The 415,547-nt window shown below is 63.4% G+C and carries 383 protein-coding genes, 1 tRNA gene, 1 other RNA gene, 2 pseudogenes and 1 riboswitch (1 of these 388 only partly in view); of the genes and pseudogenes, 179 read left to right on the top strand and 208 right to left on the bottom strand.

Annotated elements, in window-relative coordinates; all coding sequences use genetic code 11:
* Nucleotides 1-366: 366 nt before the first annotated feature.
* The gene (tyrS, locus tag BM382_RS20005) at nucleotides 367-1,566 is read right to left on the bottom strand and encodes a tyrosine--tRNA ligase (protein WP_053154182.1); all 1,200 of its coding nucleotides are present in this window, start codon (nucleotides 1,564-1,566) and stop codon (nucleotides 367-369) included.
* Nucleotides 1,567-1,775: 209 nt separating this feature from the next.
* Between tyrS and BM382_RS20000 the strand changes: the two genes are divergently transcribed.
* A complete protein-coding gene (locus BM382_RS20000; protein WP_011063787.1) occupies nucleotides 1,776-3,197 on the top strand; it encodes a peptidoglycan DD-metalloendopeptidase family protein in 1,422 nt (473 codons plus the stop codon).
* A 3-nt stretch (nucleotides 3,198-3,200) separates the two neighbouring features.
* A complete protein-coding gene (locus BM382_RS19995) occupies nucleotides 3,201-4,292 on the top strand; it encodes an anhydro-N-acetylmuramic acid kinase (protein ID WP_072443690.1) in 1,092 nt (363 codons plus the stop codon).
* A 70-nt stretch (nucleotides 4,293-4,362) separates the two neighbouring features.
* Here the strand turns inward: BM382_RS19995 and erpA are convergent, their stop codons facing one another.
* Both erpA and argC read right to left on the bottom strand, forming a co-directional pair.
* The gene (erpA, locus tag BM382_RS19990) at nucleotides 4,363-4,713 is read right to left on the bottom strand and encodes an iron-sulfur cluster insertion protein ErpA (protein ID WP_011063789.1); all 351 of its coding nucleotides are present in this window, start codon (nucleotides 4,711-4,713) and stop codon (nucleotides 4,363-4,365) included.
* A 168-nt stretch (nucleotides 4,714-4,881) separates the two neighbouring features.
* Nucleotides 4,882-5,916, bottom strand: coding sequence for an N-acetyl-gamma-glutamyl-phosphate reductase (gene argC / locus BM382_RS19985; protein ID WP_072443688.1), 1,035 nt, complete (start codon nucleotides 5,914-5,916; stop codon nucleotides 4,882-4,884).
* 135 nt (nucleotides 5,917-6,051) lie between these two features.
* Here argC and hemJ point away from each other — a divergent pair, with 135 nt between their 5' ends.
* The 6 genes from hemJ to coq7 all read left to right on the top strand — a co-directional run bounded on the left by hemJ (nucleotide 6,052) and on the right by coq7 (nucleotide 10,536).
* Entirely contained in the window at nucleotides 6,052-6,483 is a 432-nt protein-coding gene (hemJ, locus tag BM382_RS19980; protein WP_011063791.1) for a protoporphyrinogen oxidase HemJ, read from the top strand.
* Nucleotides 6,484-6,515: 32 nt separating this feature from the next.
* Entirely contained in the window at nucleotides 6,516-7,484 is a 969-nt protein-coding gene (locus tag BM382_RS19975) for an NAD(P)H-dependent flavin oxidoreductase (protein ID WP_019092762.1), read from the top strand.
* Between the two features lie 96 nt (nucleotides 7,485-7,580).
* Nucleotides 7,581-8,501 (top strand): DUF805 domain-containing protein, encoded by a 921-nt coding sequence (locus BM382_RS19970; RefSeq protein ID WP_019092761.1) that lies wholly within the window; start codon nucleotides 7,581-7,583, stop codon nucleotides 8,499-8,501.
* Between the two features lie 62 nt (nucleotides 8,502-8,563).
* Nucleotides 8,564-9,352 carry an SDR family NAD(P)-dependent oxidoreductase gene (locus BM382_RS19965; RefSeq protein WP_019092760.1) on the top strand — a complete coding sequence of 263 codons (789 nt, stop codon included), beginning with the start codon at nucleotides 8,564-8,566 and terminating at the stop codon, nucleotides 9,350-9,352.
* A gap of 70 nt (nucleotides 9,353-9,422) precedes the next feature.
* Nucleotides 9,423-9,761, top strand: a complete 339-nt coding sequence (locus BM382_RS19960; RefSeq protein WP_011063795.1) for a histidine triad nucleotide-binding protein — start codon at nucleotides 9,423-9,425, stop codon at nucleotides 9,759-9,761.
* A gap of 127 nt (nucleotides 9,762-9,888) precedes the next feature.
* Nucleotides 9,889-10,536: a 2-polyprenyl-3-methyl-6-methoxy-1,4-benzoquinone monooxygenase gene (gene coq7, locus BM382_RS19955; protein ID WP_011063796.1), complete on the top strand. Its 648-nt coding sequence runs from the start codon at nucleotides 9,889-9,891 to the stop codon at nucleotides 10,534-10,536.
* Between the two features lie 72 nt (nucleotides 10,537-10,608).
* Here the strand turns inward: coq7 and BM382_RS19950 are convergent, their stop codons facing one another.
* Entirely contained in the window at nucleotides 10,609-11,031 is a 423-nt protein-coding gene (locus tag BM382_RS19950; protein ID WP_009045862.1) for an OsmC family protein, read from the bottom strand.
* Between the two features lie 236 nt (nucleotides 11,032-11,267).
* Here BM382_RS19950 and crp point away from each other — a divergent pair, with 236 nt between their 5' ends.
* Complete coding sequence (gene crp / locus BM382_RS19945; RefSeq protein ID WP_011063797.1) at nucleotides 11,268-11,912, top strand: cAMP-activated global transcriptional regulator CRP; 645 nt, start codon at nucleotides 11,268-11,270, stop codon at nucleotides 11,910-11,912.
* Here crp and BM382_RS19940 read toward each other — a convergent pair.
* The 8 genes from BM382_RS19940 to BM382_RS19905 all read right to left on the bottom strand — a co-directional run bounded on the left by BM382_RS19940 (nucleotide 11,909) and on the right by BM382_RS19905 (nucleotide 21,125).
* Entirely contained in the window at nucleotides 11,909-12,610 is a 702-nt protein-coding gene (locus BM382_RS19940; RefSeq protein WP_015637240.1) for a lipoate--protein ligase family protein, read from the bottom strand. The genes crp and BM382_RS19940 overlap by 4 nt on opposite strands.
* A 67-nt stretch (nucleotides 12,611-12,677) precedes the next feature.
* Nucleotides 12,678-13,514 (bottom strand): indole-3-glycerol phosphate synthase TrpC, encoded by an 837-nt coding sequence (trpC, locus tag BM382_RS19935; protein WP_011063799.1) that lies wholly within the window; start codon nucleotides 13,512-13,514, stop codon nucleotides 12,678-12,680.
* Complete coding sequence (gene trpD, locus BM382_RS19930) at nucleotides 13,511-14,560, bottom strand: anthranilate phosphoribosyltransferase (protein ID WP_011063800.1); 1,050 nt, start codon at nucleotides 14,558-14,560, stop codon at nucleotides 13,511-13,513. Before trpD ends, trpC begins: the two co-directional genes overlap by 4 nt.
* Nucleotides 14,561-14,569: 9 nt before the next feature.
* Complete coding sequence (locus tag BM382_RS19925) at nucleotides 14,570-15,163, bottom strand: aminodeoxychorismate/anthranilate synthase component II (RefSeq protein WP_011063801.1); 594 nt, start codon at nucleotides 15,161-15,163, stop codon at nucleotides 14,570-14,572.
* Nucleotides 15,164-16,046: 883 nt separating this feature from the next.
* Nucleotides 16,047-17,678 (bottom strand): ABC transporter ATP-binding protein, encoded by a 1,632-nt coding sequence (locus BM382_RS19920; protein WP_072443684.1) that lies wholly within the window; start codon nucleotides 17,676-17,678, stop codon nucleotides 16,047-16,049.
* 2 nt (nucleotides 17,679-17,680) lie between these two features.
* Nucleotides 17,681-18,508, bottom strand: a complete 828-nt coding sequence (locus tag BM382_RS19915; protein WP_072443682.1) for an ABC transporter permease — start codon at nucleotides 18,506-18,508, stop codon at nucleotides 17,681-17,683.
* A gap of 3 nt (nucleotides 18,509-18,511) precedes the next feature.
* On the bottom strand, nucleotides 18,512-19,471 hold the full coding sequence (locus BM382_RS19910) for an ABC transporter permease (RefSeq protein WP_072443680.1): 960 nt from the start codon (nucleotides 19,469-19,471) through the stop codon (nucleotides 18,512-18,514).
* Nucleotides 19,472-19,523: 52 nt separating this feature from the next.
* Nucleotides 19,524-21,125, bottom strand: a complete 1,602-nt coding sequence (locus tag BM382_RS19905; RefSeq protein WP_011063805.1) for an ABC transporter substrate-binding protein — start codon at nucleotides 21,123-21,125, stop codon at nucleotides 19,524-19,526.
* A gap of 238 nt (nucleotides 21,126-21,363) precedes the next feature.
* On the opposite strand from BM382_RS19905, the gene BM382_RS19900 reads away from it, so the two are divergent.
* Complete coding sequence (locus tag BM382_RS19900; protein ID WP_015637243.1) at nucleotides 21,364-21,804, top strand: Rrf2 family transcriptional regulator; 441 nt, start codon at nucleotides 21,364-21,366, stop codon at nucleotides 21,802-21,804.
* Between the two features lie 152 nt (nucleotides 21,805-21,956).
* Here BM382_RS19900 and trpE read toward each other — a convergent pair whose 3' ends face one another.
* The 13 genes from trpE to BM382_RS19835 all read right to left on the bottom strand — a co-directional run bounded on the left by trpE (nucleotide 21,957) and on the right by BM382_RS19835 (nucleotide 38,443).
* Complete coding sequence (gene trpE, locus BM382_RS19895) at nucleotides 21,957-23,444, bottom strand: anthranilate synthase component I (RefSeq protein ID WP_072443678.1); 1,488 nt, start codon at nucleotides 23,442-23,444, stop codon at nucleotides 21,957-21,959.
* Nucleotides 23,445-23,515: 71 nt separating this feature from the next.
* On the bottom strand, nucleotides 23,516-24,334 hold the full coding sequence (locus BM382_RS19890; RefSeq protein WP_011063808.1) for a phosphoglycolate phosphatase: 819 nt from the start codon (nucleotides 24,332-24,334) through the stop codon (nucleotides 23,516-23,518).
* A complete protein-coding gene (rpe, locus tag BM382_RS19885) occupies nucleotides 24,331-25,005 on the bottom strand; it encodes a ribulose-phosphate 3-epimerase (protein WP_011063809.1) in 675 nt (224 codons plus the stop codon). The genes BM382_RS19890 and rpe overlap by 4 nt, the downstream gene beginning before the upstream one ends.
* An 80-nt stretch (nucleotides 25,006-25,085) precedes the next feature.
* Nucleotides 25,086-26,234 carry an iron-containing alcohol dehydrogenase gene (locus tag BM382_RS19880; RefSeq protein WP_011063810.1) on the bottom strand — a complete coding sequence of 383 codons (1,149 nt, stop codon included), beginning with the start codon at nucleotides 26,232-26,234 and terminating at the stop codon, nucleotides 25,086-25,088.
* Between the two features lie 117 nt (nucleotides 26,235-26,351).
* A complete protein-coding gene (locus BM382_RS19875) occupies nucleotides 26,352-27,797 on the bottom strand; it encodes a membrane protein (protein WP_011063811.1) in 1,446 nt (481 codons plus the stop codon).
* A gap of 73 nt (nucleotides 27,798-27,870) precedes the next feature.
* Nucleotides 27,871-29,019 carry an iron-containing alcohol dehydrogenase gene (locus BM382_RS19870; protein ID WP_011063812.1) on the bottom strand — a complete coding sequence of 383 codons (1,149 nt, stop codon included), beginning with the start codon at nucleotides 29,017-29,019 and terminating at the stop codon, nucleotides 27,871-27,873.
* 197 nt (nucleotides 29,020-29,216) lie between these two features.
* Nucleotides 29,217-30,590, bottom strand: coding sequence for a sigma-54 interaction domain-containing protein (locus BM382_RS19865; RefSeq protein ID WP_011063813.1), 1,374 nt, complete (start codon nucleotides 30,588-30,590; stop codon nucleotides 29,217-29,219).
* A gap of 102 nt (nucleotides 30,591-30,692) precedes the next feature.
* Nucleotides 30,693-31,517 carry an ABC transporter permease gene (locus tag BM382_RS19860; RefSeq protein WP_011063814.1) on the bottom strand — a complete coding sequence of 275 codons (825 nt, stop codon included), beginning with the start codon at nucleotides 31,515-31,517 and terminating at the stop codon, nucleotides 30,693-30,695.
* Nucleotides 31,518-31,530: 13 nt separating this feature from the next.
* Complete coding sequence (locus BM382_RS19855; RefSeq protein WP_011063815.1) at nucleotides 31,531-32,778, bottom strand: ABC transporter permease; 1,248 nt, start codon at nucleotides 32,776-32,778, stop codon at nucleotides 31,531-31,533.
* A gap of 148 nt (nucleotides 32,779-32,926) precedes the next feature.
* Nucleotides 32,927-33,970: an ABC transporter substrate-binding protein gene (locus tag BM382_RS19850; RefSeq protein ID WP_072443675.1), complete on the bottom strand. Its 1,044-nt coding sequence runs from the start codon at nucleotides 33,968-33,970 to the stop codon at nucleotides 32,927-32,929.
* A 43-nt stretch (nucleotides 33,971-34,013) separates the two neighbouring features.
* Nucleotides 34,014-35,138, bottom strand: a complete 1,125-nt coding sequence (locus tag BM382_RS19845) for an ABC transporter ATP-binding protein (RefSeq protein ID WP_011063817.1) — start codon at nucleotides 35,136-35,138, stop codon at nucleotides 34,014-34,016.
* 262 nt (nucleotides 35,139-35,400) lie between these two features.
* Nucleotides 35,401-36,030 (bottom strand): response regulator, encoded by a 630-nt coding sequence (locus BM382_RS19840; protein WP_011063818.1) that lies wholly within the window; start codon nucleotides 36,028-36,030, stop codon nucleotides 35,401-35,403.
* Between the two features lie 13 nt (nucleotides 36,031-36,043).
* Nucleotides 36,044-38,443 (bottom strand): PAS domain-containing sensor histidine kinase, encoded by a 2,400-nt coding sequence (locus BM382_RS19835; RefSeq protein WP_072443673.1) that lies wholly within the window; start codon nucleotides 38,441-38,443, stop codon nucleotides 36,044-36,046.
* Between the two features lie 74 nt (nucleotides 38,444-38,517).
* Between BM382_RS19835 and BM382_RS19830 the strand changes: the two genes are divergently transcribed.
* Nucleotides 38,518-39,507, top strand: coding sequence for an alpha/beta hydrolase family protein (locus BM382_RS19830; RefSeq protein ID WP_072443670.1), 990 nt, complete (start codon nucleotides 38,518-38,520; stop codon nucleotides 39,505-39,507).
* A 45-nt stretch (nucleotides 39,508-39,552) separates the two neighbouring features.
* Here the strand turns inward: BM382_RS19830 and BM382_RS19825 are convergent, their stop codons facing one another.
* From BM382_RS19825 to BM382_RS19815, 3 genes are read right to left on the bottom strand one after another with little or no spacing between them, the layout of a single operon-like run.
* Nucleotides 39,553-40,320 carry a TerB family tellurite resistance protein gene (locus BM382_RS19825; protein WP_011063821.1) on the bottom strand — a complete coding sequence of 256 codons (768 nt, stop codon included), beginning with the start codon at nucleotides 40,318-40,320 and terminating at the stop codon, nucleotides 39,553-39,555.
* 1 nt (nucleotide 40,321) lies between these two features.
* A complete protein-coding gene (gene murU / locus BM382_RS19820) occupies nucleotides 40,322-40,996 on the bottom strand; it encodes an N-acetylmuramate alpha-1-phosphate uridylyltransferase MurU (RefSeq protein WP_072443668.1) in 675 nt (224 codons plus the stop codon).
* Complete coding sequence (locus BM382_RS19815; protein ID WP_011063823.1) at nucleotides 40,993-42,018, bottom strand: aminoglycoside phosphotransferase family protein; 1,026 nt, start codon at nucleotides 42,016-42,018, stop codon at nucleotides 40,993-40,995. Before BM382_RS19815 ends, murU begins: the two co-directional genes overlap by 4 nt.
* 130 nt (nucleotides 42,019-42,148) lie before the next feature.
* Between BM382_RS19815 and BM382_RS19810 the strand changes: the two genes are divergently transcribed.
* The 11 genes from BM382_RS19810 (at nucleotide 42,149) to BM382_RS19760 (ending at nucleotide 56,285) form a co-directional block, all read left to right on the top strand.
* Entirely contained in the window at nucleotides 42,149-44,986 is a 2,838-nt protein-coding gene (locus tag BM382_RS19810) for an LPS-assembly protein LptD (RefSeq protein WP_072443666.1), read from the top strand.
* Complete coding sequence (gene surA / locus BM382_RS19805) at nucleotides 44,967-46,283, top strand: peptidylprolyl isomerase SurA (protein WP_036997049.1); 1,317 nt, start codon at nucleotides 44,967-44,969, stop codon at nucleotides 46,281-46,283. The genes BM382_RS19810 and surA overlap by 20 nt, the downstream gene beginning before the upstream one ends.
* On the top strand, nucleotides 46,280-47,269 hold the full coding sequence (gene pdxA, locus BM382_RS19800; RefSeq protein WP_072443664.1) for a 4-hydroxythreonine-4-phosphate dehydrogenase PdxA: 990 nt from the start codon (nucleotides 46,280-46,282) through the stop codon (nucleotides 47,267-47,269). The genes surA and pdxA overlap by 4 nt, the downstream gene beginning before the upstream one ends.
* Nucleotides 47,266-48,078, top strand: coding sequence for a 16S rRNA (adenine(1518)-N(6)/adenine(1519)-N(6))-dimethyltransferase RsmA (rsmA, locus tag BM382_RS19795; protein ID WP_019094977.1), 813 nt, complete (start codon nucleotides 47,266-47,268; stop codon nucleotides 48,076-48,078). Before pdxA ends, rsmA begins: the two co-directional genes overlap by 4 nt.
* Before the next feature lie 124 nt (nucleotides 48,079-48,202).
* The gene (gene apaG / locus BM382_RS19790; RefSeq protein ID WP_011063828.1) at nucleotides 48,203-48,583 is read left to right on the top strand and encodes a Co2+/Mg2+ efflux protein ApaG; all 381 of its coding nucleotides are present in this window, start codon (nucleotides 48,203-48,205) and stop codon (nucleotides 48,581-48,583) included.
* Entirely contained in the window at nucleotides 48,583-49,452 is an 870-nt protein-coding gene (locus BM382_RS19785) for a symmetrical bis(5'-nucleosyl)-tetraphosphatase (RefSeq protein WP_072443663.1), read from the top strand. The genes apaG and BM382_RS19785 overlap by 1 nt, the downstream gene beginning before the upstream one ends.
* Nucleotides 49,453-49,485: 33 nt before the next feature.
* The gene (gene glpE / locus BM382_RS19780) at nucleotides 49,486-49,815 is read left to right on the top strand and encodes a thiosulfate sulfurtransferase GlpE (RefSeq protein ID WP_011063830.1); all 330 of its coding nucleotides are present in this window, start codon (nucleotides 49,486-49,488) and stop codon (nucleotides 49,813-49,815) included.
* A 299-nt stretch (nucleotides 49,816-50,114) separates the two neighbouring features.
* On the top strand, nucleotides 50,115-52,037 hold the full coding sequence (locus tag BM382_RS19775) for a PrkA family serine protein kinase (protein WP_011063831.1): 1,923 nt from the start codon (nucleotides 50,115-50,117) through the stop codon (nucleotides 52,035-52,037).
* 118 nt (nucleotides 52,038-52,155) lie between these two features.
* Nucleotides 52,156-53,430, top strand: a complete 1,275-nt coding sequence (locus BM382_RS19770; protein ID WP_011063832.1) for a YeaH/YhbH family protein — start codon at nucleotides 52,156-52,158, stop codon at nucleotides 53,428-53,430.
* The gene (locus BM382_RS19765; protein WP_011063833.1) at nucleotides 53,427-54,989 is read left to right on the top strand and encodes a SpoVR family protein; all 1,563 of its coding nucleotides are present in this window, start codon (nucleotides 53,427-53,429) and stop codon (nucleotides 54,987-54,989) included. Before BM382_RS19770 ends, BM382_RS19765 begins: the two co-directional genes overlap by 4 nt.
* Before the next feature lie 66 nt (nucleotides 54,990-55,055).
* Nucleotides 55,056-56,285, top strand: a complete 1,230-nt coding sequence (locus BM382_RS19760) for a multifunctional CCA addition/repair protein (RefSeq protein WP_065365134.1) — start codon at nucleotides 55,056-55,058, stop codon at nucleotides 56,283-56,285.
* A gap of 46 nt (nucleotides 56,286-56,331) precedes the next feature.
* Here the strand turns inward: BM382_RS19760 and folK are convergent, their stop codons facing one another.
* Together folK and folB are read right to left on the bottom strand one after the other, a co-directional pair.
* Nucleotides 56,332-56,847: a 2-amino-4-hydroxy-6-hydroxymethyldihydropteridine diphosphokinase gene (folK, locus tag BM382_RS19755; protein ID WP_072443661.1), complete on the bottom strand. Its 516-nt coding sequence runs from the start codon at nucleotides 56,845-56,847 to the stop codon at nucleotides 56,332-56,334.
* Complete coding sequence (gene folB / locus BM382_RS19750) at nucleotides 56,838-57,191, bottom strand: dihydroneopterin aldolase (RefSeq protein ID WP_011063836.1); 354 nt, start codon at nucleotides 57,189-57,191, stop codon at nucleotides 56,838-56,840. The genes folK and folB overlap by 10 nt, the downstream gene beginning before the upstream one ends.
* Before the next feature lie 74 nt (nucleotides 57,192-57,265).
* Between folB and plsY the strand changes: the two genes are divergently transcribed.
* Nucleotides 57,266-57,835, top strand: a complete 570-nt coding sequence (gene plsY / locus BM382_RS19745; RefSeq protein ID WP_019094979.1) for a glycerol-3-phosphate 1-O-acyltransferase PlsY — start codon at nucleotides 57,266-57,268, stop codon at nucleotides 57,833-57,835.
* A 45-nt stretch (nucleotides 57,836-57,880) separates the two neighbouring features.
* Here the strand turns inward: plsY and tsaD are convergent, their stop codons facing one another.
* Nucleotides 57,881-58,906 carry a tRNA (adenosine(37)-N6)-threonylcarbamoyltransferase complex transferase subunit TsaD gene (gene tsaD / locus BM382_RS19740; protein WP_011063838.1) on the bottom strand — a complete coding sequence of 342 codons (1,026 nt, stop codon included), beginning with the start codon at nucleotides 58,904-58,906 and terminating at the stop codon, nucleotides 57,881-57,883.
* A gap of 200 nt (nucleotides 58,907-59,106) precedes the next feature.
* On the opposite strand from tsaD, the gene rpsU reads away from it, so the two are divergent.
* The 6 genes and pseudogenes from rpsU to BM382_RS32100 all read left to right on the top strand — a co-directional run.
* Complete coding sequence (gene rpsU / locus BM382_RS19735) at nucleotides 59,107-59,322, top strand: 30S ribosomal protein S21 (RefSeq protein ID WP_002551877.1); 216 nt, start codon at nucleotides 59,107-59,109, stop codon at nucleotides 59,320-59,322.
* 483 nt (nucleotides 59,323-59,805) lie between these two features.
* A complete protein-coding gene (gene dnaG / locus BM382_RS19730; protein ID WP_019094980.1) occupies nucleotides 59,806-61,779 on the top strand; it encodes a DNA primase in 1,974 nt (657 codons plus the stop codon).
* Between the two features lie 67 nt (nucleotides 61,780-61,846).
* Nucleotides 61,847-63,694 carry an RNA polymerase sigma factor RpoD gene (rpoD, locus tag BM382_RS19725; protein WP_011063840.1) on the top strand — a complete coding sequence of 616 codons (1,848 nt, stop codon included), beginning with the start codon at nucleotides 61,847-61,849 and terminating at the stop codon, nucleotides 63,692-63,694.
* A gap of 116 nt (nucleotides 63,695-63,810) precedes the next feature.
* The gene (locus BM382_RS19720; protein WP_011063841.1) at nucleotides 63,811-67,554 is read left to right on the top strand and encodes an EAL domain-containing protein; all 3,744 of its coding nucleotides are present in this window, start codon (nucleotides 63,811-63,813) and stop codon (nucleotides 67,552-67,554) included.
* Between the two features lie 15 nt (nucleotides 67,555-67,569).
* Nucleotides 67,570-67,646: transfer RNA gene (locus BM382_RS19715), tRNA-Ile, on the top strand.
* A 320-nt stretch (nucleotides 67,647-67,966) separates the two neighbouring features.
* A pseudogene (locus tag BM382_RS32100) lies at nucleotides 67,967-68,392 on the top strand (hypothetical protein); the annotation flags it as partial.
* A 229-nt stretch (nucleotides 68,393-68,621) separates the two neighbouring features.
* Here BM382_RS32100 and BM382_RS31900 read toward each other — a convergent pair.
* From BM382_RS31900 to BM382_RS19700, 3 genes are all read right to left on the bottom strand, one after another.
* On the bottom strand, nucleotides 68,622-69,659 hold the full coding sequence (locus BM382_RS31900) for a fimbrial protein (RefSeq protein WP_170866335.1): 1,038 nt from the start codon (nucleotides 69,657-69,659) through the stop codon (nucleotides 68,622-68,624).
* Nucleotides 69,660-70,180: 521 nt separating this feature from the next.
* Nucleotides 70,181-70,486 carry a hypothetical protein gene (locus BM382_RS19705; protein WP_170866334.1) on the bottom strand — a complete coding sequence of 102 codons (306 nt, stop codon included), beginning with the start codon at nucleotides 70,484-70,486 and terminating at the stop codon, nucleotides 70,181-70,183.
* Nucleotides 70,487-70,706: 220 nt separating this feature from the next.
* Entirely contained in the window at nucleotides 70,707-73,082 is a 2,376-nt protein-coding gene (locus BM382_RS19700) for a glucose/quinate/shikimate family membrane-bound PQQ-dependent dehydrogenase (RefSeq protein WP_019094517.1), read from the bottom strand.
* A gap of 208 nt (nucleotides 73,083-73,290) precedes the next feature.
* Here BM382_RS19700 and BM382_RS19695 point away from each other — a divergent pair, with 208 nt between their 5' ends.
* From BM382_RS19695 to BM382_RS19650, 10 genes are all read left to right on the top strand, one after another.
* The gene (locus BM382_RS19695; protein WP_011063845.1) at nucleotides 73,291-73,752 is read left to right on the top strand and encodes an Lrp/AsnC family transcriptional regulator; all 462 of its coding nucleotides are present in this window, start codon (nucleotides 73,291-73,293) and stop codon (nucleotides 73,750-73,752) included.
* Between the two features lie 168 nt (nucleotides 73,753-73,920).
* Nucleotides 73,921-75,603, top strand: a complete 1,683-nt coding sequence (locus BM382_RS19690) for a flavin monoamine oxidase family protein (RefSeq protein WP_019094518.1) — start codon at nucleotides 73,921-73,923, stop codon at nucleotides 75,601-75,603.
* A gap of 111 nt (nucleotides 75,604-75,714) precedes the next feature.
* Nucleotides 75,715-76,509 carry a carbon-nitrogen hydrolase family protein gene (locus BM382_RS19685; protein WP_019094519.1) on the top strand — a complete coding sequence of 265 codons (795 nt, stop codon included), beginning with the start codon at nucleotides 75,715-75,717 and terminating at the stop codon, nucleotides 76,507-76,509.
* A gap of 48 nt (nucleotides 76,510-76,557) precedes the next feature.
* Entirely contained in the window at nucleotides 76,558-79,020 is a 2,463-nt protein-coding gene (gene pqqF, locus BM382_RS19680) for a pyrroloquinoline quinone biosynthesis protein PqqF (RefSeq protein WP_072443659.1), read from the top strand.
* 156 nt (nucleotides 79,021-79,176) lie between these two features.
* Complete coding sequence (gene pqqA / locus BM382_RS19675) at nucleotides 79,177-79,251, top strand: pyrroloquinoline quinone precursor peptide PqqA (protein ID WP_003194766.1); 75 nt, start codon at nucleotides 79,177-79,179, stop codon at nucleotides 79,249-79,251.
* Nucleotides 79,252-79,355: 104 nt separating this feature from the next.
* Nucleotides 79,356-80,267 carry a pyrroloquinoline quinone biosynthesis protein PqqB gene (pqqB, locus tag BM382_RS19670; protein WP_011063849.1) on the top strand — a complete coding sequence of 304 codons (912 nt, stop codon included), beginning with the start codon at nucleotides 79,356-79,358 and terminating at the stop codon, nucleotides 80,265-80,267.
* Nucleotides 80,268-80,359: 92 nt separating this feature from the next.
* Nucleotides 80,360-81,112, top strand: coding sequence for a pyrroloquinoline-quinone synthase PqqC (gene pqqC / locus BM382_RS19665; RefSeq protein WP_011063850.1), 753 nt, complete (start codon nucleotides 80,360-80,362; stop codon nucleotides 81,110-81,112).
* A complete protein-coding gene (pqqD, locus tag BM382_RS19660) occupies nucleotides 81,109-81,384 on the top strand; it encodes a pyrroloquinoline quinone biosynthesis peptide chaperone PqqD (protein ID WP_011063851.1) in 276 nt (91 codons plus the stop codon). The genes pqqC and pqqD overlap by 4 nt, the downstream gene beginning before the upstream one ends.
* Entirely contained in the window at nucleotides 81,356-82,525 is a 1,170-nt protein-coding gene (gene pqqE / locus BM382_RS19655; RefSeq protein WP_019094523.1) for a pyrroloquinoline quinone biosynthesis protein PqqE, read from the top strand. Before pqqD ends, pqqE begins: the two co-directional genes overlap by 29 nt.
* Nucleotides 82,491-84,323, top strand: coding sequence for a S9 family peptidase (locus BM382_RS19650; protein ID WP_072443657.1), 1,833 nt, complete (start codon nucleotides 82,491-82,493; stop codon nucleotides 84,321-84,323). Before pqqE ends, BM382_RS19650 begins: the two co-directional genes overlap by 35 nt.
* A 36-nt stretch (nucleotides 84,324-84,359) precedes the next feature.
* Here the strand turns inward: BM382_RS19650 and BM382_RS19645 are convergent, their stop codons facing one another.
* The 4 genes from BM382_RS19645 to BM382_RS19630 form a co-directional block, all read right to left on the bottom strand.
* The gene (locus tag BM382_RS19645) at nucleotides 84,360-84,518 is read right to left on the bottom strand and encodes a YqaE/Pmp3 family membrane protein (protein ID WP_011063854.1); all 159 of its coding nucleotides are present in this window, start codon (nucleotides 84,516-84,518) and stop codon (nucleotides 84,360-84,362) included.
* A 297-nt stretch (nucleotides 84,519-84,815) separates the two neighbouring features.
* Nucleotides 84,816-85,541 (bottom strand): type 1 glutamine amidotransferase, encoded by a 726-nt coding sequence (locus BM382_RS19640; protein WP_011063855.1) that lies wholly within the window; start codon nucleotides 85,539-85,541, stop codon nucleotides 84,816-84,818.
* A complete protein-coding gene (locus BM382_RS19635; protein ID WP_072443655.1) occupies nucleotides 85,541-86,824 on the bottom strand; it encodes an aspartate aminotransferase family protein in 1,284 nt (427 codons plus the stop codon). Before BM382_RS19635 ends, BM382_RS19640 begins: the two co-directional genes overlap by 1 nt.
* Nucleotides 86,821-87,519, bottom strand: a complete 699-nt coding sequence (locus tag BM382_RS19630; RefSeq protein WP_072443653.1) for an MOSC domain-containing protein — start codon at nucleotides 87,517-87,519, stop codon at nucleotides 86,821-86,823. The genes BM382_RS19635 and BM382_RS19630 overlap by 4 nt, the downstream gene beginning before the upstream one ends.
* Before the next feature lie 102 nt (nucleotides 87,520-87,621).
* Here BM382_RS19630 and BM382_RS19625 point away from each other — a divergent pair, with 102 nt between their 5' ends.
* Entirely contained in the window at nucleotides 87,622-88,551 is a 930-nt protein-coding gene (locus BM382_RS19625) for a LysR family transcriptional regulator (RefSeq protein ID WP_011063858.1), read from the top strand.
* A 237-nt stretch (nucleotides 88,552-88,788) separates the two neighbouring features.
* Here BM382_RS19625 and BM382_RS19620 read toward each other — a convergent pair whose 3' ends face one another.
* From BM382_RS19620 to bioB, 10 genes are all read right to left on the bottom strand, one after another.
* A complete protein-coding gene (locus BM382_RS19620; RefSeq protein WP_019094528.1) occupies nucleotides 88,789-90,567 on the bottom strand; it encodes an acyl-CoA dehydrogenase C-terminal domain-containing protein in 1,779 nt (592 codons plus the stop codon).
* Between the two features lie 183 nt (nucleotides 90,568-90,750).
* Entirely contained in the window at nucleotides 90,751-92,547 is a 1,797-nt protein-coding gene (locus tag BM382_RS19615) for an acyl-CoA dehydrogenase C-terminal domain-containing protein (protein ID WP_011063860.1), read from the bottom strand.
* 91 nt (nucleotides 92,548-92,638) lie between these two features.
* The gene (locus BM382_RS19610; protein ID WP_011063861.1) at nucleotides 92,639-93,931 is read right to left on the bottom strand and encodes a GGDEF domain-containing protein; all 1,293 of its coding nucleotides are present in this window, start codon (nucleotides 93,929-93,931) and stop codon (nucleotides 92,639-92,641) included.
* Between the two features lie 220 nt (nucleotides 93,932-94,151).
* Complete coding sequence (locus tag BM382_RS19605; RefSeq protein ID WP_015637270.1) at nucleotides 94,152-95,957, bottom strand: phenylacyl-CoA dehydrogenase; 1,806 nt, start codon at nucleotides 95,955-95,957, stop codon at nucleotides 94,152-94,154.
* Between the two features lie 296 nt (nucleotides 95,958-96,253).
* Nucleotides 96,254-96,550, bottom strand: a complete 297-nt coding sequence (locus BM382_RS19600) for a hypothetical protein (RefSeq protein ID WP_011063863.1) — start codon at nucleotides 96,548-96,550, stop codon at nucleotides 96,254-96,256.
* Nucleotides 96,551-96,657: 107 nt separating this feature from the next.
* A complete protein-coding gene (gene bioD, locus BM382_RS19595) occupies nucleotides 96,658-97,338 on the bottom strand; it encodes a dethiobiotin synthase (RefSeq protein WP_011063864.1) in 681 nt (226 codons plus the stop codon).
* A complete protein-coding gene (gene bioC / locus BM382_RS19590; protein ID WP_053154238.1) occupies nucleotides 97,335-98,147 on the bottom strand; it encodes a malonyl-ACP O-methyltransferase BioC in 813 nt (270 codons plus the stop codon). Before bioC ends, bioD begins: the two co-directional genes overlap by 4 nt.
* On the bottom strand, nucleotides 98,140-98,871 hold the full coding sequence (locus tag BM382_RS19585) for an alpha/beta fold hydrolase (RefSeq protein WP_072443651.1): 732 nt from the start codon (nucleotides 98,869-98,871) through the stop codon (nucleotides 98,140-98,142). The genes bioC and BM382_RS19585 overlap by 8 nt, the downstream gene beginning before the upstream one ends.
* Nucleotides 98,864-100,042, bottom strand: coding sequence for an 8-amino-7-oxononanoate synthase (gene bioF / locus BM382_RS19580; RefSeq protein WP_072443649.1), 1,179 nt, complete (start codon nucleotides 100,040-100,042; stop codon nucleotides 98,864-98,866). Before bioF ends, BM382_RS19585 begins: the two co-directional genes overlap by 8 nt.
* Before the next feature lie 123 nt (nucleotides 100,043-100,165).
* A complete protein-coding gene (gene bioB / locus BM382_RS19575) occupies nucleotides 100,166-101,221 on the bottom strand; it encodes a biotin synthase BioB (protein ID WP_011063868.1) in 1,056 nt (351 codons plus the stop codon).
* Between the two features lie 90 nt (nucleotides 101,222-101,311).
* Here bioB and BM382_RS19570 point away from each other — a divergent pair, with 90 nt between their 5' ends.
* The 5 genes from BM382_RS19570 to rarD all read left to right on the top strand — a co-directional run bounded on the left by BM382_RS19570 (nucleotide 101,312) and on the right by rarD (nucleotide 107,131).
* Entirely contained in the window at nucleotides 101,312-102,052 is a 741-nt protein-coding gene (locus tag BM382_RS19570) for a ComF family protein (RefSeq protein WP_015637275.1), read from the top strand.
* A gap of 65 nt (nucleotides 102,053-102,117) precedes the next feature.
* Nucleotides 102,118-102,882 (top strand): TOBE domain-containing protein, encoded by a 765-nt coding sequence (locus BM382_RS19565; protein WP_072443646.1) that lies wholly within the window; start codon nucleotides 102,118-102,120, stop codon nucleotides 102,880-102,882.
* 84 nt (nucleotides 102,883-102,966) lie between these two features.
* Entirely contained in the window at nucleotides 102,967-104,871 is a 1,905-nt protein-coding gene (locus BM382_RS19560; protein WP_053154247.1) for a PhoX family protein, read from the top strand.
* Nucleotides 104,872-105,029: 158 nt separating this feature from the next.
* Nucleotides 105,030-106,004: a serine/threonine protein kinase gene (locus tag BM382_RS19555; protein WP_011063872.1), complete on the top strand. Its 975-nt coding sequence runs from the start codon at nucleotides 105,030-105,032 to the stop codon at nucleotides 106,002-106,004.
* Nucleotides 106,005-106,243: 239 nt separating this feature from the next.
* Nucleotides 106,244-107,131 (top strand): EamA family transporter RarD, encoded by an 888-nt coding sequence (gene rarD, locus BM382_RS19550; RefSeq protein WP_011063873.1) that lies wholly within the window; start codon nucleotides 106,244-106,246, stop codon nucleotides 107,129-107,131.
* A gap of 223 nt (nucleotides 107,132-107,354) precedes the next feature.
* Here rarD and BM382_RS19545 read toward each other — a convergent pair whose 3' ends face one another.
* Entirely contained in the window at nucleotides 107,355-107,873 is a 519-nt protein-coding gene (locus tag BM382_RS19545; protein WP_011063874.1) for a glycine cleavage system transcriptional repressor, read from the bottom strand.
* Between the two features lie 552 nt (nucleotides 107,874-108,425).
* Between BM382_RS19545 and BM382_RS19540 the strand changes: the two genes are divergently transcribed.
* Complete coding sequence (locus tag BM382_RS19540) at nucleotides 108,426-110,603, top strand: malate synthase G (RefSeq protein WP_011063875.1); 2,178 nt, start codon at nucleotides 108,426-108,428, stop codon at nucleotides 110,601-110,603.
* A gap of 78 nt (nucleotides 110,604-110,681) precedes the next feature.
* On the opposite strand, the gene BM382_RS19535 is transcribed toward BM382_RS19540, so the two are convergent.
* Entirely contained in the window at nucleotides 110,682-111,128 is a 447-nt protein-coding gene (locus tag BM382_RS19535) for a response regulator (RefSeq protein WP_015637278.1), read from the bottom strand.
* A gap of 258 nt (nucleotides 111,129-111,386) precedes the next feature.
* Here BM382_RS19535 and BM382_RS19530 point away from each other — a divergent pair, with 258 nt between their 5' ends.
* The 7 genes from BM382_RS19530 to BM382_RS19500 all read left to right on the top strand — a co-directional run bounded on the left by BM382_RS19530 (nucleotide 111,387) and on the right by BM382_RS19500 (nucleotide 119,767).
* Complete coding sequence (locus BM382_RS19530) at nucleotides 111,387-113,321, top strand: putative nucleotidyltransferase substrate binding domain-containing protein (RefSeq protein ID WP_072443644.1); 1,935 nt, start codon at nucleotides 111,387-111,389, stop codon at nucleotides 113,319-113,321.
* Nucleotides 113,318-114,025, top strand: a complete 708-nt coding sequence (locus BM382_RS19525; protein ID WP_065365120.1) for a 3'-5' exonuclease — start codon at nucleotides 113,318-113,320, stop codon at nucleotides 114,023-114,025. Before BM382_RS19530 ends, BM382_RS19525 begins: the two co-directional genes overlap by 4 nt.
* Nucleotides 114,026-114,293: 268 nt before the next feature.
* Nucleotides 114,294-114,812, top strand: a complete 519-nt coding sequence (locus BM382_RS19520) for an RNA polymerase sigma factor (RefSeq protein ID WP_011063879.1) — start codon at nucleotides 114,294-114,296, stop codon at nucleotides 114,810-114,812.
* The gene (locus tag BM382_RS19515) at nucleotides 114,809-115,786 is read left to right on the top strand and encodes a FecR domain-containing protein (RefSeq protein ID WP_065365119.1); all 978 of its coding nucleotides are present in this window, start codon (nucleotides 114,809-114,811) and stop codon (nucleotides 115,784-115,786) included. The genes BM382_RS19520 and BM382_RS19515 overlap by 4 nt, the downstream gene beginning before the upstream one ends.
* 181 nt (nucleotides 115,787-115,967) lie before the next feature.
* Entirely contained in the window at nucleotides 115,968-118,397 is a 2,430-nt protein-coding gene (locus BM382_RS19510; RefSeq protein ID WP_072443642.1) for a TonB-dependent siderophore receptor, read from the top strand.
* Nucleotides 118,398-118,460: 63 nt separating this feature from the next.
* Nucleotides 118,461-119,582 (top strand): PepSY-associated TM helix domain-containing protein, encoded by a 1,122-nt coding sequence (locus tag BM382_RS19505; RefSeq protein WP_053154262.1) that lies wholly within the window; start codon nucleotides 118,461-118,463, stop codon nucleotides 119,580-119,582.
* A complete protein-coding gene (locus BM382_RS19500; protein WP_011063883.1) occupies nucleotides 119,579-119,767 on the top strand; it encodes a hypothetical protein in 189 nt (62 codons plus the stop codon). The genes BM382_RS19505 and BM382_RS19500 overlap by 4 nt, the downstream gene beginning before the upstream one ends.
* Here BM382_RS19500 and BM382_RS19495 read toward each other — a convergent pair.
* Entirely contained in the window at nucleotides 119,714-120,166 is a 453-nt protein-coding gene (locus BM382_RS19495) for a hypothetical protein (RefSeq protein ID WP_011063884.1), read from the bottom strand. The two genes, BM382_RS19500 and BM382_RS19495, sit on opposite strands and share 54 nt — an antisense overlap.
* Before the next feature lie 100 nt (nucleotides 120,167-120,266).
* On the opposite strand from BM382_RS19495, the gene BM382_RS19490 reads away from it, so the two are divergent.
* Nucleotides 120,267-120,896: a glutathione S-transferase gene (locus BM382_RS19490; protein WP_011063885.1), complete on the top strand. Its 630-nt coding sequence runs from the start codon at nucleotides 120,267-120,269 to the stop codon at nucleotides 120,894-120,896.
* Here BM382_RS19490 and BM382_RS31895 read toward each other — a convergent pair.
* The 5 genes from BM382_RS31895 to BM382_RS19470 form a co-directional block, all read right to left on the bottom strand.
* The gene (locus tag BM382_RS31895; RefSeq protein WP_155246651.1) at nucleotides 120,893-121,063 is read right to left on the bottom strand and encodes a hypothetical protein; all 171 of its coding nucleotides are present in this window, start codon (nucleotides 121,061-121,063) and stop codon (nucleotides 120,893-120,895) included. The genes BM382_RS19490 and BM382_RS31895 overlap by 4 nt on opposite strands.
* Complete coding sequence (gene creD, locus BM382_RS19485) at nucleotides 121,056-122,432, bottom strand: cell envelope integrity protein CreD (protein WP_072443640.1); 1,377 nt, start codon at nucleotides 122,430-122,432, stop codon at nucleotides 121,056-121,058. The genes BM382_RS31895 and creD overlap by 8 nt, the downstream gene beginning before the upstream one ends.
* A gap of 91 nt (nucleotides 122,433-122,523) precedes the next feature.
* Entirely contained in the window at nucleotides 122,524-123,942 is a 1,419-nt protein-coding gene (gene creC / locus BM382_RS19480) for a two-component system sensor histidine kinase CreC (protein WP_072443639.1), read from the bottom strand.
* Nucleotides 123,942-124,622 (bottom strand): two-component system response regulator CreB, encoded by a 681-nt coding sequence (gene creB, locus BM382_RS19475; RefSeq protein WP_026020081.1) that lies wholly within the window; start codon nucleotides 124,620-124,622, stop codon nucleotides 123,942-123,944. The genes creC and creB overlap by 1 nt, the downstream gene beginning before the upstream one ends.
* A 59-nt stretch (nucleotides 124,623-124,681) precedes the next feature.
* Nucleotides 124,682-125,182 carry a retropepsin-like aspartic peptidase RloA2 gene (locus BM382_RS19470; protein WP_011063889.1) on the bottom strand — a complete coding sequence of 167 codons (501 nt, stop codon included), beginning with the start codon at nucleotides 125,180-125,182 and terminating at the stop codon, nucleotides 124,682-124,684.
* 237 nt (nucleotides 125,183-125,419) lie between these two features.
* On the opposite strand from BM382_RS19470, the gene BM382_RS19465 reads away from it, so the two are divergent.
* Nucleotides 125,420-126,307, top strand: a complete 888-nt coding sequence (locus tag BM382_RS19465; RefSeq protein WP_011063890.1) for an acyltransferase — start codon at nucleotides 125,420-125,422, stop codon at nucleotides 126,305-126,307.
* Here the strand turns inward: BM382_RS19465 and BM382_RS19460 are convergent, their stop codons facing one another.
* From BM382_RS19460 to BM382_RS19445, 4 genes are all read right to left on the bottom strand, one after another.
* Nucleotides 126,308-127,465, bottom strand: a complete 1,158-nt coding sequence (locus BM382_RS19460; protein ID WP_015637287.1) for a glutathionylspermidine synthase family protein — start codon at nucleotides 127,463-127,465, stop codon at nucleotides 126,308-126,310. It lies immediately after the preceding gene.
* Entirely contained in the window at nucleotides 127,462-128,163 is a 702-nt protein-coding gene (locus BM382_RS19455) for a DUF1190 domain-containing protein (RefSeq protein WP_072443638.1), read from the bottom strand. Before BM382_RS19455 ends, BM382_RS19460 begins: the two co-directional genes overlap by 4 nt.
* A gap of 10 nt (nucleotides 128,164-128,173) precedes the next feature.
* The gene (locus BM382_RS19450) at nucleotides 128,174-128,602 is read right to left on the bottom strand and encodes a DUF350 domain-containing protein (protein ID WP_011063893.1); all 429 of its coding nucleotides are present in this window, start codon (nucleotides 128,600-128,602) and stop codon (nucleotides 128,174-128,176) included.
* A gap of 138 nt (nucleotides 128,603-128,740) precedes the next feature.
* Nucleotides 128,741-129,307 (bottom strand): DUF2780 domain-containing protein, encoded by a 567-nt coding sequence (locus BM382_RS19445; RefSeq protein ID WP_011063894.1) that lies wholly within the window; start codon nucleotides 129,305-129,307, stop codon nucleotides 128,741-128,743.
* Between the two features lie 265 nt (nucleotides 129,308-129,572).
* Between BM382_RS19445 and BM382_RS19440 the strand changes: the two genes are divergently transcribed.
* From BM382_RS19440 to BM382_RS19430, 3 genes are all read left to right on the top strand, one after another.
* Nucleotides 129,573-130,175 carry a sigma-70 family RNA polymerase sigma factor gene (locus BM382_RS19440; RefSeq protein ID WP_230493611.1) on the top strand — a complete coding sequence of 201 codons (603 nt, stop codon included), beginning with the start codon at nucleotides 129,573-129,575 and terminating at the stop codon, nucleotides 130,173-130,175.
* A complete protein-coding gene (locus BM382_RS19435; RefSeq protein ID WP_072443636.1) occupies nucleotides 130,172-130,846 on the top strand; it encodes an anti-sigma factor in 675 nt (224 codons plus the stop codon). Before BM382_RS19440 ends, BM382_RS19435 begins: the two co-directional genes overlap by 4 nt.
* 157 nt (nucleotides 130,847-131,003) lie before the next feature.
* Nucleotides 131,004-131,588: a hypothetical protein gene (locus BM382_RS19430; RefSeq protein WP_072443634.1), complete on the top strand. Its 585-nt coding sequence runs from the start codon at nucleotides 131,004-131,006 to the stop codon at nucleotides 131,586-131,588.
* 198 nt (nucleotides 131,589-131,786) lie between these two features.
* Here BM382_RS19430 and fdhA read toward each other — a convergent pair whose 3' ends face one another.
* The 8 genes from fdhA to BM382_RS19390 all read right to left on the bottom strand — a co-directional run bounded on the left by fdhA (nucleotide 131,787) and on the right by BM382_RS19390 (nucleotide 141,767).
* Nucleotides 131,787-132,986, bottom strand: coding sequence for a formaldehyde dehydrogenase, glutathione-independent (gene fdhA, locus BM382_RS19425; RefSeq protein WP_011063898.1), 1,200 nt, complete (start codon nucleotides 132,984-132,986; stop codon nucleotides 131,787-131,789).
* A gap of 170 nt (nucleotides 132,987-133,156) precedes the next feature.
* The gene (purU, locus tag BM382_RS19420; RefSeq protein WP_041752650.1) at nucleotides 133,157-134,014 is read right to left on the bottom strand and encodes a formyltetrahydrofolate deformylase; all 858 of its coding nucleotides are present in this window, start codon (nucleotides 134,012-134,014) and stop codon (nucleotides 133,157-133,159) included.
* A gap of 156 nt (nucleotides 134,015-134,170) precedes the next feature.
* Nucleotides 134,171-134,803 (bottom strand): sarcosine oxidase subunit gamma, encoded by a 633-nt coding sequence (gene soxG / locus BM382_RS19415; RefSeq protein WP_011063900.1) that lies wholly within the window; start codon nucleotides 134,801-134,803, stop codon nucleotides 134,171-134,173.
* Nucleotides 134,804-134,856: 53 nt separating this feature from the next.
* Entirely contained in the window at nucleotides 134,857-137,874 is a 3,018-nt protein-coding gene (locus tag BM382_RS19410) for a sarcosine oxidase subunit alpha (protein ID WP_015637299.1), read from the bottom strand.
* On the bottom strand, nucleotides 137,871-138,173 hold the full coding sequence (locus BM382_RS19405) for a sarcosine oxidase subunit delta (RefSeq protein WP_011063902.1): 303 nt from the start codon (nucleotides 138,171-138,173) through the stop codon (nucleotides 137,871-137,873). The genes BM382_RS19410 and BM382_RS19405 overlap by 4 nt, the downstream gene beginning before the upstream one ends.
* A 14-nt stretch (nucleotides 138,174-138,187) precedes the next feature.
* Nucleotides 138,188-139,438, bottom strand: a complete 1,251-nt coding sequence (locus BM382_RS19400; protein ID WP_016964291.1) for a sarcosine oxidase subunit beta family protein — start codon at nucleotides 139,436-139,438, stop codon at nucleotides 138,188-138,190.
* Nucleotides 139,439-139,461: 23 nt separating this feature from the next.
* A complete protein-coding gene (locus BM382_RS19395) occupies nucleotides 139,462-140,715 on the bottom strand; it encodes a serine hydroxymethyltransferase (RefSeq protein WP_072443632.1) in 1,254 nt (417 codons plus the stop codon).
* Nucleotides 140,716-141,026: 311 nt separating this feature from the next.
* On the bottom strand, nucleotides 141,027-141,767 hold the full coding sequence (locus tag BM382_RS19390) for a TraX family protein (protein WP_072443630.1): 741 nt from the start codon (nucleotides 141,765-141,767) through the stop codon (nucleotides 141,027-141,029).
* A 100-nt stretch (nucleotides 141,768-141,867) separates the two neighbouring features.
* Here BM382_RS19390 and BM382_RS19385 point away from each other — a divergent pair, with 100 nt between their 5' ends.
* From BM382_RS19385 to BM382_RS19375, 3 genes are all read left to right on the top strand, one after another.
* Complete coding sequence (locus BM382_RS19385) at nucleotides 141,868-142,908, top strand: threonine aldolase family protein (RefSeq protein WP_011063906.1); 1,041 nt, start codon at nucleotides 141,868-141,870, stop codon at nucleotides 142,906-142,908.
* A gap of 379 nt (nucleotides 142,909-143,287) precedes the next feature.
* The gene (locus tag BM382_RS19380; RefSeq protein ID WP_011063907.1) at nucleotides 143,288-144,733 is read left to right on the top strand and encodes a purine-cytosine permease family protein; all 1,446 of its coding nucleotides are present in this window, start codon (nucleotides 143,288-143,290) and stop codon (nucleotides 144,731-144,733) included.
* Nucleotides 144,730-145,557: a nitrilase-related carbon-nitrogen hydrolase gene (locus BM382_RS19375; RefSeq protein ID WP_011063908.1), complete on the top strand. Its 828-nt coding sequence runs from the start codon at nucleotides 144,730-144,732 to the stop codon at nucleotides 145,555-145,557. Before BM382_RS19380 ends, BM382_RS19375 begins: the two co-directional genes overlap by 4 nt.
* Nucleotides 145,558-145,635: 78 nt before the next feature.
* On the opposite strand, the gene gbcB is transcribed toward BM382_RS19375, so the two are convergent.
* Nucleotides 145,636-146,736, bottom strand: coding sequence for a glycine-betaine demethylase subunit GbcB (gene gbcB / locus BM382_RS19370; protein WP_011063909.1), 1,101 nt, complete (start codon nucleotides 146,734-146,736; stop codon nucleotides 145,636-145,638).
* A 291-nt stretch (nucleotides 146,737-147,027) separates the two neighbouring features.
* On the opposite strand from gbcB, the gene gbcA reads away from it, so the two are divergent.
* Nucleotides 147,028-148,323 carry a glycine-betaine demethylase subunit GbcA gene (gene gbcA, locus BM382_RS19365; RefSeq protein WP_011063910.1) on the top strand — a complete coding sequence of 432 codons (1,296 nt, stop codon included), beginning with the start codon at nucleotides 147,028-147,030 and terminating at the stop codon, nucleotides 148,321-148,323.
* Between the two features lie 188 nt (nucleotides 148,324-148,511).
* Here the strand turns inward: gbcA and BM382_RS19360 are convergent, their stop codons facing one another.
* The 8 genes and pseudogenes from BM382_RS19360 to BM382_RS19325 all read right to left on the bottom strand — a co-directional run bounded on the left by BM382_RS19360 (nucleotide 148,512) and on the right by BM382_RS19325 (nucleotide 157,919).
* Nucleotides 148,512-148,730 carry a hypothetical protein gene (locus tag BM382_RS19360; RefSeq protein ID WP_072443628.1) on the bottom strand — a complete coding sequence of 73 codons (219 nt, stop codon included), beginning with the start codon at nucleotides 148,728-148,730 and terminating at the stop codon, nucleotides 148,512-148,514.
* Nucleotides 148,720-149,040 (bottom strand): annotated as a pseudogene (locus BM382_RS19355) (GMC family oxidoreductase N-terminal domain-containing protein); the annotation flags it as partial. The gene BM382_RS19360 and the pseudogene BM382_RS19355, both read right to left, overlap by 11 nt.
* Nucleotides 149,041-150,109: 1,069 nt before the next feature.
* Complete coding sequence (locus BM382_RS19350; protein ID WP_011063912.1) at nucleotides 150,110-150,880, bottom strand: electron transfer flavoprotein subunit beta; 771 nt, start codon at nucleotides 150,878-150,880, stop codon at nucleotides 150,110-150,112.
* A 9-nt stretch (nucleotides 150,881-150,889) separates the two neighbouring features.
* Nucleotides 150,890-152,110, bottom strand: coding sequence for an electron transfer flavoprotein subunit alpha (locus tag BM382_RS19345; RefSeq protein ID WP_015637306.1), 1,221 nt, complete (start codon nucleotides 152,108-152,110; stop codon nucleotides 150,890-150,892).
* Nucleotides 152,110-154,059, bottom strand: a complete 1,950-nt coding sequence (gene dgcB, locus BM382_RS19340) for a dimethylglycine demethylation protein DgcB (protein ID WP_072443626.1) — start codon at nucleotides 154,057-154,059, stop codon at nucleotides 152,110-152,112. The genes BM382_RS19345 and dgcB overlap by 1 nt, the downstream gene beginning before the upstream one ends.
* A gap of 114 nt (nucleotides 154,060-154,173) precedes the next feature.
* Entirely contained in the window at nucleotides 154,174-156,234 is a 2,061-nt protein-coding gene (dgcA, locus tag BM382_RS19335) for a dimethylglycine demethylation protein DgcA (protein WP_065365108.1), read from the bottom strand.
* A 15-nt stretch (nucleotides 156,235-156,249) separates the two neighbouring features.
* Nucleotides 156,250-156,780 carry a 4-vinyl reductase gene (locus BM382_RS19330; RefSeq protein ID WP_011063916.1) on the bottom strand — a complete coding sequence of 177 codons (531 nt, stop codon included), beginning with the start codon at nucleotides 156,778-156,780 and terminating at the stop codon, nucleotides 156,250-156,252.
* A gap of 161 nt (nucleotides 156,781-156,941) precedes the next feature.
* Nucleotides 156,942-157,919 (bottom strand): dipeptidase, encoded by a 978-nt coding sequence (locus BM382_RS19325; protein ID WP_011063917.1) that lies wholly within the window; start codon nucleotides 157,917-157,919, stop codon nucleotides 156,942-156,944.
* Between the two features lie 236 nt (nucleotides 157,920-158,155).
* Here BM382_RS19325 and BM382_RS19315 point away from each other — a divergent pair, with 236 nt between their 5' ends.
* Nucleotides 158,156-158,557, top strand: coding sequence for a lysozyme inhibitor LprI family protein (locus BM382_RS19315; RefSeq protein WP_011063918.1), 402 nt, complete (start codon nucleotides 158,156-158,158; stop codon nucleotides 158,555-158,557).
* Between the two features lie 108 nt (nucleotides 158,558-158,665).
* On the opposite strand, the gene BM382_RS19310 is transcribed toward BM382_RS19315, so the two are convergent.
* Genes BM382_RS19310 through BM382_RS19300 form a run of 3 tightly spaced genes read right to left on the bottom strand, consistent with a single transcriptional unit; the run spans nucleotide 158,666 to nucleotide 160,915 of the window.
* Nucleotides 158,666-159,016, bottom strand: a complete 351-nt coding sequence (locus BM382_RS19310; protein WP_019095254.1) for a hydroxyisourate hydrolase — start codon at nucleotides 159,014-159,016, stop codon at nucleotides 158,666-158,668.
* Nucleotides 159,013-159,522: a nucleoside deaminase gene (locus BM382_RS19305; RefSeq protein WP_011063920.1), complete on the bottom strand. Its 510-nt coding sequence runs from the start codon at nucleotides 159,520-159,522 to the stop codon at nucleotides 159,013-159,015. Before BM382_RS19305 ends, BM382_RS19310 begins: the two co-directional genes overlap by 4 nt.
* 55 nt (nucleotides 159,523-159,577) lie before the next feature.
* Nucleotides 159,578-160,915: a nucleobase:cation symporter-2 family protein gene (locus BM382_RS19300; RefSeq protein ID WP_011063921.1), complete on the bottom strand. Its 1,338-nt coding sequence runs from the start codon at nucleotides 160,913-160,915 to the stop codon at nucleotides 159,578-159,580.
* Between the two features lie 181 nt (nucleotides 160,916-161,096).
* Between BM382_RS19300 and BM382_RS19295 the strand changes: the two genes are divergently transcribed.
* The 4 genes from BM382_RS19295 to BM382_RS19280 all read left to right on the top strand — a co-directional run bounded on the left by BM382_RS19295 (nucleotide 161,097) and on the right by BM382_RS19280 (nucleotide 163,123).
* Nucleotides 161,097-162,011, top strand: coding sequence for a LysR family transcriptional regulator (locus BM382_RS19295; RefSeq protein WP_011063922.1), 915 nt, complete (start codon nucleotides 161,097-161,099; stop codon nucleotides 162,009-162,011).
* A 99-nt stretch (nucleotides 162,012-162,110) separates the two neighbouring features.
* On the top strand, nucleotides 162,111-162,365 hold the full coding sequence (locus tag BM382_RS19290) for a type II toxin-antitoxin system RelE family toxin (protein WP_011063923.1): 255 nt from the start codon (nucleotides 162,111-162,113) through the stop codon (nucleotides 162,363-162,365).
* Nucleotides 162,349-162,672, top strand: a complete 324-nt coding sequence (locus BM382_RS19285) for a helix-turn-helix domain-containing protein (protein ID WP_015637312.1) — start codon at nucleotides 162,349-162,351, stop codon at nucleotides 162,670-162,672. The genes BM382_RS19290 and BM382_RS19285 overlap by 17 nt, the downstream gene beginning before the upstream one ends.
* Before the next feature lie 34 nt (nucleotides 162,673-162,706).
* Nucleotides 162,707-163,123: a DUF3010 family protein gene (locus tag BM382_RS19280; RefSeq protein ID WP_011063925.1), complete on the top strand. Its 417-nt coding sequence runs from the start codon at nucleotides 162,707-162,709 to the stop codon at nucleotides 163,121-163,123.
* Between the two features lie 37 nt (nucleotides 163,124-163,160).
* Here the strand turns inward: BM382_RS19280 and BM382_RS19275 are convergent, their stop codons facing one another.
* On the bottom strand, nucleotides 163,161-164,120 hold the full coding sequence (locus tag BM382_RS19275) for a GlxA family transcriptional regulator (protein ID WP_015637314.1): 960 nt from the start codon (nucleotides 164,118-164,120) through the stop codon (nucleotides 163,161-163,163).
* Nucleotides 164,121-164,314: 194 nt separating this feature from the next.
* On the opposite strand from BM382_RS19275, the gene BM382_RS19270 reads away from it, so the two are divergent.
* The 5 genes from BM382_RS19270 to BM382_RS19250 all read left to right on the top strand — a co-directional run bounded on the left by BM382_RS19270 (nucleotide 164,315) and on the right by BM382_RS19250 (nucleotide 169,130).
* Nucleotides 164,315-165,259, top strand: coding sequence for a choline ABC transporter substrate-binding protein (locus BM382_RS19270; protein ID WP_011063927.1), 945 nt, complete (start codon nucleotides 164,315-164,317; stop codon nucleotides 165,257-165,259).
* A gap of 88 nt (nucleotides 165,260-165,347) precedes the next feature.
* A complete protein-coding gene (locus BM382_RS19265) occupies nucleotides 165,348-166,235 on the top strand; it encodes a 3-dehydrocarnitine:acetyl-CoA trimethylamine transferase CdhC (RefSeq protein ID WP_019095257.1) in 888 nt (295 codons plus the stop codon).
* Nucleotides 166,236-166,394: 159 nt separating this feature from the next.
* Nucleotides 166,395-167,360, top strand: a complete 966-nt coding sequence (locus BM382_RS19260) for an L-carnitine dehydrogenase (RefSeq protein WP_072443621.1) — start codon at nucleotides 166,395-166,397, stop codon at nucleotides 167,358-167,360.
* Nucleotides 167,361-167,468: 108 nt separating this feature from the next.
* Nucleotides 167,469-167,945, top strand: a complete 477-nt coding sequence (locus BM382_RS19255; protein ID WP_072443619.1) for a thioesterase family protein — start codon at nucleotides 167,469-167,471, stop codon at nucleotides 167,943-167,945.
* A gap of 24 nt (nucleotides 167,946-167,969) precedes the next feature.
* The gene (locus BM382_RS19250; protein WP_072443617.1) at nucleotides 167,970-169,130 is read left to right on the top strand and encodes a gamma-butyrobetaine dioxygenase; all 1,161 of its coding nucleotides are present in this window, start codon (nucleotides 167,970-167,972) and stop codon (nucleotides 169,128-169,130) included.
* 253 nt (nucleotides 169,131-169,383) lie between these two features.
* Here the strand turns inward: BM382_RS19250 and BM382_RS19245 are convergent, their stop codons facing one another.
* Complete coding sequence (locus BM382_RS19245; protein ID WP_072443696.1) at nucleotides 169,384-169,812, bottom strand: DUF4952 domain-containing protein; 429 nt, start codon at nucleotides 169,810-169,812, stop codon at nucleotides 169,384-169,386.
* 312 nt (nucleotides 169,813-170,124) lie between these two features.
* Here BM382_RS19245 and BM382_RS19240 point away from each other — a divergent pair, with 312 nt between their 5' ends.
* Nucleotides 170,125-170,388 carry a hypothetical protein gene (locus BM382_RS19240; RefSeq protein ID WP_015637320.1) on the top strand — a complete coding sequence of 88 codons (264 nt, stop codon included), beginning with the start codon at nucleotides 170,125-170,127 and terminating at the stop codon, nucleotides 170,386-170,388.
* A 62-nt stretch (nucleotides 170,389-170,450) separates the two neighbouring features.
* Nucleotides 170,451-170,897, top strand: coding sequence for an aminoglycoside 6'-N-acetyltransferase (gene aac(6') / locus BM382_RS19235; RefSeq protein WP_011063934.1), 447 nt, complete (start codon nucleotides 170,451-170,453; stop codon nucleotides 170,895-170,897).
* On the opposite strand, the gene BM382_RS19230 is transcribed toward aac(6'), so the two are convergent.
* Together BM382_RS19230 and BM382_RS19225 are read right to left on the bottom strand one after the other, a co-directional pair.
* On the bottom strand, nucleotides 170,898-172,001 hold the full coding sequence (locus BM382_RS19230) for a choline metabolism transcriptional regulator GbdR (RefSeq protein ID WP_011063935.1): 1,104 nt from the start codon (nucleotides 171,999-172,001) through the stop codon (nucleotides 170,898-170,900).
* Nucleotides 172,002-172,413: 412 nt separating this feature from the next.
* Nucleotides 172,414-173,790 (bottom strand): L-serine ammonia-lyase, encoded by a 1,377-nt coding sequence (locus BM382_RS19225; protein WP_011063936.1) that lies wholly within the window; start codon nucleotides 173,788-173,790, stop codon nucleotides 172,414-172,416.
* A gap of 427 nt (nucleotides 173,791-174,217) precedes the next feature.
* Between BM382_RS19225 and BM382_RS19220 the strand changes: the two genes are divergently transcribed.
* The 3 genes from BM382_RS19220 (at nucleotide 174,218) to choV (ending at nucleotide 177,265) form a co-directional block, all read left to right on the top strand.
* The gene (locus tag BM382_RS19220; protein WP_011063937.1) at nucleotides 174,218-175,174 is read left to right on the top strand and encodes a choline ABC transporter substrate-binding protein; all 957 of its coding nucleotides are present in this window, start codon (nucleotides 174,218-174,220) and stop codon (nucleotides 175,172-175,174) included.
* A gap of 70 nt (nucleotides 175,175-175,244) precedes the next feature.
* Nucleotides 175,245-176,090: a choline ABC transporter permease subunit gene (choW, locus tag BM382_RS19215; RefSeq protein WP_019095263.1), complete on the top strand. Its 846-nt coding sequence runs from the start codon at nucleotides 175,245-175,247 to the stop codon at nucleotides 176,088-176,090.
* Nucleotides 176,087-177,265 carry a choline ABC transporter ATP-binding protein gene (gene choV, locus BM382_RS19210; RefSeq protein ID WP_011063939.1) on the top strand — a complete coding sequence of 393 codons (1,179 nt, stop codon included), beginning with the start codon at nucleotides 176,087-176,089 and terminating at the stop codon, nucleotides 177,263-177,265. Before choW ends, choV begins: the two co-directional genes overlap by 4 nt.
* Before the next feature lie 166 nt (nucleotides 177,266-177,431).
* Here choV and BM382_RS19205 read toward each other — a convergent pair whose 3' ends face one another.
* Nucleotides 177,432-179,384: a BCCT family transporter gene (locus BM382_RS19205; RefSeq protein ID WP_225368821.1), complete on the bottom strand. Its 1,953-nt coding sequence runs from the start codon at nucleotides 179,382-179,384 to the stop codon at nucleotides 177,432-177,434.
* A 486-nt stretch (nucleotides 179,385-179,870) separates the two neighbouring features.
* Between BM382_RS19205 and betI the strand changes: the two genes are divergently transcribed.
* The 9 genes from betI (at nucleotide 179,871) to yccS (ending at nucleotide 193,499) form a co-directional block, all read left to right on the top strand.
* Nucleotides 179,871-180,464 (top strand): transcriptional regulator BetI, encoded by a 594-nt coding sequence (betI, locus tag BM382_RS19200; protein ID WP_011063941.1) that lies wholly within the window; start codon nucleotides 179,871-179,873, stop codon nucleotides 180,462-180,464.
* A 108-nt stretch (nucleotides 180,465-180,572) separates the two neighbouring features.
* Nucleotides 180,573-182,045, top strand: coding sequence for a betaine-aldehyde dehydrogenase (betB, locus tag BM382_RS19195; RefSeq protein WP_011063942.1), 1,473 nt, complete (start codon nucleotides 180,573-180,575; stop codon nucleotides 182,043-182,045).
* Between the two features lie 135 nt (nucleotides 182,046-182,180).
* Nucleotides 182,181-183,884, top strand: coding sequence for a choline dehydrogenase (betA, locus tag BM382_RS19190; RefSeq protein WP_072443615.1), 1,704 nt, complete (start codon nucleotides 182,181-182,183; stop codon nucleotides 183,882-183,884).
* 229 nt (nucleotides 183,885-184,113) lie between these two features.
* Complete coding sequence (locus tag BM382_RS19185; RefSeq protein ID WP_019095264.1) at nucleotides 184,114-185,556, top strand: TldD/PmbA family protein; 1,443 nt, start codon at nucleotides 184,114-184,116, stop codon at nucleotides 185,554-185,556.
* Nucleotides 185,556-186,893 carry a TldD/PmbA family protein gene (locus BM382_RS19180; RefSeq protein ID WP_072443613.1) on the top strand — a complete coding sequence of 446 codons (1,338 nt, stop codon included), beginning with the start codon at nucleotides 185,556-185,558 and terminating at the stop codon, nucleotides 186,891-186,893. The genes BM382_RS19185 and BM382_RS19180 overlap by 1 nt, the downstream gene beginning before the upstream one ends.
* A gap of 36 nt (nucleotides 186,894-186,929) precedes the next feature.
* Nucleotides 186,930-188,360 (top strand): multidrug transporter subunit MdtD, encoded by a 1,431-nt coding sequence (gene mdtD, locus BM382_RS19175; protein ID WP_011063946.1) that lies wholly within the window; start codon nucleotides 186,930-186,932, stop codon nucleotides 188,358-188,360.
* A gap of 244 nt (nucleotides 188,361-188,604) precedes the next feature.
* Complete coding sequence (gene dbpA, locus BM382_RS19170) at nucleotides 188,605-189,942, top strand: ATP-dependent RNA helicase DbpA (RefSeq protein ID WP_230493580.1); 1,338 nt, start codon at nucleotides 188,605-188,607, stop codon at nucleotides 189,940-189,942.
* Nucleotides 189,943-190,003: 61 nt separating this feature from the next.
* On the top strand, nucleotides 190,004-191,182 hold the full coding sequence (locus BM382_RS19165; RefSeq protein ID WP_011063948.1) for a BaiN/RdsA family NAD(P)/FAD-dependent oxidoreductase: 1,179 nt from the start codon (nucleotides 190,004-190,006) through the stop codon (nucleotides 191,180-191,182).
* A 124-nt stretch (nucleotides 191,183-191,306) separates the two neighbouring features.
* Nucleotides 191,307-193,499, top strand: coding sequence for a YccS family putative transporter (gene yccS, locus BM382_RS19160; RefSeq protein WP_019095267.1), 2,193 nt, complete (start codon nucleotides 191,307-191,309; stop codon nucleotides 193,497-193,499).
* Nucleotides 193,500-193,585: 86 nt separating this feature from the next.
* Here the strand turns inward: yccS and BM382_RS19155 are convergent, their stop codons facing one another.
* Nucleotides 193,586-194,323, bottom strand: a complete 738-nt coding sequence (locus BM382_RS19155; protein ID WP_011063950.1) for a substrate-binding periplasmic protein — start codon at nucleotides 194,321-194,323, stop codon at nucleotides 193,586-193,588.
* Nucleotides 194,324-194,600: 277 nt separating this feature from the next.
* On the opposite strand from BM382_RS19155, the gene BM382_RS19150 reads away from it, so the two are divergent.
* Nucleotides 194,601-195,053: a GNAT family N-acetyltransferase gene (locus tag BM382_RS19150; protein WP_011063951.1), complete on the top strand. Its 453-nt coding sequence runs from the start codon at nucleotides 194,601-194,603 to the stop codon at nucleotides 195,051-195,053.
* Between the two features lie 3 nt (nucleotides 195,054-195,056).
* Here BM382_RS19150 and BM382_RS19145 read toward each other — a convergent pair whose 3' ends face one another.
* The 4 genes from BM382_RS19145 to BM382_RS19130 all read right to left on the bottom strand — a co-directional run bounded on the left by BM382_RS19145 (nucleotide 195,057) and on the right by BM382_RS19130 (nucleotide 198,373).
* Nucleotides 195,057-195,353, bottom strand: coding sequence for a winged helix-turn-helix domain-containing protein (locus tag BM382_RS19145; protein ID WP_011063952.1), 297 nt, complete (start codon nucleotides 195,351-195,353; stop codon nucleotides 195,057-195,059).
* 23 nt (nucleotides 195,354-195,376) lie between these two features.
* Complete coding sequence (locus BM382_RS19140; protein WP_011063953.1) at nucleotides 195,377-195,889, bottom strand: M48 metallopeptidase family protein; 513 nt, start codon at nucleotides 195,887-195,889, stop codon at nucleotides 195,377-195,379.
* A gap of 42 nt (nucleotides 195,890-195,931) precedes the next feature.
* Nucleotides 195,932-198,055, bottom strand: coding sequence for a putative bifunctional diguanylate cyclase/phosphodiesterase (locus tag BM382_RS19135; protein ID WP_072443611.1), 2,124 nt, complete (start codon nucleotides 198,053-198,055; stop codon nucleotides 195,932-195,934).
* A 135-nt stretch (nucleotides 198,056-198,190) separates the two neighbouring features.
* Nucleotides 198,191-198,373 (bottom strand): hypothetical protein, encoded by a 183-nt coding sequence (locus tag BM382_RS19130; RefSeq protein ID WP_065365099.1) that lies wholly within the window; start codon nucleotides 198,371-198,373, stop codon nucleotides 198,191-198,193.
* On the opposite strand from BM382_RS19130, the gene BM382_RS19125 reads away from it, so the two are divergent.
* On the top strand, nucleotides 198,372-199,043 hold the full coding sequence (locus tag BM382_RS19125; RefSeq protein ID WP_011063955.1) for a polysaccharide lyase family 7 protein: 672 nt from the start codon (nucleotides 198,372-198,374) through the stop codon (nucleotides 199,041-199,043). The genes BM382_RS19130 and BM382_RS19125 overlap by 2 nt on opposite strands.
* Before the next feature lie 161 nt (nucleotides 199,044-199,204).
* Here the strand turns inward: BM382_RS19125 and fba are convergent, their stop codons facing one another.
* The 6 genes from fba to tkt form a co-directional block, all read right to left on the bottom strand.
* Nucleotides 199,205-200,269 (bottom strand): class II fructose-bisphosphate aldolase, encoded by a 1,065-nt coding sequence (fba, locus tag BM382_RS19120; protein ID WP_003229012.1) that lies wholly within the window; start codon nucleotides 200,267-200,269, stop codon nucleotides 199,205-199,207.
* A gap of 210 nt (nucleotides 200,270-200,479) precedes the next feature.
* Nucleotides 200,480-200,809 carry an MliC family protein gene (locus BM382_RS19115; protein WP_011063956.1) on the bottom strand — a complete coding sequence of 110 codons (330 nt, stop codon included), beginning with the start codon at nucleotides 200,807-200,809 and terminating at the stop codon, nucleotides 200,480-200,482.
* A gap of 60 nt (nucleotides 200,810-200,869) precedes the next feature.
* A complete protein-coding gene (locus BM382_RS19110; protein ID WP_011063957.1) occupies nucleotides 200,870-201,091 on the bottom strand; it encodes a hypothetical protein in 222 nt (73 codons plus the stop codon).
* 32 nt (nucleotides 201,092-201,123) lie between these two features.
* On the bottom strand, nucleotides 201,124-202,287 hold the full coding sequence (locus BM382_RS19105) for a phosphoglycerate kinase (protein ID WP_011063958.1): 1,164 nt from the start codon (nucleotides 202,285-202,287) through the stop codon (nucleotides 201,124-201,126).
* A gap of 17 nt (nucleotides 202,288-202,304) precedes the next feature.
* Entirely contained in the window at nucleotides 202,305-203,384 is a 1,080-nt protein-coding gene (epd, locus tag BM382_RS19100) for an erythrose-4-phosphate dehydrogenase (RefSeq protein ID WP_011063959.1), read from the bottom strand.
* Nucleotides 203,385-203,537: 153 nt separating this feature from the next.
* Nucleotides 203,538-205,535, bottom strand: coding sequence for a transketolase (gene tkt, locus BM382_RS19095; RefSeq protein ID WP_011063960.1), 1,998 nt, complete (start codon nucleotides 205,533-205,535; stop codon nucleotides 203,538-203,540).
* Nucleotides 205,536-205,793: 258 nt separating this feature from the next.
* Between tkt and BM382_RS19090 the strand changes: the two genes are divergently transcribed.
* From BM382_RS19090 to BM382_RS19075, 4 genes are all read left to right on the top strand, one after another.
* A complete protein-coding gene (locus BM382_RS19090) occupies nucleotides 205,794-206,789 on the top strand; it encodes an ArsR/SmtB family transcription factor (RefSeq protein ID WP_011063961.1) in 996 nt (331 codons plus the stop codon).
* A gap of 19 nt (nucleotides 206,790-206,808) precedes the next feature.
* Nucleotides 206,809-207,999: a methionine adenosyltransferase gene (gene metK / locus BM382_RS19085; RefSeq protein WP_072443609.1), complete on the top strand. Its 1,191-nt coding sequence runs from the start codon at nucleotides 206,809-206,811 to the stop codon at nucleotides 207,997-207,999.
* 224 nt (nucleotides 208,000-208,223) lie between these two features.
* Nucleotides 208,224-209,894, top strand: coding sequence for an NAD-dependent DNA ligase LigB (gene ligB, locus BM382_RS19080; protein ID WP_072443607.1), 1,671 nt, complete (start codon nucleotides 208,224-208,226; stop codon nucleotides 209,892-209,894).
* A gap of 113 nt (nucleotides 209,895-210,007) precedes the next feature.
* Complete coding sequence (locus tag BM382_RS19075) at nucleotides 210,008-210,403, top strand: DUF1090 domain-containing protein (RefSeq protein ID WP_011063964.1); 396 nt, start codon at nucleotides 210,008-210,010, stop codon at nucleotides 210,401-210,403.
* 39 nt (nucleotides 210,404-210,442) lie between these two features.
* Here the strand turns inward: BM382_RS19075 and BM382_RS19070 are convergent, their stop codons facing one another.
* Entirely contained in the window at nucleotides 210,443-210,892 is a 450-nt protein-coding gene (locus tag BM382_RS19070) for a c-type cytochrome (RefSeq protein WP_053160293.1), read from the bottom strand.
* Nucleotides 210,893-211,024: 132 nt separating this feature from the next.
* On the opposite strand from BM382_RS19070, the gene BM382_RS19065 reads away from it, so the two are divergent.
* The gene (locus tag BM382_RS19065) at nucleotides 211,025-212,200 is read left to right on the top strand and encodes a murein transglycosylase A (protein ID WP_072443605.1); all 1,176 of its coding nucleotides are present in this window, start codon (nucleotides 211,025-211,027) and stop codon (nucleotides 212,198-212,200) included.
* Between the two features lie 43 nt (nucleotides 212,201-212,243).
* Here BM382_RS19065 and BM382_RS19060 read toward each other — a convergent pair whose 3' ends face one another.
* Together BM382_RS19060 and BM382_RS19055 are read right to left on the bottom strand one after the other, a co-directional pair.
* On the bottom strand, nucleotides 212,244-212,627 hold the full coding sequence (locus BM382_RS19060; protein ID WP_011063967.1) for an MAPEG family protein: 384 nt from the start codon (nucleotides 212,625-212,627) through the stop codon (nucleotides 212,244-212,246).
* Nucleotides 212,628-212,662: 35 nt separating this feature from the next.
* Nucleotides 212,663-213,496: an EamA family transporter gene (locus BM382_RS19055; protein ID WP_011063968.1), complete on the bottom strand. Its 834-nt coding sequence runs from the start codon at nucleotides 213,494-213,496 to the stop codon at nucleotides 212,663-212,665.
* A 67-nt stretch (nucleotides 213,497-213,563) separates the two neighbouring features.
* Here BM382_RS19055 and BM382_RS19050 point away from each other — a divergent pair, with 67 nt between their 5' ends.
* Nucleotides 213,564-213,758 carry a hypothetical protein gene (locus BM382_RS19050; protein WP_072443603.1) on the top strand — a complete coding sequence of 65 codons (195 nt, stop codon included), beginning with the start codon at nucleotides 213,564-213,566 and terminating at the stop codon, nucleotides 213,756-213,758.
* A gap of 49 nt (nucleotides 213,759-213,807) precedes the next feature.
* Nucleotides 213,808-215,067 (top strand): cation:proton antiporter, encoded by a 1,260-nt coding sequence (locus tag BM382_RS19045; RefSeq protein WP_011063969.1) that lies wholly within the window; start codon nucleotides 213,808-213,810, stop codon nucleotides 215,065-215,067.
* Here the strand turns inward: BM382_RS19045 and BM382_RS19040 are convergent, their stop codons facing one another.
* Both BM382_RS19040 and BM382_RS19035 read right to left on the bottom strand, forming a co-directional pair.
* Nucleotides 215,068-215,955: a formate/nitrite transporter family protein gene (locus BM382_RS19040; protein ID WP_011063970.1), complete on the bottom strand. Its 888-nt coding sequence runs from the start codon at nucleotides 215,953-215,955 to the stop codon at nucleotides 215,068-215,070.
* A 73-nt stretch (nucleotides 215,956-216,028) separates the two neighbouring features.
* Nucleotides 216,029-216,433, bottom strand: coding sequence for an acyl-CoA thioesterase (locus tag BM382_RS19035; RefSeq protein WP_011063971.1), 405 nt, complete (start codon nucleotides 216,431-216,433; stop codon nucleotides 216,029-216,031).
* A 199-nt stretch (nucleotides 216,434-216,632) separates the two neighbouring features.
* A riboswitch (S-adenosyl-L-homocysteine riboswitch) is annotated at nucleotides 216,633-216,739 on the top strand.
* 21 nt (nucleotides 216,740-216,760) lie between these two features.
* On the opposite strand from BM382_RS19035, the gene ahcY reads away from it, so the two are divergent.
* The 4 genes from ahcY (at nucleotide 216,761) to BM382_RS19015 (ending at nucleotide 222,237) form a co-directional block, all read left to right on the top strand.
* Nucleotides 216,761-218,170, top strand: coding sequence for an adenosylhomocysteinase (ahcY, locus tag BM382_RS19030; RefSeq protein ID WP_011063972.1), 1,410 nt, complete (start codon nucleotides 216,761-216,763; stop codon nucleotides 218,168-218,170).
* 189 nt (nucleotides 218,171-218,359) lie between these two features.
* Nucleotides 218,360-219,205, top strand: a complete 846-nt coding sequence (gene metF, locus BM382_RS19025; protein ID WP_072443601.1) for a methylenetetrahydrofolate reductase [NAD(P)H] — start codon at nucleotides 218,360-218,362, stop codon at nucleotides 219,203-219,205.
* A 124-nt stretch (nucleotides 219,206-219,329) separates the two neighbouring features.
* On the top strand, nucleotides 219,330-220,145 hold the full coding sequence (locus tag BM382_RS19020) for a substrate-binding periplasmic protein (RefSeq protein WP_011063974.1): 816 nt from the start codon (nucleotides 219,330-219,332) through the stop codon (nucleotides 220,143-220,145).
* A gap of 223 nt (nucleotides 220,146-220,368) precedes the next feature.
* A complete protein-coding gene (locus BM382_RS19015) occupies nucleotides 220,369-222,237 on the top strand; it encodes an RNA helicase RhlE2 (RefSeq protein WP_011063975.1) in 1,869 nt (622 codons plus the stop codon).
* 298 nt (nucleotides 222,238-222,535) lie between these two features.
* On the opposite strand, the gene BM382_RS19010 is transcribed toward BM382_RS19015, so the two are convergent.
* Nucleotides 222,536-223,132, bottom strand: coding sequence for a YceI family protein (locus BM382_RS19010; protein ID WP_011063976.1), 597 nt, complete (start codon nucleotides 223,130-223,132; stop codon nucleotides 222,536-222,538).
* A 32-nt stretch (nucleotides 223,133-223,164) separates the two neighbouring features.
* Nucleotides 223,165-223,716 (bottom strand): cytochrome b, encoded by a 552-nt coding sequence (locus tag BM382_RS19005; protein WP_072443599.1) that lies wholly within the window; start codon nucleotides 223,714-223,716, stop codon nucleotides 223,165-223,167.
* A gap of 317 nt (nucleotides 223,717-224,033) precedes the next feature.
* Here BM382_RS19005 and BM382_RS19000 point away from each other — a divergent pair, with 317 nt between their 5' ends.
* Together BM382_RS19000 and BM382_RS18995 are read left to right on the top strand one after the other, a co-directional pair.
* Entirely contained in the window at nucleotides 224,034-225,440 is a 1,407-nt protein-coding gene (locus BM382_RS19000) for an adenosylmethionine--8-amino-7-oxononanoate transaminase (RefSeq protein WP_019095273.1), read from the top strand.
* Nucleotides 225,441-225,523: 83 nt separating this feature from the next.
* Nucleotides 225,524-226,243, top strand: a complete 720-nt coding sequence (locus BM382_RS18995) for a 16S rRNA (uracil(1498)-N(3))-methyltransferase (RefSeq protein ID WP_072443597.1) — start codon at nucleotides 225,524-225,526, stop codon at nucleotides 226,241-226,243.
* 16 nt (nucleotides 226,244-226,259) lie between these two features.
* Here the strand turns inward: BM382_RS18995 and BM382_RS18990 are convergent, their stop codons facing one another.
* From BM382_RS18990 to BM382_RS18980, 3 genes are all read right to left on the bottom strand, one after another.
* A complete protein-coding gene (locus BM382_RS18990) occupies nucleotides 226,260-227,111 on the bottom strand; it encodes a transporter substrate-binding domain-containing protein (RefSeq protein WP_225368822.1) in 852 nt (283 codons plus the stop codon).
* 79 nt (nucleotides 227,112-227,190) lie between these two features.
* Entirely contained in the window at nucleotides 227,191-227,541 is a 351-nt protein-coding gene (locus BM382_RS18985) for a RidA family protein (RefSeq protein WP_011063981.1), read from the bottom strand.
* Between the two features lie 20 nt (nucleotides 227,542-227,561).
* Nucleotides 227,562-228,803: a D-amino acid dehydrogenase gene (locus tag BM382_RS18980; RefSeq protein WP_072443595.1), complete on the bottom strand. Its 1,242-nt coding sequence runs from the start codon at nucleotides 228,801-228,803 to the stop codon at nucleotides 227,562-227,564.
* Nucleotides 228,804-228,910: 107 nt separating this feature from the next.
* Here BM382_RS18980 and BM382_RS18975 point away from each other — a divergent pair, with 107 nt between their 5' ends.
* Nucleotides 228,911-229,816 (top strand): LysR family transcriptional regulator, encoded by a 906-nt coding sequence (locus tag BM382_RS18975; protein ID WP_047338046.1) that lies wholly within the window; start codon nucleotides 228,911-228,913, stop codon nucleotides 229,814-229,816.
* A 75-nt stretch (nucleotides 229,817-229,891) separates the two neighbouring features.
* On the opposite strand, the gene BM382_RS18970 is transcribed toward BM382_RS18975, so the two are convergent.
* Nucleotides 229,892-230,509, bottom strand: a complete 618-nt coding sequence (locus tag BM382_RS18970) for a PAQR family membrane homeostasis protein TrhA (protein WP_011063984.1) — start codon at nucleotides 230,507-230,509, stop codon at nucleotides 229,892-229,894.
* Between the two features lie 155 nt (nucleotides 230,510-230,664).
* Between BM382_RS18970 and BM382_RS18965 the strand changes: the two genes are divergently transcribed.
* Nucleotides 230,665-231,582, top strand: a complete 918-nt coding sequence (locus tag BM382_RS18965) for a LysR family transcriptional regulator (RefSeq protein WP_015637350.1) — start codon at nucleotides 230,665-230,667, stop codon at nucleotides 231,580-231,582.
* A gap of 109 nt (nucleotides 231,583-231,691) precedes the next feature.
* On the opposite strand, the gene madM is transcribed toward BM382_RS18965, so the two are convergent.
* From madM to mdcA, 9 genes are all read right to left on the bottom strand, one after another.
* Nucleotides 231,692-232,456 (bottom strand): malonate transporter subunit MadM, encoded by a 765-nt coding sequence (gene madM / locus BM382_RS18960; protein WP_011063986.1) that lies wholly within the window; start codon nucleotides 232,454-232,456, stop codon nucleotides 231,692-231,694.
* Between the two features lies 1 nt (nucleotide 232,457).
* Complete coding sequence (gene madL, locus BM382_RS18955; RefSeq protein ID WP_015637351.1) at nucleotides 232,458-232,874, bottom strand: malonate transporter subunit MadL; 417 nt, start codon at nucleotides 232,872-232,874, stop codon at nucleotides 232,458-232,460.
* Nucleotides 232,875-232,941: 67 nt separating this feature from the next.
* On the bottom strand, nucleotides 232,942-233,877 hold the full coding sequence (mdcH, locus tag BM382_RS18950) for a malonate decarboxylase subunit epsilon (RefSeq protein ID WP_072443593.1): 936 nt from the start codon (nucleotides 233,875-233,877) through the stop codon (nucleotides 232,942-232,944).
* Entirely contained in the window at nucleotides 233,874-234,500 is a 627-nt protein-coding gene (locus BM382_RS18945; RefSeq protein ID WP_072443591.1) for a malonate decarboxylase holo-ACP synthase, read from the bottom strand. The genes mdcH and BM382_RS18945 overlap by 4 nt, the downstream gene beginning before the upstream one ends.
* Nucleotides 234,497-235,300, bottom strand: coding sequence for a biotin-independent malonate decarboxylase subunit gamma (mdcE, locus tag BM382_RS18940; protein WP_072443589.1), 804 nt, complete (start codon nucleotides 235,298-235,300; stop codon nucleotides 234,497-234,499). The genes BM382_RS18945 and mdcE overlap by 4 nt, the downstream gene beginning before the upstream one ends.
* Nucleotides 235,297-236,148 carry a biotin-independent malonate decarboxylase subunit beta gene (locus BM382_RS18935; protein WP_011063991.1) on the bottom strand — a complete coding sequence of 284 codons (852 nt, stop codon included), beginning with the start codon at nucleotides 236,146-236,148 and terminating at the stop codon, nucleotides 235,297-235,299. Before BM382_RS18935 ends, mdcE begins: the two co-directional genes overlap by 4 nt.
* Nucleotides 236,141-236,440, bottom strand: coding sequence for a malonate decarboxylase subunit delta (locus BM382_RS18930; protein ID WP_015637356.1), 300 nt, complete (start codon nucleotides 236,438-236,440; stop codon nucleotides 236,141-236,143). The genes BM382_RS18935 and BM382_RS18930 overlap by 8 nt, the downstream gene beginning before the upstream one ends.
* A complete protein-coding gene (locus BM382_RS18925) occupies nucleotides 236,440-237,315 on the bottom strand; it encodes a triphosphoribosyl-dephospho-CoA synthase (RefSeq protein WP_015637357.1) in 876 nt (291 codons plus the stop codon). The genes BM382_RS18930 and BM382_RS18925 overlap by 1 nt, the downstream gene beginning before the upstream one ends.
* A complete protein-coding gene (mdcA, locus tag BM382_RS18920; protein ID WP_041120237.1) occupies nucleotides 237,315-238,991 on the bottom strand; it encodes a malonate decarboxylase subunit alpha in 1,677 nt (558 codons plus the stop codon). The genes BM382_RS18925 and mdcA overlap by 1 nt, the downstream gene beginning before the upstream one ends.
* Before the next feature lie 192 nt (nucleotides 238,992-239,183).
* Here mdcA and BM382_RS18915 point away from each other — a divergent pair, with 192 nt between their 5' ends.
* Nucleotides 239,184-239,744 carry an NADAR family protein gene (locus BM382_RS18915; protein ID WP_019095283.1) on the top strand — a complete coding sequence of 187 codons (561 nt, stop codon included), beginning with the start codon at nucleotides 239,184-239,186 and terminating at the stop codon, nucleotides 239,742-239,744.
* 72 nt (nucleotides 239,745-239,816) lie between these two features.
* Here BM382_RS18915 and BM382_RS18910 read toward each other — a convergent pair whose 3' ends face one another.
* From BM382_RS18910 to pilG, 6 genes are all read right to left on the bottom strand, one after another.
* Nucleotides 239,817-240,266, bottom strand: coding sequence for a chemotaxis protein CheW (locus tag BM382_RS18910; RefSeq protein WP_019095284.1), 450 nt, complete (start codon nucleotides 240,264-240,266; stop codon nucleotides 239,817-239,819).
* Nucleotides 240,259-246,168 (bottom strand): Hpt domain-containing protein, encoded by a 5,910-nt coding sequence (locus BM382_RS18905; RefSeq protein ID WP_072443587.1) that lies wholly within the window; start codon nucleotides 246,166-246,168, stop codon nucleotides 240,259-240,261. Before BM382_RS18905 ends, BM382_RS18910 begins: the two co-directional genes overlap by 8 nt.
* Before the next feature lie 24 nt (nucleotides 246,169-246,192).
* On the bottom strand, nucleotides 246,193-248,256 hold the full coding sequence (locus BM382_RS18900; protein WP_011063998.1) for a methyl-accepting chemotaxis protein: 2,064 nt from the start codon (nucleotides 248,254-248,256) through the stop codon (nucleotides 246,193-246,195).
* 140 nt (nucleotides 248,257-248,396) lie between these two features.
* Complete coding sequence (locus BM382_RS18895) at nucleotides 248,397-248,936, bottom strand: chemotaxis protein CheW (protein WP_011063999.1); 540 nt, start codon at nucleotides 248,934-248,936, stop codon at nucleotides 248,397-248,399.
* 10 nt (nucleotides 248,937-248,946) lie between these two features.
* Complete coding sequence (gene pilH, locus BM382_RS18890; protein WP_011064000.1) at nucleotides 248,947-249,312, bottom strand: twitching motility response regulator PilH; 366 nt, start codon at nucleotides 249,310-249,312, stop codon at nucleotides 248,947-248,949.
* Nucleotides 249,313-249,369: 57 nt separating this feature from the next.
* Nucleotides 249,370-249,774, bottom strand: coding sequence for a twitching motility response regulator PilG (gene pilG, locus BM382_RS18885; RefSeq protein WP_072443585.1), 405 nt, complete (start codon nucleotides 249,772-249,774; stop codon nucleotides 249,370-249,372).
* Nucleotides 249,775-250,010: 236 nt separating this feature from the next.
* On the opposite strand from pilG, the gene gshB reads away from it, so the two are divergent.
* The 7 genes from gshB to BM382_RS18850 all read left to right on the top strand — a co-directional run bounded on the left by gshB (nucleotide 250,011) and on the right by BM382_RS18850 (nucleotide 255,975).
* Nucleotides 250,011-250,964, top strand: coding sequence for a glutathione synthase (gene gshB, locus BM382_RS18880; protein ID WP_015637364.1), 954 nt, complete (start codon nucleotides 250,011-250,013; stop codon nucleotides 250,962-250,964).
* Nucleotides 250,965-251,063: 99 nt separating this feature from the next.
* Nucleotides 251,064-251,963, top strand: coding sequence for an energy transducer TonB (locus BM382_RS18875; protein WP_011064003.1), 900 nt, complete (start codon nucleotides 251,064-251,066; stop codon nucleotides 251,961-251,963).
* 85 nt (nucleotides 251,964-252,048) lie between these two features.
* Nucleotides 252,049-252,618 carry a YqgE/AlgH family protein gene (locus BM382_RS18870; protein WP_011064004.1) on the top strand — a complete coding sequence of 190 codons (570 nt, stop codon included), beginning with the start codon at nucleotides 252,049-252,051 and terminating at the stop codon, nucleotides 252,616-252,618.
* A complete protein-coding gene (ruvX, locus tag BM382_RS18865; RefSeq protein ID WP_011064005.1) occupies nucleotides 252,618-253,055 on the top strand; it encodes a Holliday junction resolvase RuvX in 438 nt (145 codons plus the stop codon). Before BM382_RS18870 ends, ruvX begins: the two co-directional genes overlap by 1 nt.
* A 115-nt stretch (nucleotides 253,056-253,170) precedes the next feature.
* On the top strand, nucleotides 253,171-253,677 hold the full coding sequence (pyrR, locus tag BM382_RS18860; RefSeq protein WP_072443583.1) for a bifunctional pyr operon transcriptional regulator/uracil phosphoribosyltransferase PyrR: 507 nt from the start codon (nucleotides 253,171-253,173) through the stop codon (nucleotides 253,675-253,677).
* A gap of 25 nt (nucleotides 253,678-253,702) precedes the next feature.
* Nucleotides 253,703-254,707: an aspartate carbamoyltransferase catalytic subunit gene (locus tag BM382_RS18855; RefSeq protein WP_011064007.1), complete on the top strand. Its 1,005-nt coding sequence runs from the start codon at nucleotides 253,703-253,705 to the stop codon at nucleotides 254,705-254,707.
* Nucleotides 254,704-255,975 carry a dihydroorotase gene (locus BM382_RS18850; protein WP_011064008.1) on the top strand — a complete coding sequence of 424 codons (1,272 nt, stop codon included), beginning with the start codon at nucleotides 254,704-254,706 and terminating at the stop codon, nucleotides 255,973-255,975. The genes BM382_RS18855 and BM382_RS18850 overlap by 4 nt, the downstream gene beginning before the upstream one ends.
* Nucleotides 255,976-256,102: 127 nt before the next feature.
* Here the strand turns inward: BM382_RS18850 and BM382_RS18845 are convergent, their stop codons facing one another.
* Nucleotides 256,103-256,522, bottom strand: coding sequence for an NINE protein (locus BM382_RS18845; RefSeq protein ID WP_011064009.1), 420 nt, complete (start codon nucleotides 256,520-256,522; stop codon nucleotides 256,103-256,105).
* A 250-nt stretch (nucleotides 256,523-256,772) separates the two neighbouring features.
* On the opposite strand from BM382_RS18845, the gene BM382_RS18840 reads away from it, so the two are divergent.
* Nucleotides 256,773-257,396, top strand: coding sequence for a C40 family peptidase (locus BM382_RS18840; protein ID WP_011064010.1), 624 nt, complete (start codon nucleotides 256,773-256,775; stop codon nucleotides 257,394-257,396).
* A 78-nt stretch (nucleotides 257,397-257,474) separates the two neighbouring features.
* On the opposite strand, the gene BM382_RS18835 is transcribed toward BM382_RS18840, so the two are convergent.
* Nucleotides 257,475-258,509: a type IV pilus twitching motility protein PilT gene (locus BM382_RS18835; protein WP_072443582.1), complete on the bottom strand. Its 1,035-nt coding sequence runs from the start codon at nucleotides 258,507-258,509 to the stop codon at nucleotides 257,475-257,477.
* 190 nt (nucleotides 258,510-258,699) lie between these two features.
* Here BM382_RS18835 and BM382_RS18830 point away from each other — a divergent pair, with 190 nt between their 5' ends.
* From BM382_RS18830 to BM382_RS18780, 11 genes are all read left to right on the top strand, one after another.
* Nucleotides 258,700-259,398, top strand: a complete 699-nt coding sequence (locus BM382_RS18830) for a YggS family pyridoxal phosphate-dependent enzyme (protein ID WP_072443580.1) — start codon at nucleotides 258,700-258,702, stop codon at nucleotides 259,396-259,398.
* A 34-nt stretch (nucleotides 259,399-259,432) separates the two neighbouring features.
* Complete coding sequence (proC, locus tag BM382_RS18825; protein WP_072443578.1) at nucleotides 259,433-260,251, top strand: pyrroline-5-carboxylate reductase; 819 nt, start codon at nucleotides 259,433-259,435, stop codon at nucleotides 260,249-260,251.
* Nucleotides 260,252-260,261: 10 nt separating this feature from the next.
* Nucleotides 260,262-260,852, top strand: a complete 591-nt coding sequence (locus BM382_RS18820; RefSeq protein WP_011064014.1) for a YggT family protein — start codon at nucleotides 260,262-260,264, stop codon at nucleotides 260,850-260,852.
* 14 nt (nucleotides 260,853-260,866) lie between these two features.
* Nucleotides 260,867-261,160 carry a DUF167 domain-containing protein gene (locus BM382_RS18815; RefSeq protein WP_011064015.1) on the top strand — a complete coding sequence of 98 codons (294 nt, stop codon included), beginning with the start codon at nucleotides 260,867-260,869 and terminating at the stop codon, nucleotides 261,158-261,160.
* A 163-nt stretch (nucleotides 261,161-261,323) separates the two neighbouring features.
* Nucleotides 261,324-262,463, top strand: coding sequence for a homoserine O-succinyltransferase MetX (locus BM382_RS18810; RefSeq protein WP_072443576.1), 1,140 nt, complete (start codon nucleotides 261,324-261,326; stop codon nucleotides 262,461-262,463).
* 7 nt (nucleotides 262,464-262,470) lie between these two features.
* Nucleotides 262,471-263,091, top strand: coding sequence for a methionine biosynthesis protein MetW (gene metW, locus BM382_RS18805; protein WP_011064017.1), 621 nt, complete (start codon nucleotides 262,471-262,473; stop codon nucleotides 263,089-263,091).
* 26 nt (nucleotides 263,092-263,117) lie between these two features.
* Complete coding sequence (locus BM382_RS18800) at nucleotides 263,118-263,552, top strand: DUF4426 domain-containing protein (protein WP_072443574.1); 435 nt, start codon at nucleotides 263,118-263,120, stop codon at nucleotides 263,550-263,552.
* A complete protein-coding gene (gene rdgB, locus BM382_RS18795) occupies nucleotides 263,549-264,145 on the top strand; it encodes an RdgB/HAM1 family non-canonical purine NTP pyrophosphatase (RefSeq protein WP_026020234.1) in 597 nt (198 codons plus the stop codon). The genes BM382_RS18800 and rdgB overlap by 4 nt, the downstream gene beginning before the upstream one ends.
* Nucleotides 264,142-265,344 carry a radical SAM family heme chaperone HemW gene (hemW, locus tag BM382_RS18790; RefSeq protein ID WP_072443572.1) on the top strand — a complete coding sequence of 401 codons (1,203 nt, stop codon included), beginning with the start codon at nucleotides 264,142-264,144 and terminating at the stop codon, nucleotides 265,342-265,344. Before rdgB ends, hemW begins: the two co-directional genes overlap by 4 nt.
* A gap of 9 nt (nucleotides 265,345-265,353) precedes the next feature.
* Nucleotides 265,354-265,677 (top strand): DUF3392 domain-containing protein, encoded by a 324-nt coding sequence (locus BM382_RS18785; protein WP_011064021.1) that lies wholly within the window; start codon nucleotides 265,354-265,356, stop codon nucleotides 265,675-265,677.
* An 87-nt stretch (nucleotides 265,678-265,764) separates the two neighbouring features.
* Nucleotides 265,765-266,313, top strand: coding sequence for an RNA 2'-phosphotransferase (locus BM382_RS18780; RefSeq protein WP_072443570.1), 549 nt, complete (start codon nucleotides 265,765-265,767; stop codon nucleotides 266,311-266,313).
* Between the two features lie 93 nt (nucleotides 266,314-266,406).
* On the opposite strand, the gene trmB is transcribed toward BM382_RS18780, so the two are convergent.
* From trmB to BM382_RS18760, 4 genes are all read right to left on the bottom strand, one after another.
* On the bottom strand, nucleotides 266,407-267,132 hold the full coding sequence (trmB, locus tag BM382_RS18775; RefSeq protein ID WP_011064023.1) for a tRNA (guanosine(46)-N7)-methyltransferase TrmB: 726 nt from the start codon (nucleotides 267,130-267,132) through the stop codon (nucleotides 266,407-266,409).
* A gap of 9 nt (nucleotides 267,133-267,141) precedes the next feature.
* On the bottom strand, nucleotides 267,142-267,936 hold the full coding sequence (locus BM382_RS18770; protein ID WP_011064024.1) for a thiazole synthase: 795 nt from the start codon (nucleotides 267,934-267,936) through the stop codon (nucleotides 267,142-267,144).
* Between the two features lie 163 nt (nucleotides 267,937-268,099).
* Nucleotides 268,100-268,300 carry a sulfur carrier protein ThiS gene (gene thiS, locus BM382_RS18765; RefSeq protein WP_011064025.1) on the bottom strand — a complete coding sequence of 67 codons (201 nt, stop codon included), beginning with the start codon at nucleotides 268,298-268,300 and terminating at the stop codon, nucleotides 268,100-268,102.
* A 70-nt stretch (nucleotides 268,301-268,370) separates the two neighbouring features.
* On the bottom strand, nucleotides 268,371-268,751 hold the full coding sequence (locus BM382_RS18760; RefSeq protein ID WP_011064026.1) for a DUF423 domain-containing protein: 381 nt from the start codon (nucleotides 268,749-268,751) through the stop codon (nucleotides 268,371-268,373).
* A 74-nt stretch (nucleotides 268,752-268,825) separates the two neighbouring features.
* Here BM382_RS18760 and mtgA point away from each other — a divergent pair, with 74 nt between their 5' ends.
* On the top strand, nucleotides 268,826-269,548 hold the full coding sequence (gene mtgA / locus BM382_RS18755; protein ID WP_011064027.1) for a monofunctional biosynthetic peptidoglycan transglycosylase: 723 nt from the start codon (nucleotides 268,826-268,828) through the stop codon (nucleotides 269,546-269,548).
* Nucleotides 269,549-269,694: 146 nt separating this feature from the next.
* Here mtgA and rpoH read toward each other — a convergent pair whose 3' ends face one another.
* From rpoH to ftsY, 4 genes are all read right to left on the bottom strand, one after another.
* A complete protein-coding gene (gene rpoH, locus BM382_RS18750; RefSeq protein WP_011064028.1) occupies nucleotides 269,695-270,549 on the bottom strand; it encodes an RNA polymerase sigma factor RpoH in 855 nt (284 codons plus the stop codon).
* 113 nt (nucleotides 270,550-270,662) lie between these two features.
* Entirely contained in the window at nucleotides 270,663-271,685 is a 1,023-nt protein-coding gene (gene ftsX / locus BM382_RS18745) for a permease-like cell division protein FtsX (protein ID WP_015637373.1), read from the bottom strand.
* The gene (gene ftsE / locus BM382_RS18740; RefSeq protein WP_011064030.1) at nucleotides 271,682-272,353 is read right to left on the bottom strand and encodes a cell division ATP-binding protein FtsE; all 672 of its coding nucleotides are present in this window, start codon (nucleotides 272,351-272,353) and stop codon (nucleotides 271,682-271,684) included. Before ftsE ends, ftsX begins: the two co-directional genes overlap by 4 nt.
* The gene (ftsY, locus tag BM382_RS18735) at nucleotides 272,350-273,867 is read right to left on the bottom strand and encodes a signal recognition particle-docking protein FtsY (RefSeq protein ID WP_072443568.1); all 1,518 of its coding nucleotides are present in this window, start codon (nucleotides 273,865-273,867) and stop codon (nucleotides 272,350-272,352) included. The genes ftsE and ftsY overlap by 4 nt, the downstream gene beginning before the upstream one ends.
* A 355-nt stretch (nucleotides 273,868-274,222) precedes the next feature.
* On the opposite strand from ftsY, the gene BM382_RS18730 reads away from it, so the two are divergent.
* The 5 genes from BM382_RS18730 to BM382_RS18710 all read left to right on the top strand — a co-directional run bounded on the left by BM382_RS18730 (nucleotide 274,223) and on the right by BM382_RS18710 (nucleotide 279,637).
* Nucleotides 274,223-275,578, top strand: coding sequence for a M16 family metallopeptidase (locus tag BM382_RS18730; RefSeq protein WP_072443566.1), 1,356 nt, complete (start codon nucleotides 274,223-274,225; stop codon nucleotides 275,576-275,578).
* Nucleotides 275,571-277,061, top strand: coding sequence for a M16 family metallopeptidase (locus tag BM382_RS18725; RefSeq protein WP_072443564.1), 1,491 nt, complete (start codon nucleotides 275,571-275,573; stop codon nucleotides 277,059-277,061). The genes BM382_RS18730 and BM382_RS18725 overlap by 8 nt, the downstream gene beginning before the upstream one ends.
* Complete coding sequence (rsmD, locus tag BM382_RS18720) at nucleotides 277,061-277,681, top strand: 16S rRNA (guanine(966)-N(2))-methyltransferase RsmD (protein ID WP_011064034.1); 621 nt, start codon at nucleotides 277,061-277,063, stop codon at nucleotides 277,679-277,681. The genes BM382_RS18725 and rsmD overlap by 1 nt, the downstream gene beginning before the upstream one ends.
* A 131-nt stretch (nucleotides 277,682-277,812) precedes the next feature.
* Nucleotides 277,813-278,814, top strand: a complete 1,002-nt coding sequence (locus tag BM382_RS18715; RefSeq protein ID WP_072443562.1) for a hydrolase — start codon at nucleotides 277,813-277,815, stop codon at nucleotides 278,812-278,814.
* A complete protein-coding gene (locus BM382_RS18710) occupies nucleotides 278,807-279,637 on the top strand; it encodes an AraC family transcriptional regulator (protein WP_072443560.1) in 831 nt (276 codons plus the stop codon). The genes BM382_RS18715 and BM382_RS18710 overlap by 8 nt, the downstream gene beginning before the upstream one ends.
* Nucleotides 279,638-279,738: 101 nt before the next feature.
* Here BM382_RS18710 and BM382_RS18705 read toward each other — a convergent pair whose 3' ends face one another.
* Together BM382_RS18705 and BM382_RS18700 are read right to left on the bottom strand one after the other, a co-directional pair.
* Nucleotides 279,739-280,593, bottom strand: coding sequence for a sulfurtransferase (locus BM382_RS18705; RefSeq protein ID WP_053160329.1), 855 nt, complete (start codon nucleotides 280,591-280,593; stop codon nucleotides 279,739-279,741).
* 33 nt (nucleotides 280,594-280,626) lie between these two features.
* Nucleotides 280,627-281,298: a TetR/AcrR family transcriptional regulator gene (locus BM382_RS18700; RefSeq protein ID WP_011064038.1), complete on the bottom strand. Its 672-nt coding sequence runs from the start codon at nucleotides 281,296-281,298 to the stop codon at nucleotides 280,627-280,629.
* 99 nt (nucleotides 281,299-281,397) lie between these two features.
* Here BM382_RS18700 and BM382_RS18695 point away from each other — a divergent pair, with 99 nt between their 5' ends.
* The 5 genes from BM382_RS18695 to BM382_RS18675 all read left to right on the top strand — a co-directional run bounded on the left by BM382_RS18695 (nucleotide 281,398) and on the right by BM382_RS18675 (nucleotide 286,197).
* Nucleotides 281,398-282,873: a coniferyl aldehyde dehydrogenase gene (locus BM382_RS18695; RefSeq protein ID WP_258028609.1), complete on the top strand. Its 1,476-nt coding sequence runs from the start codon at nucleotides 281,398-281,400 to the stop codon at nucleotides 282,871-282,873.
* Between the two features lie 27 nt (nucleotides 282,874-282,900).
* Nucleotides 282,901-283,446, top strand: a complete 546-nt coding sequence (locus BM382_RS18690; protein ID WP_072443558.1) for a twin-arginine translocation pathway signal protein — start codon at nucleotides 282,901-282,903, stop codon at nucleotides 283,444-283,446.
* Nucleotides 283,447-283,620: 174 nt separating this feature from the next.
* A complete protein-coding gene (locus BM382_RS18685; RefSeq protein WP_011064041.1) occupies nucleotides 283,621-285,216 on the top strand; it encodes a GMC family oxidoreductase in 1,596 nt (531 codons plus the stop codon).
* A 115-nt stretch (nucleotides 285,217-285,331) separates the two neighbouring features.
* Entirely contained in the window at nucleotides 285,332-285,811 is a 480-nt protein-coding gene (gene coaD / locus BM382_RS18680; RefSeq protein ID WP_022641651.1) for a pantetheine-phosphate adenylyltransferase, read from the top strand.
* Nucleotides 285,812-285,945: 134 nt separating this feature from the next.
* Nucleotides 285,946-286,197, top strand: coding sequence for a YfhL family 4Fe-4S dicluster ferredoxin (locus BM382_RS18675; protein WP_011064042.1), 252 nt, complete (start codon nucleotides 285,946-285,948; stop codon nucleotides 286,195-286,197).
* A gap of 63 nt (nucleotides 286,198-286,260) precedes the next feature.
* Here the strand turns inward: BM382_RS18675 and mutM are convergent, their stop codons facing one another.
* Together mutM and BM382_RS18665 are read right to left on the bottom strand one after the other, a co-directional pair.
* Entirely contained in the window at nucleotides 286,261-287,073 is an 813-nt protein-coding gene (gene mutM, locus BM382_RS18670) for a bifunctional DNA-formamidopyrimidine glycosylase/DNA-(apurinic or apyrimidinic site) lyase (protein ID WP_011064043.1), read from the bottom strand.
* 33 nt (nucleotides 287,074-287,106) lie between these two features.
* Entirely contained in the window at nucleotides 287,107-287,919 is an 813-nt protein-coding gene (locus tag BM382_RS18665) for an HDOD domain-containing protein (RefSeq protein ID WP_162865006.1), read from the bottom strand.
* 227 nt (nucleotides 287,920-288,146) lie between these two features.
* Here BM382_RS18665 and BM382_RS18660 point away from each other — a divergent pair, with 227 nt between their 5' ends.
* From BM382_RS18660 to BM382_RS18645, 4 genes are all read left to right on the top strand, one after another.
* A complete protein-coding gene (locus BM382_RS18660; protein WP_072443555.1) occupies nucleotides 288,147-289,343 on the top strand; it encodes a class I SAM-dependent rRNA methyltransferase in 1,197 nt (398 codons plus the stop codon).
* Nucleotides 289,344-289,760: 417 nt separating this feature from the next.
* Nucleotides 289,761-290,840, top strand: coding sequence for a SagB family peptide dehydrogenase (locus tag BM382_RS18655; RefSeq protein ID WP_072443553.1), 1,080 nt, complete (start codon nucleotides 289,761-289,763; stop codon nucleotides 290,838-290,840).
* Nucleotides 290,840-291,817 carry a diiron oxygenase gene (locus tag BM382_RS18650; protein ID WP_072443551.1) on the top strand — a complete coding sequence of 326 codons (978 nt, stop codon included), beginning with the start codon at nucleotides 290,840-290,842 and terminating at the stop codon, nucleotides 291,815-291,817. The genes BM382_RS18655 and BM382_RS18650 overlap by 1 nt, the downstream gene beginning before the upstream one ends.
* The gene (locus BM382_RS18645) at nucleotides 291,810-293,021 is read left to right on the top strand and encodes a multidrug effflux MFS transporter (RefSeq protein ID WP_065365082.1); all 1,212 of its coding nucleotides are present in this window, start codon (nucleotides 291,810-291,812) and stop codon (nucleotides 293,019-293,021) included. The genes BM382_RS18650 and BM382_RS18645 overlap by 8 nt, the downstream gene beginning before the upstream one ends.
* A 28-nt stretch (nucleotides 293,022-293,049) precedes the next feature.
* Here the strand turns inward: BM382_RS18645 and BM382_RS18640 are convergent, their stop codons facing one another.
* Entirely contained in the window at nucleotides 293,050-293,619 is a 570-nt protein-coding gene (locus BM382_RS18640) for a hypothetical protein (RefSeq protein ID WP_065365081.1), read from the bottom strand.
* 301 nt (nucleotides 293,620-293,920) lie between these two features.
* Here BM382_RS18640 and ilvD point away from each other — a divergent pair, with 301 nt between their 5' ends.
* Nucleotides 293,921-295,762 carry a dihydroxy-acid dehydratase gene (ilvD, locus tag BM382_RS18635; protein WP_072443548.1) on the top strand — a complete coding sequence of 614 codons (1,842 nt, stop codon included), beginning with the start codon at nucleotides 293,921-293,923 and terminating at the stop codon, nucleotides 295,760-295,762.
* Between the two features lie 213 nt (nucleotides 295,763-295,975).
* On the opposite strand, the gene BM382_RS18630 is transcribed toward ilvD, so the two are convergent.
* The 4 genes from BM382_RS18630 to BM382_RS18615 all read right to left on the bottom strand — a co-directional run bounded on the left by BM382_RS18630 (nucleotide 295,976) and on the right by BM382_RS18615 (nucleotide 301,062).
* Nucleotides 295,976-297,199 (bottom strand): SGNH/GDSL hydrolase family protein, encoded by a 1,224-nt coding sequence (locus BM382_RS18630; protein WP_011064051.1) that lies wholly within the window; start codon nucleotides 297,197-297,199, stop codon nucleotides 295,976-295,978.
* A 2-nt stretch (nucleotides 297,200-297,201) separates the two neighbouring features.
* Nucleotides 297,202-298,347, bottom strand: coding sequence for an SGNH/GDSL hydrolase family protein (locus BM382_RS18625; protein ID WP_053154373.1), 1,146 nt, complete (start codon nucleotides 298,345-298,347; stop codon nucleotides 297,202-297,204).
* Nucleotides 298,334-299,734: an MBOAT family O-acyltransferase gene (locus tag BM382_RS18620; protein WP_026020235.1), complete on the bottom strand. Its 1,401-nt coding sequence runs from the start codon at nucleotides 299,732-299,734 to the stop codon at nucleotides 298,334-298,336. Before BM382_RS18620 ends, BM382_RS18625 begins: the two co-directional genes overlap by 14 nt.
* A gap of 272 nt (nucleotides 299,735-300,006) precedes the next feature.
* Nucleotides 300,007-301,062, bottom strand: coding sequence for an HAD family hydrolase (locus BM382_RS18615; protein WP_072443545.1), 1,056 nt, complete (start codon nucleotides 301,060-301,062; stop codon nucleotides 300,007-300,009).
* A gap of 242 nt (nucleotides 301,063-301,304) precedes the next feature.
* On the opposite strand from BM382_RS18615, the gene BM382_RS18610 reads away from it, so the two are divergent.
* Nucleotides 301,305-302,696, top strand: coding sequence for an L-cystine transporter (locus BM382_RS18610; protein ID WP_011064055.1), 1,392 nt, complete (start codon nucleotides 301,305-301,307; stop codon nucleotides 302,694-302,696).
* Between the two features lie 57 nt (nucleotides 302,697-302,753).
* Here the strand turns inward: BM382_RS18610 and BM382_RS18605 are convergent, their stop codons facing one another.
* A complete protein-coding gene (locus tag BM382_RS18605) occupies nucleotides 302,754-303,266 on the bottom strand; it encodes a dihydrofolate reductase (RefSeq protein ID WP_053160339.1) in 513 nt (170 codons plus the stop codon).
* Between the two features lie 96 nt (nucleotides 303,267-303,362).
* On the opposite strand from BM382_RS18605, the gene BM382_RS18600 reads away from it, so the two are divergent.
* Both BM382_RS18600 and BM382_RS18595 read left to right on the top strand, forming a co-directional pair.
* Nucleotides 303,363-304,742: a DUF2868 domain-containing protein gene (locus BM382_RS18600; protein ID WP_072443543.1), complete on the top strand. Its 1,380-nt coding sequence runs from the start codon at nucleotides 303,363-303,365 to the stop codon at nucleotides 304,740-304,742.
* Nucleotides 304,735-306,114: a GTPase/DUF3482 domain-containing protein gene (locus BM382_RS18595; RefSeq protein WP_019093440.1), complete on the top strand. Its 1,380-nt coding sequence runs from the start codon at nucleotides 304,735-304,737 to the stop codon at nucleotides 306,112-306,114. Before BM382_RS18600 ends, BM382_RS18595 begins: the two co-directional genes overlap by 8 nt.
* Nucleotides 306,115-306,237: 123 nt before the next feature.
* Here the strand turns inward: BM382_RS18595 and BM382_RS18590 are convergent, their stop codons facing one another.
* From BM382_RS18590 to BM382_RS18560, 7 genes are all read right to left on the bottom strand, one after another.
* On the bottom strand, nucleotides 306,238-306,789 hold the full coding sequence (locus BM382_RS18590) for a phosphonate degradation HD-domain oxygenase (protein WP_019095932.1): 552 nt from the start codon (nucleotides 306,787-306,789) through the stop codon (nucleotides 306,238-306,240).
* On the bottom strand, nucleotides 306,789-307,922 hold the full coding sequence (locus BM382_RS18585; protein WP_072443540.1) for a TIGR03364 family FAD-dependent oxidoreductase: 1,134 nt from the start codon (nucleotides 307,920-307,922) through the stop codon (nucleotides 306,789-306,791). The genes BM382_RS18590 and BM382_RS18585 overlap by 1 nt, the downstream gene beginning before the upstream one ends.
* Before the next feature lie 59 nt (nucleotides 307,923-307,981).
* Complete coding sequence (locus tag BM382_RS18580) at nucleotides 307,982-309,007, bottom strand: putative 2-aminoethylphosphonate ABC transporter substrate-binding protein (RefSeq protein ID WP_011064061.1); 1,026 nt, start codon at nucleotides 309,005-309,007, stop codon at nucleotides 307,982-307,984.
* Between the two features lie 50 nt (nucleotides 309,008-309,057).
* Nucleotides 309,058-310,782, bottom strand: a complete 1,725-nt coding sequence (locus BM382_RS18575; protein ID WP_072443538.1) for a putative 2-aminoethylphosphonate ABC transporter permease subunit — start codon at nucleotides 310,780-310,782, stop codon at nucleotides 309,058-309,060.
* A gap of 1 nt (nucleotide 310,783) precedes the next feature.
* Complete coding sequence (locus tag BM382_RS18570) at nucleotides 310,784-311,860, bottom strand: putative 2-aminoethylphosphonate ABC transporter ATP-binding protein (RefSeq protein WP_047289791.1); 1,077 nt, start codon at nucleotides 311,858-311,860, stop codon at nucleotides 310,784-310,786.
* A gap of 157 nt (nucleotides 311,861-312,017) precedes the next feature.
* Nucleotides 312,018-312,881, bottom strand: coding sequence for a LysR family transcriptional regulator (locus tag BM382_RS18565; protein ID WP_047338070.1), 864 nt, complete (start codon nucleotides 312,879-312,881; stop codon nucleotides 312,018-312,020).
* 16 nt (nucleotides 312,882-312,897) lie between these two features.
* On the bottom strand, nucleotides 312,898-315,231 hold the full coding sequence (locus tag BM382_RS18560) for a heavy metal translocating P-type ATPase (RefSeq protein ID WP_072443536.1): 2,334 nt from the start codon (nucleotides 315,229-315,231) through the stop codon (nucleotides 312,898-312,900).
* A gap of 88 nt (nucleotides 315,232-315,319) precedes the next feature.
* Between BM382_RS18560 and cadR the strand changes: the two genes are divergently transcribed.
* Nucleotides 315,320-315,769 carry a Cd(II)/Pb(II)-responsive transcriptional regulator gene (gene cadR, locus BM382_RS18555; protein ID WP_011064066.1) on the top strand — a complete coding sequence of 150 codons (450 nt, stop codon included), beginning with the start codon at nucleotides 315,320-315,322 and terminating at the stop codon, nucleotides 315,767-315,769.
* A 15-nt stretch (nucleotides 315,770-315,784) separates the two neighbouring features.
* On the opposite strand, the gene BM382_RS18550 is transcribed toward cadR, so the two are convergent.
* The 4 genes from BM382_RS18550 to BM382_RS18535 all read right to left on the bottom strand — a co-directional run bounded on the left by BM382_RS18550 (nucleotide 315,785) and on the right by BM382_RS18535 (nucleotide 319,240).
* The gene (locus tag BM382_RS18550; RefSeq protein ID WP_072443534.1) at nucleotides 315,785-316,372 is read right to left on the bottom strand and encodes an undecaprenyl-diphosphatase; all 588 of its coding nucleotides are present in this window, start codon (nucleotides 316,370-316,372) and stop codon (nucleotides 315,785-315,787) included.
* Nucleotides 316,373-316,548: 176 nt separating this feature from the next.
* A complete protein-coding gene (locus BM382_RS18545; RefSeq protein ID WP_015637397.1) occupies nucleotides 316,549-317,520 on the bottom strand; it encodes a thymidylate synthase in 972 nt (323 codons plus the stop codon).
* Nucleotides 317,521-317,566: 46 nt separating this feature from the next.
* Nucleotides 317,567-318,376 (bottom strand): prolipoprotein diacylglyceryl transferase, encoded by an 810-nt coding sequence (lgt, locus tag BM382_RS18540; RefSeq protein WP_011064069.1) that lies wholly within the window; start codon nucleotides 318,374-318,376, stop codon nucleotides 317,567-317,569.
* 81 nt (nucleotides 318,377-318,457) lie between these two features.
* A complete protein-coding gene (locus BM382_RS18535) occupies nucleotides 318,458-319,240 on the bottom strand; it encodes a sulfite exporter TauE/SafE family protein (protein WP_026020005.1) in 783 nt (260 codons plus the stop codon).
* A gap of 123 nt (nucleotides 319,241-319,363) precedes the next feature.
* Between BM382_RS18535 and BM382_RS18530 the strand changes: the two genes are divergently transcribed.
* Nucleotides 319,364-320,110 carry an NRDE family protein gene (locus BM382_RS18530; RefSeq protein WP_072443532.1) on the top strand — a complete coding sequence of 249 codons (747 nt, stop codon included), beginning with the start codon at nucleotides 319,364-319,366 and terminating at the stop codon, nucleotides 320,108-320,110.
* Between the two features lie 73 nt (nucleotides 320,111-320,183).
* Here the strand turns inward: BM382_RS18530 and ptsP are convergent, their stop codons facing one another.
* Nucleotides 320,184-322,463: a phosphoenolpyruvate--protein phosphotransferase gene (ptsP, locus tag BM382_RS18525; protein ID WP_011064072.1), complete on the bottom strand. Its 2,280-nt coding sequence runs from the start codon at nucleotides 322,461-322,463 to the stop codon at nucleotides 320,184-320,186.
* Between the two features lie 22 nt (nucleotides 322,464-322,485).
* Nucleotides 322,486-322,965 (bottom strand): RNA pyrophosphohydrolase, encoded by a 480-nt coding sequence (locus BM382_RS18520; RefSeq protein WP_011064073.1) that lies wholly within the window; start codon nucleotides 322,963-322,965, stop codon nucleotides 322,486-322,488.
* Nucleotides 322,966-323,109: 144 nt separating this feature from the next.
* On the opposite strand from BM382_RS18520, the gene BM382_RS18515 reads away from it, so the two are divergent.
* Nucleotides 323,110-323,766 (top strand): histidinol-phosphatase, encoded by a 657-nt coding sequence (locus BM382_RS18515; RefSeq protein ID WP_019093432.1) that lies wholly within the window; start codon nucleotides 323,110-323,112, stop codon nucleotides 323,764-323,766.
* A gap of 51 nt (nucleotides 323,767-323,817) precedes the next feature.
* Here BM382_RS18515 and BM382_RS18510 read toward each other — a convergent pair whose 3' ends face one another.
* From BM382_RS18510 to ilvA, 4 genes are read right to left on the bottom strand one after another with little or no spacing between them, the layout of a single operon-like run.
* Nucleotides 323,818-324,285, bottom strand: a complete 468-nt coding sequence (locus tag BM382_RS18510) for a DUF2269 family protein (RefSeq protein WP_011064075.1) — start codon at nucleotides 324,283-324,285, stop codon at nucleotides 323,818-323,820.
* Nucleotides 324,282-325,538 (bottom strand): SDR family oxidoreductase, encoded by a 1,257-nt coding sequence (locus BM382_RS18505; protein WP_072443530.1) that lies wholly within the window; start codon nucleotides 325,536-325,538, stop codon nucleotides 324,282-324,284. The genes BM382_RS18510 and BM382_RS18505 overlap by 4 nt, the downstream gene beginning before the upstream one ends.
* 15 nt (nucleotides 325,539-325,553) lie before the next feature.
* Nucleotides 325,554-325,982, bottom strand: a complete 429-nt coding sequence (locus BM382_RS18500) for a DUF2269 family protein (RefSeq protein WP_011064077.1) — start codon at nucleotides 325,980-325,982, stop codon at nucleotides 325,554-325,556.
* Nucleotides 325,983-326,022: 40 nt separating this feature from the next.
* Nucleotides 326,023-327,537: a threonine ammonia-lyase, biosynthetic gene (gene ilvA / locus BM382_RS18495; RefSeq protein WP_072443528.1), complete on the bottom strand. Its 1,515-nt coding sequence runs from the start codon at nucleotides 327,535-327,537 to the stop codon at nucleotides 326,023-326,025.
* Nucleotides 327,538-327,739: 202 nt separating this feature from the next.
* On the opposite strand from ilvA, the gene rpiA reads away from it, so the two are divergent.
* Nucleotides 327,740-328,411, top strand: coding sequence for a ribose-5-phosphate isomerase RpiA (rpiA, locus tag BM382_RS18490; protein WP_016963479.1), 672 nt, complete (start codon nucleotides 327,740-327,742; stop codon nucleotides 328,409-328,411).
* Nucleotides 328,412-328,484: 73 nt separating this feature from the next.
* On the opposite strand, the gene BM382_RS18485 is transcribed toward rpiA, so the two are convergent.
* The 4 genes from BM382_RS18485 to BM382_RS18470 all read right to left on the bottom strand — a co-directional run bounded on the left by BM382_RS18485 (nucleotide 328,485) and on the right by BM382_RS18470 (nucleotide 332,687).
* Entirely contained in the window at nucleotides 328,485-329,390 is a 906-nt protein-coding gene (locus BM382_RS18485) for an SdiA-regulated domain-containing protein (RefSeq protein WP_072443526.1), read from the bottom strand.
* Between the two features lie 101 nt (nucleotides 329,391-329,491).
* Nucleotides 329,492-330,418, bottom strand: a complete 927-nt coding sequence (locus BM382_RS18480; RefSeq protein ID WP_026020004.1) for an SdiA-regulated domain-containing protein — start codon at nucleotides 330,416-330,418, stop codon at nucleotides 329,492-329,494.
* A 165-nt stretch (nucleotides 330,419-330,583) separates the two neighbouring features.
* Nucleotides 330,584-331,249, bottom strand: coding sequence for a fumarylacetoacetate hydrolase family protein (locus BM382_RS18475; protein ID WP_011064082.1), 666 nt, complete (start codon nucleotides 331,247-331,249; stop codon nucleotides 330,584-330,586).
* A 43-nt stretch (nucleotides 331,250-331,292) separates the two neighbouring features.
* Nucleotides 331,293-332,687 carry an FAD-binding oxidoreductase gene (locus BM382_RS18470; protein ID WP_019093428.1) on the bottom strand — a complete coding sequence of 465 codons (1,395 nt, stop codon included), beginning with the start codon at nucleotides 332,685-332,687 and terminating at the stop codon, nucleotides 331,293-331,295.
* A gap of 204 nt (nucleotides 332,688-332,891) precedes the next feature.
* Between BM382_RS18470 and serA the strand changes: the two genes are divergently transcribed.
* Nucleotides 332,892-334,121 (top strand): phosphoglycerate dehydrogenase, encoded by a 1,230-nt coding sequence (gene serA / locus BM382_RS18465; RefSeq protein WP_011064084.1) that lies wholly within the window; start codon nucleotides 332,892-332,894, stop codon nucleotides 334,119-334,121.
* A gap of 60 nt (nucleotides 334,122-334,181) precedes the next feature.
* On the opposite strand, the gene BM382_RS18460 is transcribed toward serA, so the two are convergent.
* On the bottom strand, nucleotides 334,182-334,619 hold the full coding sequence (locus BM382_RS18460; RefSeq protein ID WP_072443525.1) for a DUF4399 domain-containing protein: 438 nt from the start codon (nucleotides 334,617-334,619) through the stop codon (nucleotides 334,182-334,184).
* Between the two features lie 132 nt (nucleotides 334,620-334,751).
* On the opposite strand from BM382_RS18460, the gene BM382_RS18455 reads away from it, so the two are divergent.
* Entirely contained in the window at nucleotides 334,752-335,537 is a 786-nt protein-coding gene (locus BM382_RS18455) for a transporter substrate-binding domain-containing protein (protein WP_011064086.1), read from the top strand.
* A gap of 149 nt (nucleotides 335,538-335,686) precedes the next feature.
* On the opposite strand, the gene BM382_RS18450 is transcribed toward BM382_RS18455, so the two are convergent.
* Nucleotides 335,687-336,175: a 2-thiouracil desulfurase family protein gene (locus tag BM382_RS18450; protein WP_011064087.1), complete on the bottom strand. Its 489-nt coding sequence runs from the start codon at nucleotides 336,173-336,175 to the stop codon at nucleotides 335,687-335,689.
* A 2-nt stretch (nucleotides 336,176-336,177) separates the two neighbouring features.
* Nucleotides 336,178-336,810, bottom strand: a complete 633-nt coding sequence (locus tag BM382_RS18445) for a 2OG-Fe(II) oxygenase (RefSeq protein WP_011064088.1) — start codon at nucleotides 336,808-336,810, stop codon at nucleotides 336,178-336,180.
* Nucleotides 336,811-336,971: 161 nt separating this feature from the next.
* Between BM382_RS18445 and BM382_RS18440 the strand changes: the two genes are divergently transcribed.
* Nucleotides 336,972-337,724 (top strand): DUF2059 domain-containing protein, encoded by a 753-nt coding sequence (locus tag BM382_RS18440; protein WP_011064089.1) that lies wholly within the window; start codon nucleotides 336,972-336,974, stop codon nucleotides 337,722-337,724.
* 133 nt (nucleotides 337,725-337,857) lie between these two features.
* Here the strand turns inward: BM382_RS18440 and BM382_RS18435 are convergent, their stop codons facing one another.
* Nucleotides 337,858-338,796 carry a phospholipase BipL gene (locus tag BM382_RS18435; RefSeq protein WP_072443523.1) on the bottom strand — a complete coding sequence of 313 codons (939 nt, stop codon included), beginning with the start codon at nucleotides 338,794-338,796 and terminating at the stop codon, nucleotides 337,858-337,860.
* Nucleotides 338,797-338,906: 110 nt separating this feature from the next.
* On the opposite strand from BM382_RS18435, the gene BM382_RS18430 reads away from it, so the two are divergent.
* Together BM382_RS18430 and BM382_RS18425 are read left to right on the top strand one after the other, a co-directional pair.
* Nucleotides 338,907-339,494 carry a DUF6436 domain-containing protein gene (locus tag BM382_RS18430; RefSeq protein ID WP_019093425.1) on the top strand — a complete coding sequence of 196 codons (588 nt, stop codon included), beginning with the start codon at nucleotides 338,907-338,909 and terminating at the stop codon, nucleotides 339,492-339,494.
* A gap of 95 nt (nucleotides 339,495-339,589) precedes the next feature.
* A complete protein-coding gene (locus BM382_RS18425) occupies nucleotides 339,590-342,010 on the top strand; it encodes a penicillin acylase family protein (protein ID WP_072443521.1) in 2,421 nt (806 codons plus the stop codon).
* A gap of 90 nt (nucleotides 342,011-342,100) precedes the next feature.
* On the opposite strand, the gene BM382_RS18420 is transcribed toward BM382_RS18425, so the two are convergent.
* Nucleotides 342,101-343,069, bottom strand: a complete 969-nt coding sequence (locus BM382_RS18420) for a GlxA family transcriptional regulator (protein WP_011064093.1) — start codon at nucleotides 343,067-343,069, stop codon at nucleotides 342,101-342,103.
* A 205-nt stretch (nucleotides 343,070-343,274) separates the two neighbouring features.
* On the opposite strand from BM382_RS18420, the gene BM382_RS18415 reads away from it, so the two are divergent.
* The gene (locus BM382_RS18415) at nucleotides 343,275-343,916 is read left to right on the top strand and encodes an HD domain-containing protein (RefSeq protein WP_072443520.1); all 642 of its coding nucleotides are present in this window, start codon (nucleotides 343,275-343,277) and stop codon (nucleotides 343,914-343,916) included.
* 148 nt (nucleotides 343,917-344,064) lie between these two features.
* Here the strand turns inward: BM382_RS18415 and BM382_RS18410 are convergent, their stop codons facing one another.
* From BM382_RS18410 to BM382_RS18375, 8 genes are all read right to left on the bottom strand, one after another.
* Nucleotides 344,065-344,955 carry an ABC transporter permease subunit gene (locus BM382_RS18410; protein WP_011064095.1) on the bottom strand — a complete coding sequence of 297 codons (891 nt, stop codon included), beginning with the start codon at nucleotides 344,953-344,955 and terminating at the stop codon, nucleotides 344,065-344,067.
* The gene (locus BM382_RS18405) at nucleotides 344,952-345,833 is read right to left on the bottom strand and encodes an ABC transporter permease subunit (RefSeq protein ID WP_169892555.1); all 882 of its coding nucleotides are present in this window, start codon (nucleotides 345,831-345,833) and stop codon (nucleotides 344,952-344,954) included. The genes BM382_RS18410 and BM382_RS18405 overlap by 4 nt, the downstream gene beginning before the upstream one ends.
* 35 nt (nucleotides 345,834-345,868) lie before the next feature.
* The gene (gene potA, locus BM382_RS18400) at nucleotides 345,869-347,011 is read right to left on the bottom strand and encodes an ABC transporter ATP-binding protein (RefSeq protein ID WP_041120308.1); all 1,143 of its coding nucleotides are present in this window, start codon (nucleotides 347,009-347,011) and stop codon (nucleotides 345,869-345,871) included.
* A gap of 71 nt (nucleotides 347,012-347,082) precedes the next feature.
* Nucleotides 347,083-348,177: a polyamine ABC transporter substrate-binding protein gene (locus BM382_RS18395; protein WP_072443517.1), complete on the bottom strand. Its 1,095-nt coding sequence runs from the start codon at nucleotides 348,175-348,177 to the stop codon at nucleotides 347,083-347,085.
* Between the two features lie 189 nt (nucleotides 348,178-348,366).
* Nucleotides 348,367-349,464 (bottom strand): polyamine ABC transporter substrate-binding protein, encoded by a 1,098-nt coding sequence (locus tag BM382_RS18390; protein ID WP_026020018.1) that lies wholly within the window; start codon nucleotides 349,462-349,464, stop codon nucleotides 348,367-348,369.
* A 184-nt stretch (nucleotides 349,465-349,648) separates the two neighbouring features.
* Nucleotides 349,649-351,013 (bottom strand): aspartate aminotransferase family protein, encoded by a 1,365-nt coding sequence (locus tag BM382_RS18385; protein ID WP_011064100.1) that lies wholly within the window; start codon nucleotides 351,011-351,013, stop codon nucleotides 349,649-349,651.
* 56 nt (nucleotides 351,014-351,069) lie between these two features.
* Nucleotides 351,070-352,428: a glutamine synthetase family protein gene (locus BM382_RS18380; RefSeq protein ID WP_011064101.1), complete on the bottom strand. Its 1,359-nt coding sequence runs from the start codon at nucleotides 352,426-352,428 to the stop codon at nucleotides 351,070-351,072.
* Nucleotides 352,429-352,466: 38 nt separating this feature from the next.
* Nucleotides 352,467-353,249, bottom strand: coding sequence for a gamma-glutamyl-gamma-aminobutyrate hydrolase family protein (locus BM382_RS18375; RefSeq protein WP_011064102.1), 783 nt, complete (start codon nucleotides 353,247-353,249; stop codon nucleotides 352,467-352,469).
* Nucleotides 353,250-353,527: 278 nt separating this feature from the next.
* Between BM382_RS18375 and BM382_RS18370 the strand changes: the two genes are divergently transcribed.
* The gene (locus BM382_RS18370; RefSeq protein ID WP_011064103.1) at nucleotides 353,528-354,904 is read left to right on the top strand and encodes a glutamine synthetase family protein; all 1,377 of its coding nucleotides are present in this window, start codon (nucleotides 353,528-353,530) and stop codon (nucleotides 354,902-354,904) included.
* Nucleotides 354,905-355,045: 141 nt separating this feature from the next.
* On the top strand, nucleotides 355,046-355,684 hold the full coding sequence (locus BM382_RS18365; RefSeq protein ID WP_011064104.1) for a TetR/AcrR family transcriptional regulator: 639 nt from the start codon (nucleotides 355,046-355,048) through the stop codon (nucleotides 355,682-355,684).
* A gap of 8 nt (nucleotides 355,685-355,692) precedes the next feature.
* Here the strand turns inward: BM382_RS18365 and coaA are convergent, their stop codons facing one another.
* From coaA to argE, 11 genes are all read right to left on the bottom strand, one after another.
* Complete coding sequence (coaA, locus tag BM382_RS18360; RefSeq protein WP_011064105.1) at nucleotides 355,693-356,610, bottom strand: type I pantothenate kinase; 918 nt, start codon at nucleotides 356,608-356,610, stop codon at nucleotides 355,693-355,695.
* Between the two features lie 117 nt (nucleotides 356,611-356,727).
* Entirely contained in the window at nucleotides 356,728-356,943 is a 216-nt protein-coding gene (locus BM382_RS18355; RefSeq protein ID WP_011064106.1) for a TOBE domain-containing protein, read from the bottom strand.
* Between the two features lie 34 nt (nucleotides 356,944-356,977).
* Entirely contained in the window at nucleotides 356,978-357,784 is an 807-nt protein-coding gene (gene ssuB, locus BM382_RS18350; protein ID WP_011064107.1) for an aliphatic sulfonates ABC transporter ATP-binding protein, read from the bottom strand.
* A complete protein-coding gene (gene ssuC / locus BM382_RS18345; protein ID WP_011064108.1) occupies nucleotides 357,781-358,569 on the bottom strand; it encodes an aliphatic sulfonate ABC transporter permease SsuC in 789 nt (262 codons plus the stop codon). Before ssuC ends, ssuB begins: the two co-directional genes overlap by 4 nt.
* 9 nt (nucleotides 358,570-358,578) lie before the next feature.
* Entirely contained in the window at nucleotides 358,579-359,727 is a 1,149-nt protein-coding gene (gene ssuD / locus BM382_RS18340; protein ID WP_015637415.1) for an FMNH2-dependent alkanesulfonate monooxygenase, read from the bottom strand.
* Nucleotides 359,728-359,751: 24 nt separating this feature from the next.
* The gene (locus tag BM382_RS18335) at nucleotides 359,752-360,717 is read right to left on the bottom strand and encodes a sulfonate ABC transporter substrate-binding protein (RefSeq protein WP_011064110.1); all 966 of its coding nucleotides are present in this window, start codon (nucleotides 360,715-360,717) and stop codon (nucleotides 359,752-359,754) included.
* Nucleotides 360,718-360,806: 89 nt separating this feature from the next.
* Nucleotides 360,807-361,400 carry an NADPH-dependent FMN reductase gene (ssuE, locus tag BM382_RS18330; RefSeq protein ID WP_011064111.1) on the bottom strand — a complete coding sequence of 198 codons (594 nt, stop codon included), beginning with the start codon at nucleotides 361,398-361,400 and terminating at the stop codon, nucleotides 360,807-360,809.
* Nucleotides 361,401-361,711: 311 nt separating this feature from the next.
* On the bottom strand, nucleotides 361,712-362,350 hold the full coding sequence (locus tag BM382_RS18325) for a peroxiredoxin (RefSeq protein WP_072443515.1): 639 nt from the start codon (nucleotides 362,348-362,350) through the stop codon (nucleotides 361,712-361,714).
* Between the two features lie 273 nt (nucleotides 362,351-362,623).
* Nucleotides 362,624-363,949: an OprD family porin gene (locus tag BM382_RS18320; protein WP_011064113.1), complete on the bottom strand. Its 1,326-nt coding sequence runs from the start codon at nucleotides 363,947-363,949 to the stop codon at nucleotides 362,624-362,626.
* A 502-nt stretch (nucleotides 363,950-364,451) separates the two neighbouring features.
* Nucleotides 364,452-365,750: an amino-acid N-acetyltransferase gene (argA, locus tag BM382_RS18315; RefSeq protein WP_011064114.1), complete on the bottom strand. Its 1,299-nt coding sequence runs from the start codon at nucleotides 365,748-365,750 to the stop codon at nucleotides 364,452-364,454.
* A gap of 136 nt (nucleotides 365,751-365,886) precedes the next feature.
* Nucleotides 365,887-367,044, bottom strand: coding sequence for an acetylornithine deacetylase (gene argE, locus BM382_RS18310; RefSeq protein ID WP_072443512.1), 1,158 nt, complete (start codon nucleotides 367,042-367,044; stop codon nucleotides 365,887-365,889).
* Nucleotides 367,045-367,202: 158 nt separating this feature from the next.
* Between argE and BM382_RS18305 the strand changes: the two genes are divergently transcribed.
* A complete protein-coding gene (locus BM382_RS18305; protein WP_019093576.1) occupies nucleotides 367,203-368,570 on the top strand; it encodes a CYTH domain-containing protein in 1,368 nt (455 codons plus the stop codon).
* 9 nt (nucleotides 368,571-368,579) lie between these two features.
* On the opposite strand, the gene BM382_RS18300 is transcribed toward BM382_RS18305, so the two are convergent.
* Nucleotides 368,580-369,050, bottom strand: a complete 471-nt coding sequence (locus BM382_RS18300) for an Lrp/AsnC family transcriptional regulator (RefSeq protein ID WP_011064117.1) — start codon at nucleotides 369,048-369,050, stop codon at nucleotides 368,580-368,582.
* 124 nt (nucleotides 369,051-369,174) lie between these two features.
* Here BM382_RS18300 and BM382_RS18295 point away from each other — a divergent pair, with 124 nt between their 5' ends.
* From BM382_RS18295 to BM382_RS18270, 6 genes are all read left to right on the top strand, one after another.
* Nucleotides 369,175-369,492, top strand: coding sequence for a hypothetical protein (locus BM382_RS18295; protein ID WP_011064118.1), 318 nt, complete (start codon nucleotides 369,175-369,177; stop codon nucleotides 369,490-369,492).
* Between the two features lie 113 nt (nucleotides 369,493-369,605).
* The gene (locus BM382_RS18290) at nucleotides 369,606-371,384 is read left to right on the top strand and encodes a type IV pilus assembly ATPase TfpB (RefSeq protein WP_072443510.1); all 1,779 of its coding nucleotides are present in this window, start codon (nucleotides 369,606-369,608) and stop codon (nucleotides 371,382-371,384) included.
* A gap of 70 nt (nucleotides 371,385-371,454) precedes the next feature.
* Nucleotides 371,455-373,062, top strand: coding sequence for a methyl-accepting chemotaxis protein (locus BM382_RS18285; RefSeq protein ID WP_011064120.1), 1,608 nt, complete (start codon nucleotides 371,455-371,457; stop codon nucleotides 373,060-373,062).
* Nucleotides 373,063-373,187: 125 nt separating this feature from the next.
* Nucleotides 373,188-374,108: an SPFH domain-containing protein gene (locus tag BM382_RS18280; protein WP_011064121.1), complete on the top strand. Its 921-nt coding sequence runs from the start codon at nucleotides 373,188-373,190 to the stop codon at nucleotides 374,106-374,108.
* Between the two features lie 10 nt (nucleotides 374,109-374,118).
* Nucleotides 374,119-374,568 carry an NfeD family protein gene (locus BM382_RS18275; RefSeq protein ID WP_065365057.1) on the top strand — a complete coding sequence of 150 codons (450 nt, stop codon included), beginning with the start codon at nucleotides 374,119-374,121 and terminating at the stop codon, nucleotides 374,566-374,568.
* Between the two features lie 70 nt (nucleotides 374,569-374,638).
* Nucleotides 374,639-374,956, top strand: coding sequence for a DUF2388 domain-containing protein (locus BM382_RS18270; protein ID WP_011064123.1), 318 nt, complete (start codon nucleotides 374,639-374,641; stop codon nucleotides 374,954-374,956).
* Between the two features lie 72 nt (nucleotides 374,957-375,028).
* On the opposite strand, the gene BM382_RS18265 is transcribed toward BM382_RS18270, so the two are convergent.
* The gene (locus BM382_RS18265) at nucleotides 375,029-375,700 is read right to left on the bottom strand and encodes a TetR/AcrR family transcriptional regulator (RefSeq protein WP_011064124.1); all 672 of its coding nucleotides are present in this window, start codon (nucleotides 375,698-375,700) and stop codon (nucleotides 375,029-375,031) included.
* Between the two features lie 141 nt (nucleotides 375,701-375,841).
* On the opposite strand from BM382_RS18265, the gene BM382_RS18260 reads away from it, so the two are divergent.
* A complete protein-coding gene (locus BM382_RS18260; protein ID WP_019093573.1) occupies nucleotides 375,842-376,726 on the top strand; it encodes a 2,4-diacetylphloroglucinol hydrolase in 885 nt (294 codons plus the stop codon).
* A gap of 51 nt (nucleotides 376,727-376,777) precedes the next feature.
* On the opposite strand, the gene BM382_RS18255 is transcribed toward BM382_RS18260, so the two are convergent.
* The gene (locus BM382_RS18255; protein WP_011064126.1) at nucleotides 376,778-377,380 is read right to left on the bottom strand and encodes a TetR/AcrR family transcriptional regulator; all 603 of its coding nucleotides are present in this window, start codon (nucleotides 377,378-377,380) and stop codon (nucleotides 376,778-376,780) included.
* A gap of 461 nt (nucleotides 377,381-377,841) precedes the next feature.
* On the opposite strand from BM382_RS18255, the gene BM382_RS18250 reads away from it, so the two are divergent.
* The 6 genes from BM382_RS18250 (at nucleotide 377,842) to BM382_RS18225 (ending at nucleotide 384,181) form a co-directional block, all read left to right on the top strand.
* Nucleotides 377,842-378,930, top strand: coding sequence for a hydroxymethylglutaryl-CoA synthase (locus BM382_RS18250; RefSeq protein ID WP_072443508.1), 1,089 nt, complete (start codon nucleotides 377,842-377,844; stop codon nucleotides 378,928-378,930).
* Nucleotides 378,931-378,959: 29 nt separating this feature from the next.
* Complete coding sequence (locus BM382_RS18245; protein WP_072443506.1) at nucleotides 378,960-380,156, top strand: thiolase family protein; 1,197 nt, start codon at nucleotides 378,960-378,962, stop codon at nucleotides 380,154-380,156.
* Between the two features lie 12 nt (nucleotides 380,157-380,168).
* A complete protein-coding gene (locus BM382_RS18240; protein ID WP_011064129.1) occupies nucleotides 380,169-380,609 on the top strand; it encodes a Zn-ribbon domain-containing OB-fold protein in 441 nt (146 codons plus the stop codon).
* A gap of 208 nt (nucleotides 380,610-380,817) precedes the next feature.
* A complete protein-coding gene (locus BM382_RS18235) occupies nucleotides 380,818-381,867 on the top strand; it encodes a type III polyketide synthase (RefSeq protein ID WP_011064130.1) in 1,050 nt (349 codons plus the stop codon).
* Nucleotides 381,868-381,976: 109 nt separating this feature from the next.
* Nucleotides 381,977-383,242, top strand: a complete 1,266-nt coding sequence (locus tag BM382_RS18230) for an MFS transporter (protein WP_011064131.1) — start codon at nucleotides 381,977-381,979, stop codon at nucleotides 383,240-383,242.
* Between the two features lie 6 nt (nucleotides 383,243-383,248).
* Nucleotides 383,249-384,181, top strand: coding sequence for a PhlI (locus BM382_RS18225; RefSeq protein WP_015637424.1), 933 nt, complete (start codon nucleotides 383,249-383,251; stop codon nucleotides 384,179-384,181).
* Between the two features lie 7 nt (nucleotides 384,182-384,188).
* Here BM382_RS18225 and gcvP read toward each other — a convergent pair whose 3' ends face one another.
* Nucleotides 384,189-387,062, bottom strand: a complete 2,874-nt coding sequence (gcvP, locus tag BM382_RS18220) for an aminomethyl-transferring glycine dehydrogenase (RefSeq protein WP_053154443.1) — start codon at nucleotides 387,060-387,062, stop codon at nucleotides 384,189-384,191.
* Between the two features lie 191 nt (nucleotides 387,063-387,253).
* Between gcvP and BM382_RS18215 the strand changes: the two genes are divergently transcribed.
* Entirely contained in the window at nucleotides 387,254-388,393 is a 1,140-nt protein-coding gene (locus BM382_RS18215) for a DegT/DnrJ/EryC1/StrS family aminotransferase (protein WP_072443694.1), read from the top strand.
* Between the two features lie 59 nt (nucleotides 388,394-388,452).
* Here BM382_RS18215 and gcvH read toward each other — a convergent pair whose 3' ends face one another.
* The 9 genes from gcvH to BM382_RS18170 form a co-directional block, all read right to left on the bottom strand.
* On the bottom strand, nucleotides 388,453-388,836 hold the full coding sequence (gene gcvH / locus BM382_RS18210; RefSeq protein ID WP_011064135.1) for a glycine cleavage system protein GcvH: 384 nt from the start codon (nucleotides 388,834-388,836) through the stop codon (nucleotides 388,453-388,455).
* Nucleotides 388,837-388,888: 52 nt separating this feature from the next.
* Nucleotides 388,889-389,971: a glycine cleavage system aminomethyltransferase GcvT gene (gene gcvT / locus BM382_RS18205; protein WP_011064136.1), complete on the bottom strand. Its 1,083-nt coding sequence runs from the start codon at nucleotides 389,969-389,971 to the stop codon at nucleotides 388,889-388,891.
* A 154-nt stretch (nucleotides 389,972-390,125) separates the two neighbouring features.
* Nucleotides 390,126-391,742, bottom strand: coding sequence for an ABC transporter permease (locus BM382_RS18200; RefSeq protein ID WP_011064137.1), 1,617 nt, complete (start codon nucleotides 391,740-391,742; stop codon nucleotides 390,126-390,128).
* A gap of 240 nt (nucleotides 391,743-391,982) precedes the next feature.
* A complete protein-coding gene (locus BM382_RS18195) occupies nucleotides 391,983-392,984 on the bottom strand; it encodes an extracellular solute-binding protein (RefSeq protein ID WP_011064138.1) in 1,002 nt (333 codons plus the stop codon).
* Nucleotides 392,985-393,120: 136 nt separating this feature from the next.
* Nucleotides 393,121-394,338, bottom strand: a complete 1,218-nt coding sequence (locus BM382_RS18190) for a 2-octaprenyl-3-methyl-6-methoxy-1,4-benzoquinol hydroxylase (RefSeq protein WP_019095409.1) — start codon at nucleotides 394,336-394,338, stop codon at nucleotides 393,121-393,123.
* Nucleotides 394,339-394,347: 9 nt separating this feature from the next.
* Nucleotides 394,348-394,833: a DUF4442 domain-containing protein gene (locus tag BM382_RS18185; RefSeq protein ID WP_011064140.1), complete on the bottom strand. Its 486-nt coding sequence runs from the start codon at nucleotides 394,831-394,833 to the stop codon at nucleotides 394,348-394,350.
* Nucleotides 394,826-396,013 carry a 2-octaprenyl-6-methoxyphenyl hydroxylase gene (gene ubiH / locus BM382_RS18180; protein WP_011064141.1) on the bottom strand — a complete coding sequence of 396 codons (1,188 nt, stop codon included), beginning with the start codon at nucleotides 396,011-396,013 and terminating at the stop codon, nucleotides 394,826-394,828. Before ubiH ends, BM382_RS18185 begins: the two co-directional genes overlap by 8 nt.
* Nucleotides 396,010-397,344 (bottom strand): Xaa-Pro aminopeptidase, encoded by a 1,335-nt coding sequence (gene pepP, locus BM382_RS18175; RefSeq protein ID WP_015637430.1) that lies wholly within the window; start codon nucleotides 397,342-397,344, stop codon nucleotides 396,010-396,012. Before pepP ends, ubiH begins: the two co-directional genes overlap by 4 nt.
* A 23-nt stretch (nucleotides 397,345-397,367) precedes the next feature.
* Complete coding sequence (locus BM382_RS18170; RefSeq protein WP_011064143.1) at nucleotides 397,368-397,925, bottom strand: YecA/YgfB family protein; 558 nt, start codon at nucleotides 397,923-397,925, stop codon at nucleotides 397,368-397,370.
* 235 nt (nucleotides 397,926-398,160) lie between these two features.
* Between BM382_RS18170 and BM382_RS18165 the strand changes: the two genes are divergently transcribed.
* From BM382_RS18165 to BM382_RS18150, 4 genes are all read left to right on the top strand, one after another.
* Nucleotides 398,161-398,370: a TIGR02449 family protein gene (locus BM382_RS18165; protein ID WP_011064144.1), complete on the top strand. Its 210-nt coding sequence runs from the start codon at nucleotides 398,161-398,163 to the stop codon at nucleotides 398,368-398,370.
* Nucleotides 398,367-398,690, top strand: a complete 324-nt coding sequence (locus BM382_RS18160; RefSeq protein WP_011064145.1) for a cell division protein ZapA — start codon at nucleotides 398,367-398,369, stop codon at nucleotides 398,688-398,690. The genes BM382_RS18165 and BM382_RS18160 overlap by 4 nt, the downstream gene beginning before the upstream one ends.
* 23 nt (nucleotides 398,691-398,713) lie before the next feature.
* Nucleotides 398,714-398,892, top strand: a non-coding RNA gene (gene ssrS, locus BM382_RS18155) — 6S RNA.
* Between the two features lie 90 nt (nucleotides 398,893-398,982).
* Nucleotides 398,983-399,588, top strand: a complete 606-nt coding sequence (locus tag BM382_RS18150; RefSeq protein ID WP_011064146.1) for a 5-formyltetrahydrofolate cyclo-ligase — start codon at nucleotides 398,983-398,985, stop codon at nucleotides 399,586-399,588.
* A gap of 33 nt (nucleotides 399,589-399,621) precedes the next feature.
* On the opposite strand, the gene BM382_RS31890 is transcribed toward BM382_RS18150, so the two are convergent.
* The gene (locus BM382_RS31890; protein ID WP_015637431.1) at nucleotides 399,622-399,771 is read right to left on the bottom strand and encodes a hypothetical protein; all 150 of its coding nucleotides are present in this window, start codon (nucleotides 399,769-399,771) and stop codon (nucleotides 399,622-399,624) included.
* 196 nt (nucleotides 399,772-399,967) lie between these two features.
* On the opposite strand from BM382_RS31890, the gene BM382_RS18140 reads away from it, so the two are divergent.
* From BM382_RS18140 to BM382_RS18125, 4 genes are all read left to right on the top strand, one after another.
* Complete coding sequence (locus BM382_RS18140) at nucleotides 399,968-400,417, top strand: EVE domain-containing protein (RefSeq protein WP_072443504.1); 450 nt, start codon at nucleotides 399,968-399,970, stop codon at nucleotides 400,415-400,417.
* A 188-nt stretch (nucleotides 400,418-400,605) separates the two neighbouring features.
* Entirely contained in the window at nucleotides 400,606-401,571 is a 966-nt protein-coding gene (locus BM382_RS18135; protein ID WP_011064148.1) for an HlyD family secretion protein, read from the top strand.
* Nucleotides 401,568-404,294: a ribosome-associated ATPase/putative transporter RbbA gene (gene rbbA / locus BM382_RS18130; protein WP_072443502.1), complete on the top strand. Its 2,727-nt coding sequence runs from the start codon at nucleotides 401,568-401,570 to the stop codon at nucleotides 404,292-404,294. The genes BM382_RS18135 and rbbA overlap by 4 nt, the downstream gene beginning before the upstream one ends.
* On the top strand, nucleotides 404,294-405,412 hold the full coding sequence (locus tag BM382_RS18125; protein ID WP_072443500.1) for an ABC transporter permease: 1,119 nt from the start codon (nucleotides 404,294-404,296) through the stop codon (nucleotides 405,410-405,412). The genes rbbA and BM382_RS18125 overlap by 1 nt, the downstream gene beginning before the upstream one ends.
* 91 nt (nucleotides 405,413-405,503) lie before the next feature.
* Here the strand turns inward: BM382_RS18125 and BM382_RS18120 are convergent, their stop codons facing one another.
* A complete protein-coding gene (locus tag BM382_RS18120) occupies nucleotides 405,504-405,911 on the bottom strand; it encodes a flagellar basal body-associated protein FliL (protein WP_072443499.1) in 408 nt (135 codons plus the stop codon).
* A gap of 158 nt (nucleotides 405,912-406,069) precedes the next feature.
* On the opposite strand from BM382_RS18120, the gene BM382_RS18115 reads away from it, so the two are divergent.
* Nucleotides 406,070-407,047, top strand: coding sequence for an NADPH:quinone oxidoreductase family protein (locus BM382_RS18115; RefSeq protein WP_053154452.1), 978 nt, complete (start codon nucleotides 406,070-406,072; stop codon nucleotides 407,045-407,047).
* Between the two features lie 16 nt (nucleotides 407,048-407,063).
* On the opposite strand, the gene BM382_RS18110 is transcribed toward BM382_RS18115, so the two are convergent.
* The 5 genes from BM382_RS18110 to trxA all read right to left on the bottom strand — a co-directional run bounded on the left by BM382_RS18110 (nucleotide 407,064) and on the right by trxA (nucleotide 412,325).
* Nucleotides 407,064-407,714, bottom strand: a complete 651-nt coding sequence (locus BM382_RS18110) for a gamma-glutamylcyclotransferase (RefSeq protein ID WP_011064153.1) — start codon at nucleotides 407,712-407,714, stop codon at nucleotides 407,064-407,066.
* 214 nt (nucleotides 407,715-407,928) lie between these two features.
* The gene (locus tag BM382_RS18105) at nucleotides 407,929-408,897 is read right to left on the bottom strand and encodes a CDP-6-deoxy-delta-3,4-glucoseen reductase (protein WP_011064154.1); all 969 of its coding nucleotides are present in this window, start codon (nucleotides 408,895-408,897) and stop codon (nucleotides 407,929-407,931) included.
* Complete coding sequence (ubiD, locus tag BM382_RS18100) at nucleotides 408,897-410,363, bottom strand: 4-hydroxy-3-polyprenylbenzoate decarboxylase (protein WP_011064155.1); 1,467 nt, start codon at nucleotides 410,361-410,363, stop codon at nucleotides 408,897-408,899. The genes BM382_RS18105 and ubiD overlap by 1 nt, the downstream gene beginning before the upstream one ends.
* A 125-nt stretch (nucleotides 410,364-410,488) precedes the next feature.
* Nucleotides 410,489-411,748 (bottom strand): transcription termination factor Rho, encoded by a 1,260-nt coding sequence (rho, locus tag BM382_RS18095; protein ID WP_011064156.1) that lies wholly within the window; start codon nucleotides 411,746-411,748, stop codon nucleotides 410,489-410,491.
* 247 nt (nucleotides 411,749-411,995) lie between these two features.
* The gene (trxA, locus tag BM382_RS18090; RefSeq protein WP_003206727.1) at nucleotides 411,996-412,325 is read right to left on the bottom strand and encodes a thioredoxin TrxA; all 330 of its coding nucleotides are present in this window, start codon (nucleotides 412,323-412,325) and stop codon (nucleotides 411,996-411,998) included.
* Between the two features lie 374 nt (nucleotides 412,326-412,699).
* Between trxA and ppx the strand changes: the two genes are divergently transcribed.
* On the top strand, nucleotides 412,700-414,202 hold the full coding sequence (gene ppx / locus BM382_RS18085) for an exopolyphosphatase (RefSeq protein WP_011064157.1): 1,503 nt from the start codon (nucleotides 412,700-412,702) through the stop codon (nucleotides 414,200-414,202).
* Between the two features lie 174 nt (nucleotides 414,203-414,376).
* On the opposite strand, the gene ppk1 is transcribed toward ppx, so the two are convergent.
* Nucleotides 414,377-415,547: the 3' portion of a polyphosphate kinase 1 gene (ppk1, locus tag BM382_RS18080; RefSeq protein ID WP_072443497.1), read on the bottom strand. The gene runs 1,049 nt beyond the window's last position; 1,171 of the gene's 2,220 nt are visible here — the last part of the coding sequence; the start codon falls outside the window, past its right edge; it ends in the stop codon at nucleotides 414,377-414,379.

The raw sequence follows: 415,547 nt of genomic DNA, 5'->3' as shown, positions 1-415,547 counted from the left end.
CCGAGGCGCGCATTCTACAGCAGCCTCATTTGCTGTCAAGTGATTTTTTTAAGAAGTTTTCAAAGTTTCCTTTTTAACTTCAACCACTTGCGCTTCCGATCTCTCGTTAGCGGGAGGCGAATTCTACAGCGTTACACGCTGCTGTCAACACCTCTTTTCAACCGCTTTCGACCGAGAGGATCGAATCGTTAATAAGGCGAAAACTGACTGCCTTACCAACTGCTTCTGGCTTCGATGAACTGAAGCGTAACCGCTGTCGAAAACTGCGTAACTCATTGAATCTCAAGGAGTTTTCCGTTTCGACTGCGCCGGAAGTGGGGCGAATTATAGAGAGATATAATTCGCCGTCAACACCTATTTTCAGTTTTATTCGGATTTAAGCGTAATACGTGCAAATGCCTTCTTGCCGGCTTGGCACACATGGGTTGAACCTACTGCATATATATAGGTGCGATCGACAACCTCACCATCCACCCGCACACCACCCGAACCTAGAAGATCCCGAGCCACTGCGGCGTTCTTCACCAGCCCTGCCTTATTAAGGACAGCCGCAATCGGCATATCCTCGGCAGCAACCAGCTCGATTTCCGGCAGATCATCAGGCAACTCGCCATCTTTCATGCGGTTACCTGCGGCACGGTGAGCATTTGCAGCAGCCTCTTCACCATGGAAACGCGCAACAATCTCTTCGGCCAGCTTGATTTTGATATCACGCGGGTTAGCGCCAGCATCTACATCCGCCTTGAATGCATTGATCTCATCCATAGAGCGGAAGCTGAGCAACTCGAAGTAACGCCACATCAACGCATCAGGAATGGACACCAGCTTGCCGTACATCACGCCAGGCGCCTCCTGGATACCGACATAGTTACCCAGAGACTTGGACATCTTCTTGACGCCATCCAACCCTTCGAGCAATGGCATGGTCAGAATGCACTGAGCCTCCTGACCGTAACCGCGCTGCAGCTCACGCCCCATCAGCAGGTTGAACTTCTGGTCGGTACCGCCCAGCTCGACATCGGCGCGCAATGCCACCGAGTCATAGCCTTGCACCAACGGATACAGGAACTCATGAATGGCAATCGGCTGATTGGTCGAATAGCGCTTGTCGAAGTCGTCGCGCTCGAGCATCCGTGCAACGGTGTACTGGGAAGTTAGACGAATGAAGTCCGCCGGTCCCATCTTGTCCATCCAGGTGGAGTTGAAAGCCACCTCAGTCTTGGCAGGATCAAGAATCTTGAAGACCTGGCTTTTATAGGTCTCTGCGTTTTCCAGGACCTGCTCGCGAGTCAAGGGTGGGCGCGTGGCACTTTTGCCACTGGGGTCACCGATCATGCCGGTGAAGTCGCCAATCAGGAAGATTACCTGGTGACCCAAGTCCTGGAACTGACGCAGCTTATTAATAAGTACGGTATGCCCGAGATGCAGATCCGGCGCCGTCGGATCAAAGCCAGCCTTAATGCGCAGCGGTTCGCCGCGCTTGAGCTTCTCGATCAACTCGGACTCGACCAACAACTCTTCCGCACCACGTTTGATCAGCGCTAGCTGCTCTTCAACCGACTTCATAACAGACCCGCAAGGCTCAGATTCAAAAGGGAACCAACCATACAAGATCATGGACTAATTACAAGTTTTGCCCGGCGTACGGGAGCATTCCGAAAGCAGAGTGCCCGCGCCCTTGCGTCACAGATGATTTGGTTATATTTTATACAGTTATTTCATCTTCATCATGTCATTCATCTTTTCCATTTCATCTTTTCAAAGTCAAATTACCTATGACCACCGAACCGTCTAAAGCGCCACCGCTTTATCCGAAGAGCCACCTGCTCGCCGCAAGTGGCATCGCGGCCCTTCTCAGCTTGGCCCTTCTGGTATTTCCATCCAGTGATGTAGAAGCAAAAAAAACGACATTGAGCCTTGATCTGGAAAGCCCGATCGAGCAACTGACACAAGATCAAGACGCCGCATCCACCGAACAAGCCACAAGCGAGGCCGTTGCCTCACCTTTCGCACAGATCGAAAACACCGCCGAAGACACCACGCAAACCGCAGAAACCGCACCTGTGCCTGCTGCCGTGGAGGAGCCAAAAGCCCCCGGCCACAGGGAAGTTCTGGTCACCAAGGGCGACACCCTCTCCACACTCTTTGAAAAGGTTGGCCTGCCAGCCACTTCTGTCCATGAAGTACTGGCCAGCGACAAGCAGGCCAAGCAATTCTCCCAGCTCAAGCATGGCCAGAAGCTGGAGTTCGAGCTGACGCCTGATGGCCAACTGAACAACCTGCACAGCAAGGTCAGCGACCTGGAAACCATCACCCTGACCAAAGGCCCCAAGGGCTTTACGTTCAGCCGCGTGATCACCAAGCCAGTGGTTCGTTCTGCCTATGTCCACGGCGTCATCAACAGCTCGCTTTCGCAGTCTGCCGCACGCGCCGGGCTGTCCCACAGCCTGACCATGGATATGGCCAACGTTTTCGGCTACGACATCGACTTCGCTCAGGATATTCGCCAGGGTGACGAATTCGACGTGATCTATGAGCAAAAAGTCGCCAACGGCAAGGTAGTCGGTACAGGCAATATCCTCTCCGCGCGCTTCACTAACCGTGGCAAGACCTACACCGCAGTGCGCTACACCAACAAACAGGGTTCCAGCAGCTACTACACCGCTGATGGCAACAGCATGCGCAAGGCCTTCATCCGTACACCGGTGGACTTCGCGCGCATCAGCTCGCGCTTTTCCATGGGCCGCAAGCACCCGATCCTGAACAAGATCCGTGCCCACAAGGGCGTGGACTATGCCGCGCCACGGGGCACGCCAATCAAGGCTGCCGGTGATGGCAAGGTGCTGCTAGCTGGCCGTCGTGGCGGTTATGGCAATACCGTGATCATCCAGCACGGCAACACCTACCGCACCCTGTACGGCCATATGCAGGGCTTTGCCAAGGGTGTGAAGACTGGCGGCTCGGTGAAACAGGGCCAGGTCATCGGCTATATCGGTACCACCGGGCTGTCCACCGGACCGCACCTGCACTATGAGTTCCAGGTCAACGGTGTCCACGTGGATCCGCTGGGCCAGAAGCTGCCCATGGCCGACCCGATCGCCAAGGCCGAACGAGCACGCTTCCTGCAGCAGAGCCAGCCTCTGATGGCCCGGATGGATCAGGAAAAGGCCACGATGCTGGCCTCGAGCAAGCGCTAAGCCATGGCGCTCTATATAGGTGTGATGTCCGGTACCAGCCTTGATGGCCTGGACATCGCCCTGATCGAGCAAAGCCCGGCGCTCAGATTGGTCGCCACTCGCTACATCCCCATGCCCGACACCCTGCGCGCCGAACTCCTGGGTTTGTGCGCCAGTGGCCCCGACGAGATCGCCCGTTCCGCCATCGCCCAACAGCACTGGGTCGAACTGGCCGCCCAGGCCATCAACCAGCTTCTGCAACAACAGCAACTGCACCCTCAAGACATTCGCGCTATCGGCAGCCACGGACAAACCGTGCGCCATGAGCCAAGCCGCGGGTTCACGGTGCAGATCGGCAACCCGGCCCTGCTCACTGAGCTGACCGGGATCACTGTTGTCAGCGACTTCCGCAGCCGCGACGTGGCGGCGGGCGGACAAGGCGCGCCGCTGGTTCCGGCCTTTCACGAAGCCCTGTTCGACCAGCGCCCGGGAAACCGCGCCGTGCTGAACGTCGGCGGGTTCAGCAACCTGAGCCTGATCGAAACCGCCAAGCCGGTGGCCGGATTCGACTGTGGCCCGGGCAACGTCCTGCTCGATGCCTGGATCCAGGCCCAACGCGCAGAGAACTTCGACCGCAATGGCCAGTGGGCTGCCAGCGGCCAGGTTGATCCGCCCCTACTGCAAGCCCTGCTCAGCGACCCGTTCTTCGCCACCCAAGGCCCGAAGAGCACCGGGCGCGAGGTATTCAATCTTGATTGGCTACAGCGGCATCTGAGGGCACGGGGCGCTATTGCCGCCGAAAACGTGCAGGCTACCCTTCTGGAGCTGACAGCTCTAACCATCGTCGAGTCGCTGCAGAGCGCTCAAAGTGACACCCAGGAGTTGCTGGTGTGCGGCGGCGGCGCGCATAACGCAGCGCTCATGGGCCGCCTGGCAGCCCTCCTCCCGCAAACACGGGTCAGCAGCACTGCGGCGTATGGCGTAGATCCCGACTGGGTAGAGGCTATGGCGTTTGCCTGGCTGGCCCACTGCTGCCTGGAAGGCATCGCTGCCAACCGGCCCAGCGTCACCGGCGCCCGTGGCCTGCGTGTACTAGGCGCCATCTACCCGGCTTGAACAGCAGACAGCAAAACGCCGCAGGATCCCAGGCCCCTGCGGCGTTCGGCGAATGGCTACTGCCGGCTGGTCAGATCGAGAACGACGACCCGCAACCACAGGTAGTGGTGGCATTGGGGTTCTTGATCACGAACCGCGAACCTTCCAGGCCTTCCTGGTAGTCCACTTCAGCACCGGCCAGGTACTGGAAGCTCATCGGATCGACCACCAGGCTCACGCCCTCGCGCTCGACGATGGTGTCATCCTCGGCCACTTCCTCATCGAAAGTGAAACCGTACTGAAACCCCGAACAACCGCCGCCCGTAACGAATACGCGCAGCTTCAAGCGATCATTACCCTCTTCATCGACCAGGGTCTTCACCTTGTGCGCTGCACCTTGAGTGAATTGCAAAGCCGTGGGGGTGAAGGATTCAACGCTCATGCTGACTATCTCCCGGCGTTAAGCCGCCATACTGCGTAATGACGCGCATTATCCGCTTCTCCCAGAAAAGCGGTCAACTATTGTTACGGTATATCAATAGTCGTACAGCCACCCGTATAAAGCAGAAAGGCCCGTCAGACGGGCCTTTTTGTTCACGCAAAAACGACGTTAAGGCAGCATGCCCGCGTGGGACAGCCCCAAACGCTCATCCAGGCCGAACAGGATATTGAGGTTCTGCACCGCCTGGCCCGAAGCGCCCTTGACCAGGTTGTCGATGACCGACAGTACCACTACCAGATCACCATCCTGCGGCCGGTGCACGGCAATCCGGCACACGTTGGCACCCCGCACACTGCGGGTCTCCGGATGGCTGCCGGCCGGCATTACATCGACAAACGGCTCATTGGCATAACGCTTCTCGAACAACGCCTGCAGATCCACCGACTTATCCACCACCGTGGAGTAGAGCGTGGAGTGGATACCGCGAATCATCGGCGTCAGGTGCGGTACGAACGTCAGGCCAACTTCCTTGCCTGCTGCCCGGCGCAGGCCCTGACGGATTTCCGGCAAATGACGGTGCCCCTTGACCGCATAGGCCTTCATGCTCTCGGAAGTTTCCGAGTACAGCGACCCGACGCTGGCGCCACGGCCAGCACCGCTGACACCGGATTTGCAGTCGGCGATCAGCCGGGAAGTGTCGGCAAGACCGGCTTCCAGCAGCGGCAGGAAACCGAGCTGGGTTGCGGTTGGATAGCAGCCAGGAACCGCAATCAAACGGGCTTTCTTGATCTGTTCGCGATTGACTTCCGGCAGGCCGTAGACCGCTTCCTCCAGCAATTGAGGGGCACCGTGAGGCTGACCGTACCACTTGGCCCACTCATCGGCATCCTGCAGGCGGAAGTCCGCAGATAGATCGATGACCTTGGTCCCCGCAGCCAGCAGTTCGCCAGCCAGTGCATGCGCCACGCCATGGGGGGTGGCAAAGAACACCACGTCACAGGCACCAAGGGTCTTGATATCCGGCACGCTGAACGCCAGGCCGTCGTAATGGCCACGCAGGTTCGGGTACATGTCGGCAACGGCCAGGCCAGCCTCGGATCGCGAAGTGATGACTTCCACTCGCGCTTGCGGATGCTGTGCCAACAGACGCAGCAGTTCGACACCGGTGTAACCCGTGCCGCCGACGATACCGACCTTGACCATAAACCTGCCCTCAACGAACCCACTGGAAAGCTGCCGATAATAGGGGCGGCGCGCCCCTGCGACAACCGTCAAGGTGACGTGCGGACGCTCTACCCTCTACTATCTTCGCCACCGTGAACCTGGGAATAACTAAAAATGCTCTATCTATGGCTCAAAGCCTTTCATATCGTCAGCGTGGTCTGCTGGTTTGCCGGCCTTTTCTACCTGCCACGCCTGTTCGTTTACCACGCCCAAAGCGAGGACAGCATCAGCCGCGAGCGCTTCTGCCTGATGGAACGCAAGCTGTACCGCTTCATCATGGGGCCTGCGATGATCGCGGCACTGATCTTTGGCATCTGGCTGATCAGCCTCAACCCCAGCGCGTATTTCGGCCAGGGCGGCTGGATGCACGCCAAACTGACCTTGGTGGTCATCCTCATCGGCTATCACCACATGTGCGGCGCGCAAGTGAAGCGCTTCGCCCGTGGCGAAAACACCCGCAGCCATGTCTTTTATCGCTGGTTCAATGAAGTACCGGTTCTGATATTGCTGGCTATTGTAATTTTGGTCGTTGTACGGCCGTTCTAACTCTAACTAGTCGCTTCCCTGGGGGTACTCCAATGTCACTGCCCGCTTTGCTCGAACAACGTCTGCGCCTGCCCCTGGTGGCCGCGCCGATGTTTCTGATCTCCAACCCGGAACTGGTCCTGGCCTGCTGTCGCAATGGTGTGGTGGGTAGCTTTCCCGCCCTCAATCAGCGCGAAAGCAGCGGTTTCAAGGCCTGGCTGGAGGAGATCGAAGCGGGCCTGGCCAAGCTGGAGAACCCTGCTCCCTACGCCGTGAACCTGATCGTGCACAACAGCAACCCACGGCTGCAGGCCGACTTGCAGATCTGCATCGAGCACAAGGTACCGATCGTCATCACCAGCCTCGGCGCGGTCAAGGAAGTAGTGGACGCCGTGCACAGCTACGGCGGCCTGGTATTTCATGACGTGACCACCCGCCGGCACGCAGAGAAAGCCGCCGAGGCGGGTGTCGATGGGCTGATCGCCGTCGCTGCCGGAGCGGGTGGCCATGCAGGCACCTGGAGCCCCTTCTCTCTGGTCGCCGAGATCCGCCAGTTCTTCGACAAGACCCTGCTACTGGCCGGCTGCCTGAACCGGGGCCACGAGATTCTTGCCGCACAGCTGCTTGGCGCCGACCTCGCCTACTTGGGCACCCGCTTTATCGGTACCACCGAAAGCCACGCACCGGATGCCTATAAAGAGATGCTACTCAGCTCTCGAGCCGCCGACATCGTGCATACCGCCGCGGTTTCCGGAGTACCTGCCAGCTTCATGCGCCAAAGCCTGGAGAACGCAGGTTTCGACCTGGCCGCCCTGCAAGGCAAAGGTGAGATCAACTTCGGCTCCAAGCTCAAACCCATCAGTGATGAGGCAAAAGCCTGGAAAACCGTCTGGTCCGCAGGCCAGGGGGTCTGTGAAATCGACGACCTGCCCAGCGTCGACCAATTGATCGCGCGCCTGGACAGCGAATATCAGGCGGCCCAGCAACGCGCCAGCCAACTGAGCAAACGCTGGCCACGTTAACCCGTTCTCATTAGTTTTTTGGCCAGCCGAGGGGCGCTGGCCTTAAACTGTCGGTCTTTTATGTAAACCTTCTTTTCAAGTGACAGGGATGCCCCCATGAGCGAAACCCGCTACAAGATCGTTTTCGACGGCACATTGCTGCCCGGCGTGGAAAAAGCCACTGCCCAACTGAACCTCGCCGAACTGTTCAAAAGCGATGCCGCCGCCGTAGAACGCCTGTTCAGCGGCCAGCAGGTGGAGCTCAAGCGCGACCTGACGCAGGCCGACGCCCAGCGCTATCTGGAAGCATTGAAGAACGCCGGGATCGATGCCCGCATCGAATCCGAGCAGGCCCTGAAGCTGGATCTAGACGCAGTAACCCCCACACCCAGGGCCAGCAGCCTCAGCGAGTCGCCCTATGCGCCCCCGCAAGCCGCAGTAGGCGATGCAATCCCACAATACGCCGCACTCAACGTATTCAGCTTCGAAGGCCGTATCGGTCGCCTGCGCTACCTGGCCTGGACTCTGGTCCTGACGGTGGCCATGCTGGCCGTGGTCGGGGTAGGCGCCTTCTTCGGTATCCTGTCCGCGGCGGTGTTCAATTCCACCCTGCTCACCGGCCTGGGAATTGTCGGCGGCATCGTGGTCTTCATCGGTTTCCTCGTGGTCAGCATTCAGATCAGCGTGCAGCGCCTGCACGATCTCGGCTGGTCGGGCTGGCTGTGGCTGCTGAACTTCGTGCCCATCGTCGGCAGCATCTTCCCTCTGGTGCTGATGGTCAGCCCGGGCAGCAACGTGGCCAACCGCTACGGCGCCCCACCACCGCCCAACACCACCGCCGTCAAGGTGCTGTCCTGGATGTGGGTCGTCCTGATCGTCGCACTGATCGTGGGCATGGTGGCCGGCGGCCTGAGCTCCCTGGAAGATCGCTACAGCGAAACCAGCTACAGCGAAAGCATCGACTCCAGCAACGCCGATGAAGATGCCGAACCCGCCGATATCGCCGCCCCTGTAGAATCCGAGTCCGAGCAAGAATAAACGCGCCCGGGCCTGCGACCCTCCCCCGTCGCAGGCCGCCGGCCGTTGCGATGGAGAAATGCATGACCCGTTACGCTCTGATCACTGGTGCTTCCAGCGGCATAGGCCTGGCCCTGGCCGAAGCACTGGCCCGGCGCGGCCGTAACTTGATTCTCGTGGCCCGTCAGCGTGATCAGCTGGAATGCATCGCCCTGGAATTGACCCAGCGCTTCGGCGTCGAAGTGCTGTTCCGCGCCTGCGACCTGGGCGAACCACTGCGCCTGTCCGGTTTCCTGCTGGAGCTGGAGGAGGGTGACCGGCAGATCGACCTGCTGGTCAATTGCGCCGGCATCGGCACCAGCGGCCCGTTCCTGGCCCAGGACTGGATGACCGAGCAGGACCTGATCGAGGTCAACATCCTCGCCCTCACCCGCCTGTGTCATGCCTTGGGCAACAGCATGGCGCTGCTGGGCGGCGGGCAGATCCTCAATGTCGCCTCGGTGGCAGCCTTCTATCCCGGCCCCTGGATGAGCAGCTACTACGCCAGCAAGGCCTATGTCCTGCATTTCTCCGAAGGGTTGCGCGAAGAATTGAAGAAGTGCGCGGTGAAGGTCTCGGTACTCTGCCCGGGGCCGACCCGCACCGCATTTTTCCGCACCGCACAAATGGACACCACCAAACTCAAGGACAGCAAGCTGCTCATGAGCCCCGAGGAGGTCGCGCTGTATGCAGTGCGCGCCCTGGAAAAGAACCGCGCCATCATCATTCCCGGCCGCCTGAACCGCTGGATGGCCTTCAGCGCCCGCCTGAGTTCACGCTGGCTGACCCGCAAGATCGTCGGTTACGTCAATCGGGCCTACTGCCCACGTTAAGAGTCGGGGCTGGGCGCACCTTGTGCACCTGAGTACACTCGGCCCGGACCAACCCAATGGAGAAACAGCTGTGGATACTCTGTTCACCAAGATCATCAACAGAGAAATACCCGCGAAGATCATCTACGAGGACGACCAGGTTCTGGCCTTCCACGATATTGCCCCGCAAGCGCCGGTGCATTTCCTGGTGATCCCGAAGAAACCCATCCGTACCCTCAACGACCTCACCGAGGACGACAAGACCCTGGCCGGACACATTCTGTTCACCGCCCAGCGCCTGGCCAAGGAGCAAGGCTGCGAAGACGGCTTCCGGGTGGTCATGAACTGCAACGAGCTGGGTGGGCAGACCGTGTATCACATTCACATGCACGTGCTGGGTCAGCGCCAGATGAACTGGCCGCCGGGCTGATTGCCCCCACCCACCCCTTGCGCAGCGCCCTCTCGGACCATCGAGGACGAGGGTGCGCTGATCCAGCGCAGTTTTCGCTCCTTTGATTGGAGTAAACTGGCCGCCGAGATTTCTCCCGGAGATAAGCATGACTACCCAACGTCACTACTCGCCGATCGACCGCCTGCTGTTGCAAGCCGATATGGCGATGCGCACGCTGCTGCCTTTCAGCGGCCAACCTTATCGCCCGTCGCCGGCCATCGTGCAGCCGGAAGCGCAGATGAGTGACGAGGACACCCGGCACGTGGCCGGCCTGATGCGCATCAACCACACCGGGGAAGTCTGCGCCCAGGCGCTGTACCAGGGCCAGGCCCTGACCGCCAAGCTGCCTCAGGTACGCCAGGCCATGGAACATGCCGCCGAAGAAGAAATCGACCACCTGGCCTGGTGCGAACAGCGCATCCGCCAGTTGGGTAGCCACCCGAGCGTGCTCAACCCGCTGTTCTACGGTTTGTCCTTCGGCATCGGCGCCGCGGCAGGCCTGATCAGCGACAAGGTCAGCCTGGGGTTCGTTGCCGCCACTGAAGACCAGGTGTGCAAGCACCTGAACGAGCATCTGGAGCAACTGCCGGCCGAAGACGAAAAGTCCCGAGCGATTCTCGAACAGATGCGCATCGACGAAGAACATCACGCTGAAACCGCGCTCGAAGCCGGCGGGTTCCGCTTCCCGGCGCCGGTGAAATTCGGCATGAGCCTGCTGGCCAAGGTCATGACCAAGAGCACCTACCGGATCTGATTCCAAACCACAGGCATCAAAAAGGGCGCTATCGAAGCGCCCTTTTCTTTTACCGCCAGAATCCGCGCGGGTTCAGCCCAGCTCGACGATTTCGTAATCGTGAGTGATGGCCACACCGGCCGCGCCGAGCATGATCGACGCCGAGCAGTATTTCTCGGCAGACAGCTCGATGGCCCGCTTGACCTGGGCCTCTTTGAGGCCCCGGCCCTTGACCACGAAATGCATGTGGATCTTGGTGAAGACCTTGGGGTCTTCGGTGGCACGCTCGGCATCCAGGAACGCCTCGCAGCTTTCAACCGCCTGGCGCGACTTCTTGAGAATGCTGACCACATCGAAGTTGCTGCAACCGCCCACGCCGAGCAGGAGCATTTCCATAGGGCGAACACCCAGGTTGCGGCCACCGGCTTCCGGCGGGCCATCCATCACCACTACGTGGCCACTGCCCGATTCGCCGAGGAACATGGCTTCGCCAGCCCATTGGATGCGTGCCTTCATCGCCAAGACTCCACTGTTAAAAAAGGGTCGCCAGCTTAGCACAGGGTTTTCCAGCCACAGCGCTTTGACCGTTTGTCCCTCAATACCGGTTTTCGATAAGAAAAATCTTAATTGAGCCAAGGACGTGTCTGTTAAGCTGACGCCAAATGACTGGCGCATCGCCAGCGTTCAACACCTTCGTTTTACGCCCCATAAAAAAAACACCTCATACCGTGCAGTCTTTTCGGGATACAACCATGGTTGCTATTGCCCCCACCCCCAAGATCAAAAATCTCGACAAGTTGCTCATGCACTGTCAACGCCGCCGGTATCAGGCCAAGAGCAACATCATCTGCGCCGGTGATGTGTCCGACAGCCTGTACTTCATCATCAAGGGCTCGGTGACCATCCTCATCGAAGACGATGACGGTCGGGAGATGATCATCGCCTACCTCAATGCCGGAGACTTCTTCGGCGAACTGGGGCTCTTCGAAGAGGCCGGCCATGAGCAGCAGCGCAGCGCCTGGGTGCGCGCCAAGGTAGAGTGCGAGGTTGCCGAGATCAGCTACGCCAAGTTCCGCGAACTGTCGCAGAACGACCCGGACATCCTCTATGTGCTCAGCGGGCAGATCGCCCAGCGCCTGCGCAACACCACGCGCAAGGTCGGCGACCTGGCGTTCTTCGACGTGACCGGGCGGGTGGCCCGCTGCCTGCTGGAGCTGTGCAAGCAACCGGACGCCATGACCCACCCGGATGGCATGCAGATCAAGATCACACGCCAGGAAATCGGCCGGATCGTCGGTTGTTCACGGGAAATGGTCGGTCGCGTCCTCAAGGATCTGGAAGAACGCAACCTGGTTCACGTCAAGGGCAAGACCATGGTGGTATTCGGCACCCGCTAATCCCCCAGGAAGCCCTTGAGCATCTGTCGGTACAGGCTCTCCAACCGCACTAGCGCATCGGGCGCCGCAAAGGCCTCGTGCAGGGCGATATGACTTTCGGCCCGGCAGCGCTGTTCCAGGCCACAGGCCTGATTGAAAGTATTGACCGCGTTCACCATCGAATCGCGTTCGTTATCCAGCAGCAAGGCACCATGCACCAGGCCCACTGGCCGCTGGCCACCCTTGCTCTGACGCCAGCGCTGGGCGGTGCCAACCATCTTGCGCCCGTCCAGGTTGACGTTGAAGCGACCATCGCAGAACGCCCCTTCCACTTCGCCCAATGACGGGTTGCCCCCCAGCTCGCTGAGCAGGTCGCAGATCGGCTGACACAGGCGCCGGTACGCGGTTTCGATCCGGCCCTGATCCCCTTCGCTGCGCGGCGGGGCGTAGACCAGTGCGATGTTCACCGTGGCCGCCGACTGCGGCACCGGCTCGCCGCCGGTTTCGCGCAACAGCACCGGCCAGCCGTTGGCGGCCGACTCCTCGCAGGCCCGTTCAAATCCAGGCAGGCGGCTCAAGCGCCGAGGCATCACCAGCGCCCGGTCACTGGGCTGCCAGAACAGCAGGCCGAACTCTTGTTCACCGGTACACACCAGGGCCAGCAGATCTTGCTCGGCCTGCAGGCCGGCTTCGACAGTCAAGGCAAGGGGTTGAGTCATGGCAGTAGAAATCCTTGGCGATAGGCATGAAAAAGCCGGCATCGCCGGCTTGTTCATTGTCACGGGTTCAGTCCAGGGTCGAGCCGCTGACCGGCACGCCGCGCTCAGGGAAGAACAGACGCTGCAATTCGCTGCCCGGGCTTTCGGCACGCATGAACGCCTCACCCACCAGGAACGAATAGACATCGCTGATTTCCATCAGCTCGACATCGGCACGGTTGAGGATGCCGCTCTCGGTAATCACCAGGCGCTCGCGGGGAATGCGTGGCAGCAGGTCGAGGGTGGTCTCCAGATTGACTTCGAAGGTGTGCAGGTTGCGGTTGTTGACCCCAACCAGCGGAGTGTCGAGGGTCTTCAACGCCCGCTCCAGCTCATCACCGTCATGCACTTCCACCAGCACATCCAGGCCAACGCCCTTGGCCACCGCCGCCAGCTCCGCCATCCGCGCGTCATCCAGCGCAGCGACAATCAGCAATACGCAGTCGGCGCCCAGGGCACGGGCTTCGACGATCTGGTACGGGTCGATCATGAAATCCTTGCGGATCACCGGCAGCTTGCAGGCGGCGCGGGCCTGCTGCAGGTACGCATCGGCACCCTGGAAGTAATCGACATCGGTCAGCACCGACAGACAAGTGGCACCGCCTTTCTCGTAGCTCTTGGCAATGTCCGCCGGAACGAAGTTCTCACGGATCACGCCTTTGCTCGGCGAAGCCTTCTTGATCTCGGCTATCACTGCCGGCTGCTTGAGCTTGACCTGATCCTGCAAGGCCCGGGCGAAACCCCGTGGTGCATCGGCAGCACGCGCCAGGGTTTCCAGCTCGGCCAGGCTGACGCGGGCGCTGCGCTCGGCAACCTCCTCGGCTTTACGGGCGAGGATTTTTTCCAGAACTGTCGGCACACTCATCCTTCATTCTCCTGCTTGAACACCGCGGTAAAGGCACCCAGCTCTTCGAGCTTCTCCCGGGCCAGGCCGGTGTGCAAGGCGTCGTGAGCCAGGGCCACGCCCTCTTTCAGGCTACTGGCATGATCGGCGGCATACAGCGCCGCACCCGCATTGAGCACAATCATTTCGGCGGCCTTCTGGCCATGCTCTGTCTTGCGGCGCCCCAGGGCATCGCGGATCAGCTCCAGGGACGCCGCCGGGCTTTCCACCACCAGGCCGAACAGACTCTGGCTCTTCATGCCCAGATCCTCGGGCTGTACCCAGTACTCGGTGATCTGGTCATTCTTCAGTTCGGCCACATAGGTGGGCGCAGCCAGGCTGAACTCGTCCAGACCATCCTGGGAATGCACCACCAGAACGTGCTTGCTGCCCAGGCGTTGCAAGACTTCGGCCAAGGGCCGGCACAACGCCTGAGTGAACACGCCTACCACCTGATGCTTCACTCCAGCCGGATTCGTAAGCGGGCCGAGCATGTTGAACAGGGTGCGCAGGCCAAGGTCGCGACGCGGGCCGGCGGCATATTTCATCGCCCCGTGATGGGACTGGGCAAACATGAAGCCGATGCCGACGTTATCGATGCAGCGCGCCACCTGGACCGGGGTCAGGTTCAAATAGATCCCGGCCGCTTCCAGCAGGTCGGCGCTGCCGCTCTTGCCGGACACCGCGCGGTTGCCGTGCTTGGCCACAGTGCAACCGGCCGCTGCGACCACAAAGGAGGAAGCCGTGGACACGTTGAAGATGTTCGCCCCGTCGCCGCCGGTGCCCACTACATCCACCACGCCATCCAGGGTTTTCAGCTCGACCCGGTCCGCCAGCTCGCGCATTGCCGATACCGCACCGACGATCTCGTCGATGCTTTCGCTTTTCATGCGCATGGCCATCATGAAGGCGCCAATCTGCGCATCGGTGCATTGGCCGGTCATGATTTCACGCATTACCGAACGCATTTCTTCGGTGCTCAGGTCCAGGTGGCCGACGATACGGCTCAAGGCAGTCTTGATATCCATGAAAAGTCCTTAGCGCGTGCCGCCGCTCTGTTTGAGAAAGTTGGCGAACAGCTCGTGGCCCTGCTCGGTGAGAATAGACTCGGGGTGAAATTGCACCCCCTCGATATTCAGCGTCTTATGGCGCAACCCCATGATCTCATCGACGGAGCCGTCTTCCAGCTGGGTCCAGGCCGTGACTTCGAGGCACTCGGGCAAGCTCTCGTGCTTGACCACCAGCGAGTGGTAACGGGTTACGGTCAGCGGCATGTTCAGGCCGTTGAACACCCCCAGGTCACGGTGGAACACCGGGCTGGTCTTGCCGTGCATCACTTGCCGGGCACGCACCACCTGGCCGCCAAAGGCCTGGCCGATGGACTGATGCCCCAGGCATACGCCGAGAATCGGCAGCTTGCCGGCGAAATGCTTGATCGCCTCGATGGAAATACCGGCTTCGGTCGGCGTGCAAGGCCCGGGCGAGACCACGATGCGCTCGGGCTTGAGCGCCTCGATCTGAGCCACGGTCAGTTCGTCATTGCGCACTACCTTCACCTCAGCTCCCAACTCGCCCAGGTACTGGACGACGTTGTAGGTGAAGGAGTCGTAGTTATCAATCATCAGCAGCATACATGCTCCAACTTATTGATTTTAAAGTAGGTGTGCATGCAACTCAGGGTGTCGATATGCACATTGATATACACAAGCGCAGTGGAGCGTGCCGGGCGAGCTTGCGCACCCGAATGCTGCAAGCTGTCGGCAGGGCAGACAAGGTGATGGAATTGAACCGCCTTATCTATGCAATGTCGCTCAGCTCGCCACGCCATCGTCGGCCATCGCCAGCGCAAGCCGGCAGAACGTTGGGCATGACGATGCACCCGATGGCATTGCCGCCGGGCGAAGGTGTACTGCGTGGGGAGACTGATTGGCATGCAGCGTTCTCCTGGGGTTTGGAGCCGCCGTGCCGGAGAGCTATTAGATCCTTGATCCCTGCTTGCCGATTACGGCGGCAGGGTTCGGTTAAAAAACCGCAACGACGTGCCGCTTCCTATTGGAAGCGCCACCACTGACTAAAACGAATCGTTGCAATGCAAAGCATAGGACCTAACCGTAATTGAGCACTCGACGGCGTTCCGCAGCCGAGCTTCGAGGCGCGATTGTACCGTTCATCAAGGGGCTGCGTCGATTGCAATTTGCCGCTGGGTCTTGGGCACTCACTCCGCTGGTTGATACCTGCCCCACTCCGTTGGAGCGCAATGCATGGCCGGTCCCGTGCACGCCGCGCACTGCAAAGGCGGGGGCACGACATGCGCACCGCGTTACGCAGCCCGCCTCGGCAGATGGCTTGGAGGCCCTTTAAACGCCACAAGTCCATCACCGAAACGGCGCTCTTTAAGGTGGTGGCAGCCTGTTTGCGCCTTCTTAGCCGTGCGGCTCAAGGGGCGTTCCGCCTCTTCTGGCCCCAGAAGCACGGCCACTTGATCAAAGGGGCGCTTTTCTTGCCATGGCCAAGTCAGGAAACCAGCGCCCTTTTCTCCAGCAAATGATCGAGCCAGTCCGGATCCATTTCTGGCTCACTGGAGAACAACAAGCCGGTGTAGTCGCGGTACGGCGGGGTAAAGATCTCCTCCCGGCAGCCGTGATCGACCACCTTCCCACGCTGCATCACCAGTACCTCGTCGGCAATGGCGCGCACGGTGGCGACGTCGTGGGTGATGAACAAGTAGGCCACGCCCAGTTGCTGCTGGATGCGGTTGAGCAACTTCAGAACGCCTTCGGCCACCAGTTGGTCGAGGGCCGAGGTGACTTCGTCGCAGATGATCAGTTGCGGCTCGGCCGCCAAAGCCCGGGCGATACAGATCCGCTGCTTCTGCCCGCCAGACAGTTCGCGGGGCTGGCGATCCATGTACAACGCCGGGTCCAGCTCGATCATCTCCAATAGCTCGGCGACCCGCCGGCGCAGCGCCTGGCCCTTGAGGCCGAGGTAGAAACTCAGCGGCCGGCCGATGATGTCGACGATGCGCTGGCGCGGGTTGAGCGCGGTGTCGGGGATCTGGTAAATCATCTGCAATCGGCGCAATTGCTCCTTGCTGCGCTGGCGATAATCAGCTGGCAGCGCTTTTCCGTCATACAACACCTGGCCGCTGGTCGGCGGCAACAACCCGGTGATCAAGCGTGCCGTAGAGCTCTTGCCGCTGCCCGACTCGCCGATCACCGCCAGGGTCTGGCCACGATAGAGCTTGAGCGAGACATCATGCAGCACCGGCTGATGGCCGTAGCTGGCGCTGGCCTTGCGTACCTCCAGCAGCGGTGTTGCCTGCGGTGGGCACGGCTTGGGTTCGGTGCGCAAGCTACGTACTGCCCACAGCGATCTGGTGTAATCCTGCTGTGGGGCGTCGAGCATGGTCCGGGTGTCGGCCTCCTCCACCAGCTTGCCGTGACGCAGAACCATGATGCGGTCGGCCATTTGCGCCACCACTGCCAGGTCGTGGCTGATATACAAGGCGGCGCTCCCGTAGGTTTTCACCGCATCGCGAATCGCCACCAGCACTTCGATCTGGGTGGTGACATCCAGCGCCGTGGTCGGTTCGTCGAAGATGATCAGGTCCGGGTGGCAGGCCATGGCCATGGCGGTCATCACCCGTTGCAACTGACCGCCGGAGACCTGGTGCGGGTAGCGCTGGCCGATCTGCTCGGGGTTGGGCAGACGCAGTATGCGGTAGAGCTCCACTGCTTCGGCTTGTGCCTTGGCACGGTCAATACCAGCGTTCCTTACCGCGGTTTCGACATGCTGGTCGATCAGCCGGTGCGCGGGGTTGAACGAGGCCGCCGCGCTTTGCGCGACATAGGCGATACGCAGGCCGCGCAGCTTGCGCAGGGCTTCGGGCTTGGCGCCCACCAGTTCCTGGCCATCGAAGCGCACCGAGCCACCCGTGATACGGCAACCGTCGCGCACATAACCCATGGAGGCCAGGCCCAGAGTCGACTTGCCCGCCCCCGATTCACCAATCAGGCCCAGTACTTCGCCCCGCTGCAAGCTCAAGTCGATGCCTTTGATCAGCGGGTGCCAAGCGTCCTGATAATGACCTTCAATACGCAGGTCGTGGATTTCCAGTAGCGGTTTTTCACTTGGATAAACGGTCATGCTCAGCACTCCTTCAGGCCGCTGGAAAGATGCAGCACCCAGTCCACGACAAAGTTGACGCTGACGGTGATCAGCGCCACTGCCAGGGCCGGCAGCAGCGGGCTGATATCGCCGAAGGTGATCAGCACGGCATTGTCGCGGACCATGCTGCCCCAGTCGGCGGTCGGCGGCTGGATGCCCAGGCCCAGGAACGACAACGCACTGATGAACAGAAACACAAAGCAAAAACGCAGGCCGAACTCGGCAACCAGCGGCGCGGCGGCATTGGGCAGCACCTCGCGGCGGACCAGCCACCACAGCCCTTCCCCACGCAGCCGGGCGGCCTCGACGAAGTCCTGGACCACCACGGTCATCGCCACCGCCCGTGACAGGCGAAACACCCGGGTGGCATCGAGCAGCGCGATCACCAGCACCAGCGAGGTAGCGTTGGTGCCGACCACGCTGAGGATCAGCAAGGCAAAGATCAGCTGCGGGATGGCCATGAGGATATCCACCAGCCGCGACAGGCCCTGGTCGATCCAGCCGCCCCTGATCGCCGCTACCAGCCCGCAGAAACCGCCGACGGCAAAGGCCAGTAGCGTGATCAGGAAGGCAATCCCCAGAGTGTTACGCGCGCCATACACCAGGCGGCTGAACATGTCGCGGCCCAGGTTATCGGTACCCAGCAGGAACTGCCCCCCCCAAGGCGCAAAACCTTCGCCGACCACTTCAGTCTCGCCATACGGCGCCAGCACCGGCGCGAACAGCGCCACCAGGATGTAGGCAACAATCACCAGCAGGCCGAACTGGGCGCTCATGGGCGCCCGCAACAACGCTTTGATCAGGCTCATGGCTTACCCCTTCGGATTCATCAGGCGTGGGTTGCTGGCAATCGACAGCACGTCGGCCGTGGTATTGAGCAGGATGTAGGTGGCGGCGAAGATCAGGCTGCAGGCCTGCACCACCGGGATATCGCGCTTGGACACCGAGTCGACCAGTAACTGGCCGAGCCCCGGATAGACGAACACCACCTCGACCACCACCACGCCGACCACCAGGTAGGCCAGGTTCAGTGCCACCACATTGATGATCGGTGCCAGGGCATTGGGCAAGGCGTGGTGGAAGATGATCCGCGCCTGACTGACGCCCTTGAGCCGGGCCATCTCGATATAGGGGCTGGCCAGCACGTTGATCAAGGCCGCGCGGGTCATGCGCATCATTTGCGCGACCACCACCAGGCTCAGGGTCAGCACCGGCAGTAGCGAGCGCTCCAGCACCTCGGCGAACGATGCCCCCGGAGCCAGGTTGGAGATACTCGGCAACCAGTTGAGCTTGACCGCGAACACCAGGATCAGGATATAGGCGACGAAAAACTCCGGGAACGACACCGCGCTCAGGGCGCTGGTGTTGAGCAGGCGGTCGAACCAACTGTTGCGGTACAGCGCCGCGAGCATGCCCAGCAGCAAGGCTACCGGCACCGACACCAGCGCCGCCAGCAAGGCCAGGGTAAAGGTGTTGCCCAGGCGCGTGCCGATCAGCTCGGCAATCGGCCGCTGGTTGGCCAGCGACAGGCCCAGGTCACCGTGCAGCAGTTGCCAGGCCCAGTGGCCGAAGCGGGTCAGCGGCGGCAGGTCCAGGCCCAGTTGGGCACGGAAGGCAGCGACGGTCTCGGGAGTTGCCGCCTGGCCGAGCATGGCCTGGGCGACATCGCCCGGGAGCATGCCGACGGCCAGGAAGATGATCACCGACACCGCCAACAGCGACAACAGGCCCAGGGCCAGGCGCTGGAGCAACAGTTTGCAAAGGCTATTCACCGTACAGCTCCTCGAACAGGATCAACGAAGAAAGGTGCAAAAAGTGTCGGGCTTACGCCTGCCACCAGCGCTCGATCAAGCGCAGGCCATCGAGCTCGCCGTAGGGCGCGGTCAGCCCGCCGTGGGCCACGCGCTTGGAGCGTGCGGCCACGGAGCTTGCGAACAGCGGCACGATCGCCCCGCCCTCGTCACGGCACAGGGCCTGCATTTCGTTGTACATCTCCTGGCGCAGCGGCGCGTTCATCTCGCCGCGAGCGGCGTTGAGCAGCTGGTTGAAACGGGCGTTGTCCCAGTGCGTCTCGTTCCATGCCGCGCCCTTGGCGTAGCCGATGCTGAACATGCGGTCGGCGGTCAGGCTGCTGTACCAGAACGAGGTGGTGAAGGGCTGCTTCATCCACACATTGGAAAAAAAGCCGTCGGCAGGTTCGCGCACCACGTCGATGTCGATACCGGCCTGGCGTGCCTGCTCCTTGAACAGTACCGAGGCATCCACCGCTCCGGTGTAAGCGGCATCGGAGGCCTGCAGGCGCACCTTGAGCGAATCGACCCCGGCCTGGCGCAGGTAGAAACGCGCCTTGTCCGGGTCATAGCCACGCTGCTCCAGGGCGCTGTTGATGAAGCGACTACCGGGCTGGATCGGGTGGTCGTTGCCAATCTGGCCATAGCCATAAAGCACCGAGGCCAGCAGGGTTTCGCGGTTGATCGCGTGCTTGAGCGCCAGACGGATGTTGTTGTCCTGGAACTGCTGGCTGTCGGTCAGCATCGGGAAGGTGTAGTGCTGGGCGCCCTTGGTCTCTTCGATGACCAGATTGGGGTTGCGCTTGAGCAAGGCGACAGTCTTGAGATCGACCTTGTTGATCACATCGACCTGGCCGGTGACCAGGGCGTTGACCCGCGCGGCGCCATCGGCGATGGCCAGCAACTCGGCGCTGGCGAAATGCGCGCGGCCGGCTTTCCAGTAATCCGGGCTGCGCTCAAGGTCCATGCGCACGCCGGGTTCGAAGCCCTTGAGGCGATAACCGCCGGTGCCGATCCCTGCCTGCCAGTCGGCGGCGCCGTCCTTGGCGGGCATGATCACCAGGTGATAATCGGCCACCACGTAGGCGAAGTCGGCATTGCCCGAATGCAGTTCGAACACCACGGTGTCATTGCCCTGGGCGCTGACCTTGGCAACATCGCCGAGCACGGTCTTGGCCGCCGAGGTGGACTTGTCGCCCAGGTGATGCCCGATTGAGGCGACCACATCGCCGGCATCCAGAGTCTTGCCGTTATGGAAGGTCACCCCCTGGCGCAAGGTGAAGGTCCAGATGCGTGCATCGGGGCTGGATTCCCAGCGCTCGGCAAGCTCGGGGATCGCCGTGCCATCGACGCCGATTTCGCTCAGGGTGTTGTACACCGCCGAGAAACCGACAAAGGTAAAGGTGTCGCTCCATGAACCTGGATCACGAGAATCGGTAGTACTGCCACCGGCCAGGCCCATGCGTAGCACGCCGCCCGCTTTCGGGGTGGCCTCCCCGGCCCAGCCGCGTTGCGGCAAGCCCATTGAAAACGCCCCGGCCACGGCAACCGCCGCTGCGCTGTATTTGAGAAAATCCCGACGCGGCAGGCCGCTGTCGTGCATCGCTTGAGTTATTTTGTTGTTGTTATCGCTCATGGCATTGCCTCTGTTGAACCGCAGAGAAAAGGATTCAGCCGACCTCGCACGCACTGATGCAAAATATTTGTAATTGTCATCGTGACAAATACATTAAGCTCAAAAACAGGTCGCTGCCAATCCCCTTTTCTTTACGAGCGAGGCTCTTGCTAGGCGGGGTTTTGTCAGTACTATCGGTTCGAAGGGGCAGATCGGAATGTCGCTACTGCCCTACCACTGAAGAGAGAATTCAAACTAGATGAGTCAGTCGACCCGCCTGATCACCGCCTCATACATCCTCTCGTTCGTAGCGGCCAACGCGCCGCAGAGGTTGCGTACCGAGACCATTGCCAAGTGGGTCAAGACTCATCCCACCCGGGTACGCAGTCTCGTGTCGTTGATGGTCAAAGCCAATATTCTGAAGTCATGGCGCGGCGCCCACGGCGGCCTGACCCTCGCACGCCCAGCCAGCGATATCACCTTGCGTGAGGTCTATGACGCCGTACAGGAAAGCTCGCTGATCGCCGAGAAGATCGACAACCCGTTCTCAGGCATGGAAGAACATTGCAAGGTATTCGATGTATTCACCCGCCTGTTCGCCATGCTTGAAGCCAACATGCGCCTGGACCTTGGCACTATCACCGCAGACCAACTGTTCGTTGCCTTCGAAAAACCGCAGGAAAATATCAGGCAGGCCTAAGACCTTAGGGCGCCATGCTCGGGGCCTTCATCAGCGCAGCAGCTGGGCGCTTATCGCTCCCGCGCTCGATTGATATACACCACAGCACTGGATTTCATGAGGTCCTGATAGACATCAGGATCCTCATAAAACCAATCAACGACAGCAACTCCTCAAGCCTTGGATGCAGGGGTCTGTTCCGCCAGTGCCACGGCACGGAACATTGCGCGACGCTTGTTCAGTGTCTCTTCCCACTCCAGGGTCGGCACCGAGTCGGCGACAATCCCGCCGCCGGCCTGTACATGCAGCTCGCCGTTCTTGATCACCGCCGTGCGAATGGCAATGGCGGTGTCCATGTTGCCGTTCCAGGCGAAGTAACCCACGGCGCCGCCATAGATCCCACGCTTGACCGGTTCCAGCTCGTCGATGATTTCCATCGCACGGATTTTCGGTGCGCCGGACAGGGTGCCCGCCGGCAGGATCGCCCGCAGCGCATCCATGGCCGTCAGCCCGGCCTTGAGCTGGCCGGTGACGTTGGAAACGATGTGCATCACGTTGGAATAGCGCTCGATGACCATCTTTTCGGTGAGTTTCACCGAACCGATTTCCGAGACCCGACCGGTGTCGTTGCGTCCCAGGTCGATCAGCATCAGGTGCTCGGCGATCTCCTTGGCGTCCGACAGCAGGTCCTGCTCCAGGGCCAGGTCGGCTTCCTCGGAGGCGCCCCGCGGGCGGGTACCGGCGATCGGCCGCACAGTGATCAGGTTGTCTTCGACCCGCACCAGCACTTCCGGCGAGCTGCCCACTACGTGGAAATCACCGAAGTTGAAGAAGTACATGTAAGGGGTCGGGTTGAAGCAGCGCAGCGCCCGGTACAGGTCGATGGGCGCCGCCGAAAAATCGATGGACATGCGCTGGGACGGCACCACCTGCATGCAGTCACCGGCCAGGATGTATTCCTTGATGGTGTCCACGGCCCGCTCATAGTCAGCCTGGGTAAAGCTGGAGCGGAACAGCGGATCGGCGGCCAGCTGCTTGCTGAAATCCAGGCCCGGACGCGGAGTGATCGGCTGGCGCAGTTGCGCCAGCAATTCCTGCAAACGTGCCTGGCCGGCTTCGAAGGCGTTGTCCTGGCCAGGGTCGGCCAGCACGATGGCGTGCACCTTGCCCGCCAGGTTGTCGAACACCACTACCGCGTCGGAGACCATCAACAGGATATCCGGCACACCGATCGGATCCGGGTTCGGGCACGGGCCCAGGCGCGGCTCGACATAACGCACGCAGTCATAGCCGAAATAGCCCACCAGGCCACCGTTGAAACGCGGCAGGCCGGCGATGGTCGGGACGTTGTAGCGAGCTTTGAATTCCTCGACGAAGGCCAGCGGGTCGGCCACTTCGTGACTTTCGATCTCCACGCCATCATGGGTCACGCTGACCAGGAAGCCGTGCACCCGCAGCACAGTGCGGCACGGCAGGCCGATGATCGAGTAACGCCCCCACTTCTCACCGCCCTGCACCGACTCCAGCAGATAGGAGTTGGGCTGGTCGGCCAGTTTCAGGTAGATCGACAGCGGGGTGTCGAAGTCGGCAAGGGTTTCGCAGGCCAGCGGGATACGGTTGTAACCGGCTGCGGCCAAACGCAGGAATTCTTCGCGAATCATGGGGTGCCTCGTGGCTTGAGGGTCTAACAGTCAGGTATGCAAACGTGCCGGCGGGGCCGGCCAGACAAAAATCAGGCGCGCCAACGCCAGCGGGCCAGGGCCTTGATGACTTTCATCCAGAGTTTGCGAGTGACCACCACGATGGAGTTTCCAGAATGGGATGGAACAGCGTCGGGCAACGTTATCTCAGCGGCAGGTTCTAAGCAACCGGGGATCAGCGCCCGCAGGTTGTCGATCACCAGCGCCGGCGACTCCTCGGCAATCGGCCGGCCGTGGTTGTAGCCGTAGCTCAGGGCGACGCACTTGACCCCCGCCGCCTTGGCTGCCAGCACGTCACTGCGCGAATCGCCGACAAACAGTGATTGCGAGGCCGGCACGCTGGCCATCTTCATCACAAAGAACAGCGCCGCCGGGTCGGGTTTCTTCTGCGGCAGGGTATCGCCGCCGATGATCCAGCGGAAATACCGACCGATTTTCATCTGGTCCAGCAAGGGGGCCACGAAACGCTCGGGCTTGTTGGTAATCAGGGCCATTTCCACGCCCTGCTTGTGCAGCCACTTGAGAGTCTCGCGCGCACCGGGATAGACCACGGTCAACTCGTGGCTGTCCTCGTAGGCGGTATTGAACAGCTCCAGCGCATACTCGGCCTCGACATCGTCGACACCCTGGGCCTCCAGGCTGTTGGCCAGGGCCCGGCGCACCAGCATGGGCGCACCGTTGCCAACCCACTCACGCACCGCCTCGACACCGGCAGGCTTGCGCCCCAGCTTGAGCAGCATCTGATCCACGGCGGCCGCAAGGTCCGGTACCGAATCGACCAGGGTGCCATCCAGGTCGAACATCACCAGCCGTGGCAGGCGCCCCTGGAACAGCTGCTCAAAGGCGCTCATGGTCGCGCCAACGCCAGTTCGGCACGCATTTTCTCGATGACTTCCTGATAGTTCGGCGCATTGAAGATCGCCGAGCCTGCCACAAAGGTATCGGCGCCTGCGGCAGCGATTTCGCGGATGTTGCCCACGTTCACCCCACCGTCGATTTCCAGGCGGATATCCCGCCCGGAGGCATCGATCAAGGCACGAGCCTCACGCAGCTTGTCGAGGGTGCCCGGAATGAACTTCTGCCCGCCAAAGCCCGGGTTGACACTCATCAGCAGCACCATGTCGACCTTGTCCATCACGTACTTGAGCACGTCCAGCGGAGTTGCCGGGTTGAACACCAGGCCGGCCTTGCAACCGCCTTCGCGGATCATCTGCAGGGAACGGTCCACATGCAGCGTGGCTTCCGGGTGGAAGGTGATGTAGGTGGCGCCCGCTTCGATGAAGTCACCGATGATGCGGTCCACCGGAGTGACCATCAGGTGTGCATCGATCGGCGCGGTGATCCCGTACTTGCGCAGCGCAGCGCAGACCATCGGGCCGATGGTCAGGTTCGGCACATAGTGGTTGTCCATGACATCGAAATGCACGATGTCGGCGCCGGCGGCGAGGACATTGTCCACTTCCTCGCCCAGACGGGCGAAGTCGGCGGAGAGAATCGACGGAGCAATAGCGAAGGGCTGCATGACGCACCTTTTTTGAGCAGAATCACGATGGCGCGCATTGTATACCTCATGCTTTGGAGCGCACACCGTAACCGCGATGATCAGTAGGCCGCGCGATAGATCTTCTCGATATCGGCGGGGCTCAGCCGGCGCGGGTTGTTGCGCATCAAGCGCTCGATACCCGCGGCCTCGACGGCCATGGCCGGGATCGCATCCTCGGGCACGCCGAAGCTGCGCAAGCCGCTGGGAATTTCCACCGCCGCACACAACGCTGCCATGGCCTCCACTGCCCGGTCGGCCGCCTCGCTGGCACTCAGGTGCGCGGTCTGTACCCCCATGGCCTCGGCGATATCCTGCATACGCTCGACGCAGGCCATCTTGTTCCAGGTCATGACATAGGGCAGCAGCAAGGCATTGCTGACCCCGTGGGACATATGAAAGCGGCCGCCCAGGGGATAGGCCATCGCATGCACCGCACCGACCCCGGCATTGCCGAAGGCCATGCCGGCCATCAGGCTGGCGGTGGCCATGTCCTCCCGGGCCTGCAGGTGGGCCGGGTTGGCAAAGGCCTTGGGCAAAGCCTTGACGATCAGCTTGATGGCGCCGATGGCCAGGGAGTCGGTGATCGCGGAAGCATTGAGGGACAGGTAAGCCTCAATGGCATGCGCCAGGGCATCGACGCCGCTGGCCGCGGTGACACGCGGTGGACAGGTCAGGGTCATCTGCGGGCTGACCAGGGCCACGTCCGGCAGCAGGTAGTCGCTGATGATGCCTTTCTTCAATTGCGCGACCCGGTCCGAGAGGATCGCCACATTGGTCACTTCCGAACCAGTGCCTGCGGTGGTGGGAATGGCGATCAGCGGCGGCCCCTTGCGCGGCACCTGGTCGATGCCGAACAGGTCCTCCAGGGCGCCGTGATAGCCGGCATAGGCCCCGACACTCTTGGCGATATCGATGGCGCTGCCGCCGCCCAGGCCGATCAGCCCGTCATGCCCGCCCTCGCGGTACACCTGCATGCAGTCCTCGACGATGGCGATTTCCGGATCAGGCTGCACCCGGTCGAAGACTTCGTAACTGCGCTCCCCCAGGTGGGCCAGCGCCAGCTCCACCGTGCCGGACCTGAGCAGGGCAGTATCGGTGACGATCAGCGGGTTATCGACATCCAGGCGGGTCAGCTCGGCAGCCAGTTGCTCGATGGCGGTGCTGCCGGTCAGCAATTTATGGGCGATCTTGAAAGAGGAAATACTCATGTGCGCAGCCTCTTATATAAAGGTGGGAGCCGGCACAAGCGTAGCTGGGGATTGCGCAACCGGGCTGTCGCGATGCCCGATCGGCATCACGACAGTGCTCACGTTACCCGCGAAAGCTCATGCCACCTCGCTTTCCACCGCCCGGGCGGGCTTGGCCTGGGGCCCTGGCTGGGCACCCGGGACGGGAGTTGCGTCCGCGGCGCCCAGGTCCTTGCTGAAAGTCCGGTCGTTCTCGCCCTTGAAGAAGTTCTTGCCGTAGATCAGCAGGCACAGCACCACGCCAATGGCAAAGCCCCAACTGGCGCCCTTGATCGCCAGCACTGCACCGATCACCCCTGCGATGCCCAGGTCACGCTGGCTACGGGCCTCGAGAATGCCCAGGCGCACGCTGACGTAACCCTGGATCAGCAAGGTCAGCGCCAGCGCGACCCCGAGAATCGGCTGCACCAGGGTCACTACCGGCAACAGCAGCAAGCCGGTGTTGGTGCCCCAACGGAACGAGCCCATGCCGCCATAGATCGACTTCATGGCCTTGGGCCCGCCCTTGAAGCGCTCGATCACCACCACCAGCATCGCCGCCCATTTCGGCCCGCACATGGCAATGTCCGGACCGAAGATGCTCATGAACGCGTTGCGCCCGCCGAAGATCAGGTGCGAGCGGTCCGGGTCGTAGTCGACCTTTTCGTCGGTGCGGATCTGCTCGGCCTCGTCCAGCAGCACCTTGGCGCTGAGCACATCGCCAAAGACGATGATGTACACCGCGAGCATGGTCGGCAGCGCGCTGATGAACATCGACAGCGGCGGCATGCCCAGGCCGAACACCGTGTAGTTGTTCCACAGGCCGATGAAGTCCGGCTTGCTCAGGCCCCACTGGATGGTCGGCCACGGCGCTTCACCGAACAGCGGCGCCAGCACTACCGCCAGCAGGATGATCGGCAGGATGCCCAGCTTGGCGAAGTTCCACCAGAAGCGGTTACGCAGCTTGAGCTGGGCAAAATGCTGAGAAAAGATCAGGTAGAAGGCAATGCCGATGGCAATGGAAATGGTCCAGGGAAAGCTGTCGAACTTGCCGCCCACCTGGAACACCGCGGTCACCGCACTGAGCCCGGCGCCGACAATGATTCCCGACTTGATCGCCGAGGGCACGAAGCCCACCACCTTGCGCGCCATGCCGGTGGCCCCCAGGGCGATGGAGAACACCCCGAGCATCAACTGGAAGGCAATCAGCGCGTGGACACGCTCCGGGCCCACGGGAAACTGCGCGCAATAGGCCATCAGCAGCGGCACCGCCGGGGTGATCCAGCCGGGCACCACGGGGTCGCCCAGCAGGTGGTGGGCCAGGTACAACAGGCCGTTGAGCATGACCACGGCCAGGGCCATCTCGAAGGGCATGCCGAGGAACTCGGTCATCAGTGGAATGGCCGCCAGGTCGACGGCGCACATCAGCAAGCCTTGCAGGTAGTCCGGCAGCTCGAATTTGTAGTGGATAAAGGGCAAACGCACCTTGAACGGGCCAAGGGCGATGTACGGCGTTTCGTGCCGAGTGTCGGAAGGCGTTGGCATCAACTGCACCTGTCTTATTGGTATTGGTGGCGGTGTAAAGCGGCCCGCGCCAGTTGGCACGGGCAAGGATCGATCAATAGGCAGCCCGGTAGATCTGCTCGATATCGCCGGGGCTCAGTTGGCGCGGGTTGTTGCGCATCAGCCGCTGGATACCCGCCGCTTCCACGGCCATGGCCGGGATCGCGTCCTCGGGCACACCGAAGCTGCGCATGCCCGTGGGGATGTCCACCGCAGCGCACAGCGCAGCCATGGCCTGGACCGCCTGCTCTGCGGCCTGGCCATCACTGAGCCCGGCGATCGGCAGGTCCATGGCCTGGGCGATATCGCGAAAGCGCTCGACACAGGCCATCTTGTTCCAGGCCATGACGTAGGGCAGTAGCAGCGCGTTGCTCACCCCGTGGGCGATATTGAAGCGCCCGCCCAGGGGATAGGCCAGGGCATGCACTGCACCGACTCCGGCATTGCCGAAGGCCATGCCGGCCATCAGGCTGGCGGTGGCCATGTCTTCCCGGGCCTGCAGGTTGGCCGGGTTGGCGTAGGCCTTGGGCAGCGCCCTGACGATCAGGCGGATCGCGCCCAGGGCCAGGGAGTCGGTGATCGGCGAACCGTTGAGCGACAGGTAGGACTCCACCGCATGCACCAGCGCGTCGACGCCACTGGCGGCGGTGACGCTGCGCGGGCAGGTCAGGGTCATCACCGGGCTCACCAGCGCTACGTCCGGCAGCAGGTAATCGCTGACGATGCCCTTTTTCAACTGGGCCACCTTGTCCGAGAGGATCGCCACGTTGGTCACCTCCGAACCGGTGCCCGCAGTAGTAGGAATGGCAATCAGCGGCGGCCCCTTGCGCTGCACCTGATCCACCCCGAACAGTTCTTCCAGCGCGCCTTCATGGCCGGCGAACGCCGCCACCGCCTTGGCGATATCAATGGCGCTGCCGCCGCCCAGGCCGATCAGGCCATCGTGGCCACCGGCCCGGTAAGCCTGGGTGCAGGCCTGGACTATGGCGATTTCCGGCTCCGGCTGGACCTCGTCGAAGATCCGGTAGGCGCGCCCGCCCAGGTGGGCCAGGGCCAGATCGACGGTGCCGGACTTGACCAGGATCGCATCGGTGACGATCAGCGGGTTGCTGATCTGCAGGCGCGCCAGTTCGGCGTCCAGCTGCTCGATGGCGCCCTGGCCGGTAATCAGTTTGTTGGCAATCTTGAACGCAGAGATACTCATCAGCTCGGCCTTGTTTAATTGTTGTGGCAAGAGCGCCGTCAGGCGGCCACTCTCGAATGGGCTCGCAGGCTGTAGAGCGAAAGCTGTGCCAAGATACGCAAAGCCTTGATCTACAAGGCTCTGGAAGGAAATCCAGGGGAATGACCGGGCCGTCGCGATTGAATTGCTGATCGCTGCAGGCAGCTCTGATCAGAATCCTAATCAGAGTGTTCCCAGCGCTTCATCTTCTGCACCACCGTGGCCTGGCTCACTCCCAGCGCCTTGGCGGCCAGGCGGGTGGTCTTGTGCAGTTGCAGGGCCGCGCGAATCGCCTGGCGCTCGGCGTTCTCCAGCACCTTGCGCAGCGGCAGGCGGCTGTCGTCGGTGTTGCGGGCCTGTTGCTCGATCAGGTCCTCCGGCAGGTCCAGGGCCTCTATCACCTGGCCGGAGCAGGTCACCACCAGGCGCTCCACCACGTTGATCAGCTCGCGGATGTTCCCCGGCCAGGCGTACTCGCCCAGCAGTTCCAGGGCTTCCAGGCTCCACTGCACCTGACGCTGATAGCGCTGGTTGAAGTGCTCCAGGTAGTACTCCAGCAAGGGGCCGATTTCCTCGCTGCGCTCGCGCAGGGCCGGGATCGCGATGGGCACCACATTCAGGCGGTAATACAGGTCGGCGCGGAACTTGCCCTCGGCCACCCGCTGCTTGAGGTCGTGATGGGTGGCGCTGATGATGCGCACATCCACCTCCTTGAGCTCCAGGCCGCCCACCGGAATGAAGCGGTTCTCTTCGATGACCTTGAGCAGCTTGACCTGCACCGCCAGGGGCAGATCGCCGATCTCATCGAGAAACAGCGTACCGTTGTGTGCCAGTTCCAGCAGCCCGCGCTTGCCCTTGCTGCCGGCACCGGTGAAGGCACCCGGGGCATAGCCGAACAGCTCGGCCTCGATCAGGTTCTCCGGCAGCGCCCCGCAGTTGAGGGCCAGGAACGGTTCGCGGGCACGAGCACTGGCGTTGTGGATAAATTGCGCCACCAGGGTTTTACCCACACCCGTCTCCCCTTGCAGCAGCACCTTCACGTCGCAGTCGGCCACTTGCCGGGCCTGGGCAAAGACCCGCCCGGAAACCTCCTGGTCGGCCATCAACGGTGATTGCAACAGGTCGTCACGCTGGCCCGCATGCAGCCGCGCAGTGCTGGTGCGCAGCTGCTTGAGCTGCTGCAACTCGTCGCGCTCGCGCTTGATGCGCAGCAGCTCGGTCATGTCGCGCACGGTGCTGACCACATAGCGAATGCTCTGGTCGGCGGCGAGGATCGGCGTGGCACTGACCAGCAACTTCTTGCCGTGGCTGAGGCTCTGCATCACCGACACCGGCCGACCGTCCTGCAGTACCCGTAGTGAAGCGGACTGGGAAATCACCCCGCTCTTCACCAGCTCCTGCATCGGCCGCCCCAGCAGCTCGGCGCCGTTCAGGCCGGTGAGGCGCTCGTAGGCCTGGTTGACCTTGAGGGTCTGGCCCTGGCCATCGGTGATGTAGACGCCGTCATGCAGCGCATTGAGCAGCTCTTCGAAACTGGCATCGTTGAAGTTCACCCGCGACTCCACAGTAAGCATGGGAAGCGCGCAGTTTACGGGTGAACGACAAGCAGAGGGGACGGGGCGGCCCAGACCTTAGTACAAGGCCGCCCGAGGGGCTCAGGCCTGAGCCGTGCGCAGTTTCTCGCTGCGCCCGCGCAGCCATTCCAGGGTCAGCAGCAGGATCACCGAGAAGGCGATCAGCAACGTGGCCGCAGCGGCGATGGTCGGGCTGAGGTTCTCGCGGATGCCGCTGAACATCTGCCGCGGCAGGGTGGCCTGCTCCGGGCCGGCGAGGAACAGGGTCACTACCACTTCATCGAACGAGGTGGCGAAGGCGAACAGCGCGCCACTGATGACCCCGGGGGCGATCAACGGCAAGGTCACCCGGCGGAATGTGGTCAGCGGCGAGGCACCCAAACTGGCCGCGGCCCGCACCAGGTTGTGGTTGAAGCCCTGCAGGGTTGCCGACACGGTGATGATCACGAAAGGCACGCCGAGCACCGCATGCACGATGATCAGCGAAAAGAAACTGTTGCCCATGCCCAGCGGGGCGAAGAACAGGTAGCTGGCCACACCGATGATCACTACCGGTACCACCATCGGCGAAATCACCAGGGCCATCACCAGCGCCTTGCCGGGGAAATCACCGCGGGTCAGGCCGATGGCCGCCAGGGTGCCGAAGACCATGGCCAGCAAGGTTGCGGCCGGCGCCACGATGACGCTGTTCTTCAGCGCGCGCATCCACTCGGCAGAGGCGAAGAAGTCCTGGTACCAGTGCAGCGAAAAGCCCTGCAGCGGGTACACCAGGAAACTGCCGGAGTTGAACGAGAGCGGGATGATCACCAGCACCGGCAACACCAGGAACAACAGGATCAAGCCGCAGAGAATCCGCAAGCTGTAGAACCAGACCCGTTCGACGGGCGACATGTAGGGGCTCAGCATTTCGATTCTCTCCTTAGCTCAGGCGCAGGCGGCTTGCGCCCACCAGCCAGCTGTAAATCAGATAGAGCACGATGGTCGCCAGCAACAGCAGGCCGCCCAGGGCCGTGGCCATGCCCCAGTTGATGCTGGTGTTGGTATAGAAGGCGACGAAGTAGCTGACCATCTGGTCGTTCGGGCTGCCCAGCAATGCCGGGGTGATGTAGTAACCAATCGCCAGGATGAACACCAGCAGGCAACCAGCGCCGACCCCGGCGTAGGTCTGCGGGAAATACACCCGCCAGAAGCTGGCGAACGGATGGCAGCCCAGGGAGATCGCCGCACGCATGTAGGTCGGCGAGATGCCTTTCATCACGCTGTAGATCGGCAGGATCATGAACGGCAACAGGATGTGCACCATGGAGATGTAGACCCCGGTACGGTTGAACACCAGTTCCAGGGGCTTGTCGATCACCCCCATGGCCAGCAGCGCGCTGTTGATCAGTCCACCCGATTGCAGCAGCACGATCCACGCCGCCACTCGCACCAGGATCGAGGTCCAGAACGGCAGCAGCACCAGGATCATCAGCAGATTGCTTTTACGCGCCGGCAGGTTGGCCAGCAGGTAAGCCAGGGGATAGGCCAGCGCCAGGCAGATAGCGGTGATCACCAGGCCCATCCAGAAGGTGCGGGCGAAGATGTCCAGGTAGATGGACTGGTCCGGGGTGGCCGGCGCCAGTTCGCCCAGGTCGTCGATGCGATGGTCCACCGCCGCCAGCAGGTAGTAAGGGGTCAGGCTGCTGGTGTTGCGGCGGATCGCCTGCCAGTAGGCCGGGTCGCCCCAGCGCTCATCCAGGCTTTCCATGGCTTCTTTATAGGATTCGGGCTCGGCCTTGAACGGCAGGGCGCGGGCGGTCTTGGTCAGCAGGCTGCGGTAGCCGGCCAACTCCATGTTCAGGCGCTTGGACAGGTCGCCCAGGGTCTGATTCTTGCGGGCGTCCGCCAGGTCTTCGCTCAAGGCCTTGTAGGCCCCTTCGGCAGGCAGGCCACGACCGTCCCAGGCACTCACGGCCGCCACAGTACGCGGCATGCCGCCGACCACTTCCGGGTTGCCGACGCTCTTGTACAGCAGCGCCACGATCGGTACCAGGAACACCAGCAGCAGAAACAGCACCAGGGGCGCGATCAGCGCCTGGGCCTTCCAGCGGTTGACCCGCTCGGCACGGGCCAGCCGCTGCTTGAGGGTCGGGCCGGTGACCGCGTTCAGGGGAACGGTGATGGTCATGACAAACTCCGCGAATCGATCTTTCGAATACAAACCACCAGGCGGCAGGAGCGGGCTTGGCCGCGCATCGAAGGCTGTGCTTCACCATCAAGGTTGATGCTGATGACGCCTTCGCGAGCAAGCTCGCTCCTACAACGGCAGGGGGTGGTTACTTGGCTGCCCAGGCGTTGAAGCGCTGTTCCAGTTGCTCACCGTTGTCAGCCCAGAAGCTGACGTCGATCTGCACCTGGTTGGCGATGTTTTCCGGAGTGGTCGGCATGTCCTTGAGGATGTCCTTGGCCAGCAGCGGCACGGCCTGGGTGTTGGCCGGGCCGTAGGCGATATTCTGCGAATAGGTTTTCTGCTGCTGCGGTTGCACCGAGTAGGCGATGAACTTCTTCGCCGCTTCGGCGCGAGCCTTGTCCAGGCCTTTTGGAATGGCCCAGGCGTCGAAGTCGTAGATGCCGCCGTTCCACACCACTTTCAGGTTGCTTTCCTTCTGCACCGCGGCGATCCGGCCGTTGTAGGCCGAGCTCATGACCACGTCGCCGGAAGCCAGGTACTGCGGCGGCTGGGCGCCGGCTTCCCACCACTGAATGTAGGGCTTGAGCTCATCGAGTTTCTTGAAGGCACGGTCCTGCCCATCCTTGCCGGCCAGGACCTTGTACACGTCCTTGGGCGCGACGCCGTCGGCCATCAGGGCGAACTCCAGGGTGTACTTGGCGCCCTTGCGCAGGCCGCGCTTGCCCGGGAACTGCTTGACGTCCCAGAAATCAGCCCAACTGCTCGGAGCGGTTTTCAGCTTGTCGGCGTTGTAGGCCAGTACCGTGGACCAGACGAAAAAGCCCACGCCGCACGGCTGGATCGCGCCCTTGACGTAGTCTTCGCTGTTACCGAACAGCGCCGGGTCCAGTTGCTCGAACATGTCCTCGTCGCAACCGCGGGACAGTTCCGGGGACTCCACTTCTACCAGGTCCCAGGACACGCTCTTGGTGTCGACCATGGCCTTGATCTTGGCCATCTCGCCGTTGTATTCGCCGGCGATGATCTTGCCCTTGCCCGCCGCTTCCCAAGGGGCATAGAAGGCCTTGACCTGGGCCGCCTTGTTCGCCCCGCCAAAGGACACCACGGTCAGGTCCGGGCCCGCCGCCATGGCGTGCGCCGCACCCATCATGCCCAGTGCCAGGGCGGTGAATTTCAGGGATCTCAACATTTATTGTGTTCTCCACGTGCAGGTTGGTGTTGCAGGGGGGCGATCAATTCGCCTCTAGAAGCGGGTCGAGCGCGCGAACGTGCTCGACTTGCCAGCCAAGCGGCACCACGTCACCCACTGCCAGCGCAGGATCGAGCTCGGCAATCGGCTGTTTCACGAAGAAGTCGCTCTTGCCGCAGACTTCCAGGCGCACCCGGACGTGGTCGCCCAGATAGATAAATTCCGCCACCCGGCCGGAGAAGCGGTTGACGCAGCTTTCGCTGGAACCGTTGAGGCTCACCCGCTCCGGGCGGATGGACAAGGTCACCGGGCCGCCGACCTGGCCGACATTCACCGCCAGCGCCTCGACCTTCTCGCCACGCCCCAGCTCCACCACGCAACGCTCGCCGTTGTGGCTGTGCAGGCGGCCGTTGAGGCGGTTGTTCTCGCCGATGAAGTTGGCGACGAAGGTGTTCTTCGGCTCTTCGTAGAGAGTGCGCGGCGGCGCGATCTGTTGGATCTCGCCCTGGTGGAACACCGCCACCCGGTCGGACATGGTCAGGGCTTCGCCCTGGTCGTGGGTCACATAGACCACGGTCACGCCCAGGCGCTGGTGCAGGTGCTTGATCTCCATCTGCATGTGTTCGCGCAGTTGCTTGTCGAGGGCACCAAGGGGTTCGTCCATCAGCACCAGCTGTGGCTCGAACACCAGGGCCCGGGCCAGGGCCACCCGCTGCTGCTGGCCACCGGACAGCTGGGCCGGGTAGCGCTGGGCGAAAGCGTCGAGCTGGACCATGCTCAGCACGCGCTTGACCCGCTCGCTGATGTCGGTCTTGCCGAGGCCGCGTACCGACAGCGGAAAGGCCAGGTTCTCGGCCACGGTCATGTGGGGGAACAGCGCGTAGTTCTGGAACACCATGCCGATGTCGCGCTTGTGCGGCGGCACATTGTTGATCGAGCGCCCGGCCAGCTGGATCTCGCCGGCGGTCGGGGTTTCGAAACCGGCCAGCATCATCAGGCTGGTGGTCTTGCCGGAACCGGACGGCCCCAGCAGGGTGAGGAACTCGCCTTTGCGAATTTCCAGGTTGAGGTCTTTGACGATCAGGTTCTCGCCGTCGTAGCTCTTCTGCACACCACGAAAGCTGACCAGAACATCGTTGGCCCCAGCACTTGAAACGACCTCGCTCATACCCGCACCTTTTGTTTTAGACGGCTGTGGAACAAGCCTAGAGGAGCCTGCAGAGCGCGCAAATCGGGGGCCAGGAGAGATTCGCCTCAGCCCTCTGGAAGGTTGCGTGTAGGGATTGCCCTACAAGAATGGCGCGATTGGATAAGGGCGGAGGCAAACGGCAGGCTGCAAGCGGCAAGAAACGGCGAAAGCCTGAAAGCGCGGAATGTCGCAAATGGATAAGTGCCCTCCCCCAAGGGGAGGGAGAGCACCGCAGAGGGTGTCAGAGCAGCTTGTGTTCCATGGCGTATTTCACCAGTTCGGCCAGGGAGGTGATGTTGAGCTTCTGCATCAGCCGCGCCTTGTGGGTACTGATGGTCTTGCTGCTCAGGGCCAGTTGCTGGGCAATGTCGTTGACATTGGCGCCCTGGGCCAGGCGCTCGAAAACCGAGAATTCACGCTCGGAAAGCAGCGAATGCAAGGGCCGGGTATCGGTCAGGCCGACCTCGAAGACCATACGGTCAGCCAGGTCCGGGTCGATATAGCGGCCGCCGGATGCCACCTTGCGAATGGCCGTCAGCAGCAGCGACGGATCACTGTCCTTGGTGGCGTAGCCGGCAGCGCCGATCTTCAGCGCCCGGGCGGCCATCTGCGCCTCGTCGTGCATCGACAGCACCAGGATCGCCGGCGGATTGCTCAGGGCGCGGATCCGCGGAATGGCCTCCAGGCCGTTCACCCCGGGCATGGAGATATCCAGCAGCACCACTTCGCAGGGCACCTGACGCAGGGTCTCCAGCAACTGCTCGCCGTTGCTCGCCTCGCCCACCACGACCAGGTCCTTGGCCAGGCCAATCAGTTGCTTGATGCCTTCGCGAACGATGGTGTGGTCTTCGGCTACCAGTACACGGATCACGCGTGTCTCCTCATTATTTTTCTTGGTCCAGGGGCACCCGGACACTCAGGGTGGTGCCTTCGCCCCGCTCACTGTGCAGCGACAGGCTCCCGCCCATGATCAGCACCCGCTCGCGCATGCCTACCAGGCCAAAGGACGTCGGGCGCGCCGAAGCGGTGTCGAAGCCCAGGCCGTCATCGCTGATGCTCATGCACAGCTCGTGTGCTTCCAGGGTGAGGGTGAGTTCCACAGTATGCGCCTGGGCATGGCGCATGACATTGGTCAGGGCCTCCTGGAGGATACGGAACAGGCCGACGGCCTTGGCGTCGCTCAAGCGCGGCAGGTTGTCCGGCACCTGGACCAGGCAGGGGATCTGGGTGCGGGCCTCGAACCGGCGGGCCTGCCATTCGATGGCCGAGGCGATGCCCGCATCGAGGATTGGCGGCCGCAGTGCGGTAGCCACATCCCGCACCAGCTGGAACAGCTGGGCGATCAGGCGCTTCATGCTGTTGAGGCGTTCATGCAGGCCCGGGTCGAGCTGGGCATAGGCCAGCTCACACATGGACGTTTCCAGCTTGAGCACAGTCAGCATCTGCCCCAGTTCGTCATGGACTTCCCGGGCAATGCGGGCCTTTTCCTCTTCGCGCACGCTTTCCAGGTGCGCCGACAGCTCCCGCAACTGTTCACGGGAGCTGGCCAGTTCCAGCTCGATGCGCTTGCTTTCGCTGATGTCCCAGACAATGCCGTCCCAGACAAACGCGCCGTCATCCAGGCGCCGGGTGATGGCCTTGATCTCGGCCCAGCGCTGCTGGCCCTGGCGAGTGAGGATGCGGCCCTGCCAGGACCAGTCGCTGTCGGTGTCCAGGGCCTGGTCCTGGGTCTGGTGATAGCTGGCCTTGTCGTCCGGGTGCACCAGGCTGCGTAGGCCCTTGTCCCGGTGGGCCAGCACTGCTGGCGAGTAGCCCACCAGGGTCTCGCTGCCTTCGCTGATATAGGCGAAGTCGATCTGCCCGGTGACCGGCGCCCGCTCCAGGCGGAACACCAGGCCCGGCACGTTGGCTGCAATCCCCTGCAGACGCGCCTCGCTTTCGCGCAGGGCCGCCAGCGCGCGACGGCGCTCGGTCACGTCATTGAGATAGACCACCAGGTATTCGCTGTCGCGAAAGCGCAGGAAGCTCAGGGACACGTCCGCCGGCAGGATGCTGCCATCGGCACGCACACACTGGGTCTCGAAACTTTGCACGCCCTCCTCGCTGGCCCGGGCCCGCTTCCACAGGTTGAGCCAGCGATCCATATGCAGGTTGGGCTCGAAATCGATCAGCGGCCGGTCGATCACCCCGCCCGCCGGGTAACCGAGCATCTCTTCGGCTGCCCGGTTGGCGTAGCGCACATGGCTGTCCCAATTGACCCAGAGAATGCCCACGGTGCTCTGATCGATGGAGAACTGGGTCAGGCGCAGGGCTTCCTCGCTGGCGGCACGCAAGGCGATGTCCTCCCGCGCCGCCAGCAGGCGCTGCTCCAGGCTGCGCTGCTGGCGGCGCTGCCAGAAGACGATCGCCAGACTCGCCAGCAGCAGGATCACCAACAGCAGGCTGAGGTTCTGCCAGACCCCGGGGGACTCGCCAAGCCGCGGGTACTTGGGCTGCAGCCAGCGGCCATGGAGCTGCTCCAGCTCCTTGGCCGGGATCGCATGCAAGGCCGCTTCGACAATGCTCGCCAGTTCCGGCCAATCGCGGCGAGTGGCTACCCGCAGCAATTGCGGCAGGCCGATATCCCCCACCACGGCCAGCCCGGCGAACTCCGCCTCCCCCGAAAGGCGACTGAGCTGAGCCTCGTCCACCACCGCGTAGCGGGCCTGCTGGCTCAGCAGCAACTGCAGGGCCTGGCGCTCCAGCGGCACCCCTTGCAGGTTGAGGTTGGGGTAAGTCAGGCGCAGGTAATCGGCCACCGCACTGGGCATGCGCACGGCGACCCGGGCCTGGCTGTCGAGTTTTTCCAGCTCCACCGCACCTGCGCCCTTGCGCTCCCCGACCACCAGCTGCGGCACGCGCATATAGGGGTCGCTGAACAACCACAGGCGCAGACCGGCCGGGGTCTGGGTCAGGCCCGGGGCCATGTCCACCTCGCCGTCGCGCAGGGCCCGCTCCAGCTGTGCCTGGTCAGGGAAGTTACGCCAGCTGAGCTCGATGTTCAGCGCCTTGGCCAGGGCTTGCATCAACTCGACATTAGCCCCGGACAGCCGCTGCAGGCGCCGGTCGTACTGGGCGAACGGCGCCTGCAACACCAGCCCCACCCGCAACTCGGGGTGCTGCGCCAGCCACTGGCGCTGTTCCAGGCTCAAGGGCGCAGTCGGCACCTGGGGCGCCGGGGCCGCACGGCCTATCAAGGGAAGGCACAGACAGCCGATAAGCAGAAGGCAGCGAAAACGCATCATCTGAAGTCTCACACCCTGACAAATACTGACCAACCCATTAGGCTGCCGGAATTACTTCTGGCCTGGAATATCCGATGCCCCTTGTCCACCGCTCGGCACTGCCCGCATTGTGCCTGTCGCTGATCCTGCCCTGGACCTTTTCTGTGCAAGCTGCCGACCCGGCTCCAGAAACCAAGACTCCCGAGGAACAACCGGCGCAACGCCAACCCCTGCCTGAGCGTAGCCAGGAAGACGCCGCCGCCCTGGAGCGCCAGTTGCCCGCCCTGGAACAGCAGCAGTTACAAGCCGGCGGCGATACCTTCCTGGCCCTGTGGAAGCCGGCCAACACCAGCGACCCCAAGGGCGTGGTGATTATCCTCCCGGGAGCGGGTGAAACCGCTGACTGGCCGCAAGCCATTGCACCTTTGCGCAACAAATTGCCGGACACCGAGTGGGCCAGCCTGAGCCTGACCCTGCCCGACATGCTCAGCGAGGCCGCGCAACCACGGGTGGTCGAAGCCGCACCGCTCCCTACGGACAAGGCCAACACCGCCAAGGATGCCAGCACCGAGGCCAAGCCGATCGAGCAGGTCGCTGGCGGCGAAGCCGACGTGGCCGACCGGGTAGTAGCAGAAAGCACGGAAGAGCAGATCAAGGCGGATGCCGAGCGCATCTTCACCCGCGTCGATGCTGCCCTGGCCTTTGCCGAACAGCAGAACGCCCGCAGTATCGTGCTCCTGGGTCATGGTACGGGTGCCTACTGGGCCGCACGCTACCTCAGCGAGAAACAGCCGGCCCAGGTACAGAAGCTGGTGATGGTAGCAGCCCAGTCCCCGGCCAATGGCAAACCGCAACTGGTGGAGATCACGCCTACGTTGAAGCTGGCCACTGCCGACTTCTTCTATGTCGACAAGCCTCTGGCGCAAAAAGCCGCCCTGGAGCGACTGCAAGCGAGCAAGCGCCTGAAGCACTCGAACTTCAGCCAGATTCCCCTCAAGGCCCTGCCCGGCAACAACACCGCCCAGCAAGAGCAGCTGTTTCGCCGGGTACGCGGTTGGTTGAACCCTCAGAACACCGATAGCTGAGCCCACAGGCCGCGACTGCCGCAGCGGCAATCGCGGCCTGCACCCTCAGCGGAATTCCCGGCGCTGGCGTATCAGGGCATAGGCGCTGTGCAGCTCCCGGGTCTTTTCCGTAGCCTCACGCACCTGTGCCTCGCTGGCGCCGTTGCCGGCGATCTTGTCCGGGTGATGGCGGCTGAGCAGGCGCCGATAGGCCCGCTTGATCTGCGCCGGCTCGCTGGTAGCTGCAACCCCCAACAGGCGCAGCGCCTCTTGATAAGTCAGGGCGCCTTCGGCCAGTGACTTCCTCGCCGGACCGTAGTCCTGCGCCAACGCCTGCACCTGCTCACGGGTCCAGCCCAGCCATTTGCCCCAGAGCTGGATCAGTTCGCGCTCCGCCGGCCCGACCCGGCCGTCGGCCCAGACCATGCGCCAACAGGCCCGCAGCACGCCTTCGGCGGCATGGGGCTGGGCCGCGAGGCGACGCAGATAGCCGCGCAGACGGTCATTGCCCGACTTGCCGCGATTGAACGCGGCAATCGCCCGGCGCTGGGCCGCATCGTTCATCTCCAGCGAGCGCATTTCCTGGCGCGCCTGCTGGATATGCCCGTCCATCACCCGGCCATCACTCTTGGCCAGCCGCCCCAGCAGCACGAACAGCAATTCATCATTGCGCAACGCCGGGCGCCCGCCCAGGCGTTCACGCACCTGCGCCCAGCTGTGCAGTTGCAGGCGCCGGTCCAGCGCCTGCCCCAGCAACGCACCGAGCATGGCCCCCGGAATACTGGCGATTGCAAATCCAGCTCCGGCTCCGATCAGAGTCCCTGGCCACCACATATCAGCGACTCGCTTGCAGCAAGTGTTCAACCTGGGCCAGACGCTCGACGGTGCCGACATCGACCCAGTGCCCCTGCATATGTTCGCCACTGACCTGGCCTTGGGCCATGGCTTCGCGCAATAGCGGCGCCAGCTTGAACGGACCGGCAACACAACCCTGGAATAACCGCGGATGCAGCACCGACATGCCGCTGAACGTGAGCGCCGCTACGCCTGGCTGGCGGTCGTGCAACTGGCCGTTTACCAGGCAAAAGTCGCCACCACTGGGGTGGTGCGGCGGGTTGTCCACCATCACCAGATGAGCCAGCCCGGCCAGGGGCCGGCGCAGGGCGGCAAAATCGTAGTCGGTCCAGATATCGCCATTGACCACCAGGAACGGCGCGTCCCCCAACAAGGGCAATGCCTGGAAAATCCCGCCGCCGGTTTCCAGCGGCTGGCCTTCGGCCGAATACTGGATGTTCAGGCCCCAGCGCTGGCCATCGCCGAGGGCATCCTCGATCTGCTGGCCGAGCCAGGCATGGTTGATGACGATGTCGCGAAAACCTGCCGCCGCCAGGGCCCGCAGGTGGTACTCGATCAGCGGCATGCCCGCTACAGGCAGCAAGGGTTTGGGAGTGGTCAGGGTCAGGGGGCGCATGCGCTCGCCCTTGCCGGCTGCCAGGATCATCGCCTTCATGCATGGGCTCCCGCCGGCTGGCGCAGGCTGAGCAGCAGTTGCGACAGCTCCGCAAGCTCGGGGCGTCGGGACGTCACCGCCTCTATATAAGCAAAGAAGCGCGGCACGTCGGCCAGGTAGCGTGGTTTGCCATCGCGGTGGCAAATCCGCGAGAAGATACCGATCACCTTGAGGTGACGCTGCACGCCCATCAGGTCGCTGGCCCGCAGAAACTCGTCAAAGTCGTCCTGCACCGGGATACCCCGCGCCCGCGCCTGGTGCCAGTACTGGCTCAGCCAGCCCTGTACCCGGGACTCCGGCCAGCTGAGGAAGGCATCCTTGAACAGACAGGTCACGTCATAGGTCACCGGGCCGTAGACCGCATCCTGGAAGTCCAGCACGCCGGGGTTCGGTTCGCTGTGCATCAGGTTGCGTGGCATATAGTCGCGGTGCACCAGCACCTTGGGTTGCGCCAGGGCGCTGTCGATCAGCAGGTCGCTGGCACGCTGCCATTGCTCGCGCTGCTGCGGACTCAGGCTGATGCCCAGCTCACGGCCGATGTACCACTCGGGGAACAGCTCCAGCTCACGGCGCAGCAGGGCCACGTCGTAACTGGGCAGGGGCGCGTCCATCGGCAACTGCTGGAAGGCCAGCAAAGCCTGGAATGCATCCTCGAACAGTGCGTCGGCATTATGTTCGTTGATCACGTCCAGGTAGGTCTGATTGCCCAGGTCATTGAGCAACAGGAAGCCGCGAGGCAAATCTTCTGCATAAATTTTCGGCACGTTGATGCCGCAAGTCGCCAGTAAACGGGCGATATCCACGAAGGGTTTGCAGTTTTCCTGGGGGGGCGGAGCGTCCATCACCACGAAGCTGCGACCCGCGCCCTGCCAACGGAAATAACGACGGAAACTCGCGTCGCTGCTGGCTGCGGTCAATGTTGCCGGGGGCACTTCACCCCAGCCCTGTGCTGCATAAACAATCGCCAACTGCTCATCGAGCCAAACTTTCAGGTGTTGCAAGCGTACATCTTGGTCAGGCATTACAAGGGTCTCCGACGGCGCTAGCCGTCAAGCGGGTCATGCTTTATTATCCAGCATCTTTTTCAGACCATCGAGAGGCGTGCGGCCCACACCGCGGGCAGATGGCACGCAGGAAGCCCGGACTAATAAGATGGCATTGAAATCCCCCGCGTTTCGTAAAAAATTTCCGTTGCTGGTTACCGGCAGTTTGCTGGCCCTGCAACCTCTAGCCACTTCCTTCGTGGTCGCCGCGGAACAGTATGACTGCTCAGTCTCTGCTTCGGGTGGCTGGGCCTGTGCGCCGAAAACCAGCGCCGCCCAACTGCCGCCGCGCCCGGTCCACGACGCCAACTCGGTCAGCTCCAGCGTTGCTACGGCAGCCGATGCTACGGGCGAAGAAGCCAGCGGCGACAAGTCGAAGCTGGTGACCGAGGCCAAGGGCCGTGGCCTGAAGTCCCGCAGTGCGGACTACAGCCACCTCGACTGGGTACCGCGTGAGAAGCTCACCGCCGCTCAATTGGCCGAGACCGGTCCTTACTGCTCTGGTTCCTATATCGAACCGATTCGTCCTGGCATGAATGACAAGACGAATAAAAGTGACGCTCCGACCTTTATCGGCGCCAAGGCTTCCCGCTATCAGCAGGAAGAACAGGTGGCGACCCTGGCCGGTGACGTGGTCATGCGCCAGGGCAGCATGCAGGTCGAGGCCGACGAGGCCAGCCTGTATCAGGCCGAGAACCGCGGCGAACTAAGCGGCAACGTGCGCGTACGCGACAATGGCGCGCTGCTGGTGGGCGACCACGCCGACATCCAGCTGGATACCGGTGAAGCCAAGGTCGACAACGCCGAGTACGTTCTGCACAAATCCCGCGTCCGTGGTAATGCGCTGTACGCCAAGCGTGCGGAAAACGCCATCATCCGCCTCAAGGATGGTACGTACACCACGTGCGAACCGAACAGCAACGCCTGGCAGCTCAAGGGCAACAACATCACCTTGAACCCGGCCACCGGCTTCGGCACCGCGACCAACGTGACCCTTCGGGTCAAAGATATTCCGGTGCTCTACACCCCGTATATCTACTTCCCGATCGACGATCGTCGCCAGTCCGGCTTCCTGCCGCCTAGCTTCAGTACCGGCAGCGATACCGGCTTCATGCTGGTGACCCCGTACTACTTCAACCTGGCGCCCAACTACGACGCCACGTTGTACCCACGCTACATGGCCAAGCGCGGCCTGTTGATGGAAGGCGAGTTCCGCTACCTGACCAAAAGCAGCGAAGGTCAGTTCGGCGCGGCCTACCTCAACGACGACGACACCGATCGCAAGAAGCAGACCGACTACGAAAAAACCCGCTACATGCTCAACTGGCAGCACAAGGGCGGGCTTGATTCGCGTCTGATGACCGAAGTCGACTACACCAAGATCAGCGATCCGTACTACTTCCAGGACCTGCAGACCGACCAGATCGGCGTGAAGGCCACCGATTACGTCAACCAGCAAGGCGTGGTTACCTACCGTGGCGACGACTACACCGCACGCCTGAACGTGCAGGCGTACGAACTGGCCAGCGTGGCCAACATCACTCCGTACAACAAGCTGCCGCAAATCACCTTCAACGGCGCGCTGCCGTACCATCCGCAAGGTCTGGATTTCACTTATGAAACCGAGTTGGTGCGCTTCGATCGGGATCTGCTGACAGGCAATTATACGGACAAGGACGGTGGGCCGATCGATCCGGTTACCGGTGCAGTGGGCACACGACGCCTTGATACCAACGTCGCTGGGCTAGCCCGCGCGAATGGCGATCGTCTGAACCTCAAGCCGGGCGTCAGCCTTCCGCTGAACTGGAGCTACGGCTACCTGACGCCGTCCTTGAAGTACATGTACACCCAATACAACCTTGATCTTGATGGTACTGGCAAAGAAGGCATCGTCGCGGCACGCAACTACGCGACCGCTACAGGCACCCGCTATGTCGGCGGCGACTACAGCCGAAACCAAAACCGCGGCGTCCCGATCGCCAGCCTCGACGGTGGCCTGTACTTCGACCGCAACACCCAATGGTTTGGCAAGAACTATCGTCAAACCCTGGAACCACGCGCGTTCTACCTCTACGTTCCTGAAGAGGATCAGAAAGACATCCCGGTATTCGATACTGGCGAGCCCACGTTCAACTACGCCTCCTTGTTCCGCGACAACCGCTTTTCCGGCTCTGACCGTGTCGGCGACGAGAACAAGCTGTCCTTGGGTGTGACCAGCCGTTGGATCGAAGACAACGGTTTCCAACGCCAGCGCATCAGCGTCGGCCAGGCTCTGTACTTCAAGGACCGTACCGTCCAGCTCCCGGGCATCGATTACCGTACCCGCGCGGACGCCACCTCGAACGTCTCGCCTTACGCACTTGAGTACGAATACCGCTACAACCGCGACTGGCGTGCAACTGCCGACTACAACTGGGACCCGGACAGCCACAGCGCGCGTTCCGGCAGTGCGATGTTCCACTATCAGCCTGAAGACAACCCGAACAAGGTGGTCAACGCCGGCTATCGCTATCGCAACGACCAGATTCGCTACGACCAGAACAGCGGTACCTGGAAAATGGGTGGCGACTACGGCACTCCGGGCACTCCGGGCTACGTGAAGGACTACTACAAGATCCAGCAGCATGACTTCTCGGTGATCTGGCCGATCGTGCCGCAATGGAACGCCATCAGCCGTTGGCAGTACGACTACAACCGTAACCGCACGCTCGAGGCCTTCGGTGGTTTCGAATACGACAACTGCTGCTGGAAACTGCGCCTGATCAGCCGTTACTGGGTCAAGTATGACGAGTTCAGTCAGAACGCTCCTGAGAACGAGAAAGGCGACCGCGGCATCTTCCTCCAAATTGTTCTGAAGGGTCTCGGTGGCGTCATGGGCACCAAAGTAGAGAGCTTCCTCGACAAAGGCATCCAAGGTTATCGTGAACGTGAAGACCAAGCTTTCTGATTGTCTGCGCCCGCTGATGCTGGGCGCGCTGTTCCTGAGTACTGCGGCCAGCGCCGCAGTACAGTCCATCGACAAGGTCGTGGCCATCGTCGACAACGACGTGGTCATGCAGAGCCAGTTGGACCAGCGGGTTCACGAAGTCCAGCAAACCATCGCCAAGCGTGGCGGTGGCGTACCGCCTACCAGCGTCCTGGAGCAACAGGTTCTGGAACGCCTGATCGTTGAAAACCTGCAACTGCAGATTGGCGAACGCTCCGGCATCCGCATCACCGATGAAGAACTGAACCAGGCGATCGGCACCATTGCCCAGCGCAACAGCATGAGCATCGAGCAATTCCGTGCCGCCCTGGCCCACGATGGCCTCTCTTATGAGGACGCCCGTGACCAGGTTCGCCGCGAGATGATCATCAGCCGTGTGCGCCAGCGCCGTGTGGCCGAACGCATCCAGGTATCGGAACAGGAAGTGAAGAACTTCCTGGCCTCGGACCTGGGCAAGATGCAGCTCTCCGAAGAACTGCACCTGGCCAATATCCTGATCCCGACCCCGGAAAGCGCCAACTCCGAAGCCATTCAGAGTGCTGCCCGCCAGGCCATGGAGGTGTACCAGCAGCTCAAGCAGGGTGCGGACTTCGCCCAGCTGGCAATCGCCCGCTCCGGCAGCGACAACGCTCTGGAAGGCGGCGACATGGGCTGGCGCAAAGCGGCTCAACTGCCCCCTCCATTCGATCGCGAACTGAGCGCCATGGCCGTGGGTGACATTACCCAACCGGCCCGTACCCCTGGCGGCTTCATCATCCTCAAGCTGCTGGACAAACGGGGCGGCGGTAATCAGGTGCGTGACGAAGTGCACGTGCGTCATATCCTGATCAAGCCAAGCGAAATTCGCAGCGAAGAAGAGACCAAGCGCCTGGCGCAGAAACTCTACGATCGCATCGAGGCCGGCGAAGACTTCGCCGAACTGGCGAAAAGCTACTCGGAAGACCCAGGCTCCGCCCTCAACGGCGGCGACCTCAACTGGATCGACCCGAACGCCCTGGTGCCGGAATTCCGCGAAGTGATGGCCAAGACCCCACAAGGTCAACTGTCCAAGCCCTTCAAGAGCCCTTACGGCTGGCACGTACTGGAAGTCCTTGGCCGTCGCGCCACCGACAGCACCAGCCAGGCCCGCGAACAGCAAGCCATGACCGTCCTGCGTAACCGCAAGTACGACGAAGAACTGCAGACCTGGTTGCGGCAGATCCGTGACGAGGCCTACGTCGAAATCAAGCTGCCCGGCGCTGAACAGGCCGCACAGTGAAACCCAGACGTTTCGCTCTGACACCCGGCGAGCCGGCGGGTATAGGTCCTGACCTGTGCCTGCTGCTCGCTTCGCAACCCCAGCCTCACCCCCTGATTGCCATTACCAGCCGCGACCTGCTCCTAGAGCGGGCCGCGCAACTGGGCGTGGCCGTCGGTCTGCTGCCGGTAACCCTGGAGCAACTGCCGACTGAACCCGCCCCGGCGAACAGCCTGTATGTCTGGGACACGCCCCTGGCCAAACCTGTGATCAGCGGCCAGCTGGACCAGGCCAATGCGGCTTTTGTCCTGCAAACCCTGACTCGCGCCGGCCAGGGCTGCCTGGACGGGCACTTTGCCGGCATGATCACCGCCCCCGTGCACAAAGGCGTGATCAACGATTCCGGAATCGCCTTTTCCGGCCATACCGAATTCCTCGCCGACCTGACCCACACCGAGCAAGTGGTGATGATGCTGGCCACCCACGGCCTGCGCGTGGCGCTGGTAACCACCCACCTGCCCTTGCGGGAAATCGCCGACGCCATCACTGTCGAGCGCCTGGAGCGGGTCACGCGGATCCTGCATGCCGACCTGCAGCACAAGTTCGGCATCGCCCGGCCACGCATCCTGGTCTGCGGGCTCAACCCCCACGCCGGTGAAGGCGGTCACCTGGGCCGCGAAGAAATCGACATCATCGAACCTACCCTAGAGCGCCTGCGCACTGAAGGCATGGACCTGCGCGGTCCGTTGCCTGCCGACACTCTGTTTACCCCCAAATATCTGGAGCACTGCGACGCAGTGCTGGCGATGTACCACGACCAAGGCTTGCCTGTGCTGAAATACAAAGGCTTCGGCGCGGCCGTCAACGTGACGCTCGGCTTGCCGATCATCCGCACCTCCGTCGACCACGGCACCGCCCTGGACCTGGCCGGCAGCGGCAAGATCGACACCGGCAGCCTGCAGGTCGCCCTGGAAACCGCCTACCAGATGGCCGAGAACCGTATATGACCGAGCAATACCAACACCGGGCGCGCAAGCGCTTCGGCCAGAACTTCCTGCATGACGCTGGCGTCATCGACCGCATCCTGCGGTCCATCCACGCCAAGCCCGAGGACCGCATGCTGGAAATCGGCCCGGGCCAGGGCGCCCTGACCGAGGGCCTGCTGGGCAGCGGCGCCCAGCTGGACGTGGTGGAACTGGACAAGGACCTGATCCCGATCCTCAACCAGCAGTTCGCCGGCAAGAGCAACTTCAACCTGCACCAGGGCGACGCCCTGAAGTTCGACTTCAACACCCTGGGCGCAGCGCCAGGCAGCCTGCGGGTGGTCGGCAACCTGCCCTACAACATCTCTACTCCGCTGATCTTCCACCTGCTGCAGAACGCCGGACTGATCCGCGACATGCACTTCATGCTGCAAAAGGAAGTGGTCGAACGCCTGGCTGCCGGCCCTGGCGGTGGTGATTGGGGCCGTCTTTCGATCATGGTCCAGTATCACTGCCGTGTGGAGCACCTGTTCAACGTCGGCCCGGGCGCCTTCAATCCGCCGCCAAAAGTCGACTCGGCGATCGTGCGCCTGGTGCCCCACGCGGTACTGCCACACCCGGCCAAGGATCATCGCCTGCTGGAGCGCATCGTGCGCGAAGCCTTCAACCAGCGCCGCAAGACCCTGCGCAACACCCTCAAGGCACTGCTCAGCAGCGCCGAGATCGAGGCCGCCGGCGTCGACGGCAGCCTGCGTCCCGAGCAACTGGACCTGGCCGCCTTCGTGCGCCTGGCCGATCAGCTGGCAGGCCAGCCCAAGCCCGCCACCGACTGAAACGCCCTCGGCTGATATCGGGTAGGACGCCAGACAGGATGTCTGGTCTACTACCCGATACTTGACCTAGACTGACCTCCATCAGTCCTGTCCCGCGTCCCGCTTTGCTTTAAAGGCCTCTTGCATGTCCGATCCTCGTTACCAGGTCGACGTCAGCGTCGTCACTCGCTTTCTGGCAGACCAATCGCAACCCGAGCAGAACCGCTTCGCTTTCGCCTACACCATCACCGTGCAGAACAATGGCTCGCTTCCAGCCAAGCTGCTGTCCCGGCACTGGGTGATCACCGATGGCGACGGGCATGTCGAAGAGGTCCGTGGTGCCGGCGTGGTGGGCCAGCAACCGCTGATCGCCGCAGGCAAAAGCCACACCTACAGCAGCGGCACGGTAATGACCACCCGGGTTGGCAACATGCAGGGCAGCTATCAGATGCTCGCCGAGGATGGCAAACAGTTCGACGCCGTCATTGCGCCCTTCCGCCTGGCCGTGCCCGGAGCCTTGCACTGATGGCGACCTACGCCGTCGGCGACCTGCAAGGCTGCCTGGAACCTCTGCAATGCCTGCTTGAACAAGTAGCCTTCGATCCCGCCCGGGATCGCCTGTGGCTGGTGGGCGACCTGGTCAACCGTGGCCCGCAGTCGCTGGAAACCCTGCGCTACCTGTATTCGATCCGCGACTCGCTGGTCTGCGTGCTGGGCAATCACGACCTGCACCTGCTGGCCGTCTGGCGCAACGTCGAGCGCCTGAAGAAATCCGACACTCTGCGCGAGATCCTGGAGGCTCCCGATTGCGAGGAGCTCTTGCAGTGGCTGCGCCAGCAGAAGCTGATGCATTACGACGAAGCCCGCAACATCGCCATGGTCCACGCCGGCATAGCCCCCCAGTGGTCGCTGAAGAAAGCCCAGAAATGTGCCGCCGAAGTCGAAGAAGCGTTGCGCGACGATAACCTCTTCGACCCCTTCCTGGACGGCATGTATGGCAATGATCCAGCGAAATGGGACAGTGATCTCAAAGGCGTGACCCGCCTGCGGGTCATCACCAACTACTTCACCCGCATGCGCTTCTGTACCAGCGACGGCAAGCTGGACCTCAAGAGCAAGGAGGGCCTGGACACCGCACCACCGGGCTACGCCCCCTGGTTCAGCCACAAGGAGCGCAAGACCCGGGACCTGAAGATCATCTTCGGCCACTGGGCAGCCCTGGAAGGCCATTGCAACGAGCCCGGCATCTTCGCCCTGGACAGCGGCTGCGTCTGGGGCGGGGCCATGACCCTGCTGAATGTCGATAGCGGCGTACGCCTGACCTGCGAATGCGATGCCCAGGGCCGCACCGCCGCTCTTTCCCCCGCCCCCCTGCCGGCACCGGCAAAGCGCTAGCCGGCGCTGATTATCAAGCTCCAGGAGCCCGCCATGAGCGAATTCAAACGCATCCCCCCAGAACAGGCCCAGGCACTGCGCGAGCAAGGTGCCGTGGTGGTGGACATCCGCGATCCGCAAACCTACGCACTAAACCACATCAGTGGCTCGCAACACCTGGACAATCACTCCATTTCCGACTTCATCCGCGCTGCTGACCTCGACGCTCCGCTGGTAGTGGTTTGCTATCACGGAAACTCGAGCCAGAGCGCGGCGGCCTACCTGGTCAGCCAGGGCTTTTCCGACGTCTACAGCCTGGATGGCGGCTTCGAACTGTGGCGCAGCACTTATCCAGCGGAAACCGCTCAGGGCAACCCTGAATAATTTTTTTCCGACGCTCTAGCCCGCGTACGACGCGGGCTGACGCAGTACCAGACGAACGGTAGCGGGCAACTAATTCCCCATCTCGCCTTGACCTCCCGGATTCCGAACTATCCTTAGCCTCAGGCCATCCAAATCAGGGGAGAGCCGGTACACCGGCGAGCGGGTCATCGGTACTAGCTTTCAAGGTCGATAGCTTTGAAAGTGTTCTGGGGGGTAAACAGCAGCTGGAAACTCAGCTGCATGCCAGCACTTGACTGACTGATCCGACGCCGGCTCCACGTATCGAGCGAGGTGACGTCATGAGTATTTTTAGCCACTTCCAACAACGCTTCGAATCCACACGCCAGGAAGAGTTTTCGCTGCAGGAATACCTGGAGCTGTGCAAGAAGGATCGAAGCGCCTACGCCTCGGCCGCCGAGCGCCTGCTGCTGGCCATCGGCGAGCCCGAATTGCTGGATACCTCGACCAATTCGAGGCTGTCGCGAATCTTCTCCAACAAAGTGATTCGCCGCTATCCGGCGTTCGAAGACTTCCATGGCATGGAAGAATGCATCGATCAGATCGTCTCCTACTTCCGTCATGCCGCTCAGGGCCTGGAAGAAAAGAAACAGATCCTCTATCTGCTGGGGCCGGTGGGCGGTGGTAAATCCTCCCTCGCCGAGAAACTCAAGCAACTGATCGAGAAAGTGCCCTTCTACGCCATCAAGGGCTCTCCGGTCTTCGAATCACCGCTGGGCCTGTTCAACGCCACGGAAGATGGCGCGATTCTCGAAGAAGACTTCGGCATTCCCCGGCGTTACCTCAACACCATCATGTCGCCCTGGGCCACCAAGCGCCTGTCGGAGTTCGGCGGCGACATCAGCCAGTTCCGGGTGGTGAAACTCTATCCGTCGATCCTCAACCAGATTGCCGTGGCCAAGACCGAGCCTGGGGATGAGAACAACCAGGACATCTCGGCCCTCGTGGGCAAGGTGGATATCCGCAAGCTGGAAGAATTCCCCCAGAACGACGCCGACGCCTACAGCTACTCCGGGGCACTGTGCCGGGCCAACCAGGGCCTGATGGAATTCGTCGAAATGTTCAAGGCACCGATCAAGGTGCTGCACCCACTGCTGACCGCGACGCAGGAAGGCAACTACAACAGCACCGAGGGCCTGGGGGCGATTCCGTTTACCGGCATTCTGCTGGCCCACTCCAACGAGTCGGAATGGCACACCTTCCGCAACAACAAGAACAACGAAGCCTTCATCGACCGGATCTATATCGTCAAGGTGCCGTACTGCCTGCGGGTCACCGATGAGGTGAAGATCTACGACAAGCTGCTGTTCAACAGCTCCCTGGCCAAGGCCCACTGCGCCCCCGACACCCTGAAGATGCTGGCGCAGTTCACCGTGCTTTCGCGCCTCAAGGAGCCGGAGAACTCCAACATCTACTCGAAGATGCGGGTGTATGACGGCGAAAACCTCAAGGACACCGATCCCAAGGCCAAGTCGATCCAGGAATACCGTGACAGCGCCGGCGTCGATGAGGGGATGAACGGGCTGTCGACTCGCTTTGCCTTCAAGATCCTGTCGAAGGTCTTCAACTTCGACCCTCACGAAGTGGCGGCGAACCCGGTGCACCTGCTGTACGTGCTGGAACAGCAGATCGAGCAAGAGCAGTTCCAGGCAGAAACCCGCGAGCGCTACCTGCGCTTCCTCAAGGAATACCTGGCACCGCGCTACATCGAATTCATCGGCAAGGAGATCCAGACCGCCTACCTCGAGTCCTACAGCGAGTACGGCCAGAACATCTTCGACCGCTACGTGCTCTATGCGGACTTCTGGATCCAGGATCAGGAATACCGCGATCCGGAGACCGGCGAAATCCTCAATCGCGTGGCCCTCAACGAGGAACTGGAAAAGATCGAAAAACCGGCCGGGATCAGCAACCCGAAAGATTTCCGCAACGAAATCGTCAATTTCGTCCTGCGCGCCCGGGCCAACAACAACGGCAAGAACCCCACCTGGCTCAGCTACGAGAAGCTGCGGGTGGTCATCGAGAAGAAAATGTTCTCCAACACCGAGGACCTGTTGCCGGTCATCAGCTTCAACGCCAAGGCGAGCAAGGAGGATCAGCAGAAGCACAACGACTTCGTCACACGAATGGTCGAGCGCGGCTACACCGACAAACAGGTACGGCTGCTATCCGAATGGTATCTGCGGGTCAGAAAGTCGCAGTAAAGCAGCTGCAAGCTTCTAGCCCCAAGCTGCGGGCACCTTGCCGTAGAGCCCTTGCGGGCTCTGCTGCAACGCTGCCTACCGCTTGAAGCTTATGTCTTGAAGCTCCCCGGAGGGGCCCATGAGCTATGTGATCGACCGACGTCTCAATGGCAAGAACAAGAGCACGGTAAACCGCCAGCGGTTTCTGCGGCGCTACCGTGACCACATTAAAAAGGCCGTCGAAGAGGCGGTTAGCCGGCGCTCCATCACCGACATGGAGCATGGCGAGCAAATCAGCATTCCCGGGCGGGATATCGACGAGCCGGTGCTGCACCACGGCCGTGGCGGCAAGCAGACCGTGGTTCACCCAGGCAACAAGGAATTCACTGCCGGCGAGCACATTGCCAGGCCTCAAGGCGGCGGTGGGGGCGGTGGCGGCCGGGGCAAGGCCGGCAATTCCGGCGAAGGCATGGACGAGTTCGTGTTCCAGATCACCCAGGAGGAATTCCTCGAATTCATGTTCGAGGACCTGGAACTGCCCAACCTGGTGAAACGCAACCTGACCGGCACCGACACCTTCAAGACCGTACGAGCCGGGATCAGCAACGAAGGCAACCCGGCTCGGATCAATATCATCCGTACCTTGCGGTCGGCCCACGCGCGGCGCATTGCCTTGTCCGGCAGCAGCCGGGCCAAGCTGCGCGAAGCCAAGGAAGAACTGGCGCGCCTGAAGCGGGAAGAACCGGACAACTTCGGTGATATCCAGGAGCTTGAGGCGGAAATCGAGCGCCTGAGTGCCCGGATTCACCGCGTGCCCTTCCTCGACACCTTCGACCTCAAGTACAACCTGCTGGTGAAACAGCCCAACCCCAGTTCCAAGGCGGTGATGTTCTGCCTGATGGACGTTTCCGGCTCCATGACCCAGGCCACCAAGGACATCGCCAAGCGTTTCTTCATCCTTCTGTACCTGTTCCTCAAGCGCAACTACGACAAGATCGACGTCGTGTTCATCCGCCACCACACCAGTGCCCGGGAAGTGGACGAAGAGGAGTTCTTCTATTCACGGGAAACCGGCGGCACCATCGTCTCCAGCGCCCTGAAGCTGATGCAGGAGATCATGGCCGAACGCTACCCGAGCAACGAGTGGAACATCTACGCTGCCCAGGCCTCCGATGGCGACAACTGGAACGACGACTCGCCGATCTGCCGCGACATCCTGATCAACCAGATCATGCCGTTCGTGCAGTACTACACCTACGTGGAAATCACCCCGCGCGAGCACCAGGCCCTGTGGTTCGAGTACGAACGCATCGCCGAGGCCTTTTCCGATACATTCGCCCAGCAACAACTGGTTTCGGCCGGAGACATCTATCCGGTCTTCCGTGAACTCTTCCAGCGCAGGTTAGTGACATGACCGCCAGAGAGCAGAAGCGCCAACCCATCTCCACCGGCTCGGAATGGACCTTCGAGCTGATCCAGGCCTACGACCGTGAAATCAGCCGTATCGCGGCCCGCTATGCCCTGGACACCTATCCCAACCAGATCGAAGTGATCACCGCCGAGCAGATGATGGACGCCTATGCCTCGGTGGGCATGCCCCTGGGCTATCACCACTGGTCCTACGGCAAGCACTTCCTCAGCACCGAAAAATCCTACAGCCGGGGCCAGATGGGCCTGGCCTACGAAATCGTCATCAACTCCGACCCTTGCATTGCCTATCTGATGGAAGAGAACACCATCTGCATGCAGGCGCTGGTGGTGGCTCACGCCTGCTATGGCCATAACAGCTTCTTCAAGGGCAACTACCTGTTCCGCACCTGGACCGATGCCAGCTCGATCATCGACTACCTGGTGTTCGCCAAGCAGTACATCATGCAATGCGAGGAGCGCCATGGCATCGATGCCGTGGAAGATCTGCTGGACTCCTGCCATGCCTTGATGAACTACGGTGTCGACCGCTACAAGCGGCCCTACCCGATTTCCGCCGAAGAAGAACGGCGCCGGCAGAAAGACCGGGAGGAACACCTGCAGAAACAGATCAACGATCTGTGGCGCACCATTCCCAAGGGTGCGGACAAGTACAGCGACAAGGACAATGCGCGCTTCCCCGCCGAACCTCAGGAAAACATCCTCTATTTCATCGAAAAACACGCGCCACTGCTGGAGCCCTGGCAACGCGAGATCGTGCGCATCGTGCGCAAGATCGCCCAGTACTTCTACCCGCAACGCCAGACCCAGGTGATGAACGAAGGCTGGGCTACCTTCTGGCACTACACCTTGATGAATGATCTGTACGACGAAGGCCTGGTCACCGATGGCTTCATGATGGAATTCCTCACCTCCCATACCAGCGTGGTATTCCAGCCAGGCTTCGACAGCCCCTACTACAACGGCATCAACCCCTATGCCCTGGGCTTTGCCATGTACCGCGACATCCGACGCATCTGCGAGGAGCCCACGGAAGAGGACCGGCGCTGGTTCCCGGAACTGGCCGGCACCGACTGGCTGTCGAGCATCAAGTTCGCCATGAGCAGCTTCAAGGACGAGAGCTTCATCCTGCAGTACCTGTCGCCCAAGGTCATCCGCGATCTCAAGCTGTTCAGCATCATGGACGACGATCAGAAGGACGACCTGCTGGTACCGGCAATCCATGATGAAAGCGGCTATCGGATCATCCGTGAAACCCTGGCCGCGCAATACAACCTGGGCAACCGCGAACCCAACGTGCAGATCTGGAGCATCGACCGCCGGGGCGACCGCTCCTTGACCCTGCGTCATCAGCAACACGACCGTAAACCCCTGGGGGATTCCACCGACGAAGTGCTCAAGCACCTGCACCGCCTCTGGGGCTTCGACATTCACCTGGAAACCCTGCAGGGCGACCAGGTGATGAAAACCCACCACGTACCGCCAAAGAGTGATCACAACGAAAACGACTACGGTCGCCTGGACCTGGCGGTTATCCACCTTTAAGCCCGATAACAAGCCTCCGGATGCGCGATACAAGGGTTATCCTGTCGCGCTAACGGAGGTTTTTTTATGCGGATTTACAAAGTCGGCGGCGCCGTGCGCGACCGCCTGCTCGGCAGGCCGGTTACCGATATCGACTGGGTGGTAGTGGGTGCCAGCGCAGAGGAGATGCTCGCCAAGGGCTTTCGCCCCGTGGGCGCGGACTTCCCGGTGTTCCTGCACCCCAAGAGCGGCGAGGAATATGCCCTGGCCCGCACCGAGCGCAAGAGTGGGCGGGGTTATGGCGGTTTCACCTTCCATGCCAGCCCGGAAGTCACTCTGGAAGAGGACCTGATCCGTCGCGACCTGACCATCAACGCCATGGCCGAAGATGAACAGGGCCGCCTCACCGATCCCTACAACGGTCAGAAGGACCTTGAAGAGCGGCTATTGCGCCACGTTTCCCCGGCATTCGCCGAAGATCCCCTGCGAGTACTGCGGGTCGCCCGCTTCGCCGCCCGCTACGCCGGGCTGGGTTTTCGCGTGGCGCCAGAGACACTCGAGCTGATGCGCGAACTCAGTGAATCCGGCGAGCTTCAGGCCCTGACGGCCGAACGCAGCTGGAAAGAGATATCTCGCGCCCTGATGGAGGATCAGCCCCAGGTCTTTATCCAGGTATTGCGCGACTGCGGCGCGCTGGCGGTGCTGATGCCCGAAATCGACGCACTGTTCGGCGTACCTCAGCCCCCGGTCCACCACCCGGAGATAGACACCGGCGCGCACACCCTCAGCGTTCTGCTGCAAGCCGCGTTGCATCAGCAACCCCTCAGCGTGCGCTGGGCCTGCCTGCTCCACGACCTGGGCAAGGGGCTGACACCCGAGGAGGAGTGGCCACGGCACATTGGCCATGAGCGCACAGGCCTGGAACTGATCAAGGCGGTCAATGAACGCTTCAAGGCGCCCCGGGAATGCCAGGAGCTGGCACTGCTGGTGGGCCAGTACCATACCCACGGCCACAAGGCGCTGGAACTCAAGGCCTCGACACTCCTGGAACTATTGCAAAGTTTCGACGTGTTCCGACGCCCACAGCGTTTCGAAGAGTTCATAGCGGCATGCGAAATGGATGCTCGCGGCCGTCTTGGGCTGGAGTCGCGGCCTTATCCACAGGCCGATTATCTGCGAGGAGCCGCCGAGGCGGCGCGCAAGGTTGCGGTTCAACCCTTGCTGGAACAGGGGTTCAAGGGGCCGCAACTGGGCGAGGCACTAAGGCTGGAGCGACTGAAGGCCATCAAGGCCTACAAGGAACAACACGCGCCTTGAGTGAGTCGCGGACCGCCCCGCCGGGTCCGCGATTAGCCGAGGGTAGCTACAGTTCTGGAGGGGTCAGTTGCATGCCCCGCCATTCGAAGGCGACCGGGGCCAGCACCTGATCGATCTGCGCCTCGGCCCAGAGCGCCCCGAGGCTCTTGCCCGCCAGCGGATGCACCCGCTCGGGCGCCATCAGCGACAGCGGCCACAGCACGAAGGCGTTCTTCAGAATCTCTGCCCGGGGCAGGATCAGGCCATCGAAATTGCCGGTCAGTTCACCGTAGAGCAATACATCGATATCCAGCGGCAGGCCTCTACGATCAGGGGCATAACGGCCGTTATCGGCCTCGATGAACTTCAGGCGCCGGTCCAGCTCGATCAGAGGCAAGTCGGTAAAAGCCGTCACCACCAGGTTGAAGAACGGGCCGCTCTTGATTCCCACCGGCTGGCTTTCGAACACCGGCGAGCAACGCATATCCACCAGAAAACCGGCCAGGGCATCGAGCCCGGCCCGCAGATGAACTTCACGCCCGATATTGCTACCGAGCCCCAGATACACCTGAGTCAGCGACATCCGCGCTCGATCTCCACACCCACACCCGAGGCAGCCGGGACGGCGCCAGGCTTGGTCAGTTTCAAGCGCAACCAAGGGATGTGAAATTCATTCATCAGAACCTCGGCAAGGCGCTCGGCAAAGGTTTCCACCAACTGGTACTGGGCATGCTCGGCAAACGCCTGGATCCGGGTGGAGACACTGGCATAGTCCAATGCCAGCGTCAGATCATCTCCAGCAGCTGCCGGGCGATTGTCCCAGGCAAAGCTCAGATCAAGACGCAGGCACTGTCGGATGCCGCGCTCCCAGTCGTAGGCACCAATCACGGTGTCCACTTCCAGCCCTTCGATAAACACTCTGTCCAAGCACTCTTCTCCGCAGCACGACAAGGGCGCAATGCGCCGTTAGAATCAGGGCTTCCTCGCCCGGAATAGTTAGCATGTTTTGGTTACTGGCGATTTTCGCCTACCTGCTCGGCTCTCTGTCCTTCGCCATTTTGCTCAGCCGCCTTACGGGTAATCCCGACCCGCGAATGAGTGGCTCGGGTAATGCCGGCGCCACCAACATGCTGCGCCTGGCCGGCAAGAAACTCGCAGTCCTGACCCTGCTGGGAGACCTGTGCAAAGGCCTGGTGCCTGTGCTGATCGCCCACCTCGCGGGCTTGTCCCTGCAACAACAGGCCTGGGTGGGGCTCTATGCCGTCCTCGGCCATCTGTTTCCACTGTACTTCCGCTTCCGCGGCGGCAAGGGTGTCGCCACCGCCGCCGGCATGCTGCTGGGGCTCTACCCCCCGGCCGCGCTGCTGGCCATCGCCGCCTGGGCGCTGACCTTCTATCTCACTCGTACCAGTTCACTGGCCGCACTGATCGCCACCCCCCTGACCTTGCCACTGCTGGCCTGGCAGGAACCGGAGGCGCTATTGCCGATGAGCGTGCTGACACTGCTGATCGTCTGGCGCCACCGCGGCAATTTACGCGACCTGTTTGCCGGGCGCGAACGGCATTTTTGAATCCCTCAGATGAAAAGACCTCAGCCCGAGCCTCCCCGCATGAAATCAGAGAGCTGACAACTGCTCCATCGGCCAACGCGCCTGTACGCTGATCGCCAGGCTTTCCTGCTGCCCGGCCTGCAAACGCTGGCAACCGGCAAAGGCGATCATCGCTCCGTTGTCGGTGCAGAACTCGGGACGGGCGTAGAACACATTGCCCTTCATTTCAGCCAGCATCTTTTCCAGCGAAGCGCGCAATGCCTTGTTGGCACTTACACCTCCCGCAATAACCAGACGTTTGAGACCGGTCTGCTTCAAGGCACGCTTGCATTTGATGGTCAGAGTCTCCACCACCGCCTGCTGGAACGCGAGGGAGATGTCGCAACGGGTTTGCTCGCCGTCGTCTCCAGCGCTGACGCACTGCTGCCAGGTGTTCAAGGCGAAGGTTTTCAAGCCGCTGAAGCTGAAATCCAGCCCCGGGCGATCGGTCATCGGCCGCGGAAAGACAAAGCGCCCCGCTACGCCCTGAGTCGCCAGGCGCGCAATCTCGGGGCCGCCCGGATAATTCAGGCCGATCATCTTCGCCGTCTTGTCGAATGCCTCGCCTGCGGCGTCATCCAGGGTCTCGCCCAACAACTCGTATTGGCCGATACCATCGACCCGAACCAACTGGGTATGACCACCGGACACCAACAAAGCGACGAACGGGAATTGCGGAGGTTGCTCCTCCAGCATCGGCGCCAGCAGGTGGCCCTCCATATGGTGCACGCCCAGCGCTGGAATGCCCCAGGCAAAGGCCAGCGCCTGGGCGCAGGAAGCCCCCACCAGCAAGGCACCGACAAGGCCGGGGCCAGCGGTGTAGGCAATCGCGTCGATCTCGGTAGGCACGCAGTCGGCCTCGGCCAGCACCTGGCGGATCAAGGGCAGCATGCGCTTGACGTGATCCCGGGAGGCCAGCTCCGGCACCACGCCACCGTAGGCGCGATGCAGGTCGATCTGGCTGAACAGCGCATCGGCCAGCAGGCCCCGCTCACTGTCGTATAACGCGACGCCGGTTTCGTCGCAGGACGTTTCTAATCCCAGTACTAGCATGGGTTTGCGCCTTGTAGAGGCTGAATTCGAAGGCGCGCATAATAGTCGCCACTCCCGCGCCCGACCAGCGGTTTTCGATCAGAGGCTTTGCATTCCGAGCGTTGAGGGGTTAACATCCGCAACCCTTAAAAACCGACGACCTCAGCCGCGATTTTTGCGACGAGAACGTTGACCCCGGTAATGAATGAAGGTAGCTCTGGATGCCAGCCGTCAAAGTTAAAGAGAACGAACCCTTCGACGTAGCTCTGCGTCGTTTCAAGCGCTCCTGCGAAAAAGCCGGTGTTCTGGCTGAAGTTCGTAGCCGCGAATTTTACGAGAAGCCGACTTCTGAGCGTAAGCGTAAAGCAGCTGCTGCTGTTAAGCGTCACGCCAAGAAAGTTCAGCGCGAACAGCGCCGCGCCGTACGTCTGTACTAATACACAGACGTTCGTTGCAAGCTTCTGCCAAGCCCGGCCCTCAGCCGGGCTAATGGCATTTGCGGAATACGCTTGATGCTTCACCGTCGAAGCCGCCCATGCGACCCAGACGATTCTGCTTCACCACGTCAGACCTGGCTTCTTGCCAGCGGTGCACGTCTTTTCTGACGAGCCTTCCAAGGCTACTGACGAGCACACCCTTATCTGATTCCTACAGACGATCAGCCCAAGGCGCCCTTCTCCAGCGCCCGCTTAATGAGCTATCCGAGGCCAGCCCAAAGCCACTGTCGGACTCAGCGCAACACCTTCAAATAGTCGAATACTGATTGAAACTAACGTCAGTGGACGTTCGGCAGATACACTTCCCGACTGCGATCACGCCGAAAACCAGGGTCGAGCCGCGTAACCTCACGCTTGGCCGCCACCTGAGCTTTCGACAGTGTCGCCAGGGCTATCTTTGCGCGCAGTGATGACGAGAACGCCATGGCCGGGCTTATTCCCCAGAGCTTTATTGACGACCTTCTGAACCGCACCGACATCGTCGATGTCGTCAGTTCGCGCCTGCAAATCAAGAAAGCCGGCAAGAACTACACCGCCTGCTGCCCCTTCCACAAGGAAAAGACCCCCTCCTTCAGCGTCAGCCCCGACAAGCAGTTCTACTACTGCTTCGGCTGCGGCGCAGGCGGGAACGCCCTCGGCTTCATCATGGACCACGACAACCTGGACTTTCCCCAGGCCGTCGAGGAACTGGCGAAGGCGGCTGGCATGGAAATCCCCCGCGAAGAGAGCAGCCGCGGCCAGCGCAAGCCTCGGCAACCCACCGACTCACCGCTGTATCCGCTGCTCACCGCCGCCGCCGACTACTACCGCCAGGCCCTGAAAAGCCATCCAGCGCGCAAGGCTGCGGTCGACTATCTGAAGGGGCGCGGCCTTACCGGCGAGATCGCCCGGGACTTCGGCCTGGGCTTCGCTCCGCCTGGCTGGGACAACCTGTTCAAACACCTGAGCAGCGACACCCTGCAGCAGAAAGCCATGATCGATGCCGGCCTGCTGATCGAGAACGCCGAGACCGGCAAGCGCTATGACCGCTTTCGCGACCGGGTGATGTTCCCGATCCGCGACACTCGCGGCCGAATCATCGCCTTCGGTGGCCGGGTTCTGGGGGACGACAAGCCCAAATACCTGAACTCTCCGGAGACCCCGGTCTTTCACAAGGGCCAGGAACTCTACGGCCTGTTTGAAGCCCGCAAGAACAACCGCAACCTCGACGAAATCATCGTTGTCGAGGGCTACATGGACGTCATCGCCCTGGCCCAGCAAGGCCTGCGCAATGCCGTGGCCACCCTGGGTACCGCCACCAGCGAAGAACACCTCAAGCGCCTGTTCCGCATCGTACCCAACGTACTGTTCTGCTTCGACGGTGACCAGGCTGGGCGCAAGGCCGCCTGGCGCGCCCTGGAGGCGACCCTGACCTGCTTGCAGGACGGGCGCCGCGCGCGCTTTCTGTTCCTTCCCGAAGGCGAAGATCCGGATACCCTGGTCCGCTCCGAAGGCACCGATGCCTTCCGCGCTCGAATCAACCAGCATGCACAACCGCTGGCCGATTACTTTTTCCAGCAACTGATCGATGAAGCCGACCCGCGCTCACTGGAAGGCAAGGCCCATCTGGCGACCCTGGCCGCGCCCCTGATCGAGAAAATCCCCGGGGCCAACCTGCGCACCCTGATGCGCCAGCGCCTGAGCGAAATCACCGGCCTGACCAACGAAACGGTCAACCAACTGGCCCACAGCGCACCGCCCGAAGCGCCACCCGCGTACGACGCAGGCATCGATTACGACGCGATGCCGGATTATGCCGACTACCATGAGCCGCACCAGGAGGCGTACGCCCCACAACAAGAGTGGACGCCGAAGAAAAATGCCGGCGGCAAGAAATGGGAAAACAAACCCTGGGACAAGAACGGCAAGGGCAAGCGCCAGGGCGATCGCGACCAGCCACGCGGCCCGCGCATTCCCGCTGCAGTGGAACCGCCGACCCTTTCAGCCTTGCGCACTTTGCTGCATCACCCGCAATTGGCAGAAAAAGTTGAAGATGCCGGGCATTTTGCCGATGACGACAACACCAATACCCAGTTGCTGGTGGCTCTGATCGAAGCCGTGCAGAAAAATCCTAAGCTACGCTCTATTCATCAATTGATGGCGCGCTGGCACGGCACCCAGCAAGGGCATCTGCTCACCGCACTGGCGGAAAAAGAATGGCTGATCGACGGAGATAACCTTGAACAACAGTTTTTCGACACCATTAATAGTTTGTCAGCTCGCCAACGCGAGCGTGTTTTAGAGCAACTTCTCAGGAAATCGCGTCAAAGCGAGCTCAGCAGCGAAGAGAAAAAACAGCTGGTTGAGCTTCTAAAACGCAATGTTCCCGCATCAAACCCGACCTCAACTGGCGCGTGAGGTCATAGCTCGGGTATAATCCTCGGCTTGTTTTTTGCCCGCCAAGACCTTCAGTGGATAGGGTGTTATGTCCGGAAAAGCGCAACAGCAGTCTCGCCTCAAAGAGTTGATCAGCCGTGGACGTGAGCAGGGTTACCTGACTTACGCGGAGGTCAACGACCACCTGCCGGAGGATATTTCAGATCCGGAACAGGTGGAAGACATCATCCGCATGATCAACGACATGGGGATCAACGTATTCGAGAGTGCTCCGGATGCGGATGCCCTTTTGTTGGCCGAAGCCGATACCGACGAAGCAGCAGCTGAAGAAGCCGCCGCAGCGTTGGCGGCTGTGGAAACCGACATTGGTCGCACTACCGACCCAGTGCGCATGTACATGCGCGAAATGGGCACGGTAGAGCTGCTCACACGTGAAGGCGAAATCGAAATCGCCAAGCGTATCGAAGAGGGTATCCGTGAAGTGATGGGCGCAATCGCGCACTTCCCTGGCACGGTTGATCACATCCTCTCCGAGTACACTCGCGTCACCACCGAAGGTGGACGCCTGTCCGACGTTCTCAGCGGGTACATCGACCCGGATGACGGCATTACGCCGCCTGCCGCCGAAGTGCCGCCGCCTGTCGACACCAAGACCGCGAAAGCGGATGACGACAGCGAAGACGAAGAAGCGGAAGCGACCGAAGACGAAGAAGAAGCCGAAAGCGGTCCGGATCCGGTCATCGCCGCACAGCGCTTTGGCGCCGTCGCCGACCAGATGGAAGTCACCCGCAAGGCGCTGAAGAAACACGGCCGCGAGAACAAGCAAGCCATCGCCGAAATGCTGGCCCTGGCTGAACTGTTCATGCCGATCAAACTGGTTCCGAAGCAATTCGAAGGCCTGGTTGAACGTGTACGCAGTGCCCTGGATCGCCTGCGCCAGCAGGAACGCGCCATCATGCAGCTCTGCGTGCGTGATGCCCGCATGCCACGTGCCGACTTCCTGCGCCAGTTCCCGGGCAACGAAGTGGATGAAAGCTGGACCGACGCCCTGGCCAAAGGCAAGAGCAAGTACGCCGAAGCCATCGCCCGCCTGCAGCCGGACATCATCCGTTGCCAGCAGAAGCTGACCGCTCTTGAAGTCGAAACCGGCTTGAAGATCGCCGAGATCAAGGACATCAACCGTCGCATGTCGATCGGTGAGGCCAAGGCCCGCCGCGCGAAGAAAGAGATGGTTGAAGCCAACCTGCGTCTGGTGATCTCCATTGCCAAGAAGTACACCAACCGTGGCCTGCAGTTCCTCGACCTGATCCAGGAAGGCAACATCGGCTTGATGAAGGCGGTGGACAAGTTCGAATACCGTCGCGGCTACAAGTTCTCGACTTATGCCACCTGGTGGATCCGTCAGGCGATCACTCGCTCGATCGCCGACCAGGCCCGCACCATCCGTATTCCGGTGCACATGATCGAGACGATCAACAAGCTCAACCGTATTTCCCGGCAGATGCTGCAGGAAATGGGTCGCGAACCGACTCCGGAAGAGCTGGGCGAACGCATGGAAATGCCTGAGGACAAGATCCGCAAGGTATTGAAGATCGCCAAAGAGCCGATCTCCATGGAAACCCCGATCGGTGATGACGAAGACTCCCATCTGGGCGACTTCATCGAAGACTCGACCATGCAGTCGCCAATCGATGTCGCCACGGTTGAGAGCCTCAAGGAAGCAACTCGCGAAGTACTCTCCGGCCTCACTGCCCGTGAAGCCAAGGTACTGCGCATGCGCTTCGGCATCGACATGAATACCGACCATACCCTCGAGGAAGTCGGTAAGCAGTTCGATGTGACCCGTGAGCGGATCCGCCAGATCGAAGCCAAGGCGCTGCGCAAGCTGCGCCACCCGACGCGAAGCGAGCATCTGCGCTCCTTCCTCGACGAGTAAGCCCAAGACCCCCAGCCCAGCTGGGGGTTTTGCTTTTTGCAGCCCATCCTTCTTTCCTTCCCCGCCCCATAGCCGGTCTACACTCGAAACATTCCCCGTGCCATAACGAGACGGTTATGCCCAGACTGTCGGCCATGCTCCTGCTGGCGCTGCTCACCTGGACCGCAACGGCTGGCGCGCTGACTCTCACCGACGAAGAACGTAGCTGGCTCAAGACTCACCCGGAACTGCGCCTGGGTGTGGACGCTTCATGGCCGCCTTTCGAGTATCGGGATGAAGAAGGCCGCTATCAGGGCCTGGCCGCGGACTACATCCACCTGATCCAGGAACGCCTGTCCGTAAACCTCAAGCCCGTCGAGCCCGCCAGCTGGACCGCGGTGCTAGAGGACGCCAAGCAGGGCAAGCTGGACCTGCTGCCCGGGATCATGTCGACCCCCGAACGCCAGAGCTACATGGCCTTCACCCGGCCTTACCTGGACTTCCCCATCGTCATCCTCGCCCATGAAGGCGGCGCGCAACCCCACAACCTCAAGGAACTGTACGGCCTCAAGATAGCGGTGGTGGAAAACTACGCCCCTCACGAACTGTTGCGCACCCACCACCCGGACCTGAACCTGGTGGCCATGCCCAATGTCAGCTCGGCGCTGCAGGCCCTGGCCACCGACGAAGTGGACGCCGTGGTCGGCGACCTCGCCTCCAGTGTCTGGAGCCTGCGTCAGCTCAAGCTCGACGGTCTCTACGTCAGCGGCGAAACCCCCTATCGCTATCAGTTGGCGATGGGCGTCCCGCGGGAAAACAAGGTTCTGGTAAGCATTCTCGACAAGGTGCTCGCCGACCTCAGCCCCGAGGAAATCAGCACCATCCAGCAACACTGGGTGGGCAGCGTGCTCGACCACAGGACCTTCTGGTCGGATGTCCTGATGTATGGCCTGCCCGGTCTTCTGCTACTGGTGACCGTGCTGGCGGTGGTGATCCGCATCAACCGCCGCTTGAGCTCGGAAATTTCCCGGCGGGTCGCCCTGGAACAGGAACTGCGCAGCAGCGAATACCACTACCGCAGCCTGGTGGAAAGCCTGTCCGCGATTGCCTGGGAAGCGCGCATCAGCGACTTTACCTACAGCTATGTCTCGCCCCATGCCGAAGCCCTGCTGGGCTATCCCCTGGCCCATTGGCTGATTCCCGGTTTCTGGCGCAACATCATCCACCCCGCGGACCTGACCCGGGCCCAGGCCTTCTGCGACCACGAAGTGCAGGCCGGGCGGGATCACAGCCTCGATTACCGGGTGATCGCCGCCGACGGTCGCTGCCTCTGGGTGCGCGACATCGTCAGCCTGATCGAGCATGGCCACGAACCGGTGATGCGCGGGCTGATGATCGACATCAGCGAGACCAAGCACACCGAAGAGGCCCTGCGCCTGTCCGAACAGAAGTTCGCCTCGGTGTTCCAGCAATGTCCGGACATCCTGGTGATTGCCCGGCTGTCCGACGGCTGCCTGCTGGAAGTCAACAAGGCCTTCGAGGAGCAGATCGGCCTGAGCGCGCAAAGCGTGGTTGGCCAGACCGCCACCGAGCTCAATATCTGGGGCATCCCCGGGGTCGGGCCGGGGCTGCTGCAACGCTTGCAGGCCGGCAGCATCCGCAATCTGGAAATGCCCTTTCGCCGGCATAACGGCCAGTTGTTCACCGGCCTGATCTCCGCCGAGCCCTTCGACCTCGACACCACGCCGGCGCTGGTGGTAGTGGTACGCGACATCAGCCAACTCAAGGAGACCCAGCAACAACTGCAGACCTCCGAGGAGAAGTTCGCCAAGGCCTTCCATGCCTCCCCCGATGGCCTGCTGCTGACCCGTCAGCGCGACGGGCTACTGATCGAGGTCAACGAAGGCTTCAGTCGCATCACCGGCTTCAACAGCGCCATGTCGCTGGACCGCTCGACCCTGGACCTGGGCATCTGGGTCAATCTCAATGAGCGCAAGCAGATGCTCGACCTGCTGCAGCGCGATGGTTTTGTCCGCGACTTCAACTGCCATATCCGGCGCAACGATGGCCAGATCCGCCTCTGCGAGCTGTCGAGCCGGCCACTGCCCATCGGCGGTGACGACTGCATGCTGACCATCGCCCGGGACATCACAGACCGACGCCTGATGCAGGAGAAGCTGCAACAGGCGGCGACCGTATTCGAAAGCACGGCCGAAGGCGTGATGATCACCGATACCCAGCAGCGCATCAGCGCAGTCAATCGCGCCTTCAGCGAAATCACCGGCTACAGCGAACGCGAAGCCCTGGGCCACACTCCGCGCCTGCTTGCCTCGGGCCTGCATGACAGCGCCTTCTACGCCGCGATGTGGCATCAGTTGACCCTGGAGGGCCACTGGCAGGGTGAGATCTCCAACAGGCGCAAGAACGGTGAGCTTTATCCCAACTGGCTGACCATCAATGCGGTGCGCAACCGGGAAAACCAGATCACCCATTTCGTCGCGGTGTTCGCCGATATTTCCAGCCTCAAGCACGCCCAGGCGCGGCTCGACTACCAGGCTCACCACGACCCCCTGACCGGCCTGCCGAATCGCACCCTGTTCGAAAGCCGGCTGCTCAGTGCCCTCAATAGCCAACAGGACAACGGCAGCCAGGGCGCGGTGCTGTTCCTCGACCTGGACCGCTTCAAGCACATCAACGACAGCCTCGGCCACCCGGTGGGCGACCTGCTGCTCAAGGGCATCGCCGTGCGCCTGAAGGAACAGCTGAGGGATATCGACACCGTGGCCCGCCTGGGTGGCGACGAATTCATCATCCTGCTGCCGGGCCTGCACCAGGCCAGCGATGCCGATCACATCGCCACCAAGCTGCTGAACTGCTTTACCGCCCCCTTCCAGGCCGGCGAACACGAGTTTTTCATCAGCGCCAGCATCGGCACCAGCCTGTACCCCAAGGACGGCTGCGATGTCGCCACCCTGATCAAGAACGCCGACGCCGCCATGTATCGCTCCAAGGCCAAGGGCCGCAACCGCGTGGAGCGCTACACCCGCGACCTGACCGCCCAGGCCAGCGAACGGGTAGCCCTGGAGCACGAGCTGCGGCGAGCCATAGAGCGCAACGAACTGTCACTGTATTTCCAACCCAAGATCAGCCTCAGCAACCACGAGCTGGTGGGCGCCGAAGCCCTGATCCGCTGGCATCACCCCACTTTCGGCGATGTGCCCCCAGAGCACTTCATTCCCCTGGCCGAAGAAAATGGCATGATCCTGCTGATCGGCGACTGGGTACTGGAACAGGCCTGCCTGCAACTCAACAACTGGAACCGGCGCTTTGAGGATTTCGGCCCGCTGTCGGTGAACCTCGCCGGCGCCCAGTTGCGCCAGCCCAACCTGCTGGGGCGCATCGAGCAACTGCTGCGCGACTATGACCTGCAGCCCGGAATGCTACAGCTGGAGATCACCGAGAATTTCATCATGAGCCAGGCCGAAGAAGCCCTGGAAGTGCTGCATCAGCTCAAGCGCCTGGGCGTGCAACTGGCCATCGACGACTTCGGCACCGGCTACTCGTCCCTCAGCTACCTCAAGCGCCTGCCCCTGGACTTTCTCAAGATCGACCAGTCCTTTGTCCGCGGGCTGCCGGACGACCCCCACGACGTGGCGATTGTCCGCGCCATCATCGCCCTGGGGCGCAGCATGCAGTTCACGGTGATTGCCGAAGGCGTGGAAAACCAGGAGCAGCAGACCTTCCTAACCCTGGAAGGCTGCGAACAGATCCAGGGTTATATCGTCAGCCTGCCCCTTGAAGCCGAGGAGTTCTGTACGACCTTCCTGCGGATCCGAGTTTCCGATTTTTCGGATAGCACAGCCGAGAAACCATCGCTATAATCCGGCGCCTACTGAGGGCCTATAGCTCAGTTGGTTAGAGCAGAGGACTCATAATCCTTTGGTCCACGGTTCAAGTCCGTGTGGGCCCACCAAACAAGAAAGCCGCGCAATGCGCGGCTTTCGCTTTTCTGAATCGTTCAAGAAATAGCCCCTCCTTTCCTGTTCCGCCCATACAAGCTCAGTTAACGCTGGACAGGGCCGGGATGGCCCCTAGAAGCCTCTTCTGCCCTCATCGCCGACCACCGATACAGACAGTCAACTTCTACTGCCATAGCGCAACTTCATCAGTTGAGCGGAGAGTTAAACCTCCGCTAGAGGCGTGCGGCGGATACTGGTCTGACGCGAATTGGCGGCGATCCTGACCGGCCCGCCGCTCCTGAACCTGAAGCACGTCGTTCTGTGGAACGTCCAGATCCTGCCGCATGGTCAGAGCCTGCCCCCCCCCCCGAGCGAAAAAGTGATCAGGTGTGGCAGCACAGCAAGGCTTGCCAGCAACGCTTAGATGCCGACGGCAACTGGCTACGTCAGACCGTTGGGACGATCCAGAGCAAAGCAACTGAGCACACAGTGGAGGACTAGGCCATGGGCGCGCTCAATATGCTCTCAAGCGGGCCGGCCAGCCTGAATGCCATGAGCCACCTACACCAGACCACAGGCCTGCGATCTGAACCTGCTGACGGGGCAAAAGCAAAACACCATGGTCGGTGGCGACATAGAGCAGCGCCTGCAAGCGCCGAACAGTTGGATCCGATCTAAGGACGTAAATCTATTCAAGATTGTTTGCAATACGCTCACCCGACTGGCAGGCATGAACACTCAACTCGCCGCGCATATTCATTAGCAGGCCCCGCCGCCGGGCAATGCTAATGCACTCAAATATACTCCTGCGAATCCAAGCTTTAAAAAATCAACTGGTAACGAAACAATCAACATCACTCTATCGATTACCTACAAGATAGAACCTCAATAGATGTATCAATCAGCTAGAACCTTACAATCGAACAGTCAAATATCAACGCGAAAACTCCATCATGTACATCCATACAGCGACTACATCACCTTCATAATTAAAGCGAACTTATTATCAGCGTAAGCACAACCTGAATCCTTCCTGCTTCAATATTTTTAAAATCGCGCCCTAACTTAGCCAAAAAGTGGTGCGTTATTCTTTCTCCGCTCAGGTTATAATCACCGTCCTTCATCAAATAAGATTTATTTAAATCAATCATTTTGCCCTTAGCATTTGCCACCGTGATCAATATGCCTTTGGCGCACCCCTCGCATCGGTCATTTTCCAGCCTTCCATCTGCTCGTATATTTTTCGACTGAAAATGGAAGCTGGCAACATCGTTGAACTCTTCGGCTGCGCTTTGGCTGCCACAACTCCCAAGCGTAAGATCAAATTTTTTTTCTACCATGCCGCCATCTACAAGGTGATAGGGGTTCACTCCTTCGAAGTCGACTGTTTTGTTAGCGTCAACCATTCGGCAGTCTGCTACCAGCAGTTTGGCGGTTGAATAAAATATATATTCCCCCCAAGTATCGCTAACGGTTATACCTTTCCAGTATGAGTAGATATAGCTACTTGGAGGTAGTCGCAGCTCATGCAACCCAGGGCCGAGGGAGGTTCTCGGCTTGGTTTTAATGAACTCCACTGCTTGATCCAATGAGACCGCGTACTGCCCACCTTTTCTTGGCTGAACCATGAAAACTTCGTCCCAATGGTCACATGGTATGGCTCTACCATAAGCCGATCTATATCGCACTCCAACTCCATCAATCGGCGTGCTGCAAATGACACCAGGCTCGCCTGTGCCAGGAACAATTTGTAGGCTAAAACCCAATTTTCCGTAAGGTTCCTCTTCAGCGCTACATTTCAGGGTACCCACCAGCGCTGCAGTTCCGAGAACACCTCCAACTTCTACCTCAGAAAAAGGACGCAGGTATCCAAGTTTGAAAGATATAGAGTTACTACCGAGCTTTGCTCCGGAATTACAATAATTATTTCGATAATCTGCACTTACAAAACCGGAATAGACCACACAAACAAAAAATATTACAAGATAGTCCCGAAAGAAACTGCAACCGCCTGAATAGCTAATCATGACTTTATCGCCTTAGTCGCTTGGAAAGCTCACCTCTTTAAATTCTATTTCACTCAAACCAGCCACGATCTAAGGCGATTCTTAAAAAGCACGTCTAAAGACAGATTTGCGGAGGCAGGACATACCTCGGGCAAGTTAAATTCTTACTGACTGATACGGCACCCTGAAAAAAAATGGAGCGCCCAAAAATTCGTATCTACCGACAAGATCGCAGTTACTTAATGACGGAGAGGTAGTAATGGGCGATAAACCTCCAGCTGCAAGCCTCCGCCCTCCGATGGAGACTTTTTAAAGCAGCCACCGGTGATAATCCCTATACGTATAAATTAGTAACCACACATAAATCGGATATAGAAAGCACTCCCCCACCCGCCGACGAGTTCTGCATCCACTTTTTTGCCCATCTCAAGATGGCGGCGCATACCGACTGCAGAGGCGGCGGGGCGTATGTCGCGAAACCCACCAAACACAAAATCCATGCAATGCGCAGCTCTGTGTTATTGCTTGAAAAGCAAACCTCATCAAGTCTTGGTCCGATAGCGCTCTTTCAACATGGGGCGAATCTTCAGGCGATCTTCCGGCGCCCACTCCCACACGGTTTCCAGTTCTTCGGTGACGGTTTGCACACTGATTCCCGGAAGCAGGACGACGAAGGTATTCCTTTGCAGGCAGTGCAATTCTGCACGGCCTGCGCCAGGTGCATCCCCCTCCCTCTCCTGAAGGCTTTCATAGAAGGCCAGGGCCTCGACCACCGTGTGGAAATGCTCGACCGCATCCTGAAAGCCTGAAAGAGACAGCCTGTACGTCATGCCGACATCCTTATTCATTCCCACTATTTCGGGATCTGGAAAAGGCGGCTTTTTAGCAAAATACCCACAAACAGTATCTAAGACAGTTCTTATTTACACTCCCCCTGCAGTCAACCACCAACGCCCTCCCGGAACATGCCCCGCCTTCCCCAAATCGCAAGGGGGCTGAAGCCCGTTGCCTGCGGCCATGAAAAAGCCGCGCATTGCGCGGCTTTTTCATGCTGCTGCCAGGCTGCGCTTATTTCTTGGGCAACGCGTAAGCAATCACGTAGTCGCCACGATCCGTCGACTGCCGCGCACCGCCAGCGGTGAGCAGGATGTACTGGCGACCGGTCTTGGGCGACACGTAGGTCATGGGGCCCGACTGGCTGCCTACGGGCAGGCGCGCCTTCCAGATCTCATTGCCATTGCCGGTATCGAAGGCCCGCAGGTAGAAATCCTGGGTACCGGCGAAGAACAGCAGACCGGATTGGGTAGCCAGGGACGCGCCCAGGGTCGGCATGCCAATCGGGATCGGCAGGTGCATGCGGATCCCCAGCGGGCCGGTGTCCTGCACGGTACCCACCGGCACTTGCCACACCAGCTTGCGGGTCTTCAGGTCGATGGCCGACATGGTGCCGAACGGCGGCTTCTGGCAGGGAATGCCCGCCGCCGAGAGGAAGCGCTGGCGCATGGCGCCGAACGGCGTGCCTTCCTGGGGCACCACGCCCATCTCGATGCCACTGGCACCGGCGGCGATCTGGTCCCGGGGAATCATGTAGTTGGCCAGGCCCAGGCGCATGTCGTTGACGAACATGTAATTGCTGGTGGGGTCCACCGACACGCTGCCCCAGTTCATACCGCCCAGGGAGCCGGGAAACTGCAACGCATGATCCAGGCCCGGCGGGGTGTACACACCCTCATGGCGCATACCCTTGAACTGGATACGGCACATCAGCTGGTCGAAGGGAGTCGCGCCCCACATGTCGGACTCGGTCAGGGTCTGGTTGCCGATCGACGGCATTTCCACCGAGAACGGCTGGGTCGGCGAATACCGCTCGCCCGGCACATTGCCCTGGGGCACGGGGCGCTCTTCCACCCGGGCAATCGGCTTGCCGGTCTCACGGTTGAGCAGGAATATCTCGCCCTGCTTGGTGACCTGGGCCAGCGCCGGTTGCACACCGCCCTTGTCGTCCGGAATGTCGTACAGCAGCGGCTGTGCCGGCAGGTCGAAGTCCCAGAGGTCGTGATGGGTGGTCTGGAAGTGCCAGCGAACCTGGCCGGTCTTCACGTCGATGGCGACGATGGAGGAGTTCCACTTGTCGTCGAACTCGGTGCGCTGGCCGCCGAAGAAATCCGGGGTGGCGTTGCCAGTGGGCAGGTACACCAGGCCCAGCTTGGCGTCATAGGACATTGCCGACCAGACGTTGGGCGTGCCACGGGTGTAGGTTTCACCCGCCGGCGGGCGCTTGGTGGTGGCCGGGTTGCCCGGGTCCCAGGCCCACATCAGCTCGCCGCTGCGCACATCGAAAGCCCGAACCACGCCCGGCGGTTCGCCGGTGGAGAAGTTGTCCGCCACCCGGCCGCCGACGATCACCACGGTGCCCGCCACCAACGGTGTCGAAGTCTGCTGGTAGTAGCCCGGCTTGATCTCGCCCATGTCGGTTTTCAGATCGACCGTGCCCTGGTTGCCAAAGTCTTCACAGGGCTTGCCGGTTTCAGCGTTGATCGCGATCAGGCGCGCATCACCGGTCGGCAGGAACAGGCGCTTGGTGCAGGCCGCCGGAGCAGCAGGCGCCGAAGCATCGGCTACCGGGGTGGCAGAGGCGTCGAAATAACCCAGGCCGCGGCAGCGCTGCCAGTTTGGCGCGTAGCCCTGAGGGTCGAACTTCCAGCGCTCGGCGCCGGTGTCGGCGTCCAGGGCGAACACCTTGCCGTAGGCGGTGCAGGTGTAGACGGTATCGCCGATCTGCAGGGGTGTGTTCTGGTCTTCGGCACCAGCGCCGTTGCTTTCGGGCAGGTCACCGGTGCGGAAGGTCCAGGCCACCTGCAACTGGTCGATGTTGCCCTTGTTGATCTGGTCCAGTGCGGCGAAGCGGTTGCCCGCAGTGGTATTGCCCCAGTGGGCCCAGTCTTTCTGTTCCGTCCCGGGAGCCACCGGCTGGACCGCTGGCACCTTGTCCGCCTTGACCACATGGGTCGGCACGAACATGTAGGCCAGGGTCGCGACCACACCGATCCCCAACAGCCCAGCCAGGCCATAGGCACCGCGCCCGGCATGGGCTCCGGAGGCACGCACCAGGGTCGGGTAGATCAGCGCCACCACGAGGCCGATCACGGCGAAGGTCAGTACCCGCGAGACCAGCGGCCAGTATTCCAGGCCCGCATCCCAGACCGCCCAGATCGCCGTCAGCACCAGGGCCACCCCATACAGCCAGGCACCACGCGGGTTGCGCCGCGCGATCAACAGCCCGGACACCAGCATCGCCAGGCCCATCAACAGGAAATAGGCACTGCCGCCCAGGCTCAGGAGGTAACCCCCGCCTGCGGCCAGGCCCAGCCCGATCAGGGCAATCAGGATACCCAGCCCCCCGAGCAACCATTTGCTGCCGGCGGCAGCCCCCGTGTTTTTCATCTTAAAAACTCTCCCATCTTCAAAACCTGACGGCGAGAATGTACTAACCAGTTACTTATGACAATCTGTCGCAGGTCATTTGTTTCAAAAAAATTCCCGACTTGCAGAGCGTAGCTGTCGCTTGCGCCATGTTCTCCGGGAGCTGCGGCGGGTGTTCACGGGAGCCTGTAACATGTGCGCTCCCCCGATAGCCGTGCTGGAGCCCACCTTGTCCGATAGCCGCCCTCCCGTTCTTGACGAAGTCGACCGTCAATTGATCGCAGCCTTGCAGATCAACGCCCGCGAAAGCGTGGCGATGCTGGCCCGGCAGTTGGGTATCGCCCGCACCACCGTGACCTCGCGCCTGGCCCGCCTGGAAAAGACCCGGGTCATTACCGGATATGGCGTGCGCCTGGGGCAGCGGGTAGTCGATGGCGGCTTGCAGGCGTATGTCGGCATCAAGGTCCAGCCGCGCTCTGGCAAGGAAGTGCTGCGGCGCCTGAGCGGCATGGCGCAGGTCCAGCAACTGTGTGCGGTCAGCGGCGAATTCGACTATGTGGCCTGGCTGCGCACCGACTCACCGGAACAGCTGGACCAGTTGCTGGACCAGATCGGCAGCGTTGACGGCGTGGAGAAAACCACCACCTCGATCATCCTCAGCAGCAAGATCGATCGCGGGCACGCGCTGTAAGGCGCGCCCTGCCAACCAGTCAATCTGACGCACAAATTCGTCATATCGATAAATAACCGAGCATAACGACGACAGTTTGCGTCTTATTTACGTGTTTCACCCTCTCTAGAATGGCTGCCATCTTTTCCTATACTCAGCACTCTGCTGAGCCGCCCGCCAAGGTCAGCCATGAACAAGAACAATCGCCATCCTGCAGACGGTAAGAAGCCGATCACCATTTTCGGCCCGGACTTCCCTTTCGCCTTCGACGACTGGATCGAGCATCCTGCCGGCCTGGGCAGCATTCCCCAGACACGGCACGGCACCGAAGTGGCGATTGTCGGCGCCGGTATCGCCGGGCTGGTGGCGGCCTACGAGCTGATGAAGCTGGGCCTCAAGCCAGTGGTCTATGAAGCCTCGAAAATGGGCGGCCGCCTGCGCTCCCAGGCCTTTGAGGGAGCCGAGGGGATCATCGCCGAGCTGGGTGGCATGCGCTTTCCGGTGTCGTCCACGGCCTTCTACCATTACGTCGACAAGCTCGGCCTTGAAACCAAGCCCTTTCCCAACCCGCTGACCCCGGCCTCGGGCAGTACCGTCATCGACCTCGAAGGCCAGACCCACTACGCCCAGAAACTCGCCGACCTGCCGGCGCTGTTCCAGGAAGTCGCCGATGCCTGGGCCGATGCCCTGGAAGATGGTTCGCGCTTCAGCGAAATCCAGCAGGCAATCCGTGACCGCGACGTGCCGCGCCTCAAGGAACTGTGGAACACCCTGGTGCCGCTGTGGGACGACCGCACCTTCTACGACTTCGTCGCCACCTCCAAGGCCTTCGCCAAGCTGTCGTTCCATCACCGTGAGGTGTTCGGCCAGGTGGGCTTCGGCACCGGCGGCTGGGATTCGGACTTCCCCAACTCGATGCTGGAAATCTTTCGCGTGGTCATGACCAACTGCGACGACCACCAGCATCTGGTGGTGGGCGGCGTCGAGCAGGTGCCCCTGGGCATCTGGCGCCACGTGCCGGAGCGTTGTGCCCACTGGCCGGCCGGTACCAGCCTCAGCTCGCTGCACCACGGCGCGCCGCGTACCGGGGTCAAGCGCATTGCCCGGGCCGCCGATGGCCGTTTCAGCGTCACCGACAACTGGGGCGACACCCGGGAATACGCCGCGGTGCTGACCACCTGCCAGAGCTGGCTGCTGACCACCCAGATCGAATGCGAGGAATCGCTGTTCTCGCAAAAGATGTGGATGGCCCTGGACCGCACCCGCTACATGCAGTCGTCGAAGACCTTCGTCATGGTCGACCGGCCGTTCTGGAAGGACAAGGATCCGGAAACCGGTCGCGACCTGATGAGCATGACCCTCACCGACCGCCTGACCCGCGGCACCTACCTGTTCGACAACGGCGACGACAAGCCGGGGGTGATCTGCCTGTCCTACTCGTGGATGAGCGATGCCCTGAAGATGCTGCCGCAGCCGGTGGAAAAACGCGTGAAGCTGGCCCTGGATGCGCTGAAGAAGATCTACCCCAAGGTGGATATCGCCAGCCGTATCATCGGCGACCCGATCACCGTCTCCTGGGAGGCCGACCCGCATTTCCTCGGCGCCTTCAAGGGCGCGCTGCCGGGCCACTACCGCTACAACCAGCGGATGTACGCGCACTTCATGCAGGACGACATGCCCGCCGAGCAGCGCGGTATCTTCATCGCTGGTGACGATGTCTCCTGGACTCCCGCCTGGGTCGAGGGTGCGGTGCAGACCTCGCTGAACGCGGTGTGGGGGATCATGAAGCACTTCGGTGGCGCTACCCACGCCGAGAACCCGGGCCCGGGGGATGTGTTCCACGAGATCGGGCCGATTGCCCTGGCCGACTGAAACCGGCGGCCGGGCAGGCGCTCGTTCCCGCAGGCTTGCCCTGCGGGGATGCCGTACGAACCTGCGACAGCGGCTACAGTGGCCGGTCTGTCAGTGAGTGGAGTGAAGACCATGCGCGTCGCCCTGTATCAGTGCCCGCCACGGCCGCTGGATGTGGCCGGCAACCTGCAACGCCTGCATCAGGTGGCCATGGAAGCCACCGATGCCGATCTGTTGGTGCTGCCGGAGATGTTTCTCAGCGGCTACAACATCGGCCTGGAAGCGGTGGGCGCTCTGGCCGAGGCCCAGGACGGCCCTTCGGCCCAGCGCATCGCCGCCATCGCCCAGGCCGCCGGCACGGCGATCCTCTATGGCTACCCGGAGCGCAGCGCCGACGGCCAGATCTACAACGCCGTGCAGTTGATCGACGCCCAGGGGCAGCGCCTGTGCAACTACCGCAAGACCCACCTGTTCGGTGACCTCGACCATTCGATGTTCAGCGCCGGCGAAGATGACTTTCCGCTGGTGGAACTGGACGGCTGGAAACTCGGCTTTCTGATCTGCTACGACATCGAGTTCCCGGAGAATGCACGACGCCTGGCCCTGGCAGGCGCGGAGCTGATTCTGGTGCCGACCGCCAACATGATCCCCTACGACTTCGTCGCCGACGTGACGATCCGTGCCCGGGCCTTCGAGAACCAGTGCTACGTGGCCTATGCCAACTACTGTGGCCATGAAGAACAGATCCGCTATTGCGGCCAGAGCAGCATCGCCGCCCCCGACGGCAGCCGGATTGCCCTGGCCGGTCTCGACGAGGCCCTGATCATCGGCACCCTGGACCGCCAACTGATGGGCGAATCCCGGGCGCTCAACCGCTACCTGTCCGATCGCCGCCCCGAGCTTTACGACGACCTGAGCAAGCGCTGATCCGGGGATATCCGCTAGCATGAGCGCTTCTCTGTTCTGGAAGTGCTCATGCCCGCGCCGAATCACCCTCTGCCCCCACTGGAGACCCTGGCCAACGGCCTGCGGGTTTCCCTGCGTCATGCTCCCCATTTGAAACGCTGCGCCGCGACATTGCGGGTCGCCGCCGGCAGCCACGATGTGCCGCTGGCCTGGCCGGGCCTGGCGCACTTTCTGGAACACCTGCTGTTTCTCGGGACCGAGCGCTTTCCTGTCGAACAGGGGCTGATGGCCTATGTACGGGCCCAGGGCGGGCAACTGAACGCGCGAACCTGCGAACGTGCCACCGAGTTCTTTTTCGAGCTGCCGGCCAGCGCCTTTGCCGGTGGCCTGGAACGTCTGTGCGAGATGCTTGCTCAACCGCGCATGAGCCTGGAGGACCAACACCGGGAGCGGGAAGTCCTGCACGCGGAGTTCATCGCCTGGTCCCGGGATGCGACAGCGCAGCGTCAATTCGCACTGTTTGACGGTCTTCATGCCGCGCACCCGCTAAGGGCCTTCCATGCCGGCAACCGCTACAGCCTGAACCTGCCCAATAACGCCTTCCAGCAGGCCTTGCAGCAGTTCCATCGCGAGTATTACCAGGCCGGGCAAATGGTCTTGAGCCTCGCCGGCCCGCAGCCACTGGAGGAGCTCCGAGCCCTGGCGGAACGCTACGGCAGTTGCCTGCCGAGCGGTCAACACCTTGAGCAGACAGCGCCTCCCGCCCTAATGACCACAGGCAAACAGACTTACCAACAACTCAGCGGCCAGCGGCTGGACCTGCTGTTTGCTCTAGAGCGGCTGCCCGCGGGCGCTACTGCCGCTGTGGATTTTCTCTGCACCTGGCTGCAATCGGCCAAGCCCGGCGGGTTGCTGGCGGAACTCCAGCAGCGCCAACTGGCTCACAGCCTCAAGGCAACGCTCCTGTATGAGTTCGCCGGCCAGGCCCTGCTGCACCTGGAGTTCGATCTGACCAGCGTGGCGGCATCAGCCCCGGTTCAGGTACGCGAGCTGCTGACAGAGTGGCTGGGGTTCTTCAGTGCCCAGGCCGACTGGGCACCGTTGCGCGAAGAATATGCCTTGCTGCAACAGCGCCAGATCGAAGTTGCCAGCGCCCTGGAACTGTCCCGACGCGACAGCCGCCAAGCTGCCGATGGGCTGGATGAGTCGGGGCTGGCCGCCCTCAAGCAGGTGCTCAAGCAGTTGCAACCCCAGGCTGTGGAGCACTTCAGCCACGACTGGCGCCTGCCTCCTGCCAACCCCTTTCTGCGCAGCACGATCGAGGCACCACGGGCCGGGTTGATTCGTGGGCAGACCAGCGCTCATCGCGGGCTGCGCACCTTTGCCCAGGATCGCTCCCGGGGCCGCAAGGAAAGCTCGGCCCTGAGCTTCAGCCAGGCGCTGCCAGCAGATCCTTCTGGTAGCGCCCTGACTCTGCGCTGGCAACTGGCCTCGCCTGCCCCGATGGGCTTGCATGCCCGGTTGCTGCGCAGCCTGGCGACATTGCGCGACGATGCCCGCCAGGCCGGCGTAGAGCTGAACTTCACCTCTTGTGGCAAAGACTGGCTGCTGAAACTGCACGGTTTGCCGTCCCCCATGCCCGCAGTGCTACTGCAAGCATTGAAAGCCCTGGGACGACCTGCCGAGTCGTTCTGGCAGGAGCAGGCAAGCGTCAATGCTGAAGCGCCCCTGCTGCCGATCCGCCAATTGCTCAAGGCATTCAGCGAACAGCAACAGCCCGACAGCCCGGCCCAGCCCGACCCAGAGGCCTTGCAAGCACTCTGGGCCAGCGCTCGCTGGGACGGACTGGGCCTGGCACTGCCAGCCGCCGTCCAGGAAGCCTTGAGCCGAACCCTGCAACAGATGCCCGGCACAGCGCACGCCACCCTCTGCCGGCCGGTGCCAGCAGGCACCGGCCAGCAGTGGCAGAACCTGCCCGGGAGTGCCGGTGAGCATGCCCTGCTGCTGTTCTATCCCGTGCCCAGCGCCAGCCTTGCCGATGAAGCCGCATGGCGCCTACTCGGCCAGCTCTGCCAGACCCCGTTCTATCAGCGCCTGCGAGTGGAGCTGCAACTGGGTTATGGCGTCTTCAGTGCCGTTCGCCAGCGCAACGGCCGGACGGGTCTGTTGTTCGGCGTGCAATCCCCCGGCGCGACAGTCACCGAGATACTTCAGCACATCGCACAATTCCTTGAGCACCTGCCCGAACAACTCCAGGCACTCGACGAGCCCAGCTGGAATGATCAGCGACAGGCCCTGGCTCAACAGTTGCAGCCCGCGACCCTGCCCCTGGACCAGGCCATGGATTTGTTGTGGCAGGCAAAACTGGCCGGCCACTCGTCGGATTACCTGCCGCAGTTGCGAGGCTGCATAGAGGCCCTGACGCCCGCCATCGTGATCCAGGCCGCCCGCCAACTCAGAGAGGCTGCCGGCGGCTGCAGCGCGCTGGCCAACAGGCCGTGCCCGGGTACACCCTGGCAAGTGGCAGAATGATCATTACCAGCGCTGCAATGAGCTTTCTTCAGAATTGCGGGCAACCTTCCGCGGGAATTTAGTAAGATAGCCTCCTAAGCATCTGAACATCTCCCGCCGGAGGTGGACTATATGTATAGGCAACACCCGTCCCACCCACCTCAAAGGAGCAATTTTATGACCTGGTCCAAACCTGCTTACACTGACCTGCGTATCGGCTTCGAAGTCACCATGTACTTCGCCAGCCGCTAATTTCTGCCTCTGGCCAGAAACGCAGCGCAACGCCTCGGCCCGTCCGGGGCGTTTTTATTTTCAGTTCTCCGTCCTTTTTTCAGTCTTGAGCCCAGGGAGCGTCCATGTTTGTCCAGATTCTAGGTTCCGCCGCCGGCGGTGGTTTTCCGCAGTGGAACTGCAACTGTGTGAACTGCGCCGGATTTCGCGACGGTAGCCTGCGGGCCCAGGCGCGCACTCAATCGTCCATCGCGATTTCCGATGACGGGGTGAACTGGGTGCTGTGCAACGCCTCTCCGGATATCCGCGCGCAGTTGCAAAGCTTCGCCCCCATGCAACCGGGCCGCGCACTGCGGGACACCGGCATCGGCGCCATCATCCTCATGGACAGCCAGATCGACCACACCACCGGCCTGCTCAGCCTGCGTGAAGGCTGCCCGCACCAGGTCTGGTGCACCGACATGGTCCATGAAGACCTGAGCACCGGTTTCCCGCTGTTCAAGATGCTCAGCCACTGGAACGGCGGCCTGAGCTGGAACCGCATCGAGCTGGACCAGAGCTTCAGCATCCCCGCCTGCCCCAACCTGCGCTTCACGCCGCTGCCCCTGCGCAGCGCAGCGCCACCCTATTCGCCCCACCGTTTCGACCCGCACCCGGGGGACAACATCGGCCTGATCGTCGAAGACCTGCGCAGCGGCGGCAAACTCTTCTACGCGCCGGGCCTGGGCAAGGTCGACGCGCCACTCCTGGAGATCATGGCCGCCAGCGATGTGCTGCTGGTGGACGGCACCCTGTGGGAAGACGATGAAATGCAGCGTCGTGGCGTGGGCACCCGTACCGGCCGGGAAATGGGCCACCTGGCGCAGAACGGCCCCGGCGGCATGCTCGAAGTGCTGGAACAGTTGCCCCGCCAGCGCAAGGTGCTGATACATATCAACAACACCAACCCGATCCTCGATGAAGACTCCGCCGAACGTGCCGAACTGGTACGCCGAAAGGTGGAAGTGGCTTACGACGGAATGAGTATTGAGCTGTAGGGCGAATCGCCCACAAGCTCGCCCCACGAGCCTTGGCCTTTTTGCGTAGGAGCTGGCTTGCCCGCGAAAGGGCTGCCCCCCGGAGAACACACATGACCGACACCCCGCTGTCCGCCGCCGAATTCGAGCAGGCACTGCGCGCCAAAGGCGCCTACTACCACATCCATCACCCTTATCACGTGGCGATGTATGAAGGCCGGGCGACCCGCGAGCAGATCCAGGGCTGGGTCGCCAACCGGTTCTATTACCAGGTGAACATCCCCATGAAGGACGCGGCGATCCTCGCCAACTGTCCGGACCGGGAGATTCGCCGCGAATGGATCCAGCGCCTGCTGGACCATGACGGCGCCCCGGGCGAGGACGGCGGCATCGAGGCCTGGCTGCGCCTGGGCCAGGCCGTGGGCCTGGATCCGGACCAGTTGCGCTCCCAGGAACTGGTGCTGCCCGGTGTGCGCTTTGCCGTGGACGCCTATGTCAATTTTGCTCGCCGGGCCAGTTGGCAGGAGGCGGCCAGCAGCTCGCTGACCGAACTGTTCGCGCCGCAAATCCACCAGTCGCGCCTGGACAGCTGGCCCCAGCATTACCCATGGATCGACCCCACTGGCTACGAGTACTTCCGCACCCGCCTGGGCCAGGCCCGCCGCGATGTCGAGCACGGCCTGGCGATCACCCTGCAGCACTACACCACCCGTGCCGGCCAGGAACGCATGCTGGAAATTCTCCAGTTCAAACTGGACATCCTTTGGAGCATGCTCGACGCCATGAGCATGGCCTATGAACTGAACCGCCCGCCCTATCACAGCGTCACCGATCAGCGGGTCTGGCATAAGGGGATCACCCTATGAGTTTCGACCGCAGTAAAACCCCACGCTGGCGCCCCGGCTACCGCTTCCAGTATGAACCGGCGCAAAAGGGCCACGTCCTGCTGTACCCCGAGGGCATGATCAAGCTCAACGACAGTGCCGCCCTGATTGGCGGCCTGATCGATGGCGAACGTGACGTGGCGGCGATCATCAGCGAGCTGGAAATCCAGTTCCCGGGGGTGGCCGAGCTCGGTGAAGATATCGAGCAGTTCATGGAGGTCGCCCGTGCTCAGCACTGGATCGAACTCGCCTGAACCGGCGGTTCTGCCCGGCAAACCGGAAGTTGGCCTGCCGCTGTGGCTGCTGGCCGAGCTGACCTACCGCTGCCCGCTGCAGTGCCCCTACTGCTCCAACCCCCTGGACTTCGCCGAGCAGGGCAAGGAGCTGAGCACCGAGCAGTGGATCAAGGTATTTCGCGAAGCGCGGGAAATGGGTGCAGCGCAGCTGGGTTTCTCCGGCGGCGAGCCGCTGGTGCGCCAGGACCTGGCCGAACTGATCGGCGAGGCGCGCAAGCTGGGCTTCTATACCAACCTGATCACCTCCGGTATCGGCCTCACCGAGCAGAAGATCAGCGACTTCAAGAAAGCCGGCCTGGACCATATCCAGATCAGCTTCCAGGCCAGCGACGAACAGGTGAACAACCTGCTGGCCGGTTCGAAAAAAGCCTTCGCGCAGAAGCTGGAAATGGCCCGTGCGGTCAAGGCCCACGGCTATCCGATGGTGCTGAACTTCGTCACCCACCGGCACAACATCGACAAGATCGACCGCATCATCGAGCTGTGCATCGCCCTGGAAGCCGATTTCGTCGAGCTCGCCACCTGCCAGTTCTACGGCTGGGCCCAGCTCAACCGCGTGGGCCTGCTGCCGACCAAGGAACAACTGGTGCGCGCCGAGCGCATCACCAACGAATACCGCGCCAGGCTGGAAGCCCAAGGGCATCCCTGCAAGCTGATCTTCGTCACTCCGGACTACTACGAGGAGCGCCCCAAGGCCTGCATGAATGGCTGGGGCAGCATCTTCCTCACCGTGACTCCGGACGGCACCGCACTGCCTTGCCACGGCGCGCGGCAGATGCCGGTGCAGTTCCCCAATGTGCGCGACCACAGCATGCAGCACATCTGGTACGACTCATTCGGTTTCAACCGCTTTCGCGGGTACGACTGGATGCCCGAACCCTGCCGCTCCTGCGACGAGAAGGAAAAGGACTTCGGCGGCTGCCGCTGCCAGGCCTTCATGCTCACCGGAGATGCCAGCAATGCCGATCCGGTGTGCAGCAAATCGCCACACCATGGGATGATCCTCCAGGCCCGTGAAGAATCTGAAACGGCCACCCACACCATCGAGCAACTGGCTTTTCGCAATGAACGAAACTCCCGCCTCATCGCCAAGGGTTGAGCCCTTCAGCGCCAGCCAGGCCACTAAGGCCGGGGTCGATTTTGCCGAACTGCAACTGACGACCCACGGCCTGTTCTGGAATGAATATCGTCCCGAGGACGGCCGCTGCCGAATCTGGCAGTGGCATCAGGGCCAGGCCCACTGCCTGACGCCAACCGGCTTCAGCGTGCGCAGCAGGGTCTATGAATACGGTGGTGGCGCCTTCTGCCTCAGCGATGATGCCCTGCTGTTCGTCAACGAGGCGGACCAGCAGCTGTATCGCCAGCCCCTGGCCGGTGGAGCGCCCAGCGCCTTGACTCAAGGCACGTGCCGCTACGGTGACCTGCGATGCCACGCTGGCCAGGTGCTGGCCGTCGAGGAGTGCGCCGAACAACACCAACTGGTGAGCATTGACAGCATCACCGGTCAACGCCGGCTACTGGCTGCCGGGGCCGACTTCTATGCCGCTCCTACCCTCAGCCCCGATGGTCTGCGCCTGGCCTGGATCGAGTGGGACCGGCCCCATCAACCTTGGACCAGCACCCGCCTGATGCTTGCTGAGCGCCTGGGCAACGGGACCTGGGGGGATCCCCGCTGCGTGGCGGGCGATGGCGAGCCAGAGTCACTGCAACAGCCGCGCTTCGACCAGCACGATCATCTGTATTGCCTCAGCGATCGCGGCGGTTTCTGGCAACCCTGGACCGAGTCGAGCGATGGTTTGCGGCCGTTGCCCAGCACCGCCGCGGACCATGCCCCGGCGCCTTGGCAACTGGGAAGTTGCACCTGGCTGCCCCTGGGCGGCGATGCCTGGTTTGGCAGCTGGACCGAGCAGGGTTTTGGCCGCCTCGGGCTGCGTCAGGACGACGGTTTCCAGCAGGACTTTAGCGGCAACTACAGCCGCTTCCGCAGCCTGGCGCTGGACCAGCACTACCTGTACTGCATCGCGGCCTCGCCTGTCAGCCCCTCGGCCGTTATCGCCATAGACCGCAAGACCCGGCAGGTCCAAGTCCTGGCGGGAGGGATTGCCCCTCTGCCGGCGGAACGCATCAGCCGCCCGCAGACCCTGTGCTACCCCAGCGGCGACGGCCAGGCCCACGGTTTCTTCTACCCGGCGATGAACGGTGTCAACCGGCCGCCCCTGGTGGTATTCATCCACGGCGGCCCGACTTCGGCCTGTTACCCGATACTCGACCCGCGTATCCAGTTCTGGACCCAGCGCGGCTTTGCCGTGGCCGACCTGAACTACCGCGGCAGCACCGGATATGGCCGGGCCTATCGCCAGGCCCTGCACCTGCGCTGGGGCGAGGTGGATGTGCAAGACGCCTGCGCCGTGGTGGCCCACCTGGATGAGCAGGGGCTGATCGATCCGCAACAGGCATTCATACGCGGCGGCAGCTCGGGGGGCTACACCACCCTCTGCGCCCTGGCCTTCGCCAAGGTCTTCTGCGCCGGGGCCAGCCTCTACGGAGTCAGCGATCCGATCAGCCTGGCCCGCGCCACCCACAAGTTCGAAGGCGACTACCTGGACTGGCTGATCGGCGATCCTGAACGCGACAGCGAACGTTATCTGGCCCGTACTCCCCTGGCCCACGCCAGCAGCATCGGCGTGCCGGTGGTGTTTTTCCAGGGCGAGCAGGATGCGGTGGTGGTGCCCAAGCAGACCCGCGACATGCTCAAGGCGCTACAGGACCAGGGCATCGCCGCCGAGGCCCACTACTATCCCGATGAGCGCCACGGCTTTCGCAAGGCCAGCAACCAGGCCCACGCCCTGGAGCAGGAGTGGCGGTTTTACCGCCGAGTGCTGCAGGCACAGCACTGATCAGCTAATGCCCGTTCCCCTGGAACGGGCAGACCATCAGCGTTTGGCGATGATGTACACCGCATGCACGATCCCCGGAATGTAGCCGCACAGGGTCAGCAGGATGTTCAGCCAGAAAGCGCCGCCAAACCCCACTTGCAGGAAGACCCCCAGGGGCGGCAAGAGAATGGCGAAGATGATGCGGATCAAGTCCATGGGCAGCTCCTGATAACAATCGGCTCGAATGAGCCTTACCTGCAATCGACCTTGGCCATACGCCAGGGTTCAGGGCGATTCGAGGCCGCGCTGCCACTCGGGCGAGGATCTAGAGGCCATGTTCCTGCACCACGCTCAACAGCTTGAGGGCCATGGCGCCCGTACAACGAGCCGTTACTTGAAGGAGGTTGCAAGAACAAAGAAGGGGTTTGAAAAAGCTGGAGATAAAAAAACGCCCCGTGCGAAAAATCGGACACGGGGCGATGCGTTATACCGCGAGACGGTTCAGGAAGTCAGTCAACGTAAGGTCGCATGTGGCCCGGAAAGGTAATCCAGCACCCGGAACAGCGTGGGTGCCAGACCACTGCAATGCGGGATTCCGGCGAGAATCGCCTGTTGATCCTCGACGCTATCGGGCTCGGCGCTGTGTTCAGCGCTCAGCCAACCGTTGGGGCGCGCCTGCAAAAGTGCCTCGATGCTGTGCAAGTCGCTCTGCAACAGGCATTGCAAGCCGATGGCCCGCTCCTGCCAGATAAAGCCCTGGTGATCGCAGGCCGCCGAGCGATAGAGCGGCAACGCGCCCTTGGGCAGATCGAAGCTTTCGCCGTGCCAATGAAAGGCCATCAGACGTTCCGGCAAGGCCAGCCCCAAAGGCGAGTCCTGGGCATTGGGGTACTTTTCCACAGGCCACCAGCCAATCTCCCGCGCTGCACTGGGGCGAACCTGCGCCCCCAGCGCCTGCGCCAGGAGCTGGCCACCCAGGCCGATGCCCAGCACGCGCTTGCCGGCAGACAGGGCCTTGCGCAACAGGCGTTTTTCCGCAGCCAGCCACGGAGTCTGGGCCTCGTCGTGCACACTCATGGGCCCACCCAGAGCGATCAGCAGGTCGAAACTGTCGAGCCGCGGCAAACGTGCCTGGGCATACAGATGGCAGATGTGCACGGCGCTCGCCCGCTCCAGCAGCCACTGGTTGATCCGCCCCGGCCCGGAGGCAGGCGAATGTTGCAGGATCAGTACACGCATCAGACGGCCACTCCCTTGCGACAGTGCAATTGCGCCGTGCGCACCCGGGAAAAAGCCCGAGCCAGACGCAGGAGCATCTCGTCGATATTGCCTTTGCTGACACTCAATGCCGGGGTAAAACGCAGGCAGTCCGGTTGCGGCGCGCTGAGCAGCAAGCCTTCATGCAAGGCGGCCTTGACCACCGCGTCGGCGGACTCATCCGCCAGGGTCATGCCCCAGAACAAACCTTGCCCCCGCACTTGGCCCTGTACATACCGGCTCGCCAGGCGGGTCAGTTCCTGCCCCAGGTACTGGCCGTTATGGCGCGCCTGCTGGAGAAAGCCATGCTCCTGCAAGCTGTCCAGAACCGCCAGGCCGGCCGAGGTCATCAGCGCATTGCCATGGTGAGTGCCATCCAGCTCGCCCGCCTCGAAACAGCAGGCCTTGCCCCGTGCCAGCAACGCCGCCAGTGGCACGCCACCGCCGAGCCCCTTGCCCAGAGCGATGATGTCGGCACGCACGCCATACAGCTGTTCGGCCAGCAGGGTGCCGCAGCGGCCGATGCCAGTCTGGACCTCATCGAGAATCAGCAGGATGCCCAGTTCACGGCACAGGCGCTCGACACCCTTGAGGTAATGCTCGGTCGCCGGAATGACACCAGCCTCACTCTGGATCGGCTCCAGCATGATCGCCACGGTTTGCGCATCCACCGCCGCGTGCAAGGCCGGCAGATCGTTGAACGGCACCTGGCTGAAACCCGGCAGCCCGGGGCCGAAACGATTGCCCGGAGCGCCGCTGCCAGCCGCCGACAACGCAGCAAAGCCACGACCATGGCAGCTCTGGCTGGCGGTGATGATGCCAGCCGCGCCGCCACGATGCAGTTGCCCCCATTTACGCGCCAGCTTGATTGCGGCCTCGCAAGCTTCAGTGCCGCTGCTCAGCAGGTAGGCCTGGTCGCTGCCGGTGCTGCGGCACAGGCGATCGGCCAGCTTGAGCATGCCACGGTTGTAGAACCCGGAACCCGGGTTGATCAGCGACTGCGCCTGCTCGGCAAGCGCGGCGACCAGGACCGACGGGCTGTGGCCAAGACTGTTGGCGGCCCCGGCCTGGGTGAAGTCCAGGTAAGTGCGGTCTTCACTGTCCCATAGCCAAGAGCCCTGGCCGCGCACGAAGACCGGTTGGGGACGCTGCACACTGGGCATCAGGCACTCGTTGGAAAAGGCCGGGGCCGAAGCGTTTGCATAGGGCTCGGCGGCCAGATCTTCCAGGCTCGGCACAGTGCGGCGCAGGTTGAACAGATTCATGCCCGCAGGCCCTCCAGCGGCAGCCCCAGCAGGCGCGCGGACCAGTCTTCAACCCGGCCAGTACGCATGCGCTTGATAGCGATATCACGCCAGCGCGAGGAAAGCGCCGGGCAATCAATGAGGGTTTTCAAGCCAGCATGTTCCAGAGGTTCCTGGAAAAAACAGCGCAGGGCCCAGGCCACGGTGAGGCCGGGGTAACTGCGCTGAATCAGTTCAAAAGGTTCATCCGCTTGTACGAAACCTGGCTTGAGGACCCGGTAAAACCAGCCGCAACGACCATTGTCCTGGGCCTGTTGCGGCAGATTGGCCAGGCCCCAGCGATGGCTCAGGCGATAGCAGGGCGAACGCGGCTGGCTGACCTGCAATAGCGCACCGCCCCAGCGAAACAGATCGCCCAGGCACACCTGTTCTTCGGTGAGGCCATGGGTGGACAGGTTTTCACCGAAGGCCGGCGCGCACCAGGCGAACTGTGGGTAACGTTTGCGCCAGTGGTCATAGTGTTCAGCGGGGTAATGATGCAAGGCGCGCTCGGGACCGGTGTGAAAGCGCGGATCGCCGTGCTCATCGCTGCCCAGGCCTTGTGGCCACAACCAGAGTCGGTTGGCAACCGGGTACTTGTCGGTGTCGCTGACCAGACCCTGGCCGAGATTTTTTGCCTTGCCTATGTAAACACCATCGACGCAAACGGTATTCATCGCCCTTCGTGGCCCTGTAAGCCTTGTGAATAGGCGCTAGACTAGGCCCCTCAGGGGCTTCGGGCCATTTCGTTTTTTAAGCTTTTTCGATAAGAAATACTTATGGATTTTAAGCAACTGCGTTATTTCGTCGCGGTGTATGAAGAAGGTCATGTGGGACGTGCCGCCGAACGGCTGTCGATCTCGCAACCGGCGCTTTCCCAGCAGATCCGCCAGCTGGAACAGAACCTCGACGTCAGCCTGTTCGAGCGCAGCAGTAAACGCCTGTTGCCGACACTGGCGGCGCATACGCTGTACAACCACGCCCTGCCCCTGCTCGACGGCTTGCAACAGGCCCGCGAGGCCTTGCGCAACTTCAAGGGCCAGGCGCTGCGCACCTTGGCGATCGGCGTACTGCAAACCGTGCATACCAGCCTGGTGCCGCAGATGCTTGAGCGTGTACGCAAGGCCCAGCCCCATCTTGTGGTGCAGATCTATGAATTGACCGGCCTGGAGATCGAAAGGCGCCTGCTCAATGGCTCGCTGGATATCGGCATCAGCTACTTGCCGCCACGCCAGCCAGGTCTGCATGGGGTACCGCTGTACGAAGATGAACTGACCCTGGTCATCCCGGAGCAGCATCCGCTGCGCGAGTTCAAGAAGGTCTCCATGAGCCAGGCAGCAGAGTTGCCGATGCTGTTGTTGGGAGAGGAGTTCCAGATCCGCCAGATCTGGCAGGCTCAACTGGCCAATCTGGGGCGGCGCCCGCAGGTGCAGGCGGAGCTGAACAACATGGCCGGGATTCTCGACAGCCTGCCCCATACACGGCTGGCCACCGTGCTTCCCGGGCGCTCCCAACAGCAGCACGGCAACAAGGAACTGTTGTGGAAACCGCTGAGCGAGCCCAGGGTGCCGCTAAAGGTGGGGTTGGTCTGCCGGGATCTGCAGCGTCAGCAAGGGACGCTGGAGCTGCTGCGCAGTTTGTTGGAAGACTCGATGAATGCGCAGGAACCGCGCCTGGGGGGAACTTCCGCCGTGGAGGTGCCGGGATAAGCCTGCCAAAATAAAAAACCCGGACAAAAGAAAACCCCACCGAAGCGGGGCTTTGCAGACTGTTTCCCTGACATCCTTTTCACTCCACCATCCTGGCGGAATCCTACGTGTCCGTGTTGTTGCTTTGCGCTTCCTGCGCGACGTCCATGTGAAGTAGATTAGCTTCAGCCGTCATCTACCGATATGGACGATCAGCAGCACGTTATGTAAGAGATGACTTACAAACGCCCTTGCTGGTTAAAACTGCTCAGCCTGCAACAGGAACAGCGATTCGCTACCGGCCTTGACCGAGGCGCTAAGCGAGTGGATACGCGGCAGCAGGCGGGCGAAGTAGAACCGCGCCGTCCCCAGTTTGCTGGCATAGAAGTCGTCTTCCTGCTCCTTGCCCAACGCAGCCTTGGCCATCAGTGCCCACATGTAGGCGTAGGCGGTGTAGCCAAATACCTGCAGGTATTCCACCGACGCTGCCCCGATTTCGTTGGGGTTGCTGGCGGACCGGTCCAATACCCAGGCGGTCAGCTCATCCAGATTGTCCAGCGCCGCGTTCAGCGGGCGGGTGAACTCCCCCCATTGCTCATCCGCCGTAGCGGTGAAATGGCGGATCTCGTCGGCAAACAGCTTATAGAACGCACCGCCGCTCCCGACGATCTTGCGTCCTACCAGATCCAGAGCCTGGATACCGTTGGTGCCCTCGTAGATCTGGGTAATCCGTACATCGCGTACCAGTTGTTCCTGGCCCCACTCACGGATATAGCCATGGCCGCCGAAGATCTGCTGGCCATGAACCGTGGTTTCCAGACCCAGGTCGGTCAGGAAAGCCTTGGCCACCGGGGTCAGCAATGCCACCAGGCTTTCCGCGCGCTTGCGGGTATCCGGATCTTCGCTGAACTTGGCGGTATCCAATTGCATCGCCACATAGGTGGAAAATGCCCGGCCGCCTTCGTTTGCAGCCTTCATGGTCAGCAGCATGCGCCGCACATCCGGGTGCACAATGATCGGGTCGGCTACCTTGTCCTTGGCTTGCGGGCCGGTAGGCGAGCGGCTCTGCAGGCGATCACGGGCATATTCAATAGCGTTCTGGTAGGAACGCTCGCCAGTGGCCAGCCCCTGGATACCTACCCCCAAACGCTCGTAGTTCATCATGGTGAACATGGCCGCCAGGCCCTTGTTCGGTTCACCCACCAGGTAACCGATGGCCTGATCGAAGTTCATCACGCACGTGGCCGAAGCCTGGATGCCCATCTTGTGCTCGATCGAACCACAGGTCACCGGGTTGCGCTCGCCCAGGCTGCCATCGGCATTGACCATGAACTTGGGCACCAGGAACAGGGAAATCCCCTTGGGACCAGCCGGCGCATCCGGCAGCTTGGCCAGCACCAGGTGAATGATGTTTTCCGTCAGGTCGTGCTCACCACCGGTAATGAAGATCTTGGTTCCGCTGATGGCATAGGAACCGTCGGCCCGAGGCTCGGCCTTGGTGCGGATAATCCCCAGATCGGTACCGGCATGGGGCTCGGTCAGGCACATGGAGCCTGCCCAGACACCGGCATACATGTTCGGCAGGTAGGTGGCTTTCAGCTCTTCGCTGGCATGGGCGTTGATCGACAGGCAGGCCCCGGCAGTCAGCATCGGGTACAGACCAAAGGCCAGGCTCGCGGAGTTGACCATTTCCTCGACCTGGGCCGATACCGCCTTGGGCATGCCCATGCCGCCGAACTCGGGATCGCCACCCACGCCGACCCAGCCACCTTCGGCGTAGGTCTGATAGGCCTGTGGGAAACCTTCAGGGGTGGTCACCACGGTGTTGTCCCAGTGGCAACCTTCCTCGTCGGCGCCGCGACTCAGCGGAGCGATGCTTCTGGCGGTGACTTTGCCCGCTTCCTCCAGAATCGCCTCGACCGTCTCGACATCCACAGTCTCAGCCAGAGCCGGCAACTGGGCCCAGAGTTTGGCGACCTCGAAAACTTCATTGAGGACGAAGCGCATATCGCGCAAGGGCGCTTTGTAGTCAGCCATGGCAAACCTCGCAAGAACTAAAAAAGCGGGCCGAAACGGACCCATTTAGAAAACCAGAGTGTACCCGAACAACTTTTGCGACACATAGGGTCAACTAGTGACCTTTATGTAATTTTTAGTCACAGATATTCCCAAGCACGAAAAAACCCGCAGCAGCGGGCTTTGTTCGTGCCGCCCTAGCAGTTACAAGGCGAACAACTGCGCGGGAAGCTTCATCAGGCAATCACTGCCGGCCTCGATGGCCGCCCGATGAGCCCCCGTACGGGGCAGCAGGCGCTTGAAATAGAACTCGCAGGTGATCAGCTTGGCGGTGGCGAAGTCCTGGTCGCCCTGCCCGGCGTCCAGTTGCTGCTGGGCGACCAGAGCCATGCGCAACCAGAAATAGGCCAGGACGATGTAGCCGCTGTACATCAGGTAATCCAAGGCCGCGGCCCCCACTTCGTCGGGGTTGTTCATGGCTGCCATGCCGACCTTGGTGGTCAACTCGCCCCACTGACGGTTCAAGGCATCGAGTTGCGCGACATAAGCCTGGAGCTGCGGATGCTCGGCATGCGCGCTGCAGAACTTGTGCACAATCCGGGTAAAGCCCAGCAGCAGCTTGCCCTGGCTGCCCAGCACCTTGCGGCCCAGCAGGTCCAGGGCCTGGATGCCATTGGTACCTTCATAGATCGGAGCAATGCGGCAATCACGTACCAACTGCTCCATGCCCCATTCGCGAATAAACCCATGACCGCCGAACACCTGCATGCCGTGGTTGGTCACTTCCAGCCCGGTCTCGGTCATGAAGGCCTTGCAGATCGGGGTGAGGAACGCCAGGAGGTTCTCGGCGTCCTGGCGCTGGGCTTCATCGCGGCTCAGATGCGCCACATCCAGCAACTGGGCGGTGAAGTAGGCCAGGGCCCGGTTGCCTTCGTTGAACGCCTTCATGGTCAGCAGCATGCGCCGCACATCAGGGTGGACGATGATCGGGTCCGCCGCCTTGTCCGGAGACTTGGGGCCGGTCAGCGACCGCATCTGCAAACGATCGTTGGCGTATCTGATCGCCCCCTGGAAGCTGGTTTCACCCAGACACAGGCCCTGCATTCCGGTCCCCAGGCGGGCGTGGTTCATCATGGTGAACATGCAGTTCAGGCCTTTGTTGGCCTGACCAATCAGAAAGCCCCTGGCACCGTCGAAGTTCAGTACACAGGTCGCGGACGCCTTGATCCCCATCTTGTGCTCGATGGAGCCGCAGCTCACGCCATTGCGCTCGCCGGCCTCACCTGCCGCATCCGGCAGGAACTTGGGCACGATGAACAGCGAAATACCCTTGGTTCCGGCCGGCGCGTCCGGCAGCTTGGCCAACACCAGGTGAACGATGTTCTCGCTCATGTCGTGCTCGCCGGCGGAGATGAAGATCTTGCTCCCCGTCACCGCATAGCTGCCGTCTGCCTGGGGCACCGCGCGAGTCTTGATGATGCCAAGATCAGTGCCGCAATGGGCTTCGGTCAGGCACATGGTGCCGGTCCATTGCCCGGCGGTGAGCTTGCCCAGGTACAACTGCTTCTGTTCCGCGCTGCCGTGGGCATGAATAGCCGACATGGCACCGTGGGTCAGGCCCGGGTACATGCCCCAGGAGGTGTTGCTGGAGCCCACCATCTCGCTGATCACCAGCCCCAGCGAGTGGGGCAGTCCCTGGCCGCCATAGGCCGGATCGGCGGCCAACCCGTGCCAGCCGCCTTCAACGTACTGGGCGAAGGCCTGCTTGAAGCCCTTGGGCGTGGTGACCACGCCGTTATCAAAGTGGCAACCTTCCTCGTCACCGGAACGGTTCAACGGGGCCAGGACGTTTTCGCAGAATTTCGCGCCTTCCTCGAGGATGGCACTGACCATGTCCGGGCTGGCGTCAGTGGCCCCCAACGCCGCGTAACTGGCATGAAAGTCGAAGACGTGATCGATCAAAAAGCGCATGTCGCGCAAGGGGGCTTGATACTCGGGCATGGTGGTTTCTCCGGCAGCAGATCAGACCAACCTACTGCCGCCGCCCTCAGCCTGCCAATGACTGTGCAGGCGCTGAATGCGCCATCATCACTCAACCCGCAGCTGTATCCATGCGCACCGCACCGCGGCGGTTCTGCCCGAACGCAATGACACAGTTACGCCCCGCCCCCTTGGCGCTGTAGAGCGCCTGGTCTGCAGCCTTGAGCACTTCCTCCGGAGTCCGGTGCTCTGCCAGCCGCTCGGCGACGCCGATACTGATGGTCACCGAGACACTGGACGCGGCAGCGACACCGCGACGCTGGCGACCCTGCTGATCGTCCTGAGGGCGGTTGTCCTGATTACGCAATTGAATGTTGTAGGTGGCGATGATCTCGCGAATCATCTCCAGATGCGGCATGCATTCGTCCATGGTCTTGCCGGCGAACACCACGGCAAACTCCTCGCCTCCGTAACGGTAGGCCCGGCCGCCCCCGGTGACTTTCGAGAGCTTGCTGGCCACCAGGCGCAACACCTGGTCGCCCACATCGTGCCCGTGGGTGTCATTGAATTTCTTGAAGTGATCGACGTCGGTCATCGCCAGCACATAGTTGCGCCCCAGGCGCTGCATGCGCTCGTTAAGCGCGCGGCGTCCCGGCAGGCCGGTCAGCTCGTCGCGGAACGCCATCTGGTAGGCCTCGTGGGCGACAGCAGCAGCGATCATCAGCATCACCTGGCTGCACATGATGTTCAGGGTGAACGGCAGGATGAAGGTCTTGGGCAGCATCCAGAACAGCCCCAGGAGCCCCACCAGCTGCGCCGCGTGCAGCGGACGCGGGCTGCGCCAGTACTGGATCGCCAGCAGCAGGAAGGCTGCGAAGAACACTGGATACGACAACTGGATCAAACTCATCCAACTGCCATGCAGGGCCGGCCAGCGGATCTCCGCCAACCAGTTCAGCAGAGCCTGTGGGTAACTCTGCTCGAGCCCCAGAGCCACACTGCCGAAAGCCAGCAGCACGGCAAAACGCGCCACCATGTCCTGGAACAGGTGCGTGCGCTCCTGCCAGGCAGCGAACAGGCCGAACAACAGGGGCAGCAACAGGCAGCAGAGATGGAACACCACCGCCGCGTCTTCCCGGACCCTGCCGTTGTCCCGGTAGTAGTCGGTCTGGGTGTCCAGCAGGAAATAGGCGATGTACACGGTGACCATCAAGAACAGCTCGCGCTGGCGCCGATACACCGCGCAATACGCCCCGCCCAGCAACAGCACCAAGGTTGGCAGCACGTTGAACAGCGAGGTGAAGAAGACGTTGAGGTCCTTGACGTAGGCGGCCGCCAGCCCCGCAAGCAGAAGCAGTAAAGACGGTACAAAGTGACTGAAACGTACAGCGAAAGAACGCGGCAAGGGTAAAACTCCGACCCGGCTGATCAATGAATGGCATTGTGCCTTCATTTGTTGAAGTTAAGCACACGCGGTGTGATGGACATCACATTGCCATCTCTTTAACGGCAGGAAATCGCTTCTGCTTAGCGATTTAGTCGGGAATTTTCATGAAGATTCTGCGGGCATAAAAAAACCGCTCGCCCCAAGGGGCGAACGGCTTTTCGAACCACTGCGGTCGGGCTTAGTAAGCCAGGCCGAAGTCTTCTTCCTTCATGTCCATCAGGTTGTTGGCACCCGAAAGCATGGTTGCAACGTGAGTTCGGGTACGCGGCAGGATGCGCTGGAAGTAGAAACGCGCAGTCTGCAGCTTGGCGGTGTAGAACGCCTCTTCGGTGGTGCCGGCTGCCAGCTTTTCAGCCGCCAGGCGTGCCATGTCGGCCCAGAAGTAGGCCAGGCAGGCATAACCGGAGTACATCAGGTAGTCCACGGAGGCCGCGCCGACTTCTTCGCGATCTTTCATGGCAGCCATACCGACCTTCATGGTCAGCTCGCCCCATTCTTTGTTCAGTGCAGCCAGGGGTGCGACGAATTCCTTGACGGCTTCGTTGCCTTCGTTGTTCTGGCAGAACTTGTGGACGATCTTGGTAAAGCCTTTCAGAGCCTCGCCCTGAGTCATCAGCACTTTACGGCCCAGCAGGTCGAGTGCCTGGATACCGGTGGTGCCTTCGTACAGCATCGAGATACGGCTGTCGCGAACGTTCTGCTCCATGCCCCACTCGGCGATGAAGCCGTGGCCGCCATAGATCTGCACACCGTGGTTGGCGGATTCAAAACCAACTTCAGTCATGAACGCCTTGGCGATCGGAGTCATGAACGCCAGCAGTGCGTCGGCTTTCTTCTTCTCTTCTTCATCCACACCGTACTTGACGATATCGACCTGCTTGGCAGTGAAGTAGACCATTGCCCGGTTGCCTTCGGCGAAGGCCTTCATGGTCAGCAGCATGCGGCGCACGTCAGGGTGCACGATGATCGGGTCGGCAGCCTTGTCCGGCGCTTTCGGGCCAGTCAGGGAGCGCATTTGCAGGCGATCGCGAGCGTACTTCAGGCCGCCCTGGAAGCCGATTTCGGCATGGGCCAGGCCTTGCAGAGCGGTACCCAGGCGCGCGGTGTTCATGAAGGTGAACATGCAGTTCAGGCCTTTGTTCGCCGGGCCGATGAGGAAACCGGTGGCCGCGTCGAAGTTCATTACGCAGGTGGCGTTGCCGTGGATCCCCATCTTGTGTTCCAGGGAACCACAGCTCACGGCGTTGCGCTGACCTACGCTGCCATCAGCGTTAGGCAGGAACTTGGGCACGATGAACAGCGAAATACCCTTGGTACCGGCCGGTGCGTCCGGCAGGCGGGCCAGAACGATGTGGACGATGTTGTCGGCCATATCGTGTTCACCGGCAGAGATGAAGATCTTGGTGCCAGTGACTTTGTAGGAACCATCGGCCTGAGGTTCGGCCTTGGTGCGCAGCATGCCCAGGTCGGTGCCGCAGTGCGGCTCGGTCAGGCACATGGTGCCGGTCCACTCGCCGGACACCAGCTTGGTCAGGTAGGCCTCTTGCTGCTCGGCAGTACCGTGTTCGGAAATGGTGTTCATCGCGCCATGGGACAGGCCAGGGTACATGCCCCACGACCAGTTGGCTTCGCCAACCATTTCGCTGACCGCCAGGCCCAGGGATTCAGGCAGGCCCTGACCACCGTGCTCAACGTCGTGAGCCAGGCTTGGCCAGCCGCCTTCGACGAATTGCTTGTAGGCTTCCTTGAAGCCGGTAGGGGTCTTAACGCCGGATTCACTCCAGGTGCAACCTTCCAGGTCGCCCACACGGTTCAGCGGAGCCAGCACCTGCTCACAAAACTTGGCACCTTCCTCGAGAATGGCGTCAACCATGTCCGGAGTGGCGTCCTGGCAAGCCGGGAGGCTCTGATAATGCGCCTCATAGCCGAGCAGCTCGTCACGAACGAAGCGAATATCACGCAAGGGGGCCTTGTAGTCAGGCATAGCGATAAACCTCTGCTGATGTAACCGGGAATGAACAACCGCGTTGAGTTTTTATAGCGGTCAAACAGTTGTTTGAAACATACGTTTACGCCCAAATCTTGTCAAGCGTCGCGCCAATGCCTTTCGTCATCGAAACAAAATGCATACGCAGGCGAACACCCACGGCACTGCCATGAAGTGTAGGAGCCGACGCACCGGCAATCAGTCAGGGAAAGGAATCAGCGAGAGCCGCTATCAACAGAAAAGGCATGAAAAAGCCCGGTCTCTTTGGGAGGCCGGGCTTTTGCAGAGGGTAATCAGGCGTAGGTATCGATCAGGGTGCCGAGGACTTCATCCGAGGCCTTGGCGACATTGACGCCCAGTTCTGCCTGGATCTTGCCCATGGACATCTCCACCATGCTGCTGGCCAGATCCGATTCCTGGCTGCGATCCACAGCGCGCAGGCGGTCAACCTGAACATCCGACGACTGGCTGCCGGCAGAGCGTTCAACTGCAGTGCTGGCAATCTGGCCGGCGGCTTGATCGACGCGATTCTGCCCGGTCTGGATAGCGTTCAGCCCGGCGTAGAAAGCGGTGTTCCCGGAGATTTGCATGGGAGAACTCGACCTTGAGAATGAGTGACAGGTGTCATTGAAGCAGACCCGTCAAGAAAACACCCGTCAAAAACACTAATGGCAATATGCCTTGCAATAGGCAAAATCTAGTCCAGCAGATCCAGTTGCAAATGCTCGGCCACCGCCTCGGCGCTGGCCGGCTTGAGTTTCGGCACCCTGCCCAGGCACGGGGCCGGCAAGCGCTCGGCCAGGGTTGCGAGGTTTTCCTCCAGACGAGAGGTCTTTGGATCGATGATATTGGCCACCCACCCCGCCAGTTGCAGGCCGTCCTGAGCGATGGCTTCGGCCGTCAGCAACGCATGATTGATGCAACCCAGACGCACGCCCACCACCAGGATCACCGGCAGCCCCAGCGCCATGGCCAGATCCGACAGATTGTCCTGGTCTGCCAGGGGTACCCGCCAACCACCCGCGCCTTCGATCAGCGTGAAGTCCGCGCCCTTGGCCAGCAGATGGCGCATGGGCGTCAACAGCGACTGCACGGTCAGCGCCACCCCGGCCTCTCGCGCTGCCAGATGAGGGGCGATGGCCGGTTCGAAGGCAACCGGATTCACTTCTGCATAGGCCAACGGCAACGAAGACTGCGCCTGCAATGCCAGGGCATCGGCGTTGCGCAGGCCCTTGGCCGTCAGCTCGCAACCCGAAGCCACCGGCTTGCCCGCAGCAGTACTCAGGCCGGCCAGACGCGCCGCATGCAGCAAGCCGGCCGCAATGGTGGTTTTCCCCACATCGGTATCGGTACCCGTAATGAAGTAGGCAGGGCTCATAGCGGTTTCTCCAGCACGGCATAGACCACTTGATAAGTCGCCGGCAGGCCCTTGGCCTGTCGGAAACCCTCGTAGGCATCGATCAACCCGGCGATCCGCGCCCGTCCGGTCAAGCCGCCCGGGCGTCCGGGATTGAGGTTGTGCGCACCCAGGGCTTTCAACTCATGGGTCAGGCTGCGCACATCCGGGTAATACAGGACATGGGGCGCCTTTTCCAGACTGCGCACTTGCAAGCCACTGGCTTCACATAGCTGTCGATAACGTTCGAACTCACGGAAGCGATTGACGTGAACCTGGCCATCGACCTGCGCCCAACTATCGCGCAGTTCCTGCAAAGTACCCACGCACAGGCTGGCAAAAGCCAGCACGCCGCCCGGCTTGAGCACCCGCATCGCTTCACTGAGCACGGCAGAGAAATCGTCGCACCACTGCACCGCCAGGCTGGAGAAGATCAATTGACAACTGTCGCCTTGCAACGGCAGGCGTTCAGCGTCCCCGGCGATGAAATGGTCCGCGCCACCCAAAGGCCGGGCGTGATTGAGCATGCCCTCGGCAATATCCAGGGCCAGCCCCTGGGCAGCACTGAAACGCTGCCCCAGCACCCGGCTGAAATGCCCGGTGCCGCAGCCCAGGTCCAGCCAGCACCGTGGCTCAAGGCCCGGGGGCAGACGGCTGAGCAATTGTTGCCCGACCGCACGCTGCAGCTCCGCGACACTGTCGTAGCTGGCCGCCGCGCGGGAGAACGAAGCCGCGACCTGGCGCTTGTCAGGCAGGCGACCGGGAAAGGCAGTCAGAGAAAGATCAGTCATCACCGGACTCATGCAAGAAAGCCTGGATCGCTCCCGCCACTCCATGGGGGTCCTCCAGGAGAAATCCGTGGCTGGCGTGTTCAATCAGGCCAACTTCAATATCCGGCAGCAAGGCCAGCAATTCACCGGCCGCCTCGGCAGGCACCAGAGCATCGAGCCCGGCAAACAAGTGCAACTGCGGCCCGCGAAAGCCTTGCAAGGCTTCGCGGGTATCCAACTGCGCCAGCAACTCCAGCCCGGCCATCAGCACCGCCGGCGCCGTGGTCGGCGCGCCGCTCAGGAGCAACCGCGACAGGCCTCGCGTGTCCGCGGCGCCCTGGGCGCAGAGCAAGGCAAAACGCTTGAGGGTGGTTCGCGGATCGGCCGCGCAGCCGGCCAGGAAGCCGTCGAAGGTTTCCCCGGCCATGGCACTGGCCCATTGTTCATGGGCGACAAAACTGGGATTGCTGGCCAGGGTCAGCAGGCCGCAGCAGCGCTCACCACGGCGCGCCGCCAGTTCCGAAGCCAGCATGCCGCCGAGGGACCAGCCACCCAGCCAGGCATTGTCCGGCACGGCGTCATCGAGTTCGTCCAGCCAGTCCTGCGGGTCGCTGGAGGTCAACTCCGGCAAGGGCTCGATATCCACCCGCAAGTGTTCATCCAGCCCCTGCAAGGCCGCCGCCAGAGGTTCCAGCGGCGACACGCCCAAGCCCCAGCCCGGCAACAGAATCAGTCGATCACGCATGGCTCGGCTCCGCTTGCAGTTCTCTGAAACAGTCTGCCAACGCGCTTAACAATAGCTGCACCTGGGCCTCGCTGTGGGCCGCGGACAAGGTCACCCGCAGCCGCGCGCTGCCGGCCGGCACGGTAGGCGGGCGAATGGCGCTGACCATGACTCCCCGTTCACGCAGCATCTGCGACAGGCGCACAGCCCGAGCACTGTCGCCCACCAGGATCGGCTGGATCGGGGTGAAACTGTCCATCAGCTGCAGGCCGATCTGCTCGGCGCCCTGGCGGAATTGACGGATCAAGGCCGCCAGGTGCTCGCGCCGCCAATGCTCGCTGCGCAGCAGCTCCAGGCTTTTCAAGGTGGCGCAGGCCAGGGCTGGCGGCTGGCTGGTGGTGTAGATATAAGGCCGGGCAAACTGGATCAGGCTTTCGATCAGATCCTCGCTGCCGGCGACAAAGGCCCCGGCGGTGCCGAAAGCTTTGCCCAGGGTGCCCACCAGTACCGGCACCTCATCCAGCCCCAGGCCGAAATGCTCCACCAGCCCGCCGCCATTGGCCCCCAGCGGCCCGAAACCATGGGCATCGTCCACCATCAGCCAGGCGCCACGGGCCTTGGTTGCCCGAGCCAGGGCCGGCAGGTCGGCGACATCGCCGTCCATGCTGAACACCCCATCGGTGACCACCAGGGTATTGCCGGTGGCCTTTTCCAGACGCTTGGCCAGGCTGTGCGCATCGTTGTGCAGATAGCGGTTGAAGCGCGCGCCGGAAAGCAGCCCCGCATCGAGCAGCGACGCATGGTTGAGACGATCCTCCAGCACCGTATCGCCCTGCCCCACCAGCGCCGTCACCGCCCCTAGGTTGGCCATGTAGCCGGTGGTAAACAACAGCGCCCGAGGGCGGCCAGTGAGTTCGGCCAGCGCCTCTTCCAGGGCGTGATGGGGCGTGCTGTGGCCGATCACCAGATGGGAAGCACCGCCGCCCACGCCCCAGCGGCTGGCACCGGAGCGCCAGGCTTCGATCACTTGCGGATGGTTGGCCAGGCCCAGGTAGTCGTTGTTACAAAAGGCCAGCAATGGCTGACCGTCGACCACCACTTGCGGCCCCTGGGGGCTCTGCAGCAGCGGGCGCTGGCGATAGAGGTGTTCGGCACGGCGGGCAGCAAGGCGCGCGGCGAGATCAAAAGACATGCAGGCCTCGATGTTGGCTTACGGACAGTTCATCGCCAGGAGCTGGCTTGCCGGCGAAGCAGGCGACGCGAAATCCATGAGGCTCGCGAGATTCGCCGGCAAACCGGCTCCTACGGCAGAAGGTCAGACGGCGGCGTTGTAGAACTGCTCGCTGCTTTTCTGCTCTACCAGGGCCTGTTCGATGGCGGCCTGGTGCACCTCGTCGGCGTGTTCTTCGCGGGCTTCGGGCTGGATGCCCAGGCGCGCGAACAACTGCATGTCCTTGTCGGCCTGCGGGTTGGCGGTGGTCAGCAACTTGTCGCCATAGAAAATCGAGTTGGCGCCGGCGAAGAACGCCAGGGCCTGCATCTGCTCGTTCATCGCCTCACGGCCGGCCGATAGCCGCACATGGGATTGCGGCATGAGAATCCGCGCCACCGCGAGCATGCGGATAAAGTCGAAGGGGTCTACCTCTTCGGCATTTTCCAGCGGCGTACCCGCCACCTTCACCAGCATGTTGATCGGCACCGACTCCGGATGCTCCGGCAGGTTGGCCAGCTGGATCAGCAGGCCGGCGCGGTCATCCAGGGATTCGCCCATGCCGAGAATGCCGCCGGAACAGATCTTCATGCCCGCGTCACGCACATAGGCCAGGGTCTGCAGGCGCTCGCTGTAGGTGCGGGTGGTGATGATGTTGCCGTAGAACTCCGGCGAGGTATCGAGGTTGTGGTTGTAGTAGTCCAGGCCGGCCTTGGCCAGCGCCTCGGTCTGGTCCTGATCGAGACGGCCCAGGGTCATGCAGGTTTCCAGGCCCATGGCCTTCACGCCTTTGACCATCTCCAGCACATAGGGCATGTCCTTGGCCGAAGGGTGCTTCCAGGCCGCGCCCATGCAGAAACGGGTAGAACCGATGGCCTTGGCCCGGGCGGCCTCTTCCAGGACCTTCTGCACCTCAAGGAGCTTTTCCTTTTCCAGGCCGGTGTTGTAGTGACCGGACTGCGGACAATATTTGCAATCTTCCGGGCAGGCGCCGGTCTTGATCGACAGCAGCGTGGAAACCTGGACCCGATTGGCGTCGAAATGCGCGCGGTGCACCGTCTGCGCCTGGAACAGCAAGTCATTGAAAGGCTGGACGAACAGGGCTTTGACTTCAGCCAAAGTCCAGTCATGACGCAGGGTGGCGGTGGTGCTGGCGCTCATGGGCGATTCCTTGATTATGCTTGGCAAGCGGCGCAGGACAGGAAAGCCCACAGCCGCGACACGGATGTTCGGCATATTTAAGGAAGAGTCATGCACTGTCAACCCAGATACAAAGGACCGGTTTACATCTGGTTAAAAAACAATCAGGCATGTTTATTGTGTGACGAACCCAGCGATTCGGCCCTGGCCCTGTGTGCTCCCTGCCTGGACGAGCTGCCCTGGCTCGGCGCCCAGTGTTCAGTCTGCGCCCTGCCCCTGCCTGGGCCCGGCCTCACCTGTGGCCAGTGCCTGCAAGAGCCGCCGGCGTTTCAGCGGGTGATCGCACCCTGGCGCTACGATTTCCCGGTGGACAGCCTGATCAGCCGTTTCAAGCACCATGAAAAATGGCCTTTTGGCCGGCTGATGGCCGAACTTCTCGGCCAGTTCCTCCACTATCGCTTCGATGAAGGCCTGCCACGGCCTGATTGCCTGCTGCCGGTGCCACTGTCCCGCAGGCGGCTGCGCCAGCGCGGCTTCAATCAGGCAGGCATGCTGGCCCAGTGGCTGGGCGCTTCGTTGCAATTGGTGGTGCAACCCAAGCTCCTCCTACGCACCCAAGACACCCCCGCCCAGCAGGGCCTGGATGCCCGGGCCCGCCAGCGCAACCTGCGCCAGGCCTTCGCCCTTGCAGATCAGGCCCAGGTTGCAGGACGACACCTGGCCCTGGTGGATGATGTCCTGACCACCGGAGCCACCGCCCAGGCCCTTGCCCGTTTGCTGATCAACGCCGGTGCCCGTCGGGTGGATATCTACTGCCTGGCCAGGACCCCAAGCCCCGGCACCGGCGACTGACTTGACTCTCGTCGCCCAAGCCGCAAACTCCCAGTCCACCCCCAGTGTTCAAAGCGCCCCACGCCATGTCCTTGCCCACTCTGTTGACCCAGCACATCGTCCGCCGCCCGCAACGCATTGCCTTGCTGCAACACATCGCCGAACAAGGCTCCATCACCCGCGCGGCAAAAAGCGCCGGCCTGAGCTACAAGGCAGCCTGGGATGCCATCGACGAACTGAACAACCTGGCCCAGAGCCCGCTGGTGGAGCGCAGCGTCGGCGGCAAGGGCGGCGGCGGCGCCAAGCTGTCCGCCGAGGGCGAGCGAGTGCTGCGTCTTTACCAGCGCCTGCAAGCTCTGCAGGCCCAGGTACTGGAAGCAGCGGAAGACACCAGCGACCTCGACTTGCTCAGCCGCCTGATGCTGCGCACCAGCGCGCGCAATCAGTTGCATGGCAAGGTCCGGGCTGTCGAAAGCCAGGGCTGCAACGACCTGATCGTCCTGGAACTGCCCGAGGGCCTGCAACTCCAGGCGCAGATCACCCACAACAGCACCCTGCGCCTGGAACTGCTGCCGGGGACCGAAGTGGTGGCACTGATCAAGGCTGGCTGGCTGGACGTACAAGCTGCGGGCGCCCAAGTAACAACTGGACACAATTGCCTGAGGGGCACGATCGAGCAGATTCTCGACGCCGAGGACGGCCCCTGCGAGGTGCGAATTGCCCTGCCCAATGGTCAGACGTTGTGCGCCCTGGCCGAGCCGTTGCTGCTCAAGACCCTGGAGTTAAAGGAATCCTCGACCGTCCAGGTGCAGTTCTCACCGTCCCACGTGCTGATCGGAACCCCGCTCTGACCAAGGCTCCACCGCCATTTCACTGCAACATATTCGTCATGGGGGCTCATTAAGGTGGCTGCAAAAACCTGCAGGGAGCCTGATATGAGCCTGTTACTAGAAGAAGACCAACCCACCGACCTGGAACAGATGGTCGGCCTCAGCCGCCGCGGTTTCATCGGTGCCGGCGCCCTGTGCGGTGCAGCGCTGTTCCTGGGCGGCAACCTGTTGAGCCGCAGCGCCCTGGCCGCCAGCGTCAGCGCCGGCACCAGCCAGTTGCTGGGCTTTGCCGGCATCCCTGCCGCCACCAGCGACAGCATCACCTTGCCACCTGGCTACAAGTCCTCGGTACTGATCAGTTGGGGCCAGCCCCTGGCCAAGAACGGCCCGGCCTTCGACCCCAGCGGCAATGGCACCGCCCGGGCCCAGGAAGTGCAGTTTGGCGACAACAACGACGGCATGAGCCTGTTCGCCTTCCCGGACGACCGCCACCGCGCGCTGATGGCCATCAATAATGAATACACCAACTACCGCTACCTCTACCCCCATGGCGGCTTGCCGCAATCCGCCGAAGACGTGCGCAAGGCCCAGGCCAGCGAAGGCGTGTCGGTGATTGAAGTGCAGCGCAAGAATGGCCAGTGGCAGTTCGTCCAGGGCTCGCGCTACAACCGGCGGATCCACGGCAACACGCCGATCCGCCTGAGTGGCCCCGCAGCCGGTCACGATCTGCTCAAGACCAGCGCCGACCCCAAGGGCAGGAAAGTCCTCGGCACCTTCCAGAACTGCGCCAACGGCAAGACCCCATGGGGCACTTACCTGACCTGCGAAGAGAACTTCACCGACTGCTTCGGCAGCAGCAACGCCGAGCAGAAATTCGACGCCGCGCAGAAGCGCTACGGCGCCGTGGTGGCCAGCAAGGAGATCAACTGGCACCTGCACGATCCGCGGTTCGACCTGGCGAAGAACCCCAACGAACTCAACCGTCACGGCTGGGTGGTGGAAATCGATCCGTTCGACCCGCAATCGACCCCGGTCAAGCGCACCGCCCTGGGTCGCTTCAAGCACGAGAACGCCGCCCTGGCCGAAACCCGCGACGGCCGCGCCGTGGTCTACATGGGCGACGACGAGCGTGGCGAATTCATCTACAAGTTCATCAGCCGCGACAAGATCAACCACCGCAACCCCAAGGCCAACCGCGACCTGCTGGACCACGGCACCCTGTACGTGGCCCGCTTCGATGCCGGCGACGGCAACCCGGACCACCCCAAGGGCCAGGGCCAGTGGATCGAGCTGACCCACGGCAAGAACGGCATCGACGCCAGCAGCGGCTTCGCCGACCAGGCCCAGGTGCTGATCCAGGCTCGCCTGGCCGCCAGCGTGGTCCAGGCCACGCGCATGGACCGCCCGGAATGGATAGTGGTCAGCCCCAAGGACGGCCAGGTCTATTGCACCCTGACCAACAACTCCAAGCGTGGCGAGGACGGCCAGCCGGTAGGCGGCCCCAACCCGCGGGAGAAGAACGTCTACGGGCAGATCCTGCGCTGGCGCACCGGCGGCGACGATCATGGTGCCATGAGTTTTTCCTGGGACCTGTTCGTAGTGGCCGGCAACCCGGGGGTGCACGCCGGCCAACCCAAGGGTGGGTCGTCCAACATCACCCCGCAGAACATGTTCAACAGCCCCGACGGGCTGGGTTTCGACAAGGCCGGGCGCCTGTGGATCCTCACCGACGGCGACTACAGCAACAGCGGCGACTTTGCCGGCATGGGCAACAACCAGATGCTCTGCGCCGACCCGGACAGCGGTGAGATCCGCCGTTTCATGGTCGGGCCGGTGGGTTGCGAAGTCACCGGCATCGCCTTCGCCCCGGACCAGAAGACCCTGTTCGTGGGTATCCAGCACCCTGGGGAAAACGGCGGTTCGACCTTCCCCGAACACCTGCCCAACGGCAAGCCACGCTCCTCGGTCATGGCCATCACCCGGGAAGACGGCGGCGTCATCGGCGCCTGACCCCGCCTCGCGCCCAGCCGGCTTCTGCACCCGCAGGAACCGGCTGGGCGGCGAACCCGACGCACGGCCGAACCACCGGCAAACCCTCCCCCGCTGGCTCCCCGTCTGCGTTACCATGCTTGGCCGGACGCGGCAGCCTGCTGCGCGCAGGAGTAAGCATGTCGCACCCGTTTGAAACACTGACCCCCGATCTGGTCCTGGACGCCGTTGAAAGCATCGGCTTTCTCAGCGACGCCCGCGTGCTGGCGCTCAACAGCTACGAAAATCGCGTCTATCAAGTCGGCATCGACGAAAGCGAGCCACTGATCGCCAAGTTCTACCGGCCCCAGCGCTGGACCAACGAAGCGATCCTGGAAGAGCACCGCTTCACCTTCGAACTCGCCGAATGCGACGTGCCGGTGGTGGCGCCGATCATTCATGACGGCGCCAGCCTGTTCGAACACGCGGGCTTTCGTTTCGCCCTGTTTCCCCGCCGCGGCGGCCGCGCACCGGAGCCAGGCAACCTGGACCAGCTCTACCGTCTCGGCCAGTTGCTGGGCCGCCTGCACGCGGTGGGTGCCACCCGCCCGTTCGAACACCGCGAAGCCCTGGGGGTGAAGAACTTCGGTCACGATTCCCTGGCAACCCTGCTGCAGGGCAACTTCATCCCCAAGAGCCTGCTGCCAGCCTACGAGTCGGTGGCCCGGGACCTGCTCAAGCGGGTGGAAGAGGTCTACCAGGCCACGCCACACCAGAACATCCGGATGCACGGCGACTGCCACCCCGGCAACATGATGTGCCGCGACGAGATGTTCCATATCGTCGACCTGGATGACTGCCGCATGGGCCCGGCGGTGCAGGACCTGTGGATGATGCTCGCCGGCGACCGCCAGGAATGCCTGGGCCAGTTGTCCGAGTTGATGGATGGCTACAGCGAGTTCCATGATTTCGACCCGCGGGAGCTGGCCCTGATCGAACCACTGCGAGCCTTGCGCCTGATGCACTACAGCGCCTGGCTGGCACGACGCTGGGACGACCCGGCGTTCCCCCACAGTTTCCCCTGGTTCGGCAGCGAACGTTATTGGGGCGATCAGGTGCTGGCCTTGCGCGAACAGCTGGCGGCCCTCAACGAAGAACCCCTCAAGCTGTTCTGACCCGGCCTGCAGGAGCCGGCTTGCCAGCGAAGGGGGCCCGAGAAATCGCCTTCGCCGACAAGCCGGTACCCACACAAGGGCGCCAGCCGTAGGAGCTGGCTTGCCAGCGAAAGGGCCCGAGAGATTGCCCTCGTCGGCAAGCCGGCGTCCACAGTGGGCGGCGGGGTAAAAGTCAGGACAGGTCTAGACAATTGTCCTTACAATTGCGGCTTTGTTAGCTGCCTAAGCAAGGATTCTGCATGCAAGCCGCCAACCCGCGCCGCGGGTACATCCTGGGTCTGACCGCCTACATCATCTGGGGTCTGTTCCCGCTCTATTTCAAAGCTATCGCCAGCGTTCCCGCGGTCGAGATCATCATCCACCGGGTGCTCTGGTCGGCGCTGTTCGGCGCCCTGCTGCTGATGGTGTGGAAGCACCCCGGCTGGTGGCGCGAACTGCGGGACAACCCCAGGCGCCTGGCGATCCTGGCCCTGAGCGGCACCCTGATCGCCGCCAACTGGCTGACCTACGTCTGGTCGGTGAACAACGGGCGCATGCTCGAAGCCAGCCTGGGCTACTACATCAACCCACTGGTCAACGTGCTGCTGGGCATGCTGATTCTTGGCGAACGCCTGCGGCGCATGCAGTGGCTGGCGGTAATCCTGGCGGCGGTGGGCGTGGCCCAGCAAGTGTGGCAGGTAGGCAGCCTGCCCTGGGTCTCGCTGATGCTGGCGCTGAGCTTCGGCTTCTACGGGCTGATCCGCAAGCAGGCGCCGGTCAAGGCCCTGCCCGGCCTGGTGGTGGAAACCTGGATGCTGGTGCCCATCGCTCTGGGTTGGCTGCTGCTGCACCCCGATGCCAGCAGTGCCCATGCCGAGTTCTGGAGCAGTTCCCAGGCCTGGTGGCTGGTGGCTGCCGGCCCGGTGACCCTGGTACCTCTGGTGTGCTTCAACGCTGCCGCACGGGACCTGCCCTACACCACCCTGGGTTTCCTCCAGTACCTGGCTCCCACCCTGGTGCTGCTGCAGGCCGTGCTGCTGTTCGACGAGCACCTGTCCTCCAGCACCCTGCTGGCCTTCATGTTTATCTGGGCCGGCCTGGCGGTATACAGCGTGGATGCCTGGCTCAGCCTGCGCGGGCGTCGCTGATCAATAAACGTACAAAGCCCTGCAGGCCACGCTCTTCGTGGCTTGCAGCGGTTCTTCCCAAGGTTATCCACAACCTGATCCCCGCCCTTTGTGCACAAGCCCTTGAAACTGCTGGTTTTTTGATCAACTGGCGCAACGCCGCGCTGGCTCTGGGCCAGGGCCTGGTCTCTACAGGTTATCCACAGGCACATGCACGGTTTACTGGGATAACCCTCACAAGGGCTCAGGGCTCGCTGCGCAGGACCAATTCCACCATCAAGTCGTCCGCCAGGGTTTCCAGGCGCGCCTGCAGCACTTCCAGGGACAGGGTCAGCGGCACCGCAAGGATCGCCTCGGCGTGGAACAGCGGCTCGCTGCTCATGGGCGCTGGGCGCACCTCGGTCACCAAGCGCTCCAGGTTCACCCCCTGCTCGGCCAGCAGCCGGGTGATGTCGCGCACGATTCCCGGGCGGTCGTTGCCCACCAGTTCCATGGCGATGGGTTTCCAGGTGCAGGACTGCTCCACGCCGCTTTCGGCGATCAACACGCGAATGCCCTGGGCCGACAAGCCTTGCAGGGCATCCACCAGTTCATCGTAGGCTTCGGCCGGCACTGCCACCCGCAGGATCCCGGCGAACTGCCCGGCCATGCGTGACAGGCGGCTTTCCAGCCAGTTGCCGCCATGCTCGGCGATGCACTGGGCAATGCGCTCGACCTGGCCGGCCTTGTCCGGGGCGAATACCGTGAGAACGAGATGGTCCATGGCGCAGCCCTCTTTGAGCAATGAAAGATCCAGTATAGGCAGCCTCATTCCCCGCGCCTTCCAGCCCATAGCAGCAGCTTGTGCAGGAGCTGGCTTGCCGGCGAATGCGCCCGCAAGGCCGACGCAAACCCCGAAGGCCTATTCGCCGGCAAGCCAGCCCCTACGAGGGTGCGCAAGGCAAAACACAAATCGTGTACAACTTTTTGTATTTATATGGAACAATCCACCGGCTTTTTGAGAACATCGCATTCCCCTGCGTGACCGCACTGCACTTTAAAGTCGCGGAACGACGCTTTTAGTCTAATTTTCACAACCGCAGTTCATCATGTAGTATGCCGCAGCGCGCACTACATAACGTTGGAACGATGTCCGCCAAGGCCTGATCGCAACCCCCGCAACAGCCCGTCAGCAAGGCTCCGCCGTTGATTGGAAGGACCCAGCCGCCAGCGATGGCATGTACTGGAGAACAGGGTTGTGCTTTAAATGGCCGCCGGCTTCATTGTTAATTTGAAGAGCTGAAAAGCGAAATAGCTGAGCAGAGTGAGGCAAGCAATGACTGAGCACGTTCAAGTCGGTGGCCTGCAGGTCGCCAGAGTCCTGTTCGACTTCGTGAACAACGAAGCCATTCCCGGTACCGGCCTCACCGCCGACTCGTTCTGGGCCGGTGCAGACAAGGTCATTCACGACCTGGCGCCGAAGAACAAAGCCCTACTCGCCAAACGCGATGACTTCCAGGCACGGATCGATGCCTGGCACCAGTCCCGTGCCGGCCAGGCGCATGACGCTGTGGCTTATAAAGCCTTCTTGCAAGACATCGGTTACCTGCTGCCAGAAGCGGCGGATTTCCAGGCCACGACGCAAAACGTCGATGAAGAGATCGCCCACATGGCCGGCCCGCAGCTGGTGGTGCCGGTGATGAATGCGCGCTTCGCCCTCAACGCTTCCAACGCTCGCTGGGGCTCGCTGTACGACGCCCTGTACGGCACCGATGCCATCAGCGAGGCCGATGGTGCGGAAAAAGGCAAAGGCTACAACAAGGTCCGCGGCGACAAGGTCATCGCCTTCGCCCGCGCCTTCCTCGATGAATCCGCGCCGCTGACTGCCGGCTCCCACGTGGACTCGGTGAGCTACAAGATCGTCGGCGGCAAGCTGGTGGTCGGCCTCAAGGGCGGCAGCAACAGCGGCCTGCGCAACGACGCGCAACTGATCGGCTACCAGGGCGACGCTGCGGCCCCTACCGCGATCCTGCTCAAGCACAACGGCCTGCACTTCGAGATCCAGATCGACGCCACAAGCCCGGTCGGCCAGACCGACGCCGCCGGGGTCAAGGACCTGCTGATGGAAGCGGCCCTGACCACCATCATGGACTGCGAAGACTCGGTCGCCGCAGTGGATGCCGACGACAAGGTGGTGATCTACCGCAACTGGCTCGGCCTGATGAAGGGCGACCTGGCGGAAGAAGTTTCCAAGGGTGGCAAGTCCTTCACCCGCACCATGAACGCCGACCGCGAATACACCGGGGTCAATGGCGAGCCGGTGAAACTGCACGGTCGTTCGCTGCTGTTCGTGCGCAACGTCGGCCACCTGATGACCATCGATGCGATCCTCGACAAGGATGGCAACGAAGTGCCGGAAGGCATCCTCGACGGCCTGGTCACCAGCCTGGCGTCGATCCACAACCTCAACGGCAACACGTCGCGCAAGAACAGCCGCACCGGCTCGATGTACATCGTCAAGCCGAAGATGCACGGCCCTGAAGAAGCGGCGTTCACCAACGAGCTGTTCGGCCGCATCGAAGAGGTGCTGAACCTGCCGCGCAACACCCTGAAAGTCGGGATCATGGACGAGGAGCGCCGCACCACGGTCAACCTCAAGGCCTGCATCAAGGCGGCCAGCGAGCGCGTGGTGTTCATCAACACCGGCTTCCTCGACCGCACCGGCGACGAAATCCACACCTCCATGGAGGCCGGCGCCATGGTGCGCAAGGCCGACATGAAGGCCGAGAAATGGATCGGCGCCTACGAGAACTGGAACGTCGATATCGGCCTGAGCACCGGCCTGCAAGGTCGCGCGCAAATCGGCAAGGGCATGTGGGCGATGCCGGACCTGATGGCAGCGATGCTCGAACAGAAAATCGCTCACCCACTGGCCGGCGCCAACACTGCCTGGGTTCCATCCCCGACCGCCGCTGCGCTGCACGCGCTGCACTATCACAAGGTCGACGTATTCGCCCGCCAGGCCGAACTGGCCAAGCGTGCCCGCGCCTCGGTGGATGACATCCTGACCATCCCGCTGGCGGTCAACCCGAGCTGGACGCCGGAGCAGATCAAGAACGAACTGGACAACAACGCCCAGGGCATTCTCGGTTACGTGGTGCGCTGGATCGACCAGGGCGTGGGCTGTTCGAAAGTGCCGGACATCAATGACGTCGGCCTGATGGAAGACCGCGCCACCCTGCGTATCTCCAGCCAGCACATCGCCAACTGGCTGCGCCACGGCGTGGTCACCCAGGAGCAGGTGCTGGAAAGCCTCAAGCGCATGGCTCCGGTGGTTGACCGGCAGAACGCCAGCGACCCGCTGTACCGCCCCCTGGCACCGGACTTCGACAGCAACATCGCCTTCCAGGCCGCCCTGGAACTGGTGATCGAAGGCACCAAGCAGCCAAACGGCTACACCGAGCCGGTCCTGCACCGCCGGCGTCGCGAGTTCAAGGCCAAAAACGGTCTGTAAGCCCGCGTAACCAGCAGTAATGAAAAAGCCCCGGTCGCAAGGCCGGGGCTTTTTTTCGCCTGTGTGGCAAGGGATCGGCTAGAGCACCACGCCCAGCTCGTGCTTGACCAGGGCCAGCAGCTTGGTGGTGTCGATCGGCTTGAGCAGGAAGTCCACCACGCTCAGGTGCATGGCGGCGATGGCATCGCGGACATCGGCGTCGCCGGAAATGATGATGATCGGCAGCGCCGCACGCTCCGATTCACGCACCTGGCGGATCAGGTCCAGGCCATTGCAGGGCGCCATGCGCAGATCGGTGATCAACAGGCCGATGGATTTATTCGATTCAAGCAACTCAAGTGCGGCCTTGCCACTGGCCGCCGTGATGCAACGGATGCCATCCAGGCCAAGAATCTCCGCAAGCAGCTCCCGTGCATCCTTGTCGTCATCGGCGATCAGCACCCGCTGGGGCGGCAGATCCGGTTCCAGCATGACCGCACTCAGGGCCTCGCGCTCGGCGTCACTCAAAATATCGTGGTCGGGCATACATTTCTCTACATGAACAGATCAATCCCCTAGCACAGTGGTCAGACATCGCTAAGCAGGCCTCCAATGTGCACTTCGTCGGAAAAATTGCCAAGAGTCTTGATCAGAGCTTTTTCGCATTGATTGCCGACGCTTCAAAGCCAAATGTCCGGCCCCTAGGGCGCTACCTAGACTTACGTCCAATGGGCACCCCAGACGTTGCAGCCGACCATGCCGTGATCCGACCACAACAAATCCAAAAAGACTGCGGTAATCGTTATGAGTAAAGCGGACGCCTTCACCCAGGCCGGGAAGACCGCGGTGTTGCAGAACATCCAGGGGACCGTGCAGTTCCTGCAACGGTTCCCGCCGTTCAACCAGATGGAGCAGCTGCATCTGGCCTACCTGGTAGAACAATGCCAACTGCGCTTCTACGGCCCCGGCGACAGCATCATCAAGCCGGCCGACGGCCCGGTCGAGCACTTCTATATCGTCAAGCAGGGCCGCGTGGTGGGCGAACGCACACACGCCGCCAAGGGCAGCACCGAGACCACCTTCGAAATCACTTCCGGCGAGTGTTTCCCCCTGGCCGCGCTGCTGGGCGAGCGCGCGACCCGCACCGAGCATCGCGCCGCCGAAGATACGTTCTGCCTGCAACTGAACAAGGGCGCTTTCATCAAGCTGTTCGCCCTGTCCGCGGAGTTTCGCGACTTCGCCCTGCGTGGAGTCAGCAGCCTGCTGGACCAGGTCAACCAGCAAGTCAAACAGAAAGCCGTGGAAACCCTCGGCACCCAGTATTCGCTGAACACCCGCCTGGGCGAGCTGGCCATGCGTCATCCGGTGGCCTGTTCACCGCAGACGCCGCTGCGCGAAGCCGTGGCGCTGATGCATGAGCAGCAGGTCGGCAGCATCGTCGTGGTGGACGAACGCAAGGCCCCGCTGGGGATCTTCACCCTGCGCGACTTGCGCCAGGTGGTGGCCGACGGCACCCAGGACCTCAACCAGCCCATCGAACAGCACATGACCCAGGCGCCGTTCTTCCTCAGCCCGGACCACAGCGCCTTCGACGCCGCCATCGCCATGACCGAGCGGCATATCGCCCACGTCTGCCTGGTGAAAGAACAGCGCCTGTGCGGGGTGGTTTCCGAGCGCGATCTGTTTTCCCTGCAGCGGGTCGACCTGGTGCACCTGGCGCGGACCATCCGCAACGCGCCCCGGGTCGAACACCTGGTGGCGCTGCGGGGCGAGATCGGCCAGTTGGTGGAGCGCATGCTGGCCCACGGTGCCTCCTCGACCCAGATCACCCATATCATCACCCTGCTCAACGATCACACCGTGTGCCGGGTCATCGAACTGACCCTGGCCGACAAGGGCGACCCCGGCGTGCCTTTCAGCTGGCTGTGCTTTGGCAGTGAAGGCCGACGCGAACAGACCCTGCACACCGACCAGGACAACGGCATCCTGTTCGAGGCCCGGGACGCGGCCCACGCCGCGGAAATCCGCGGCAAGCTGCTACCCATCGCCCAGCAGATCAACCAGAGCCTGGCGATGTGCGGTTTCACCCTGTGCAAGGGCAGCATCATGGCCGGCAACCCCGAGCTGTGCCTGTCCCGTGCTGAATGGGCCCGGCGCTTCGCGGCCTTCATCCGCGAGGCCACCCCGGAAAACCTGCTGGGTTCGAGCATCTATTTCGACCTGCGGGTGGTCTGGGGCGATGAACAGAGCGCCGAACAACTGCGTCGGGGCATCCTCGACCAGGTGGCGGACAACCGTCTGTTCCAACGCATGATGGCGGAAAACGCCCTGCGCCAGCGCCCGCCCGTGGGGCGTTTTCGCGAGTTCGTGCTGGCCAGGAAAAATGGCGAAAAGGCCACCCTGGACCTCAAGGTCCAGGGCCTCACCCCCTTCGTCGACGGTGCCCGGTTGCTGGCCCTGGCCAACGGCATCGGCGCGATCAATACCCTGGAGCGCCTGCGCCAGCTGGTGTCCAAACAAGTGATCGAGCCCCTGGACGGCGCCGCCTATGAAGAGGCCTATCACTTCATCCAGCAGACCCGCATGCAGCAGCACCAGCGCCAGACCCGGGAGAACCAGCCCTATTCCAACCGGGTCGACCCGGACAGCCTGAACCACCTGGACCGGCGCATCCTGCGTGAATCCCTGCGCCAGGCCCAGCGCCTGCAAAGCAGCCTGGCCTTGCGGTACCAGCTATGAGCCTGTTTGCCTGGTTCCGCCCCGCAGTCAGCCTGCTGAGTGCCGAGCAGCAACAGCGTCGCGATCGGCTACCAGCCTTCACCGAGCTGAATGAAAGCAGCCTGCGAGAGCAGCGCTGGGTAGTGGTGGACGTGGAAACCACCGGCCTCAACCTCAACCGCGACCAGGTGCTGTCCATTGGCGCGGTGGTGATCGAAGACGGTGCCATCGACTTCAGCCAGCAGTTCGAGCGCACCCTGCAACGCGAGGGCCACAAGCTCAGCCCCAGCGTACTGATCCACGGCCTGGGGCCCAGCGCCATCGCCGCCGGCTGTGATCCGGTGGAGGCCCTGCTGGATTTCATGGAGTTCGTCGGCGACAGCCCGCTGCTGGCCTTTCATGCCCCGTTCGACCAGCACATGCTCGGCCGGGCGCTGAAGGACAGCCTGGGCTACCGCCTGCAACACAGCTTCCTCGATGTAGCGGACATGGCGCCGTTGCTGTGCCCCCAGGCCCAGATCCGCGAAGCCGGGCTGGACGACTGGGTGCGCTGGTTCAACCTGCAAGTGGTGGAGCGGCATAACGCGGCAGCCGATGCCCTGGCCACCGCGGAGCTGGCGCTGATCCTGTTCAACCGCGCCCGCCAGCAGCAGATCCACAGCCCGCTGAACCTGCAACAGCGCCTGGGCCAGTGGAAACGCCGGCAGCAGGCACCTTCGTTCTGAGCAGCCGCACTGTGGCGAGGGAGCTTGCTCCCGCTCGGCCGCGCCGCGGCCGTAGAACCTGAGTCCTGGATCTAACAGATACAACGCCTTGGGCGTGCTGCGCACGCCAACGGGAGCCAGTTCCCTCGACACAACTGGTTCCTTGCCTTGGGCACCCGCCCTCTCCAGCCACAAGGCAGCCGACCAGCGTCAATTGCGCCACTGTTTCGCCTCTGCCACAATCGCGAATAATTCTCGTTAGTTTAAACTTCTCGATTGGTGAGTTCCGTTGTCGTCAGTCCAAAGCCCTCACAATGAGCTGGTTGGTGCGTTGTATCGCGACCATCGTGGTTGGCTGTTGGCCTGGCTACGGCGCAACGTTGCCTGCAGCCAGCGGGCCGAGGACCTGAGCCAGGACACCTTCGTGCGCCTGCTGGGCCGCGACGAACTCAAGGCGCCCCGGGAGCCGCGGGCGTTTCTGGTGGCCATCGCCAAGGGCCTGCTGTTCGACTATTTCCGGCGCGCCGCGCTGGAACAGGCTTACCTCAGCGAACTGATGCTGATCCCCGAAGGCGAACAACCGTCGCCCGAAGAACAGCAGATGATCCTCGAAGACCTCAAGGCCATCGACCGCCTGCTGGGCAAGCTCTCCAGCAAGGCGCGCATGGCCTTCCTCTATAACCGCCTCGACGGCCTGAGCCACGCCGAGATCGCCGAACGCCTGGGGGTCTCGGTGCCAAGGGTGCGCCAATACCTGGCCCAGGGCATCCGCCAGTGCTACATCGCCCTGTACGGGGAGCCGCTATGACCCCCATGAGTTCCAAGCCGGTGTCGGCCCAGGTGCTGGATGCCGCCATCGCCTGGCAGCTGTCGCTGGATGGCGGCGCCAGTGCCGTGGAGCGCGAAGAGTTTGCCAAGTGGCACGCTGCCCATGAAGAACACGCCCGCGCCTGGCGCCAGTTGGGCATGCTCGACCAGCGCTTTGGCGTGGCCACCGGCCCGGCCCGCAACGCCTTGCTGCAATCGCGCGAAGGCTTGCGCCGGCGGGTACGCAAGCTGGGTCGCGGGGTCGCCAGCGTCGTGCTGTTCGGCGGCCTGGCGCTGTTTGCCGGGGAACGCTACCTGCCGATGGACTACTGGCTGGCAGACCAGCGCACCGCCACCGGTGAGCAGCGCACCCTGCGCCTGGCCGACGGCACGGTGATCAACCTCAATACCCACAGCGCGCTGGATGTGCGCTTCGACGAGAAGCAGCGGCGGATCGTGCTTCAGGAAGGCGAGATCCTGATCGAGACCGGGCACAACGACAGCCGGCCGTTCATCGTCGAAACCCGCGACGGCCGTATGCGCGCCCTGGGCACGCGGTTCCTGGTCAAGCGCGAGGACCAGGGCACCCGCCTCGGGGTGCTGCAATCGGCGGTGGCGGCGCGGCCGCAAGCCGGTCAGGACGAGCACGTGTTCAAGGAAGGCCAGCAAGTGCTGATGCGCCGCGATGGCCTCGGCCCGCTGCAGGCCCTGAACCTGGGGGCCGACGCCTGGACCCGGGGCATGCTGGTGGTGGACAACGCCCGGCTCGGTGACCTGATCGATGAGCTGGGCCGTTACCGCCGTGGTCACCTGGGCGTCGCACCGGAACTGGCCGACCTGCGGATCACCGGCAGTTTCCCGTTGCAGGACACGGACCTCGCGCTCAATGCCCTGCTGCCGACCCTGCCGGTGAAGATCGAACGGCACACCCCCTGGTGGGTGACGGTGGTGGCCAAGGCCGACGCCAAGCACTGAGGTCGGTGTCGCAGCCTTCGCCGGCAAGCTGGCTCCTGCACCGATCCCGTAGGAGCTGGCTTGCCGGCGAATTAGCCTCAATCAGTCTAAATCTAAATTATTTTCAATCCGCCCCTATCACTTTTCCAATCTCGTCCGGCACCTAGGCAATTGCGAAACATTTCCATTCAGGAGCCGCCGTATGTCCCGCCCGCTAGACACCCTGTTGCGCCCCAGTCTCTTGGCCGTTGCCATCGCCCTCTGCGTCCCCCTGGCCAGCCCGGCGCTGATGGCTGCCGAACAGTCCACCAGCGTGCGCGCCTACAACCTGCCGGCCGCACCGCTGGCCAGCACCCTGAACCAGATCGCCAGCCAGGCCGGCCTGGCCCTGAGCCTGAATCCGTCCCTGGCGACGGGCAAGACTTCGGCCCCGGTCAAGGGCCAGTTCGATGCACCGGGCGCCCTGCGTGAGGCCCTGCGTGGCACCGGCCTGCAACTGGAGCACAGCAGCGCCGGCACCTACAGCCTGGTGGCCACGCCGGAAGGCGTGGTGGCCTTGCCGCAAACCAATATCACCGGCCAGCAAGCTGGCGAGAGCGCCTGGGGCGCGGTCGACGGTTACCTCGCCACACGTACCGCCGCCGGCACCAAGACCGATACCTCGCTGGTTGAAGCTCCGCGCTCGATTTCCGTCGCTACCCGCCAACAGATGGAAGACCGCAACGTTCAGAATCTAGACGATGCCGTGCGCTACATGCCCGGGATTGTTTCTGCCAGCTATGGCAGCGACACCCGCTATGACTGGATGCGTGTACGTGGCTTTGAACCCACACAATTTCTCGACGGCCTGCCCCTGCCCCGCGGTGTGTATGCCAATCCGAAAGCGGAAACCTGGAACCTCGACCGCCTTGCCCTGCTGCGCGGCCCGGCGTCCTCGGTGTATGGGCAGACCCCACCGGGCGGCCTGCTGGATATGGTCAGCCGGCGCCCAAGCGCAGACACCAGCCACGCCGTCCAGATTCAGTACGGCAGTGACAACTACCGCCAGATCAACTTCGCCAGCACCGGCAAGATCGACGATGAAGGCCAGTTTCTTTATGGGCTCAGCGGCGTCGTTCGCGACGCCGGCACCCAGGTCGACCACATCGACAACAAGCGTTACAACATCGCTCCCAGCCTGACCTGGAACATCGATACCGATACCAAGCTGACCCTGCTCACGCAGTTCACCCGTGACGATACGGGTGCCACCAGCCAGTTCATGCCGATCCAGGGCACCAAGATCAAGTCGCCACTGGGCGACGTTTCCCATCACAAGAACCTGGGTGACCCGGACTACGAGTTCTACGATCGGACCTACTACGCGCTAGGCTACGCCTTCGAGCACCGCCTCAACGATGTCTGGCAGTTCCGTCAGAACCTGCGCTACACCAAATCGGAGCTGTCCTTCCAACAGTTGACCGTTGGTTCTTACGCCTACTCCCCGGCTGATGCAGCAGGCAACATCAGCCGTACCTCGACCAACGTCGACGAAGACATCGGCCAGTTCGCGGTCGACAACAATTTCCAAGCGGACTTCACCACTGGCGACATCAGCCACACCGTGCTGCTTGGCCTGGACCACCAACGTACCGATACCTCCTACCTGTCGATCTACGGTAACGGGGGAACCACCAACATCTTCAACCCGGTCTATGGACAGTCGATTGTTCGTCCGTCGCGCGCCGACGCCTATTACGACTACGACCAGAAGACCATTCAGACCGGCCTCTACGTCCAGGACCAGATGGCCCTGGACAACTGGCGCCTGACCCTGGGTGGCCGTGAGGACTGGGTGCACCAAGGCACCACCTACCTCAACAAGAAAGACGTGACCAACACTGATCGCAGCAAGAACTTCAGCGGCAATGCGGCGCTGAGCTATGTGTTCGACTCGGGTGTTGTGCCGTACATCTCCTACGCCGAATCGTTCCAGCCAGCGAGCAACGCCAGCGTTTCACCGACCGAATCGTATAAACCCACGGAAGGCAAACAATGGGAGCTGGGGGTCAAATATCAGCCACCAGGTTCGAACACTCTGCTGAGCGCGGCGGTCTACGACCTGACACAGAAAAATGTCCTGGTGACCAGCATTGGCGCCGGTGGCGAATCGATCACCAACCAGACCGGCGAAGTGAAGGTCAAAGGCCTGGAACTGGAGGCGGTGTCTGACGTAACCGAAAACCTCAAGGTCATCGCCGCGTATACCCTGGCCAAGTCTGAGGTGCAAAAAGGCATCTACAAAGGCAACCGCTTGCAACTGATGCCAAACCAGCAAGCCTCCCTGTGGACTGACTACACCTGGCATTCCGGCGTACTCGATGGTTTCGGCATCGGTGCGGGCGCCCGCTACACCGGCAATACCTATGGCGACCAAGCCAACACCTGGCTGGGCAAGGCCGACGCCTACACGGTGTTCGATGCCGCCGTGCATTACGACCTCGGCCGCCTGGACAACAGCCTCAAAGGAGCGTCGCTGAAACTCAACGCCACGAACCTGTTCGACAAGGATTACCTTTCCACTTGCGATGGTTCCTACTGCTATTTCGGCGATCAGCGTAGCGTGGTCGCCAGCGCCACCTATCAATGGTAACCAGCTGAGTTAACAACCAGGCCGTCCGACAAGGGCGGCCTTGGTGTGTCTGAAGGCTAAGAAATGAAAAGCAAGACAATCCGCCGCTGGTCCTTTATCCACACCTGGACCAGCCTGATCTGCACGGTGTTCCTGCTGATGCTGGCGCTCACCGGCCTGCCGCTGATCTTCCACCACGAGATCGACCACCTGCTGGGGGATTCCCCCGAACTGCGGGAGATGCCTGCCGACACCCCGCACCTGGACCTTCAACAACTGGTCAAGGCCGCCGAGGCTCATCGCCCGGGTGAGGTCATGCAGTACTTCGGCTGGGACGAGGACGAACCCAATGGCGTGATGACCATCATGGCCAGGACCGCCGGCACCGAGCCCAACGCCTCCCACACCTTCATGCTCGACGCCCGCACCGGCGAGGCCGTGGCCATGCCCTCGGCCAATGGCGGGTTGATGATGGTCATGCTGCGCCTGCATGTGGACATGTTCGCCGGGCTGCCGGGCAAGCTGCTGCTGGCCTTCATGGGCATCCTCTTCGTGCTGGCGATCATCTCCGGCACGGTGCTCTACCTGCCGTTCATGCGCCGCCTGAAGTTCGCCACGGTGCGCCAGGACAAGTCCAGCCGCCTGCGCTGGCTCGACCTGCACAACCTGATCGGCGTGGTAACCCTGACCTGGGCCCTGGTGGTGGGCGTTACCGGCGTGATCAGCGCTTGTGCCGACCTGATCATCGCCGCCTGGCGCAACGACAGCCTCAGCGCCATGGTCGCGCCCTACCGCGACGCGCCGCCACTGACCTCACTGGCGCCGGCCAGCCGCCTGCTGGATATCGCCAGGGAAGCCGCCCCGGGCATGCAGCCGGACTTCATCGCCTTCCCCGGCACACGCTTTTCCAGCGAGCATCACTACGCGGTGTTCCTCAAGGGCAGCAGCCACCTGACTTCGCACCTGCTGACCCCGGTGCTGATCGACGCCAGTAGCCTGCAGGTCACCGCCGTGGCCGGGCGGCCCTGGTACATGGACGCCATGGGCATGTCCCAGCCGCTGCATTTCGGCGACTACGGCGGCATGCCGATGAAGGTGCTGTGGGCGGCGATGGACGTGCTGACCATCATTGTCCTGGGCAGCGGCCTGTACCTGTGGCTAGCCCGCCGGCGAGCCGGCAAGTCGATGCCGCAGGTGCGCCCATGAAACCCCGGCAATCGAACTTCTGGAAGGTCTTCGCCGCGCCCCTGGGCATTGGCCTGCTCTGCGCCGCCGGGTTGTTCGCGGCGCTACTGGGAGACGGGGCCTGGGACAGCCTGAGCTGGCTGGGCCTGGGCCTACCGACGCTGATCGCCCTGCGCGGCCTGTTGCGGCGCAAGCCGGCGGCCTGAACCTGGCGCCGGGAAACCACGCCACAGGTACATCGAGAGCCCGAGGCCGATCAGCATCACCGGGATGAACAGGCGATTTTCCAGCAGCGCCTCGATGGCCACCAGCACGCTGAACAACGCCAGCCCCAGCAGCGGCACATAGCTGGCCGCCAGGCTCCAGCGCCAGGGCTGGGTCACCGGGTCGGGCCCGCGCCAGGCCAGCAGTGCGCAGCCCAGGCCCGGCAGGGCCAGTGCCGGCAGGGCCCAGTACCAGGCCATGTAGGCGAACGCCATGACCAGCTCTGGCTCCCCTTCACCCTTGCGGCGGAACTCGTATTGCAAGGCCAGATACACCGCCAGCGCGCCCAACAGGGTCAGGGCCAGGCTGTACAACCCGTGTAGAAGATAGGACCTGCGCACTCATCACTCCTCGTCTGTACCGCCAATCGCCCCTGTGGCCAATGCCACAGGCTGCGCTAAGATCCCCGGGCTGCGAGACTTCCACCCGCGAGGAATATTCATGTCCACCCCAAGCATGACGCTGTTCCACAACCCGGCATCACCTTACGTACGCAAAGTCATGGTGCTGCTGCATGAAACCGGGCAGTTGAACCGGGTCGCCCTGCAAGCCAGCCAGTTGAGCCCGGTAGCTCCGGACGCCGCGCTGAACCAGGACAACCCCCTGGGCAAGATCCCCGCCCTGCGCCTGGACAACGGCCAGGTGCTATACGACAGCCGGGTAATCCTCGACTACCTGGACCAGCAGCACGTCGGCAACCCGCTGATCCCCCGGGACGGCTCGGCCCGCTGGCGGCGCCTGACGCTCGCGGCCCTGGCCGACGGGATCATGGACGCCTCGGTACTGGTGCGCTACGAGCTGGCCCTGCGTGCCCCGGAAAAACACTGGGAACAGTGGCTCGACGGCCAGCGCGACAAGATCCGCCGAGCCCTGGCGGTTCTCGAAGCCGAAGCGATTGCCGAACTGGCCAGCCACTTCGATATTGCCGCCATCAGCGTTGCCTGCGCCCTGGGCTACCTGGATTTCCGCCACCCCGACCTGGAATGGCGCCAGGACCATCCCCAGCTGGCCGCCTGGTACTTCGAGATCAGCCAGCGCCCGTCGATGCTGGCGACCCGGCCGCCGGTCTAATCGGTCAGGCGATCGGGCCTCTTCGTCGGCAAGCCGGCTCCTGCAGCACGGGGCATGGCTTGCTGGCGTACCAGCCACCAGGCATCGAGCGGAAACAACTGGCCGATGCGCTGCGCCAGATGCTCCCGCTGGCGCTGATCCTCACGCAAACCCAATGACCTACTCATGGACGGCCTCCAGATCGAACTGCAAAGGCTGCGCTGCCTTGCGCTGGCCAATGCCATACCAGTCCAGCTTGCGGGTCAGCACCATGAACACGCCCAACAGCCCGAACAGCAGCAGCGAGCCCATCAGCAGCGCGTAATCCTCGGCGCTGAGCAGGCCATAGAGCAGGCCGTACAAGGCCGCCAGCGCGATCGCGAACAGCGCGCCGTTACGCCAGCTGTACAGCACATGGCTGACATAGAAGCCGATCAGCCCCACACAGGCTGCCGCCGACACGCCATAGGCCAGCGCAAAGCCCAGGTGCTCCGATAGCGACAGCAGCAACAGGTAGAAGAACGCCAGGGCCACGCCCACCAACCCGTACTGGATCGGGTGCACCGACAGGCTCTTGAGTACCTCGAAGAGAAAGAAGCCGGCGAAGGTCAGGCCGATGAACAGCAAGGCGTATTTGATGGCCCGGTCGCTCTTCAGGTACTGGTCCACCGGGTCGATGAAACTCACGCCGAAGCTGCGGCCGTTGAAGTCCTGGCATTGCGTGCCGAATGCGCAACGCTCCATGGCCTGTTCCAGGTTGGTGGAGAAGAACGAGGTCTGCCAGATGGCTGAAAAGCCCTGCTCGGTCACTTCACGCTGCACCGGCAGGTAGTTGCCGATAAAGCTCGGGTGCGGCCAGTTGGCCGTCAGCAGGACCTTGCTGGTCTTGCCCACCGGCAGCACCTGCAACTGGCCGGTGCCCTGCAGGCGCAGGTCGAAGGCGAAATCCAGGCGGGTGTTCTTTTTCAGGTCCAGGGGCGGCAGCAGCACATGCACGCCTTCATCCAGCCAACTGACAAAGGTGCCCGGGGCGAAGTCCAGGGTCTGGCCGTTGAGTTGCAATTGCAGGGCGTTCTCGATGCCGCGGATATCGCTGATGCCCACCGCCAGGAAGGGCTGGTCGAACTGGTAGTCGGCAAAATCTTCCTTGATCCCGTATTGCTCGGGAACGGCGAAATGGCCGCTGATGTGATTGTCGGCGTGGAACAGCCGAGCCTCGTAGATGCCCCGGGCACGCAGCTCGGTCTGGGCCTTGCCGTCCAGCTCGAAGTGTTCCGGCAGGAAGAACATGCGCCCTTGCTCCTCGCCGATGTCCTGATAGCGCTTCTTGGTCTTTTCGTCGGTCTTCCAGGTGCGCACGGTCTTGCGGTAATCCACCACCATCACCGGGCCGCGGATCTGCTGCTGGGTGCTGGAGCTGCGGGCAATATCGTCGAGCACGCCGTCGCGCAGGCTCTGGCGCTCGCTGATCAGGCCGCTGATCATCAGCAGCGGTATCAGCAACAGCAGGATCAACAGGCCAATGGCCCCGAGTTTGAAGGTCAGGTTGCGGTTCATGAGGCTCTCCCGGTTCGAATGGGAGAGAGTCTGGAACGCGGCTATGGGGGTTTTATGGAAGCAATGTGGAGAGTCTGTGGAGAATCCCCGCTCAGGGCAGGCGCAAGGTCACCTGCACCCCGCCCGGAACGTTGTCGATACGCATCTGGCCGCCATGCAACTGCACCACTTCCTCGACGAAGTTCAGCCCCAGGCCGGTGCTCTTGCGTCCGCTGTCCGGGCGCGGCAGGGAATAGAACCGCTCGCACAGGCGCGGCAGGGCATAGTCCGGAATCGGCTCGCCCTGGTTGAACAGCACCAGCTCCACGCCCTCCTCCACAGATTGCGCGCTGCAACGCAACAGGCCGCCCACGGGGCTGAAGTCCAGGGCATTGGTCAGCAGGTTGCCCAGGGCCTGGCGCAGCAGGAACGGCTCGCCGGACCAGGCCAGGTCCGCCGGCACCCGAAGTTCCACCTGCAGTTGCTTGCCTTCGATACGCCCGTGCTGGCTGTTCAGCAGCTCCTTGCACAACGGCGCCAGGGGCACATTCACCCGCTCTTCCAGGCCCTGGCGCTGCTCCACCTGCGCCAGGTTCAGCAGGCGCTCGATCAACTGCTGCATGCGCGCGCTTTCGCTGTCGATATTGCCGACGAAACGCTGGCGCTGTTCCAGGGGCATTTCGCCCTGCAGCAGCTCCGCCGCCCCGCGAATCGCCGCCAGGGGGCTTTTCAGTTCGTGGGTCAGGGTATGCACGTAGCGCTCGACGTAGGCCTTGCCTTCGAGCTGGGTGCGCATGTGTTCCACCGCCGTGGCCAACTGTTCCATTTCACCGCCGCGATAGTGCGGCAACTCGGCCCGGCGCCCTTCGCTGACCGCCAGGGCATAGGCGGTCATGCGCCGCAGCGCGGCGCTCAGCCACCAGGACAGCAAGGCACCGAACAGCAGGCCCATGGCGATCAGCCCGGCGCCGTACCACAGCAGGCGCCGCTCGGTGCGATCGACATAGGGCTGCAGGGAACTGTTGGGCTTGGCCACGGTGACCACGCCGATGATCTGGCCGTTGTCGCGGATCGGCGCACCCACGTGCATCACCGAGGAATTGGGATCGTCGGCCAGCGAGCGCGACGAGCGCGCGCCGTACTGGCCGCGCAGGGTCAGGTACACGTCGTTCCAGCGCGAATAGTCCTGGCCCACCGCCAGGCCGCTGGAATCCAGGACCACGATGCCCTTGGCGTCGGTCACGTAGATGCGGTGGTTGACCTGATTCTTCGGCAGGCCCCAGATGGTCGCCGCCGGTTGCCGCTCGCCATAGGCACGCAACAGCTGCGGCCAGCGGTTCTCGCTGAGGGTGCCGGCCTTGAAGTCATCCCGCAGGATCTCCGCCAGCAGGTTGGCGGTGTCCACCAGGGTTTCCTCGGTGGACTGGCGGACCCCGGGGCGGATCTCCTTCATCACCGTGCTCAGCACGAAATAGCCGGTCAGGCTGATGAACAGCAAATAGACCAGGAAGATCCGCAGCCCCAAGGTCATCAGGCGTGGCTCGGGCTGTAGCTGTAGCCCAGGCCGCGATGGGTCTGGATCGGTTCGGCCTGGGCCGCCACCAGGCGCAGCTTGGCCCGCAGGCTCTTGATATGGCTGTCGATGTTGCGCTCATAGCCCACATCCGCCATTACCCCCAGGGCGTCCAGCAACTGCTCGCGGCTGAACACCCGCTCGGGCTGTTCCAGCAGGCATTGCAGCAGGCGGAACTCATGCCGGGTCAGGCTCAAGGGCTGGCCACGGTAACTGATCTGCACCCGCTCAGGGTCAATCACGAACAACGCCGCGACCGCCTCGGGAGCCACCCGCGGGGCCATGCGCTTGAGGATCGCCTTGACCCGCGCCGCCACTTCCCGCGGGCTGAAGGGCTTGACCACATAATCGTCGGCACCGATTTCCAGGCCCACCACCCGGTCGATCTCGCCGTCCCGGGCACTGAGGAACATCACCGGCACCTCGCTGAAGCGCCGCAGTTGCTTGCAGGTTTCGAAGCCGCTGATATCCGGCAGGCCGATGTCGAGGATGATCAGGTCCGCCGGGCTCGCCTGCTGATGCTCCAGGGCCGCACGGCCCAGGCTCAGCCAGGTGGTAGTGAAGCCTTCGCCTTGCAGGGCAAAGATCAGGGTGTCGGCAATCGCCGCTTCGTCTTCGACAATCAGGATATGGGGCATGGCATCCAAGCACGCAAATTCAGTGGGCGAACGGTGCCGGATGCCTGGTAAGTCGTCAATCAGCAGTCGGGTTTATCGGCGGTATAACGCCGCGCCGGGTTCACCGCCGCACCGAATTCGCGCAGGGCCTTGGCGCCAATCAGCAGCGGGTAGTTGAAGCTGCTGCGGTCGGTGAGGTTGACCTCCACCGTGCGCTTGACGTTGCCCAGGCACATTTCCAGTTCCACCACCGGGCGCTTGGCCGCCTGCGGCTCTTCCCGGTCATCGTCCTCGTCGGAACGGCTCTTGATCTTGCTGATGCGCGCCACCTTGTGTTCGTAGACCTTGCTGCCAGCGTCCTTGGTGGCCAGGCGGAAGCGCACCCAGTCCTCGCCATCGCGGGTGAAGGTCTGGATATCCTTGGCCGACAGCGAAGCGGTCAGGGCCCCGGTGTCCATCTTGGCTTGCAGGGTTTCGCCGATTTCCGGCAGGCGGATGTATTCGTAACGGCCATACAGGGTCGGCTCGGCAGCCATCACCGGCAGCGCCAACAGAGACACAAGAGCAAGGACAGATTTCACGACGGTGGATTCCTTGAAGAAAGTGGGCAGCGGGATTTTAGACCGCTGCCAACGAATTGGTTCTACCCGAGCCCCGTAGGAGTCGGCTTGCCGGCGAAAGGGCCCCGATAGACACCCCAGCCAATTGCCACCCACCCTACCCGCCCCCAGGTGAAACATTCGTCAGCACACTAGAATTTGGCCTGCCCGCCGAAGCTGCTTATCATGGCGCGCCCAAAAGATTGCAAAGAGTGCCTTATGCGCCGCCTGCTCACCGGCTGTTTCGTCACCCTGCTCCTGCTGCTCAACACCCTGGTGCTGTTCGGCCCGTTGATGGTGTTCGCCCTGCTCAAGCTGGTCCTGCCCGGGCGCCTGCGTGACTACGCCTCGGCCGCGGTGATGTGGATCGCCGAGACCTGGGCCGAGATCGACAAGCTGATCTTCGCGCTGTGCATCCCCACCCGCTGGGACATACGCGGCGGCGAGGGCTTGCGGGTCGACACCTCCTACCTGGTGGTGAGCAACCACCAATCCTGGGTCGACATCCCGGCCCTGATCCAGACCCTCAACCGGCGCACGCCGTTCTTCAAGTTCTTCCTCAAGAAGGAACTGATCTGGGTGCCGTTCCTGGGGCTGGCCTGGTGGGCCCTGGACTACCCCTTCATGAAGCGCTACAGCAAGGCCTTCCTGGCCAAGCACCCGGAACTGCAAGGCAAGGACCTGGAAATCACCAAGGCTGCCTGCGAGCTGTTCAAGCGCCAGCCGGTGACCGTGGTCAACTACCTGGAAGGCACCCGCTTCACCCCGGCCAAGCGCCAGCAGCAGGGCTCGCCCTTCCAGCATCTGCTCAAGCCCAAGGCTGGCGGCGTGGCCTTTGTCCTCGCGGCCATGGGCGAACAGCTGGACGCCATGCTGGATGTCACCGTGGTCTATCCCCAGGAACGCATTCCCGGTTTCTGGGACCTGATCTGCGGCAGCGTGCCCAAGGTGATCATCGACATCCGCACCCGCGAACTGGACCCCGCGCTGTGGCAGGGCGATTACGAAAACGACCCGGCGTTCCGCCAGCAGGTGCAGGACTGGGTCAACCGGCTGTGGACCGACAAGGACCAGCGCATCAGCGAGTTGCTGGGCGAAAGCCGCTGATCAATCGCTGATCACGTGGGGCAGGAAGCGGCTGCTGTCCTTGGTGATCGGCGAGTTGTCCTCACGAATGCCGATACCCGCCGGCTGGTCCCCGATCACCCAACTGCCGATCACCGTGTGGTTGCCGGCAAACACCGGCAAGGGGTGGAACTGCTGGCGGATGCAGGGCCCGCCGCCGTAGGGCCCGGCCTCGATCAAATGCTCGCCGCCTTCGGTGCAGATTTCCACATTGGCGCCCTCTCGGGAAAAGAACGGCTTGCGCACCCACCCCGGGCCCAGGCTGGCGGCGGGGTCGTCGTCGATAAACGCCGGCAGCAGGTTCGGGTGCCCCGCATGCCGTTCCCAGAGCAGGGCCAGCGCGCCCTTGTTGGAGAGAATGGCTTTCCACGGGGGCTCGACAAACTGCGTGCGGCTGCCGGCAATGGCCGGGCCAAAGGCTTCGTTGAACAGGTGCTCCCAGGGGTAGAGCTTGAACAGGCTGTCGATGGGGGTGCCCAGCAGGTCGACGAAACGCCCGCCGGCATTCAGACCGATGTCCTCGATGTCGAGCAACCGCGTCCCCAGGCCAGCCTGACGGGCAATGTCGCGCAGGTATTCGACCGTGCCGCGGTCTTCGAGCGAATCCCTGACCGAGGCAAAGTGCATCGGCGACTTGAAGCCGCCCTGGACGAAGGCCTGGAGCAGCTTGTCCTCGATGCTGTTGAACTGGTCGCAGCCGGCCGGCAATTGCCCGCGCTGCATCTGCTGTTCGAGCCAGACGTACTGGAAGAAGCTCGCCTCGTACAGCGAGGTCGGCGTGTCGTAGTTGGTTTCCAGGAGCTTGGCCGGGCCGGTGCCGTCGTAGCACAGGTCCATGCGCCCATAGAGGTGGGGGTCGCCCTGCTTCCATGACTGGCGGATCAACTCATGAAAGGCCGCAGGGATAGCCAGGCGCTCCAGCAGTTCCTCGCTGTCCACCACCTCGGCCACCAGGGCCATGCACAGCTCGTGCAGTTCCTGGGTCGGGTCTTCCAGGTCGTCCTCGATCTGCCGCAGGCTGAAGCGGTAGTAGGCCGACTCGTCCCAGTAAGGCTCACCGTCGAAGGTGTGGAAGGCAAAACCCAGTTGCTCCGCCGTGGCTTGCCAGTCCGCACGCGGAGTGCTGGGGATGCGCTTCAAGAACCGAAGCTCCAACTGCTGCGGCTGGAGGAACCGAAGCCGCTGCGGCTGACCACTTCATGGGCGCCGGCCAGCGGGTTGCCGGCGCTGGTGAAGTGTTCCGGGCTGGATATCCCGAAGCGCCCGCCACTGGCGCCGGAGAAGGTCTTGCCGGCCTCCACCTGCTGGCTGAGGGTGCTCAGCTGGGTACCGCCACGACCATCGCGCTGCTTGTACAGGGCCTCGCTGAAATAGCGCGGTTCAGGGGTCGAATCCAGGCCGATCCAGCGCCAGAAGCGCGAGCCCGAGCTGGAGCCACCACCACCACCACCACCACCACCACCACCACTGGAGCTGGTCTGTTGTTCTTCTTCGGGCTTGTCCGGCACCGTGCGCTGGGAGGTCAGGGCAAAACCGCTGGAAATCGGTACATAGGCTCGGTTATCGCGCGAGACCATGCAGTTGGCGGTGACGAAATCCTCCTCGCAACGTTGCAGGTCCAGGTAACGCGGGGCCACACGCTCCCCACGTTCGCGGGCGTCATCGCGGGCGGCCTGGCAAATGGCGGACGGAATCTGTGCCCGTTCGCATTCGCTGACGCTGCTGAAATTCTGGGTCTGGCGCACTTCCCGGGTCGCCTGGGGCTGGCCGTCACAGGCGGCCAGGGCAAACGGCACGCTGCCCAGCAACACCAGGCGCACGCTCTTGCTGCGTTTCATGGCCGCGCCCTCAGACCGAAGGAGTCATGCAGGCCGCGTTCAGCAGGCCGACACCGACAGAAACCGATGCCACCAGGATGGCCGCCGCGTACTCCTGGCTGGCAATGCGCTGGGACAGGCCCTTGAGGATCAGGCTGACCACAAAGAACGCCAGCAGCTGCACCACCGCGGCGATGCCGGCCCAGAGCAGGAAGTCGATGATCGAGATTGAATGGGAAATAGCGCTGGCCACCGGAATGGCAAAACCCAGCAAGGCACCGGACAGGGCGATGGAAGCCGCGCTGTTGCCCTCGCGGATCAGGGCGAATTCGTTATAGGGGGTCAGGCGCGTATAGATGAACGCATAGAGGGCAAAGACCAGGGCCGCGCCCAGCATGTAGAGCATGAAACCGAGCACCGCATCGGCGGGCAGAGACATCTTCAGTGCATCCATGAACATCGCGTTCAAGCTTCCTTGGAAAACGGGGCGCGAGATATAGCACAGGCCCGATTCGGCGAAAACTCCGGGAAAGGTAAAGACCAGGATTGCAGGAAACTGGGAGGGCCCCGGCGCGCCAGGCGCCGGGGCCGGAGCGCGCTACTTGGCCACGCCCCAGATGCCGCTCAGGCTTTGCAGCAGGGAGCCGCCAACGCCCTGCTGGCCCAGGTACTGCAGGATCACCGGCGCAAACTGGCCGATCATGCCGCTGTCCATGCCCAGGGCGCCGAAGGCGTTGTTCAGGTCATTGGTGTCCTTGACGTCGCCCAGGGCGCTGTCCAGGCCCTTGGTCTGCCCGGACGACTGGCCCAGCAGGCCGCTCAGGGCACCCAGGCTGCCCAGGGCGTTGCTGCCCGAGAGCTTGTCCAGGCCCGGGACACTTTTGCTCAACTGGGAATAGTCGGTGCTGCTCAACTGGTTCTTCGCCAGGCCAAGCATGGCGCCCGTACCGCCGATGGCTTGCTGGGGAGTGACATTCAGTTGCGAACCCAGGGCTCCGAGCAGGCCGGCGGTCTGGGAAGTGGGGGCCGCGGCGGCAGCCTTGTCGCCGCCCTGCATGCCGGAAATGGCATTGGCCGCGTCGTTCAGGCTGAAACCGCCGGCCAGGGCCGAACCGGCTGCCAGGGTCATCAGGGTAGCCAAGGCGAAACCGCGTGGAATATTCATCGAAACAACCTCATGGGGCAGGAAACCACCCGTGTTCGGATGGCTGGAAAACAGCCTTTTGACTGAAGCTTCGGGCGAATGTTCCGAAAGTGACGCAGCGGCGCCCGCACCCTGTGGATTTTAGTCGAGAATCACGCATCCACGGCTCGCCGCTCTGCGTATATGCAGCAACGACGACCGGCGCAGGCACATCGGCACCGGCCGTAGCAGGAGGTCGCAACCCGTGAATGGAACAACCGCCCACCCTGGACTACCCTCTGGCTGGATCGACCGATGCCAGCCGTGGTCCATTCATTTGCCACCTGCCTGGAGAACCGCCATTTCCGCTCTCGACCCCGATCAACTGCGGCACTTGCTGGCCCAGTGCTCACTGGGCGATCGCCGCGCCTTCGAAACCCTGTACCGCAGCGTTGCCCCGTGCCTGAATGGGGTGGCCCTGCGCTTCATGGGCCGCCGCGACCTGGCCGAGGAGGTGCTGCAGGAAAGCTTCGTGCGCATCTGGAACAACGCCGTGCGCTACCAGCCGCACCTGTCCGCCCCCCTGACCTGGATGATCAACATCACCCGCAACCAGGCCATCGACCAACTGCGCAAGCACCGCGAGCGGCCCCTGGGCGAGGGGGAGCAACAGCAATTGATGGACGACGCCCCCTCGGCCCACGAACAACTGGACAGCGCCCGCCAGGCCCGGGCCCTGAACCGCTGCCTGGAAAGCCTGGAGGGCATGCAACGCCAATCCATCACCGTGGCCTACTTCCAGGGCCTGTCCTGCTCGGAACTGGCCGAGCAACTGGCCGCGCCCCTGGGCTCGGTCAAGTCCTGGATCCGCCGCGGCATGGAACGCCTGCGCAGGTGCCTTGAATCATGAATTATCAAACCCCCGAACGGCGCCGCGCCCTCGCCGCCGACTACGCCATCGGCCTGATGCAGGGCGCCGCGCGCCGGCGCTTCGACATGCTCCTGCTGGACGACCCGGCCCTGCGCGAGGAACTGGCGCAGTGGCAGGAGAGCCTCGCCAGCCTGACCGCAAGCCTGCCCGAGCAGGAAGTGCCGGAGCATGTGTGGCAAGGCATCCAGGCGCGTATCCAGCCCCAGGTCCTGCACATGCCGCAGAAAAACCCGCTGTGGATGCGCCTGCGCCTGGCGATCGCCGCCTGCGCCGTGCTGGCCACCCTGTACATCGGCTTTATCCGGCAGGACGACCAGGTACGCTACAGCGCCACCCTGCTCAGCGCCGACCAGCAACCGGCCTTGCAGATCAAGGCCCACGCCCAGTACCTGCAGGTGGAACCCCTGACCCTGGCCGCCATCGGCCTGGACCGCAGCCTGGAACTCTGGGCGATTCCTGCCGATGGCAAGCCTATTTCCCTGGGCGTGGTACCGGTGGGCGGCAAGGGCCGGATCAACCTGACCCAGGCCCAGCGCGACCTGCTGGGTACCCCGATCGCCCTGGCGGTGAGCCTGGAACCCCACGGCGGCTCGCCTACCGGGCAACCCACCGGGCCGGTGCTGTACCAGGGGCAATTGGCGGCGCTCTGACGGGAATCTTCGCCGGCAAGCCGGCTCCTGCAAGGCTTGTGTAGGAGCTGGCTTGCCAGCGAAGCCGCCAACGCTAAACTGCCCTGCCCACTCACCAGCAGGGTCTGCGCCAGCCCCGGGTTGCCGCGCAAGCCCCCCGCACCTTTCGGCACTTGCAGTGAAACGATCTCCAATCAGAACGGCCCTCTACAGCTGCATCGCCCTGGTCCTGGCCATCCCCCTCGTCATCTGGATCATCGGCCGCCCCATCGACGGCAACCGTTGCTCGGACGCAGCCCATGCCACCGGCCCCCTGACCGAGGTCATCAGCCAGTACTTCCAGGAGACCCACGGCGCCGACTGGCAAGAGGAGATCCACTCACTGATCATTCTCGAAGTCCCGGCGGCCCAGACCCTGGCTCGCCAGCCCCAGGCCCATTACTGCGAAGCCCTGGGCCTGCTGGAAAACCCGCAACGAGCGCCCACGGAAAAATTCCATACCGCCGTGCTGATGCTCTCGCTGCCCATCGGCTACTACCTGGATTTCATGGACCGCATTCACCAGTTGTATCAGCGCGGGCTCATCGACCAATCCGTCCTGAGCATGGTGCTTTTCCCAAGAGGCACGGCGCTCAACTACTGGTGGCTGCCCCAGTGGCGATCGCGTTTCCAGCGGGATGCGCCAGGCGTGTTTAGCGAGGCCGCCGCGCAGTACATCCTCAGTGGAGAACACTGGGTCGACTACCCGGGCAAGGGTTTCTGACTCGGTATCGGCAGTGCTCGACGCTTGATCGCCACGCAAGGTCCTGCGGACCTTTGCGCAGCCTCGCAAGCTCGACAGCGGCGACAGGGGGAGGGGGTTTAGCCACAGGGTACGAAGTGCTCGCGGCGGTCTCGGGCTTATGCCACAACACAAAAGGGCGACCCGTGGGTCGCCCTTTTTCTTCTATCGCCTCAAGTCTCAGGCAGCGCTGAACAGCTTGTGCGGGTCGATGACGAATTTCTTCGGCACGCCGGCGTCGAACTCGCCATAGCCGCGTGGGGCGTCGTCGAGGCTGATGACTTCAACCCCTACCACGTCGGCAATGTTGATGCGGTCCCACATGATGGCCTGCATCAGTTGGCGGTTGTACTTCATCACCGGGGTCTGGCCGGTGTGGAAGCTATGGGACTTGGCCCAGCCCAGGCCGAAGCGGATGCTCAGGCTGCCCATCTTCGCCGCGGCGTCCACGGCGCCCGGGTCTTCGGTGACGTACAGGCCGGGGATACCGATCTTGCCCGCCACCCGCACCACGCCCATCAGGGAGTTGAGCACGGTGGCCGGGGCTTCGTGCTGGGCACCCGCATGGCCGTGGCCCCGGGCTTCGAAGCCCACGGCGTCCACGGCGCAGTCCACTTCCGGCTCGCCCAGCAAATCGGCGATCTGCTCGTGCAGCGGGGTGTCCTTGGACAGGTCGGCAATTTCAAAACCCTGGGCCTTGGCGTGGGCCAGGCGTACCGGGTTGACGTCACCGACGATCACCACCGCGGCCCCCAGCAGGCGCGCCGAAGCAGCGGCCGCCAGGCCCACCGGACCGGCACCGGCCACGTAGACGGTGCTGCCAGGGCCGACACCGGCGGTGACGGCGCCGTGATAACCGGTGGGCAGGATGTCGGAAAGGCAGGTCAGGTCGCGGATCTTCTCCATGGCCTTGTCGCGGTTCGGCAGTTTCAGCAGGTTGAAGTCGGCGTAAGGCACCAGCACGTATTCGGCCTGGCCGCCGGTCCAGTCGCCCATGTCGACGTAGCCATAGGCACCGCCGGCGCGAGCCGGGTTGACGGTCAGGCAGACCCCGGTGTGCTGTTCCTTGCAGGAGCGGCAGCGCCCGCACGCCACGTTGAAGGGCACCGAGACCAGGTCGCCGATCTTCAGGTTCTCGACGTCGCTGCCCTTCTCGATCACCTCGCCGGTGATTTCATGGCCCAGCACCAGGCCGACCTGGGCGGTGGTACGGCCACGGACCATGTGCTGGTCCGAACCGCAGATGTTGGTGGAGACCACGCGCAGGATGACGCCGTGCTCAATCTTCCTGCCGCGCGGGTCCTGCATTTTTGGATAGTCGATTTTCTGTACCTCGACCTTGCCGCTGCCCAGATACACGACACCACGATTACCAGACATGCTTTCACCTCGCTGTTGTTGTTATGGAACCGCGTAACCCAAAGGGGAAACACGTGGATTGCTCGGGTACAGATGCTGTTTCGTTTTCAAAATCGCTTTCGCGCGAACAGGCGCAACGCCTGTAGGAGCGAGCTTGCTCGCGAAGGGCTGCGCAGCAGCCCCGGGAATCATCAGAGCACCACCGTGCGGTTGCCGTTCAGGAACACCCGCCGTTCGATGTGATAACCCACCGCCCGGGCCAGGGTCAGGCCCTCGATATCCCGGCCCTTGGCGATCAGGTCCTCGGGGTAATAGCTGTGGTCCACCACCTCCACGCCTTGGGCGATGATCGGGCCTTCGTCCAGGTCGTTGTTGATGTAGTGCGCCGTGGCTCCCACCAGTTTCACCCCCTTGTTGTAGGCCTGGTGATAAGGCTTGGCGCCCTTGAAGCCCGGCAGCAGCGAGTGGTGGATGTTGATGGCCTTGCCATCGAGCTTGCGGCACAGCTCCGGCGACAGCACTTGCATGTAGCGGGCAAGGATCACCAGTTCGGCGCCGGAGTCCTCGATCACCTGCCACACCTGGCGCTCCTGGGACGGCTTGTCGTTGGGGTCTAGGGGGAAGTGGTGGTAGGGAATCTGGTGCCAGTCGGCCAGGGGCTTGAGGTCCGGGTGGTTGGACACCACCGCCACCACGTCCATGGGCAACTGGCCGATGCGCTGGCGGTAGAGCAGGTCGTTGAGGCAGTGGTCGGCCTTGGAGACCATGATCACCACCTTCGGCCGGTAGTGCGGCGCGGTCAGTTCGAAGTTCATCTCGAAGGCCTTGGCCCGCTGCGCCAGACCATCGCGAAAGCCCTGTTCGTCGAGGCCGTCGGGCTGGCGAAACTCCACGCGAATGAAGAAGCGGCCCGAGAGCCGGTCATCGAAGGAGTGGTGCTCGGTGACGTAGCAGCCCTGCTCGAACAGAAAGCGGGTCACCGCGTCCACCGTGCCGAGCACGCTGGGGCAGTCGGCGGTGAGGATCCATGTGTCGGGGGCGCGGCTCATGCGGGATAACTCCTGTTCGTTAGGGCAACCGCAGCGCGGTCGGTTCTCTGTAGGAGCGAGCTTGCTCGCGAAAAATCCAAGGGCGCTGTGGTCTTCCGGAAAATCCATCCTTCGCGAGTTCGCGAGCCAGCTCGCTCCTACCAGGCCAAGCTGGGCTCAGGCCTGGACGCTCAGGCCATATTCGGCCGCGGCATCCTGCAGCCACATCCACCAGTAATCGGAAAAGCTGCGGCGCACCAGCAGCTCCCAGGTGTCTTCGCCGGTACGGCGGATCACCAGTTGCGACTTGGCGAACACCGTGCCCACGGCCTTGCCCACCGGGAAGTTGTTGGGGTGCACGTCGTAGCTGGTGGACTTCATCAGCACCTGGCGCACGTTGGGCCCGGACAATTCGAGAATCTGCTGGCCGCCGCTGACGTTGACGATCTGGATATGCAGGTCGCCCAGGGCGGCCCGCAGGTTCTGCTCGGCGGCGAACTCTTCGCCGCTGGGCACGATCAGCAGCCACTCATCCGGGCCCAGCCATTGCAGGCTGGTCTCGCCCTTGACCACTACGCTCAGGGCGCCCGGCAGTTCGATGCCCAGGGCCTTGTGCACGCCGGCGGCGAAGGCCGGATCGTGGCCGTCGCCACGGATCGTCAGGTGGCCGAGGAGTTTTTTCTCGCGCAGGGTCACCCCGGCGTTCTTGCGGCCCTTGCCCACCAGGCTCGGCAGGTCGGCGTGGTGCAACGACGACTCGGCCTTGGCCCCGGTGGTGGGGCGCTGTTGGTAAACGTTGACTGCGGTCATAGAGCACCTGTCCTGAATTCTGTTGATAACACCCTGTAGGAGCGTGTTGTGCCTTAGATGTTCTGGCGGTCGCCTTTGGGGTCGAAGAACACCGAGGAAACGATTTCCGCCTCGATCACCCGGCCATCGGCCAGCGGTGCGAAGACCCGCTCGCCCAGGCGCTTGAGCCCCCCCTTGACCACACCCAGGGCGAAGGAATAACCCAGGGAGTTGTGGGCATAGCTGGAGGTCACGTGGCCCACCATGCTCATCGGGATCGCCTGCTTGGGGTTGAACACCAGTTGCGCACCTTCCGGCAGCCACTGGGTCGGGTCGATCGGCTTGAGGCCCACCAGTTGCTTGCGCTGCTCGCGCACGCAGTCTTCACGGTTCATGCCGCGCCAGCCGATCCAGGAGAATGGCTTGGTCCGGCCCACGCACCAGCCCATGTTCAGGTCGTCCGGGGTCATGGAACCGTCGGTGTCCTGGCCGACGATGATGAAGCCCTTCTCGGCCCGCAGCACGTGCATGGTCTCGGTGCCATAGGGGGTCAGGTTGTACTTCTTGCCGGCCTCGACGATCTGCTCCAGCACGCCCATGGCGTAGTCGGCCTGGACGTTGACCTCGTAGGACAGCTCGCCGGTGAACGAGATACGGAACACCCGCGCCGGTACGCCACCCACCAGGCCTTCCTTCCAGGTCATGAACGGGAAGCCGTCCTTGTCCAGGTCGATGTCGGTGACTTCGCTCAGCAGCTTGCGGCTGTTGGGCCCGGACAGGGTCATGGTGGCCCAGTGGTCGGTGACCGAGGTGAAGTACACCTTGAGGTCCGGCCATTCGGTCTGCTGGTAGATCTCCAGCCACTGCAGCACGCGGGCCGCGCCGCCGGTGGTGGTGGTCATCAGGAAGTGGTTGTCGGCCAGACAGGCGGTGACGCCGTCGTCGAAGACCATGCCGTCTTCCTTGCACATCAGGCCGTAGCGGGCCTTGCCCACGTCGAGCTTGGTCCAGGCGTTGGTGTAGATGCGGTTGAGGAACTCCCGGGCATCGGGGCCCTGGATGTCGATCTTGCCCAGGGTCGAGGCGTCCAGCAGGCCGACGCTGTCGCGCACGGCCTGGCATTCACGCTTGACCGCGGCATGCAGGTCTTCGCCGTTTTTCGGGAAGTACCAGGGGCGTTTCCACTGGCCGACGTCTTCGAACTCGGCGCCATTCTTCACATGCCAGGCATGCAGCGCGGTGAAGCGCACCGGCTCGAAGATGTGCCCGCAGTGCCGGCCAGCCACGGCGCCGAAGGTGATCGGCGTGTAGTTCGGACGGAACATGGTGGTGCCCATCTGCGGAATGCTGACGTTCAGCGAACGGGCGGCGATGGCCAGGCCGTTGACGTTGCCCAGCTTGCCCTGGTCGGTGCCGAAGCCCAGGGCGGTGTAGCGCTTGACGTGTTCCACCGACTCGAAGCCCTCGCGGGTCGCCAGTTCGATGGCGGCCGCAGTGACGTCGTTCTGCAGGTCGACGAATTGCTTCGGCGCACGCGCCGTGCCTTTTTCGTGGGGCACCTGGAACAGCGCCAGGGTCGGTTCTTCAAGACGGGCCAGGGCCTTGGGCAGAACGCCCTCAACGGCCTGGAAACCGGCTTCGCTGGCGGCGCGCACACCGCCTTCGAAACCGTCGGCCAGGGTATCGCCGAGGCTGTAGACGCCGTTGATGCCACCGACGCACACACGTTTCTGCGGCGCTTCACCGGGCACGAAACCGAGGATGTCTTCGCGCCACACCGGCTTGCCGCCCAAGTGCGAGGCCAGGTGCACCACCGGGCTGTAGCCGCCGGAGCTGGCGATCAGGTCGCAGTCGAGCCATTCGCCGGGGCTGGTGACCTTGTGTGCCTTGACGTCGATGGCCGCTACACGCGCGCCGGTCACGTGCTTGCTGCCACGGGCCTCGATCACCGCGCTGGAGGTGAGGATGCGAATACCCTTGGCCCGGGCTTCTTCCACCAGGGCGCCGCGCGGGTTGTGCCGCGCATCGGCGATGGCCACCACTTGCAGGCTGGCGTCGAGCCAGTCCAGGGCCACACGGTAGGCGTGGTCGTTATTGGTGGACAGCACCAGTTTCTTGCCCGGGGCCACGCCGTAGCGGCGCACATAGGTGGAGACCGCGCCAGCCAGCATGTTGCCCGGCACGTCGTTGTTGCCGTAGACCAGCGGCCGCTCGTGGGCGCCGGTGGCCAGCACCACGCGCTTGGCGCGTACCCGGTGGATGCGCTGGCGTACCTGGCCGATGGGCGCGCGGTCGCCGAGGTGATCGGTGAGGCGCTCGTGAATGGTCAGGAAGTTGTGGTCGTGGTAGCCGTTGACCGTGGCCCGCGGCAGCAGCAACACATCCGGCAGCGACTGGAGTTCGGCAACCACACTGGCCACCCACTCCGCCGCCGGCTTGCCGTCCAGGCTCTCGCGGCTGTCCAGCAGGGTACCGCCGAACTCTTCCTGCTCGTCGGCCAGGATCACCCGGGCGCCACTGCGGGCCGCTGCCAGGGCGGCGGCAAGGCCCGCGGGGCCGGCGCCGACGATCAGCACGTCGCAGTGCTGGTTCATGTTGTCGTAGGTGTCCGGATCGTTCTCGGTGGGCGAACGGCCCAGGCCCGCGGCCTTGCGGATGTACTTCTCGTAGGTCATCCAGAACGATTGCGGGTACATGAAGGTCTTGTAGTAGAAGCCCGGCGGCATCAGCTTGCCGCCGACCTTGCCGAGAATGCCCATCATGTCGTTGTTGACGCTGGGCCAGCCGTTGGTGCTGGTGGCGACCAGGCCCTGGTACAGCGCCTGCTGGGTGGCGCGCACGTTGGGGATCTGGGTGGCTTCGGTGGCGCCGATCTGCAGCACCGCGTTGGGCTCCTCGCAGCCTGCGGCGAAGATGCCCCGGGGCCGGGAGTACTTGAAGCTGCGGCCGATGATGTCCACGCCGTTGGCCAGTAGCGCCGAGGCCAGGGTGTCGCCCTCAAAACCCTTGTAGCTCTGGCCGTTGAAGGTGAAGGTCAGGACCTTGTTGCGGTCGATGCGTCCGCCGTTGGACAGGCGATTGGTCTGGCTCATACCTTCTCTCCAGCAGCCTTGGCGGTGAATTGCGGCTTGGTGCCGATCTTGTAGGTCTCAAGAATTTCGTAGGTCACGGTGTCGCGGGTAGCGTTGAAGTACTGGCGGCAACCGGCGGCGTGGATCCACAACTCGTGGTGCAGGCCGCGAGGGTTGTCGCGGAAGAACATGTAGTCGCCCCACTCCTCGTCGGTGCAGGCGTTGGGGTCCAGGGGCCGTGGAATATGCGCCTGGCCGGACGAATGGAATTCCTCTTCGGAGCGCAGCTCGCCGCAGTGAGGACAGAAGATATGCAACATAGGGAGTTGTCCTTTTAGTGGGCGACCGCAGCAGCGCCGTGTTCGTCGATCAGCGCACCGTTGTGGAAACGGTCGATGGAGAAAGGGGCGGCCAGAGGATGCATCTCGCCCTTGGCCAGACTGGCGGCAAACACGTTGCCCGAGCCCGGGGTGGCCTTGAAGCCACCAGTGCCCCAACCGCAGTTGAAGAACATGTTCGGCACCGGGGTCTTGGAAATGATCGGACAGGCGTCCGGGCTGGTGTCGACGATGCCGCCCCACTGACGGTTCATGCGCACTCGGGAGAGGACCGGGAACATCTCGACGATGGCCTGGATGGTGTGCTCGATCACCGGGTAGGAGCCGCGCTGGCCGTAGCCGACCCAGCCGTCGATACCGGCACCGATCACCAGATCGCCCTTGTCCGACTGGCTGATATAGCCGTGCACCGCGTTGGACATGATCACGCTGTCGATGATCGGCTTGATCGGCTCCGACACCAGCGCTTGCAGCGGGTGGGATTCGATCGGCAGACGGAAGCCCGCGAGCTTGGCCATGTGCCCGGAGTTACCGGCCGTGACCACACCGACGCGCTTGGCGCCGATAAAGCCCTTGTTGGTCTCGACGCCGATGCACACGCCGTTTTCCTTGCGAAAGCCAATGACTTCAGTTTGCTGGATCAGGTCCACGCCCAGGGCGTCGGCGGCCCGGGCAAAACCCCAGGCCACGGCGTCGTGACGGGCCACGCCGCCACGGCGCTGGACCGTGGCGCCGAGGATCGGATAACGGGTGTTTTTCGAGCAATCCAGGTAAGGAATCTCGTCCGCCACCTGCTGGGTGTTGAGCAACTCGCCATCGATGCCGTTGAGGCGGTTGGCACTGACCCGACGCTCGGAATCACGGATGTCTTGCAGGGTGTGGCACAGGTTGTAGACCCCGCGCTGGGAGAACATCACGTTGTAGTTGAGGTCCTGGGACAGGCCTTCCCACAGTTTCATGGCGTGCTCGTAGAGCTGCGCCGACTCGTCCCACAGGTAGTTGGAACGCACGATGGTGGTGTTGCGCGCGGTGTTGCCGCCGCCCAGCCAGCCTTTTTCCACCACCGCGACATTGGTGATGCCGTGCTCCTTGGCCAGGTAGTAGGCAGTGGCCAGGCCATGCCCGCCACCGCCGACGATGACCACGTCATAGACCTTCTTCGGGGTCGGGGTGCGCCACATCCGCTGCCAGTTTTCATGGTGGCTGAGAGAGTGCTTGAAGAGGCCGAAGCCCGAATAGCGTTGCATAGTCATTGCTCCAGTTGCGGCTCTCAGCGGTAAACCGGGAAATCAGCGCACAGGGTCGCCACCTGGCGAGCGACATTGGCCTCGACATCGGCATCGCCGAGGTGGTCGAGGATGTCGCAGATCCAGCCCGCCAGTTCGGTGCACTGGGTGACCTTGAATCCGCGGGTGGTGACCGCCGGGGTGCCGATGCGCAGGCCGGAAGTCACAAACGGCGACTGCGGGTCGTTGGGCACGGCGTTCTTGTTCACGGTGATGTGGGCACGGCCCAGAGCGGCATCGGCATCTTTACCGGTCAGGCCCTGACGAATCAGGCTGACCAGGAACAGGTGGTTGTCGGTGCCGCCGGACACTACATCGTAGCCACGTTTGATAAATACGCTGGCCATGGCCTGGGCGTTGTCGATCACCTGTTGCTGATAGGCCTTGAAACCGGGCTCCAGCGCTTCCTTGAAGCACACCGCCTTGGCGGCGATCACGTGCATCAGCGGACCGCCCTGGGCGCCCGGGAAAACGGCAGCGTTGAGTTTCTTCTCGATCTCTTCGTTGGCCTTGGCCAGGATCAGCCCGCCACGGGGACCGCGCAGGGTCTTGTGGGTGGTGGTAGTGACCACGTCGGCATAGGGCAGCGGGTTGGGATACAGACCGGCGGCCACCAGCCCGGCGACGTGGGCCATGTCGACGAACAGCAGCGCCCCGACCTTGTCGGCGATCTGCCGGAAGCGCGGGAAGTCCAGGGTCTTGGAGTAGGCCGAGAAGCCGGCGACGATCATCTTCGGCTTGTGTTCCACGGCCAGGCGCTCGACTTCGTCGTAGTCGATCAACCCGGTGCGGGTGTCGATGCCGTACTGCACCGCGTTGTACAGCTTGCCCGAGGACGACACCTTGGCCCCGTGGGTCAGGTGGCCGCCATGGGCCAGGCTCATGCCGAGGATGGTATCGCCGGCCTGCAGCAGGGCCAGGTACACCTCGCTGTTGGCCGAAGAACCGGAGTGCGGCTGGACGTTGGCGTAGTCGGCACCGAACAGTTGCTTGGCGCGCTCGATGGCTAGGGCCTCGACCTTGTCCACGTGCTCGCAGCCACCGTAGTAGCGCTTGCCCGGATAGCCTTCGGCGTACTTGTTGGTCAGCCCGCTGCCTTGCGCCTGCATCACCCGCTTGCTGGTGTAGTTTTCCGACGCGATCAGCTCGATGTGATCTTCCTGGCGTTGTTCCTCGGCATTGATGGCCGCCAGCAGTGCATCGTCGTAACCCTGGATCTGGTCTTGCTTGCTGAACATCACGTCTCTCCCAGCGGCGGCGGTGCGCCTTTCGTCTCGGTGAGGCGAGCCTTACAGCTACGCCCTTTGGATGCGATGGTATGACCGGGAAGGGGAACTCAAATGCCTATGGACGCCACGCAAAGGTGCGTTTACGACATGCCTTGGCGTGCGGAGATAAATGCCTGCCCGCACCACCCGCCAACGGCTCTGGATCGGGCCTGTCCTTCCCCGCAACGCAACGCTCTCTGCCGTAGGAGCCGGCTTGCCAGCGAAGAGACCCGCAAGCCGGGCGCAAATCCTCACGGGCGCCTTCGCCGGCAAGCCGGCTCCTACAGGGCTGCGCGCAGGGCCAGCAGCAGGAGAAAGTGCGCCGGGTACAGCAGGTAGGCCCAGCAGCGCATGGCCGGCACCGACCTGCCACGCAGCCCCCGCAGCAGCATCAGCCCCAGCCACGGCGCCAGCAGACAAGCGGCAATACCGCAGGTCGCCACCTGATTGCCCAGGCGCGCCGCCGGGAACAAGGTTTCCCATTGATTGGCCGCCAGGCACAGCGCCCCAGGCAGCAGGCTGAAATACCAGGGCCGGCGCAACACCAGTACCAGGGCCAGCGGCAGCAACACCCCGAAGGCGCCGAACATCAGCCGCTCGCTGAAAACCACCGCCAGCAGCAAGGCCAGCAGGCCAAGTCCCAGGTCCAGGCCTCTGCGCCGCTGCCAGCCGCGAGCCACCAGCAGGCCCAGGGCCAGGGTGGGCAACACATTCAAGGTATCGGGGTCGGGAATGAACAGACGATAGGGAATCTCGCTCAGCAGGCTGAACAGCAGCAACCAGCCCAGGTAGCGCCATGGGCCGGGCCGGCGGTCGATTTCATCCCTGGCCCGGGTCAGGTTCACCGCCATGGCCAGGCAGAACCAGGGAAACGCCAGGCGCCCGGGTACGTAAAACCAGTCCAGGCTCAGGCCCACATAACGCAGGTGATCGAGGACCATGCTCAGCAGCGCCAGCCATTTCAGCGCATCCAGCGCCCCGTCGCGCCGGGCAGTGTCGGGTTTCAGCATCGCGTCACGCATAAATCCTTATGGGCCATGCATTATTCCGGCATAAACAGAGCGTGTGCTGGGCCATTATTCTTGGTTAAAGTGCGCACCATCATCGACCACGGAGCCGGCCATGACCGACAAGAGCCAACAATTCGCCAGCGACAACTACTCCGGCATCTGCCCCGAAGCCTGGGCCGCCATGGAGCAGGCCAACCACGGCCACGAGCGCGCTTACGGCGACGACCAGTGGACCGCTCGCGCCTCGGATCATTTCCGCAAACTGTTCGAAACCGATTGCGAAGTGTTCTTCGCCTTCAACGGCACCGCCGCCAACTCCCTGGCCCTGTCGTCGCTGTGCCAGAGTTACCACAGCGTGATCTGCTCGGAAACCGCCCACGTCGAAACCGACGAGTGCGGCGCCCCGGAGTTCTTCTCCAACGGCTCCAAGCTGCTGATCGCCGGCACCCAGAACGGCAAGTTGACCCCGGAATCGATCCGCGAGATCGCCCTCAAGCGCCAGGACATCCACTATCCCAAGCCGCGGGTGGTAACCCTGACCCAGGCCACCGAGGTGGGCAGTGTCTACACCCCGGAAGAAGTTCGCGCCATCAGTGCCACCTGCAAGGAACTGGGGCTGAACCTGCACATGGACGGCGCGCGCTTCTCCAACGCCTGCGCCTTCCTCGGCTGTACCCCGGCGGAGCTGACCTGGAAGGCCGGCGTGGACGTGCTGTGCTTTGGCGGCACGAAAAACGGCATGGCGGTGGGTGAAGCGATCCTGTTCTTCAACCACAAGCTGGCGGAAGACTTCGACTACCGCTGCAAGCAGGCTGGCCAGCTGGCCTCGAAAATGCGCTTTCTCTCCGCGCCCTGGGTCGGCCTCCTGGAAAACGACGCCTGGCTCAAGCACGCCCGCCACGCCAACCACTGCGCGCAGCTGCTGGCCCAGCTGGTGGCCGACATTCCTGGCGTGGAATTGATGTTCCCGGTGCAGGCCAACGGCGTGTTCCTGCAACTTTCGGAACCGGCCATTGCCGCACTGACGGCCAAGGGCTGGCGCTTCTACACCTTCATCGGCAAGGGTGGCGCACGCTTCATGTGCTCCTGGGACACCGAGGAAGACCGCGTGCGCGAACTGGCAGCCGACATCCGCACCGTCATGAGCGCCTGACCCACCCCCCGCCTGTAGGAGCTGGCTTGCCAGCGAAGAGGCCCGCAACCCAAGCGCCGCGCTCACCGACGCCTTCGCCGGCAAGCCGGCTCCTACAATGGCCAGCGCACCTCCCACCCCGTAGGAGCTGGCTTGCCAGCGAACAGGCCCGCAACCCAAGCGCCGCGCTCATGGACGCCTTCGCCGGCAAGCCGGCTCCTGCAACGGCCAGCGCACCTCCCACCCCGTAGGAGCTGGCCTGCCAGCGAAGAGGCCCGTCAAGCACGCCCCCTTCATCAGTTCACAAATTCCTGAACTGATTATTTGCCCCCACTGATTCAACAACCGCAGCGTTTGTCCGAGACTCCGGGGTCGACCTATAAAAATAAGGCTGTACCCCATGACGACTTCTTCTTGCGTCACCGAGAAAGCCCAGCCTCCCGGCCTGAAGATCGAAACCCGTTCCATCGACTACGTGCCGCGCAACGAGCGCCACGGCAAGGTCTGGCACCAGGGCCCCTTCTGGTTCACCGGCAACTTCGTGCTCACCACCATGGTCACCGGTTTCACCGGCGCAGCCCTGGGCCTCGCCCTGCAATACGCCATCCTGGCGATCGTCATCGGCGTCTGCCTGGGCACCTTCTGCATGGCCTTCCACGCCAACCAGGGCCCGCGCATGGGGCTGCCGCAGATGATCCAGTCCCGCGCCCAGTTCGGCCTGCGTGGCGCCATCGTGCCGTTCACCGCCGTGGTGTTCGTCTACATCGGCTTCAACGTGTTCAACGTGATTCTCGCCACCGATGCCATCAACACCGTGATTCCCGGCGCCCGGGCGCCCTGGTACACCCTGATGATCGCCGTGGCGGTGCTGATCGCGGTGATCGGCCATGACCTGCTGCACACCGTGCAGCGCTGGCTGACCTACGTGATGATCAGCGTGTTCGCGGTGCTCACCGTCAGTGCCCTGCTGACCCTGCAGGCCGACTCGGCCCTGGCCGACCCACAGTTCTCCTGGTCGGCGTTCCTGATCCAGCTGTCGGCCGCCGCCGGCTACCAGATCAGCTATTCGGTGTACGTCTCCGACTACTCACGCTACCTGCCGCACAAGACGCCGTCGCGCCAGGTAATCTTCTGGACCTACCTGGGCGCCGCCGGTTCGGCCCTGTGGCTGATGTCCCTGGGGGCGTTCCTGGCTTCGGCCCTGCCCTCCCCCGATGCCATCGCCAGCGTGCGCGAAGTGGGCAACCGGGTGATCCCCGGCTTCGGTACCTTCACCGTGCTGATCGCAGTGCCGGCGCTGGTGGGCATCATGGCGGTCAACTGCTACGGCGCCATGCTCACCGGCATCAGCGCCATCGACGGCTTCAAGTCGATCAAGCCCAACCTCAAGAGCCGGGTCTGCGGAATCGTGCTGGTGGCGGTGGTGATCTTTCTCATCGCCATGAACATTCCCGAGAGCTACCTGGGCAGCTTCAACACTTTCGTGCTGCTGATGCTGTATTTCCTGGTGCCCTGGACCGCAGTCAACCTGGCGGACTTCTACCTGGTGCGCAAAGGTCGCTATGCCATCAGCGACATCTTCAATCACACCGGGATCTATGGCCGCTGGTCCAGCGCCGGGCTGCTGGCGTATTTCCTCGGCCTGCTGGCGATGGTGCCGTTCATGTCCCTGAGCTTCTTCCAGGGCCCGCTGTCCCAGGCCCTGGGCGGCGCCGACATTGCCTTCGTGGTTGGCCTTGCCGTGGCCGCGCTGGTCTACTGGGCGCTGACCCGCAACCTGGACCTGGACGCGGAGCGCCTGGCCATCCAGGCCAGCGAGCAGCAACTGGAAGGAGGCGCGCAATGATTCCTCAGGCATCCCTCAAGGTGGCCTGCCAGCAAGTGGCCCCGCGCATCGGCGACCTTAAGTACAACCGCGCCCTGGGCGCCGAGGCGATACGCCAGGCCGCCGCCCGCGGCGCCCAGGTGGTGGTGCTGCCGGAACTGGTGCAGAGCGGCTATGTGTTCAGCGACCGCAATGAAGCCCTGGCACTCTCGGAAAGCCTCGACGGGCCGACCCTGAGCCTGTGGAAAACCCTGGCCGAAGAGCTGCAGGTGGTGATCGTCGGCGGCTTCTGCGAGCGCCTGGACCAGGAGCGCGTGGCCAACAGCGCGGCGCTGGTCGAACCCGAAGGCAGGCTGACGCTGTACCGCAAGGCCCACCTGTGGGATCGGGAAAACCTGATCTTCACCCCGGGCGACGAACCGCCGCCGGTGGTGGCGACCCGCTTCGGGCCGATCGCCATGATGATCTGCTACGACTTGGAGTTTCCCGAGTGGGTGCGCCTGCCAGCCCTGGCCGGCGCGGCCCTGCTGTGCGCCCCGGTGAACTGGCCGGATGGCCCGCGCCCGCTGGGCGAGCGGCCGGCGGAGATGGTCCGGGTGCAGGCCAATGCGGCGGTCAACCGGATGTTCATCGCCGCCTGCGACCGCTGCGGCGAGGAACGTGGAGTGAACTGGGTGGGCGGCTCGACCCTTGTCGATGCCGACGGTTATCCACTGGCGGGCAGGGATCGGGAAAGCGCCGAGCAGTTGCTGTTGGCGGAGCTGGACCTGACCCAGGCCTGGCACAAGTCCATCAGTGAACATAACCATGTGCACCTGGATCGGCGCCCGGCGTTGTATCAGTAACCGAAGGATCAGCTTGCACCTGTTCGCTGGCAAGCCGGCTCCTACAGCAAACGGATGTAGGGGCCGGTTTGCCGGCGATCAGAACTCCACGCGCACGTCGCCCTTGGGCACGCTGCAGCAGGACAGGATGTAGCCTTCGGCTTCGTCTTCCTCGGTGATCCCGCCGTTGTGCTCCATCTCCACCTCGCCCCCCAGCTTGAGCACCTTGCAGGTGCCGCAGATGCCCATGCCGCAGGCCTTGGGAATCATCAGGCCAAGCTTGGCCGCCGCCGCGTGCACGGTTTCTCCGGGGGCCACGCGGATGCTCTTGCCCGAAGCGGTGAACTCCACCTGATGCAGGTCCGCCAGGTCCGGCTCCGGCGCCTCGGCCGCCTGTTCGGCGTGTTCCACCGCATCGGCCCGGGCTTCGGCCGGGGTCGCGCCGAAGGATTCCTCGTGGTAGCGCGCCATGTCGAAACCGGCGGCTTCCAGCAGCCGCTTGACCGCGCTCATATAGGGCGTGGGGCCGCAGCAGAACACTTCCCGCTCCAGGAAATCCGGGGCCATCAACTCCAGCATCTTGTGGTTCAGGTAACCGCGATAACCGGCCCAGGGCTCGCCCAGGCCGTGCTTTTCGCAGATCAGGTGCAGGCTGAAGTTGTCGATCCGCGAGGCCATGTGCTCCAGCTCGCGGTGGTAAATGATGTCCTTGGGGGAACGGGCGCTGTGGATGAACACCATGTCGACGTTGGCGTTGGTGTCGTAGAACCAGCGCGCCATGGACATCACCGGGGTAATGCCGACGCCGCCGCTGAGGTAGAGGATCTTCGGCGCCGGAAAGTCGATGGCGTTGAACAGCCCCACCGGCCCGTGCACCGCCAGTTCCTGGCCTTCGTGCAGGGTGTCGTGCAGCCAGTTGGAGACCTTGCCGCCGGGCACGCGCTTGATGGTCACCGAGAAGCTGTAGGGCACCGAGGGCGAGCTGGAGATGGTGTAGGAACGCATCACCGGCTGGCCCTCGATCTCCAGCTCCAGGGTGACGAACTGCCCAGGCTTGAAGAAGAACATGATCGGCTGGTCGGCCATGAAGCAGAAGGTCCGCACGTCCCAGGTTTCCTGGATGACTTTGACGCAACGGACGATGTGACGGCCATTGGCCCAGGTCTGGGTGGTTACCGGGTTGAGGAAGGTGTTGGACATGCTGTTCTCCACGGCCGACGGTCGGCGTCTTGTCAGCGATTCTGCGTAAGGCTTCTCGCGCCCATTTACCTATCTGCGACATTCACATGCTTATCGCGACCAGCCCCCAGCTGCCGGGGCTGGCGCGTCGGGAACAGATTGGGCCATGTCGCCCATGGATAAGGTTCTTGGCGCCTGCGGACCCACACTCGCCTCAACGACAACAGCCGTTTTTTTCGTGACTTGCGTAGCACCCACCGTAGCCACTAATTAATTCGCCGGCCGCACTGAACGGCCATGAGGACTTGAACGATGGACGTCACCGCAACCCTGAGCTTGGGCGATCCGCTGGAACCTGCACGCAAGGCCACTGCACAGATGCTGCAGGAACGTGAGCGGACCTTTTCCCTGCCGCAGCCGTTCTACTGCGATGAAAGGCTGTTCGATATCGACATGCAGGAGATCTTCCAGAAGGAATGGCTGATCGCCGGCATGACCTGCGAGATCCCTACCAAGGGCAACTACATCACCCTGCAGATCGGCAAGAACCCGATCATCGTCATCCGCGGCGCCGACGGCGTGGTCCACGCCTTCCACAACGTCTGCCGCCACCGCGGCTCACGGCTGTGCACCAGCGACAAGGGCAAGGTCGCCAAGCTGGTCTGCCACTACCACCAGTGGACCTACGAACTGGACGGCCGCCTGCTGTTCGCCGGCACCGAGATGGGCGCCGACTTCGACATGAAGCAATACGGCCTGAAACCGGTGAACGTGAAGACCGCCGGCGGCTACATCTTCATCTCCCTGGCCGAGAACCCGCCGGCCATCGACGACTTCCTCGCGACCCTGGCCCATTACATGGAGCCCTACGACATGGAGAACACCAAGGTGGCGGTACAGACCACCTTGCATGAAAAGGCCAACTGGAAGCTGGTGCTGGAGAACAACCGCGAGTGCTACCACTGCGGCGGCTCGCACCCCGAATTGCTGAAAACCCTGCTGGAATGGGACGACGTCACCGACCCGCGGGCCGACCAGGCGTTCAAGGACCACGTGGCCGCCTCCGCTGCCGCCTGGGAAGCCGAGAAGATCCCTTACGCCCACGCCAGCTTCGGCCTGCGCAACCGCATCGTGCGCATGCCGCTGCTCAAGGGCACCGTGTCCATGACCCTGGACGGCAAGCAGGGCTGCGCCAAACTCATGGGCCGGATCAAGAACCCGGACCTGGGCTCGATGCGCATCCTGCACCTGCCCCACTCGTGGAACCACTGCATGGGCGACCACATCATCGTGTTCACCGTGTGGCCCATCAGCGCCCAGGAAACCATCGTCACCACCAAGTGGATCGTGCACAAGGACGCCGTGGAAGGCGTGGACTACGACGTCGAACGCATGCGCCAGGTGTGGGACGCCACCAACGCCCAGGACCGGCGCCTGGCGGAAGAGAACCAGCGCGGCATCAACTCCACCGCCTACCAGCCCGGCCCGTACTCCAAGACCTACGAGTTCGGCGTGGTCAACTTCGTCGACTGGTACAGCGAGCGCATGCTGAGCAACCTGGGGGCGGAACCGGCGCCTTACCTCAAGGGTGTTCCGGTCACCGGCTGACACTGCAAGCACCGTAGCGGCTACAAGGCTTGTGTAGCCGCTGCCGCAGGCTGCGAACGGCTTGGGCGGCATTCCGACGCAGCAGGCGCAGCGATCTTGAGAGCGCCTGGGTTCGGCGGAAAACCGTCAAGCAAGGTCCTGCGGACCTTGTCCGCAGCCTCGCGGGCTCGGCAGCGGCTACAGGGCCTTCAGGGCCGCGACCAGCTGACCGCGCCGGTCCCGCCGATGAAGGTCTCGCTGATCTGCGGGCCGTCCAGCCTCACCTTCACATAGCCATTGCGCACCCGTAGCGGGTAGTTCGGATCGTCTGCCGAAAGGGTTTCCGACCATTGCACCTGGGTGTTGCCCTTCAGTTCGCTGGTAACGCCATAGGGAATCGCCCCATGGCCGATGCAGCGCCCATACATGCCGTCCCTGGGCGCTGTCCAGGTACTGGAAGCGCACGATCCAGCCGTCGCCGTCACGCTCCAGATGACGCACCTGGGCCTGGCAGAAAATCTGCGCACCGTGATTGCAGGCGTCCGGCAAGTAGTTCATCAGGGTGGTGTTCTTGGCCTTGTTGTTACAGCCCCAGACGCAGTCGCCACAGTGGTTGCACGGCAGTTGCTCGACCCCGGCGTGGCTGAGGTTGTTGGGCAACTTGGCGAAGGTCACGTTGATCGGCGGCTTGTAGAAATGCGCCCCCTGCTTGAGAAAGTCCGCGGACTTCTGGTTGGCCTGGAACTTGGCCAGGGAAACACAAACTGTGGAAAAAGTGCCAACCGGCGGCAGCCCGAGGGTGCAGCTATAGGCGGGTGCGCTGGCTGGTGGCGCGGCGGCGGGTGCGTCGAGGGAGAAAGGCGCGGATCGCAGAAGCCTGTGATAAACGACAGTCCATTGCCTGAGCTCCCGGGAACCGGATGTGGATAAGTAACTGCCAAGTCCTTGTGGCATCAGTGAAGACAGGCCACTTGCCAGTGTCAAGGCAGCCATTAGAACTGTATGAAATTTGATCTATTGCCGTGCAAGCCATGGATTACAAGGGGTGCAGCCTTCGACGAACACCTTATCCACACCTTGGCCCACAGCAACTGTGGGCAAGTTCCTCTGGCATGGGGATATTTCGCCGGGCAATGGCAATAAAATCCGTGACTTATGAAGAAAGTGCTGTTTCACAAGGTATTGATCATTTTTTGAACATAGCCATCAAAGCCACGTATTCAGAGGGCTACAGAGGAAGGCGAACACCTTATCCACAGAACGGCCAACAGACTTTGGGGGCAACTCGGGTGCACTAGTCGGGCACTGTGGAAAACCGCCAGAAGCCGCGCATTATCAGGGGCACGCCAGGATATTCTGCGGAAAAACCAGCATTTGGTCGTTTTTTGAACAAAAGCTTGAAAGCCCCGTTCTGCAAGGGATACAGCGCTAAGCGAACATCTTATCCACAGAAGCGCCAACAGACTTTGGGGGCAACTGCTGTGCAAAAGTCTGCTCGAGGGTTTTCCCATCCTGAAAAAAACGCCATAAAAAACCCCGACTTAGCCTGATCAAAAATCGTACAGGCGGCGCCATGGCCCGCTGCACAAGGGCTGGAGCGAGGCGCGAACACCTTATCCACAGGTCCGCACACAGGGATTGTGAGTAACCCTACCCCCCTGTCGCGAAAGACGGCCGGGAATTGTGCAAAACCGCGCCGGCCTCTTCGCCGGCAAGCCGGCTCCTACAGGGCATGGGTACATTTCCCTCCCGTAGGAGCTGGCTTGCCAGCGAACAGCGGTGCCAGGGGTTGTGCATAACCCTGGGGTCAGCGCACTACGCCTTCTTCGATGAGCAATTTGAGAATGGCTTCGGCACCCGCCTCAGGACTGACGCCCTTGAGTACCTGGCCGGTGCCGCCGCTGGCCTTGGCGGTAGCGGCTTTCATGCGGTCGGCGCCGCTCTTGGCCTTGATCACTTTCAGGCGCTTGGGGCGCGGCTTGGCCGGTTGCAGGCTGGAGCCTGTGAACAACTCGTCCTCCACCACCAGCACCTGGTCGGTTTCGAGCACGCCCCGGCGCGCCGGGCCGTAGGCGCTCTGGCGCGGCTTGGGTGCGGCGTTATCCACAGTGGCGAGGAATGGCAGGCGCACCTTGAGCCGGCGTCGCTGGCCGCGAGGCAAGGCTTGCAGGACATGGGCCACGCCATCGCCCAGGGACTCGACCTGGGCCAGCCCCACCACCAGCGGCCAGCCGAGGTTTTCCGCCAGCAGGAATGGCAGCATCCCCGAGCCCTCGCCGGTTTCCGCCTGGCTGCCGGTGAGCACCACCTGGGCGCCGGCATGACGCAGGTACTGGGTCAGTGCCGGCAGGGCATCGGCGCCCGCCGGCTGCTCCAGCACATGCAGCTGTTCCAGGCCCATGCCCAGGTAGGCGCGCAGGGCCGGTTCGGCTACATCGCCGGCATGCAGCACCTGCAACTGCGCACCGGCCAGTTGCAGGCCCAGTTCCACTGCCCGGGCATCCTGTTCGGCACGCCGCGGGCGGCCGGAGGTGGGGTGGGCGCCAATCGAAATCAGGCTGATTACATTGCTGTGCATAACATCCCCTTAAGCCGCATCGCGCTTGGCGTCGTTGCGGTAGGCCGCTACCGCCGCGATCAAGGCCTTGAGAATCTCCGCGCTGTCGCCAATCACCGACAGGTCGGCACGCTTGATCATGTCGCAACCCGGGTCGAGGTTGATCGCCACCACCTTGTCGCAGGCACCAATGCCTTGCAGGTGCTGGATCGCTCCGGAAATCCCCACCGCCACATAGACCCGCGCGGTGACCCAGATACCACTGGCCCCCACTTGCCGGTCGCGGGCCATGAAGCCGTCGTCCACCGCCACCCGCGAAGCACCTTCGGTGGCCCCCAGGGCGGCGGCGGTCTGGTGAAACAGCGGCCAGTCCTTGACCCCGTTGCCCCCGGAAAAGATGAACTCGGCCTCGGCCATGGGAATCGCCGCCGGGTCCACCGCCACTGCGCCCAGGTCTTCGATCCGCGCCAGGCTGCGGGCCACGCTTGTGGATAACTCCACCGGCAAGGCTTCGTGGCGGGTTTCGCTGACCGGCTCCGCGCATTCGGCGGCGGCCAGGATCAAGCGCGCGACCGGCCGCGCCAGGTCCTGCAGGCCCGCGCCGGCACGGCCGATGCACTGCCCGTCCTTGACCTGCCAAACTCGGGTCGCCGGGCGTTCGCCCAGGGCCGCGGCGAAGCGCCGGCCCAGTTCGCCGCCGCCGGTGCGGCTGTCGGGCAGCAGCCAGTGGCGCGGGCTGAACTGGTTATCCACAGCCCGCAGGCCCTGCACCCGTTGTTCCGGTGCATAACCTTCGAACTCGCTGCCTTGCAGCACCAGCAGGCGGTCGACACCCGCGGTGGCGAAGGCCGATTCCTTATGTTCGCCGAACACCACCGCCAGCACCGCGCCGTCCTGGCCCGCCAACTGATGGGCCAGGCCCAGCAGGTCGCGGTCGTGGCTGCTCAGGCGGCCACCGACCATGTCCGGCACCACGCTGATGTAGAACGCCGGCTGCGCCACTTGATGCAGCGGCAACTGCACCTCGGCCGCTGCCGTGCGCTTGGCGCTGCCGCCCTGCTGGGCGCCACTGCGGTCGATGCGCTTGAGGCCGTTGGGGCCGATGAAACCGATGCCGTGGGGGTTCTTGCGGATCAGGCCATTGGGCCCCATCCAGCTGTGTTGCGCCGGCTGCATGGCCGCGTGCAGCGGGTGCAGGCGGTTGCGGGCGATCCACTCGGCCCGGGGATCGCGGCGGATAATGTCGCTCATCAGTGCACCTCCGCAGGTTCAGGTTTCACCGACGCCGGCGCTTTGCTCGGGGCGGCGTCTTCGAGCAAGGCATCGGCTACCAGTTCGGCGATGTCCTTGATCATCGGCCGCGGCTCCACCACCCCTTCGAGCATCGCCGTGCACTGTGGACAACCCACGGCCACCAGCTCGGCGCCGGTTTCGCGGATGTCCTGCATGCGCATGTCGGGAATCCGTTGCTTGCCCGGAATGTCGGTGATCGGCGCGCCGCCGCCACCGCCGCAGCAACGGGAACGGAAGCCCGAGCGCTGCATTTCCTTGATCTCGATGCCCAGGGCACGCAGTACGTCCCGAGGGGCTTCGTACTCACCGTTGTAACGACCCAGGTAGCAAGGATCGTGATAGGTCACGCTGCTGCCCTTGTGCTGGCCCAGGTTCAGCGCACCGGCGCCGATCAGCTCGGCCAGGTAGGTGCTGTGGTGCTGCACCAGGTAGTTGCCATCGAAGGCGCCGTACTCGTTCTTCAGCACATGGAAACTGTGGGGATCGCAGGTGACGATGCGCTTGAAGCGGTACTTGGCCAGGGTCTGGATGTTGCGCTTGGCCAGCAGCTGGAAAGTCGCTTCGTCGCCCAGGCGCCGGGCCACGTCACCGCTGTCGCGCTCTTCCAGGCCGAGCACGGCGAAGTCCACCTTGGCCGCCTTGAGCACTTTGACAAAGGCCCGCAGGGTGCGCTGGTTGCGCATGTCGAAGGCGCCGTCGCCGACCCAGAACAGCACGTCGGTGCTTTGTTTGTCGCTGAGCAGGGACAGGTTCAGGTCCGCCGCCCAGTTCATCCGCCCGCCGGGGTTGAAGCCGCCGGGGTTGTCGGTGGCAATGAGGTTTTCCAGGACCTCGGCGCCCTTGTTCGGCGTGGCGCCCTTCTCCAGGGTCAGGTGGCGACGCATGTCGACGATGGCATCGACGTGTTCGATCATCATCGGGCATTCCTCGACACAGGCCCGGCAGGTGGTGCAGGACCACAGGGTCTCGGCGTCCACCAGGCCGTTGACGATGGGCTGGTGCGGGTTGCCGCCGTGTTCGCCGATGGCCTTGCCAGGGTACGGGCTGCCAGCGAACTGCGCGTCGGTACCGCCGGCCAGGCCGACCACCATGTCCTGGATCAGTTTCTTCGGGTTCAGCGGCTGGCCGGCGGCGAAGGCCGGGCATGCCGCCTCGCACTTGCCGCACTGCACGCAGGCGTCGAAGCCCAGCAACTGGTTCCAGGTGAAGTCCTTGGGCTTTTCCACCCCCAAAGGCGCGTTCGGGTCTTCCAGGTCCAACGGTTTGAGGCCGGTGGAGCGTCCGCCACCAAAGCGCTCGGCGCGCCGGTGCCAGGCCAGGTGCAGGGCGCCAGCGAAGGCGTGCTTCATCGGCCCGCCCCAGGTCATGCCGAAGAACAGCTCGGACACGCCCCAGAGCACACCCAGCGCAAGCAGCGCCGCCAGCAGCCAGCCACCGAAGTTTTCCGGAAGGATCCCGGCCACCGGCAGGGTCGCCACGAAGAAGCTCACGGAGAATGCCAGCAGGCTTTTGGGCAGGCGCATCCACGGCCCTTTGGACAGCCGCGCCGGCGGGTTGCGCCGACGCTTGGCGACGAACAGTGCGCCGACGAACATCAGCGTGGTGGCCAGCAGCAAGGCATAACCCAGGATGCGGTTGTGCAGGCCGAAACCGTGCACCAGGATCGCCAGCACGGCGGCCAGGACAAAGCCCCCCGCCGTGGCCACGTGGGTGTTGGCCATGTATTTGTCCCGGGCCACCACGTGGTGCAGATCCACCATGTAGCGCTTGGGCATGGCCAGCAGGCCGCCAATCAGATCGACCTTGGAGGCTCGCCCCCGGCGCCACATGGCCACGCGTCGCAGCGCGCCAAGGACCGCAAGGCCGATGGCGGCGAACAACAGAATGGGAAGAAGGGTGTTCAACATGGTGGAGCTCCCAAAGACCTGGGGCCTTGTAGGAGCTGGCTTGCCAGCGATCAGGCAGCACGCGGTATCTCGCCAGTGCCGATCGCCGGCAAGCCGGCTCCTACAGGAAGTGGCTTAGAAATCCTTGCACAGGCGCAGTGCGTCGTAGATCGCGGCATGGGTGTTGCGCTGGGACACGCAGTCGCCGATGCGGAACAACAGGTAGCCCTCCCCCGTCTCGCTCAGGCACGGCTGCGGCTTGATCGCGAACAGCGCCTCGACGTCCATCTGGCCCTTGTTGCGCGAACCTTCCTTGAGCCCGTAGTAGAGCTCTTCGTCAGGACGCACGCCGTTCTCCACCACCACCTGGTCCACCACCCGTTCTTCCCGGGCGCCGGTGTATTCGTTCTCCAGCACCGCCACCAGCTTGTCGCCCTCGCGGTAGACCTTCTCCAGGGTCAGGTCCCCGGTCATGATCACTTCCTTGGGGTACAGGCTGCGGTAGTAGGTAGGGAACGAGGTGCCGCCCACGGCGATGCCCGGCTTGATGTCGTCGGTGACGATTTCCACTTGCGAACCCTTGTCGGCGATGAAGTCGGTGACCGACATGCCGGTGAACTCACAGATGGTGTCGTACACCAGCACGTTCTTGCCCGGCGCCACCTTGCCGTCGAGGATGTCCCAGCTGCTGACCACCAACCCTTCGGCGGCGCCCCAGTGCTCGTTCTGCTCGATGAACGGATGGCCGCCCACGGCCAGCACCACCACGTCGGGGCGCAGGTCGAGGATGGTCGCGCTGTCCGCCGCGGTGCCCAGGCGCAGGTCGACTTTCAAGCGCGCCAGTTCCAGCTGATACCAACGGGTAATGCCGGCGATCTGGTCTCGTTGCGGCGCCTTGGAGGCCGTGGTGATCTGCCCGCCAATGGCTTCCTTCTTCTCGAACAGGGTCACGTCATGGCCACGTTCGGCCGCCACGCGGGCGGCTTCCATACCGGCAGGACCGGCACCGACCACCACCACCTTGCGCTTGATGCCGGTGGTTTTCTCGATGATGTGCGGCACGCCCATGTATTCACGGGACGTGGCGGCGTTCTGGATGCACAGCACGTCCAGGCCCTGGTACTGGCGGTCGATGCAGTAGTTGGCGCCGACACACTGCTTGATCTGGTCGATCTGGCCCATCTTGATCTTGGCGATCAGGTGCGGGTCGGCCATGTGCGCGCGGGTCATGCCGACCATGTCGACGTAACCGCCTTCGAGAATCCGCGTGGCCTGGTTCGGGTCCTTGATGTTCTGTGCGTGCAGCACCGGCACCTTGACCACTTCCTTGATGCCCGCCGCCAGGTGCAGGAACGGCTCCGGCGGGAAGCTCATGTTGGGGATCACGTTGGCCAGGGTGTTGTGGGTGTCGCAGCCCGAACCCACCACGCCGATGAAGTCCAGCATGCCGGTGTCGTCGTAATACTTGGCGATCTGCTTCATGTCCTCATGGGACAGGCCGTCCGGGTGGAACTCGTCGCCGCACAGGCGCATGCCCACGCAGAAATCGTCGCCCACTTCAGCGCGTACCGCCTTGAGCACTTCCAGGCCGAAACGCATGCGTTTCTCGAAGGTGCCGCCCCATTCGTCGGTGCGCTTGTTGACCCGTGGGCTCCAGAACTGGTCGATCATGTGCTGGTGCACCGCCGACAGCTCGACACCGTCCAGGCCACCGGCCTTGGCCCGGCGCGCGGCCTGGGCGTAGTTGCCGATCACCCGCCAGATCTCCTCCGGCTCGATGGTCTTGCAGGTGGCGCGGTGCACTGGCTCGCGCACCCCGGACGGCGACATCAGGGTCGGCCAGTTGAAACCGTCCCAGCGCGAGCGCCGGCCCATGTGGGTAATCTGGATCATGATCTTGGCGCCGTGCTTGTGCATGGCGTCGGCCAGGTTCTGGAAATGCGGGATGATCCGGTCGGTGGACAGGTTCACCGAGCTCCACCACTCCTGGGGGCTGTCGATGGCCACCACCGAGGAACCACCACAGATCGCCAGGCCGATGCCGCCCTTGGCCTTTTCTTCGTAGTACTTCACATACCGTTCAGTCGTCATGCCGCCGTCAGTCGCATAGACCTCGGCGTGCGCGGTGCTCAGCACACGGTTGCGGATGGTCAGTTTGCCGATCTGGATCGGCTGGAACATCGCTTCGAAAGCCATTTTTCTTAACTCCGCTTACAACGGTTTGACGACGAACAGGCCATCGTCGTGGCCTTCTTCGGAACCACCGTAAACCTGCTCTGCCACGGTGCGGATCTTGCTGCCACGGGCCGCCAGGATCTGGTCCATGGCACCGGCGAACCAGCCGGTGAACATGTAGTCCACCTTGCGCCCGACCTTGCCGTACACGTAGACGAAGGCCGAGTGTTCGAGCTTGACGCTGGCGGTGCCTTTATCCAGGTCGATGTCCTGGATCTTGAACAGGCCCCAGCCGCGCTGGGACAGGCGCTTCATGTAGTGCTCGAACACCGCGACGCCTTCCAGGCCGTGGCATTCGGCTTCTTTTTCACACCAGTGCCAGGCGGACTTGTAGCCGGCCTTGTAGAGGATCTCGGCGTAGGCATCGGCGCCCAACACCTCCTCGATGCCCATGTGGTTGTTGACGAAGAAATGCCGTGGCACGTAGAGCATCGGCAGGGCGTCGGAGGTCCAGACACCGGTTTCGCTGTCGACTTCGATAGGCAATTGCGGGGCGATCTTGGCCATGTTTCAAAACTCCGGAATTCTGTGGATAAGTACGTCTGTAGCCGCTGCCGCAGGCTGCGAAAAGGCTCGAAGAGCCTTCCGAGGGCCGCAAGAGCGCGTCTCCTTCGGAGCCGATCGCAGCCTGCGGCAGCGGCTACAGGAATGTGCTGTGGGGGGTGGCCTTATTCGCCCCAGACGTCCTTCAGGACGCTGACCCAGTTCTCGCCCATGATCTTGCGCACCACGCGCTCGCTGTGGCCGCGCTTGAGTAGGGTCTCGGTGAGGTTGGGGAACTCGCCCACGGTGCGGATGCCCAGGGGATTGATGATCTTGCCGAAGTTGGTCAGGCGCCGGGCGTAGCCCTTGTCGTGGGTCAGGTATTCGAAGAAGTCCTGGCCATGGCCCTGGGTGAAGTCGGTGCCGATGCCAATCGAATCTTCACCGACGATGTTCATGGTGTATTCGATGGCTTCGGCGTAGTCGTCGATGGTCGAATCGATGCCCTTGGCCAGGAACGGCGCGAACATGGTCACGCCGACGAAACCGCCGTGGTCGGCGATGAATTTCAGTTCGGCATCGGACTTGTTGCGCGGGTGCTCCTTGAGCCCCGACGGCAGGCAGTGGGAGTAGCAGACCGGCTTCTTGGATTCGAGGATCACTTCCTCGCTGGTCTTGGAACCAACGTGAGACAGGTCGCACATGACCCCGACGCGGTTCATCTCGGCGACGATCTCGCGGCCGAACCCGGAGAGCCCGCCATCACGCTCGTAGCAGCCGGTGCCCACCAGGTTCTGGGTGTTGTAGCACATCTGCACGATGCCCACGCCAAGCTGCTTGAACACCTCGACGTAGCCGATCTGGTCTTCGAAGGCATGGGCATTCTGGAAGCCAAAGAGGATGCCGGTCTTGCCCAGCTCCTTGGCCTTGCGAATGTCCGCGGTGGTGCGCACGGGCATCACCAGGTCGCTGTTTTCGCGTATCAGCTTCTGGCTGGAGGCAATGTTGTTGACCGTGGCCTGGAAACCTTCCCAAACCGACACGGTGCAGTTGGCTGCGGTCAGGCCGCCCTTGCGCATGTCCTCGAACAGCTCGCGGTTCCACTTGGCAATGATCAGCCCGTCGATAACGATGCTGTCGGCGTGTAGTTCGGCTGGGCTCATCAGGCTGTCCCCTTATTGGCGATTCATGCGCCGAATCGTCTGCCGGCGCTTTGGGGTCAGCATATGCTTGAGGGCCGGGGCGCCTGGGTGCAAAAACGACAGGGGAATTGCCGAAAGCGTCAAGCGCCGACAAAGGGCCGGACGGAGGGCATGGGTGGCCTCTGTTCTTTGCCCGGGGCTTGCGCCAGAATTCGCGCCTTTAGTGGATGCTTCACCGGATTAGGGGCAGCGATGCAATGAAACCGATCTTCCTGGCCTTGGTACTGATGGCGACGGGCGTACAGGCAGCCGAGGAGACCGACAGTTCTCCCTGCGACGGCGTGGAAAACGACGTGCAGACCCTGGAATGCGCGACCTACAACAGGACCACCGCCGAACAGTTGCTGGGCGACAACGTGCAGAGCCTGCTGGAACGCCTGGGCACCCTCTATGGCAGCGACAAAGGGCAACTGGCCGACATCAGCGCCAAGGTCAAAAATGCCCAGCAACTGTGGCAGAAGCAGCGCGACGCCGACTGCGCGATGGAGTCCTTTCCGGCCAAGCCCGGCACCAAGGCCTACACCATCGCCACCAATGACTGCCTGGCGCGCATGAGCGACGAACGCTCGGAGTTCATCGAATCCATCGCCCAGGAATGACCCGCCACCGCTAGGAGCGGGCCGGCCCGCGAAAAGCGCTCTGGCGAACCGGTTGTGGTGGCTGCGAGCGTTTCGCGAGCAAGCTCGCTCCTACAGGTCAGCGCCGGGTCAGGCGCCACCGCGAAAGCACGAGACGCCCCAGGCGGTGAGCTTGAACGGCAGGTGGTAGTGCTGGCGCGGATCATCCAGGCCGAAGCGGTACACCAGCACCTCGAGGAAGGGCACCGGCGGCAGCGCCTGGCCTTGCTCGCGATAGAACGCCGCCACCTCCAGTTCCACTTCGTAGACGCCCTGGCCGAAACTCGCCGAGCGCTCGGCAAGCTCGCTCAGCAAGCCATTGCCGGCAATTCGCCCTGCGCAGAGCAGCTCGCCGCCCAGGCGTCGCACCCGCACCGCCATGCCTTCGGCCACCTTGCCGCTGGCGACGTCCACCACATGGATGGATAGGCCGCCGTTCATTTCCAGAAGCCCTTGTGCGCCAGCGCGGCCTCGCTCTCAAGCATCGGCCCGAACACCGGGATCTGCCGCTGCCCACGGGCGAACACTTCGCGGCACGGCAGGGAAAAGGTCGGGTTTTCCGGGTGGTCGCCGGTCAACTCCAGCAGCTCATGTTCGGACAAGGCGTAGACCACCCGACCAATGCCGGTCCAGTAGATGGCCCCGGCGCACATGCAGCAGGGCTCGGCGCTGGTGTACAGGGTGCACCCGGCCAGGGCCTGGGGGCTGAGGCGCTTGGCCGCCAGCGCCGCTGCCGCCAGTTCGGCGTGCTGGGTCGGGTCGCCTTCGGGGGGCATCGAGTTGTTGCCGGCGCTGGCGATGACCTTGCCGTCGCGATCGGCCACCAGGGCCGCGAACGGATGACGGCCGCGGGCCTTGGCCTCTTCGGCGAGCTGGATGCTCTGGCGCAGCAGGTGCAGGTCCAGTTCGGTGACGCCGGCAGGGATGGAAGAAAGAATCTGGGTCATCTTGACCTCCTTTTCATGGGCAGGAGCCGCCACAGCAATGGCGGCGAGAAAAACGTCAGTCATTGAGCTCGACATGGGCTGCCAGCACCTGGGCGGCGGCCTCACGGGGATTGAGCAGCAGGTTGAGAACGATGGCGGTGATGGCGCCAAGGAAGATGCCGCTTTCCAGCACCAGCCTGAGGGGACCGTGCAGATGGGCGAACAGCGCCGGGAAGGACATCGGCAGCACCCCGACGCTGACCGACACCGCCACCACGATGGCGTTGCGCGTACCTTCGAACGGCACCCGCGACAGTTCCTGGATGCCGGCCACTGTAGTCATGCCGAACATCACGATGGCGCAACCGCCAAGCACCGGGGTCGGCACCGCGGCCACCAGGGCACCCAGCTTGGGAAACAGCCCCATGAGCACCATGATTGCCCCGGCCGCGGCCACCACGAAGCGGCTCTTGACCCTGGACAGCGCGATCAGCCCGGTGTTCTGGGTAAAGGCGTTGTAGGGAAAGCTGTTGAACAGCCCGCCGAGCAGGGTCGACAGGCCATCGGCGCGGAACGCATCGCCCAGGGTGCGCTGGGTGGTCGGTTTGCCGGTGAGCTTGCCGATGGCCAGGCAGTTGCCGGTGGTCTCGGCCATGATCACCAGCATCGCCAGGGTCATGATCAGGATCGGCACCAGGGAAAACTGTGGAGCCCCAAACGCCATGGGCCGGCTCAGTTCGAACCAGGCCGCCTGGCTCACCTGGGCAAAGTCGGTCATGCCGAACGCCGCGGCGATCAGGCTGCCCACCAGCAAGCCGATGAGCACGCTGAGGTTGCCGATAAAGCCCGAGAACTTGCCGTAGATCACCAGCGTCACCGCTACCGTGGCCAGCCCCAGCAGCAGGTTGGCCGGCGCGCCGAAATCGTCCGCCGCGGGGTTGCCGCCGCCGAGCCAGATCGCCGCTGCCGGCATCAGGGAAATGCCGATGATGGTGATCAGGCTGCCGATCACTACGGGCGGGAAAAACCGCAGCAAACGGCTGAACAGCGGCGCCAGGGCAATGGTGATGACGCCTGCGGCGATCACCGCGCCGAACACCTCGGTCAGGCCGAACTGCTTGCCGATCATGATCATCGGTGCCAGGGCGATGAACGAACAGCCCTGGATCAACGGCAGCCGCGCGCCAAAACGCCAGAACCCCAGGGTCTGGACCAGGGTGGCGATGCCCGAGGTCAGCAGGTTGGCGTTGATCAATAGCACCACCTGCGCCGGGGTCAGGCCCAGGGCATTGCCTAGAATCAACGGCACCGCCACCGCACCGGCATACATCACCAGCACATGCTGCAGGCCGAAGGTGAACAGCTGGCGGACGGGCAGGACCTCGTCCACGGGATGCACGCGGGAAATTGTCATGTCGCAGGTCTCCTGAAGGTGCAGCTTTTGCTTTTGTTTTGGCAGGCATCCGGGGCAAGCGCCGCCGGCAGGAAGTACGGACGTCGGGGCCATGATCTGTGCTTGAATACGATGAAACAAATGAGCAGCCATCGTTTTTAACGATGGATCAGACAGCCCTCTTCCAGGGCCGGGAGCCGCGATGCGCTTTTCGCTCGATCAACTGCAGATGTTCGTACAGGCCGCGCAAAGCGGCTCGTTCTCGGCCGCCGCACGCAAGCTGGGCAAGACCCAGTCCACGGTCAGCGTGGCCATCGGCAACCTGGAGGCGGACCTGGGGGTCGAGCTGTTCGACCGCAGCGCTCGCAGCCCGGTGCTGACGGCCACCGGGCAGAAGATGCTGCTGCAGGCCGAGGCGGTGCTGGAGCGCTGCCTGACCCTGCAGGCCAACGCCGACTGCCTGTCGCAGGTGGTGGAGCCACACCTGTCGATCGTCATCGAAACCCCCTATGGCCCGCTGATGCCGGCCCTGCGGGAGTTCGAACAGGCCTTTCCCTATGTCGACCTGCTGATCCGCCACCCGCTGTCCGGGGACGCCAGCGAGCTGGTGGCCCGGGGTGAGGCGGTGCTGGGCATCGCCTTCTCGCAACCGGGCTACCCCCAGGAGCTGGAGTTCCAGCAATTGGGCAAGCTGATCATGTTGCACGTCTGCCACCCGGACCACCCGCTGGCGCAGCTCGACAGCGTGACCTTCGACGACCTGCATGTGCACCGGCGCCTGGCCTTCAGCGCCCACGCCAACAAGCTGCCCAGCAGCGAATACCTGCGCTCCACCCAGCTGTGGCAGGCGGAAAACTACCTGGCGCTGCTGGAAATGGTCCGCGCCGGCCTGGGCTGGGCCACCCTGCCGCGGCAACTGATCCAGCGTGAACTGGCCAAGGGCGAGCTGGTGGAACTGCAACTGGGGGCCTACCCCCATACCGACTGGCTGATCGGCGTCGACCTGCTCTGGGCCCGACAACGGGTGATGGGCAAGGCCGAGCGCTGGCTCAAGGAGCGGCTGCTGCGCCAGAAGGTGTACGAGGTGGACCGGCGCGGGCAGTCCACGACCTGGTAATGCTGGCGCGGGCAACAAAGGAACAAGGTTCTGCACTTGGCCGGGCAGGAAATATAAGCAAGGATTCGCATTCCTTATAAAAGACTTATATAGTCCGCCATGAACGAGATCCTCTGGAGTAGAAAAGCGGTCAAGCAGTTGATGCGACTGCACCACGAGCATCAGGTCCAGGTTCGCGATGCGATTGCCCTGCTGGCCGACATGCCCGCCAGTGGCAACGTCAAAGCCCTGTCCGGCCACACTTATGCCTATCGTCTTCGGGTCGGGCAGTACCGGGTCCTGTTCGACTGGGACGGAGCCATACACATCGTCAGTGTTCAAGAGGTCAAGAAACGTGATGAACGTACCTACTGACATCCAGATCATCCACGGCCCGGACGGCAGCCCGGCATTCGTGGTGATTCCCTACGCGCAGTACATGGCGCAGTACAAGGAAGCCGATCTGATACCCCATGACGTGGTCAGCCGCATGGTCGACGGCGCCACGCCGATCCGCGCCTGGCGCGAGCACCTGCACCTCACCCAGGACGAAGTCGCCAGGCGCCTGGGGATCTCCCAGCCGGCCTTTGCCCAGCAGGAAAGCGTCGCCCGGCCGCGCCGGGCCACCCGGGAAAAGATCGCCGCCGCCTTCGGCATACGCGCCGACCAGCTGGAGCTGTAAGCTGCGCCTCACTCACTGATTGAAAGGGTTCCCCATGAGCATCTGCGGTATCGAGATCAAAGGCAGCGAAGCCATCTTCGCCCTCGCCACCCTGCAAGACGGCGCGGTGCAACACCAGCCGCTGGCCACCAAGAAAATCGCCCTGGAAGACGATGACGAGGCCGCCAACGTCAAGGCCTTCGCCAGCCAGGTCGGGGCCTTCGTGCGCGAACACGGGATCACCCGCATCGCCATCAAGAAGCGCAGCAAGAAAGGCGAGTTCGCCGGCGGCCCCACCACCTTCAAGATCGAAGGCGTGTTTCAGTTGCTGGAGAATTGCGAGGTGACCCTGCTGTCGCCCCAGACCATCAACGCCCAGTACAAGAAGCACGGCTTCGCTCTGGCCGCGAGCCTCAACAAATACCAGCACGAAGCCTACAAAGCCGCCTGCGCCGCCCTGCTGAAAAAGTAACCGTAGGAGCCGGCTGGCCGGCGCTACCGAGCCCGAGTCAAGCCAGCTCGCGGCCGCCGCCCGACGGGCGCCGGTCTTCCCGCGGGCACCGCACGAAACGCGCGCGGTAACTGCGGGTGAAGTAGGACGGCGATTCAAACCCACAGGCAATGCTCACCTCCAGCACGCTCATGTCGGTCTGGCGCAGCAGTTTGCGGGCTTTCTCCAGGCGCAGGCCCAGGTAGAAATTGCTCGGGGTGTCGTTGAGGTGCAGGCGGAACAGGCGCTCCAGCTGGCGCCGGGTAACCTTGATCGACTCGGCCAGGGCCAGGGTGCTCAGGGGCGGTTCGCTGTGCTGTTCCATTTCGCCGATCACCTGCACCAGCTTCTTGTTGCTGATGCCGTAGCGGCTGGCGACTTCCATGCGCTGGTGATCCTTGCGCGGGCGGATGCGCCCCAGCACGAACTGCTCGCTGACCTGGACCGCCAGTTGCGGGCCGTGGGCCTGGGCGATCAGGTCGAGCATCATGTCGATGGACGCCGTGCCGCCGGCACAGGTGATGCGCCGTCGATCGATCTCGAACAGCTCCTGGGTCACGCTCAGTTGCGGGTAGGACTCCTTGAAGGCCTCGATGGCCTCCCAGTGCAAGGTCACCCGGTGCCCCTCCAGCAAACCGCTCTCGGCAAGGATCACGCTACCGGTGTCGATCCCGCCCAGGGTCACGCCCTCCACCTCCAGCCGCCGCAACCAGTGCTCCAGGGCCGGGGTGAGAAACTTCAGCGGCTCGAAACCGGCCACCACCCACAAGGTCGCGCCTTTCTTCAGCGGCTCCAGGGCCGCATCGACATTCACCGACATGCCATTGCTGGCCAGCACCGCGCCGCCGTCGGCGCTCAGCACATGCCAGCGGTACAGCTCGCCACGAAAGCGGTTGGCCACCCGTAGCGGCTCGATGGCCGAGATGAAACCGATGGCGGAAAACCCCGGCATCAGCAGGAAATAGAAGTCCTGGGACATGCAACGCACTCCGATGACGGCCAGCGTGGGCCTTGTGATACGCCAAATGCCCCCGTGCCACAAGGGGGCAGGTCGCTGCAGTGCAAGAGTCGGTCGCCGCTGTGCGCTTGCCACCGGCGGCGCCTGCGTACCTTGGCAACACCTGCGCACAAAGACGCCGGGACCGACAATAACGACCTGCCGAGGAAAGCATCATGAAACGACTGATCAGCAGCTGTGTGCTTGCGCTTAGTGGTAGCGTTTTTCTGAGCAGCGGGGCCCTGGCCGCCGATGCCGCCAGTTGCCAGAACGTGCGCCTGGGCGTGGTCAACTGGACCGACGTGATCGCCACCAGCGCCCTGACCCAGGTCCTGCTCGACGGCCTCGGCTACAAGACCAAGCAGACCAGTGCTTCCCAGCAGATCATCTTCGCCGGCATCCGTGACCAGCGCCTGGACCTGTTCCTGGGCTACTGGAACCCGCTGATGACCCAGACCATCACCCCCTTCGTCGACGCCAACCAGGTCAAGGTCCTGGCCGAACCGAGCCTCAAGGACGCCCGCGCCACCCTGGCCGTGCCGGCCTACCTGGCGGACAAGGGTCTGAAGACCTTTGCCGACATCGCCAGGTTCCAGAAGGAACTGGGGGGCAAGATCTACGGCATCGAACCGGGTTCGGGAGCCAATACCCAGATCAAGGAAATGATCGCCAAGAATCAGTTCGGCCTGGGCAAGTTCCAGTTGGTGGAGTCCAGTGAGGCGGGCATGCTGTCGGCGGTGGCCCGGGCGGTGAAACGCAACGAGGCCATCGTGTTCTTCGGCTGGGCGCCGCACCCGATGAACGTCAACTTCAAGATGACCTACCTCAGCGGCAGCGAAAACGCCCTGGGGCCCAACGAAGGCCAGGCCACGGTATGGACCGTCACCGCGCCTAACTACGCCGAGCAGTGCCCGAACGTGCACCGGCTGTTGACCAACCTGACCTTCAGCGCCGAAGACGAGAGCCGCATGATGCAGCCGCTGCTGGATCACAAGGATGCCCTGGAATCCGCGCGGCAATGGCTCAAGGACCACCCGCAGGACCAGCAGCGCTGGCTGGAAGGGGTCACCACCTTCGATGGCAAGCCGGCCGCCGAACACCTGCAACTGACCAGCAAATAAGCCACCGCCACTGCCGCCCCGCAGCCCGCCCAGGGCTGCGCACGGCCACCTCACGCCCTCAGCAAACACGCCTGTAAGGAACCGCACCATGAACCACGACGTCATCATCACCTGCGCACTCACCGGTGCTGGCGACACGACCGCCAAGAGCCCGCACGTGCCGGTCACCCCGAAACAGATCGCCGCGGCCGCCGTAGAAGCCGCCAAGGCCGGCGCCACCGTGGTGCACTGCCATGTGCGCGACCCCGCCACCGGCAAGTTCAGCCGCGATGTGGCGCTGTACCGCGAAGTGATGGAGCGGATCCGCGAGGCCGACATCGACATCATCGTCAACCTCACCGCCGGCATGGGCGGCGACCTGGAGATCGGCGGCGGCGAGAACCCCATGGAGTTCGGCCCCAACACCGACCTGGTCGGCCCCTTGACCCGCCTGGCCCACGTCGAGGAACTGCTGCCGGAGATCTGCACCCTGGACTGCGGCACCCTGAACTTCGGCGACGGCGACACCATCTACGTCTCCACCCCGGCTCAACTGCGGGCCGGCGCCAAGCGTATCCAGGAGCTGGGAGTGAAGGCCGAGCTGGAAATCTTCGACACCGGGCACCTGTGGTTCGCCAAGCAGATGATCAAGGAAGGCCTGCTGGACAACCCGCTGTTCCAGCTGTGCCTGGGCATTCCCTGGGGCGCCCCGGCGGACACCACCACCATGAAGGCCATGGTCGACAACCTGCCGGCGGACGCGGTCTGGGCCGGCTTCGGGATTGGCCGCATGCAGATGCCCATGGCTGCGCAAGCGGTGCTGCTGGGGGGCAACGTGCGGGTCGGCCTGGAAGACAACCTGTGGCTGGATCGCGGCGTGCTCGCCACCAACGGCCAACTGGTGGAACGGGCCACGGAAATCCTCAGCCGCCTCGGCGCCCGGGTCCTGACCCCGGCCGAAGGCCGGCAGAAAATGGGCCTGAAGCAACGCGGCTGACCCCAATCCACCTCTCCCCCCGCAGGAGCGAGCTTGCTCGCGAAGAGGCCGTCACATCCGAGCTCGTAGCAGCCGGCGTGCCGGCGAAGGGGCCCGCAAGGCCGCCAATAGCTTCGCTGGCAAGCCAGCTCCTACGAACTCTTTATCCAGGAAGACGCGATGACTTTTATCACCGACATCAAAACTTTCGCCGCCCTGGGCAGCGGCGTGATCGGCAGCGGCTGGGTGGCCCGTGCCCTGGCCCACGGCCTCGACGTAGTGGCCTGGGACCCGGCACCCGGCGCCGAAGCGGCCCTGCGCAAGCGCGTCGCCAACGCCTGGGGCGCGCTGGAAAAACAAGGGCTGGCCCCCGGAGCATCACAACAGCGCCTGCGCTTCGTCGACACCATCGAGGAATGCGTGAAGGATGCCGACTTCATCCAGGAAAGCGCTCCCGAACGCCTGGAGCTCAAGCTGGAACTGCACAGCAGAATCAGCGCCGCGGCCAAGTCTGAGGCGCTGATCGGCTCCAGCACCTCGGGCCTTTTGCCCAGCGAATTCTACGAGGGCTCGACCCACCCGGAACGCTGCGTGGTGGGCCACCCGTTCAACCCGGTGTACCTGCTGCCACTGGTGGAGGTGGTGGGCGGCAAGCGCACCGCGCCCGAAGCGGTCCAGGCCGCGATCAAGGTCTATGAATCCCTGGGGATGCGCGCCCTTCACGTGCGCAAGGAAGTCCCGGGGTTCATCGCCGACCGTCTTCTCGAAGCGCTGTGGCGCGAGGCCCTGCACCTGGTCAATGACGGCGTGGCGACCACCGGGGAAATCGACGATGCGATCCGCTTTGGCGCCGGTCTGCGCTGGTCGTTCATGGGCACCTTCCTCACCTACACCCTGGCGGGCGGCGACGCCGGCATGCGCCACTTCATGGCCCAGTTCGGCCCGGCGCTGCAACTGCCCTGGACCTACCTGCCAGCCCCGGAGCTGACCGACAAGCTGATCGATGACGTGGTCGAAGGCACCGCCGAGCAACTGGGCACCCACAGCATTGCGGCCCTGGAGCGCTATCGTGATGACTGTCTGCTGGCGGTGCTGGAGGCGGTGAAAACCACCAAGGCCAAGCACGGCATGCACTTTCACGACTAACCCAACCCCGTAGGAACTGGCTTGCCGGCGAACGGGCCGCCAAGCCAGGCGCAAACCCAACGGACGCCTTCGCCGGCAAGCCGGCTCCTACCGTTATCCGGTGACCTTATGCCTGCCCTGACCACCTACAGCACCCGCATCATCAGCGACTGGGTCGATTACAACGGCCATCTGCGCGATGCCTTCTACCTGCTGATCTTCAGCTATGCCACTGACGCCCTGATGGATCGCCTGGGGCTCGACAGCGACAACCGCGAAGCCAGCGGCCACTCGCTGTTCACCCTGGAACTGCACCTGAACTACCTGCATGAGGTGAAGCTCGACACCGAGGTCGAAGTGCGCACCCAGGTCATCGGCCACGATCGCAAGCGCCTGCACCTCTACCACAGCCTGCACAGACTCGATGATCCCCGGGAGCTGGCAGGCAACGAGCAAATGCTGCTCCACGTCGACCTGGCCGGGCCGCATTCGGCGCCGTTCAGCGAGCCGGTGCTGCAACGCCTGCAAACCCTGGCCGCCGAGCAGGCGGACCTGCCGCGCCCGGCCTGCCTCGGCCGGGTGATCGCCCTGCCCGCGGCAAAATAGCCCTCAGAAGAAAAGGAGATCGCCGTGAACACCGCCGCCCTTGCCGACTACCGCAGTTACCCGTTGATCAGCGCACTGGCCACTGTCCAGGTCCTGCCGGACCGGCTCCAGGTGCACTGGGCCGACGGCCGTCTCAGCCCTTTTCACCATCAATGGCTGCGGGACAACTGCCCTTGCCCGCAATGCGTCTACAGCGTGACCCGCGAACAGGTGCTGGAAATCGTCGATGTTGCCGAAGACCTCGAGTGCAACGCCGCACGCATTGATGCCGACGGCTGCCTGAACCTCGACTGGGCGGACGGCCACCGCAGCCGCTTCGACCCCGGCTGGCTGCGGGCCCATGCCTATGATCGACAGTCGCGCGAAGAACGGCAGGCCGCCAAGGTCCGACACTCGCTGTGGGACGCCAGCCTGCAACTGCCCGTGTTCCAGTACCAGGCGCTGATGGAGGACCCCCTGGTGCTCCTGCAATGGTTGCTGGCCCTGCGCGATACCGGGCTGACCCAGGTCCGTGGCGCGCCCACCGAACCCGGCTCGCTGGCCCTGATTGCGCGGCGTATTTCGTTTATCCGCGAAAGCAATTTCGGCGTGCTGTTCAACGTGCAGTCCAAGGCCGATGCCGACAGCAACGCCTACACCGCCTTCAACCTGCCGCTGCACAGCGATCTGCCGACCCGCGAGCTGCAACCGGGGCTGCAATTCCTGCATTGCCTGGTGAATGACGCGGTAGGCGGCGAAAGCATTTTCGTCGACGGCTTTGCCATAGCCGATGCCTTGCGCCGCGAAGACCCCGACGCCTTCCGCGCGCTGTGTGAAATACCCGTCGAGTTTCGTAACAAGGACCGCCACAGCGACTACCGCTGCCTGGCGCCGATCATCGCCCTGGATGCCTTGGGCGAAGTGGCGGAAATTCGCATGGCCAACTTCCTGCGCGGTCCTTTCGACACCACCGAACAACAGATGCCCCGGCTGTACCGCGCCTACCGGCGCTTTATCGCCCTGACCCGCGAAGCAAGGTTCCGGGTGATCCGCCGCCTTGATCCGGGCCAGCTCTGGTGCTTCGACAACCGCCGCACCCTGCACGCGCGCAATGCCTTCGACCCGGCCAGCGGCGCCCGACACTTCCAGGGCTGCTACATCGACCGCGACGAACTGCTCTCCAGGATCCTGGTGCTGCAGCGCTGATCCTCACCCCTCCCGCCCCGGCTCCCCTGTAGGAGCCGGCTTGCCGGCGAAACTTGCCGGAGAGCTTTCCACAGGCAAAAAAAAGCCCCGATCAAGCCGTGACAGGATCGAGGCAGGGACTACTTCTGAGGAGCTGCGGTGAGAAGGTGACCAAACCGACACGACGCGAGCTGGTTTCAGTCTGCCCACTCTGCCTTCCCGCGAGTTAGCCGAGAGCGACCTGCTCATAGGTAATAGGGCCACTGCCACGCCTTCAGATGTCCTCGGTATACAGCACCACCGTCACATAGAAATAGCCGATCTTGTGCCAATCCTGGCGCTGGTTGTAGGGCGTCTCTTCAGAGCCCATGCCAATCTGGTAATTACGCCCGGTCTTTTTATCCCTATAGGAAATGAAACCCTTCGTTTCCCAGCCGCAGCAGACAAACCTGAGCCCCTCCTGAACCCCCAACTCCCGCTGCAGATAGCGCTCTACCTCATGGGCGTCCTTACCTTTGACCCGGTAACTGGCAGTCAGCGGTGCGCCCTGATCCTGGGGCTTCGACTCACAACGGAAAAACTCTAGGGACTTCGGTGGATCGGTCATGGCCTTCAGAAAATCGCCGCACTCGGGAGCTGCCAGAGCGGCGCCGGAAACCATCAACAACAAACAGGCGAACCCCATTCTGAACAGCACTTTCATCCACTCCAGCTCCATGGTTTGCCACTCGGCGGCCATCCTACCGAACACCCAGCGCTGGCACAGAGAGTCTTTGCGCGGCAGGAGCGCTCATTACCCCCCCTTCAGGCAAGCCCGAGGCCTCACAAGCAAGCGCCCAAGACTTGATTGCGCCGCCTTTTCCCAACGCTGTGGCAACCGGCCATGGCCATCGACTTAGCCGAAAACGACCTGTTCATAGGTAAACGGGCCATCGCGACAATCTGCCCTTGCCGCCACCCGGACGCCCTACCAGAATCGGCTCACGACCACGCTCCCTGAACAAGGATAAGAGTCATGATGCACGCGGATCTGATTGACCAGGACGACCTGCTGGGACAACTCCGGGCCCTGGGTTTCGAAATGCCCGCAGGTGCCAGCGCCGAGCAGGCCTGCGAATGTGCGGTAAGGGGCTTGAGCGATGCACGGGCCAAGGCGCTCAAGGGCATGGTCGAGCAGATGCTCACCGGCAATGCGACCATCCTGCCTGCCGTACGCCAGGCCATCGACCGCCAACTACTGCCGGCCCTGGCCGAGTACCAGCAGCAAAAACGCGCGTGAACGCCCCCGGGGCCCGGGCGGGTTGCTAAAGTGGGTTTCCTCCACAAACCACAGGCCCGCTCATGACCCCCATTGAACCTGGTTCATCCGCCAACGCTGGCGGGTGGCTGCAATTGCGCCAGGGCCTGTGGCCCGATTGCCCGCAGGATGAACACCAGGCCGAAATCCAGCAGATTCTGGCCGAGCCCCAGCGCTACGGCTGCTGGCTGGCCTGCACCGAGAACGGTGAGGCCGTGGGCCTGGCCGAGGCTGCATTGCGCCACGACTACGTCAACGGCACCGACAGCTCCCCCGTGGTCTTTCTTGAAGGCATCTATGTGGCCCCCGGGCATCGTCGCCAGGGCATAGCCCAGCGCCTGATCGAGCAGGTCACCTATTGGGGGCAACAACAGGGATGCGTGGAAATGGCCTCGGACACCAGCCTCGACAACCTGGCCAGCCAGGATCTGCACCACGCGCTGGGTTTCGAGGAAACCGAGCGCGTGGTGTATTTCAAGAAACGCCTGTGACTACAGGCGCACGCTGGCGAAGGTCGATTCGTTGCGTGCCTGGCTCAGGGCCGACAATGGCCCGGACAGCGGCGCCAAAACCATGGCTTGCGGCAGCGGCATCATCGCCACCTGCTGAGTGGTGTTGGAACCGATGCGCTCGTCACGCGGTGGAATACCGAAGTACTCGCGGTAGCACTTGGAGAAGTGCGGCGTGGAGACAAAACCACAGACCGACGCCACTTCGATGATCGACATGGGAGTCTGCTTGAGCAGTTGCCGGGCGCGGATCAGCCGCAGCTTGAGGTAGTAGCGCGACGGCGAGCAATGCAGGTACTTCTGGAACAGCCGCTCCAGCTGTCGCCGGGACACGGCGACGTACACCGCCAGTTCGTCGAGGTCGATCGGCTCTTCGAGGTTGGCTTCCATCAGGGCGACGATTTCCTGCAGCTTGGGCTGGTTGGTGCCCAGCATGTGCTTGAGGGGTACGCGCTGGTGATCCTGCTCGTTGCGGATGCGCTCGTAGACGAACATTTCCGAGATCGCCGCCGACAGCTCGCGGCCATGATCGCGGCTGATCAGGTGCAGCATCATGTCCAGCGGCGCGGTGCCGCCGGAGCTGGTGAAGCGGTTGCGGTCGAGGGTGAACAGGCGGGTGCTCATGGCCACCCGGGGAAAGGCTTCCTGCATCGACGCCAGGCATTCCCAGTGCACGCTGCAATCGAAGCCGTCCAGCAGGCCGGCGCAGGCCAGGGCCCAGCTGCCGGTACACACCGCACCCAGACGGCGCGACTGGCGGGCCTGGCTCTGCAGCCAGGACACATGTTCGCGGGTGACGGTGCGCTGGATGCCGATACCGCCGCAGACAATCACGGTATCGAGGCTGGGGGCTTTGTGCATCGCGGCATCGGGGGTGATCTGCAGACCGTCACTGGCCCAGACCTGGCCACCATCGACGCTGAGGGTGGTCCAGCGATACAGCTCGCGACCGGACAGTTGGTTGGCCATGCGCAGGGGTTCGACTGCGGAGGCCAGGGAAATCAGCGTGAAATTGTCCAGCAGCAGAAAGCCGATGGATTGAGGCGCACGGTTCTGGGGTTGGGCCCCGGAGTTGAACGACGTCATCGCGATATCTCCTCACACAAAGCGGGTGATGGCCTCAGGCGGAGGCTCTTTTTATGTGCCCTGTTCCTCAAGGGAGACGGGCTTGATATTCACAGAGCAATTGCCATGCCTAAAGTTGAATGGGCATTCAATAACTCCTGAAAACGACGTCGCGACGTGTCTACATAGCCCTTGTCAATGTGCGGATAAGAAGCGCCGCCGTCGGCGTGCGGTGGCCAGGCCCAGAGAGCTGTGAGCAGTTAGGTAGCACTTGCGCGGCAAGCACTTCGCACAGGGGCGGGCGAGTGTCACTCAAAGCACAACCGGGCCACGGGCACGGGGGCTGCCCGGCCCGGTTGGCGACTTGTCTATTCACGACGCGCTAAAAGGTGGCGCGCCCCTGGGCATGTGAGCGATTTGTGCGCGCCGGCAATCAGCACTCCACGGCGCTGACCGCCAGGCCGCCACGGGAGGTTTCCTTGTATTTGTCGTGCATGTCGGCGCCGGTATCACGCATGGTGCGAATCACCCGGTCCAGGGAAATGAAATGCTGGCCATCGCCGCGCAAGGCCATTTGCGCGGCATTGATCGCCTTCACCGCGGCAATCGCGTTGCGCTCGATGCACGGCACCTGCACCAGCCCGCCCACAGGATCACAGGTCAGGCCGAGGTTGTGCTCCAGGCCGATTTCCGCGGCGTTGCACAACTGCTCCGGGGTCGCCCCGAGAATTTCCGCCAGCCCGGCCGCCGCCATGGCGCAGGCCGAACCCACTTCACCCTGGCAGCCGACTTCGGCACCGGAGATGGAGGCGTTCTTCTTGCACAGGATGCCGATGGCCGCCGCGCCGAGAAAGAAATCCACCACGTTGGCGTCGGTGACGTCTTCGCTGAACTTCATGAAGTAATGCAGCACCGCCGGAATGATCCCCGCCGCGCCGTTGGTGGGGGCGGTGACCATGCGTCCGCCGGCGGCATTCTCTTCGTTCACCGCCAGGGCAAACAGGTTGACCCACTCCATGGCGCTGAGGGTGGAGCCGATCACATTGGGCTTGTTCAGTTCCTGCAGGCTACGGTGCAACTTGGCCGCGCGGCGACGCACATTGAGCCCGCCAGGCAGGATGCCCTCGTGCTTGAGCCCCTGTTCCACGCAGTCCTGCATGGCACGCCAGAGCGCCATCAGGCCGCTGCGAATTTCCTCTTCCGAACGCCAGACCTTCTCGTTGGCCAGCATCAGTTCGGCGACCCGCAGGTTGTGCTTCTGGCACAGGCCCAGCAGTTCCACCGCACTGGAAAAATCGTAAGGCAGCTCGCTGCGGTCCAGGTCCGCCACACCGCTGTCGGCCTGGGCCTGGTCGACGACAAAACCGCCACCCACCGAATAGTAGGTATCGCGGTGCAGCTCACCCTCTTCGCCCGCGGCCACCAGGGTCATGGCGTTGGGGTGGAACGGCAGGTTGCGGTCCACCAGCTGCATGTCCCGGGCCCAGATGAAAGGCACTGGCAGCCGCCCGTCCAGCAACAGGGTGTCGGTTTCCCGCAGCAGCTCGATGCGCGTGCCGATCAGCGACGGGTCGATCGCGTCCGGCCACTCCCCCATCAGGCCCATGATCACCGCGTTGTCGCTGCCATGGCCGATGCCGGTGGCGGACAGCGAACCGAAGAGCTGCACCTCGACCCGGCGTACCTGCTCCAGCAGTTGCCTTTCCTTTAATACCTGGACGAACAAAGCCGCTGCGCGCATGGGCCCGACCGTGTGGGAACTGGAGGGGCCGATGCCGATCTTGAACAGGTCGAAAACACTGATAGCCATTGCTGCGTAACTCCTGGTTGAGCACTGTCCGGGCGCCGGAAACGCCCTCTGACGGAGCTGCTACGCTCAAGCTGCAATCCGCCGAGAAGGGCGCATCATCAGGCTTTTGCCAAGGCCCGCGACGTCTGACACCGACTCACTCATGCCCACTAACGCCGCCAGGCGCAACGCAGGGGTTTTGGGCGTTTTTTGCGGCTCAGTTGTAGGAAAAATCGCCCGAAAACACTGTAAGCGACCTCACCGACACTGGATGCGACCCTCCCTGTACTGGATACGACGCACCCTGTAGGCGACAGATTTTCACTGGTACATGATCAGTCTCGACTCGATTGCAAGGCACGGTGGTAGAGCTGTTCCCGACACACCAACCGCCACACTTATAAGCGCGGTACAAACGCCGCCAAAAAAACATCCAGGAGTCTCCCCTATGAAAGGTTCCCCGTCGTTGTTGTTGGCCGCCATGCTGAGTCTGCCGCTTCTGGCACAAGCCGCAGAACCGGCACAATGCAGCACCGTAAACTTCTCCGATGTCGGCTGGACCGATATCACCGTGACCACCGCCACCACCAGCGTCGTGCTCAACGCCCTGGGCTACAAGACCAAGACCACCATGATTTCCGTGCCCGTGACCTACAAGTCCCTGGCCGACGGCAAGAACATGGACGTGTTCCTAGGCAACTGGATGCCGACCATGGAAAACGACATCAAGCCCTACCGCGACGCCGGGACCGTGGCCACCCTGCGGGCCAACCTGGAAAACGCCAAGTACACCCTGGCGGTGCCCGAGTCGCTGTACGACAAGGGCCTGAAGGACTTCGCCGACATCGTCAAGTTCAAGAAGGAACTGGACGGCAAGATCTACGGCATCGAGCCGGGCAACGACGGCAACCGCACCATCCAGACCATGATCGACAAGAATGCCTTCGGCCTGAAGGACGCCGGCTTCAAGGTGGTGGAATCCAGCGAGGCAGGCATGCTGTCCCAGGTCGAGCGCGCACAGCGCCGTGACACCGCGGTGGTGTTCCTGGGCTGGGAACCGCACCCGATGAACACCCGTTTCAAGATGAAGTACCTGACCGGCGGCGACGAGTTCTTCGGCCCCAACTTCGGCCAGGCCACCATCTACACCAACACCCGCAAGGGCTATGCCGAAGAGTGCAGCAACGTCGGCCAGTTGCTGAAGAACCTGTCGTTCACCCTGAACATGGAAAGCACCCTGATGGGCAACGTGCTGGACGACAAGATGAAGCCTGAGGCGGCCGCCAAGGCCTGGCTGAAGCAGAACCCTCAGGTGCTCGATACCTGGCTCGCCGGCGTGACCACCATTGACGGTAAACCTGGCCTGGAGGCCGTGAAAGCCAAACTTGCACAAGCTTCAAATTAAGTAGTGCGCTTACGCCGGGCGGGCTCGCCCGCCCGGGCTGTTTTTCCCTTGCATGCGGACGTTCAATACCATGCTCACTGATCAGAAAATCCCCCTGGGCCAGTACATCGCAGCTTTCGTCGAGTGGTTGACGAAGCACGGCGCCAGCACCTTCGACGCGATCGCTACCACCCTGGAAACCATGATCCACGGCGTGACGTTCGCGCTGACCTGGTTCAACCCCCTGGCCCTGATCGGCCTGATTGCCCTGCTGGCGCACCTGATCCAGCGCAAATGGGGCCTGACCGCCTTTGTCGTGCTGTCCTTCCTGCTGATCCTCAACCTGGGGTACTGGCAGGAAACCATGGAAACCCTGGCCCAGGTGCTGTTCGCCACCCTGGTCTGCGTGCTCATCGGCGTACCGCTGGGCATAGTCGCGGCGCACAAGCCGCTGTTCTACACCATGATGCGGCCGGTGCTGGACCTGATGCAGACCGTGCCCACCTTCGTCTACCTGATCCCGACCCTGACCCTGTTCGGCCTGGGGGTGGTACCCGGCTTGATTTCCACGGTGGTGTTCGCCATCGCCGCGCCGATCCGCCTGACCTACCTGGGCATTCGCGATGTTCCACAAGAGTTGATGGACGCCGGCAAGGCCTTTGGCTGCTCGCGCCGTCAGTTGTTGTCGCGCATTGAACTGCCCCACGCCATGCCGAGCATCGCCGCCGGCATTACCCAGTGCATCATGCTGTCGCTGTCGATGGTGGTGATCGCCGCCCTGGTGGGCGCCGATGGCCTGGGCAAGCCGGTGGTCAACGCCCTCAATACCGCGGATATCGCCCTGGGCTTCGAAGCCGGCCTGGCCATTGTGCTGCTGGCGATCATGCTCGACCGCATCTGCAAGCAACCTGAAGCCAAAGTAGGAGGTGACGCATGAGCATTATCCGCTTCGACAAGGTCGACGTGATTTTCTCCAAGGACCCGCGCGAGCCCCTCAAGCTGCTGGACCAGGGCATGACCCGCAACGAGATCCTGAAGAAGACCGGGCAGATCGTCGGCGTCGAGAATGCCAGCCTGGACATCGAGAAAGGCGAGATCTGCGTGCTGATGGGCCTCTCCGGTTCCGGCAAGTCGAGCCTGCTGCGCTGCATCAACGGCCTGAACACCGTGAGCCGCGGCAAGCTGTTCGTCGAGCATGAAGGCAAGCAGATCGACATCGCCTCCTGCAGCCCCGCCGAGCTGAAGATGATGCGCACCAAGCGCATCGCCATGGTGTTCCAGAAGTTCGCCCTGATGCCCTGGCTGACCGTGCGCGAAAACATCAGCTTCGGCCTGGAGATGCAGGGCCGCCCGGAAAAGGAACGGCGCAAGCTGGTGGACGAGAAGCTTGAGCTGGTGGGCCTGACCCAGTGGCGCAACAAGAAGCCCGACGAACTCTCCGGCGGCATGCAGCAGCGCGTGGGCCTGGCCCGTGCCCTGGCCATGGACGCCGATATCCTGCTGATGGACGAACCCTTCTCGGCCCTCGACCCGCTGATTCGCCAGGGCCTGCAGGACGAACTGCTGGAGCTGCAACGCAAGCTGAGCAAGACCATCGTCTTCGTCAGCCACGACCTGGATGAGGCCCTGAAGCTGGGCAGCCGCATCGCCATCATGAAAGACGGACGGATCATCCAGTACAGCAACCCGGAAGAAATCGTGCTCAACCCGGCGGACGACTATGTACGGACTTTCGTTGCCCACACCAACCCACTGAACGTGCTGTGCGGGCGCAGCCTGATGCGCAGCCTGGACAACTGCAAGCGGGTCAACGGCTCGGTATGCCTGGACCCGGGCGGCGATTCCTGGCTCGACCTGGCCGAAGGCAACACCATCAAGGGCGCACGCCGCAACGGCTCGCAGCTGGACCTGCAGAACTGGGTTCCGGGGCAAGCCGTGGAAGAACTGGGCCGACGCCCGACCCTGGTGGACTCCAGCATCGGCATGCGCGATGCCCTGCAGATCCGCTACCAGACCGGCAACAAACTGGTGCTCCACGACAACCAGAAAGTGGTGGGCATCCTTGGCGACAGCGAGCTCTACCACGCGCTGCTCGGCAAGAACCTGGGTTAAGCAGCAGACACAAAAAACGCCGCGAGCAATCGCGGCGTTTTGCTTTAACCACCCACCCCCTTCTGTAGGAGCTGGCTTGCCAGCGAACAGGCCCTGAAGCCTTGCAGCGCCCTTGAGGACGCCTTCGCCGGCAAGCCGGCTCCTACAAGGATGGGGCGGTTTTCACTCAGCTATAGACACGGCCAAGGAGCTGCCGATGGCTTTCGAACTGATCGAGCACATCCCGGGTGATCTGCTCCTGGGTGAAGCCCATCAAGTCGTATTCCTGGCTGCCGTTGTGCAGATACACCTCGGCGCGGTAGAAACGGCTGCGCACTTCGCTGTCGGCCCCTTCCGGCTGGGTCGATTCGCTAGGCGTCGCCAGGTAGCCGTCCAGGCTCACTTCATAGACGAAGGGATTGCCTTCATCCATTTCCACGCGCAGGCCCAACAGGTTCTTCGACTTGCCCAGGTTGGTCTGCACTTCCAGGCTCAGGTTGCGCAGTTGCGCAGCCGCTTCCTGCAGGGCCGGGCTGACGTGCTTGTCCATGTAGCGCTGCACCACCGACTGGGTCGGTTGCAGGTCCAGCTGGCTCAGGCGCTCGCTGAAACCGCGGCGGCCACGCTCGGCCAGTTGCGCCTGCTCCTGCTCGATCTGCACGTCCTGGCGCATGGCCTTGTGCAAGCCGAACATGAAGCAGATCAGCACCACCGAGAACGGCAGGCCGGCCAGCACCACCATGGTCTGCATGGCTTCGAAGTTGCCGGCGAACAGCAGGCCGATGGTCACCAGGGTGATCACCACCGACCAGAAGATCCGCAGCCAGTGCGGGGCGTCTTCGTCGACGTTGCCGCCCTTGCACGAAAGGTTGGCCATCATCACCGCCCCGGAGTCGGCGGGGGTCAGGAACAGCACGAAGCCGACGAAGATCGACACACCGATGACAATCTTCGAGGCCGGGTAGTGCTCGAGCAGTTGGTAGATCGCCATGGACGGCTGTTCCAACGCCGTCTTGCCCAACTCCACGGCTCCCTGATTGACCACCAGATCCAGGGCCGAGTTACCGAAGATCGACAGCCAGGCCAGGGTGAAGCCCAGGGGAATCAACAGTACGCCGGCCACCAGTTCACGCACGGTGCGACCACGGGAAATACGCGCGATGAACATGCCTACAAATGGCGCCCAGGAAATCCACCAGGCCCAGTAGAACAGGGTCCACAGGCCCAGCCAGCGATCGGACTTGGCGCTGTCGCCCTCATACACATAGAGGTCGAAGGTCTTGAGCACTACACCGTTCAGGTAGTCGCCGATGTTCTGCACGAAGCCGTTGAGCAGGTGCAGGGTCGGGCCGAACAGCAGGACGAAGATCAGCAGGCCGCTGAACAGCACGATGTTAAGGTTGGACAGGCGGCGGATGCCGTTTTCCACACCCGACACCGCAGCGATGGTGGCCACCGTGCTCATGACGATGATCACGATCAGCAGGTTGGTGTTGCTGTGCTCCATACCGAACAGGTTTTCCAGGCCGGAAGACACCTGCATCGAACCAATCCCGAGGTTGGTCACCAGGCCCAGCAGGGTCACGAACATGCCGAAGCCGTCCACCGCGTGGCCGGCCGCACCCTTGACCCAGCGCTCGCCCACCAGCGGGTACAACGCCGAACGCAGTGCCAGTGGCTGGTTATGCCGATAGGCGAAGTACGCCACCGCCAGGCCCACCAGGGCATAGATGGCCCAGCCGTGCAGGCCCCAGTGCAGGAACGTCAGCTGCAGCGCCTGGCGTGCGGCCAGGTTGCTGCCCGGTACGCCTTCCGGCGGGTTGAAGTAGTGGTCCAGGGGCTCGGAAGCACCGAAGTACAGCAGCGAGATGCCGATGCCGGAGGAAAACAGCATCCCCGCCCAGGCGCCGTAGCTGAAGTCCGGGGTGTCCTGCTTGGTCCCCAGCTTGAGCTTGCCGTAGGAGGAGAACGCCAGGCCCACCACGAACACCAGGTAAGCGGCGATCACCACCATGTAGTACCAGCCGAAGCTGCGGGACAACCAGGCCTGGGCAATGCCCAGCAGTCGGCCGGCCTCTTGCGGGGCGATGATCAGAATGGCGGTCAACAACAGGATCAGCGCGGTGGAGGTGTAGAACACCCAACCGTTGACCCGCACCTTCTCCGGTGGGGTCTTTATAAGAGAGGCAGAACTCATTGCGCAGATGCTCCGGGCAGTGCGAGAGAAGGACACAAGGCAACACGGCACCCGAGCAATCGGTTAGTTGGCAGCCGATCATCGGGTGTTATAAAGACACCCCGAAAACACCCGAAACCGCAAAAGCCGCGTTGCGCAACCGCATCCGGGGCCGGTGACGAACCTGCAGTTCGTCGCCTGGAACCCGGAGCGTCCTGCCCCTTCAACACGTGTGCTCTCTTGCCGGTCCACGCTATGCCGCGTGTAAGTTTCGGGCATTTTCGGAGGTCGTTTTTCCGCCATCTGCGAGCAGGAGAAACTCCCCAGGCAGCGACGATTTGTCGCAGATCTTATTCTTTGTTGATTGAACGTTCAATCAAAACAAAATAGACTGGCCCACAAGTCGACGGGCGTCATACGCCAATCGACAGGCCTAAGGAGAGGTATCAGATGCCCAAGGTCGGTATGCAACCCATACGCCGCCAGCAATTGATCGAAGCCACGCTGCAAGCGGTCGATCAGGTCGGAATGGGGGACGCCAGCATTGCGCTGATCGCCCGTTTGGCCGGTGTCTCGAACGGCATCATCAGTCACTACTTTCGGGACAAGAACGGCCTGATCGCAGCGACGATGGGTTACATCATGAGCATGCTCAACGAAGGCGTCAGAGCACGCCGCCAGGCCCTGACGGACGACAGCCCGCGCGCTCATCTGAAAGTGATCATCGAGGGCAACTTCGATGCCAGCCAGGTGAACGGCCCGGCAATGAAAACCTGGTTGGCCTTCTGGGCTTCCAGCATGCACCAGCCCGATTTGCACAGGTTGCAGCGGATCAACGACCACCGCTTGTATTCCAACCTGTGTTGCCAGTTCCGCCGTGCCCTGCCGCTCTACCATGCGCGCAAGGCAGCCCGCGGCCTGGCGGCCTTGATCGACGGTTTGTGGCTGCGTGGTGCCTTGTCGGGTGATGCATTCGACACCGACCAGGCGATACGGATCGCTTACGAATACATGGATCTACAACTGGCTAAGCAGGAGCGCTAGAGCACAAAAGAGACGCTCGGCCCCTGAACCGCCACTGATCAGCGCGCCCCGAACTTAGGGGCATGCCCGGTGGTCAAGCCCACTACTTAATGCACTTGCGAGGACACTATGGCCCGTTTCGAACTGCAAAAACTCTACATCGACGGCGGCTACACCGATGCCGGCAGCGACGCCACTTTCGATGCCATCAACCCGGCCAACGGTGAAGTTCTCGCACAAGTGCAGCGTGCGACCAAGGAAGACGTTGAACGCGCCGTGGTCAGCGCCGAGAAAGGCCAGAAGATCTGGGCCGCCATGACCGCCATGGAGCGTTCGCGCATCCTGCGTCGCGCCGTGGAAATCCTCCGCGAGCGCAACGACGAACTGGCCGCCCTGGAAACCCTGGACACCGGCAAGGCCTTCTCCGAAACCAAGTACGTGGACATCGTCACCGGCGCCGACGTGCTGGAATACTACGCAGGCCTGGTACCGGCCATCGAAGGCGAGCAGATCCCGCTGCGCACCACTTCCTTCGTCTACACCCGTCGCGAGCCCCTGGGCGTAGTGGCCGGTATCGGCGCGTGGAACTACCCGATCCAGATCGCCCTGTGGAAATCCGCACCGGCCCTGGCGGCCGGTAACGCGATGATCTTCAAACCGAGCGAAGTGACCTCGCTGACCACCCTGAAACTGGCCGAGATCTACACCGAAGCCGGCCTGCCGGATGGCGTGTTCAACGTCCTGACCGGCAGCGGCCGCGAAGTCGGCACCTGGCTGACCGAGCACCCGCGCATCGAGAAGGTCTCCTTCACCGGCGGCACCGACACTGGCAAGAAAGTCATGGCCAGCGCTTCCAGCTCCTCGCTGAAAGACGTGACCATGGAACTGGGCGGCAAGTCGCCACTGATCATCTTCGACGACGCCGACCTGGATCGCGCCGCCGACACCGCCATGATGGCCAACTTCTACAGCTCCGGTCAGGTCTGCACCAACGGCACTCGGGTATTCGTACCGAGCCACCTGAAAGCCGCTTTCGAAGCCAAGATCGCCGAGCGCGTTGCGCGCATCCGCATCGGCAACCCGGAAGACGAAAACACCAACTTCGGCCCGCTGGTCAGTTTCCCGCACATGGAAAGCGTGCTGGGCTACATCGCCAAGGGTAAAGAAGAAGGTGCCCGCGTACTGTGCGGCGGCGAGCGCCTGACCGACGGCGAATTCGCCAAGGGCGCCTTCGTTGCACCGACCGTGTTCACCGACTGCACCGACGACATGACCATCGTCCGTGAAGAAATCTTCGGCCCGGTCATGGCGATCCTGACCTACGAAACCGAAGAAGAAGTGATCCGCCGCGCCAACGACACCGACTTCGGCCTGGCTGCCGGCCTGGTCACCAAGGATCTGAACCGCGCTCACCGCGTGATTCATCAGCTCGAAGCCGGTATCTGCTGGATCAACGCCTGGGGCGAGTCCGACGCCAAGATGCCGGTTGGCGGCTACAAGCAGTCGGGCGTGGGCCGTGAGAACGGCATCAGCTCGCTGAACAACTTCACCCGCATCAAGTCGGTGCAGGTCGAGCTGGGCGACTACGCCTCGGTGTTCTAAGCAGCTGTCAGCTACAAGCGGCAGGCCCAGGCAACAGCCTGGCTTGCCGCCTGCTCCCCATTCAATGCCAAGCCCGCTTCGCTGCCTTCCCTGCAGCTTGAAGCTTGAGGCTTGCAGCTCTCCACGGAGGCTCCAATGGCCCAAGAATACGATTACATCATTGTGGGTGCCGGCTCGGCCGGTAACACCCTGGCGACCCGTCTGACTGAAGACGAAGGCGTCACCGTCCTGCTGCTGGAAGCCGGTGGCCCGGACTACCGTTTCGACTTCCGTACCCAGATGCCGGCGGCACTGGCCTTCCCACTGCAAGGCCGGCGCTACAACTGGGCCTACGAGACCGATCCAGAGCCACACATGAACGGTCGTCGCATGGAGTGCGGTCGCGGCAAGGGCCTGGGCGGCTCGTCGCTGATCAACGGCATGTGCTACATCCGCGGCAACGCCATGGACTACGACGGCTGGGCCAAGCTGCCAGGCCTGGAAGACTGGACCTACCTGGATTGCCTGCCGTATTTCCGCAAGGCGGAAACCCGTGACATCGGCCCCAACGACTACCACGGCGGCGAAGGCCCGGTCAGCGTGACCACGCCCAAGGCCGGCAACAACCCGTTGTTCCACGCCATGGTCGAAGCCGGCGTGCAGGCCGGTTACCCGCGTACCGAAGACCTGAACGGCTACCAGCAGGAAGGCTTCGGCCCGATGGACCGCACCGTGACCCCCAAAGGTCGTCGCGCCAGTACCGCCCGCGGTTACCTGGACACCGCGAAAAAGCGTTCGACCCTGACCATCGTCACCCACGCCCTGACCGACAAGATCCTCTTCGAAGGCAAGCGCGCCGTGGGCGTGAGCTACCTGCAAGGCAGCACTGAAGAGCGCGTGGAAGCCCGTGCGCGTAAGGAAGTCATCGTCAGCTCCGGCGCCATCGCGTCGCCGCAATTGCTGCAACGTTCCGGCGTAGGCCCCCGCGCCCTTCTGGAAAGCCTGGACATCCCGGTGGTTCACGACCTGCCGGGCGTGGGCGAGAACCTTCAGGACCACCTGGAACTGTACCTGCAGTACGCCTGCACCCAGCCAGTGTCGCTGTATCCATCGCTGCTGTGGTGGAACCAGCCGGCCATCGGTGCCGAGTGGCTGTTCAACGGCACCGGCATCGGCGCCAGCAACCAGTTCGAAGCCGGCGGTTTCATCCGTACCCGCGAAGAGTTCGAATGGCCGAATATCCAGTACCACTTCCTGCCGGTGGCGATTAACTACAACGGCAGCAATGGTGTGAAAGAGCACGGCTTCCAGGCGCACATGGGCTCCATGCGCTCGCCGAGCCGTGGCCGCGTGCAGCTCAAGTCCAAGGACCCGCGCCAGCACCCGAGCATCCTCTTCAACTACATGGCCACCGAGCAGGACTGGCAGGAATTCCGCGACGGCATCCGCCTGACCCGTGAAATCATGCAGCAGCCGGCCCTGGACCCTTTCCGCGGCCGCGAGATCAGCCCGGGCATCGAGGTGCAGACCGACGAGCAACTGGACAAGTTCATCCGCGAGCACGCCGAGACCGCCTTCCACCCATCCTGCTCGTGCAAGATGGGCACCGACGACATGGCTGTAGTGGATGGCCAGGGTCGCGTGCATGGCATGCAAGGCCTGCGCGTGGTGGATGCCTCGATCATGCCGATCATCACCACCGGCAACCTCAACGCGCCGACGATCATGATGGCCGAGAAAATCGCCGACAAGATCCGTGGCCGCCAGCCACTGCCACGCAGCACCGCGGCCTACTACGTAGCCGGTGAAGCCCCGGTACGTGGCAAGCCGATGCGCGATGTGACTCCCGCCGCGCAGTAAGCCTGACGGGCGCCGACCGCAAGGGTCGGCGCCCTTTTTCTCTTCCCTTCATTCCTTCAGAACTACTTCCTTGATCGCAGCCTTCGGCAGCGGCTACAGTTCTGCAACTTGCACATCCCCTTTCGCCCCCGCGCCCATCAGCACCTATACCTGTAGGAACCGCCGGGCGGTGTTCCGTTTGCTGGCGAAACGCGTCGACCCGCTATCGCGCCTCACAAGGAGGTCCTCCATGTTCGACTTTCACCCCCAGCTCAAGCAGCGCTTCGCTGCCTTGCGCACGGGCGCCGAATTCTTTTCCCTGCGTTATGTCCGCGAATCGGACCAGTACCTGTCGGTGCGCAAGAACGTCGCCGAGCCGCCGAGCCTGGGCCGAGACGAAGGGGCGATGCTGACCGTACGGGTGCGCGGCGTGGAAGCCTACGCCGCCACCAACGACCTGTCGCAAAGCGGCCTGCAGGCCGCCCTGGACCGCGCCGAGCAGCAGGCCCGGGTCATCGCCGCCCATGCCCTGCTGGACCTGCGCGAGCAACCGGTCTCCAGCCACCGCGCGGACTATTTCTCGCCCAACCTGGAGCAGCCCTTCCCCTCCCTCAGCGACTGCTATCAGCTGCTGGGCGATGAGTCGGCCTCGGTGCCCAAGGATGAACGCCTGGTGAACTGGCAGGTGGGCATCGGCGTGACCCAGGTCGAACAGATCTACCTCAACAGCGCCGGCGCCGAGCTGCGCCAGGCCCAGCGTTTTGTCTACCCGGGCCTGGACGTGACCGCCTACGACGGCAGCGACAGCCAGACCCGCAGCCTCGGCCGGGAGAACTTCGGCCAGCAGGGCGCCGGCGATGTGATCAGCCGCTGTGGCCTGCTGGGGGCTGCGCCGCGGGTCGCCGACCAGGCCCTGCAACTGCTGCTGGCGCCCAATACCCCCCAGGGCCCGCGGGACCTGCTGCTGATGCCGGACCAGATGATGCTGCAGATCCACGAATCCATCGGCCATCCCCTGGAGCTGGACCGCATTCTCGGCGACGAGCGCAATTACGCCGGCACCAGCTTCGTCAAACAGCAGGATTTCGGCAGCCTGCAATACGGCTCCTCGCTGCTCAACGTGACTTTCGACCCGCAGATCCCCGAGGAACTGGCCAGCTACAGTCACGACGACGACGGCACCGCGGCCAGCAAGCAGTTCCTGATTCGCGAGGGCCTGCTGGTACGCCCCCTGGGCAGCGCCCTGTCGCAATACCGCAGCGGCCTCGACGGCGTCGCCAACAGCCGCGCCAGCAGTTGGAACCGTGCACCGATCGACCGCATGGCCAACCTCAACATCGAGCCCGGCGACCAGCCCCTGGAGCAAATGATCGGGCACATCGAGCACGGCATCCTGATGTCCACCAACCGTTCCTGGTCCATCGACGATGCGCGCAACAAGTTCCAGTTCGGCTGCGAATGGGGCCAGTTGATCGAGAACGGCGAACTCCGGGGCGTGGTCAAGAACCCCAATTACCGGGGGATTTCCGCGCAGTTCTGGCGCAACCTCAGCGCGGTCGGCGACCGCAGCACCTTCCAGGTGCTGGGCACGCCCAACTGCGGCAAGGGCGAGCCCAACCAGGTGATTCGCGTCGGCCATGCTTCGCCGGCCTGCGTATTCAGCAAGATTGATGTATTTGGAGGAGACGCCTGATGACCAGGACAGCCGATCAGGCCCAGCCATTCAAGGCCTTGGTGCAGTGGCTCAAAGACGCGCTGCGCGAGACCGAGCAGTTCACCCTGAGCTACGCCGCCGAAGCCTCGGAGTTCATTCGCTTCAACCACGCCAAGGTGCGCCAGGCCGGGCAGGTGCAACAGGCCAGCGTGCATTTCAAGCTGATCGACAATGGCCGCCACGCCGACCTCAGCATCACCCTGAGCAATGACCCCGAGGTGGATCGCCAGCGCCTGGCCGATGGCCTGCAACAACTGCGCGAGACCCTGCCACTGCTGCCGGCCGACCCGTACCTGATGCTCAACCACACCCATTGGCAAAGCCATCACGTGCAGGACCAGCCGCTGCCCGGCAGTGAGCAGGTGGTGGAAGAAATCGGTCGCGCCGGCGCCGGCCTGGACCTGGTGGGCATCTACGCTGCCGGCCCCATCAGCCGTGGCTTCGCCAGTTCCGGCGGGGCCTTCGGCTGGCACCAGGCCAACAGCTTCAACTTCGATTTCAGCCTGTTCCACGAAAACGGCGAGGCGGTGAAGGCCAGCTACGCCGGGCACGCCTGGGACAGCCAGGCCTTCGCCCTGCGCTTCCAGCAGGCCCGGGAACAACTGGAATTCCTTGGCCGGCCACTGCGCACCCTGGCGCCCGGGCAGTACCGGGCCTACCTGGCGCCGGCGGCCCTGGAGGAGATCATGGGCATGCTGGCCTGGGGCGGCTTCTCGGCCCAGTCGATCGCCAGCAAGCACAGCCCGCTGCAGAAGCTCTATGCCGGTGATGCCGCGCTGAACCCGCTGGTGTCGCTCGACGAACAGGTCAGCGGTTCCCTGAGCCCGGCGTTTTCCGACGAAGGCTACCCGCGCAGCGACCTGTCACTGATCGCCGCGGGCAGCGCCAATGCCCAACTGATCAACTCCCGCAGCGCCGCCGAGTACGGCCTGACCACCAATGGTGCCGGCAGCGGCGAGTACCCCAGTGCACTGAACATGGCCCCTGGGCGGTTGTCCCAGCAGGAGATCCTCAAGCAGCTGGGCACCGGGCTGTACATCAGCAACCTGTGGTACCTGAACTACTCGGACCTGCCGGCGGCGCGCCTGACCGGCATGACCCGCTTCGCCACCTTCTGGGTGGAGAACGGCGAGATCCAGGCGCCGGTGAGCACTATGCGCTTCGATGACAGCGTCTACAGCCTGCTGGGCTCGCAGCTGGAGGCCCTGACCGAGCAACGCGAGCTGCTGCTGTCGGCCAGTACCTACGGCCAGCGCCAGACCGCTTCGATGCGCTTGCCCGGAGCGCTGGTCAGCCGCCTGACCCTGACCCTGTAGAAACCGCCCTCAAACCTGAACTCACCCAGAGGTCCCATGCCCGAACGCGCGCCACTCGATGCCACCACCGCCCGCTGGCTGCCCTGGGTGGTGGCCATCGCCTTCTTCATGCAGTCCCTGGACGGCACCATCCTCAATACCGCCCTGCCGGCCATGGCCCAGGACCTGGCGGAAAACCCCCTGCGCATGCAGGGGGTGATCATCGCCTACATGCTTACTGTGGCCCTCTTGATCCCGGCCTCGGGCTGGATCGCCGACCGCTTCGGCACCAAGCGGATCTTCTTCGGCGCCATCTTGCTGTTCAGCATCGGTTCCCTGCTCTGCGCCCTGTCCAACACCCTGACCCAGCTGATTGGCGCCCGGGTGATCCAGGGCCTGGGCGGTGCGCTGATGCTGCCGGTGGGACGGCTGGTGGTGCTGCGTGCCTACCCGCGTTCGGAACTGGTGCGGATCATGGGCTTCATCACCATTCCCGGGCTTCTGGGGCCGCTGATCGGCCCGACCATGGGCGGCTGGATGGTGCAGTACCTGACCTGGCACTGGATCTTCCTGATCAACCTGCCGGTAGGCGCCGTTGGCTGCTATGCGGTGTGGCGTTTCATTCCCGACCTGCGCGGCAGCGAGCGCACACGCTTCGACAGCCTGGGCTTTGTGCTGTTCGGCGCGGCGATGGTGCTGATCACCATCGCCATGGAAGGCCTGGGGGAACTGCACCTGCCGCACTTGCGGGTGATGTTGCTGCTGTTCGGCGGGCTGGCCTGCCTGGCGGCCTACTGGCTGCGGGCCGTGCACACCGACAACCCGCTGTTCGCCCCGTCACTGTTCAAGGTGCGGACCTTTGCCGTGGGCATTCTGGGTAACCTGTTCGCCCGCCTGGGCAGCGGCGCCCTGCCGTTCCTGGTGCCCCTGCTGCTGCAAGTGGCCCTGGGCTATTCACCGTCCCAGGCGGGGATGAGCATGCTGCCCCTGGCGGCCGCGGCAATGCTGGCCAAATCCATCGCCCGGCCACTGATCGAGCGCCTGGGCTACCGCATCGTGCTCACCGGCAACACCCTGGCCCTGGGGCTGATGCTGGCCAGCATGGGCCTGGTCAGCGAGCACACGCCTTATCCGCTGTTGCTGGGCATGCTGGCGGTGCTGGGGGCGATCAACTCGCTGCAGTTCACCGCGATGAACACCGTGACCCTGATCGACCTCGACGATGCCGCGGCCAGTAGCGGCAACAGCCTGCTGTCAGTGGTAGCGCAATTGTCCCTGAGCCTGGGGGTGGCGTGTGCCGGTGCGCTGCTGGGCGGTTTTACTGCTGAAGTGGGCAATGACGGAGTGGACACCGTACTCGGCGCCTTCCAACTGACCTTCCTCACGGTAGGGATCATGGCGATGCTGGCGGCGGCGATCTTCCTCCAGCTGTCGCCCACCGATGGCCGCCGAGCGCGCAAGGTCCAAGAGCAGCACATCGAACACTGAACCCACACACCTCCCCCCGTAGGAGCCGGCTCGCCGGCGAAGAGGCCCATGAGCCCTGCGCCAACCTCGCGGCTGCTTTCGCTGGCAAGCCAGCTCCTACACAAAACCGCTCCTGCGCGGTTGCTCGTCCAGAATTTGCAGGTTGTGGGAGCGAGACTGATACACTGCGCGACATTTTGTTTTGCAGGCCAGTCCCGTGACCACCATTGCCACCGCTTTTAATACTTTGCCCCTGTCTCCCGCCATGCTGGCTAACCTCGACTCCCTCGGTTATGCCCAGATGACGCCGATCCAGGCGCAGAGCTTGCCGGTGATCCTCAAGGGCATGGACCTGATCGCCCAGGCCAAGACCGGCAGCGGCAAGACCGCGGCCTTCGGCATCGGCCTGCTGAACCCGATCAACCCGCGCTACTTCGGCTGCCAGGCCCTGGTGATCTGCCCGACTCGCGAGCTGGCCGACCAGGTGGCCAAGGAAGTGCGCCGGCTGGCCCGCGCCGAAGACAACATCAAGGTCCTGACCCTGTGCGGCGGCGTGTCGTTCGGGCCACAGATCGCCTCCCTGGAGCACGGTGCGCATATCATCGTCGGCACCCCAGGGCGTATCCAGCAGCATCTGCGCAAGGGTTCGCTGGTGCTCGACGGCCTGAACACGCTGGTGCTCGACGAAGCCGACCGCATGCTCGACATGGGTTTCTACGACGCCATCGAAGACATCATCGAAAAGACCCCGTCGCGCCGCCAGACCCTGCTGTTCTCCGCCACGTATCCGGTGGGCATCAAGCAACTGGCGTCGAAATTCATGCGCGATCCGCAAACGGTGAAAGCCGAAGCGTTCCACGACGATACGCAGATCGAGCAGCGCTTCTACGAGATTTCACCGGAAGAGCGCATGAGCGCAGTGACCAAAGTCCTGCACCACTTCCGCCCGGCCTCCTGTGTGGCGTTCTGCTTCACCAAGCAGCAAGTGCAGGAAACCGTCGATCACCTGACCGCCAAAGGCATCTCCGCTGTCGGCCTGCACGGCGACCTGGAGCAGCGTGACCGCGATCAGGTGCTGGCGATGTTTGCCAACCGCAGCACATCGGTACTGGTCGCCACCGACGTCGCCGCCCGTGGTCTGGACATCGATGCGCTGGACATGGTGATCAACGTCGAGCTGGCCCGCGATTCGGAAATCCACATTCACCGCGTTGGCCGTACCGGTCGCGCTGGCGAGAAAGGCATCGCGGTCAGCCTCGTCGCACCGTCCGAAGCCCATCGCGCGCAAGCCATCGAACAACTGCAGAAAGCCCCGTTGAACTGGGATCAGGTCGATAACCTCAAGTCCCAGGGCGGCGCCCCGCTGCAGCCACCGATGAGCACGTTGTGCATCGCCGGCGGGCGCAAGGACAAGGTACGTCCGGGGGATATTCTCGGCGCACTGACCGGCGACGCCGGCATCCCGGGCGCCCAGGTCGGCAAGATCGCGATCTTCGACTTCCAGTCGTATGTGGCGGTTGAACGCACCGTGGTCATGCAGGCGCTGCAGCGCCTGAACAACGGCAAGATCAAGGGCCGCTCGCTGCGCGTGCGCGTCCTTTAACCCCACTGTTTGACCTGTAGCCGCTGCCACAGGGCCGTTCGCTTCTATTGAGGACACCGTTTTGCGTTCTACCGAAGTCGTGATCATTGGCGCCGGCGCCGCCGGCCTGATGTGCGCCCTGACCGCGGCCGGCCGAGGCCGCCAGGTGTTGCTGCTGGACCACGCCAACAAGGCCGGCAAGAAAATCCTGATGTCCGGCGGTGGCCGCTGTAATTTCACCAATATGTACACCGAGCCGGCCAACTTCCTGTCGCAGAACCCGCACTTCTGCAAATCGGCCCTGGCGCGCTACACCCAGTGGGATTTCATCGGCCTGGTGGCCAAGCACGGCGTGCCCTACCACGAGAAGAAACTCGGCCAGCTGTTCTGCGATAACAAGTCCAGCGACATCCTCGGCATGCTGCTCGACGAGTGCGATCAGGTCGGCGTGGAGCTGCGCCTGGACACCTCGATCCAGACCATCGAAAAGGTCGAAAGCGGCTACCTGCTCGACACCACCCTCGGCCAGGTTCAGTGCCAATCGCTGGTGATCGCCACCGGCGGGCTGTCGATCCCGACGCTGGGCGCCACCGGCTTCGGTTATCAGGTGGCCAAACAGTTCGGCCACGAACTGCTGCCGACCCGTGCCGGCCTGGTGCCGTTCACCATCACCGACCAGCTCAAGGAACTGTGCAGCGAGCTATCGGGGACCTCGGTGGATTGCCTGGTGAGCTGCAACGACCAGAGCTTTCGCGAGAACATCCTGTTCACCCACCGCGGCCTCAGCGGCCCGGCGATCCTGCAGATTTCCTCCTACTGGCAGCCCGGCGACAGCGTCGAGATCAACCTGCTGCCGGACCACGACGCCCTGGGCTGGCTGCAACAGCAGCAGGCCGAGCGCCCCAACAGCGAGCTCAAGACCCTCTTGGGGGAGATCTTCACCAAGAAGATGGCCGGCCTGCTGGCCGACCACTGGTTCGTCTCCAAGCCGATGAAGCAGTACACCCCGGCGGAGCTGGCGGACGTGGCGCAGAAACTCGGCAGCTGGCAACTGGTACCGGCGGGCACCGAGGGCTACCGCACCGCCGAAGTGACCCTGGGCGGCGTCGACACCCGGGAAGTTTCGTCCAAGACCATGGAATCGCTGAAGAGCCCGGGGCTGTATTTCATCGGTGAAGTGCTGGACGTCACCGGCCACCTGGGCGGCTTCAACTTCCAGTGGGCCTGGGCCTCGGGCTACGCGGCGGCGCAGTACGTCTGAGCCTGTGGCCAGGGCGCCGTAGGAAAGAGGAACAGATATTGCTCAAGGATGTGACGACGGCATTGCGCCGTCGTCAATACTGGCTCAATTTAGCTGCATCGCCCCGGAAGGCCTGCCCTACTCCATGTCCTCGACCTCTTTTCGCCAATCCCTGCGCCGCCTCTGGGCGCTGGATAAATTCAGCTACAGCGTGCGGGTGTTCATCGCCCTGACCGGCAGCATGGCGCTGTGCTGGTATCAGGATGAAATGGCCCTGCTGATCCCGCTGTTCCTCGGCATCATCGCCAGCGCCCTGGCGGAAACCGACGACAGCTGGCAAGGCCGGCTCAATTCCCTGGCCGTAACCCTGGTGTGCTTCAGCATTGCCGCGCTGTCGGTGGAACTGCTGTTCCCCTACCCCTGGATCTTCGCCATCGCCCTGGCCCTGGCCAGCTTCGGCCTGACCATGCTGGGGGCGCTGGGCGAACGCTATGGCGCCATCGCCTCGGCGACCCTGATACTCTCGGTCTACACCATGATCGGCGTCGACCAGCGCGGCGGCGCGGTGATCGATTTCTGGCACGAGCCGCTGCTGCTGGTGGCCGGCGCCGCCTGGTACGGCCTGCTGTCGGTGCTGTGGCAGGCGCTGTTTTCCAACCAGCCGGTGCAGCAGAGCCTGGCCCGGCTGTTTCGCGAACTGGGTTACTACCTCAAGCTCAAGTCCTCGCTGTTCGAGCCCATCCGCCAGCTGGACGTGGAGGCCCGGCGCCTGGAACTGGCCAAGCAGAACGGCAAGGTGGTGGCGGCCCTCAACGTCGCCAAGGAAATCATCCTGCACCGGGTGGGCAACGGCCGGCCGGGGTCGAAGGTCAGCCGCTACCTGAAGCTGTACTTCCTGGCCCAGGACATTCACGAGCGCGCCAGCTCTTCCCACTACCCGTACAACGCCCTGACCGAGGCGTTTTTCCACAGCGACGTGCTGTTCCGCTGCCAGCGCCTGCTGCGCCAGCAGGGCAAGGCCTGCCGTGCCCTGGCCGAATCCATCCAGTTGCGCCAGCCGTTCGTCTATGACGCCACCTTCGCCGAGGCCCTGGGCGACCTGCACGCTTCCCTGGAACACCTGCGGATCCAGAGCAACCCGGCCTGGCGCGGGCTGTTGCGCTCATTGCGAGCCCTGGCGGCCAACCTCGGCACCCTCGACCGCCTGCTCAGCGACGCCAGCAACCCCGACGCCCTGGCGGACGCCACCGACAGCAGCCTGCTGGACCGTTCGCCACGCAACTTCAAGGATGTCTGGACCCGCCTGCGCACCCAGCTGACGCCAACCTCGCTGCTGTTCCGCCATGCCCTGCGCCTGCCCCTGGCGCTGAGCATCGGCTACGGCATGGTGCATTTGATCCACCCTTCCCAGGGTTACTGGATCATCCTCACCACCCTGTTCGTCTGCCAGCCCAACTACGGCGCTACCCGGCGCAAGCTGGGCCAGCGGATCATCGGCACCGCCATCGGCCTGACCATCGCCTGGGCGCTGTTCGACCTGTTCCCCAGCCCCTTGGTGCAGTCGCTGTTCGCCATTGCCGCCGGGGTGGTGTTCTTCACCAACCGCACCACCCGCTACACCCTGGCCACGGCGGCCATCACTCTGATGGTGCTGTTCTGCTTCAACCAGGTGGGCGACGGTTATGGGCTGTTCCTGCCGCGGCTGTTCGATACGCTGTTGGGCAGCCTGATCGCCGGGCTGGCGGTGTTCCTGTTCCTGCCGGACTGGCAGGGCCGGCGCCTGAACAAGGTGCTGGCCAACACCCTGACCTGCAACAGCATCTACCTGCGCCAGATCATGCAGCAGTACGCCGCCGGCAAGAGCGACGACCTGGCCTACCGCCTGGCCCGGCGCAACGCCCACAACGCCGACGCCGCGCTGTCCACCACCCTGGCCAACATGCTCATGGAACCCGGGCATTTCCGTAAGGAAGCGGACGTGGGCTTCCGCTTCCTGGTGCTGTCCCACACCTTGCTCAGCTACCTCTCGGGCCTGGGCGCACACCGCGAGACCCGGCTGCCGGACGAAGTTCGCGAGCACTTGATCGAAGGCGCCGGGGTCAGCCTGGCGGCTAGCATCGACGAGATTGCCCAGGGTTTGGCCAACAAGACCCCGATCGATATCCAGAGCGATGCCGAAGAAGCCCTGGCCAATGAGCTGGAGCAAATGCCCGACGAGGTCGACGAAGGCCAGCGCCTGGTGCAGACCCAACTGGCGCTGATCTGCCGTCAGTTGGGCCCGTTGCGGACCCTGGCGGCGCATCTGATCAAGGACACCAGCGACAACGCAAAACCGTAGGAGCCGGCTTGCCGGCGAAAGGGGCCGCAAGACTCATGCACGGTCCGGAGTCGCTTTCGCTGGCAAGCCAGCTCCTGCATCTTCGGTTACATGCCGTGCTGGCGCAGCAGGCGGTCGTAGCTGCCGTCAGCTTTCATGGCAGCGATTTCCTTGTCGAACCTGGCCACGATCTGCGCATGCTCGGGGTTCTTCAGACTGACCAGGATATGCAGGCTGTTCTCGCTCAGGGGCTTGGGCAGGAACTCCACCGCATTGCGTACCCGCGGTGACTCCCGGGCCAGGTAGTAGCGGGCAACGTATTCGTCCTCCAGGGTCAGCTTGACCCGATCCGCCGCCAGCATGCGCACCGCCATGGCGAAGTTGTGCACCGGCACCTTCTGCAGGTCGGGGTCATTGTCGAATTCGGGGGAATAGGCGTAGCCACGCACCACTGCCACCGGGTACTCATGCAGCTGCTTGAGGTTGCTGTATTCCAGCGGCGCGTCCTTGCGCTTGATGAAGCGCACGCGGTTGACCATGTATTCCGCGGAGAACTGCCCCAACTGGGTGCGCTCTTCGTTGTACCAGGCATTCACCAGCACGTCGTAGCGCCCCTCGCCGATGCCCAGCAGGGCCCGGGCCCAGGGCACCTGCTCGAATTCGCTGGAATAGCCGGCGCGGGACAGGGCGGTGCTGACAATGTCGGTGGCCACGCCGCCATTGACCAGGGTCGCGTCGGTAAAGGGTGGCCAGGCATCGGCGACCAGCCGCAGCCTTTCGGCAAAAGCGCTCTGGCCCAGCAACAGCAATCCGATCAAAGCCAAAGCTCGATGCAGTCGCAGCATGCTAATAGATCCTTAGCGGGCCCTGGGCCCAGCGCGTTCCAGCCCATACTCCAGGGTCGCGGCCTGTGCGGCACAGGTCGGCCCAGCTCCTAACATTAGCTCATCAGAACCCATGCACAGGTCTTGAAAACAGATTACACAAAGAAGACAAATACCAGTGATCTCAGTAGTGGCATTTTGACCCATCTCACAGAAACAATTTCTGCGTGACAACCGGCAAGACATCCCGTGGCGATGTGCTTACTATTTCGCGCAGCACTCAATACAGGATATGAAGATGACCATCGAATGGGTCTGCAAACACCACACCGACCTGGGCAAGGAACAGTTGTACGCGATTCTGCAATTGCGCACCGAAGTCTTCGTGGTGGAACAGAAATGCCCTTATCAGGAAGTCGACGGCCGCGACCTTGAAGGCGATACCTGCCACCTGATGGCCTGGGACGGCGACCGGTTGCTGGCCTACCTGCGCCTGCTGGACCCGACTTCCCAGGGCGGCGACGTGGTCATCGGCCGCGTGGTCATCGCTGAACAGGCCCGTGGCCAGGGCCTGGGCCACACCCTGATGGAGCAGGCGCTGAAGCAGGCCGAGCGGCACTGGCCGCAAACGCCGATCTACCTCTCGGCCCAGGCTCATCTGCAGGCCTATTACGGCCGCTACGGTTTCGTGGTGGCGGGCGAAGCATACCTGGAGGACGGTATTCCTCACATCGGCATGCGTCGCTCCTGAGCCTCAGGGATAGCCCAGCACGGCCTTGATCTGCCGCAGGTTGGGCTCGATCCAGCCCTTGTCGATGGCGCCCCAGTTGTGGATCCGGTAACGCCCGGCATGGTTGCGCGCGCCGTCCTGCTGCTCGAACTCGCAGAGGATGTCCAGGTCCGCCAGGGCCGCGATGGTGTCCTGGGCGGTGCGCCGCGGCATGCCGGTGACCTCGGTCAGCGCCGGCACGCTGCTGGCCAGGCCGCTGTCGATCAGGTACGCCACATACAGGCGGCGGTAGAAACTGCTCTTGGTCTTGCTCACATCCATCGCCCACTCCTTGCCTTCAGGGGTTAATCCGGCGCTCCCGCCTTGCCTTGCAGGTCGCGCCAGGTCAGGTAGACCCGCAGGTCGAACTCCAGCTGGTGATAGCCCGGCAGCATATGCTCGCAGAGCTTGTAGAACGCCTTGTTGTGATCCGATTCCTTGAAGTGGGCCAGCTCGTGCACCACGATCATCCGCAGGAATTCCGGCGCCGCCTCCTTGAACAGCGAAGCGATGCGGATCTCTTTCTTGGCCTTGAGCTTGCCGCCCTGCACCCGGGAAACCGTGGTATGCAGGCCCAGGGCACGGTGGGTCAGGTCCAGACGGTTGTCGAACAGCACCTTGTCGATGGCCGGCGCATTGCGCAGGTATTCCTGCTTGAGCTCCAGAGCGTAGCTGTACAGCGCCTTGTCGCTCTGTACGGCGTGCCGGCCCGGGTAACGCTGGCTCAGGTAGTCGCCCAGGCGCTGTTCATCGATCAACTGGCGCACTTGCTGCTGCAAGGCAACGGGATAGGCCTGGAGGTATTTGAGTGCGGTCATGAAGGGGCAACGCAGGGCATAAAAGGCGCCAGTGTAGCGAATTCAGGCCTGTAGCGCGCTCCAGTCAAAGGGCTGGGCAAACTGGCTGGCGATACTGGCGGTCAGCGGCCGAGCCACCAGGAAACCTTGCACATACTCGCAGCCATTGGCCTTGAGCCACTGGTATTGCTCGAGGGTTTCCACACCCTCGGCGATCACCAGCAGGTCGAACTGCTTGCACAGGTCGATCACGCAGCGGGCAATGGCGGCATCCCTTGGCGAGGTCAGCAGGCGGGCAATCAGGTGGCGATCGAGCTTGAGGGTGTCCAGTTGCAGGTCACGCAGGTAGGCCAGGCAACAACTGCCCGAGCCGAAGTCATCCAGGGCCACCCGCACCCCCAGCTGACGCAGGAGCTGCAACTGTTTGCGGGTGTCATCCAGGTTCTGGGTCAAGGCGGCCTCGGTAACCTCCACCTCCAGTTGGCGCGGTTGCAGGCCATGGCGCGACAGCACCTGGCGCAGCTCGGCCACCAGGTTGGGCATGTTGAACTGGGTGGCACTGAGGCTGACGCCCAGCACCAGGTCGGGGCTGAACACCTGCTCCCAGTCCTTGCGCTGGGCCGCGCCCTGTTGATAGATCCAACTGCCCAGGCGGCTGATCAGCCGTGCCTCCTCAAGCAGGGGCAGGAACAGCCCCGGAGGCACGTCGCCCACACTCGGATGACGCCAGCGCAGCAAGGCTTCGAAACCGCGCAGGCGCCCGTCGGCAATGGCCACCTGGGGCTGGTACACCAGGGTGAATTCCTTGCGCTCCACGGCGCTGCGCACGCTTTCCTCGAGCATCAGCCGCGAACGGGCGCGGCCATTCATCTCGTGATCGTAGTAGCGGTACTGCTGGCGGCCGGCGCGCTTGGCTTCGTACATGGCGATGTCCGCCGCCCGCAACAGGCCGTCCAGGTTGGAGCCGCAGTCGGGGTAGATGGCGATGCCGATACTCGCCCCCAGCACCACCTCCAGGCCATCGATCTGCTGGTTGATGGACAGGCGTTCGATCAGCTTCTCGGCGATCTTCGCCGCCTGCTCGGGGAAGCTCAGTTCCAGCAGCGCGGTGAATTCGTCGCCGCCCATGCGCCCGAGAATGTCGAAGGAGTGCAGGCAGTCCTTCAATTGCTCGGAAACCCAGCGCAGCACCCGGTCGCCGGCGTCGTGCCCCAGGGAGTCGTTGACCCGCTTGAAGCCGTCGAGGTCCAGGTAGAGCAGGACCAGGGACTTTCCCGAGCGGTCGCTGCGCAGCAGGATGTTTTCCACCGTCTGATAGAAGCCGCGGCGGTTGAGCAGGCCGGTCAGCGGGTCGGTCACGGCCTGGTATTCCAGTTGCTGGTGCAGGTGACGCACTTCGGACATGTCCAGCAGGGTGACCACCATCGCCTTCTGGTCACTGGGCAAGGGCGCACAGGACAAGGCCACGCTGATCAACTGGCCGGGCACGGTGCGCATCTGAGCGTCGTGCAGGCGATAGGTTTCGCCCCGGCGATAACAGGCGTAGAGCTCGGAGCCGCTCCAGCCGGGAACGTGGGGCTTTTGCAGGTAGTCGAGAAAGGGCGAGCCTTCCAGCTCCTTGACCTGGGCATTGAGCAGGCGCGAGACCGCCGGATTGGCGAAACGCACACACCCGCCCTCGTCCACCACCAGGATGCCCTCGGCAGCGTTGTCCAGCACCGAGGCATTGAAGGCCCGCGCCACCTCCAGGTCGTGGCTGAGGTGCTGCAGGGCCCGGCGGTTGCGCTGATGCTCCAGCAGGGCCTGGACCTTGGGCTTGAGAATCTGTGGGTCGAACGGCTTGAACAGGTAGTCCACGGCGCCACTGGCATAGCCCTTGATCACAGCGTCCTGAGACTGTTCGTTGGCGGTGAGAAAGATGATCGGGGTCAGCCGGGTACGTTGGCTGCCACGCATCAGGCGGGCGACTTCGAAGCCATCCATGCCGGGCATCTGTACATCCAGCAATACCAGGTCCACTTCATGTTCGAGCAGCAGGCCCAGGGCCTCGACCCCCGAGGCGGCGGTCATCACCTGCCAGTCCTGGCGCTGCAACAGAGCACGCATGCTGAGGAGGTTTTCAGGATAGTCATCGACGATCAGAAGAGTGGAGTGGCCTTCGGCTGGCTCTGGTTGCACGCATTCCATGCTGCTTCTCTTGTCTGTAATAAGACTGAACGGGTGTAAAAACCCGGTAAAACCTAAGGTTTCACTCTAGACCCGGATCCTCAAAAGCAGAAGCTGCCAACACGCCATCACTTCGCCAATGGGCACGACTCCCGACTAACGGTCACAGAGTTGCCGCATAAAAACCGGGATAGATGGCATTTCGACATTTTGCTGACGCCAGATATCCGCCATACGGGCCTCGCCAAGCACCGCTTCTGCGCTATAAAGACCCCCTAAGAAGCGCAGGCTAAAGCCTTCGGCCACCTGCATCAGCCATGCCTTGCGGAAAACCACCATGATCGACCTGGCAACCTGGAACCTCAGCGTTCCCGTCGGCAGCCCGCCGGCGACCATCGACACCCCGACACTGGTCAAGGGGTTCAAGGACCAGTACTTCCACTCCGATACCGGCACCCTGTTCTTCTGGTCGCCGGTGACCGGCTCGAAAACCGAGAACGCCATCTACCCGCGCACCGAGCTGCGCGAGACCTACTCCAACGGCACCTTGCGCAACTGGACCTACCCCGAAGCGGACAACCTGCTGTACGCGACCCTGGCGGTGAACCAGGTGCCCTCCTCGGGCAAGATCGTCATCGGCCAGATCCACGCCTACAACAGCACCAAGCCGCTGGTGAAGGTCGAGTACCAGTACAAGACCAGCAAGGGCAGCGGCAACATCGTGGCCAAGGTGCGCCTGCACCCGGACGACGAGGAAGGCCGTGTCATCACCATCGCCGAGAACGTGCCCATGGACCGGGAGTTTTCCTACCTGATCCACCTGAGCCCGGGCGGCGCCCTGGGCGTCAGCGCTGCCGGCTATCAGTGGGACAGCCAGTTGAGCGCGACCTGGCGCGACAAGCCGCTGTACTTCAAGGCCGGGGTTTATGTGCAGGACAACACCGGCTATACCAGCGAAGGCGGCAAGGTGACCTTTTCCAAGCTGGACATCGACCACAACAAGACCTGACACCCCTCCCTGCGTAGGGGCCGGCTTGCCGGCGAAGGCGCCCTTGAGCCCGGCATCCGCCCAAAGGCGCTCATCGCGGGCAAGCCAGCGCCTACGAAGGCAAGAGCGTCGAATACAAAAAAGCCCGCATCGCTGCGGGCTTCTTCGTTCGACGCTTAGGCTCAGTTGACCTTGGCGTTCAGCTCACCCTTGAGGTAACGCTGGAACATGGCTTCCAGGGAGATCGGCTTGATCTTCGAGGCGTTGCCGGCGGTGCCGAAGGCTTCGTAACGGGCGATGCAGACATCGCGCATGGCGGTCACGGTGGCGCCGAAGAACTTGCGCGGGTCGAACTCGCTGGGGTTGGTGGCCATCAGGCGGCGCATGGCACCAGTGGATGCCAGGCGCAGGTCGGTGTCGATGTTGACCTTGCGTACGCCGTACTTGATGCCTTCGACGATTTCTTCAACCGGCACGCCGTAGGTTTCCTTGATGTCGCCACCGTACTGGTTGATGATCGCCAGCCACTCTTGCGGCACCGAAGAGGAACCGTGCATCACCAGGTGAGTGTTAGGGATGCGCTTGTGGATTTCCTTGATGCGGTCGATGGCCAGTACGTCGCCGGTAGGCGGCTTGGTGAACTTGTAGGCGCCGTGGCTGGTACCGATGGCGATGGCCAGGGCATCCACCTGGGTCTTCTTGACGAAGTCCGCGGCTTCTTCCGGGTCGGTCAGCATCTGGCTGTGGTCCAGCACGCCCTCGGCGCCAATACCGTCTTCTTCACCGGCCATGCCGGTTTCCAACGAACCCAGGCAGCCCAGTTCGCCTTCTACCGACACGCCGCAGGCGTGAGCCATGGCTACGGTTTGCTGGGTAACACGGACGTTGTATTCGTAGTCGGTCGGGGTCTTGCCGTCTTCACCGAGGGAGCCGTCCATCATCACCGAGGAAAAGCCCAGTTGGATGGAGCGCTGGCAGACGTCAGGGCTGGTGCCGTGGTCCTGGTGCATGCACACCGGGATATGCGGAAACTCTTCGATGGCAGCCAGAATCAGGTGACGCAGGAAAGGCGCGCCGGCGTATTTGCGGGCGCCGGCCGAAGCCTGGACGATCACCGGGGAGTCAGTCTTGTCAGCGGCTTCCATGATGGCGCGCATCTGCTCAAGGTTGTTGACGTTGAAGGCTGGAACGCCGTAGCCGAACTCGGCTGCGTGGTCCAGCATCTGGCGCATGCTGATGAGTGCCATTGTGTGTGTCTCTCCCGGTCGAGGGTCGTTAATCGTGCAAGCCTGCCGTAGCGGCGACTGCTATTCAAGTGATTGCAGATCGGGGGTCAACCCGCTCTGTTCCATTCGTTAAAACCAAATTTCTACAGCCACGCAGGAGCCGGCTCGCCGGTGAAAGGGGCCTTGAACCCTGCACAGGTCTGGAGGCCGCCTCCGCTGGCAAGCCTGCCCCTACATGGCCTTGCAGCCGCGGCCGATCAGGTCATTGGTGGCGACCCAGTAGACCAGGCCCTCCTCGCCCTTGACGTGAAACGCCAGCATGTCGTCGCTGTACAGCGAGCCCGAACCGCTGGGCTCAAGCTTCAGGCGGCGTACCTGGTCGTCGCCCCCCAGGCGCACGTCGACGGCCTTGCGGCTGTCGTCGGTGTAGCGCCAGAGCACCTGGGCCTGGCTGTCGCAGGTCCAGGTGGTCCAGTTGTCAGTGGTCGGCGACTTGAGCAGGTTCAGGTTGGCACAACCTGCCAACAAGCCCAGCATCGCCACGGCGATCAAACCTTTCATCAATGTTCCTCGGCGGGCGGCCAACAGGCCCCGGCGCGTTGCGTTAACCCATCTGACCCGTCAAGGGCAACCCTGTTCCCTGGCCTTTGACGGCGTCTCGTACTTCTCCAGGCCCTCAGGGCCCAGGCGCTTGTTGATCACCGGAGCCGTCTCGGCCTGCCAGTCAGCCTGGTAGCAGCCTTTCTGCACCTCGCCGGCATCCTCCGCAGGCGTTGCCTTGGGGGCACTGGAACAGCCCGCCAGCAACGCCACGGCGATCAACAGTGGCAACGTCTTGACCATCAGAACACTCCTTTGCCCGGCCAATCGAGGCCTCAGGCCTTGGCCCGGGCTTCCAGGACTTCAACCGCCGGCAGCACCTTGCCCTCGACGAACTCGAGGAAGGCGCCGCCACCGGTAGAAATGTAGGAGATCTGCTGGGCTACGCCATATTTGTCGATGGCTGCCAGGGTGTCGCCGCCGCCGGCAATGGAGAACGCGGCGCTGTCAGCGATGGCCTGGGCCAGGACCTTGGTGCCATTGCCGAACTGGTCGAATTCGAACACGCCCACCGGGCCGTTCCAGAGGATGGTCCTGGAGGATTTCAGCAGTTCGGCGAACTGCGCGGCAGTCTGCGGGCCGATGTCGAGAATCATGTCGTCATCGGCCACATCGGCGATCAGCTTGACGGTGGCCGCAGCGCTCTCGGCAAATTCCTTGGCCACCACCACGTCCACCGGCAGCGGTACGCTGACCTTGGCGGCGATGGCGCGAGCGGTGTCCAGCAGGTCCGGCTCGTACAGCGACTTGCCCACCGGATGCCCGGCAGCGGCGAGGAAGGTATTGGCGATGCCGCCACCGACGATCAACTGGTCGCAGATCTGGCTCAGGCTGTTGAGCACGTCCAGCTTGGTCGACACCTTGGAGCCGGCAACGATGGCCGCCATCGGCTTGGCCGGGTTGCCCAGGGCCTTGCCCAGCGCGTCCAGCTCAGCGGCCAGCAAAGGACCAGCAGCAGCCACTTTGGCGAACTTGGCCACGCCATGGGTCGAACCCTCGGCGCGGTGCGCGGTGCCGAAGGCGTCCATCACGAACACGTCGCACAGGGCAGCGTATTGCTGGGCCAACTCGTCGGCGTTCTTTTTCTCGCCCTTGTTGAAGCGCACGTTCTCGAACAGCACGATGTCGCCGGCCTTGACCTCGACACCACCCAGGTAATCGGCCACCAGCGGTACTTCGCGACCCAGGGCGCGGCTCAGGTAGTCGGCCACCGGCTTGAGGCTGTTCTCGGCGGAAAACTCGCCTTCGGTCGGGCGGCCCAGGTGCGAGCAGACCATCACTGCCGCGCCTTTTTCCAGGGCCAGCTTGATGGTCGGCAGCGAAGCCAGGATTCGCGCATCGCTGGTGACAACACCGTCCTTGACTGGGACGTTGAGGTCTTCACGGATCAGCACGCGCTTACCTTGCAGATCGAGGTCGGTCATCTTCAACACGGTCATGGGTCGCAATTCCTGGGTTACTGTTCTTCAGAAACAGAGAGTTGAGTGTCAGTGCGTGGAGCGGCTGTGTGCAGGTAGTGCCCAGCTACGTCCAGCATTCGGTTGGCAAAGCCCCATTCGTTGTCGAACCAGGCCAGGATGTTCACCAGCCGGGGGCCGGAAACACGGGTCTGACTGGCATCGACGATCGCCGAATGGGGATCATGATTGAAATCACAGCTGGCATGCGGCAGCTCGGTGTAGGCCAGCAGGCCCTTGAGCGGACCGCTGGTGGCGGCCTCGCGCAGGATCCGGTTGACCTCGGTGGCGTCGGTATCGCTCACGGTCTGCATGGTGATGTCCAGGCAGGACACGTTCACCGTCGGCACCCGCACTGCTTTGGCCTGAATTCGCCCGGCAAGTTCCGGCAACAGGCGCTCGATACCCCGCGCCAGACCGGTGGACACCGGGATCACCGACTGGAAGGCCGAACGGGTACGCCGCAGGTCTTCATGGTGATAGGCGTCGATCACCGGCTGGTCGTTCATCGCCGAGTGAATGGTGGTGATCGATACGTACTCCAGGCCAATGGCCTGATCCAGCAGGCGCAACAGCGGCACGCCGCAGTTGGTGGTGCAGGAGGCGTTGGACACCAGCCGTTCGTCGCCGCTCAGGCAGTCCTGATTCACCCCATAGACGATGGTGGCGTCGACATCCGCCTCGCTGGCCATCGGCTGGGAGAACAGCACCCGCGGCGCGCCGGCGTCGAGGAAACGCTGGCCGTCTTCGCGGGTGTGGTAGGCACCGGAGCATTCCAGCACCAGATCGACGCCCAGGGACGCCCAATCGATGCCTTCGGGGGTGGCACTGCGCAACACTTTCACGCAGTTGCCATTGATATGCAGACAATCGCCATCGACCTTCACCTCACCGGGAAAACGCCCGTGGGTGGAATCGAAGCGTGTCAGGTATTCGACGCTGGCCATGTCGGCCAGATCGTTGATGGCAACGATCTCGAACCCGGCCGCAGCCCCTCGCTCGAACAGAGCACGCAAGACGCAACGACCAATCCGGCCGTAGCCGTTGAGTGCAACTTTGTAGGGACGCGGTTGAGGCATGGGGTTCTCAATGACCGGTGGTGAAACCATCAGCTTCGTGCTGCCTGCGCCATCGTCATCGCGAGCAAGCTCGCCCCCACAAGGACGGTATACATCCCTGCAGGAGCGAGCTTGCTCGCAATTGCGTCAGTACAGACAACCCGGCTTCCGGGTTTAGTCTTCCAGCAACTCTTCGGCCTGGCCCAGGATGTTGTCCAGGGTGAAGCCGAACTCTTCGAACAGTGCCGAAGCCGGAGCCGATTCGCCGTAGGTGGTCATGCCGATCACGCGACCTTCCAGACCCACGTACTTGAACCAGAAGTCGGCATGAGCCGCTTCGATCGCGATACGTGCGCTGACCTGCAGCGGCAGAACCGATTGCTTGTAGCCAGCGTCCTGAGCATCGAACACGCTGGTGCAAGGCATGGAAACCACGCGCACCTTGCGGCCTTGCTCGGTCAGTTTGTCGTAGGCCTGAACGGCCAGGCCGACTTCCGAACCGGTGGAGATAAGGATCAGTTCAGGCTCGCCTGCGCAGTCCTTCAACACATAGCCACCGCGGCTGATGTCGGCGATCTGGCCGGCATCGCGGGTTTGGTGCTGCAGGTTCTGGCGCGAGAAGATCAGCGCCGAAGGGCCGTCTTTACGCTCCAGCGCGTTTTTCCAGGCCACCGCCGATTCAACGGCATCGGCCGGGCGCCAGGTGTCCAGGTTCGGCGTGGTACGCAGGCTGGTCAGTTGCTCGATCGGCTGGTGCGTCGGGCCGTCTTCGCCCAGACCGATGGAGTCGTGGGTGTAGACATGGATCACACGCTTCTTCATCAGCGCCGACATGCGCACTGCGTTGCGGGCGTATTCCATGAACATCAGGAAGGTCGCGCCGTAAGGCACCAGGCCGCCGTGCAGGGCAACGCCGTTCATGATGGCGGTCATGCCGAACTCGCGCACGCCGTAGTACATGTAGTTGCCGCTGGCATCTTCAGCGCTGACACCCTTGCAACCTTTCCACAGGGTCAGGTTGGAACCGGCCAGGTCGGCCGACCCACCGAGCACTTCCGGCAGCAGGGGGCCGAAAGCATTCAGGGTGTTCTGGCTGGCCTTGCGGCTGGCGATGGTTTCGCCCTTGGCGGCCACTTCGGCGATGTAGGCGTCGGCCTTCTCGGCGAAGTCGGCAGGCAGGTCACCGCTAAGGCGACGTACCAGTTCGTTGGCTTCGGTTGGGAATGCAGCGGAATAGGCCGCGAAACGCTGGTCCCACTCGGCTTCGGCAGCGCGACCTTTTTCCTTGGCATCCCACTCGGCATAAATGTCGGCCGGGATTTCGAACGGGCCGTAGTTCCAGTTCAGCGCCTGGCGGGTCAGGGCGATTTCCGCGTCGCCCAGTGGCGCGCCGTGGCAATCTTCCTTGCCCTGCTTGTTCGGCGAACCGAAACCGATGGTGGTCTTGCAGCAGATCAGGGTCGGCAGCGGGCTCTTGCGCGCGGTGTCGATGGCGGTCTTGATCTCTTCCGGATCGTGGCCGTCGACGTTGCGGATCACTTGCCAGTTATAGGCTTCGAAACGCTTGGGCGTGTCGTCGGTGAACCAGCCTTCGACTTCGCCGTCGATGGAGATGCCGTTGTCATCGTAGAAGGCGATCAGCTTGCCCAGGCCCAGGGTGCCGGCCAGGGAAGCGACTTCGTGGGAAATGCCTTCCATCATGCAGCCATCACCCAGGAACACGTAGGTGTGATGGTCGACAATGTTGTGGCCTGGACGGTTGAACTGCGCCGCCAGGACTTTCTCCGCCAGGGCAAAGCCCACAGCGTTGGCCAGGCCCTGGCCCAGCGGGCCGGTGGTGGTTTCCACGCCTGGGGTGTAACCGAACTCCGGGTGGCCCGGGGTGCGGCTGTGCAGTTGGCGGAAGTTCTTCAGGTCATCGATCGACAGGTCATAGCCGGTCAGGTGCAGCAGCGAGTAGATCAACATCGAGCCGTGGCCATTGGACAGCACGAAGCGGTCGCGGTCGGCAAAGGATGGGTTGCTCGGGTTGTGCTTCAGGTAGTCACGCCAAAGTACTTCGGCGATATCCGCCATACCCATAGGGGCACCTGGATGGCCGCTGTTGGCTTTTTGCACGGCATCCATGCTGAGGGCACGAATGGCGTTGGCACGCTCACGACGGCTTGGCATCGCTGATCTCCTGGGGATTGAATAAAACGAAACGGAAAAAAGGCCTGCATTTTCCCTCAGGCGTCAGGCGGGGGCAATGACAGATAGTCACTCAGGCATGTTTTTCCCCTGTTGAAGACACAATCCATTGATGAAACCCCTTCGCCACTCGTTGACTGTAGAAGCAGAGGCTCTGGAAAAGCCCCTACAGGCACCAATATCAAAACTTTTTGATATTGGCCTTGCGAGCATTTGCGGGCATCTCTAGACTGCTGCCCCATGAACCTGCCCGCGCCTGCCATCAGCCATGACGATTGCGACGAACTGGCGGCCCTGTGCAAGGCCGGCGGCGACCCCCTGCGGCTGAATGTATTGCGCGCGCTGAGCAACGATTCGTTTGGTGTGCTGGAGCTGGCGCAGATCTTCGCCATCGGCCAGTCGGGCATGAGCCACCACCTGAAGGTCCTGGCCCAGGCCAGCCTGGTGGCGACCCGCCGTGAAGGCAATGCGATTTTCTATCGCCGCGCCCTGCCCCATACCGGGCTCCTGGGCGGCAAACTGCACGCAGCCTTGCTGGAAGAGGTCGACCAGCTGAACCTGCCGGGCGAGGTACAGGCCCGGATCAGCCTGGTGCACCGGCAGCGGGCTGCAGCCAGCCAGGACTTCTTTTCCCGGGTGGCGGAAAAATTCCGCGCCCAGCAGGACCTGATCGCAGGACTGCCCCAGTATCGCGACAGTGTGCTGGCGCTGCTGGACAAACTGAGTTTCGACCCAGTGGCCACGGCCATTGAAGTCGGCCCCGGCGACGGTGGATTTCTCCCCGAGCTGGCCCGACGCTTTGCCCGGGTTACCGCGCTGGACAACAGCCCGGCGATGCTGGAGCTGGCACGCCAGCTGTGCGAACGCGAAACATTGGCTAACGTCAGCCTGCAATTGGCCGATGCACTGAACGGTGTACAGCTGCAGGCCGATTGCGTGGTGCTGAACATGGTCCTGCACCATTTCGCCGCGCCGGCCGAGGCCCTCAAGCAGATGGCCCAATTGCTGCAACCAGGCGGCAGCCTGTTAGTGACAGACTTGTGCAGCCACAACCAGAGTTGGGCCAAAGAGGCTTGCGGCGATCTCTGGCTAGGGTTCGAACAAGATGATTTGGCCCGTTGGGCCACCGCTGCGGGACTGACTCCCGGGGAAAGCCTGTATGTAGGCTTACGTAATGGTTTCCAGATCCAGGTTCGCCATTTTCAGCGACCGGCTGGCGACACTCACCATCGGTAAATTTTAGGAAACCGTCGAGATGAGCGAATACTCCCTTTTCACCTCCGAGTCCGTGTCTGAAGGGCATCCGGATAAAATCGCTGACCAGATTTCCGATGCGGTGCTGGACGCCATCATTACCCAGGACAAGCACGCCCGCGTAGCGGTCGAGACCCTGGTCAAGACTGGCGTGGCCATTGTTGCCGGCGAAGTCACCACCAGCGCCTGGGTCGACCTGGAACAGATCGTTCGCGATGTGATCTGCGATATCGGCTACACCAGCTCCGACGTCGGCTTCGACGGTGCTACCTGCGGCGTGATGAACATCATTGGCAAGCAGTCCCCCGACATCAACCAGGGCGTCGACCGCGCCAAGCCGGAAGATCAGGGCGCTGGCGACCAGGGCCTGATGTTCGGCTACGCCAGCAACGAAACCGAGGTGCTGATGCCGGCGCCGATCACCTTCTCGCACCAACTGGTCCAGCGCCAGGCCGAAGCCCGCAAATCGGGCCTGCTGCCTTGGCTGCGCCCGGACGCCAAATCCCAGGTCACCTGCCGCTACGAAGGCGGCAAGGTGGTCGGTATCGATGCCGTGGTGCTGTCGACCCAGCACAACCCCGAGGTGTCCTACAACGACCTGCGCGAAGGCGTGATGGAGCTGATCGTCAAGCACGTGCTGCCTGCCAAGTTGCTGAGCAAGGACACCCAGTTCCACATCAACCCGACCGGCCAGTTCATCATCGGTGGCCCGGTGGGTGACTGCGGCCTGACCGGCCGCAAGATCATCGTCGACAGCTACGGCGGCATGGCCCGTCACGGCGGTGGCGCGTTCTCCGGCAAGGATCCATCCAAGGTCGACCGTTCCGCCGCTTACGCCGGCCGCTACGTGGCCAAGAACATCGTTGCCGCCGGCCTGGCCGAGCGCTGCGAGATCCAGGTGTCCTACGCCATCGGCGTGGCCCAACCGACCTCGATCTCGCTGAACACCTTCGGCACCGGCAAGATCAGCGACGACAAGATCATCAAGCTGGTACGCGAAGTGTTCGACCTTCGCCCCTACGCAATCACCACCATGCTCGACCTGCTGCACCCGATGTACCAGGAAACCGCTGCCTACGGTCACTTCGGCCGGGCTCCGCAAACCAAGACCGTGGGTGACGACACCTTCACCACCTTCACTTGGGAAAAGACCGACCGCGCCGACACCCTGCGCGCCGCTGCCGGCCTGTAAGCTTCACCTGGCAATATCCAAAGCCCCGCCCGGCTCGCCCGGCGGGGCTTTTTTGTCGCCTGAGGTTTCTTGCTCATCCCGCAAACCGCTGCTGGTACGGGGCCGAGCGAGCAAGGACACAGGTGTTCTCTGACGGGGAAACACCTCGCAACCACCTTCGTCCCGGCCGTCAGCCAATCCCCTCTAGCCTTTAGCGCATGACCCATAGAGCAAGGATGCTCCCCATGCTACCAAGAGCCGTTGTGCTGCTGAGCCTCACTCCATTCTTCGCCCAGGCCGCCTGCCCCGACTGGCCGGTTCCCCGTGCCACCGATGAAATCACCGCCCTGCTGCAGCAACTGCAGCGCTGGGATAGCAGCTACTACCGTGACGGCCGATCACTGGTGGCGGATGAGCTCTACGATCAGGCCCGCCAGCGCCTGCTCACCTGGCGCCAGTGCTTCCCTCAGGCTCCCCGGGCAATGGACCAGCCCCTGCTCGGCGCCGGGGGCAGCATCCGCCACCCCATCCCCCACACAGGAGTGGAAAAACTCGCCGATGCCAATGCCGTGACGGGGTGGCTCAAGGGCCGCGACGACATCTGGGCGCAACCCAAGGTCGACGGCGTAGCGGTGACCCTGATCTACCACCAGGGGCAGTTCCAGCAAGCACTCAGCCGTGGCGACGGCGTGCATGGCCATGACTGGACCCGTGCAGCCTGGCAAATCGAGGCCATACCCAAACGACTGCCACGGCCCGTCGACCTGTTGCTGCAAGGAGAGCTCTATCTGCGCCTGGAGCAGCATGTCCAGGCTCGCTCCGGCAGCCTCAAGGCGCGCAACCGGGTGGCAGGCTGGATGGCGCGCAAACAGCTGACGGCGGCGGAGGCGGCGCAGATCGGGCTGTTTGTCTGGGACTGGCCCCAGGGCCCGGCTACGTTGAGCGAACGCCTGGAGCAACTGGCAGACCTGGGCTTTGTCGAACCCCGCGAGTACAGCCGGCCCGTAGGCGGCTTCGCCGATGCACAACAGTGGCGGGCCCGCTGGTATCGCTCGCCACTGCCCTTTGCCAGTGACGGCATCATCCTGCGGCAAAGCCGGCGTCCCGCCGCCGAACGCTGGCAGGCCAAGGCCCCATACTGGATTGCCGCCTGGAAGTACCCCTACGCCCAGGTGCTGGCCAGCGTTCGTCAAGTCGATTTTCGTATCGGCCGCACGGGGCGCATCACGCCCCTGCTGGAGATCGAGCCGGTGACCCTGGACGACCGGCAGATCCGCCGTGTCAGCCTCGGCTCACTGCAACGCTGGCGATCCCTGGATATCGTTCCCGGCGATCAGGTAGCCATCAGTCTCGCCGGGTTGAGCATCCCGCGCCTGGATGAAGTGGTACTCAGAAGCACCCTGCGCCAGAGCATCCAGCCCCCGCGAGAAGCCGACTTTCACTTCCTGAGTTGCTGGCAGCCATCACCCGGCTGCGAGGAACAATTTCTGGCCCGACTGACCTGGCTCAGCAGCAAACAAAGCCTGAACCTGCAGAATATCGGCAGCCGGACCTGGGCCCGGCTGGTTGAAACAGGCCGTATCAAAGGCCTGCTGGATTGGCTGACCCTGGATCAGGCAGAGCTTGCTAACATTGCCGGCTTTGGTGATCGCAGCAGCAAGCGTTTGCTCGAGAGTCTGCACAGCGCCAGGCAACAGCCCTTCCCTCGCTGGCTCAAAGCCCTCGGCATCCCGCCCAGTGGCTCGGCCGACCTGAGCGGGCCATGGCAGGCCCTGGCCATGAAAAGCAGCCTGGACTGGCAGAATGAAGCCGGTATCGGAGCGGAGCGGGCCGCACAACTGGTGGCGTTTTTTCGCGCTCCAGAGGTCCTGGCCTTGCAAGGCGCCCTGAACAGCGCCGGTATCGAAGGTTTTTAGCCCGATGGCACGTGGAACCACCCAAGCCGGAATACGCTCCAACAGCCCATTCCCGGTACAACAGTCAGTATTTTTATTGGTTATTTCTTGATCTTTTTCACCTGGAGCCTTCAATGAAACTTTTTCCATCGCTCGCCACCCTGACCCTCTGCAGCCTGATGAGCGCGCCACTGCTGGCCGCCGAGCAGGCCCCCGAGTTGACCGGCTGCGCCGCCAAGCGCCAGGCCATCATGAACCAGATCGAACAGGCCAAGGCCCACGGCAACAGCAATCAGCAGGCCGGCCTGGAGCGCGCCCTGAGCGAAGTGACCGCCCACTGCACCGACGCCTCGCTGAAGAAAGAGCGGGAAAACAAAGTGCTTGAGGCCAAGCATGAGGTCAGCCGGCGCCAGGCCGACCTGGAAAAAGCCATGAAGAAAGGTGACTCGGAGAAGATCAACAAGCGCAAGGACAAGCTTGCCGAGTCCCGCAAGGAACTGCAGCAAGCCCTGGACGAACTGGACAAATAAGCAACCTGATGCCTCGGCCCTGCTCAGCAGAGCCGCCAATCAGTGATTGCGGAACTCTTTGTGGCAGGCGCTGCAAGCATCCTCGACCTTCTGCACCGCCGGCCCCAGATTGCTGGCCTTGTAGGGCTGGACCTGGCTGATCGTCACCAGCTCACCGGTGGCGGCTTCGAGGGTGCGGGCCAACTCCTGGAAACGCGCCTGCTTGCGCCAGACGTCATCGGTGGCGCTGCTGTGATCCTCTTCCTTGACCTCGGGGAAGTGCTTCCACGGCTCATGGGACAGGCTGTCGAGTTTCACCGCGCCTTCGGCAAAGCGCGCGCCGTCGAAAGGAATCCGCCCACGCAGCATGCCCCCCAGGTCCTCGCCGGTCTTGAGCATCTGCTTGAAGATCGCCTTGCGCTGGCCCAGGGGAGAATTGGGATCGACACCGCCACAGGCGGAAAGCGTCAGGCAGGCCAGCAATACAACAGTAAGTCTTTTTAGCGTCATGGTGGCTTCAGGTCTGGTCACGGAAACGGCGGCCAGTATCCTCGCCTCCCCGGCAAAGACCAATAGCCCTATTAATAATATGGGTTGTCCCCCATCACCAATGCGGCGGGCAGCCTCTTAAGGAAATACAGCATGAACCCGAGCCCGCTCCGCTGGCCTCGCCATCTGCTCTGGGCCCTGCCGGCCCTGGCGCTGCTCGCTGGCTGCAACGGCGGCGACAATACCAAGCCAGCCCCCACCCACGCCCTGGCCACCTACAACAGCGCCACCTGGGACGCCCTGCCCAGCGTCGCCGACAACGACCTGCTGGCCGGTTTCGGCTCCTGGCGCAGCGCCTGCACCCGCCTCAAGGCCGACCCGGTGTGGGGCGCCACCTGCGCCGCAGCCGCGACGGTGCCGCAAACCCCCGAGGCCATCCGCGGCTTTCTCAAGGAGCACCTGCAGGTCTACGGCCTGCGCTCGGGCAGCGGCAGCAGTACCGGCCTGATCACCGGCTACTACGAACCGGTCTATCCCGGCAGCCTGACCCAGACCCAGGTGGCCAATGTGCCGGTATACGGCGTGCCGGAGGACATGATCATCGTCGCCCTGGACAGCCTCTACCCGGAGCTCAAGGGCAAGCGCCTGCGTGGCCGGCTCGAAGGCCGGGTACTCAAGCCCTATGACGATGCGGCGACCATCGAAAGCAAGGGAACCAAGGCCCCGGTGATTGCCTGGCTGACCGACCCCATGGACCTGCAATTCCTGCAGATCCAGGGTTCCGGGCGAATCCAGCTGGATGACGGGCGCCAATTGCGGATCGGCTATGCCGACCAAAACGGCCACCCCTACCGTCCCATCGGCCGCTGGCTGGTGGATCAGGGCGAGCTGAAGAAAGAGGACGTGACCATGGGCACCATTGCCGCCTGGGCCAAGGCCCACCCGGCACGGATTCCCGAGCTGCTGGGCAGCAACCCCAGCTACGTGTTCTTCAACCGCAACCCGGATAGCAATGAAGGCCCGCGGGGCTCGTTGAACGTACCGCTGACGTCAGGCTATAGCGTGGCCGTGGACCGCAAGGTGATCCCCTTGGGCAGCCTGCTGTGGTTGTCCACCACCCGCCCGGATGGCAGCAGCCTGGTACGGCCGGTAGCCGCCCAGGACACGGGCGGCGCAATCACCGGTGAGGTGCGCGCCGATCTGTTCTGGGGCACGGGCGATGCCGCGGGGCAGCTGGCCGGAGACATGAAGCAGCAGGGCCAGATCTGGATGCTCTGGCCCAAGGGCGTAGCGCTGCCCAAGGTGCCGGAAGTGCCCGACGCCCCTTGAGCCCCTGCAGGAGCCGGCTTGCCGGCTCCTGCAAAAGGGTGTCTCAGACTGAAACGAAGAAGAAACTGGCGATCAGGCCCATGCCCACGAACCACACCAGGGACCGCAGGATCGCCCAGTCCGCCAGGTAGCAGATCATGTACAGCAGGCGGCTGGTGATAAACAGCACCGCCAGCACGTTGATCGTCACCAGCTCGGCGTTACCTGCCACATGGGCGATGATCACCGCCGCAGCGAATGCCGGGGTCACCTCGAAACCGTTGAGCTGCGCGTTGTGGGCACGCTTGGGCAAACCCTCCAGAGTACTCAGGAACGCCCGTGGGTCATGGTTGTAGCGAAGCCCGTATTTGCCGGCGCCCTTGGCGATGGCAGTACAGAGATAGGGCAGGATGATTGCAATCAACACACACCAGAAAGCGACAGTCATGGAGCAAATCCTTTTTTAGAGTTTTTAGGGAGCCTTCAGAACTTCATCACCAACATGCCAATCAGCACCAGTCCACAGGCTAAGAGCCGTGGCCGGCCGAAAGGTTCTTTCAGGTAGCGCATGCCGAACAGCACCACCAGGATCACACTGATTTCACGCAACGCAGCCGCTTCGGCGATCGATCCCAGTTGCATGGCCCAAAGCACCAGAGCGTAGCTGAACAACACGCAAAACCCGACGCTCAGCCCCAGGCGCCACTGCTCGCGCCAGAACAGGGCAAAGGCCGGGCGCTTCCAGACCACCGCCACCAGCGGAAAGGGCCAGGCGCTGAGCAGCGTGACCCAGGTCAGATAATCCAGCGGGTGCGACCAGCGGCGCAGCGCCTGGCCGTCAATATAGGTGTAGCAACCGATGCACAGGCCGATCAGCGCCACCACCGGCAGCATCGACCAGGGCAACCGCGCCCCGCCGCCGCCCTGCCAGAGCAGGCAGAGCATGCCGAAGGGAATCAGCAGAATGCCCAGGACCTGCTGAGTGCTCAGCGCCTCGCCGGCGAAGACCAGGGTCAACGCCAGCACCACCAATGGCGAAAGTCCGCGCATCAACGGGTACACCAGCCCGAGATCCCCCACGCGATAGGCCTGGATCAGCAGATATCGATACAAGAGCTCGAATGCCGCCGAGGCGATGATCCAGGGCCAGATCTCCAGTGGTGGGGATTCGAGAAAAAACAGCATGATGGCCACGAACAGCAGGGCCACGGTGTCCATGCAGGCCACCACCAGCAGGCGCTCGCCACTGAACTTGATCAGGGTGTTCCAGGCTGCGTGCAACAACGCTGCCACCAGAACCAGACTTGTCGCCAGCACCTTGCACTCCCTGGTTGCCTGAAAAAGCCGGATACCGCACATCCGGGCAGAAGCCGGGAATCCTCGCATGCCTGCGGCCCTGCTTGCACGGGCTACCGGCGCATTTGGCAGTGCCAGCAGCCAATTCGGCAACATGGGCATGTTCGAGGTACTTTTCCCCAAGTACCTGCAACGTCGGGTCGAGGCTGTGGTCAATGGCTGCGGTCAGGCGACGATGGCGAAAACTGTGTCCCTCGCCGACGCCGGTACATCAAACCCCTAGCCTGAAAGCATTCAGGTCGCTTTTTCTGTAATCATCCAAAGGAGTCCGGATGCTTGAACTTGTCGCTGCCTTTATCTGCCTGACGACGCTGCTCACCTACGTCAACTTCCGCTTTATCGGCTTGCCACCGACCATCGGCGTGATGGTCACCGCCCTGCTGTTCTCGCTGCTGCTGCAAGGCCTGAGCTACCTGGGCTACCCCGGCCTGGAAGAACATGTGGAAGAATTGATTGGCAAGATCGACTTCGGCGATCTGCTGATGAACTGGATGCTGTCGTTCCTGCTGTTCGCCGGCGCCCTGCACGTCAACCTCAACGACCTGCGCAGTTACCGCTGGCCCATCGGCCTGCTGGCCACGGTCGGCGTGCTGATCGCCACCTTCGTCATCGGCAGCCTGGCCTACTGGATCTTCGGCCTGTTCGGCTGGCACGTGAGCTTTCTCTACTGCCTGCTGTTCGGCGCACTGATTTCCCCCACCGACCCGATTGCCGTGCTGGGTGTACTGCGTACCGCCAACGCTTCCAAGCCACTGAAAACCACCATCGTCGGCGAATCGCTGTTCAACGACGGCACCGCGGTAGTGGTGTTCACCGTGCTGCTGGGCATCGCTCAACTGGGGGAAACCCCGACCGTGGCTGCCACGGCCTGGCTGTTCGTGCATGAGGCCATTGGCGGCGTACTGTTCGGCGGGCTGATCGGCTACCTGGTGTATCTGATGATCAAGAGCATCGAGCAGCACCAGATCGAAGTGATGCTGACCCTGGCCCTGGTCATCGGTGGTTCGGCGATGGCCAGCGAGCTGCACGTCTCGGCGCCGATTGCCATGGTGGTGGCCGGCCTGATCATCGGCAACCTGGGACGCAACCTGGCGATGAACGACATGACCCGGCGCTACCTGGACGGTTTCTGGGAGTTGCTCGACGACATGCTCAATGCCCTGCTGTTCGCCCTGATCGGCCTGGAGCTGTTGCTGCTGCCATTCAACTGGCTGCACCTGGCGGCCGCCAGCCTGCTGGCCGTGGCCATCGTGCTCTCTCGCGTGCTCACCGTGGCCCCGGCAATCCTCCTGTTGCGGCGCTGGCGCAGCGTGCCCCGGGGCACTATCCGCGTGCTGACCTGGGGCGGCTTGCGCGGTGGCGTCTCGGTGGCGCTGGCGCTGGCCCTGCCCCTGGGGCCGGAGCGTGACCTGGTGCTGAGCATCACCTACATCGTGGTGTTGTCGTCGATCCTGCTGCAGGGTCTGACCATCGGCAAACTGGTGCGCCATGTCACCCAGGATGCCCCGGCGGCCAAGGCCGAGGCCCACTGATCATTTCTTGATCTGCCGCGGATCGGGCGCCGGTGCCCGGTCCGCGTTCCTGTTCGGCTTGCCACTTTCACTGCGCACCTGGGCATGGCTGATCAGGGCGAAGATGAAACTGCCTCCAATGATGTTCCCGGCCAGGGTCGGCCCGGCGAACACCATCCAGAAATCCCGCCACGGCAACTCGCCGGCAAATACCAGGTAGGACACTTCCGCCGAGCCCACCACGATGTGAGTGAAATCCCCCAGCGCCATCAGGTAGGTGATCAGGATGATGATCCACAGCTTGGCGCTCTCCATGGACGGGATCATCCAGACCATGGTGGCGATCATCCAGCCGGAGATGATGCCCTTGGCGAACATCTGCGCTCTGTCGTTCTCCATGACCTTGCGGCCGATTTCCAGAAAGGCCTGATCGGTCTTGCCGTCGAAAATCGGCAAGTGCAGCATCACATAGGCCACCAGCAGGGTGCCGCACAGGTTGCCCACCAGCACCACGCCCCACAAGCGCAGCAAGCGCCCGAAGTTGTTCAGGCTCGGCTTGCTCATCACCGGCAGCACGGCAGTCAGGGTGTTTTCCGTGAACAGTTGCTGGCGCGCCAGAATCACCGCCAGAAAGCCCGCGCAGTAGCCAAAGCTGGCAATGACCTTGAAGGCCTCGCCGTCGGGCAGGCGGGAGTTGAGCAAGCCCATGCCCATCAGCGACAGGCCCATGGTCAGGCCGGCAGCCAGGGCCGACCACCAGAGGGCTGCGACACTGCGCTCCAGTTCCTGGTCGCCCTGGGTGCGGATGATTTCATGCAGGACCGCCGCGCGGGGCGGCTGGTTATGGTCGACCTCATGCTGCTCTTGAGCAGAAAGGCCGGGGGTCTTGCCATCTTTTTGCGCGTCCATAAGGCTCCTGAACCAGGCGGGTCATTTAGCTACGACACGCTGGGCTCGGGGCTGTTCCTTTCTGCGCAAGGCATCAGGCGTCGGAAGCGTCATCCTTGAACTGGTCTTTGACGTATTTGATTTCGGTGCGGCCGTGAGGCGCCGGCAGGCCGTCTTCCCCCAGGTTTACGAAGACCATCTTCTCCACCGTGAGAATGGATTTGCGAGTGATCTTGTTGCGCACTTCGCACGTCAGGGTGATCGAGGTGCGACCGAATTCGGTGGCGGTGATACCCAGCTCGATGATGTCGCCCTGGCGCGAGGCGCTGACGAAGTTGATTTCCGAGATGTACTTGGTCACGACTCGCTGGTTGCCCAGCTGGACAATGGCGTAGATCGCCGCTTCTTCGTCGATCCAGCGCAACAGACTGCCGCCGAACAGCGTGCCGTTGGGGTTGAGGTCTTCGGGTTTTACCCACTTGCGGGTGTGGAAATTCATATGCACTCCTGACCGTCCTGCCAATTGATGCCCGGCATAATGGCAGACCGGGCAGTCATGCTCTATGCAACATCGACTATGGTCGCGATTAACGATCTTCATCCAGGTGACATAAACACTTTTGGAAGTCTGGCTCAGGCGGCTATAATCGCCACCGTTTCAAAACGGTCATCTGCACTTGGTACCGTTTTCCCGCCACCTGTCCGAGGGGCGCTGCAGCAGGCATGACCTGTCAGGCTCGGATGGGGCGTTGTTGGTACAGGGCTCCCTGTATGGACACTAAACGCACAACGGCGCCCATTCGCACACTACGAATGGAGGCTCTTGATGAGCGCTGTAAACACGCCTGCAGGTTTTACCGACTACAAAGTCGCCGACATCTCCCTGGCTGCCTGGGGTCGTCGCGAAACCATCATCGCCGAATCGGAAATGCCGGCCCTGATGGGTCTGCGCCGCAAGTACCTGGCTGAACAGCCACTCAAGGGCGCCAAGATCCTCGGCTGCATCCACATGACCATCCAGACCGCCGTGCTGATCGAAACCCTGGTTGCCCTGGGTGCCGAAGTACGCTGGTCGTCCTGCAACATTTTCTCGACTCAAGACCAGGCCGCAGCCTCCATCGCCGCTGCCGGCATTCCTGTGTTCGCCTGGAAAGGCGAGACCGAAGAAGAGTACGAGTGGTGCCTGGAGCAGACCATCCTCAAGGATGGCAAGCCTTGGGACGCCAACATGATCCTCGACGACGGCGGCGACCTGACCCAGCTGCTGCACGACAAGTACCCACAGGTACTGGACCGCGTTCACGGCGTGACCGAAGAAACCACCACCGGCGTGCACCGCCTGCTGGACATGCTGGCCAAGGGCGAGCTGAAGGTTCCTGCGATCAACGTCAACGACTCGGTGACCAAGAGCAAGAACGACAACAAGTACGGCTGCCGTCACAGCCTGAACGACGCCATCAAGCGCGGCACCGACCACCTGCTGTCCGGCAAGCAAGCGCTGGTCATCGGCTACGGTGACGTGGGCAAGGGCTCGGCCCAGTCCCTGCGTCAGGAAGGCATGATCGTCAAGGTTTCGGAAGTGGATCCGATCTGCGCCATGCAAGCCTGCATGGACGGTTTCGAGCTGGTTTCGCCGTTCATCGACGGTATCAACCACGGCACCGAAGCCAGCATCGACAAAGCCCTGCTGGGCAAGATCGACCTGATCGTGACCACCACCGGTAACGTCAATGTTTGCGACGCAAACATGCTCAAGGCCCTGAAAAAGCGTGCCGTGGTCTGCAACATCGGCCACTTCGACAACGAAATCGACACCGCTTTCATGCGCAAGAACTGGGCATGGGAAGAAGTGAAGCCACAGGTGCACAAGATCCACCGCACCGGCCCTGGCGATTTCGATGCACAGAACGACGACTACCTGATCCTGCTGGCCGAAGGCCGCCTGGTGAACCTGGGCAACGCCACCGGTCACCCAAGCCGCATCATGGACGGTTCGTTCGCCAACCAGGTCCTGGCACAGATCTTCCTGTTCGGCCAGAAGTACGCCGACCTGTCGCCGGCCCAGAAAGCCGAGCGCCTGACTGTTGAAGTACTGCCGAAGAAACTCGACGAAGAAGTGGCCCTGGAAATGGTTCGCGGCTTCGGCGGCGTGGTCACTCAACTGACCAAGCAACAGGCTGAATACATCGGCGTAACCGTCGAAGGCCCGTTCAAGCCAGACGCCTACCGCTACTAAGAGCAGCTGCAGGCGGCAAGTCATCAGCGGCAAGCAAAGAGCCAAAAGCTCTGCTTGCTGCAACTGACCTGGTGCTTGCCCTAATCGCTATAGCAGTTTCAAGCAGCAGGCTGCAGGCACGAGAAACCAGCGCACCTCCGCTTTTTCTTGGCGCTTGCCGCCTGTTACTTGCAACTGGAGGTCCCCTCCATGTCCAAAGATCGTCGCTACAGCTTCGAGTTCTTCCCCACCAAGACCGATGCTGGGCATGAAAAACTGCTCGCCACTGCCCGTCAGCTGGCCGGCTACAACCCCGATTTCTTTTCCTGCACCTACGGTGCCGGCGGCTCGACCCGTGATCGCACGGTCAACACCGTGCTGCAACTGGAGAGCGAAGTTAAAGTCCCTGCGGCGCCGCACCTGTCCTGCGTCGGCGACAGCAAGGACGACCTGCGCGGCCTGCTGCAGCAGTACCAGGCAGCCGGCATCAAGCGCATTGTCGCCCTGCGTGGCGACCTGCCTTCGGGCATGGGCATGGCCAGCGGTGAACTGCGCTACGCCAATGACCTGGTGAGTTTCATCCGCGAGGAAACCGGCAGCCACTTCCATATCGAAGTCGCCGCCTACCCGGAAATGCACCCGCAAGCGCGCAACTTAGAGGAAGACCTGGTCAACTTCGTGCGCAAGGCCAATGCCGGTGCCGACAGCGCGATCACCCAGTACTTCTTCAACGCCGACAGCTACTTCTACTTCGTCGAGCGCGTGCGCAAGATGGGCGTGAACATCCCGATCGTGCCGGGCATCATGCCGATCACCAACTACAGCAAGCTGGCGCGCTTCTCCGACGCCTGCGGCGCAGAGATTCCGCGCTGGATCCGCAAGCAGCTGGAAGCCTATGGCGATGACAGCGCCAGCATCCAGGCCTTCGGTGAACAGGTAATCAGTGACATGTGCGAACGCCTGCTCCAGGGCGGCGCACCCGGGCTGCACTTCTATACCTTGAACCAGGCCGACCCGAGCCTGGCGATCTGGAACAACCTCCAGCTGCCACGCTGACAGGCTGCAACCCAAGCTCCGGGCCCTGGTGAAAACCGGGGCCTTTTTGTTTGCAGCAGCCTTGAGCTAGAGCGTCCGGAACTGCCTCTAGCAATTGCATGATCTCTCGTCGTAATCTCCAGCAATGTCCGTCATAGCCCGGTTGCTGACCACCTTTCTCTGCACTTGCCTGAGCCTTGCCGCCCATGGCGAGAAGCTGCGCATTGTCACCGAACCCTGGGCGCCCTATGTCTATGAGGAAAATGGCACGGCCAAGGGCCTGGACTACGAAACCACCGCCATTGTCTTCCAGCGCCTGGGCATAGAGGTGCAGTGGCAGTTCCTGCCCTGGAAACGCTGCCTGGCGATGCTGGAAACCGGCCAGGCCGATGGCGCCCTGGACATCTTCCACAGCGACCAGCGCGACGGCACCCTGCTCTACCCCAACGAGCCGCTCTCGGACGTGGAGTTCGTGATGTTCTATGCCAACCAGCGCCCACACCCGTTCAAGCGCCTGAACGAACTCAAGGGCCTGACCATCGGCACTTCCCCCGGCTATCTGTACAGCGACGATTTCAGCAACTCGACCCTGTTCAACCGCGAGCCGGCCCCCACCCACGAAGCCAATTTCGGCAAGCTGCTGCTGGGGCGGATCGACCTGCTGATTACCGACAAACGGGTCGGCCAGCACCTGTTGGACAGCCTGGGGCTGCGTGACCAGGTCAGCCAGAACCCCACTGTCATCAGCCGCCAGAGCCAATACCTGGCCGTGCGCCGCAATGCCGGCATGGACCTGCTGGTACAGCGCTTCGGCGCCGAACTGAAGCGCTTCAAGCGCGAACCGGCCTACGCCCAACTGAGCGCCAAGTACGGTGCTGAACCTGCCCTGCCGCCGGTCAGGTCTTCATCAACCCGCGAGTCAGAAAAAACCGTTGAGCAGCAGGAAAGCAGCGCACACTGATTGCTCTGTTATACTCCGGCCTCCCGCCAGGCTCACGCCCGGACGCTGGACCCTGTTCAAGGCCTCTCCACCCCGCTACGGCGCAGCCAACCGGCCCGCGCGAGCCGCCGGTGAATGACCCTTCAGGCCAGCAGGACCGGACGGGATTGCGTCCTCTTAAACGCGATTCACGCCCGGCAAGATTATCCCTTTGGGCCAAGCCCTCACTAAAACAGGATTACTCATGTCCTTTGCTTCCCTCGGTCTCTCCGAGGCTTTAGTCGGCGCCATCGAAGCCGCCGGCTACACCCAGCCTACTCCGGTGCAACAGCGGGCCATTCCCGCCGTGTTGCAAGGTCGCGATCTGATGGTCGCGGCACAGACAGGTACTGGTAAAACCGGCGGTTTCGCCCTTCCGATCCTGGAACGGTTGTTTCCCAACGGTCATCCGGACAAATCCCAGCGTCATGGCCCGCGCCAACCCCGCGTACTGGTCCTGACCCCCACTCGCGAGCTGGCCGCGCAAGTGCATGACAGCTTCAAGCTGTACGCCCGCGACCTGAAGTTCGTCAGCGCCTGCATCTTCGGCGGCGTCGGCATGAACCCGCAGGTTCAGGCCATGGCCCGTGGCGTCGATGTGCTGGTGGCGTGCCCCGGCCGTCTGCTGGACCTGGCTGGCCAGGGCAGCGTCGACCTGTCCCACGTGGAAATCCTGGTTCTCGACGAAGCCGACCGCATGCTCGACATGGGCTTCGTCCATGACGTCAAGAAAGTCCTCGCCCGCCTGCCGGCCAAGCGCCAGAACCTGCTGTTCTCCGCGACCTTCTCCAAGGACATCACGGACCTGGCCGGCAAGCTGCTGCACAACCCCGAGCGCATCGAAGTGACCCCGCCGAACACCACGGTGGAGCGTATCGAGCAGCGGGTCTTCCGCCTGCCGGCCAGCCACAAGCGTGCCCTCCTGGCGCACCTGATCACCGCTGGCGCCTGGGAACAGGTCCTGGTGTTCACCCGGACCAAGCACGGCGCCAACCGCCTGGCCGAGTACCTGGACAAGCACGGCCTGAGCGCTGTGGCGATCCACGGCAACAAGAGCCAGAACGCCCGTACCAAAGCCCTGGCCGACTTCAAGGCCGGCGAAGTGCGGATCCTGGTCGCCACCGATATCGCCGCCCGCGGCCTGGATATCGACCAACTGCCTCACGTGGTCAACTTCGAACTGCCTAACGTCGACGAAGACTACGTGCACCGTATTGGCCGTACCGGCCGTGCCGGTCGCTCCGGCGAAGCCATCTCCCTGGTGGCTCCGGACGAAGAGAAACTGCTGAAAAGCATCGAGCGCATGACCAAGCAGAAGATCGCCGACGGTGATCTGATGGGCTTCGATGCCAGCGCCGTGGAAGCCGAGAAGCCGGAAGTGCGCGAGCGTCCGGACGTGCGCAACCCGCGCAATCCCCGTGGCCCACGCGGCGATGGCCCGAACGGCGGTGGCGGTGGTGGCGGTCGCAAGGACAAGGGCAAGGACAAGGGCGGCAAGGAAAAACCCGCCCGTGGCGAACGCCCGGCTCGCGAGCAGAAGCCTCGTGAAGGCACCCCGGCCCGCGAACAGCGTCAACCGACGCCCCGTGCCGATCGCGCACCGGACGAGTTCCTCGACGACGACGTGGACAACTTCGGTAACCGCGCTGACTACGTCAGCCCATACCAGAACAAGAACAACCAGGGCCGCGGCCGCCGTCCAGGGGCTCCAGCCCAGGGTGCGGGCGCTGGCAATCCGCCACGCGGCGGTGCCGGTGGTGGCCAGGGTCGCTCCGGCAACCCGCGCAACAGCAACGGCAGCACCACCGGCACCGCGCCGGCCAAGCGCAGTGGCGGCCCGCGCAACGGCGCCCCTCGTGACAGCCAGGGCCGTCGCGACGAGCCACGCAATCGCCGCCCGAACCGTGACGATCAGCCACGCCAGGAACCAGCCGTGCAGAATCCTCGGGGCAACCAGCCGAAGATCATGCACAAGGAATCCAAGGCCGATCGTTTCCCGACGCCTGAGCAGCTGGATCAGTTGCCAAGCCGTCCACGGGGCGAAAAGCCGGCGCTGCTGACCCGCAACCGCTGAGCCTCGCGCTGAAATGAAAAACGCCCCTGGCCGCAAGGCCCGGGGCGTTTTTCATGGTGGCTGGTCGAGGGCGTTTCTGTAGCCGCTGCCGCTGGCTGCAAACGACGGGGAACCCGGCGCCAGGACCTGACCGGTTTACGCGTTTCATGACGGGCAATAAAAAACGCCCCCGGTTTATGGTCGGGGGCGTTTTTTTGCCTTCGCAGGTTGCGATCAGTCCTATAAGGGCTGTGCGAGGGAGATCGCGAAGGCCCTGCGGGCCTTGTCGCAGCCTGCGGCAGCGGCTACAGACGAAGCATTACTTCGCTTTCACGCCTTCGAAGCTGATGTACAGGTCAACATTGTTGGAGGCCGGGCCCAGGTCCATCATCTTGCCGAAATCCTGGCGATTGATGCTGGTGGTACCTTCGAAGCCGGCACGGTAGCCGCCCCATGGGTCCTTGCCTTCACCCAGGAAGGTGGCCTTGACCACGACCGGCTTGGTCACGCCGTGCAGGGTCAGGTCGCCGGCCACGTCAGCGGTCAGCTTGCCGTCGGCGTTCTTGCCGGTGGGCTTGACGCTGGTGGAGACGAACTTGGCGTCGGCAAACTTGCCAGCGTCCAGGAAGTCCTTGCTGGTGATGTGCTTGTCACGTTCGGCGTGGTTGGTGAACACGCTGGCGGTGCGCACGTTGACTTCGATCTTGGCGTCTTCCGGCTTGGCCGCGTCAAAGCTGAACTTGCCGTCCAGGTCCTTGAAGGTACCGGTGATGAAGCTGTAGCCCAGGTGGCTGATCTTGAAGTCGACGAAGGCGTGCTGGCCTTCCTTGTCGATCACGTAGTCCGCTGCCATCACTTGACCGGCCGCCAATACAGCAGATCCGATTGCCAGAGCGGCGAGAGTCTTTTTCAACATGCTTTCTATTCCTTTTGAGTCAAGGTTGAACATCAGGCTTTGCGACCCAGCATACGGGTAAGGGTCGCATCACGATCGATAAAGTGGTGCTTCAGCGCAGCCAGGCCATGGATACCGGCAAAGATCACCAGTGCCCAGGCCAGGTACAGATGCACCACACCTGCTACATCTGCCTGGTCCGGTAGTCCGGAGATCAGGGCAGGAACTTCAAACAAGCCAAACACCGGGATACCCACGCCGTCGGCGGTGGAGATCAGGTAACCGGCAATCATGACCGCGAACAGGCCGAGGTAAAGGAACGCGTGCCCCAGCTTGGCCCCCAGGCGGGTCAGCGGCCCATGGTTGGCCGGGGCCTGCGGCGGTGGGCTGACCCACCGCCACAACACCCGCAGCAGCATGATTGCAAACAGTGTCAGGCCGATACTCTTGTGCAGGTCCGGGGCGTCTTTGCGCCAGGTGCTGTAGTAGTCGAGGCCGACCATCCACAGGCCCAGGGCGAACAGACCAAACACCGCCAGGGCCACGCCCCAGTGCAGAACAATGCTGACCCAACCATAGCGAGAAGAAGAATTACGTAACTGCATCAGTTGCATCCTGTAAGAAACGCAGATCAAGACTAGCGATTTACCTATCGAATTAAAGCGGAATTTTTTGCTTTGAAATATCGAGAAATACGATCAGTAGTCTGGACCGAGCGCGTTAAGAAAAGATTAAGCCTCACGCCAAGCCAGTCTCCTTGCTCCCTCGTGCCGTGCCCTGGGTCTTGCAGGCGGCGTCTTTGCACCTGACGCATCACGCCGTGGCGCGTCTTGCACAATAGGTTGTCCCGCGGCCATGCATTGCATAGGCTTGCCCGATTGTTCGCCCGCGCCGTTGGCGGGCCGCTTCCAGGAGACTGTACATGGGCCTGAATAACCAGTGGATGCAACGCGATCTTGCGGTGCTGTGGCATCCCTGCACCCAGATGAAAGACCACGAACAGCTGCCGTTGATCCCCATCAAGCGAGGCGAAGGCGTCTGGCTGGAAGACTTCGAAGGCAAACGCTACCTGGATGCGGTCAGCTCCTGGTGGGTCAATGTGTTCGGCCACGCCAACCCGCGCATCAACCAGCGCATCAAGGACCAGGTGGACCAGCTGGAACACGTGATCCTCGCCGGCTTCAGCCACCAGCCGGTGATCGAGTTGTCCGAGCGCCTGGTCAAGATCACCCCCGAAGGCCTGACCCGCTGCTTCTACGCCGACAACGGTTCGTCATGCATCGAAGTGGCGATGAAGATGAGCTTTCACTACTGGATCAACCGCGGCCAACCGAACAAGAAGCGCTTCGTCACCCTGAGCAACAGCTACCACGGCGAAACCATCGCCGCCATGTCAGTGGGCGATGTGCCGCTGTTCACCGAGACCTACAAGGCCCTGCTGCTGGACACCCTCAAGGTGCCGAGCCCGGACTGCTACCTGCGGCCCGAAGGCATGAGCTGGGAAGAACACTCGCGGAACATGTTCGCCGCCATGGAGCAGACCCTGGCCGAGCACCACGAAACAGTGGCCGCGGTCATAGTCGAGCCGCTGATCCAGGGCGCCGGCGGCATGCGCATGTATCACCCGGTGTACCTCAAGCTGCTGCGCGAAGCCTGCGACCGCTATGGCGTGCACCTGATCCATGACGAGATCGCCGTGGGTTTCGGCCGCACCGGCACGATGTTCGCCTGCGAGCAGGCCGGCATCCGCCCGGATTTCCTGTGCCTGTCCAAGGCCCTGACCGGCGGCTACCTGCCCCTGGCCGCGTGCATGACCACCGACGATGTCTACAGCGCCTTCTACGACGACTACCCGACCCTGCGCGCCTTCCTCCACTCCCACAGCTACACCGGTAACCCGCTGGCCTGTGCCGCGGCCCTGGCGACCCTGGATATCTTCGAGCAGGACAATGTGGTGGAGAACAACCACGCGCTTGCCCGGCGCATGGCCAGCGCCACCGCGCACCTGGTGGACCACCCCCACGTTGCCGAAGTACGCCAGACCGGCATGGTCCTGGCCATCGAGATGGTCCAGGACAAGGCCAGCAAGACCGCCTACCCCTGGCAGGAACGCCGCGGCCTGAAAGTCTTCCAGCACGCCCTGGAACGCGGCGCCCTGTTGCGTCCCCTGGGCAGCGTGGTGTATTTCCTGCCGCCGTACGTGATCACCCCGGAACAGATCGACTTCCTCGCCGAAGTCGCCAGTGAAGGCATCGATATCGCCACCCGCGACCAGGTCAGCGTGGCGGTGCCCAAGGACTTCCACCCCGGCTTTCGCGATCCGGGCTAGAGCAGGTCGTTAGTTGTGGCGAGGGAGCTTGCTCCCTCGCCACAGAACGCTTTCCACCGATTCACATTCAACAGAGAACCCAGATGAGATTGTCCCGCTTCTTTATCGACGCCCCCCTGAGCCTAGGCGAACACGAGTTGCCGGAAGCCCAGGCACACTACATCGGGCGCGTACTGCGCATGGCCGAAGGTGCTGCCCTGCAGGTGTTCGATGGCTCGGGCACCGAGTTTCGCGGGGCTCTGGTGGAAGTGGGCAAGAAGCGGGTTCGGGTCCAGCTGAATGAAAGCTTCGCCGGCCAGCAAGAATCACCGCTGCGGATTCACCTGGGCCAGGGCCTGTCCCGGGGCGAGCGCATGGACTGGGCGATCCAGAAGGCCACGGAGCTTGGGGTCAGCGAAATCACCCCGATCTTCAGCGAGCGCTGCGAAGTGCGGCTCAAGGACGAACGCGCCGACAAGCGCCTGCTGCACTGGCGCCAGGTGGCCATCAGCGCCTGCGAACAGTGCGGCCGCTCACAGGTCCCGGTGATCCACCCACCCGTGCTGCTGGCGGACTGGATCACGCAGGCCCGGGCCGACCTGAAGCTGGTGCTGCACCCCGTGGCCCAGCCCCTGGAAAGCCACGCCAAGCCTGCCAGCCTGGCGTTCCTCATTGGCCCTGAAGGCGGCCTGACAGACGCCGAAGTGGAACTGTCCCACAGCGCCGGTTTCCTCCCCGCACGCCTGGGGCCGCGGGTGCTGCGTACCGAAACCGCACCGGTGGTGGCCCTGGCCGTGGCCCAGCAACTGTGGGGCGACTTCTAACCCCTCCTGGTGGTGGCTATTGCACCGGATCGCTGGTGGGTTGGGCGATGATCGCTTTGAGTTCACTGGTCATGGGGAATTCCAGGTTCAGGCCCTTGGGCGGAATCGGCTGCTGGAACCAGCGCTGGTAAATGCCGTTGATCTCCCCGGAGCGGTACAGGTCCGCCAGGGCGCCATTGACCAGGGCCAGGAACTGCGGGTCATCCTTGCGCACCATGCAGCTGTAGATCTCCCGCGACTGTTCTTCCCCCACCACCACCCAGTTGTGCGGATCCCGGGCCTTGGCCCGCTCGCCGTACAGCAACGCATCGTCCATGTAGAACGCCGCCGCACGCCCCGACTGGAGCATCTGGAAGGCCTCGCCGTGGTCCTTGGCGCTGATCACGAACATGTCGATCTTGTGCTCGACGTTGTAGCTCTTGAGAAAGCGCTCGTTGGTGGTCCCCGCCGTGGTCACCACGTTCTTGCCCCGCAGGTCGGCGAAGCTCTTGATCCCGCTGTCCTTGGCGGTCAGCAACTGGCCTTTGACGTAGATGAAACCGTAGGAAAACGCCACCTGCTTCTGCCGCTCGGCCGTCACCCCGGTGGAACCGCACTCCAGGTCCACGGTGCCGTTCTGCACCAGGGGAATGCGGGTCTGCGAGGTCACCAGGTTGTATTTCACCTTCAGGTTGGGCAGGTGCAACTGCTGCTGGATGCGCTCCACCACCTTGCTCGCCAGCTCCACGGAATAACCCATGGGCTTGCCGCTGTTATCCCCCACGTAGGAAAAGGGCACCGAGGCATCGCGATAACCCAAGGTAATACTGGCGCTGTTGGCGATCTTCGCCAGGGTGCCCTGCAGAGGCGCTTCATTGGCCTGGGACATGGCGCTGAACAGCAGCCCCAAGGTGCAGCCGAGCAACGTGATCTTATGCATTGTTATTCTCCGTTGTGGGTAAGGGCAGTTAGCGGCGGGCCGCGATGATGCTGATTTCGACAAGGATCTGCGGGCGCGCCAGGGCCGCCTGCAAGGTGGTGCGCGCCGGCGCCTGGCCGGGGGACAGCCAGGCCGACCAGACTTCGTTCATCACCGCGAAATCGGCCTGGATGTCCTTGAGGTAGATCGTCGCGCTGAGCAGGTGCTCCTTGTCGCTGCCGGCCTCGGCCAGCAAGGCGTCGATCTTCTCCAGCACCTCGCGGGTCTGGCCGCCGATATCGCTGCTGGCCCCCGGCACCTGCCCGGAAAGAAACACCAGTCCGGCAAAGCTCACCGCGCCACTCAGGCGCTCGTTGCTGTGGATACGCTGGATACTCATCTGAAGACTCCTTTTAACGTTCAGGCAACGCGGGGCGCCAGGCCCTGCATGTCGATACTGGTGCAACGCTGGCCGATCAGTTCGCCCAGCAATTGGCCGCTGCCACAGGCCAGGGTGAACCCCAGCGCGCCGTGGCCAAGGTTGAGCCACAGGTTGCGGTAGGCGGTGGCCCCGATCAGCGGCACGCCGCTGGGGGTAGCCGGACGCATGCCGGCCCATTCCACGGCTGCCTGATAGTCACCGGCCTCGGCGAAGGTCTGGGCCGCCTGACGGCGCATCAGGGCCAGGCGGCCGGGGTCTGGCGCCGGGTCGAAACCGACGATGTCGACCATGGCCGCCACCCGCAGTTGCTGGCCGATACGCGCATAGACGATCTTGCGGTTGTAGTCGGTGATGCTGATGTCCGGCGCCCGGTGCTGCGGGCCGATGGGCACGCTGAGGCTGTAGCCCTTGAGCGGATACAGCGGCAGTTGGAGCCCGGGCAGGCGCAGTTCGGCGCTGCGGTGCCCGGCCGCCAGCACCAGTTGGTCCACCGGCAACACGCGCTCCCCCAGGTCGATGGCCTGGACCTTATCCCCCCCATGGTGAATGCCCCGCACCCGCTGGCCCAGTAGGATTTCGCAGCGCCCGGAAGCGCGCAGCCGCGTGGCCAGTTGCTGGCAGAAGGCGTGGCAGTCGGCCACTTCTTCATCCGGGGTATAGATACCGCCGACGAAGGGCGTATCCCCCAGGGCCGGTTCCAAGGCCGTGCATTCGGCAGCGCAAAGCACCTGTTGCTGGCCGCTGTCCGCCAGGTTGTGGCGGGCGTGCTCGAAGCTTTTTTGCTCGCGGAAAGTCACCAGCTTGCCGTTGCGCCGCCAGTCGAAGCCTTGTAGGCCATCCTCTTCGCGCCAGCTTTGCAGGGTGCTCTGGCTGAGCAGCGCCAGGCGCAGCAGGTGCGCGCCATTGCGCCGGTTCACCGAGTGCCGGCAAGCACCGAGGAACCCCGCCAGCCAGCGCCACTGCGCCGGGTCCAGGCGTGGCCGCAGCTTGAGCGGAGAGTCGCCCTTGAGCATCCAGCCCAGGGCCTGCCAGGGCACCCCGGCATCGGCCAGAGGCGCCACATAGCGATAGGACAACTGCCCGCCGTTGGCGAAACTGGTCTGGCTGCCCAGGGACTCCTGAGCCTCCACCAGGGTCACCTCAAAGCCCTGGCGGACCAGGGCGTAGGCACTGGCCAAGCCGATGACGCCCCCTCCAATGATGCAAACCCGCTGACTCATGACTGCCCCTGGCCTGTTGGTCGATGGCCCAAGGTTAGGGGCAGGTGACAGGCGCCGGACAATGAATAAAGATGGACCTCCCATAAACAAAGGTTATGGACTGCCCCATGCGCCTTCGTCATATCGAGATTTTCCAGGCCATCCGCCAGACCGGCTCCATCAGCGGCGCAGCGCAGTTGCTGCATGTCTCCCAGCCGGCAGTGACCAAGGTTTTGCAGCACGCCGAACTGCAGCTGGGTTTCCCGTTGTTCCTGCGGGTGCGGGGCAAGTTGCAGCCAACCCCGGAAGCCCTGGAGCTGGAGCGCGAAGTGGACAAGGTTAGCGAGAGCCTGCAAGGGGTACGGCGCCTGGCCCAGAACCTGCGCCGGGCGCCGGGCCACAGCCTGCGCATCGGCGCCACACCGGCCCTGGCCCTGGCCTTGCTGCCGCCCGCCATCAGTGAATGGACCCGCCTTTACCCGGACAGCCTGTGCGAACTGTCCAGCGCCCATAGCCGCGAGCTGGTACAGAACCTGCTGATGCGCGAAATCGACCTGGCGCTGACCCTGCAACCCCCGGATCACCCGGGCCTGAGCGCCCAACCCCTGGCCCAGGGTGTGCTGGTGGCCCTGGCGCCGCTGGGCTTCTGGCCCGAGCACAGCCGCGGCCAGCCCCTGGCGCTGCAGGAGCTGGCGGACGCGCCACTGATTGGCCTGAGCAGCGCCGACCCGTTGTCGGCCCGGCTCGACAGCTACCTCAAGTCGGTGGAGCCGCCGCCGCGGGTGAGCATTGCCGTGCAGACCTATTCCCTGGCCCGGGCCATGGTCGAGTCCGGCGCCGGTCTGGCCCTGATCGACCCCTTCACCGCCCTGGGCGCCTCAACGGCCAACACCGCCATCCGCCCCTTGAGCCCACCGCTGCCGATCACCCTGTACGCCGTGACCCGCGCCGCAGAACCGCCGCCCCACACCCTGGCCAGCCTGCTGGAAATCTTCGCCCGCCAGGCCCAGGCCCAGCTCGACCGCCCCTTGTAGGAGCTGGCTTGCCAGCGAAAACGCCCGCCAGCACGGTGCTAATCCAGAGAACCCGCTGCGCCGGCCAGCCGGCCGCTACAGGACGTAGAACAGGATCGCGACGAAATGCAGCAGGCTGCCGGCGATCACGAACAGGTGCCAGATGCCGTGGGCATGACGCAGGCGGCTGTCGAGGGCAAAGAAGATGATGCCCACGGTGTACAGCACCCCGCCCGTGGCCAGCCAGGCGAAGCCGGCTGGCCCCAGGGCCGCCAGCAGCGGCTTGACCGCCACCAGGACGATCCAGCCCATCACCGCGTAGATCACGATGGAGAGAATCCGCGCCTCGGAGCGCGGCTTGATCTCCTGGAGGATGCCGATCAGCGCCAGCCCCCAGACGATGCCGAACAGGGTCCAGCCCCAGGGCCCGCGCAGGGTCACCAGGCAGAACGGCGTGTAACTGCCGGCAATCAGCAGGTAGATCGAAAAATGATCAACCTTCTGCATGATGTTCTTCGCCCGTCCGCGCACGCTGTGGTAGACCGTGGACACGCTGTAGAGCACCAGCAAGGTGAAGGAATAGATCGCCACGCTGACGATCTTCCACGGGCTGCCATCCAGGCTGGCCAACACCACCAGCCAGATGCCGCCGATAAACGCCGCGATTGCCCCCAGCAGGTGGGTCCAGGCGTTGAATCTTTCTCCGTGATACATCAGTCGCTCACCCTTGAAACATTGAAAAAACACGCAAGGCTCAGGCCTGCAGCTTGAAAGCGCAATATGTCTATTGGGGCGCGGCCGAGAAAAAACCAGCGGCCACGTCCTGACCGATCGGGCATCATCAGCCCCTCCTCAGCAGAGTCCGGACCATGCTCATCGACGAAGAGTTGACCCTGAAAAAGCTCGAAGTGTTTCTGGCCTTCATGCGCACCGGCAACCTGGCCCGCGCCGCCGCCGAGTTGCAGACCAGCAATGTCAGCGTGCACCGGGCCATTCACTCCCTGGAAAATGCCCTGCGCTGCCCGCTGTTCAAGCATGAAGGGCGCAACCTGACGCCCCTGGAAAGCGCCTTCGTCCTGGAGGAACGGGCACAGAAGCTGGTGCAGGACGTGGTCGAGAGCGTGCGCCTGACCCGCGAAGCGGCGGGCTTTTCAGCAGAACGCTTCAAGCTCGGCGCACTTTACTCGCTGACGGTGAAAACCGTGCCGCAGCTGATCATGGGCCTCAAGCTGCGCCGCAGCGAGCTGAACATCGACCTGATCCTGGGCTCCAACATCGACTTGCTGTACAAGCTCAAGAACATGGAAGTGGACGCCATCCTGATTTCCCTGGACGACAGCGCCCATGACCCGGACTGCGAGCAACTGCCGTTGTTTTCCGATGACATTTTTCTCGCCACCCCCGCCGATTCGCCCTTTGCCCAGCAGAGCGAAGTGGACCTGGCCGACGTGCGCGACGCCACCTTCATCACCCTGACCCAGGGCTTTGCCACCCATCAGGACGGGGTGCGAGTGTTCAAGCAGGCGGGGTTCGAACCCAAGGTGGCGATGCAGGTCAACGACATCTTCACCCTGCTGAGCATGGTCAGCTCCGGGGTCGGTTATGCGTTGCTGCCGGGGAGGATCGCGGCGGTGTATGAGAACCGCGTGAAACTGATACCGCTGCAGGCGCGCTACCGCCTGCAGCAGCATATCGGCGTGGTGTTTCTCAAAGCCAAGGAGCGCGACCCGAACCTGTTGGCGCTGCTGGCCGAATGCCGGATGTACGCCAACCGCCAAACCCCCTAGAAGCCGGCCGGCCCGGCCTTTTGTAGGAGCTGGCTTGCCAGCGAGGGCGTGCGCAAGAACAGCGCATGCCTCACGGGCCTCTTCGCCGGCAAGCCGGCTCCTGCAGGGGTTAGCCCACCAGGCCGCGGACGATGAAGAACAGCAGCGATGGCCCCAGCAGGCAGCCCAGCCCGGTGTGGAAGGTGGCGGTCAGGGCGCCGTAGGGCACCAGCCGCCGGTCCGTGGCTGCCAGCCCCGCGGTCACGCCGCTGACGGTGCCGGCCAGGCCACCGAAGACCATCGCCGAACGCGGATTGTCCAGGCCCATCCAGCGCGCGGCCATGGGCGTACCCACCATCACCAGGATCGCCTTGATCAGGCCCGTTGCAATCGACAGGGCCACCACGTCGGAGCTGGCACCAATGGCTGCGCCGGTCACCGGGCCGACGATATAAGTCACCGCGCCGGCACCAATGGTGGTCATGCTCACCGCATCGCGATAGCCGAAGGCCCAGGCGATGCTCGCGCCGACAATGAACGGCAGTACCGTACCCAGCAGCAGCGCCACGGCACCGATCATCCCGGCCTTGCGCGCCTCGGTGGCTTGTACTTCAAAGGCCGTGGCGACGATGGCGAAGTCCCGCAGCATGGCGCCCCCCATCAGGCCGATGCCGGAAAACAGGGCCAGGTCCGCCAGGCCCTTCTGACCACCGGTCAGGGTGCCGCCAACCCAGGCCAGGACCAGGCCGATGACAATGGCAATGGCCGATCCGTGTACCCGGCCGAACGTCAGGCGCTTGGACAGCAGCACCGAGACCCACATGATCACTCCGACGAAGGCGAAGGCGGTGACCAGACCGTTGTGCTCCAGGCCTTTCTCGATCAGATCCCACATCTCAGCGCCCTCCTGCCGGTGCGGCTTTCACACCCGGCTCCAGCGGCTCGGCCGGCAGTGGCTCGCCCTTGTGGGTGCGGCTGATGAGGGCGATGGTGCAACCGCAGAGCACCACCGAACCGATGGCCGCCAGCACCGCCACCGGGCCGCCGTGCAGCGCCGTCACCACGTTCTGCTGGGCGGCCATGGCCACCACTACCGGAATGTACATGGCGCCCCAGAAACCCACGCCCATCTCGCAATCCTTGGTCATGCCGCCGTGCCTGTGCATCCACAAACGGGCGCAGATCAGCAGGATCATGGCGATGCCGACTCCGCCGACATTGGATTTCACCCCCAGCAACACGCCGAGCATGTCGCCGATAATCACACCCGCCAGCGTACAGATCGCCAGCAATGCCACACCGTAGATAATCATTGTCGTAGTCCTCAAAGTGCATCGTCGAAGTTGTTGTTCTTGTGCTTCGTCAGCCTGAGTCGGTGCTCTATCGGTCGCGGCTTCCCTCCTCATTCAACAGGGCTTGCAGGGTGTCCAGGCGCGCGCCGTCGAAGGCGATCACCGTCCCCTGGGCAAACACCCGGCGGGCCAGCCCGGTCAATACCGCGCCGGGAGGCAATTCGATCTGCAGGCGCACCCCGCGCTCGTAGGCGCTTTGCACCGTGCCGCGCCAGTCGACGACGCGGCACATGTTGAAGGCCAGGTCGTCGCGCAACGCTTCCACGGAGCGCATCGGCCGCGCTCGGCTGCCACTGAGGTAGCCCAGCTTCGGAAGTTGCAGGGGTACCTCGGCAAAGGCGGCAGCCAGGGCCTGGGCCGGTTGTTCCAGCAGTGGGCAATGGGACGGCACGCTGACCGCCAGGCGCTTGGCCACGCCGACCCCGCAACCCCGGGCCAACTCGGCCACGGCATGCATCGCGGCATCGCTGCCGGCGATCACCACCTGGTTGTCGGCGTTGATATTGGCCAGGTACACCGGCCTCTGCGGGCTGTGGACCTGGGCCAGCAGCCCTTCCACCGCCGCCAGTTCCAGGCCGATCAATGCGGTCATGCCATAGCCCTGTGGATAAGCCTGCTGCATCAACTCACCCCGCAGGCTCACCAGGCGCAAGGCGTCGGCAAACTCCAGGGCCCCGGCCACCACCGCCGCCGGATAGGCGCCGATGGACAGGCCCGCCACGTAGTTCACCCGAGTATCGGGCTGCAACAGAGTGCGCGCCGCCGCCACGCCGGCGATCAGCAGGCACAGCTGCACCGCCCGGGTGCTGGCCAGGGCTTGGGGTGAATCCAGCGTCAGTACGTCCTGCCCCAACACATCGCTGGCCTCTTGCAGGCAGGCCCGCGCTTGCGGGCTTTGCGGCAGATGCTGGAGCATCCCCGGCTGCTGCGCGCCCTGGCCCGGAAACACCAGCAGGCTGCTCATGCCGCCTGCTCCTGAGGGTTCCAGGGGTCGCTGACCAGGCGCGCGCCACTGGCGCTCTTGAGCAGAACCCGGGCAGCCGGCCCGGCCCATTCGCGCAGGGCCAGGGCGCCGCCGGGCACCTGCAATTGCATATCCACCTGGCAACCGGCGCCGTCCAGCAGCGCCAGCAATTCACGGGCCCGGGCCCGTGGCAGAAGCTCCGGGGTACGCAGGATCAGGTCCAGGTCGCTGTGCTGATGCAAGGCCGCCACGCCGCTGGCCAGCTCGAAACCGGCACTGCCACTCACGCCCCAGATCCACTCCAGGGCATCCAGCTCATCGCGCAAATGCTGCAACGCCTGCAACGCCGGCCATGGGCGCTGGGGCGGTACATGACACAGCTGCTCGGGGCGCACCCCGCGCTGCACGGCTTGCAGATCCAGCAGCGCCGGATAGCGCTGTTCCCGGGAAACACCACGCAAACCCACCGCAACCTGCCCCGGTGCAGTCAGGGCCCGGCGCACCACCACCGGCTGCCCGGCCTCCAGCACCGCATGGGCCCAGGCCGGCGCATCGCCCGGCAACTGCGCCGGGGTCATGCCCCACAGCAGATCGTGGGGCAGCCAGGGGCCGCACCCGCTCACCACTGCTCCCGCAGCAACTGCCGGACTCGGCTCGACGCCGCCCGGTTCACCGCGCCCAGACGGCTGCCGAGGTCGACGCCCTTGGCCCGCACATCGGCAATCGCCGCCAACAGGCATTGATCGACCCGGGCCAGATCCTCCGCCGTCGGTTGTTCGATCTGCCGCACCGACAGGGTTTCCCACAGCAGGCCCAGGCCCGCGTAGCTGTCGATGTCATAGGCCATGGGCGGCACACTGGCGGCCAGGGCTTCCAGTTCCTCGACGCTGCGCAGGGTCACCCGCGCCGCCGAGGCCTTGCCCATGGCGTGCACCATCACCCCCGGGTCACGCAGGGCGATCAAGCGGTTGGCCTGATACCCATGGGCCAGAAAGGCCCCGGACATGGCCTTGCCCACCAGCAGGGCAATCACCGGGTGCCCGGCCAGGCGGGCCCGGGCATAGCTGTCGGCGGCGCCCGCCAGGGCCTGATGAATGCCCAGCGCCTCTTCGCGCCGGCCATAGGCCTGGCTCGGCACATCGACAATGGCGATCAGCGCCCGCTTGTGCTCCTGGTCCTGATCGGCGCGGATCACCTCATCCACTGCCTTGGCCAGCCCCCAGCCTTCCAGCAGGCCGACCTCGCCCTGGCGGGCGCGGGGAAAACGGTTGTCGGGGTCAGGCACTACCGCAATGAAGCGCGCCGGCTGCCCGTCCAACTGGCCGTCGGCAACCTTCAAGGAAGGTGGCAGGCCGCTCACGGGGGTCGCATCGCCACTCAAGGCGTCGAACCAGTTCAGGCCCCGCAGGGAACTAGCAGTCATGGGCGGTCTCCTTGATACAGGTCGCGAACGGTCGCCGCATCGATTTGCGGCGTCGTGTCCAGGCGGGACAGACGTTGCAGGTACAGCTCGGCCTCGCGGCTGCGTTGCCGCGACGGCAAGCCCAGGGCCAGCAGCTCACGGACCTGGGCCTGGATCAGTGCCACGTCGTCAGCCACGTAGCGGTCCACCAGGCCACTGGCGAAACGCTGCTCGCCGCCGGTCAGGCTCCAGATGAAAGGCCGGTCCCGGGAGTCGTATTCCTCAAGGCCCGCTTCCTGCTCGATCACCTGCGGGCCGTTGAGCCCCAGGCGCGCTTCCTGGGTGACCAGCAGATAACTGCACAAACCGGCGGCAATCGACATGCCGCCAAAGCAGCCGACGCTGCCGGCCACCACGCCGACCACCGGCTGGTACTGGCGCAGGTCGACAATCGCCGCATGAATGTCGGCAATCGCCGCCAGCCCGAGGTTGGCTTCCTGCAGGCGCACGCCGCCGGTTTCCAGCAGCAACACGGCGCGGGTCGGGATGCCGTTGCGGTTGTCCTCGGCGGCCAGCTCCAGGGCGCCGGCAATCTTCGCCCCGCCCACTTCACCGAGGCTGCCGCCCTGGAAAGCGCCTTCGATGGCAGCAATCACCACCGGCGAACCCGCGATGCTGCCCTTGGCGATCACCACCCCGTCATCAGCCTGGGGCACTACGCCCTGACGCTCCAGCCAGGGCGACATGACCCGCTGGAACGGGTCCAGCAACTCACGAAAGCTGCCGGCATCCAGGAGTGCCCGGGCCCGCTGCCGAGCACCCAGCTCGACGAAGCTGTGCTTGTTCAACAAGCGTGCGCTGTCAGTCATGGCCGATCTCCTCGAAGCCCTGTTCCAGGCGCAGGCGCACCACCCCGGGGGTGGCGCCGAAATCATGGATGTCGATCAACAGCGCCGGCGGCGTCTGGCCGTCGAACATGCGCTCGAACAGGTGCTGCCAGCGCGATGCGCTGCCGTTTACCGAGGTCTGTACCTGGATGCTCAATTTGCCGGGCTGCCCCGGCTCCAGCAGCACTTCCAAGTCGCCGGAGCCGACACAGCCCACCAGGGCGCGGCCACGGCCGGGCTGGCCGGCGGGGAATTCAAAGGACAAGGTTTCCATCAGTTCGCTCCCTGGTTAACAGCATCGCCGGATTCGATCCGGTCCAGCAGCAGGCTGGCCGCCAGCAAGTCGGCAGCGCCGCCGGGCGAGGCATTCAAGGTCAGTAGTTGCAGATCCAGTTCATGCAGGCGACGACGCCCGGCCAGGGTGGCGCTGCCACCAGCATCGAGCACCGCCCGGGCCCCCTGCTGCATGGCCTGCAGGCCAAGCTCACCGGCGCGATAGAGCACGCAGGTGTCCGCCAGCCGGCTCATGATCGCCAGCAAGGCATCGAGCCGGGCATTCTGTTCGCCATGGCCCTGGGCGCGGCTGCGCTTGAGCTGCGGCAGCCCCAGTTGCAGCACGGCGGGAAAGCCTTGCTGGGCTTCTTCGCGGGCACCGCGCACGCCGTAGCGCAGCGCCACCTGGGCGCCATGGCTCAAGGGGCGTGGTGCATAACGGTCTTCGAGCAAGGCCAGGCGCGCGGCCCGCAGCGCGACACTGCCGGCACTCGTGGCTTGAGGTTCCAGCGCGGCGGCGGCCACCAGCAGCCCCAGGGCCCAGATCGCCCCGCGATGGGTGTTCACCCCGCCGGTGGTGGCGAGCATGGCCTGCTCGCCTTCTCGGCCAATGCGCCCCAGGGCTTCACGCAGGGGCAGGCCCACTTCCCCGAGCAGCAGGGCAGCGTCGGCCATTTCCTTGAAGGCCGGCCACAGCGACAGCGCCGAGGCATGCATCAGGCCCAGGTGCAGGTCGGTGTGGGCGCCATTGCCACGGCGGTCCACCAGGGCCGGCTTGGGCGACAGGTCGGCCTCGTCGATCAGCGCGTCCACCGCCAGGTCCGCCAGGCGCTCGGCCAGGCTCGGGGTGGGTGATTGCAGGTTGAATGCGTGCATTACCAGCTCCTGAACTTGGCGGGCGGGTTGTACAGGCCACCGGACCACTCCACCAGGTCGGCCACGCTTTTCGCCGCCAGCAGCTCGCGGCTGGCGTCGGTGCGGCGGATGCCCAGGTCTTCCGGCAGGGCAATCAGGCCTTCACGGCGCATGCGCGCGGTGTCCTTGGGGTTGTGGCGCAAGCCGATGGCGGTAACCCCGGCCACGGCGGCGATCATCGCCTGGCGCTCTTCCAGGGAACGGGCCTTGTACAGGTAGGCGATGCCTTCCTCGGTCAGCAGGTGGGTGACGTCGTCGCCGTAGATCATGATCGGCGCCAGGGGCATGCCGCTCTTGCGCGCCACGTCCACCGCGTCGAGGGTTTCGACGAAGGTCGGTTTGCCGCCTTCCTGGAAGGTTTCCACCATCTGCACCACCAGCTTCTTGCCGCGTTCGAGCATGGCCTGGGGTGCATCGCTCTGATCCTGGCGCATATCGAGCCAGGCCGGGGTGCCGTGGCGGCGCCCGCGGGGGTCGTGACCCATGTTCGGCGCCCCGCCGAAACCGGCCAGGCGGCCACGGGTCACGGTGGAGGAATGGCCGTCGCCATCCACCTGCAAGGTGGCGCCGATAAACAGGTCCACCGCGTACTGCCCGGCCAGCTGGCAGAACATCCGGTTGGAACGCAGGGAACCGTCGCGACCGGTGAAGAACACGTCCGGACGCGCGGCGATGTAGTTTTCCATGCCCAGTTCGGTGCCGAAGCAATGCACGCTGTCCACCCAGCCACTTTCAATGGCCGGAATCAGGGTTGGGTGAGGATTGAGGGTCCAGTTGCGGCAGATCTTGCCCTTGAGCCCCAGGGATTGGCCGTAGGTGGGCAGGATCAGCTCGATGGCCGCGGTGTTGAAACCGATGCCATGGTTCAGCGACTGCACGTTGTGTTTTTCGTAGATGCCGCGAATCGCCATCATCGCCATCAGCACGTGCACCGGCTTGATATGGCGCGGGTCACGGGTGAACAGCGGCTCGATATAGAACGGCTTGTCGGCCACCACCACGAAATCCACCCAGGACGCGGGAATGTCGACCCGGGGCAGCTCGCTGACATCGTCCACCAGCTGGTTGACCTGGACGATGACAATGCCGTCGCTGAAGGCCGCCGGCTCGATCAGCGCGGGCGTGTCCTCGGTACTGGGGCCGGTGTAGATGTTGCCGGCGCGGTCGGCCATGAACCCGGCAGAGAGCACCACATTGGGGATCAGGTCCACCACCAGCCGCGCATAGAGTTCGATGTAGGTATGGATGGCGCCGATTTCCAGCAGCCCGTCTTCCAGCAACTGGCTGATGCGCAGGCTCTGGGTGCCGGCAAAGGAAAAGTCCAGCTTGCGGGCGATGCCGCGCTCGAACAGGTCCAGGTGCTCGGAACGGCCGACGCTGGGCATGATCATGTGCAGGTCATGCAGCCTGGCCGGGTCGGCCTTGGCCAGGGAGCGGGAGAGAAAGTCCGCCTGTTTCTGGTTGTTGCCTTCCAGCACCACCCGGTCGCCGGGCAGGATCAGCGCTTCCAGGGCCGCGACGATCTTGTCGGTCGGCAACACCACGCCATCGGCGATGGCCCGCACCTGCTCGAGGCGCCGCTGCTTTTCGCTGCGCCGCCGCGACCAGCGCGCGTCGGGGGAAATTATTGTTGTCATGCTCACTCCACGGGTTCGCTGTCGTGGCAGTCACCTTAGGAGTGAAAACGGGGGACATCAATCAAGCGCGGCGTTAGATCGTTACGCTCAGCGTAATGATTTGGGAGCCATGGCACTCTCATGCTCTCTCGGTACACAATGCCCGCCGTACCAGCCCATGAGCGGCCTGGGCAGACCAAGATGAGAGTCAGCATGGACACACCGATTCGCTCGAACCAGGCGCTGCTGGAGCAGCTCAAGCATGGCCTGAAGCCCGACTACCTGATGTTCTGGGGGCACCAGCCCACCCGGGACGGACGCATCTCCCAGAGCTGTTTCAGCCAGTGGTTCGACGCAGGTCTGGAACTCGATGGCATTCAGTACCCCAGCGCCGAGCATTTCATGATGGCCGGCAAGGCCCTGCTGTTCGGCGACCAGGAAACCCACGAGCGGATCCTCAAGGCCGTGACGCCCGCCGACGTGAAGCAACTGGGTCGCGAGGTGCGCGGCTTCGATGACGCCCGCTGGACCGAAGCACGCCTGGATATCGTGGTGCAGGGCAACCTGGCCAAGTTCAGCCAACATCAGGCGCTGGGGGAATACCTGCTGTCCACAGGCGACCAGGTACTGGTGGAAGCCAGCCCGGTGGACCGGATCTGGGGCATCGGCCTGGCCGCCGAGGATGCCAGGGCCAGCCAGCCGGAACAGTGGCGCGGCCTGAATCTGCTGGGCTATGCGCTGATGGAGGTGCGGGACAGGTTGCGCATTGGCTGAGGGGCTGCCTTCGCTGGCAAGCCAGCTCCTACCGGCGGTGTTGTGTAGCGGCCGGCTTGCCGGCCAAGAGGCCTAGAGCCCCGCCACCAGCAGCTCTTCCAGGGCCAGCAGGTCCGGCACCTTGGCCACCTGCTCGGCCACCTGCACCGCGGCCTTTTCCAGCGCAGCCAGGGGCACGTCGACATAGCTCAACTGGCTGTCGAGCTTGCAGGAGCGGGGAATGCCCTGCACCAGCAGGGCCATGAACTTCAGCTCCGGGCGACCGCCCAGGGCATTGAGCACGACGATCCGCGCCCGCTCGCCAATCACGGTCCTGCCACCGCAGGCCGACTCGAAGCTGATCAGCGGAATCCGCCGCTCGCGCCACAGCACCCGGCCCAGGTACCAGGGCGGTGAATCCAGGTCGAAGGTGCCCTGCTGATAGTCGATCAACTCGGCCACGGCCACGTTGGGCAGGATCAGGGTACGGTCGGCCAGGGGCAGCAGCAGCCCGGTGAGAGTGCTGGCGCGGTGATCAAGCATGGGTCTTGCTCCACAGGGCGATGCTTTCCAGCAGCACCGACTCTTGATAGGGCTTGCCGAGGTAGTCGTTGACGCCGATGGCCATGGCCCGGTCGCGGTGTTTCTGGCCGGTGCGGGAGGTGATCATGATGATCGGCAGGTGTTGCAGGCGCGGGTCGTTGCGTACCTGGATCGCTACCTCGAAGCCATCCATGCGCGGCATTTCGATGTCCAGCAGCATCAGGTCCGGGGTGTGCTCGGCCAGCAGCGCCATGGCGTCGACCCCATCCTTGGCGGTGAGCACATTCATGCCGTGGCGCTCCAGCAGGCGGCTGGTGACCTTGCGCACCGTGACCGAGTCGTCCACCACCAGCACCAGCATCGGCCGCGGCGGTTGCACCTCGCTGGCCGGCTCGTCGCCCGCCAGGCGCGGCAGCGGTGCCTGGGCCTGCAAGGCGCGGATATGCGCCAGCAAATCGAGAATCAGCACCACCCGACCATCGCCGAGAATCGTCGCCCCGGACAGCCCCTGGACCGCGGCGAACTGCGGCCCCAGGCTCTTGACCACGATTTCCCGGGTACCGGCGGTGGCATCCACCTGCACCGCGATGCGCTGCTCGTTGCAGTGCACCAGCAGCACCGGCAGCGGCTGCACCTGGCCCAGCAGCTTCGGCCGAGGCACGGTGTGCAGCAGCTCCCCCAGGTAGCACAGCTGATAAGACTGGCCGGCGTACTCATAGCGCGGTGGGTCGAGCTGGTAGTAGCCGTCCAGCTCTGCGGGCAGCACCCGGACAATGCCCTCCACGGTATTCAGCGGAATCGCGTACTGCTCGTCGGCGCACTGCACCATCAGCGCGCGGTTGACCGACACGGTGAACGGCAGGCGAATGCGAAAATGCACGCCCTGGCCGGCAACCGAGTCGATGCTCATGCTGCCGCCTAACTGGCGCACCTCTTCATGGACCACGTCCATGCCCACCCCGCGCCCGGAAATCTGGGTGATCTTCTCGGCAGTGGAAAACCCCGGCTGCATGATGAATTGCAGCACTTCGCGGTCGCTGAGCTGCGCCTCGGGGTCCAGCAGGCCGCGCTTGATGGCTTTTTTGCGCACGGCTTCCAGGGGCACCCCGGCGCCGTCGTCGCGCATGTCGAAAATCATGTCGCCGCCCTCGCGGGACAGGTCCAGGCTGATCCGCCCCTGTGCCGGCTTGCCCGCCGCAAGGCGCGCCTCGGCCGATTCCAGGCCGTGGTCCACGGCGTTGCGCAGCATGTGTTCCAGGGGCGCGACCATGCGTTCGAGAACGTTGCGGTCCATTTCCCCTTCGGCGTTGCCGACCACGAACTCCACGTCCTTGCCCAGCTCTTCGGCCACCTGGCGGACGATGCGCTTGAGCCTGGGCACCATGCGCTCGAACGGCACCATGCGCGTGCGCATCAGGCCTTCCTGCAATTCGGTGTTGATCCGGCCCTGCTGCTGCAACAGGTTCTCGGCGTCGTGGTTGCGCCGGTCCAGGGTTTCCTTGAGGTCCAGCAGGTCCGAAGCCGATTCGAACAGGGCCCGGGACAGCTGCTGCAACTGCGAGTGGCGGTCCATTTCCAGGGGGTCGAACTCTTCGTAGCCCAGGCGCTCGGCCTCCACCTGCTGGCGGCTGAGAATCCGCCCCTGGGTTTCGGTGTCCAGGCGGCGCAACTGGTCGCGCATGCGCTCGATGGTGGTTTCCATCTCGCCCAATGCCGTGCGCGCATCGTTGACTTGTTGTTCGATACGGCCACGGAAGATCGAGGTTTCCCCGGCCAGGTTCACCAGGTCGTCCAGCAGCTCTGCCGAGACCTTGACCATGTCCCCCGCCACTGCCGCTTCCGCCGCGGGCGCAGCGGGCTCGGGCTTGGTGCTGGGCAGTGCAGCTTCTGCGGCAACGCCGGTCGCTACCCGCGGATGGCTCAGGTCGTGGATCGCATCGATGAGCTTCTGGGCCGGCTCGATGGGCTGGCCGGCACGGGCCGCATCGAGCATCTGGGCCAGGCGGTCGTGGCTCTTCTGCAACAGGGTGAACAGCACCGGGCTGGGTTGCAGCAGGCCGGCGGACAGGCCTTCGAAGAGAAATTCCAGTTCATGGGCCAGATCGCCGATGGGGGCGATTTCCACCATGCGCGCACCGCCCTTGAGGGTGTGCAGGTCGCGCAGCAGGGTTTCCACTTCCTGGCGACCCTGGGGCTCGGCCTGCCAGCGGGCCAGGGCCGCGGCAGAGCTGTCGATGATGTCGAAACCTTCTTCGAGGAAGATTTCCAGCAGCTCCGGGTCCTGGGCCGCACGGTCTTCCTCGACCGTGCCCTGGGCCACTTCGCCGGTGCCGGCGGCCTGCTGCCGGTACGACCGCACAGCCTCGATCTGCGCCCGGGATTCGTCCAGGGGATGCTGCCCCTGCAACTGTTCCAGCAGCAGTGCCAGTTGCTCGTGGCTGCTGCGCAACAGCAGGCCCAGGTGCTGGCTGTGGCTGTAGCGCCGGTCCACCAGCCCCTCGTACAGCGACTCCAGCTCCTGGGCCAGTTCCGCCACCGGTGCCACTTCGGCCATCCGTGCGCCGCCCTTGAGGGTGTGCAGGTCTCGCTGCAGGGAAGACAGCGGCGCGCCATTGTCCGGGTCGGCCAGCCAGCGCTGCAGGGCCTGGTCGGCGCTTTCGAGGATATCCACCGCTTCTTCGAGGAAGATCTCGACAATTTCGTCGTCCGCCTGCAACGGGGCCTCGGCCTGCTCCAGGCGAGCCGTGGCCGCGCCCAGTTCGCTGATGCTCAGGGCGCGGCTGCCATCGCTCTTGATCAGGCCCGTGGCAGAAGGGTCCAGACCTTCATCCAGCAGCTCGCGCAAGGCCTGCACCCGTTCCGGGCGCGGGCTGACTTCCTGGCCTGCGGCCAGCTCGTCGAGCATGTTGATCAAGGCATCATGGGCGCTTTCGGCTTCGTGGAAGAAACGCTCGCTGACGGCCAGGCTGCTCTCTTCCACCGCGCCATAGAGATCGAGCAAGGCTTCGCACAGCTCGTCCACCGGGTGCAGGTCGGCCAGGTGCGCGCCCTCGCCCAGGGTGGTCAACTCATCCAGCAGGGCGCTGAGTTCCTGACGCTCGCCCGGGTGCTGCTGCCAACGGCGCAGCAGGCTTTCGGCATCCAGCAGGATGTCCATGCCCTGGGCCAGGAAGTTGTTGATCAACTGCGGGTCGCGCTTGGCCCGGGGCGCGCTGTCCGGGGCGCTGAGCAGGGTTTCCAGGCGCTCCCCCAGCAGGGCCAGGGCGCGCCCCACCAGGGAGCGGGCGCCATCGATAGGCGCCAGCGGGTCGCTGTCCAGCTGCCGCAGGCCCCGGCGCAGCAGGCCTTCGGCTTCCAGCAGCAGCTCCACCTCGTCCAGGTCCAGGGGGATCAAGTGCGCCCGGTATTCCCGGGCCAATTGGTCCAGAGGGCCGGCCAGCTCGGCAATCGGCAGCACTCCGGCCATGGAGGCGCTGCCCTTGAGGGTGTGCAGGGCCCGTTGCAGTTCGTCGCTGGCCTGCAGCGGTACGTGTTCGGCGGCCTGCTCGAGAAAGCGGTTGATGCTGTCCAGGTGGGTCTGGGCCTCGGTGCGGAAGATCTCCAGCAACTGCGGGTCCAAGGCCTCGGCCGGCACTGGCGCCGAGCCTTGCGCGCCATTGGCCAGGGCATGGGCCCGGGCGGCCAGGCGGTCGACATCGTCGCGCTGGCGCTGGGCCTGCTGGGCGAACTCGGCGATCAGTTCCGGCAACAGTTGCAGGGTGTCGGCCACCAGTTGCCGGGCTTCGACACCGGGCTCCACGCTGTGCTCCAGCACCCGGTTGAGAAGGTTTTCCACCGCCCAGGCCAGCTCCCCCAGCACCAGCGCGCGCACCATGCGCCCGCTGCCCTTGAGGGTGTGGAAGGCCCGGCGCAGTTCGCTCAGGGCAGATGTGCCATGGGGGTCCGCGGCCCAGCGCGGCAGGTACTCGCGCAGCATCTCCAGCACTTCCTCGGTTTCTTCGAGGAAGACTTCCCGCAGTTCATCGTCCACCGGCTCCTCGTCCCCTGGCGGCGGCAACAGGCTGCCCGGGGTAATCAGGGCCGGCGGGTTGAGGGCCGAGACCGGCACCGCCAGGACATCCGCCAGGGACTGCGCCACCCGGGGATCGTCCAGCTCTTGCAGGTCCTGCATCACCAGGGCTTCGCTGGGGCTCAAGGGCTGATCGAGCAACGGCACCTGCTCCACCGGCACATAACCCAGGGCGAGCAGGCCCTGCTGGGCCACATCGAGGATCTTCTCCCCCGGCGCCTCGTGGTCCTCGCTCAGGCGTTCCAGGTAATACTCCAGGCTGGTGAGCACATCCGCCAGGTGGTCCAGTTGCTGCCAGTCGGGCCGGGAACGGGCCGCCAGCAGGTGTTCGACGACAAACTGCTGGCAGGCCTGCATCAGCCCCGCCGCGCGGGGCAGCGGGATCATCGCCAGGGCGCCGCGCACCTGGGTCAGCAGCTCGGGCAGCGCCTGCAGGTGTTCGGCGTCCCAGTCGGCCTCGATGCACTCGGCGATCAGGTCCTTGGCCTGGTGCAGGCAAACCCGCGCCTCCTGGATCACCAACTGGTGGATCTGGGTCAGGTCGGTGGTGGGCAGGCGGCTTTCCTCACGGCTTTCGGGCTCCACGGTGCCGGCCATGCCGGCCAGGGTCGCTTCCACGTACAGCAGGGCCCCCGCCACATCCATCAGCACCGCGTCGTCCGGCGCGCGCTGGCCCTGGGCCAGGCTCTGGACCACCGCCAACTGATCGATGATGACCTTGCGCGGCTGGCCGAAGCCCAGCACTGCCAGGGTGTCGGCGATCTGCCGCAGGGGCGACAGCAGCCCTTCGAGGTCATCGGTGTGCTGGCGGTCGCTGCGCACGAACAGGTCGAGGCGTTCCTTGACCCGCACCAGGCCATCGCACACCGCAGTCAGCACCGAGCGCATGGCATCCCGGTCGGGGCCGGCCAGGCGGGCCCGCTCCTCGTCCACCACTGCGCTGTCGGGCAAGGCGTCATCCAGTCCGTAACGTTCTTTCATGGTCAGCATCAATGGGGTGGGATGGCGCGCCTTGGCGATATAGAACAGCAGGCTCTTGAGCAATTCATCGGGGGCCGGCCGGTTGATCCCGGCCATGCCCTGTTCCAGCAGGCGCTTGAGCTCCTTGTCGGCATCCTTGAGCAGGCTGCGCACCGCCGGGCTGTTGGCGATCTCGTCGTGGCGCATGCCTTCCACCAGGGCCGAGGCGATATGCCACAAGGGCGCCAGCGGGGCGTCCTGGCACAAGGCTTCCAGGCGTTCGAAGACCTTGGCCATGTAGCCCAGGCTCTGCTCGTCATCCTGCTCGCGCAGCAGGTCCACCAGGGCGGTCTGCAACATGTGTCGCAGCTTGCGCAACTGGTTGGGCAATTCCAGGGGTTCCAAAGCCGCCAGGGCCTTGTCGCTCAGGGGCGGCAGGCTGGGCAGCTGCGGGCTGAACAAGCTGGTTTCCGAGAGCAGGCTCTCGCCCCGGGCACTGCGCAGGTCGTTGAGCAGCGGCAGCACCACCAGCGGCAAGTCGCGCCGCGCGCTCTGCACCCGGTCCAGGTACTGGGGCAACTGGCCGATGGCCTGGCGCAGCAGGCGCAGGGCTTCGTCGCGCTGGGCCACGCGCCCCTGCTGCAGGGCCAGGGCGAGCTTTTCCATTTCTTCAGCCAGCAGCGCGGCGCCGTAGAACTCCACCATCTGCAGGCTGCCATGGACCAGGTGAATGCCTTCCAGGCACTGGTCGATGGCCTCCAGGGCCTGGGGATCGTCCGCCAGATGCTCCAGCGCCTGATGCGCCTGCTTCAGGGTCTCGGCAATTTCGCCCTTGACCCACTCCAGGGCTACATAGTCGTGCCGATCAACCATAACCACTCCAGTCAAAGCCTTGTGTCAGCGGTTGTCATTCGGGGCCGGGCCCCGGGTGGCCGGCAGGGTGAAGCCGGACACCGAGCGGCGCAGCTGGCTGGCCATCTTCGCCAGATTGCCGATGCTCTCGGCGGTGGCGGTGGAACCGGACGAAGTCTGCGAGGTGATCTGCTGGATCACGTTCATGGTCAGGGAAATCTGCCCGGCCGAAGAGGTCTGCTGCTGGGCCGCGTTGGAGATGCTCTGGATCAGCGCCGCCAGGGTCTTGGACACGCCTTCGATCTCTTCCAGGGCCACCCCGGCGTCCTGGGCCAGGCGCGCGCCGCGCACCACTTCGGTGGTGGTCTGCTCCATGGAGATCACCGCCTCGTTGGTGTCGGTCTGGATCGCCCGCACCAGGGTCTCGATCTGCCGCGTGGCTGCCGAGGAACGCTCCGCCAGCCGCTGCACCTCGTCGGCCACCACGGCAAAGCCGCGCCCGGCGTCACCGGCCATGGAGGCCTGGATCGCCGCGTTGAGGGCGAGGATGTTGGTCTGGTCGGCAATGTCGTCGATCAGGCTGACGATATCGCCGATCTCCTGGGAAGACTCGCCCAGACGCTTGATCCGCTTGGCGGTGTCCTGGATCTGCTCACGAATGTTGTCCATGCCGTGAATGGTGTTGTGCACCACCTCGTTGCCCTTGTTGGCGATTTCCACCGAGCGCTCGGCCACCGCCGAGGATTCGGCGGCGTTGGCCGATACCTGGTCGATGGACTGGGCCATTTCGTTGATCGCCGTGGAGGCTTCGGAAATCTGCTGGGCCTGATGCTCCGAGGCTTCGGCCAGTTGCATGGCGGTGGCCTGGGTTTCCTGCACTGCGCCGGCCACCTGGCCGGCGGTGAGGTTGATGGTGGCCACCAGGTCACGCAGCTGGTCGACGGAATAATTGATGGAGTCGGCAATGGTGCCGGTGAAGTCCTCGGTCACCGAAGCGGTGACCGTGAGGTCGCCGTCGGCCAGGTCCTCGATCTCGTCCAGCAAACGCATGATCGCGTTCTGATTGCGCTCGTTCTTCTCTGCGGTCTCGCGTAACTGGCGGTTGGTCTCGCGCACCATCACCAGGCCGATGAGGATGATCGAGGCCAGGGCCAGCAGGCCCAGGACGTAGCCGCCGATGGTGTCCAGCTTGCGGCTGCCGGCCAGGTTCTCGAAGCCGCTGGCCAGCAGCGAAGCTTCGTCCAGCAGGGTCTGGGACAGGCTGAAGATGTTGCTCGCCGACTCGCGGACCTGGAACAGCTCGGGGGAGGTTTCGAGGATCTCGTCCACGGAGCCGGAGACGAACTCGAACAATTCGGAAATCTCCGCCAGCCGCCCCCGGGCATCCGGGTCTTCCACCTGGCTGATCTTCAGCCCCGGGTTGCCCTGCAACATGCCGTTGAGCACCTGGCCGAAGCGCGCGGCATCGCGACCGAAGGCATCGGCGGCCTGGACCGCGTTTTCGTCGCCGGCCAGCACCGTGTTGACCGCGCCGAGAATCCGCTCGGCCAGCAGCGACTGGCGCTGGGCCATGGCCACCTGGGCCGCCGGGGCGCCACGCTGGAGCAGGATCTCGACGACCTTTTCATACTCCACCTGCAATTGCGGCACGGTTTCCGCCAGGGTTGCCGCCACCTGGTGCAGGGACAGCACCGTCTGCTCGCTGGCGAGAATCGCGTCGGTGTTTTTCAGCAGTTTTTCCCAGTCCAGTTGCACCGCGCGCATTTCCTGGCGCAAGGCCACCGGGGCCCCGGGCAGCCCGGTGTCGGGGTCACCCTTTTTCAGGTAGCCCCAGCGCCGGGCGAAATCGTTGCGCGCATCCCCCAGCAGCTTGAACGCCGCAGCCTTGCCCGCCGCCGCTTCGGTGGCGTTCTTGGCAATGCGCTGGGACAGCACCCGCAGCTCGCCGGCATGGCCGATGTACTGTTTGTCGTAGGTGGCCTGGGTATTGAGGTAAGCGAAGTTGGCGAACAACAGCATGATGAACACGATCAGTGCGATGAACAGCACGATGATCTGCGAGCGACTGCGGGAGCCTTCCAGGGGCTTGCCGGTTTTGGCTTTGGTCATCGATCAGGCCTGTGGCGAGCGGGCGGTCCCGCATTCGAGTGCCCGGGGCGCGCGCAACGCCGGGGCAGCATGGGTTGATCCAGGGAAACACGCGCTTCCCGTGGCACGGCCAACGGGTTGCCCAGGCGCCGGGGCGCCCTTCACGCTGCCACCTCCAGGAACCCCGGCGAACGGGCCAGGGCGAAGGGGCTGAAGACCTGCCAGACCTGATCGCGGCGGAACTGGCCCTGCAGGTAGGGGTTGACCGCGGCGTCGGCAAAGTCGGTGATGCCGGGCTCCAGGCTGTCCTGGGCAAAGTGCTGCAGGCCGGCCACCTCGTCCACCAGCAGGCCGGCGAACAGCTCCTTGTACTCCACCACCAGCACCCGTCGCTGCTTGCGCAGGGGCGACAGCTCATGGCCGAAGAAACCGCACAGGTCCATGATCGGCAGCAGCCGCCCGCGCAGGTTGGCGACGCCCTTGACCCAGGGCTTGACCCCGGGCAGCAGGGTGTAGCGCGGCTCGTGCAGGACTTCGCTGATCTCGCCCATGGCGGCCACGTACCAATGCTCGCCCAGGCGAAAGCCGATGCCGCTCCAGCTGTGCTGGCGGGTTTCCTGGGACGGCAGGTCGGCGGCCAGCAAGCGGCAGCGCTGGTCGATCTCCAGCAGCAGCTCGAAGGCGGTCTGGGATTGGCTCATGGCGCGGCTGTCAGCCGGCCAGGACGTTGTTCAGGGTCTTGATCAGGGTCTCTTCGTCCACCGGTTTGGTCAGGTAGTCCTTGGCGCCCTGGCGGGTGCCCCAGACCTTGTCGGTTTCCTGATCCTTGGTGGTGATGATGATCACCGGGATATGGCTGGTCTCGGCATCCTTGGTCAACTGGCGGGTCGCCTGGAAACCGTTGAGGCCGGGCATGACGATGTCCATCAGCACCGCGTCGGGCTTTTCTTCCCGGGCCAGGGCCACGCCGTCGGCACCGTTCTCGGCCTTGAGCACTTCATGGCCGTGCTTTTCCAGCATGCCGGTGAGTTTGTACATTTCAGTCGGCGAGTCATCGACGATCAGAATACGAGCCATGGTCTTCCCCATACGGTATAGGCGCGCGGCCTGCTGGCCGGGCGTCGCTGTGCGTGTCTACTGTGGCGCAAGCGCGACAAAGTCCGGGACATGGGCCTTGATCGCGCTCAGCAGTTCTTCCTTGCTGAAGGGTTTGGTCAAAAACTGGTCGGAGCCGACGATGCGCCCCTTGGCCTTGTCGAACAGGCCATCCTTGGAAGACAGCATGATCACCGGGATGGACTTGAACGCGCTGTTGTTCTTCACCAGCGCACAGGTCTGATAGCCGTCGAGCCGCGGCATCATGATGTCGACGAAGATGATGCCGGGGTGATGGTCGACGATCTTCGACAGGCCTTCGAAGCCGTCCACTGCGGTGATGACCTCGCAACCGACGTTCTTCAGCAGCATTTCGGCCGTGCGGCGAATCGTCTTCGAATCGTCGATCACCATCACCTTCAAGGCGTTGGAATGCTGTTCCATATCTGCTCTGCCATCGCCCCAGCGAATGATTTGGTCCGGTACCGCCGGGCAATGGGTGAAACCCTTGAACTTCAAGGCTTGGGCCCGGCCTGCGAGCCTTTTTAGCACACTCTCCCCCCTGCAATCTATGGACCACGCCAGGCAGTGGTTTTTCCTTGACCCAGGCCCCTGTCAGCGCCACTCTGACGCCACTTTTTTTGCCTCGCTCCCACTCATTTTCTTAAAGGAATCCACCCATGAGCGTTCGCGTCGGGATTGTCATGGACCCTATCGCCAGCATCTCCTACAAGAAGGACAGCTCGCTGGCCATGCTGCTGGCCGCCCAGGAGCGCGGCTGGACCCTCTTCTATATGGAGCAGCGCGACCTGTACCAGGGCGACGGCGTGGCCCGGGCCCGCATGCGCCCGCTGCAGGTGTTCGCCAACCCGCAGAAGTGGTTCGAGCTGGACGCCGAGATCGACTGCCCGCTGAGCGATCTGGACGTGATCCTGATGCGCAAGGACCCGCCCTTCGACATGGAGTTCGTCTACTCCACCTACCTGCTGGAACAGGCCGAAAGCGCTGGCGTGCTGGTGGTCAACAAGCCCCAGAGCCTGCGTGACTGCAACGAAAAGCTGTTTGCCACGCTGTTCCCCCAGTGCACCCCGCCCACCGTGGTCAGCCGCCGCGCCGACGTGCTGCGCGAGTTCGCGGCCCAGCATGGCGATGTGATCCTCAAGCCCCTGGATGGCATGGGCGGCACCTCGATCTTCCGCCACCGCGCGGGTGATCCGAACCTGTCGGTGATCCTGGAAACCCTGACCGTGCTCGGCAGCCAGCAGATCATGGCCCAGGCCTACCTGCCGGCAATCAAGGACGGTGACAAGCGCATCCTGATGATCGACGGCGAACCGGTGGATTACTGCCTGGCGCGCATCCCCGCCGCCGGTGAAACCCGCGGCAACCTGGCGGCCGGCGGTCGTGGCGAAGCCCGCCCGCTGAGCGACAAGGACCGCTGGATCGCCGCCCAGGTCGGCCCGACCCTGCGGGCCAAGGGCCTGCTGTTCGTCGGCCTCGACGTGATCGGCGAACACCTGACGGAAATCAACGTCACCAGCCCCACCTGCATCCGTGAAATCGACAACGCCTTCGGCACCAACATCGGCGCGATGCTGATGGATGCCATCGATCAGAAGCTCAAGGCCAAGTGATGTAGAACAACCAAGCACAAACCAACATTGCGTTATCATGCGCCGCCTGTGAAACCGTGATGTTGGTTGTGTGATGCCTCCTGTGATGTCGAACTGCCGATGAGCCTCCCGTCCGATCTGCCCCCCGAGCTTGCCCATAGCGGCGTGCGTGCGGCCGATCGCCTGGGTTTTACCCTGTTCCTGGCGGCGCTCCTGCACCTGGCACTGATCCTCGGCCTGGGCTTTTCCTTCGCCGAGCCCAAGGCTATCAGCAAGACCCTGGAAATCACCCTGGCCACCTTCAAGAGCGAGACCAAGCCGAAGAAGGCCGACTTCCTCGCCCAGGACAACCAGCAGGGCAGCGGCACCCTGGACAAGAAGGCCATTCCGAAAACCACCGAAGTCGCACCGTTCCAGGACAACTCGGTGAAGAAGGTCACGCCGCCGCCCTCGGTCAAGCCCGAGGTCAAGGACACCGCGCCCAAGGCCGCCGTGGCCACCACCGCGCCCAAGCCGAAAAAGACCGTCACCCAGCGTGAAGAGGTCAAGAAAGACCCGACGCCCAAGGCCCCCACTCCGACGTTCGACAGCTCGCAACTGTCCAGCGAGATTTCCAGCCTGGAAGCCGAGCTGGCCAACGAACAGCAGTTGTATGCCAAACGCCCGCGCATCCACCGCCTCAGCGCCGCCTCTACCATGCGCGACAAGGGCGCCTGGTATAAGGACGAATGGCGCAAGAAGGTCGAGCGCATCGGCAACCTCAACTACCCCGAGGAAGCCCGGCGCAAGCAGATCTACGGCAACTTGCGGCTGATGGTCTCGATCAACCGTGACGGCTCGCTGTATGAAGTGCTGGTGCTGGAGTCCTCCGGGCAACCGCTGCTGGACCAGGCGGCCCAGCGCATCGTGCGCCTGGCGGCGCCGTTCGCCCCCTTTACCGGCGACCTGTCGGACATCGATCGCCTGGAAATCATCCGCACCTGGCGCTTCGCCCGGGGCGACAAGCTTTCCAGCAACTGATCGGCCGGCAATCGGCCGCGTGACAGCGCCATGGCCGCACATCGCCAGCTTGTCAGCCGGGCCCGCCACCGCCACACTAGCGCTCATGAAAAATGTCAGCCCAAGCTATCTCAAGCATCATTTCCTGATCGCCATGCCCCATATGGCCGACCCGAACTTTGCGCAGACCTTGACCTACATCGTCGAGCACAACGCCAGTGGCGCCATGGGCCTGGTGGTCAACCGCCCCCAGGACCTGAACCTGGCCGATATCCTCGAACAATTGCGCCCTGACCAAGAGCCGTCCCTGCTGTGCCAGCACGTGCCCATTTTCAGCGGTGGCCCGGTGCAGACCGATCGCGGCTTCGTCCTGCACCCCAACGGCCCGGTCTACCAGGCCACGGTGGAACTCGAGGGGCTGTCCCTGTCCACGTCCCAGGACGTGCTGTTCGCCATCGCCGATGGCGTGGGCCCGGCCAAGAGCCTGATCGCCCTGGGCTATGCCGGCTGGGAAGCCGGGCAGCTGGAAGCCGAACTGGCGGACAACGCCTGGCTGACCTGCCCCTTCGACGCCGACATCCTGTTCAACACCAGCAGCGAACTGCGCCTGGAAGCCGCCGCCCGGCACCTGGGGGTCAACCTCAGCCTGCTCACCAGCCAGGCGGGCCACGCCTGATGGCCCTGCGACTGATCCTCGGCTTCGACTACGGCACCAAGCAGATCGGCGTTGCCGTGGGCCAGGCCATCACCGGCCAGGCCCGGGAGCTGTGCACCCTCAAGGCGCAGAACGGGGTGCCCGACTGGAACCAGGTGGAAGCCCTGATCAAGGAATGGAAGCCCGACGCCGTGGTGGTGGGCCTGCCCCTGAACATGGACGGCAGCCCCAGCGACATGTGCGTGCGCGCCGAAAAGTTCGCCCGACGCCTGAACGGCCGCTTCAATGTGCCCTTCTATACCCACGACGAACGCCTGACCACCTTCGAGGCCAAGGGTGAACGCCTGGCCCGGGGCGGCCAGAAAGGCAGTTACCGCGACAACCCGGTGGACGCCATCGCCGCCGCCCTGCTGCTGCAAGGCTGGCTCGATGAAAACGCCGGCCTGTTGAACACCTGAGACCACATCCTGAAGATGCGCGGCCCCGGGGCTGCGCGCCTCCTGGCCCAACACCAGCCGTAAGTTCCCGCGCCCAGCTGCCCGGCAGCAGGCGCGAGCCCACGAAGGAGCCACCATGAGCCTGCCCAATCCCGCCGCCCTGATCAGCCAGATGGCCGCTGATCTCAACGCCCACCTGGCCCAGCGCGCCATCAGCGAGCCACGCTTCATCGGTATCCGTACCGGTGGCGTCTGGGTGGCCCAGGCCCTGCTGGAAGCCCTGGGCAGCGATTCGCTCCTGGGTACCCTGGACGTGTCCTTCTACCGCGACGACTTCAGCCAGAACGGCCTGCACCCGCAGGTGCGTCCTTCGGAGCTGCCGTTCGAGATCGAAGGCCAGCACCTGGTGCTGATCGACGACGTGCTGATGAGCGGCCGGACCATCCGCGCCGCCCTCAACGAACTGTTCGACTACGGCCGGCCGGCCAGCGTGACCCTGGTCTGCCTGCTGGACCTGAACGCCGCTGAACTGCCGATCCGTCCGAATGTGGTGGGCGCGACCCTGTCGCTGGCCGCCCACGAGCGGGTAAAATTGTCCGGTCCTGCGCCGCTTCAACTCGAGCTCCAAGACCTCGCCCTCTAACTCGCCCTTTTAAGAGTCCATTGCGATGACGCCTCTAGACGCCAAGCGCCCGCTGCAGCTCAACGATCAGGGCCAGCTGCGCCACTTCCTGTCCCTCGACGGCCTGAACCGCGAGCTGCTGACGGAAATCCTCGACACCGCCGACTCGTTCCTCGAAGTCGGCGCCCGGGCGGTGAAGAAAGTCCCGCTGCTGCGCGGCAAGACCGTGTGCAATGTGTTCTTCGAGAACTCCACCCGAACCCGCACTACCTTCGAACTGGCGGCCCAGCGGCTGTCGGCGGACGTGATCACCCTGAATGTCTCGACCTCTTCGGCGAGCAAGGGTGAAACCCTGCTGGACACCCTGCGCAACCTGGAAGCCATGGCCGCCGACATGTTCGTGGTGCGCCACGGCGACTCCGGCGCCGCGCACTTCATCGCCGAACACGTGTGCCCGCAAGTGGCGATCATCAACGGCGGCGACGGCCGTCACGCCCACCCGACCCAGGGCATGCTCGACATGCTGACCATTCGCCGGCACAAGGGCGGCTTCGAGAACCTCTCGGTAGCCATCGTCGGCGACATCCTGCACTCGCGAGTGGCGCGTTCGAACATGCTGGCGCTGAAAACCCTCGGCTGCCCGGACATCCGCGTGATCGCGCCGAAAACCCTGCTGCCCATCGGCATCGAGCAGTACGGGGTCAAGGTCTACACCGACATGACCGAAGGCCTGAAGGACGTGGACGTGGTGATCATGCTGCGCCTGCAGCGTGAACGCATGCAGGGCGGCCTGCTGCCCAGCGAAGGCGAGTTCTACCGCCTGTTCGGCCTGACCACCGCGCGCCTGGCCGGGGCCAAGCCCGACGCCATCGTCATGCACCCGGGTCCGATCAACCGCGGCGTGGAGATCGAATCGGCGGTAGCCGACGGCCCGCACTCGGTGATCCTCAACCAGGTGACCTACGGCATTGCAGTGCGCATGGCGGTACTGTCCATGGCCATGAGCGGGCAGACCGCCCAGCGACAATTCGAGCAGGAGAACGCCCAGTGAAGCTCAGCATTCTCGGCGCCCGCGTCATCGATCCAAGCAGCGGCCTGGATCAAACCACCGATCTGCACCTGGAAGCCGGCAAGATCGTCGCCATCGGCGCCGCGCCTGGCGGCTTCAATGCCGTTACCACCATCGACGCCAAGGGCCTGGTGGCCGCACCCGGCCTGGTGGACCTGAGCGTCGCCCTGCGCGAGCCGGGCTACAGCCGCAAGGGCAGCATTGCCAGCGAAACCCGCGCCGCAGCCGCCGGCGGTGTCACCAGCCTGTGCTGCCCGCCGCGCACCAAGCCAGTACTGGACACCTCGGCGGTGGCCGAACTGATCCTCGACCGCGCCCGCGAGGCCGGCAACAGCAAAGTGTTCCCCATTGGCGCCTTGAGCAAGGGCCTGGAAGGCGAGCAGCTTGCGGAGCTGATCGCATTGCGTGACGCCGGTTGCGTGGCCTTCGGCAACGGCCTGGAAGGTTTCCGCAGCACCCGCACCCTGTGCCGCGCCCTGGAATACGCCGCCACCTTCGACCTGACGGTGATCTTCCACTCCCAGGACCGCGACCTGGCCGAAGGCGGCCTGGCCCACGAAGGCGCCACCGCCAGCTTCCTCGGCCTGCCGGGTATCCCGGAAAGCGCGGAGACCGTGGCCCTGGCCCGGGACCTGCTGCTGGTGGAACAGAGCGGCGTGCGCGCCCACTTCAGCCAGCTGACCAGCGCCCGCGGCGTGGAGCTGATCGCCCAGGCCCAGGCCCGCGGCCTGCCGGTCACCGCCGATGTGGCGCTGTACCAGCTGATCCTGACCGACGAGGCGCTGATCGACTTCTCCAGCCTGTACCACGTGCAGCCGCCGCTGCGCTCGCGGGCCGACCGCGATGCCCTGCGCGAAGCGGTGAAGTCCGGGGTGGTGCAAGCCATTTCCAGCCATCACCAGCCCCATGAGCGGGACGCCAAGCTGGCGCCGTTCGGCGCCACCGAGCCGGGCATCAGCAGCGTCGAGCTGTTGCTGCCCCTGGCCCTGACCCTGGTGCAGGACGGCCTGCTGGACCTGCCGACCCTGCTGGCACGCCTGAGTGCCGGCCCCGCCGCGGCCTTGCGCCTGCCGGCAGGCAAGCTGGCAGCCGGTGGTGCGGCGGACCTGGTGCTGTTCGACCCGGCCAGTTCCACCGTGGCCGGCGAGCGCTGGCTGTCCAAGGGCGAAAACTGCCCGTTCCTCGGCCATAGCCTGCCGGGCGCGGTGCGCTACACCCTGGTGGACGGGCATATCAGCTATCAGGGCTGATCGCCTGGCAAACACCCTGTAGCCGCTGCCGCAGGCTGCGAACGGCGCCGAAGGAGCCGCCGCTCCTGATGGCGCCCTGCGGCAGTGGCTACAGGCTGCGCCATCACCGCCTGCGCCGATGACGGGATCAACGGCGCTTGGCGTTCTCCAGCGATACCTGATCGTTCAGGGTCCAGAAGTCGTACAGCACCCCCAGGAAGAACAGGCCGCCGGTGAACAGGTAGATCACCCCGCTCAGCCATTTGCCCTGGTACATGCGGTGCACGCCGAAAACCCCGAGGAAGGTCAGCAGAATCCAGGCCACGCTGTATTCCACCGGACCTGCGGTAAAGCGAAGGTCCGCTTCCCGGTCCATGGACGGGATCAGGAACAAGTCGATCAGCCAGCCAATGCCCAGCAGACCGAAGGTGAAGAACCAGATAGTCCCGGTCACCGGCTTGCCGTAATAGAAGCGGTGGGCCCCGGTAAAACCGAAAATCCACAACAGGTAACCGATCACCTTGCTGTGGGTGTCATGGGTGGATGCATCCTGACGATAGGTGTTCATTAAGTGCCTCTTTGAAGGTGATAGATAAATATTCTTAAAAACTTTGTGACTTTTTTACAGGCATTCGACGTGCGGGCAATGTTACCTTCTGTTCCGCCAAAGCCTTGTACTGCCTGACTTCTGACGGTTTTCTGCGTCAAGTTGCCACCTCTTTGCCGAAGTTGACCCCAAGGTTGAATCGACAAACGGCCACGGAAGTGACCTGAAAGCTGTTATAAAGTTGCGCGCTAACCAATAAGAGCCTTGCCTAATGCGTCCATTTTTCAAGACATGGCTAACCATTTGCCTATTAATGCCACTGGCCGCCCACGCCACCAACCGTGAGCAACGACTTCCCAACGTTAATGGCTACACCCCGAAACCGCACGTTTCGACGGTCACCGCCAAGAACAAGAGCACCATCAAGCACCCCACCCGCCTGAGCAAGGCCGACAGCAAGCTGGTGGCCAACAACGCCGGCCGGCCGAGCACCACGGTTCTCAGCCGCGCGGTCAATGTCCTCGGTACACCCTATCGTTGGGGCGGCAGCAGCCCAAGCAAAGGCTTCGACTGCAGCGGCCTGGTGCGCTACGCCTTCAACGATGTCGCCGCCGTGGACCTGCCACGCACCTCCAACGCCATGGCCAGCGGCCACGGGCAGAAGGTCGAGCGCAAGGACCTGAAGCCGGGCGACCTGCTGTTCTTCAACATCAAGAGCCGCAAGGTCAACCACGTCGCCATCTACCTGGGCGAAGACCGCTTCATCCACGCCCCGCGGCGCGGCAAGGCAGTGACCATCGATACCCTGAAGAAGCCCTACTGGCAGAGCCACTACGTGGTTGCCAAGCGGGTCTTGCCCAAGGAGCACGCGCCCCTGCGGGTCGTGCAACGCTGATACCCCGCTTCGCCGGCAAGCCGGCTCCTGCACCCACCTGTAGGAGCCGGCTTGCCGGCGAATGCATTTCCAGCCCCGTCAAAAGCTCTCCGGCATCCGCGCCTGCTCCCGCGCCTGATCGCGGCTGATCAACCCCTGCCCGAGCAATGCCTTGAGGCTCATGTCCAGGGTGCGCATGCCCTGGGCGCCGCCCGTCTGGATCGCCGAATACATCTGCGCCACCTTGTCCTCGCGGATCAGGTTACGGATCGCCGGGCTGCCCAGCATGATCTCGTGCGCCGCTACCCGGCCACCGCCCACCTTCTTCACCAGCACTTGCGCGACCACTGCCTGCAGCGACTCGGCCAGCATCGAGCGCACCAGGGCCTTTTCCTCCCCCGGAAACACGTCCACCAGCCGGTCGATGGTCTTGGCCGCCGACGAGGTGTGCAGGGTGGCCAGTACCAGGTGCCCGGTTTCCGCGGCGGTCAGGGCCAGGCGGATGGTTTCCAGGTCCCGCAGTTCGCCCAGCAGGATCACGTCGGGATCTTCTCGCAGCGCCGCACGCAAGGCCGTGGCGAAGCTCCGGGTATCGCGCTGCACTTCGCGCTGGTGCACCAGGCAGTTCTTCTGCGGATGCACGAATTCGATAGGGTCTTCGATGGTCAGGATGTGCTGCTGGCGGTGCTGGTTCAGGTGATCGATCATCGCCGCCAGTGTGGTGGACTTGCCGCTGCCGGTGGGCCCGGTCACCAGCACCAGCCCGCGGGGCGCCTCGGTAATCTGCCGAAACACTTCCCCCAGCCCCAGCTCCTCCAGGCTCTGTACCCGCGCGGGAATCAGGCGCAGCACCGCACCGACGCCCCGGGCGTGCCGGAAGGCATTGACCCGAAATCGCGCCACACCCGGCAGTTCATAGGCGAAATCCAGGTCATTGCAGGCGGCGAATGCCTGGCGCTGAGCTTCGCTCATCAGTTCATGGATCAGCGCCTGCACCTGTGGCCCTTCCAGGGCCGGGCCCGGCAGCGGGCGAATATCGCCATCGATGCGCAACATCGGCGCCAGCCCGGCGGACAGATGCAGGTCCGAAGCGCCCCGGGAAGCGCTCAAGCGCAAGAGTTCGGTGATGTCCATAGTGCCCCCCAATTCCAGTAGAATGCCGCGAGCTTCAGACCCGCCCGCGCCTGGCAGATTCAATGGCCAGGCCGCGGACGATGCCCGACGCGACCCTTGAGCGTGGCTCGGGCCGGCGGAGAATCGAGGTCTGGTGGATTCACGCGGCAGCCGGTGGCCAGGGCCGCCGGTACTTTTGAGACGAAATCGAATGTCCACGATAGCAGACAACATTGCCCAGGTAGCCGAGCGCATCCGCAACGCCTGCCAGGCCGTACAGCGCGACCCGCACAGCGTCCAGCTGCTGGCCGTGAGCAAGACCAAGCCCGCCGCCGCCCTGCGCGAGGCCCATGCAGCCGGCCTGCGGGATTTCGGCGAGAACTACCTGCAGGAAGCCCTGGGCAAACAGCAGGAACTGGCCGACCTGCCCTTGAGTTGGCACTTCATCGGCCCCATTCAGTCGAACAAGACTCGTGCCATTGCCGAGCATTTTGACTGGGTGCACTCCGTGGATCGCTTGAAAATCGCCCAACGCCTGTCCGAACAACGCCCGGCCGAGTTGCCGCCACTGAACATCTGCATCCAGGTGAACGTCAGTGGCGAAGCCAGCAAGTCCGGCTGCGCCCCGGCCGACCTGCCGGCCCTGGCCAGCGCCATCGGTGCCTTGCCACGCCTGCAACTGCGGGGGTTGATGGCGATTCCCGAGCCTACCGAGGACCGCACTGCCCAGGACGCCGCCTTCGCCGCGGTACAACGCCTGAACAACGACCTGCGGGACAGCCTCAAGCTGCCCCTGGATACCCTTTCCATGGGCATGAGCCACGACCTCGAAGCGGCCATTGCCCAAGGCGCCACCTGGGTGCGGATCGGTACCGCGCTGTTTGGTGCCCGCGACTACAGTCAGTCCTGATGCGACTGACCCCGACCTCTTGTAAGGACCTGTCATGAACACGACTCGTATCGCTTTTATCGGTGCCGGCAACATGGCGGCCAGTCTCATCGGCGGCCTGCGGGCCAAAGGCCTGGAGGCCTCGCAGATCCGCGCCAGCGACCCGGGCGAGCAGACCCGAGCGAAAGTCGCGGCCGAACATGGCATCCAGGTATTTGCCGATAACGCCGAGGCCATCGAAGGCGTCGACGTGATCGTCCTGGCGGTCAAGCCCCAGGCCATGAAAGCCGTGTGCCAAGCCCTGCGCCCGAGCCTGAAGCCGCAACAGCTGGTGGTGTCCATCGCCGCCGGCATCACCTGTTCGAGCATGAACAGCTGGCTCGACGCCCAGCCCATCGTGCGCTGCATGCCCAACACCCCGGCACTGCTGCGCCAGGGTGTCAGCGGCCTGTACGCCACCGCCGAAGTCAGCGCCCAGCAACGCCAGCAGGCCGAGGAACTGCTGTCCGCCGTGGGTATCGCCCTGTGGCTGGACCAGGAGCAGCAACTGGACGCAGTGACTGCCGTCTCCGGCAGTGGCCCGGCGTATTTCTTCCTGCTGATCGAAGCCATGACCGCCGCCGGCGAGAAGCTCGGCCTGCCCCGGGAAACCGCCGCCCAGCTGACTCTGCAGACCGCCCTGGGCGCCGCCCACATGGCGGTCTCCAGTGACGTTGACGCCGCCGAGCTGCGCCGCCGCGTGACTTCACCGGCAGGCACCACGGAAGCGGCCATCAAGTCGTTCCAGGCCGGTGGCTTTGAAGCCCTGGTGGAAAAAGCATTGGGTGCCGCTGCGCACCGCTCGGCCGAAATGGCCGAACAACTGGGCCAATAAGGAGCCAATGATGATTGGATTGAACACCGCTGCGGTGTATGTGCTGCAAACCCTGGGCAGCCTGTACCTGCTGATCGTGCTGATGCGTTTCGTCCTGCAACTGGTGCGCGCCAACTTCTACAACCCGCTGTGCCAGTTCATCGTGCGGGCCACCCAGCCGCTGCTCAAGCCGATGCGCCGGGTCATCCCGAGCATCGGCGGCCTGGACATGTCCTCGCTGCTCCTGGCGATCCTGGTGCAACTGGCCCTGATGGCCCTGACCCTGCTGCTGACCTACGGCACCACCGGCAACCCGCTGCAACTGCTGATCTGGTCGATCATCGGCGTCACCGCGCTGTTCCTGAAGATCTTCTTCTTCGCCCTGATCATCAGCGTGATCCTGTCCTGGGTCGCCCCTGGCAGCCACAACCCCGGCGCCGAACTGGTGAACCAGATCTGCGAACCCGCCCTGGCCCCGTTCCGTCGCATCCTGCCGAGCATGGGCGGCCTGGATATCTCGCCGATCCTGGCATTCATGGTGCTCAAGCTGCTGGACATGCTGGTGATCAATAACCTGGCGGCCATGACCATGATGCCGGACATCCTGCGCCTGCTGATCTGACCCGGGCGGCCTGCATGAGTTATTACCGCTGGGATGGTGACGATCTGATCCTCGATTGCCACCTGCAACCCAAGGCCAGCAGCGACGAGTTCGCTGGCCTGCACGGCGAGCGGTTGAAGATCCGCCTCACCGCGCCACCGGTGGAAGGCAAGGCCAATGCGCACCTGATGGCGTTCCTGGCCAAGGCCTTTGGCATTCCCAAGAGCAACGTCAGCCTGGTCAGCGGCGAGCTGAACCGGCAGAAGCGGGTGCGCCTGCAAGCGCCGAAGAAGCTGCCGGACCTGCCGGGGCTGGCTCGCCCCGCCTGATTCGCCGGCAAGCCGGCTCCTGCGCGCCATGTTCACTGCAGGAGCTGGCTTGCCAGCGAACCTTCCACGTCATTTCCCGCAACGAAACACAGCCCCGGGCTTTGCTTGCCGCTGGGGGCAGCGGTCTTTAGACTTACGCCTCATTTAAATGAGAGCAGGGTCGATGCCAACTGCCTTTCCCCCCGATTCTGTTGGTCTGGTCACGCCACAAATAGCGCACTTCAGCGAACCCCTGGCCCTGGCCTGCGGGCGCGCGCTGCCGGCCTACGACCTGATCTACGAAACCTACGGTCAGCTCAACGCCAGCGCCAGCAACGCGGTGCTGATCTGCCACGCCCTGTCCGGCCATCATCACGCCGCCGGCTACCACAGCGTCGACGACCGCAAGCCCGGTTGGTGGGACAGCTGCATCGGCCCGGGCAAGCCGATCGACACCAACAGGTTCTTCGTGGTCAGCCTCAATAACCTCGGCGGTTGCAACGGCTCCACCGGCCCCAGCAGCCTCAACCCGGACACCGGCAAGCCGTTCGGCGCCGACTTCCCGGTGCTTACCGTGGAAGACTGGGTACACAGCCAGGCGCGCCTGGCGGATCGCCTGGGCATCGACCAGTGGGCTGCAGTGATCGGCGGCAGCCTCGGCGGCATGCAGGCCCTGCAATGGACCATCACCTACCCGGACCGTGTACGGCACTGCCTGGCCATCGCCTCGGCGCCCAAGCTCTCGGCGCAGAACATCGCCTTCAACGAAGTGGCGCGCCAGGCGATCCTCACCGACCCGGAATTCCACGGCGGCTCGTTCCAGGAACAGGGGGTGATCCCCAAGCGCGGGCTGATGCTGGCGCGAATGGTGGGCCATATCACTTACCTGTCCGATGACTCCATGGGCGAGAAATTCGGCCGTGGGCTCAAGAGCGAGAAGCTCAACTACGACTTCCACAGCGTCGAGTTCCAGGTGGAAAGCTACCTGCGCTACCAGGGCGAGGAGTTCTCCGGGCGTTTCGATGCCAACACCTACCTGCTGATGACCAAGGCCCTGGACTACTTCGACCCGGCGGCCAACTGCGACGACGACCTGGCCAAGACCTTCGCCCATGCCACCGCCAAGTTCTGCGTGATGTCCTTCACCACCGACTGGCGCTTCTCCCCGGCCCGCTCCCGGGAACTGGTGGATGCATTGATGGCCGCGCGCAAGGACGTCTGCTACCTGGAGATCGACGCACCGCAGGGGCATGACGCCTTCCTGATCCCGATCCCGCGCTACCTGCAGGCGTTCAGCCACTACATGAACCGCATTATCTTGTGAGGACACGATGAGAGCCGATCTGGAAATCATCCAGGAATGGATCCCCGCCGGCAGCCGCGTCCTCGACCTGGGCTGCGGTAACGGCGAGCTGCTGAGCTGGCTGCAGGAGCACAAGCAGGTCACCGGCTATGGCCTGGAAAACGACCCGGACAACATCGCCGAGTGCGTGGCCAAGGGCATCAACGTGATCGAGCAGGACCTGGACAAGGGCCTGGGCAACTTTGCCAGCAACAGCTTCGACATCGTGGTCATGACCCAGGCCCTGCAAGCCGTGCACTACCCGGACAAGATCCTCGACGAAATGCTCCGGGTCGGCCGCCAGTGCATCATCACCTTCCCCAATTTCGGTCACTGGCGCTGCCGCTGGTACCTGGCCAGCAAGGGGCGGATGCCGGTCTCGGAGTTCCTCCCGTACACCTGGTACAACACGCCGAACATCCACTTCTGCACCTTCGAGGACTTCGAAGAACTGTGCCGCGAGCGGCAAGCCCGGGTGATCAACCGCCTTGCCGTCGATCAACAACACCGCCACGGGTGGGCCAGTAAGCTATGGCCTAATCTCTTAGGAGAGATCGGCATCTACCGCGTCAGCAGTCCCGGCCTGCAGGATCACAAGGTCGCGGTATAAACCACGTTGCATCGAGGAGAACCATCATGGGACGTCTGGTTACATTTCTACTGGCTGCCTGCCTGAGCGTCAGCGCCCTGGCGGCGGACCCGATCAAGGGCGAGCGCCAGGAAGTCTTTGGCGACATCACCGTGCACTACAACACCTTCAACTCCACCTACCTGCAGCCTGATATCGCCAGGGCGGCGGAGCTGATCCGCAGCAAGAACCAGGGCGTGATCAACGTGTCCCTGATCAAGGACGGCAAACCGCTGGTCGGCCAGGTCAGCGGAACGGTCAAGGACCTGACCAGCAAGAGCATCCCCCTGAAGTTCCGCCAGATCACCGAACAGGGCGCGATCTACTACATCGCCCAGTTCCCGGTGGAACAGCAGGAAAACCGTACGTTCACCATCAATGTGCAGACTGGCGGTGACACCAACAGCTTCAGCTTCAACCAAGAGCTATTCCCGGGCGAATAATGAACCTCACGCAACTCGTACTGGCCAGCCATAACGCCGGCAAACTCAAAGAACTCCAGGCCATGCTCGGCGCTTCGGTGCAATTGCGCTCGATCGGCGAGTTCAGCAGCGTCGAGCCGGAAGAAACCGGCCTGTCGTTCGTCGAAAACGCCATCCTCAAGGCGCGCAATGCCGCACGCATTTCCGGCTTGCCGGCACTGGCCGACGACTCCGGCCTGGCAGTGGACTTCCTCGGTGGCGCCCCGGGCATCTACTCGGCCCGCTACGCCGACGGCCAGGGCGACGCGGCGAACAACGCCAAGCTGCTCGAAGCCCTCAAGGATGTCCCGCAAGCCGAGCGCGGTGCGCAGTTCGTCTGCGTCCTGGCACTGGTACGGCACGCCGACGATCCGCTGCCGATCCTCTGCGAAGGCCTGTGGCACGGGCGTATCCTTACCGCCGCCAGCGGCGAGCACGGCTTCGGCTACGACCCGCTGTTCTGGGTGCCGGAACGCAACTGCTCCAGCGCCGAACTGGGCCCCGAGGAGAAAAACCAGCTCAGCCACCGCGCCCGCGCCATGGCCATTCTGCGGCAACGCCTGGGCCTGAAATGAGCCACGAGCCCTCCGCGTCGCCGCTGATTCTCGGCGGCGCGCATACGCCCCGGGCGGCGCTGCCCCAGTTGCCGCCCCTGGCGCTGTACATCCACATCCCGTGGTGTGTACGCAAATGCCCCTACTGCGACTTCAACTCCCACGCGGCCAGCCCGACGCTACCGGAAGAGGAGTACGTCGACGCCCTGCTGGCCGACCTCGACCAGGACCTGCACGCCGTGCACGGTCGCGAGCTGAGCTCGATCTTCTTCGGCGGCGGCACCCCGAGCCTGTTCAGCGCCCAGGCCCTGGGTCGGCTGCTCAAGGGCGTGGAACAGCGCATCCGGTTTGCCCCCGACATCGAAATCACCCTGGAAGCCAACCCCGGGACCTTCGAGCAGGAAAAATTCACCGCCTACCGCGCCCTGGGCATCAATCGCCTGTCCATCGGCATCCAGAGTTTCCAGGAACAGAAGCTCAAGGCCCTGGGCCGCATCCACAACGGCGATGAAGCGATTCGCGCCGCTGGCATGGCGCGCCAGGCCGGGTTCGACAACTTCAACCTGGACCTGATGCACGGCCTGCCGGACCAGTCCCTGGACGATGCCCTGGGCGACCTGCGCCAGGCCATTGCGATGAAGCCGACCCACCTGTCCTGGTACCAGCTGACCCTGGAGCCCAACACGGTGTTCTGGAACCAGCCACCGGTACTGCCGGAAGACGACACCCTGTGGGACATCCAGGAAGCCGGACAGGCCCTGCTGGCCGAACACGGCTATGCCCAGTACGAAGTCTCGGCCTACGCCCAGCCCGGGCGCGCGGCGCGGCACAACCTGAACTACTGGAGCTTTGGCGACTTCATCGGGATCGGCGCCGGTGCCCACGGCAAACTCAGCCATCCGGACGGGCGCATCCTGCGCACCTGGAAGACCCGCCTGCCCAAGGACTACCTGAACCCGGCCAAGCAGTTCAAGGCGGGCGAGAAGGCCCTGGGCAACGAAGAGCTGCCGTTCGAGTTCCTGATGAACGCCCTGCGCCTCACCGATGGCGTGGACGCTGCGCTGTTCGCCCAACGCACCGGCCTGGACCTGGGCAGCCTCGCCGAAGGCCGGCGCCAGGCCGAACAAAGCGGCTTGTTGCAGGTCGAACCGTCACGCCTGGCGGCCACGGCCCGCGGGCAACTTTTTCTCAATGACCTGCTGCAATACTTTCTGATCTAAGGAAATTACATGGATCTGGTACTCGACCTGCTTGCCACCGTGTCCCGCTGGAGTCGCAGCAACCTCTCGGAAATCGCCCTGGCACTGGTGGGCTGCCTGCTGGTGCTGTTCGGCGCGGACATCAAGGGCTGGGTCGAACAGCGCCTGGGCGGCATCGCCGGCGCCCTGCGGGTGCCGCTGATGGCCCTGCTGTGCATGGTGGGCAGCGGCCTGGCGCTGATCTACGCCACACCCTGGATCGTCCGCGGCCTGAGCCAGTTCAACAACTACAGCCTGGCGCCAGTGCTGTTGGTGGTGCTGGTGCTGATTGGCGTGGTCGCTGATCGTCGTTAATTCGCAGGGCCCCTTCGCCGGCAAGCCGGCTCCTACACCAAGCCGGCGAACGCAATCCAACGGCCGCCCCCGTTATCAAGGAAGAACATGAGCAAGAAAGTCATCGAGGACACCAGCAAGTTCCTCAGCTATGTGCTGCGCCACGAGCCCCAGGCCATCGGCCTGGAACTGGACAGCGAAGGCTGGGGCGATATCGACGCGCTGATCAGCGGTGCGGCCAAGAACGGCCGGCAACTGAGCCGGGAACTGATCGAGCTGGTGGTCGAAGGCAACGACAAGAAGCGCTTCGCCCTCTCGGCTGACAGCCGGCGGATTCGTGCCGTTCAGGGGCATTCCAACAAGGCCGTGCAATTGCAGCTTGAGGCAAAGCAACCGCCCGCCGTGCTCTTCCACGGCACCGCCACGCGCTTCATGGATTCGATCAACGAAAAGGGGCTGATCCCGGGTTCACGGCACCACGTGCACCTGTCCCAGGAAATCGACACCGCGCGGGCCGTGGGCCAGCGCTATGGCAAGGTGGTGATCCTGCAGATCGACGCCCAGGCCATGCAGGCCCAGGGCTTCACCTTTTATCAGGCAGAGAATGGGGTGTGGCTGACCGAACAGGTGCCGGTCGGCTTCATCAAAGCCCTGTAGGAGCCAGCTGGCTGGCGAAGGCGACCTTGAAGGCCTCTTCGCTGGCAAGCGGAACGCCGCCCGGCAGCTCCTACAGCAGCGTGTCCGCGGGGCTCAGGCGAGCTTTTCGAACTTCAAATCCCACACGCCGTGGCCCAGGCGCTCGCCGCGACGCTCGAACTTGGTGATCGGGCGTTCGGCCGGGCGCGGTACACACTTGCCGTCTTCGGCCAGGTTGCGATAACCCGGGGCGACGTTCATCACCTCCAGCATATATTCGGCATAGGGCTCCCAGTCGGTGGCCATGTGCAGAATGCCGCCAACCTTGAGCTTGCTGCGCACCAGCTCGGCGAAGGAAGCCTGGACGATGCGGCGCTTGTGGTGCCGGCTCTTGTGCCACGGATCGGGGAAGAACAGCATCAGCCGGTCCAGGCTGTTGTCGGCGATGCAGCGGTTGAGCACCTCGATGGCATCGCAATCGTAGACCCGCAGGTTGGTCAGGCCCTGGGTCAGCACGCCATTGAGCAGCGCGCCGACACCCGGGCGGTGAACCTCAACGCCGATGAAATCCTGCTCCGGGGCCGCTGCGGCCATTTCCAGCAGCGAGTGGCCCATGCCGAAGCCGATTTCCAGGGAGCGCGGTGCCGAACGGCCGAACACCTGGTCGTAATCCACCGGGGCGTCGGCCAGGGGCAGCACGTACAGCGGCGCGCCCTGGTCCAGGCCGCGCTGCTGGCCCTCGGTCATGCGCCCGGCGCGCATCACGAAACTCTTGATGCGGCGGTGTTGGCGCTCGTCGCCGGCTTCCGGCTGGATTGGCGTGTCGTTTGATTCAGTCATCAATGGCTCTTACTTGATCAGACCATCCAGCGGCGAAGAGGCGCTGGCATAGAGTTTCTTCGGCATGCGACCGGCGAGGTACGCCAGGCGGCCCGCGACAATTGCGTGTTTCATGGCTTCGGCCATCATCACCGGCTGCTGCGCGTGGGCGATGGCCGAGTTCATCAGCACCGCCTCACACCCCAGTTCCATGGCGATGGTGGCGTCGGAAGCGGTACCGACACCGGCATCCACCAGTACCGGAACCTTGGCTTCTTCAAGGATGATCTGCAGGTTGTACGGGTTGCAGATTCCCAGCCCGGTGCCAATCAGCCCGGCCAGCGGCATGACCGCGATGCAGCCCATTTCCGCCAGCTGGCGGGCGATGATCGGGTCGTCGCTGGTGTAGACCATCACGTCGAAACCTTCCTTGACCAGCACTTCGGCGGCCTTGAGGGTTTCCAGCACGTTGGGGAACAGGGTCTTCTGGTCGGCCAGGACTTCCAGCTTCACCAGGTTGTGGCCATCGAGCAGCTCACGGGCCAGGCGGCAGGTGCGCACGGCCTCGACCGCGTCATAGCAGCCGGCGGTGTTGGGCAGGATGGTGTAGCGATCCGGCGGCAGGATATCCAGCAGGTTCGGTTCGCCCGGGTTCTGGCCGATATTGGTCCGGCGCACGGCAACGGTCACGATCTCGGCACCCGAGGCCTCGATGGCCAGGCGGGTTTCTTCCATGTCGCGGTACTTACCGGTGCCTACCAGCAAACGCGACTGGTACGTCCGACCGGCCAGGACGAAAGGCTTGTCACTACGAACGTTGCTCATCGGAAATCCTCTGTTGGGGTGAGGTTCTTGCAGAATTCTTTATCAGGCCCGGGGCTCTGGTGACCCTCGATCCGGGGCCGGTGAAAGCATGTCGTCCATGAAAGGGCCCGGAATCGGGCCAGGGCGCTGCGCAGATGAGCAGCAGCGCGGTTGAAGCCGGTGACTAGCCGCCGCCGATGGCGTGGACCACTTCAACCTGGTCACCTTCGTTGAGGGCGGTTTCGGCGTGCTGGCTGCGCGGAACGATATCCAGGTTGAGTTCCACCGCGATCCGCCGTCCGGTGAGTTCCAGATGGCTCAGCAGGGCCGCAACGGTCGAGCCGTCGGGCAGTTCAAAGGATTCACCGTTCAACTGAATGCGCATGCCAAGGCCGCCATCATTTTTAGGGGCCAGCATTCTAGCCCGATCATGACCTAAAGGTCAGCTACAAGCGTCAGCCGGCAACTTGCAGGCGCCAGGCGGCAAGCCCCAGCAGGAACCAGCCGACCAGGAAGGCCACACCGCCGAAGGGGGTGATGATCCCCAGCTTGCTGGTGCCAGTCAGGGTCAGCAGGTACAGGCTACCGGAGAACAGCAGGATGCCCAGGGTGAAGGCAGCGCCGGCCCAGGTCACCAGCCGCCCGGGAATATGAGCCGCCAGCAAGGCGACGCCGAACAACGCCAGGGCATGCACCAGTTGATAGGTAACACCTGTATGAAAAATAGCCAGGTAGTCCGTGCTCAGGCGGTTTTTAAGACCGTGGGCGGCGAAAGCGCCAAGGGCAACCCCGGTGAAACCGAAGAAGGCGGCCAGCATCAGGAAGCCACGCAACATGAGGAACTCCAGTCAGATTCAGCACAAAGGGTCTGTATAATGGCGCGCTCAACGGGTTCGGCCAAGCCATCTCTATGCTGCGTTATCTGTTTCGTCGTCTTGTAAAAGCCTTGATGTGGTTCATGGTCGGCAGCGTCCTGCTGGTGCTGCTGTTGCGTTTCGTACCGCCACCGGGCACCGCCCTGATGGTAGAGCGCAAGATCGAGTCCTGGGTCGACAACGACCCCATCGACCTGCAGCGCACCTGGAAGCCTTGGGATGAAATCTCCGACAACCTCAAGGTGGCGGTGATCGCCGGCGAGGATCAGAAATTCCCCGAGCACTGGGGCTTCGATATCGATGCAATCCAGGCAGCGTTGATCCACAACGAAAGGGGCGGCTCGATCCGTGGCGCCAGTACCCTGAGCCAGCAAGTGTCGAAAAACCTGTTCCTGTGGTCCGGCCGCAGCTACCTGCGCAAGGGACTGGAAGCCTGGTTCACCGCGCTGATCGAGGTGTTCTGGCCCAAGCAGCGGATTCTTGAGGTCTACCTCAACAGTGTCGAATGGGATGAAGGGGTGTTCGGGGCAGAAGCCGCGGCGCGCCATCACTTCGGCGTCAGCGCGGCCAATCTGTCACGCCAGCAAGCCAGCCTGCTAGCCGCTGTCCTGCCCAATCCAAGGGTGTGGAGCGCAGCACGTCCCAGCACTTATGTGATGCAGCGGGCGGGCTGGGTTCGGCGGCAGATGAGCCAGTTGGGTGGAGCCGATTACTTGAATCGGCTGAACGAGTCGCGCAGGGCGCCTTGGGCGGAGTAACCCGGATTTGGCTTTGCGCCGGTTCTTCTTGAGCATGTTCGAGATGGGTGCTGGGCTGGGGATTCGCCGGCAAGCCGGCTCCTACGCCAACCGCACAAACAAAAACGCCCCGAGGTAATCGGGGCGTTTTGCATGACGCTTCAGGCTTAAGCGGCGATGGACAGTTTCAGCTTGTTCATCGCGCTTTTTTCCAGCTGGCGAATCCGCTCGGCCGAAACGTTGTACTTCTGCGCCAGGTCATGCAGCGTGGCTTTCTCTTCGGCCAGCCAGCGCTGGTAGAGGATGTCACGGCTGCGTTCGTCCAGCACTTCCAGGGCTTCGTGCAGGTTGCTGGTGGAGTTGTCGCTCCAGTCGGCATCCTCAAGTTGCAGCGCCGGGTCGTAGCGGTGGTCTTCCAGGTAGTTGGCTGGCGACTGGAAGGCGCTGTCGTCGTCCGCTTCCGCAGCCGGATCGAACGCCATGTCCTGGCCGGTCAGCCGGCTTTCCATTTCCCGCACTTCACGAGGCTCCACGCCCAGGCTTTCCGCCACGCGGTGAACTTCTTCGTTGTTCAGCCAGGCCAGACGCTTCTTCTGGCTGCGCAGGTTGAAGAACAGCTTGCGCTGCGCCTTGGTGGTAGCAACCTTCACAATCCGCCAGTTACGCAGGATGAACTCGTGAATTTCCGCCTTGATCCAGTGCACGGCAAAGGACACCAGGCGCACACCCATCTCAGGGTTGAAGCGCTTCACGGCTTTCATCAGGCCAACGTTGCCTTCCTGGATCAGGTCAGCCTGGGCCAACCCGTAGCCGGAATAGCTACGGGCGATATGTACGACAAAACGCAGGTGGGCGAGCACCATCTGCCGAGCCGCCTCAAGATCCTGCTCATAGTAGAGACTCTCGGCCAGTTCACGCTCCTGCTCGGGTGTCAGCAATGGAATGCTGTTCACCGTGTGCACATAAGCCTCCAGGTTTGCGCCTGGAACCAATGCGTAAGCAGGTTGCAAAGAAGTGGTCATACGAAAAAACCTCCGACTCACATAACTCGTGCCGTTCAGCACTGCGAAAATTGACCGGAAACCGCGAAACAAGTTCCCAAAAATGCTGAAAGGTCAATACAAGCAAAAAGATATTACTTCGGTGCCAGTTCCCTCAGGTGACGGGCCACCGCAATCCACGCACCGATATAACCCAACAGCACCGCCCCTAGCAAGAGCGACAGACCATCGGCAACCGGCACCCCCGCGAGGGCAAAATCGCTGCCATACAAGCCAGCCAGACCGATTACCGCATCGTTCAGCCAGTTCAGGCCAAACGCCAATACACCCCAGGACAGGATCCCCGCGCCGAAACCATACAGCGCCCCCATATAGAGGAAGGGCCGACGAACATAACTGTCCGTGCCGCCGACGAGTTTAATCACTTCTATCTCGGTGCGGCGGTTTTCAATATGAAGACGAATGGTATTGCCTATCACCAAAAGTAATGCAGAAACCAGCAGCACCGTCAGGCCGAAGACAAAGCGGTCCCCCAGCTTGAGGATCGCCGCCAGCCGCTCGACCCATACCAGGTCCAGTTGCGCCAGTTGCACCTTGGGCATTTCCGACAACCGCTGGCGCAGGGCTTCCAGGGTCGCCTTATCCACTTCGTTCGGTGTGACCAGCACTACACCCGGCAGCGGGTTATGGGGCAGTTCGCGCAAGGCCTCGCCCAGCCCGGACTGCTGCTGGAACTCCTCCAGGGCCTTTTCCTTGCTGATGAACTCGGCATCCGCCACACCGGGCAGGCCCTTGATCTCTTCACTGAGCTTCTCGCCCTCGGTAGCAGAAGCCCCCAGATCCAGGTACAGCGAGATCTGCGCCGCGCGCTGCCAGGAACCGCCCAGGCGCTCGACATTATTGAGCAACAGCGACAAGCCCATGGGCAGGCTCAAGGCCACGGCCATCACCAGGCAGGTAAAGAAGCTGCCGATGGGCTGTTTGCCCAGGCGCCGCAGGCTGTCCAGCAGGCTGGCGCGATGGCTTTCGATCCAGGCGTGCAGCAGGGTGCCGAAATCCGGGCCGTCGTCCTCGTCACGCTTTTTCTTCGGCGGTGGTGCTTCGGACGCCTTGGGCGCTACGCGCTCCGCCACTTTAGGGGTACGTGTAGCACTCATACGCCGGCCTCCCCGTCGCCGATCAAGCGTCCGCGTTGCAAGGTCAGCATGCGGTGGCGCATGCGGGCGATCAGTGCCAGGTCGTGGCTGGCGATCAGCACGCTGGTGCCCAGGCGGTTGATGTCTTCGAACACGCCCATGATTTCCGCCGCAAGACGCGGGTCGAGGTTACCGGTGGGTTCGTCCGCCAGCAGCAGAGCCGGGCGGTGGACGATGGCCCGGGCGATGCCCACGCGCTGCTGCTGACCGGTGGACAGGTCGCCGGGGTACAGATCGGTCTTGTCCGACAGCGCTACGCGCTCCAGGGCCGAGTCCACCCGCTTGGCGATTTCCGCCTTGGACAGGCCGAGGATCTGCAGCGGCAGGGCGACGTTGTTGAATACGGTGCGGTCGAACAGCAACTGGTGGTTCTGGAACACCACGCCGATCTGCCGCCGCAGGAACGGGATCTGCGCATTGCTGATCTGCCCCAGGTCCTGCCCGGCCAGCAGCAGCTTGCCGGTGGTGGGACGCTCCATGGCCAGCAGCAGGCGCAGCAAGGTGCTCTTACCGGCGCCGGAATGGCCGGTGACAAACAGGAATTCGCCGCGACGCACGCGAAAGCTCAGCTCATGCAGGCCAACGTGACCGTTGGGGTAGCGCTTACCGACCTGTTCGAAACGAATCATGAACGCTCCCGCTCGGCAAACAGTGCCTGGACAAAGGGTTCGGCTTCAAAGGTACGCAAGTCGTCGATGCCTTCACCGACGCCGATATAACGGATCGGCAGGCCGAACTGCTTGGCCAGGGCGAAGATCACTCCCCCCTTGGCGGTACCGTCGAGCTTGGTCAGGGCCAGGCCGGACAACTGCACCGTCTGGTTGAACTGCTTGGCCTGGTTGATGGCGTTCTGGCCGGTAGCGGCGTCCAGCACCAGCAGCACCTCATGGGGCGCGTCGGCATCGAGCTTGCCGATGACCCGACGGACTTTCTTCAGCTCTTCCATCAGGTTGTCTTTGGTGTGCAGGCGCCCCGCCGTGTCGGCGATCAGCACGTCAATGCCACGGGCCTTGGCCGCTTGCACCGCATCGAAGATCACCGAGGCCGAATCGGCACCGGTGTGCTGGGCGATGACCGGGATCTTGTTGCGCTCGCCCCAGACTTGCAACTGCTCCACTGCCGCGGCGCGGAAGGTGTCGCCAGCGGCCAGCATGACTTTCTTGCCTTCCAACTGCAGCTTCTTCGCCAGCTTGCCGATGGTGGTGGTCTTGCCGGCGCCGTTGACGCCCACCACCAGGATCACGAACGGCTTGTTCTGGGCGACGATCTGCAGTGGTTGTTCCACCGGCTTGAGCATGCTGGTGAGTTCGGCCTGCAGCGAGGCATACAGCGCATCGGAGTCGGTGAGCTGCTTGCGTGCCACCTTCTGGGTCAGGTTCTGGATGATCACCGAAGTCGCCTCGACCCCGACGTCTGCGGTCAGCAGGCGGGTTTCCAGGTCTTCCAGCAATTCGTCATCGATGGCCTTCTTGCCGAGGAACAGGCTGGCCATGCCTTCGCCAATGCTGGCGCTGGTCTTGGACAGGCCCTGCTTGAGGCGAGCGAAGAAGCCGATCTTGCTCTCTTCGGCGGGACGGGCGGGCTCGGTCACAGGCTCGGGCTCTGCCGCCGCCACAACCGGCTCGGCTACAGGAGCAGGAGCAGGAGCAGGAGCAGGAGCAGGAGCAACAGGTTCAGGGGCGACAAATACCGGGGCAACCGGGGCTTGCACCTCGACCACGGGGGCCGGGGTAACCACCGGGGCTTCGACCACCGGCTCAGGGTGCACGGCAACAGCCGGAATCGGCGGAGCCACATGCTCGGCCTGGGCGTCTTCCACCAGGGCCACGGGTTCTTCCGCCACCGGCAGGGTCAACCAGGGCTTGTGCTCGGCGCTTGGCGCCAGCGGCAGGTCGGGCGCCGCGGGGGCCGCCGGTTCAGGCGCGATGTGCGGTTGCAGCACCGGCTCGGCCATTGGCAGCACCACCGGCTCGGCCGGGGCTACGCTGGCGGCAGGTTCGATGACCGGGGTCGGTGCCGGCTCGGCAGGCACTTGCGGCTGTTCGACGACGGGTTCCTGCGGCTTTTTGCGCAGCCATCCGAACAGGCCTTTCTTCTCGCCAGCCGCGGCTGGGGTCTTTTTGTCGTCGTTGGAACCAAACATGGAGACGGCTATCTCAAGGTAGCGATGCGCCACTGGGCGCCTCGGTAAATAAATATTCGATGCAGAACAGACTGTGTTTCATCCAGCTTGTTCACGCGCAACATGTTGTCGAAATGCCCAAAAGCACTTCAAGGAGCGATTTTACTAAAGGACTGGAACGGCAAAATCGGCGAAAAGTCGAAGTCTAGCTGGTAAATCAGGGCTTCTTGCCGGTAACTCATACAACCTGCTCAAGTACATGCTGATCCGCGAAGACCTGATAGGCGTGGCCGCCAGTAAAACGGATCAGTATCCTAGCACCTCCTCGCCCGCACAGGCTAAGACCAAGCGGGCAGCCCAACAGGTTTAAAAACGAATGAATGCTCTAGCCCGCCGCGCCGCAGGCCTGCTGCTCAGCACAGTTTGTCTGCCCCTTGCAGCCCTGGCTGCCGACCCTCAACCCACCCATGAATTCACCCTCGACAACGGCCTCAAGGTCGTGGTCCGCGAAGATCATCGCGCGCCGGTGGTGGTGTCCCAGGTCTGGTACAAGGTCGGCTCCAGCTACGAAACCCCGGGCCAGACCGGTTTGTCCCACGCCCTGGAACACATGATGTTCAAGGGCAGCGAGAAAGTCGGCCCCGGCGAGGCCTCCCTGATCCTGCGGGACCTGGGCGCCGAAGAGAACGCCTTCACCAGCGACGACTTCACGGCCTATTACCAGGTCCTGGCCCGCGACCGCCTGGGCGTGGCCCTGGAGCTGGAAGCCGACCGCATGGCCAGCCTGCGCCTGCCGGCCGACGAGTTCAGCCGCGAAATCGAGGTCATCAAGGAAGAGCGCCGCCTGCGCACCGACGACAAGCCGATGTCCAAGGCCTACGAGCGCTTCAAGGCCATGGCCTACCCGGCCAGCGGCTACCACACGCCGACCATCGGCTGGATGGCCGACCTGAACCGGATGAAGGTCGAGGAACTGCGCCACTGGTACCAGGCCTGGTACGTGCCGAACAATGCCACCCTGGTGGTAGTCGGCGACGTCACCCCGGACGAGGTGAAAACCCTGGCCCAACGCTACTTCGGCGCGATCCCCAAGCGTGACGTGCCACCGGCGAAGATCCCCATGGAGCTGGCCGAGCCCGGCGAGCGCCTGATCACCTTGCACGTCAAGACCCAACTGCCGAGCCTGATGCTGGCCTTCAACGTGCCGAGCATCGCCACCGCCGAAGACAAACGCGCGGTGAACGCCCTGCGCCTGGCTGCGGCCCTGCTGGACGGCGGCTACAGCGCCCGCATCCCGACCCAGCTGGAGCGCGGCGAAGAGCTGCTGTCCGGCGGCTCCACCAGCTACGACGCCTACACCCGGGGCGACAGCCTGTTCATGCTTTCGGCCACCCCCAACAGCCAGAAGAAGAAAACCATCGCCCAGGCCGAAGCCGGGCTGTGGCGCCTGCTGGACCAGTTGAAGACCACCCCGCCATCCGCCGAGGAACTGGAGCGGGTGCGAGCCCAGGTGATCGCCGGGCTGGTCTACGAACGTGACTCCATCACCAGCCAGGCCACCGCCATCGGCCAGCTGGAAACCGTCGGCCTGTCGTGGAAGCTGATGGACACCGAGCTTGCGGAACTGCAAAGCGTGACCCCGGAAGACATCCAGAAGGCCGCCCGCACCTATTTCACCCGGGAACGTATGAGCGTGGCCCATGTACTGCCTGAGGAGTCCGCTCATGATTAAGCGCCAGAAAGCTTCACCGGTCCTGCTGGGGCTGGCCCTGGTGGCCCTGCTCACCGCCGGCGGCCTGTACCTGTCGAACTCCGGCCAGACCAACGCCAGCCAGGCCCTGGACAACGCCAAGAGCAGCCAGAAACTGCAGTCTTTGGCCGAGCTGGACGGCAAGGCCCCCAGCCATCGCAACCTGGACGTGCAGACCTGGAACACCGCCGAAGGCGCCAAGGTACTGTTCGTCGAAGCCCGCGAGCTGCCGATGTTCGACCTGCGCCTGATCTTCGCCGCCGGCAGCAGCCAGGACGGCAACGCGCCGGGCGTGGCCCTGCTGACCAACGCCATGCTCAACGAAGGCGTGGCCGGCAAGGATGTAGGCGCCATCGCCCAGGGCTTCGAAGGCCTGGGTGCGGATTTCGGCAACGGCGCCTACAAGGACATGGCCGTGGCCTCGCTGCGCAGCCTGAGCGCTGTGGATAAGCGCGAACCGGCGCTGAAGCTGTTCGCCGAAGTGGTGGGCAAGCCGACCTTCCCCGCCGACTCCCTGGCGCGGATCAAGAACCAGATGCTCGCCGGCTTCGAATACCAGAAGCAGAACCCCGGCAAGCTGGCCAGCCTGGATCTGATGAAGCGCCTGTATGGCACCCACCCTTACGCCCATGCCAGCGACGGCGATGCCAAGAGCATCCCGCCGATCACCCTGGCCCAGCTCAAGGCTTTCCACGCCAAGGCCTACGCTGCCGGCAACGTGGTGATCGCCCTGGTCGGCGACCTGTCCCGCAGCGATGCCGAGGCGATTGCCGCACAGGTCTCCGCCGCCCTGCCAAAAGGCCCGGCGCTGGCGAAGATCGAGCAACCTGCCGAACCCAAGGCCAGCATCGGCCATATCGAGTTCCCGTCGAGCCAGACCAGCCTGATGCTGGCGCAACTGGGCATCGACCGTGACGACCCGGACTACGCCGCTGTCTCCCTGGGCAACCAGATTCTCGGCGGTGGCGGTTTCGGCACCCGGCTGATGAGCGAAGTGCGCGAGAAGCGCGGCCTGACCTACGGCGTCTACTCGGGTTTCACCCCGATGCAGGCCCGCGGCCCGTTCATGATCAACCTGCAGACCCGCGCGGAAATGAGCGAAGGCACCCTGAAGCTGGTGCAGGACGTGTTCGCCGAGTACCTGAAGAAAGGCCCGACCCAGAAAGAACTGGACGACGCCAAGCGTGAACTGGCTGGCAGCTTCCCGCTGTCCACCGCCAGCAACGCCGATATCGTCGGCCAGCTGGGCGCCATGGGTTTCTACAACCTGCCGTTGAGCTACCTGGAAGACTTCATGCGTCAATCCCAGGAGCTGACGGTGGAGCAGGTCAAGGCCGCCATGAACAAGCACCTGAATGTCGACAAGATGGTCATCGTCAGCGCCGGCCCCACCGTCGCGCAAAAGCCGTTGCCGCCCCCCACTGACAAACCCGCCGAGCAGCCGCTCGGGGTTCCGGAGCATTAATGGCCCGTCCAGCCCGTCCCAGCAAGAAACCCGTCCACAACCAGCACAATGGCGTGGGCCAGTTGCGCATCATTGGCGGCGAATGGCGCAGCCGCAAGCTGAGCTTCCCCGACCTGCCGGGGCTACGGCCGACCCCGGACCGAGTGCGTGAAACCCTGTTCAACTGGTTGGCGCCCTATGTGGCCGGGGCCAAGGTCATCGACCTGTTCGCCGGCAGCGGCGCGGTGTTTCTCGAAGCCCTGTCCCGTGGCGCCGCCACGGGCCTGGCCCTGGACAGCAGCAGCGTGGCCATTTCCAGCCTGCGCGAGCACCTGGGGACCCTGCGTTGCACCGTCGGCCAGGCCCAGACCGCCGACGCCCTGCGCTACCTGGAAACCCAGCCGGCCACGCCGTTCGACCTGGCCTTCCTCGACCCGCCGTTCAACCAGAACCTGCTGCCCGCCGCCTGCGCCCTGCTGGAAGAGCGCGGCTGGCTGGCGGACGACGCCTGGATCTACACCGAAAGCGAAACCGCGCCATCGACCCTGGGGCTGCCCGGAAGCTGGCGCCTGCACCGAGAACAAAAATCCGGGCAGGTGTATTACTCGTTGTGGCAACGTATGGCAGACAACGTCGCCTAGAACCTGATCACGACCTCGCGAGCAACGCTCAGGCCCGAGCCGCACAGCAGATCGTAGACAGGCTCTCAAGCCGACCGGAACAAGGTACGCAGCCCGCCCGGGCTGCGCGCCGCTGCATCGAGACCCTCCCCGTGCCCGACTCGCCTGATCGCTTCACCCCCGCCTTCGGCCTTGGCAACCCGCACCTGCAGACCCTGTGGGGCCCGCTGTGGCGCCCGACCACTCACCTTGAGCGCCAGCGCGAACGCTTGTGGCTGGACGACGGCGACTTTCTCGACCTGGACTGGCACGGCCCCCATAGCGCCGACGCGCCCCTGGTGCTGGTGCTGCATGGTTTGACCGGTTCCTCCAACTCGCCTTACGTGGCCGGCCTGCAGCAGGCCCTGGCAACCCGGGGCTGGGCCAGCGCGGCGCTGAACTGGCGCGGCTGTTCCGGCGAGCCCAACCTGCTGCCCCGCAGCTACCACTCCGGGGCCAGCGAAGACCTGGCTGCAGCCATCGCTCACCTGCGGGCCAAGCGCCCCCAGGCGCCGCTCTATTCGGTGGGCTACTCCCTGGGGGGCAATGTGCTGCTCAAATACCTAGGGGAAAGCGGCAGCGACAGCCCATTGCAAGGCGCCACGGCGGTGTCGGTGCCGTTTCGCCTGGACCAGTGCGCCGATCGCATAGGCCAGGGTTTTTCCAAGGTCTACCAGGCGCACTTCATGCGCGAGATGCTGGCCTACATCAAGGACAAGCAGCGCCAGTTCCAGCACGACGGCCGCCACGAAGGCCTGGCCACCCTGGCGCAACTGGGGCCGCTGACCAAGATGCGCACCTTCTGGGACTTCGACGGCCGGGTCACCGCGCCGCTGCACGGCTTTGCCGATGCCCAGGACTATTACCGCCGCGCCTCCAGCCGCTATTTCCTGGGGCAAATCCGCACCCCGACCCTGATCATCCAGGCCGCGGACGACCCCTTCGTATTCCGTCACAGCCTACCCGAAGCCAGCGAGCTATCCGCCAGCACCCAGTTCGAGCTGCAGGCCAAGGGTGGCCATGTGGGTTTTGTCGACGGCAGCCTGAAACACCCCGGCTATTACCTGGAGCGGCGGATCCCGCAGTGGTTGGCTGGCCTGGATCGCCATGGATAAGCCAGCCCGGGAATCGATCCGCTTCTGGCAGAGTGCGCCCCTGGCCGGGGTCGAGTTGCTGGCCGCGCGTTACATCGAGCAGCGTTTCGTGCCCCATGTGCATGAGGGCTATGTGATCGGCATGATCATGGCCGGTGCCCAGCGCTACCGCTATCGCGGAGCAGAGCATTTGGCGGGCAGCGGCACCCTGGTGCTGATCAACCCGGACGAGCTGCACACCGGGGCCAAGGGCGTGGAAGACGGCTGGCTGTACCGCGCCTTCTACCCGGAGAACCAGCAGATATTCGGCCTGCTGGATGAACTGGAACTGCCCAGCGGCAGCCTGCCGGCCTTCGGCGCCACCTTGTACCGCGATCCGGACCTGGTACAGGGTTTTGCCCACCTGCACCACCTGCTGGAAAGCCCGGCCACGGCCCTGCAACAACAGACCCAATGGCGAGAAATGCTGCTGTTGCTGTTGCAACGGCACGCCGGAGTGCGGGCACCAGGTGAACCCGGGCAGGAACACCGGGCCATCGTCCAGGCCAAGGAGTTGCTGCGCTCGCAGTTGGCGGCGCCGCCTTCACTGGAGGAACTGGCAGCAGCGGTGAACCTGTCACCGTTCCATTTCGCCCGGGTGTTTCGCCGGGCTACGGGGATTCCGCCCCACACCTGGTTGATGCAACAGCGCATCGCCAAGGCCCGGGCCTTGCTGCGTGATGGCTGCCTGCCCCTGGAAGTGGCGACACAACTGGGGTTTGCCGACCAGAGTCACCTCAGTCGGCAGTTCAAGCAGGTGTATGGGGTAGCGCCGGCGGCTTATCGCAGTGCCGTTCTGCAGTAGGGCGGTGCGGCTTTCGCGAGCAAGCTCGCTCCTACAGGTTCGCGGGGGCCTGCGGGCCGTAGGAGCTGGCTTGCCAGCGAAGGGGCCACGGGTAAAGGCCGTCAGTCACCGGTGGCGACAGGCCGCTGCGCATCGGTGATCCACTCGCTCCACGAACCGGCATACAGCCGCCCCAGGGGGTAGCCGGCCAGGCTCAGGGCGAACAGGTTGTGGCAGGCGGTGACGCCAGAACCGCAATAGGCCACCAGTTGCTGCGGGTCACGCCCGGCCAGTTTCTGCGCGAAACGCTGCTTGAGCTGATCGGCCGGTAGAAAGCGCCCATCCTCCCCCAGGTTGTCGGTGAACGCCGCGCATTGCGCCCCGGGAATATGCCCGGCCACCGGGTCGATGGGTTCCACTTCGCCACGAAAGCGCGGCAGGCCACGGGCATCCAGCAGGGTCAGGTCCGCCTGGCCCAGGCGCTTGCCCAGGTGCTCGGCATCCAGCAGCAGGCTGTGGTCAGGGTGCCCGACGAACTGCCCCGGCGCGTTTTCCGGGGCATCCAGGCTCAGCGGCAAGCCAGCGGCGTGCCAGGCTTTCAGGCCGCCATCGAGAATGAAAACGCCATCACGCTTGCCCAGCCAGGCCAGCAACCACCAGGCACGAGCGGCGTAGGCACCGGGGCCGTCGTCGTAGAGCACGATCTCGCTGTCGTTATCGATGCCCCAGGCCTGCAGGCGCGCCACCAACTGCGCGGGCTCCGGCAACGGATGCCGACCGGTCACGCCCTTGATCACCGGCGCGCTCAGATCCCGGTTCAGGTCCGCGAAATGCGCCCCGGCGATATGCCCGTCGGCGTAACTGCGCTGGCCGTAATCCGGGTCTTCCAGAGCAAAGCGACAATCCAGAATCACCAGGCCGGGCTGCTGTTTCTTCTGGTCCAGGGCAAGCGGGCTGATCAACTGCGCGAGGGGCATGGCGGGCTCCTGTGAATAAGTTGGAGGTTGATCCTACTGCACTTCTTCCAGGGCTTGGGCCAAGGGCACATAAAACTCTTCGAACAGGCCGTTGACCGCTTCCCGGGCCTGGTCGGTGACGAAACCGGCCTCCAGCACCAGCACCTGGTACACCCCGCGCTTGATGGCTTCTTCGCTCAGGTGCGTGGAGTTTTCCCGGGTCGTGCACAGAAAGCGCACCCAGGAGGTGAGGATGATCCAGGCATTGAGGGTCAGGGATTCGATCTGCACCTTGTCCATGGCGACGATCCCGGCGTCGACGAAACGCCCGTAGATGGCCATGCCCTGGATCAGGCAGCGCTGGGAAAAGCGTCGGTAGCGCGCAGCCAGCTCGGGGTCGCTGTCCAGCAGGTGCTCCAGGTCGCGGTGCAGGAAGCGATAGCGCCACATGGCCGCCAGCAGAGCCTGCAGGTAGTAGCGCTTGTCTTGCACGGTGACCGCGCGCCCGGGGGGCGGTCGAAGGAAGCTGTCCACCAGGCTTTCGTACTCGGCAAACAGCACGGCGATGATCGCCTGCTTGTTGGGGAAGTGGTAGTACAGGTTGCCCGGGGAAATCTCCATGTGCGCCGCAATATGGTTGGTGCTGACGTTACGCTCGCCCTGCTGGTTGAAGAGTTCGAGGCTGAACTGGACGATGCGTTCGCGGGTTTTTATGCGTGGGGCCATGGGCGTGGGCTTTAATCAGAAGGCTGGCGTGCATCTTACGTTCTATCCCCCCGGGGATAAATCGCCACCGGCGCAGGAGGGCAATTGACATTTTAGAGCATAAGCTCTAAAAAACTAGCCACCTTACAAAGACGGAGCCCGTCCATGTCTGCCGAAATCGCTTACCTGCAGGATTCCCTTCAGCAACAGGACGAGCTGCTTGAGCTGTTCGAAGCCCAGCGCCGGGCCTTTGCCGCCAACCCGATGCCCCCCGCAGCGCAACGCCAGCAATGGCTGAAGGCACTGCAGGAGCTGCTTAACAACGAGCGCCAGGCCCTGATCGATGCCATCAGCCAGGACTTCAGCAACCGCAGCGCCGACGAAACCCTGCTGGCCGAGCTGATGCCCAGCCTGCACGGCATCCACTACGCCAGCAAACACCTGAAGAAATGGATGAAGCCGTCCCGCCGCGCCGTGGGCCTGGCCTTCCAGCCGGCCTCGGCCAAGGTGGTCTACCAGCCCCTGGGGGTGGTCGGGATCATAGTGCCGTGGAACTACCCGCTGTACCTGTGCATGGGCCCGCTGGTGGGGGCGCTGGCCGCCGGCAACCGAGTGATGCTCAAGCTCAGTGAGTCCACCCCCGCCACCGGGCAACTGCTCAAGCAACTGCTGGCCCGGGTCTTCCCCGAGGACCTAGTGTGCGTGGTGCTGGGCGAGGCCGAGGTGGGCATGGCGTTTTCCAAGCTGCGCTTCGACCACCTGCTGTTCACCGGCGCCACCAGCATCGGCAAGCACGTGATGCGCGCCGCCGCGGAAAACCTGACCCCGGTGACCCTGGAACTGGGCGGCAAATCCCCGGCCATCGTCTCCAGCACCGTGCCCCTCAAGGACGCGGCCGAACGCATCGCCTTCGGCAAGACCCTCAACGCCGGGCAGACCTGCGTCGCCCCGGACTACGTACTGGTGCCGGAAGAGCGCGTCGGCGCCTTTGTCGAAGCCTATCGCCAGGTGGTACGCGGTTTCTTCCCGACCCTGGCGGACAACCCCGACTACACCGCCATCATCAACCAGCGCCAGCTGGCGCGGCTCAACGGTTACCTGAGCGACGCCACCAGCAAGGGCGCGCAGCTGGTGCCACTGTTCGAGCAGAGCCAGGAACGACGCCTGGGCCACAGCCTGCTGCTCAATGTCAGCGATGACATGACCGTGATGCAGGACGAGATCTTCGGCCCGATCCTGCCCATCGTGCCCTACCGGACCCTGGACCAGGCCTTCGCCTATATCACCCAGCGTCCGCGCCCGCTGGCGCTGTACTACTTCGGCTACGACAAGGCCGAGCAGCAACGGGTGCTCAACGAAACCCACTCCGGCGGCGTGTGCCTCAACGACACCCTGCTGCATGTGGCCCAGGACGACCTGCCGTTCGGCGGCATCGGCCCTTCCGGCATGGGCCACTACCACGGGCATGAAGGCTTCCTGACCTTCAGCAAGGCCAAGGGGGTGTTCATCAAGCAGCGGTTCAACGCCGCCCGCCTGATCTACCCGCCGTATGGCAAATCGATCCAGAAGCTCATCCAGAAGCTGTTCATTCGTTAACCAGTACAACGCCGGGTAATAACAACAATGACCCCTAGCCTGTCTGAAACACCCGCGCTGTCACGGCGCGGCCTGCTGAAAATCGGCCTCTGCGCCAGCGCTTTCCTGGCTACTGCCGGGCTCGGCGCCAGCCTCAGCGGTTGCTCCGCCAGCACGCCCGCCAGCGGTTTCACCATGCTGCGCAGCAATGACCTGCCGTTCCTGCGGGCGCTGATCCCGGTGATGCTCGAAGGCGCCGTACCAGCGGACAAGATGCCCGCCGCCATCGAAGGCACCCTGGCCAATCTGGACAACGCCCTCAATCACCTGTCGACCGAGATGTTCAAGCTCACCCAGCAGCTGTTCGATGTACTGGGCATGGCGGTCACCCGCGGCCCGCTGACGGGGATCTGGGGCAGTTGGGAAAACGCCAACGCGGATGACATCCGCAATTTCCTCAGCCGCTGGGAAAACAGCTTCCTGGCCTTGCTGCGCATGGGCCATGCCTCGTTGCTGCAACTGGTGATGATGGCTTGGTACACCCGGCCCGAGTCCTGGGCCCATTGCGGTTATCCCGGGCCACCGAAGGTCTGACCGGCCTTTGTAGCCGCTGCCACAGGTTGCGAACGAGCGGGACGCTCGCGGGGCACTGGGGGTTCGGCTGCAGATCGTCAAACAAGGCCCTGGGGGCCTTTTCGCAGCTTCGCAGGCTCAGCAGCGGCTACAGTGGATGCGCGCCGAGCCATCAATAATAAGAGAGCACCCGATATGCCTGTACCTGATCTGTTCCGCGAAGGCCTGAATCGTGGCTGGAAAACCTACAACGGCTCGCAGTTGGAGCAGGACCTGACCCTGGAAGCCGATGTCGCCATCATCGGCAGCGGCGCCGGGGGCGGCACCACTGCCGAGATCCTCAGCGCCGCCGGCTACAAGGTGCTGCTGATCGAAGAAGGCCCGCTCAAGACCAGCGACGACTTCAAGATGCTCGAAGACCAGGCCTACACCAGCCTCTATCAGGAAGGCATCGGGCGCATGAGCAAGGATGGCGCCATCACCATCCTCCAGGGCCGCGCCGTGGGCGGCACTACCTTGATCAACTGGACGTCGAGCTTCCGTACGCCTGACCCGACCCTGGAGCACTGGGCCCGTGAGCACGGGGTGGTGGGCCACAGCTCGGCCGAAATGGCGCCCTGGTTCGAGAAAATGGAACAGCGCCTGGGCGTCGCGCCCTGGGTCATGCCGCCCAACGCCAACAACGACGTGATCCGCAAGGGCTGCGAAGCCCTGGGCTACAGCTGGCACGTAATTCCGCGCAACGTGCGCGGCTGCTGGAACCTGGGCTACTGCGGCCTGGGCTGCCCGACCAACGCCAAGCAGTCGATGCTGGTGACCACCATTCCGGCGACCCTGGAGAAAGGTGGCGAGCTGCTGTACCTAGCCCGGGCGGAGCGCCTGCAGATCAAGGACGACAAGGTCACCAGCCTGCAATGCCAGGCCATGGACGCCCGCTGCGTGGCCCCCACGGGGCGCACCATCACGGTCAAGGCCAAGCATTACGTGCTGGCCGGTGGCGGCATCAACAGCCCGGCCCTGCTGTTGCGTTCCGATGCGCCGGACCCGCATTCGCGCCTGGGCAAACGCACCTTCCTGCACCTGGTCAACTTCTCCGCCGGGCAGTTCGACGAGGTGATCAACCCGTTCTACGGCGCGCCGCAGTCGATCTATTCCGACCACTTCCAGTGGCAGGACGGCACCACCGGCAAGATGTCCTACAAACTTGAAGTGCCGCCCCTGCAACCGGCCCTGGCCAGCACCCTGCTGGGCGGGTTCGGGCCGCAGAGCGGGCTGTCCATGGAGCAACTGCCCCACACCCACGCCATGCTTGCCCTGCTGCGGGACGGTTTTCACCCTGACAGCACCGGCGGCAACGTCGAACTGCGGGGTGACGGTACCCCGGTCCTCGACTATCAGGTTTCACCCTACGCCTGGGACGGCCTGCGCCGGGCCTTCCACAGCATGGCGGAGATCCAGTTCGCCGGCGGCGCCAAGGCGGTCAAGCCGCTGCACAGCGATGCACGCTTCGCCAAGAGCCTCGACGAAGTGCGGGCGCAGATCGACGGCCTGGACCTGGCCCTGTACCGCACCCGCCTGGGCAGTGCCCACGTGATGGGCGGTTGCGCCATGGGCGAAGATCCGAAAACCGCGGTCACCGACAGCCTCGGGCGCCACCATCAACTGCACAACCTGTCGGTCCACGACGGCTCGCTGTTTCCCACCAGCATCGGCGCCAACCCGCAGCTGTCGGTCTATGGGCTCACAGCGCAATTGGCCAGCGCCTTGGCGGAGCGCCTGAAATCAGTGTGAAAAAGCGGGATATTCTCGTCGTCTATAGTGCTTTCTTCCCTAAAAGGCGACTTGGCCGACCGGGAAGGCTGCGATACCATCCGACTCCCCAACGGATTCCCGCCAGGACGACGCGATGAACCGAGTGTTGTACCCAGGTACCTTCGACCCTATTACCAAGGGCCATGGCGATCTGGTCGAACGCGCCTCGCGCCTGTTCGACCATGTGATCATCGCCGTTGCCGCCAGCCCCAAGAAAAACCCGCTGTTCCCCCTGGAACAGCGCGTGGAACTGGCGCGCGAGGTGACCAAGCATCTGCCCAACGTTGAAGTCGTCGGCTTCTCCACCCTGCTGGCGCATTTTGCCAAGGAGCAGAACGCCAATGTCTTCCTGCGCGGCCTGCGGGCGGTTTCGGACTTCGAATACGAATTCCAGCTGGCCAACATGAACCGCCAGTTGGCCCCGGACGTGGAAAGCCTGTTTCTCACTCCGTCGGAGCGCTACTCGTTCATTTCCTCGACCCTGGTCCGTGAAATCGCTGCCCTGGGCGGTGATATCACCAAGTTCGTACACCCGGCGGTCGCCGAGGCGCTGACCCTGCGCTTCAAGAAATAAGCCGCGCGGCCCCGCACCGGGGCCCTCGCCTGACGTCAGCCATCGCGCCCGCGTGCACTGTGGGCGTCAATACGGCACAATTGCGCGCATTCGTTTTTACATGCCCGGGCCTGCCGCCCAGGCCGGAGTACCCCATGTCCCTGATCATCACCGACGATTGCATCAACTGCGACGTCTGCGAACCCGAGTGCCCTAACGCGGCGATTTCCCAAGGCGAAGAGATCTACGTCATCGATCCGAACCTGTGCACCCAGTGCGTCGGCCACTACGACGAGCCGCAGTGCCAGCAGGTGTGCCCGGTGGATTGCATTCCGCTGGACGAAGCCCGCCCGGAAACCGAAGAAGAGTTGATGGCCAAGTACCGGAAGATCACCGGCAAGGCTTGAGTGATATGGCGCCCTTTCGGCTCCCACAAACACCTGTAGGAGCCGGCTTGCCGGCGAAGCTTCTCAGCTCTGGCAACGCGGGCAATAGACACTGGCCCGCTGGCCCAGCTTGATTTCCCGCAGCCCGGTGCCGCAGACCTTGCAGTTCTCCCCGCCACGCCCGTAGACGAACAGTTCCTGCTGGAAGTAGCCCGGCTGGCCATCGCCACCGATAAAGTCGCGCAAGGTGGTGCCGCCGCGCTCGATGGCGGCCGCCAGGATGCGTTTGATCTCGATCGCCAGCTTCAGGTAGCGTGCCCGGGAAATCCCCTTGGCTTCGCGGCGCGGGTCGATGCCCGCGGCGAACAGCGCCTCGGTCGCATAGATATTGCCCACCCCCACCACCACCGCGTTGTCCATGATGAACGGCTTGACCGCCATGGAACGTCCGCGGGACAGCTGATACAGGCGCTCGCCGTCGAACAGGTCGGTCAGCGGCTCGGGCCCCAGGCGCACCAGCAATTCGTGATTCAGCGGGTCGTGGCTCCAGAGCATGGCGCCAAAGCGCCGCGGATCGGTGTAGCGCAGGGCCAGGCCGGACTCCAGCTCGATATCCACATGTTCGTGCTTGGCCGCCGGCAGCCCGACCTCCACCAGACGCAGGTTGCCGGACATTCCCAGGTGGCTGATCAGGGTGCCGACTTCGGCATTGATCAAAAGGTATTTGGCCCGCCGCTCCACCAGCACAATGCGCTGCCCGGACAGGCGCACGTCCAGATCTTCGGGGATCGGCCAGCGCAAGCGCCGGTCACGGACGATGACCCGGCTGACTTTCTGGCCTTCCAGATGCGGCGCGATTCCGCGCCGGGTGGTTTCGACTTCCGGTAATTCAGGCATATGCGCCCCTGGTACTCATCGCGAAATGAACGATCAGTGCGCGCCCAGCTCGCGCACGGTTTCCTTGAGGTTCTCGAAGTCGTAGTCCGACAGGCCGACGTAATCGAGAATCAGGTGGCCGATGCTGTTCCACTCGTGGTCTTCCACCTGATTGCCCAGCACCCGGTAGGACGCGCAGATGTGCTCGGCCATCTTGAGGATCGCCAGCAGGTTCTTCAGTTGGCTGTTGCGCGAGGATTCGTCGCTGAAGATCGCCAGGGCGTTGTGGTGGTTGGCAATGGCGTTGGTCACGTGCTCCGGCAGGCGCCAGGACTTGGCCGTGTAGTAGCCGACCACCGCGTGGTTGGTATTGAAGGCACGGTTTTCCGTGTCCACCACCCGCTGCTCCGGGCCGGCGCTGCCGTAGGCCTCTTCCAGCACAGTCATGTAGTCGGGGAAGCGCTTGAGCATCAGCGGCACGCCGCAGTCATGGAACAGGCCCAGGGCATAGGCCTCGTCCACGGCCTGGGAGCCGGTGCGCTTGGCCAGGGTCAGGCAGGTCATGGCCACATCCTGGGCGGTGTCCCAGAAGCGGTTGAGGGTGACGATGGTTTCATCGCTCATCTCGCCCTTGATCGACTGCGCATTGATCAGGTTGATGATCGAACGGCTACCCAGGAGATTCACCGCCCGCTGGATCGAAGCAATCTTGTTGCTCAGCCCGTAATACGGTGAATTGACGATCTTCAGCAACGCGCCGGACAGGCCCGGGTCCTGGGAGATCAGCTTAGCGATCACCTCCAGATCGGGATCGGGCATGTACTGCTCCATCTGCAAATCCACCATGATTTGCGGTTGGGGCGGCACGCTGATGCCTTGCAGGGCCTGTTGAATCTGTTCGGCTGATAGCTCTTGGGACATAAGTACACGCTCTGGGTGAGCCGGGGATTCTAACCTCTAACACGGGAATGTTGGGCGACCGGACAGGAACTTTACCCAATGGTTGCGGCAAAGGGCTCCCGCCGCAGGTCCATTGGCCATCGCTTGCGCCCCGCGACGGGGTATAATCGCGCCCTTTTTTCCGGAGCGACGTCATGTCCCTGCCAAGCCTGCGCCTCAAAGCCAACGCCGATCGCCGCCTGCGCGCCGGCCACCTGTGGGTCTACAGCAACGAAATCGATGTAGCCGCCACCCCTCTGCACGGCTTCAAGGCAGGCGACCAGGCAGTGCTGGAAGCCGCCGGCGGCAAGCCCCTGGGCGTGGTCGCCATGAGCCCGAACAACCTGATCTGCGCCCGCCTGCTGTCGCGCGATGCCAAGCTGGCCCTGGATAAGTCGCTGCTGGTGCACCGCCTGAACGTGGCCCTGTCCCTGCGCGAGCGCCTGTTCGACAAACCGTTCTACCGCCTGGTGTACGGCGACTCCGACCTGCTGCCGGGCCTGGTGGTCGATCGTTTCGGCGACATCCTGGTGGTACAGATCGCCTCCGCGACCATGGAAACCCACAAGGACGACATCATTGCCGCCCTGACCCAGGTGCTCAAGCCCAGCGGCATCCTGTTCAAGAACGACTCCGCCGCCCGTGACGCCGAAGGCCTGGGACGCTACGTCGAAACCGTGTTCGGCCTGGTGCCGGAGTGGGCCGCCCTGGAAGAGAACGGCGTGAAGTTCGAAGCCCCGGTGATCCAGGGCCAGAAAACCGGCTGGTTCTACGACCACCGCATGAACCGTGCCCGCCTGGCGCCTTATGCCAAGGGCAAGCGCGTGCTGGACCTGTACAGCTACATCGGCGGTTGGGGCGTGCAGGCCGCGGCTTTCGGCGCCAGCGAAGTGTTCTGCGTCGACGCCTCGGCCTTCGCCCTCGACGGCGTGGAGCGCAACGCCGCGCTGAACGGCTTTGCCGAGAAAATGACCTGCATCGAAGGCGACGTCTTCGAAGCCCTGAAGGAACTCAAGGCCAGCGAAGAGCGCTTCGACGTGATCGTTGCCGACCCGCCCGCCTTCATCAAGCGCAAGAAAGACCTGAAGAACGGCGAAGGCGCCTACCGCCGCCTTAACGAGCAAGCCATGCGCCTGCTCAACAAGGACGGCATCCTGGTCAGCGCTTCGTGCTCGATGCACCTGCCCGAGGACGACCTGCAGAACATCCTCCTGACCAGCGCCCGCCACCTGGACCGCAACATCCAGCTGCTGGAGCGCGGCGGCCAGGGCCCGGACCACCCGGTGCACCCGGCCATTCCGGAAACCCGCTACATCAAGAGCATCACCTGCCGCCTGCTGCCCAACAGCTGAGCCACTGCCTGCCCAGGGACGCCACAGCATCCCTGGGCAACCGCTCGAGCGCCTCGCTCCCCTCTCGCTTCTCCCCTCTCGCCGCCCGGGCCATTGGATAACCCAGGGAAACCCGCGCTTATATACCTATGATCCATCAAAGTAACTAGCCAATATCCTACAGTGCTCTAGGCAATCACTTACCTAATAACTACTTGATTCCTCTCTATTGCTGTCTACTCTTCGGAAGTCGCTTAGGAAGCGACATTCATTCAAATCGTTTAGGAGCAATAACAATGAAAGCTATCTCCCTCGAATCGAAAAAGATCGCCAACCTGGCTTGCCTCGCAGCGGCTAAATCCCGCTAAGTAATTGATGAACTGGGGAGTGCCGGCTACCCAGCTTCATCTTTGGTCAAGTTCAGAGTTTTAAAAGAACATGCAAATAAACCCGAACTTTTTCATACTTGCCCGCCCGCCCTTCACTGTTATCTGGAACTATAAAGATCACACTCAGTTCGAACTGGACTCGATCTATTCCACACGCCTCATACAACTTGTCGAAGACCCTTCGCAGTATGACCACAAGAATGAAATAGATAGTGCATTCGCCGCCGCCGGGCTCCTGTCCAACGAGACTTTCGAGCCACTTGAATGGGGCTGGGATGAACTGTCGCGGATCTTCCACATCGGCACCAAGAACCTGCCCTTCGAGCAAGTGCCCCAGGATATTCATGAGTGGTCCGCCCAATACCTCGAGCATTGCGATCAGGTACTGGACACCCCGGCCCCCTCAGCCCGCTTTGCCGAAACCTCCCACAATGGTCTGATCCGCCTGCCCGCGCCGGTACTGGAAACCGCTAGCTCCCTGAACCAGGTGCTGCTGCAGCGCAAGACTTCACGCTCCTTTTCCCAGCAGGCCGTGGCCCTGGAAGAGCTCAGCACCCTGCTCTACCTGTCCCTGGGCTACCTCAAGGAACGGGAAGCCGACACGGACGAGACCGTCCCCGAAGCCCTGCGGCCAAGGCGCAGCAGCCCTTCCGGCGGTGGCCTGAACGCCTGCGAGGGTTATGTCTATGCCGCCAGGGTCCGCGGCCTGGAGCCGGGCCTCTATTACTACCACCCGGAGCTGCACGCCTTGCGGCCCGTGCACCCGCTTCCCGAAGAACCCCTGGGCCTGCTGCTGGCTGGCCAGCACTTCGTCAACGAACTGCCCCTGGGCCTGTTCCTGACCTGCCGCTTCGACAAGCTGTGGTGGAAATACGAACACTCCCGGGCCTACCGCATGGCCTATGTCGAGGCCGGGCATATCTCGCAAACCTTCCAGCTCGCGGCCACTGCCCTGGGCCTGGACACCTGGCTGACGGGAGCCCTGAGCGACGAGCGCGTGGAGCAATTGCTGGGGCTGCAGGACGCCGCGGAACAGCCGCTGTTCTTTGTCGGCTGCGGCCAAGGTGATGGCCAGGTGCAATGCAAGGAACTCAAGGCCCTGATCGAACAGCGGGAGCGCGAACAGTAATGCACCCCGCCGCATCGTCCAAAGAGGCCCAGGCAGGCCGGCGTCCCTACTCCCTCGGCGACTGGGACAACCGCTCCGCGGTGCGCTCGCGCAAGAGCAGCTACCAGCTACCGCCCCACAGCGAGCTCGAACAGGAACTGCAGACCCGTGACTGGTTTCCGCCGGCCTTCATCCCCTACTTCGCCGACCCGGCCATCCAGCACGCCGGGAGGACGGTACAGCAGCGCCTGGCGGCCAACCACCTGGTGTACTTCCTGCACTACACGACGATCCTGGAGCACAAGATCGTCAACCGCTCGGTGGAAACCCTGATCCACGGGGAACTGGCGATCGAGCTGCCGGAGACGATGAAAATCGCGGCCCTGCAGTTGTATACCGACGAGGGCTATCACGCCCTGTTCTCCTTCAAGCTGGCGGAGCAGGTGGCGAATGGTTACGCCATGCCAGCCTGGCAGCCACTGCCCAGGCGCATCCGCCTGATGCACGACCTGCTGGCCCGCTGCGCCGATTCTCAACGGCCCCTGGTCTGGTTCCTGCTGGGTTTCGTCTCCGAAACCATCATTGCCAAGGAGTTGCTGAGCATCACCGGTGATGGGCTGGTGTCCACGGTCTACCAGATGTTCAGGGAGCACCTGGAAGACGAGGCCCGGCACAGTCGTTATTTCAGCGAAGTGTTCGACTATGTCTGGGCACGACTGTCGCCGCAGCAGCAGGTTTTTTCCGCCAGCCAACTGATCGATATCATTTTCATCTTCGCTGCCGTGGACCAGGAGTGGCTGAGCGCAAGCCTGAACGAGGCCGGCATTCCCCTCGCCGCGGCACATGCCGCCATCCACAGCCTGATTCAGCCGAGTGCAGAAGTGCTGCGCGCCCGCTCGATCGCCGGCGCCACCCTGCAAGCCATGAAGCGCGCAGGTTTCTTCGAGCACGATGACAACCGCCGACTCTTCACCCAGACAGGACTGATCGATGCCTGAAATCAGGGATGACTCTGCCTCCACGACCAGGAAGGTCGGCGCCATTGTCTTGCTCATGGCCATGGTCATGCTCGGGGTGTTCCCGATCGACGTGCTCTTGCCTTCTTTTCCTGCACTGTCCCAACACTTTGCTACCAGCGCCGCCGACATCGCCCTGTCCGTCAGCCTGTTCGCCATCGGCATCTCGATCTCCCAATTGCTGATCGGCCCGCTGTCGGATGCCCTGGGCCGCAAGACCCTGCTGCTGGCCGGCATGGCCGTATCGGTCGGCGGCGCTCTGGGCTGCGTCTGGGCCAGGGACTACAACTGGTTTCTGGTGTTTCGCGTGGTCCAGGCACTGGGCTGTGGCTGCTTCGTGCTGTCCCAGGCGCTGGTCCAGGACCTGTTCGTCGGCCAGGAGCGCGACCGCCTGCGGATCCTCATGGTCACCGCCAGCGGCCTGTGCATTTCCCTCTCGCCCCTGGCCGGGACCCTGCTGCAAAGCCTGATGGGCTGGCCAGGCAGCTTCTATGTGTTCAGCGCGATTGCCGTCCTGGTGTTTCTCAAGGCGCTGGCCACCCTGGAAAACCCGCCGATCGTCAGGAGCGGCCCGCGCACCGGCATCCTCCAGGCCTACCGACGGGTCTGCAGCAACTTCAGTTTCGTCGCCTACTGGCTGATCTCGGCCATCGTCTTCGCTTGCCACTTCTCGTTCATCGTGGTGTCGCCGCTGATCTTCCTGGAGCAACTGCAGCTCAGCAACTACGAGTTTTCCCTGACCCTGCTGCTCTACGGCGCGGCCTACGTGATTGGCGGGGTGGTAGCCGGGGTGCTCAACAAATACCTGGAGCCCGGCACCCAGATCATTACCGGGTTGTGCCTGATCTTCCTCGCCGGGCTGGTCATGCTGCTGTTGGCCAGCCAGTTCGGCCTGTCCATCAGCACGGTGCTGGTGCCGATGATCATCTGCACCGCCGGCACCACCATCACCCGGCCCGCCGCCACGTCCAGGGCCATGGAACTGTTCCCGGACAATGCCGGCGCCTCGGCCTCGGCCGGCAACACGCTGATTTTCGTCATGGGCGGGCTGATCAGCGCCGTGATCAACCTCAGCGCCAGCGACCTGCAGACCACCCTGGCCCTGAGTTTCATCGCCCTGAGCAGCGTCGGCCTGCTGGTCAACCAGCGCATCAGCCGCCGCGCCCGGAACCTGCGCCTGGCCTGAAGCCCGGATGCCCGGGTCCTGGTGGCCATCAGGCGGTTGTGGCAGCTCCCTCGCTGAAACGGGCCAGCCCGCGGCCAGTCAGGCACAGGCCAAGGGAGAAGGCCAGGGTCGGGCCGGCAAAGAACAGCAGGGACATCCACCCACTCTTGAAAGGGTCGAGATGACGGTAAGCAAGCCACAGCTCGAACAGCTTCAGCACCAGCCAGGGCCATGGCAAGGCCAGCACCAGCCAGAACACATTGCCCAGCAGGCGCCGGCCCAATCGTGCCCGCCCTTGCACCCGGCTCACCACGGCCACGGCGACCAGCAGCCCGGCCGCCACGCAGTACTCCATCCGCGGGCTGGAGGGTAGCTCGTCATACAGCCGTACCAGCCCCGCCGCCCCCAGGCCCAGCAGCAACATGAGCCCCCAGGTGCGCCACTGGCGCTGCTGCCCGGCCAGCATTTGCAACCCCCCGCCGCCCACCAGTAGCGCAGCGCCCGTTGCGACGATGCCCAGGCCGGACCAATCGCTGTACAACAACAGCCACATCAGCAGCAGCCCCTGCAGCAGGCCGACGCCCAGGCAGAACTTGAAGGATTGCAGAGTCGCGGACATTCCAGCTCCATTGGAAGGTAATCGAAGGGCGGCGAGTCTAAACCAGGATGGCAGCGTCCGGTGATATCCAGGCAATCAATGCCACAGAGCGGCCCCGGCATTCCTTCCTGACGCCAGCGGTGTAGAATCGGCGAATTCATCGCCAGTCATCCCCCGGCGGGTTTATGAGCTCAGGCTGAGGCGCGCGGCGATCCCGCGGCGTCATCGGCAGCTTTCGGACACACGGCCATTTCTGAGTGTTCCCGAGGTCAATAGAAGCTCACTCCCCATTTGTTACCTGATTAGCCGCCCGGAGTGCTCCATGCCTGATTACCGCTCGAAAACATCCACCCATGGCCGCAACATGGCCGGTGCTCGCGCCCTGTGGCGCGCCACGGGGATGAAAGATGCCGACTTCAAGAAGCCGATCATCGCCATTGCCAACTCCTTCACCCAGTTCGTCCCGGGGCACGTGCACCTGAAGGACCTGGGCCAACTGGTGGCTCGCGAGATCGAACGCGCCGGTGGCGTGGCCAAGGAATTCAACACCATCGCCGTGGACGACGGCATCGCCATGGGCCATGACGGCATGCTGTATTCCCTGCCGAGCCGCGAGATCATCGCCGACTCCGTGGAGTACATGGTCAACGCCCACTGTGCCGACGCCATCGTGTGCATTTCCAACTGCGACAAGATCACCCCCGGCATGCTGATGGCCGCCCTGCGCCTGAACATCCCGGTGATCTTCGTTTCCGGCGGCCCGATGGAAGCCGGCAAGACCAAGCTCGCCAGCCACGGCCTGGACCTGGTGGACGCCATGGTCATCGCCGCCGACTCCAGCGCTTCTGACGAGAAGGTTGCCGAGTACGAGCGCAGCGCCTGCCCGACCTGCGGTTCGTGCTCCGGCATGTTCACCGCCAACTCCATGAACTGCCTGACCGAAGCCCTGGGGCTCGCCCTGCCGGGCAACGGTTCGACCCTGGCCACCCACAGCGATCGCGAAGAGCTGTTCCTGCGGGCCGGGCGCACCATCGTCGAGCTGTGCCAGCGCTACTACGGCGACAACGACGAGTCGGTCCTGCCGCGCAACATCGCCAACTTCAAGGCGTTCGAGAACGCCATGACCCTGGATATCGCCATGGGCGGTTCCACCAACACCATCCTGCACCTGCTGGCCGCCGCCCAGGAAGCCGAGATCGACTTCGACCTGCGGGACATCGATCGCCTGTCGCGCCACGTGCCGCAGCTGTGCAAAGTGGCGCCGAACATCCAGAAGTACCACATGGAAGACGTGCACCGCGCCGGCGGCATCTTCAGCATCCTCGGCGAACTGGCCCGTGGCGGCCTGCTGCACACCGACCTGCCCACCGTGCACAGCAAGAGCATGGCCGAAGGCATCGCCCAGTGGGACATCACCCAGACCAGCGACGAAGCCGTGCATCACTTCTTCAAGGCCGGCCCGGCAGGCATCCCGACCCAGACGGCGTTCAGCCAGTCGACCCGTTGGGACAGCCTCGACGATGACCGTGAAAACGGCTGCATCCGCAGTGTCGAGCATGCCTACTCGAAAGAAGGCGGCCTGGCCGTGCTCTACGGCAACATCGCCCTGGACGGCTGCGTGGTGAAGACCGCCGGTGTCGACGAGTCGATCCATGTCTTCGAAGGCAACGCCAAGATCTTCGAGAGCCAGGACAGCGCGGTGCGCGGCATCCTCGCCGACGAGGTGAAGGAAGGCGACATCGTGATCATCCGTTACGAAGGCCCGAAAGGCGGCCCGGGCATGCAGGAAATGCTCTATCCGACCTCCTACCTGAAGTCCAAGGGCCTGGGCAAAGCCTGCGCCCTGCTCACCGACGGCCGCTTCTCCGGCGGCACCTCGGGGCTGTCCATCGGCCACGCCTCGCCTGAAGCGGCAGCCGGCGGCGCCATCGGCCTGGTGCAGGACGGCGACAAGGTACTGATCGACATTCCCAACCGCTCGATCAACCTGTTGGTCAGCGACGAGGAACTGGCGGCCCGCCGTGTCGAGCAGGACAAGAAAGGCTGGAAACCGGTGGAAGCACGCCCGCGCAAGGTGACCACCGCGCTGAAGGCCTACGCCCTGCTGGCCACCAGCGCCGACAAGGGTGCGGTGCGCAACAAGGCCATGCTCGACGGCCTGTGATCGTAGCCCGCCAATGAAAATGCCCCGCCAAGTGCGGGGCATTTTTTTTGACCTTGCCGGCGCTTGCGCTGGCAGCCTGGCCCCGTAGAAGCCGGCTTGCCGGCGAAGGCAGCGTTGAACCTTGCATCGCCCTCGACCGCGCCTTCGCTGGCAAGCCAGCTCCTACAGCAGCATTCAAGGTGGTGGCGCCGCCGCTGAAGCGGCGCCGGGAGCTCAAGGCATGCGTTCGCCCAATTGCCCGCGCAGGAAGCGATACAAGCCATCGGCGCTCTTGCGATAACCATCGGCGGTCAGGTGGATCAGGTCGTTGCGGGCCAGGTCGCTGCCCTGCCATTTGCTGATGGAGCAGTCCCCCCCCATGAACGCCTGCCAGTCCCAGAACAGGGTGCGACTGTTCTTCGCCACGTCCTTCTGGATCTGGATGATCTGCCGCAACGGCTGGGGCTGGGAGGCCGCGCAACTGCCAGCATTGCGACGCTTGATGGAATCCGGCGGCCCCACCAGCAAAATCACGGTCTTGGGCAGGTTCTTGCGCAACAGCGCGACCTTCTCCTGCAACTGGCTGCGGTACAGCTGCAGATCCAGGTCGTCGTCGAAGGCTTCGTTGGTGCCGTAGGCCAGCACCACCATGTCCGGGCGCAGGGCCTTGAGGGCTTCCAGCCAGCCGGGCTGCCACTTGTCCAGCACGTCCAGGCGCGCGCCGTTGATCCCCAGGGCGGAATAGATCACCCCGGCACTCTTCTGCCCGAGGATGTTCCAGCCGCCCAGGGCCAGGCCCTGGTTATTGGCCACGTTCAGGTCCAGGGGCAGGGTCAGGTTGTTGAACGGCGGGCTGAAGCGCCATTGCCCCCCCGTAGCGGCCAGCATGCGGCTGCTTTTGTTGAGGTTGTCCCGGGCGGTCAGGGTGCTGTTGCTGGACGCCTGGTACAGCGCGGAAATCCGGTACTGCTGGTTGCTCGGCTGGCGTTCGGCGATATGCACCCGCGCGCCTGGGGTCAGGGGCAGCGACAGGTAGCCGCCCAGGGGAAACTGGTTGCTCTGCTGGTTGCGTGCCGATACCAGGGACCACTGGCGCTTGGCGGCACCGAGAATCACCCGCTCATAGCGGGTGCCGGGCACTGGCGTGGCTGCCACGAAACCGATGCCGCCATCGCCGTATTGCGCCTGCAGCAGGCGCCGCACCTCACCGCTGAACAGGTCGGCGGCGGTGTGGGAGTCGCCCAGTTGCACAATGGTGATGGGGGTGCGGTTGGAAGTGCTGAATTTGCGTGCCAGCAGCGCCAGGTTCGGGTCGGTCCCGGTGGTCAGGACTTTTTTCGCCGTCATCCCGGACTTGGCCAGCGCCGAAGCGGGAGTGGCCTGGACCTCGGTGGTCGGGCTGCAACTGCTCAGCAAGGTGATGCCCAGCAACAGCGCAATGCCTTGCAGTCGCCCCATAGTCAGTGCTCCGTCAATTGTTGGCTGGGAAAGTTGATCAGCGAGATCACACGCTCAGCGATCAGCTTCTGCCCAGTAGTGGTGAAATGGATACCGTCGTCGACCCGGGTCTTGACCTTCTTGCCATCGCCGGTGGTGCGGTAATAGGAGAATTCGTCGCTCTGGTAACCGAGAATCTCGTTGGCCGAGACGTAGTGCTGGTGGTACTGCTCGATCTGGCCCTTGTACAGCTGGCTCAGGTAGGCCATGGCTGTAGACAGCTTGGGCTTCTCCATGTTCGGCGGCCCGACCCAGATCACCTGCACATTATGCGCCTGGGCGGTGTCGAGGATCGAATCGATGCGCTGGCGATAGGCTTCTTCCCAGTCCGGGGTCTTGAAGCGCAGGAACGGCTTGCCCTTGACCACCGGCATGTCCCAGGGGTCGTTGGGGCCGAGGAAAATCACCATCAGGCGAATGTTGGGGTTGCTGGCCAGGGTGCTTTCAACCGTCTTGGGCCAGTTGAAGAAGCTCGGGTAGGCAAGGCCGGTGCTCTGCTTGCTGAGGTTCAGGCTCTTGACGTTGTAGCGTTTGCGCAAGGTGTTGGCCATGTGTGGCGCCACGCCCTGCATCAGGGAATCACCGACGAAGAACACTTCATCCCCGGTGGCCAGGCTGGCCATCAGCGGCGTGGTTGCCCCCGGCTCGACCTTGGGCGGATGGCTGACCACCGGGGCCACGGCCACCGGCTGCGGGTGCACTGCAGCCGGCGCCTGCGGAGCGGGATGCACGGGGGCCGGATGCACCGGCGCAGCATGGGCGGTCGCAACCGGCGCAGGTACGGGCGCAGGCTCCTCGGCCAGCGTCGGCAAAGGAGGCAGCTCTTGCTCCGCGGCGGCCTCGGCCACCATCACCTGGCCGGTAAAGCTGCCGACAAAGGCCACCCGGGCATTTTCCAGGGCCTGGTTGAGTTGCGCGCCAAAGCGCCACTGCGGGTTCTGCGACAACCCGGGGACCTCGCAGTCGTCGTGGTACTTCTGCTGGCAGTAGAGGCGGATCGACTGCTGGTTGAACCACACCAGCAGCAGGCTGGTGACCACCAGGGCGTAGAAGACCTTGGCCGCGCTACCGAGGCTGATCGACAAGGGCGAACGGTTAGAAACTGGCATAGATGAACCCCGGCACGCCCGACGGAGAGGCGAAGATGACCACGCAGATAAACAGCCCCAGCGGCACTGGATAGAACAGCCACGGCAAACCGGTGGCAGCATCGAACAGGCGGCGCAGCAGCGCCACGATCCGTGGGTAGAAGGCCACGAACAGAAGGCAGCCCAGCAGGCTGGCGCCGCCGCCGAGCAGGCCGCCCAAGGACAGCTCGCCCAGGCCCTTGAGCATGTCCATGGCATCGGACAGGGTCGCGCAGCGGAAGAAGATCCAGGCGAACGCCACATAGTGGAAGGTCAGCAGCCGCGCCATGAGGTCGGCGCCGATCCAGCTCGGCCCCCGGGCCAGCAGCGGGCTGCACAGCTTGTACAGGGCCAGGCCGATACCGTGCAGCGCGCCCCAGATGATGAAGTTGGCGCTGGCGCCGTGCCACAGGCCGGAAATCAGCATCGCCAGCAGCATGTTCAGGTTGCCGCGCCACACCGGGCCACGGTTGCCCCCCAGGGGGATGTACACATAGTCCCGGATGAAGGTCGACAGGCTGATGTGCCAGCGGCCCCAGAATTCCTTGAGGTTGCGCGCCGCGTAGGGGTAGTTGAAGTTCTGCGGCAGGCGGAAGCCCAGCAGCAGGGCGATGCCCGTCACCAGGTCGGTGTAGCCGCTGAAGTTGAAGTAGATCAGGAACGAATAACCGTAGACCGCACGCAGGATCTGCTCGGCAGAATAGGCCACCGGGCTGTCGAATACCGGGTCGACCCATTCGTTGGCCAGCCAGGAACTGAGGAAGAACAGCTTGACCACCGCCACCGCGATCAGGCCCAGGGCGCGCTGCGGCTCCAGCACCTGGCGCAACTGCGGCGGGTTGATCTGCGCCAGCATGGGAATCGCCCGGTTCACCGGACCGGCGATCAGGCTGGGGAAGAAGGCCAGGTACAGCGCCAGGTCGAAGGGCGAGCCCGGGGTCAGCTCACGGCGGTTGATCGACACCAGGTAACTGACCGAGTGGAAGGCATAGAACGACAGCCCCACCGGCAGCAGAACCTCCAGCAGCGGCAGCGACACCTCGACACCGAACTGGGCGAAGGCGTTCTGCACCGTACTGGTGAAGAAATCCTGGTACTTGAACAGGTAGAACGCCCCGAGCACCAGCAGCAGCATCAGTCCGTTGACCCAGCCGCGCCCGGGGTAACGCTGGCTCAACAGGCCGAGCAGGTACACCAGGGCCGTGTAGCCCAGCAGGATGTAGAGGAAGTTCAGGCTGAAGCTGGCAAGGATCGCGTAACTGGCGACCAGCAGCAGGACGTTCTGCAAGCGCAGGCTGAAGCCCAGGCCCCAGTACAGAACGAAGAACAGGATGAAGCAGAGGCCGAATTCGATCGAGAGATAGCTCACAACGTAGTCCATTACGTGCAGTCGGGGACAAACCCGGCACAAGGGAGAGCAGGCGGGGGGATGGGAAACGGACGCGATTATGGCAGAGGGGGTTTGGCAGTCACAAGTTGAAACATTCTCCGCCTATAGCGGACGCCGGCTCCGCATCGAACGACAGACACCCCTTGCAGGAGCTGGCTTGCCAGCGAAGGCGTCCGCGAGGGCGACGCCCGGCCCAAAGGCCTCTTCGCCGGCAAGCCGGCTCCTACAGAGGGGCGGTGTAGCGGGCAGGCTTACTGGATGTCTTCGGGCTTGACGATCACCCAGTTCTTGTCGGCGGTCACCGGCAACCCTTCCTTGGCCTGGGCCGCGGCGTGCTTGGCGATCATGCCGTTGAGCTGGGTCATGTACTTGTCCTTGCGGTTGATCCACAGGTGGATGCCGCCCTTGGCCACGTCAACATCGTGGAACAGCATGTAGCCGTCGCTGGTGGGGGTGTCGCCGCCCACCAGCACCGGTTTCTTCCACTCGTCGATGTAGGTCAGGATCGCCGCATGCTTGCCCGCCATCCAGGTGGCCGGGGTCCACAGGTAGGGGGTCAGTTCAAGGCCGAGGTTGGCCTTCTCGTCATATTTGCCTTCGCTGATCTGCTTGCGCGCGGTGGCCAGGGCGCCAGTCTTGCGATCCTTGAGCAGGGTGGTCACGCCGATGACGTTCTGCGGCTTGACGTTGTAGCCGTACTTGGGATCGGCGGCGACCATGCGCACCAGCTCTTCGGAGGCGGCGGTCATCACATAGACCTCGATACCGTTCTCCATCAGCTTGTTGTACAGCTCGGCCTGGCCGGTGAAGACCTTGGGCGGGTTGACCTCGATGGTCTTGACCACATCACCGTCGTAATAGGTGCTCGGCACCGGCTTGCCGGAAGCCATCAGCTCATCGACATAGCCCTTGAGCTCCTTGAGGGTAAAGCCGGAGAACACCTGGGCGACCCAGGGGTAGCAGACCATGTCGTCGATTTCACAGAGGCGGTAGTAGTAGCTGAACAGGCTTTCCTTGTGCTCGGCGGTGTCCTTGAACGGGATCAGCTTGAGCGACGGGTCAAGCGTGTCGCGGGTAATCAGGCCCTTGTTTTCCATGAAGGGCAGCAGGGATTCTTCCAGGTCGTAGCGGTAACTGGTGTTGTCCATGTCGAACACCGCGTAGTTACCCTTGTTGGCATTGGCCGCGATCATCGCGTCCAGCTGCTTGGCCTGTTCCGCGGGCCAGTGCTTCAACTCGGTGGCCAGGGCCTGGCCGGCAAGGCCCAGGCAGAGTGCGACTGCGAGCAATTTCGGAGCGAGTTTCATCGGCGGTTTTCTCCCTGAGTGAAAGCCTTCGACGCTAACAAATCCCTGTGACAGTTCTCGTCTCCACGCGACCGCTTGCGTCCCGTAAGCGCCAGCCACATGCGCCTGAACGTCAATCGCTTATTCCAAAAACGACAGTTGCCATGCGATATCGTTATTAATTCAATAGATTTCAAGCTGTTAGGCTTGCCGGTTCGCAATCGCCCTGAGCCGCGATTGGCACAAGCCTTATCGGAGCCCCAATGAATCTGCCGCTGTTCCTCAACCTGCTGGTGTTCCTGGCCTTGCTGCTGGGCCTGGCACAAACCCGCCATACCACCTGGAGCCTGGCCAAGAAAGTCCTGCTGGCCCTGGTGCTGGGCGTGGTCTTCGGCATCGCCCTGCACAGCCTCTACGGCGCCGGCAACCCGGTGCTCAAGGCCTCCATCGCCTGGTTCGACCTGGTGGGCAACGGCTACGTGCAATTGCTGCAGATGATCGTCATCCCCCTGGTGTTCGCCTCGATCCTCAGCGCCGTGGCCCGCCTGCACAATGCTTCGTCCCTGGGCAAGATCAGCTTCCTGACCATCGGCACCCTGCTGTTTACCACTGCCATTGCCGCGCTGGTGGGCATCGGCCTGACCAACCTGTTCGGCCTGACCGCCGAAGGGCTGGTGGCCGGCACCCAGGAGATGGCCCGCCTGCAAGTGATCCAGAGCGACTACGCAGGCAAGGTGGCCGACCTCAACGTGCCGCAGCTGCTGCTGTCGTTCATCCCGCAGAACCCCTTCGCCGACCTGGCCCGGGCCAAGCCGACCTCGATCATCAGCGTGGTGATCTTCGCCGCCTTCCTCGGCGTCGCGGCGCTGCAGCTGCTCAAGGACGATGCCGACAAGGGCCAGAAAGTGCTCAACGCCATCGACACCCTGCAAGCCTGGGTGATGCGCCTGGTGCGCCTGGTGATGAAGCTCACGCCCTACGGTGTGCTGGCGCTGATGACCAAGGTGGTGGCCGGCTCCAACCTGCAGGACATCATCAAGCTGGGCAGTTTCGTGGTGGTGTCCTACATCGGCCTGGGGCTGATGTTCGTGGTCCACGGCCTGCTGGTGGCACTGGCCGGGATCAACCCGCTGCGCTTCTTCCGCAAGGTCTGGCCAGTGCTGACCTTCGCCTTCACCAGCCGCTCCAGCGCCGCCAGCATTCCCCTGAGCATCGAGGCCCAGACCCGGCGCCTGGGCATTCCCCAGTCCATCGCCAGCTTTGCCGCCTCGTTCGGCGCCACCATCGGCCAGAACGGCTGCGCCGGCCTGTACCCGGCCATGCTGGCGGTGATGGTTGCCCCGACCGTGGGCATCAACCCGCTGGACCCGCTGTGGATCGCCACCCTGGTGGCCATCGTCACCCTGAGTTCCGCCGGCGTTGCAGGTGTGGGCGGCGGCGCAACCTTCGCCGCGCTGATCGTGCTGCCGGCCATGGGCCTGCCGGTGTCTCTGGTGGCGCTGCTGATTTCCGTGGAGCCGCTGATCGACATGGGCCGCACCGCGCTCAACGTCAGCGGTTCGATGACCGCAGGCGCGATCACCAGCCAGGTGATGCAGCAGACCGACAAGGCGCTGCTGGACGCCGATGAGCACGAAGAACTGGCTCAGGCCTGATTGATCTCTTCGCCGGCCCGCCGGTTCCTTCGGGAGCCCGGCTGGCTGGCGGAGCGCTCAGCGCTTCTCCCACACCTCGAAGCTGTACGCCGGCTTGTCCCCTTCCGCCGGGTTCGGCACCTCTGACACCCGCTTCCACTGTTGCTCATCGAATTCCGGAAACCAGGCATCGCCTTCCGGGCTCAAGGCTACCCGCGTCAGGTACAGGCGATCCGCCTGCTCCAGCCCCTGGCTGTAAAGCTGTGCGCCACCGATCAGCATCAGCTCGTTGGCGCCCTGCTCCAGTGCCCACTCCTCGGCCCGGGCCACTGCCGCCTCCAGGGAGGGGTAGACCTCGGCACCTTCGAGCATCAGGCCGGTCTGACGACTGACCACGATATTCAACCGCCCCGGCAACGGCCGGCCGAGAGAGTCCCAGGTCTTGCGCCCCATGATGATGGGCTTGCCCAGGGTAGTGGCCTTGAAGAATTTGAAATCCCCCGGCAAATGCCAGGGCATGCTGTTGTCGACGCCGATCACGCGGTTTTGTGCGAGGGCCGCGATCAGGCTGAGAGGGAGAGATTTTTTCATGCCGGCGAGGATACCAGAGGACCAGGACCTGGCAACGTACCCCGATCCGCGCTGCAGCAGTTATGCTCAGCGCACTTTTGAGCGATGGAATGACGCGTGACTGCACTGACTCCCCTGCAACGCCTGTGGCTGACCGAAACCGTGCGCCTGCGCGAGGAACACGCCGGCCCGCTGGAAGATCAGGAAGCCAATCGCCTGGCCCGCAACCAGGGCGGCGACCTGGCGACCCGGATCCAGAACCGCGCCCTGTGGCTGGCCCAGCGTGACGGCCTGCACAGCGCCCTGCTGCACTGGCACCAGGGCGCACGCATGGCCCTGCTGGCGCTCTCGGTTCTGGCGGTGATCAGCGGTGCCGGCCTGGCCTTCAGCGCCCTGGGCAGCACCCAGCAACCGGTGAACGTGTTCTGGGCCCTGGGCAGCCTGCTGGGAATCAACCTGATCCTGCTGCTGAGCTGGCTGGCAGGCCTGCTGTTCGCCGGCGAGCACGGCGCCAGCCTGGGCCGCCTGTGGCTGTGGCTCAGCGAGAAATTCTCCCGCGATGCCAAGGCCGCGCAGTTGCCGCCGGCCCTGCTGCTGTTGCTGCAACGGCGCAAGCTCAACCGCTGGGCCCTGGGCAGCCTGATCAACGGCCTGTGGTGCCTGGCCCTGTTCAGCGCCGTGGTCATGTTGCTGTTGCTGCTGACCACCCACCGCTACAGTTTTGTCTGGGAAAGCACCCTGCTGGGCAGCGATGCCTTCGTGGCCATTACCAACACCTTGAGTGCCCTGCCCCGTGGCCTGGGCTTTGGCGCGCCGAGCGTGGCGAGCATCCAGGCCAGCACCCGGGATGTCTACAACACCGAACTGATCCGCCAGTCCTGGGCCATCTGGCTGGTGGTGCTGGTGACGATCTACGGCGTGCTGCCGCGCCTGCTGCTGATGCTGTTCTGCCGCTGGCGCTGGAAACACGGGCAGGCGCGCCTGCAACTGGACCTCAACCTGCCGGGCTACGCCCAATTGCGTGAGCGCCTGATGCCCAGCAGCGAGCGCCTGGGGGTCAACGATGCGGCCCCCGAGCAGTTGCACCGGGTCGAAGGCGGCGTCAGTGCCCAGGACAGCAGCGGCGCCCTGCTGGTGGCCATCGAACTGGACAACCAGCGCCCCTGGCCGCCGCAACTGCCGGAGAGCGTCAAGGACGCCGGCATCCTCGACAGTCGCGAGTCGCGCAGCCGCCTGCTGGAGCAGATGAGCCGTTTCCCCCCGGCGCGCCTGGTGATCGCCTGCGACCCGCGGCGCTCGCCGGACCGCGGCAGCCTGGGGCTGATCGCCGAACTGGCGCGCAACGCCAGCGCCACCCGGGTCTGGCTGCTGCAAGCCCCGCCCGGCCAGGCCCTGGACGCCGATCGCCTGGGCGACTGGCACAGCGCCCTGCACCAGCTGCAGCTGCCCTTCGCCGATTGCGCCCCCCTCGACTGGCTGGAGAACGGTCATGACTGATACCCGCCACAAGCCACTGAAACTCGCCGTGGTCGGCCACACCAACGTCGGCAAGACCTCGCTGTTGCGCACCCTGACCCGGGACGTGGGTTTTGGCGAGGTCTCCCATCGCCCCAGCACCACCCGGCACGTGGAAGGCGCCCGCCTTTCGGTGGATGGCCAAGCCCTGCTGGAGCTCTACGACACCCCTGGCCTGGAAGATGCCATCGCCCTGCTGGATTACCTGGAGCGCCTGGAGCGCCCGGGCGAACGCCTGGACGGCCCGGCGCGGATGGCGCGGTTTCTCGACGGTAGCGAGGCTCGCCAGCGCTTCGAACAGGAAGCCAAGGTCCTGCGCCAGCTGCTGGCCTCGGACGCCGGCCTGTATGTGATCGACGCCCGCGAGCCGGTGCTGGCCAAGTACCGCGATGAGCTTGAAGTGCTCACCGGTTGCGGCAAGCCGCTGCTGCCAGTGCTGAATTTCGTCAGCAGCGCCGAGCAGCGCGAAGGCGACTGGCGCGATGCCCTGGCCCGCCTGGGGCTGCATGCCCTGGTGCGCTTCGACAGCGTGGCGCCACCGGAGGACGGCGAACGGCGCCTGTATGAAAGCCTGGCGCTGCTGTTGGAGCACGCACGCCCGGCCCTGCAACGCTTGATCGACGACCAAGAGGCCCAGCGCCTGGCCCGCCAGCACAGCGCCGCGCGGCTGATTGCCGAGCTGCTGGTGGACTGCGCCGCCTGCCGCCGCAGCGTAGCCAGCGACGCCCAACAGGAACAACAGGCCATAGGCGAACTGCGCCAGGCCATCCGCCAGCGCGAGCAGCGCTGCGTCGAGGCCTTGCTCAAGCTCTACGCCTTCCGCCCCGAGGATGCGTCGGCCAGCGACCTGCCGCTACTGGACGGGCGCTGGGGCGACGACCTGTTCAACCCGGAAACCCTCAAGCAACTGGGGGTGCGGGTGGGCAGCGGCATCGCCGCCGGAGCCGCGGCCGGCGCAGGGGTGGATTTGCTGGTGGGTGGTTTGACCCTGGGGGCCGCGGCGCTGGCCGGGGCTATTGCCGGCGGCGCCCTGCAAACCGCCCGCAGCTATGGCAGCCGCCTGCTGGGCAAACTCAAGGGCCAGCGCGAGCTGACCGTGGACGACAGCGTGCTGCGCCTGCTGGCCCTGCGTCAGCGCCAGCTGGTACAGGCCCTGAACCTGCGCGGGCATGCGGCCATGGACAGCATTCGCCTGGCCACGCCGGAGGACAAGAGCTGGCGCGAAGGCAAGTTGCCAGAGGCCCTGAACAAGGCCCGGGCGCACCCGCAGTGGTCATCGCTCAACCCGCAGAAACGCCTGAGCCAGGCCGAGCGCCAGGAGCAGATCGAGGGGCTGGCTCAACATCTGCTGTAGCCGCTGCCGAGCCCGCGAGGCTGCGCAAAGGGCCGCAGGACCTTCAACAACCCCAAAAGCGGCGCCTCCTTCGGAGCCGTTCGCAGCCTACGGCAGCGGCTACAAAAACCAAGCCTGTACCCGCTAAAGCAATGCCAGCGCCTTGTCCTTGAGCACCTGCAAATCCATCACCGGCACCCACATTTCCTTGGCCTGCTCGTCCCAGTGGCGCATGCGCAAACTCACCGCCCACAACGGGTCGAGTTCGAAGGCTGCCGCCTCTGCCGCGCTCATCACCCCACCCTGGTATTCCAGGGTGCGCCGGCTGGCTTCGCTCAGCCGCTGGTAATAACCGGGGTCCTTGAAGGTCAGGTAGCGCTTGGCCTGGACGTGGTATTCCACCAGCCGCGCCAGGCGTTCGCTGAAACCCGCCCGGCGCAGGTAGTCCGCCCCCAGGCGCTCATGGCTGACCACGCCGAAGCCGCCCATGTTCTCGGCATCCTGCTGGCAGATATGCCCGATGTCGTGGAAGAACGCCGCCAGCACCACCTCGTCGTCATAACCTTCCGCCAGGGCCAACTGCGCGGCCTGGGACATGTGCTCGATCTGCGACACCGGCTCGCCGATGTAGTCGCAGTCGCCGAAACGCTCGTACAGGCCGAAGACCTCGTCGACCACCTGCTGTCGCCGCTCCATCACGCCTCCTCCAGCAGTCGGGCGATATTGCCCTCGGCCATGGCCGGGCCAACGCTCATGCCGACCCCGGTGTGCATCAGGGCCACATGGACCCCGGGGGCCGCCTCCAGGAAGGAGAACGGCGCCGGGCCGCGAGCGCCGTAGACACCCTGCCAGCGCTCCACCACCCGGACCCTGCAACCCAAGGTCTGCTCGGCCAGTTCGAGCAGCCAGTTGTCCACCTGTTCAGCATTGAACGGTGAAGGATCGCTACCGTAATCGTGGGAATCACCGATGATCAGTTCACCGTAGGGAGTCGGGCTGATCAACAGGTGGATACCATGCTCGTGCAGATGGGGTGCCTCGCGCAGAATCTGCGCTTGCACCGCGGCGGCTTCCGGCAGGTCGGCGAAGGCCCCGTAGTGCACGCAACTCAGACCGGTCAGCAAGGCATGTTGCAGGTTGAGATTGGCCTCGGGCCGCGCCCGGAGCATCTGCAAGCGGCAGATCTGCGGCTGCAAGGCAGCGATCTGATCCGCCAGCAGGGTCTGATAATCGTGCCCCGAACACAGCACGATCCGCGGCGCGTGGAAGTTGCCGGCGGTGCTGCGCAACTGGCCCGGCTGGATATCCCGCACCAGGGTCGAGAAGTGAAACTGCACCCCCAGGTCCCGGCGCAGGTAGTCGATCAACTGCGGGATCGCTTCACGGGAATACAGCTGCTGGTCGTCCAGGCCGTGCAAGGCCGCCCGGTGATGGCGGAACTGGCCGCCGTACAGATCATTCAGCGCCGCGCCCTGGAGCAGCTCGACGCGGTAGCTGTGCTCCAGCGCACGCCCGGCGCAGAAGGCTTCGAGCAACTGCTCCTCGGCTTCGCTGCGGGCGAACAGGAAAGAGCCGTTGCGCTTGAGTTGCAGGCCCGCCAACTGTTGCCAGTCGGCCCAGATCTCGCGGCTGGCCCTGGCCAGCTCCAGCATGGTGCCCGGCGGCTGGCCGGTGACCAGGGCCTGGCCGAAGTTGCGCACCGAAGCGCCCAGGGGCGTGGCGCTGCGCTCGAAAACGTGCACCCGCAGACCGCGTTTGGCGGCGGCATAGGCATGGGACAGGCCCAGGATGCCGGCGCCGACGATCAGCAGATCGCTGTGATTGGTCATGAGTTGTTTCCTGGATGGGGAGCGCCTTCGCCGGCAAGCCGGCGAAGGCGATTGATCGGCTACTGCTTGGCAACCTTTTCCGACTTGCCGTCATAGCGCTTGCGCCATTCGGCGAGGATCTCGTCGCGGTTCTTCGAGGCCCAGGCAAAGTCGTTCTTGATCAGGCGCTGCTCGTAGTCGGCCGGCAGTTCGGTCTGCGGCTTGGCGATGCCCGGCTGGGCCAGCACGGCGAAGTTTTCCTTGTACAGCTCCATGGCCTCAGGGCTGGCGGAGAAGTCGGCGAGTTTCTTCGCCGCCTCTTCATGAGGCGTGCCCTTGATCACCGCGGTGGCTTCGATTTCCCAGCCCAGGCCTTCCTTCGGCAGGACAATGTCCAGCGGCGCGCCCTGGCGCTTGAGCTGCACGGCCGGGTACTCGAAGGAGATGCCAATCGGGAATTCACCGGCGGCGGCCAGCTTGCAGGGCTTGGAACCGGAGTGGACGTACTGGCCGATGTTCTGGTGCAGCTCATCCATGTACTGCCAGCCCTGCTTCTCGCCGAAGGTCTGCAGCCAGGCACTGACGTCGAGGAAGCCGGTGCCCGAGGAGGCCGGGTTGGGCATGACGATCTTGCCCTTGTACTCGGGCTTGGTCAGGTCCTGCCAGCTCACCGGCTTGGTCAGGCCCTGCTTTTCGGCCTCCACGGTGTTGAAGCAGATGGTGGCGGCCCAGACGTCCATGCCGACCCAGGCCGGTGGGTTGGCGGCGTCGCGGTAGTTCGGGCCGATCTTGCCCAGATCCTTGGGCGCATAGCTTTGCAGCATGCCCTGCTGGTCGAGGATCGCCAGGCTGGACGCGGCCAGGCCCCAGACCGCATCGGCCTGCGGGCGGGCTTTTTCCGCCAGCAGCTTGGCGGTGATGATCCCGGTGGAATCACGTACCCACTTGATCTCCACGTCCGGATTGGCCTTTTCGAAGGCTTGCTTGTAGGACTTCAGTTGCTCGGCTTCAAGGGCCGTGTAGACCGTCAGCTCGGTTTTCGCAGCAAAGGCGTTCAGGCTGACAGCAGAGAGGACGGCAGCGGCAAGAGCCAGGGGCTTGAACATGGTGCGGTTCCTTAGTGAGTGCAGATCAGAGTGGGGGTGGGTGAAGCGCATCAGTGGCCCGGCGTGCCCTGGCGCCAGGCCTGGGAACGGCGCAGCAGGCCGCGCGAAGCCCAGGCCAGGAGCAGCGAGACGCCGGCGGAGGTGAACAGGATCAGGGTCGACATCGCCGCGGCGCCGCCGACGTTGCCGGCGTCGTCCATGTTCAGCACGGCGACGGCGGCAAGGATGGTGTCCGGGCTGTAGAGGAAGATGGCCGCCGACACCGTGGTCATGGCCGAAACGAACAGGTAGCGCACGATATCCAGCAGCGCCGGCAGGCAGATCGGCACGGTAACCCGCAGGTAGTGCCGGTACAGCGGCGCCTTGAGCGACAGCGCGGCGGCCTCGAACTCGGCATCCAGCTGGCGCAGGGCGGTGGTGGCGGTCATCTGCGCGGTGGTCAGGTAGTGGGCGATGGTGCACACCACCAGCAGGGTCATGGTGCCGTAGAACACATGCAGCGGGTTGCCATTGAGGTTGAAGAAGAAGACGTAGCCCAGGCCCAGCACCAGCCCGGGCACCGCCATGGGCACGAAACTGAGCATGCGCAGCGCCAGGTTCAAGCCGCGCTGGCCGTTGGTCTTCTCCATCAGGTAGGCGCCGGTAAAGATCACCACGCTGCCGATCAGCGCCGTGCACAGGGCCATGGTCAGGCTGTTGCGGTAGGCCAGCCAGCCACCGCCGGCGGTGTCGTTGAACTGGTAGTGGTTCAGCGACAGCGACAGGTTGTAGGGCCAGAATTTCACCAGCGACGAAAACACCGCCATGCCGAACACCAGCAGCAGGGCCGCGCAGATCAGCAGCACAATGGCCAGGTAGCAGCCATCGCGCAGTGGCGACGGCGCAGGCTTGAATACCTGGGCACGGCCGCTCATGGAGTCGCCATGGCGCCGGCGCAGCCAGGCGTCGACACCGAAGCTGAACAGGGCCGGCAACAGCAGGACCATGCCGATCAACGCGCCGCGGCCGAACTGCTGCTGCCCCACCACCGCCTTGTAGGCTTCCAGGGCCAGCACCTGATAGTCGCCACCCACTACCACCGGCACACCAAAGTCGGTGATGGTCAGGGTGAACACCAGGCAGAAGGCGGCGAACACCGCCTGCCGGGTCGCCGGCCAGGTGATGCTGCGAAAGGCCTTGGCGGGGCTGGCGCCCATGCTCGACGCGGCGTCGAACAGCCGCGCGTCCGCCAGGGACAGCGCCGAGAGCAGGATCATCAGGGCGTGGGGAAAGGTGTAGATGACCTCGCCGAGGACGATGCCCCAGAAGCCGTAGATGTTCTCGGCGAACAGGCCACGCAGCATCCCCTGATTGCCAAACAGATAGACCAGGGCAATGCCCGGGAGCATCGACGGCGCCATCAGCGGCAACAGCGACAGGCCGCGCCAGATGCCCTTGCCGGGAATCAGCGTGCGTTGCAGGGCGTAGGCGAACAGGTAGGCCAGGGGCACGACGATGGCGGCCACGCTGAGGGAGACTTTCAGGCTGTTGCCCAGCAACCAGTGGAAGTTTTCGCTGGCCACCAGCTCGCGAGCCGCCAGCCAGCCTCCGCCCTGCCCGGCCTCGGCGCTGAAGCCGCGCCAGAAGATCGCCAACAGGGGCAACAGCACCGCTACACCCAGCAGGACCAGGAGCAGGACCTTGCCGCCGACGACAAAAATGCGGTCGCCGATCTCGGCACGAGAAGCCTGGCGCGCCCGCTTGGCAGGTAGCGGCAGGGACATTTGCGCAGTCATCTTAGGCAAACACCTGGAGGCTGCGCGGCGGCAAGGCGACCCAGATATCCTGGGCCCCCAGGCGCGGCATGGCTTCCGGTGCCAGCTCGGCCAGCAGCGCATGCCCCGGCAGTTGATTGAGTTCGAAGCTCATGCGGCAGCGATTGCCGAGGAAGGTGATCTCGCGGACCTTGGCCGGGAACAGGTTTTCCTCGTGCACCGGCGGATTCACGCTGATGGCTTCCGGACGGCAGAACAGCCGGCCCGAGGCGGTCTTGGCCGAGCCGTCGGCCAGGCGCACATTCATGCCGCCAACCTGGGCATGGCTGTCGCTGTTGCGGCTGAAGGGTAGCCAGTTGCCCTGGCCGACGAATTCGGCGACGAACGGCGTGGCCGGACGGTCGTAGATTTCCTGGGGCGTGGCGTACTGCTCGACCTTGCCGTTATTCATCACGGCAATGCGGTCGGCCATCAGCATGGCTTCGTCCTGGTTGTGGGTAACCATCAGGGTGGTGATCCCCAGACGCCGCTGCAGCTGGCGCAGCTCGGTGCACAGGTGCTCGCGGACCCGGGCGTCCAGCGCCGACATCGGCTCGTCCAGCAGCAGCAACGACGGCGCCGGTGCCAGGGCACGGGCCAGGGCCACGCGCTGCTGCTGGCCGCCGGACAGCTGGCCGGGGTACTTCTTCTCGCTGCCGGTCAGCCCCACCAGTTCCAGCATCTGCGCCACGCGCTTGCGCGCTTCTTCGCGGCCACTGCCGGACAGGCCGTAGGCGATGTTGGCTTCTACCGTGAGGTTGGGGAACAGCGCGTAGGACTGGAACAGGATCCCGTAGTCCCGGGCCTGGGGCGCCAGCAGCGACACGTCCCGATCCCCGAGGTACAACTCGCCCTGGTCCTGGCGTTCCAGGCCGGCGATGCAGCGCAGCAAGGTGGTCTTGCCGCAGCCGGACGGCCCCAGCAGGCACACCAGCTCACCGGCAGCGACGTCCAGGGACACGTTATCCAGCGCGGTGAAGGCACCGAAGCGCTTGTGGATACCGCGCACTTTCATCGGCGCACCGGGGTTGCTCAGGGCAGTTGCAGCGGAGTTGTTCATGGACGCACCTCATCTAGCAGATAAGGCAAATCCTAGAGTTGCAATGCGTCGGTCATATGGCAGTAAGGCAAAAACGACCGATAGTGGTATTCAGGGATTTGGGTTCACGTGTAAATCATGTGCTCGCGAAGGCATCGGCATGGCCGATGCAGATCTTTCAGGCGGGAGCCATTTCCTGGGCCAGGCCGAGAAAGGCGGCGGGCAGGCGCGCGTTCTTGCGCTCCTTGAGGCAATACAGGTACTCGGCGATCTGCGGCGCGTTTTCGATGGTCAGTACCCGCAGTTGCGGGTCGTGGGGCACTTCCTGGCGGGCAATGATGCTGATGCCGATATTGCGCAGCACCGCCTCGCGGATCGATTCACGGCTGCCGATCTCCAGCAGCGGACCAAAACTGACGTTGGCGTTCTTCAGCAGACCTTCGGTGAGGCTGCGGGTGGTGGAGCCGGGTTCGCGCATCAGCAGCGTATGCCCGGCCAGGGCATTGAGGGGCACGTGATCCAGCGCCGCCAGGGGGTGATTGCGATGCACCGCCAGCACCAGCGGATCGCTGCCCAGCACCCGGCGGACCAACCGCGAATCCTCCAGCAGTTGCGAGGAAGCGGCCACATCCACCCGGTAGTCTTCCAGCGCCTCCAGGACCTGCTGGGAGTTGCCGATTTCCACCGAGACCTCCACCTGGGGCAGGCGCTGGCGGAAAGTCTTCACCAGATCGAGGATGTAGTACGGCGCGGTGGCGGCGATGCGCAGCGTGCCCTGCACCTGCCCGCAGTTGCGCAGGAAGAATTCGATGTCCGACTCTTTCTGCAGCAGCTCCTTGACCATCGGCAGCAAGCGCGCGCCCTCATCGCTCAGGCTCAGGCGGCGACCGCCTCGGTAGAACAGCTCCACCGCGTACTGGCTCTCCAGGTTGCGGACCTGGGTAGTCACCGTGGGCTGGCTGAGGCCGAGCTTCTTCGCCGCCAGGGTGATGCTGCCCAGGCGGGCGACCATGTAAAAAGCCTTCAGCTCGGCACTCAGCACAGGGTTCTCTCGTTGCTTATTTGCGCAGCAGGCGCAGACCGTTGAACACCACCAACAGGCTCACGCCCATGTCGGCGAATACTGCCATCCACATGGTGGCCAGCCCGGCAAAGGTTACCCCAAGAAAGATCGCCTTGATGACCAGGGCCAGGACGATATTTTGCTTGAGCACCACCGAGGTCTGGCGCGACAGGCGGATAAACGCCGGGATCTTGCGCAGATCATCGTCCATCAGGGCCACATCCGCGGTCTCGATGGCGGTGTCGGTGCCCGCCGCAGCCATGGCGAAACCGATTTCGGCACGGGCCAGGGCCGGGGCGTCGTTGATCCCGTCGCCCACCATGCCCACCCGGTGGCCCTGGGCGTACAGGTCTTCGATGGCCTGCAGCTTGTCGGTGGGCAGCAGGTCGCCCCGGGCCTGGTCGATACCCACCTGGGCCGCAATGGCCTGGGCGGTATGCGGGTTGTCACCGGTAAGCATCAGGGTCTTGATCCCCAGCTCATGCAATTGCTGGATGGCTTCGCGGCTGGATTCCTTCACCGTATCGGCCACGGCGAACAGCGCCAGCGGGCCATTGCGGTCCAGCAGCAGGACCACGGTCTTGCCCTGCTTCTCCAGGGCGAAGAGTTTTTCTTCCAAAGCCGGGGAGCACAGGCCCAGCTCTTCCACCAGACGATGGTTGCCCAGGTGGTACAGCTCGCCGTTGATCTCGCCGCGTACGCCTCGGCCGGTCAGGGCCTCGAAGTTATCCACAGGGTGCATGGCCAACTGCTTATCCACAGCCGCCTGGGCAATGGCCAGGGACACCGGGTGGTCGGAACGCCCTGCCAGGCTTGCGGCCAGGGCCGGGGCGGTGTCCTGGGCCAGCGGGTCCAGGGACAGGAAGTCGGTCTGCACCGGCTTGCCGTGGGTGATGGTGCCGGTCTTGTCCAGGGCTAGGTAGTCGAGCTTGTAGCCGCCCTCCAGGTAGACCCCGCCCTTGACCAGGATGCCCTTGCGCGCGGCAGCCGCCAGGCCGCTGACAATGCTCACCGGGGTGGAGATCACCAGGGCGCAGGGGCAAGCCACTACCAGCAGCACCAGGGCGCGGTAGATCCAGTCGAACCAGACGCCGCCCATGAATAGCGGCGGAATCAGCGCCACCGCCAGGGCGAAGGCGAATACCGCCGGGGTGTAGATTTTCGAGAAGCTGTCAACGAAGCGCTGGGTCGGAGCCCGGGCGCCCTGGGCCTGTTCCACAGCGTGGATGATCCGCGCCAGGGTCGAGTTGTTGGCGGCGGCAGTCACTCGGTATTCCAGGGAGCCGGCCTGGTTGATGGTGCCGGCGAAAACCTTGTCGCCCACAGTCTTTTCCACCGGCAGGCTTTCACCGGTGATCGGCGCCTGGTCGATGGTGGAGTTGCCGGACACGACCTCGCCGTCGAGGCCGATGCGCTCGCCGGGACGCACCCGCACCAGTGCGCCCAGTTCGACGTTTTTCGCTTCCTGTTCGCTCCAGTTGCCGTCTGCCTGCTGCACCGTGACCCGTTCCGGGGTCATCTGCATCAGGCCGCTGATGGCGTTGCGCGCCCGATCCAGGGAACGGGCCTCGATCAATTCCGCCACGGTGAACAGGAACATCACCATCGCCGCTTCCGGCCATTGGCCGATCAGCACGGCGCCGGTCACGGCGATGCTCATCAGGGCATTGATGTTGAGGTTGCGGTTCTTCAGGGCGATCCAGCCCTTCTTGTAGGTGGTCAGGCCACCACTGAGGATCGACACCAGGGCCACCAGGGCAATCACCCAGTCGGGCGCGGCATTGGTGAAATGGATGACCTCGGCAGCCAGCGCGCCGATACCGGACAGGGCCAGCGGCCACCAGGGCTTCTTCACGGGCGCTGCGGCAGGCGCGGCTTGGTCACCCTCCTGTTCCAGGGGTTCGGCGTGCATGCCCAGTGACTTGACCGCCTCGATGATAGGCGCGGTGCTCGGCAGGTCGTGGGTCACCCCCAGCACGCGGTTCATCAGGTTGAACTCCAGCGCCTGGACCCCGGCCAGCTTGCCCAGCTTGTTCTGGATCAGGGTCTGTTCGGTGGGGCAGTCCATGGCCTCGATGCGAAAGCTGCTCAAGCGCGCGCCGGCGGTCGGGGTCTCGCTCAGGGTGACCCTGGAAGGCGCCAGGTCGGCGGAACCGCAGCAGGATGCGCCGTGGGCGGCATGATCGTGTGCCTTGACCGGCTGCAACTTGCCCGCGGGCGCATGGGAATGGCTGTGGCCATGGCTGTGATCGTGATCGTGATCGTGATCGTGATCAGCCTGGGGCTGCTGATCCGCGGTTTTGCGCGGGCTGTGGAGAGAATCGCTCATTAGGGTCCCTTCCGAATTAAGGTGCTTGTTGCCAAGTGAACACCCTGTAGCCACTATAGGGTCAAGCACCCATTCGGAGACGACGGCAATGAAGATTGGCGAACTGGCGAAACTCACCGACTGTCAGGTCGAGACCATCCGTTACTACGAGCGCGAAGGGCTGCTGCCTGAACCGGCCCGCAGTGAAGGCAACTATCGCCTCTACACCCAGGCCCACACCGAGCGCCTGACCTTTATCCGCAATTGCCGCAGCCTGGACATGACCCTCGAGGAGATCCGCAGCCTGCTCAACCTGCGCGACAGCCCCCAGGACCAGTGCGCCAGCGTCAACGCCCTGATCGACGAGCATATCCATCACGTCAAGGCGCGCATTGACGGCTTGCTGGCCCTGCAGGAACAACTGCTGGACCTGCGCCAGCGCTGCAGCGAGGGCCCGGACCTTGAGCACTGCGGAATTCTCCAGCGCCTGGAAGTCAGCGGCTCGGTGGCCCCCAATGAGAGCGAGCCCTCCCATGTCGGGCGCAGCCACGGGCACTGAACCCCTGGCGCGGTTTCAGGCGCCGCGCCGAACGCTGGCCGTCAGCCGCAGATAAGCCCCTTCGAGGATTGCCAGTAGCCGCTGGTCCAGTTGCTGCCAGGCCAGCCCCTGGCGCACCAGCCAGGCGCTGAGCCCCCCCACCAGGCAGCCACCCAGAATGTCGAAAGGGAAATGCACGCCCAGGTAGACCCGTGCCCAACTCACCAGGATCGCCAGGCCCAGCATCACCAGCCCGGTCTTGCGTAGGCTGGCCAGGATCAGCGCGAAAGCCATGGCAAACATGCCACTGGCGTGGTCGCTGGGGAAGGATGCCCCGGGCGCGTGGGCGAGGAAGTTCTGCCCCAGGCCGATCATGAACGGCCGCGGATGGAACCACAGCTCACGGATCAGCAGGTTGCAGACCAGGGCCAGGACAATGCTCAGGCCGGCGAGCAATACGATCATGCGCTGGCGGCGCTCGCCGAAAACCCAGAACACCACCAGCAGCAGCGGCACGCTGAGTACCACCCATTGCGCGAGGAAAACCGCCAGTGCACGCATCGGCATGGACGCCCCTGCACTGGCGTTCATGGCCAGGAACAGGCTGTGATTGAGTTCTTCCATTCGGGGCTCACGTTGAATGTCACAAGGACCACACCCCGCACCTGGCAGGGCCGCTACTCAGAGCGTAGCTGGCCGCCGGGCACAGCCATGCCCGGAACGGCTCCGGGCACAGGTCGATAAGGGCAACAGGATCAATCGACAAGGGCCGCGCGGCCCTTGCTGCAGTAGCTGGATGCTCAGACCGCCATCGGCGCCGTCATGGGCGCGTGGTGCTCATAGCCTTCCAGGGAGAAGTCGCTCGGTTCGATCAGCTCCAGCCACTCCGGCTGGTAGACGCCGGTCTTGGCGAACTCCGGCACACGCTCGGAAATCACCAGCTTGGGCATCGGGAACGGCTCGCGCTTGAGCTGTTCGTTGAGCATGTCCAGATGGTTTTCATAGACGTGGGCATCACCGATGAAATAGGTGAACCAGCGCGGCGTGTAGCCGGTCAGGCGGCCGATCAGGCTCAGCAGCGCAGCACCCTCGGTGAGGTTGAACGGCGTGCCCAGGCCCAGGTCGTTGGAGCGGATGTAGAGGGTCAGGGAGATTTCCCGGGTCTCGACATTGGGGTGGAACTGGTAAAGCAGGTGGCACGGCGGCAAGGCCATTTCATCCAGCTGGGCGCAGTTCCAGCCGTGGAACAGGATCCGCCGGCTGCCCGGGTCGTTGATGATGGTGTCGACGCACTGGCGCACCTGGTCGATGGCCTTGTACAGCACCACGTAGCCCTGGCCGTCTTCCTCGCCCGCGGCGATCTGCCGGTAGCCCTGGCTCAGCGCCAGGTCGATGGCCGCCTGGTTGCTGGTCTTGATCTGTTTGTAGGCCGGCCACTTGCGCCACTGCACGCCGTAGATCTCGCCCAGGTCGTCGTCGCCCTGGCGGAACGGGTTGGCCAGCCACTGGGCGTTTTCGTTGGCGTTCTGGTCCCAGACCTTGCAGCCCAGCGCACGAAACTCGGCGGCGTTGTTCACCCCGCGCAGGAAGCCGACCATCTCGCCGATGGCCGACTTGAAGGCCATCTTGCGGGTGGTGATGGCCGGGAAACCTTCCTTGAGGTCGTAGCGCAGCATGGCCCCGGGGAAGCTGATGGTGTTCACACCGGTGCGGTTGGCCTGCTTGGTGCCGTTGTTGATGACGTGGGCCACCAGATCAAGATATTGCTTCATGAATTACCTGCATCCTTGAACCCGGGGCACGCCCCGGGGTTCGAATTTATTGCGCCGCGCTCTTGGCCGGAGCGCGATGATAAGCCAGCCAGATCAACCCCAGGCCACCGAGAATCATCGGCACGCACAGGACCTGACCCATGGTCAGCCAGTTCCAGGCCAGGTAGCCCAGCTGGGCGTCCGGCACCCGGACGAACTCGACGATGAAACGGAAGATCCCGTAGAACAGGGCGAACATACCGGAAACCGCCATGGTCGGCCGGGGTTTGCGCGAGAACAGCCAGAGGATCAGGAACAGCGCCACGCCTTCCAGGGCGAACTGATACAGCTGCGAGGGATGGCGCGGCAATTGCGCCGGATCGCTGAACGGCGGGAACACCATGGCCCAGGGCAGATCGGTGGGCTTGCCCCACAATTCAGCGTTGATGAAGTTGCCGATGCGCCCGGCGCCCAGGCCGATCGGCACCATCGGCGCGACGAAATCCATCAGCTCGAAGAAGGTCTTGTTGTTGCGCTTGCCGAACCACCAGGCCGCCAGCATCACACCGATGAAACCACCGTGGAACGACATGCCGCCCTTCCACACTTCGAAGATCAGCGTCGGGTTGGCCAAATAGGCGCTCAGGTCGTAGAACAGCACATAACCCAGGCGACCACCGACTATCACCCCCATGGACATCCAGAACACCATGTCCGAGAGCTTCTCCTTGCTCCAGGTCGGATCGAAACGGTTCAGGCGGCGCGACGCCAGCAACCAGGCACCGCCAATGCCGATCAGGTACATCAGGCCGTACCAGTGGATTTTCAGCGGGCCGATGGCCAGGGCCACCGGATCAATCTGCGGGTAAGGCAGCATTGCGACTCCTCGTAAGGGTTAGAACTTCAGATTCCCGGGGCAAACTGCCAGCCCAGGATTAAGCCAGGATTGCGTCACCACTCAGAACAGGAAGCTGAGCCCCACGCAGAACAGTAGCGCGGCGAACATGCGTTTCAACAGGCGTGGCGACAGTTTGTGGGCCAGGCGCGCGCCGATGCGGGCAAACACCATGCTGGTCAGGGCAATGCCCAACAGGGCCGGCAAATAAACGAAACCGAGACTATGGGCCGGGAGCAGCGGATCATGCCAGCCCAGAATCATGAAACTTAAGGCACTGGCCAGGGCAATGGGCAAACCGCAGGCCGATGAGGTGGCCACCGCCTGCTGCATGGGCACGCTGCGCCAGGTGAGAAAAGGCACGGTGAGGGAGCCACCGCCAATGCCGAAGATCGCCGAGGCCCAGCCGATCACACCGCCGGCGGCCGTCAGGCCCAGCTTGCCGGGCACTTGGCGGCTGGCCTTGGGCTTGAGCTCCAGGGTCATCTGCAGGGCCACCACGAGGGCAAACACACCGATGATTTTCTGCAGGTGCGGGCCGGAGATCGCCTCGGCGGTCAGTGCGCCGAAACCGGCGCCCAGGAGGATACCCACGGTCATCCAGGCGAAGATCGGCCAGCGCACAGCGCCACGCCGATGGTGCTCGCGCACCGCATTGACCGAGGTAAAGATGATGCTGGCCAGGGAGGTGCCGACCGCCAGGTGGGTCAGCACCGAGACATCGAAGCCTTGCAGGGTGAAGCTGAACACCAGCACCGGGACTATGATGATCCCGCCGCCCACGCCGAACAGCCCGGCCAGCACGCCCGCACAGGCGCCCAGCAGCAGATAGAGCAGAAATTCCATGGGAGCATCCGAAAAATAGATCGGCATGGTAACGGAAGCGCCGCCCCGGACTCCACTGGATGGCGATGGATACCCGCCGGATCTGTGCGTAAAGTGGGCAAAAACACACAGGGGGCCACCTTAATGTGCTTGATCGTTTTCGCCTGGCGGCCGGGTCATGCTCAGCCACTGATCGTCGCGGCCAACCGTGATGAATTCTACGCGCGGCCGAGCCTGCCCCTGGGGCAGTGGCCGGAACTGCCGCAGATCCACGCCGGTCGCGACCTGGAAGCCGGCGGCACCTGGCTCGGGGTCGGCGCCGAGGGCCGCTTTGCCGCCCTGACCAATATCCGCAACCCGCACCAGCCTCCGGCGCGGCGCTCGCGGGGTGAACTGGTGGCGCGCTTTCTCGCCGGCGACATGCCCCTGGATGATTATTTGCGCGATGTAGTCGGGCGCTCGGTGGAGTACGCCGGGTTCAACCTGCTGCTGGGCAATGCCGAGCAGCTGTGGCACTACAACGCTCGGGACCCGCAGCCGCAACGGCTGGAGCCTGGGGTCTACGGCCTTTCCAATGCCGGGCTGGATACGCCCTGGCCCAAGCTGCTCAAGGCCAGGGCGGCGTTGCAGGAGGTGTTGCATGATCCACAGCCCCAGGCACTGCTGGCGCTGTTGAGCGACCCGCAGACAGCGCCCTTCGCCGACCTGCCGGACACCGGCGTGGGCTTGGCCACCGAAAGCCTGCTGTCCAGCGTGTTCATCGCCAGCCCCAGCTACGGCACACGAGCCAGCACGGCACTGATCGTCCACGCCGATGGCTCGCGGCATCTGCTGGAGCGTAGCTTCGGCCCCTATGGCGGGCATCTGGGAGAGGTCGAACTGAAGGTCTGAAGCGTTCCCCGGCACGCCGGCTCCCACGAACGCTTCTGTAGGAGCCGGCTTGCCGGCGAAGAAAACAACCCGGTTACAGGGTCTTGCTCGAAGCCGGATTGATCATCCGCGCCAGCCCGAGTTTCTTCAGCGCCAGTTGCAGCGAACTGTGGATAACTTGCGGGTTGTCGATGGTCATCATTTCCGCCAGCAGTTCCTTGGCCTTGGTCATGCTGACCTGACGCAGCATCCACTTCACCTTCGGCAGGTTGGTGGCGTTCATCGACAGGCTGTCGAAGCCCATCGCCATCAGCAGCACTGCCGCCGCCGGATCACCGGCCATCTCGCCGCAGATGCTCACTGGCTTGCCTTCGGCATGGGCATCACGCACCACGTTCTGCAGCGCTTGCAGCACCGCCGGGTGCAGGTAGTCGTAGAGATCGGCCACCCGTGGGTTGTTGCGGTCCACCGCCAGCAGGTACTGGGTCAGGTCGTTGGAGCCCACCGAGAGGAAATCCACCTGGCGCGCCAGTTCCTTGGTCTGGTACACCGCGGCGGGGATTTCGATCATCACCCCCACTGGCGGCATCGGTACGTCAGTGCCTTCATCGCGCACTTCGCCCCAGGCCCGGTGGATCAGGTGCAAGGCTTCTTCCAGCTCGTGGATGCCGGAAATCATCGGCAGCAGGATGCGCAAATTGTTCAGGCCTTCGCTGGCCTTGAGCATCGCCCGGGCCTGTACCAGGAAGATCTCCGGGTGGTCGAGGGTCACGCGGATCCCGCGCCAGCCAAGGAAGGGGTTGTCTTCCTTGATCGGGAAGTACGACAGCGACTTGTCGCCGCCGATGTCCAGGCTGCGCATGGTCACCGGTTGCGGGTGGAAGGCCGCCAGCTGTTCGCGATAGATCGCCAGCTGTTCCTTCTCGCTGGGGAAGCGCTGGTTGATCATGAACGGCACTTCGGTGCGATACAGGCCCACGCCTTCGGCCCCGCGCTTCTGCGCCCGGGCTACATCGGCCAGCAGGCCGGTGTTGACCCACAGCGGCATGCGATGGCCATCGGGGGTGATGCAGGGCAGGTCGCGCAGGGCATCCAGGCCCTGGGCCAGTTGCCGTTCTTCTTCCACCACATCGGCGAACTGCTTGCGCAGCACGTCGCTGGGGTTGGTGTAGACCTCGCCGTGGTAGCCGTCGACGATCATCTGGATGCCGTCGACCTTGGAGTACGGCAGGTCCACCAGGCCCATCACCGTCGGGATGCCCATGGCCCGGGCCAGGATCGCCACGTGGGAGTTGCCCGAACCCAGCACCGAGACCAGGCCCACCAGCTTGCCTTCCGGCACCTCGCCGAGCATGGCCGGGGTCAGTTCCTCACTGACCAGGATGGTGTTGTCGGGATAGACCAGGGTCTGCTGGCGCTCTTCCTGCAGGTAGGCCAGGAGCCGGCGGCCCAGGTCCTTGACGTCCGAGGCCCGCTCGCGCAGGTAGGCATCGTCCATCAGTTCGAAACGGTTGACGTGATCGGTGACCACCTGGCGCAACGCGCCCTGGGCCCATTGCCCGGTCTTGATCACGGCCTTCACTTCACTGCCCAGGGAGGCGTCGTCGAGCATCATCAGGTAGACGTCGAACAGCGCGCGCTCTTCAGGGCGCAATTGAGTGGCGAGCTTTTCCGACAGCGCGCGCATATCGGCCCGCACCCCTTCCAGGGCGCTCTTGAACAGGGCCAGTTCGGCGTCGATGTCGGTGACGTGCTTGTCCGGCACCACATCCAGGTCGGCCGGCGGCAGCATCACCACCGCGCTGCCCACCGCCGCGCCGGGCGAGCCCGGTACGCCAACGAACTTGGCTTCCTGAATGCCCTTGCCCTGGCGACCCAGGCCACGGATCGAACCGGTGGCCTCGGCATGGGCGATAACCCCGGCCAGTTGGGCGCTCATGGTCACCAGGAAGGCTTCTTCGCCTTCGTCGAACTGGCGCCGCTCCTTTTGCTGGATAACCAGCACGCCCACCACCCGGCGGTGGTGAATGATCGGCGCACCGAGGAACGAGGCGTAACGCTCCTCACCGGTTTCGGCGAAGTAGCGATAGCGCGGGTGGTCGGCGGCGTTTTCCAGGTTGAGGGGTTCTTCGCGAGTGCCCACCAGGCCTACCAGGCCTTCGTTGGGCGCCATGCTGACCTTGCCGATGGATCGCTTGTTCAAGCCCTCGGTGGCCATCAGGACGAAACGGTTGGTTTCCGGGTCCAGCAGATAGACCGAGCAGACCTGGCTGCCCATGGCCTCTTTGACGCGCAATACAATAATCCCCAACGCCGCCTTGAGATCCTTGGCGGAGTTAACTTCCTGGACGATCTTGCGCAGCGTATTGAGCATGGCTCGGGGTCGAACTCCGTCGTCAGTCGCGCACTAGCAGGCGCGGGGCAAGCTCTTTGAGAGCGCGGCGATACACTTCGCGCTTGAATGTCACCACCTGGCCCAACGGATACCAATAACTGACCCAGCGCCAGCCATCGAATTCCGGTTTACCGGTCAAATCCATCCGCACCCGCTGCTCGTTGGAGATCAGGCGCAGGAGAAACCATTTCTGCTTCTGGCCGATGCACAGCGGTTGGCTGTGGGTCCGGACCAGACGCTGCGGCAAACGATAGCGCAACCAGCCCCGGGTGCAGGCGAGAATTTGCACATCTTCGCGCTCCAGCCCCACTTCTTCGTTCAGCTCGCGATACAAGGCGTCTTCCGGCGTCTCATCGGGGTTGATTCCCCCTTGAGGAAACTGCCAGGCATCTTGATTGATACGGCGAGCCCATAGCACCTGTCCGGCATCATTGGTCAGAATGATCCCGACATTGGGGCGGAAACCATCGGGGTCGATCACGGCTACAACCTCGCAAACGCATGTCGCCGCATTGTTCCACAAAGCTTGGGAATGCAGCAACGAGGCTGCTTACCTTATGTGCACTCTTGTGAAAAGACCGTATTCTGGGCACCTTTTTCCGCGACTTTTCAGCGAGTAACTGCAATGCGCCTGGCTTTATTCGACTTGGACAACACGCTTTTGGGCGGCGACAGCGACCACGCCTGGGGCGACTATCTGTGCGAGCGGGGCTTCCTCGACGCCGTCGCCTACAAGACCCGCAACGACGAGTTCTATCAGGATTACCTGGCCGGCAAGCTCGACAATGCCGCCTACCTGAACTTCTGCCTGGAAATCCTCGGCCGCACCGACATGGCCGTGCTCGAAGAGTGGCACCGCGACTTCATGCGCGACTGCATCGAGCCGATCCTCCTGCCCAAGGCCCAGGCCCTGCTGGACAAGCATCGCGCTGCCGGCGACAAGCTGGTGATCATCACCGCGACCAACCGTTTCGTGACCGCGCCGATCGCCGAACGCCTGGGCGTGGAAACCCTGATCGCCACCGAATGCGAAATGCAGGATGGCCGCTACACCGGGCGCAGTACCGATGTGCCGTGTTTCCGTGAAGGCAAGGTCACCCGCCTCAACCGCTGGCTGGAAGAGACCGGCCACAGCCTGGAAGACAGCTACTTCTACAGCGATTCGATGAACGACCTGCCCCTGCTGGAGCAAGTGACCACCGCCGTGGCCGTTGACCCGGACCCGAACCTGCGGGCCGAGGCCGAGAAACGTGGCTGGCAGGTCATCAGCCTGCGCGACTAGACAGCTCGCCGGCGAGCCGGCTGTAGGCGCTGGCTTGCCAGCGAAAAAAACCTACGCCGGCTTGGCCACCATCAGATAGAAAATCGCCATGAAGGCCAGGAACGCCGGCCAGCCCAGGGCGAACCACCAGCGCATATAAAGGGTTGCCCGCAGCGGCATCGGCGTCCCGTCCTGCAGGGCCTGCTCGGCCATCTTGTGCACTCGGATCTGCAACCAGACCACCGGCAGCCAGCACAGCCCCGCCACCACATACAGGCCCAGGCTCCACATCAGCCACGCCTGCTGCAGCGACCAGCCTGCCAGGTGCACCAGCCCCAGCCCGCTCAACGGCTGAAATACCGCCGTGGTGGCGGTAAAGGCCCAGTCGGCGAACACCAGGTGCTTGAAGGTCACGGCAATCACTTCCACCCGGCCACTGCGCCAGGCCCGCAGGGCGTAATAGGCCGACCCCGCGCCGAGGCCGAACAGCACGGTGGAGGACAGGATATGCAGGGTTTTCAACAGCAGGTAAGCGCTCATTGGCGGGGTTCGGTCCACAGCAGCCATAGGGTCGCCACCATCAGCACCAGGTTCTTGGCGACGGCGGCATAAGGGTCAAACCAGAAGTGCGGCAGGATCAGGCTGATGATCAGGGTGTAGCCGAGCATCAGCCCCAACTGCGCCTGCAAGGCCCGCCGGCGCCAGCGCCGCAGCAGCAGGCCGACACCCAGCAGCGCATCACAGAGTGAACCGCCGATCACCGCCAGGGCCGCCCAGATGCCCTGCACGCCAGCCTCGGCCATGATCCGCAGGCCCCAGTCGTAACCCGGGCCAATGCACACCAGCGCGGTACCCAGCCAGATCAGCACCATCACTGCCAGCAACAGCGGGCGCAGGGCCAGTTGGGTGCTTTGCGCCGCCTGCGGCCAGTCCTGCAAGCGGGCCGCCAGCGGCGCCGCGTGATACCCGCAGACCGAGGCCAGCACCTGCGGATCCGCCAGGTTGTCGTGGCGGGCCATGGCCAGGCTCTGCCGGTTCAAGGCTCGCCAGCCCAGGCGATCGCCAGCAGCAGCCACCAGCCGCAGCAAGACCGCTGGCAGCTTGAAGTAGCGCGCCGGGCCCCAGCCCTGGGCCGACCGCAGGTGATCGAGCAGTTGCGCCATGGTCATGCGTTCCGGGCCGACCAGGGGCAGAACCATGGATTCCTGCGGCCACTGCCTGAGCAGCGCCAGCACCGCGGCACTCAAGTCCTCTATATGCAAGGGCTGCATCTGCGCCTTGGCGGACAGCAAAGGAATCAGCGGCCAGGGCGACAGCCTCGTCAGCCAGCCGCTGCTGGCACCGCCAGCGCCGAGCACCAGCGAGGGCCGCAGCACCACCGCCGGTACCCCCAACTGCAGCAGGTAATCATCCGCCGCCGCCTTGCTGGCAAGGAACGGCACCTGGGGCAGGATCCCGGCCCCCAATGCGGAAATCTGCAGTACCCGCACGCCCCGGGCCGCCGCCAGATCGAACAGCGCGCGGGTACCCAGGTCCTGGGTCAGGCTCAACGCCCGCGCATCAGTGCTCAACAGCCCCGCGGCGTTGATCAGCAGGTCGGTGTCGGCAGGCAGGGCAAAGGGCTGGGGCTCGCGGCCCAGGCAATCGAGATCCAGCTGGCGCCACTCCACCCCGGGCAACCCCTGGGGCTGCGGGCGACGGCTGGTGGCAATCAACTGATGGCCGGCAGCGTGCAATGCCGCCAGCAGATGACGGCCGACAAACCCTGTGGCCCCCACCAGAACGACCTTCATGGCAATCCTTGAGAGTTAGACCGGCTTGGCGCCCATAAGACCGGCAATGGTCACGAAACATGCGGCGCTGAACACCGCCAGCACCAGGGTGAACGCCAGGCCGCTGGCAACCTTGGCCACCCGCAGGCGGTTGAGGCGCACCATCAGCCACAGCCAGGCCAGGGCCCCCAGGGTGTAGAGCACACTGGAACCCAGGACCCAGGTCTGCCCTAGCGGCCAACCCACCAGATGCACCAGCCACCAACCGCTGAACGGCAATGTCAGCATGCCCAGCGCCAGCAACAGCCAGCCGAACAGGCCCGGACGGTGCAGCACCCGGCTATAAACCGTGGCATCCCCCTGGCGGCGCAGGCGCCAGACCCAGATCGCCAGCCCCAGCGCACTGCCCAATAGCAGCACGGTGGCCAGTACATGAAGCGTCTTCAGCGTGGTCAGTGTTTCCATGTTTTCGCTTCCTTAAGGCTCCGATCCTCAGCGTAGTCGTTCAGCCGAGGAACAGCTGGTAGGCCAGGTTGTCGCTTTCATCCCAGTACGGATAGCCGATCTGCTCCAGCGCCGCGGGCACCAGGTGACGTTCATCGGCCGGCACTTGCAGGCCGGCGACTACCCGGCCATCCGCCGCACCATGGTTGCGGTAGTGGAACATCGAGATATTCCAGCGCCCGCCCAGCTTGTTGAGGAAGTTGAACAGCGCCCCCGGACGCTCCGGAAATTCGAAACGCAGCACCACTTCGTCGCTGACCTTCTCGGCATGGCCGCCGACCATGTAGCGGATGTGCAGCTTGGCCAGTTCGTTATCGGTCAGGTCGATCACTGGAAAGCCCTGCTCGGTCAGGCTGGCGATCAGGGCGCTGCGCGGATCGTTTTCCGGGTGGGTCTGCACGCCAACGAAGATGTGCGCCTCGCTGCCGGTGTTGTAGCGGTAGTTGAATTCGGTGATCTGGCGCTTGCCCACCGCCTCGCAGAAGGCCTTGAAGCTGCCGGGCTTCTCGGGGATGGTCACGGCGATGATGGCTTCGCGGCCTTCGCCCAGTTCGGCGCGCTCGGCCACGTGGCGCAGGCGGTCGAAGTTGACGTTGGCTCCGGAGTCGATGGCCACCAGGGTCTGCCCGCTGATACCGCGCTGCTCGACGTACTTCTTGATCCCGGCAACGCCCAGGGCGCCGGCAGGTTCGGTGATCGAGCGGGTATCGTCGTAGATATCCTTGATTGCCGCACAGATCTCGTCGGTACTGACGGTAATCACTTCATCCACATAATCCTTGCAGATGTCGAAGGTGTGCTGGCCAATCTGCGCCACCGCCACGCCGTCGGCGAAGATCCCCACGGTCGGCAGCACCACGCGCTCACCGGCAGCCATGGCCGCCTGCAGGCAGTTGGAGTCGTCCGGCTCGACGCCGATGACCTTGATCTCCGGGCGCAGGTATTTCACATAGGCCGCGATGCCGGCGATCAGGCCGCCGCCGCCGACCGGAACGAAGATCGCATCCAGCGGGCCGGGGTGCTGGCGCAGAATCTCCATGGCCACCGTGCCCTGCCCGGCAATGGTGTGCGGATCATCGTAGGGATGGATGTAGACGTAGCCCTTCTCGTCCACCAGCTTCAGGGAGTAGGCCAGCGCTTCAGGGAAGGTATCGCCGTGCAGCACCACCTTGCCGCCACGGGAGCGCACGCCCTCGACCTTGATCTCGGGGGTGGTCTTGGGCATCACGATAGTAGCCTTGACCCCCAGCACCTTGGCCGCCAGGGCCAGGCCCTGGGCGTGGTTACCCGCCGACGCAGTGACCACGCCGCGGGCGCGCTCGGCATCGCTGAGCTGGGTCAGCTTGTTGTAGGCGCCACGGATCTTGAACGAGAACACCGGCTGCAAGTCTTCACGCTTGAGCCAGATCTGATTGCCCAGCCGCTCGGAAAGCTGGCGGGCAGTCTGCAATGGGGTTTCTACGGCAACGTCATAAACGCGCGAGGTGAGGATCTTCTTGACGTACTGTTCGAGCATCGGAAAGCATCACTGAGCGGGTTGGGCAGGGCCAGGGAGTCTAACCCAGCGTTTGCCCGGGCGACCACACGAATACAGAGGTTTTAGCCGCCCCCTCGCCTTCTCTGAAGCCCGGCCGATTAGCCAAACGGGCAATGACCTGATCTGCCGCGGCGCCTATAATGCCGGCCTTTGTGCCCCCCTTGCCCGCTTCGGAGCCCGCATGACCCAGGATCAACTCAAACAGGCCGTTGCCCAGGCCGCCGTCGACCTTATCCTCCCGAAACTCGATGACAAGAGCATCGTCGGGGTCGGCACCGGCTCCACCGCCAACTGCTTCATCGACGCCCTGGCCCTGCACAAGGGCGCCTTCGACGGCGCCGTGGCCAGCTCCGAAGCCACCGCCGCGCGCCTCAAGGGCCACGGGATTCCGGTCTACGAGCTCAACACCGTGAGCGACCTGGAGTTCTACATCGACGGCGCCGACGAAAGCGACGAGCACCTGAACCTGATCAAGGGCGGCGGCGCCGCCCTGACTCGGGAAAAGATCGTCGCCGCCGTGGCCAAGACGTTCATCTGCATCGCCGACGCCAGCAAGCTGGTGCCGGTGCTGGGCAACTTCCCGCTGCCCGTGGAAGTGATCCCCATGGCCCGCAGCCACGTGGCCCGTGAACTGGTGAAACTGGGCGGCGACCCGGTGTACCGCGAAGGCGTGATCACCGACAACGGCAACATCATCCTCGATGTGCACAACATGCAGATCACCAATCCGGTGGAACTGGAAAGCCAGATCAATGCCATTGTCGGCGTGGTCACCAATGGCCTGTTCGCTGCACGCCCCGCTGATGTGCTGCTGCTGGGTACCGCCGAAGGGGTGAAGACCCTCAAGGCCTGAGCCTGCCCCGCGGATAGGAGCCGGCGGGCGGGCGAAGGCGGTTTTGAAGGCCTCTTCGCTGGCAAGCCGGCTCCTACATCGGTTTCTTGAAGACGTAGAACAGGTTCGGTTCGCTCACCAGGTACAGGGTGCCGGCGTCATCCATGGCCATCCCTTCCGCCTGAGGCACCGCCTTGCTCAGGCCCTGGCGCCACTTGCCCAGGGCCAGGGTACTCAGCGGGCGACCCTCGACATCCAGCTCCACCACCAGCCGCGACTCGTCCGACAGTGCCAGCAGGTGGCCACTGCGCTCGTCGTATTGCAGGCTGGAGAGATCACGCACGAACAGACCGGCATCGCGCTTGGGGTTGTTCACCACATGCATCCCGTAGGACTGCCCCGGATCTTGATGGGGGAAGCCCTGCACTTCATAGATCAGCATCGGGTCGCGCTCCTTGGCGACGAACAGGCGCTTGCCCTGGGAGTCGTAGGCCAGCCCCTCGAAGCCTTTGTTGCCGGCAAGGTGCACGCCCAGGGTGATCTGCTCGGCTTCTGCCGCATCCACCGCCGTGGTTTCATCGTCCAGCTGGATCTTGATCAGCCGGTGCTGGCGCTCGTCGCTGATCACATAGGTATTGGCACTGATGAACTCCACCGCTTCCGGATCGCCAAAGCCCACCAGAGCGATGCGGCGCAGGATCTGCCCGTCCAGGGATAGCTCGATCAGTTCGGAATTCTTGTTAGTCACGGTGAACAGGCTATTGCGCAGCGGATCGTAGGTCAGCGCCGAGACCTCATCCAGGCCCTCGATGGGCTGCGCCTCCAGCACGACCCGGTAATCGCCCAGCCCCAGGGATTGGGGGGCCGCCACCTGCCAGTAGGATTGCCAGTCGAACCAGGCGCGCTGCCACAACCTGTGGTTATGGACAAACACCGCCAGCAGCACGGCCATCAGGCAGAGGATCAGGTAAAGGGGTTGCAGGCGGGTGAGGCGATACATGGCGGGCAGGCTCGAAATCAGGACAGGCTGATGAAATATCACAGCCGCCTGAATTAAAGCTTAATGCCCTGAATGGCCCAGCTCGAGTGCCAGGCTAGGGCTCACTGCTTTTCGAAGCGATAGAACAGGTTGGGCTCGCTGACCATGTAGAGGTTGCCGGCCTCATCCATGGCCACCCCTTCGGCCCGGGGAATGGTTTTTTCCAGGCCATTGAAGCCACCGAGCAGGGCCATGAAGCTGACCTGTTCGCCCTGCTCGTCCAGCTCCAGCAGCAGATGGGAATCAGCCGATAGCACCAGGGTATGGCCGGTGCGCGGGTCGATGCCCAGGGCCGAAAGGTTGCGCAAGTCGAGTTCGTCGCTGGCCAGCTTCTGCTTGTTGCCCTTGAGTACCTGGCTACCGTCGCTGCTCCAGGTAAACAACGCCGGCGGGCGCTCCTCCCCCAACAGCAACTGTTGCTTGCGCGGGTTCCAGGCAATGGCTTCGAACGCCTTGTTCTGGTCTGCCGAAGGGCCCAGGTCGTATTTGGGGAAGTCCGCGACATTCAGTGATCGGGTATTGGCATCGACCTTGACGATCACCAGCGAATGCTCGCGCTCATCGACAATCGCCAGCAGGCCATTCTCCAGGACCGCAACCCCTTCCGGGTTGCTCCAGCCCACCAGAGGCATCTTGCGCAGGACGTCGCCTTGCAGCGACAGCTCCACCAGGAATGGGTTTTTGCCCATTACCGAAAACAAGGTCTTGGTCTGGGGGTTATAGGAAAGATCGGAGGCTTCGTCCCGCTCCATGCCTGGCAGGACCTTGGCGTCGATCACTGCCCGGTAGCTGGGCAGCCAGATACTGGAGCTGCGTTCGGCGGTACTGACAAAACCTTCCTGAACCCAGAGAGCCCCACGATCATCCCAATGCATGAGGCTGGCTACGCCATAGCAGATCACGCCCGCCAACAGCAGCCAGGAATACCAGCGCATGCGCAATCGCAAGCGGCGGATGAGACGAGGTTTAGGTAGAGGGTGGGCGTCCATCACACAGATTCCAGAAACGCGGCCAAAGGTAGTAGCACAGGGATTTCAGATCCGCGAACCATAAGCTTCGGAATTATCCGGGATAAAATGTGAAAAAACGGTTAAAGCCGCTGATCTCTCTGCGCCGGGCCCAGGATTACCGGGCCCAGCGCAGAAAGATTGGGATCAACGGACGCTGCTGGTGAAACGGCTGGCACCGGGAAGCTCCAGCACCAGCTCATCGCCGACATTCAGCGGCCCAACCCCGACCGGCGTGCCCGTGAGGATCACATCGCCGGCCTGCAGGGAGAAACAACCGGCCATGTACTGGATCATCGGCACTATGGGGTTGAGCATGATGGCGCTGTTGCCGTCCTGGCGTACTTCACCGTTGATGGTCAGGCGGATGCCGATGTCGGTCAGGTCGGCGAAGGTACTGCCCACCACAAAGGGCGCGATCACCGCCGCGCCGTCGAACGACTTGGCGATTTCCCAGGGCAGGCCCTTGGCTTTGAGTTCGGCCTGCTTGTCCCGCAGGGTCAGGTCCAGTGCCGGGGCAAAGCCGGAAATGGCATCCAGCACTTCTTCGCGGCTGGGTTTGGTGGAGAGCGGCTTGCCGATCAACACCGCGATTTCCGCTTCGTAGTGCACCGAACCACGCTCGGTGGGAATCGCGAACCCACCTTCCAGGGGCACCACACAACTGCCCGGCTTGATAAACAACAGGGGTTCGGTAGGTACCGGGTTGTCCAGCTCCTTGGCGTGCTCGGCGTAGTTGCGACCGATGCACACCACCTTGCCCACCGGAAAATGGATCCGGGTACCGTCGACATACTGGTGCTGATAGCTCATTACCGACTCCTGCTTGTGTGCGTTATCTGGACACTACCCGACCTCAGATCGCGAAGATCTTGCCCGGGTTCATGATGCCGTTCGGGTCGAACGCGGCCTTGACCGCCTTCATGTACTCGATCTCCACCGGCGAGCGGCTGTAGGTCAGGTAATCACGCTTGGTCATGCCCACGCCGTGTTCCGCGGAAATCGAGCCGTTGTACTTCTCGACCGTCTCGAACACCCACTTGTTGACCGTCGCGCACTTGGCAAAGAACTCGTCCTTGCTCAGGTTGTCCGGCTTGAGGATGTTCAGGTGCAGGTTGCCGTCGCCGATGTGGCCGAACCAGACGATTTCGAAGTCCGGGTAGTGCTTGCCGACGATGGCGTCGATTTCCTGAAGGAAGGCCGGGACTTTCGACACAGTGACCGAAATGTCGTTCTTGTATGGCGTCCAGTGGGAAATGGTCTCGGAAATGTATTCGCGCAGCTTCCACAGGTTGTGCAACTGGGTTTCGCTCTGGCTCATCACGCCGTCCAGCACCCAGCCCTGCTCGACACAGTGCTCGAAGGTTTCCAGGGCGTGGTTGGCCACTTCCTCGGTGGTGGCTTCGAACTCCAGCAGCGCATAGAACGGGCAGTCGGACTCGAACGGTGCCGGTACGTCGCCACGGGCCAGGACCTTGGCCAGGGCCTTGTCGGAGAAGAACTCGAAGGCCGTCAGATCCAGCTTGCCCTGGAAGGCGTGCAACACGGGCATGATCGAGTCGAAATCAGGGGTGCCCAGGACCATCGCCGTGAGGTTCTTCGGGGCCCGGTCCAGGCGCATGGTGGCCTCGACCACGAAGCCCAGGGTGCCCTCGGCGCCGATGAACAGCTGGCGCAAGTCATAGCCGGTGGCGTTCTTGATCAGGTCCTTGTTCAGCTCCAGCAGGTCGCCCTTGCCGGTGACCACCTTCATGCCAGCCACCCAATTGCGGGTCATGCCGTAGCGAATCACCTTGATTCCGCCGGCATTGGTACCGATATTGCCGCCAATCTGGCTGGAACCTGCAGAAGCGAAATCCACCGGGTAGTACAGGCCGTTTTCCTGCGCCAGGTTCTGCAACTGCTCGGTGACCACGCCCGGCTGGCACACCGCGGTGCGGTCGGTCAGGTTCAGGTCGAGGATCTGGTTCATATAGTCGAAGGACACCACCACCTCGCCGTTGGCTGCCACCGCTGCCGCCGAAAGCCCGGTGCGACCGCCCGAAGGCACCAGCGCAACCTTGTGCTGATTGGCCCAGCGCACAATGGCCTGGACCTGCTCGATGGTTTTCGGAAACACAATGGCTGTCGGGGCCGGGGCGAAATGCTTGGTCCAATCCTTGCCATAAGCATTCAGGGAGTCAGCGTCGGTCAGCACCTTGCCAGGCTCAACCAGGGTCTTCAGCTCATCAATCAGGGCAGGATTGGTCATCGACAGAACTCTCGAACAATTCATGGTCATCCTGAGAACGCTTCACGTCGCAGGAATGAGTGTTTAGCGGGGCGCGTATGCTAGCATACCGCCCCCGCAGGAGAGTGCCCAAGGGCCTTTCTGCGGTGTCGGCCCAGTGCCGCCCAGGTCAGCTCAAGCTGTCCACTTCCCTGCCATTTTTCTCCGGGACACAGGTTTACGCAGATGAGCAAGACTTCTCTCGATAAGAGCAAGATCAAGTTCCTTCTCCTCGAAGGCGTCCACCAATCCGCTGTCGACGTCCTCAAGGCCGCCGGCTACACCAGCATCGAGTACCTCACCGGTTCTCTGCCGGAAGCCCAGCTCAAGGAAAAGATCGCCGATGCACACTTCATCGGCATTCGCTCCCGCACTCAACTGACCGAAGAGATCTTCGACCACGCGAAGAAACTGGTCGCAGTGGGCTGCTTCTGCATCGGCACCAACCAGGTTGACCTGTCCGCCGCTCGTGAGCGCGGCATCGCGGTGTTCAACGCGCCGTACTCCAACACCCGTTCGGTTGCCGAGCTGGTGCTGGCCGAGGCCATCCTGCTGCTGCGCGGCATCCCCGAGAAAAACGCTTCCTGCCACCGTGGCGGCTGGATCAAGAGCGCGGCCAACTCCTTCGAAATCCGTGGCAAGAAGCTGGGTATCGTCGGCTACGGCTCCATTGGTACGCAGTTGTCGGTCCTGGCCGAAGGCTTAGGGATGCAGGTGTTTTTCTACGACACCGTGACCAAGCTGCCACTGGGCAACGCCACCCAGGTGGGCAACCTGCACGAACTGCTGGGCATGTCCGACATCGTCACCCTGCACGTGCCGGAAACCGCGGCCACCCAGTGGATGATCGGCGAGAAGGAAATCCGCGCCATCAAGAAGGGCGGCATCCTGATCAACGCCGCCCGCGGCACCGTGGTCGAGCTGGACGCCCTGGCGGACGCGATCAAGGACAAGCACCTGATCGGCGCGGCCATCGACGTATTCCCGGTGGAGCCGCGCTCCAACGACGAAGAGTTCGAAAGCCCGCTGCGCGGCCTGGACAACGTGATCCTGACCCCGCACATCGGCGGTTCCACCGCTGAAGCCCAGGCCAACATCGGCCTGGAAGTGGCAGAAAAACTGGTCAAGTACAGCGACAACGGTACCTCGGTGTCCTCGGTCAACTTCCCTGAAGTGGCGCTGCCGGCCCACCCGGGCAAGCACCGTCTGCTGCACATCCACGAGAACATTCCGGGCGTGATGAGCGAGATCAACAAGGTCTTCGCCGAAAACGGCATCAACATCTCCGGCCAGTTCCTGCAGACCAACGAGAAGGTCGGCTACGTGGTGATCGACGTCGACGCCGAGTACTCGGACCTGGCGCAAGAGAAGCTGCAGCACATCAACGGCACCATCCGTTGCCGCGTGCTGTTCTAAGCCTCGACCGCGGCACAAAAAAGGGAGCCCTCTGGGCTCCCTTTTTTATCGTGTTTACGATTATTTCACTGTTACTGTGATTTTCTTGGAGACGATCACCGGGTTGAAAGGCACGTGGTTCTTGTCCCCCAGTTCCAGTTGCAGGGTGTGCTTGCCGGGTGCCAGGGTTACTTCGGTTTCGGTCTGGGCCTTGCCGAAGTGCAGGTGGTTGGCGTCCATCGGGATCGGCAGGTTCTCGGCAGGCAACTGATCGACATCGATCAGCAGGTGATGGTGGCCGGTGTTGGCGGTCTGATCGCCCGCCGGAGCCAGGGCGATGCCTTCAACGCCGAACTTGACCTTGAAGGTCTTGTCCACGGTGGCCCCGTCGGCCGGGGAAACGATAGTCACCTTGGCGCCGGCAGGTGCCTCGGTACGCGGAATTTCCGCTGCACCGGCCAGCATCGAGGTTCCCAGCAACAGACCGGCCAAAGCAGCACGCGACATAAAAATTTTCATTATCTTCTCCAGTTTTTCCGCAAATCTTTTACGGTTATGACAACTTCGTGGCAATTCGTTGTCGAAGGCACTCAACACCTTAGCAAAGCGAGCCTGAACGGCGCATCGCTCATATAAATTCAAGGAGTGACCATGCGTTTCCTGCCTGGCCTGTTACTTTTGCTGCCCCTTGCGAGCACTTGCGCTCAAGCCGAACTGATGGACGATATCAATGACCGCGGCGAGCTGCGCATCGCCCTGGAAGCCGATACACCGCCCTTCAATTTCAAGGACGACGGCAAACTCACCGGTTTCGAGGTGGAGTTGGGGCAACTGCTGGCCAGTGAACTGGACGTACGCGCGGACTTCGTGGTGACCGAGGCCGCCGAACTGCTCCCGGGAGTGGAAAGCGGCAAGTTCGACGTGGCGATCAACCACATAGCAATGACCCCGGAACTCAAGGATCGTTTCGATTTCAGCGAACCCTACAGCTATTCCAGTGCGCAGTTGATTGTGCGCAAGGAAGAGCAGCGTCCGCTGTTTTCCCTGCAGGCCCTGCGCGGCCAGGCGCTGGGGGTGGCCCAGGGCAGCCAGTTCGTCGATCAGGCGCGGACTGTGGAAGGGATCAACCTGCGCAGCTACGCCGATGCCCAGCAGCCGATCAAGGACGTGGCGGACAAGCAGATCGACGCTGCCATCAGCGATCGCCTGCTGATTCCCTACGCCATTCGCGACAGCCGCCTGCCGGTGAAAGAAGGCGCCAAGGTCGGACCGACCCTGAGCCTGGCGATCCCCTTCCAGAAAGGTAACCCGGCGTTTCGCGCGAGCCTGGACAGCGCCTTGCAGCGGATCAAGGCCGACGGGCGCCTGATGGCCCTGTCGGAGAAATGGTTCGGCATGGACGCGAGCAAACCGCCGAAGGCCGAAGCCGGGCAGTAAACGACACAAGCTGCCTGGATTGACCTGTAGCCGCAGCCTGCGAACGGCCCGAAGGGACGCAGGGGCTCCATGGCTGCTAGAGGTCGGCGGGAAATCGTCAAGCAAGGCCCTTAGGGCCTTTTCGCAGCCTCGCTAAAGCTCGGCAGCAGCTACGAGGACAATGCGGCCAGGGCGCTGGCGGCCTCGGGCAGTTGCAGCTCGCTGAAGACTTGCACCCCGTGCTGCTTGAGCAACGCGGCGGTGACGCCCTCCCCCGAAACCTTGACCCCGCTGAAGCTGCCGTCATAGGTCAGCAGGTTGCCGCAGGATGGGCTGTGGGCCTTGAGCACGGCAACGCGGATCCGGTGCTTTTCCACCAGTTCCAGGGCCTGGCGGGCGCCAGCCAGGAACTGGGCGCTGACATCTTCACCTTCGCAGGTCATCACCGGTGCCCGCCCCTCGAGCACATCGACACCCTGCCCGCCGGGGATCTCCGCCGGCGCCCGTGGCGTGGGCAAACCCCCAGCAACCTCCGGACACAAGGCAACCACTCGTCCCTCTTGCTGCCAGGCGGCCAGTTGATCGAACGGGCCGCTGGCACCGCCGTCGTAGCGTACGCGGTGGCCCAACAGGCAGCGGCTGACCAGGATCTTGTGCATATTCAGAACGGCTCGTTACCACGGCGCCGGAACCAGCCGGTCAGGGACAGGCGTTCCCGGGTCGCGGGCATGACTTCATGGGGGACTTCGCCGGAAAGAAACACCACCAGCCGCCCCCCGACAGGGACTACATCGTATTGCCCCCGGTCATTGAGGTACATGCGCAATTGCCCGCCCTGCTCGGGCAGCCACTCCTCATTGAGGTAGACCACCGCCGAGACCATGCGCCGGTCGTCATCGCGAAAGCGATCCACGTGGCGCTTGTAGAAGGCTCCCGGCGGGTACATCGCGAAATGGCATTCGAAATCTTCAAGCCCCAGGAACAGGCCTCGGTTCAGAGCCTCGCGCAGGCTGTCCATCAGTTCCAGGTAGCTATCGCAGGCCTGGGCCTGACCGGGTTCGAGCCACTGGATATGGTCGCCGCGAATACCCTCGCGGATCTCCTGGGCCGGCCCGCGTCCTACCGCCGCCGGCGCCAGTTCACCTTCAGCCGCACGTTTACGGCACTCAGCCGCCAGTTCGAGGGTCAGAGCCTCGGACAGGAAGACATTTTGCTGCGACCAGCCACAGGCGGCCAGGTCGTCGACAATGTTCAACAACAGCGGATGATCAGAGGGTATTTGCATGGCGCGCATAGTATCCAGCCTCAGAAAAATCTGACAGAGCCGCAGAGCGGAGGATGAAGCATTTTTTTCAATGGGCTTACACATCATCGGTTTGCCGAGGGATGCTGATACGAATTCTCGACAACCACCCTCTTGCCCCGGAGAATAGTCGCCTGCTGACAGGAGTCCTTATGCGCCGTTTGCTTTTCTCACTGTTGATCTTCTGCGCCTTGCCTGCCTGGGCAGACAGCCACGACCAGTTGTACCAGGTCGCCGGTTGGGCGCAACAGCGCGCGCATTTCAACGATGCTCTCAGCGCCGCCCAGCAGCGCTACCAGAGCAGCCTGCCGCCGGCGGTCTATCAAGCCCTGGTGGACAACAGCAACCAGCGCTTCGCACCCCAGGCCGTGGACCGTCGCGCCGAGGCCCAACTGCGGCAGAACCTGGCGGACCCCGCACCGGCCCTGGCCTTCTTCCAGTCGCCCCTGGGCCGCAAGATCGTCGCCGCCGAACTGCTGGCGACACGCCGCGACCAGCTGGCCAAGAACGCCCAGGGCCTGCCGAAGATGCAGGCCAGCGACAACCGCCAATTGATCATCGGCCACCTGGCCCAGGCCCTGCCGGCCCGGGAAGCGGGCGCAGAGGTGAGCCTGGCGATTGCCGGTGTCGCCGCCGACAGCCTGAGCCAGATGATTCCCGGCCTGCTGGGCGGCGGCCAGGCCCAGGGCATGCTCAACGGCCAGCGCCAGCGGCTGATGCAGCAGATCGGCAACGACCTGAACAACACCTTGCTGTACGTCTATCGGGATCTGTCCGACACGGAGCTGGAAGAGTTCGCCACCTTCGCCGAATCCAGCGAAGGCAAGGCCTACTACCAGGCCGCCCTGGCAGCGATTCGCGCCGGCCTGGCGGTCGGCCAGAGCACTTCCAGCCTCGCCCCCTGACCCGGCAACTCGCCTGTGACCGCTGCCGAGCCCGCAGGCCCTTGCCTGGCACTCGCCTGACGAGCCTGCAGTAGCCTGGGGTCTTGCGTCCCTTAGGGCCGTTCGCAGCCTGCGGCAGCGGCTGCACCAATCTCTAGAGGTGCTGGGTCAGAAAGGCGAAGTACTGATCGCGATACAACGGGATTTCATTGGCCAGGTGGTGCCGCGCATCGGGCAGCATCAACAGCTCGGGCGCGGCGAACTTGCCGCGAATCACCTGCAGATTGTGCTGCCAGTCCACGGTCATGTCCGCATCCCCCTGAACGATCAACGGCTGCCTGGAACTGCGGGGCGCCGCCTCCAGGCGCTTGATCCAGCGCGACAGCGCTCCCACCCAGGCCGTCGGCAAGCGTTGCGGCTGCAACGGGTCGACCTGCAGGAACGCGAGGAAATCCGGGTCGTTGGAGTTTTCGCTGAAGCGCCGGGCAATGCCGGTGACGAAGGGCCGCAGCGCGTAATAACTGAGCATCGACCAGCCCCAGGCCCGCGGCCGCACCAGAGGCGAGAGCAGCATCACCTGCCCCTGGGCCGGGCTCTCGGCGCCCTGGTTGAGCAGGTGGTCCATGATGATCGCGCCGCCGGTGCTTTGCCCGAACAGGTGCCAGGGCTCGGGGAGCTCCAGAGACCGGGCCTCGGCGAACAGGCCTTGCAGCACCCGCTGGTACACCGCGAAATCATCGATACTGGCCCGCTCGCCACTGGAAAGACCGTGCCCGGGCAGGTCGCAGGAAATCACCACGAAACGCCGTTGCAGCGCCCACTCGATCACATGCCGGTACAAGCCCATGTGATCGTAGAAGCCGTGGAACAGAAACAGCGTGGCCCGTGGCTGCTCCGGCCACCAGACCTGGCTCACCACGTCGTAGCCGTCCACCTGGAAACGCCCCAGGCGGCTGCGCGGCACCAGCGCCCGCCCGGCGAAATCCAGCCCATAGAAGCGCTGGTAGGCCTGCCCCTCCACCGACAAAGGCTGCCCGGCGACCAGAGGTTGCAGGCTGGCACGCAGGTGGTCGGGGTCGAAAGTGGCGGGCATAGAGAATTCCAAAGCGGGGGTACCGGCGACAAAACGGGCTTTCTGGGCCTGCGATATTCATCTGTCGCGGCAAGCATGGCAAGCTACGCGACCTTCGAGGACCGATCTTAATGCGCCAGTCTTACCGCACGCCCCTGCTTGCCAGCCTGCTCGTCCTGATCTGCGCCGTGGTGCTGTGGAACGCCTACGAATGGTTCCAGGGCCGCTATCTGCGGGCGTTCAGCGAGCACACCGCGATGTTCTCCGGCGACCCGTTGCAACTGCCCGCCGAACTGGCCGGCCCCGGGGCGATCCGCCTGGTGCATTTCTGGGACCCGGCCTGCCCCTGCAATGTCGGTAACCAGCAGCACCTGGCCGAGCTGATCGAAACCTATGGCCCGCGGGGCGTGGAGTTCTATGCCGTACAGAAGCCCGGCAGCCACGGCCAGCTACCCGCCACCCTGAGCCGCCTGAAGCACCTCGACAGCCTGCCCGGAGCGGAACAGATCCCCGCCAGCCCGGCAGTGGCGATCTGGGACCGCAACGGCAAGCTGGCCTACTTCGGCCCCTACAGCGAAGGCCTGACCTGCAATTCCAGCAACAGCTTCATCGAGCCCATCCTCCAGGCCCTTGAGGACAATCGCCCGGTCAGCGCCACCCACACCCTGGCCATCGGCTGCTACTGCCCCTGGCCGGCCGAACAAGGCATTCGCGACTAATCAAGGACTGCCTCCTGCGCGGGGCCCCTGACTTGTGCTAAATCTCTGCAGCTCTCCCAAGGCGGCATTGAATACAACAACAGCAAGGAGCCCGCATGAAACGCAGCCTGACCGTCGTCGCCGTACTGATCCTCGCCCTGCTGGCAGGGCTTGCCGGCTACCTGTACAGCAAGCAGCCGACGCGTCAGGGCCAGGTCGAGCTCAATGGCCTGCAAGGCTCGGTCACCGTGCGTTACGACGAACGCGGGGTGCCGCACATTCGCGCCGAAAACGAAGCCGACCTGTACCGCGCCCTGGGCTACGTGCACGCCCAGGACCGGCTGTTCCAGATGGAAGTGCTGCGGCGCCTGTCCCGGGGCGAGCTGGCAGAGGTGCTGGGGCCCAAGCTGGTGGACACCGACAAACTGTTCCGCAGCCTGCGGATTCGCGAACGGGCCGACAGCTATATCGCCGGGCTCGACCATCAGTCACCCGCCTGGAAGGCCCTGGAAGCCTATCTGGACGGCATCAACCAGTATCAGGACAGCCACGCCAGCCCCATCGAGTTCGACGTCCTGGGTATCCGCAAGCGGCCTTTCACCGCAGAAGACACCGTCAGCGTCGCCGGTTTCATGGCCTACAGCTTTGCCATGGCCTTTCGCACCGAGCCGCTGCTGACCTACATCCGCGACGAGCTGGGCAATGACTACCTGAAGGTGTTCGACCTCGACTGGCAGCCCAAGGGCGTGCTGGCCAAGGGCAAGACCCCACCTTCAGCGCCACTGGCCGCCGTCGACTGGCAGGGCCTGGGCCGAATCGCCCGCCTGAGCCAGCAAGCCCTGGAAGAAGCCGGGCTGCCGCAATTCGAGGGCAGCAATGCCTGGGTGGTTTCCGGCTCGCGGACCAAGAGCGGCCGCGCGCTGCTGGCCGGCGACCCGCATATCCGCTACTCGCTGCCGTCGGTGTGGTACGAGGCCCAGCTCTCGGCCCCTGGCTTTGAACTCTACGGTCATCACCAGGCCCTGGTGCCCTTCGCCTTCCTCGGCCACAACCTGGACTTCGGCTGGAGCCTGACCATGTTCCAGAACGATGACCTCGACCTGATCGCCGAAAAGGTCAACCCGGAGAACCCCAATCAGGTCTGGTTCCACGACAAGTGGGTGGACCTGATCACCAGCGAGCAGCAGATCGCCGTCAAGGGCCAGGCCCCGGTGACCCTGACCCTGCGCCAGTCGCCCCACGGCCCGATCATCAACGACATGCTCGGCACCACTGTGGGCAAGGCGCCGATCGCCATGTGGTGGGGTTTCCTGGAAACCCCGAACCCGATTCTCGACGGTTTCTACCAGCTCAACCGCGCAGACACCCTGGCCAAGGTCCGCGCTGCGGCCGCCAAGGTCCATGCACCGGGCCTGAACATCGTCTGGGCCAACGCCAAGGGCGACATCGGCTGGTGGGCGGCGGCGCTCCTGCCCAAGCGCCCGGCGGGGGCCAAGCCGGCCTTCATCCTCGATGGCAGCACCAGCCTGGCGGACAAGGAAGGCTTCTACCCCTTCAGCGCCAACCCCCAGGAAGAGAACCCGGCCCGGGGCTATATCGTCTCGGCCAACTTCCAGCCGGTATCCCCCACCGGCATGGAGATCCCCGGCTACTACAACCTGGCCGACCGTGGTCAGCAACTGGATCGGCAGCTCAGCGACAAGAGCCAGAAATGGGACCTGGAGAACACCCAGAAACTGCAGTTGGGCACCACCACCGCCTACGGGCCGCGCCTGCTGGCGCCGCTGTTGCCGGTGTTGCGTGAAGTGGTCAGCGACCCCGAGGAACTGAAGCTGGTGGAGCAACTGGCGAAATGGCAGGGCGACTATCCGCTGGAATCCACCAGCGCGACGCTATTCAACCAGTTCCTGTTCAACCTGGCCGATGCCACTTTCCATGAAAAACTCGGCGACGCCTATTTCGACGCCCTGATCCAGGCCCGGGTGGTGGACGCCGCCCTGCCCCGGCTGGCGGCGGACCCCGACTCGCCCTGGTGGGACAACCGCACCACGCCCCAGCGCGAAAGCCGCGCCGACACGGTCAAGCTGGCCTGGCGCGCCAGTATCGACCACCTGCGCCTGACCCTGGGCGCCAACCCGGCGCAATGGCGCTGGGGCCAGGCCCACACGCTGACCCACGGCCACCCGCTGGGCATGCAGAAGCCCCTGGACCGACTGTTCAACGTCGGCCCCCTGGACGCCCCCGGTAGCCACGAGGTGCCGAACAACCTCACCGCCAAGATCGGCCCGGCGCCCTGGTCAGTGGTCTACGGGCCCTCGACCCGGCGCATCATCGACTTCGCCGACCCGGCCCACAGCCTGACCATCAACCCGGTGGGCCAGAGTGGCGTGCTGTTCGACAAGCATTACGACGATCAGGCCGAAGCCTATATCGAAGGGGTCTACCAGCAGGCGCACTTCAGCGACGAGGAAGTCACCGCCAACACCCGCAGCACCCTGAAGCTGCTGCCGGCACGCCCCCGGGTCCCCGCGCCTTGACCAGCGGCGGGTGTAGAAGCGAGCTGGCCAGCGAAGAGGCCCGCAAGCCCTGCACTCCGCTGAAGGACGCCTTCGCCGGCAAGCCGGCTCCTACAAGGGTACGGTGCTGAAGTTCAGGCGGAACTGTTGCGGGGTCAGCCCCAGGCGCCGGTTGAACACGCTGCGCATGTGCTGGGCATCGCGAAAACCGCAGGCGTAGGCCACGGCCTTGAGCGGCGCCGCGCTGCGTTCGAGCATCCCCCGCGCCGCATCCATCCGCGCGCCTTCGACAAATTCCGCCGGAGTCACCCCCGCTTCTCGAACGAACACTCGGGCAAAATTGCGCGGGCTCATGTTCACCGCCCGGGCCAGCTCGGCAATGCTCAGGTCCGCCTGCAACCGGTCCTGCACATGCTGCTGGACCCGAGCCACGGTGGAGGTGGTCTCGGCCTGGGGCAACAGAAACGGGCTGAACTGCGACTGCCCCCCCGTGCGCTGGGTGAACACCACCAGACGCTTGGCCACGCTCAGGGCCACCCCCGCACCATGATCCTGGGCCAGTAGGTACAGCGACAGGTCGATGCCGGCGGTGACGCCCGCCGAAGTGAACAGCCTGCCGTCCTGGACGTACAGTCGATCAGCCTCGACCCGGGTGCCAGGGCACAGCGCAGCCAGCGCCGGTGCATCGCTCCAGTGGGTGGTCACCGTGCGCCCTTCCAGCAACCCGGCCCGGGCCAGGATGAACGCGCCGTTGCAGATCGAGCCGAAGCCCTTGGCCCGGGCGCAGGCCTCCCGCAGCCAGGCGTAGAAGGCCGGGCTGAACTGGCTGCCAGGCACCTGCGGGCCGCCCGCCACCAGCAACAGGTCAAAGGGCTCCAGGGCCTGGGTGAAGGAACAATGGGCCTGCAACAGCAGGCCATTGGAACAGGCCTGCGCCCCAGCCTCGACGCCAATCACCCGCAAGCGGTAATGATCCTCGGCCGGCAGAAACCGGTTGGCTTCGCAAAACACATCCATGGGCCCGGTGACATCGAGGGCCTGGACACCCGGAAAAACCAGCACGGCAACGCTTCTACCCATGGCGCAAACAGCCCTCAATGACCCGCGCCCGGCAACCCCGAGCGGCGGGCAATTGTCGCAAGCAAAGCTCGGGGGAACATAGCACTGGCAGGAAATGCACGCAGGTTGGCCGGGATCGCAGCCCCGGTGCGATTGTGGGCCGAAAGGGCCGGTAACAGACTGAAGGCTCCAGCGCCAGCACGGCGCCCGCCACGAGGAACGCCCCATGAGCTCCACCATCGCCGGGATCCGGATACCCGACAGCGCCCTGGCCCGGGCCACCACCGAGTACATCCGCGATGTCGAATCCGACCTGCTTTATCACCACTCGCGCCGGGTGTTCCTGTTCGGCGCCCTGAGCGGCGAACGCCGGCAGCTGGCTTACGACCCGCAGTTGCTCTACGTCGGCGCCATGTTCCACGACCTGGGGTTGGTGGAGGGCCTGCGCAGCGCCGACCAGCGCTTCGAAGTCGACGGCGCCAACGCCGCACGCGACTTTCTCCAGCCCTACGGCCTCAGCGCCGACGATATCGAGCAGGTCTGGCTGTCCATCGCCTTGCACACCACCCCAGGCATCCCCCAGCACCTGCGCCCTACCGTGGCCCTGGTCACCGCCGGGGTCGAGATGGATGTGCTGGGCATCGACTACGCCGCGTTCCCCGCGGCCCAGCGTGAAGCCGTGGTCCACGCCCACCCGCGCGGTGAAGGCTTCAAGGAATGCATCATCTGCGCCTTCGCCGACGGCCTGCACCATCGCCCGCAAACCACCTTCGGCAACGTCAAGACCGACGTCCTGGCCGACCAGCAGCCAGGGTTCAAGGCGTTGAATTTCGTCGAGGTGATTCGCCGTTCACCCTGGCAATCCTGACCCACCACCTCCGTTGCAGGAGCTGGCTGGCCAGCGAAGAGACCCGCAAGCCCAATCCCCTTCTGAAGGACGCTTGCCCCGGCAAGGGCCAATAAAAAACCTCGCTCCCGGAAACCGGGGCGAGGTTTTTTGATGACACAACCGCAACTCAGGCGGTTTCCGGCGCCTGGGCCCGACGCACGTCCGGCTGTTTCCAGGAGTCGGCAGCGCTTTCCTCGATGGCCTGCTGGATCGCCCGCTTGCGGGCTTCTTCGGCGCGCCGGCTGAAGAACCAGACCAGGAAGGTCACCAGAGACACCGCCAGCAGGATCAGGCTGGCCACGGCGTTGATCTCCGGCTTCACCCCCAGGCGCACCGCCGAGAACACTTCCATCGGCAAGGTGGTGGAACCCGGGCCGGAGACGAAGCTGGCCAGTACAAGGTCATCCAGGGACAGGGCGAAGGACATCATGCCGCCCGCTGCCAGCGAAGGCGCGATCATCGGGATGGTGATCAGGAAGAACACCTTCCACGGCCGCGCGCCCAGGTCCATGGCCGCCTCTTCGATGGACAGGTCCAGCTCACGCAGGCGGGCCGACACCACCACTGCCACATAGGCGGCGCAGAACGTGGTGTGGGCGATCCAGATGGTGACGATGCCGCGCTCCTGAGGCCAGCCGACCGCCTGGGCCATGGCCACGAACAGCAGCAGCAAGGAAAGACCGGTGATCACTTCCGGCATCACCAGCGGCGCGGTGACCAGGCCACCGAACAGGGTACGGCCCTTGAAGCGGGTGATCCGGGTCAGCACGAACGCCGCCAGGGTGCCCAGTGCCACCGCCGCTACAGCGGTGTAGCAGGCGATTTCCAGGGAGCGCATCACCGAGCCCATCAGTTGCTGGTTATCCAGCAGGCCGATGTACCACTTGATTGACCAGCCGCCCCACACCGTCACCAGCTTGGAGGCGTTGAACGAGTAGATCACCAGGATCAGCATCGGCAGGTAGATGAACAACAGGCCGAGCACCAGCATCAGGCTGGAGAAACTGAAGCGCTTCATTCCTTGCCCTCCATTTCCTTGGCCTGACTGCGGTTGAACAGGATGATCGGCACAATCAGGATCGCCAGCATCACCACCGCCAGGGCGGAAGCCACCGGCCAGTCACGGTTGTTGAAGAACTCTTGCCACAGCACCTTGCCGATCATCAGGGTTTCCGGACCGCCCAGCAGTTCCGGAATCACGAACTCACCCACCACCGGGATGAACACCAGCATGCAGCCGGCGATGATGCCGTTCTTGGACAGCGGCACGGTGATTTTCCAGAAGCTGTTGAAGGTACTCGAACCCAGGTCGGCCGCGGCCTCCAGCAGGCTGGTGTCGTGTTTCACCAGGTTCGCGTACAGCGGCAGGATCATGAACGGCAGGTAGGAATAGACCACCCCGATATACACCGCGATGTTGGTGTTGAGGATCTGCAGCGGCTCGTTGATCCAGCCCATGGACATCAGGAAGCCATTGAGCAGGCCGTTATTGCTGAGGATGCCCATCCAGGCATAGACGCGGATCAGGATCGCGGTCCAGGTCGGCATCATGATCAGCAGCACCAGCACCGTCTGCAATTCCTTGCGGGCACTGGCGATGGCGTAGGCCATCGGGTAGCCGATCAGCAGGCAGAGGATGGTGCTGAAGAACGCCATCTTCAGCGAGCCGAGGTAGGCGGCGATATAGAGTTCGTCGTCGCCGAGCATCGCGTAGTTGCCCAGGTTCAGCAGCAACTGCAGCTTCTGGTCGACGTAGCTGTAGATCTCGGTGTACGGCGGAATGGCCACGTCCGCTTCGGCGAAGCTGATCTTCAGGACGATGAAGAACGGCAGCATGAAGAACAGGAACAGCCAGATGAACGGAACCCCGATGACCAGCTGACGGCCACCGGGAATTATTCGATTGAGTCGGCGCTTGAGCTTTCGCATGTTCATGAGCGCAGTACCACGCCGCTGTCGTCTTCCCACCAGACGTAGACCTGGTCACCCCAGGTCGGCCGCGCACCACGGCGCTCGGCGTTGGCGACGAAGGATTGCACCAGTTTGCCGCTCGGCAGCTCGACGTAGAACACCGAGTGGCCGCCCAGGTAGGCAATGTCGTGGACCTTGCCGCTGGACCAGTTGTACTCGCAGGTCGGCATCTCGGCAGTCACCAGGAGCTTTTCCGGGCGGATCGCGTAGGTCACCGATTTGTCCTGCACCGAAGTGCTGATGCCGTGGCCGACATAGATGCTGCGGTCCAGGTCCTTGCAGGTGATCAGGGCGTGGCCCTCGGCATCGTCCACCACTTCACCCTCGAAGATGTTGACGTTGCCGATGAATTCGCAGACCAGGCGGCTGACCGGGGTCTCGTAGATGTCGATCGGGCTGCCGATCTGGGCGATCCAGCCCAGGTGCATGATGGCGATGCGTTCGGCCATGGTCATGGCCTCTTCCTGGTCGTGGGTCACCATTACGCAGGTCACGCCCACGCGCTCGATGATCTCCACCAGTTCCAGTTGCATCTGCGAGCGCAGCTTCTTGTCCAGGGCGCCCATGGGCTCGTCCAGCAAGAGCAGCTTGGGACGCTTGGCCAGGGAACGGGCCAGGGCCACGCGCTGGCGCTGGCCGCCGGAGAGCTGGTGCGGCTTGCGCTTGGCGTACTGGCTCATCTGCACCAGCTTGAGCATCTCTGCCACCCGGGCGTCGATCTCGGCGGCAGGAATCTTGTCCTGCTTGAGGCCGAAGGCGATGTTTTGCGCCACGGTCATGTGGGGGAACAGGGCGTAGGACTGGAACATCATGTTGATCGGCCGCTCGTAGGGCGGCATGTCGGTGATGTCTACACCATCGAGGAAGATTCGCCCCTCCGTTGGCCGTTCGAAACCGGCCAGCATCCGCAGCAAGGTGGACTTGCCTGAACCCGAACCGCCGAGCAGGGCGAAAATCTCGCCCTTCTTGATTTCCAGGGACACATCGTCCACGGCAACCGTCTCGTCGAACTTCTTCGTGACCCGGTCGATTTTGACCAGCACCTGCTTAGGTGTCTGGTCGCCCTCGAGGGCTTTCTTATAGGCGCCGGAGGCAACTGCCATTTGCGAAACTCCCAACAAAATTTGCAGCCCGCCCCATGCGGGCGGACCTTGGATAGTTTGAGCCTGTGGAACTATTTACCCGTCTTGACCTTGGTCCAGCTGCGGGTCATCAAGCGTTGGATATTGGGTGGCAACTCGGTGGACACGTAGGTCTTGTCGAGCACTTCCTGCGGTGGGTAGACCGCTTCGTCGGTGCGGATGGACTGCTCCATCAGCTTGTCCGACCCGGGGTTGGGGTTGGCATAACCGACATAGTCACTGACCTGAGCGATCACTTCAGGTTGCAGCAAATAGTTGATGAAGGCGTGGGCCTGCTTGACGTTGGTCGAATCCTTGGGGATCGCCAGCATGTCGAACCACAGGGCACCGCCCTCCTTCGGAATCGCATAGGCGATGTTCACACCCTTGCCGGCATCGGCGGCCCGGGCCTTGGCCTGGAACACATCGCCGGAAAACCCGATGGCCACGCAGATATTGCCGTTGGCCAGGTCCGAGATGTACTTGGACGAATGGAAGTAGGTCACGTAGGGGCGTACCGCCAGCAGCGTGGCCTCGGCCTTCTTGTAGTCCTGGGGGTTGGTGCTGTTGGCGTTCAGGCCCAGGTAGTTGAGGACCGTGGGCATCATCTCGTCGGCGGAGTCGAGGAAGGCCACGCCGCAGCTGTTGAGCTTCTTGATGTTCTCCGGCTCGAACAGCACGCTCCAGGAATCGATCTTGTCCACGCCCAGGGCGGCCTTGACCTTGTCGACGTTGTAGCCGATGCCGTTGGTCCCCCACAGGTACGGCACCGCGTACTGGTTGCCCGGATCGTTCATTTCCAGACGCTTGAGCAGTACCGGATCAAGGTTCGAATAGTGGGTCAGCAGGCTCTTGTCGAGCTTCTGGAAAGCCCCGGCCTTGATCTGCTTGCCCAGGAAGTGGTTGGACGGCACGACCACGTCATAACCGGTACGGCCGGCCAGCAACTTGCCTTCCAGGGTTTCATTGGAATCGAATACGTCATACACCGGCTTGATACCGGTGGCCTTTTCAAACTCGGCCAGGGTGTTCTGACCGATGTAATCGGACCAGTTATAAATATGCACGGTCGGTGCAGCCTGCGCGCCAGCCACCAGCGTCAGGCCGGCGGCGGCCAGCATGGCTTTGCGAAATAAAGAAATAGGCAAGTGGAGGTCCTCTTAAATAGTTGGGCCCAAGTTGCCCCGCGCTACCTGACAGCCTCCAAGCTGCCCAGCAACAAAACCGGCGCGCAACTTACCCTCGATAAACCAATCCAGCAAAACTTTCTGTCATTTAATTGTTTCCTGTTGCCGCCCTCGCCACGACGACGGCAACAGGGAGTGCTGCAAATCGGCTTATTTACCGGATTTGATCTTGGTCCAGCTGCGGGTCAGGATGCGCTGGGTCGCGGCCGGCAGGTCGGCGATCGCGTACAGCTTGGCCTGCACCTCAGCTGGCGGGTAGACGCCCGGGTCGCTGGTGATGTCTTTATCGACCAATGGGGTTGCAGCCGCGTTACCGTTGGGGAAACGCACGGCGTTGGTGATTTCGGCCATGACTTCAGGCTTTTGCAGGAAGGTCATGAACTTGTAGGCGCCTTCGACGTTTTCCGCGTCTTTGGGGATGGCCACCATGTCATAGAAGCTGCCAGCACCCTCTTTGGGGATGTTGTAGCTGACCTTGACCTTGTCACCGGCTTCGGCGGCACGAGCCTTGGCCTGGTAGATGTCGCCCGAGTAACCCACGGCGACGCAGATGTTGCCATTGGCCAGGTCGGAGATGTACTTGGAGGAGTGGAAGTAGGCGATCGAAGGACGGATCTTGAGGAACAGCGCTTCGGCTTCAGCCAGTTGCTTCTTGTCCTGGCTGTCGGTCGGGTAGCCCAGGTAGTGCAGCGCCACCGGAATCATCTCGGTTGGCGAATCGAGGAAGCTGACGCCGCAGGCCTTCAGCTTCTCAGCGTTCTCAGGCTTGAACAGCAGGTCCCAGGAGTTGGTCGGTGCATCGGCACCCAGCGCGGCCTTGACCTTCTCGGCGTTGAAGCCGATACCGATCGAGCCCCACATGTAAGGGAAGGCATGCTTGTTGCCCGGGTCGCTCACCGAAACCGCCTTGAGCAGCGATTCGTTGAGGTTCTTCCAGTTCGGCAACTTGGAGCGGTCCAGTTCCTGGTAGACACCGGCCTTGATCTGCTTGGCCAGGAAGTTGTTGGAAGGCACCACAACGTCATAACCGGACTTGCCGGCGAGCAACTTGGCTTCCAGGGTTTCATTGCTGTCGAACACGTCGTAGACAACCTTGATGCCCGACTCGGCTTCAAACTTCTTGATAGTGTCCGGCGCGATGTAATCGGACCAGTTGTAAACGTGCAGCACTTTATCGTCCGCTTGTGCCGCCGCCGCCATCACGCCCATCAGGGACATGGCGAGGAGGGTCTTGCCAGCTAACTTCATACCTAATGCCTTCATGCGTAATGCTCCAATTATTCTTTTTAACCACTCGCTCAGCGGCCAATATCCGGGCAACCAAAACGGCGGGTAGTCTGGCAAGATCCAAGGCCGGCTTTCAAGAAAAGACCAGGCTTTTACATCTGCTTTGAACGCAGTGCCCGCAAGCACCGCGCTCAAAGCCTAGCACTCAGCCCTCGAGCACACTCAAGGTCAGGTCCAGACACTTGCGCGCCTTGGCCACCAGCTCGTCGATCTCCGCCTCGCTGATCACCAGGGGCGGCGCAATGATCATGGTGTCACCCACCGCGCGCATGATCAGGCCGTTGTCGAAGCAGAACTGCCGGCAGATCATGCCCACGCCTCGGCCTTCGTAACGCGCCCGGGTGGCCTTGTCCTTGACCAGTTCGATGGCCCCCAGCAGCCCTACCCCGCGAACCTCGCCCACCAGCGGGTGGTCGCTCAACTCGCGCAGACGTTTCTGCAAATACGGTGCCGCTTTTTCATGGGCGCGCTGGATAATTTTCTCTTCGCGCATGATGCGGATGTTTTCCAGGGCCACGGCAGCGGCCACCGGGTGCCCGGAATAGGTGAAACCGTGGTTGAAGTCGCCGCCCTCGTTGAGCACCGCCACCACTTCGTCGCGCACGATCAGCCCACCCATGGGGATGTAGCCGGAGGTCAGGCCCTTGGCGATGGTCATCATGTCCGGCTTGAGGTCGTAGAAATCGCTACCGAACCACTCACCGGTGCGCCCGAAGCCACAGATCACTTCATCGGCAACGAACAGGATGTCGTACTTGGCAAGGATTTCCTTGATCCGCGGCCAGTAGCTGTCCGGCGGCACAATCACGCCACCGGCGCCCTGGATCGGTTCGGCGATAAAGGCCCCGACATTGTCCACGCCCAGTTCGAGGATCTTCTCTTCGAGCTGGTTGGCGGCCCAGATACCGAACTCTTCGGGGCTCATGTCGCCGCCTTCGGCGAACCAGTAAGGCTGCGGGATGTGGACGATACCCGGGATCGGCAAGTCGCCCTGCTCGTGCATGTAGGTCATGCCGCCGAGGCTGGCACCGGCCACAGTGGAACCGTGGTAGCCATTGACCCGGCTGATGATGGTTTTCTTGTTCGGCTGGCCCTTGATCGCCCAGTAGTGGCGGACCATGCGCAGCATGGTGTCGTTGCCTTCGGAGCCGGAACCGGTGAAGAACACGTGGTTCATGCCTTCTGGCGCGATATCGGCGATCGCCTTGGACAGCTCCAGCACCGGTGGGTGGGCGGTCTGGAAGAACAGGTTGTAATAGGGCAGTTCGCGCATTTGCTTGCTGGCGGCTTCCGCCAGTTCGTCACGGCCATAGCCGATGGCTACGCACCACAGGCCGGCCATGCCGTCGAGAATCTGATTGCCTTCACTGTCCCAGAGGTACACACCCTTGGCATGGGTGATGATCCGCGGGCCCTTTTCCTTCAGTTGCTTGAAGTCACTGAACGGTGCCAGGTGGTGATCACTGCTGAGGGTTTGCCACTCGCGGGTTTGCGGGTTTTTATGAGTCATCAATCTCTCCTTAGTGTCAGTGAAGGCGCCACTGGCGGGCAGTGGCGCCCGGCGGATCAGACGGCGAACAACAGGAACTCCCGCTCCCACGAACTGATCACGCGCTTGAAGTTTTCGTGCTCGGCCCGCTTCACCGCGACATAGCCGGTGATGAACTTCTGGCCCAGGTACTTCTCGATGGTCTTGCTGTTTTCCATACGCTCCAGCGCGTCTTCGATGGTCAGTGGCAGGCGCAGGTTGCGGCGCTCGTAGCCACGGCCCACCACGGGCGCGCTCGGGTTGTGGCCTTCGACCATGCCGATGTAGCCACACAGCAGGCTGGCGGCGATGGCCAGGTACGGGTTGGCGTCGGCGCCCGGCAGGCGGTTTTCCACGCGACGGTTCTGTGGCCCGGCATCCGGCACCCGCAGGCCCACGGTGCGGTTCTCTTCGCCCCACTCGACGTTCACCGGCGCCGAGGTATCGGGCAGGAAACGACGGAACGAGTTGACGTTGGGGGCGAACAGCGGCAGCAGCTCGGGAATGAACTTCTGCAAACCACCGATGTGGTTGAGGAACAGCTGGCTCATGGTCCCGTCTTCATTGGAGAAGACGTTCTTGCCGGTGTTGATGTCGATGATGCTCTGGTGCAGGTGCATGGCGCTGCCGGGCTCGCCGGTCATGGGCTTGGCCATGAAGGTGGCGGCCACGTCGTGCTTGAGCGCGGCTTCGCGCATGGTGCGCTTGAACACCAGGATCTGGTCGGCCAGGGACAGGGCATCGCCGTGACGGAAGTTGATCTCCATCTGCGCCGTGCCGTCCTCGTGGATCAGCGTGTCCAGGTCCAGCTCCTGCAGTTCGCACCAGTCATAGACGTCTTCGAACAGCGGGTCGAATTCGTTCGCAGCTTCAATGGAGAACGACTGGCGCCCGGTCTCCGGGCGGCCGGAGCGGCCGATCGGCGGCTGCAACGGGTAGTCCGGATCGTCGCTGCGCTTGGTCAGGTAGAACTCCATTTCCGGCGCCACGATGGGCTGCCAGCCGTGGTCGGCGTAGAGTTTCAGGACCTTCTTCAGGACGTTGCGCGGCGACAGCTCGATGGGGTTGCCCTGCTTGTCGTAGGTGTCATGGATCACCTGGGCAGTAGGCTCGATGGCCCAGGGCACAAGGTACACCGCGTTCTGGTCCGGGCGGCAGACCATGTCGATGTCGGCCGGGTCCAGCAGTTCGTAATAGATGTCGTCTTCGACATAGTCGCCGGTCACGGTCTGCAGTAGCACGCTCTCGGGCAGGCGCATGCCTTTTTCGGCAATGAACTTGTTGGTCGGCGAGATCTTGCCCCGGGTGATCCCGGTCAAATCGCCGATCATGCATTCGACTTCTGTGATCTTGTGGTCTTTCAACCAATCGGTGAGCTGGTCGAGGTTGTTACTCATAAATGCCTCTAGGCTGAGTTTCCTGACTCTCTATTAAGTCAGGCCTTGTGTGACGCTTCGGCGTCGCGTTGTCTTGCCCGCTTGCGGCAGGCATCACCAAAAGCCTGGAAGATGGCCAGGTAGTGAGGGTTGCAGCTTACCTGCCATTCGGGGTGCCATTGCACCCCCAGTGCAAAAGCCTTGCTGGCTTCTACCGAGACCGCCTCTACCAACCCGTCGGGAGCCAGCGCCTCGACCCGCAGCCCCGGGGCCAGACGCTCGACGCCCTGGGCATGGATCGAGTTGACTTGAATCCGCTCCGGCAGGCCCAGCCCCGCCAGAACACCACCGGCCTTGATATGCAGGTCATGGGCGGGCGCGTACCAGGCGTCCAGGGGCTGGCCGGGCTGTTCGGCGTGCCGGTGGTCCATGAAAGGCTGCACCTGCTGCACGTTCTGATGCAGGCTGCCGCCCAGGGCCACGTTCATTTCCTGGAAGCCGCGGCAGATGCCCAGCACCGGAACGCCACTTGCGACGGCGGCGCTCAGCAGCGGCAGGGTGGCAGCATCCCGTGCAGAATCATGAGCAGTGCCCGGCGCGCTGGCAGGACCCTGGTAATGGAAAGGTTCGATATTGGAGGGAGAGCCGGTAAAGAGAATGCCGTCCAGACCGTCCAGAATATCGGACGGGGAAAGCAGTTCCGCCATGGACGGGATAATCACCGGCACGCCCTGGGCTGCGCTGGCTACTGCGTGGACATACTCGTCGCCACTGATGTGATAAGCATGCAGACCGATCTGCCTGGAGCAGGCGGTGACGCCGATTAACGGCAGGCGAGACATGAAACACCCCGGTATTATTGCTGTTATGGGTTTGATTCGAGCTTAGCCTTGTTCATTTTTTTACACAACACCCCCGTAAAAAATACAACACGGCCCGCTCAAGCCTGCGGTACCCAAGGCGGCCGAGCCCCAAAAAACGCCCTGTTTTGCCCCAAAAGAGCCTTGCCAGCCCTTTATTAGGGCATAAAAGGCCTTACTTGACTTCGGCATGCCGTTCGGGTTGACTGAAACCAGAAAAGATCAATGATTGATATTTTTAACAACAAAGGTGTTGCATCATGTCGGTACCCCCGCGTGCCGTTCAGCTCAACGAAGCGAACGCGTTCCTTAAGGAACATCCTGAGGTTCTGTACGTTGACCTTCTGATTGCGGATATGAATGGTGTGGTGCGCGGCAAGCGCATCGAACGCACCAGCCTCCACAAGGTTTACGAGAAAGGCATCAACCTGCCGGCCTCCCTGTTTGCCCTGGATATCAATGGCTCTACGGTGGAAAGCACCGGCCTGGGTCTGGACATCGGCGACGCCGACCGGATCTGCTATCCAATCCCCGATACCCTGTGCAACGAGCCCTGGCAGAAGCGCCCTACCGCGCAATTGCTGATGACCATGCACGAACTCGAAGGCGACCCCTTCTTTGCCGATCCACGGGAAGTCCTGCGCCAGGTGGTGACCAAGTTCGACGAACTGGGCCTGACCATCTGCGCCGCTTTCGAGCTGGAGTTCTACCTGATCGACCAGGAGAACGTGAACGGCCGGCCACAGCCACCACGCTCGCCGATTTCCGGCAAGCGCCCGCACTCCACCCAGGTCTACCTGATCGACGACCTCGACGAATACGTCGACTGCCTCCAGGACATCCTGGAAGGTGCCAAGGAACAAGGCATCCCGGCCGACGCCATCGTCAAGGAAAGTGCCCCGGCACAATTCGAAGTCAACCTGCACCACGTGGCCGACCCGATCAAGGCCTGCGACTACGCGGTCCTGCTCAAGCGCCTGATCAAGAACATCGCCTACGACCATGAGATGGACACCACCTTCATGGCCAAGCCTTACCCGGGCCAGGCGGGCAATGGTCTGCACGTTCACATTTCGGTTCTGGACAAAGATGGCAAGAACATCTTCGCCAGCGAGGATCCCGAGCAGAACGCCGCACTGCGTCACGCGATCGGCGGTGTGCTCGAGACCCTACCGGCGCAGATGGCCTTCCTCTGCCCGAACGTCAACTCCTATCGCCGTTTCGGCGCGCAGTTCTATGTGCCGAACTCGCCGAGCTGGGGCCTGGACAACCGTACCGTGGCCATTCGCGTCCCCACCGGCTCGGCCGATGCAGTGCGCATCGAACACCGGGTCGCCGGCGCCGACGCCAACCCCTATCTGCTGATGGCTTCGGTCCTGGCGGGCGTGCACCACGGCCTGACCAACAAGATCGAGCCGGGGGCGCCTACCGAAGGCAACTCCTACGAGCAGAACGAGCAGAGCCTGCCGAACAACCTGCGTGATGCCCTGCGCGAGTTGGACGACAGCGAAGTCATGGCCAAGTACATCGATCCGAAATACATCGATATCTTCGTCGCCTGCAAGGAAAGTGAGCTGGAGGAGTTCGAACACTCCATCTCCGACCTCGAGTACAACTGGTACCTGCACACCGTGTAAGCGCCAGCTGCATTGAAGAACGCCGCCGGGTTCATCCCGGCGGCGTTTTTTTTATGCCCGTGATTCGGATGCGCCCAGGCTGCGGCTACAGGGACAACGGCCCACTCGCGTACAATGCCCGCTGCCCTGTAGGAGAGACTGATGACGCGCACCGCCCCGCTTCGCAAACCCCGTGCACGCAGCCAGGCCCGGATCGACTCCATACTCGACGCCGCACGGACCCTGCTGGCGGCCGAGGGCGTGGCCAGCCTGTCGATCTACAGCGTGGCCGACAAGGCGCAGATCCCGCCATCCTCGGTCTATCACTTCTTCGCCAGCGTCCCGGCCCTGCTGGAAGCCCTTACCGCCGATGTCCACGCGGCGTTCCGCGCCTGCCTGCTGGAACCTATCGACCATGAGCGGCTCAGCAGCTGGCGCGACCTGTCACGCCTGGTGGAGCAACGCATGCTCGACATCTACGGCGAGGACGCGGCGGCCCGCCAACTGATCCTCGCCCAGCACGGCCTGACCGAAGTCACCCAGGCCGACCGCCAGCACGACATCGAGCTGGGGGACCTGATGCACAAGCTGTTCGATCATCATTTCGAGTTGCCGACGCTACCCGTCGATGTCGACGTGTTCGCCCTGGCCATGGAGCTGGGAGATCGGGTGTATGCCCGCTCCGTGCAGCAGCACGGGCAGATCACTCCGCGCATGGCCGAGGAAGGCATGCGCGTCTTCGATGCCTACCTGGGCCTGTACCTGCCGCCCTACCTGGCCAAGCGCCCCACCCCGCCCTGAACGCCGGTTCAGGCCTGACGCAGCAGCAACCGGTCGATGCTGTGGTCCGCCGACTTGTGGATGATCAGGTTGGCTCGCTCCCGAGTCGGCAGGATGTTTTCAACCAGGTTCTTCAGGTTGACCCTGTCCCAGGTATCGGAGGCCACTGACAGCGCCTCGGAATCGGACAGGCCCTTGTACTTGTTGAAGTAGGAATCCCCCGACTGGAAGGCCGTGTTCTTCAGGTAGACGAACCGCTCCAGGTACCAGGTCTTGATGGTCGCTTCGGGAGCGTCGACATAGATCGAGAAGTCGATGAAATCCAGGGCGTTCAGGCCCTCGCCCTGCTCCCCCTGCAACACATTCAAGCCTTCCAGGATGATGATGTCCGGCGCCTCCACCGACTGCGCCTCATCGGCCAGGATGTCGTAGCGCACATGGGAATAGATGGGAATCCGCGCCGCTTCGCCCCGGCGGCACACCGCCTGGAGAAAATCCAAGAACAGCGGCTCGTCATAGGACTCTGGAAAGCCCTTGCGGTGCAGGATGTTTTTTTCCTGCAGGGTGGCCAGCGGGAACAGGAACGAATCCGTGGTCACCAGGTGCACATTGGGCTTGCCCGGCCAATAGGCCAGCAGCGCCGCCAGGACCCGGGCAAAACTGCTCTTGCCCACCGCCACGCTGCCGGAAACACCGATCACGTAGGGGGCCTTGAAACCTGTCTGCGGCACCTTCAGCGATTGCACCTGCGCCGCATGCAAATGCAGCAGGCGCGACAGCGGCAGGAGGATCTGCCGCACTTCTTCGGACGCCATGGGCTGGGTCGGACTGGTCAGCGTCTCCATCTCGGATGGCGCAAGACTCATCGGCTCACCGGCCCGCAGAGCGGCCCAATGGTCGCGATCGAACTCCAGATACCCCACATTTGGACCCTGCTCTGTTGTCATGTTTACTGTTCAGGTCTTGCCGAAAGCAGGGAAAGTATCAAATCTGACCGGTATTTACAGCGCCCATGAAAAAGCCCCGAAGGGCTCGCACCGTTCGGGGCCGTGATCGGGCGCCGTTCACAACTTGGCGATCGATACCTCGGTGGACTTCACAAAGGCGATCACTTCGCTGCCAATCGACAGCTCCAGCTCTTTCACCGAGCGGGTGGTGATCACCGAAGTGACAATGCCGGAAGCGGTCTGCACGTCGATTTCCGACAGCACGTCGCCTTCGACGATTTCCTTGATGGTGCCCTTGAACTGGTTGCGTACGTTGATGGCCTTGATGGTCATGGTGTTTCTCCTGGGGTCGAAATGAGCGGCTGTTTTAAAGTGCCCAGCGCAGTTGCGTGGGCAAGGGTGAAACGGGTTCCGGTTCCGGCGGCGAGCCGGGCAATGACAGCACGCGGTTGAGGACTTCGGTCTCCAGCGCCGCCAGGCGATGGGAACCCCGTACCCGCGGGCGGGGCAGCTCGACGTGCAGGTCGAGACCGACCTCGCCGTCTTCGATCAGGATCACCCGATCGGCGATCGCCACCGCTTCGCTGACATCGTGGGTGACCAGCAGCACGGTGAAGCCATGCTGCTGCCACAGGCGTTCGATCAACTGCTGCATCTCGATCCGCGTCAGGGCATCCAGCGCCCCCAGCGGCTCGTCCAGCAGCAACAGCCGCGGCTGGTGGATCAGGGCACGGGCCAGGGCCACGCGCTGCTTCTGCCCACCGGACAGGGCCGCCGGCCATTCCTGGGCGCGATCCGCCAGGCCCACGGCTTCCAGAGCCTGCAGGGCTTGGGGGCGCCAGTTGCCCTTGAGCCCGAGCCCGACGTTATCGATGACCTTTTTCCAGGGCAGCAGGCGCGCCTCCTGGAACATCAACCGGGTGTCTTCAATGGCAGCGCTCAAGGGCGCGGAACCGGCCAACAGTTCGCCAGCACTTGGCTGGTCGAGACCGGCCAGCAGGCGCAGCAAGGTACTTTTGCCGCAGCCGCTGCGCCCCACCACCGCCACGAACTGGCCGGCGGGAATGTGCAGGTCGATTTCCCGCAGCACCTGCCGCGAGCCGAAGGTCTTTTGCAGTTTGCGCACCGCCAGGGGAATGCCCTGCAGCAGCCGCGGAGGTTGTTGAGCCGTCATTGGGCACCGCCTTTGGCGACCTGGTAGGCCGGATGCCAGCGCAGCCAGACCCGCTCCAGGCCACGCGCGGCCAGGTCCGCCAGCTTGCCGAGCACCGCGTACAGAACGATCGCCAGCACCACCACGTCGGTCTGCAGGAACTCCCGGGCGTTCATTGCCAGGTAGCCGATGCCGGAGCTGGCGGAAATGGTTTCGGCGACGATCAGGGTCAGCCACATGAAGCCCAGGGCAAAGCGCACCCCCACCAGGATCGAAGGCAGGGCGCCGGGCAGGATCACCTGGCGGAACAGGGCGAAGCCGGACAGGCCGTAGCTGCGCGCCATCTCCACCAGTGCCGGGTCGACGTTGCGGATGCCGTGGTAGGTGTTGAGGTAGATCGGGAACAGCGTGCCCAGGGCCACCAGGAAAATCTTCGCCGACTCATCGATGCCGAACCACAGGATCACCAGGGGAATCAGCGCCAGGTGCGGCACATTGCGGATCATCTGTACCGAGCTGTCCAGCAGCCGCTCACCCCATTTCGACAGGCCGGTGATAAAGCCCAGCGCCAGGCCGATGCCGCCACCAATGACAAAACCCAGGCCGGCGCGCCAGCCGCTGATGGCCAGGTGGGTCCAGATATCGCCACTGCGTACCAGGCTGACCCCAGCCTCGATCACCGCGCTGGGGGCCGGCAGGATGCGGGTCGACAGCCAGCCCGCCGACACCGACAGTTGCCACACCGCCAACAACAGCAGCGGCAGGCCCCAGGGCGCCAGACGCTGCACTATGCGTTGTCCGTTCATGGCCGCACCTCAGCTCTGGGACACGGCTTTGGGAATGATGTCGTTGGCGACCATCTCCCCGAACGGGCTGACGTAACCCGCCGCCTCAGGCAGTTTGGGACGTTCGATGTCCAGGTGCGGGAACAGCAGTTCGGCCACCCGGTAGGCCTCTTCCAGGTGCGGATAGCCGGAGAAGATGAAGGTGTCGATACCCAGGTCCGCATACTCCTGCATGCGGGCCGCCACGGTCGGGCCGTCGCCCACCAGGGCCGTACCGGCACCGCCGCGCACCAGGCCGACCCCGGCCCAGAGGTTGGGGCTGACTTCCAACTGGTCGCGGCGGCCGCCATGCAAGGCGGCCATGCGCTGCTGGCCTACGGAATCGAAGCGCGCCAGGGACGCCTGGGCCCGGGCGATGGTGTCGTCGTCCAGATGGGAAATCAGCCGCTCGGCAGCCTGCCAGGCCTCGGCGTTGGTTTCCCGCACAATCACATGCAGGCGGATGCCGAAGCGTACGGTGCGCCCGAGTTTGGCGGCCTTGTCCCGCACCTGTTGGATCTTCTCGGCTACTGCGGCCGGCGGCTCGCCCCAGGTCAGGACCATCTCCACCTGCTCGGCGGCCAGGTCCTGGGCCGCTTCCGAGGAGCCACCAAAGTACAGCGGCGGACGGGGTTGCTGCAGCGGCGGATAGAGCAGCTTGGCGCCCTTCACGCTGATGTGCTGGCCGTCGTAGTCCACGGTTTCACCTTCCAGCACCCGGCGCCAGATACGGGTGAACTCCACCGAAGCCTGGTAGCGCTCCTCATGGTCGAGGAACAGGCCGTCGCCGGCCAGTTCGTCCGGATCCCCCCCGGTCACCAGGTTGAACAGCGCCCGGCCGCCGGACAACCGGTCCAGGGTCGCTGCCTGGCGCGCCGCTACCGTCGGGGAGATGATCCCCGGGCGCAGGGCCACGAGGAACTTCAGACGCTGGGTCACCGGGATCAGCGACGCCGCCACCAGCCAGGAGTCCTCGCAGGAGCGTCCGGTGGGGATCAGCACGCCGCCGAACCCCAGGCGATCGGCAGCCTGGGCGATCTGCTGCAGGTAAGCATGATCGACGGCTCGAGCGCCTTCGGCGGTGCCAAGGTAATGGCCGTCGCCGTGGGTAGGCAGGAACCAGAAGATATTGAGGCTCATGGAGTTGTCTCCTAAGGGGTCGAATTACGGCGCTTTGGCCACGGCGGCGGTGGGCGTCCAGATCACGTCTTTGATGCTCAACGGCTTGGGAATCAGCTTGAGCTGGTAGAAGCTGTCGGCGATTTTCTGCTGCGCGGCGATCACTTCCGGGGTCAGGAAGCCCGCGCCATAGCCCTGGCGCTTAACTGAAGTGAGGGTGATGTCGGCCGGCAGGCCCAAAAGCGGTGCCACCTGTTGGGTGACCTCCTGCGGATTGCCCTTGGACCACTCGCCCACCGCCCGTACTTCTTCCACCAGGGCGGTAATCACCTCGGGATGCTGTTGCGCGTAGGGTTTGGTGGCCAGGTAGAACTGGTGGTTGTCGACGATGCCCGAGCCGTCACGCAGGGTACGAGCCTGTAGCTGCTGCTCGGCGGCTGCCTGGTAAGGGTCCCAGATGGCCCAGGCATCGACGCTGCCCCGCTCGAATGCGGCGCGGGCATCAGCCGGCGGCAGGAACACGGTCTGGATATCACTGTATTTCAGGCCGGCGTCTTCCAGAGCGCGGACCAGCAGGTAATGGACGTTGGAGCCCTTGTTCAGCACCACCTTCTTGCCCTTGAGGTCCTGCACCGACTGGATCGGCGAACCCTTGGGCACCAGGATCGCTTCGCTATGGGGGGCCGGCGGCTCGTAGGCCACATACAGCAGGTCGGCACCGGCGGCCTGGGCAAAGACTGGCGGGGTCTCGCCGGTCACGCCGAAGTCGATGGACCCGACATTGAGGCCCTCCAGCAACTGTGGGCCTCCGGGAAATTCAGTCCATTGCACCTCGACGCCCTGCTGCGCCAGGCGCTTCTCCAGGGAACCCTTGGCCTTGAGCAGCACCAGGGTGCCGTACTTCTGATAACCGATCCGCAAGGTCTCGGCCTGAGCTTGAACAATGGCGCCGAAGGACACAGCCGCAGCAAACAGAGCGACCAGACCGCGACGCAAAATGACAGGGCGCATGGCGCTCTCCTTTTTGCTATGGGGTTGTGGCTGCACCTGCTTGCCCGTTGGCGGGCGAGTAAGGCGAGTATTTCAATCGGGGGTGAGGCTCAAATGCTCCAGCGAGCACTCAACAGGCGTTCATTGAGCAGATGCGGATCCAGCGGTTTGGGGCGACGGGCCATGGCGCTGTGGAACTGCTCGAGCGCTTCTTTCAAGCGTTGCTCCAGGGCCTCGGCCAATTGCGGCTGGGCGCTGCCCTCGCCGTAGGCGATCTGGCTGTCCTCGGCAAAGATGCCCTGGAGCATCTCCTGGGCCTTGAGGGCCGAAAGCACCGGCTTCAATGCGTAATCCACCGCCAGCATGTGGGCAATACTGCCGCCGGTAGCCATGGGCAGCACCACCTTGTGGCTCAGGGCCCGCTCGGGCAGCAGGTCGAGCAGGGTTTTCAGGGCCCCGGAAAACGACGCTTTGTACACCGGCGTCGCAATCAGCAAGCCGTCGGCCTGTTCGATCTGTTGCAGCAGGTCGATGACCTTGGGGCTGTCGAAGCGCGCGTGGAGCAGATCCTCGGCCGGGAAGTCCCGTACCTGGTAGCTGACCACTTCCACGCCTTGCTGCTGTAACCAGCGCTTGGCCAACTCCAGCAGCACCCCGGAACGGGAGCGTTGGCTGGGACTGCCACCGAGAGAGACCACCAGCATGCAGAGAATTCCTTGAACGAAGAAAGCGATTCGCGGGATGCGATCTCGCCGAATTGGAGAGACCTTAACAGCCTATTTTTATATCCATAAATCTTATTTATTCATTTGTTTATTCCTTAAAAATATATAAGAAAGTATTTTCCGCAGGCAAAAAAATAGGCCGTCGGAACGGCCTTAAAACCCCTGCTTTATGGATCTGTTGCTCCTGCGTGCTTCGTAGGAGCGGGCTTGCCCGCGAAAGGGTCCGCGAAACTTGCGCCGGCCTCACGACCGCCTTTGTCGGCAAGCGAGCTCCTACAGCGGTTGGTGTATCAGCGGTTGGGTTGCGGCGTCAGGCGCAGATAGGGCTTCACTGCGCGATAGCCCTTGGGAAAGCGACGCTTGATCTCTTCCTCGTCCTTGAGCGAAGGCACGATCACCACTTCGTCACCGTCCTGCCAGTTGGCCGGGGTGGCCACCTTGTAGTTGTCGGTGAGTTGCAGCGAATCGATTACCCGCAGGATTTCGTGGAAGTTGCGCCCGGTGCTGGCCGGGTAGGTGATGGTCAGGCGAATCTTCTTGTTCGGGTCGATGACGAACAGCGAGCGTACGGTCAGGGTGTCGTTGGCATTGGGGTGGATCAGGTCATAGAGGTCCGAGACCTTGCGATCGGCATCCGCCAGGATCGGGAAGTTGACCCGGGTGTCCTGGGTCTCGTTGATGTCTTCGATCCACTTGTGATGGGAGTCCACCGGGTCCACCGAGAGGGCAATGGCCTTCACCCCGCGTTGAGCGAATTCGTCCTTGAGCTTGGCGGTAAAGCCCAACTCGGTGGTGCACACCGGCGTGAAGTCCGCCGGATGGGAAAACAGCACGCCCCAGCTATCGCCCAGCCACTCGTGGAAACGAATCTTGCCGGCACTGGAATCCTGTTCGAAGTCGGGGGCGATGTCGCCCAGTCTGAGGCTCATGGGTGCTGCTCCTGTGAGTGCGTGATGAAGCTACTCTGCCTGCACGGGAGACTATTTAAAAAGAATATATATCGATTTATTAATAACTGAATTGAATATTAAAAATCTCTTCACTGGACTCGCGGACAAGCGAAGACCACCCTTCTCAACAAGGTTCGAGAAGGCCTTGAGTAGCTGTAAAAAGAGGGGGATTCAGGAAGGGCTCACGGGGGTGGGCCTGACTTGAAACAACACCTCGCCCGGCATTGCGCCGGGCGAGGCTTTATCACGCTATTACAGCAGCGGGATCGAATAGCTGACGATCAGGCGGTTTTCGTCCTGGGAACGAGTCGAAGCCAGGTCGGTACGCCACATAGCGTTTTTCCAGGCAAAGCCGAGGTTTTTCAGCGGGCCTTCCGGAATAACGTAAGCAACAGTCAGGTCACGTTCCCACTCAGTCTTGTCGCCGACGGTGGTCTCGATGTTGTTGCCGCGCAGGTAGATCACGTTAGCGGTCAGGCCTGGTACACCAACCTTGGCGAAATCATAGCCGTAACGCGCCTGCCAGGTACGCTCGCCAGCACGGGCGAACTTCTGGATTTGCATGTCGGTGATGGTGCTGTTGGAGGAGCCGTCACCCTGGTTCAGCCAAGGGAAGTCGCTGTCGCCGTTTGTGTACTGATAGCCACCGCCGAAGGTGTGCCCTTCAACCGAGTAAAGGGCCAGGTAGCTGTACAGGTTGTTGTCGACCTTGCCCTTGGTGATGTTGCCGCCGTAGTAGCCTGGGGAGAAGTAAGTGGCGGTATCACCGTTGGCACCGTTGTCACGGCTGCGGTAGTAACGCAGGTCACTTTTCAGGACGCCCGGGCCGATAGCCCAGTTGTGCACCAGACCCAGGAAGTTCTGGGTGTAGAAGTCTTTCAGCTCGCCGTAGTAGTAGGAAGCGGTCAGATCCTTGGTGATCTTGTAGTCCGCACCGGCGAAGTAGAACTTGTTGGTGAACTCACCTTTGCTGTAGTTGGAACCAGCGTTGGCGTTAGCGATCGACAGACCTTCGTTGTTGCTCGAGTTACGGCCTTTGGCGTGCTCGATCTGACCTGCGGTCAGGGTCAGGTCCTTGATCTCGTTCGAAGTGATCTGGCCACCCTGGAAGGTTTGTGGCAGCAGACGACCATCGTTGGTCTTGATAACCGGGTTGTTCGGCTGGAGGGTACCGATCTTCAGTTCGGTCTGGGAGATCTTGACCTTGCCGGTCAGGCCCAGGCTGGCGAAGTCAGGAACTGCACGGTTGCCGTCGCTTGGAAAGATGGTGCCACCGGAAGCACTCCCGCTGGAGTTACCACTCTTGGCAGGGCTGGAATCCAGACGAACGCCGTACAGGCCAATAGCGTCAACACCGAACTGAACGGTACCTTGGGTGTAACCCGAGATGAAACGCAGATCGAAGCCTTGGCCCCATTCTTCGTTCTTGTTCGCGCCAGGACCGTCACGGTTATCAGTATTGATATAGAAGTTGCGCAAGCCCAGGGTGGCCTTGCTGTCTTCGATGAAACCGGCGGCGCCTGCCTGCTGCGCCAAAACCCCTACGGCCACAGCCAGGGCCAAGGTGGACTTGTTCATGTTTCGCTCCTCTCGTTTCTAATTCTTGTGGTTCCTGGCCCCGGATCGAACGCCCGGGTGCCACAGATGCGCGATTAGCGCCAGACCGTGACTGATAAGTCAATCGTAACGACCTGTGTCTACGACCATGGTCTAATCGCAGTGATTTGGTCCATGCAGGGTAATGAATTACTCATAAACCCAAAAAGAATTGTTTAATTCTTTTTCATACCTTTCAGGAATAAAGCTCGCCATTATCAGACGACGAATCGCAGCGTAGACGCTCGCAAGCTTATTTCTGAAAAATATTCCCCTGACTCAGCCCCCCAAGATCCCCTGCGTGTACAAACGCAAAACGTCATTCAGGATCAAAAAAGCGACGCAATCATGGCTAAGAGCCTATCCTCCCGTCAATTTGTTACAGTTTTTGTATCGAAATGAAATTTTTCTGACATGTGCAACTGGCCGCCACGGTTCGATCAATTGATCGGGCCGTGGCGGCCAGTTGCGCAAAGAGGCGGGTTCAGAGGGCTTTTTCGAAGATCTTCGAATTGCGCTGGTAGTTGTACAGCGAGGCCCGGGCCGATGGCAGGCGCTCGACACTGCTGGGCACGAAACCCCGCTCGCGGAACCAGTGAGCGGTACGAGTGGTGAGGACGAACAGCGTCTTCAAGCCCTGGGCCCGAGCGCGGGTCTCGATCCTTTCCAGCAACTCGTCACCACGCTTGCCATGGCGGTACTCGGGGTTCACCGCCAGGCACGCCAGCTCACCGGCATCGGAATCGGCAATCTGGTACAGGGCCGCGCAGGCGATGATCATGCCCTCGCGCTCCACCACACTGAACTGCTCGATCTCGCGCTCCAGCACCTCGCGGGAACGCCGCACGAGGATGCCCTGCTCTTCCAGCGGGCTGATCAGCTCCAGCAAGCCGCCCACGTCCTCGATCGCCGCCTCGCGCACCCGCTCGAACTGTTCCTGGGCCACCAGGGTGCCGCCGCCGTCGCGGGTGAAGAGTTCGGTTAGCAAGGCGCCGTCCTCGGCGTAGCTGACGATATGGCTGCGTCCGACTCCGCCGCGGCACGCCTCGGCGGCGGCATCCAGCAGCTCGGCCTGATAGTTGCCCCCCAGGCGCTGCAAATGCGCCGGCACCTGTTGCGGGCGCAATTCGCGCACCAGCTTGCCGTTTTCATCCAGCAGGCCTGGGTCGGCGCCGAACAGCAGTAGTTTGTCGGCCCCAAGGTCGATGGCGGCGCGAGTGGCCACGTCTTCGCAGGCCAGGTTGAAGGTTTCCCCGGTGGGGGAATAACCCAGGGGCGAGAGCAGGACGATCGAGCGCTCGTCCAGCAGGCGATTGATGCCCTTGCGATCGACCCGGCGCACTTCGCCGGTGTGGTGATAGTCGACGCCCTCCAGCACGCCGATCGGACGGGCAGTCACCAGGTTGCCGCTGGCCACCCGCAACCGCGAGCCCTGCATCGGTGAAGAGGCCATGTCCATGGACAGGCGCGCCTCGATAGCGATGCGCAACTGGCCCACGGCATCGATCACGCACTCCAGGGTTGCCGCGTCGGTGATCCTAAGGCCGTGATGGTAATGGGGCGTCAGGCCACGGGCCGCCAGGCGGGCTTCGATCTGTGGGCGCGAGCCGTGCACCAGCACCAGGCGCACCCCCAAGCTGTGGAGCAGCACCAGGTCGTGGACGATATTGCCGAAGTTGGGGTGTTCAACGCCGTCGCCGGGCAGCATGACCACGAAGGTGCAGTCGCGGTGGGCATTGATATAGGGAGACGCGTGGCGAAGCCAATTGACGTATTCGGGCATGAACCTGAGCCTGTAAATAAAAAGCAGCCTATGAAAGGACGAAACGGAAAACTCACAGCGGGCTGATGGTTATCGTCGGAACAGGCTTGGCAACACGCTTACTCTCCTCATGGGTACGGACAAGGCCACCGGCAATTTACTGAAATTGGGCCGGCGTCAGGCAGTAATGTTCAATCAATTCACGTAATAGATGCACGGTAGGCTGCAAGCGTGACATTTCGAGGTACTCCCCCGGCTGGTGGGCACAGGCGATATCACCCGGGCCGAGCACCAGGGTCTCGCAGCCAAGGCGCTGAAGATAAGGTGCTTCGGTGCCAAACGCTACTGCTTCGGCACGATGCCCGGTCAACCGCTCTGCCACTCGCACCAACTCGGCATCCTCGGGCTGCTCGAAAGGCGGGACCGCGGGGAACAGCGGCGCATAGTCGATCTTCACTTCATGGCGTTCGGCAATCGGCTTGAGCTTCTGCCGGATGGCCTCGCGCAGCACATCCGGATCCATGCCCGGCAGGGGCCGCAGGTCGAACTCCAGGGAACACTGGCCACAGATGCGGTTGGGGTTGTCGCCGCCATGGATGCAGCCGAAGTTCAGGGTCGGTTGCGGGACGCTGAACTGCGCATTGCGGTACTCGCGCTGCCACAGCAACCGCAGGCCCCGCAGCTCGCCAATGGCATCGTGCATGGCTTCCAGGGCACTGCGACCCAGGCTCGGGTCCGACGAATGACCGCTGCGGCCGAGGATATCGATGCGCTCCATCATCACCCCCTTGTGCAGGCGGATCGGCTTGAGCCCCGTAGGCTCGCCGATGACCGCCGCGCGCCCCAGGGGCCGGCCGGCTTGCGCCAAGGCCCGCGCCCCGGCCATGGAGCTTTCTTCGTCGCAAGTGGCGAGGACCAGCAGCGGCTGCTTGAAAGGCTGATCCAGCAGGGGCCGCACTGCCTCGATGATCAGGGCGAAGAAACCCTTCATGTCGCAACTGCCCAGGCCGACCCAGCGGCCGTCGACTTCGGTCAGCTTCAAGGGGTCGGTCTGCCACAGCGCGCTGTCATAGGGCACGGTGTCGCTGTGCCCAGCCAGTACCAGGCCGCCAGGGCCACTGCCGAAACTGGCCAGCAGGTTGAACTTGCCGGGGCTGACCTGCTGGATATCACAGACAAAACCCAGGTCGCCGAGCCAACCGGCCAGCAGGTCGATCACCGCACGGTTGGATTGATCCAGTGCTGCTTGAGTGCAGCTCACCGATGGCGCGGCGATCAGCGCGGCAAACTGATCCTTCATGGACGGCAGGGGCATGAGCTGTCTCCGGGAATCCCAATGTGAGGCCCATCATAGAGGCATCCCGCAAGCGGAAGGAACCGCCGCGGCACCTGCGGGCGCCTTGTCCTGTACACTGCACGGCCTTGGCAGCCAACTCTTCCCCGGCTGCGCTCCCGATCCTGGATTTTCCGGCCATGCAGAAAGAAACCGAAATCAAACTCCGCGTCAGCCGCGAAACCCTCGCCGCCCTGCGCGAGCACCCGCTACTGAAAAAACGCAACAAAAGTGGCTGGGAACGCCGTGAACTGATGAATCAGTACTTCGACACCCCAGAACGCGACCTGGCCCGGGCCAAAGTCGCCCTGCGCCTGCGTCGCGACGGTGACGCGGTGATCCAGACCCTGAAGACCAGCGGCCAGAGCGTCGCCGGCCTGTCCGAACGCAACGAGTACGACTGGCAACTGGCCAAGGCCAAGCTGGACGTGAAAAAGCTCGAAGGCCAATGCTGGCCCGAAGCCCTGGCCGAACTGGACAAGAAGACCCTCAAGCCATTGTTCACCACGGATTTCGTCCGCGAGCGCGCGGAAATCGCCTGGGGCCGCGGCAAGGCCAAGGTGGTGATCGAAGCCGCCCTGGACTTGGGCCAAGTCATCGCCGGCAAGCAAAAGGAAGAAATCTGCGAGCTGGAACTGGAGCTGCGTGAAGGCGAACCGGCTGCCCTGCTGGAGTTGGCAGCGGAGCTGGCCCTGACCCTGCCGCTGATGCCCTGCGACATCAGCAAGGCCGAGCGCGGCTATCGCCTGTTCGACGCCGGCAGCTACTCCCTGAGCCTGCCCGCGCCGCAATTGAGCGCCGAGACGCCCCTGGACGAAGCTTTCGCCGCTCTGGCCTGGCACCTGCTGGGCAGCAGCCAGCGCCTGGCCGAGCAGTACCGCTTCAATGGCCACTGGCGCCTGCTGCAGGACTGGGTGGACAACCTTGCCGAGCTGCGAGCCCTGGCCAGCAGCCTGGGCCAGGCCGCACCGCGCCAGTCCACCGCTGAATTGCGCAGTGCCCTGGACGCCCTGCTGGAAGACTGGCGTCCGCTGGTACAGGCCGGCCTTGATGACGAAGACGTGCGCAAGGCCGCGCCGGAGCAGTTCATCGAAGAGTTGCAGGACGTGCGCTGGGGCCTGTTCTCGCTGAATACCTCGCGCTGGCTGCTGGCCCGGGCCTGGGCCGCTGACCGCAACACCCGGGGCAACCGCCAGGGCGCCGCACAGCTGGGCAGCTGGTTGCCACGCCTGCTGGCCGAGGAAGCCACCTCCCTGCAACTGCCGCGCTATCAGCAGCAACCGGAAGACCTGGCCGAGCAGTTGCCGCGCATTGAACGCATCCAGGCCTGGTTGCACCACGCCCGCTCCGCGCTGGAGATCCCGGAGCTGGACCGTCTCTATGGCGAGTTGAACAAACTGGCCCAGCTGGCCAACGAGCCGATCACCGACGAAGCCCTCGACGCCCGCAAGCAGCAGGCCATCGCGGTGTTCCAGAACCGTGCCTGGAAAACCCTCCTGCGCCTGTAACCCCGCCCCTCAGCGCATGACCGGCAGGCTGGTGGTGGACTTGATCTCCGACAGGGCAACGATCGAGTTCACCTCCTGGATACCCGGCACCATGGACAGCTTCTCGAAGAAGAAGCGTTCATAGGCTTCGATATCCGCGGTCACGATCCGCAGCAGAAAGTCCACCGCGCCCATCAGCACATAGCACTCCAGCACTTCCGGAAAGCCGCGGATCGCCTCGGTGAACTCGGTGAAGTTGGAGCGCCCGTGAGCGTTGAGCTTGATCTCGGCGAAGATCTGCGTGTTGAGGCCGATCTTCTTGCGGTCCAGCAGGGTCACCTGGCCGCGGATCACCCCCTCCTCCTTCATCCGCTGGATCCGTCGCCAGCATGGCGACTGGGACAACCCCACCTGCTCGGCGATCTGCGCACTGGAAAGCGAGGCGTCCTCTTGCAGCAGCGCGAGGATGCGGCGGTCATAGGCGTCCAGGTCGCTATGCATAATAAATACCCATAAACATTAAAAATTGAATTGAACAATTCATATTCAAGCAAATAAACCCAATCTTAGATAAGAAATACCCGAAACCGAATGTAAAAATTTCTCCACTGACCTGGAGACCGCCATGCCCCCTTTCGAGCCAGCCCCCCGCGCCGATGCCTGGAACCTCAACAATGCTCACTGTCGCGTGCACTACCGGATAGTGGCCGACGCCGAGGCCGATGTGCTGTGCCGCATCCTCAACCACTTCGCCCTGCAGTTCCTGGTGCCGCAGCGGGTGTCGATGCAGCAGCAGGACGCCACGCTGTATATGGAGGTGGAACTCGACGACCTGAGCTGGCATCGGGCCCAGGTGATCGGCGCAAAGCTGCGCAACCTGATCAGTGTCTGTGACGTGGAGCTGGAGCTGGCGGAACCTTCGCGCCTGCAGGCCGCGGGTTGATCCCGGCAAAACCCTGCAACCCTTGGCAAGCATTCCCTTGAGGCCCCGGGGACTATTCTTGGCTGTTCGTGGTCAGAGACCCACATCTGGACAACAGCCCCAAGGAATCGCCCATGAGCGCCGCGCACCTTCCCCAGGACCGCTGGCTGGACCTCAGCGAACTGCTGCGTGAATTGCTGGCCCAGGGCCGCATCAGCCAGGATGCCGCCGAGCAGGCCATGAGCGTCCGGCATCAGGCAGCCGGTAACCTGCTGCATCCCCTGGAAGTGATCGCCGGCCAGCAATTGCCCGACCTGCAGCACCCCGGCGCACATCTGGACCTGGACAGCCTCACGGCCTGGCTGGCCCGGCAAGCCGGTCAGCCTTACCTGCGTATCGACCCCCTGCGCATCGACGTGGCCAGCATCACGCCGTTGATGTCCTTCGCCTTCGCCCAGCGGCACAAGATCCTTGCCGTGGCCGTGGATGGGCAGAGCGTTACCGTGGCCAGCGCCCAACCTTACGTCAGTGCCTGGGAAGCAGACCTGGCCCATGTTCTCAAGCGCACGGTGCGACGGGTGGTGGCCAGCCCGCTGGACATCCAGCGCCTGACCCTGGAGTTCTATCGCCTGGCCAAGTCGGTCAGCGGCGCCAGCAGCGAACAGAAAGCCAGTGGCCTGGGCAACTTCGAGCAACTGCTGAAACTGGGGGCCAGCGACCAGGAGCCGGATGCCGACGATGCGCACATCGTCAATATCGTCGACTGGCTGTTCCAGTACGCCTTTCAGCAAAGGGCCAGCGACATCCATATCGAACCCCGCCGCGAGCACGGCACCCTGCGCTTTCGCATCGATGGCGTATTGCACAACGTCTACCAGTTCCCGCCCCAGGTCACCCTGGCCATCGTCAGCCGCCTCAAGAGCCTGGGGCGCATGAACGTCGCGGAAAAGCGCAAGCCCCAGGATGGCAGGGTCAAGACGCGCACCCCCGACGGCAGCGAAATCGAGTTGCGGCTCTCGACCCTGCCCACGGCGTTCGGTGAAAAGCTGGTGATGCGCATCTTCGATCCCCAGGTCCTGCTCAAGGATTTCGACCAGTTGGGCTTTGGCACCGATGACCTGAGCCGCTGGCAAGCCATGACCACCCAGGCCCACGGCATCATCCTGGTCACCGGGCCCACCGGCTCGGGCAAGACCAGCACCCTCTACACCACCCTGAAGAAGCTCGCGACCCCCGAGGTCAACCTGTGCACCATCGAGGACCCGATCGAGATGATCGAACCGGCGTTCAACCAGATGCAGGTCCAGCACAATATCGACCTGAGTTTTTCCAGCGGCGTGCGTGCACTGATGCGCCAGGACCCCGACATCATCATGATCGGCGAGATCCGTGACCTTGAGACTGCGGAAATGGCCATCCAGGCCGCACTTACCGGGCACCTGGTGCTGTCTACCCTGCACACCAACGACGCCCCCGGCGCCATCAGCCGGCTGCTGGAACTGGGCGTGCCCCATTACCTGATCAAGGCCACCCTGATCGGGGTCATGGCCCAGCGCCTGCTGCGCACCCTCTGCCCGTACTGCAAGGTTCCCGCCCAGCTGACGGAGGATGACTGGGAAAGCCTGACCGGAACCCGGCACCTGCCACCCGCTGCCGGCGGCCAGCGCGCGGTGGGCTGCGCCGAATGCCGGGGTACCGGTTACCACGGGCGCACCGGGGTCTACGAAATCATGCCCTTGGGTTCCCCCCTCAAGGCCCTGATCCATCGCGACCTGGATCTTGCCCGCCTGCACCACCAGGCCTGTGCCGACGGCATGCGCAGCCTGCGCCTGGCTGCCGCGCACAAGGTTGCCCAAGGCCTGACCAGCCTTGAGGAAGTGCTACGGGTCACGCCCGGCAACCAGCCCCCATAGCGGCACAGGAGGCGAACCCCAGGCGCTGGACTACGCTTGAGTCACCGCCGAGAAAAGCAGGGAGCCCGGTATGAACATTCGTCAAAACATGCTCGCCACCGGGGTTGTCAGCCTCCTGGCCATTGCCCTGGTGGCCGGGCTGGGTTTATGGGGCCAGTCACGCCTGGCGCGGGCACTGGTGGACAACGAGCTCAACGCCAGCGCCCTGCGCAACCACCTGGAGGCCGACATGATGCACGACGCCCTGCGGGCCGATGTGCTGGAGGCCCTGAGCAGCCAGCCCGGCGATGCCGCCGCTGGCGAAGAGGTCCGCAATAGCCTGCGCGAACACGGCGACTGGTTCCGCAAGGCCCTGGCGGAAAACGCCAAGTTGCCCCTGGCACCGGAAATCCGCAACGCCATCACCGAGCTGCAGCCGGTGCTGGAAAACTACATTCATGCCGCCGAGAACATCGCCGGGCAGGCCCTCAAGGACCCACAGGCCGCGCGCCTGCAAATGCCGGAGTTCTCCCAGCGCTTCAGCGAAGTGGAGAGCCGCAACGCCGCCCTCAGCAGCCAGATCGAAGCCAGCACCGCCCAAACCCGCGAACTCAGTGAAAGTGCAGTCCGCCAGGCCGCCTGGTGGCTGATCGGCGGCAGCCTGCTGGCCGCCCTGGCACTGGCTCTGTTGACCCGGCAGCTGCTCACCCGGGTGCTCAAACCCCTGGAAAAATCCGTGGCCACCGCCCGAGCCATTGCCCAGGGCAACCTGACCACGCCTATCAGCGTCGACAGGCATGACGAGGCCGGCCAACTGCAACAGGCCCTTGGAGAAATGCAAGACAACCTGCGGCAGATGATCACCACCATCCGCCATGAAAGCGAAGAGTTGCGCGGCCGCTCCCACAGCCTCAGCGACACGTCGCTGAGCATTGCCGACGGCGCCAGCGAACAGGCCGACGGCGCCACCAACATGGCCGCCGCCATGGAGCAGATGATCAGCAATATCGCCCAGGTGGCCGAACACGCGCGCAATGCCCAGGGCATTGCCGCCCAGTCCGAATCCCTGGCCGGTAGCGGCGGCCAGGTAATCCTCGGGGTCGTGGACGGCATGAGCCATATTGCCGAGGCGGTGAACCAGTCTTCCCGCAGCATCACCGCCCTGGGCCAGTCCTCGGAAGAGATCCACTCGATCATCCAGGTGATCAATGGCATCGCCGAGCAGACCAACCTGCTGGCCCTGAACGCCGCCATCGAAGCCGCCCGGGCCGGGGAAGCCGGCCGGGGGTTCGCCGTGGTGGCTGACGAAGTGCGCAATCTGGCAGCCCGCACCGCACAGTCCACCCGGGAAATCACCGGCATGATCGAACGCATCCGGGAAACCACCGAACAAGCCGTGAACAGCATGCAAACCGGGGTCAGCCGGGTCAACGACGGGGTCCAGATGGCCCAGCAGGCGGGCACCTCGATCAATGAGATCCGCCAGGGCGCTCAGCGCTCGGCGGTGATGGTGGAGGAGATTTCCCTCACCATCGGCGAGCAGTCCAAGGCCAGTAGCGAAGTGGCGCAACGGGTGGAGATGATCAGCCTGGTAGCCCGGCGCAACAGCCAGGCCATGCGTGAGCTGACCCAGACCGTGGAGCAGATGGAAAACTCCGTGGCCACCTTGCAGACCTCGGTCACCCGCTTCCAACTGTGAGGCCACGGGCACGCCGGTGATGTGTGTCCTGATGATGCAAGGGCCACGGTATCTCTGCGCGCGACCGGGCGCCGCCGTACACTCGCCCCCTGTGCCCCTTGATCACATCTGAGCAGGAGAATGTTATGCAGATCGGAAGCGTGTTGTTACTTTTCGTCGGCCTCGCCGTGGCCATCGTCTTCATGGGTTTCAAGGTCGTGCCCCAAGGCTACCAATGGACCGTGGAACGCTTCGGCCGCTACACCAACACCCTGAAGCCGGGGTTGAACATCATCATTCCGGTGATGGATCGCATCGGGCGCAAGATCAACGTGATGGAAAGCGTGCTGGATATCCCACCCCAGGAAGTCATCACCGCCGATAACGCCACGGTGCAGATCGACGCCGTGTGTTTCTTCCAGGTGGTCAACACCGCCCAGGCCGCCTATGAGGTCAACAACCTCGAGCACGCCATCCGCAACCTGCTGCAAACCAATATCCGTACGGTACTCGGCTCCATGGAACTGGACGCCATGCTCAGCCAACGTGACGGCATCAACGAGAAACTCCTGCGAACCGTCGATGAGGCCACCGCCCCCTGGGGGATCAAGATCACCCGGATCGAAATCAAGGACATCAGCCCACCCGCCGACCTGATGGCGGCCATGTCCGGGCAGATGAAGGCCGAGCGGGTCAAGCGTGCGCAGATCCTCGAAGCCGAAGGCCTGCGGGCCGCCGCCATCCTTACCGCAGAAGGCAAGAAGCAGGCACAGATTCTTGAAGCCGAGGGCGAACGCCAGGCGGCATTCCTCGAATCCGAAGCCCGGGAGCGTCAGGCCGAAGCCGAGGCCCGGGCGACCCAAGTGGTGTCCGAGGCGATTGCTACCGGCAACGTCCAGGCGATCAACTACTTCGTCGCGCAGAAATACATCGATGCCCTGGGCAAACTGGCGTCGGCCAACAACAGCAAGGTGATCCTGATGCCGCTGGAGGCCAGCCAGGTCATCGGCGCCGTGGGCGGCATCGGCGAGATCGTCAAGGCCACGTTCGACAGCAAGAAGGTCTGAGGCAGGCTTCATGTTGGCATTTGTGCAAGCTCTATCGTTCTGGGACTGGCTGGCCCTTGGCACCATCCTGCTGATCTTCGAAGTATTCGGGGCCGGCGGCTACCTGCTGTGGATCGGCCTCGCAGCCGCCACAGTCGGGGTCCTGACCTTTCTCATTCCCGGCCTCTCATGGGAGGTGCAGTTCCTCCTGTTCGGCCTGCTGTCGGTGCTCACCGCACTGTATTGGTGGCGCCGCCAGCGCAGCGTGGTACGCCCCAGCGATCAGCCGAACCTCAACCTGCGGGGCCAGGAGCTGATCGGCAAGACCTTTGTGGTGCACCAGGCGATTGTCGACGGCCGCGGGCGGATCAAGGTGGCCGACGGCGTGTGGATCGCCAAGGGGGCCGACGCCCCCGTGGGCGCCCGGGTGCGGGTGGTGGGCCAGGAAGGCGCAATCCTGTTGGTCGAAAACCTTGACTGATGAGTCACGGAACTCCGCGGGGTTATCTAGAATCAAACGATGCAGATACCCCCTTTCGGAGTCACCCATCATGCGTCTGAAAATTGCTGTCGCCACCCTTGCCCTGCTGTCTCTTCCCGTTGGTTCGGCAATGGCCGACACCTTCTGGCGTAACGTCATTTCCTCCGGGGCCACCACCGGCTCCACCTACCTGACCTTCAAGGACCACAAGTTGATCGTCGCCGCCCAGGATGACGCCGGCAGCTTCGTTGCCAGCGATGGCAGCATTCGCGGCCCGTACCTGGAAGCCGCCATGCAGAAAGTCCGCGCCGACAACCCCGGCCTCAAGGCCACCGACATGGAACTGGCCAACGCCATCCTGGCGAAGAACGCTGTCGCTCAGGAGTAACCGTCGCCCAAGGGATGGCCGACAGCAAACGCCGACCCCAGGGTCGGCGTTTTTGTGTGCCCGATCAGCCGGCTAGACCCCAGGTGTGCGGGACACTGCAGCCAGGCCGGCCAGGGCATAACTCATCATGTGCTCGATCAACGCCGGTGGATCCAGCTCCAGGCCGGGCAACACGTTGCGCGCCAGCGGCTGATGGGCGATCAGCAGGAACAGGCAGGGCGCAAAAACGCTGACGGCGCTGCGCAGGGTAACCGGGTCCTCAGGCGATAGATCCATGATCTGGCCGAGGATGGTGCGCACGATCTTCGCCTTGGGAAACGCCTGCTCCTCCAGGATCGCCGGCAGCACCGCGGAGGGTGACAACAGTTCGCGGGTCAGGACTTTCAGCGCCCAGCCCTCACGCTGGTTGCCCAGCCCCTCGATGAGCACGGTGATGATCGCCCGCAGCTTGTCCTCGGGGCTGCCCTGGCTTTCACTCAGGCTGATCATGGTCTCGATCCGAACCAGGCGGTCGTGGGCCTCGCGCAGCACCGCCCGATACAGGCCGTCCTTGTTCTCGAAGTGGTAGTTGACCGAGGCGTTGTTGGCCCTGGAGTTCTCGCAGATCTGCTTGCTGGTGGTGTTGGCGTACCCCAGCTCAGCAAAAAGCTGGCCGGCCGTTTCCAGGATCTGTTGGCGGGTAGCCTGGCCATCCTGACGCGGCGTACGGGCCGCAGTTGGCTGCGGGGAAGCGGAAACGGCCATAGGCGCTCTCACTAAGTTAAATTCAAATTTGACTTTTGTTTATGGACTGCTTAGCTACAAAGCGCCAGTTTCTCGTTCAATTCCGTTAAGGGTTGCAGCGAAATGGCGGCTATCTGTCAATTCACGCCAAAGGATATCAGCATGGAAGCGCGCAACATGACTCCCTTCACCTACTTCTCACTGCCCATGCAGAAGCTGTTCCTACGCAATCAGGCGGCGGTCAGGAACAAGCCCTACGCCAAGTATTTCCGGTCGGAAATGCGCGTGCCGCTGTCCGCCGTCCGCAAGATTCAGCAAGGCCCCATGGCCCTGGAAGACACCCTGACCCCGAGCATCGAGGACATCAATCGCCTGCTCGAACCGGACTTTGTCAGCGAGGAATCCGGTTACGCCCTGCTACCGGGCCCGATGGCCTACGTGCAAAGCCGCAAGTTCTTCCCCGGCTGCACCGCGCAGATGTTCAAGTGGTGGTTCATCTGGCACCCCGCGGAATCGGAGCGCTACACCCTGTGGTTCCCCTATGCCCATGTCAGCAACCCATGCGTGCACCACCAACGCCTGTGCGATGAGTCCCTGAGTTTTGAGGAACGGCTGTATGGCAACACCTTCTGCGCGTCGGAATATGTCGGCGATCGCCTGATGCACCTGCATATCGACTTCCAGCAGCCGGCCAGCCTGGGCCTGAACACCGATCTGTATCGCGAAGCGAAGATCGACGGCAGTGTCAGCGCCCTGATGAGCCTGGCGGATCATCCTGAGGTGCCGGTGTCGTTGATGGTGCATCTGTTCAAGGAAGTACCGGACGGCATGTACCTGACCAGCCGTTACTGGGTCGGGGCGCACCCGTCGATGGCCCGCTTTCCTGGGGCAGAAAAGGCTGCATCGCTGCTGAAGGAAAATGGCTTTGGCGAGGCCGAACTGGAGACCCTGGCCTACGAGTTCGCGGTGCACGACATGTGCGAGTTCAATCATCTGGCCAGCTTCCTGCCGGACCTGTATCGAGAGTTCGGCACCCCCGCGGCCTGAAACAACAGCCATTAAGCCCGAGAAACTCCAGGGCTTAATGGCTCGAAAGGATCAACGTTGCGTACCAGGACAAACACCGTTGATCAGCAGAGAAGTGAACTCCTCGATGTCCTGTTCCACCGTCAGTTGCTCAGTCAACAGCCGATACCAGCAAAAGCCGAAGATCATATCCAGCAGTAATTCACGGTTGGTGTCCTTGGGCAGCTCGCCGTTGCTGATGGCATTTTCCACCAGTTTTTTCGGCATTTCCCTTCTGCGCTCCATGAACTGATCCTTGAGCTGGGTCAAGGTTGCGGGATCCAGTTGCGCTTCTGCGATCACACAGCGAAAGGCCTCGCCACAAATAGTCTCCCTCCAGACTTTCCAGAGATTTCGCAGCAAAAAGTCGAGATCTGCCTTGAACGAGCCGAGATCAGGAAATTTTCTGACTTGTTCGCTCTCGTTTTCATAAACCTCGGCGATCAACGCCGCCTTGTTCGTCCACCAGCGATAGATAGTTGGCTTGCTGGCCCCCGCCCGACGGGCGACGGACTCGATACTGAGCCCGGAATAGCCGCATTCCTTAAGGATTTCGATGGTGGAAGTGAGAATGGCCTTATGAGTATGGGGACTTCGCAAAGAGCCGATGGAGCTGCGAGAGGGGGTACGAGCCACAATAAAAAATCTCCAGGCAGGGCGCTTGACAAACGCAACGCAGGGTATAGGATTCCCTCGAATCGAAATGAAACGGTCCGTTTCGTTTCATTCTTGAAAGAATCATGAATTTCTTACACCGATCTATCTAGTTTTTAAAATATCGCGTAAGGGTTGAGCAGCTCAGGCCTTGTAACTTGGAGTTCCTCGAATTCGAGGCTTCGGCCCTTTTCCCTTAAGAGATTAGATCGTCTGAAATTATTACTAAACGAAACGTTCCGTATCATAGCACAGTGAGGTGAATAAAAACAGCTTTCGAGTGGGTTTTCCCCTATTTGGAGTCTGCTGTTAAACCGCTCTGGCCTGCAGGTTTCACCAGGTGTGGCCAGGAGAAAGGCAGCAAAACTGTTTTCCGTATGTTTCAAGGGTGCTTCTGAGCAGGCACGACCCAGTTTTCTGAAAAGAATGGAATCAAGAGGAAAATGAACGTGAAAAAGATAGGTATTGTCAGCTATGGCGCGGGTATTCCGGTATGCCGCCTGAAAGTCCAGGAAGTGATCAACGTCTGGAAAAACACCGACCTCAAGCTGGTGGAGGAAAACCTCGGCGTCACGGAAAGAGCCGTGCTGCAACCGGATGAAGATGTCATCACCCTCGGGGTGCTGGCGGCGCAACGGGCCCTGGATAAAGTCCCCGGTCATCAGATCGAAGCCCTGTACCTGGGCACCTGCACCAACCCCTATGACTCACGGGCCTCGGCTTCGATCATCCTGGAAATGCTCGGCAGCGGCTACGACGCCTATTGCGCCGACGTGCAGTTCGCCGGCAAGTCCGGAACTTCTGCCCTGCAGATCTGCCAGGCGCTGGTGGCTTCCGGCATGACGGGCAGCGCCCTGGCCATCGGCGCCGACACCATCAACCGCAACACCGCGCCGGGCGACCTGACCGAATCCTATGCCGGGGCCGGAGCCGCTGCGCTGCTGATCGGCAGCCAGGATGTCATCGCCGAATTCGACGCCAGCTTCTCCTGCGCCGCCGATGTCGCCGACAACATCCGCCCCCAGGGTGATCGCTACATTCGTTCGGGCATGGGCCTGGGCTCGGACAAGAACAGCATCGGCCTGGAAGACCAGACCCGCCGCGCCGCCGAAGGCCTGATGGCCAAGCTGCACACCAGCCCCGCCGACTATGACTATGTGGTGTTCCAGCAAAACCTGGTGTCCACGCCCTACTCCCTGGCCAAGCACCTGGGCTTCAACCCCAAGCAGGTGGAACCGGGCATCTATGCCGGCAACGTTGGCGATGCCGGATCGGCCAGCCCGCTGCTCGGCCTGATCAACGTACTGGACCGGGCACGCCCGGGGCAGAAAATTCTTCTGGTGTCCTACGGTTTCGGCGCCGGCAGCGACGCCATCGCCCTGACCGTCACCGACGCCATCGAGCAGTACCAGAAGCACAACAAGCCTCTGCGCGAACTGCTGGAATCCAAGATCTACGTCGACTACGGCACGTCCATCAAGTACGAGTTCAAGTACCTGCGGGCTGACTACGCCCTGACCGCCTATCTCTGATTACGCCTGTCTACGCAAGGAGCATGCACATGTGCGCACGTCGTGTTGCAATCGTTTCGGCCGCCTATACGCCGAAACCCGGAAGTTCACGAGTTCGGCAGACGTTCAAGGAAATGATCGTCGAGTCCGCCTACAAGGCTCTCAAGGACGCCAAGATGCACCCCCGGGAAATCCAGGCCGTGGCCTATGGTTATCACGGTGAAGGCATTTCCGAATATGGCGGCCTGGGCCCGACCATTTCCGACGCCCTGGGCATCAGCCCGGCGCCGACCTTCATGAGCACCGCCAACTGCACCAGCAGCTCGGTGTCGTTCCAGATGGGCCACCAGATGGTGGCGTCCGGGGAGTACGACATCGTCCTGTGCGGCGGCTTCGAGAAGATGACCGATCACTTCAACTACGCCGAATACATCGGCTCCAGCACTGAATGTGAATACGATTATTTCCTCGGCATTTCCCACACCGATGCCTTCGCCCTGGCCACCGCCGAGTACTTCCAGAAGTTCGGCTATGCCGGTCGCGAGGCCGACGTACTGGCCACCTTCGGCCGGCAGATGCGCATCTACGCACAGAACACCCCCACCGCCACTCGTTATGGCCAGCCGATTCCTTCCCTGGAAGCGTTGAAGAACAGCGAGGCCTGCGGCTCAATGCTGGCCTGGGGCGAAGCCAGTGGCTGCGCGATCCTGGTGGCCGAACACCTGGCCCACAAGTACACCGATAAACCGGTGTTCGTATGCGGTTGCGCCTATACCGGGGTCTCCCACTATTTCGGCACGCGCTTTCACAACCCGACCCTGCATCATCCGGGCCTGCCCAAGGATGTGGGCATGGCGGTTTCGGCCAACTCCATCGCCTGTGCGGAAATCGCCTACAAGAAAGCCGGGATCACCGCCAAGGACATCGACGTGGCCCAGGTCTACGACCTGCTCGGCGCCGGGCTGATCCAGATGGAGTCCATGGGCATCTGTGGCAAGGGCCAGGCCGGCGACTTCGTGCTCGAAGGCGGCATCGCCCTGGATGGCCAGCTGCCGCTCAATACCGACGGCGGCAACATCGGCCGCGGCCATGCCTCCGGCTGCGACGGCATCCTGCACATCACCGAGCTGTTCCGGCAGCTGAGGGGTGAATCCGACAACCAGGTCAAGGGCGCGCGCATCGGCGTGTCGCAGAACCTTGGCGGTTACGCGGCGCACAACTCAGTGATTGTCCTCTCGAACGACTAAGGAGCCCGGACCATGTCCATGTACCCAGAACAGATCCACAGAATGACCACCGCCAGCATGCTTCGCGAATGGCGCGAGCATGGCGGCAAGTACCGCCTCGAAGGCAGCCAGTGCGAAGAATGCAACGAAATCTTCTTCCCCCGGCGCACCGTCTGCGGCGCTTGCAACTCCCTGAGTGTGAAGCCGTATCGCTGCGCGCGCAGTGGCAAGATCGAGGTCATGGCCCCGGCCGAGAACCCGATCCTGGCCGCCATGGGCTATGGCGAAACCGTGCCGCGCATCATGGCCATGGTGCGCCTGGACGACGGCCTGGTGATCGCTTCGGAAATCGTCGATGTGTGCGATCAGCAACAGCTGAAAGTCGGTGCGCCGGTGCGCATGGTGATCCGCAAGCATGTGCGCGAAAGCAACCTGGCCTGGCAATACGCTTATAAGTTCGTACTCGATATATAAGTTGTTATTCAAGGTGCCTTTATATAAGGCACCCTGAAGTTAGCCATTAAAATAAAATCCAACTTAAAAGTTACATCAACGGCAACTTCACGCCCCGAAGTTGCCTTAAGGCCCTGATTTCCTTTAGGGCCTACAGATTCCTGTGCCTATAAACGGGGACTATCCCCACCCCTTAACTTGTTGGCTTACTTAAAGCCAAGGACCCATCATGTCTACACTTTGCCTTCCACACGTCATGTTTCCGCAACACAAGATCACCCAGCAACAGATGGTCGATCACCTGGAAAACCTGCACGCCGACCATCCACGCATGGCCCTGGCCAAGCGCATGATCGCCAACACCGAAGTCAACGAGCGCCACCTGGTGTTGCCGATCGACGAACTGGCAGTGCACACCGGTTTCACCCACCGCAGCATCGTCTACGAGCGTGAAGCCCGGCAGATGTCGTCGGCCGCGGCGCGCCAGGCCATCGAGAATGCCGGGCTGCAGATCAGCGACATTCGCATGGTGATCGTCACTTCCTGCACTGGCTTCATGATGCCGTCGCTGACCGCGCACCTGATCAACGACCTGGCCCTGCCAACCTCCACCGTGCAGTTGCCGATCGCCCAGCTGGGCTGCGTGGCCGGTGCCGCGGCCATCAACCGCGCCAACGACTTCGCCCGGCTCGATGCCCGCAACCACGTACTGATCGTGTCCCTGGAATTCTCCTCGCTGTGCTACCAGCCGGACGACACCAAGCTGCACGCCTTCATCTCCGCGGCGCTGTTCGGCGATGCGGTATCCGCCTGCGTGCTGCGCGCCGATGACCAGGCCGGCGGCTTCAAGATCAAGAAGACCGAGTCGTACTTCCTGCCCAAGAGCGAGCACTACATCAAGTACGACGTGAAGGACACCGGCTTTCACTTCACCCTCGACAAGGCGGTGATGAACTCCATCAAGGACGTGGCACCGGTCATGGAGCGGCTGAACTACGAGAGCTTCGAACAGAACTGTGCGCACAACGACTTCTTCATCTTCCACACCGGTGGTCGCAAGATCCTCGACGAGCTGGTGATGCACCTGGACCTGGCATCCAACCGGGTCTCGCAATCGCGCAGCAGCCTGTCGGAAGCCGGCAACATTGCCAGCGTGGTGGTGTTCGACGTGCTCAAGCGGCAGTTCGATTCCAACCTCAATCGCGGCGACATCGGCCTGCTGGCGGCCTTCGGCCCGGGGTTCACCGCGGAAATGGCGGTGGGCGAGTGGACCGCCTGATGTGACTGCCTGTGCCTGTCCCACCTGACGTTGCCGGGCTGCAGGGCAACGTCGGGTGGCCTCCCACGGCGCTTGCGCCGGGTTCATGGTTTCACAAGGAAGCTGAGCGATGAACACTGGAATGCCAACCACGGCTGCCAACAGCCGTTACGAAAGATCCATGGTGCTGTTGCTGTCACTGAGTTTCGGGCTGGTGGGGCTGGATCGCTTCATCATCCTGCCGCTGTTTCCGGTGATCATGCACGACCTGCAACTGGACTATCAGGACCTGGGCTACCTGTCCGCCGCGCTGGCCTTCACCTGGGGGCTGTCCGCCCTGGGCATGGGCAGCGTGATCGAGCGCCTGGGCACCCGCCGCGTGCTGGTGACCTCGATTGCCGTGCTTTCGCTACTGTCCGGTTTTTCCGCGCTGGCCACCGGCGTGCTGGGGCTGGTGATTCTGCGCGGGCTGATGGGCATCTGCGAGGGTGCCTTCACCCCCACCAGCATCATTGTCACCAATGAAGTCTCGCGCCCCGACCGGCGCGGGCTGAACCTGGGTATCCAGCAGGCGCTGTTCCCGATTCTCGGCCTCTGCCTGGGGCCGCTGATCGCCGCTTACCTCCTGCAAATCACTGGCTCGTGGCGTGCGGTGTTCGCCATCATTTCCCTGCCGGGCCTGCTGCTGGCCGGCTACCTGTGGAAAATCTACCGACCGCTGCCGGCGCCCCAGGCCGACCGCACCGCAGGCACCTGGCTGGCGGCTTTCAAGAGCGGCAACGTGAGCCTGAACATCCTGATCATGTTCTGCATACTCACCTGCCAGTTCGTCCTCTGCGCCATGCTGCCCAGCTACCTGACCGACCATATGCACCTGGAAACCCTGTCCATGGCCTTCGTCATCTCGGCCATCGGCGTGGGCGGCTTCATCGGCCAATTGATCATCCCCGGCATGTCCGACCGTCTCGGGCGCAAGCCGGTGGTGTCGGTGTGCTTCATGACCAGCAGCACCCTGGTGGGCCTGCTGATCGTCAGCCCGCCCCTTCCCTGGCTGCTGTTCCTGCTGCTGTTCCTGCTGTCGTTCTTCAACTTCAGCCTGATCTGCATGACAGTCGGCCCGCTGACCAGCGAATCGGTCACCCCGGCCCTGCTGCCGACGGCGACCGGAATCGTGGTGGGGTTCGGCGAGATTCTGGGTGGCGGGTTGTCACCGGCCGTGGCCGGGTTCGCCGCCAGCCATTTCGGCCTGCCATCGATCCTGTACGTGGCCCTGAGCGGCAGCCTGGCCGGCTTGCTGCTGTCATTCCTGCTCAAGGAACAAGCCCTCGAACCGCGCCGTTCGCGCGTGCGCGAAGCGCTGCCCATCCTCCCCGCCCCCTTGCCCCTGAAGGACTAGAGAATCATGGACGATTACCTGCTGTTGCTGGATGTCTGCCACAAGGACCAGCGCGCCATCGGGCTGTTCGACTTTCACAATGGCCGCAGCGTGCGGGCCTATTCCGAACACGGCGGGCTGTACGAGACCCTGCTGTTCTGCAGCCGTCGCCATCTGGGCTGGAGCGAACACCTGCGCAGCCTCGCGCCCCACCCGCAACTGCCCGCGGACGGCCCCCAGCAAGGCCCGTTGCGCCCACCGCTCAAGCCTCGGGACAACCTGCTGGTGCAGGTCAGCGAAGTCACCCTGAACACTCCGCACACCCGCCAGGGCTGGTTCTACAAGGGCAATGGCAGCCTGCTGAAGACCGACGGCGAGCCGCTGATGATTCCGTACCACGCCCAGAGCATTTCCAGCCAGCCCGGGGTGGTGTGCGTGTACCTGGTGGACCCCTTCGGCCAGTTGCGCTTTGTCGGCTTCAGCCTCGGCCACGACATTCACGACCCGTTGCTGAGCCATCAGGACGCCAGTTCCTGCGCGCAATCGCGGTTGCGCCAGTGCGCCATCGCCCCGGCGCTGATCCTCGGCGAACTGCAGAACAGCCTGTCACTCAATGTCCGGGTCGAACGCCAGGGCACGCCGTTGCCGCAGCGCAGCTATCGCCTCGACCAGCAGAACTGGTGGGCTATTCGCAAATACTCCCAGGCCTTCCTCGAACAGCACGAACAGTTCCTGCAACCGGGCATGGTCCACTATGTGTTCCACAGCGCCAGCCGGCGCGAGAGCGACCTGCAGTTGCAGCACGGTGACTGGCTGGACCTGGACTGCCCGGAGCTGGAACTGGGCCTGAGCAACCAGGTGATCGAGGAAGAGTTGCTGCACCTCTATCCCCTGGAAACCCAACCTGCCCGTGCCAGTAGCCATGGCAGCCAGCCGGCGCGGACGCGCCACCACTACTGAGGCCCGTTCAGCGGTAGTCCGCCAGCGGCACGCAGGCGCAGAACAGGTTGCGGTCGCCATAGACGTTGTCCACCCGGTTCACCGCCGGCCAGTACTTGTGGGCCCGGGTATGGGCGGTGGGCAGCACCGCCTGTTCGATACTGTAGGAGCGCTCCCAGACTCCGGTGATATCCGCCAGGGTATGGGGAGCGCCCTTGAGCGGGTTGTCCTCGGCCGGCCAGTTGCCCTCCTGCACCTGGGCGATCTCGGCGCGGATGCTCAGCATGGCTTCGATAAAACGGTCGAGCTCGGCCTTGGATTCGCTTTCCGTGGGCTCCACCATCAGGGTGCCCGGCACCGGGAAGGACATGGTCGGGGCATGGAAGCCGTAGTCCATCAAGCGCTTGGCCACGTCTTCCTCGCTGATCCCGGTCTGGGCCTTGAGCGGGCGCAGATCTAGGATGCATTCGTGGGCCACCCGGCCGTTGCGGCCGCTGTAGAGCACCGGGAAGGCACCGCTCAATTGCTCGGCCAGATAGTTGGCCGCAAGGATCGCCACCTCGCTGGCATCCGCCAGCTGCGGCCCCATCAGGGCGATGTACATCCAGCTGATGGGCAGGATACTCGCACTGCCCCAGGGCGCTGCGCTGACGGCGCCGTTCTCCGGTAACGGCCCGTCGATGGGCACCACCGGGTGGTTGGCGACAAACGGCGCCAGGTGCGCGCGCACGCCAATCGGTCCCATGCCCGGGCCACCGCCGCCATGGGGAATGCAGAAAGTCTTGTGCAGGTTCATGTGCGAGACATCGGCGCCAATGTCCGCCGGCCGGGCCAGGCCTACCTGGGCGTTGAGGTTGGCGCCGTCCATGTACACCTGGCCGCCGTGGCTGTGGATAACTTCGCAGATCTGGCTGATGCCCTCTTCGTACACGCCGTGGGTCGAAGGGTAGGTAGCCATCAGGCACGACAGGCGCTCGCCGGCCGCCTGGGCCTTGGCCTTCAAGTCTTCCAGGTCGACGTTGCCGGCCTCGTCGCACTCGACGATCACCACCTGCATCCCGGCCATCTGCGCCGAGGCCGGGTTGGTGCCGTGGGCCGACGCTGGGATCAGGCAGACATGCCGGCCGCCTTGCCGGCGGCTCTCGTGGTAGCGACGAATCGCCAGCAGCCCGGCGTACTCGCCCTGGGCCCCGGAGTTGGGCTGCATGCAGATGGCGTCGAAACCAGTGATGGCGCACAGCCAACGCTCCAGCTCCGCGATCAGCAGGCCATAGCCGGCAGCCTGCTCCCGGGGTGCGAAGGGATGCAGGTTGGCGAACTCCGGCCAGGTGATGGGGATCATCTCGCTGCTGGCATTGAGCTTCATGGTGCAGGAGCCCAGGGGAATCATCGACTGGTTGAGCGCCAGGTCCTTGTTCTCCAGCTGCTTGAGGTAGCGCAACATTTCGGTTTCGCTGTGATGGGCACTGAACACCGGGTGGGTCAGGTAGCGCGTGCGTCGCAGCAGCGGGTCGGGAATCCCCGACTCCAGCGCCTCGGCGTCCAGGCTGCTGACATCCAGCCCGTGGTCGGCACCCAGGAACACGTCGAACAAACGGGCCACGGTGCTTTCGTCACAGGTTTCATCCAGGCTCAGCCCCAGCCGGCCACGGCCGAGAATCCGCAGGTTGATCTGCTGCGCCCTGGCGCTTTCGATGATCGCCGTCTGGCTGCCGCCGACCTCCAGGGTCAGGGTGTCGAAGAAGTGCCGATTGACCCTGGCAATGCCGTGGCGCTCCAGGCCGACCGCGAGGATGCAAGTCAGCCGGTGTACCCGCTGGGCAATGCGCTTGAGCCCGGCCGGGCCGTGATAGACGGCGTAGAAACCCGCGATATTGGCCAGCAGCACCTGGGCGGTGCAGATGTTCGAGTTGGCCTTCTCGCGGCGAATATGCTGCTCGCGAGTCTGCAAGGCCATGCGCAGGGCCACCTGGCCGCGGGCATCCTTGGACACACCGATGATGCGCCCGGGCATCGCGCGCTTGTACTCGTCGCGGCAGGCGAAAAACGCCGCATGGGGGCCGCCGTAGCCCATGGGCACGCCGAAGCGCTGGGACGAACCGAGCACCACGTCGGCCCCCAGTTCGCCCGGCGGGGTCAGCAACAACAGGCTGAGCAGGTCGGCCGCGACACAGGCCAGGGCCTGCTGGGCGTGCAACTGGTCAATCAGCGGCCGCAGGTCGCGGATCTCGCCATGGGTGTCCGGGTACTGCAGCAACGCGCCGAACACCTGGTGCCCGGACAATTCGTCGACCCCGCCGACCACCAGCTCGAAACCGAAGCCTTCGGCCCGGGTGCGGACCACGGAAATGGTTTGCGGGTGGCAGTGTTCATCGACAAAGAACAGGTTGCTCGAAGACTTGCTCACGCGCTTGGCCAGGGCCATGGCTTCGGCGGCGGCGGTGGCTTCGTCCAGCAACGAGGCGTTGGCCAGGTCCAGGCCGGTGAGGTCGATGGTCATCTGCTGGAAATTCAACAAGGCTTCGAGCCGGCCCTGGGCGATTTCCGGCTGGTAGGGGGTATAGGCGGTGTACCAGCCGGGGTTCTCCAGCACGTTGCGCAGGATCACCGTCGGCGTCAGGGTGGCGTGGTAACCCATGCCGATCAGGCTGGTCCAGACCTGGTTCTGCCCGGCATAACCCTTGAGCCTGGCCAGGGCGGCCGCTTCGTCCAGGGCCGGCGGCAGGTCCAGTGCGCGGTTGAAGCGGATTCCCGGCGGCACCGTCTGCTCGATCAGTTCGGCCCGGCTGCCCAGCCCGAGGCTGGCGAGCATCGCTTGCTGCTCCTCGGCGTCGGGCCCCAGGTGCCGGTTGAGAAAAGCGTTGGGCTCGCGTAACTGGCTCAAAGATAGCAACTGGGACATGACCGGCTCTCTCCGATAAACGGCGCTCAGCGTCGCTGCAACAGGGTGCCAAGCAGCATAGCAGTCGATTTCCCGCGTCGATGCTCTGGCGTCCCGGGGCAATCGGTACCATCATGCTCGACGTCAACGCGCCAGCCCCGGCGCATCGCAACCTGTGCCCCTATCGTCCGCTTATCGGGTGTCCCATCGTCATGAGCCAACTGCCTTTCCTGCCGTTCTCCAAACCCACCATCGATGAACCCACCATCGCCGCTGTCGGCGAAGTCCTGCGTTCGGGCTGGATCACCAGCGGCCCCAAGGTCCAGGCCTTCGAAGCCCAGCTCTCGGAGTTTTTCGGCGGGCGCACGGTACGCACCTTCAACTCCGGCACCTGCACCATGGAGATCGCCTTGCGCATTGCCGGCATCGGTGCCGGTGATGAAGTCATCACCACGCCGATTTCCTGGGTGGCCACCGCCAACGTCATCCTCGAAGTCGGGGCCACGCCGGTGTTCGCCGATATCGACCCGGTCACCCGCAATATCGACCTGGCCCAGGTCGAAGCCGCCATTACCCCACGCACCAAGGCCATTATCCCGGTGTACCTGGCCGGGCTGCCGGTGGACATGAGCCGCCTCTACGCCCTGGCCAACAAGCACGGCCTGCGGGTAGTGGAAGATGCCGCCCAGGCCCTGGGCTCCAGTTGGAACGGCCAGCGCATCGGTGCCGGTGGCGACTTCGTGTCCTTCAGCTTCCAGGCCAACAAGAACGTCACTTCGTCCGAGGGCGGCTGCCTGGTGCTCAACACACCAGAAGAGGTGCGCCTGGCCGAGAAGTATCGCCTGCAAGGCGTGACCCGCAACGGCTTCGACGGCCTGGATGTGGATGTGCTTGGCGGCAAGTTCAACATGACCGACGTGGCGGCCGCCATCGGCCTGGGGCAGTTCGCCCATATCGAGGCGATCACCACCCATCGCCGTGAGTTGGCCCGGCACTACTTCGAATGCTTTGGCAGCGATTTCGAAGCCCGCTATGGCGCCCAGCTACCGCCGGCGGACTTCACCAACAGCAACTGGCACCTGTTCCAGCTGGTACTGCCAGAGCGCAAGGATGGCAAGCCGGCCCGCGCCACCTTCATGGAGCAGATGCAGGAACGCGGGATTGGCATCGGCTATCACTACCCGCCGATTCACTTGCTGAGCCTGTACCGCGAGCGCGGCTTCAAGGAGGGGATGTTCCCGGTAGCGGAACGGGTCGGTCGGCTGATCGTCTCGTTGCCGATGTTCACCGCCATGAGCAAGGCCGACGTGGAACGCGCGGTGGCGACGGTGAAAGAGGTGTTGCAGGCTTAAGAGCCTTCGCCAGCAAGCCCGCCCTGCGCAAACAGGGCGGACGTGCCGGCGAGAACGGCTTACTCGCCGATGGCGGCCTTGTAGCCGGCGGCGTCCAGCAGCTTGTCCAGATCGCCCGGGTTGCTTGGCTTGAGCTTGAAGATCCAGGCACCGTACGGATCGCTGTTGAGCAGCTCGGGGCTGGCGCTCAGCTCTTCGTTGACCGCAATCACTTCACCGGCCACCGGCGCATAGATGTCGGAAGCGGCTTTCACCGACTCCACCACACCGGCCTGGTCCCCTGCGCCAAACACGTTGCCGACTTCAGTCAGCTCGACGAAAACCACGTCGCCCAGGGCTTCCTGAGCGTGGTCGCTAATACCTACGGTCACGCTGCCGTCGGCTTCCAGGCGGGCCCATTCGTGACTGTCGGCAAAACGCAGGTGGGCAGGGATATCGCTCATGTTCTGTGTCCTCAAGAAGAAGTGTCAGCGGCGCAATGCCTGCTGGAAATAGTTAGATCAGGGTTTTGCCGTGGCGCACGAAGGTGGGTTTGACCACCCGGACCGGGTACCACTTGCCGCGGATTTCCACTTCGGCACGGTCGGCGGTGGCCATCGGCACCCGCGCCAGTGCGATCGACTTGCTCAGCGTAGGGGAGAAACTACCACTGGTGATCTCACCTTCGCCAACATCGGCGATACGAACCACCTGATGAGCGCGTAAAACCCCGCGTTCTTCGAGCACCAGGCCCACCAGTTTCTGCTTCACCCCGGCCGCCCGTTCGGCTTCCAGGGCACTGCGACCGATGAACTGGCGTGACGCCGGTTCCCAGGCAATGCTCCAGGCCATGTTCGCCGCCAGGGGCGAGACATCCTGATGGATGTCCTGGCCATAGAGGTTCATGCCGGCCTCCAGGCGCAGGGTGTCCCGGGCGCCCAGACCGATGGGCGAGATCCCCGCCCCCACCAGGTCGTTGAAGAAGGCCGGGGCCTGGTCGGCAGGGAGGACGATCTCCAGACCGTCCTCGCCGGTGTAGCCGGTCCGGGCAATGAACCAGTCGCCGTCAAAGCCGGCTTCGAATGGCTTGAGCTGCTGGATCAGGGTGCCGCGGGACTGGGTCACCAGCTCGGCAATCTTGTGCCGCGCCTGAGGGCCCTGGATCGCCAGCATCGCCAGCTCCGGGCGCTCGTGCAGCTGCACCTGGAAATCCCCCAGCTGCGCCTGCATCCAGGCCAGGTCCTGATCACGGGTGGCGGCATTGAGCGCCAGGCGATAAGCGTCTTCGAGGCGATAGACGATCATGTCGTCAACGATGCCGCCCCGTTCATTGAGCATGGTGCTGTACAGAGCCTGGCCGGGGTTGTGCAGGCGTTCGACATCATTGGCCAGCAACCGCTGGAGCCAGGCCTTGGCCTGGGTACCGCTGACATCGATCACGGTCATGTGGGATACATCGAACACACCGCAATCACGTCGCACCTGATGGTGCTCCTCGACCTGCGAGCCGTAATGCAAGGGCATATCCCAACCGCCAAAATCGACCATTTTCGCGCCGAGGGCGAGATGCAGGTCATACAGAGGCGTACGCTGTCCCATGGGTTTCTCCTTCCGGGCGTGGCGAGGGTGCGGACTGGCGCTGTTGGTGTGAAAGCCTTGAAATAGATGGCTTTCAGCCGATTTCAGCGTCCCGGCCAAACAACAGGCCGCACCGAATGCCGCGCATTGTAGCTGCAAGGTGCAAGGCTGGCACCTAACCGATTCGATGGGCCGAGCGGCGGATCAGGCCAATCACCGGCAGCAGGCCCACCAGCACCAGGGTCAGTGCCGGCAGCGAGGCCCGGGCCCACTCCCCTTCACTGGTCATCTCGAAGATCCGCACCGCCAGCGTGTCCCAGCCAAACGGGCGCATCAGCAAGGTGGCGGGCATTTCCTTGAGCACATCGACGAACACCAGCAAGGCGGCACTCAAGGTCCCGGGCAGCAACAACGGCAGATACACTTTGAAAAACAGTCGCGGGCCAGCGACCCCCAGGCTGCGCGCCGCTTCGGGGAGCGACGGGCGGATCCGCTCCAGGCTGTTTTCCAGCGGCCCGTAGGCCACGGCGATAAAACGCACCAGATAGGCCAGCAGCAAGGCGGACAGGCTGCCCAGCAGCAGCGGCTTGCCGGCCCCGCCCAACCAGCCGGACAGCGGGATCACCAGCTCGCGATCCAGGTAACTGAAGGCCAGCATGATCGATACCGCCAGTACCGAGCCGGGCAAGGCGTAGCCCAGGTTGGCCAGGCTGACCCCGGCGCGGATGCCCCGGGTCGGCGCCAGGCGTCGGGCAAAGGCCAGGAGCAGAGCCACACTGACAGTGATCAGCGCCGCCATGCCGCCCAGGTACAGGGTGTGGATGATCAAGCCGGCATACCGCTCATCCAGGTCGAAGCGCCCGCGCTGCCAGAACCACGCCAGCAACTGCAGCAGCGGAATCACGAAGGCACAGGCGAATACCAGCAGGCACCAGCCCGTGGCCGCCAACGCCTTGAGCCCGCGCAAGTGGTACAGCGCCTTGCCCCGGGGCCGCTCGTTACCGGTACGGCTGGCGCCACGGGCGCGGCGCTCGCCGTACAGCACCAGCATCACCGCCAGCAGCAGCAGGCTGGCCAGCTGGGCGGCGCTGGAAAGGCTGAAGAAGCCGTACCAGGTCTTGTAGATAGCGGTGGTGAAGGTATCGAAGTTGAACACCGACACCGCACCGAAATCCGCCAGGGTTTCCATCAGCGCCAGGGCCACCCCGGCGCCGATGGCCGGCCGCGCCATGGGCAGCGCCACCCGCCAGAACGCCTGCCAGGGCGATTGCCCGAGGACCCGCGCTGCCTCCATCAACCCCTTGCCCTGGGCCAGGAAGGCGTTGCGCGCCAGCAGGTAGACATAGGGATAGAACACCAGCACCAGCACCAGGATCACCCCACCGGTGGAACGTACCCGCGGCAGTCGCAGGCCGCTGCCGAACCATTCCCGCAGCAGGCTTTGCACCGGCCCGGAAAAATCCAGCAGGCCGACAAAGACGAAAGCCAGCACATAGGCCGGGATCGCAAAGGGCAGCATCAAGGCCCAGTCCAGCCAGCGCCGTCCGGGAAACTCGCAGAGACTGGTGAGCCAGGCCAGGCTCACGCCCAGCAGCGTGACGCCAACGCCCACCCCAAACACCAGGGTCAGGGTATTGCCCAACAGCCGCGGCATTTGCGTGTCCCACAGGTGGGACCAGATCTGCTGGTCGACGGCCTGCCAGGACAATAGCAGCACGCTCAGCGGCAAAAGGACCAGGGCCGCTACGGCAAAGACCAGGGGATACCAGCGACGTTGAGCGGGATGGGCCACAAAAAACTCTCGGGCAGGTGGAACAGACAAAAATACTTGCGCAAAACGCGTGGGGCCAGGGAGCGGCACCCGCTGGACGCCATGGCCGCCCCAACGGCTGCAACCACGTTACGCCAGTTGAATCACGTATTCAGGGCTGGCCACCGCTGCGCGGTGGAACGGGAGCCAGCTCCCTCGCCACAAAAGCCCAGCCGCTAAAGAAAACGCCCCGCAAAAGCGGGGCGCAGTATAACGGCAGGCTCAGTTCCAGCCAGCGCGGTCCATCAGGCGAATGGCTTCGGCCTGGCGCTTGCCGGCGATTTCAACCGGCAGGGTGTCGGCTACGAACTTGCCCCAGCTGGCCACTTCCGCGGAAGGCGCTACCGCCGGGTTGGCCGGGAACTCCTGGTTGACGTCGGCAAAGATCTTCTGCGCCTCAGGCGTGGTCATCCATTCCACCAGGGCCTTGGCTGCTTCCGGGTGCGGTGCGTGTTTGGTCAGGCCGATGCCCGACAGGTTGACGTGCACCCCGCGATCGCCCTGGTTCGGCCAGAACAGCTTCACCGCCAGGTTCGGTTTCTGCTTGTGCAGGCGGCCGTAGTAGTAGGTGTTGACGATGCCGACGTCGCATTGCCCCGCGTTGATCGCCTCGAGCACCGCGATGTCGTCGGAGAACACATCGGTAGACAGGTTGTTGACCCAGCCCTTGATGATCTCTTCGGTCTTCTCGGCACCGTGGGTCTCGATCAGCGTGGCGGTCAGCGACTGGTTGTAGACCTTCTTCGCCGTGCGCAGGCACAGGCGGCCTTCCCACTGCTTGTCCGCCAGGGCTTCATAGGTGGTCAGTTCTGAAGGTTTGACCCGGTCGGTGGAGTAGGCCAGGGTCCGCGCCCGCAGGCTCAGGCCGGTCCAGGCGTGGTTGGAGGAGCGATATTGCAGGGGAATGTTGCTGTCGATGACCTTGGAGGTGAACGGCTGCAGGATGCCCATCTGCTCGGCCTGCCAGAGGTTGCCGGCATCCACGGTGAGCAGCAGGTCGGCGGTGGCGTTCTCGCCCTCGGCCTTGATCCGCTGCATCAGCGGCGCTTCCTTGTCGGTGATGAACTTGATCTTCACCCCGGTCTTCTGGGTGTAGGCATCGAACACCGGCTTGATCAGCTCATCGATACGCGAGGAGTAGACCACGACTTCATCGGCGGCGTAGGCGGTGCCACCGATGAGTGTGAGGGCCAGGGCGGTCAGTAGACGCTTCGGTGCCAACATGGGAGCGGTCTCTCGATTTCAAAGTGAGGCGAAATGATAAGGACTCCCATTTGCCATCTCAACCGAACCCGGCGCTGAGGAGTTACCAGATGTTGCGTAGGCTCGTCCTCGCGACGCTTGGCCAGCAAGCCGGCGCCTAGGCTCTGGCCAGTTCCGGCAAGTCGCCGCTCAGGCCCAGGGCCTGGCGCACGAACAGGGCCTTGGCCTCGGGCATCTGGTCGATCACCTTGAGGCCGGTGTTGCGCAGCCAGCGCATGGGCAACGGGTCGGCCTGGAACAGCCGCTCGAAGCCCTCCATGGCCGCCATCAGCGCCAGGTTGTGGGGCATGCGCCGGCGCTCGAAGCGGCTCAGCACCTTGACCTCGGCCAGGCGCTCACCGCGGCTGGCCGCTTGCAGCAGCACTTCGGCCAGCACGGCAGCATCGAGGAAGCCCAGGTTGACCCCCTGCCCCGCCAACGGGTGGATGGTGTGGGCGGCGTCGCCGATCAGCGCCAGGCCTTCGGCCACGTAGCGCTTGGCATGGCGTTGGCGCAACGGCACGCAGAGCCGCGGGTCGGCGCTGATCACCGAACCCAGGCGGCCTTCGAAGGCGCGCTCCAGTTCGGCGCAGAAGCTCTCGTCGTCCAGCGCCATCAGGCGCTCGGCCTCACTCGGGGTGGTCGACCAGACGATCGAACACCAATCATGCTGCCCGTCCCGTACCAGGGGCAGGAAGGCCAGCGGGCCGGTATCGGTGAAGCGCTGCCAGGCGGTCAATTGGTGAGGCTGGCTGCTGCGCACGCTGGTGACGATGGCGTGATGCAGGTAATCCCACTCGCGAGTGGTACAACCGGTAAGCCGGCGCACGGCCGAGTTGGCGCCATCGGCAGCGATCACCAGCGGCGCACGCAATTGCCGGCCATCCGCCAGGGTCAGCAGCCAGTCGTCGCCGGAGCGGCGCATCTGCTCCAGACGGGCATTGGCCAGCAGGCCGATATCGCATTCATGCAGGCGTTCGAGCAAGGCGTCCTGAACCACCCGGTTCTCGACGATATGACCCAGCACCTCGGCATGCACGCTGGACGCCGAGAAGTGGATCTGCCCGGTGCCGCTGCCGTCCCAGACCTGCATGTCGCAGTAGGGGCTGCTACGGCGCCGGGCAATGCCGTCCCAGGCGCCCAGGCGCTCCAGGATGCGCTGGCTGGCCGCCGACAAGGCACTGACCCGAGGCTCGAACGGCGCCTGGTCATCGAAGGGTTTGACACTCAGGGAACCGCCATCGAGCAGCAGCACTTCCAGGCCGCTGCCCTGCAACGCCAACGCCAAGGCACTGCCGACCATTCCGGCTCCGACAATCAGCACATCTGCGCGCATTTCCATGCTTTAGGCCTGTCTCACTGGCGGCTTGAGCCGCACATAAAGGGTTTTATCGACCCGCGCCACCAGGGTGCCGGAGCCGTCATGAATCTCTACCTGCCACTGCGGCAGGTACTTCTCGCCCGTTGCGGTCTGCTGGCGAACATCGTCGAGCAGCGCCTGGTCGATACTGAGCCGGGCAAACACCGGCCCTCTGCCCGGGGCGATGAAATCGATGGTCGCGGCCTTGTCCCAGACGATGTAGTCGGGGCCCAGGTTCTCCATCAGCATCAGCATGAAGAACGGGTCCACCATGGAATACAGGCTGCCGCCGAACTGGGTGCCGACATAGTTGCGGTTGTACCAGCCCAGGCCCATGCAGACCTGGACGTCACGGAAATCCGCACTGATGTGCCGAACCCGCACGCCAGCCCCGAGGTAGGGCGGGTACAGGTTCAACACCCAGCGCAACAGGCGGGCCTTGCCGAACCGCCGGGTCAGCCAGTCACGCATCCGGGCGAGTGCCCAGGCCCATGGCCTGGCGAGCGAACCAGCGTTTGGCCGGTGGCAGCAGGTCCAGGCCAAGCAGGCCCAGGTTGCGCCCCACGGACAGCAGCGGCAGTTTGCTGCCGAACAGCCGGGTGACCTGATCGGAGAAGCCCACGGTCAGGTTCTGGTCCAGGCGCTGACGTTCGCGGTAGGCCTGCAGCACGGCAAAATCCCCCGGCAGCGCTTCGCTGGCCAACAAGGCGTCCGCCAGGGCCTGGGCATCGCGCAGTGAAAGGTTGAAGCCCTGGCCGGCGATCGGATGCAGGCTGTGGGCCGCATTGCCCAGCACCACCAGGTGCGGGCGCACCTGTTCCTCGGCTTCCACCAGGGACAGCGGGTAGAGATGGCGGGCGCCGACTTGTTTCAGGGTTCCCAGGCGGTAACCGAACACGCCCTGCAATTCACTGAGGAAGCTGCGCTCGTCCAGGTCGGCCAGACGCTGTGCATCCATGCCCTGGCGGGTCCAGATCAGTGCACAGCGATTATCCGGCAGCGGCAGCAAGGCCATTGGGCCATCATCGGTGAAGCGCTCGAAGGCCATGCCGTTGTGGGCTTCGCTGGGGGTGATGTTGGCAATCAGCGCACTCTGGTTATAGGGGCGGTTCTTGACCCCGATGCCCAGTTGTTCGCGCAGGCCGGAGCGGCCGCCGTCGGCCAGCACGGCGAGATCGCATTCCAGGGTGGTTTCGTCGTTCAGGGTCAGGCGATAGCCGCCTGCCAGGGGCTCCAGACGGGTGACTTCGGCCGGGCAGCGCCAGCTGATCACGTCCTTGTCCAGCCCTTGCCACAGGCATTGGCCGAGCCAGGCGTTTTCCACCACATAGCCCAGGGCCGGCACCCCTTCTTCCATGGCCGACAGGCGCGCGGTGGAGAACCGCCCACGGTCGGACACGTGAATCTGCTTGATCGGCTCGGCCCGCCGGGAGATCGCCTGCCACAGCCCCAGGCGCTGGTAGATCTGCCGGGCGCCAAAGGACAGGGCCGAGGAGCGGGCGTCGTAGCTGGGCTGGAAACTGTCGCCCGGGGCGAAGGGCTCGATCAGCACGATCTTCCAGCCCCGGGCCTTGGCCCCGGCCTGCAGCGCCAGGGCCAGGCTCGCGCCTACCAGACCGCCACCGATGATGGCCAGATTGACCCGGCTCATGACGCCTGGGTCCGCGCAGCGGCCATCAAGGCCTCGATCTCGGCCACGCTCTTGGGCACGCCACCTGTCAGAATTTCACAGCCCTGCTTGGTCACTACCACGTCGTCCTCGATGCGCACGCCGATGCCGCGCCACTTCTTCGCTACCTGCTGGTTGTCCGGGGATATGTAGATGCCCGGCTCCACGGTCAGCGCCATGCCGACCTCCAACACCCGCCACTCGCCGCCGACCCGGTACTCGCCGACGTCGTGTACATCCATGCCCAGCCAGTGTCCGGCACGGTGCATGTAGAACGTCTTGTAGGCCTCGCTGGCAATCAGCTGGTCCACATCGCCTTCCAGCAGGCCCAGTTGCACCAGGCCGGCGGTGATCACCTGGACCGTCGCCTCATGAGCCTGGTTCCAGTGCTTGTTCGGGGCGATCTGGGCAAACGCCGCTTCCTGGGAAGCCAGCACCAGTTCGTAGATCGCCTTCTGCTCCGGCGAAAACTTGCCGTTGACCGGCCAGGTGCGGGTGATATCGCTGGCATAGCAGTCGATCTCGCAACCGGCGTCGATCAGCACCAGGTCACCGTCCTTGAGCACGGCGTCATTCTGCTGGTAATGCAGGATGCAGCTGTTGCGGCCCGCCGCGACGATCGAGCCATAGGCCGGCATCTTCGCCCCGCCCTTGCGGAATTCGTAATCCAGCTCGGCTTCCAGGCTGAACTCATGCAACCCGGGACGGCTGGCCTGCATTGCGCGGATATGGGCCTGGGCGGAAATCCGTGCGGCCTCGCGCATCACCTTCACTTCTGCCGCCGATTTATACAGGCGCATGTCGTGCAGCAGATGATCCAGGGCAACGAATTCGTTCGGCGGCTGGGCGCCGAGGTGCGCTTTAGAGCGGATCACGTTGATCCAGTCCATCAGGTGACGGTCGAATTCGGGGTTGCTGCCCATGGCCGAGTAAACCCGGTCGCGGCCTTCGATCAGGCCCGGCAGGATGTCGTCGATATCGGTGATGGGAAATGCGTCATCGGCACCGTAGTCGCGAATCGCGCCCTCCTGGCCGGCCCGCAATCCGTCCCAGAGTTCGCGCTCCGGGTTGCGCTCGCGACAGAACAGCACGTACTCGCCGTGCTCCCGGCCGGGGATCAGCACGATCACCGCCTGGGGCTCGGGAAACCCGCTGAGGTACTGGAAATCGCTGTCCTGGCGGTAGACGTGCTCCACATCGCGATTGCGAATGGCCACGGCCGCCGCCGGCAGGATCGCGATGCTGTTGGGCTCCATCTGCGCCATGAGCGCCTTGCGGCGACGGCTGTATTCCGCTTTCGGGATATGAATCATGGGCGGACGCAGTTCCCTGTCAGTCAGTGCAGAGAAGGCTTGGCAGCCGGCGCAACAGTCTTGTTGGTCTCGGTGAATAGCAGCAGAGGCGCAACCCGCAGGTACTCCATCACTTCCATGTAGTCGCTTTCACCGTCATCGGATTCCTCCAGCGCGTCCTGGACCTGAGCAATGGCTGCAAGGTCCTGCAACACTTCCGTGGCCTCGACGCTAAGGGCACTGCTGTCGCGGGAGTTGAGGCCGAAACCGGCGAGGAAGCCCTGGCACCACTGGCCCAGGGCAGCGGCACGCTCGGCCAGGGGGGCGTCGTCGCTGGGCAGCAGCAGGACCACGGTCATGTCATCGCTGGTGAGCTCGCCCTTGACCATCTCCTGCAGGCCGATCAAGGCGCTGCGCACGTTGTCTTGCGGCTCGCCTTCGAGCAGTTCGGCGGCGTCCACCAGCCAGCCGTCGACTTCGAAGCCGGCGCCGGCGCAGCTGCGACCCAGCAACAGGCCGTGCAGCTCGGCAGGAGAAACAGGATGACCGCTGCTGCTGAGCAGGGTGGCGAAGGCGTTGTACGGGGAATTCTGAATGGGCATGGGCAGCTAGGCGCCAAGCGGCGCAATGTCTAGAATGAAGGCCTTGTATCGTAGGGCGTGTCATCATTCATTGCCAGCGCCGCGTTGTGCTTTGCGCCCCGTTACAGTGGCCCGCAGGGCCTCGGGCGACAGACAGATTGCCGACCGGACAACGCCAGATGCGCCACGACTGCTCAGGCCATTGAGGCGCTGCCCAGCCAGTTGCCACTCATCAGACCAACTTCAGTGGGACACAATGGAAGACACCGACCTGCACGCACTGATGGCCAGACTCGAACTGCTTATTACCCGGGTCGAGCAACTAAAGAGTCAAAACGCACTCTTATTAGCTCAGGAAAAGACCTGGCGCGAGGAACGCGCGCACCTCATTGAAAAAAACGAAATCGCCCGGCGTAAGGTCGAATCGATGATTTCGCGCCTCAAGGCCCTGGAGCAAGACTCATGAGTTCAAGCAATAGCGTTACCGTGCAGATCCTCGACAAAGAGTATTCGATCATCTGCCCCCAGGAAGAGCGCAGCAATCTGGTGAGCGCCGCCCGTTACCTGGACGGCAAGATGCGCGAGATCCGCAGCAGCGGCAAAGTCATCGGCGCCGATCGCATCGCGGTCATGGCCGCCCTGAACATCACCCACGACCTGCTGCACCGCCAGGAGCGTCCGGATGTGCAGGCCAGCGCCACCACCCGGGAACAGGTGAGGGATCTGCTGGAGCGTGTTGACCTGGTTCTGGCCACCGATTCGGACACAAGCAAAGCTGATTCCTGACAGCGGTTGCGGTATACTCCCGCTACTCCCTGGGGTGCTTGCCAGTTGGCGATGTCCCTGAGCCGATTCGCACTACCCTGGAAGTTGCACGTTGGGCTGGTGTGCATGTCCGCTAGACGGAAAGCCTTAAAGCCTGCTGCATCTTCCGCCTTGAACTTTCGGGTTCAAGGGCTAAGTCGACAGCGGTTCGCCTGGGGAGCCTGAATTGTCAGCCAATGCCAGTTATCCATGCTGGCATTGGTTTTTCCGGGTAGGCTGTTCTGCCAAATCCGACCTTCTCATAGCCTCTTTCATGACCGAACCTGCGCCGCTTTCCCGCCCGCAACTTCGCCGCATGCTGCGCAAGGCCCGTCGCGCCCTGAGCCCTGCCGAGCAACGCCAGGCAGCCCTTGGCCTGTACCGCCAACTGGCTCAGGACCCGGTGTTTCGTCGGGCACGGCACCTGTCCCTGTATCTGCCCACCGACGGTGAAATCGACCCGCGCCTGCTGCTGCGTGCCGCCCAGCGCCGGGGCAAGGCCACCTACCTGCCGGTGCTCAGCGCCTGGCCCCGGACCAAGATGGTTTTCCAGCGCGTCCTCCCGGGAGAAACGCTGCGGCCCAATCGTTTTCGCATTCTCGAGCCCCGGGTCAATTGCGCGCGGCAACGCAAGGTCTGGGCCCTGGACCTGGTGCTGCTGCCCCTGGTTGGCTTTGATGAAGAAGGTGGACGCCTGGGGATGGGTGGCGGCTTTTATGACCGCAGCCTGGCCTACCTTGCGCGGCGCCAGAACTGGCGCAAGCCGAAGCTGCTGGGGCTGGCCCATGAATGTCAGAAAGTCGGAAAGCTGGACCAGGCCAGTTGGGATGTACCCTTGCACGGTACGGTGACGGATCGGGGATGGTACTTCGCTCGATAGGTGCCGCGTTCGATCAGCGGCACCCGAGCGGGTTCAGCGCTTGAAAGGCTGCGGCTGCTGTTGTGCGATTTCGATGGGAGCATCGGTCTTGCTGGCCCATAAGCTCTGCGCATAACCGGTGGTCACAACGCCCAAACCGAACAAAATAACCAAAATCCATAGTAAATCCGGTTGGCGTTTCATCGATTGCCCCCCCTCAGGCAAATCACACACGCTCCAGGCATGGTTTCCATAACAGGCCATGCAGCAGCGTCAAGCTTAAAATCCCGGCATTCTGCGATAACGTGAACCGACACGCAAATGCTGACGTCAACCGACCGTCGGTTTGTCATAAAATTGCCCGACAACCTGCCCAATCACCCTTTGGAGGGTAAGAAAGATGGCCTATTGGCTGATGAAATCCGAGCCCGACGAACTCTCGATCCAGGGTTTGCAGCAACTCGGCCAAGCCCGTTGGGACGGGGTGCGCAATTACCAGGCGCGCAACTTCCTGCGCGCCATGGCGGTAGGCGACGAGTTCTTCTTCTACCACTCCAACTGCCCGGAACCGGGTATCGCCGGCATCGGCCGGATCATCAAGGCCGCCTACCCGGACCCCACCGCCCTGGAGCCGGACAGCGTCTACTTCGACCCCAAATCCAGTGCCGAAAAGAATGCCTGGAGCGCCATTGACGTGGCCCATGTGGAAACCTTCAACAAGGTGCTGCGCCTGGACTACCTCAAGCAGCAGGCAGCTCTCGCCGAAATGCCTCTTGTGCACAAAGGCAGCCGCCTGTCGGTCATGCCGGTCACCGCCGAACAATGGGCTGCCGTACTCGCCCTGCGCTGACCACCCAGCCCCCCTGGCGCCGGGAGTCGGATCTGTCCACGGCGCCAGCCCGAACGTTTTTTTGCCCCGATCATCATGCAGCCTGCAAACAATAGGTTTAGGCTTGGCCCTTTCATTTGACGGGCATCAAGCCGTAGAAAGCCTTGAGCCGTCAGACTTGGACGCTATTGCCGCAGGACGCAGAACACATGTCGACGAACCACCGTTCCTCCCGCCTTTTTGCTGTTTCCCTGTTGATTCTGTTAATCGCCGCCGGTGCTTTCGGCTACTGGAAATCCCTCCAGGATCGCCTGCCCGAAGGCCTGAGCATGGGCAACGGCCGGCTCGAAGCCACCGAAGTGCAGATCGCCAGCAAGATTCCCGGGCGCCTGGCGGAAGTGCGGGTCAACGAAGGCGACAAGGTGCTTCAAGGCCAGTTGCTGGCACGCATGGACACCCGCACCCTGGAAGCCCAGCGCAATCAGGCCGAGGCCGAAGTGCTGCGCGCCCGAGAGAACCTGTCCGCGGCCGAAGCCAATGTGCAGTTGCGCCAGAGCGAACTGCTGCTGGCCAATCAGGAACTCAGGCGCTCTCAGGAGCTGTTCAAGCGCGGCTTCGCCAGCCAGCAGATCATCGACCAGCAGCAGGCCCGCCTGAACACCGGCAACGCAGCAGTCCTGGCGGCCCAGGCCCAGGTCGCAGCGGTGAAGGCCGCCATCGGCGCCGCCCAGGCCCAGGTTGCCCAGCTCACCAGCGAAATCGACGACAGCAGCCTGCGGGCGCCCATCGACGGCATCATCCAACTGCGCCTGGCCGAACCCGGCGAAGTGCTGGGCGCCGGCGGCCGTGTGCTGCTGCTGATCGACCCCAATGACCAGTACATGAACCTCTACCTGCCGGCTTCGGTCACCGGCCGCCTGACCGTTGGCGACGAGTCGCGGATCCTCCTCGACGCCCTGCCCAACCAGCCCCTGCCGGCGAAGATCAGCTTCGTCGCGGCCAAGTCCCAATTCACCCCCAAAGAGGTGGAAACCCGGGACGAGCGCCAGAAGCTGGTGTTCCGGGTCAAGGTGCGCCTGACTCAACCCGCCGCCGTGCCCCAGGCCAAACCGGGCATGCCCGGCGCCGGTTATGTGCGCACCGCCCCCGTGGACTGGCCGGCCAACCTGCAATGAGCGCCCTGGCGCTGCAAGCGAACGGCATCAGCCATCGCTATGGTTCACAGCAGGCCCTGAGCGACATCAGCTTCAACCTGCCAGCGGGCACCCGCTGCGGCTTGATCGGCCCGGACGGTGCCGGCAAGTCGAGCCTTCTGGGGCTGATCGCCGGGGTCAAGAAACTTCAGCAGGGCGAGCTCGACGTGCTCGGCGGACCGATCTCGCAACGGCGCCACCGCAGCAGCCTCTATCCGCGCGTCGCCTTCATGCCCCAGGGCCTGGGGGGCAACCTGTATCCCGAGCTGTCCATCAGCGAGAACATCCGCTTCTTCGCCACCCTGTTCGGCCTGCCCAAGGATGAATGCGAACAGCGCATGCACAGCCTGTTGCTGGCCACCGACCTGCTGCGCTTCGCCGAACGCCCGGCGGGCAAGCTGTCCGGCGGGATGAAGCAGAAGCTTGGCCTGTGCTGTGCGCTGATCCACGAACCGGACCTGCTGATCCTCGACGAGCCCACCACCGGGGTCGCCCCCCTGTCGCGCCGGCGTTTCTGGGAATTGGTCGAAGACGTACGCCGGCAACGCCCGCAACTGACCCTGCTGGTGGCAACCGCCTACATGGAGGAGGCCGAACAGTTCGAACACTGCCTGATGCTCGACCAGGGCAAGTTGATCGCCCAGGGCCTGAGCCAGGAGCTGGCGCAGATCACCGCCAGCGGCAAGCTGGACGACGCCTTCACCCATTTCCAGGGCGACAGCGGTCATGACAACCAGCCCCTGGTGATTCCGCCGCGTTCCGGCGACAACCAGGACATCGCCATCGAGGCCCATGAGCTGACCCTGCGCTTCGGCGACTTCACCGCGGTCAACAAGGTCAGCTTCGCCATCGGCCGCGGGGAGATCTTCGGTTTCCTCGGCTCCAACGGCTGCGGCAAGACCACCACCATGAAGGTCCTCACCGGGCTGATGCCCGCCAGCGAGGGCAGCGCCAAGCTGTTGGGCAACCCGGTGGACGCCAAGGACCTGGCCACCCGCAAGCGGGTCGGTTTCATGTCCCAGAGCTTTTCCCTGTATGGCGAGCTCAGCGTGCGCCAGAACCTGGAACTGCACGCCCGCCTGTTCGACCTGCCGAAAGCCGAAAGCGGCCCGCGCATCGAGGAACTGATCCAGCGCTTCGACCTCGGGGCGATTGCCGAGCAGCAGTCCGGCGCCTTGCCTCTGGGCCTGCGCCAGCGCCTGTCGCTGGCAGTGGCAGTGCTGCACCGCCCGGAAGTGCTGATCCTCGACGAGCCCACTTCCGGGGTCGACCCGGCGGCCCGAGACGACTTCTGGCGCCTGCTGATCGAGCTGTCCCGGGAACAGGGAGTGACCATCTTCCTGTCCACGCACTTCATGAACGAGGCCCAGCGCTGCGACCGCATTTCGCTGATGCACGCCGGCAAGGTACTGGCCTGCGACACCCCGGCGGCGCTGCAGCAACAGTTTTCCGGCGACACCCTGGAGGCCGCCTTCGTCCGCTGCCTGGAAGAGGCCCAGGGCACGCCGGACACACCTGCGCCATCACCGGAGGCGGCTACCCCCACCGCTGCCGGCACCCTAGCCGCCCCGCGTTCGGGCCTGAGCCTGGCGCGCCTGCTGGCGGTGGCCAGCCGCGAGGGCAAGGAACTGCTGCGGGACAAAGTGCGCCTGGGCTTCGCCCTGCTGGGGGCGATCTTCATGATGGTGATCTTCGGCTATGGCATTTCCCTGGACGTGGAGAAACTGGCCTTCGCCGTCTACGACCAGGATCAGACGCCACAGAGCCGTGCCTACCTGGAAGCCTTCCGCAGCTCACGCTACTTCGAGGAGAAACCGACCATCCGCAGCTCCGCCGAACTGCATCGGCGCCTGCAACGCTCGGAGATCAAGCTGGCCCTGGAGATTCCTCCCGGCTTTGGCCGTGACCTCTATGCCGGACGCCAGCCCGCGGTGGCGGCCTGGCTGGATGGCGGCATGCCGTTTCGTGCGGAAACCAGCCGCAACTATGTCGAGGCCGTGCACCAGGCCAACCTCGAGCTGCTGGCGGAACAAAGCAGCCCGGCCCTCAGCACCAGGCCGGCGGCCAAGCTGGAAACGCGCTTTCGCTACAACCAGGACGTGGTCAGCGTGAATGCCATCGGCCCCGGGGTCATGGCGCTGATCCTGGCGTTCATTCCGGCGATGCTCACGGCCCTGGGCATCGTCCGCGAAAAGGAGCTGGGCTCGATCACCAACTTCTACGCCACGCCCCTGACCCGCCTGGAGTTCCTCCTTGGCAAACAGGCGCCCTACCTGGCCGTCAGCCTGATCAACCTGGCCCTGCTGGTGGCCATGAACCGCTGGCTGTTCGGCGTGCCCTTCAAGGGCAGCGGCCTGACCCTGGCCCTGGGCGGCGTGCTCTATGTGCTGGCCACCACCAGCATGGGGCTGCTGATCTCGGCGTTCACCCGCACTCAGATCGCAGCGATTCTGGGCACCATGATCATCACCAGCCTGCCCACCATCCAGTTTTCCGGGCTGATCGTGCCGCGCTCGTCCCTGGAAGGCTCGGCGGCGGTCATGGGCCAGCTGTTTCCCGCCGGTTACTTCCTCGACATCGCCGTCGGCACCTTCACCAAGGCCCTGGACCTGCGCGAACTCTGGCCCCAGTGCCTGGCCCTGTTGGGCTTTTTCCTTGGTTTCACCGGGCTCAGCCTGGTCATGCTGAAAAAGCAGGAGGTTTGATGAATCGTCTCGCCCATATCCTGCGCCTGGGCTTGAAGGAGCTCACCAGCCTGCGCCACGACAGCGTGCTGCTGCTGTTCTTGATGTATGCCTTCACCGTGGCCATCTACCTGCCCGCCGCCGGCTCGGTGATCGGCGTGCACAACGCCAGCGTGGCCCTGGTGGACGAAGATCACAGCGCCCTCTCCCGGCAACTGGCCGAAGCGCTGCAACCCCCCGAGTTCCAGGTCCCGGTGCCGCTGCCCTATGACCAGCTGGACTCGGTGATGGACAGCGGCCAGTACACCTTTGTGATCAATGTCCCGGCCAACTTCCAGAGCGACTTGCTGGCCGGGCGCCAGCCTGCGGTACAGGTCAACGTCGATGCCACCGCCATGAGCCAGGCCTTCATGGGCGCCGGCTACATCGGCCGGATCTTCCAGCGCGAGCTGCTCACCTACGCCAACCAGGCGGACGCCACCAGCAAGGCCCCGACACTGCTGACCACCCGCGCCCTGTTCAACACCAACCTGGAGGGCGGCTGGTTCCTGGCGGTGATCCAGATCGTCAACAACATCACCATCCTGGCCATCGTACTCACCGGCACCGCGCTGCTGCGCGAACGCGAGCACGGCACTCTCGATCACCTGCTGGTGCTGCCGCTGACAGCGCTGGAGATCATGCTGGCCAAGGTCTGGAGCAACATGCTGGTGGTGGTGCTGTGCACCTGGGTATCGCTGGAGGTGATAGTCAAGGGTGTGCTGGGGGTGCCGCTGGCGGGGTCCATGGCGCTGTTCCTGATGGTTACTGCGCTCTATCTGTTCGCCAGTACCGCCCTGGGGATCTTCCTCGCCACCCTGGCCCGCTCGACCCCGCAGTTCGGCCTGCTGGCGATTCCGGTGATCATCCCGATGCTGCTGCTGTCCGGCGGCAGTACGCCGCTGGACAGCATGCCGCAGTGGCTGCAGTGGGTGATGCAGGGTTCGCCGTCGACGCACTTCGTCAGCCTCAGCGCGGCGATCCTGTTCCGCGATGCGGGAGTCAGTGTGGTCTGGCCCGACCTGCTGGCCCTGGCGACCATCGGCCTGGTGTTCTTCGCCATCGCCCTGGCGCGCTTTCGCAAGAGCCTGGCTTCATGACCCACACCACGTAGGAGCCGGTTTGCCGGCGAAGGGCCGCAGGGACGCCTTCGCTGGCAAGCCAGCTCCTACGCCTGTAGCGGGGGCAGGCTTACTGAATGATCAGGTTGTTGAACAGCAGGTCTTCCACCACCGGCTTGCCGGTTTCGTCGTTCATGACTTGCTGCACCTGCTTGAGGGCTTCCTGGCGCAGCTTTTCCTTGGCTTCGACGTTATTCATGGTGTCGCTGGTCTGCTGGGCGAACAGCGCCACCAACTGGTTGCGTATCAGCGGCTCGTTGGCCTTGACCGCCTGGGCCGAGGCGTCGCCGATTACTCGCAGGGCCACGTCGGCCTTGTAGACCTTGAGTTTAGGGCCGCCGTCCAGGCCGTAGTTGCCCACGAAGGGTGGGTTCAGGCTGATGTAGCTGACTTTCGGTGCTTCACCTTCTTTGGCCTCTTCGGCCATCGCTGCCATGGGCAGGGAGAGGGCCAGCAGCAACATGATCCACGCTTTCACAATTCGCTCCTTAATCCGGTTTGCGGCCTAGCATAAAGGCCCGCCCGCCTGAGCCCAAGCACAAGCTTATGGCTGGTCATCAGGACCGGGCATGCTCGTTGACCGCCTGATTCACACTCCTACACTTATCGGCCACCACTCCCAAAGGAATAGCCCTGATGAAAGCCGTGCTGTGCAAAGCCTTCGGTCCTGCCGAAACGCTGGTGCTGGAAGAGGTCGCAAGCCCCGTGCCGAAGAAGAACGAGATCCTGCTGCAGGTGCATGCCGCAGGCGTCAACTTCCCGGACACCCTGATCATCGAGGGCAAGTACCAGTTCAAGCCGCCATTCCCCTTCTCCCCGGGGGGCGAAGCGGCCGGCGTGGTCAGCGCAGTGGGCGAGAAGGTCGGCCACCTCAAGGCCGGTGACCGGGTCATGGCCCTGACCGGCTGGGGCAGCTTCGCCGAGCAGGTGGCCGTCCCCGGTTACAACGTGCTGCCGATTCCCGCCGCCATGGACTTCAATACAGCCGCCGCCTTCAGCATGACCTACGGCACCTCGATGCACGCCCTCAAGCAGCGCGGCAACCTGCAGCCCGGTGAAACCTTGCTGGTGCTTGGTGCCTCGGGCGGGGTCGGGCTGGCCGCCGTGGAAATCGGCAAGGCCATGGGCGCCCGGGTGATTGCCGCTGCCAGCAGCGCGGAAAAGCTCGCCGTGGCCAAGGCTGCCGGTGCCGATGAGCTGATCAACTACAGCGAAAGCAGCCTGAAGGACGAGATCAAGCGTCTGACCGGCGGCAATGGCGCGGATGTGATCTACGACCCGGTGGGCGGCGACCTGTTCGACCAGGCCATCCGCTCCATCGCCTGGAACGGCCGGCTGCTGGTGGTGGGGTTCGCCAGCGGGCGCATCCCCGAGCTACCGGTGAACCTGGCCCTGCTCAAGGGTGCAGCGGTGGTGGGTGTGTTCTGGGGCTCCTTCGCCCAGCGCCAGCCCCAGGACAATGCGGCGAACTTCCAGCAACTGTTCGGCTGGTTCGCCGAGGGCAAGCTCAAGCCGCTGGTCTCCCAGGTCTATCCGCTGACGGAGGCTGCGCGAGCCATCGATGATCTCGGCCAGCGCAGAGCGGTGGGCAAGGTCGTGGTGCAGGTGCGCTAAGACCGGCAACAGGGCCTCAATGGGCGTCCGCCCCCTTGCAGCGCTTGAGCCGCGCCTCCAGGTTGCGATCTGGCATGGCGTGGCTGCGCAGGGCCTGGACCGTCTGTTCGACATAATCGCGGGTGGTGCCATACCGCCCGCAAGCGCTTTCGAACACCTGGTTCAGGACATCGTCCGGCAGATTGCCGGCATAGCTGGGCAGGTGTCGCTCCAGCACAAAGCCCAGGGCCTGAACCTGGCTGCCATCCTCAAGGCGGCAGTTGAGCCAGTGCGGGCGATAGGAGGGATAAGGCATTTCACGCTGCCACAGGGCGTACAGCGAGGCGTCCAGTTGCTCTTCCGGCAGCCGATAGGCGAAGCCGCTGCAGGAGCCGCCACGATCCAGGCCGAACACCAGCCCCGGCAGCTCCGGCGTGCCGCGATGCTCGTGGGACCACAGGTACAGGCCGCGATGATAACCATGCACCCTGCCCCGCTTGCGTTCGACCGCCGAGCATTCCGGCCGCCAGATCAGTGAACCGTAGGCGAACAGCCACACCGGCCCACCCTTGTGCCGGGCCATGGTGGATTGCATGGAACTGCGAAGTTGGTCGTGCGTCAGCTGCGGGCCCAGATCGAGCCGCGGAGGGTAAGCCAGATTCAGATAACTGGATTCAAGGGCTGTCATGGCGAATAGCGTTCGGCTCCCCGCGTAAAAGAAGTTACTTAATAGAACGCTTGGCAGTAACTGCAAGACACATGAGTTTCAAGGCAAGTTAAGTGCCACTAAGCAGTGGCACTTAAGTTGGAGGCTTATATATAACCTACCGGCATTTATTTAATTAGATAAATACCGATAAGCTATATACAGAGTTATAACGCGCCGCGCAGGCCCGATGCAGTCAGGGCCGCGGGGCGTAGGCAAACACGTCGGCGCGCATTTGGTGGGCATCCATCCCGGCACTCACCAGCGCATCCAGGGTGGCGTAGATCATCGCCGGCGAGCCGCTGGCGTAAACGTGTACCGCCGACAGGTCGGTAATGTCCTCGCACACCGCTTCATGCAGCATGCCGCAGCGCCCCTCCCAGCCACACAGGTCGCTGACCACCTTGTGCAGGTAGAGGTTGGGCAGTTGCTGCCACTCGTCCCAGTGTTCCAGCTGGTAGAAATCTTCCGGCCGGCGCACGCCCCAATACAGGTGCACCGGATGCTTGAAGCCGGCGGCCCGACAATGCTCGATCAGGCTGTGCATCTGCGCCATGCCGGTACCGGCGGCGATCAGCACCAGCGGCCCATCCGGCAACTCGGCCAGGTGGGTGTCGCCAAAAGGCAACTGCACCCGAGCCATGCGGTTGCGCTGCAGTTGCTCCATCAGGCTTTGCGCACTGTTCTCGCGCACCAGCACATGCAATTCCAGATCTCGCCCGCTGTGAGGCGCCGATGCCAGGGAAAAGGCCGACTTCTCACCGTTGTCCCGCTCCAGCATCAGGTACTGCCCGGCGTGATAGCGCGGCGGCTTGCCGGCCGGTGCCCGCAGCCTGACCCGCCAGACATCGCCGCCGACCTCCAGGCATTCAGTAAGCTGACACGACAGGCTGCGCACCGGCAATTCTCCCAGCGCAAGGACGCCATCCCACAGCACGATGCAGTCTTCCAGCGGCTCTGCAATGCAAGTGTAGAACTCGCCGTGATCACGCACGTCGCCAGCTTGCTGCACGCTGCCCTCCACCAGCAGCGCCGCACAGACATGACAGTTGCCATTGCGGCAGCTCTGCGGGCATTCATAGCCCAGGCGCCGCGCCGCATCGAGAATCCGCTCGCCGGGCAGCGTCTCAAGCACGGCTCCGGAGGGCTGCAAGGTTACACGCATCAATCTATTCCTAACTGATTCCAGATGGCATCGATCCGGCGGGTGACCGCCTCATCCTTGACGATGACCCGGCCCCACTCTCGGGTGGTTTCTCCAGGCCACTTGTGAGTCGCATCGAGCCCCATCTTCGAACCCAGGCCAGACACCGGCGAGGCGAAGTCGAGGTAGTCGATCGGGGTGTTGTCGATCATCACCGTGTCGCGCTTGGGGTCCATGCGCGTGGTGATGGCCCAGATCACATCGTTCCAGTCCCGGGCATTGATATCGTCGTCGGTGACGATAACGAACTTGGTGTACATGAACTGTCGCAAAAACGACCAGACACCCAGCATGACCCGCTTGGCGTGGCCCGGGTACTGCTTCTTCATGGTCACCACCGCCATGCGGTAGGAACAGCCTTCAGGCGGCAGGTAGAAGTCGGTGATTTCCGGAAACTGCTTCTGCAGGATCGGCACGAAGACTTCGTTCAGCGCGACGCCGAGGATCGCCGGCTCATCGGGCGGCCGGCCGGTGTAGGTGCTGTGGTAGATCGGCTTGATGCGGTGGGTGATGCGCTCCACGGTGAACACCGGGAAGCTGTCGACCTCGTTGTAGTAGCCGGTGTGGTCGCCGTACGGGCCTTCATCGGCCATCTCGCCGGGATGGATCACCCCTTCAAGGATGATTTCAGCCGTGGCCGGAACCTGCAGGTCGTTACCACGGCACTTCACCAGCTCAGTGCGGTTGCCCCGCAGCAGACCGGCGAAGGCGTATTCGGAAAGGCTGTCCGGCACCGGGGTCACGGCGCCGAGAATGGTCGCCGGGTCCGCGCCCAGCGCCACCGACACCGGGAACGGCTGGCCCGGGTGCTTCTCGCACCACTCGCGGTAATCCAGCGCGCCGCCGCGGTGGCTCAGCCAGCGCATGATCACCTTGTTGCGGCCGATCACCTGCTGACGATAGATACCCAGGTTCTGCCGGTCCTTGTTCGGGCCCTTGGTCACGGTCAGGCCCCAAGTGATCAGCGGGCCGACATCGCCCGGCCAGCAGGTCTGCACCGGCAGCATGCCAAGGTCGACGTCGTCGCCTTCGATCACCACTTCCTGGCACACCGCATCCTTGACCACCTTGGGCGCCATGGAAATGATCTTGCGGAAGATCGGCAGCTTGGACCAGGCGTCCTTGAGCCCCTTGGGCGGCTCCGGCTCCTTGAGGAACGCCAGCAGCTTGCCGATCTCGCGCAGTTCGCTGACCGCTTCGGCGCCCATGCCCAGGGCCACGCGCTCGGGGGTGCCGAACAGGTTGCCGAGCACGGGGATGTCATAACCGGTGGGGTTTTCAAACAGCAGGGCCGGGCCTTTGGCACGCAAGGTGCGATCGCAGACCTCGGTCATTTCCAGCACTGGGGACACCGGAACCTGGATGCGCTTGAGTTCCGAGCGCTGTTCCAGGCCGCTGATAAAGTCGCGCAAGTCGCGATACTGCATGCGTGAGCCTCGTTTTCGCCGTGGCATTCGGGGCAGGCAGTTTAGCGCCGAACCCACAGGTTCAGAATAGAGAATGTCAGATAGCAAAAAGCCGGGTTTCCCCGGCTCTTGCTGGCCTGATCGATTTACTTGCGTTTCATCGACAGGAAGAACTCATCGTTGGTCTTGGTCTGTTTCAACTTGTCGACCAGGAATTCGATGGCAGCGACTTCATCCATGGGATGCAGCAGCTTGCGCAGGATCCACATGCGCTGCAGCTCGTCGTCGGCGGTCAGCAACTCTTCGCGGCGGGTGCCGGAACGGTTGATGTTGATGGCCGGGAAAACGCGCTTTTCAGCGATCTTGCGGTCCAGGGGCAGTTCCATGTTGCCGGTACCCTTGAACTCTTCGTAGATCACTTCATCCATCTTCGAGCCGGTTTCAACCAGCGCGGTGGCGATGATGGTCAGCGAGCCGCCTTCCTCGATATTCCGCGCGGCGCCGAAGAAACGCTTCGGTTTCTCCAGGGCGTGGGCATCGACACCACCGGTCAGGACCTTGCCTGAACTCGGGATCACGGTGTTGTAGGCACGGGCCAGACGGGTGATGGAGTCCAGCAGGATCACCACGTCCTTCTTGTGTTCGACCAGGCGCTTGGCCTTCTCGATCACCATCTCGGCCACTTGCACGTGGCGGGTTGGCGGCTCGTCGAAGGTGGAGGCGACCACTTCGCCGCGCACAGTGCGCTGCATTTCGGTCACTTCTTCCGGACGCTCGTCGATCAGCAGCACGATCAGATGAACTTCAGGGTTGTTGCGCGTGATGTTCGACGCGATGTTCTGCAGCATGATGGTCTTGCCCGCCTTTGGCGGAGCAACGATCAGACCACGCTGGCCTTTACCGATCGGGGCGCACAGATCGATCACACGACCGGTCAGGTCTTCGGTGGAACCGTTGCCGGCTTCCATCTTCATGCGCACGGTCGGGAACAGCGGCGTCAGGTTTTCGAACAGAATCTTGTTCTTGGCGTTCTCTGGGCGGTCGTAGTTGATGGTATCGACCTTGAGCAGCGCGAAGTAACGCTCGCCTTCCTTGGGAGGGCGGATCTTGCCAACGATGGTGTCACCGGTGCGCAAGTTGAAGCGACGGATCTGGCTTGGCGAGACGTAGATATCGTCCGGGCCAGCGAGATAGGAGGCGTCAGCAGAGCGAAGGAAGCCGAAGCCGTCCTGGAGGATCTCCAGCACGCCATCACCGGAGATTTCCTCACCGCTTTTCGCGTGCTTTTTCAGCAGGGAGAAAATCACGTCCTGCTTGCGCGAACGGGCCATATTTTCTATGCCCATCTGTTCGGCCAATTCGAGCAGTTCGGTAATCGGCTTTTGCTTGAGTTCAGTCAGATTCATATAGGAATGACGTAATCATTTATAGAGGGGGGAAATTAAGCTTTTGGCTTAATGAGGCCGCGCCGCAGAGAAGGCGACAGGATCGCGTACTAATTCGAAAAGGAGAGCGTCGGCGACGGCTTGCAGGGGGCAATGGAGAAACCAGTGCGGGGCCGAATGTAACACCTGAGTTTCGGAGCGTCTAGCCCTCAATTACGAAAAAGCCCCGCATTTTGCGGGGCTTTTCCAGGGCACTGAAAATCGACGCTTAGATGTTGGCGTCGAGGAAGGCAGCCAGTTGCGACTTCGACAGTGCGCCAACCTTGGTAGCTTCGACGTTGCCGTTCTTGAACAGCATCAGGGTCGGGATACCACGCACGCCATGCTTGGCCGGGGTTTCCTGGTTCTCGTCGATGTTCAGCTTGGCAACGGTCAGCTTGCCCTTGTAGGTTTCAGCAATTTCGTCCAGAACCGGAGCGATCATTTTGCATGGGCCACACCACTCGGCCCAGTAGTCGACCAGTACAGCGCCTTCGGCTTTGAGTACGTCGGCCTCGAAGCTGGCGTCGCTGACGTGTTTGATAAGATCGCTGCTCATGGAATTCTCCAGGTTGTAAGCAAAAAAACGTGGCCCATCATATCTGCCCTTCCCGCGTTCAGGAAGCCGGAGATGATTGACTCTAACTATGGTGCCCCACGAGTTTGGGTATAGCTCAGCTGGGGACGTTGCGCGGGTTGCACAGGCCATTCGGCAACCCCGGCCGGCACCACGCACCTGTTGCAGCAGGGTCTTTGCCTGGCTGCCAAGGAGCGGCTCGCCCGATTGAACGGGATCTTTACTGGCCAGGGAACCGCCGGCCCACCGCCCCGGCGCAGGCTTTTATGCGTTGAATCAACGCATTGGACACTGCGCGTTGGCGCGAGCCGTTGATCGTGGCAGGATGGCGAGGTTATCGACCGAGACCCCCAACCATGCCCCAATCCCAAGCCAAGAATCTGTCCCTGATCGCCGCGATCGATCTGGGCTCCAACAGCTTTCACATGGTCGTGGCCAAGGCCCGGAACGGTGAAATCCGCATTCTCGAGCGGCTCGGAGAAAAGGTTCAACTGGCCGCCGGCATCGACGAAGAACGCCAGCTCAACGAAGAATCCATGCAGCGCGGTCTCGACTGCCTCAAGCGCTTCGCCCAACTGATCAACGGCATGCCCCAGGGCACGGTGCGCATCGTCGGCACCAACGCCCTGCGCGAAGCCCGCAACCGCGGCGAGTTCATTCGCCGCGCCGAGGAAATCCTCGGCCACCCGGTGGAAGTCATCTCCGGCCGTGAAGAAGCCCGCCTGATCTACCTCGGGGTGTCCCACACCCTCGCCGACACCCCGGGCAAGCGCCTGGTGGCCGACATCGGCGGCGGCAGTACCGAATTCATCATCGGCCAGCGCTTCGAACCCCTGCTGCGCGAAAGCCTGCAGATGGGCTGCGTAAGCTTCACCCAGCGCTATTTCCGCGATGGCAAGATCACCCCTGCCCGCTATGCCCAGGCCTACACCGCCGCACGCCTGGAGATCATGAGCATCGAACATGCCCTGCATCGCCTGACCTGGGACGAAGCCATCGGCTCGTCCGGAACCATTCGTGCCATTGGCCTGGCCCTCAAGGCTGGCGGCCAGGGTAGCGGCGAGGTCAACGCCGAAGGGCTGGCCTGGCTCAAGCGCAAGCTGTTCAAGCTCGGCGACGCCGAGAAGATCGACTTCGAAGGCATCAAGCCCGACCGCCGGGCGATCTTCCCCGCCGGCCTGGCAATTCTCGAAGCGATCTTCGATGCCCTGGAACTGCAACGCATGGATCACTGCGAAGGCGCTCTGCGTGAAGGCGTGCTCTACGATCTGCTGGGCCGCCATCATCACGAAGACGTCCGCGAACGCACCCTCAGCTCGCTGATGGAGCGCTACCACGTCGACCTGGAACAAGCCTCGCGCGTTGAAGGCAAGGCCCTGCGCGCCTTCGACCAGGTGGCCGCGGACTGGGACCTGGAAGACGGCATCTGGCGCGAACTGCTGGGCTGGGCGGCCAAGGTCCATGAAGTGGGGCTGGACATTGCCCACTATCACTACCACAAGCACGGTGCCTACCTGATCGAGCACTCGGACCTGGCGGGTTTCTCCCGGGAAGACCAGCAGATGCTGGCTCTCCTGGTGCGCGGCCACCGCCGCAACATCCCCAAGGAAAAATTCGCCGAGTTCGGCGACGACGGCATCAAGCTGATCCGGCTGTGCGTGCTGCTGCGTTTCGCCATCCTCTTCCATCACATCCGTGGCACCCAGCAAATGCCTCAGGTGAGCCTCAGCGCCCTGGGCGATCAGCTGGACGTGGAGTTCCCGGAAAACTGGCTGGATGAAAACCAGCTGACCCAGGCCGACTTCGCCCTGGAAGCCGAATGGCTGACCCGGGTGGGCATCGTGCTCAACGTCAACTGATCCTGCCACGGAGCTGCAGGAGCCGGCTTGCCGGCGAAAAGGCCGCTACCCCTTGCATCGCCCTCAGGGGCGCCTTCGCTGGCAAGCCAGCGCCTACAGTTCTTGCAAGCCGCACAAAAAAGGCCAGCCCGGTGATCGGGCTGGCCTTTTTATTATCGGCGACGCCTGACGCGCTTAGCGCACCGGCAGTACCGGGCTGCCAAGGCGCTCCAGCAGGGTTGCCTGCGCACTGCGCGGGTTCTGGTTGCCGGTCGGCGTATTGCGGATATAGCGGCCGTCGGACTGCAGGCTCCAGCTGTGGGTGTTGTCGGTGAGATAGCTCTCCAACTCTTTCTTGACCCGCAGAATCAGCTTCTTGCCTTCCACCGGGAAGCAGGTCTCGACCCGCTTGTCGAGGTTGCGCTCCATCCAGTCGGCGCTGGAAAGGAACATCTGTTCCTCGCCGCCATTGAGGAAGTAGAACACCCGGGTGTGCTCCAGGAAGCGGCCGATGATCGAGCGCACGTGGATGTTGTGCGAGACCCCGGCAATGCCCGGACGCAGGCAGCACATGCCACGCACCACCAGGTCGATGCGCACGCCCGACTGGCTGGCCTTGTACAGCGCGCGAATGATCTTCGGATCGGTCAATGAGTTGAACTTGGCGATGATGTGCGCCGGTTTGCCGTCCAGGGCGAACTGAGTCTCCCGGGCGATCATGTCGAGCATGCCCTTCTTCAGGGTGAACGGCGCATGCAGCAACTTCTTCATGCGCAGGGTCTTGCCCATGCCGATCAGCTGGCTGAACAGCTTGCCCACGTCCTCGCACAAGGCATCGTCAGAGGTCAGCAGACTGTAGTCGGTGTACAGACGGGCGTTGGCCGCGTGGTAGTTGCCGGTGCCCAGGTGCGCATAACGCACGATCTCGCCGGCTTCGCGACGCAGGATCAGCATCATCTTGGCGTGGGTCTTGAACCCCACCACGCCGTAGATCACCACCGCACCGGCCGCCTGCAGACGGCTGGCCATCTGCAGGTTGGACTCTTCGTCAAACCGCGCACGCAATTCGATCACCGCGGTGACCTCCTTGCCGTTGCGCGCCGCGTCCACCAGGGCGTCGACGATCTCCGAGTTGGCACCACTGCGGTACAGGGTCTGGCGCACTGCCAGCACATGCGGGTCCTTGGCAGCCTGGCGCAGCAGGTCGACCACCGGGGTGAAGGATTCGAACGGGTGCAGCAGCAGGATGTCCTGCTTGCTGATGACGCTGAAGATGTTCTCGCTGTTCTGCAGCAGCTTGGGGATCTGCGGGGTGAACGGGGTGTATTGCAGCTCCGGGTGGCTGTCCAGGCCGGTGATGCTGAAC

It is taken from the genome of Pseudomonas sp. NFPP25 (genome assembly GCF_900116505.1).
GTDB classification, from domain to species: Bacteria; Pseudomonadota; Gammaproteobacteria; order Pseudomonadales; family Pseudomonadaceae; genus Aquipseudomonas; species Aquipseudomonas protegens.
The sequence above is the reverse complement of the archived record's forward strand: the minus strand, read 5'-3'. Positions and strand labels throughout refer to the sequence as shown.

Bases quoted from the DNA above. Each gene is read 5' to 3' on its own strand.
- BM382_RS19855 (WP_011063815.1), bottom strand. From the start codon at position 32,778: ATGACCATCACCGTTCCCCTGAACGCGGTCACCGGCCCGACCCTCAAG.
- soxG (WP_011063900.1), bottom strand. From the start codon at position 134,803: ATGACCGCAGTCAACGTTTACCAACAGCGCCCCACCACCGGGGCCAAG.
- BM382_RS18985 (WP_011063981.1), bottom strand. From the start codon at position 227,541: ATGAGTATCCAGCGTATCCACAGCAACGAGCGCCTGAGTGGCGCGGTG.
- ptsP (WP_011064072.1), bottom strand. From the start codon at position 322,463: ATGCTCAATACGCTGCGCAAGATCGTCCAGGAAGTTAACTCCGCCAAG.
- BM382_RS19275 (WP_015637314.1), bottom strand. From the start codon at position 164,120: ATGTCCCAGGACTTCTATTTCCTGCTGATGCCGGGGTTTTCCGCCATC.
- BM382_RS19835 (WP_072443673.1), bottom strand. From the start codon at position 38,443: ATGATGCGTTTTCGCTGCCTTCTGCTTATCGGCTGTCTGTGCCTTCCC.
- BM382_RS19325 (WP_011063917.1), bottom strand. From the start codon at position 157,919: ATGAGCCCAGCCGAACTACACGCCGACAGCATCGTTATCGACGGGCTG.
- pilH (WP_011064000.1), bottom strand. From the start codon at position 249,312: ATGGCTCGTATTCTGATCGTCGATGACTCGCCGACTGAAATGTACAAA.
- BM382_RS19435 (WP_072443636.1), top strand. From the start codon at position 130,172: ATGAATTATCAAACCCCCGAACGGCGCCGCGCCCTCGCCGCCGACTAC.
- BM382_RS18900 (WP_011063998.1), bottom strand. From the start codon at position 248,256: ATGACCAAAGCCAAAACCGGCAAGCCCCTGGAAGGCTCCCGCAGTCGC.
- BM382_RS19265 (WP_019095257.1), top strand. From the start codon at position 165,348: ATGAACCACGACGTCATCATCACCTGCGCACTCACCGGTGCTGGCGAC.
- rpoH (WP_011064028.1), bottom strand. From the start codon at position 270,549: ATGACCACTTCTTTGCAACCTGCTTACGCATTGGTTCCAGGCGCAAAC.
- BM382_RS18605 (WP_053160339.1), bottom strand. From the start codon at position 303,266: ATGAAAAAATCTCTCCCTCTCAGCCTGATCGCGGCCCTCGCACAAAAC.
- BM382_RS19065 (WP_072443605.1), top strand. From the start codon at position 211,025: ATGAACCCGAGCCCGCTCCGCTGGCCTCGCCATCTGCTCTGGGCCCTG.
- BM382_RS18780 (WP_072443570.1), top strand. From the start codon at position 265,765: ATGAGCAAGAAAGTCATCGAGGACACCAGCAAGTTCCTCAGCTATGTG.
- BM382_RS18355 (WP_011064106.1), bottom strand. From the start codon at position 356,943: ATGACCATCAAGGCCATCAACGTACGCAACCAGTTCAAGGGCACCATC.
- BM382_RS18455 (WP_011064086.1), top strand. From the start codon at position 334,752: ATGCGTTTCCTGCCTGGCCTGTTACTTTTGCTGCCCCTTGCGAGCACT.
- BM382_RS18730 (WP_072443566.1), top strand. From the start codon at position 274,223: ATGAATGCTCTAGCCCGCCGCGCCGCAGGCCTGCTGCTCAGCACAGTT.
- BM382_RS18475 (WP_011064082.1), bottom strand. From the start codon at position 331,249: ATGAGCTATCAGCACCAGTATGTCGACGGTACCCGGATCCATTTTCCG.
- pqqF (WP_072443659.1), top strand. From the start codon at position 76,558: ATGCCCGCGCCGAATCACCCTCTGCCCCCACTGGAGACCCTGGCCAAC.
- BM382_RS19615 (WP_011063860.1), bottom strand. From the start codon at position 92,547: ATGCCCGAGTATCAAGCCCCCTTGCGCGACATGCGCTTTTTGATCGAT.
- BM382_RS19970 (WP_019092761.1), top strand. From the start codon at position 7,581: ATGAGCGAAACCCGCTACAAGATCGTTTTCGACGGCACATTGCTGCCC.
- mdcH (WP_072443593.1), bottom strand. From the start codon at position 233,877: ATGAGCAGCCTGCTGGTGTTTCCGGGCCAGGGCGCGCAGCAGCCGGGG.
- rsmA (WP_019094977.1), top strand. From the start codon at position 47,266: ATGACCGAGCAATACCAACACCGGGCGCGCAAGCGCTTCGGCCAGAAC.
- BM382_RS19815 (WP_011063823.1), bottom strand. From the start codon at position 42,018: ATGCCTGACCAAGATGTACGCTTGCAACACCTGAAAGTTTGGCTCGAT.
- pyrR (WP_072443583.1), top strand. From the start codon at position 253,171: ATGAGCCTGCCCAATCCCGCCGCCCTGATCAGCCAGATGGCCGCTGAT.
- BM382_RS19500 (WP_011063883.1), top strand. From the start codon at position 119,579: ATGAAACCCCGGCAATCGAACTTCTGGAAGGTCTTCGCCGCGCCCCTG.
- BM382_RS19010 (WP_011063976.1), bottom strand. From the start codon at position 223,132: ATGTTGAAAAAGACTCTCGCCGCTCTGGCAATCGGATCTGCTGTATTG.
- rarD (WP_011063873.1), top strand. From the start codon at position 106,244: ATGCAAGCCGCCAACCCGCGCCGCGGGTACATCCTGGGTCTGACCGCC.
- BM382_RS19965 (WP_019092760.1), top strand. From the start codon at position 8,564: ATGACCCGTTACGCTCTGATCACTGGTGCTTCCAGCGGCATAGGCCTG.
- BM382_RS18705 (WP_053160329.1), bottom strand. From the start codon at position 280,593: ATGCCCCTCGCGCAGTTGATCAGCCCGCTTGCCCTGGACCAGAAGAAA.
- coq7 (WP_011063796.1), top strand. From the start codon at position 9,889: ATGACTACCCAACGTCACTACTCGCCGATCGACCGCCTGCTGTTGCAA.
- BM382_RS18380 (WP_011064101.1), bottom strand. From the start codon at position 352,428: ATGAGTAACAACCTCGACCAGCTCACCGATTGGTTGAAAGACCACAAG.
- tkt (WP_011063960.1), bottom strand. From the start codon at position 205,535: ATGCCAAGCCGTCGTGAGCGTGCCAACGCCATTCGTGCCCTCAGCATG.
- BM382_RS18515 (WP_019093432.1), top strand. From the start codon at position 323,110: ATGCGCCTGGCTTTATTCGACTTGGACAACACGCTTTTGGGCGGCGAC.
- BM382_RS18410 (WP_011064095.1), bottom strand. From the start codon at position 344,955: ATGAAGCGCTTCAGTTTCTCCAGCCTGATGCTGGTGCTCGGCCTGTTG.
- BM382_RS31890 (WP_015637431.1), bottom strand. From the start codon at position 399,771: ATGAAACGCCAACCGGATTTACTATGGATTTTGGTTATTTTGTTCGGT.
- BM382_RS19350 (WP_011063912.1), bottom strand. From the start codon at position 150,880: ATGCACAGCAATGTAATCAGCCTGATTTCGATTGGCGCCCACCCCACC.
- ahcY (WP_011063972.1), top strand. From the start codon at position 216,761: ATGAGCGCTGTAAACACGCCTGCAGGTTTTACCGACTACAAAGTCGCC.
- BM382_RS18480 (WP_026020004.1), bottom strand. From the start codon at position 330,418: ATGGACGCCCACCCTCTACCTAAACCTCGTCTCATCCGCCGCTTGCGA.
- BM382_RS19555 (WP_011063872.1), top strand. From the start codon at position 105,030: ATGTCGCACCCGTTTGAAACACTGACCCCCGATCTGGTCCTGGACGCC.
- gbcA (WP_011063910.1), top strand. From the start codon at position 147,028: ATGGACGTCACCGCAACCCTGAGCTTGGGCGATCCGCTGGAACCTGCA.
- ftsY (WP_072443568.1), bottom strand. From the start codon at position 273,867: ATGTTTGGTTCCAACGACGACAAAAAGACCCCAGCCGCGGCTGGCGAG.
- ftsX (WP_015637373.1), bottom strand. From the start codon at position 271,685: ATGAGTGCTACACGTACCCCTAAAGTGGCGGAGCGCGTAGCGCCCAAG.
- rbbA (WP_072443502.1), top strand. From the start codon at position 401,568: ATGAGCGCCCTGGCGCTGCAAGCGAACGGCATCAGCCATCGCTATGGT.
- proC (WP_072443578.1), top strand. From the start codon at position 259,433: ATGAACACGACTCGTATCGCTTTTATCGGTGCCGGCAACATGGCGGCC.
- BM382_RS18965 (WP_015637350.1), top strand. From the start codon at position 230,665: ATGCTCATCGACGAAGAGTTGACCCTGAAAAAGCTCGAAGTGTTTCTG.
- argA (WP_011064114.1), bottom strand. From the start codon at position 365,750: ATGCCCGAATACGTCAATTGGCTTCGCCACGCGTCTCCCTATATCAAT.
- ubiH (WP_011064141.1), bottom strand. From the start codon at position 396,013: ATGAGCCGGGTCAATCTGGCCATCATCGGTGGCGGTCTGGTAGGCGCG.
- BM382_RS18160 (WP_011064145.1), top strand. From the start codon at position 398,367: ATGAGTTCAAGCAATAGCGTTACCGTGCAGATCCTCGACAAAGAGTAT.
- BM382_RS18630 (WP_011064051.1), bottom strand. From the start codon at position 297,199: ATGGGGCGACTGCAAGGCATTGCGCTGTTGCTGGGCATCACCTTGCTG.
- gcvH (WP_011064135.1), bottom strand. From the start codon at position 388,836: ATGAGCGATATCCCTGCCCACCTGCGTTTTGCCGACAGTCACGAATGG.
- betA (WP_072443615.1), top strand. From the start codon at position 182,181: ATGGCCCAAGAATACGATTACATCATTGTGGGTGCCGGCTCGGCCGGT.
- BM382_RS19395 (WP_072443632.1), bottom strand. From the start codon at position 140,715: ATGTTCAGCAAGCAAGACCAGATCCAGGGTTACGACGATGCACTGCTG.
- pqqB (WP_011063849.1), top strand. From the start codon at position 79,356: ATGTTTGTCCAGATTCTAGGTTCCGCCGCCGGCGGTGGTTTTCCGCAG.
- BM382_RS19785 (WP_072443663.1), top strand. From the start codon at position 48,583: ATGGCGACCTACGCCGTCGGCGACCTGCAAGGCTGCCTGGAACCTCTG.
- BM382_RS18225 (WP_015637424.1), top strand. From the start codon at position 383,249: ATGGACGATTACCTGCTGTTGCTGGATGTCTGCCACAAGGACCAGCGC.
- BM382_RS19530 (WP_072443644.1), top strand. From the start codon at position 111,387: ATGAGTAAAGCGGACGCCTTCACCCAGGCCGGGAAGACCGCGGTGTTG.
- dgcB (WP_072443626.1), bottom strand. From the start codon at position 154,059: ATGTTGAACACCCTTCTTCCCATTCTGTTGTTCGCCGCCATCGGCCTT.
- ssuE (WP_011064111.1), bottom strand. From the start codon at position 361,400: ATGCTGGTGGTCTCTCTCGGTGGCAGTCCCAGCCAACGCTCCCGTTCC.
- BM382_RS18280 (WP_011064121.1), top strand. From the start codon at position 373,188: ATGCAGATCGGAAGCGTGTTGTTACTTTTCGTCGGCCTCGCCGTGGCC.
- BM382_RS18980 (WP_072443595.1), bottom strand. From the start codon at position 228,803: ATGAGTCAGCGGGTTTGCATCATTGGAGGGGGCGTCATCGGCTTGGCC.
- BM382_RS19950 (WP_009045862.1), bottom strand. From the start codon at position 11,031: ATGAAGGCACGCATCCAATGGGCTGGCGAAGCCATGTTCCTCGGCGAA.
- BM382_RS19525 (WP_065365120.1), top strand. From the start codon at position 113,318: ATGAGCCTGTTTGCCTGGTTCCGCCCCGCAGTCAGCCTGCTGAGTGCC.
- BM382_RS19605 (WP_015637270.1), bottom strand. From the start codon at position 95,957: ATGCCTGACTACAAGGCCCCCTTGCGTGATATTCGCTTCGTTCGTGAC.
- trpD (WP_011063800.1), bottom strand. From the start codon at position 14,560: ATGGATATCAAGACTGCCTTGAGCCGTATCGTCGGCCACCTGGACCTG.
- BM382_RS18800 (WP_072443574.1), top strand. From the start codon at position 263,118: ATGGGACGTCTGGTTACATTTCTACTGGCTGCCTGCCTGAGCGTCAGC.
- potA (WP_041120308.1), bottom strand. From the start codon at position 347,011: ATGGCAGTTGCCTCCGGCGCCTATAAGAAAGCCCTCGAGGGCGACCAG.
- thiS (WP_011064025.1), bottom strand. From the start codon at position 268,300: ATGCGCATTCAGTTGAACGGTGAATCCTTTGAACTGCCCGACGGCTCG.
- BM382_RS18275 (WP_065365057.1), top strand. From the start codon at position 374,119: ATGTTGGCATTTGTGCAAGCTCTATCGTTCTGGGACTGGCTGGCCCTT.
- BM382_RS19155 (WP_011063950.1), bottom strand. From the start codon at position 194,323: ATGCTGCGACTGCATCGAGCTTTGGCTTTGATCGGATTGCTGTTGCTG.
- BM382_RS18910 (WP_019095284.1), bottom strand. From the start codon at position 240,266: ATGCTTGATCACCGCGCCAGCACTCTCACCGGGCTGCTGCTGCCCCTG.
- BM382_RS19565 (WP_072443646.1), top strand. From the start codon at position 102,118: ATGTCCTTGCCCACTCTGTTGACCCAGCACATCGTCCGCCGCCCGCAA.
- BM382_RS18645 (WP_065365082.1), top strand. From the start codon at position 291,810: ATGCCTGAAATCAGGGATGACTCTGCCTCCACGACCAGGAAGGTCGGC.
- BM382_RS18170 (WP_011064143.1), bottom strand. From the start codon at position 397,925: ATGCCCATTCAGAATTCCCCGTACAACGCCTTCGCCACCCTGCTCAGC.
- rpe (WP_011063809.1), bottom strand. From the start codon at position 25,005: ATGCAGCCCTTCGCTATTGCTCCGTCGATTCTCTCCGCCGACTTCGCC.
- BM382_RS19295 (WP_011063922.1), top strand. From the start codon at position 161,097: ATGCGCTTTTCGCTCGATCAACTGCAGATGTTCGTACAGGCCGCGCAA.
- BM382_RS18530 (WP_072443532.1), top strand. From the start codon at position 319,364: ATGTGCTTGATCGTTTTCGCCTGGCGGCCGGGTCATGCTCAGCCACTG.
- BM382_RS18725 (WP_072443564.1), top strand. From the start codon at position 275,571: ATGATTAAGCGCCAGAAAGCTTCACCGGTCCTGCTGGGGCTGGCCCTG.
- BM382_RS19400 (WP_016964291.1), bottom strand. From the start codon at position 139,438: ATGCAACGCTATTCGGGCTTCGGCCTCTTCAAGCACTCTCTCAGCCAC.
- BM382_RS19920 (WP_072443684.1), bottom strand. From the start codon at position 17,678: ATGACCGTTTATCCAAGTGAAAAACCGCTACTGGAAATCCACGACCTG.
- BM382_RS18390 (WP_026020018.1), bottom strand. From the start codon at position 349,464: ATGAAGTTAGCTGGCAAGACCCTCCTCGCCATGTCCCTGATGGGCGTG.
- coaD (WP_022641651.1), top strand. From the start codon at position 285,332: ATGAACCGAGTGTTGTACCCAGGTACCTTCGACCCTATTACCAAGGGC.
- BM382_RS18875 (WP_011064003.1), top strand. From the start codon at position 251,064: ATGAGCCTCCCGTCCGATCTGCCCCCCGAGCTTGCCCATAGCGGCGTG.
- BM382_RS18685 (WP_011064041.1), top strand. From the start codon at position 283,621: ATGCCTGTACCTGATCTGTTCCGCGAAGGCCTGAATCGTGGCTGGAAA.
- ruvX (WP_011064005.1), top strand. From the start codon at position 252,618: ATGGCCCTGCGACTGATCCTCGGCTTCGACTACGGCACCAAGCAGATC.
- BM382_RS19995 (WP_072443690.1), top strand. From the start codon at position 3,201: ATGGCGCTCTATATAGGTGTGATGTCCGGTACCAGCCTTGATGGCCTG.
- BM382_RS19410 (WP_015637299.1), bottom strand. From the start codon at position 137,874: ATGAGCCAGACCAATCGCCTGTCCAACGGCGGACGCATCGACCGCAAC.
- BM382_RS18820 (WP_011064014.1), top strand. From the start codon at position 260,262: ATGATTGGATTGAACACCGCTGCGGTGTATGTGCTGCAAACCCTGGGC.
- ppx (WP_011064157.1), top strand. From the start codon at position 412,700: ATGCCCCAATCCCAAGCCAAGAATCTGTCCCTGATCGCCGCGATCGAT.
- BM382_RS19770 (WP_011063832.1), top strand. From the start codon at position 52,156: ATGAGCTATGTGATCGACCGACGTCTCAATGGCAAGAACAAGAGCACG.
- BM382_RS19700 (WP_019094517.1), bottom strand. From the start codon at position 73,082: ATGAAAAACACGGGGGCTGCCGCCGGCAGCAAATGGTTGCTCGGGGGG.
- BM382_RS19040 (WP_011063970.1), bottom strand. From the start codon at position 215,955: ATGGACGCGCAAAAAGATGGCAAGACCCCCGGCCTTTCTGCTCAAGAG.
- ssuC (WP_011064108.1), bottom strand. From the start codon at position 358,569: ATGAACGGACAACGCATAGTGCAGCGTCTGGCGCCCTGGGGCCTGCCG.
- bioF (WP_072443649.1), bottom strand. From the start codon at position 100,042: ATGTCTTTTGATCTCGCCGCGCGCCTTGCTGCCCGCCGTGCCGAACAC.
- hemJ (WP_011063791.1), top strand. From the start codon at position 6,052: ATGCTCTATCTATGGCTCAAAGCCTTTCATATCGTCAGCGTGGTCTGC.
- rpiA (WP_016963479.1), top strand. From the start codon at position 327,740: ATGACCCAGGATCAACTCAAACAGGCCGTTGCCCAGGCCGCCGTCGAC.
- BM382_RS19975 (WP_019092762.1), top strand. From the start codon at position 6,516: ATGTCACTGCCCGCTTTGCTCGAACAACGTCTGCGCCTGCCCCTGGTG.
- trxA (WP_003206727.1), bottom strand. From the start codon at position 412,325: ATGAGCAGCGATCTTATCAAACACGTCAGCGACGCCAGCTTCGAGGCC.
- plsY (WP_019094979.1), top strand. From the start codon at position 57,266: ATGTTTTGGTTACTGGCGATTTTCGCCTACCTGCTCGGCTCTCTGTCC.
- BM382_RS19090 (WP_011063961.1), top strand. From the start codon at position 205,794: ATGAACCTGCCCGCGCCTGCCATCAGCCATGACGATTGCGACGAACTG.
- pqqD (WP_011063851.1), top strand. From the start codon at position 81,109: ATGAGTTTCGACCGCAGTAAAACCCCACGCTGGCGCCCCGGCTACCGC.
- BM382_RS18560 (WP_072443536.1), bottom strand. From the start codon at position 315,231: ATGAGCGATTCTCTCCACAGCCCGCGCAAAACCGCGGATCAGCAGCCC.
- BM382_RS18810 (WP_072443576.1), top strand. From the start codon at position 261,324: ATGCCAACTGCCTTTCCCCCCGATTCTGTTGGTCTGGTCACGCCACAA.
- BM382_RS19810 (WP_072443666.1), top strand. From the start codon at position 42,149: ATGGCATTGAAATCCCCCGCGTTTCGTAAAAAATTTCCGTTGCTGGTT.
- BM382_RS18895 (WP_011063999.1), bottom strand. From the start codon at position 248,936: ATGAGCCAATCCCAGACCGCCTTCGAGCTGCTGCTGGAGATCGACCAG.
- ssuB (WP_011064107.1), bottom strand. From the start codon at position 357,784: ATGACGGCTCAACAACCTCCGCGGCTGCTGCAGGGCATTCCCCTGGCG.
- BM382_RS18610 (WP_011064055.1), top strand. From the start codon at position 301,305: ATGAATCTGCCGCTGTTCCTCAACCTGCTGGTGTTCCTGGCCTTGCTG.
- BM382_RS18590 (WP_019095932.1), bottom strand. From the start codon at position 306,789: ATGGAGCGGCGACAGCAGGTGGTCGACGAGGTCTTCGGCCTGTACGAG.
- hemW (WP_072443572.1), top strand. From the start codon at position 264,142: ATGAGCCACGAGCCCTCCGCGTCGCCGCTGATTCTCGGCGGCGCGCAT.
- choW (WP_019095263.1), top strand. From the start codon at position 175,245: ATGCTCACTGATCAGAAAATCCCCCTGGGCCAGTACATCGCAGCTTTC.
- BM382_RS18305 (WP_019093576.1), top strand. From the start codon at position 367,203: ATGCAGAAAGAAACCGAAATCAAACTCCGCGTCAGCCGCGAAACCCTC.
- cadR (WP_011064066.1), top strand. From the start codon at position 315,320: ATGAAGATTGGCGAACTGGCGAAACTCACCGACTGTCAGGTCGAGACC.
- mutM (WP_011064043.1), bottom strand. From the start codon at position 287,073: ATGCCTGAATTACCGGAAGTCGAAACCACCCGGCGCGGAATCGCGCCG.
- BM382_RS19225 (WP_011063936.1), bottom strand. From the start codon at position 173,790: ATGGCTATCAGTGTTTTCGACCTGTTCAAGATCGGCATCGGCCCCTCC.
- BM382_RS19390 (WP_072443630.1), bottom strand. From the start codon at position 141,767: ATGCGTGACGCGATGCTGAAACCCGACACTGCCCGGCGCGACGGGGCG.
- BM382_RS18415 (WP_072443520.1), top strand. From the start codon at position 343,275: ATGAGCTCCACCATCGCCGGGATCCGGATACCCGACAGCGCCCTGGCC.
- mdcE (WP_072443589.1), bottom strand. From the start codon at position 235,300: ATGACTGCTAGTTCCCTGCGGGGCCTGAACTGGTTCGACGCCTTGAGT.
- BM382_RS19450 (WP_011063893.1), bottom strand. From the start codon at position 128,602: ATGTTCATGGATGCACTGAAGATGTCTCTGCCCGCCGATGCGGTGCTC.
- BM382_RS19925 (WP_011063801.1), bottom strand. From the start codon at position 15,163: ATGCTGCTGATGATTGATAACTACGACTCCTTCACCTACAACGTCGTC.
- mdtD (WP_011063946.1), top strand. From the start codon at position 186,930: ATGCCCGAACGCGCGCCACTCGATGCCACCACCGCCCGCTGGCTGCCC.
- BM382_RS19560 (WP_053154247.1), top strand. From the start codon at position 102,967: ATGAGCCTGTTACTAGAAGAAGACCAACCCACCGACCTGGAACAGATG.
- BM382_RS19220 (WP_011063937.1), top strand. From the start codon at position 174,218: ATGAAAGGTTCCCCGTCGTTGTTGTTGGCCGCCATGCTGAGTCTGCCG.
- BM382_RS20000 (WP_011063787.1), top strand. From the start codon at position 1,776: ATGACCACCGAACCGTCTAAAGCGCCACCGCTTTATCCGAAGAGCCAC.
- rpoD (WP_011063840.1), top strand. From the start codon at position 61,847: ATGTCCGGAAAAGCGCAACAGCAGTCTCGCCTCAAAGAGTTGATCAGC.
- BM382_RS19385 (WP_011063906.1), top strand. From the start codon at position 141,868: ATGACCGACAAGAGCCAACAATTCGCCAGCGACAACTACTCCGGCATC.
- BM382_RS19255 (WP_072443619.1), top strand. From the start codon at position 167,469: ATGCCTGCCCTGACCACCTACAGCACCCGCATCATCAGCGACTGGGTC.
- BM382_RS19005 (WP_072443599.1), bottom strand. From the start codon at position 223,716: ATGCAGTTACGTAATTCTTCTTCTCGCTATGGTTGGGTCAGCATTGTT.
- BM382_RS18420 (WP_011064093.1), bottom strand. From the start codon at position 343,069: ATGGGTAGAAGCGTTGCCGTGCTGGTTTTTCCGGGTGTCCAGGCCCTC.
- BM382_RS18535 (WP_026020005.1), bottom strand. From the start codon at position 319,240: ATGGAATTTCTGCTCTATCTGCTGCTGGGCGCCTGTGCGGGCGTGCTG.
- rpsU (WP_002551877.1), top strand. From the start codon at position 59,107: ATGCCAGCCGTCAAAGTTAAAGAGAACGAACCCTTCGACGTAGCTCTG.
- BM382_RS19650 (WP_072443657.1), top strand. From the start codon at position 82,491: ATGAACGAAACTCCCGCCTCATCGCCAAGGGTTGAGCCCTTCAGCGCC.
- BM382_RS18580 (WP_011064061.1), bottom strand. From the start codon at position 309,007: ATGTTCAAGCCCCTGGCTCTTGCCGCTGCCGTCCTCTCTGCTGTCAGC.
- creC (WP_072443639.1), bottom strand. From the start codon at position 123,942: ATGACCTTGGGGCTGCGGATCTTCCTGGTCTATTTGCTGTTCATCAGC.
- argE (WP_072443512.1), bottom strand. From the start codon at position 367,044: ATGCCCCTGCCGTCCATGAAGGATCAGTTTGCCGCGCTGATCGCCGCG.
- BM382_RS19070 (WP_053160293.1), bottom strand. From the start codon at position 210,892: ATGACGCTAAAAAGACTTACTGTTGTATTGCTGGCCTGCCTGACGCTT.
- BM382_RS18785 (WP_011064021.1), top strand. From the start codon at position 265,354: ATGGATCTGGTACTCGACCTGCTTGCCACCGTGTCCCGCTGGAGTCGC.
- BM382_RS18260 (WP_019093573.1), top strand. From the start codon at position 375,842: ATGGAAGCGCGCAACATGACTCCCTTCACCTACTTCTCACTGCCCATG.
- BM382_RS18190 (WP_019095409.1), bottom strand. From the start codon at position 394,338: ATGCGCGCAGATGTGCTGATTGTCGGAGCCGGAATGGTCGGCAGTGCC.
- BM382_RS19870 (WP_011063812.1), bottom strand. From the start codon at position 29,019: ATGAGTATCTCTGCGTTCAAGATTGCCAACAAACTGATTACCGGCCAG.
- BM382_RS18140 (WP_072443504.1), top strand. From the start codon at position 399,968: ATGGCCTATTGGCTGATGAAATCCGAGCCCGACGAACTCTCGATCCAG.
- BM382_RS18660 (WP_072443555.1), top strand. From the start codon at position 288,147: ATGTCCCTGCCAAGCCTGCGCCTCAAAGCCAACGCCGATCGCCGCCTG.
- mtgA (WP_011064027.1), top strand. From the start codon at position 268,826: ATGCTGCGTTATCTGTTTCGTCGTCTTGTAAAAGCCTTGATGTGGTTC.
- coaA (WP_011064105.1), bottom strand. From the start codon at position 356,610: ATGACAACAGAGCAGGGTCCAAATGTGGGGTATCTGGAGTTCGATCGC.
- ssuD (WP_015637415.1), bottom strand. From the start codon at position 359,727: ATGAGCCTCAATATCTTCTGGTTCCTGCCTACCCACGGCGACGGCCAT.
- BM382_RS18165 (WP_011064144.1), top strand. From the start codon at position 398,161: ATGGAAGACACCGACCTGCACGCACTGATGGCCAGACTCGAACTGCTT.
- BM382_RS18370 (WP_011064103.1), top strand. From the start codon at position 353,528: ATGTCGGTACCCCCGCGTGCCGTTCAGCTCAACGAAGCGAACGCGTTC.
- BM382_RS18450 (WP_011064087.1), bottom strand. From the start codon at position 336,175: ATGCACAAGATCCTGGTCAGCCGCTGCCTGTTGGGCCACCGCGTACGC.
- BM382_RS19455 (WP_072443638.1), bottom strand. From the start codon at position 128,163: ATGAAACGCAGCAAGAGCGTGCGCCTGGTGTTGCTGGGCAGCGTGCCG.
- BM382_RS19515 (WP_065365119.1), top strand. From the start codon at position 114,809: ATGACCCCCATGAGTTCCAAGCCGGTGTCGGCCCAGGTGCTGGATGCC.
- dbpA (WP_230493580.1), top strand. From the start codon at position 188,605: ATGCTGGCTAACCTCGACTCCCTCGGTTATGCCCAGATGACGCCGATC.
- BM382_RS18300 (WP_011064117.1), bottom strand. From the start codon at position 369,050: ATGCATAGCGACCTGGACGCCTATGACCGCCGCATCCTCGCGCTGCTG.
- BM382_RS19830 (WP_072443670.1), top strand. From the start codon at position 38,518: ATGCCCCTTGTCCACCGCTCGGCACTGCCCGCATTGTGCCTGTCGCTG.
- BM382_RS19240 (WP_015637320.1), top strand. From the start codon at position 170,125: ATGATGCACGCGGATCTGATTGACCAGGACGACCTGCTGGGACAACTC.
- BM382_RS18845 (WP_011064009.1), bottom strand. From the start codon at position 256,522: ATGAACACCTATCGTCAGGATGCATCCACCCATGACACCCACAGCAAG.
- BM382_RS18115 (WP_053154452.1), top strand. From the start codon at position 406,070: ATGAAAGCCGTGCTGTGCAAAGCCTTCGGTCCTGCCGAAACGCTGGTG.
- pepP (WP_015637430.1), bottom strand. From the start codon at position 397,344: ATGATTCATATCCCGAAAGCGGAATACAGCCGTCGCCGCAAGGCGCTC.
- BM382_RS18995 (WP_072443597.1), top strand. From the start codon at position 225,524: ATGAGATTGTCCCGCTTCTTTATCGACGCCCCCCTGAGCCTAGGCGAA.
- BM382_RS18505 (WP_072443530.1), bottom strand. From the start codon at position 325,538: ATGAAGGTCGTTCTGGTGGGGGCCACAGGGTTTGTCGGCCGTCATCTG.
- BM382_RS19015 (WP_011063975.1), top strand. From the start codon at position 220,369: ATGTCCTTTGCTTCCCTCGGTCTCTCCGAGGCTTTAGTCGGCGCCATC.
- BM382_RS18485 (WP_072443526.1), bottom strand. From the start codon at position 329,390: ATGTATCGCCTCACCCGCCTGCAACCCCTTTACCTGATCCTCTGCCTG.
- bioD (WP_011063864.1), bottom strand. From the start codon at position 97,338: ATGAGCCCTGCCTACTTCATTACGGGTACCGATACCGATGTGGGGAAA.
- BM382_RS19535 (WP_015637278.1), bottom strand. From the start codon at position 111,128: ATGCCCGACCACGATATTTTGAGTGACGCCGAGCGCGAGGCCCTGAGT.
- BM382_RS19360 (WP_072443628.1), bottom strand. From the start codon at position 148,730: ATGTATGGGCGCTGCATCGGCCATGGGGCGATTCCCTATGGCGTTACC.
- BM382_RS19875 (WP_011063811.1), bottom strand. From the start codon at position 27,797: ATGCCAACGCCTTCCGACACTCGGCACGAAACGCCGTACATCGCCCTT.
- BM382_RS19310 (WP_019095254.1), bottom strand. From the start codon at position 159,016: ATGAACGGCGGCCTATCCATCCATGTGGTGGACGTCGCCAGCGGCAAG.
- BM382_RS18710 (WP_072443560.1), top strand. From the start codon at position 278,807: ATGGATAAGCCAGCCCGGGAATCGATCCGCTTCTGGCAGAGTGCGCCC.
- trpC (WP_011063799.1), bottom strand. From the start codon at position 13,514: ATGAGTGTGCCGACAGTTCTGGAAAAAATCCTCGCCCGTAAAGCCGAG.
- BM382_RS18830 (WP_072443580.1), top strand. From the start codon at position 258,700: ATGTCCACGATAGCAGACAACATTGCCCAGGTAGCCGAGCGCATCCGC.
- madM (WP_011063986.1), bottom strand. From the start codon at position 232,456: ATGTGGGATCTGATCGAGAAAGGCCTGGAGCACAACGGTCTGGTCACC.
- metK (WP_072443609.1), top strand. From the start codon at position 206,809: ATGAGCGAATACTCCCTTTTCACCTCCGAGTCCGTGTCTGAAGGGCAT.
- BM382_RS18195 (WP_011064138.1), bottom strand. From the start codon at position 392,984: ATGTTGGCACCGAAGCGTCTACTGACCGCCCTGGCCCTCACACTCATC.
- creD (WP_072443640.1), bottom strand. From the start codon at position 122,432: ATGAACCGCAACCTGACCTTCAAACTCGGGGCCATTGGCCTGTTGATC.
- BM382_RS18575 (WP_072443538.1), bottom strand. From the start codon at position 310,782: ATGACTGCGCAAATGTCCCTGCCGCTACCTGCCAAGCGGGCGCGCCAG.
- BM382_RS18150 (WP_011064146.1), top strand. From the start codon at position 398,983: ATGACCGAACCTGCGCCGCTTTCCCGCCCGCAACTTCGCCGCATGCTG.
- ilvA (WP_072443528.1), bottom strand. From the start codon at position 327,537: ATGCTCGAACAGTACGTCAAGAAGATCCTCACCTCGCGCGTTTATGAC.
- BM382_RS19940 (WP_015637240.1), bottom strand. From the start codon at position 12,610: ATGACTCAACCCCTTGCCTTGACTGTCGAAGCCGGCCTGCAGGCCGAG.
- BM382_RS18975 (WP_047338046.1), top strand. From the start codon at position 228,911: ATGCGCCTTCGTCATATCGAGATTTTCCAGGCCATCCGCCAGACCGGC.
- BM382_RS19125 (WP_011063955.1), top strand. From the start codon at position 198,372: ATGATCGACCTGGCAACCTGGAACCTCAGCGTTCCCGTCGGCAGCCCG.
- argC (WP_072443688.1), bottom strand. From the start codon at position 5,916: ATGGTCAAGGTCGGTATCGTCGGCGGCACGGGTTACACCGGTGTCGAA.
- BM382_RS19050 (WP_072443603.1), top strand. From the start codon at position 213,564: ATGCCTGCGGCCCTGCTTGCACGGGCTACCGGCGCATTTGGCAGTGCC.
- BM382_RS18215 (WP_072443694.1), top strand. From the start codon at position 387,254: ATGAGCCAACTGCCTTTCCTGCCGTTCTCCAAACCCACCATCGATGAA.
- BM382_RS19000 (WP_019095273.1), top strand. From the start codon at position 224,034: ATGGGCCTGAATAACCAGTGGATGCAACGCGATCTTGCGGTGCTGTGG.
- BM382_RS18135 (WP_011064148.1), top strand. From the start codon at position 400,606: ATGTCGACGAACCACCGTTCCTCCCGCCTTTTTGCTGTTTCCCTGTTG.
- BM382_RS18760 (WP_011064026.1), bottom strand. From the start codon at position 268,751: ATGTTGCGTGGCTTCCTGATGCTGGCCGCCTTCTTCGGTTTCACCGGG.
- BM382_RS19375 (WP_011063908.1), top strand. From the start codon at position 144,730: ATGATTCCTCAGGCATCCCTCAAGGTGGCCTGCCAGCAAGTGGCCCCG.
- gbcB (WP_011063909.1), bottom strand. From the start codon at position 146,736: ATGTCCAACACCTTCCTCAACCCGGTAACCACCCAGACCTGGGCCAAT.
- BM382_RS18230 (WP_011064131.1), top strand. From the start codon at position 381,977: ATGAACACTGGAATGCCAACCACGGCTGCCAACAGCCGTTACGAAAGA.
- BM382_RS19765 (WP_011063833.1), top strand. From the start codon at position 53,427: ATGACCGCCAGAGAGCAGAAGCGCCAACCCATCTCCACCGGCTCGGAA.
- ligB (WP_072443607.1), top strand. From the start codon at position 208,224: ATGCTACCAAGAGCCGTTGTGCTGCTGAGCCTCACTCCATTCTTCGCC.
- BM382_RS19260 (WP_072443621.1), top strand. From the start codon at position 166,395: ATGACTTTTATCACCGACATCAAAACTTTCGCCGCCCTGGGCAGCGGC.
- BM382_RS19640 (WP_011063855.1), bottom strand. From the start codon at position 85,541: ATGCGTGTACTGATCCTGCAACATTCGCCTGCCTCCGGGCCGGGGCGG.
- BM382_RS19270 (WP_011063927.1), top strand. From the start codon at position 164,315: ATGAAACGACTGATCAGCAGCTGTGTGCTTGCGCTTAGTGGTAGCGTT.
- BM382_RS19600 (WP_011063863.1), bottom strand. From the start codon at position 96,550: ATGCAAATCTCCGGGAACACCGCTTTCTACGCCGGGCTGAACGCTATC.
- apaG (WP_011063828.1), top strand. From the start codon at position 48,203: ATGTCCGATCCTCGTTACCAGGTCGACGTCAGCGTCGTCACTCGCTTT.
- BM382_RS18335 (WP_011064110.1), bottom strand. From the start codon at position 360,717: ATGCGCCCTGTCATTTTGCGTCGCGGTCTGGTCGCTCTGTTTGCTGCG.
- BM382_RS19585 (WP_072443651.1), bottom strand. From the start codon at position 98,871: ATGCGTGATCGACTGATTCTGTTGCCGGGCTGGGGCTTGGGCGTGTCG.
- BM382_RS19180 (WP_072443613.1), top strand. From the start codon at position 185,556: ATGACCAGGACAGCCGATCAGGCCCAGCCATTCAAGGCCTTGGTGCAG.
- BM382_RS18855 (WP_011064007.1), top strand. From the start codon at position 253,703: ATGACGCCTCTAGACGCCAAGCGCCCGCTGCAGCTCAACGATCAGGGC.
- BM382_RS18545 (WP_015637397.1), bottom strand. From the start codon at position 317,520: ATGAAGCAATATCTTGATCTGGTGGCCCACGTCATCAACAACGGCACC.
- BM382_RS18270 (WP_011064123.1), top strand. From the start codon at position 374,639: ATGCGTCTGAAAATTGCTGTCGCCACCCTTGCCCTGCTGTCTCTTCCC.
- tyrS (WP_053154182.1), bottom strand. From the start codon at position 1,566: ATGAAGTCGGTTGAAGAGCAGCTAGCGCTGATCAAACGTGGTGCGGAA.
- BM382_RS18550 (WP_072443534.1), bottom strand. From the start codon at position 316,372: ATGGAAGAACTCAATCACAGCCTGTTCCTGGCCATGAACGCCAGTGCA.
- ilvD (WP_072443548.1), top strand. From the start codon at position 293,921: ATGCCTGATTACCGCTCGAAAACATCCACCCATGGCCGCAACATGGCC.
- BM382_RS18585 (WP_072443540.1), bottom strand. From the start codon at position 307,922: ATGACCAATCACAGCGATCTGCTGATCGTCGGCGCCGGCATCCTGGGC.
- BM382_RS19860 (WP_011063814.1), bottom strand. From the start codon at position 31,517: ATGCTGAGCCCCTACATGTCGCCCGTCGAACGGGTCTGGTTCTACAGC.
- BM382_RS19020 (WP_011063974.1), top strand. From the start codon at position 219,330: ATGTCCGTCATAGCCCGGTTGCTGACCACCTTTCTCTGCACTTGCCTG.
- BM382_RS19685 (WP_019094519.1), top strand. From the start codon at position 75,715: ATGCGCGTCGCCCTGTATCAGTGCCCGCCACGGCCGCTGGATGTGGCC.
- BM382_RS18925 (WP_015637357.1), bottom strand. From the start codon at position 237,315: ATGCACGCATTCAACCTGCAATCACCCACCCCGAGCCTGGCCGAGCGC.
- BM382_RS18265 (WP_011064124.1), bottom strand. From the start codon at position 375,700: ATGGCCGTTTCCGCTTCCCCGCAGCCAACTGCGGCCCGTACGCCGCGT.
- tsaD (WP_011063838.1), bottom strand. From the start codon at position 58,906: ATGCTAGTACTGGGATTAGAAACGTCCTGCGACGAAACCGGCGTCGCG.
- BM382_RS18905 (WP_072443587.1), bottom strand. From the start codon at position 246,168: ATGGTTGATCGGCACGACTATGTAGCCCTGGAGTGGGTCAAGGGCGAA.
- dgcA (WP_065365108.1), bottom strand. From the start codon at position 156,234: ATGGCTTTCGAAGCGATGTTCCAGCCGATCCAGATCGGCAAACTGACC.
- BM382_RS19465 (WP_011063890.1), top strand. From the start codon at position 125,420: ATGCGCCGCCTGCTCACCGGCTGTTTCGTCACCCTGCTCCTGCTGCTC.
- BM382_RS19845 (WP_011063817.1), bottom strand. From the start codon at position 35,138: ATGAGCGAGGTCGTTTCAAGTGCTGGGGCCAACGATGTTCTGGTCAGC.
- BM382_RS19825 (WP_011063821.1), bottom strand. From the start codon at position 40,320: ATGTGGTGGCCAGGGACTCTGATCGGAGCCGGAGCTGGATTTGCAATC.
- BM382_RS18815 (WP_011064015.1), top strand. From the start codon at position 260,867: ATGAGTTATTACCGCTGGGATGGTGACGATCTGATCCTCGATTGCCAC.
- BM382_RS19135 (WP_072443611.1), bottom strand. From the start codon at position 198,055: ATGGAATGCGTGCAACCAGAGCCAGCCGAAGGCCACTCCACTCTTCTG.
- gcvT (WP_011064136.1), bottom strand. From the start codon at position 389,971: ATGGGACAGCGTACGCCTCTGTATGACCTGCATCTCGCCCTCGGCGCG.
- fdhA (WP_011063898.1), bottom strand. From the start codon at position 132,986: ATGTCTGGTAATCGTGGTGTCGTGTATCTGGGCAGCGGCAAGGTCGAG.
- BM382_RS18240 (WP_011064129.1), top strand. From the start codon at position 380,169: ATGTCCATGTACCCAGAACAGATCCACAGAATGACCACCGCCAGCATG.
- BM382_RS18385 (WP_011064100.1), bottom strand. From the start codon at position 351,013: ATGACTCATAAAAACCCGCAAACCCGCGAGTGGCAAACCCTCAGCAGT.
- BM382_RS19150 (WP_011063951.1), top strand. From the start codon at position 194,601: ATGACCATCGAATGGGTCTGCAAACACCACACCGACCTGGGCAAGGAA.
- BM382_RS18640 (WP_065365081.1), bottom strand. From the start codon at position 293,619: ATGTCCGCGACTCTGCAATCCTTCAAGTTCTGCCTGGGCGTCGGCCTG.
- metF (WP_072443601.1), top strand. From the start codon at position 218,360: ATGTCCAAAGATCGTCGCTACAGCTTCGAGTTCTTCCCCACCAAGACC.
- BM382_RS19890 (WP_011063808.1), bottom strand. From the start codon at position 24,334: ATGAGCGCCTTTGAGCAGCTGTTCCAGGGGCGCCTGCCACGGCTGGTG.
- BM382_RS18375 (WP_011064102.1), bottom strand. From the start codon at position 353,249: ATGTCTCGCCTGCCGTTAATCGGCGTCACCGCCTGCTCCAGGCAGATC.
- BM382_RS19105 (WP_011063958.1), bottom strand. From the start codon at position 202,287: ATGACCGTGTTGAAGATGACCGACCTCGATCTGCAAGGTAAGCGCGTG.
- pilG (WP_072443585.1), bottom strand. From the start codon at position 249,774: ATGGAACAGCATTCCAACGCCTTGAAGGTGATGGTGATCGACGATTCG.
- betB (WP_011063942.1), top strand. From the start codon at position 180,573: ATGGCCCGTTTCGAACTGCAAAAACTCTACATCGACGGCGGCTACACC.
- BM382_RS19510 (WP_072443642.1), top strand. From the start codon at position 115,968: ATGTCCCGCCCGCTAGACACCCTGTTGCGCCCCAGTCTCTTGGCCGTT.
- BM382_RS18510 (WP_011064075.1), bottom strand. From the start codon at position 324,285: ATGAGCGCTTACCTGCTGTTGAAAACCCTGCATATCCTGTCCTCCACC.
- BM382_RS18430 (WP_019093425.1), top strand. From the start codon at position 338,907: ATGCGCCAGTCTTACCGCACGCCCCTGCTTGCCAGCCTGCTCGTCCTG.
- BM382_RS19230 (WP_011063935.1), bottom strand. From the start codon at position 172,001: ATGACGTCGTTCAACTCCGGGGCCCAACCCCAGAACCGTGCGCCTCAA.
- erpA (WP_011063789.1), bottom strand. From the start codon at position 4,713: ATGAGCGTTGAATCCTTCACCCCCACGGCTTTGCAATTCACTCAAGGT.
- glpE (WP_011063830.1), top strand. From the start codon at position 49,486: ATGAGCGAATTCAAACGCATCCCCCCAGAACAGGCCCAGGCACTGCGC.
- BM382_RS19880 (WP_011063810.1), bottom strand. From the start codon at position 26,234: ATGAGTATTTCCTCTTTCAAGATCGCCCATAAATTGCTGACCGGCAGC.
- BM382_RS31895 (WP_155246651.1), bottom strand. From the start codon at position 121,063: ATGAGTAGGTCATTGGGTTTGCGTGAGGATCAGCGCCAGCGGGAGCAT.
- BM382_RS19145 (WP_011063952.1), bottom strand. From the start codon at position 195,353: ATGGATGTGAGCAAGACCAAGAGCAGTTTCTACCGCCGCCTGTATGTG.
- BM382_RS19345 (WP_015637306.1), bottom strand. From the start codon at position 152,110: ATGAGCGACATTATCCGCCGCGATCCCCGGGCCGAGTGGATCGCCCGC.
- BM382_RS18320 (WP_011064113.1), bottom strand. From the start codon at position 363,949: ATGAACAAGTCCACCTTGGCCCTGGCTGTGGCCGTAGGGGTTTTGGCG.
- serA (WP_011064084.1), top strand. From the start codon at position 332,892: ATGAGCAAGACTTCTCTCGATAAGAGCAAGATCAAGTTCCTTCTCCTC.
- BM382_RS19545 (WP_011063874.1), bottom strand. From the start codon at position 107,873: ATGGACCATCTCGTTCTCACGGTATTCGCCCCGGACAAGGCCGGCCAG.
- BM382_RS19635 (WP_072443655.1), bottom strand. From the start codon at position 86,824: ATGAATCTGTTCAACCTGCGCCGCACTGTGCCGAGCCTGGAAGATCTG.
- BM382_RS19185 (WP_019095264.1), top strand. From the start codon at position 184,114: ATGTTCGACTTTCACCCCCAGCTCAAGCAGCGCTTCGCTGCCTTGCGC.
- BM382_RS19690 (WP_019094518.1), top strand. From the start codon at position 73,921: ATGAACAAGAACAATCGCCATCCTGCAGACGGTAAGAAGCCGATCACC.
- ubiD (WP_011064155.1), bottom strand. From the start codon at position 410,363: ATGCAGTATCGCGACTTGCGCGACTTTATCAGCGGCCTGGAACAGCGC.
- BM382_RS18435 (WP_072443523.1), bottom strand. From the start codon at position 338,796: ATGCCCGCCACTTTCGACCCCGACCACCTGCGTGCCAGCCTGCAACCT.
- epd (WP_011063959.1), bottom strand. From the start codon at position 203,384: ATGCCTCAACCGCGTCCCTACAAAGTTGCACTCAACGGCTACGGCCGG.
- gcvP (WP_053154443.1), bottom strand. From the start codon at position 387,062: ATGTCCCAGTTGCTATCTTTGAGCCAGTTACGCGAGCCCAACGCTTTT.
- BM382_RS19330 (WP_011063916.1), bottom strand. From the start codon at position 156,780: ATGGCCAAGATCGCCCCGCAATTGCCTATCGAAGTCGACAGCGAAACC.
- BM382_RS18970 (WP_011063984.1), bottom strand. From the start codon at position 230,509: ATGTATCACGGAGAAAGATTCAACGCCTGGACCCACCTGCTGGGGGCA.
- creB (WP_026020081.1), bottom strand. From the start codon at position 124,622: ATGCCCCATATCCTGATTGTCGAAGACGAAGCGGCGATTGCCGACACC.
- BM382_RS18615 (WP_072443545.1), bottom strand. From the start codon at position 301,062: ATGAAACTCGCTCCGAAATTGCTCGCAGTCGCACTCTGCCTGGGCCTT.
- BM382_RS18440 (WP_011064089.1), top strand. From the start codon at position 336,972: ATGCGCCGTTTGCTTTTCTCACTGTTGATCTTCTGCGCCTTGCCTGCC.
- BM382_RS18245 (WP_072443506.1), top strand. From the start codon at position 378,960: ATGTGCGCACGTCGTGTTGCAATCGTTTCGGCCGCCTATACGCCGAAA.
- betI (WP_011063941.1), top strand. From the start codon at position 179,871: ATGCCCAAGGTCGGTATGCAACCCATACGCCGCCAGCAATTGATCGAA.
- BM382_RS18365 (WP_011064104.1), top strand. From the start codon at position 355,046: ATGACGCGCACCGCCCCGCTTCGCAAACCCCGTGCACGCAGCCAGGCC.
- BM382_RS18285 (WP_011064120.1), top strand. From the start codon at position 371,455: ATGAACATTCGTCAAAACATGCTCGCCACCGGGGTTGTCAGCCTCCTG.
- BM382_RS18840 (WP_011064010.1), top strand. From the start codon at position 256,773: ATGCGTCCATTTTTCAAGACATGGCTAACCATTTGCCTATTAATGCCA.
- BM382_RS18470 (WP_019093428.1), bottom strand. From the start codon at position 332,687: ATGACCAATCCTGCCCTGATTGATGAGCTGAAGACCCTGGTTGAGCCT.
- BM382_RS19110 (WP_011063957.1), bottom strand. From the start codon at position 201,091: ATGGTCAAGACGTTGCCACTGTTGATCGCCGTGGCGTTGCTGGCGGGC.
- BM382_RS19850 (WP_072443675.1), bottom strand. From the start codon at position 33,970: ATGTTGAGATCCCTGAAATTCACCGCCCTGGCACTGGGCATGATGGGT.
- BM382_RS18675 (WP_011064042.1), top strand. From the start codon at position 285,946: ATGTCCCTGATCATCACCGACGATTGCATCAACTGCGACGTCTGCGAA.
- BM382_RS19915 (WP_072443682.1), bottom strand. From the start codon at position 18,508: ATGAGCCTGATCAAAGCGTTGTTGCGGGCGCCCATGAGCGCCCAGTTC.
- BM382_RS18325 (WP_072443515.1), bottom strand. From the start codon at position 362,350: ATGAGCCTCAGACTGGGCGACATCGCCCCCGACTTCGAACAGGATTCC.
- BM382_RS19490 (WP_011063885.1), top strand. From the start codon at position 120,267: ATGTCCACCCCAAGCATGACGCTGTTCCACAACCCGGCATCACCTTAC.
- BM382_RS18110 (WP_011064153.1), bottom strand. From the start codon at position 407,714: ATGACAGCCCTTGAATCCAGTTATCTGAATCTGGCTTACCCTCCGCGG.
- BM382_RS18445 (WP_011064088.1), bottom strand. From the start codon at position 336,810: ATGCGCGCCATGCAAATACCCTCTGATCATCCGCTGTTGTTGAACATT.
- BM382_RS18915 (WP_019095283.1), top strand. From the start codon at position 239,184: ATGGACACACCGATTCGCTCGAACCAGGCGCTGCTGGAGCAGCTCAAG.
- BM382_RS19405 (WP_011063902.1), bottom strand. From the start codon at position 138,173: ATGTTGCATATCTTCTGTCCTCACTGCGGCGAGCTGCGCTCCGAAGAG.
- BM382_RS19315 (WP_011063918.1), top strand. From the start codon at position 158,156: ATGAAACCGATCTTCCTGGCCTTGGTACTGATGGCGACGGGCGTACAG.
- BM382_RS18290 (WP_072443510.1), top strand. From the start codon at position 369,606: ATGAGCGCCGCGCACCTTCCCCAGGACCGCTGGCTGGACCTCAGCGAA.
- gshB (WP_015637364.1), top strand. From the start codon at position 250,011: ATGAGCGTTCGCGTCGGGATTGTCATGGACCCTATCGCCAGCATCTCC.
- BM382_RS18500 (WP_011064077.1), bottom strand. From the start codon at position 325,982: ATGGAAACACTGACCACGCTGAAGACGCTTCATGTACTGGCCACCGTG.
- BM382_RS18870 (WP_011064004.1), top strand. From the start codon at position 252,049: ATGAAAAATGTCAGCCCAAGCTATCTCAAGCATCATTTCCTGATCGCC.
- BM382_RS19380 (WP_011063907.1), top strand. From the start codon at position 143,288: ATGACGACTTCTTCTTGCGTCACCGAGAAAGCCCAGCCTCCCGGCCTG.
- bioC (WP_053154238.1), bottom strand. From the start codon at position 98,147: ATGACTGATCTTTCTCTGACTGCCTTTCCCGGTCGCCTGCCTGACAAG.
- lgt (WP_011064069.1), bottom strand. From the start codon at position 318,376: ATGCTGCCTTACCCGCAGATTGATCCGGTGGCCCTGGCCATCGGCCCG.
- BM382_RS19115 (WP_011063956.1), bottom strand. From the start codon at position 200,809: ATGAAAGGTTTGATCGCCGTGGCGATGCTGGGCTTGTTGGCAGGTTGT.
- BM382_RS19620 (WP_019094528.1), bottom strand. From the start codon at position 90,567: ATGGCTGACTACAAAGCGCCCTTGCGCGATATGCGCTTCGTCCTCAAT.
- BM382_RS18990 (WP_225368822.1), bottom strand. From the start codon at position 227,111: ATGTCCCAGGCCAATGAAGCGCCTCTGCAGGGCACCCTGGCGAAGATC.
- bioB (WP_011063868.1), bottom strand. From the start codon at position 101,221: ATGAGCGCCAGCACCACCGCCACCCTGCGTCATGACTGGACTTTGGCT.
- rho (WP_011064156.1), bottom strand. From the start codon at position 411,748: ATGAATCTGACTGAACTCAAGCAAAAGCCGATTACCGAACTGCTCGAA.
- BM382_RS19570 (WP_015637275.1), top strand. From the start codon at position 101,312: ATGCACTGTCAACCCAGATACAAAGGACCGGTTTACATCTGGTTAAAA.
- BM382_RS18250 (WP_072443508.1), top strand. From the start codon at position 377,842: ATGAACGTGAAAAAGATAGGTATTGTCAGCTATGGCGCGGGTATTCCG.
- metW (WP_011064017.1), top strand. From the start codon at position 262,471: ATGAGAGCCGATCTGGAAATCATCCAGGAATGGATCCCCGCCGGCAGC.
- BM382_RS19285 (WP_015637312.1), top strand. From the start codon at position 162,349: ATGAACGTACCTACTGACATCCAGATCATCCACGGCCCGGACGGCAGC.
- trpE (WP_072443678.1), bottom strand. From the start codon at position 23,444: ATGATTCGCGAAGAATTCCTGCGTTTGGCCGCAGCCGGTTACAACCGT.
- BM382_RS19130 (WP_065365099.1), bottom strand. From the start codon at position 198,373: ATGGTGGTTTTCCGCAAGGCATGGCTGATGCAGGTGGCCGAAGGCTTT.
- ftsE (WP_011064030.1), bottom strand. From the start codon at position 272,353: ATGATTCGTTTCGAACAGGTCGGTAAGCGCTACCCCAACGGTCACGTT.
- crp (WP_011063797.1), top strand. From the start codon at position 11,268: ATGGTTGCTATTGCCCCCACCCCCAAGATCAAAAATCTCGACAAGTTG.
- BM382_RS18125 (WP_072443500.1), top strand. From the start codon at position 404,294: ATGAATCGTCTCGCCCATATCCTGCGCCTGGGCTTGAAGGAGCTCACC.
- BM382_RS19625 (WP_011063858.1), top strand. From the start codon at position 87,622: ATGGATTTTAAGCAACTGCGTTATTTCGTCGCGGTGTATGAAGAAGGT.
- BM382_RS18105 (WP_011064154.1), bottom strand. From the start codon at position 408,897: ATGCGTGTAACCTTGCAGCCCTCCGGAGCCGTGCTTGAGACGCTGCCC.
- BM382_RS19280 (WP_011063925.1), top strand. From the start codon at position 162,707: ATGAGCATCTGCGGTATCGAGATCAAAGGCAGCGAAGCCATCTTCGCC.
- BM382_RS19290 (WP_011063923.1), top strand. From the start codon at position 162,111: ATGAACGAGATCCTCTGGAGTAGAAAAGCGGTCAAGCAGTTGATGCGA.
- BM382_RS18185 (WP_011064140.1), bottom strand. From the start codon at position 394,833: ATGCGTGACTGGCTGACCCGGCGGTTCGGCAAGGCCCGCCTGTTGCGC.
- BM382_RS18690 (WP_072443558.1), top strand. From the start codon at position 282,901: ATGACCCCTAGCCTGTCTGAAACACCCGCGCTGTCACGGCGCGGCCTG.
- BM382_RS19075 (WP_011063964.1), top strand. From the start codon at position 210,008: ATGAAACTTTTTCCATCGCTCGCCACCCTGACCCTCTGCAGCCTGATG.
- folK (WP_072443661.1), bottom strand. From the start codon at position 56,847: ATGTCGCTGACTCAGGTGTATCTGGGGCTCGGTAGCAATATCGGGCGT.
- BM382_RS19300 (WP_011063921.1), bottom strand. From the start codon at position 160,915: ATGACAATTTCCCGCGTGCATCCCGTGGACGAGGTCCTGCCCGTCCGC.
- dnaG (WP_019094980.1), top strand. From the start codon at position 59,806: ATGGCCGGGCTTATTCCCCAGAGCTTTATTGACGACCTTCTGAACCGC.
- trmB (WP_011064023.1), bottom strand. From the start codon at position 267,132: ATGACTGAATCAAACGACACGCCAATCCAGCCGGAAGCCGGCGACGAG.
- BM382_RS18460 (WP_072443525.1), bottom strand. From the start codon at position 334,619: ATGAAAATTTTTATGTCGCGTGCTGCTTTGGCCGGTCTGTTGCTGGGA.
- BM382_RS19540 (WP_011063875.1), top strand. From the start codon at position 108,426: ATGACTGAGCACGTTCAAGTCGGTGGCCTGCAGGTCGCCAGAGTCCTG.
- BM382_RS18425 (WP_072443521.1), top strand. From the start codon at position 339,590: ATGAAACGCAGCCTGACCGTCGTCGCCGTACTGATCCTCGCCCTGCTG.
- BM382_RS18650 (WP_072443551.1), top strand. From the start codon at position 290,840: ATGCACCCCGCCGCATCGTCCAAAGAGGCCCAGGCAGGCCGGCGTCCC.
- BM382_RS19775 (WP_011063831.1), top strand. From the start codon at position 50,115: ATGAGTATTTTTAGCCACTTCCAACAACGCTTCGAATCCACACGCCAG.
- murU (WP_072443668.1), bottom strand. From the start codon at position 40,996: ATGAAGGCGATGATCCTGGCAGCCGGCAAGGGCGAGCGCATGCGCCCC.
- BM382_RS31900 (WP_170866335.1), bottom strand. From the start codon at position 69,659: ATGATTAGCTATTCAGGCGGTTGCAGTTTCTTTCGGGACTATCTTGTA.
- BM382_RS18595 (WP_019093440.1), top strand. From the start codon at position 304,735: ATGACTGATACCCGCCACAAGCCACTGAAACTCGCCGTGGTCGGCCAC.
- madL (WP_015637351.1), bottom strand. From the start codon at position 232,874: ATGATTATCTACGGTGTGGCATTGCTGGCGATCTGTACGCTGGCGGGT.
- BM382_RS19645 (WP_011063854.1), bottom strand. From the start codon at position 84,518: ATGGACTTGATCCGCATCATCTTCGCCATTCTCTTGCCGCCCCTGGGG.
- BM382_RS19445 (WP_011063894.1), bottom strand. From the start codon at position 129,307: ATGAATATTCCACGCGGTTTCGCCTTGGCTACCCTGATGACCCTGGCA.
- purU (WP_041752650.1), bottom strand. From the start codon at position 134,014: ATGAGCCGCGCCCCCGACACATGGATCCTCACCGCCGACTGCCCCAGC.
- BM382_RS18935 (WP_011063991.1), bottom strand. From the start codon at position 236,148: ATGACTGACAGCGCACGCTTGTTGAACAAGCACAGCTTCGTCGAGCTG.
- BM382_RS19245 (WP_072443696.1), bottom strand. From the start codon at position 169,812: ATGAAAGTGCTGTTCAGAATGGGGTTCGCCTGTTTGTTGTTGATGGTT.
- BM382_RS19900 (WP_015637243.1), top strand. From the start codon at position 21,364: ATGAGTCAGTCGACCCGCCTGATCACCGCCTCATACATCCTCTCGTTC.
- BM382_RS19760 (WP_065365134.1), top strand. From the start codon at position 55,056: ATGCGGATTTACAAAGTCGGCGGCGCCGTGCGCGACCGCCTGCTCGGC.
- fba (WP_003229012.1), bottom strand. From the start codon at position 200,269: ATGGCACTCATCAGCATGCGCCAGATGCTGGACCACGCAGCCGAGTTC.
- BM382_RS18700 (WP_011064038.1), bottom strand. From the start codon at position 281,298: ATGGCCCCACGCATAAAAACCCGCGAACGCATCGTCCAGTTCAGCCTC.
- BM382_RS18930 (WP_015637356.1), bottom strand. From the start codon at position 236,440: ATGGAAACCTTGTCCTTTGAATTCCCCGCCGGCCAGCCCGGCCGTGGC.
- BM382_RS19305 (WP_011063920.1), bottom strand. From the start codon at position 159,522: ATGACCCAGATTCTTTCTTCCATCCCTGCCGGCGTCACCGAACTGGAC.
- BM382_RS18625 (WP_053154373.1), bottom strand. From the start codon at position 298,347: ATGCCAGTTTCTAACCGTTCGCCCTTGTCGATCAGCCTCGGTAGCGCG.
- BM382_RS19060 (WP_011063967.1), bottom strand. From the start codon at position 212,627: ATGACTGTCGCTTTCTGGTGTGTGTTGATTGCAATCATCCTGCCCTAT.
- BM382_RS19045 (WP_011063969.1), top strand. From the start codon at position 213,808: ATGCTTGAACTTGTCGCTGCCTTTATCTGCCTGACGACGCTGCTCACC.
- BM382_RS18235 (WP_011064130.1), top strand. From the start codon at position 380,818: ATGTCTACACTTTGCCTTCCACACGTCATGTTTCCGCAACACAAGATC.
- rsmD (WP_011064034.1), top strand. From the start codon at position 277,061: ATGGCCCGTCCAGCCCGTCCCAGCAAGAAACCCGTCCACAACCAGCAC.
- mdcA (WP_041120237.1), bottom strand. From the start codon at position 238,991: ATGACAACAATAATTTCCCCCGACGCGCGCTGGTCGCGGCGGCGCAGC.
- choV (WP_011063939.1), top strand. From the start codon at position 176,087: ATGAGCATTATCCGCTTCGACAAGGTCGACGTGATTTTCTCCAAGGAC.
- BM382_RS18655 (WP_072443553.1), top strand. From the start codon at position 289,761: ATGCAAATAAACCCGAACTTTTTCATACTTGCCCGCCCGCCCTTCACT.
- BM382_RS19505 (WP_053154262.1), top strand. From the start codon at position 118,461: ATGAAAAGCAAGACAATCCGCCGCTGGTCCTTTATCCACACCTGGACC.
- BM382_RS19705 (WP_170866334.1), bottom strand. From the start codon at position 70,486: ATGAATAAGGATGTCGGCATGACGTACAGGCTGTCTCTTTCAGGCTTT.
- BM382_RS19630 (WP_072443653.1), bottom strand. From the start codon at position 87,519: ATGAATACCGTTTGCGTCGATGGTGTTTACATAGGCAAGGCAAAAAAT.
- pqqC (WP_011063850.1), top strand. From the start codon at position 80,360: ATGACCGACACCCCGCTGTCCGCCGCCGAATTCGAGCAGGCACTGCGC.
- BM382_RS18770 (WP_011064024.1), bottom strand. From the start codon at position 267,936: ATGAGCAACGTTCGTAGTGACAAGCCTTTCGTCCTGGCCGGTCGGACG.
- BM382_RS19905 (WP_011063805.1), bottom strand. From the start codon at position 21,125: ATGAGCGATAACAACAACAAAATAACTCAAGCGATGCACGACAGCGGC.
- BM382_RS19140 (WP_011063953.1), bottom strand. From the start codon at position 195,889: ATGACCGCACTCAAATACCTCCAGGCCTATCCCGTTGCCTTGCAGCAG.
- BM382_RS19720 (WP_011063841.1), top strand. From the start codon at position 63,811: ATGCCCAGACTGTCGGCCATGCTCCTGCTGGCGCTGCTCACCTGGACC.
- BM382_RS19035 (WP_011063971.1), bottom strand. From the start codon at position 216,433: ATGAATTTCCACACCCGCAAGTGGGTAAAACCCGAAGACCTCAACCCC.
- BM382_RS18570 (WP_047289791.1), bottom strand. From the start codon at position 311,860: ATGAACAACTCCGCTGCAACTGCCCTGAGCAACCCCGGTGCGCCGATG.
- BM382_RS18295 (WP_011064118.1), top strand. From the start codon at position 369,175: ATGCCCCCTTTCGAGCCAGCCCCCCGCGCCGATGCCTGGAACCTCAAC.
- BM382_RS18835 (WP_072443582.1), bottom strand. From the start codon at position 258,509: ATGGACATCACCGAACTCTTGCGCTTGAGCGCTTCCCGGGGCGCTTCG.
- yccS (WP_019095267.1), top strand. From the start codon at position 191,307: ATGTCCTCGACCTCTTTTCGCCAATCCCTGCGCCGCCTCTGGGCGCTG.